At 58.5% G+C, this 453,604-nt stretch carries 465 protein-coding genes, 7 tRNA genes, 1 other RNA gene and 4 pseudogenes (2 of these 477 running past the window's edge); 252 read left to right on the top strand and 225 right to left on the bottom strand.

Annotation, left to right across the window (positions count from 1 at the left end; translation table 11 throughout):
• From MW046_RS05830 to MW046_RS05820, 3 genes are all read left to right on the top strand, one after another.
• Nucleotides 1–283: the 3' portion of a hypothetical protein gene (locus MW046_RS05830; protein ID WP_247994618.1), read on the top strand. 269 nt of this gene lie to the left of the window's left edge; only the last 283 of its 552 coding nucleotides appear in the window; its start codon lies off the left edge, out of view; its stop codon occupies nt 281–283.
• A 259-nt stretch (nt 284–542) separates the two neighbouring features.
• Nucleotides 543–617, top strand: a tRNA-Glu gene (locus MW046_RS05825).
• Nucleotides 618–807: 190 nt separating this feature from the next.
• Nucleotides 808–1,395 carry a hypothetical protein gene (locus MW046_RS05820; RefSeq protein WP_247994617.1) on the top strand — a complete coding sequence of 196 codons (588 nt, stop codon included), beginning with the start codon at nt 808–810 and terminating at the stop codon, nt 1,393–1,395.
• Nucleotides 1,396–1,601: 206 nt separating this feature from the next.
• Here MW046_RS05820 and MW046_RS05815 read toward each other — a convergent pair whose 3' ends face one another.
• Nucleotides 1,602–4,427, bottom strand: coding sequence for a DEAD/DEAH box helicase (locus MW046_RS05815; protein ID WP_438268183.1), 2,826 nt, complete (start codon nt 4,425–4,427; stop codon nt 1,602–1,604).
• 133 nt (nt 4,428–4,560) lie between these two features.
• Here MW046_RS05815 and MW046_RS05810 point away from each other — a divergent pair, with 133 nt between their 5' ends.
• The gene (locus MW046_RS05810) at nt 4,561–4,959 is read left to right on the top strand and encodes a DoxX family protein (RefSeq protein WP_247994615.1); all 399 of its coding nucleotides are present in this window, start codon (nt 4,561–4,563) and stop codon (nt 4,957–4,959) included.
• Nucleotides 4,960–5,050: 91 nt separating this feature from the next.
• Here the strand turns inward: MW046_RS05810 and MW046_RS05805 are convergent, their stop codons facing one another.
• Nucleotides 5,051–5,737: a hypothetical protein gene (locus MW046_RS05805; protein ID WP_247994614.1), complete on the bottom strand. Its 687-nt coding sequence runs from the start codon at nt 5,735–5,737 to the stop codon at nt 5,051–5,053.
• A 4-nt stretch (nt 5,738–5,741) separates the two neighbouring features.
• Nucleotides 5,742–6,884, bottom strand: a complete 1,143-nt coding sequence (gene folP / locus MW046_RS05800; RefSeq protein ID WP_247994613.1) for a dihydropteroate synthase — start codon at nt 6,882–6,884, stop codon at nt 5,742–5,744.
• Between the two features lie 155 nt (nt 6,885–7,039).
• Between folP and MW046_RS05795 the strand changes: the two genes are divergently transcribed.
• Entirely contained in the window at nt 7,040–7,774 is a 735-nt protein-coding gene (locus tag MW046_RS05795; protein ID WP_247994612.1) for a phosphatase PAP2 family protein, read from the top strand.
• A gap of 34 nt (nt 7,775–7,808) precedes the next feature.
• On the top strand, nt 7,809–8,366 hold the full coding sequence (locus tag MW046_RS05790; RefSeq protein WP_247994611.1) for a class I SAM-dependent methyltransferase: 558 nt from the start codon (nt 7,809–7,811) through the stop codon (nt 8,364–8,366).
• On the opposite strand, the gene MW046_RS05785 is transcribed toward MW046_RS05790, so the two are convergent.
• Genes MW046_RS05785 through MW046_RS05775 form a run of 3 tightly spaced genes read right to left on the bottom strand, consistent with a single transcriptional unit; the run spans nt 8,363 to nt 10,353 of the window.
• Nucleotides 8,363–8,818 (bottom strand): DUF7992 family protein, encoded by a 456-nt coding sequence (locus tag MW046_RS05785; RefSeq protein ID WP_247994610.1) that lies wholly within the window; start codon nt 8,816–8,818, stop codon nt 8,363–8,365. The two genes, MW046_RS05790 and MW046_RS05785, sit on opposite strands and share 4 nt — an antisense overlap.
• 37 nt (nt 8,819–8,855) lie before the next feature.
• A complete protein-coding gene (locus tag MW046_RS05780; RefSeq protein ID WP_247994609.1) occupies nt 8,856–9,488 on the bottom strand; it encodes a fibrillarin-like rRNA/tRNA 2'-O-methyltransferase in 633 nt (210 codons plus the stop codon).
• 1 nt (nt 9,489) lies between these two features.
• Complete coding sequence (locus MW046_RS05775; RefSeq protein ID WP_247994608.1) at nt 9,490–10,353, bottom strand: NOP5/NOP56 family protein; 864 nt, start codon at nt 10,351–10,353, stop codon at nt 9,490–9,492.
• Nucleotides 10,354–10,575: 222 nt separating this feature from the next.
• On the opposite strand from MW046_RS05775, the gene MW046_RS05770 reads away from it, so the two are divergent.
• The 3 genes from MW046_RS05770 to sufD are packed head-to-tail and all read left to right on the top strand — an operon-like array spanning nt 10,576 to nt 14,204.
• Nucleotides 10,576–11,490 carry an ABC transporter ATP-binding protein gene (locus MW046_RS05770; RefSeq protein ID WP_247994607.1) on the top strand — a complete coding sequence of 305 codons (915 nt, stop codon included), beginning with the start codon at nt 10,576–10,578 and terminating at the stop codon, nt 11,488–11,490.
• A 29-nt stretch (nt 11,491–11,519) separates the two neighbouring features.
• Nucleotides 11,520–12,950, top strand: coding sequence for a Fe-S cluster assembly protein SufB (gene sufB / locus MW046_RS05765; protein ID WP_247994606.1), 1,431 nt, complete (start codon nt 11,520–11,522; stop codon nt 12,948–12,950).
• 33 nt (nt 12,951–12,983) lie between these two features.
• Entirely contained in the window at nt 12,984–14,204 is a 1,221-nt protein-coding gene (sufD, locus tag MW046_RS05760; protein WP_247994605.1) for a Fe-S cluster assembly protein SufD, read from the top strand.
• A gap of 72 nt (nt 14,205–14,276) precedes the next feature.
• Here sufD and MW046_RS05755 read toward each other — a convergent pair whose 3' ends face one another.
• Nucleotides 14,277–15,128 (bottom strand): NAD+ synthase, encoded by an 852-nt coding sequence (locus tag MW046_RS05755; protein WP_247994604.1) that lies wholly within the window; start codon nt 15,126–15,128, stop codon nt 14,277–14,279.
• 342 nt (nt 15,129–15,470) lie between these two features.
• Between MW046_RS05755 and MW046_RS05750 the strand changes: the two genes are divergently transcribed.
• Together MW046_RS05750 and MW046_RS05745 are read left to right on the top strand one after the other, a co-directional pair.
• Complete coding sequence (locus MW046_RS05750) at nt 15,471–15,959, top strand: ferritin-like domain-containing protein (protein ID WP_247994603.1); 489 nt, start codon at nt 15,471–15,473, stop codon at nt 15,957–15,959.
• The gene (locus MW046_RS05745) at nt 15,956–16,405 is read left to right on the top strand and encodes a metal-dependent transcriptional regulator (protein ID WP_247994602.1); all 450 of its coding nucleotides are present in this window, start codon (nt 15,956–15,958) and stop codon (nt 16,403–16,405) included. The genes MW046_RS05750 and MW046_RS05745 overlap by 4 nt, the downstream gene beginning before the upstream one ends.
• Before the next feature lie 123 nt (nt 16,406–16,528).
• Here the strand turns inward: MW046_RS05745 and MW046_RS05740 are convergent, their stop codons facing one another.
• Entirely contained in the window at nt 16,529–16,666 is a 138-nt protein-coding gene (locus tag MW046_RS05740; RefSeq protein WP_247994601.1) for a hypothetical protein, read from the bottom strand.
• A 51-nt stretch (nt 16,667–16,717) separates the two neighbouring features.
• On the opposite strand from MW046_RS05740, the gene MW046_RS05735 reads away from it, so the two are divergent.
• Together MW046_RS05735 and fen are read left to right on the top strand one after the other, a co-directional pair.
• Nucleotides 16,718–17,242: a GNAT family N-acetyltransferase gene (locus tag MW046_RS05735; protein ID WP_247994600.1), complete on the top strand. Its 525-nt coding sequence runs from the start codon at nt 16,718–16,720 to the stop codon at nt 17,240–17,242.
• A 52-nt stretch (nt 17,243–17,294) separates the two neighbouring features.
• Nucleotides 17,295–18,269, top strand: a complete 975-nt coding sequence (fen, locus tag MW046_RS05730) for a flap endonuclease-1 (RefSeq protein ID WP_247994599.1) — start codon at nt 17,295–17,297, stop codon at nt 18,267–18,269.
• 8 nt (nt 18,270–18,277) lie between these two features.
• Here the strand turns inward: fen and MW046_RS05725 are convergent, their stop codons facing one another.
• On the bottom strand, nt 18,278–18,997 hold the full coding sequence (locus MW046_RS05725; RefSeq protein ID WP_247994598.1) for a helix-turn-helix domain-containing protein: 720 nt from the start codon (nt 18,995–18,997) through the stop codon (nt 18,278–18,280).
• A 240-nt stretch (nt 18,998–19,237) separates the two neighbouring features.
• On the opposite strand from MW046_RS05725, the gene MW046_RS05720 reads away from it, so the two are divergent.
• Nucleotides 19,238–20,236 (top strand): transcription initiation factor IIB, encoded by a 999-nt coding sequence (locus MW046_RS05720; protein ID WP_247994597.1) that lies wholly within the window; start codon nt 19,238–19,240, stop codon nt 20,234–20,236.
• Nucleotides 20,237–20,255: 19 nt separating this feature from the next.
• On the opposite strand, the gene MW046_RS05715 is transcribed toward MW046_RS05720, so the two are convergent.
• Nucleotides 20,256–21,767 (bottom strand): flippase, encoded by a 1,512-nt coding sequence (locus MW046_RS05715; protein ID WP_247994596.1) that lies wholly within the window; start codon nt 21,765–21,767, stop codon nt 20,256–20,258.
• A 381-nt stretch (nt 21,768–22,148) separates the two neighbouring features.
• On the opposite strand from MW046_RS05715, the gene MW046_RS05710 reads away from it, so the two are divergent.
• Nucleotides 22,149–23,828 (top strand): O-antigen ligase family protein, encoded by a 1,680-nt coding sequence (locus MW046_RS05710; RefSeq protein WP_247994595.1) that lies wholly within the window; start codon nt 22,149–22,151, stop codon nt 23,826–23,828.
• Nucleotides 23,829–23,886: 58 nt separating this feature from the next.
• On the opposite strand, the gene MW046_RS05705 is transcribed toward MW046_RS05710, so the two are convergent.
• Nucleotides 23,887–24,636 (bottom strand): hypothetical protein, encoded by a 750-nt coding sequence (locus MW046_RS05705; protein ID WP_247994594.1) that lies wholly within the window; start codon nt 24,634–24,636, stop codon nt 23,887–23,889.
• Nucleotides 24,637–25,096: 460 nt separating this feature from the next.
• On the opposite strand from MW046_RS05705, the gene MW046_RS05700 reads away from it, so the two are divergent.
• The 8 genes from MW046_RS05700 to MW046_RS05665 all read left to right on the top strand — a co-directional run bounded on the left by MW046_RS05700 (nt 25,097) and on the right by MW046_RS05665 (nt 33,701).
• Nucleotides 25,097–26,077 (top strand): glycosyltransferase family 2 protein, encoded by a 981-nt coding sequence (locus MW046_RS05700; protein WP_247994593.1) that lies wholly within the window; start codon nt 25,097–25,099, stop codon nt 26,075–26,077.
• A gap of 154 nt (nt 26,078–26,231) precedes the next feature.
• Complete coding sequence (locus MW046_RS05695) at nt 26,232–27,356, top strand: glycosyltransferase (RefSeq protein WP_247994592.1); 1,125 nt, start codon at nt 26,232–26,234, stop codon at nt 27,354–27,356.
• A 122-nt stretch (nt 27,357–27,478) separates the two neighbouring features.
• On the top strand, nt 27,479–28,399 hold the full coding sequence (locus MW046_RS05690; RefSeq protein WP_247994591.1) for an alkaline phosphatase family protein: 921 nt from the start codon (nt 27,479–27,481) through the stop codon (nt 28,397–28,399).
• 98 nt (nt 28,400–28,497) lie between these two features.
• Nucleotides 28,498–29,964: a sulfatase gene (locus MW046_RS05685; protein WP_247994590.1), complete on the top strand. Its 1,467-nt coding sequence runs from the start codon at nt 28,498–28,500 to the stop codon at nt 29,962–29,964.
• The gene (locus tag MW046_RS05680; protein WP_282190226.1) at nt 29,961–31,133 is read left to right on the top strand and encodes a glycosyltransferase family 4 protein; all 1,173 of its coding nucleotides are present in this window, start codon (nt 29,961–29,963) and stop codon (nt 31,131–31,133) included. Before MW046_RS05685 ends, MW046_RS05680 begins: the two co-directional genes overlap by 4 nt.
• Nucleotides 31,134–31,219: 86 nt before the next feature.
• Nucleotides 31,220–31,642, top strand: a complete 423-nt coding sequence (locus tag MW046_RS05675; RefSeq protein WP_247994588.1) for a cobalamin B12-binding domain-containing protein — start codon at nt 31,220–31,222, stop codon at nt 31,640–31,642.
• Entirely contained in the window at nt 31,639–32,676 is a 1,038-nt protein-coding gene (gene meaB, locus MW046_RS05670) for a methylmalonyl Co-A mutase-associated GTPase MeaB (protein WP_247994587.1), read from the top strand. Before MW046_RS05675 ends, meaB begins: the two co-directional genes overlap by 4 nt.
• A gap of 80 nt (nt 32,677–32,756) precedes the next feature.
• On the top strand, nt 32,757–33,701 hold the full coding sequence (locus MW046_RS05665) for an alpha/beta fold hydrolase (protein ID WP_247994586.1): 945 nt from the start codon (nt 32,757–32,759) through the stop codon (nt 33,699–33,701).
• Between the two features lie 39 nt (nt 33,702–33,740).
• Here MW046_RS05665 and MW046_RS05660 read toward each other — a convergent pair whose 3' ends face one another.
• On the bottom strand, nt 33,741–33,983 hold the full coding sequence (locus tag MW046_RS05660; protein ID WP_247994585.1) for a YhbY family RNA-binding protein: 243 nt from the start codon (nt 33,981–33,983) through the stop codon (nt 33,741–33,743).
• Nucleotides 33,984–34,243: 260 nt separating this feature from the next.
• Nucleotides 34,244–35,386, bottom strand: coding sequence for an acyl-CoA dehydrogenase family protein (locus MW046_RS05655; protein WP_247994584.1), 1,143 nt, complete (start codon nt 35,384–35,386; stop codon nt 34,244–34,246).
• A 150-nt stretch (nt 35,387–35,536) separates the two neighbouring features.
• On the opposite strand from MW046_RS05655, the gene MW046_RS05650 reads away from it, so the two are divergent.
• Together MW046_RS05650 and MW046_RS05645 are read left to right on the top strand one after the other, a co-directional pair.
• The gene (locus MW046_RS05650) at nt 35,537–36,352 is read left to right on the top strand and encodes an RIO1 family regulatory kinase/ATPase domain-containing protein (RefSeq protein ID WP_247994583.1); all 816 of its coding nucleotides are present in this window, start codon (nt 35,537–35,539) and stop codon (nt 36,350–36,352) included.
• Nucleotides 36,353–36,400: 48 nt separating this feature from the next.
• Nucleotides 36,401–37,168, top strand: coding sequence for a protein-L-isoaspartate O-methyltransferase family protein (locus MW046_RS05645; protein ID WP_247994582.1), 768 nt, complete (start codon nt 36,401–36,403; stop codon nt 37,166–37,168).
• 41 nt (nt 37,169–37,209) lie between these two features.
• Here MW046_RS05645 and ffs read toward each other — a convergent pair.
• An RNA gene (ffs, locus tag MW046_RS05640) (signal recognition particle sRNA) lies at nt 37,210–37,519 on the bottom strand.
• A 127-nt stretch (nt 37,520–37,646) separates the two neighbouring features.
• Between ffs and MW046_RS05635 the strand changes: the two genes are divergently transcribed.
• A complete protein-coding gene (locus MW046_RS05635; protein ID WP_247994581.1) occupies nt 37,647–38,279 on the top strand; it encodes a class I SAM-dependent methyltransferase in 633 nt (210 codons plus the stop codon).
• Nucleotides 38,280–38,315: 36 nt separating this feature from the next.
• On the opposite strand, the gene MW046_RS05630 is transcribed toward MW046_RS05635, so the two are convergent.
• The 8 genes from MW046_RS05630 to MW046_RS05595 all read right to left on the bottom strand — a co-directional run bounded on the left by MW046_RS05630 (nt 38,316) and on the right by MW046_RS05595 (nt 45,393).
• On the bottom strand, nt 38,316–38,777 hold the full coding sequence (locus MW046_RS05630; RefSeq protein WP_247994580.1) for a NuoI/complex I 23 kDa subunit family protein: 462 nt from the start codon (nt 38,775–38,777) through the stop codon (nt 38,316–38,318).
• 52 nt (nt 38,778–38,829) lie between these two features.
• Nucleotides 38,830–39,873 carry a complex I subunit 1/NuoH family protein gene (locus MW046_RS05625; protein ID WP_247994579.1) on the bottom strand — a complete coding sequence of 348 codons (1,044 nt, stop codon included), beginning with the start codon at nt 39,871–39,873 and terminating at the stop codon, nt 38,830–38,832.
• Complete coding sequence (locus MW046_RS05620; RefSeq protein WP_247994578.1) at nt 39,870–41,546, bottom strand: NADH-quinone oxidoreductase subunit D; 1,677 nt, start codon at nt 41,544–41,546, stop codon at nt 39,870–39,872. The genes MW046_RS05625 and MW046_RS05620 overlap by 4 nt, the downstream gene beginning before the upstream one ends.
• Entirely contained in the window at nt 41,543–42,232 is a 690-nt protein-coding gene (locus MW046_RS05615; RefSeq protein ID WP_247994577.1) for an NADH-quinone oxidoreductase subunit B, read from the bottom strand. The genes MW046_RS05620 and MW046_RS05615 overlap by 4 nt, the downstream gene beginning before the upstream one ends.
• A 22-nt stretch (nt 42,233–42,254) precedes the next feature.
• Entirely contained in the window at nt 42,255–42,671 is a 417-nt protein-coding gene (locus tag MW046_RS05610) for an NADH-quinone oxidoreductase subunit A (protein ID WP_247994576.1), read from the bottom strand.
• Between the two features lie 164 nt (nt 42,672–42,835).
• Entirely contained in the window at nt 42,836–43,456 is a 621-nt protein-coding gene (purE, locus tag MW046_RS05605; RefSeq protein WP_247994575.1) for a 5-(carboxyamino)imidazole ribonucleotide mutase, read from the bottom strand.
• The gene (locus MW046_RS05600; RefSeq protein ID WP_247994574.1) at nt 43,453–44,631 is read right to left on the bottom strand and encodes a 5-(carboxyamino)imidazole ribonucleotide synthase; all 1,179 of its coding nucleotides are present in this window, start codon (nt 44,629–44,631) and stop codon (nt 43,453–43,455) included. The genes purE and MW046_RS05600 overlap by 4 nt, the downstream gene beginning before the upstream one ends.
• A 63-nt stretch (nt 44,632–44,694) precedes the next feature.
• On the bottom strand, nt 44,695–45,393 hold the full coding sequence (locus MW046_RS05595) for a class I SAM-dependent methyltransferase (protein ID WP_247994573.1): 699 nt from the start codon (nt 45,391–45,393) through the stop codon (nt 44,695–44,697).
• Between the two features lie 279 nt (nt 45,394–45,672).
• Here MW046_RS05595 and MW046_RS19545 point away from each other — a divergent pair, with 279 nt between their 5' ends.
• Nucleotides 45,673–45,846 (top strand): hypothetical protein, encoded by a 174-nt coding sequence (locus tag MW046_RS19545; RefSeq protein ID WP_368411358.1) that lies wholly within the window; start codon nt 45,673–45,675, stop codon nt 45,844–45,846.
• 253 nt (nt 45,847–46,099) lie between these two features.
• Here MW046_RS19545 and MW046_RS05585 read toward each other — a convergent pair whose 3' ends face one another.
• A complete protein-coding gene (locus tag MW046_RS05585; protein ID WP_247994572.1) occupies nt 46,100–47,890 on the bottom strand; it encodes a flippase activity-associated protein Agl23 in 1,791 nt (596 codons plus the stop codon).
• 509 nt (nt 47,891–48,399) lie between these two features.
• On the opposite strand from MW046_RS05585, the gene MW046_RS05580 reads away from it, so the two are divergent.
• From MW046_RS05580 to MW046_RS05570, 4 genes are all read left to right on the top strand, one after another.
• Nucleotides 48,400–49,155, top strand: coding sequence for a hypothetical protein (locus MW046_RS05580; RefSeq protein WP_247994571.1), 756 nt, complete (start codon nt 48,400–48,402; stop codon nt 49,153–49,155).
• Nucleotides 49,156–49,297: 142 nt separating this feature from the next.
• On the top strand, nt 49,298–49,432 hold the full coding sequence (locus tag MW046_RS19405) for a hypothetical protein (protein WP_282190225.1): 135 nt from the start codon (nt 49,298–49,300) through the stop codon (nt 49,430–49,432).
• 192 nt (nt 49,433–49,624) lie between these two features.
• A complete protein-coding gene (gene ribH / locus MW046_RS05575) occupies nt 49,625–50,032 on the top strand; it encodes a 6,7-dimethyl-8-ribityllumazine synthase (protein WP_247994570.1) in 408 nt (135 codons plus the stop codon).
• 14 nt (nt 50,033–50,046) lie between these two features.
• A complete protein-coding gene (locus MW046_RS05570; RefSeq protein ID WP_247994569.1) occupies nt 50,047–51,195 on the top strand; it encodes a pyridoxal phosphate-dependent aminotransferase in 1,149 nt (382 codons plus the stop codon).
• A gap of 40 nt (nt 51,196–51,235) precedes the next feature.
• Here the strand turns inward: MW046_RS05570 and MW046_RS05565 are convergent, their stop codons facing one another.
• Both MW046_RS05565 and MW046_RS05560 read right to left on the bottom strand, forming a co-directional pair.
• Nucleotides 51,236–51,661, bottom strand: coding sequence for an FAD synthase family protein (locus MW046_RS05565; protein WP_247994568.1), 426 nt, complete (start codon nt 51,659–51,661; stop codon nt 51,236–51,238).
• Nucleotides 51,658–52,146 (bottom strand): Mov34/MPN/PAD-1 family protein, encoded by a 489-nt coding sequence (locus tag MW046_RS05560; protein ID WP_247994812.1) that lies wholly within the window; start codon nt 52,144–52,146, stop codon nt 51,658–51,660. The genes MW046_RS05565 and MW046_RS05560 overlap by 4 nt, the downstream gene beginning before the upstream one ends.
• Before the next feature lie 188 nt (nt 52,147–52,334).
• On the opposite strand from MW046_RS05560, the gene han reads away from it, so the two are divergent.
• Nucleotides 52,335–54,203 (top strand): Hef-associated nuclease, encoded by a 1,869-nt coding sequence (gene han, locus MW046_RS05555; protein WP_247994567.1) that lies wholly within the window; start codon nt 52,335–52,337, stop codon nt 54,201–54,203.
• 4 nt (nt 54,204–54,207) lie between these two features.
• Here han and MW046_RS05550 read toward each other — a convergent pair whose 3' ends face one another.
• Together MW046_RS05550 and MW046_RS05545 are read right to left on the bottom strand one after the other, a co-directional pair.
• Complete coding sequence (locus MW046_RS05550; RefSeq protein ID WP_247994566.1) at nt 54,208–55,875, bottom strand: phospholipase D-like domain-containing protein; 1,668 nt, start codon at nt 55,873–55,875, stop codon at nt 54,208–54,210.
• A gap of 60 nt (nt 55,876–55,935) precedes the next feature.
• Entirely contained in the window at nt 55,936–57,231 is a 1,296-nt protein-coding gene (locus MW046_RS05545) for a HEAT repeat domain-containing protein (protein ID WP_247994565.1), read from the bottom strand.
• Between the two features lie 119 nt (nt 57,232–57,350).
• Between MW046_RS05545 and MW046_RS05540 the strand changes: the two genes are divergently transcribed.
• A complete protein-coding gene (locus tag MW046_RS05540) occupies nt 57,351–57,782 on the top strand; it encodes a cupredoxin domain-containing protein (RefSeq protein ID WP_247994564.1) in 432 nt (143 codons plus the stop codon).
• Between the two features lie 2 nt (nt 57,783–57,784).
• On the opposite strand, the gene MW046_RS05535 is transcribed toward MW046_RS05540, so the two are convergent.
• Genes MW046_RS05535 through MW046_RS05520 form a run of 4 tightly spaced genes read right to left on the bottom strand, consistent with a single transcriptional unit; the run spans nt 57,785 to nt 60,279 of the window.
• Entirely contained in the window at nt 57,785–58,426 is a 642-nt protein-coding gene (locus MW046_RS05535; RefSeq protein ID WP_247994563.1) for a 30S ribosomal protein S3ae, read from the bottom strand.
• Nucleotides 58,419–58,649: a KEOPS complex subunit Pcc1 gene (locus MW046_RS05530; RefSeq protein ID WP_247994562.1), complete on the bottom strand. Its 231-nt coding sequence runs from the start codon at nt 58,647–58,649 to the stop codon at nt 58,419–58,421. The genes MW046_RS05535 and MW046_RS05530 overlap by 8 nt, the downstream gene beginning before the upstream one ends.
• A gap of 1 nt (nt 58,650) precedes the next feature.
• Complete coding sequence (locus tag MW046_RS05525) at nt 58,651–59,790, bottom strand: recombinase RecJ (RefSeq protein ID WP_247994561.1); 1,140 nt, start codon at nt 59,788–59,790, stop codon at nt 58,651–58,653.
• 18 nt (nt 59,791–59,808) lie between these two features.
• Nucleotides 59,809–60,279, bottom strand: coding sequence for a 30S ribosomal protein S15 (locus tag MW046_RS05520; RefSeq protein ID WP_247994560.1), 471 nt, complete (start codon nt 60,277–60,279; stop codon nt 59,809–59,811).
• 220 nt (nt 60,280–60,499) lie between these two features.
• Here MW046_RS05520 and MW046_RS05515 point away from each other — a divergent pair.
• The 5 genes from MW046_RS05515 to MW046_RS19705 all read left to right on the top strand — a co-directional run bounded on the left by MW046_RS05515 (nt 60,500) and on the right by MW046_RS19705 (nt 65,005).
• Nucleotides 60,500–60,571, top strand: a tRNA-Ala gene (locus tag MW046_RS05515).
• A gap of 805 nt (nt 60,572–61,376) precedes the next feature.
• Nucleotides 61,377–62,150, top strand: a complete 774-nt coding sequence (locus tag MW046_RS05510; protein WP_247994559.1) for a hypothetical protein — start codon at nt 61,377–61,379, stop codon at nt 62,148–62,150.
• Between the two features lie 953 nt (nt 62,151–63,103).
• Nucleotides 63,104–63,391, top strand: coding sequence for a PadR family transcriptional regulator (locus MW046_RS05505; RefSeq protein WP_124954125.1), 288 nt, complete (start codon nt 63,104–63,106; stop codon nt 63,389–63,391).
• Between the two features lie 609 nt (nt 63,392–64,000).
• Nucleotides 64,001–64,744 (top strand): helix-turn-helix domain-containing protein, encoded by a 744-nt coding sequence (locus tag MW046_RS05500; protein ID WP_247994558.1) that lies wholly within the window; start codon nt 64,001–64,003, stop codon nt 64,742–64,744.
• 114 nt (nt 64,745–64,858) lie between these two features.
• Nucleotides 64,859–65,005: a DUF7563 family protein gene (locus MW046_RS19705; protein ID WP_438268181.1), complete on the top strand. Its 147-nt coding sequence runs from the start codon at nt 64,859–64,861 to the stop codon at nt 65,003–65,005.
• A 23-nt stretch (nt 65,006–65,028) separates the two neighbouring features.
• On the opposite strand, the gene gatE is transcribed toward MW046_RS19705, so the two are convergent.
• From gatE to MW046_RS05485, 3 genes and pseudogenes are all read right to left on the bottom strand, one after another.
• Nucleotides 65,029–66,882, bottom strand: a complete 1,854-nt coding sequence (gene gatE, locus MW046_RS05495; protein ID WP_247994557.1) for a Glu-tRNA(Gln) amidotransferase subunit GatE — start codon at nt 66,880–66,882, stop codon at nt 65,029–65,031.
• Nucleotides 66,883–67,022: 140 nt separating this feature from the next.
• Nucleotides 67,023–67,454 (bottom strand): annotated as a pseudogene (locus MW046_RS05490) (helix-turn-helix domain-containing protein); the annotation flags it as partial.
• A 275-nt stretch (nt 67,455–67,729) separates the two neighbouring features.
• Nucleotides 67,730–69,145: a class II fumarate hydratase gene (locus MW046_RS05485; protein ID WP_247994556.1), complete on the bottom strand. Its 1,416-nt coding sequence runs from the start codon at nt 69,143–69,145 to the stop codon at nt 67,730–67,732.
• A 304-nt stretch (nt 69,146–69,449) separates the two neighbouring features.
• On the opposite strand from MW046_RS05485, the gene MW046_RS05480 reads away from it, so the two are divergent.
• Nucleotides 69,450–71,045, top strand: a complete 1,596-nt coding sequence (locus tag MW046_RS05480) for a DUF7282 domain-containing protein (protein ID WP_247994555.1) — start codon at nt 69,450–69,452, stop codon at nt 71,043–71,045.
• 56 nt (nt 71,046–71,101) lie between these two features.
• Nucleotides 71,102–72,055: an archaeosortase A gene (artA, locus tag MW046_RS05475; protein WP_247994554.1), complete on the top strand. Its 954-nt coding sequence runs from the start codon at nt 71,102–71,104 to the stop codon at nt 72,053–72,055.
• Here the strand turns inward: artA and dph5 are convergent.
• The 3 genes from dph5 to MW046_RS05460 form a co-directional block, all read right to left on the bottom strand.
• Entirely contained in the window at nt 72,043–72,822 is a 780-nt protein-coding gene (dph5, locus tag MW046_RS05470; protein ID WP_247994553.1) for a diphthine synthase, read from the bottom strand. The two genes, artA and dph5, sit on opposite strands and share 13 nt — an antisense overlap.
• 294 nt (nt 72,823–73,116) lie before the next feature.
• A complete protein-coding gene (locus MW046_RS05465) occupies nt 73,117–74,097 on the bottom strand; it encodes an alpha/beta hydrolase (RefSeq protein WP_247994552.1) in 981 nt (326 codons plus the stop codon).
• A gap of 186 nt (nt 74,098–74,283) precedes the next feature.
• Complete coding sequence (locus MW046_RS05460; RefSeq protein ID WP_247994551.1) at nt 74,284–74,607, bottom strand: hypothetical protein; 324 nt, start codon at nt 74,605–74,607, stop codon at nt 74,284–74,286.
• A 126-nt stretch (nt 74,608–74,733) separates the two neighbouring features.
• Between MW046_RS05460 and MW046_RS05455 the strand changes: the two genes are divergently transcribed.
• The gene (locus MW046_RS05455; protein ID WP_247994550.1) at nt 74,734–75,696 is read left to right on the top strand and encodes a class I SAM-dependent methyltransferase; all 963 of its coding nucleotides are present in this window, start codon (nt 74,734–74,736) and stop codon (nt 75,694–75,696) included.
• 6 nt (nt 75,697–75,702) lie between these two features.
• Here MW046_RS05455 and MW046_RS05450 read toward each other — a convergent pair whose 3' ends face one another.
• From MW046_RS05450 to MW046_RS05405, 10 genes are all read right to left on the bottom strand, one after another.
• A complete protein-coding gene (locus tag MW046_RS05450) occupies nt 75,703–77,415 on the bottom strand; it encodes a Na(+)/H(+) antiporter subunit D (RefSeq protein WP_247994549.1) in 1,713 nt (570 codons plus the stop codon).
• On the bottom strand, nt 77,415–79,124 hold the full coding sequence (locus MW046_RS05445) for a proton-conducting transporter transmembrane domain-containing protein (protein WP_247994548.1): 1,710 nt from the start codon (nt 79,122–79,124) through the stop codon (nt 77,415–77,417). The genes MW046_RS05450 and MW046_RS05445 overlap by 1 nt, the downstream gene beginning before the upstream one ends.
• The gene (locus MW046_RS05440; protein WP_247994547.1) at nt 79,121–80,629 is read right to left on the bottom strand and encodes a monovalent cation/H+ antiporter subunit D family protein; all 1,509 of its coding nucleotides are present in this window, start codon (nt 80,627–80,629) and stop codon (nt 79,121–79,123) included. The genes MW046_RS05445 and MW046_RS05440 overlap by 4 nt, the downstream gene beginning before the upstream one ends.
• A complete protein-coding gene (locus MW046_RS05435; protein ID WP_247994546.1) occupies nt 80,622–80,978 on the bottom strand; it encodes a cation:proton antiporter subunit C in 357 nt (118 codons plus the stop codon). The genes MW046_RS05440 and MW046_RS05435 overlap by 8 nt, the downstream gene beginning before the upstream one ends.
• Entirely contained in the window at nt 80,975–81,445 is a 471-nt protein-coding gene (locus MW046_RS05430) for an MnhB domain-containing protein (RefSeq protein ID WP_247994545.1), read from the bottom strand. Before MW046_RS05430 ends, MW046_RS05435 begins: the two co-directional genes overlap by 4 nt.
• The gene (locus tag MW046_RS05425; protein WP_247994544.1) at nt 81,442–81,978 is read right to left on the bottom strand and encodes a DUF4040 domain-containing protein; all 537 of its coding nucleotides are present in this window, start codon (nt 81,976–81,978) and stop codon (nt 81,442–81,444) included. Before MW046_RS05425 ends, MW046_RS05430 begins: the two co-directional genes overlap by 4 nt.
• Complete coding sequence (gene mnhG, locus MW046_RS05420) at nt 81,975–82,289, bottom strand: monovalent cation/H(+) antiporter subunit G (protein WP_247994543.1); 315 nt, start codon at nt 82,287–82,289, stop codon at nt 81,975–81,977. The genes MW046_RS05425 and mnhG overlap by 4 nt, the downstream gene beginning before the upstream one ends.
• A complete protein-coding gene (locus MW046_RS05415; protein WP_247994542.1) occupies nt 82,289–82,564 on the bottom strand; it encodes a cation:proton antiporter in 276 nt (91 codons plus the stop codon). Before MW046_RS05415 ends, mnhG begins: the two co-directional genes overlap by 1 nt.
• Entirely contained in the window at nt 82,561–83,601 is a 1,041-nt protein-coding gene (locus MW046_RS05410; protein ID WP_247994541.1) for a monovalent cation/H+ antiporter subunit E, read from the bottom strand. Before MW046_RS05410 ends, MW046_RS05415 begins: the two co-directional genes overlap by 4 nt.
• Before the next feature lie 242 nt (nt 83,602–83,843).
• A complete protein-coding gene (locus tag MW046_RS05405) occupies nt 83,844–84,998 on the bottom strand; it encodes an MFS transporter (RefSeq protein WP_247994540.1) in 1,155 nt (384 codons plus the stop codon).
• Between the two features lie 153 nt (nt 84,999–85,151).
• Here MW046_RS05405 and rnhB point away from each other — a divergent pair, with 153 nt between their 5' ends.
• Entirely contained in the window at nt 85,152–85,793 is a 642-nt protein-coding gene (gene rnhB, locus MW046_RS05400) for a ribonuclease HII (RefSeq protein ID WP_247994539.1), read from the top strand.
• A gap of 20 nt (nt 85,794–85,813) precedes the next feature.
• Here the strand turns inward: rnhB and MW046_RS05395 are convergent, their stop codons facing one another.
• From MW046_RS05395 to MW046_RS05380, 4 genes are all read right to left on the bottom strand, one after another.
• A complete protein-coding gene (locus MW046_RS05395; RefSeq protein ID WP_247994538.1) occupies nt 85,814–88,069 on the bottom strand; it encodes a M48 family metalloprotease in 2,256 nt (751 codons plus the stop codon).
• Between the two features lie 138 nt (nt 88,070–88,207).
• Nucleotides 88,208–89,827 carry a preprotein translocase subunit SecD gene (locus tag MW046_RS05390; RefSeq protein WP_247994537.1) on the bottom strand — a complete coding sequence of 540 codons (1,620 nt, stop codon included), beginning with the start codon at nt 89,825–89,827 and terminating at the stop codon, nt 88,208–88,210.
• A complete protein-coding gene (gene secF / locus MW046_RS05385) occupies nt 89,824–90,702 on the bottom strand; it encodes a protein translocase subunit SecF (RefSeq protein WP_247994536.1) in 879 nt (292 codons plus the stop codon). The genes MW046_RS05390 and secF overlap by 4 nt, the downstream gene beginning before the upstream one ends.
• A 69-nt stretch (nt 90,703–90,771) precedes the next feature.
• Complete coding sequence (locus tag MW046_RS05380; protein ID WP_247994535.1) at nt 90,772–91,245, bottom strand: DUF5812 family protein; 474 nt, start codon at nt 91,243–91,245, stop codon at nt 90,772–90,774.
• A gap of 199 nt (nt 91,246–91,444) precedes the next feature.
• On the opposite strand from MW046_RS05380, the gene MW046_RS05375 reads away from it, so the two are divergent.
• Nucleotides 91,445–92,137 (top strand): hypothetical protein, encoded by a 693-nt coding sequence (locus MW046_RS05375; RefSeq protein WP_247994534.1) that lies wholly within the window; start codon nt 91,445–91,447, stop codon nt 92,135–92,137.
• A gap of 102 nt (nt 92,138–92,239) precedes the next feature.
• On the opposite strand, the gene MW046_RS05370 is transcribed toward MW046_RS05375, so the two are convergent.
• A complete protein-coding gene (locus MW046_RS05370) occupies nt 92,240–92,776 on the bottom strand; it encodes a DUF8056 family protein (RefSeq protein WP_247994533.1) in 537 nt (178 codons plus the stop codon).
• A 92-nt stretch (nt 92,777–92,868) separates the two neighbouring features.
• Between MW046_RS05370 and MW046_RS05365 the strand changes: the two genes are divergently transcribed.
• Together MW046_RS05365 and MW046_RS05360 are read left to right on the top strand one after the other, a co-directional pair.
• Nucleotides 92,869–94,176 carry a phosphoglucose isomerase-related protein gene (locus MW046_RS05365; protein ID WP_247994532.1) on the top strand — a complete coding sequence of 436 codons (1,308 nt, stop codon included), beginning with the start codon at nt 92,869–92,871 and terminating at the stop codon, nt 94,174–94,176.
• 117 nt (nt 94,177–94,293) lie between these two features.
• A complete protein-coding gene (locus MW046_RS05360; protein WP_247994531.1) occupies nt 94,294–95,058 on the top strand; it encodes a CPBP family intramembrane glutamic endopeptidase in 765 nt (254 codons plus the stop codon).
• A 67-nt stretch (nt 95,059–95,125) separates the two neighbouring features.
• Here MW046_RS05360 and MW046_RS05355 read toward each other — a convergent pair whose 3' ends face one another.
• On the bottom strand, nt 95,126–95,764 hold the full coding sequence (locus tag MW046_RS05355) for an immune inhibitor A domain-containing protein (RefSeq protein WP_247994530.1): 639 nt from the start codon (nt 95,762–95,764) through the stop codon (nt 95,126–95,128).
• A gap of 244 nt (nt 95,765–96,008) precedes the next feature.
• Nucleotides 96,009–96,227: pseudogene (locus MW046_RS05350) on the bottom strand (RNA-guided endonuclease TnpB family protein); the annotation flags it as partial.
• A gap of 439 nt (nt 96,228–96,666) precedes the next feature.
• Here MW046_RS05350 and MW046_RS05345 point away from each other — a divergent pair.
• From MW046_RS05345 to MW046_RS05310, 8 genes are all read left to right on the top strand, one after another.
• The gene (locus tag MW046_RS05345; RefSeq protein WP_247994529.1) at nt 96,667–97,491 is read left to right on the top strand and encodes a DUF7319 domain-containing protein; all 825 of its coding nucleotides are present in this window, start codon (nt 96,667–96,669) and stop codon (nt 97,489–97,491) included.
• Between the two features lie 59 nt (nt 97,492–97,550).
• The gene (locus MW046_RS05340; protein WP_247994528.1) at nt 97,551–98,171 is read left to right on the top strand and encodes a plastocyanin/azurin family copper-binding protein; all 621 of its coding nucleotides are present in this window, start codon (nt 97,551–97,553) and stop codon (nt 98,169–98,171) included.
• Nucleotides 98,171–98,557 (top strand): DUF7318 family protein, encoded by a 387-nt coding sequence (locus MW046_RS05335; protein ID WP_247994527.1) that lies wholly within the window; start codon nt 98,171–98,173, stop codon nt 98,555–98,557. Before MW046_RS05340 ends, MW046_RS05335 begins: the two co-directional genes overlap by 1 nt.
• 6 nt (nt 98,558–98,563) lie before the next feature.
• Nucleotides 98,564–99,454 (top strand): Rieske (2Fe-2S) protein, encoded by an 891-nt coding sequence (locus MW046_RS05330; RefSeq protein ID WP_247994526.1) that lies wholly within the window; start codon nt 98,564–98,566, stop codon nt 99,452–99,454.
• A gap of 5 nt (nt 99,455–99,459) precedes the next feature.
• Nucleotides 99,460–100,263, top strand: coding sequence for a cytochrome b (locus MW046_RS05325; protein ID WP_247994525.1), 804 nt, complete (start codon nt 99,460–99,462; stop codon nt 100,261–100,263).
• Between the two features lie 82 nt (nt 100,264–100,345).
• Nucleotides 100,346–101,116: a cytochrome b family protein gene (locus MW046_RS05320; RefSeq protein WP_247994524.1), complete on the top strand. Its 771-nt coding sequence runs from the start codon at nt 100,346–100,348 to the stop codon at nt 101,114–101,116.
• A gap of 104 nt (nt 101,117–101,220) precedes the next feature.
• Complete coding sequence (locus MW046_RS05315) at nt 101,221–101,667, top strand: hypothetical protein (RefSeq protein WP_247994523.1); 447 nt, start codon at nt 101,221–101,223, stop codon at nt 101,665–101,667.
• Between the two features lie 159 nt (nt 101,668–101,826).
• Complete coding sequence (locus MW046_RS05310) at nt 101,827–103,350, top strand: DUF7527 domain-containing protein (protein WP_247994522.1); 1,524 nt, start codon at nt 101,827–101,829, stop codon at nt 103,348–103,350.
• Here the strand turns inward: MW046_RS05310 and MW046_RS05305 are convergent, their stop codons facing one another.
• Nucleotides 103,351–103,656, bottom strand: a complete 306-nt coding sequence (locus MW046_RS05305; RefSeq protein ID WP_247994521.1) for a hypothetical protein — start codon at nt 103,654–103,656, stop codon at nt 103,351–103,353. It lies immediately after the preceding gene.
• A gap of 269 nt (nt 103,657–103,925) precedes the next feature.
• Between MW046_RS05305 and MW046_RS05300 the strand changes: the two genes are divergently transcribed.
• The 4 genes from MW046_RS05300 (at nt 103,926) to MW046_RS05285 (ending at nt 106,875) form a co-directional block, all read left to right on the top strand.
• Nucleotides 103,926–105,272 (top strand): adenylosuccinate synthase, encoded by a 1,347-nt coding sequence (locus MW046_RS05300; protein ID WP_247994520.1) that lies wholly within the window; start codon nt 103,926–103,928, stop codon nt 105,270–105,272.
• Nucleotides 105,273–105,320: 48 nt separating this feature from the next.
• Complete coding sequence (locus MW046_RS05295) at nt 105,321–105,515, top strand: methytransferase partner Trm112 (RefSeq protein ID WP_247994519.1); 195 nt, start codon at nt 105,321–105,323, stop codon at nt 105,513–105,515.
• 51 nt (nt 105,516–105,566) lie between these two features.
• A complete protein-coding gene (locus MW046_RS05290; protein ID WP_247994518.1) occupies nt 105,567–106,163 on the top strand; it encodes a DUF7524 family protein in 597 nt (198 codons plus the stop codon).
• A gap of 112 nt (nt 106,164–106,275) precedes the next feature.
• Complete coding sequence (locus MW046_RS05285; RefSeq protein ID WP_247994517.1) at nt 106,276–106,875, top strand: TetR/AcrR family transcriptional regulator; 600 nt, start codon at nt 106,276–106,278, stop codon at nt 106,873–106,875.
• Between the two features lie 35 nt (nt 106,876–106,910).
• Here MW046_RS05285 and MW046_RS05280 read toward each other — a convergent pair whose 3' ends face one another.
• Complete coding sequence (locus MW046_RS05280) at nt 106,911–107,747, bottom strand: proline dehydrogenase family protein (RefSeq protein WP_247994516.1); 837 nt, start codon at nt 107,745–107,747, stop codon at nt 106,911–106,913.
• 73 nt (nt 107,748–107,820) lie between these two features.
• The gene (locus MW046_RS05275; RefSeq protein ID WP_247994515.1) at nt 107,821–108,639 is read right to left on the bottom strand and encodes a DUF4097 family beta strand repeat-containing protein; all 819 of its coding nucleotides are present in this window, start codon (nt 108,637–108,639) and stop codon (nt 107,821–107,823) included.
• A gap of 152 nt (nt 108,640–108,791) precedes the next feature.
• On the opposite strand from MW046_RS05275, the gene MW046_RS05270 reads away from it, so the two are divergent.
• A complete protein-coding gene (locus MW046_RS05270) occupies nt 108,792–109,451 on the top strand; it encodes a DUF420 domain-containing protein (protein ID WP_247994811.1) in 660 nt (219 codons plus the stop codon).
• Between the two features lie 4 nt (nt 109,452–109,455).
• Here MW046_RS05270 and MW046_RS05265 read toward each other — a convergent pair whose 3' ends face one another.
• The 5 genes from MW046_RS05265 to MW046_RS05245 all read right to left on the bottom strand — a co-directional run bounded on the left by MW046_RS05265 (nt 109,456) and on the right by MW046_RS05245 (nt 114,074).
• A complete protein-coding gene (locus tag MW046_RS05265) occupies nt 109,456–110,205 on the bottom strand; it encodes an ABC transporter permease (protein WP_247994514.1) in 750 nt (249 codons plus the stop codon).
• The gene (locus MW046_RS05260) at nt 110,202–111,149 is read right to left on the bottom strand and encodes an ABC transporter ATP-binding protein (RefSeq protein WP_247994513.1); all 948 of its coding nucleotides are present in this window, start codon (nt 111,147–111,149) and stop codon (nt 110,202–110,204) included. The genes MW046_RS05265 and MW046_RS05260 overlap by 4 nt, the downstream gene beginning before the upstream one ends.
• A 558-nt stretch (nt 111,150–111,707) precedes the next feature.
• Nucleotides 111,708–111,938, bottom strand: a complete 231-nt coding sequence (locus tag MW046_RS05255; RefSeq protein ID WP_247994512.1) for an Rdx family protein — start codon at nt 111,936–111,938, stop codon at nt 111,708–111,710.
• On the bottom strand, nt 111,935–112,633 hold the full coding sequence (locus MW046_RS05250) for a DUF7546 family protein (protein ID WP_247994511.1): 699 nt from the start codon (nt 112,631–112,633) through the stop codon (nt 111,935–111,937). The genes MW046_RS05255 and MW046_RS05250 overlap by 4 nt, the downstream gene beginning before the upstream one ends.
• Nucleotide 112,634: 1 nt before the next feature.
• Nucleotides 112,635–114,074 carry a heme o synthase gene (locus MW046_RS05245; protein WP_247994510.1) on the bottom strand — a complete coding sequence of 480 codons (1,440 nt, stop codon included), beginning with the start codon at nt 114,072–114,074 and terminating at the stop codon, nt 112,635–112,637.
• A 93-nt stretch (nt 114,075–114,167) separates the two neighbouring features.
• On the opposite strand from MW046_RS05245, the gene coxB reads away from it, so the two are divergent.
• Nucleotides 114,168–115,052 (top strand): cytochrome c oxidase subunit II, encoded by an 885-nt coding sequence (coxB, locus tag MW046_RS05240; RefSeq protein ID WP_247994509.1) that lies wholly within the window; start codon nt 114,168–114,170, stop codon nt 115,050–115,052.
• Nucleotides 115,053–115,110: 58 nt separating this feature from the next.
• Here the strand turns inward: coxB and MW046_RS05235 are convergent, their stop codons facing one another.
• Nucleotides 115,111–116,472 (bottom strand): geranylgeranyl reductase family protein, encoded by a 1,362-nt coding sequence (locus MW046_RS05235; protein ID WP_247994508.1) that lies wholly within the window; start codon nt 116,470–116,472, stop codon nt 115,111–115,113.
• Nucleotides 116,473–116,526: 54 nt separating this feature from the next.
• Nucleotides 116,527–116,982, bottom strand: a complete 456-nt coding sequence (locus tag MW046_RS05230) for an SHOCT domain-containing protein (RefSeq protein WP_247994507.1) — start codon at nt 116,980–116,982, stop codon at nt 116,527–116,529.
• A 109-nt stretch (nt 116,983–117,091) separates the two neighbouring features.
• Between MW046_RS05230 and MW046_RS05225 the strand changes: the two genes are divergently transcribed.
• Both MW046_RS05225 and MW046_RS05220 read left to right on the top strand, forming a co-directional pair.
• A complete protein-coding gene (locus tag MW046_RS05225; protein WP_247994506.1) occupies nt 117,092–117,424 on the top strand; it encodes a 2Fe-2S iron-sulfur cluster-binding protein in 333 nt (110 codons plus the stop codon).
• A gap of 69 nt (nt 117,425–117,493) precedes the next feature.
• The gene (locus MW046_RS05220; protein ID WP_247994505.1) at nt 117,494–119,167 is read left to right on the top strand and encodes an AMP-binding protein; all 1,674 of its coding nucleotides are present in this window, start codon (nt 117,494–117,496) and stop codon (nt 119,165–119,167) included.
• Between the two features lie 39 nt (nt 119,168–119,206).
• On the opposite strand, the gene MW046_RS05215 is transcribed toward MW046_RS05220, so the two are convergent.
• The 3 genes from MW046_RS05215 to MW046_RS05205 all read right to left on the bottom strand — a co-directional run bounded on the left by MW046_RS05215 (nt 119,207) and on the right by MW046_RS05205 (nt 121,614).
• Complete coding sequence (locus MW046_RS05215; protein ID WP_247994504.1) at nt 119,207–119,614, bottom strand: zinc ribbon domain-containing protein; 408 nt, start codon at nt 119,612–119,614, stop codon at nt 119,207–119,209.
• 136 nt (nt 119,615–119,750) lie between these two features.
• Entirely contained in the window at nt 119,751–120,350 is a 600-nt protein-coding gene (sod, locus tag MW046_RS05210) for a superoxide dismutase [Mn] (RefSeq protein WP_247994503.1), read from the bottom strand.
• 247 nt (nt 120,351–120,597) lie between these two features.
• Nucleotides 120,598–121,614, bottom strand: coding sequence for an NAD(P)/FAD-dependent oxidoreductase (locus tag MW046_RS05205; protein WP_247994502.1), 1,017 nt, complete (start codon nt 121,612–121,614; stop codon nt 120,598–120,600).
• A 99-nt stretch (nt 121,615–121,713) separates the two neighbouring features.
• Between MW046_RS05205 and MW046_RS05200 the strand changes: the two genes are divergently transcribed.
• The 4 genes from MW046_RS05200 (at nt 121,714) to MW046_RS05185 (ending at nt 124,303) form a co-directional block, all read left to right on the top strand.
• Nucleotides 121,714–122,064 carry a glutaredoxin family protein gene (locus MW046_RS05200; RefSeq protein ID WP_247994501.1) on the top strand — a complete coding sequence of 117 codons (351 nt, stop codon included), beginning with the start codon at nt 121,714–121,716 and terminating at the stop codon, nt 122,062–122,064.
• A gap of 200 nt (nt 122,065–122,264) precedes the next feature.
• Nucleotides 122,265–122,870: a DUF7110 family protein gene (locus tag MW046_RS05195; protein ID WP_247994500.1), complete on the top strand. Its 606-nt coding sequence runs from the start codon at nt 122,265–122,267 to the stop codon at nt 122,868–122,870.
• A 129-nt stretch (nt 122,871–122,999) separates the two neighbouring features.
• The gene (locus MW046_RS05190; RefSeq protein WP_247994499.1) at nt 123,000–123,953 is read left to right on the top strand and encodes a phosphoadenosine phosphosulfate reductase family protein; all 954 of its coding nucleotides are present in this window, start codon (nt 123,000–123,002) and stop codon (nt 123,951–123,953) included.
• Between the two features lie 74 nt (nt 123,954–124,027).
• Nucleotides 124,028–124,303: a ribonuclease P protein component 4 gene (locus MW046_RS05185; protein ID WP_247994498.1), complete on the top strand. Its 276-nt coding sequence runs from the start codon at nt 124,028–124,030 to the stop codon at nt 124,301–124,303.
• 9 nt (nt 124,304–124,312) lie between these two features.
• On the opposite strand, the gene MW046_RS05180 is transcribed toward MW046_RS05185, so the two are convergent.
• Nucleotides 124,313–125,080: a GTP cyclohydrolase IIa gene (locus tag MW046_RS05180; protein ID WP_247994497.1), complete on the bottom strand. Its 768-nt coding sequence runs from the start codon at nt 125,078–125,080 to the stop codon at nt 124,313–124,315.
• A 220-nt stretch (nt 125,081–125,300) separates the two neighbouring features.
• Between MW046_RS05180 and nth the strand changes: the two genes are divergently transcribed.
• Nucleotides 125,301–125,981 (top strand): endonuclease III, encoded by a 681-nt coding sequence (nth, locus tag MW046_RS05175; RefSeq protein WP_247994496.1) that lies wholly within the window; start codon nt 125,301–125,303, stop codon nt 125,979–125,981.
• A 15-nt stretch (nt 125,982–125,996) separates the two neighbouring features.
• Here the strand turns inward: nth and MW046_RS05170 are convergent, their stop codons facing one another.
• Complete coding sequence (locus MW046_RS05170) at nt 125,997–126,482, bottom strand: DUF7321 family protein (protein WP_247994495.1); 486 nt, start codon at nt 126,480–126,482, stop codon at nt 125,997–125,999.
• Nucleotides 126,483–126,513: 31 nt separating this feature from the next.
• Between MW046_RS05170 and MW046_RS05165 the strand changes: the two genes are divergently transcribed.
• Nucleotides 126,514–126,819, top strand: a complete 306-nt coding sequence (locus tag MW046_RS05165; RefSeq protein ID WP_247994494.1) for a hypothetical protein — start codon at nt 126,514–126,516, stop codon at nt 126,817–126,819.
• Nucleotides 126,820–126,855: 36 nt separating this feature from the next.
• Here MW046_RS05165 and serA read toward each other — a convergent pair whose 3' ends face one another.
• Both serA and MW046_RS05155 read right to left on the bottom strand, forming a co-directional pair.
• Nucleotides 126,856–128,439: a phosphoglycerate dehydrogenase gene (gene serA, locus MW046_RS05160; RefSeq protein ID WP_247994493.1), complete on the bottom strand. Its 1,584-nt coding sequence runs from the start codon at nt 128,437–128,439 to the stop codon at nt 126,856–126,858.
• Nucleotides 128,440–128,561: 122 nt separating this feature from the next.
• Nucleotides 128,562–130,325 (bottom strand): type IV secretory system conjugative DNA transfer family protein, encoded by a 1,764-nt coding sequence (locus tag MW046_RS05155; RefSeq protein WP_247994492.1) that lies wholly within the window; start codon nt 130,323–130,325, stop codon nt 128,562–128,564.
• A gap of 354 nt (nt 130,326–130,679) precedes the next feature.
• Between MW046_RS05155 and serB the strand changes: the two genes are divergently transcribed.
• Entirely contained in the window at nt 130,680–131,315 is a 636-nt protein-coding gene (gene serB / locus MW046_RS05150; RefSeq protein ID WP_247994491.1) for a phosphoserine phosphatase SerB, read from the top strand.
• Between the two features lie 59 nt (nt 131,316–131,374).
• On the top strand, nt 131,375–131,638 hold the full coding sequence (locus tag MW046_RS05145; protein ID WP_247994490.1) for a hypothetical protein: 264 nt from the start codon (nt 131,375–131,377) through the stop codon (nt 131,636–131,638).
• Between the two features lie 3 nt (nt 131,639–131,641).
• Here the strand turns inward: MW046_RS05145 and metX are convergent, their stop codons facing one another.
• A complete protein-coding gene (gene metX / locus MW046_RS05140; protein WP_247994489.1) occupies nt 131,642–132,832 on the bottom strand; it encodes a homoserine O-acetyltransferase MetX in 1,191 nt (396 codons plus the stop codon).
• On the bottom strand, nt 132,829–134,115 hold the full coding sequence (locus MW046_RS05135; protein ID WP_247994488.1) for an O-acetylhomoserine aminocarboxypropyltransferase/cysteine synthase family protein: 1,287 nt from the start codon (nt 134,113–134,115) through the stop codon (nt 132,829–132,831). Before MW046_RS05135 ends, metX begins: the two co-directional genes overlap by 4 nt.
• 201 nt (nt 134,116–134,316) lie before the next feature.
• Here MW046_RS05135 and MW046_RS05130 point away from each other — a divergent pair, with 201 nt between their 5' ends.
• Entirely contained in the window at nt 134,317–134,871 is a 555-nt protein-coding gene (locus tag MW046_RS05130) for a DUF2243 domain-containing protein (protein ID WP_247994487.1), read from the top strand.
• 75 nt (nt 134,872–134,946) lie between these two features.
• On the top strand, nt 134,947–135,915 hold the full coding sequence (mvaD, locus tag MW046_RS05125; protein WP_247994486.1) for a phosphomevalonate decarboxylase MvaD: 969 nt from the start codon (nt 134,947–134,949) through the stop codon (nt 135,913–135,915).
• A gap of 6 nt (nt 135,916–135,921) precedes the next feature.
• Here the strand turns inward: mvaD and MW046_RS05120 are convergent, their stop codons facing one another.
• From MW046_RS05120 to mdh, 6 genes are all read right to left on the bottom strand, one after another.
• On the bottom strand, nt 135,922–136,398 hold the full coding sequence (locus MW046_RS05120) for a cupin domain-containing protein (protein WP_247994485.1): 477 nt from the start codon (nt 136,396–136,398) through the stop codon (nt 135,922–135,924).
• A 70-nt stretch (nt 136,399–136,468) separates the two neighbouring features.
• Complete coding sequence (locus tag MW046_RS05115) at nt 136,469–136,741, bottom strand: hypothetical protein (protein WP_247994484.1); 273 nt, start codon at nt 136,739–136,741, stop codon at nt 136,469–136,471.
• Nucleotides 136,738–137,547, bottom strand: a complete 810-nt coding sequence (locus tag MW046_RS05110; RefSeq protein WP_247994483.1) for a M99 family carboxypeptidase catalytic domain-containing protein — start codon at nt 137,545–137,547, stop codon at nt 136,738–136,740. The genes MW046_RS05115 and MW046_RS05110 overlap by 4 nt, the downstream gene beginning before the upstream one ends.
• 59 nt (nt 137,548–137,606) lie before the next feature.
• Nucleotides 137,607–138,770 (bottom strand): cystathionine gamma-synthase, encoded by a 1,164-nt coding sequence (locus tag MW046_RS05105; protein WP_247994810.1) that lies wholly within the window; start codon nt 138,768–138,770, stop codon nt 137,607–137,609.
• A 100-nt stretch (nt 138,771–138,870) separates the two neighbouring features.
• On the bottom strand, nt 138,871–139,449 hold the full coding sequence (locus MW046_RS05100) for an NADPH-dependent FMN reductase (protein ID WP_247994482.1): 579 nt from the start codon (nt 139,447–139,449) through the stop codon (nt 138,871–138,873).
• Nucleotides 139,450–139,541: 92 nt separating this feature from the next.
• Nucleotides 139,542–140,456: a malate dehydrogenase gene (gene mdh / locus MW046_RS05095; RefSeq protein WP_247994481.1), complete on the bottom strand. Its 915-nt coding sequence runs from the start codon at nt 140,454–140,456 to the stop codon at nt 139,542–139,544.
• Between the two features lie 229 nt (nt 140,457–140,685).
• Between mdh and MW046_RS05090 the strand changes: the two genes are divergently transcribed.
• Entirely contained in the window at nt 140,686–141,258 is a 573-nt protein-coding gene (locus MW046_RS05090) for an Sjogren's syndrome/scleroderma autoantigen 1 family protein (protein ID WP_247994480.1), read from the top strand.
• Between the two features lie 114 nt (nt 141,259–141,372).
• Nucleotides 141,373–141,918, top strand: coding sequence for a response regulator transcription factor (locus MW046_RS05085; protein WP_247994479.1), 546 nt, complete (start codon nt 141,373–141,375; stop codon nt 141,916–141,918).
• Here the strand turns inward: MW046_RS05085 and pepF are convergent, their stop codons facing one another.
• The 7 genes from pepF to MW046_RS05050 form a co-directional block, all read right to left on the bottom strand.
• Nucleotides 141,919–143,712, bottom strand: a complete 1,794-nt coding sequence (pepF, locus tag MW046_RS05080) for an oligoendopeptidase F (RefSeq protein WP_247994478.1) — start codon at nt 143,710–143,712, stop codon at nt 141,919–141,921. It abuts the gene before it with no gap.
• Nucleotides 143,713–143,831: 119 nt separating this feature from the next.
• The gene (locus MW046_RS05075) at nt 143,832–144,797 is read right to left on the bottom strand and encodes a hypothetical protein (protein WP_247994477.1); all 966 of its coding nucleotides are present in this window, start codon (nt 144,795–144,797) and stop codon (nt 143,832–143,834) included.
• A gap of 347 nt (nt 144,798–145,144) precedes the next feature.
• Nucleotides 145,145–145,969, bottom strand: a complete 825-nt coding sequence (locus MW046_RS05070) for a hypothetical protein (RefSeq protein ID WP_247994476.1) — start codon at nt 145,967–145,969, stop codon at nt 145,145–145,147.
• A 178-nt stretch (nt 145,970–146,147) separates the two neighbouring features.
• Entirely contained in the window at nt 146,148–146,963 is an 816-nt protein-coding gene (truA, locus tag MW046_RS05065) for a tRNA pseudouridine(38-40) synthase TruA (protein WP_247994475.1), read from the bottom strand.
• On the bottom strand, nt 146,963–148,261 hold the full coding sequence (hisS, locus tag MW046_RS05060) for a histidine--tRNA ligase (protein ID WP_247994474.1): 1,299 nt from the start codon (nt 148,259–148,261) through the stop codon (nt 146,963–146,965). The genes truA and hisS overlap by 1 nt, the downstream gene beginning before the upstream one ends.
• 67 nt (nt 148,262–148,328) lie before the next feature.
• Nucleotides 148,329–148,679 (bottom strand): DNA-binding protein, encoded by a 351-nt coding sequence (locus MW046_RS05055; protein WP_247994473.1) that lies wholly within the window; start codon nt 148,677–148,679, stop codon nt 148,329–148,331.
• A gap of 83 nt (nt 148,680–148,762) precedes the next feature.
• Complete coding sequence (locus tag MW046_RS05050) at nt 148,763–149,212, bottom strand: 30S ribosomal protein S19e (RefSeq protein WP_247994472.1); 450 nt, start codon at nt 149,210–149,212, stop codon at nt 148,763–148,765.
• A 150-nt stretch (nt 149,213–149,362) separates the two neighbouring features.
• On the opposite strand from MW046_RS05050, the gene thiL reads away from it, so the two are divergent.
• Entirely contained in the window at nt 149,363–150,223 is an 861-nt protein-coding gene (gene thiL, locus MW046_RS05045; protein WP_247994809.1) for a thiamine-phosphate kinase, read from the top strand.
• 25 nt (nt 150,224–150,248) lie between these two features.
• Here the strand turns inward: thiL and MW046_RS05040 are convergent, their stop codons facing one another.
• From MW046_RS05040 to MW046_RS05020, 5 genes are all read right to left on the bottom strand, one after another.
• The gene (locus tag MW046_RS05040) at nt 150,249–150,974 is read right to left on the bottom strand and encodes a hypothetical protein (RefSeq protein ID WP_247994471.1); all 726 of its coding nucleotides are present in this window, start codon (nt 150,972–150,974) and stop codon (nt 150,249–150,251) included.
• Nucleotides 150,952–151,230, bottom strand: coding sequence for a hypothetical protein (locus MW046_RS05035; RefSeq protein WP_247994470.1), 279 nt, complete (start codon nt 151,228–151,230; stop codon nt 150,952–150,954). The genes MW046_RS05040 and MW046_RS05035 overlap by 23 nt, the downstream gene beginning before the upstream one ends.
• Nucleotides 151,231–151,495: 265 nt before the next feature.
• Complete coding sequence (locus tag MW046_RS05030) at nt 151,496–152,635, bottom strand: site-2 protease family protein (protein ID WP_247994469.1); 1,140 nt, start codon at nt 152,633–152,635, stop codon at nt 151,496–151,498.
• 128 nt (nt 152,636–152,763) lie between these two features.
• Entirely contained in the window at nt 152,764–153,024 is a 261-nt protein-coding gene (locus tag MW046_RS05025; protein ID WP_247994468.1) for a DUF7123 family protein, read from the bottom strand.
• Between the two features lie 294 nt (nt 153,025–153,318).
• Nucleotides 153,319–154,140, bottom strand: coding sequence for a molybdopterin synthase (locus MW046_RS05020; protein WP_247994467.1), 822 nt, complete (start codon nt 154,138–154,140; stop codon nt 153,319–153,321).
• A 108-nt stretch (nt 154,141–154,248) separates the two neighbouring features.
• Here MW046_RS05020 and pyrH point away from each other — a divergent pair, with 108 nt between their 5' ends.
• The 5 genes from pyrH to MW046_RS04995 all read left to right on the top strand — a co-directional run bounded on the left by pyrH (nt 154,249) and on the right by MW046_RS04995 (nt 161,397).
• Complete coding sequence (pyrH, locus tag MW046_RS05015) at nt 154,249–154,929, top strand: UMP kinase (protein WP_247994466.1); 681 nt, start codon at nt 154,249–154,251, stop codon at nt 154,927–154,929.
• Nucleotides 154,926–156,596 (top strand): lysine--tRNA ligase, encoded by a 1,671-nt coding sequence (gene lysS / locus MW046_RS05010; RefSeq protein ID WP_247994465.1) that lies wholly within the window; start codon nt 154,926–154,928, stop codon nt 156,594–156,596. The genes pyrH and lysS overlap by 4 nt, the downstream gene beginning before the upstream one ends.
• Nucleotides 156,597–156,695: 99 nt before the next feature.
• Complete coding sequence (locus tag MW046_RS05005; protein ID WP_247994464.1) at nt 156,696–158,477, top strand: site-2 protease family protein; 1,782 nt, start codon at nt 156,696–156,698, stop codon at nt 158,475–158,477.
• A gap of 64 nt (nt 158,478–158,541) precedes the next feature.
• On the top strand, nt 158,542–159,453 hold the full coding sequence (locus MW046_RS05000; RefSeq protein ID WP_247994463.1) for a DUF8054 domain-containing protein: 912 nt from the start codon (nt 158,542–158,544) through the stop codon (nt 159,451–159,453).
• Between the two features lie 204 nt (nt 159,454–159,657).
• Nucleotides 159,658–161,397: a heme-binding protein gene (locus tag MW046_RS04995; RefSeq protein WP_368411349.1), complete on the top strand. Its 1,740-nt coding sequence runs from the start codon at nt 159,658–159,660 to the stop codon at nt 161,395–161,397.
• A gap of 34 nt (nt 161,398–161,431) precedes the next feature.
• Here the strand turns inward: MW046_RS04995 and MW046_RS04990 are convergent, their stop codons facing one another.
• The gene (locus MW046_RS04990) at nt 161,432–162,067 is read right to left on the bottom strand and encodes a ribonuclease H family protein (RefSeq protein ID WP_247994462.1); all 636 of its coding nucleotides are present in this window, start codon (nt 162,065–162,067) and stop codon (nt 161,432–161,434) included.
• A gap of 181 nt (nt 162,068–162,248) precedes the next feature.
• Here MW046_RS04990 and ggt point away from each other — a divergent pair, with 181 nt between their 5' ends.
• Both ggt and MW046_RS04980 read left to right on the top strand, forming a co-directional pair.
• Nucleotides 162,249–164,117, top strand: a complete 1,869-nt coding sequence (gene ggt, locus MW046_RS04985) for a gamma-glutamyltransferase (protein ID WP_247994461.1) — start codon at nt 162,249–162,251, stop codon at nt 164,115–164,117.
• A gap of 58 nt (nt 164,118–164,175) precedes the next feature.
• Nucleotides 164,176–165,111: a DMT family transporter gene (locus MW046_RS04980; RefSeq protein WP_247994460.1), complete on the top strand. Its 936-nt coding sequence runs from the start codon at nt 164,176–164,178 to the stop codon at nt 165,109–165,111.
• 4 nt (nt 165,112–165,115) lie between these two features.
• Here the strand turns inward: MW046_RS04980 and MW046_RS04975 are convergent, their stop codons facing one another.
• Nucleotides 165,116–165,538: a universal stress protein gene (locus MW046_RS04975; protein ID WP_247994459.1), complete on the bottom strand. Its 423-nt coding sequence runs from the start codon at nt 165,536–165,538 to the stop codon at nt 165,116–165,118.
• A 131-nt stretch (nt 165,539–165,669) separates the two neighbouring features.
• On the opposite strand from MW046_RS04975, the gene gpmI reads away from it, so the two are divergent.
• Nucleotides 165,670–167,169, top strand: coding sequence for a 2,3-bisphosphoglycerate-independent phosphoglycerate mutase (gene gpmI, locus MW046_RS04970; RefSeq protein WP_247994458.1), 1,500 nt, complete (start codon nt 165,670–165,672; stop codon nt 167,167–167,169).
• A 10-nt stretch (nt 167,170–167,179) separates the two neighbouring features.
• Here the strand turns inward: gpmI and MW046_RS04965 are convergent, their stop codons facing one another.
• Together MW046_RS04965 and MW046_RS04960 are read right to left on the bottom strand one after the other, a co-directional pair.
• On the bottom strand, nt 167,180–168,160 hold the full coding sequence (locus tag MW046_RS04965) for a PLP-dependent cysteine synthase family protein (protein WP_247994457.1): 981 nt from the start codon (nt 168,158–168,160) through the stop codon (nt 167,180–167,182).
• 63 nt (nt 168,161–168,223) lie between these two features.
• Nucleotides 168,224–169,009 (bottom strand): BtpA/SgcQ family protein, encoded by a 786-nt coding sequence (locus MW046_RS04960; RefSeq protein ID WP_247994456.1) that lies wholly within the window; start codon nt 169,007–169,009, stop codon nt 168,224–168,226.
• A 97-nt stretch (nt 169,010–169,106) separates the two neighbouring features.
• On the opposite strand from MW046_RS04960, the gene MW046_RS04955 reads away from it, so the two are divergent.
• Complete coding sequence (locus MW046_RS04955; protein WP_247994455.1) at nt 169,107–169,610, top strand: gamma carbonic anhydrase family protein; 504 nt, start codon at nt 169,107–169,109, stop codon at nt 169,608–169,610.
• 120 nt (nt 169,611–169,730) lie between these two features.
• Nucleotides 169,731–170,543, top strand: coding sequence for a hypothetical protein (locus tag MW046_RS04950; protein WP_247994454.1), 813 nt, complete (start codon nt 169,731–169,733; stop codon nt 170,541–170,543).
• A 1-nt stretch (nt 170,544) separates the two neighbouring features.
• Here the strand turns inward: MW046_RS04950 and MW046_RS04945 are convergent, their stop codons facing one another.
• On the bottom strand, nt 170,545–171,573 hold the full coding sequence (locus tag MW046_RS04945) for an amidohydrolase family protein (RefSeq protein WP_247994453.1): 1,029 nt from the start codon (nt 171,571–171,573) through the stop codon (nt 170,545–170,547).
• Nucleotides 171,570–172,805, bottom strand: coding sequence for an HD domain-containing protein (locus tag MW046_RS04940; protein ID WP_247994452.1), 1,236 nt, complete (start codon nt 172,803–172,805; stop codon nt 171,570–171,572). Before MW046_RS04940 ends, MW046_RS04945 begins: the two co-directional genes overlap by 4 nt.
• Nucleotides 172,806–172,925: 120 nt before the next feature.
• On the opposite strand from MW046_RS04940, the gene cofD reads away from it, so the two are divergent.
• The 10 genes from cofD (at nt 172,926) to MW046_RS04890 (ending at nt 180,832) form a co-directional block, all read left to right on the top strand.
• Complete coding sequence (cofD, locus tag MW046_RS04935) at nt 172,926–173,966, top strand: 2-phospho-L-lactate transferase (RefSeq protein WP_247994451.1); 1,041 nt, start codon at nt 172,926–172,928, stop codon at nt 173,964–173,966.
• Entirely contained in the window at nt 173,966–174,739 is a 774-nt protein-coding gene (locus MW046_RS04930) for a tRNA-dihydrouridine synthase (RefSeq protein ID WP_247994450.1), read from the top strand. Before cofD ends, MW046_RS04930 begins: the two co-directional genes overlap by 1 nt.
• Nucleotides 174,706–175,578, top strand: coding sequence for a triphosphoribosyl-dephospho-CoA synthase (locus MW046_RS04925; protein ID WP_438268180.1), 873 nt, complete (start codon nt 174,706–174,708; stop codon nt 175,576–175,578). Before MW046_RS04930 ends, MW046_RS04925 begins: the two co-directional genes overlap by 34 nt.
• Nucleotides 175,575–176,129 carry a DUF447 domain-containing protein gene (locus MW046_RS04920; RefSeq protein ID WP_247994448.1) on the top strand — a complete coding sequence of 185 codons (555 nt, stop codon included), beginning with the start codon at nt 175,575–175,577 and terminating at the stop codon, nt 176,127–176,129. The genes MW046_RS04925 and MW046_RS04920 overlap by 4 nt, the downstream gene beginning before the upstream one ends.
• A 313-nt stretch (nt 176,130–176,442) precedes the next feature.
• Nucleotides 176,443–176,670 (top strand): hypothetical protein, encoded by a 228-nt coding sequence (locus MW046_RS04915; protein ID WP_247994447.1) that lies wholly within the window; start codon nt 176,443–176,445, stop codon nt 176,668–176,670.
• Nucleotides 176,671–176,794: 124 nt separating this feature from the next.
• Nucleotides 176,795–176,983: a 30S ribosomal protein S17e gene (locus MW046_RS04910; RefSeq protein WP_247994446.1), complete on the top strand. Its 189-nt coding sequence runs from the start codon at nt 176,795–176,797 to the stop codon at nt 176,981–176,983.
• Between the two features lie 127 nt (nt 176,984–177,110).
• Complete coding sequence (locus MW046_RS04905) at nt 177,111–178,076, top strand: ABC transporter ATP-binding protein (protein ID WP_247994445.1); 966 nt, start codon at nt 177,111–177,113, stop codon at nt 178,074–178,076.
• Nucleotides 178,077–178,164: 88 nt separating this feature from the next.
• A complete protein-coding gene (locus MW046_RS04900) occupies nt 178,165–178,785 on the top strand; it encodes a DUF106 domain-containing protein (protein WP_247994444.1) in 621 nt (206 codons plus the stop codon).
• A gap of 55 nt (nt 178,786–178,840) precedes the next feature.
• Nucleotides 178,841–179,881, top strand: coding sequence for an aspartate-semialdehyde dehydrogenase (asd, locus tag MW046_RS04895; RefSeq protein WP_247994443.1), 1,041 nt, complete (start codon nt 178,841–178,843; stop codon nt 179,879–179,881).
• A 366-nt stretch (nt 179,882–180,247) separates the two neighbouring features.
• Nucleotides 180,248–180,832, top strand: coding sequence for a peptidoglycan-binding domain-containing protein (locus MW046_RS04890; RefSeq protein WP_247994442.1), 585 nt, complete (start codon nt 180,248–180,250; stop codon nt 180,830–180,832).
• Between the two features lie 53 nt (nt 180,833–180,885).
• Here the strand turns inward: MW046_RS04890 and MW046_RS04885 are convergent, their stop codons facing one another.
• Nucleotides 180,886–183,576 carry a DNA-directed DNA polymerase gene (locus MW046_RS04885; protein WP_247994441.1) on the bottom strand — a complete coding sequence of 897 codons (2,691 nt, stop codon included), beginning with the start codon at nt 183,574–183,576 and terminating at the stop codon, nt 180,886–180,888.
• 130 nt (nt 183,577–183,706) lie between these two features.
• On the opposite strand from MW046_RS04885, the gene MW046_RS04880 reads away from it, so the two are divergent.
• From MW046_RS04880 to MW046_RS04835, 10 genes are all read left to right on the top strand, one after another.
• Complete coding sequence (locus MW046_RS04880; RefSeq protein WP_247994814.1) at nt 183,707–183,886, top strand: DUF7331 family protein; 180 nt, start codon at nt 183,707–183,709, stop codon at nt 183,884–183,886.
• Nucleotides 183,887–183,960: 74 nt separating this feature from the next.
• A complete protein-coding gene (locus tag MW046_RS04875; protein WP_247994440.1) occupies nt 183,961–184,299 on the top strand; it encodes a DUF7322 domain-containing protein in 339 nt (112 codons plus the stop codon).
• A gap of 24 nt (nt 184,300–184,323) precedes the next feature.
• A complete protein-coding gene (locus tag MW046_RS04870) occupies nt 184,324–184,758 on the top strand; it encodes a DUF7346 family protein (RefSeq protein ID WP_247994439.1) in 435 nt (144 codons plus the stop codon).
• Between the two features lie 80 nt (nt 184,759–184,838).
• Nucleotides 184,839–185,123 (top strand): 50S ribosomal protein L44e, encoded by a 285-nt coding sequence (locus MW046_RS04865; protein ID WP_124954297.1) that lies wholly within the window; start codon nt 184,839–184,841, stop codon nt 185,121–185,123.
• A gap of 2 nt (nt 185,124–185,125) precedes the next feature.
• Entirely contained in the window at nt 185,126–185,308 is a 183-nt protein-coding gene (locus tag MW046_RS04860; RefSeq protein ID WP_247994438.1) for a 30S ribosomal protein S27e, read from the top strand.
• 77 nt (nt 185,309–185,385) lie between these two features.
• Nucleotides 185,386–186,192 carry a translation initiation factor IF-2 subunit alpha gene (locus MW046_RS04855; protein WP_247994437.1) on the top strand — a complete coding sequence of 269 codons (807 nt, stop codon included), beginning with the start codon at nt 185,386–185,388 and terminating at the stop codon, nt 186,190–186,192.
• Nucleotides 186,193–186,202: 10 nt separating this feature from the next.
• Entirely contained in the window at nt 186,203–186,385 is a 183-nt protein-coding gene (locus tag MW046_RS04850) for an RNA-protein complex protein Nop10 (RefSeq protein WP_247994436.1), read from the top strand.
• A 5-nt stretch (nt 186,386–186,390) separates the two neighbouring features.
• Nucleotides 186,391–187,179 (top strand): proteasome assembly chaperone family protein, encoded by a 789-nt coding sequence (locus MW046_RS04845; protein ID WP_247994435.1) that lies wholly within the window; start codon nt 186,391–186,393, stop codon nt 187,177–187,179.
• Between the two features lie 43 nt (nt 187,180–187,222).
• Nucleotides 187,223–188,389, top strand: a complete 1,167-nt coding sequence (locus MW046_RS04840; protein WP_247994434.1) for a threonine synthase — start codon at nt 187,223–187,225, stop codon at nt 188,387–188,389.
• A 152-nt stretch (nt 188,390–188,541) separates the two neighbouring features.
• Nucleotides 188,542–189,210 (top strand): LysE family translocator, encoded by a 669-nt coding sequence (locus MW046_RS04835; RefSeq protein ID WP_247994433.1) that lies wholly within the window; start codon nt 188,542–188,544, stop codon nt 189,208–189,210.
• 7 nt (nt 189,211–189,217) lie between these two features.
• Here the strand turns inward: MW046_RS04835 and MW046_RS04830 are convergent, their stop codons facing one another.
• Nucleotides 189,218–189,913 carry an HD domain-containing protein gene (locus MW046_RS04830; RefSeq protein WP_247994432.1) on the bottom strand — a complete coding sequence of 232 codons (696 nt, stop codon included), beginning with the start codon at nt 189,911–189,913 and terminating at the stop codon, nt 189,218–189,220.
• A gap of 816 nt (nt 189,914–190,729) precedes the next feature.
• On the opposite strand from MW046_RS04830, the gene MW046_RS04825 reads away from it, so the two are divergent.
• Nucleotides 190,730–191,458, top strand: a complete 729-nt coding sequence (locus tag MW046_RS04825; protein ID WP_247994431.1) for a GNAT family N-acetyltransferase — start codon at nt 190,730–190,732, stop codon at nt 191,456–191,458.
• An 82-nt stretch (nt 191,459–191,540) separates the two neighbouring features.
• On the opposite strand, the gene MW046_RS04820 is transcribed toward MW046_RS04825, so the two are convergent.
• Nucleotides 191,541–191,645, bottom strand: a tRNA-Gln gene (locus MW046_RS04820).
• Nucleotides 191,646–191,679: 34 nt separating this feature from the next.
• Nucleotides 191,680–191,901: a hypothetical protein gene (locus MW046_RS04815; RefSeq protein ID WP_247994430.1), complete on the bottom strand. Its 222-nt coding sequence runs from the start codon at nt 191,899–191,901 to the stop codon at nt 191,680–191,682.
• 84 nt (nt 191,902–191,985) lie between these two features.
• Between MW046_RS04815 and MW046_RS04810 the strand changes: the two genes are divergently transcribed.
• A complete protein-coding gene (locus MW046_RS04810) occupies nt 191,986–192,294 on the top strand; it encodes a DUF7577 domain-containing protein (protein WP_247994429.1) in 309 nt (102 codons plus the stop codon).
• Between the two features lie 31 nt (nt 192,295–192,325).
• On the opposite strand, the gene gcvPB is transcribed toward MW046_RS04810, so the two are convergent.
• The 9 genes from gcvPB to pan1 form a co-directional block, all read right to left on the bottom strand.
• On the bottom strand, nt 192,326–193,765 hold the full coding sequence (gcvPB, locus tag MW046_RS04805) for an aminomethyl-transferring glycine dehydrogenase subunit GcvPB (protein ID WP_247994428.1): 1,440 nt from the start codon (nt 193,763–193,765) through the stop codon (nt 192,326–192,328).
• Nucleotides 193,762–195,090 (bottom strand): aminomethyl-transferring glycine dehydrogenase subunit GcvPA, encoded by a 1,329-nt coding sequence (gene gcvPA, locus MW046_RS04800; RefSeq protein ID WP_247994807.1) that lies wholly within the window; start codon nt 195,088–195,090, stop codon nt 193,762–193,764. The genes gcvPB and gcvPA overlap by 4 nt, the downstream gene beginning before the upstream one ends.
• A gap of 124 nt (nt 195,091–195,214) precedes the next feature.
• Nucleotides 195,215–195,604 (bottom strand): universal stress protein, encoded by a 390-nt coding sequence (locus MW046_RS04795; protein WP_247994427.1) that lies wholly within the window; start codon nt 195,602–195,604, stop codon nt 195,215–195,217.
• Nucleotides 195,605–195,647: 43 nt separating this feature from the next.
• A complete protein-coding gene (locus MW046_RS04790) occupies nt 195,648–195,920 on the bottom strand; it encodes a DUF7520 family protein (RefSeq protein WP_247994426.1) in 273 nt (90 codons plus the stop codon).
• 260 nt (nt 195,921–196,180) lie between these two features.
• Nucleotides 196,181–196,651: a GNAT family N-acetyltransferase gene (locus MW046_RS04785; RefSeq protein WP_247994425.1), complete on the bottom strand. Its 471-nt coding sequence runs from the start codon at nt 196,649–196,651 to the stop codon at nt 196,181–196,183.
• A gap of 97 nt (nt 196,652–196,748) precedes the next feature.
• Nucleotides 196,749–198,545 carry a cbb3-type cytochrome c oxidase subunit I gene (locus MW046_RS04780; RefSeq protein ID WP_368411348.1) on the bottom strand — a complete coding sequence of 599 codons (1,797 nt, stop codon included), beginning with the start codon at nt 198,543–198,545 and terminating at the stop codon, nt 196,749–196,751.
• A gap of 146 nt (nt 198,546–198,691) precedes the next feature.
• Nucleotides 198,692–198,931, bottom strand: a complete 240-nt coding sequence (locus MW046_RS04775; protein ID WP_247994424.1) for a DUF6684 family protein — start codon at nt 198,929–198,931, stop codon at nt 198,692–198,694.
• 44 nt (nt 198,932–198,975) lie between these two features.
• Entirely contained in the window at nt 198,976–199,401 is a 426-nt protein-coding gene (locus tag MW046_RS04770) for a DUF7541 family protein (RefSeq protein WP_247994423.1), read from the bottom strand.
• A 74-nt stretch (nt 199,402–199,475) separates the two neighbouring features.
• Nucleotides 199,476–200,693: a proteasome-activating nucleotidase Pan1 gene (gene pan1 / locus MW046_RS04765; RefSeq protein ID WP_247994422.1), complete on the bottom strand. Its 1,218-nt coding sequence runs from the start codon at nt 200,691–200,693 to the stop codon at nt 199,476–199,478.
• A gap of 222 nt (nt 200,694–200,915) precedes the next feature.
• Here pan1 and MW046_RS04760 point away from each other — a divergent pair, with 222 nt between their 5' ends.
• The 4 genes from MW046_RS04760 (at nt 200,916) to MW046_RS04745 (ending at nt 204,986) form a co-directional block, all read left to right on the top strand.
• A complete protein-coding gene (locus MW046_RS04760) occupies nt 200,916–201,170 on the top strand; it encodes a winged helix-turn-helix domain-containing protein (RefSeq protein WP_247994421.1) in 255 nt (84 codons plus the stop codon).
• Between the two features lie 183 nt (nt 201,171–201,353).
• Nucleotides 201,354–201,599, top strand: a complete 246-nt coding sequence (locus MW046_RS04755; RefSeq protein ID WP_247994420.1) for an HAH_0734 family protein — start codon at nt 201,354–201,356, stop codon at nt 201,597–201,599.
• A gap of 282 nt (nt 201,600–201,881) precedes the next feature.
• Entirely contained in the window at nt 201,882–203,255 is a 1,374-nt protein-coding gene (locus tag MW046_RS04750) for a glycosyltransferase family 2 protein (RefSeq protein WP_247994419.1), read from the top strand.
• A 96-nt stretch (nt 203,256–203,351) separates the two neighbouring features.
• Nucleotides 203,352–204,986, top strand: a complete 1,635-nt coding sequence (locus MW046_RS04745; protein ID WP_247994418.1) for an ArnT family glycosyltransferase — start codon at nt 203,352–203,354, stop codon at nt 204,984–204,986.
• On the opposite strand, the gene MW046_RS04740 is transcribed toward MW046_RS04745, so the two are convergent.
• Complete coding sequence (locus MW046_RS04740) at nt 204,969–207,299, bottom strand: DUF2298 domain-containing protein (protein ID WP_247994417.1); 2,331 nt, start codon at nt 207,297–207,299, stop codon at nt 204,969–204,971. The two genes, MW046_RS04745 and MW046_RS04740, sit on opposite strands and share 18 nt — an antisense overlap.
• A gap of 136 nt (nt 207,300–207,435) precedes the next feature.
• On the opposite strand from MW046_RS04740, the gene MW046_RS04735 reads away from it, so the two are divergent.
• The 4 genes from MW046_RS04735 to MW046_RS04720 all read left to right on the top strand — a co-directional run bounded on the left by MW046_RS04735 (nt 207,436) and on the right by MW046_RS04720 (nt 210,666).
• A tRNA-Met gene (locus MW046_RS04735) sits at nt 207,436–207,510 on the top strand.
• Nucleotides 207,511–207,624: 114 nt separating this feature from the next.
• Nucleotides 207,625–208,689 carry a polyprenyl synthetase family protein gene (locus MW046_RS04730; protein ID WP_247994416.1) on the top strand — a complete coding sequence of 355 codons (1,065 nt, stop codon included), beginning with the start codon at nt 207,625–207,627 and terminating at the stop codon, nt 208,687–208,689.
• A gap of 90 nt (nt 208,690–208,779) precedes the next feature.
• Nucleotides 208,780–209,838, top strand: coding sequence for a M42 family metallopeptidase (locus tag MW046_RS04725; protein ID WP_247994415.1), 1,059 nt, complete (start codon nt 208,780–208,782; stop codon nt 209,836–209,838).
• A 51-nt stretch (nt 209,839–209,889) separates the two neighbouring features.
• A complete protein-coding gene (locus MW046_RS04720) occupies nt 209,890–210,666 on the top strand; it encodes a halocyanin domain-containing protein (RefSeq protein ID WP_247994414.1) in 777 nt (258 codons plus the stop codon).
• Nucleotides 210,667–210,678: 12 nt separating this feature from the next.
• On the opposite strand, the gene MW046_RS04715 is transcribed toward MW046_RS04720, so the two are convergent.
• On the bottom strand, nt 210,679–211,209 hold the full coding sequence (locus MW046_RS04715; protein WP_247994413.1) for a type II toxin-antitoxin system RatA family toxin: 531 nt from the start codon (nt 211,207–211,209) through the stop codon (nt 210,679–210,681).
• A 115-nt stretch (nt 211,210–211,324) separates the two neighbouring features.
• On the opposite strand from MW046_RS04715, the gene coaBC reads away from it, so the two are divergent.
• From coaBC to MW046_RS04700, 3 genes are all read left to right on the top strand, one after another.
• Nucleotides 211,325–212,479, top strand: coding sequence for a bifunctional phosphopantothenoylcysteine decarboxylase/phosphopantothenate--cysteine ligase CoaBC (gene coaBC / locus MW046_RS04710; RefSeq protein ID WP_247994412.1), 1,155 nt, complete (start codon nt 211,325–211,327; stop codon nt 212,477–212,479).
• Nucleotides 212,480–212,932: 453 nt separating this feature from the next.
• Entirely contained in the window at nt 212,933–213,349 is a 417-nt protein-coding gene (locus MW046_RS04705; protein WP_247994411.1) for a type IV pilin domain-containing protein, read from the top strand.
• A 133-nt stretch (nt 213,350–213,482) separates the two neighbouring features.
• A complete protein-coding gene (locus tag MW046_RS04700; protein WP_124953856.1) occupies nt 213,483–213,680 on the top strand; it encodes a hypothetical protein in 198 nt (65 codons plus the stop codon).
• A 19-nt stretch (nt 213,681–213,699) separates the two neighbouring features.
• Here the strand turns inward: MW046_RS04700 and MW046_RS04695 are convergent, their stop codons facing one another.
• Nucleotides 213,700–214,503 (bottom strand): DsbA family protein, encoded by an 804-nt coding sequence (locus MW046_RS04695; protein WP_247994410.1) that lies wholly within the window; start codon nt 214,501–214,503, stop codon nt 213,700–213,702.
• A gap of 484 nt (nt 214,504–214,987) precedes the next feature.
• Here MW046_RS04695 and hpt point away from each other — a divergent pair, with 484 nt between their 5' ends.
• From hpt to MW046_RS04675, 4 genes are all read left to right on the top strand, one after another.
• Complete coding sequence (gene hpt / locus MW046_RS04690) at nt 214,988–215,551, top strand: hypoxanthine/guanine phosphoribosyltransferase (protein WP_247994409.1); 564 nt, start codon at nt 214,988–214,990, stop codon at nt 215,549–215,551.
• A gap of 61 nt (nt 215,552–215,612) precedes the next feature.
• Complete coding sequence (locus tag MW046_RS04685) at nt 215,613–216,938, top strand: M28 family peptidase (protein WP_247994408.1); 1,326 nt, start codon at nt 215,613–215,615, stop codon at nt 216,936–216,938.
• Between the two features lie 24 nt (nt 216,939–216,962).
• Nucleotides 216,963–217,751: an NAD(+)/NADH kinase gene (locus MW046_RS04680; RefSeq protein ID WP_247994407.1), complete on the top strand. Its 789-nt coding sequence runs from the start codon at nt 216,963–216,965 to the stop codon at nt 217,749–217,751.
• Nucleotides 217,752–217,775: 24 nt separating this feature from the next.
• A complete protein-coding gene (locus tag MW046_RS04675; RefSeq protein WP_247994406.1) occupies nt 217,776–218,216 on the top strand; it encodes a DUF7313 family protein in 441 nt (146 codons plus the stop codon).
• 100 nt (nt 218,217–218,316) lie between these two features.
• Here the strand turns inward: MW046_RS04675 and MW046_RS04670 are convergent, their stop codons facing one another.
• The 5 genes from MW046_RS04670 to MW046_RS04655 form a co-directional block, all read right to left on the bottom strand.
• Nucleotides 218,317–218,577 (bottom strand): DUF7314 family protein, encoded by a 261-nt coding sequence (locus MW046_RS04670; protein WP_247994405.1) that lies wholly within the window; start codon nt 218,575–218,577, stop codon nt 218,317–218,319.
• A 9-nt stretch (nt 218,578–218,586) separates the two neighbouring features.
• Nucleotides 218,587–218,886 (bottom strand): DUF7315 family membrane protein, encoded by a 300-nt coding sequence (locus MW046_RS04665; RefSeq protein WP_247994404.1) that lies wholly within the window; start codon nt 218,884–218,886, stop codon nt 218,587–218,589.
• 60 nt (nt 218,887–218,946) lie between these two features.
• The gene (locus tag MW046_RS19805; protein ID WP_497007300.1) at nt 218,947–219,045 is read right to left on the bottom strand and encodes a DUF7989 family protein; all 99 of its coding nucleotides are present in this window, start codon (nt 219,043–219,045) and stop codon (nt 218,947–218,949) included.
• A 128-nt stretch (nt 219,046–219,173) separates the two neighbouring features.
• Nucleotides 219,174–220,319: a pyridoxal phosphate-dependent aminotransferase gene (locus tag MW046_RS04660; RefSeq protein WP_247994403.1), complete on the bottom strand. Its 1,146-nt coding sequence runs from the start codon at nt 220,317–220,319 to the stop codon at nt 219,174–219,176.
• Nucleotides 220,316–220,804, bottom strand: coding sequence for an Lrp/AsnC family transcriptional regulator (locus MW046_RS04655; RefSeq protein WP_247994402.1), 489 nt, complete (start codon nt 220,802–220,804; stop codon nt 220,316–220,318). Before MW046_RS04655 ends, MW046_RS04660 begins: the two co-directional genes overlap by 4 nt.
• A 115-nt stretch (nt 220,805–220,919) precedes the next feature.
• Here MW046_RS04655 and MW046_RS04650 point away from each other — a divergent pair, with 115 nt between their 5' ends.
• Nucleotides 220,920–221,099, top strand: a complete 180-nt coding sequence (locus tag MW046_RS04650; RefSeq protein WP_247994401.1) for a DUF7317 family protein — start codon at nt 220,920–220,922, stop codon at nt 221,097–221,099.
• Between the two features lie 135 nt (nt 221,100–221,234).
• On the opposite strand, the gene MW046_RS04645 is transcribed toward MW046_RS04650, so the two are convergent.
• Nucleotides 221,235–221,954 carry a hypothetical protein gene (locus MW046_RS04645; protein ID WP_247994400.1) on the bottom strand — a complete coding sequence of 240 codons (720 nt, stop codon included), beginning with the start codon at nt 221,952–221,954 and terminating at the stop codon, nt 221,235–221,237.
• Nucleotides 221,955–222,310: 356 nt separating this feature from the next.
• Complete coding sequence (locus MW046_RS04640; RefSeq protein ID WP_247994399.1) at nt 222,311–223,090, bottom strand: methyltransferase domain-containing protein; 780 nt, start codon at nt 223,088–223,090, stop codon at nt 222,311–222,313.
• Between the two features lie 388 nt (nt 223,091–223,478).
• Between MW046_RS04640 and MW046_RS04635 the strand changes: the two genes are divergently transcribed.
• Complete coding sequence (locus tag MW046_RS04635) at nt 223,479–224,048, top strand: thioredoxin family protein (RefSeq protein WP_247994398.1); 570 nt, start codon at nt 223,479–223,481, stop codon at nt 224,046–224,048.
• 10 nt (nt 224,049–224,058) lie between these two features.
• Here the strand turns inward: MW046_RS04635 and MW046_RS04630 are convergent, their stop codons facing one another.
• Together MW046_RS04630 and MW046_RS04625 are read right to left on the bottom strand one after the other, a co-directional pair.
• A complete protein-coding gene (locus MW046_RS04630) occupies nt 224,059–224,817 on the bottom strand; it encodes an iron-sulfur cluster assembly protein (protein ID WP_247994397.1) in 759 nt (252 codons plus the stop codon).
• Nucleotides 224,818–224,821: 4 nt separating this feature from the next.
• A complete protein-coding gene (locus MW046_RS04625; protein ID WP_247994396.1) occupies nt 224,822–225,868 on the bottom strand; it encodes an amidohydrolase family protein in 1,047 nt (348 codons plus the stop codon).
• A gap of 108 nt (nt 225,869–225,976) precedes the next feature.
• Between MW046_RS04625 and MW046_RS04620 the strand changes: the two genes are divergently transcribed.
• From MW046_RS04620 to MW046_RS04595, 6 genes are all read left to right on the top strand, one after another.
• Nucleotides 225,977–227,023, top strand: coding sequence for an NAD(P)-dependent alcohol dehydrogenase (locus tag MW046_RS04620; RefSeq protein WP_247994395.1), 1,047 nt, complete (start codon nt 225,977–225,979; stop codon nt 227,021–227,023).
• Between the two features lie 45 nt (nt 227,024–227,068).
• Complete coding sequence (locus tag MW046_RS04615) at nt 227,069–227,383, top strand: 30S ribosomal protein S24e (RefSeq protein WP_247994394.1); 315 nt, start codon at nt 227,069–227,071, stop codon at nt 227,381–227,383.
• 26 nt (nt 227,384–227,409) lie between these two features.
• On the top strand, nt 227,410–228,990 hold the full coding sequence (locus MW046_RS04610) for a bifunctional N(6)-L-threonylcarbamoyladenine synthase/serine/threonine protein kinase (RefSeq protein WP_247994393.1): 1,581 nt from the start codon (nt 227,410–227,412) through the stop codon (nt 228,988–228,990).
• 86 nt (nt 228,991–229,076) lie between these two features.
• Entirely contained in the window at nt 229,077–229,346 is a 270-nt protein-coding gene (locus MW046_RS04605) for a DUF5808 domain-containing protein (protein WP_247994392.1), read from the top strand.
• Nucleotides 229,347–229,392: 46 nt separating this feature from the next.
• On the top strand, nt 229,393–230,037 hold the full coding sequence (locus MW046_RS04600) for a non-canonical purine NTP pyrophosphatase (RefSeq protein WP_247994391.1): 645 nt from the start codon (nt 229,393–229,395) through the stop codon (nt 230,035–230,037).
• Between the two features lie 409 nt (nt 230,038–230,446).
• Nucleotides 230,447–230,686 (top strand): hypothetical protein, encoded by a 240-nt coding sequence (locus MW046_RS04595; protein WP_247994390.1) that lies wholly within the window; start codon nt 230,447–230,449, stop codon nt 230,684–230,686.
• A 155-nt stretch (nt 230,687–230,841) separates the two neighbouring features.
• Here MW046_RS04595 and MW046_RS04590 read toward each other — a convergent pair whose 3' ends face one another.
• Both MW046_RS04590 and MW046_RS04585 read right to left on the bottom strand, forming a co-directional pair.
• Nucleotides 230,842–231,303, bottom strand: a complete 462-nt coding sequence (locus MW046_RS04590; protein ID WP_247994389.1) for a DUF7384 family protein — start codon at nt 231,301–231,303, stop codon at nt 230,842–230,844.
• 137 nt (nt 231,304–231,440) lie between these two features.
• Entirely contained in the window at nt 231,441–232,094 is a 654-nt protein-coding gene (locus tag MW046_RS04585) for a potassium channel family protein (RefSeq protein WP_247994388.1), read from the bottom strand.
• Between the two features lie 128 nt (nt 232,095–232,222).
• On the opposite strand from MW046_RS04585, the gene MW046_RS04580 reads away from it, so the two are divergent.
• From MW046_RS04580 to MW046_RS04570, 3 genes are all read left to right on the top strand, one after another.
• On the top strand, nt 232,223–234,067 hold the full coding sequence (locus MW046_RS04580; RefSeq protein WP_247994387.1) for an ArnT family glycosyltransferase: 1,845 nt from the start codon (nt 232,223–232,225) through the stop codon (nt 234,065–234,067).
• A gap of 222 nt (nt 234,068–234,289) precedes the next feature.
• On the top strand, nt 234,290–235,576 hold the full coding sequence (locus MW046_RS04575; RefSeq protein WP_247994805.1) for a tRNA pseudouridine(54/55) synthase Pus10: 1,287 nt from the start codon (nt 234,290–234,292) through the stop codon (nt 235,574–235,576).
• A 240-nt stretch (nt 235,577–235,816) separates the two neighbouring features.
• Nucleotides 235,817–237,514 carry a type IV secretory system conjugative DNA transfer family protein gene (locus MW046_RS04570; RefSeq protein WP_247994386.1) on the top strand — a complete coding sequence of 566 codons (1,698 nt, stop codon included), beginning with the start codon at nt 235,817–235,819 and terminating at the stop codon, nt 237,512–237,514.
• 42 nt (nt 237,515–237,556) lie between these two features.
• Here the strand turns inward: MW046_RS04570 and MW046_RS04565 are convergent, their stop codons facing one another.
• The 3 genes from MW046_RS04565 to MW046_RS04555 all read right to left on the bottom strand — a co-directional run bounded on the left by MW046_RS04565 (nt 237,557) and on the right by MW046_RS04555 (nt 240,521).
• Nucleotides 237,557–239,617, bottom strand: a complete 2,061-nt coding sequence (locus tag MW046_RS04565) for an MBL fold metallo-hydrolase (protein WP_247994385.1) — start codon at nt 239,615–239,617, stop codon at nt 237,557–237,559.
• A 2-nt stretch (nt 239,618–239,619) separates the two neighbouring features.
• Nucleotides 239,620–239,979 carry a hypothetical protein gene (locus tag MW046_RS04560; protein WP_247994384.1) on the bottom strand — a complete coding sequence of 120 codons (360 nt, stop codon included), beginning with the start codon at nt 239,977–239,979 and terminating at the stop codon, nt 239,620–239,622.
• A 167-nt stretch (nt 239,980–240,146) separates the two neighbouring features.
• On the bottom strand, nt 240,147–240,521 hold the full coding sequence (locus tag MW046_RS04555) for a hypothetical protein (protein WP_247994383.1): 375 nt from the start codon (nt 240,519–240,521) through the stop codon (nt 240,147–240,149).
• A 422-nt stretch (nt 240,522–240,943) separates the two neighbouring features.
• Here MW046_RS04555 and MW046_RS04550 point away from each other — a divergent pair, with 422 nt between their 5' ends.
• Both MW046_RS04550 and MW046_RS04545 read left to right on the top strand, forming a co-directional pair.
• A complete protein-coding gene (locus MW046_RS04550) occupies nt 240,944–241,192 on the top strand; it encodes a hypothetical protein (RefSeq protein WP_247994382.1) in 249 nt (82 codons plus the stop codon).
• Between the two features lie 551 nt (nt 241,193–241,743).
• Nucleotides 241,744–242,004, top strand: a complete 261-nt coding sequence (locus MW046_RS04545) for a hypothetical protein (RefSeq protein WP_247994381.1) — start codon at nt 241,744–241,746, stop codon at nt 242,002–242,004.
• Nucleotides 242,005–242,093: 89 nt separating this feature from the next.
• Here MW046_RS04545 and MW046_RS04540 read toward each other — a convergent pair.
• The 8 genes from MW046_RS04540 to MW046_RS04505 all read right to left on the bottom strand — a co-directional run bounded on the left by MW046_RS04540 (nt 242,094) and on the right by MW046_RS04505 (nt 247,677).
• Nucleotides 242,094–242,169, bottom strand: a tRNA-Thr gene (locus MW046_RS04540).
• 20 nt (nt 242,170–242,189) lie between these two features.
• The gene (locus MW046_RS04535) at nt 242,190–242,699 is read right to left on the bottom strand and encodes a GNAT family N-acetyltransferase (RefSeq protein ID WP_247994380.1); all 510 of its coding nucleotides are present in this window, start codon (nt 242,697–242,699) and stop codon (nt 242,190–242,192) included.
• Complete coding sequence (locus tag MW046_RS04530) at nt 242,699–243,904, bottom strand: phosphoglycerate kinase (RefSeq protein WP_247994379.1); 1,206 nt, start codon at nt 243,902–243,904, stop codon at nt 242,699–242,701. The genes MW046_RS04535 and MW046_RS04530 overlap by 1 nt, the downstream gene beginning before the upstream one ends.
• Nucleotides 243,905–244,101: 197 nt before the next feature.
• Nucleotides 244,102–244,629 (bottom strand): CBS domain-containing protein, encoded by a 528-nt coding sequence (locus tag MW046_RS04525; protein ID WP_247994378.1) that lies wholly within the window; start codon nt 244,627–244,629, stop codon nt 244,102–244,104.
• Between the two features lie 93 nt (nt 244,630–244,722).
• The gene (locus MW046_RS04520; protein ID WP_247994377.1) at nt 244,723–245,484 is read right to left on the bottom strand and encodes a GTP cyclohydrolase III; all 762 of its coding nucleotides are present in this window, start codon (nt 245,482–245,484) and stop codon (nt 244,723–244,725) included.
• 293 nt (nt 245,485–245,777) lie between these two features.
• Nucleotides 245,778–246,329 (bottom strand): hypothetical protein, encoded by a 552-nt coding sequence (locus MW046_RS04515; protein ID WP_247994376.1) that lies wholly within the window; start codon nt 246,327–246,329, stop codon nt 245,778–245,780.
• Nucleotides 246,330–246,943: 614 nt separating this feature from the next.
• Nucleotides 246,944–247,282 (bottom strand): DUF7344 domain-containing protein, encoded by a 339-nt coding sequence (locus tag MW046_RS04510; protein WP_247994375.1) that lies wholly within the window; start codon nt 247,280–247,282, stop codon nt 246,944–246,946.
• An 86-nt stretch (nt 247,283–247,368) separates the two neighbouring features.
• On the bottom strand, nt 247,369–247,677 hold the full coding sequence (locus MW046_RS04505; RefSeq protein ID WP_247994374.1) for a DUF5785 family protein: 309 nt from the start codon (nt 247,675–247,677) through the stop codon (nt 247,369–247,371).
• Between the two features lie 280 nt (nt 247,678–247,957).
• Between MW046_RS04505 and MW046_RS04500 the strand changes: the two genes are divergently transcribed.
• Nucleotides 247,958–248,605, top strand: coding sequence for a helix-turn-helix domain-containing protein (locus MW046_RS04500; protein ID WP_247994373.1), 648 nt, complete (start codon nt 247,958–247,960; stop codon nt 248,603–248,605).
• 5 nt (nt 248,606–248,610) lie between these two features.
• Here the strand turns inward: MW046_RS04500 and MW046_RS04495 are convergent, their stop codons facing one another.
• Nucleotides 248,611–249,168, bottom strand: a complete 558-nt coding sequence (locus MW046_RS04495) for a DUF420 domain-containing protein (protein ID WP_247994372.1) — start codon at nt 249,166–249,168, stop codon at nt 248,611–248,613.
• 390 nt (nt 249,169–249,558) lie between these two features.
• Between MW046_RS04495 and MW046_RS04490 the strand changes: the two are divergent.
• A pseudogene (locus tag MW046_RS04490) lies at nt 249,559–249,942 on the top strand (alpha/beta fold hydrolase); the annotation flags it as partial.
• An 86-nt stretch (nt 249,943–250,028) separates the two neighbouring features.
• On the opposite strand, the gene MW046_RS04485 reads toward MW046_RS04490, so the two are convergent.
• From MW046_RS04485 to MW046_RS04475, 3 genes are all read right to left on the bottom strand, one after another.
• Nucleotides 250,029–250,113: transfer RNA gene (locus MW046_RS04485), tRNA-Leu, on the bottom strand.
• A 95-nt stretch (nt 250,114–250,208) separates the two neighbouring features.
• A complete protein-coding gene (gene gfcR, locus MW046_RS04480; RefSeq protein ID WP_247994370.1) occupies nt 250,209–250,847 on the bottom strand; it encodes a transcriptional regulator GfcR in 639 nt (212 codons plus the stop codon).
• 81 nt (nt 250,848–250,928) lie between these two features.
• Nucleotides 250,929–251,384 (bottom strand): universal stress protein, encoded by a 456-nt coding sequence (locus MW046_RS04475; protein ID WP_247994369.1) that lies wholly within the window; start codon nt 251,382–251,384, stop codon nt 250,929–250,931.
• Between the two features lie 185 nt (nt 251,385–251,569).
• Between MW046_RS04475 and MW046_RS04470 the strand changes: the two genes are divergently transcribed.
• The 5 genes from MW046_RS04470 to MW046_RS04450 all read left to right on the top strand — a co-directional run bounded on the left by MW046_RS04470 (nt 251,570) and on the right by MW046_RS04450 (nt 257,499).
• Nucleotides 251,570–253,027, top strand: coding sequence for an extracellular solute-binding protein (locus tag MW046_RS04470; RefSeq protein ID WP_247994368.1), 1,458 nt, complete (start codon nt 251,570–251,572; stop codon nt 253,025–253,027).
• A complete protein-coding gene (locus MW046_RS04465; RefSeq protein WP_247994367.1) occupies nt 253,028–254,008 on the top strand; it encodes a carbohydrate ABC transporter permease in 981 nt (326 codons plus the stop codon).
• 2 nt (nt 254,009–254,010) lie between these two features.
• Nucleotides 254,011–254,934, top strand: a complete 924-nt coding sequence (locus tag MW046_RS04460; RefSeq protein ID WP_247994366.1) for a carbohydrate ABC transporter permease — start codon at nt 254,011–254,013, stop codon at nt 254,932–254,934.
• Between the two features lie 4 nt (nt 254,935–254,938).
• The gene (locus MW046_RS04455) at nt 254,939–256,081 is read left to right on the top strand and encodes an ABC transporter ATP-binding protein (protein ID WP_247994365.1); all 1,143 of its coding nucleotides are present in this window, start codon (nt 254,939–254,941) and stop codon (nt 256,079–256,081) included.
• A gap of 323 nt (nt 256,082–256,404) precedes the next feature.
• Nucleotides 256,405–257,499, top strand: coding sequence for a Gfo/Idh/MocA family protein (locus tag MW046_RS04450; RefSeq protein WP_247994364.1), 1,095 nt, complete (start codon nt 256,405–256,407; stop codon nt 257,497–257,499).
• Nucleotides 257,500–257,509: 10 nt separating this feature from the next.
• Here MW046_RS04450 and MW046_RS04445 read toward each other — a convergent pair whose 3' ends face one another.
• Nucleotides 257,510–258,448, bottom strand: a complete 939-nt coding sequence (locus MW046_RS04445; RefSeq protein WP_247994363.1) for a carbohydrate kinase family protein — start codon at nt 258,446–258,448, stop codon at nt 257,510–257,512.
• A 100-nt stretch (nt 258,449–258,548) separates the two neighbouring features.
• Here MW046_RS04445 and MW046_RS04440 point away from each other — a divergent pair, with 100 nt between their 5' ends.
• Nucleotides 258,549–259,079 carry a helix-turn-helix domain-containing protein gene (locus MW046_RS04440; protein ID WP_247994362.1) on the top strand — a complete coding sequence of 177 codons (531 nt, stop codon included), beginning with the start codon at nt 258,549–258,551 and terminating at the stop codon, nt 259,077–259,079.
• Between the two features lie 15 nt (nt 259,080–259,094).
• Here the strand turns inward: MW046_RS04440 and MW046_RS04435 are convergent, their stop codons facing one another.
• Nucleotides 259,095–260,387: an RtcB family protein gene (locus MW046_RS04435; RefSeq protein ID WP_247994361.1), complete on the bottom strand. Its 1,293-nt coding sequence runs from the start codon at nt 260,385–260,387 to the stop codon at nt 259,095–259,097.
• A 105-nt stretch (nt 260,388–260,492) separates the two neighbouring features.
• Between MW046_RS04435 and MW046_RS04430 the strand changes: the two genes are divergently transcribed.
• The 4 genes from MW046_RS04430 to MW046_RS04415 all read left to right on the top strand — a co-directional run bounded on the left by MW046_RS04430 (nt 260,493) and on the right by MW046_RS04415 (nt 264,933).
• Nucleotides 260,493–261,659 (top strand): thiolase domain-containing protein, encoded by a 1,167-nt coding sequence (locus MW046_RS04430; protein WP_247994360.1) that lies wholly within the window; start codon nt 260,493–260,495, stop codon nt 261,657–261,659.
• The gene (locus MW046_RS04425; RefSeq protein WP_247994359.1) at nt 261,656–262,057 is read left to right on the top strand and encodes a Zn-ribbon domain-containing OB-fold protein; all 402 of its coding nucleotides are present in this window, start codon (nt 261,656–261,658) and stop codon (nt 262,055–262,057) included. Before MW046_RS04430 ends, MW046_RS04425 begins: the two co-directional genes overlap by 4 nt.
• Before the next feature lie 194 nt (nt 262,058–262,251).
• Complete coding sequence (locus MW046_RS04420; RefSeq protein ID WP_247994358.1) at nt 262,252–264,057, top strand: ABC transporter substrate-binding protein; 1,806 nt, start codon at nt 262,252–262,254, stop codon at nt 264,055–264,057.
• 3 nt (nt 264,058–264,060) lie between these two features.
• Nucleotides 264,061–264,933: a phosphatase PAP2 family protein gene (locus tag MW046_RS04415; RefSeq protein WP_247994357.1), complete on the top strand. Its 873-nt coding sequence runs from the start codon at nt 264,061–264,063 to the stop codon at nt 264,931–264,933.
• Between the two features lie 23 nt (nt 264,934–264,956).
• Here the strand turns inward: MW046_RS04415 and MW046_RS04410 are convergent, their stop codons facing one another.
• Nucleotides 264,957–265,907: a zinc-dependent metalloprotease gene (locus tag MW046_RS04410; protein ID WP_247994356.1), complete on the bottom strand. Its 951-nt coding sequence runs from the start codon at nt 265,905–265,907 to the stop codon at nt 264,957–264,959.
• A 285-nt stretch (nt 265,908–266,192) separates the two neighbouring features.
• Nucleotides 266,193–266,549: a hypothetical protein gene (locus MW046_RS04405; protein ID WP_247994355.1), complete on the bottom strand. Its 357-nt coding sequence runs from the start codon at nt 266,547–266,549 to the stop codon at nt 266,193–266,195.
• A gap of 147 nt (nt 266,550–266,696) precedes the next feature.
• On the opposite strand from MW046_RS04405, the gene MW046_RS04400 reads away from it, so the two are divergent.
• The 6 genes from MW046_RS04400 (at nt 266,697) to MW046_RS04375 (ending at nt 270,854) form a co-directional block, all read left to right on the top strand.
• Entirely contained in the window at nt 266,697–267,749 is a 1,053-nt protein-coding gene (locus MW046_RS04400; protein WP_247994354.1) for a M20/M25/M40 family metallo-hydrolase, read from the top strand.
• Between the two features lie 97 nt (nt 267,750–267,846).
• Nucleotides 267,847–268,032: an LSM domain-containing protein gene (locus tag MW046_RS04395; protein WP_247994353.1), complete on the top strand. Its 186-nt coding sequence runs from the start codon at nt 267,847–267,849 to the stop codon at nt 268,030–268,032.
• On the top strand, nt 268,029–268,202 hold the full coding sequence (locus MW046_RS04390; RefSeq protein WP_124953828.1) for a 50S ribosomal protein L37e: 174 nt from the start codon (nt 268,029–268,031) through the stop codon (nt 268,200–268,202). The genes MW046_RS04395 and MW046_RS04390 overlap by 4 nt, the downstream gene beginning before the upstream one ends.
• Nucleotides 268,203–268,263: 61 nt before the next feature.
• Complete coding sequence (gene purF / locus MW046_RS04385) at nt 268,264–269,694, top strand: amidophosphoribosyltransferase (protein WP_247994352.1); 1,431 nt, start codon at nt 268,264–268,266, stop codon at nt 269,692–269,694.
• A gap of 55 nt (nt 269,695–269,749) precedes the next feature.
• On the top strand, nt 269,750–270,244 hold the full coding sequence (locus tag MW046_RS04380; protein WP_247994351.1) for a hypothetical protein: 495 nt from the start codon (nt 269,750–269,752) through the stop codon (nt 270,242–270,244).
• Between the two features lie 121 nt (nt 270,245–270,365).
• Nucleotides 270,366–270,854 (top strand): hypothetical protein, encoded by a 489-nt coding sequence (locus MW046_RS04375; RefSeq protein ID WP_247994350.1) that lies wholly within the window; start codon nt 270,366–270,368, stop codon nt 270,852–270,854.
• A 5-nt stretch (nt 270,855–270,859) separates the two neighbouring features.
• Here the strand turns inward: MW046_RS04375 and MW046_RS04370 are convergent, their stop codons facing one another.
• The 3 genes from MW046_RS04370 to MW046_RS04360 form a co-directional block, all read right to left on the bottom strand.
• Nucleotides 270,860–271,909 carry an NAD(P)-dependent glycerol-1-phosphate dehydrogenase gene (locus MW046_RS04370; protein WP_247994349.1) on the bottom strand — a complete coding sequence of 350 codons (1,050 nt, stop codon included), beginning with the start codon at nt 271,907–271,909 and terminating at the stop codon, nt 270,860–270,862.
• 72 nt (nt 271,910–271,981) lie between these two features.
• Complete coding sequence (rqcH, locus tag MW046_RS04365) at nt 271,982–274,075, bottom strand: ribosome rescue protein RqcH (protein ID WP_247994348.1); 2,094 nt, start codon at nt 274,073–274,075, stop codon at nt 271,982–271,984.
• Nucleotides 274,076–274,135: 60 nt separating this feature from the next.
• Complete coding sequence (locus tag MW046_RS04360) at nt 274,136–275,176, bottom strand: NAD(P)/FAD-dependent oxidoreductase (protein WP_247994347.1); 1,041 nt, start codon at nt 275,174–275,176, stop codon at nt 274,136–274,138.
• 203 nt (nt 275,177–275,379) lie between these two features.
• Here MW046_RS04360 and MW046_RS04355 point away from each other — a divergent pair, with 203 nt between their 5' ends.
• Nucleotides 275,380–276,348, top strand: coding sequence for an endonuclease/exonuclease/phosphatase family protein (locus MW046_RS04355; RefSeq protein WP_247994346.1), 969 nt, complete (start codon nt 275,380–275,382; stop codon nt 276,346–276,348).
• A gap of 1 nt (nt 276,349) precedes the next feature.
• On the opposite strand, the gene MW046_RS04350 is transcribed toward MW046_RS04355, so the two are convergent.
• The 4 genes from MW046_RS04350 to MW046_RS04335 form a co-directional block, all read right to left on the bottom strand.
• Nucleotides 276,350–276,625, bottom strand: a complete 276-nt coding sequence (locus MW046_RS04350) for a hypothetical protein (protein WP_247994345.1) — start codon at nt 276,623–276,625, stop codon at nt 276,350–276,352.
• Nucleotides 276,626–276,918: 293 nt separating this feature from the next.
• Nucleotides 276,919–277,632 (bottom strand): MBL fold metallo-hydrolase, encoded by a 714-nt coding sequence (locus MW046_RS04345; RefSeq protein ID WP_247994344.1) that lies wholly within the window; start codon nt 277,630–277,632, stop codon nt 276,919–276,921.
• Nucleotides 277,633–277,731: 99 nt separating this feature from the next.
• Nucleotides 277,732–278,103, bottom strand: coding sequence for a Rossmann-fold NAD(P)-binding domain-containing protein (locus tag MW046_RS04340; RefSeq protein WP_368411347.1), 372 nt, complete (start codon nt 278,101–278,103; stop codon nt 277,732–277,734).
• A gap of 333 nt (nt 278,104–278,436) precedes the next feature.
• On the bottom strand, nt 278,437–280,101 hold the full coding sequence (locus MW046_RS04335; protein ID WP_247994342.1) for a tRNA uridine(34) 5-carboxymethylaminomethyl modification radical SAM/GNAT enzyme Elp3: 1,665 nt from the start codon (nt 280,099–280,101) through the stop codon (nt 278,437–278,439).
• Between the two features lie 129 nt (nt 280,102–280,230).
• On the opposite strand from MW046_RS04335, the gene MW046_RS04330 reads away from it, so the two are divergent.
• Nucleotides 280,231–280,836: a hypothetical protein gene (locus MW046_RS04330; RefSeq protein WP_247994341.1), complete on the top strand. Its 606-nt coding sequence runs from the start codon at nt 280,231–280,233 to the stop codon at nt 280,834–280,836.
• A gap of 39 nt (nt 280,837–280,875) precedes the next feature.
• Here the strand turns inward: MW046_RS04330 and MW046_RS04325 are convergent, their stop codons facing one another.
• From MW046_RS04325 to purH, 5 genes are all read right to left on the bottom strand, one after another.
• Nucleotides 280,876–282,951: an OB-fold nucleic acid binding domain-containing protein gene (locus MW046_RS04325; RefSeq protein WP_247994340.1), complete on the bottom strand. Its 2,076-nt coding sequence runs from the start codon at nt 282,949–282,951 to the stop codon at nt 280,876–280,878.
• Nucleotides 282,952–283,056: 105 nt separating this feature from the next.
• Entirely contained in the window at nt 283,057–283,692 is a 636-nt protein-coding gene (locus MW046_RS04320; RefSeq protein ID WP_247994339.1) for a YIP1 family protein, read from the bottom strand.
• Between the two features lie 99 nt (nt 283,693–283,791).
• On the bottom strand, nt 283,792–284,766 hold the full coding sequence (locus tag MW046_RS04315) for a WD40/YVTN/BNR-like repeat-containing protein (RefSeq protein WP_247994338.1): 975 nt from the start codon (nt 284,764–284,766) through the stop codon (nt 283,792–283,794).
• A 138-nt stretch (nt 284,767–284,904) separates the two neighbouring features.
• Nucleotides 284,905–285,777, bottom strand: coding sequence for an alpha/beta hydrolase (locus tag MW046_RS04310; protein ID WP_247994337.1), 873 nt, complete (start codon nt 285,775–285,777; stop codon nt 284,905–284,907).
• Nucleotides 285,778–285,873: 96 nt separating this feature from the next.
• Nucleotides 285,874–287,451, bottom strand: a complete 1,578-nt coding sequence (gene purH, locus MW046_RS04305; protein ID WP_247994336.1) for a bifunctional phosphoribosylaminoimidazolecarboxamide formyltransferase/IMP cyclohydrolase — start codon at nt 287,449–287,451, stop codon at nt 285,874–285,876.
• A gap of 164 nt (nt 287,452–287,615) precedes the next feature.
• On the opposite strand from purH, the gene purB reads away from it, so the two are divergent.
• Together purB and MW046_RS04295 are read left to right on the top strand one after the other, a co-directional pair.
• Nucleotides 287,616–288,983, top strand: a complete 1,368-nt coding sequence (purB, locus tag MW046_RS04300; RefSeq protein ID WP_247994335.1) for an adenylosuccinate lyase — start codon at nt 287,616–287,618, stop codon at nt 288,981–288,983.
• 62 nt (nt 288,984–289,045) lie between these two features.
• Complete coding sequence (locus tag MW046_RS04295; RefSeq protein ID WP_247994334.1) at nt 289,046–289,405, top strand: DUF5518 domain-containing protein; 360 nt, start codon at nt 289,046–289,048, stop codon at nt 289,403–289,405.
• Here MW046_RS04295 and MW046_RS04290 read toward each other — a convergent pair.
• From MW046_RS04290 to dapA, 6 genes are read right to left on the bottom strand one after another with little or no spacing between them, the layout of a single operon-like run.
• Complete coding sequence (locus MW046_RS04290) at nt 289,394–290,467, bottom strand: M20 family metallopeptidase (protein WP_247994333.1); 1,074 nt, start codon at nt 290,465–290,467, stop codon at nt 289,394–289,396. The two genes, MW046_RS04295 and MW046_RS04290, sit on opposite strands and share 12 nt — an antisense overlap.
• Nucleotides 290,467–291,330, bottom strand: a complete 864-nt coding sequence (dapF, locus tag MW046_RS04285) for a diaminopimelate epimerase (protein ID WP_247994332.1) — start codon at nt 291,328–291,330, stop codon at nt 290,467–290,469. The genes MW046_RS04290 and dapF overlap by 1 nt, the downstream gene beginning before the upstream one ends.
• A 35-nt stretch (nt 291,331–291,365) precedes the next feature.
• Nucleotides 291,366–292,589, bottom strand: a complete 1,224-nt coding sequence (gene lysA, locus MW046_RS04280) for a diaminopimelate decarboxylase (protein ID WP_247994331.1) — start codon at nt 292,587–292,589, stop codon at nt 291,366–291,368.
• A 32-nt stretch (nt 292,590–292,621) separates the two neighbouring features.
• The gene (locus MW046_RS04275; protein WP_247994330.1) at nt 292,622–293,464 is read right to left on the bottom strand and encodes a 2,3,4,5-tetrahydropyridine-2,6-dicarboxylate N-succinyltransferase; all 843 of its coding nucleotides are present in this window, start codon (nt 293,462–293,464) and stop codon (nt 292,622–292,624) included.
• Complete coding sequence (dapB, locus tag MW046_RS04270; RefSeq protein WP_247994329.1) at nt 293,461–294,216, bottom strand: 4-hydroxy-tetrahydrodipicolinate reductase; 756 nt, start codon at nt 294,214–294,216, stop codon at nt 293,461–293,463. The genes MW046_RS04275 and dapB overlap by 4 nt, the downstream gene beginning before the upstream one ends.
• Entirely contained in the window at nt 294,213–295,139 is a 927-nt protein-coding gene (dapA, locus tag MW046_RS04265; protein WP_247994328.1) for a 4-hydroxy-tetrahydrodipicolinate synthase, read from the bottom strand. Before dapA ends, dapB begins: the two co-directional genes overlap by 4 nt.
• 341 nt (nt 295,140–295,480) lie before the next feature.
• On the opposite strand from dapA, the gene MW046_RS04260 reads away from it, so the two are divergent.
• Nucleotides 295,481–295,972: a LabA-like NYN domain-containing protein gene (locus tag MW046_RS04260; RefSeq protein ID WP_247994327.1), complete on the top strand. Its 492-nt coding sequence runs from the start codon at nt 295,481–295,483 to the stop codon at nt 295,970–295,972.
• Here the strand turns inward: MW046_RS04260 and MW046_RS04255 are convergent.
• Both MW046_RS04255 and MW046_RS04250 read right to left on the bottom strand, forming a co-directional pair.
• Nucleotides 295,917–296,489, bottom strand: coding sequence for a GNAT family N-acetyltransferase (locus tag MW046_RS04255; RefSeq protein WP_247994326.1), 573 nt, complete (start codon nt 296,487–296,489; stop codon nt 295,917–295,919). The two genes, MW046_RS04260 and MW046_RS04255, sit on opposite strands and share 56 nt — an antisense overlap.
• A 100-nt stretch (nt 296,490–296,589) precedes the next feature.
• On the bottom strand, nt 296,590–297,525 hold the full coding sequence (locus MW046_RS04250) for a universal stress protein (protein ID WP_247994325.1): 936 nt from the start codon (nt 297,523–297,525) through the stop codon (nt 296,590–296,592).
• An 85-nt stretch (nt 297,526–297,610) separates the two neighbouring features.
• Here MW046_RS04250 and hisI point away from each other — a divergent pair, with 85 nt between their 5' ends.
• From hisI to MW046_RS04235, 3 genes are read left to right on the top strand one after another with little or no spacing between them, the layout of a single operon-like run.
• Nucleotides 297,611–298,006: a phosphoribosyl-AMP cyclohydrolase gene (gene hisI, locus MW046_RS04245; protein ID WP_247994324.1), complete on the top strand. Its 396-nt coding sequence runs from the start codon at nt 297,611–297,613 to the stop codon at nt 298,004–298,006.
• Between the two features lie 8 nt (nt 298,007–298,014).
• Entirely contained in the window at nt 298,015–299,127 is a 1,113-nt protein-coding gene (locus MW046_RS04240; RefSeq protein WP_247994323.1) for a DUF7118 family protein, read from the top strand.
• A 34-nt stretch (nt 299,128–299,161) separates the two neighbouring features.
• A complete protein-coding gene (locus MW046_RS04235; protein ID WP_247994322.1) occupies nt 299,162–299,950 on the top strand; it encodes a sugar phosphate isomerase/epimerase family protein in 789 nt (262 codons plus the stop codon).
• On the opposite strand, the gene MW046_RS04230 is transcribed toward MW046_RS04235, so the two are convergent.
• Complete coding sequence (locus MW046_RS04230; RefSeq protein WP_247994321.1) at nt 299,951–300,739, bottom strand: SDR family NAD(P)-dependent oxidoreductase; 789 nt, start codon at nt 300,737–300,739, stop codon at nt 299,951–299,953.
• A 67-nt stretch (nt 300,740–300,806) separates the two neighbouring features.
• The gene (locus MW046_RS04225) at nt 300,807–301,460 is read right to left on the bottom strand and encodes a helix-turn-helix domain-containing protein (protein WP_247994320.1); all 654 of its coding nucleotides are present in this window, start codon (nt 301,458–301,460) and stop codon (nt 300,807–300,809) included.
• 85 nt (nt 301,461–301,545) lie between these two features.
• Between MW046_RS04225 and paaA the strand changes: the two genes are divergently transcribed.
• The 9 genes and pseudogenes from paaA to MW046_RS04180 all read left to right on the top strand — a co-directional run bounded on the left by paaA (nt 301,546) and on the right by MW046_RS04180 (nt 309,035).
• The gene (gene paaA / locus MW046_RS04220) at nt 301,546–302,454 is read left to right on the top strand and encodes a 1,2-phenylacetyl-CoA epoxidase subunit PaaA (protein ID WP_368411417.1); all 909 of its coding nucleotides are present in this window, start codon (nt 301,546–301,548) and stop codon (nt 302,452–302,454) included.
• 2 nt (nt 302,455–302,456) lie between these two features.
• The gene (gene paaB, locus MW046_RS04215) at nt 302,457–302,771 is read left to right on the top strand and encodes a 1,2-phenylacetyl-CoA epoxidase subunit PaaB (protein WP_247994804.1); all 315 of its coding nucleotides are present in this window, start codon (nt 302,457–302,459) and stop codon (nt 302,769–302,771) included.
• Nucleotides 302,771–303,622: a 1,2-phenylacetyl-CoA epoxidase subunit PaaC gene (gene paaC / locus MW046_RS04210; RefSeq protein ID WP_247994318.1), complete on the top strand. Its 852-nt coding sequence runs from the start codon at nt 302,771–302,773 to the stop codon at nt 303,620–303,622. Before paaB ends, paaC begins: the two co-directional genes overlap by 1 nt.
• Entirely contained in the window at nt 303,612–304,055 is a 444-nt protein-coding gene (gene paaD / locus MW046_RS04205; protein WP_247994317.1) for a 1,2-phenylacetyl-CoA epoxidase subunit PaaD, read from the top strand. Before paaC ends, paaD begins: the two co-directional genes overlap by 11 nt.
• Complete coding sequence (gene paaE / locus MW046_RS04200; RefSeq protein ID WP_247994316.1) at nt 304,052–304,228, top strand: 1,2-phenylacetyl-CoA epoxidase subunit PaaE; 177 nt, start codon at nt 304,052–304,054, stop codon at nt 304,226–304,228. Before paaD ends, paaE begins: the two co-directional genes overlap by 4 nt.
• A 97-nt stretch (nt 304,229–304,325) precedes the next feature.
• Nucleotides 304,326–305,165, top strand: a complete 840-nt coding sequence (locus tag MW046_RS04195; RefSeq protein ID WP_247994315.1) for a rhodanese-like domain-containing protein — start codon at nt 304,326–304,328, stop codon at nt 305,163–305,165.
• A 139-nt stretch (nt 305,166–305,304) separates the two neighbouring features.
• Nucleotides 305,305–306,984 carry a thermosome subunit alpha gene (gene thsA / locus MW046_RS04190; RefSeq protein WP_247994803.1) on the top strand — a complete coding sequence of 560 codons (1,680 nt, stop codon included), beginning with the start codon at nt 305,305–305,307 and terminating at the stop codon, nt 306,982–306,984.
• Nucleotides 306,985–307,324: 340 nt separating this feature from the next.
• Nucleotides 307,325–307,705: an IS200/IS605 family transposase gene (tnpA, locus tag MW046_RS04185; RefSeq protein WP_124954725.1), complete on the top strand. Its 381-nt coding sequence runs from the start codon at nt 307,325–307,327 to the stop codon at nt 307,703–307,705.
• A pseudogene (locus MW046_RS04180) lies at nt 307,702–309,035 on the top strand (RNA-guided endonuclease InsQ/TnpB family protein). The gene tnpA and the pseudogene MW046_RS04180 overlap by 4 nt, the downstream one beginning before the upstream one ends.
• 47 nt (nt 309,036–309,082) lie before the next feature.
• On the opposite strand, the gene lrp reads toward MW046_RS04180, so the two are convergent.
• The gene (gene lrp / locus MW046_RS04175; protein ID WP_247994314.1) at nt 309,083–309,541 is read right to left on the bottom strand and encodes an HTH-type transcriptional regulator Lrp; all 459 of its coding nucleotides are present in this window, start codon (nt 309,539–309,541) and stop codon (nt 309,083–309,085) included.
• Nucleotides 309,542–309,669: 128 nt separating this feature from the next.
• Between lrp and glnA the strand changes: the two genes are divergently transcribed.
• The gene (gene glnA, locus MW046_RS04170) at nt 309,670–311,040 is read left to right on the top strand and encodes a type I glutamate--ammonia ligase (protein WP_247994313.1); all 1,371 of its coding nucleotides are present in this window, start codon (nt 309,670–309,672) and stop codon (nt 311,038–311,040) included.
• A 24-nt stretch (nt 311,041–311,064) separates the two neighbouring features.
• Here glnA and MW046_RS04165 read toward each other — a convergent pair whose 3' ends face one another.
• From MW046_RS04165 to MW046_RS04155, 3 genes are read right to left on the bottom strand one after another with little or no spacing between them, the layout of a single operon-like run.
• Entirely contained in the window at nt 311,065–311,451 is a 387-nt protein-coding gene (locus MW046_RS04165; RefSeq protein WP_247994312.1) for a ribonuclease BN, read from the bottom strand.
• Nucleotides 311,452–311,475: 24 nt separating this feature from the next.
• The gene (locus tag MW046_RS04160) at nt 311,476–312,342 is read right to left on the bottom strand and encodes a YihY/virulence factor BrkB family protein (RefSeq protein WP_247994311.1); all 867 of its coding nucleotides are present in this window, start codon (nt 312,340–312,342) and stop codon (nt 311,476–311,478) included.
• Nucleotides 312,343–312,384: 42 nt separating this feature from the next.
• Nucleotides 312,385–313,488 (bottom strand): tRNA (guanine(26)-N(2))-dimethyltransferase, encoded by a 1,104-nt coding sequence (locus MW046_RS04155; protein WP_247994310.1) that lies wholly within the window; start codon nt 313,486–313,488, stop codon nt 312,385–312,387.
• A 104-nt stretch (nt 313,489–313,592) separates the two neighbouring features.
• Between MW046_RS04155 and MW046_RS04150 the strand changes: the two genes are divergently transcribed.
• The gene (locus tag MW046_RS04150; RefSeq protein WP_247994309.1) at nt 313,593–313,940 is read left to right on the top strand and encodes a hypothetical protein; all 348 of its coding nucleotides are present in this window, start codon (nt 313,593–313,595) and stop codon (nt 313,938–313,940) included.
• 58 nt (nt 313,941–313,998) lie between these two features.
• On the opposite strand, the gene MW046_RS04145 is transcribed toward MW046_RS04150, so the two are convergent.
• The gene (locus tag MW046_RS04145) at nt 313,999–314,718 is read right to left on the bottom strand and encodes a DICT sensory domain-containing protein (RefSeq protein ID WP_247994308.1); all 720 of its coding nucleotides are present in this window, start codon (nt 314,716–314,718) and stop codon (nt 313,999–314,001) included.
• 241 nt (nt 314,719–314,959) lie between these two features.
• Between MW046_RS04145 and MW046_RS04140 the strand changes: the two genes are divergently transcribed.
• From MW046_RS04140 to MW046_RS04120, 5 genes are all read left to right on the top strand, one after another.
• Entirely contained in the window at nt 314,960–316,867 is a 1,908-nt protein-coding gene (locus tag MW046_RS04140) for a 2-oxoacid:acceptor oxidoreductase subunit alpha (protein WP_247994307.1), read from the top strand.
• Nucleotides 316,868–316,870: 3 nt separating this feature from the next.
• Nucleotides 316,871–317,803, top strand: a complete 933-nt coding sequence (locus MW046_RS04135) for a thiamine pyrophosphate-dependent enzyme (protein WP_247994306.1) — start codon at nt 316,871–316,873, stop codon at nt 317,801–317,803.
• A gap of 192 nt (nt 317,804–317,995) precedes the next feature.
• Nucleotides 317,996–318,424, top strand: coding sequence for an HTH-type transcriptional regulator LrpA1 (gene lrpA1 / locus MW046_RS04130; protein ID WP_247994305.1), 429 nt, complete (start codon nt 317,996–317,998; stop codon nt 318,422–318,424).
• 187 nt (nt 318,425–318,611) lie between these two features.
• Nucleotides 318,612–319,088, top strand: coding sequence for an SRPBCC family protein (locus tag MW046_RS04125; protein WP_247994304.1), 477 nt, complete (start codon nt 318,612–318,614; stop codon nt 319,086–319,088).
• The gene (locus MW046_RS04120; RefSeq protein ID WP_247994303.1) at nt 319,088–319,972 is read left to right on the top strand and encodes a DMT family transporter; all 885 of its coding nucleotides are present in this window, start codon (nt 319,088–319,090) and stop codon (nt 319,970–319,972) included. The genes MW046_RS04125 and MW046_RS04120 overlap by 1 nt, the downstream gene beginning before the upstream one ends.
• 15 nt (nt 319,973–319,987) lie before the next feature.
• On the opposite strand, the gene MW046_RS04115 is transcribed toward MW046_RS04120, so the two are convergent.
• From MW046_RS04115 to MW046_RS04105, 3 genes are all read right to left on the bottom strand, one after another.
• The gene (locus tag MW046_RS04115; protein WP_247994302.1) at nt 319,988–320,974 is read right to left on the bottom strand and encodes an NAD-dependent epimerase/dehydratase family protein; all 987 of its coding nucleotides are present in this window, start codon (nt 320,972–320,974) and stop codon (nt 319,988–319,990) included.
• 25 nt (nt 320,975–320,999) lie between these two features.
• Complete coding sequence (locus MW046_RS04110) at nt 321,000–322,457, bottom strand: sugar transferase (protein WP_368411416.1); 1,458 nt, start codon at nt 322,455–322,457, stop codon at nt 321,000–321,002.
• A 483-nt stretch (nt 322,458–322,940) separates the two neighbouring features.
• On the bottom strand, nt 322,941–323,786 hold the full coding sequence (locus tag MW046_RS04105; protein WP_247994300.1) for an undecaprenyl-diphosphate phosphatase: 846 nt from the start codon (nt 323,784–323,786) through the stop codon (nt 322,941–322,943).
• A gap of 315 nt (nt 323,787–324,101) precedes the next feature.
• Here MW046_RS04105 and MW046_RS04100 point away from each other — a divergent pair, with 315 nt between their 5' ends.
• On the top strand, nt 324,102–325,520 hold the full coding sequence (locus MW046_RS04100) for an O-antigen ligase family protein (protein ID WP_247994299.1): 1,419 nt from the start codon (nt 324,102–324,104) through the stop codon (nt 325,518–325,520).
• A 12-nt stretch (nt 325,521–325,532) separates the two neighbouring features.
• On the opposite strand, the gene MW046_RS04095 is transcribed toward MW046_RS04100, so the two are convergent.
• The 6 genes from MW046_RS04095 to MW046_RS04070 all read right to left on the bottom strand — a co-directional run bounded on the left by MW046_RS04095 (nt 325,533) and on the right by MW046_RS04070 (nt 329,261).
• On the bottom strand, nt 325,533–326,645 hold the full coding sequence (locus MW046_RS04095; RefSeq protein WP_247994298.1) for a mechanosensitive ion channel family protein: 1,113 nt from the start codon (nt 326,643–326,645) through the stop codon (nt 325,533–325,535).
• Nucleotides 326,646–326,715: 70 nt separating this feature from the next.
• Nucleotides 326,716–327,090, bottom strand: coding sequence for a hypothetical protein (locus MW046_RS04090; RefSeq protein WP_247994297.1), 375 nt, complete (start codon nt 327,088–327,090; stop codon nt 326,716–326,718).
• A 131-nt stretch (nt 327,091–327,221) separates the two neighbouring features.
• Nucleotides 327,222–327,860 (bottom strand): imidazole glycerol phosphate synthase subunit HisH, encoded by a 639-nt coding sequence (gene hisH, locus MW046_RS04085; RefSeq protein ID WP_247994296.1) that lies wholly within the window; start codon nt 327,858–327,860, stop codon nt 327,222–327,224.
• A gap of 39 nt (nt 327,861–327,899) precedes the next feature.
• A complete protein-coding gene (locus MW046_RS04080; RefSeq protein WP_247994295.1) occupies nt 327,900–328,493 on the bottom strand; it encodes a uracil-DNA glycosylase in 594 nt (197 codons plus the stop codon).
• Between the two features lie 49 nt (nt 328,494–328,542).
• Complete coding sequence (locus tag MW046_RS04075; protein ID WP_247994294.1) at nt 328,543–329,094, bottom strand: endonuclease dU; 552 nt, start codon at nt 329,092–329,094, stop codon at nt 328,543–328,545.
• Nucleotides 329,091–329,261 carry a DUF5786 family protein gene (locus tag MW046_RS04070; RefSeq protein WP_247994293.1) on the bottom strand — a complete coding sequence of 57 codons (171 nt, stop codon included), beginning with the start codon at nt 329,259–329,261 and terminating at the stop codon, nt 329,091–329,093. The genes MW046_RS04075 and MW046_RS04070 overlap by 4 nt, the downstream gene beginning before the upstream one ends.
• A 174-nt stretch (nt 329,262–329,435) precedes the next feature.
• Here MW046_RS04070 and MW046_RS04065 point away from each other — a divergent pair, with 174 nt between their 5' ends.
• A complete protein-coding gene (locus MW046_RS04065; RefSeq protein WP_247994292.1) occupies nt 329,436–330,065 on the top strand; it encodes an MBL fold metallo-hydrolase in 630 nt (209 codons plus the stop codon).
• A 6-nt stretch (nt 330,066–330,071) separates the two neighbouring features.
• Nucleotides 330,072–330,890 (top strand): alpha/beta fold hydrolase, encoded by an 819-nt coding sequence (locus MW046_RS04060; protein WP_247994291.1) that lies wholly within the window; start codon nt 330,072–330,074, stop codon nt 330,888–330,890.
• 1 nt (nt 330,891) lies between these two features.
• Here MW046_RS04060 and MW046_RS04055 read toward each other — a convergent pair whose 3' ends face one another.
• From MW046_RS04055 to MW046_RS04040, 4 genes are all read right to left on the bottom strand, one after another.
• On the bottom strand, nt 330,892–331,737 hold the full coding sequence (locus MW046_RS04055) for a VOC family protein (RefSeq protein ID WP_247994290.1): 846 nt from the start codon (nt 331,735–331,737) through the stop codon (nt 330,892–330,894).
• Between the two features lie 400 nt (nt 331,738–332,137).
• Entirely contained in the window at nt 332,138–337,087 is a 4,950-nt protein-coding gene (locus MW046_RS04050) for a DNA polymerase II large subunit (protein ID WP_247994289.1), read from the bottom strand.
• A complete protein-coding gene (locus MW046_RS04045; RefSeq protein ID WP_247994288.1) occupies nt 337,084–337,506 on the bottom strand; it encodes a PPC domain-containing DNA-binding protein in 423 nt (140 codons plus the stop codon). The genes MW046_RS04050 and MW046_RS04045 overlap by 4 nt, the downstream gene beginning before the upstream one ends.
• 75 nt (nt 337,507–337,581) lie before the next feature.
• Nucleotides 337,582–337,740 carry a DUF7556 family protein gene (locus MW046_RS04040; RefSeq protein ID WP_247994287.1) on the bottom strand — a complete coding sequence of 53 codons (159 nt, stop codon included), beginning with the start codon at nt 337,738–337,740 and terminating at the stop codon, nt 337,582–337,584.
• A gap of 354 nt (nt 337,741–338,094) precedes the next feature.
• Between MW046_RS04040 and MW046_RS04035 the strand changes: the two genes are divergently transcribed.
• From MW046_RS04035 to yciH, 20 genes are all read left to right on the top strand, one after another.
• Nucleotides 338,095–339,897, top strand: coding sequence for an ABC transporter substrate-binding protein (locus MW046_RS04035; RefSeq protein WP_247994286.1), 1,803 nt, complete (start codon nt 338,095–338,097; stop codon nt 339,895–339,897).
• Nucleotides 339,898–340,018: 121 nt separating this feature from the next.
• Nucleotides 340,019–341,065: an ABC transporter permease gene (locus MW046_RS04030; RefSeq protein ID WP_247994285.1), complete on the top strand. Its 1,047-nt coding sequence runs from the start codon at nt 340,019–340,021 to the stop codon at nt 341,063–341,065.
• Nucleotides 341,062–342,561, top strand: a complete 1,500-nt coding sequence (locus MW046_RS04025) for an ABC transporter permease (protein ID WP_247994284.1) — start codon at nt 341,062–341,064, stop codon at nt 342,559–342,561. Before MW046_RS04030 ends, MW046_RS04025 begins: the two co-directional genes overlap by 4 nt.
• A gap of 2 nt (nt 342,562–342,563) precedes the next feature.
• The gene (locus MW046_RS04020) at nt 342,564–343,937 is read left to right on the top strand and encodes an oligopeptide/dipeptide ABC transporter ATP-binding protein (protein ID WP_247994283.1); all 1,374 of its coding nucleotides are present in this window, start codon (nt 342,564–342,566) and stop codon (nt 343,935–343,937) included.
• Nucleotides 343,934–345,568, top strand: coding sequence for an ABC transporter ATP-binding protein (locus MW046_RS04015; protein ID WP_247994282.1), 1,635 nt, complete (start codon nt 343,934–343,936; stop codon nt 345,566–345,568). The genes MW046_RS04020 and MW046_RS04015 overlap by 4 nt, the downstream gene beginning before the upstream one ends.
• Entirely contained in the window at nt 345,568–345,966 is a 399-nt protein-coding gene (locus MW046_RS04010; RefSeq protein ID WP_247994281.1) for a DUF7555 family protein, read from the top strand. Before MW046_RS04015 ends, MW046_RS04010 begins: the two co-directional genes overlap by 1 nt.
• Nucleotides 345,967–346,448: 482 nt before the next feature.
• Nucleotides 346,449–346,982: a DUF7529 family protein gene (locus MW046_RS04005; RefSeq protein WP_247994280.1), complete on the top strand. Its 534-nt coding sequence runs from the start codon at nt 346,449–346,451 to the stop codon at nt 346,980–346,982.
• A 235-nt stretch (nt 346,983–347,217) separates the two neighbouring features.
• Nucleotides 347,218–348,066, top strand: a complete 849-nt coding sequence (locus MW046_RS04000; protein WP_247994279.1) for a CBS domain-containing protein — start codon at nt 347,218–347,220, stop codon at nt 348,064–348,066.
• Nucleotides 348,063–349,769 carry a glycine--tRNA ligase gene (glyS, locus tag MW046_RS03995; RefSeq protein WP_247994278.1) on the top strand — a complete coding sequence of 569 codons (1,707 nt, stop codon included), beginning with the start codon at nt 348,063–348,065 and terminating at the stop codon, nt 349,767–349,769. Before MW046_RS04000 ends, glyS begins: the two co-directional genes overlap by 4 nt.
• A 3-nt stretch (nt 349,770–349,772) precedes the next feature.
• A complete protein-coding gene (locus MW046_RS03990) occupies nt 349,773–350,360 on the top strand; it encodes a diacylglycerol/polyprenol kinase family protein (protein WP_247994277.1) in 588 nt (195 codons plus the stop codon).
• Between the two features lie 56 nt (nt 350,361–350,416).
• A complete protein-coding gene (locus MW046_RS03985) occupies nt 350,417–352,840 on the top strand; it encodes a DEAD/DEAH box helicase (protein ID WP_247994276.1) in 2,424 nt (807 codons plus the stop codon).
• A gap of 63 nt (nt 352,841–352,903) precedes the next feature.
• Nucleotides 352,904–353,377 (top strand): hypothetical protein, encoded by a 474-nt coding sequence (locus MW046_RS03980; RefSeq protein ID WP_247994275.1) that lies wholly within the window; start codon nt 352,904–352,906, stop codon nt 353,375–353,377.
• 113 nt (nt 353,378–353,490) lie between these two features.
• Nucleotides 353,491–354,030 carry a hypothetical protein gene (locus tag MW046_RS03975; protein WP_247994274.1) on the top strand — a complete coding sequence of 180 codons (540 nt, stop codon included), beginning with the start codon at nt 353,491–353,493 and terminating at the stop codon, nt 354,028–354,030.
• 351 nt (nt 354,031–354,381) lie between these two features.
• Entirely contained in the window at nt 354,382–355,029 is a 648-nt protein-coding gene (locus MW046_RS03970) for a DUF6230 family protein (RefSeq protein WP_247994273.1), read from the top strand.
• A 48-nt stretch (nt 355,030–355,077) separates the two neighbouring features.
• Nucleotides 355,078–355,560 (top strand): DUF6114 domain-containing protein, encoded by a 483-nt coding sequence (locus MW046_RS03965; RefSeq protein ID WP_247994272.1) that lies wholly within the window; start codon nt 355,078–355,080, stop codon nt 355,558–355,560.
• Entirely contained in the window at nt 355,557–356,690 is a 1,134-nt protein-coding gene (locus MW046_RS03960; RefSeq protein WP_247994271.1) for a hypothetical protein, read from the top strand. Before MW046_RS03965 ends, MW046_RS03960 begins: the two co-directional genes overlap by 4 nt.
• An 84-nt stretch (nt 356,691–356,774) precedes the next feature.
• Nucleotides 356,775–357,719, top strand: coding sequence for an AAA family ATPase (locus MW046_RS03955; RefSeq protein WP_247994270.1), 945 nt, complete (start codon nt 356,775–356,777; stop codon nt 357,717–357,719).
• Nucleotides 357,716–358,735, top strand: a complete 1,020-nt coding sequence (locus MW046_RS03950) for a DUF58 domain-containing protein (protein ID WP_247994269.1) — start codon at nt 357,716–357,718, stop codon at nt 358,733–358,735. Before MW046_RS03955 ends, MW046_RS03950 begins: the two co-directional genes overlap by 4 nt.
• On the top strand, nt 358,732–360,894 hold the full coding sequence (locus MW046_RS03945; protein ID WP_247994268.1) for a transglutaminase TgpA family protein: 2,163 nt from the start codon (nt 358,732–358,734) through the stop codon (nt 360,892–360,894). The genes MW046_RS03950 and MW046_RS03945 overlap by 4 nt, the downstream gene beginning before the upstream one ends.
• Nucleotides 360,895–360,982: 88 nt before the next feature.
• Entirely contained in the window at nt 360,983–361,276 is a 294-nt protein-coding gene (yciH, locus tag MW046_RS03940) for a stress response translation initiation inhibitor YciH (RefSeq protein ID WP_247994267.1), read from the top strand.
• A 39-nt stretch (nt 361,277–361,315) separates the two neighbouring features.
• Here the strand turns inward: yciH and MW046_RS03935 are convergent, their stop codons facing one another.
• From MW046_RS03935 to MW046_RS03920, 4 genes are all read right to left on the bottom strand, one after another.
• A complete protein-coding gene (locus MW046_RS03935) occupies nt 361,316–361,660 on the bottom strand; it encodes a rhodanese-like domain-containing protein (RefSeq protein ID WP_247994266.1) in 345 nt (114 codons plus the stop codon).
• A 113-nt stretch (nt 361,661–361,773) separates the two neighbouring features.
• The gene (locus MW046_RS03930) at nt 361,774–362,394 is read right to left on the bottom strand and encodes an NUDIX hydrolase (RefSeq protein ID WP_247994265.1); all 621 of its coding nucleotides are present in this window, start codon (nt 362,392–362,394) and stop codon (nt 361,774–361,776) included.
• Nucleotides 362,387–362,812 carry a DUF5809 family protein gene (locus MW046_RS03925; protein ID WP_247994264.1) on the bottom strand — a complete coding sequence of 142 codons (426 nt, stop codon included), beginning with the start codon at nt 362,810–362,812 and terminating at the stop codon, nt 362,387–362,389. Before MW046_RS03925 ends, MW046_RS03930 begins: the two co-directional genes overlap by 8 nt.
• A 171-nt stretch (nt 362,813–362,983) precedes the next feature.
• Complete coding sequence (locus MW046_RS03920; protein ID WP_247994263.1) at nt 362,984–363,388, bottom strand: DUF5810 domain-containing protein; 405 nt, start codon at nt 363,386–363,388, stop codon at nt 362,984–362,986.
• Between the two features lie 310 nt (nt 363,389–363,698).
• Here MW046_RS03920 and gdhB point away from each other — a divergent pair, with 310 nt between their 5' ends.
• Complete coding sequence (gene gdhB / locus MW046_RS03915; protein WP_247994802.1) at nt 363,699–364,928, top strand: glutamate dehydrogenase GdhB; 1,230 nt, start codon at nt 363,699–363,701, stop codon at nt 364,926–364,928.
• A 262-nt stretch (nt 364,929–365,190) separates the two neighbouring features.
• Here gdhB and rimI read toward each other — a convergent pair whose 3' ends face one another.
• From rimI to MW046_RS03900, 3 genes are all read right to left on the bottom strand, one after another.
• Nucleotides 365,191–365,682: a ribosomal protein S18-alanine N-acetyltransferase gene (rimI, locus tag MW046_RS03910; RefSeq protein WP_247994262.1), complete on the bottom strand. Its 492-nt coding sequence runs from the start codon at nt 365,680–365,682 to the stop codon at nt 365,191–365,193.
• 30 nt (nt 365,683–365,712) lie between these two features.
• A complete protein-coding gene (locus MW046_RS03905) occupies nt 365,713–367,689 on the bottom strand; it encodes an aconitate hydratase (protein WP_247994261.1) in 1,977 nt (658 codons plus the stop codon).
• Between the two features lie 201 nt (nt 367,690–367,890).
• Nucleotides 367,891–368,418 (bottom strand): CDP-2,3-bis-(O-geranylgeranyl)-sn-glycerol synthase, encoded by a 528-nt coding sequence (locus MW046_RS03900; RefSeq protein WP_247994260.1) that lies wholly within the window; start codon nt 368,416–368,418, stop codon nt 367,891–367,893.
• A 157-nt stretch (nt 368,419–368,575) separates the two neighbouring features.
• On the opposite strand from MW046_RS03900, the gene MW046_RS03895 reads away from it, so the two are divergent.
• A complete protein-coding gene (locus tag MW046_RS03895; protein WP_247994259.1) occupies nt 368,576–369,310 on the top strand; it encodes a hypothetical protein in 735 nt (244 codons plus the stop codon).
• A gap of 17 nt (nt 369,311–369,327) precedes the next feature.
• On the opposite strand, the gene MW046_RS03890 is transcribed toward MW046_RS03895, so the two are convergent.
• Nucleotides 369,328–370,812, bottom strand: a complete 1,485-nt coding sequence (locus MW046_RS03890) for an MATE family efflux transporter (RefSeq protein WP_247994258.1) — start codon at nt 370,810–370,812, stop codon at nt 369,328–369,330.
• 38 nt (nt 370,813–370,850) lie between these two features.
• On the bottom strand, nt 370,851–372,368 hold the full coding sequence (locus MW046_RS03885; RefSeq protein WP_247994257.1) for a sulfatase: 1,518 nt from the start codon (nt 372,366–372,368) through the stop codon (nt 370,851–370,853).
• Between the two features lie 436 nt (nt 372,369–372,804).
• On the opposite strand from MW046_RS03885, the gene MW046_RS03880 reads away from it, so the two are divergent.
• From MW046_RS03880 to MW046_RS03860, 5 genes are all read left to right on the top strand, one after another.
• A complete protein-coding gene (locus MW046_RS03880) occupies nt 372,805–373,314 on the top strand; it encodes a DedA family protein (protein WP_247994256.1) in 510 nt (169 codons plus the stop codon).
• A gap of 175 nt (nt 373,315–373,489) precedes the next feature.
• The gene (locus MW046_RS03875) at nt 373,490–377,143 is read left to right on the top strand and encodes an MMPL family transporter (RefSeq protein ID WP_247994255.1); all 3,654 of its coding nucleotides are present in this window, start codon (nt 373,490–373,492) and stop codon (nt 377,141–377,143) included.
• Nucleotides 377,136–377,906, top strand: a complete 771-nt coding sequence (locus MW046_RS03870; protein ID WP_247994254.1) for a TrmB family transcriptional regulator — start codon at nt 377,136–377,138, stop codon at nt 377,904–377,906. The genes MW046_RS03875 and MW046_RS03870 overlap by 8 nt, the downstream gene beginning before the upstream one ends.
• A gap of 155 nt (nt 377,907–378,061) precedes the next feature.
• Nucleotides 378,062–378,997, top strand: coding sequence for an ABC transporter ATP-binding protein (locus MW046_RS03865; protein ID WP_247994253.1), 936 nt, complete (start codon nt 378,062–378,064; stop codon nt 378,995–378,997).
• Nucleotides 378,990–379,706: an ABC transporter permease gene (locus MW046_RS03860; RefSeq protein WP_247994252.1), complete on the top strand. Its 717-nt coding sequence runs from the start codon at nt 378,990–378,992 to the stop codon at nt 379,704–379,706. The genes MW046_RS03865 and MW046_RS03860 overlap by 8 nt, the downstream gene beginning before the upstream one ends.
• 32 nt (nt 379,707–379,738) lie before the next feature.
• Here MW046_RS03860 and MW046_RS03855 read toward each other — a convergent pair whose 3' ends face one another.
• Nucleotides 379,739–380,233, bottom strand: a complete 495-nt coding sequence (locus MW046_RS03855; protein ID WP_438268193.1) for a DUF7344 domain-containing protein — start codon at nt 380,231–380,233, stop codon at nt 379,739–379,741.
• Between the two features lie 309 nt (nt 380,234–380,542).
• Here MW046_RS03855 and MW046_RS03850 point away from each other — a divergent pair, with 309 nt between their 5' ends.
• Nucleotides 380,543–381,592, top strand: a complete 1,050-nt coding sequence (locus MW046_RS03850; protein ID WP_247994250.1) for a hypothetical protein — start codon at nt 380,543–380,545, stop codon at nt 381,590–381,592.
• Between the two features lie 20 nt (nt 381,593–381,612).
• On the opposite strand, the gene MW046_RS03845 is transcribed toward MW046_RS03850, so the two are convergent.
• Nucleotides 381,613–382,980 (bottom strand): outer membrane protein assembly factor BamB family protein, encoded by a 1,368-nt coding sequence (locus MW046_RS03845; protein ID WP_247994249.1) that lies wholly within the window; start codon nt 382,978–382,980, stop codon nt 381,613–381,615.
• Between the two features lie 187 nt (nt 382,981–383,167).
• Between MW046_RS03845 and MW046_RS03840 the strand changes: the two genes are divergently transcribed.
• Complete coding sequence (locus MW046_RS03840) at nt 383,168–383,710, top strand: metal-dependent hydrolase (protein ID WP_247994248.1); 543 nt, start codon at nt 383,168–383,170, stop codon at nt 383,708–383,710.
• On the opposite strand, the gene MW046_RS03835 is transcribed toward MW046_RS03840, so the two are convergent.
• From MW046_RS03835 to MW046_RS03805, 7 genes are read right to left on the bottom strand one after another with little or no spacing between them, the layout of a single operon-like run.
• On the bottom strand, nt 383,622–384,272 hold the full coding sequence (locus MW046_RS03835; protein ID WP_247994247.1) for a DUF7261 family protein: 651 nt from the start codon (nt 384,270–384,272) through the stop codon (nt 383,622–383,624). The genes MW046_RS03840 and MW046_RS03835 overlap by 89 nt on opposite strands.
• Nucleotides 384,269–384,754, bottom strand: coding sequence for a DUF7262 family protein (locus MW046_RS03830; RefSeq protein WP_247994246.1), 486 nt, complete (start codon nt 384,752–384,754; stop codon nt 384,269–384,271). The genes MW046_RS03835 and MW046_RS03830 overlap by 4 nt, the downstream gene beginning before the upstream one ends.
• The gene (locus MW046_RS03825) at nt 384,747–385,412 is read right to left on the bottom strand and encodes a DUF7263 family protein (protein WP_247994245.1); all 666 of its coding nucleotides are present in this window, start codon (nt 385,410–385,412) and stop codon (nt 384,747–384,749) included. The genes MW046_RS03830 and MW046_RS03825 overlap by 8 nt, the downstream gene beginning before the upstream one ends.
• Before the next feature lie 3 nt (nt 385,413–385,415).
• Entirely contained in the window at nt 385,416–385,880 is a 465-nt protein-coding gene (locus MW046_RS03820; protein ID WP_247994244.1) for a DUF7266 family protein, read from the bottom strand.
• 1 nt (nt 385,881) lies between these two features.
• Nucleotides 385,882–386,595, bottom strand: coding sequence for a DUF7289 family protein (locus MW046_RS03815; RefSeq protein WP_247994243.1), 714 nt, complete (start codon nt 386,593–386,595; stop codon nt 385,882–385,884).
• Nucleotides 386,592–388,415 carry a type II secretion system F family protein gene (locus tag MW046_RS03810; RefSeq protein ID WP_247994242.1) on the bottom strand — a complete coding sequence of 608 codons (1,824 nt, stop codon included), beginning with the start codon at nt 388,413–388,415 and terminating at the stop codon, nt 386,592–386,594. The genes MW046_RS03815 and MW046_RS03810 overlap by 4 nt, the downstream gene beginning before the upstream one ends.
• Before the next feature lie 2 nt (nt 388,416–388,417).
• Nucleotides 388,418–390,640, bottom strand: a complete 2,223-nt coding sequence (locus MW046_RS03805; protein WP_247994241.1) for a type II/IV secretion system ATPase subunit — start codon at nt 390,638–390,640, stop codon at nt 388,418–388,420.
• Nucleotides 390,641–390,867: 227 nt separating this feature from the next.
• On the opposite strand from MW046_RS03805, the gene MW046_RS03800 reads away from it, so the two are divergent.
• The 6 genes from MW046_RS03800 to MW046_RS03775 all read left to right on the top strand — a co-directional run bounded on the left by MW046_RS03800 (nt 390,868) and on the right by MW046_RS03775 (nt 396,414).
• On the top strand, nt 390,868–391,836 hold the full coding sequence (locus MW046_RS03800) for a transcription initiation factor IIB (RefSeq protein WP_247994240.1): 969 nt from the start codon (nt 390,868–390,870) through the stop codon (nt 391,834–391,836).
• 300 nt (nt 391,837–392,136) lie between these two features.
• Nucleotides 392,137–392,649, top strand: coding sequence for a hypothetical protein (locus MW046_RS03795; protein WP_247994239.1), 513 nt, complete (start codon nt 392,137–392,139; stop codon nt 392,647–392,649).
• A gap of 17 nt (nt 392,650–392,666) precedes the next feature.
• Nucleotides 392,667–392,873 (top strand): hypothetical protein, encoded by a 207-nt coding sequence (locus MW046_RS03790; protein ID WP_247994238.1) that lies wholly within the window; start codon nt 392,667–392,669, stop codon nt 392,871–392,873.
• Nucleotides 392,874–392,878: 5 nt separating this feature from the next.
• Nucleotides 392,879–393,139 carry a hypothetical protein gene (locus MW046_RS03785; RefSeq protein WP_247994237.1) on the top strand — a complete coding sequence of 87 codons (261 nt, stop codon included), beginning with the start codon at nt 392,879–392,881 and terminating at the stop codon, nt 393,137–393,139.
• 381 nt (nt 393,140–393,520) lie between these two features.
• A complete protein-coding gene (locus MW046_RS03780) occupies nt 393,521–394,450 on the top strand; it encodes a coiled-coil domain-containing protein (RefSeq protein ID WP_247994236.1) in 930 nt (309 codons plus the stop codon).
• Between the two features lie 260 nt (nt 394,451–394,710).
• Nucleotides 394,711–396,414, top strand: coding sequence for a type IV secretory system conjugative DNA transfer family protein (locus MW046_RS03775; protein WP_247994235.1), 1,704 nt, complete (start codon nt 394,711–394,713; stop codon nt 396,412–396,414).
• 99 nt (nt 396,415–396,513) lie between these two features.
• Here the strand turns inward: MW046_RS03775 and MW046_RS03770 are convergent, their stop codons facing one another.
• Entirely contained in the window at nt 396,514–396,759 is a 246-nt protein-coding gene (locus MW046_RS03770) for a DUF8151 family protein (RefSeq protein WP_247994234.1), read from the bottom strand.
• 89 nt (nt 396,760–396,848) lie between these two features.
• On the opposite strand from MW046_RS03770, the gene MW046_RS03765 reads away from it, so the two are divergent.
• Complete coding sequence (locus tag MW046_RS03765; protein WP_247994233.1) at nt 396,849–397,076, top strand: DUF7860 family protein; 228 nt, start codon at nt 396,849–396,851, stop codon at nt 397,074–397,076.
• Between the two features lie 26 nt (nt 397,077–397,102).
• Here MW046_RS03765 and MW046_RS03760 read toward each other — a convergent pair whose 3' ends face one another.
• The 3 genes from MW046_RS03760 to MW046_RS03750 all read right to left on the bottom strand — a co-directional run bounded on the left by MW046_RS03760 (nt 397,103) and on the right by MW046_RS03750 (nt 401,482).
• Nucleotides 397,103–398,572 carry a GntP family permease gene (locus tag MW046_RS03760; protein ID WP_247994232.1) on the bottom strand — a complete coding sequence of 490 codons (1,470 nt, stop codon included), beginning with the start codon at nt 398,570–398,572 and terminating at the stop codon, nt 397,103–397,105.
• Between the two features lie 283 nt (nt 398,573–398,855).
• Nucleotides 398,856–399,722, bottom strand: coding sequence for a 2-oxoacid:ferredoxin oxidoreductase subunit beta (locus MW046_RS03755; RefSeq protein ID WP_247994231.1), 867 nt, complete (start codon nt 399,720–399,722; stop codon nt 398,856–398,858).
• Nucleotides 399,719–401,482 (bottom strand): 2-oxoacid:acceptor oxidoreductase subunit alpha, encoded by a 1,764-nt coding sequence (locus MW046_RS03750; RefSeq protein ID WP_247994230.1) that lies wholly within the window; start codon nt 401,480–401,482, stop codon nt 399,719–399,721. Before MW046_RS03750 ends, MW046_RS03755 begins: the two co-directional genes overlap by 4 nt.
• 365 nt (nt 401,483–401,847) lie before the next feature.
• Between MW046_RS03750 and MW046_RS03745 the strand changes: the two genes are divergently transcribed.
• The 11 genes from MW046_RS03745 (at nt 401,848) to MW046_RS03695 (ending at nt 413,177) form a co-directional block, all read left to right on the top strand.
• The gene (locus tag MW046_RS03745; RefSeq protein ID WP_247994229.1) at nt 401,848–402,501 is read left to right on the top strand and encodes an FAD-binding oxidoreductase; all 654 of its coding nucleotides are present in this window, start codon (nt 401,848–401,850) and stop codon (nt 402,499–402,501) included.
• 49 nt (nt 402,502–402,550) lie between these two features.
• Nucleotides 402,551–402,760, top strand: a complete 210-nt coding sequence (locus MW046_RS03740; RefSeq protein ID WP_247994228.1) for a SurA N-terminal domain-containing protein — start codon at nt 402,551–402,553, stop codon at nt 402,758–402,760.
• Between the two features lie 273 nt (nt 402,761–403,033).
• A complete protein-coding gene (locus tag MW046_RS03735) occupies nt 403,034–404,386 on the top strand; it encodes a ribonuclease J (RefSeq protein WP_247994227.1) in 1,353 nt (450 codons plus the stop codon).
• Between the two features lie 22 nt (nt 404,387–404,408).
• Entirely contained in the window at nt 404,409–405,443 is a 1,035-nt protein-coding gene (idsA3, locus tag MW046_RS03730; RefSeq protein WP_247994226.1) for a geranylfarnesyl diphosphate synthase, read from the top strand.
• A gap of 121 nt (nt 405,444–405,564) precedes the next feature.
• On the top strand, nt 405,565–407,283 hold the full coding sequence (locus MW046_RS03725) for a glutamate--tRNA ligase (protein WP_247994225.1): 1,719 nt from the start codon (nt 405,565–405,567) through the stop codon (nt 407,281–407,283).
• Between the two features lie 93 nt (nt 407,284–407,376).
• Nucleotides 407,377–407,706, top strand: a complete 330-nt coding sequence (locus MW046_RS03720) for a 4Fe-4S dicluster domain-containing protein (RefSeq protein ID WP_247994224.1) — start codon at nt 407,377–407,379, stop codon at nt 407,704–407,706.
• 144 nt (nt 407,707–407,850) lie between these two features.
• The gene (locus MW046_RS03715) at nt 407,851–408,705 is read left to right on the top strand and encodes an electron transfer flavoprotein subunit beta/FixA family protein (RefSeq protein ID WP_247994223.1); all 855 of its coding nucleotides are present in this window, start codon (nt 407,851–407,853) and stop codon (nt 408,703–408,705) included.
• Between the two features lie 2 nt (nt 408,706–408,707).
• Nucleotides 408,708–410,357, top strand: coding sequence for an electron transfer flavoprotein subunit alpha/FixB family protein (locus MW046_RS03710; RefSeq protein WP_247994222.1), 1,650 nt, complete (start codon nt 408,708–408,710; stop codon nt 410,355–410,357).
• The gene (locus MW046_RS03705; RefSeq protein WP_247994221.1) at nt 410,350–412,017 is read left to right on the top strand and encodes an FAD-dependent monooxygenase; all 1,668 of its coding nucleotides are present in this window, start codon (nt 410,350–410,352) and stop codon (nt 412,015–412,017) included. Before MW046_RS03710 ends, MW046_RS03705 begins: the two co-directional genes overlap by 8 nt.
• 10 nt (nt 412,018–412,027) lie before the next feature.
• The gene (locus MW046_RS03700) at nt 412,028–412,420 is read left to right on the top strand and encodes a DUF8055 family protein (protein ID WP_247994220.1); all 393 of its coding nucleotides are present in this window, start codon (nt 412,028–412,030) and stop codon (nt 412,418–412,420) included.
• Nucleotides 412,421–412,445: 25 nt separating this feature from the next.
• Nucleotides 412,446–413,177, top strand: coding sequence for a GNAT family N-acetyltransferase (locus MW046_RS03695; protein WP_247994219.1), 732 nt, complete (start codon nt 412,446–412,448; stop codon nt 413,175–413,177).
• Here MW046_RS03695 and MW046_RS03690 read toward each other — a convergent pair.
• On the bottom strand, nt 413,174–413,335 hold the full coding sequence (locus MW046_RS03690) for a DUF8014 family protein (protein WP_247994218.1): 162 nt from the start codon (nt 413,333–413,335) through the stop codon (nt 413,174–413,176). The genes MW046_RS03695 and MW046_RS03690 overlap by 4 nt on opposite strands.
• Nucleotides 413,336–413,495: 160 nt before the next feature.
• Between MW046_RS03690 and MW046_RS03685 the strand changes: the two genes are divergently transcribed.
• Nucleotides 413,496–413,672 (top strand): hypothetical protein, encoded by a 177-nt coding sequence (locus MW046_RS03685; RefSeq protein ID WP_247994217.1) that lies wholly within the window; start codon nt 413,496–413,498, stop codon nt 413,670–413,672.
• A gap of 13 nt (nt 413,673–413,685) precedes the next feature.
• Here MW046_RS03685 and MW046_RS03680 read toward each other — a convergent pair whose 3' ends face one another.
• Nucleotides 413,686–414,168, bottom strand: coding sequence for a DUF456 domain-containing protein (locus tag MW046_RS03680; RefSeq protein ID WP_247994216.1), 483 nt, complete (start codon nt 414,166–414,168; stop codon nt 413,686–413,688).
• Complete coding sequence (gene tmcA / locus MW046_RS03675; protein ID WP_247994215.1) at nt 414,161–416,371, bottom strand: tRNA(Met) cytidine acetyltransferase TmcA; 2,211 nt, start codon at nt 416,369–416,371, stop codon at nt 414,161–414,163. The genes MW046_RS03680 and tmcA overlap by 8 nt, the downstream gene beginning before the upstream one ends.
• A gap of 314 nt (nt 416,372–416,685) precedes the next feature.
• On the opposite strand from tmcA, the gene rpl7ae reads away from it, so the two are divergent.
• The 4 genes from rpl7ae to ndk are packed head-to-tail and all read left to right on the top strand — an operon-like array spanning nt 416,686 to nt 418,061.
• Nucleotides 416,686–417,048, top strand: a complete 363-nt coding sequence (gene rpl7ae / locus MW046_RS03670; RefSeq protein ID WP_247994214.1) for a 50S ribosomal protein L7Ae — start codon at nt 416,686–416,688, stop codon at nt 417,046–417,048.
• A complete protein-coding gene (locus MW046_RS03665; RefSeq protein WP_124955696.1) occupies nt 417,049–417,270 on the top strand; it encodes a 30S ribosomal protein S28e in 222 nt (73 codons plus the stop codon).
• A gap of 3 nt (nt 417,271–417,273) precedes the next feature.
• A complete protein-coding gene (locus tag MW046_RS03660) occupies nt 417,274–417,603 on the top strand; it encodes a 50S ribosomal protein L24e (RefSeq protein WP_247994213.1) in 330 nt (109 codons plus the stop codon).
• Nucleotides 417,600–418,061 (top strand): nucleoside-diphosphate kinase, encoded by a 462-nt coding sequence (gene ndk, locus MW046_RS03655; RefSeq protein ID WP_247994212.1) that lies wholly within the window; start codon nt 417,600–417,602, stop codon nt 418,059–418,061. The genes MW046_RS03660 and ndk overlap by 4 nt, the downstream gene beginning before the upstream one ends.
• 164 nt (nt 418,062–418,225) lie before the next feature.
• On the opposite strand, the gene MW046_RS03650 is transcribed toward ndk, so the two are convergent.
• Genes MW046_RS03650 through MW046_RS03635 form a run of 4 tightly spaced genes read right to left on the bottom strand, consistent with a single transcriptional unit; the run spans nt 418,226 to nt 425,862 of the window.
• The gene (locus MW046_RS03650; RefSeq protein ID WP_247994211.1) at nt 418,226–420,223 is read right to left on the bottom strand and encodes a SpoVR family protein; all 1,998 of its coding nucleotides are present in this window, start codon (nt 420,221–420,223) and stop codon (nt 418,226–418,228) included.
• A complete protein-coding gene (locus tag MW046_RS03645) occupies nt 420,216–421,526 on the bottom strand; it encodes a YeaH/YhbH family protein (RefSeq protein WP_247994210.1) in 1,311 nt (436 codons plus the stop codon). Before MW046_RS03645 ends, MW046_RS03650 begins: the two co-directional genes overlap by 8 nt.
• Complete coding sequence (locus MW046_RS03640) at nt 421,517–423,793, bottom strand: PrkA family serine protein kinase (RefSeq protein ID WP_247994209.1); 2,277 nt, start codon at nt 423,791–423,793, stop codon at nt 421,517–421,519. The genes MW046_RS03645 and MW046_RS03640 overlap by 10 nt, the downstream gene beginning before the upstream one ends.
• The gene (locus MW046_RS03635; protein WP_247994208.1) at nt 423,790–425,862 is read right to left on the bottom strand and encodes a PrkA family serine protein kinase; all 2,073 of its coding nucleotides are present in this window, start codon (nt 425,860–425,862) and stop codon (nt 423,790–423,792) included. Before MW046_RS03635 ends, MW046_RS03640 begins: the two co-directional genes overlap by 4 nt.
• A gap of 422 nt (nt 425,863–426,284) precedes the next feature.
• Between MW046_RS03635 and MW046_RS03630 the strand changes: the two genes are divergently transcribed.
• Entirely contained in the window at nt 426,285–426,665 is a 381-nt protein-coding gene (locus MW046_RS03630; RefSeq protein ID WP_247994207.1) for a DUF5820 family protein, read from the top strand.
• Between the two features lie 68 nt (nt 426,666–426,733).
• A complete protein-coding gene (locus tag MW046_RS03625) occupies nt 426,734–427,183 on the top strand; it encodes a UPF0179 family protein (RefSeq protein ID WP_247994206.1) in 450 nt (149 codons plus the stop codon).
• 1 nt (nt 427,184) lies between these two features.
• Here the strand turns inward: MW046_RS03625 and MW046_RS03620 are convergent, their stop codons facing one another.
• From MW046_RS03620 to MW046_RS03610, 3 genes are all read right to left on the bottom strand, one after another.
• Complete coding sequence (locus MW046_RS03620) at nt 427,185–427,967, bottom strand: M14 family metallopeptidase (RefSeq protein WP_247994205.1); 783 nt, start codon at nt 427,965–427,967, stop codon at nt 427,185–427,187.
• Between the two features lie 126 nt (nt 427,968–428,093).
• Nucleotides 428,094–428,576 carry a DUF309 domain-containing protein gene (locus MW046_RS03615; protein ID WP_247994204.1) on the bottom strand — a complete coding sequence of 161 codons (483 nt, stop codon included), beginning with the start codon at nt 428,574–428,576 and terminating at the stop codon, nt 428,094–428,096.
• 13 nt (nt 428,577–428,589) lie between these two features.
• A complete protein-coding gene (locus tag MW046_RS03610) occupies nt 428,590–429,018 on the bottom strand; it encodes a CopG family ribbon-helix-helix protein (protein ID WP_247994203.1) in 429 nt (142 codons plus the stop codon).
• Nucleotides 429,019–429,117: 99 nt separating this feature from the next.
• On the opposite strand from MW046_RS03610, the gene MW046_RS03605 reads away from it, so the two are divergent.
• From MW046_RS03605 to MW046_RS03595, 3 genes are all read left to right on the top strand, one after another.
• Nucleotides 429,118–429,201, top strand: a tRNA-Leu gene (locus MW046_RS03605).
• A 175-nt stretch (nt 429,202–429,376) separates the two neighbouring features.
• The gene (locus tag MW046_RS03600; protein WP_247994202.1) at nt 429,377–430,168 is read left to right on the top strand and encodes an inositol monophosphatase family protein; all 792 of its coding nucleotides are present in this window, start codon (nt 429,377–429,379) and stop codon (nt 430,166–430,168) included.
• 69 nt (nt 430,169–430,237) lie between these two features.
• Nucleotides 430,238–431,410 (top strand): DUF63 family protein, encoded by a 1,173-nt coding sequence (locus tag MW046_RS03595; protein ID WP_247994201.1) that lies wholly within the window; start codon nt 430,238–430,240, stop codon nt 431,408–431,410.
• On the opposite strand, the gene MW046_RS03590 is transcribed toward MW046_RS03595, so the two are convergent.
• The 4 genes from MW046_RS03590 to MW046_RS03575 all read right to left on the bottom strand — a co-directional run bounded on the left by MW046_RS03590 (nt 431,407) and on the right by MW046_RS03575 (nt 436,371).
• Nucleotides 431,407–431,889, bottom strand: a complete 483-nt coding sequence (locus tag MW046_RS03590) for a GNAT family N-acetyltransferase (RefSeq protein ID WP_247994200.1) — start codon at nt 431,887–431,889, stop codon at nt 431,407–431,409. The two genes, MW046_RS03595 and MW046_RS03590, sit on opposite strands and share 4 nt — an antisense overlap.
• Before the next feature lie 66 nt (nt 431,890–431,955).
• Nucleotides 431,956–433,656 carry a YcaO-like family protein gene (locus tag MW046_RS03585; RefSeq protein WP_247994199.1) on the bottom strand — a complete coding sequence of 567 codons (1,701 nt, stop codon included), beginning with the start codon at nt 433,654–433,656 and terminating at the stop codon, nt 431,956–431,958.
• Nucleotides 433,657–433,829: 173 nt separating this feature from the next.
• On the bottom strand, nt 433,830–434,642 hold the full coding sequence (gene tbsP, locus MW046_RS03580) for a transcriptional regulator TbsP (RefSeq protein ID WP_247994198.1): 813 nt from the start codon (nt 434,640–434,642) through the stop codon (nt 433,830–433,832).
• An 88-nt stretch (nt 434,643–434,730) separates the two neighbouring features.
• On the bottom strand, nt 434,731–436,371 hold the full coding sequence (locus MW046_RS03575) for a hypothetical protein (protein ID WP_247994197.1): 1,641 nt from the start codon (nt 436,369–436,371) through the stop codon (nt 434,731–434,733).
• A gap of 381 nt (nt 436,372–436,752) precedes the next feature.
• On the opposite strand from MW046_RS03575, the gene glyA reads away from it, so the two are divergent.
• The 5 genes from glyA (at nt 436,753) to MW046_RS03550 (ending at nt 440,525) form a co-directional block, all read left to right on the top strand.
• Nucleotides 436,753–438,000 (top strand): serine hydroxymethyltransferase, encoded by a 1,248-nt coding sequence (gene glyA / locus MW046_RS03570; protein WP_247994196.1) that lies wholly within the window; start codon nt 436,753–436,755, stop codon nt 437,998–438,000.
• A 56-nt stretch (nt 438,001–438,056) separates the two neighbouring features.
• Nucleotides 438,057–438,344: a hypothetical protein gene (locus MW046_RS03565; protein WP_247994195.1), complete on the top strand. Its 288-nt coding sequence runs from the start codon at nt 438,057–438,059 to the stop codon at nt 438,342–438,344.
• Between the two features lie 235 nt (nt 438,345–438,579).
• Entirely contained in the window at nt 438,580–439,473 is an 894-nt protein-coding gene (locus MW046_RS03560) for a bifunctional methylenetetrahydrofolate dehydrogenase/methenyltetrahydrofolate cyclohydrolase (protein WP_247994194.1), read from the top strand.
• Nucleotides 439,470–439,991: an NUDIX hydrolase gene (locus tag MW046_RS03555; protein WP_247994193.1), complete on the top strand. Its 522-nt coding sequence runs from the start codon at nt 439,470–439,472 to the stop codon at nt 439,989–439,991. Before MW046_RS03560 ends, MW046_RS03555 begins: the two co-directional genes overlap by 4 nt.
• A gap of 87 nt (nt 439,992–440,078) precedes the next feature.
• Nucleotides 440,079–440,525 carry a PIN domain-containing protein gene (locus MW046_RS03550; RefSeq protein ID WP_247994192.1) on the top strand — a complete coding sequence of 149 codons (447 nt, stop codon included), beginning with the start codon at nt 440,079–440,081 and terminating at the stop codon, nt 440,523–440,525.
• A 144-nt stretch (nt 440,526–440,669) separates the two neighbouring features.
• On the opposite strand, the gene MW046_RS03545 is transcribed toward MW046_RS03550, so the two are convergent.
• Nucleotides 440,670–441,749, bottom strand: coding sequence for a LeuA family protein (locus tag MW046_RS03545; protein WP_247994191.1), 1,080 nt, complete (start codon nt 441,747–441,749; stop codon nt 440,670–440,672).
• Nucleotides 441,750–442,230: 481 nt separating this feature from the next.
• Complete coding sequence (locus tag MW046_RS03540) at nt 442,231–442,938, bottom strand: DUF7117 family protein (protein ID WP_247994190.1); 708 nt, start codon at nt 442,936–442,938, stop codon at nt 442,231–442,233.
• A 275-nt stretch (nt 442,939–443,213) separates the two neighbouring features.
• Between MW046_RS03540 and MW046_RS03535 the strand changes: the two genes are divergently transcribed.
• The 4 genes from MW046_RS03535 (at nt 443,214) to MW046_RS03520 (ending at nt 446,112) form a co-directional block, all read left to right on the top strand.
• Nucleotides 443,214–443,558 (top strand): DUF7528 family protein, encoded by a 345-nt coding sequence (locus MW046_RS03535; protein WP_247994189.1) that lies wholly within the window; start codon nt 443,214–443,216, stop codon nt 443,556–443,558.
• A 97-nt stretch (nt 443,559–443,655) separates the two neighbouring features.
• Nucleotides 443,656–443,802, top strand: coding sequence for a DUF8555 family protein (locus MW046_RS03530; RefSeq protein WP_247994188.1), 147 nt, complete (start codon nt 443,656–443,658; stop codon nt 443,800–443,802).
• Between the two features lie 634 nt (nt 443,803–444,436).
• Nucleotides 444,437–445,390 carry a WD40/YVTN/BNR-like repeat-containing protein gene (locus MW046_RS03525; RefSeq protein WP_247994187.1) on the top strand — a complete coding sequence of 318 codons (954 nt, stop codon included), beginning with the start codon at nt 444,437–444,439 and terminating at the stop codon, nt 445,388–445,390.
• A 182-nt stretch (nt 445,391–445,572) separates the two neighbouring features.
• Nucleotides 445,573–446,112, top strand: a complete 540-nt coding sequence (locus MW046_RS03520) for a hypothetical protein (RefSeq protein WP_247994186.1) — start codon at nt 445,573–445,575, stop codon at nt 446,110–446,112.
• A gap of 76 nt (nt 446,113–446,188) precedes the next feature.
• Here the strand turns inward: MW046_RS03520 and MW046_RS03515 are convergent, their stop codons facing one another.
• Nucleotides 446,189–446,455, bottom strand: coding sequence for an amphi-Trp domain-containing protein (locus MW046_RS03515; protein WP_247994185.1), 267 nt, complete (start codon nt 446,453–446,455; stop codon nt 446,189–446,191).
• A 209-nt stretch (nt 446,456–446,664) separates the two neighbouring features.
• On the opposite strand from MW046_RS03515, the gene MW046_RS03510 reads away from it, so the two are divergent.
• The 6 genes from MW046_RS03510 to glmU all read left to right on the top strand — a co-directional run bounded on the left by MW046_RS03510 (nt 446,665) and on the right by glmU (nt 452,088).
• Complete coding sequence (locus tag MW046_RS03510; RefSeq protein WP_124955723.1) at nt 446,665–446,952, top strand: PadR family transcriptional regulator; 288 nt, start codon at nt 446,665–446,667, stop codon at nt 446,950–446,952.
• Nucleotides 446,953–447,331: 379 nt separating this feature from the next.
• Nucleotides 447,332–447,724, top strand: a complete 393-nt coding sequence (gene sdhC, locus MW046_RS03505; protein ID WP_124955724.1) for a succinate dehydrogenase, cytochrome b556 subunit — start codon at nt 447,332–447,334, stop codon at nt 447,722–447,724.
• 1 nt (nt 447,725) lies between these two features.
• Nucleotides 447,726–448,097, top strand: coding sequence for a succinate dehydrogenase hydrophobic membrane anchor subunit (locus MW046_RS03500; protein WP_247994184.1), 372 nt, complete (start codon nt 447,726–447,728; stop codon nt 448,095–448,097).
• Between the two features lie 3 nt (nt 448,098–448,100).
• On the top strand, nt 448,101–448,976 hold the full coding sequence (locus tag MW046_RS03495) for a succinate dehydrogenase/fumarate reductase iron-sulfur subunit (RefSeq protein ID WP_247994183.1): 876 nt from the start codon (nt 448,101–448,103) through the stop codon (nt 448,974–448,976).
• Nucleotides 448,977–449,003: 27 nt separating this feature from the next.
• Nucleotides 449,004–450,845 carry an FAD-binding protein gene (locus MW046_RS03490; protein WP_247994182.1) on the top strand — a complete coding sequence of 614 codons (1,842 nt, stop codon included), beginning with the start codon at nt 449,004–449,006 and terminating at the stop codon, nt 450,843–450,845.
• Between the two features lie 61 nt (nt 450,846–450,906).
• The gene (glmU, locus tag MW046_RS03485) at nt 450,907–452,088 is read left to right on the top strand and encodes a bifunctional sugar-1-phosphate nucleotidylyltransferase/acetyltransferase (protein WP_247994181.1); all 1,182 of its coding nucleotides are present in this window, start codon (nt 450,907–450,909) and stop codon (nt 452,086–452,088) included.
• 6 nt (nt 452,089–452,094) lie between these two features.
• Here glmU and MW046_RS03480 read toward each other — a convergent pair whose 3' ends face one another.
• A complete protein-coding gene (locus MW046_RS03480) occupies nt 452,095–452,415 on the bottom strand; it encodes a winged helix-turn-helix transcriptional regulator (RefSeq protein ID WP_247994801.1) in 321 nt (106 codons plus the stop codon).
• Nucleotides 452,416–452,570: 155 nt separating this feature from the next.
• On the bottom strand, nt 452,571–452,903 hold the full coding sequence (locus MW046_RS03475; RefSeq protein WP_247994180.1) for a nuclear transport factor 2 family protein: 333 nt from the start codon (nt 452,901–452,903) through the stop codon (nt 452,571–452,573).
• A 75-nt stretch (nt 452,904–452,978) separates the two neighbouring features.
• Between MW046_RS03475 and MW046_RS03470 the strand changes: the two genes are divergently transcribed.
• Nucleotides 452,979–453,479 (top strand): DUF367 family protein, encoded by a 501-nt coding sequence (locus MW046_RS03470; protein WP_247994179.1) that lies wholly within the window; start codon nt 452,979–452,981, stop codon nt 453,477–453,479.
• Nucleotides 453,480–453,506: 27 nt separating this feature from the next.
• Here MW046_RS03470 and MW046_RS03465 read toward each other — a convergent pair whose 3' ends face one another.
• Nucleotides 453,507–453,604, bottom strand: partial view of a 50S ribosomal protein L40e gene (locus MW046_RS03465; RefSeq protein ID WP_124955733.1) — the 3' portion only. Its footprint extends 52 nt past the window's final position; the window shows 98 of its 150 coding nt (coding positions 53–150); its start codon lies beyond the right edge, outside the window — the gene reads right to left on this strand; the stop codon is at nt 453,507–453,509.

The following is a 453,604-nucleotide window of genomic DNA, read 5'->3' as shown; positions in this document are numbered from 1 at the left end:
AGAGCTGGTCGTTACGGGGTGGTTCGAGAACGGTGGGCGCGTGCGGTATCACGAACAGCGCGACGGAACGGTCGTCCAGTCGGTGTACACGCCCGAGGACGAGCAGGATCCGACTGCGATAACCGAACAACCTGACGCAACGAGTGCACCCGCCGCGTTGGTCGCAACGCTGGCGGAGTACTGCCACTATCGTCAGCGCGGCGATCTCGATGGACTACGGGCCTGTTACCCCGATGTGGCTCGTGTCGTGGACAAAGCCCCAGTCGTCCACGCCGACGACTGAAAACAACAAGGCAGCGGGGGCGGAGCGGTCGCGGAGGCGGTAACGGTCGCGGAGGTGGTAGCGGAGCGGAAGCGGTCGCGGAGGCGGTCGCGGAGTGGAGGACGCAGGTGTAGTCACCGCGAGAGAAGCGGAGCGCAGCGAGCGGCGTTTTTTAGTCCAGGTTTTTTGCGTGAGCGGTGCGCGAAGCGCACCCGAACGCAAAAAAAGTGGGTGCGAAAGACAGCGCTTATTAATGACCGGTACACACGTACAGTTGCACGCTCGGTTGGTGTAGCCCGGCCAATCATGCGGGCCTTTCGAGCCTGCGACGGGGGTTCGAATCCCCCACCGAGCAGTGTTCTCGTAGTGTGTTATTCTGACGGAGTGGATTCCGTCGCATCGTTTGCAGTGCTGTCACGTCGATACCCCCACGGAATCGTATCTGTAGGGATGTCATCTCCTGTCGTCGACGTGTCTGGATCGGTGGAGTGGGATCCAACAGGTGGTGACTCCTCACTGCCGGATCTCTTCTTCTCCGTGTTCGATTGAGTGGATTCTCGCCGTTTCTGATGGCCGTTCCGACGGTGTTGTCCCTTCTCATCGTGGTCGCGCCTCGATTCTGCAGTCCCGTCCCGATCCCTGCGAGGCGGCTGAGCGGACAGGAGAGTCTCAATTTCTTTCACATACCGTCGCTCGTCCTTCACAATCTTCTGTATCTCCCATTCTCTAATTTCGGGCGTGTCAGTAAGCGTCTGATCGGCGTCCAATTTCCACCGTCGCAACTCCCACCGATCCCGCTTCCGTTGGGGACACCGGGTGTCGGACAGATCGAAGTCGTCTTTACTGACTTTCTCTCCGTTGTGTTCCCCGTTGTTTCCGTATCTTTACGGTTGCGTTCCCCGACGAGACTCGACAGGTCAGCGGTTCCCTTGTTGCTTTTCGTCTCCGAATCTTTCTGCGTTGAGCTGTACGTTATCTCTTCGGTCCTCGTCGTTTTTGGTGACCCACAGTCTCCACACACCGGCGTTGGCGGCGGTGCACCGGGCATCAGTGACTTTCCTCACCTCTCGTGTCGCCGGATCGGCTCCAGTTCACCGCAGAACAAGCCTCGGTGCCGGTTCTCAACGCCGTGATGGGGTGGCTGTCTTGAAGGGCAATCCCGTTTCGCCGATGAGAATTTGGAACCAATCCCCACTTCATACCTCTGATTATATTTTACAATATTGTAAATAATGGTATTAAGTATACAAAATATTATAATAAAATTCACTACTTGTTTCTACACAGAGCGTCTCAGACATCTGTCGGCTGAGAGATCCCACCGCTCTACCGACGACGCTCAGTCCCAGAACGCTTTCGTCCGGGCGTACTGCTGTTCCTGTGAGAGGATGTCCCGGTAGAAGTCCGCTTCGTTCTCTCTGAGTTTCGCAATGATCCGCGCGGCGTTGTGGGGACCGACGCCGCGGGCGGCGAGCGCGATCACGGCCTGTTTGCCGTGGCTTTGGACGAGATTCGCCGCTCGGTAGGCACGTTCTGTCATTTTCTCCTGCTCATCGTCTTTCTCGGTAGCGTTGACCGCGTCGACCACCTCATCGGCCCACGGGTTGAGTGCAGCGATCTGGGTCGAATCGCAGTTCGGACACTGTGGCTGGTCGGGAACGCGCTTTACCTGTTGGGTGCGCTTCCAGTCGAGACAGTGCAGGCAAACCAACAGCATCCGGTCGTCCTGAATGCGCTCTTTGACGGTCTGGACGACGCTCGCGTCTGCGTTCTCCGGCGTGAGCAGCTCCCGACCCGAGGAGCGCCCGCCGGTGCCGATCGGCGTTCGTCCCGACACCGTCGAGATCGCCACGTCGCCGTCCTGTACTCGACGAAGAAGGTCGATCGTCTCCGAAACCGCAAGCTCCTCGTATTGGACCTCTCGAAGCGCTTCCTCGTACACCGGCGTATCGGCGAGCGCATCGAGCATCCGTGACCGCCCGAACGACGACGAACCGCGCCAGCGTTTGAGCGCGCCGAATTTGGCGGCGACCTGCGCGAGCGTGAACTTCAGCACGTCCGAGCGTTTCAGCCCCAACTCGATGACGCCCGCCACGTGTTCGGGGGTCGTGGTTTCCAGCACGTCCACGATGTCACCCTGAGAGATCCCACGAGGCACTTCCAATTCGATCCGGTAGGGATCAGTTTCCAACCCGACTGACGATCCCGTTCGTTGCCCGATGAGCGCGGAGATGACCCGCCCGAGCGTGTCGTTGATCTTGTGTCCGAACGGCGCGTTGAGGACGACTTCTCGTCCATGAGACTCGACCACGATCCGGTCCGCGTCGGGCATCGCCTCGGTGTGGCGCTCGATCTGAGCGAGCGCCTCGCTCGCCGTATGCTCGTCAGTCGGATACCGCTCACACAGCCACCGAGCAACTGTTTCGCGGGAGTTCCCCGCATCGAACGTCTGCCGGGCACTCGCTCGCAGCGACCCGACGTCCTGTGCCACCGCGTACGGCACCGGGATCTCTTGGCCGGTCCACGACGGCACTTCCCCACCCGGATCCTCGATCGGAGAGACCGTAACCGATCCCTCTTCCTCGTCGATCTCCACGATTCGCCACATCTCACCGCGTTGGATGAACACCTCTCCCGGCTCGGCGAAGTTCACGACAAACCGCTCGTCCAACGTCCCGATCTGGTGTCCGCTCGCAACGTCCTCAACGCCGTACGTCGTCTCGTCCGGTATCATCGACAGATTATCGTAGAAATATTTCCACGTTCCACCGGACTTTTCGAGACGATCCGCATCCTCATCGAGCCAGAGTAGCCGGTTCGATGACAGCTCCCGGATGATTTCACGGAACGTATCCGCTGTGAGATCCCGAAACGGGAACGCGCGCGTCGTGATCTCGTAGGCGCGACGAGCACCGATCTCGCCGTGGCCCATCAACAGCCCGACGATCTGGTTTGCAACGGTGTCGAGGCTGCCTTCGTGAACGGTCGTCGGTTCGACCGCGCCGTCGGTCGCTCGGTCGGCGATGGCGAGCGCTTCGAAGGTGTCGTCGGGCCGCGTCGTGATGATCGTTCCTGTCGATCGATCGTTCCGTCGGTGGCCGGCTCGCCCGACGCGCTGGAGGAGCCGGGAAACCTGACGGGGGCTAGAGTACTGGATGACGTGATCAATGTGCCCGACATCGATGCCCAACTCCATCGACGAGGTGCACAACAGCGCGTCGAGTTCGCCGTCTTTGAACCGGTCTTCGACGTCGATTCGGGCCGTTTTCGAGAGCGAGCCGTGGTGAACGCCGACGCTCGCACCGACCGCTTTGAACCGGGAACCGAGTGCTTCTGCTGTCTGTCTTGTATTAACGAACAGCAGCGTCGATTCGTGTTCGTCGATGATCTCACGCATCACGCGGACGTGGCTGGCGATGTCCGCCTCGGTGAGCAGTTGTCCGGCCAACTGTTCGTCTTCAGCCGTGATTTCGGGCGTACGGACGCGAACGTCGAGCGCACTCCCCGCGTTGATCGTTACGGTCTCACACGCTCGATTGCCGGTGAGAAAGCGTCCGACAGTGTCCGGATCACCGACGGTCGCGGACAAGCCGATGCGCTGGAACGATCCAGCCAACGCTCGAAGCCGTTCGAGTGCGAGCGTGAGTTGTGCGCCGCGTTTCGATCCAGCAAGCTCGTGGACTTCATCGACGACGACGTGCTCAATGTCCGACAGTGCCCGTCTGAGCTTCGAGCCGGTGAGCATCGCTTGGAGCGTTTCCGGCGTCGTTACGAGTACGTCGGGAGGGTCGTCGGCCTGTTTGGTGCGCTGGTACTGGGTCGTATCGCCGTGGCGAACGTCGATCTCGAGATCCAACTGCCCACCCCACCACTCCAACCGGTCTTGCATATCCCGGTTCAGAGCGCGCAGTGGCGTGACGTACAGCGCCGATATTCCGTGTCTGTCGGTGCCGACCAAGGCATCGAACACCGGGAGCATCGCGGTTTCGGTTTTTCCGGTCCCAGTGGGGGCAACGATGAGCGCGTTCGATCCGGTGGCCAACACCGGAAGCGCCCGGCGCTGTGGCTCCGTGGGAGTCGTGAATCCTCGCTTGGAAAGCACCGACCGGACGGGTGCGTCCAGCGCCGTGAACGCATCGACACCACCAGCGTTGCTCTCCATCAGTGTTTCTATTCGCGGGAATCGATTAAGGTTCACGGGTTCTTTGGGAACAGTCCGCGTGCTGGCTGAGACGAAGGCTACAAAAGTAAGTCCATCGAGCGAATATCCCGTGGTATGATCCGGACGGTGAGGAGATATGACTGAAGAGACCACAGAACGATCTCACGGTCTAAGCCTTCGGGTGGCTCGGCTGTTGTTCGGGGGTGTTCTCGCGTATTCAGCCATCGACAATCTGCGCGATCTCGATGGCATGATCGAATACGCGAAGGCCAATGACGCGCCAGCGCCCGAAGTGACTGTTCCAACCGCGAGCGGATCGCTCCTCGCTGGAAGCATCGGGATCGCGTTCTGGCGGCGGCCGAAGCTCGCGGCGCTGGCGGTGCTGACGTTTCTCGTCGGCGTTACGCCAGTGATGCATGATTTCTGGGCCGTCGATGAGGAACAGAAAGAAATGGAACTGATTCAGTTCACCAAAAACCTCGGACTCATCGGCGGGGCGCTCGCCTTTCTCAATCTGGCCGAGCGCGAACGGTAACGGCGATCGAAAGCAACAGTACACCGATTTCGTTTCTCGTACGCATCTTCTGACGGCAGCACCGTATCGGAATCTAGCTCCGAGCGGACGATCAGCCGTGATCCCCGAGATCGTCGGTGTCGATCGCCGATCGGTGTCCATCGAGCACCGAAAGCCGCTCGTGTCGGCGCTGTTCGAGCACCCAAAGGAGTCGCTTCGCCCACAGGAGTTTCCGGTGTTTCATCGGAGCTACATCAGAATCGTCGAATACCCATCCGAGAAACACTAACGCGTCCGCTCCACAGTGGTCCGCGATGAACGCGGCGCGGTCGCCATCAGTGAATCCGCCCGCGTTCACCACGTGCTCTACGGGCTTTGCCTGTGTCGTTGCGAGCACGTTGTCTCGATCCATGGCGGGAACGTGTCGCTCGATCGCTGGGACGTTGTCTCCGTGGGCTGCGACCGCGACCGGCGTTCCGTGGTGGGTCAACGACACCACCGTTTCGGGATCGGTGTCGAGATCCGTGACCACCAGATCGATCGACGCGTCCGCCCGCTGACAGTGCTCGATGCCCCCACCAGCAGCGACCACACGGTCGGCCTGCTCGATCGGGGTGTCCGTCTCGATCGGCCCGCCACCGACGATCACGACCGTTTCGCCTTCGAACGTGAGCCGATCGAGATCGAACGGGGTGGTGAGAGCAGCGAGACGATCCCGCGCACGCTCGTCGGCTCCGCGATCGATACCCAGATCGTCGAGGATCGCTGCGTACAGTGGCTCCCACTCCGAGAAGTTCACGGTATCACTCCTCCGTGTGGGCCGCGATCGCGTCGAGCTGTCGGGCGATCGTCGGTGGATGATCGTCTACTCTGGCGATCGCTACCATCGCAGCGATGGGGCCGACGAGGATACCCCCTGTTTCGTGCTGTCCGTGGATGAACGTCACGCCGTGTTTCGCGGCGACAGCCGAGAGGTGGTCTCGATCCTCAGGGGTAAGCCCTGACAGCTCGAACGCTCGCGTCACACCGTCTTTGGGATCCGCTGTCTCCGCACCGATCCGGTCGAAGTGACGGCGAAGCTCACTCGGTGTCTGTACATCGAGTTCCTCGACCCCCGTGGTTTCGTCTCGGAGCCGCTCGCTGGCGAACTCTCGGCCGATAATGGCAGCATCCCGCGTCTCGGCCACGTCGTGAGTGCGAATGACGTGTGCGCCGCGTTCGACCGCCATCGACGTCGCCGCGAGCGACACGGGCAGAGCATCCTCCGTCGGGCGGTCGGCAAGCTCCCGAAGGAAGTTCTTCCGGTTGATCGAAACGAGGATCGGCCGATCGAATCCCCGGAACTCCCGGAGTCGTTCGAACGTTTCCCGGTCGTCCGCGAGCGTTTTTTCGGGCGACCAGCCCCCAAACGCGGGATCGATGATCGTCTTTTCAGTGATCCCGTTTCTCGATAGCGCTTCGTAGATCTCCTCGACGGTCTCTACTGCCCCCGGCCGTTCGAGATCCGGTGGGCTGGCCATTTTGACGACGGCAGCGTCGTACTGGCTACACACGCGGGGCATCTCCGGATCGGCAAAGCCACAGATGTCGTTTACCATGTCGAATCCCCCATCAAGCGCGGCTGTCGCCACCTCGTGATAGCGCGTTTCGATCGAGAACACGGCGTCACCGCTCACCGATTCGATCGTTTCGAGTGCCGTGTCGAGTCGGTCTAACTCCTCGTCGGCTGACAGCACCTCGAAGCGCTTGTTTGCCGATTCGAGACCGATATCCACGATGTCAGCTCCCTCCCCGATGAGCTGCTCATCGGTGTAGGCAGCCGCATCTCCCGGGTCGTCGAAGACGCTGGGCTTGTACGGCGACTCCGCGCTGACGTTGAGTACTCCCATGATTCGCGGCGGATAGTCGTCGCCGATACCGAGACCGGCGGCCTCCACGTTTTGCATACGCCATGTTGGCAGGGAGTGTACAAATCCGCCACGATCACCGGTGAAATAGCGGGATACTCAAGTAGTGATGGGTCGATAAATGGCGTACTATCTATGCCACAGACGATGAAACGACGGCCGAGCGAAACGTCTCACGACGGGAGCGACTGAAAATGTCACGTGGAATCGGCGAGATCGGCATCATAAACCAGCTCCCCGACTGGTTCGTTCTCTTCGCTGGAATCGTCACGCAACTGGGAGACATGTGGTTCGTGTTGGTTACGATCGGCGTGTTCTACGTGGTGGCACGGAGTGACCGATCACTCACACGATCGCCGGTCAGGGATAGCTGCTTTCTTATCGCGTTGGCGTTCGGGTCCTACGCGCTGACAGTCGTGTTGAAATACACGTTCGGACTCCCCCGGCCGCCGGGGGCCACGACGGTGGTCCCTCCGGCGTGGATCCCACCGATCGGAACACCGGTGTACGAATCGCTAGTCACCGCCGACAGCTTCGGATTTCCGAGCGGGCACGCATTGAAATCCACAGCTGTCTACGGTGGGTGGGCACTCGTGCTCGGACAGTGGTCCACCCGACGCCGCCGGATCTTCGGTGCGACAGGCGTGGTACTCGCCGTTGCGCTGTCCCGGGTCGCGTTGGGCGTCCATTACGTTGTCGACGTGGTCGTCGGTGTCTGCCTCGGCGGGGTGTTTCTGTGGCTCCTCTGGATGGTCGCGAGAACCGATCCCCGGCGGTCGTTCGCCGTGATGGGAGTGCTCGGCGTGCTCGCTGTCGGCGCGTCGTTCGAGGTGGCGTCCCTCGTCGTCGTCATCGTATCGCTCACCGGAATCGGGGTGTGGGAGCGCAGGGGAACCAACCGCCGAGATCGCGACGAGCCGCTTCGGTGAGCGTGTATTTCACCGTGGATCGAGTACTGTCCGTATGGGCTTCCATACCTATGATGTCGGGAATGCCGATGCACTGGACGATCCATCTCGATTCCGATTTCTTTCGGTCGAGGAACTGCTCTCACTGTTCGATCCCCACGGAACGATCGCGGATCTCGGCAGCGGCACGGGCTTTTACACGGACGAGATCGCCCCCCACGCCGAGACGGTGTACGCCGTTGATGTCCAACCAGCGATGCACGACCGGTACCGGCAGAAGGGTGTTTCCGAGAACGTCGATCTCGTAACCGCCGGGATCGACGATCTTCCGTTCGAGGACGGTGCGCTCACCGGCGCGTTCTCGACGATGACGTTCCACGAGTTCGTAAGCGAGGCAGCGCTCACGGAACTCGCCCGCGTCGTCGCTCCCGGTGGAACCGTTGGAATCGCCGACTGGTCCCGTAACGGCGCTGGTACCGAGGGACCGCCTACGAGCGAGCGGTATTCACTGGCCGATGCCCGACAGGCGTTCACCGAGAACGGATTCACGATCGGGTACACCGACGAACGGTACGAAACGTTCGTTCTCGGTGCGCAGCGGACTGATAGTTAAAAATCCGGTAGATCCTCGGGTGGTTCGTAGTCGGATTCCCAGTCGATGTACTCCGATTTGAGCACGTCACAGACGATCTGTCCGAATTCAGTGAGACCTGCGTTGATCGCCGAGACCGTCCCCCATGAGTCGAGTTCCGGGTGGATGTCACGCTCGCGCCAATCCTCGGGAAGGCCCGGTGCATGATAGCCTACTCGATCGGCGAAACCGTCCCAAAAGAAATCGAATCGGGAGAACAGATCGAGGTCGACGACGATGGCGAACTCCGTTTCGTCCATCGGCGTCTCCGTGGTCCACTGCTCGAACGCCTCCTTCCACGCGCCGGTCTCTAGGAACTCCTGTATCTCTTCACGGCGGTACTCATCGCCCATCACCTCGCTGTCCTCGTACTCGTCGGGATCGATCTGTGCTTCGAGTGTGGGTGGTTCGGGAGGATCGACTGCGAGACTCATAGCCGTGCTATGGGTGCGAATGCTAAAAGATGGTTCATCACCGGGTCGGTCGCGCGACGACCGCGAGGTGATCGTCGTGAAGCGGATCGAGTCGTTCGGTATCGAGTATCTCATACCCTTCGAGCTGGGACCGGAACGTCTCGAACACGTCGGTCGGATCTGCCGTTACGTCTTCACTGCGGGCTTTGACGACCGTGAGTAGCCGACCGTTCGGTTTGAGAAACCGGCGGTTCGTGTTGGCGACCCGCGCTTGGCCGCGCGTGGCAACGTCTTGAACGATCACATCGACCGGTTCGACGACGTGGGCGTACGTCTCCGGTTTCCGAGCGTCTTTGAGCAACACGAAGAGGTTCGGCCGCGAGTCGGCAACCGTGAGGAGATCCCGAACCGGACGGGCGGCGAACTCCACCGCGTACGTCGGCCCAGCGAAATCGGCCACGTGACTGACCGTCGTCCCTGCCGCTGCACCGAGATACAACACCGTCTCACCGCCGGTCAGGCCGGTCTCCATCCTCCGGTCGAGCATCGCACCCAACTTCGAGCGGCGGATATCCCACGCGCGCCACTCTCCGTCAGTCGGTTCACCGTAGACCGACTGTCCACGCGTTGCCAGTCGCTCATCGCCGTCGAACTGCTGGCGTTCCACGCCAGCAGGAAGGCTTCCCGTCATCTCAGCTCCCTCGCTCCCTGATACGGGCGATGCGCTCGTCGAGTTCCGTTTGTAGCTCCGGGCGTCGATCGCCCGAGTAATGATCGATCCGGGCCGCGATCGTGAGCTTCCCGGCGAGTGCGCGCGCCGCGGTGCCACGGTGTTCGGGTACGGTGCCTGAAACGTACTCATGGACGTAGATGATCCCGTGTTTCGGAGCGGATGCACGCCCGCTCAGATGCGCAAACAGGGCATCCTCAGCCCCGAGTAGCTGCACAGTTCCGCTGGGTTTCTTTGCGAGCGTCTCCAATCCACCTGCCAGAGCGATGAGGCGCGCCGCCAACACCGGGCCGGCCAGCATCGACACGTTGGGCGCAACCTCGGGGGTGACGCGCTCGATGGTCTCGCGCAACGCTTGCCCTTCGTCGTCGAGCGCGCGAACTCGCGCCGCGAGCGAACCGAGCCGTGCGTCCAGTACTTCACGACGATCCTCTGAATCAGCTGTCGTCTCGTCGGCGATCTGCCGTGCGTACTCGATGCCCGTCCCCGGATCGTCGAAGCTGGTTCCTGCCCACGCCGAAACGCGCTCGGCAAGCTCGTTTGCGACCCGTTCGACATCGTCCATCGCACGAACACAGTGAATGATCCGTTGAACGTCCGTGCCCTCGCGTTCACGTACTTGCGTGCGCGCGATCGCCGTCGTCACGTCGTGTAGCACCTCATAATATCGCTCTCGATCCTCGACGAATCCAGACTCGACCGCGCGATCGGGCCACGCTGCTGGGTCGGCAGCTGTCCCGTGCTCGATGGCATCCCGAGCATCGGTCCTGTCGCCCGGATCAACACCCCTGAACCACCCCGAATCGGACACGGACTCCTCGTTCATATCTCGGCTAGAACCGGTGTCCGTATATGCGTTCTCGAAACGACCGACTATCGGCCCACGTTCGGTATAGTGTATCCCAGCACAATATAAATGATTTCTTCTGTGGGATGCAATATTTTGTAGTTGATGAATTTTGGTTTCTGAAATCCAAACTCGATCACGATCGATACGAAAACATTATACGCGAGACGATCCGAGACAGAACAAGAAGGTACTCGTGTTATGGCACGGCTAGAAATCAAAAACCTTCACGCGAAGGTAAACGAAGACGGTGGCGAGAAGATTCTGAACGGCGTCGATCTCGAAGTCGCTTCGGGTGAGATCCACGCGCTGATGGGTCCCAACGGAAGTGGTAAGTCGACGACAGCGAAGGTGATCGCCGGACATCCGGCGTACGAAGTCACCGATGGTGAGGTGTTGATCCATCTGGATGATGATGAGTTCGAGGACATCGAGATCACCGAAGACGATCAGACGTGGGATATCCTCGATCTGGAGCCAAACGAGCGGGCGGCGCTGGGTGTGTTCCTTGGCTTCCAGTACCCAGCCGAGATCGAAGGTGTCACGATGGTGAACTTCCTTCGGACGGCGCTGAACGCCAAGCTCGAAGAGCGTGAGGAGCTGTTTGAAGACGACGAGGAGACAGAAGCGGAAGCGGAAGAGGATGACGCCGGGTACGAAACCAGCCCGATGGAAGGTGAGGCCGATGAAGGCGAAATCGGTGTCGCCGAGTTCCAACAGCTCCTCAAAGAGAAGATGGAACAGCTCGAAATGGATGAGACGTTCGCCCAGCGGTATCTCAACGCTGGCTTCTCGGGCGGTGAGAAGAAGCAAAACGAGGTTTTGCAGGCTGCGATCCTCGAACCGTCGATCGCGGTGCTGGATGAGATCGACTCGGGACTCGACATCGACCGTCTCCAAGACGTTTCGACGGGGATCAATGCGCTGCGCGACGAGCAGAACGCTGGCATCCTCCAGATCACTCACTACCAGCGCATTCTCGATTACGTCGAGCCCGACCACGTCCACATCATGCTCGATGGCAAGGTCGCCATGAGCGGTGACTCCGAGTTGGCCGTGAAGCTCGAAGAGAACGGCTACGATTGGGTCCGCGAGGAAGTGTACGAGACAGCCTGATAAGCGTAGAGTCCCAACACATACACACTATGAGTTCAGAACAAGATCATCTCAAAGAAACTGATACGGAGGCTCGTTTCGGGTTCAAAAAAGAGCAGAACTCCGCGTTCGAGACCGAGAAGGGTCTGACGGAGGAGACCATCCGGCTCATTAGCGATGACAAAGACGAACCCGACTGGATGCGCGATCGACGGCTCCGCGCGCTCCGACAGTTCCACGAGATGCCGATGCCGACGGACTGGCCCGGCCAGCCCGATCTGACCGAGGTCGACATCGACGAGATCGTTCCCTACATCCGCCCGGACATCGACACTCGGGGCGGAGTCGACGACTGGGAGGAACTGCCCGAAGAGATCCAAGACACGTTCGACAAGCTGGGCATTCCCGAAGCGGAGAAAAACGCGCTTTCGGGTGTCGGTGCGCAGTACGAGTCGGAGATCGTCTACCAGAACATGCAAGAGCAGTGGGAGGAGAAGGGTGTCATCTTCTGTGACATGGACAAAGCCGTCCAGGAGCACCCCGACCTCGTCGAGGAGTACTTCATGACGAAGTGTGTGCCGCCCAGCGACAACAAGTTCGCTGCGCTGCACGGTGCGGTCTGGTCCGGTGGCTCGTTCGTCTATGTCCCTGAGAATGTGACCGTCGAGATGCCGGTCCAAGCGTACTTCCGGATGAATTCGGAGGGCATGGGCCAGTTCGAGCATACGCTGATCGTCGCAGAAGAGAACAGCGAGGTTCACTACATCGAGGGTTGTTCCGCGCCCCAGTACAGCCAGTTCAACCTCCACTCCGGTTGTGTCGAGGTGTTTGTCAAGGACGGCGCACACGTGCAGTATTCGACCGTGCAAAACTGGTCGAAGAACACGTATAACCTCAACACGAAGCGCGCGATCGCCGAGAAGGACGCGACGATGGAGTGGGTCTCGGGCAGCATGGGATCGAAAGCCACCATGCTGTATCCGTGCACCATCCTCAAGGGTCCGGGCGCGACTGACAACCACATTACGATCGCCTTTGCTGGTGAGGGCCAGAACATCGATACAGGCGCGAAGGTGTACCACAACGCGCCGAACACGAAGTCGACGATCGAATCGAAATCCATCTCGAAGGACGGTGGACGCACGAACTACCGTGGGCTGGTCCACATCGCCGATGGAGCCGAGGATTCGAGCACCAGCGTCGAGTGTGACGCGCTGATGTTCGACAACGAATCGACCTCCGACACGATGCCGTACATGGAGATCGAGGAGTCGAAAGTCGACGTCGCCCACGAGGCCACCGTCGGAAAGATTGGCGACGAAGACGTGTTCTATCTCCAGTCGCGCGGACTGGACGACGACGACGCAAAGCAGATGATCGTCGCCGGATTCATCGAGCCGATCACCGAGGAACTGCCGATCGAGTACGCGGTCGAGCTAAACCGTCTCATCGAACTCGAAATGGAGGGCAGCCTCGGCTGATCGAGGCAACGGGCGAGACACACATTCATTATAATGAGTACACAGGTACACGCAACACTCACGGAACAGCACGTACGGGCGATCAGCGAGGAACTCGGAGAGCCTGACTGGCTGCTCGAAACTCGTCTCGACGCGCTCGAAGCATTGGAGACGCTCCCATTCCCCGACGTTATTCAGACGCCGGGACGAACGTGGACCGATCTTTCGAAGTTGGATTTCGAGGCGTTGGTAGATCCGTCCACCACAGGCGACCACAAAGAACGAGAGGCCCCCGATGAGGTCGACGTGCTGTCGTTTGCACAGGCCGTCGAGGATCACGAGGATCTCCTCCGCGAGCAGTTCGGGAGCGTCGTCGATCCACAGACGAACTACCTCACGGCGCTACAGACGGCGCTGTTCACGACCGGTACGGTCGTGTACGTCCCCGAGGGTGTCGATGCCGAATCCATCACGATCCGCACGACGATGGACAGCCAATCGCTGTTCAACTACACCCTCGTCGTCGTCGAGCAGTCGTCATCGGTGACGATCCTCGAACGCCAAGAGACGGGTTCCGACGCCGACGGTGACAGTCGGTATTACAGCGGGATCGTCGAACTCGTCGCGGGTGAGAACAGCTACGTCCAGTACGGGTCCTTGCAGGATCTTTCCGAAGACACGTACAACTACCAGCTAAAACGCGCCAGCACCGATACGTACGCCAACGCCGATTGGATCGACTGCAACATCGGTTCTCGGCTGACGAAAACGAGCGTCGAAACGACGCTTGCGGGGGAAGCATCGGAATCGAAGATCGTCGGTGCGTTCTACGGACACAACGACCAGCACTTCGACGTGGATTCCCGCGTTTGGCACGAAAACGAACACACGACCGCGGATCTCGTCACTCGGGGCGTCATCGACGACGACGCTCGTTCGGTGTACGAAGGTGTTCAGGACGTCGGCTCGGAGGCGTGGAACACGAACTCCTACCAGCGTGAGAACACGCTGATGCTCTCCGATGAGAGCGAAGCCGACGCCTCGCCGAAGCTCATCATTAACAACCACGACACCGAGGCGAGCCACTCCGCGACGGTCGGGCAGGTCGACGCGAACGATCTGTTTTACATGACCTCGCGGGGCGTGAGCGAACATCTGGCGAAAAACATGCTCGTCAGCGGCTTCTTCGTTCCCGTCCTCGACGAGATCGAAGTCGAGGAGCTGCGAGAGGACGTGAACGGCCGCGTTCAGGATCGTCTCCAAGCACGCTCGTAAGTCGCTCCGATCGAACGACTCCTATCTTCTCTGACTTTCTCTGTCTTTCTCTGGTTTCTCTGTTTCCGTCCACTAGATGAGCGGCTCTGGTGTCGTTGGCGGCGTTCGTTTGTGTGTACTCTGTTCGTGCATCTGTCTGATATGGGCGACGACCTCACGAGAGGTGTCGGTGAGGCGAGCCGTCGCAGCAGCAGGAACGCCTCCGTCGATGTGAAGGGCGAGGATCGCATCGAGCGTATCGTAATCGACGCCGAATTCCTCCTCATCCGTACCGTAGTCGACCATGCCACCTGTCGGCGTCTTCTGAACGAGGGATTTATCGACACCGAAGTGGGCGGCGATCTGCCGGACTTGTTGTTTGTACAGGTTTCCGAGTGGATTGCAGTCGACACCACCGTCGCCGAACTTCGTTACGTAGCCAGTCGCCAACTCCGCACGATTCCCGGTCCCGAGGACCAGTTTATTCTCGAAACCACCCACCAAGTAGTTGAGCGTCATTCGGACGCGAGCACTCAAATTGCCGACGTGGCGACCCTCCCATCGGTCGTCGGATTCGCTGGTATCTACATCGTAGACGTCCAGGAACTCGCTGACGATTTCATCGATGTCGAGCGTCTCGTAGCTGATATCGAGCATCTCGGCTACACATTCTGCGTCTGACATGTTCTCGTCCTCGTTGACTTCTTTCGGAAGAATGAGACCGTGAACCGCATCCGAACCGAGCGCTTCGACAGCAAGGTATGCGGTGACCGTGCTGTCGATACCTCCCGAGAGCGCTATGAGTACACCGTCGAAGTCCCCCGAACTAACCTGCTTTTCGATGAAACTGGTGAGGTGATCGACTCGTTCTTCGATCTCGTCGTTACTGAAACGAAGATCCAACGGCTTGATCTCCTCTTGGATCTGCTCGTAGAGGATCGCCATGTCGCTTGGATGGAGTCGATTGACACTGAAAAGAGATGCGAAATGAATAACATAATAGAAAATATGTGAAAAATTGGCTGAGACGGTACAGTTTCTGAATTCCTCATTACAAAGCGGATCGATGAATCATGGTGTGACAGCTTCTATGTATTTCATCTGTTCCACTCGTATTTCAGTCTGGGGAGATAGTGGATGGATCTCTCGGTCTGGTGTGTCTCCTAGACAGCGAGGGGGACAACCAGTCACGGGTGAGATCGGAGGGAACGACTTAACTTTCAGCGCCTCTGAGAGCGGAGTATGTTCGTGAACGCATCGTTCTTGACCACTATTCTGTGATCTGATATGAGTGTCACACACGCTGTCGGGTCTGATCACCAGCTCGCCCGGCTCTTACAGATCGGGATGGTGCTCGAAGAGGTCGTCGAGGCGCGGGCGTACAAACACGCCCAATCCATGGAAACCGAACTCGAAGCCGAGATTCTCGCGTTGCTCGAAGACGCGGCCGAGGAGTCGGCCGAGCACCGTACCAAACTGGAGTCGTTGGTCGACGAACTCGAAGCCGATCCGGTTTCGTTCGACCAGATCGAGTCGCTCGTGGAGGCCCGATACGGGAAGACCAAGCCCGAGGACTTCGATGGCGTGCTGTACGATCAGCTCTGTAACGAAGAAACCGCGTATAAGTTCTACGACGACGTTATCGCCGCCATCGAAGCGTCAGAAACGTCGTTTAGCATCGATCGTCACCGTCTCGTGACTGTCCTCAGTGGCATCCGCGAAGAGGAAGCAGAGGGTGTCGAAGAAGTAACTACGCTGATGGAGTCCCGACAATGAACACGTCCGACCAGTATCTCAAAGTGATCTATCTCGTTCAGCAAGTCGAGGACGGTCCCGCTTCAACGGGTCGCATTGCCGATATGCTGGACGTAAGCCCTGCAAGCGCCAACGAAATGATCGGCAAACTTCAAGAACGGGGCTTTGCCGACCACGAAAAGTACAAAGGTGTTTCCTTGACCGAGGAGGGGATCGTCCGTGCTCGGGAAGCCCTCCAGACGTACTGTATCATCGAACGCTTCCTCATCGAGGTGCTCGAAGTAGAACGGTTCAGAGAGGAAGCCAAAACGCTTGAGACGGTGATCGACAGCACTGTCGCTGACCGACTCGACACCATTATCGACCGCGAATCACAGTGTCCCTCCTGTTTCGGTCCCGAAGCGGACGTTTGTGAGCTGCTTGAGTGTGACACTCTCGAATCCCCCGACTCGGAGATGGCCGATTGAGTGTTTGATGATGCGGGCGACAGCCCAGAGGTTTCCCTATCTCGCCGACGGTCTCCGCATCGCTGTATCGCCCAGCACACAGTCGATTTCGATGGGGTGATCCTCTGGTGGGTTTTGGCCTGATCACATGAGACCGACGAGGTTCACGATCAGCATCGGAATGACGACGGCGGCGGGCGTACCAATCGTGGGTCCGAGGCGTGCTCTGTGAAATATCCGTCCGGATCGGTCAGGATGACAGCGATACACGACGCCGATCATCGTTCATCCTCAGAGCGGAGGACACATTCGTCTCCTCGTCATATCGACGACATGGAGTACGAGGTGTTGGGGTGGCCGTCGGAGGGACCGACGCTCCGGCTCGACCACCGACAGTTCGCCTACGCCGGGAAGTTCGTCATGTCGAACACCGGAAAGGTGGTCGTCCGTGATGCCAACGCTGAGATCCTCGGGGCGATCGCGTTCAACGAGGACCGCACGGACCCCGACACTGTGTGGATTCGGTACATCACCGTCCGGAAGGACCGTCGCGGCGAGGGAATCGGAGCGCGGCTCGCGGCGTACACCACAGCCCGGGCGCACGACTATGGCTACGAGCGGATCGTGATCGCGGTCAACAACCCCTTTGCCTACCACGCACTGTCGAAAGCTGGCTTCGGGTTCACCGGCGAGCGAACCGGTCTCGCCGAGCTAGTGCTCGAACATCCCAGCAACCGGACACGCTACCGGGAGGGCCTGACCGTCTTCCGTGACCGAGATCTCTCAGAAGCGGAACGGTCGTTTCTCGATGTCAAAGAAAACACGGGCCCTCCGTCGGTCGTGAAGCCACCAGACTGAAACCGACCGTCGACAGTCCCTTTAACTACCGGCAACGGGTAGAACCGACCAAATGGGTAACGCCGCACTCCGGGAGCTTGCAGTCATTGAAGAGGTGTCGTTCGATGCGCTCAGTGGCGTCGTCGCAGTGGACGCCCACAACTGGCTCTACCGGTATCTCACGACGACCGTCAGATTCACGAACGAGGACGCGTACACAACCGAGGACGGAACAGAGGTCGCAAACCTCATCGGGATCGTCCAAGGGCTACCGAAGTTCTTCGAACACGATCTGACGCCGGTGTTCGTCTTCGACGGCGGTGTCACTGATCTCAAAAGCGACGAGATCGAACAGCGCCGAGAACAGCGCGAACGCTACGAAGAACAGCTCGAAACTGCGCGTGAGGAGGCGGATGCAGCGGTCGTCTCCCGACTCGAATCGCGCACTCAACGCCTGACGGACGTGATCCACGAAACGACCCGGGAGCTACTGACCCACCTCGACGTACCGATCGTCGAAGCCCCAGCAGAGGGTGAAGCACAGGCGGCGCACATGGCTCGTACCGGAGCGGTGGAGTTCGTCGGCAGCGAGGACTACGATGCTCTGTTGTTGGGTGCACCGTTCACTCTACGGCAGTTGACGAGCTCGGGCGACCCAGAGCGGATGGATTTCGAGGCGACGTTGGAAAAACATAATCTCACGTGGGAGCAACTCGTGGACATCGCCATCCTCTGTGGAACGGATTTCAATGACGGCGTCGACGGCATCGGACCGAAGACGGCAGTACAGCTGGTTCACGAGCATGGCGATCTCTGGGGGGTACTCGAAGCACAAGGGGCGTACGTCGAACACGCCGAAGTTCTCCGAGAGCTGTTTCTGAATCCCGACGTGACCGACGAGTACACTCTCGATACGGATCTATCCCCCGACATCGACGCTGCTCGGGAGTACGTCGACGACTGGGGAGTCCCCGACAGCACCGTCGAAAACGGATTCGAACGCATCGAGGACTCCGTCGCCCAAACCGGGCTTGACGACTGGATGTAAACGCTGTGTTATAAGCACTCGGTGACGAAATGGCTAGCGAGCCACGATTCAGCGCGTTGGAGACGATACTGCAGCGTGGACTGGGGCACGTCGACTTTTTCCGCGAGATCGGTCAGCGATGTCTCACGGGGCGTTTGATAGTAGCCGTGTTCGACCGCCAGTCTGAGAGCTTCGCGCTGTTCATAGGAGAGTGTCGTCGCCGAGATCGCCTCATCAGTCCAGTGGGTCGGGTCGGTGAGATGGGACAACGAAACGGTGATGCCATCGCACAGTTCCGCTTGGAGAGCGTCGTACAACCGTCCGACGTTCGCGTCGTTGCGCATGAGGATACGCCATTCGTACTGGTTGGATTTTCGTTGGGTCTCGTAGAACAACCCATCACCAAGGTACTCCACAGCGAGTGACGGAAGCGTTCGACACTGATCGATTCCCGACCGGTACGTATAAATCGTACAGCTCGTCGCGTCCTGCGAGAGCAACTCGTACTCCCGGTGGGAATGACAGGCAGGTCGATCCGGACATTCGTTGCATCGTTCGGTGTCAAGGAGGAGATATTCCAACCGATCGATAGCAGACGCCGACCCGGAAATACGATCCAATCGCCACATGGCGTTTCTAGTGACCGAACACGCCACCGACTTCGAAATCGATCCCGGGTGTTCGATGAACACGTCTGCGACCGGATCGACGCCGGGATCGTATTCGAGGGTGATAACGAACTCCCGCATACAGAATATCGGTTCATACCGAAGTAATAACTGTCGATCGTGGCGAACGAGGCAATATTAATACGCCCTATTTTCCGGCATTGCGCGAGATACAGCGTAATTTTTGATAAGCTGTGATCACTGCTCTACTTGATTCGGTCATAACCGAACGCATATCTATTACGTTGCGATCACAAGTCGTAGGTGATTACGAGGAGAGTAGCGAGCCGACGAAACTACGACCTATTCATCTCATAGCCAGTGACCAACGTAACATCGTACGAGCGGACCGACGTATCGACAACAGACACCACCTCGGAGCGTGAGCACTCACAAACAGACCCAACAGTGTGTCCGGAGTGCACCGGGTCGCTCATCGAGGATTCCGAACACGGAGAGTTGGTCTGTCAGGACTGTGGTCTCGTCATCGAGAGTGGTGGGATCGATCGAGGCCCCGAATGGCGTGCATTCGAGCCGAGTGAGCGCGATGAGAAATCCCGAGTTGGGTCACCAACGACGAACCTGTTACACGATAAGGGATTATCGACCACGATCGATTGGCAGGACACTGACGCCTACGGCACCACCTTGTCGTCTCGACAGCGCCAGAAGGTACAACGACTTCGGACGTGGAACGCGCGCGTGCAGGCAGGTGATGCCCAAGAGCGCAACCTCAAACAGGCGCTCGGGGAAATCGAGCGCATGGCGTCGGCGCTCGGTCTTCCCGAGACGATTCGTGAGACCGCGAGTGTCATCTACCGACGCGCACTTTCTGAGGGACATCTTCAGGGCCGATCGATCGAAGGCGTTGCAACTGCTGCCCTGTACGCCGCTGCGAGACAGGCCAATACGCCCCGAACGCTCGATGAAGTAGCCTCTGTCAGCCGCGTCAAAGCGCTCCGGTTCAAACGCGCCTACCGTCATCTAGTGCAGGCACTAGAACTCGAAATTGCACCGGCACGGCCGATGAGCTACCTTCCTCGGTTTGCAAGTGACCTTCACGTGCGTGATGAGACTGAACGACGGGCGCGTGATCTTCTCGATGCTGCACGCCGTGAAGGCGTTCATAGCGGAAAAAACCCAGTGGGGTTGGCCGCTGCTGCCCTCTACGCTGCTGGACTGCTCATGGAAGAAGATCTCACCCAACGGCAGATCTCCGACGTTGCCGACGTCAGCGCGGTTACGATCCGTAAACGCTACCGCGAACTCCTTCGAGCAGGCTATGACAACGCGCCCGATCTCGAAGACGCCAGCGATTGATCGTCGGTGAGTGTGTCGATCAACGTGACTCAATCATCTGTCGAGCAAACGTAATATCGGACTGTTCTATGCCGAGGGCGTACAGTATCAAGCCGTAGACGACTGCTCCGAGACTTCCCCCGACCACGAGAAGCGGTATCTCAGAGAGCCACAGTGTTGGGAGATACAATGCGCCCGTGGCCCCGACACCTGCAACGAGCGGTTTGTAGAACGCACGTGAGTACGGTGATAGGCCTTCGAGATATCTGATTTCGATCCAGCGAACGACGTTTAACAGTCCAAGAATGCTTGCGGTAGCGAGTGCGGCCCCTATCAGACCAAATTGGAGGATGAAAATGAAATTCAACACCACGTTGACGACGCCGAACACCCAATGATTGACGAACGTAACGTACTGGTGGTCGGTCATCATGAGGAGGTAGTTGCTGGGTCCGACGCTCGCGTTCAACAGCTGTCCCACGGCGAATAGTGAGAGGACAGGCACAGCAACGGTGTATTCGTCGTCGATCAGCGAGAGGATGTCCGGGGCGTAGACGATCGCACCGAGGGCAGCGAACAGCGCGAGTGTAAACGCCCAGCGCGTGACAGTGGCGTAGATCTCGTTGAGTTCGTCCACCTCACCGTTGTCGTACAGCCGTGATGCGATCGGGGCGAACAGTTGGTTACATCCCGTCAGTGGGAGCGTGATCGCGCTCGACATGAGAAACGCGATGTTGTAATAGCCGGTCGAACTCATCCCGATGAGTAGCCCGACCATGAAAACGTCGACGCGATTGTACAGGATGGTCCCTGCCTTCGAAAGCATCAACGGCAGCGAGTAGTTGTAGTAGGCGGTGATCTCCGGCGTCGATGCCGTACCGGACATCCCCGAAAACGATGGTCGGAGAGACGTCCGACGGACCAAAAGCACGACTCCGATCACGAACGCAAGCACGCTAGCCACGACGAGCGCGGCGACCGTATCAATGAGCGTGTATCCTAACAGCAGGGCGACTCCGACGGCACAGATTCTTGCTCCCGGACGAACGATCTTCTGTAAGAAAATCTGCTCGGTAGGATGTTCAAGCCCCCGAAACATGCTCGCCAACATCTTCGTGAGAGTATCGAACGGGAGCATGATCGCAATGATCCGCATCACGTCGACGAACAGCTCGCTGTTGCCCGTATACCACCGAATCGTCGGGGCCAGAACCCACAGCATGCCAGCAACGACGCAGCTACCGATGACCGAGGAGAGTACTGATATCCCAGCAATCCAGCTCTGGGCGTCTTCGTCGTCCGAATACGACGGAAAATACCGCAGAACGGCCTGATCGCTGCCGAGGCTCGCGAACATCGTAGAGACGGTGATATACGTGTAGGCATACGTGTAGATGCCGTAAAGCGTCGATCCGAGCGTTCGTGCTAGAAGGAAATTCAAGACGAATCCGGAGGCCTTGTACAAGATTTCACCGACCAGAAAGATCGACGCTCCATCAACGATCGATCGAAGAGGCGAGACGGTGGATTCGGAGGTCGTTTGTTCGCTCATGTCCCCACGTCTGTCCGGTGAGCGAATTCGTGGATCGGACGTCCGGAACCACTAAGTAATGAGTGAGAAACAGTACATCGCTCACCCCGGCTCATAACAGCAGAGTTCGCTACTGGAGTCATTCTCGTGTGCTGGCATACCAATGGTGAATAGGTATATGTTGTGTTTTTGTGTGGTTATCGAAATTTGGATCAACATATCGATAATATACATTGATCGTAGCATCAATGCTACGCCACTCCAGATCAATTATTTATATGTATATTCCATAAAAATATATAATAAACTAACATATAATAATTAAAATAGTAATTATAGAAAAATAATCACGTAACCACTAAAGGGTCGTCTGCAGTACCATTACACCAGATGAGATACCGCATGACTAACGTTCCAATCCTGTCTGCTATTTCTTCCCCTCCACAAACTGTTGATAGAAATAAATTCTTCTTGACTGCGTTTTGTCTTGCGGGTTTGCTCGTCGTCGGTGTTCCGGTCGTCGCGCTCACGACTGGTGTACCTGTTCTCCTGTTAGTCGGGATCAGTGGTCTCTGCTACCTTTTCGTGTTAGTTGGTACCGACAGTGTGTTCGAAGGGCTCTGTAGTGCAATCATCGTACTCACGACGTTTGCTGCAAACGTTCCGCTGTATGAGCTACCGGTCGGTTCGGGGAAGACGGTCGTCCTTAACGTGATGTTAGTCGATATGGTTCTCCTGCCGTTTCTGGTGCTTCTCGGTGTGTGGACCCTTTCTGGCCGCTTGAAATGGCCTTCGTTCTCGTCGCTGTCCCGGTTACAAGCCGTGGCAGTTTTCAGTCTCGCTGGTTTCGTGCTCTGGTCGTTTCTTGCAGGAATCGTCGGTAACGGTCCTTCGAGAGCCGCCGGGTTGGTCTTCGCTGTCACCCAACTGCGACATCTCTCACTCTTTATTGTAGCCATCATAATTGTTCGTTTTTCTGGAATTTCAACTGCAATATACTCGATGCTCATTGCTATCTCCTTTCAGTTGCTCTTTGCGGTCGTGCAGACGCTAAACCGCGTTTGGTTTGGCCTGAGCTATCTCGGGGAGGGAAGTGGCACCAAACAGGGTCTCATTCACCTCGGTCCAGTGTCATTCATGACCGGTCAATTCGCTGGAGGATTCACGAGCACATCGAGGATTCTCGTGGCTATCCTCATATTGATGACGCCAGTGCTGGTCGAGGTCATTATCAATCGCTCTTCGGTATGGAAGGTTTTGTCCGCTATCGCTCTTTTCTGTAGCGCACTACTCATTCGTATCAGTGGAACAGATGCGGGATTCGGGGCGTTCGGGATCGTGATCGGATCGATATCTGCCGTTGGCGTTTATCTAGCCGTTCGAGAACTGTCCACTGGAGGGGTTACAGCAGTGCGGGATTCGGTCCTCGGAGTAGCTAGTTCGATGGGGGCTGGCGCGTTCAATGTCGTCTTGTTCACGATGCGAAGTGCTACGATCCAGGATGATTCCGATTCGGGTCCCTCTGGCGTTCCAGGAGGCTCGTGGGAATCCGGCTCTGGGACGAGACAATTATCGCATGAAGAACAAATAATCGAACTCATTGGGAACGTTCCCTTAGTCAGCACAGCAAACGTTTCGGTACGGGTCAAACAGTACCTCGGAGCAGTCGATCTCGGTTTGCAGTATCCACTCTTCGGGATCGGGGGACACAACTTCCTCTGGATGGCCCAATCGTATGGCATCCATGAACCGAAATCGATCCACAACATCTATCTGATGACGCTTGCGAGTGGCGGTGTTCCCGCTGCGATCACGTTTGTTATGTGTCTCATTGCGATACTAGGGTGTGCTGCCAAACAGGGTCTTTCATCGGATGAATCTCAGACGTTGTGGGCTGCGTTAGTGTGTGGACTTTTGGGATTTTACGCGTACGCGTTTTGGACGGCGATCCACGCATCTGGCAGTGTGGCGCTGATGGTGTTCTGGACGGTGGCTGGGTTCGTCGTCGGTGCAACTATGCAGGGTAGATCGTCAGTTCCACCGTCAGGGCGAAGCGACCGACAGGGATCGATTTCGAAGTGAATCTTCAGAAATCGCTGTGACCCGGAGCTTTTCCGAGTGACCGAAGGACTCCGCAGGTTCACTTGTAGCCGAGGGCCGACAACCGGTCGTCGATCACGTCGGATCCGAGCTGTGATGATTCTACAGGTTCCTCGGCGACGACCGATCGGCGTTCGTCCGCCTCCACGACGAGCCAGGGAACGTTCCGAAGTTCAGGGACATCCAAACCACGAGGATGACCGTATCCCCGAGCAGGGAGTGGACGAGTCCGTTCGCCAACGAGATTCCCGTGATCTGATGTCACTACCGACTTGCCGGAAAGCGTATCGAGCAGACCGCTCACTGCCTCGAGCGCAATATCGAGGTTCTCTCTGTACGCACGCCAGACCGCATCGATGTCGAGACGGCCGTGACCAAGACTGCCCCAAAGATGGCGTTCACGGTTCGAACCGTCTTCATCCTCCGTTGAGTTGAGAAGCCCTCTGTGTGTAAGCGTCTGTCCATGCTCGCCGATGAACGGATAGTGGGGTTGCATGAAGTGAATGATGAGGCGTTTGTTCGGATACGTCTCGTGAGCGTCTACGGCTGCATCCACGACTGTCGCAGGACGAACGGTCTGTAGCTCCGGATCCCAGCCGTTCTCAAGGAGGTTGATTACCTCGTGGAAAGTTCCCGCCGGAAGCTTCGGTGCGTGGGGGTTCGCCGTCACGTACACGACATCGTGATGGCTTTCACCGACGAAGTTCTCTTGGAGGAACTCCCAGCTTTCACTCCCGAGTGACCGTCGCCGTTCGAGACGCCCGTCCAAAATATTTTGTTCATTGAACATATCGAACCTACAGGCGTCGAGGATGACGAGATTGTCCCAGTCCTCCTCGATGACTCGAGTACCATCACTGTTGTCTCGGTAGCTGTGAACTCGAACGTTGATATCAACAGAAATTCGATATATCTCTCCAAGGAACCGTTCTGGGTTGTATAGTGCATCGACTAAATTATCAAATGTGTATCTTGATGTGCCACCCATTTAAGCGGGTGAACTCATTCAAATAGGGTAAGTATTACGTATTGATGTCGGCTAGTACGTCGGCGATAATTTCGGTGTGCCGAACGATCGATGTGACCGACGCTGATCCACCGTGAGTGACTGTGGAACGCCTCGTTCGTCTTCGATCGTTCATCGATTGGCTCCCTTCGTCCGTTCGAGTCCGACCATCGCCATTATTATCACAATTATTTCAGAATCGTAATAGACATTTTTATAGACGTATGATCCGACAGACAGACCGATGCCCACGTCGAACGCGGATCCCCTCGTCAGTGTTATCCTCACCACTTACGACCGACGGGAGTACTTACCTGAAGCGATCGAATCAGTAACCGATCAAACCTACGAGAAGATCGAACTCGTCGTCGTCGATGACCACTCACCTGAGTCACCCCAAGATATCGTCGACGACGCTTCTCAGGAATCGGTGCGTGACATCGTCTTCGTCCGTCACGAGGAGAACAAAGGGGCGAGCGCAGCGCGGAATACCGGAATCGAGGTCGCAGATGGTGAAATACTCGCGTTTCTCGATGATGATGAGCAATGGAAACCGACCAAGATCGAACGACAAGTCGACGTCTTACAGAACGAAGGTCCCGACGTCGGTGCCGTATACACCGGTATACAGATGTTCGATCCGAGCGGGTCTACGATCGCTGTTCGAGACGCAAAAGACGAAGGCGATCTGACGAAGAAATTTTTGTGTGGGTCCACTCCTCCGTTTCCCTCGATCGCTGTTCGACAGGAGATCGTTTCGGCTGCAGGCCCGTTCGACGAGGAGTTACCGTCGTGGAACGATCGAGAATGGCTGTTACGAGTGGCCCAGGAGTGTGAGTTCGGAGCTATCGACGCTCCGCTGGTCGTCAGTCAACGCGAAGACGGACGAAGCAAACTGAGCGGTAATTTCGCCGTCAAAAAGGAAACGTCCTATCCGAAAGTGATCGACACGTTTCTGCCGATCGCCGCGGAGTATGGATGGCTGTTCAAACAAAAGTCGTATGCTCATCTCACGTTCGATCTCGGCTACGCTGCCTTGATCAACGAACATTACGACGAAGCCCGCACCACGTTCGCTACCGCACTTGTTCGATGGCCATTCGTTCCGAAATTTTATCTCTATGCGTTCATCGCTATGACCGGGGATCGGGGATACAAACTCGCCCAACACCTCAAACGAGACGTTACGAACATCTATCACCGATGCCGGTCCACCCTAGCGTGACAGTCGAACCCTCTCGTTCGGCTATCGTTCTTCATACACCATCCAGATCGAACACACTTCTTTCTACAACCCTAATATCTCATACCCATCATCGAAGCGCTAACTTTTTTTCCGATACTTACGTAAACCCGATTCAAATGAGGTATCCGAGCAAATGAATGTCTGTTTCTTGATCAATCAACTTGCTCCTGGAGGTGCTCCGACACTGCTGCTTGATATCGTTCGCAACACTGACGCCTCGGATATCACGTACACGATCTGTTTTCTCGAAGGTGAAGACACGCTCGCACCGGAGTTCGAAGCGGCAGGGGCTGATGTGGTCGATTTCGATGCCGGCTTCAAATTCGACCCACGAGCCATCGCACGACTGGCTCGCTTTTTGCGCCATGAGAAGTTCGACATTGTCCATGCTCATCTTCCCTATTCACAAACGCTCGGACGTGTGTTCGGTCGCCTTGGGAACGTAGACCACATAATTACGACCCAACACAACGTTCCGAGCGAACGACATCCAATCACGAGAACGCTTGAACGGATCACGCGCCCGCTTGATGCCGCGACCATCGCTGTCGCGGGAGATATCGAACGGGACTTCACAGGGACGGTTCACCGGTATGAGGGGCAGTTGGACGGACAGTGGTGTACCATTTACAACGGGATCGACGTTACGGAGTTCCACGAACGAGTTCAACAAGCAGATCCGGACGAGTTTCGTGCTCGGAAAGGGATACACGGTGACCCGCTGTTTCTCACGGTGGGGCGATACGTTCCGGCAAAAGCACAAGAAGATCTCGTTCTGGCCATGAATCATCTCACAGAGGACTTCCCACAGGCCCATCTTCTGGTTGTGGGATGGGGAGAGATGGAATCTACGCTCCGGAAGACGGTGAAAGAGCACGATCTCTCGGATGCCGTTACGATAGTCGGTCGCGTTCCATCCGAGGACATCCCGGAATATTACGGTCTCGCTGATGTGTTCGTCTCTTCTTCGGTCCGAGAGGGACTTCCGATCGCTATCTTGGAGGCGATGGCAGCTAACCTTTCAATCGTGGCAACCGACATATCTGGTGTGAAGGAAGTGGTTGAACACGAACGGACGGGCGTATTGGTGCCGACACGGTCGCCCAACGAGCTATCTAATGCGATGAAACGGGTCGCTTCGACGGATGAACCGTTTGGAGACCGGGCATACAGCCGCGTATCGGAACAGTTCGATGTCCGTCAAACCACCCGATCGTACGTAACGCTCTATCGGGATCTTACCGACACACGTCGATAAACACCCACAGCGTCCGTTTCGACGTAATATATCTAAGATAGAATATTGAGGATAATAACACAAATGGATCGGTAATTTTTATATCTATGGGGAATAACCCTCGAAGTAACTAAGGGATTACAATGATAGCTAACGTTACTAAGAAGATTACAAACAGGTTCCCCTATCGAACAGAAGATGTTATCCACGGGATTAAACATCCTCATTCCATCGTTTCAGAGATAAATCAGCAGTACAACCACTGGCGTGCAGGACAACCGTACAACCCGAACGGTATCGACGTGTTCGAGGAGGACTGGGACAATCTCATCATTCTCGATGCGTGTCGATACGACGAATTCGTTCGCTGCTCCGATCTTCCCGGAGAAACGGAGAGCCGGATCTCTCGGGGAAGTACGAGTCCGGAGTTCGTTCGAGGGAATTTCGGTGGCAAGCAGCTTCATGATCTCGTCTACGTGACTGCCAACGACTGGTACGCAAAGACGAAAGACGATATCGATGCGGAGGTTCACGCGTTGGATTTCACCGACCGAGATCTCATGAACGGGCGTACCTCACACCCGGAGACGGTATCAGACGCTGCGCGTGAGGCTGCAGAAACGTATCCGAACAAACGCCTCATGGTGCACTACATGCAGCCACACTGGCCGTATCTCGGTCCCACCGGAGATAAATTTCGGCAGGGACCGTTTCACGAGGTCATGCGGACGACGGACGCAACACATACGGACGTCATGCAGGCCTACCGCGAGAATCTCGACATCGTTTTGGAGGAAGTTGAGTCACTATTAGACGATCTCCAAGGCAAAACGGTCGTGAGTGCCGATCACGGCGAACTACTCGGGGATCGAGAACGTCCGATACCGATCAAGACGTATCGTCATCCGGAGGGAGTGTACGTGGATGGGCTGGTGAAAGTTCCGTGGCACACCTACGAGTCGGGAGAGCGCAAGACGATCGTCGCCGAGAAGCCGGTTGACGACGAGGAAATAGACATCGAATCAGTCGAAGAGCATCTCAAGGATTTGGGATACCGAGTGTGAATTAACACATATGAGATCGATATTTTGCGCGTGAGTCTTACAACCCCGCGATCAAAAGGATCGGATTTATCTGAGAGGTCTACACTCTTACATACACGATGAGCACTCCTCCGAACATCGTCCTCGTGGTCATGGACACCGCCCGTTTCCGTGAAGTCGTAGCTCTTGACCGGTACATCGACCGGTCTGCTATACACCGGTTATCTGATGAAGGTAGTACGTACACTCGAACGTTCACTACCGCTCCGTGGACGCTACCGTCGCATGCGTCGTTGTTTACAGGAACGTATCCATCGAAACACGGGGCACATGCCGATCACAAACACCTCGATGAGTCGCTCGAGACGGTGGCAGAAACGTTCGCGGCGAACGGCTACGAGACAGTCGGGGTTTCGAACAACACGTGGATCAGCGAGGAGTTCGGATTCAGGCGGGGGTTCGATACGTTTCATAAAACGTGGCAGTATATTCAGACGGACACCGATCTCGGGGAAGTAGCTCGAACGACGAACGGACTCGAAATGTTCCCGGCGCTTGCCAGGCGGCTCATCGAGGGAAATCCTGTCGTAAACATTGCCAACGCCGTTTATGGCCGGTTCTTACGGAAACGACGGGACGATGGTGCCCGGCGAACGAACGAATGGGTCGAACGATGGCTCGGTGAACGACACGACCGACCGTTTTTCCTTTTCATCAACTATTTGGAACCACATCTGGAGTATCGTCCGCCGAAATCGATCGCAACACAGTTTCTTCCCGAGGAAATCTCCTATGCCGAGGCGATGGACATCTCCCAGAATGCCTGGGAGTATATCGCCGGACGTACCGACCATTCCGAGCAGCAGTTCGAGGCGCTTCGGGCGCTCTATTTCGCCGAAATTGCCTATTTGAACCGACGTATCGGAGATCTCAGAGAGTCGCTCGTCGACGCCGACGAGTGGGATGACACGATTTTCGTTCTCACTAGCGATCACGGAGAGAACATCGGTGAACACGATCTCATGGATCATCAGTACTGTTTGTACGATACGCTCCTCCACGTTCCGTTGATCATCGCTGGCGGAAGCTTCGATGGCGGTGGTGAGATCGATGAACTGGTACAGACCACTGACATCCCCCCCACACTACTCGATGCGGCAGGTATCGACGCCGACGAAGTCCGAAGCCAGTTCCAAGGGCGCTCGTTCCATCCGGATGCAGAGACGAGCGCACGCAAGCACGTCATTTCGGAGTATATGGCTCCACAGCCATCTATGGACGCTCTCGACGAGCAGCTCGATGGTCTTACCTCGACTGCTCGACAGTACGATCGATCTCTCAGGGCCATCCGGACGGAGCAGTACAAACTGATCCGTGGTTCCGACGGTTCTATGGAACTGTACGATATCGTGGACGATCCGAACGAATCCGTGGACGTTGCCAGCGACCGATCAGATCGGAGCAGACACCTCGAAAAGGAACTGGACCAGTGGCTCGACTCGTTCGAACACGCGAACGCCTCCGGTGCTGTATCGATGTCCGAACGAACGAAATCACGGCTCGAAGAACTCGGGTACATACAATGACTTCTGATATATCTGAGAAAAAGATATTACACGTTATCACGCGTTCGGACTGGGGTGGAGCACCGCGTATCGTGCAGTTGTTGGCAGACGAAACGGCTGCTACCACGGCTGTCGCCTGTGGTCCGGGAGGAAAGCTGATCGACCGACTTCGTTCCGTAGATGTACCGGTGTTCGAACAGCCCCACCTGAAACGAAGCATCGATCCGATAAGCGACGTGCGCGCGCTTTATCGCTTACGGCAACTCATTCGACGGGAGTCGTTCGATCTCGTTCACTGTCACAGTACGAAAGCGGGGGCACTTGGACGGATCGCTGCTGCGATGACTGGAACGCCGTCCATCTTTACCGTTCATGGATGGGGATTTTACAACACGGAATATGAGTGGCTCTCGTCGGGAGTTTCCTCCGGGGAGCGGGCGTTGGCGCGACTCACCGACGCGATCGTCTGCGTTTCGGAGAACGACCGGAACCGTGGACGAGAGAACGACATCCTCAGACACACGACTGATTCCGTGATTCATAACGGAATCGCTCCGGTCTCGTTTTCCGACGACCGTGCGACGATCGACGAAGAGATCGACCGAGACCCGGAAACGGTTATCATCGGTGCGATCGCCCGGCTTGCCCCCCAGAAAGATCCGATGGCGATACTGGAAACTGGTGCTCGCCTCCAACGCCGTGGGACCGACGTGACCGTCGTTATTATCGGTAGTGGATCACTCACAGCTGACTGTCGGGAATACATCGACGACCACGACGTCGACGCTCATCTGCTCGGATTCCATCAACACGCGCTCGAACTGCTCGCGGACATCGACGTGTTTCTCTTGCCCTCGCGGTTCGAGGGGTTTCCTCTTACCGTGTTGGAGTGTCTGCATCTCGGTGTTCCGATCGTGGCCTACGACGTCGGGGGGGTTTCGGAGTCGATCGTCGACGGCGAAACGGGCTTTCTCGTCGAGCCTGCTGATCTCGATCAGTTCGTCGAGCGCGTCGAGAAGCTGGTTTCTGACGATGGGTTGCGTGAAGAGATGGCTACCCGATCTCGCCGTCGTTCAAAACAGTTCACGGTGGACCGGATGGTACGCGACTACGAAGATGTTTATGCTGACGTGCTCGATTGCTCGGCGTCGCACCGCAAGCCCCACGAGCCGTTGACACGATCCGGATGAACGTCTTAGCCGTTTGTGACATGGATCCGTGAATGGTCATGTATGACCGTTAGAGTCAAACCCACGCTGGGTTTATTAGGTACAATATGAGCACAGAGCAGGGACAGGGACAGCGAACGATACGCTGTCTTGTTGCCAAGGTGGGATTAGACGGACACGATCGGGGTGCGCATGTGATCGCCCGAGCGTTCCGAGACGCCGGATTCGAGGTGATCTATTCGGGTTTACACAAGTCGCCGGACGAAATCGTTCAGGCCGCGGTGCAAGAGGATGTCGACGTTCTCGGGGTTTCGATCCTGTCGGGGGCCCACAATACGCTCGTGCCGAAGATCGTGGATGGGTTAGAGGAGTACAGCGCGTTGTCGGACATGCTCGTGATCGTGGGGGGTATCGTTCCCGAGGACGATCGTCCTGATCTCAAGGAACTCGGTGTTGCGGAGATCTTTGGGCCAGGCGCATCGATGGAGGAGACGATCCAGTTCGTCCGCGAGAACGCTCCCGAGCGATGAGTCTGGTTTCGGACCTGCTGGCGGGTGACCACCGGGCGCTCGCACGCACGATTACGACTATCGAGAATCGAGATCCCGGCTATCGGGATCTGGTAAGCGAACTGCACGAACATACCGGCACTGCGGACGTGATCGGTATTACTGGTAGTCCGGGCGCAGGGAAATCCACGCTCGTGGACAAGCTCACACGAGAGTACCGCGACCGCGATCTCACTGTCGGTGTACTCGCCATCGATCCGTCTTCGCCGTTCACTGGCGGGTCGGTGCTCGGCGATCGCATTCGGATGGGTTCGACCACGGGAGATATGGACGTGTTCGTCCGCTCGATGAGTGCTCGGGGACGACTCGGGGGGCTATCGACCGCCACAGCCGACGCCGTGAAAGCGCTCGATGCGTTCGGCAAGGACAAGATCATCATCGAAACCGTCGGTGCCGGACAGAACGAGATCGACATCGTGAAAACCGCCGATACGGTCGCCGTGCTCGTCCCCCCCGGAACGGGAGACGACATCCAGATGCTCAAAGCGGGTATCTTCGAAATCGGCGACGTGTTCGTCGTCAACAAGGCAGATCTTTCGGGAGCCGATCGTACCGTGAAAGAGCTCCGGGAGATGATCCGGACTCGCGAGGATTACACATCCGAACGGAACGGGACAACAGGGATCGATCGGGCGATCGATCGGACCGATACGGACTGGGAGCCACAGATCCTCGAAACGATCGCCAACGCCGGAGAGGGAGTCGAGGAACTCGTCTCTGTGCTCCAAGCGCACGCCGACCATCTCGTCGAATCGGGCAAACGAACCCAACGCGCCCGTCAGCGGTATGCCCAAGAGATCAGCACTCATCTCCGAGAGGACCTCCGACATCTCACTGCACAGGAGATCGACGCCCAGGGCGGTCTCGACGAGATCGTTGAGGCAGTCACCCGTCGGGAGACCGATCCCTACACGATCGTCGATGAACTGATCGCCCCGATCGAAGAGTGTATTCACCACCGCGCCGAACAGGAGCAAGCCGAGGGCGAACGCTGACCGATCCGAAGCGGTCGCTGCTCATCCGATGGAACGTGTGTTTCACCCACAGTTAAGCCGCCGACGGCCGTACGCCGGATATGGGACTTCGAAGGCTTCTTGCAGGAACTGTCGGCGGTCTCGGTCTTGTTGCCGCCACGAATCGGTTTTTGACCCAACAGGCGGATCAACTCCGAGCACCGCTCGGGCAATCGACCGAAGAGTACCGCTGGCGTGGATTCGACATCGCGTATACGGAGGCTGGATCGCCCGATGATCAAGACCTGTTGTTGTTGCACGGACTGAACGCCGCCGGATCAAGCGCGGAGTTCGCTGCCGTGTTCGATAGTTTGGCGACGGAGTACCACGTCATCGCGCCGGATCTGCCGGGCTTTGGGCTGTCCGACCGCCCGCCGCTGTTGTATTCCCCGTCGCTGTACGTGACGTTCATCACCGATTTCATCCGCGATATGACCGACGAACCGCGCGTGGTCGGTTCGTCGGTCACCGGTGCGTACGCGACGATGGCGGCCGAGACGGAAGCCGTTTCGTCACTCGTGCTCGTCTGTCCGACCACCACGACAATGCCCGGCAATCGGACGTGGCTGCGGTCGGTGTTGCGATCCCCGGTGTTCGGTGAGGGACTGTTCAATCTGATGACGAGCAAATCCGCACTACGGCATTTCGCCACCGATCACGGACTGTACGACCCCGCTAATGCCGACGCGGAGTACATCGAATACCGGTGGCAGACGACCCACCAACCCGGGGCACGCTTTGCACCTGCTTCTTTCTTCAGCGGAGCTCTTGATCCGGACGTAGAACTCGGAACAGCGCTGTCGGAACTGGACGTTCCCGTGCGGCTCGTGTGGGGTCGGAACGCTACGACGACGCCGCTCACGACCGGGCAGTCGCTTTCGTCACACGCCGACGCCGAGCTTGCCGTGTTTGATGAAGCGATGTTGCTTCCACACGTCGAACATCCTCAAGGATTCACCGACGTCGTGGCCGATACGGAGGATGCAGACGACTACCTCGTCGACTAACCGTCATCAAGCCTGTTCAGTAACAGCCACAACGAGATCTCAATGATACACCGCGGTATGTCCGCGCGTTTCGACGAGTTCCGCGTCGACTTTCGAGGCGAGTTCGACAGCCAAATCGTCGGTCGTCGTTCCTCCTCGTGACGACCGGAGGAACTTCACCTTCACGAGCGTTCGCTCGGTGAGTTGGTCGCGCAGTTCGTCCACAACGGAATCGATTCCTCTTTTCCCGACTCGGACCGTCGCGTCGATCTCGTGGGCACGCTCGCGCAGCTCGTCACTCATACTGGATCGTTCGCCCGGTAGCACAGTCAAACTGACGATCCGACGTACCCGAGTTCTATCGTCCCTGTGCTACGTCTATGAGCCCTTCCGTGAGCGGTTCCGCTACTCACACAAAAAAGTTGGAAAGTTGGCACCACCAGCGCGCGGAGGCGGAAGCGGAGCAGGCAGGTCACTCACCGCGAGCGCAAGCGAGCGGCTTTTTTGCCATCTTTTTTACGCTCGGGTGCGATCCGCGCATCCTCGCGTAAAAAAGTGGGTAGTCATAATCCAAGCTCTCGTCCGAGCACCAGACGTTGGATCTCGCTCGTTCCTTCCCCGATTTCCATGAGTTTGGCGTCCCGGTAGAACCGTTGGGGAGCGAAGTCAGTCGTGTAGCCGTAGCCACCGAGAACTTGGACGGCGTCTTCAGCGACTTCGCGGCTGGTCTCGCTCGCATCGAGCTTTGCCAGCGCCGAGAGCCGCGTCACGTCCTCACCCTCGTCGTACATCGTTGCAGCCTTGTGGGTCAACAGCCGCGAACGCTCGATCTTCCGGTCCATGCTGACGATCATGTCCCGAACGGCGTCGAACTTCGAGATCGGCGATCCGAACTGTTCGCGTTCGGTCGCGTACTCACGAGCCGCTTCGAACGCGCCTTGTGCGAGTCCCGTCGAGAGTGCCGCGATCGAAATCCGCCCACCATCGAGGGTCTTTTTGGTCTGTTCCCAGCCCTCGCCTTCCGCCCCAAGCAGTCGATCTTCGGGAAGCCGACAGTCAGTGAACGTGATCTCACACGTCGGTGAGGCGTTGAGTCCCATCTTATCCCAGAGAGTGGTCACCTCGAACCCATCGTCTTCCTGTGGATCGACGATGAACGTCGAGATGCCGTCGTACCCCGCATCCGGATCGGTAACGGCCTTGACGAGAATGGAGCCGGCCTCGCTGGCGTTCGTGATGAACTGCTTTGTGCCGTTGAGCACGTACTCATTGCCGTCCTTTTCGGCGATCGTCGCCATGTCGCTCGCGTCGCTACCGCTTCCGGGTTCGGTCAACGCCCACGAACCGATGTACTCACCCTCTGCGAGCGGTCGGAGCCAGCGCTCTTTTTGTTCTGACGTCCCGAACAGCTCGATCGGTTTCGATGCGAGGCTGATGTGGGCCGCATACGACAAGCCGACCGATCCCGAAACACGCCCCAACTCCTCGGTAACCAACGCATACATGAGCTGGTCGCCACTCAGACCACCGTGTTCCTCTTCGATCGGAACGCCCATCATATCTAACTCTGCCAACGCGTCGAAGATTTCCGAGGGATACCGGTGTTCCTCTTCGATCTCTTGGGCGATCGGGGCGATTTCCTGGTCACAGAACTCCCGAACCGTCTCACGGATCATCCGATGCTCCTCGGGCAGATCGAACTCCATACTCATGATGAGTGAGGGGTTGTATAAAAACTACGGCAAATCTTTGTGTGGACGATATGGTTAAGTTGTGTGGCGAAACATGCCTGCAAAACTAACATATATTTGATAATCGGCAACACTCATACGGCCTGCCCGCGATCGTTCAGATGAATGGTGATTCGTCGGCTCATCAGGGGCTCGATCGAGTGGGATCGACTGGAAAGTGTCATGCTTGAGGTCGCCCACCGGTACGAAGAGGAGACCCTCCGCATCGAGTTCCTGGAGGCTGACAACTGGTTATCGGTTCCTTGTGCTGTAAACGATCGGTGGTTTGTCAAGGTTATTTCTAATCAACACGCACTGGTCCACACGTTCATCACCACTGGTCGGAACCTCGGTGCGCTGTCGAGCGGACGGATGGGATTTTTCGAGCACGTACAAACACCGGTTGAGATGGCCCGACAGGAGTTACGTGCGACCCGGACGATGCGCGACATCGGGATCAACGTTCCCGAGCCGATCGAGGCGTTCGAACACGACGGGCTGGGTGTGTTCGTGGTGGAGTATCTCAACGAGTTTCGAACGTTGAGCGATCTTACTGACGACGCAGTTGAGGAGTTCGTCCCGGATCTGTTCGCGTCGCTTGCACGGGTGCACGACGTCGGTCTCGCTCATGGAGATCTCCGGGCTGCGAACGTGCTCATTTCGGATGGAGAACTGTATCTCATTGACGCCACGAACGTCCGAAACGGAGCGGTCAGTGCTGCGCGCGCGTATGATCTCGCGTGTGCACTCGCGGCGCTCGAACCACACGTTGGCGCGCGCGTCGCCGTCGATGCCGCCTTTCAGCAGTACACGGCCGCCGATCTTCTCGCCGCGCGTGACTTCCTTGATTTCGTCAACATGCGTCCGGACCATCACTTCGATGCTGCCGGAACCAAAGGTGAAATCGAAAAGTACGCCGCACAGTCCGACACCGAATCGTGAGCACTGGACAGCCGCGCGATTGATTAGGGTCTAGTCCTGAACGTACGTATGGAACGGGCGGTGTTGCGAGACGATATGGTCGCCAGCCTCGAACACGATACCAAAGGCTGGATCGAAACCGAGTCGGTCAGTCTCGCTATGCGGACAGTCCCGCGCCACGAATTCGTCCCACCAGTGCACCGAGAGCGCGCGTACACCGACCGCTCGTTCGAACGGTTCGGGTCACGCGTGCTCGCGCCGAGCACTGCTGCACGCCTTATCGAAGCGCTCACCCTCCCCGCTGATGGGTCCGTGCTCGTCGTCGGTGTCGGTGTTGGCTACACCGCAGCCGTCATTGCGGAGATAGTTGGCACACACAACGTTCACGCGATCGATATCACTCGACGGCTGGTGACCGACGCCCGGCGCAACCTCGCCGCAGCCGACTACGACGGTGTTCTCGTCGACTGCCACGACGGCAGCGAGGGACTGGTGGAGTATGCACCGTACGACCGAATCTTGGTCGAGGCCGCTGCGGTCAATCCGCCTGCTGCGCTCGTTCGTCAACTCTCTTCCGAGGGGCGATTGCTCATCCCACTCGGAACGAATCCACAGACGTTGACGCTAGTCGCCCCGAACGGCGAGCGAACTGCCGAATTCGGACGGGTCGCGTTCGATCCCCTGTTGATCGATGGTGAACAGGGTGACACGATCGAGCGCAACCGGACGCTTCGAGAAGATCGGGAGTTCGCCGCGCGAGAAAGCACCGGTCGATCCGGTTGGGAACACGACTGGATCGATTGGACACAGCAGACACACGACTACCAGCATCGATAACGAGCGGACTACTGTCTCTGGAGTATGAATACGAATGAGTAAGGCGGACGACGGGATTGCCCGGCGTTCCGGGACGGGGAATGCTGCTCCCCTCCTCCACCCCGCGACCCGTCGAGCGACAGGTGTCCGTGGTTCCGCTGCTCGCTTCCGCGCCTGACGGACTGACCACGATCAACCACGCCAAAACGCCCCTGCAGGCGTCTGGTCGTGGACCGCTGCCCCCGACGGACGAGGCTTCTCAGTTGGTTTGCAGGGCCCGCACCGGTTGGCCGGACGCACCCGGATTCGGCCCTCACTAAAGACCATTTTGTGAGTTTCGAGCAGGGCCTAACTGCCCGGCCTAGTCCATTCTCTTGGTAACCGGGACCGACATAAACGCCTTTCGGTACTGCGATTCGAGGGTTGTCAAGATGAATGGGTGTGAGTAATTCACATTCTATGGGTATGCATTTGTGAGTACCGTCAGTACTCGATCTCGATGGACGATCGAAAGCACGTTCAGCGTGCGTACGACGAGATCACGGAGAGCTACGCCGAGTACCGAACTGCTGGTGGGAACGAACGGGAGCGATTGGAGGGTTTTCTCGATCGGCTCTCAGAGACAGCCCGCGTTCTCGACGCAGGGTGTGGTCACGGCGCGCCGATACTCGCTCGACTTGCCAGTGAGACCGAAGCGATCGGCGTGGAGTTCTCCCGTGGACAGGTGGAATCGGCGACGGAGAACGCGCCCACAGCGTCCCTCCTACAGGGAGATATGATTTCGCTTCCGGTTCGTGATGGAACGGTCGATGCGGTGACGGCGTTCCACTCGTTGATCCACGTACCCCTTGATCACCACCAGCGCGTGTTAGATGAGTTCGCCCGCGTTCTCCGACCGGCGGGCTACCTGCTTTTCACTGAAGGCACAGAGGCTTGGCAGGGTGAGAACCCAGACTGGCTCGACAGCGGCGTAGAAATGCAGTGGGAGATCGCCGGACCGACCGCAACTGAACGGCAGTTACGGGCTGCGGGCTTTTCCGTGCTGGACAAGTGGACCGTCGAAAGCGGCTTAACAGATGATGAAGCAATGTTCACGCTGTTTCTCGCGCGGTTGGCTACCGACAGCACGTGATCCCGACCGCAATCGAAAACAAGCTCGAAATTTCGCTTACTGGTAATCCACTTCGCCTTCGCCTTCGCCGATCCACGCCCCACGATCCGGTTCGCGGGAGGCAAGCGGATCGATGTCCTTGTACCATGGGACGTTTTTCAGCTGTTCTTTGTTGTAGGCGAACTCGTCTTTGGTGTCCGCCGTAAACTCGAAGTTCTGCGTGAGTAGGATGGCGTCGACGGGACACACTTCCTCACAGAGCCGACAGTAGATACACTGTCCGATGTGGAGGTTGTACTGTTCGCCGTTGCGCTGTTCGTCCGTTACGATCTGTATCGTATCGTTCGGGCAGACGTTTTCACACTGACGACACCAGATACAGCGCTCCTGGCTGAACTTGTGGACGCCGCGAAACCGGGGGCTGACCTCGGGCGGATCGTCCGGGTATTCGACGGTGAACGTCGAGCCGTCAAGCGCGTGTTTCATGGTCGTCGCCATGCCCTTGAGTAGTCCGATCATGGTTTTATGGTGTGTTAGAGTGGGAAGCGTTTGAGTCCACCGTCCCGTCGGGTTACACGATCACTCCGACGATGATGGCGGTGAGCAGGAGATTGACGAAACTCAATTCGAGCAGTCCTTTCCAGCCGATTTCGATGAGCTGGTCGATCCGAACGCGGGGCAACGCCGAGCGCGCCCACTGGGTGAACAGGAAGAACGCCCAGATCTTGATGGTGAACCAGACGAAGCCCGGCAACACCGGTCCAGCTGGCCCACCGAGGAACACCGTCGCAAGGATCGCTCCACCGAGGAAGATGTGGATGAACTCACCGAGATACATCAACACGAAGTAGACGCTCGAGTACTCCGTCTGATAGCCGGCGACGATTTCAGTAGGTGCTTCCGGTACGTCGAACGGATTCCGGCCGACTTCTGCCATGTTTGCGACGATGAACAACACGAACGCGAAGGGATTCACGAACGCGTACCACGAGGGGATCGAGACCCCAGCGATCGTGATCAACGTCTCGGCCTGTGCGCCGACGATCTGGCTGGTCTGGAGCGTCCCGGTGAACAGCACGACGGACATCGCCGTGATGACCAACGGGATTTCGTATGCGACGTTCTGGGCGACCGCTCGCAGTCCGCCGAGCATCGAATACTTGTTGTTCGACGCGTAGCCGGCCATCACGAGCGCGACGCTGGCGATCGACGCGACGGCAAACAGAAAGGCGAGTCCGACCTCCGGATCAGCGAGCTGAATGCCGTTTCCCATCGGCACCACGGCAAAGCCGAGCAACGCCGAGGCGACCAACAGGAGCGGTGCGAGATCGAACGCCGGTCGGTCGGCTCCATCGGGAATGATGAGTTCCTTCGAGAGCATCCGTACGGCGTCGGCGATGATGATCAACAGTCCGAACGGACCGACGCGGTTGACGGCGATCCGGTCGGTGAACGCGGCGGTTATCTTCCGCTTGGCCCATGGACCGGCAACCGCCGTGTTGAGCAGAACGAACGTCCCGACGAATGCCGCACCAACCAACGAAAGCAGAAAGTCCTCAAGCGGGCCGAGCGAACCGAGTCCCAGTGTGCTCCCGAGGGTGTCTGTGATGCTCATCGGTCCACCTCACCGAGCACGATGTCCAAGCTTCCAAGCGCCGCGACCAGGTCGGGAACGTACTCGCCTTCGGCCATCTCGGGGAGTGCTTGCAGGTTCGAAAAGCACGGGCTGCGGATTTTGAACCGCGCGGGGGTGTCGGTGCCATCACTGCGGATGTAGATGCCGAGCTCGCCTTTCGCACCTTCGACAGCGCGGTAGATTTCGGTGTCTGGGTCGGGCTTGAGCGTCCGGGGAACGTTGCTCTGGATTTGGCGGTCGTCTTCGGGCCACTCTTCGAGGAGATTGACACACTGATCGATGATCTTCGCGCTCTCTTCGACTTCTCGGAGGCGAACCAACACGCGCGCGTAGTTATCACAGCCGTCTTCGGTGACGACGTCCCAATCGAGGCGGTCGTAGTAACCGTACGGATCGTCACGCCGGAGATCGTAATCAATCCCCGATCCTCGTGCGACCGGGCCGGTACAGCCGTACTGTTTGGCCACCTCCGGTTCGAGGACCCCCGTGTCCACACACCGAAGCTGTAACACTTCGTTACCGGAAACGAGATTGTGGTATTCTTCGAGTCTGGCGGGCAGTTCGTCGAGAAAGTCCCGGGTTTTCTCGAAGAACTCCTCACGGGGTTCGGGCAAGTCCCACGCCACGCCACCGAGCCGGAAGTAGTTGAACATCATCCGCTGGCCGGTGAGATCCTCAAGGATGTTCTGTACGACTTCCCGATCTCGGAATGCATACATGAAGATCGCCGAGAAATCCCCGTACACGTCGATAGCGAACGTGCCGAGCGCAAGCAGATGGGACGCGATCCGACACAGCTCCGCGCTCATCGTTCGGATGATCTGGGCGTACTCGGGCACGTCGAGGTCGGCGAGATCCTCGGCGGCACGGGCATACGCCCACTCGTTCAGGAGCCCAGCCGAGATGTAGTCCCACCGGTCGGGGTACGGCATGATCTGATGCCGATAGGTCCCCTGCTGGCATATCTGTTCTTCACACCGGTGGAGATAACCGATGTCGGATTCGACATCGGCGACTTGCTCGCCGTTGAGCGTCGTTTTGAGGTGGAGCACGCCGTGGGTCGCAGGATGGTGGGGACCGATGTTGATGAACATCGTGTCCGTCTCACCGCGATGATCTTCTTCTAACGGGTTAGCGTGCTCGGTCAGCGGCACGACCTGCTGTCGTTCTTGATCGTAGTTTAGGCTCAGTGGATGGCCCTGCCACGTTTCCGGCAGCAGAATCCGGCGAAGATCCGGATGGTCAGTGTACTCGACGCCGACCAGATCGTACGCCTCCCGTTCGTGCCAGTCGGCCGTCCGATAAACTCCTGCTCCGCTCTGACTTTTCGGCTCGTGGACGCTCGTCGGTACCACGACGCCGACCTCTTGGGTCGGATCGTCGTATTTCTTCAAATGATAGATGCTCTCATAGCGGTCCTCGTACTGCTGTGCCGTGACACACGAGCAGTGGTCGAACCCCGCCTGCTTTCGTAACACCGAGAGCGCGTCGACGACACGGTCCGGACGAACGACGAAGGCCTCCGCGTTGAGGTGTGCTTCGCGGTCGATGACCATTTCACCCAACAGCGATTCGAGTGCGTCGTAATCGAGACCGGTCTCGGTGACACCGACATCGGTGTGAGTGCTCGGTTCAGGTGCTTCCAAACTCATGGTGACTCAGCCCAGTTGTACCGCATGACGAGATCGTCCTCGTCGATCTGATCGGCTAGATGCTGTACGAGTTCGTCATCTTCGAGATCACCGAACTGTTCGAGTTCGTACGGTTTGACCGTCACTGGGGCTGTCTCACCGTTTGCGATCCGCTCTTGAAGCTTGACAATGCCGTAAATCAACGCCTCGGGCCGTGGTGGACAGCCCGGGACGTGAATGTCACACGGGATGACCTCTTCGGCACCCTTGATGACGTTGTACCCTTCCTGGAACGGTCCACCGGAACAGGTACACGATCCCATGCTAACGACGAATTTCGGCTCGGGCATCTGGTCGTACACCCGCTTCATCCGTGGGGCGAACTTCGAGACGATGGTCCCGGGAACGATGATTACGTCCGCCTGCCGGGGTGATGCACGAGGAACACCGGAGCCGAACCGATCGAGATCGTGCTTGACGGCGTAGGTGTGCATCATCTCGATGCTGCAACACGCGATACCGAACTGTAGCATGAACATCGAGGAGCCCCGAACCCAGTTCATGAAGCTGTCGAACTTCGTGAGGATGAAGGGCGACGAACCGAACGCTTCGCGGAGCTTCGAGTTGAATCGGTTATCGACCCCCTCGCCCATACGGGCCTCCTGTGTGGTCTGTGCGCCTGTCGTGTCTTGATTGTGGCTACTCATGGCTCCTGGGATCTGTCTGGTGTCATGGCTCTCGTGCTCCGGTCAGTTCCCGCCCGGGAGATCGAACCCAGCGGACCGCACCGTTGCGCCACGCCCATACGAGACCGACGGAAAGGACTCCGATGAACACCAGCATCGGAACCAACACCGGAACAAGTCCGATGTCTGGCTGAGAAACGGCGTCTCGGTAGATGACTGTCCACGGGAAAATGAGCACCGTCTCGATGTCGAAGACGAGGAACAACAGCGCAACCATGTAGTACTGGATATTAAACCGGATGCGCGTGGTGCCCGTTGGCACCTCGCCGCTCTCGTAGGTCGTGGTTTTTCCTTGTTCGGGCACACTAGGGCGCAACAAGCTCGAAACGGCCATCATGCTGAACGGTATCGCAACCGCAACCAACCCCAGCGCGCCGATCGCTATCCATGGATTACTCATCGTGCTTGTATCGTATGGTCGCTTAGAATGCCACCCATATAAGGATTCATTTCCGGTGATCCGCCCGTTTCCGGTCGTGTCCGGCGGATTCTCTGTTGTTATTCGTGCGTCAGTGTGTGTAGTGATCCCCGGCGACAAACGTGCTCCCGAAACACTTCGCCGTTCTACTTCCGTTCGTCTCGAAACGCCGTCGTTCCGCGCTCGTGTAGTTCCCGGGAAACGGTCCCTACGTCGCGTTGCAGTTCAGTATGATACTCAGTAAGGCGCTGTTCGAGCTGTTCGTGTTCCCGAGCGAGGATCTGAACCGCCGACAGCGCGGCGTTGAACGATTTTCCGGCGTCGACGGCAGTGATCGGTGCACCAGTGGGCATTCCGAGCACCGAATCGACTGATTTCTCCTGGACCGGCACTCCAATAACGGGCAGCGGATAGGCGATCGACGCCGTCATGTTCGGGAGATCGGCCGACTTCCCGCCCGCACCGGCGATGATAACGTCGATTCCGCGATCGCGGGCGGTCTCGCCGTAGGCGTACATGAGCTGTGGGGTCCGATGAGCCGATACCACGTACGTTTCGAAGGTAAACCGGGTCTCGGGCGGATCGTCGTAGTCGGTACACTCCTCGAACCCGAGTTCTATCAGGGCCTCATACGCCCCATACATCGTGTCGAGATCCGAATCTGACCCCATGACGATACCGATTTCGGGCGTGGTCTCGGACGGACGGTCGGTTTCTGCTTGTTCTTCCAATTCGTCAATGAGTGATCGTAGTTCGGAGACAGTCATGGTTCGTTAGTGGTTTCGAACGACACCGAATCACGAAGATCGCGCGTGCGTTTCAAGAGTGCGTCGGGGTCCTCTCCGATGGCGGTTACGTGCCCCATCTTTCGGAGCGGCCGCACCTCTCGTTTTCCATACCAGTGGAGGTTTGCGTTCGACGCCCCCAGAACGGTTTCCACACCGGTTAGCTCGGCAGGACGTGACTCGTCGGTGTCGCCGAGCACGTTGCTCGTCACGGTCGGACACCGTCGTTCCGTGGCTCCGAGTGGCCACCCCATCACGGCCCTGACGTGCTGTTCGAACTGCGAGGTGCTCGAACCCTCGATCGTCCAGTGGCCGGAGTTGTGCGGCCGGGGTGCGATCTCGTTGAGGAGTATCCGTCCATCGACTTCGAACAGTTCGATCCCGTACACGCCTCGCCCCTCCATTTGGTCGAGCACGTCGCTGGCAACGTCGTAGGCGCGGCGTTCGATCTCCGAGCGGTCGGTTTCTCCACCGATCCGTGGTGGGGAGACCGTTTCCCGGAGTATCTCCTGTTCGTGGATGGTTTCAGTGACCGGGAACACATCGGTCGTATCGTCACCTTTCACGCCGATGACCGACAGCTCCCGATCGAAGGGGACGAACGCCTCGACCATCGCGTCGCCACCGATCTCTGCCATCGCGTCGTCGGCCTTCTCGGGACCATCGACGGCGACGTTGCCCCGACCGTCGTAGCCGCCACGCCGGGCTTTCAGCATGAGCGGCCAGCCCAACTCCTCGCCTGCCCCCCGGAGTTCCTCCACGTCGTCAACGCGCCGGAACTCCGGGACCGGAATCCCTGCCTCGGCCAACGATCGTTTCTGAACCAGCTTGTCCTGAATGGTCCGAAGCGTCGATGGTGAGGGTTCGACCGGAACACCGGTCTCCTCGTGGACGGTCTCTAACAGCTCCGGATCGGCCAGTTCGATCTCGAACGTCAACACGTCCGCACGCTCCGCGAGTTCGCGGAGTCCATCGGGATCGCCGAACTCGCCGACGATCTGGTCTGTGACGACGGGCGATGCCGGACAATCGGGCGTCGGATCAAGCACGACGATCTCGATACCGAGCGGCCCGGCTGCCTCACCGAGCATCCGCCCGAGCTGTCCGCCACCGACGACGCCCAGCGTCGGGCCCGGCGACGTGAGTCGAACGCTCATGGAAGAGCGTTCGAGTCGATCGCCATAACCGTTGTCGATAGCCGGTGGATATGGCGAACCGTCTCAAACGTCCGTGATTCGAAGCATCTCTGTGGCACCGCGCTGAAACTCGAACGGAACGCTCACCTGCTCTGTGGTGTATCCCTCGGTTTCGAGCGTTTTGACGATCGAATCGAGTTCGTGATACCGGTTCGTGTCGAGTTCGGAGAGCGGGAACACCCGGACCTCCTCGGTCGCTACACGGGCGAGTTCGCGCAGCGACGGGAGATGAAACTCTCGATCCAGTCGATCTCCGTATAAAAACAGAAAATGTGCGGAGAGTACGACCGAAAACGAATCCGAGTTGAACGGGAGCACCGGTAGCGCGGCGTGAACGTACCGATCCCTGTTGTCCTCGAAATCATCGAGAAACTCCTCGTACGCACGCTTCAAATACCGACTGCGCCCGTCGGTATCCCCGTAGAATCCCCATTCAAACAATGACGACTTCTCCCGAAGCTGGGCCACCACGCGCTTGTGGTCCGTGTTCGCCAGTTGTAGGAGTCGAGCCGTGGACTTCCCGTAGGCGATATCGACACCCATCGCGTTGATGCCGTGGTCGTTAGCCGTCCGAACGAACGAGCCAACGCCCGACGGACAGTCGAGCACCGTCTGACCAGCCAGCGCTGCCGGATCGAGATCGAACATGTGGACGTACTCCTCGAACGTGCGCCCGATGAGCGCGAACCCATCGACCTCCAATCGCTCTGTTGTATCTGTCATCAACAGATACAAATTATATACATCATTATATATCTGTACAGTAACGATGATTTATGGGCGATATTCTGATTGGGAGAAAGAACAGTAGCTCTCCTTCGAGCACAGTTCGTTGATGTGTTTATGGCATATACGCACGTATATACTTTGTATGTCTAACACGGATGCGCACAACGGCGACGAGCCGACGATGACAAGCATCAACCTGCGATTATCGGAGGTGTTTCTCGACGACATCGACGCAGGTGGAAAGAAGAGGGGTTCAGCAGCCGGGACGAGTTCATGCGGTATGTTTTGCGCGATGCCATGCGACACCCCGGGCTATCGCGTGAAACGTGGAAGTCGATCGCCGCGACCGAGCACGAACTGCGGATGGATGAAACGGAGTTCGTTTCTAGCGACGAGCTCCGTGCCGGGCTGACATCGGATTCCGGGGACAGCGACGATGCCGAATAAGGAGGAGTGGTCGTAGGAGTTTGCCCCTCGTGCTCAGGCGTCGTTTGAGAAGCTTGAGAACTACGAACAGGATCGCATCACGTCGAAACTCGATGGGATCGTTACCGACGAATGGCGTGATCCGGACGAATACGTCGAGCCACTAGCTGGTGTTCCACACGACAAGCTTCGTATCGGTGTGTTCTGGCTCGGTTGTCGAATCGACCACGAACAAACTCGCCTCGCCGTATACGAGATCGAAAAACGCTCGGGCCTACCGTCCGGGCGACGATTGAGTCGTGTTCACCCGATCGCGGTCGATGAGAAACACCACGTCAGTGTCGGTGGTCCGCATCTGTTCGATCGTCGCGTCGTATTCTGGGAACCGCCTGTCGAGTCCCTCGGGAACGACCGGGACGGTGACGGTCTGGTTGCTTTCGTTTTTCGTGACGTGGGATGCGGTCGTGATGATGACCGGTGGTTTCTGGTTGAGTTGATCGAGTTCGGCCTGTGATTGGGCGCACGTGACCGATGCATCGCTGCGAACGAGATACCACGGCAACGGGAGCGCGTCGAACCATCCATTGTTACCGGCACACGACGGTTGTTGATAGATCGGATCACCGTTGACGAACTGCTGTCCGTAGAGCACGACGTCAGTTCCCTGCTGATTGTTTGCAGCGATCCGTTCGATCTCGTGGACCGTCGGATGGAAATCGTCGGCCGGTTGGGCGTACTGAACGAGTTCGTTGTCGGATGCTTGTGGTTCCTGGTAGACGCTGTGGATCCCGACGGCAGCGACGGGCGCAGAGATCAACAGCAAAACGACCCCGGCTACTCCAACGCGTGCCCACCGAGTGTTCGTCACGACGCCGGCACGGATCGGCCGGAGAAGCGCTCCAACACCGACAGCAGCGGGAATCATCAGTGGCAACACCACGTGGACCGCCGCCCACGGAGCTTTGATGTCTGTGATGACTGGGTACCCCAACAGCGACACCACCCCCCACGCGAACGTGACCGTAAGTAGCTCACGCGGAGTGTCGGTAGCGTATCGATCGACGACAAAGCCAAGACACGCGAGCACCACGAGCACGAGCGATCCGTAGCCGATCGTTTCGAGCAGATCAACGAGATACGGGATGTATGGGTGTTCTGATTGCGCACCGGTTCCCCAAAACGAGTAAAACGACTGGAACGCTCCGGCCGTCCCCTCCCAGATGAACGCCCCCAACAGTGATGGATCCGTGAGTGCGTTCCAGCCGACGTACTGTCCGCCATTCGATCCGGGCACGTGGAGACGACCGTTCGACCGTGGGGCATAGAACGCGATGATGACGACGAAAAATTCGATGATGGCCGCGATGACTCCGAGACCGTGGCGGCCCAACCAATTCCAACCTCGCACGAGCGCGTCCCAAACGACAGTCCGGAGCGCTCGTTCGCGGACGTGAGTCACGAATCGGTGGTCGAGGATCACCGCGAACGCACCGAGCCAGCAGAGGACGTACACGAACGCGTTCTCTTTGGTCGTAAAGCCAAGCGCGATCAGCCCCGAAGCAGCGAGAAGATGATCCGTTCGGTCGGTGTCGATCGCCCGGACGAGAAACGCAAAGCCCGCGAACATAAACGCACCGACGAGGGGATCGCCACGCATGAATCGCGAGTAGTACAACAGGATCGGATCGAACGCCAGAAACGCCGCCAGCGCGACGGTTTCGATCCGATCCAACCGGCTTTGGAACAACAGCGCCGTGAGTGGGAGCAGCCCGGTCACGAACGCCGGTACGATGCGCATCGCGGCGTCAGTGTATCCGAACCACTCGAACAACAGCGGGTTAATGTGGTGGTAGAACGGTCCGTGAATGACGGGACTGTAACTGTAGTTTCCCGTCTGCATGTAATCGAGTATCCAGAAGCCGACACGGGCTTCGTCCCAGTGGGCGATACGATCGCCGAGGAAGGCGAATCGAGCGAGCAACGCGAGGGCGGTGATCGAGACGACTGCCACCGTCGCCGTGCGGCCGGGACTCCAGTCCCGACTAGTGAGTGCGGGGCGTTCCATTGGCTGGCTCCTAGGCACCTTTAGTTAGAATTCTTATGATCCACGTTTTTTCCGCTCGGGTAGCGAAGCTACCCTCGCGCAAAAAACCTGGACTAAAAAAGGCCGCTCGCTGCGCTTCGCTACGCTCGCGGTGAGTGACCTGCCCGCTCCGCCGCCGCGACCGCTGCCGCTCCGCGACCGCGCCATCCGGTTCGAATTGCACTGGATCCCATCAGTACGATACCATCCGATAAAACATTCCTTGATCCGATGGCTCGGTCCTATTTCGGTCGAGATTTGACTGGAGAACAGTTGTTTGTACGACACGACATTACTCGTTACATCAGTACCTTTATACGTGATGGGGTAAGGAACGATAAACGAGGACGCTTGCGTGCGCCACGGGGCGTGTGCGTTCGTATTGAACGCGCCGGGTGGTGGTAGCACCCGACGCTGGGTCCTCTGAGTGCAAGAACCCATGATTGGGAACGAAGCAGAGACATGTAACGGTGTCGAATCGTATCAGAAACGTGACCAGCGACAGCGATGTCCCCAGTGTGGCCGACCGGTTCGGTCGCGGTACGCGCATCGGGTTGGCTGTTCACTGCTGGAGGGCCGTCGATGACCCACCTTTTTTGCGCTCGGGTGGCCTTCGGCCACCACTCCCACAAAAAAACGTGGGCGAAAAAAGCCGCTCGCTGCGCTCGCGGGAACTGCGTTCGTGGGGGAACGAGATGACGCTGCCGGTGTTTCAGTTCTGGGATCGGCTGGGCGAATCAGTGAACCTCTCGACCCTTGACGATCGAGCGACGATCTCGAAAGCGGAGTTGTACCACGTCGTGGACGTGGGCACTGGAACGTGGTGTCGGCCGTGCCGGAGTACGGGTTGTACGCACGCCACGCAGATCGAGGAGATACTGGCGACGGCCGGGCTTGGCCGGTCACAAGTGGACTACGACGATTTGCCCGGCATAGCGAACGTCACGCGCTACAACGCGCCGAAAGAGCTGGTCGTCACGAGCTGGTTCGACAATGGCGGCCGGGTGCGGTATCACGAACAGCGCGACGGAACGGTCGTGCAGTCGGTGTACACCCCCGAAAACGATCGAGAGCCAGCCGAGGTGACTGAGCAGCCTGACGCAACGAGTGCCCCAGCCGCGTTAGTCGCACTGTTGGCGGAGTACTGCCACTATCGCCAGCGCGGTGATCTCAATGGCTTGCGCCAGCAGTATCCCGAGGTGGCGCGCGTCGTGGGCGAGCCGCCGGTCGTCCACGCCGACGACTAAAAACAACAGGGTCGGCGGTGCGGAGGCGGGGGAGAGGCGGAGGCGGAAGCGGTCGCGGAGGCGGGAGATGCAAGTGTAGTCACCGCGAACGAAGCGGAGCGGAGTGAGCGGCTTTTTTTGATCCAGATTTTTTGCGCGAGTGGTGGCCGAAGGCCACCCGAGCGGAAAAAAGGTGGGCCGGTATCGCCAGCGCGGCGACCTCGATGGATTGCGCCAGCAGTATCCCGAGGTGGCGCGCGTCGTTAGCGAGCCGCCAGCCGTCCACGTCGACGATTGAGAACAACAGAGTCGACGGCGGCGGTCGCGGGGCGGCAGCGGTCGCGGCGGCGGAGCGGGCAGGTCACTCACCGCGAGCTTCGCTCGCGGCCTTTTTTAGTCCAGGTTTTTTGCGTGAGGGTGAGCTTCGCTCACCCGAACGCAAAAAAAGTGGAACGTCACCCCTTTGCATTCGCCTCCCGATCCGACGGGTATGGTTTCACTCGGGTTGGTGGTCTCCCAGTTCAACAAGGAGGGGGAGATCACCCACGAGATGGAAGAGCGCGCCCGGACCGCGGCTGCCGAACACGACGCGGAGATCGTCGAGACCGTTCCAGTGCCGGGATCGTACGACACGCCCCTAGCCGCCGATCGGCTGGCACGGCGGGAGGACATCGACGCTGTCGCGGTGTTGGGTGCGATCGTCACCGGCGACACCGATCACGATCAGGTCATCGCCGACGCTGCCGCCCAAGGCCTGACGGAGGTGTCTCTCAAACGGGATACGCCCGTCACGCTCGGCATCACTGGCCCGGCAATGAGCGTCGACGAAGCCAACGCACGCATCGACCACGGTGCGACCGCTGTCGAAAGCGCTATCGATCTCGCGGAAACGTTGTGAATGTGTACACGAGTATGAATACGGATTTCACAGAGCGCATTCAACGCGTCGAACCGAGCGCGACGATCGCCATCAGCAACCTCGCGTCCGAACTCGAAGCTGACGGCGTCGATGTCGTCGATTTGAGCGTCGGTGAACCCGATTTCCCGACGCCCGAACCGATCGTCGACGCAGCCAAAGACGCGATGGACGCTGGTCATACGGGATACGCACCATCGAACGGAATCCCTGCCCTTCGGTCGGCCATCGCCGACTCTCTGGGTGAGCGCGGGCTGTCCTACGATCCCGCAGAGATCATGGTGACCCCCGGTGGGAAACAAGCGTTGTTCGAAGTCGTACAGACGCTCGTCGAGGACGGCAGCGAGGTCGTGCTACTCGATCCGGCGTGGGTGTCCTACGAGGCGATGGTGAAAATCGCCGGTGGATCGCTCGAACGCGTCGATCTCACCCCCCACGATTTCCAACTCGAACCTGCTCTCCCCGAACTTGCCGAGACCGTCTCTGCGGAAACGGATCTCATGATCGTCAACTCCCCGAGCAACCCATCGGGTGCAGTGTTCTCCGAGGCAGCACTCGACGGGGTGCGTGATCTCGCAGTCGAACACGACGTGACCGTCATCGCTGATGAGATGTACGATCGGATCACCTACGGCGTCGAACAGACGAGCCTCGGAACGCTCGATGGAATGGCGGAGCGTACCGTCACCGTCAACGGTTTCTCCAAGGCGTATTCGATGACCGGCTGGCGGTTGGGATATTTCGCCGCGCCAAGCGATCTCGTCGACCAAGCGGACAAGCTCCAATCCCATTCGGTGACGTGTGCGACGAACTTCGTCCAACACGCCGGTGTCGCCGCGCTCACCGAGTGTGAGGAGTACGTCACGGAAATGCGCGATGCGTTCGCCGAACGGCGTGATATGCTCGTGGATCTCTTCGACGATCACGGTGTGGACGTGCCTGTCGGCGACGGCGCGTTCTACATGATGGTGCCCGTGGCGGACGACGATCAACAATGGTGTGAAAACGCCCTTTCGGAGGCCCACGTCGCCACCGTCCCCGGCAGCGCCTTCGGAACACCCGGCTACGCGCGCCTGTCGTATGCAGCGAGCACCGAACGGCTCCAAGAAGGCGTCGAACGACTCGCCAACAACGGCTATCTGTAGTAATCGTTCGCGCACGTCGTTTTTCTCTCGGAAGCCGTCGTCAGCACCGTTCCGTACAGATCCGATCGATGATCTGCCCGGTCGAGAACAGCTCGCCGTTGTACCGTGGTTCCATCCTCGAAGCTCGCTCGACTGAGCAGTCGATCCCTCGTTCTGCCAGTGCGGCTTCGATGTCGCTTTCGTCGTGGTGTTGATCGTGTCCCAACAGAATGATGTCAGGATCGATCCGCTCGATCGGGACGAAGATGTCTTCGGTGTGTCCGAGATGCGCTTGATCGACCATTTCTAAGGCCCCAACCATATCGCGGCGCTGGCGGTCGGGAAGAACGGGCTGGTCCTTGTGGGTCACGTTACTCCCACGAGCAATGATGACGTGGAGTTCCTCGCCCATTGCCTTTCCTTCGCGAAAGTAGTGGAGGTGACCCGGATGGAGGATGTCGAAGGTCCCTTGTGCAACGACTCTCATCGGCGTAGCTCCCTATCGATGTCTGCCTGTGTAAAATCGAAGAACTGTTCTTCCGGATCCGGGAGCGCCACATCGAGCACCGACAACTCCGTTGGCGTACCATCCCGATCGAATGCCCGCCAGTCGGTTTCTCGGTAGGGCGCACCGAGTATGATGTGGACCGATCCGCTTCCGAAAGTAGCGATATCGGCATCGCTTGGCTGGAGGACGCCGTTGGGATGTGAATGGATGGAACCGACGGCCTGCCGGTCGTTCGGAACCATGTTCGTTTTCATCGTCGCGCTTACGGGCGACGACTCCGTACCGGGGACGACGAGTACCTCGGTGATGACGGTGCCCGATTGTTCCAATCCGAGTGTACGGGCGTCTTCACCGCGGAGTAACCCCATATACTCATCGGGGTGTGTGTTCTCGGCGGCCTCACGCGCGAACGCGAGCGTCTCCTCGGCGATGCCGAGAATCTCGTCCGAGCGAAACAGGCGCATATCTACTAAGAGGATCCGGTTTCCATCTAAGAGTTCCGAAACGGGTGGCCACCGCTCGCAGGTGGATCCCTGCGTCTCACCCCGTTCCTGAGCCGATTCAACCATTCTGTTTTTGAGTATGGACAGAATTTAGACAAAGGTCGTTCGAAAGGGAAGCGTTAACACCGACGAGAGCCGAGTTCGGGGAAATGCCACCTTCACGCGTCTCTATCACTATTGTCTATGACCTTGCACCGAACTGTACGATGGACGATGTCGAGATCGGTGAGCATTACCACGCCACGGTCAACGGCGTTGTCGATTACGGCGTTTTCGTGGACCTCTCGGACAATCTCTCGGGACTCGTTCACGAATCGAAGCTCCTCGATGAGTACGAGTACGGTGATTCGCTCATCGTTGAGTTGGATGAGATCCTCGACAACGGAGATCTGAGTTTCAGTGAGGCCCAACCGACCGAATACCGGACCGATGTTGTCGAACCGGGACAGCTCATCACCGCGACGGATCTCGACAACAACATCGGTGATCCCGTTCATTTCGTCGGTGAGGTCATTCAGATCCGCCAAACCTCCGGGCCGACAATCTTCCAGGTCCGAGATGAGGTCGGTGTCGTTCCATGTGCTGGTTTCGAGGAAGCTGGTGTTCGAGCGTATCCGGAGTACGAGATCGGTGACATCGTTCGAGTATCTGGCACTGTCGAACAACACGACGGTGGAAAACAACTCGAGATTGACCAGTTGGAACCAGTTCCGAACGCCGAGGAGATGCGCACACAGATCAGCGAGTCGCTTGACGCGGTCGCGGAACCCAACGAGATCGAGCCGCTGGTCGACTGGCCGGAACTCGACACCATCCTTTCAGACCTCTCCGATGTTGCGAAAACACTTCGTCGGGCCGTACTCGATGGTCGTCCGATCCGGATCCGTCACCACGCCGACGGCGACGGCATGTGTGCCAGCATTCCGCTCCAGCTCGCGCTCGAACGGTTCATCGAAGAGCGATACGAGACACCCGAAGCCTCCGAGTATCTGCTTCGCCGTCTGCCGAGCAAGGCTCCATTCTACGAGATGGAAGACGTAACGCGCGATCTCAACCACTCGCTGTCCGATCGGGACCGCCACGGTCAGAAGCTGCCGTTGTTTTTGATGCTCGACAACGGATCGACCGAGGAGGACACGCCCGCATACCGGACGCTCGCCGAGTACGACATTCCTATCGTCGTTGTCGATCACCATCATCCGGATCCCGAAGCCGTCGAGCCGTTGGTCACACAACACGTCAATCCGTATCTCCATGGAGAGGATTACCGTGTTACCACCGGTATGATGTCCACCGAACTCGCACGGATGATCGATCCCGATCTGACCACGGATCTCAAACACGTTCCCGCCGTCGCAGGACTGTGTGATCGCTCGCGCGCGGACGCGATGGACGCGTATCTCTCGCTCGCCAGCGACGCTGGGTACGACGAATCCGACATCGAGGATATTGGTGAGGCGCTCGATTACGCCGCATTTTGGCTCCGGTACGATGACGGTAACAGTTTCGTCAACGACGTGCTTGATGTGGGCTGTGACGATTCCGACCGCCACGCGGAGTTGGTGTCGTTTCTCGCCGATCGAGCCGAACGCGACCGTAACCGCCAACTCGATGTGACGCTTTCCCACACCGACCACGAGCAACTCGACAACGGTGCACACTTGTACCGGATCGATGTCGAACGTCACGCTCACCGCTTCACCTATCCAGCACCGGGAAAGACGACGGGCGCGGTCCACGACGAGATGGTTACGAAACACGACGGCGATCCCGTTATCACGATCGGCTACGGACCGGATTTCGCCGTGCTCCGGAGCGACGGTGTGCGACTCGATATTCCTGAGATGGTGTCGTCGCTGGCCGATGAATACCCCGAAGCGGGGGTTAGCGGCGGCGGACACCTCGTCGTGGGCTCGATCAAATTCGTCTCGGGACAGCGTCAAACGGTGTTCGACGCGCTCGTCGAGAAGATGGCCGACGCCGACATCGACGAACAGCTCCGAAGCACCCTACTGTAACCTCTTACTGTCCGCGTTCGAAGTCGAGGGTTTTGGCGAGCACCAGCGCCACGATCAGGAGGATTCCGATCGCAGCGATGATGCCGACGGGGAGTCCGTCGCCGGTCCCACCTGTCCAGTCCGCATCGAACACCGCTTCGTAGTAGCTTCCAACTGCCTCTCCCGTGAGGACGAGGAGAGCTTCCCGGTTCTCTCGGGCGGACTCCTCGTTCCAATTGAGACTTCCAACGACAACGTGTTTCCCGTCGATGATCATCCCCTTGGCGTGGATCTTCTCGTAGCGACCGTTCGGCTCTGCGAGTTGTGCTTCGAGTGGGAGGTCTTGATCGGCTGCGACTCGAGTGAGATGCTCGACGAGCGCACTGTTTTCTTCTCTAACGTACCATGTACTGTCTAGAAGGATACGAACGTCGACTCCTCGCTGCGCAGCCCTGAGCACTGCCTTCGTAAACGGACCGTCAGGCCCAGCGGTCGACACCTGCACGACCCGGATCGTCTCGGTAGCGTTGTCGATCAGACCGATCACCTCCGATTCGGCGTTGTCGGGCGCAACGAGGAACCGCACCTGTTCGACGGGCACCCGATCGGGGTCGATCTCGGACGGATAGGATCCGGACGCCTGTTCCCCTGGTTCGAACGTTTCGTTGCGACGAAACTCCGACCACGGCGTCGTATCGTTCCAGCCGGTATCGGCGCGAAACACTGCCGCCAATCGGTCGGTGAGTGCTGCATCGTCGACGATCGCCCCCCATCCACGGCTCGACTGACCCCCAACCCCCGATGGTTTCCAGTTTTCGGTCATCACGAGGGAGCGATTGTCCACAACGCCGTATTTCGCGTGGTGATGAGCGTATCGCGCTCGCTCACCGCTAAGAACGTGAACGTCGATGCCCGCGTCCGAGAGCCGATCGAGAACTGTTGCCTCGTGGGTCGAGATTCCGCCAACTGGGCCGCCATCGACGAGCACCTCGACGTGAACGCCACGCCGATGCGCCCGAATCAATCTGGTGGCGACCGCCTCGGATGTGAACGTGTATCCACCGATCAGGATCCGATCGGTGGCTGAATCGAGCGTCGCTAAGGGAACGTCTGGCGTGTCCGGGAGCACGAACAGCTTCGCTGATGTCGATCCCGTTTCGAACGCGGAAAAGTCAGTGTGGCCGAGTGGCTGCCACTCCCATCGTTCACCGTCACGCTGATACCGTTCTCCCTCCGGAGCGGTGTCGTATTCGACGGTATCGAGCGACGCGTTGTTTCTCACGAGCCGGAGCCGTTCACCACTGTTTGCAAGCGTTAGCCTTCCTGTGAGTGGCTGAACCGGCCCATCCACCACGGCTTGGGCCGCCGATGGCTCCGTCGAGAGCACAACTCGGCCGCTCACCGTCGTAGTGGGCAAGGAAGCGTTCGATTCCCCGTCGCGGAGCTGCCAGCCGCTCACGTTCGTGGTCGTCGGAACGTCGATAACGATGAACTCACCGGCATCACCCTCCGTGACTGGATTCGGATACACACCGACGATTTCGGCGTCGGTGCCCGTCGCTTGCTCGGCACTGACCGTCAGTAAAACACCGGTAAGCGTCGAACCGACGATCACCACTGCGAGGATCGTGCAGGCCAGTCCTGCCGCTCGTGAGCGACGTGTACTCCCCGAGGCTTCCGTCGTCGTTCCCACAGCCCCGATGGATGCGTTATTCGATATAAAACTACGGATCCCCCGTTCACCGAGCGGCCGTCAGACCGCTTCGGCGTCGTTGTCAGCCGTGGCCGTCGTGGCTCGTTCGGCCTCGGTTTGGACGAGATACGATCTGTCGTCGTCGTATTCGCTTGCGTGTTCGAGTGCAGTTCGGGTACCGATCTGGTTGAGTGCCCACGCAGCACTCGCTCGAACGGTATCGTCGCCGTCGTCTTCGAGCTGCTCGGCCAGCGGCTCGACAGCGCGTGTGTCACCGATGCGACCGAGCGCTTTGGCGGCAGCGCTGCGGACCGACGACGAGTCGGCAACGAGTCGATCAGCTACGGCTTGGGTTGCTTCTTTTGAACCGATCTCTCCGAGGGCTTTGAGCGTCACCGTCTGTAAAACGGGATCCCCGTCACCTTCGATGAACGGAACCAGCGTCTCGACAGCTCGATCATCACCGATCTTTCCGAGCACTTCGATCGGCTTTTGGCTTCGCTTCTGTGCGCGCTGGTTCATCTCTTCGAACGCGGCTTGTGGTCCCATCCGAGCCAGTGCGTCGAGACAGTTCTCCTCCATGAACTCCGAGGTGAACCGTTCGAGTGCGAGCAAGATCGGCTCGGGATCGTCGTTCGATTCGGCGATCCGGATCACAGTGAGCTCCGGCGGGTAGTCCTTGCGGTTTTTCGGGGTGAGTACGTCGTAAAATCCTTGGTGTTCGAGCTGTTTTCGCACCGTCAGATCGCTCCACTCTTGGGCCTCGTCGACCTCGTTTTGGAGCGTGTCGGTCTCATCGAGAACGGTCTCGATGGTTTCTGGGTCGTCGTCTGGATGGAGCTGTGCCGCTTCGGTGGCGTCGATCGCCTCTCCGAGCGCAGCGGCCGCCTCGTCGGTCGATGCCGTTTCGTGTGAAATGTCGGTTCCGAGGGTCCCAGCGATCGATTCCACGAACGTCTCGACAGCGCTGATAACGTCAGCCTCACCCTGTTCAGTCCATCGGGTATCGGTGATCTGGGATCTGATCGACTCGATATCTTCGGTGGCCTCGCTCGCGTACGGTCCACGCTGATCTTCGAGGGCTTCCCGGATCGATTGCACACGTTCTTGGAGGTGAACGCGTGGAGGATCTTCGTCCTCGTCCGATTCGGTCTCTTCCTCGTCGGTTGGTTCGGGAAGCTGTTCGATCTTTTCGTCTACCGTGTCGAGGTCCCCCTCGATGTCGTCGAGGTCTGCCTCGGTCGATGCAGTTTCGAGCGATTCCTCGATCGCATCGAGACGATCGGCGATTTCCTCGGGATCGGGGGCGGATTCCTCCGAGTCCGTTGCCGTAGTTTCGTCGTCCCCGTTGCTCATGCATCAGACTGCGACAGTCCCGGCCAAGAGCGTTTCCTTTCGTAGCACGACAGCTTCGACGATCGGTAGCCAGTCACGAAAACCGTCGGGTCTATATTTTCGTGGTCGCTACCGCCGGTATGGACCGGCGCGCGTTTTTGGCGACGACAGTGGGTATCACGAGCGCCACACTCGCGGGGTGTTTCGCTCGGGGATCACTCTCCGAGGAAGAGTACGATATCGGGATGACATCGAACGCCTTTACCCCCGACAAACACACCATCTCCGTCGGTGAGACCGTCGTTTGGGGTAACACTAACTCCCGCGCTCACTCCGTGACTGCCTACGAAAGTGCGATCCCCGAGGAGGCCGACTACTTCGCTTCCGGAGGCTTCGACACTGTAGCCGCCGCGAGAGAATCATGGACAAAACACGACGGCCGTGATGGTGGTAAGATCCTCACCGGACAGACGTATTCACACACGTTCGAGGTTCCGGGGACGTACAGCTACTTTTGTATCCCCCACGAGCAGGTCATGACCGGTGTGATCGTCGTCGAAAAGAACGCGTAGGGTTATTCGTCGAGTTCGATGTCGTCTTCTTCGACGCTGACCGACATTTCCTGTTCTTCTGCGATCTCTTCGGGATGTGCTTCGAGCGTCGCCTTCTGGATCTCGACGCGTCGGAGCGGGTAGATAGTTTTCGCTTCGTTGTAGATACCACCCGACAGTCGGCCCGAGACGATGCCATCGATGAACTCCTCGAACGTTCGCTCCTCGGCAGCGGTCTCTACGATGTCGGTCATCTGCCGCCGGATGGCCTTCTCTTGGCTGTGATCGGCCTTCTTGGTAGTGTAAGCGACGGGTTGGACCTGTAGCCGGTAGTCATCGGCCGTGAGGACGGTCACGAAGGCGCCGATCTTCGAAGAGCCTCGTCGGACGAGACTCCGGAGATAGTCGCGCGTGAGTTCGTGTTTGATGAACTCCGTGTAGGCACTGTCGCTTCCCACGTCCGTGATCTTGAACGTGAGTTTGGTGTTGTTCTCGCTGGCGTCGTTTCGCAACGCGCCAAGCGTCGTTTCGATCGTTCGCCCGTCGAGTTGTTCGGGCTCCCGTGCAACTGTTTCACCGAGTTCGGCCCGGTCGAACTGCTCCGGGGCGAACACCGTGTACCAGCGTTTCTCTCGCTTTCGTCGTGAGACTGATCGTTCACTCATGATTGTTGGTCGTGTCGTTCGTCAACTGTGCTGCTACCGTGAGGTTTGTGACGTAATCGTCCACCGTCGTCCGCAAGCCGCCAGTCGTCTCTCGCTCGATTTCGGTTACGATCGTTCCATCACGTATCGTCGTCGTCATCTCTTCGGTGTTATCCGGCGTGAGTGCCGCTGCGATGACACTCGGGTTGTCGGTCTCCGTCCGGATGGTTACATGGCGGACCATCTCAGATCGCCTCCCGGAACGCATTCACAACGGTATCTTGGGGTTCCGGCGCTATGAGTGCGTGGGCATACCGGCCACGCTCCGTTACCGTCGTCTCGTCTTCGACCGCCGAGACGGCGCTAGCCAGCGGGGTTCTAACGTCCCGCTCTCTCGTTTGTGTGGTGGCTACGACACCGTCATCCGTGGTGGCAAGTACGACCGGTTCCGGCGAACGATACTCTCGAACGAGTCGCACGGCCGGTTCGACGGTCGAGACCGGTATCCCGGAGAGATCCACGACGACACACTCCGGATGTCGGTCGAGTTCCGCGTTTCGAACGGCGTCGTGGACGTTCCGAGAATGCTCACGCCAGTACGCAAGTGCGTTCTCGGGACTCCCGTGACCGAGTGCGAGCGCCAATCCTTCGCCCGGATTCGATCGAGCGAGTGCGTCGAGTACGTCCGCGTATCCCGCGAGCGTCACGAACGGGCAACTCCCGTCCGATTCGACCACACAGGGATGGAGCGCCCGCTCGATCGCCGTCGATGCGTGGGTGTCCGGTTCGTCGACGACCGACACCGCTAGCATTGACGCGAGCACGCGGGGGTCTCTACCGCGTTCCGTTTCACTGATCTCGGCAACTACCTCGGCCGTCGCATCCGGATCGCCCGAGAATGGTGCGTGGGCCAACGTCGTGTGTGCTAACCCATCGACCGGATCGGTCGTCGGGATAGCAAGCCCCGGACGTTCGTCCGTCTCAACGAGCGGGCCAAACACGTCCGTATAGTCCTCGATGTCCCGTTCAGCCGCGATGATACCGGCGAGTGCGAGTATTCGAAGCGGCGGCGACAGGTTCGTTTCCGTATCACTCGAACGTTTCTGCGTGATCTCGACGGCACGGACCGATAACGGCCGACCCGTGATCGAAACGTCACCTCCTGTCTGTCCGACAGCAACCGTCACATCCGCTTCGCTCACACTGGCCGTGGCTCTGGCCACACGAGCCTGAAACGGGATCGAAAGTCCCTGTGCGAGAACACCTGTCGCTGCTACTGCGTCTCCATCCGGTGCCGTAACGAACTGGACGAACTCCGCTTCGTCGAGTTCGGCGACGACAGCACGTACAGAGCGATCGGTTGCGGTGTGATCAGCGGTGGACATCGTACTATCGAGCTGCTCTTACTCCTGGTCGAGGAGTTCGCGTGCTGTCTCGTAGCTGTAGTCGAACTCCGAATCGATTTCGTCTCCTCGGTAGTAGTTCACCAGACGGCGAACCTTCGACTCCGTGTTCTGGAGCGCCCGCTTGTTCTGGTGGTCGCCAGGATTGTCTTGCATATGCTCGTTGAGGCGTACCGCACGTTCGAGTAGACTCCGGAGATCTTCGGGGATATCCGGTCGGGCGTCGTGTTCCTCGAGGATCCCGGTCACCTTCTTTCCAGTCGCGAGTTTAATATCGGGAACTGGAACGCCCTGAACGCCTTCATCTCGGAGCTTGAGTCCGATCACGCTTGGATCGTGTCCCTGTTCCGCAAGTTCGACGACCCGCTCTTCGATTTTGTCTGCCTCTACGTCACTCCACTCCGGTGGTTCGTCTGCCGCCGGGCGGTCCGAACCGGACGACCCTCGACGGCGGGTGTGCATTCGTGCCATGGTTGTGATTGGAACCACACGATACGCTCTATGCAGCGCTCGCACGAGACGAGTCGCTGTTGCACTACCACACTCCCAAGCCGTGGAAGCCCACGCCGATGTCGGATGTGTGGCCGTGCCGTTCCCATCCGATGGTACGCCGTCAACCCCAAAACGGTTTCTACTTCCCGTCTCGACGCTTCGATGGGGTTAAGTCACCCGACCGGATACACCCGTGTGCGGGCTCGTAGATCAGGGGTAGATCACTCCCTTGGCATGGGAGAGGCCCCGGGTTCAAATCCCGGCGAGTCCATCTGTAATTACCTCTCGTGAGCAGGGTCTCTGTCTCCACTGCGGTCCGGTATCGGTAGGATCCATCACGTTGGAACGCTCTCAAATCGCGCTGCTGTACGTGCGAACCCACTTTGTACTCATACCGAAGCAATTCGCCATGGAGGAGAGAGATCGTGAAACAGTTAATCACGAGTCAAACTCAATCCGAGAAAACGACCCTTGATGGTAGATGAGCTGTTTCCGTCCCTCGATAGAAGAGTATAGACATTTGGACGTGCTCTATGTCTTTGTATGACTAAAATAATTGCCGTATAATGTGTAATAGGAGACGTCCTATATTTTACTATATATTGACATTACAATAACTTTTGAACATGAGGTGTGGTGTGGAATTTATATTGTGATACTTGCTAATCTGTATCTAACTTACCACAGTATAACTCAAATGCAATATTGTTACCTGATATCTAGAATATTACGACCACTTACTAGAGTGATGCTTACATCATGTATATATTGGATACATTATTTTTGAAAATCAACTATACATGATAATTTTGGCGTCCGCAGTGCAACGTCGATCGCTTTTACGCACTAATCACAATGTAATTGTATGAGATGTCCACCGTTTGCTCGTATCCCAACAAATGTTCGCGGTTGGTGCTATTATCGATAAAACATGGATCTTGATGGGGCAAACTATCTGCCGTTTATTATAAAATAATCAGTGTATGCGCTTGATAATCATCATTCCATTAAACTCTCTCATCTGATCACCTATGGGAAAATTTAATACTAATCCGGTGATCAGGTTGGTAAAACCGATGTGCAATTCAGAACGTTTCAAATTTGGAACAGTAACGCTTCCGTCGGTTGTGCTTCCCTCCCCAGAGGACGTTTGTACTGCGCTCGAGGAAACGCCGGTTACGGAGATCGACCCTCGTTCCGAAGATCCAGCGATCCAGCGTCATTCGGTCGATGCTGTGGTTTGTAACACCGATCACGACAGCGATCCGTATTGCCATTTCCAGTATCGAGCTGCCTTTTCGAAGTCCGATACTGTCCGTACTCCTGAGCAGTCGTCTCTGGGCGTGCACCCGTGGCACGTCCGATCACGTGTTTTTTATTTTGAAGACGGACAGTTTGCAGTCCAACCCGTGCGTGGTTTGCCAGACACGTGGTTTCCATCGTTTCTCGGTCACATAACGGACACCGAAGTAGGAAACGAGTTCAGGATCTACGGGTCCGAGCACAACGTCGCCGGTATCCAACGAACCCCCGGGGGGTCTCCCCCGAGTGAGGTCCTCAATCGTGTACCTGCGGGTGACGGAGCCGCTTCGTCCGTTTCTTCCTCGGTCCCTGACGATCGATCGTCTTCTCAAGCAGGTGACCCAGCAGATCTATTGGATGAACTCACACGAGGAGGAGTTGTCGGTCCTCAGTGCACCCTTGGCGGACTGTCTTCGGATATCGCTTTTGAACCAGACACGGTGGTTGCAACGTGGGATGAGACCGACTGGCCAGACGACGCGGACGAAGCCAAACGGGCGACAGAGATCCACCGACAGATCGTTCCGTATCTCCGGAACCACGTCTAAACTGGGTACTGGAGTGGCACAATACGACAGAAATTTTATTATACCTATGAGATCAATACTGTTACGGCCGTCATCGAATATTTACTCGAACAATAATAAAATATAATCAATAAATATGTTTCTGTACAATCGGATCGAACGCCCAGTGACAGACTAAATATATGATTGTTCCAATTCCATAAAAACTACCTATAGTGATTTTCGATATATGGTGTTCCACAATCTAGCTTATACAGCGGTCTACTCATCTTGTATAGAAATACACAGTTAAAACCCGGGGCAGAGGTGTTTGATCCATGCCAGCGTTTAATCGAGCCCAAAACCGTGAATAGCGCATCTGTGTTGCGCAGTAACTCCGTAGACAGCCGAGAGCGATAGATGATAATTCTACTTTTTGCATCCATAATACAATATAGAAAGTAAAAGATATAATTCTATTGTGTGATATGATATGGTATACGACATATTTGTGCGCGTTGGACCGCCCGTTTCAGAAGCAATAAAGTATGTGAGAAATATACTCGTATTCTACGTACGACGAGTTGGAGAGTAGACTGGTTCGTTTCAAACCGTGTGTGGTGGGGACGTGATGGTAATGAGTGAGTTTACCACTCGGTCGTGATTGAGTATCGCTCTTCGGAATCAAAGCTGAGGCAAGGGGTTTTCTCACTACCGCCTCGTTCGTTTCTCCCTGGATAAACGGGAGGTTTTGGTTTTCATCTTCGTTTGTTGAACTCACACACTTGCGTCGTGCTATTGGGAGTGGATATTTACAGCAACAACGACTATCTTCAAATACATTATATGGAATATGACAAGAAGTTCATCTCGTGGTGGGTGTTCCCTGTGAATCATCCGAGAAACGGTAGTATATCCATCATTCTCGGATTACAGGATTGTATCTTGTATTCCCCAACGATAGACTTATTTGTGAACGGATACAACATCAGTCCATGCACGATCTGACTGGCTTTCAGCGTGACCTGCTGTACGTGATTGCTGGCCGAGACGAACCGCACGGATTGGCAATCAAAGATGAGCTCGAAGACTACTACGAAAAGGAGATTCACCACGGTCGTCTGTATCCGAACCTCGATACCCTTGTCGAGAAGGGTCTCGTTGAGAAGGGACAGCTGGATCGGCGGACGAACTACTACGAAGTGACCCGTAGAGGACAGCGCGAGATCGAAGCCCGCAACGAGTGGGAAGCGCAGTATCTCGAGGCTGACTCGAACGAATAACCTGTTTCGTGCATCAGGGAGACAGCGTTGTGTGCTCCCTGCCATTCTCAGTTCCGAGCACGTCGGTAGAACCATCATTACTGATCGGTCTCGTACTAGTTCCGTCGAGATCCACTGACCGTGGATACTGTACCAAAACGAACTAGATCATCAGTAGTATCATGGCAATGAATACGATGGTACGGAGGAGTCACGGACGTATTCGTGAACATACGCGGACGCATTGCCATGCAATTACAACCATACTCTTGTAATGTTCGTGTCAACGAACTCTCTTAGAATGACCATTACCTTCCAACAGGCATCGGTATACAGCTTCGAAAGGTACCTCTCGCATATCGATGGATAAAACGCATAGCGGTTCAACCCATGAGATCTAGCTCCAAGCTTCAGACGTCATCGACGATCCAACACCGTTCCATTATCCATCCGACATGAATGGTGGTACATCTGTTGGAAAATCACGAATAGATTGTACTCATGGTCGTCCGCTCGGTGGTCTAAACGGCTCGTAGCTGTCGATCTGAACAATCGTATCATAATTCCTTAAATTATAATTTAATTTTTTGGTAACAAAATATATACGTACAAGGTCCGATTCTGATTATCATGGCAACTCATATCACGTGCCATCTCCCCACCGACGAGTTCGCCTTACACGAAGCGCTCAACAGCATTTCTGATCTCTCACTCACCTGTGAGCGTATTGTAGCATTGGGAGATAAAACGGCAACACCACTGTTGCGGTTCCATGGTTCTGATCTGAGTTCGCTCGAATCGGCACTCGAAGCTGATCCGACTGTCGATGGATTCGAGGTACTGACCCGTGTGCAAGACGAGGCGTTGTGTCACGTCCGCTGGAACAGTCGAGTTTGTCTACTCGTTCGGATGTTGACTGCGACGGAAGGTCTCGTGCTTTCGGGTGCCGCGACACAACGACAGTGGACGTTTCGCCTTCTCTTTTCGACCCGTGATGCGCTTTCTCGGCTAGACGAGTTTTGCACCAAGCACAACCTTTCATTGGACGTAAGCAGTGTCGAAACGTGGGACGGCAACGGTCCCGATCCCCTCGGCTTGACGGCCGATCAGTATGAGGCTCTCGTCACTGCGTACAAGCACGGCTATTTCAAAGTACCTCGAGAGATCGTTCTCGACGAACTCGCAGTCGAGATGGAGATCTCCCATCAGGCGCTTTCGGAACGGTTGCGCCGTGGACACGATACGCTGGTCCAGCGGGTGCTCCATCCCACGACGACCGAGCCCCAAGAGGAGGTCCCGACGGACGAGGAGACCGAAACGACCGAAACGTCCTCGCTCGTGTCGTCTCGGCTATCGACCGTCAATCTCGATTGACCCACAGAGACCGCGCTCGAACGATCGCAGCCTGCGTCTCTCTCGCTATTTTTCGCGCAGATCGGTGATACTGCAAGCACCACTGATTTTGTGTTACCCAACCACATACAGTCTATGCCTCAGTGCCAAAATTGCGATGCATTCGTGTCGAGGCAGTACGCCCGGGTGTTCACGCCGAATGACGTCAGTAATCCTCGTGTCTGTCCGAACTGTGAGGACAAAGTGCGAGATGGCAACAGCGTTCGGGAAGTCCACAACTGAACCTCCCCGCGTTCGTTTATTTGTCAGGTTCGTTTTTGGATCTCCTCACGGAGAACAGTACTCACTAGCTCTCCGTCGGCTTTGCCCCGGAGTGCGCCCATGCATTCGCCCATCAATGCGGAAAACGCACCCATCCCTTCCGATCGAATCTGTGCCTCGTTTCGATCGACGACCTCTACGACTGTCGATCGAACGGTTCCTTCGTCGACACCGGCAAGTCCGGCCTCCTCGATGGCCTGTTCGGCGCTCAGATCCGGGTCGGTTGCGAGAAGTCTGAGCACCGTCGTGACGCCTTCTTTCGCAAGTCCATCCCCGACGAGTTCGAGCGTGGTAATGAGGTGTTCTTCAGTGAGGTTTTCGACAGGAACGTCGTCACGACGAAGTTCTGTGAGGGTGCCTTCGAGCGTTCTGGCAGCGAGCGTCGGGTCGATGCCCGCTTCGATCGCTCGTTCGAACGTCGCCATTCGCCGCCCGTACGCGACCTGCTCCGCGAGCGTGGGATCCAGTCCCAGTTCGGAGACGTATTGCTCCTCCCGCTGGGTGAGTAGCTCTGGCGTTTCCACGCCGGAGGGATCGGGCTCGACAGGTGGCACGTCGGTTTCCGGGTACATCCGTGCCGCACCGGGAAGGGGTCGGAGATATTCGGACGTTCCCTCGGTGGTTGCTCCTCGGGTTTCTTCGGGAACGCCCTCGATAGCAGCGCGCGCACGGTCAGCGACTGCCTCGATCGCTCCAGTGGCGACCGCCTCATCAGCAGCGACCAGTGCCACAGCGTCGTGGTCGCCCGCACCGACGGTTTCACGGAGCGTATCGACTTCAGTTTGGGTGACACCGTAGGCGGGCAGTTCGTCCGTGTGGAAGATGCCTCCCGCACCGCTGCGCTTTGCGTGGTCGGACAGTTCAGTGCCGAGTCGACGGTCAGGTTGGATCTCCCGTCCGACCAATCCGTCGAATCCGGACAACGGAACGGCCATGACAGACTCTGCACCGGCGATCACGCCGCTGTCGGTGTCCGCAAACACGTCAGTCGCGTCCACCGGGTCGCCGACTCCTGCATCACGCTCGGTCAGCGTCTCGCTGATATCGAGCAGTTCGAGCTGTCGATCGACTTCGTGTTCGACGATGGCCGCGATCTCATCGAGACTCTGAACCCCTTTCAGTTCGACGCGAGCACCGTCTTCGATGGAGACGTTCACGTCCTGGCGGATGGTGCCGAGCCCACGTTTTACTGAGCCGGTCGAACGCAACAGCATCCCCAGCGTGGCGGCTGCTTCTTGGGCTTGCTCGGGCGTTCGGAGGTCCGGACCAGTACCGATCTCAACCAGCGGGATCCCCAACCGGTCGAGGCTGTAGGTGACGCCCTGTTCGGTCTCTTCGACTCGTTGAGCGCTTTCTTCTTCGAGGAGTAGATCCGTGATTTCGACCGGTCCATCGTCGGTTTCGATCTCGCCATCGGTAGCGATCAGCGCTGTGCGCTGAAATCCGGACGTGTTCGATCCATCGACGACGATTTTCCGCATGATGTGGGCTTGGTCAACCACGTTCATATCGAGCAGTTGTGCGATCTCTAAGGAGACAGAGAGCGCTTCTCGATCGATACGGTGAGGAGGTTCGTCGTCCTCTTCGACCAAGCACGTGGTGTCGTAGGCCAGATACGTGAACGTCCGTTCGATGCGGCTCTCTTCGAGTGCGGCTTCGTCGATCTCGCCTAGCTCGCTGCGTGTCGGATGGAGATATCGGGTTACCTCTCGTGTCGCTGTCTGTGGCTCCCGCCGGAGTGTCGGACACTCACAGAAGAGCTTCGTATCGGTGTCGAGTTGCTGGTGGATCTCTAACCCCGCCACCAGCCCGACGTCCTCGTAGTCGCGTGCGGTCATTATGTCGTGATGTGAGTCCGAACAGTAAAAAACCGTTCAGTCCGCGCCGATCGGTCCGACTCACAGCATCACTGTGGCAGCCAATGTTTCGTATCCGTGTCCAACTGTTCGGTGGGGAACGCCGCTACGTCACAGTCCTCGGGCGAACAGTACCGGAGTCCAGCTTCTTTCATCAGACGCCGACAGCTCGGCAACGAGTATTCTATTCCGAACCGCTCGTGTACGTACTGACGGACCAGCTCCGGCGTCCAGGCCACAGCATCCTCGCCGAACGCCCCGGGTGACTGACGAAGAACCTGTTTCAACGAAGCTTGTTGCTCCTCGGTGAGTTTTCGTGGTCGTCCCGACCGATGGGCGTCACGGACGGCGTTCTCGATCGTCGGCTCCTCCAACCGCTTGAGCCAACTGTACACCGTTCGGCGCTGAACGCCGTACCATTCGGCAAGCTCCGTTTGAGTCACGCCGTTTTTGTACGCGATCGCTGCCAAAAGACGCATAGTAGGCTTTTTTCGTTCGACCTGATCGAGCGCCCGCTGCAAATCCTCAAGTGAGATATCTTCGATATGATCCATTATTTGTGATTGCCATTACGAGTAGAAAATTCTAACGAATTTGGATCAATCACACCACAAAAAGAATGGAATATTGACAAATAGTGCTCCGTATACGTCGCGCGAAACAAAGTGAAAGTGATGTTATTCTGTGGTATAACGGTGGGAACGTTCACGGTCGATCGAAGAGTAATCGTCGCGTGTGTGTTCAGGGAAACGCTAGGTTCCGATACGGCGACGGATCAAAACGAGATTAATCAAAACTCGTTTCCCGTCCGTAAAACGGATAGCTTTGATTATTCGCTTTCCTCACCGAGAATACCGACTTCAGTCATCTTCTCCGGATCGAGCACTGCATCGGCTTCGTCTTCGGTGAGATGGCCTTTTTCGATGGCGACCTCACGGACCGTCTTCCCTTCTTTGAGCGCTGTCTTGCCGATCTCAGCGGCGGCATCGTAGCCGATACTCGGATTGAGCGCGGTTGCCAGCGCCATACTCCGGTCCACTTGTCGCTCACAGTCGTCACGGTTCGCTTCCAATCGCGCGATGAAGCGCTCCGCGAACACGCTGCTGGCGTTGGCGAGTAGCTCGATCGACTGAAGAACGTTGTGCGCGATCACCGGTTTGTAGAGGTTGAGATCGATCTGTCCGTCCGCTGCACTGGCGGAAACGGCGGCGTCGTTCCCGAGGACCTGCTTGTGGACTTGATTGACCGCTTCGGCGACGACGGGATTGATCTTTCCGGGCATGATGGAAGACCCCGGCTGGTTCTCGGGCTGATCGATCTCACCTAGCCCGTTTCTCGGGCCGGAAGCGAGCAAACGGAGATCATTAGCGATCTTATTGAGCGATCCTGCGACGACTCGGAGTGCTCCATGGGCTTCGCTCATCGCGTCGTGGGCGGCTTGCGCCTCGAAATGGTTGTCGGCTTCTCTGAACGAGAGACCGGTTTCCTCAGCGATGTACTCGGCGGCAAGCGGCGGGAACTCGGGATCAGTGTTGAGACCAGTGCCGACTGCTGTCCCACCGAGTGCAAGCTCGGCCAGACGAGGCGTCGTGTCCTCAAGCCGCTCGATCCCTTTCTCGATCTGCGTGCGGTAGCCGCCGAACTCCTGTCCGAGTCGGACAGGTGTTGCGTCTTGGAGGTGGGTTCGACCGGTTTTCACGACGTCATCGAACGCCTCTGCTTTGGCTGTGAGTTCGTTTTCGAGCGTTTCGAGCGCGGGCACGAGATCGCCTTCGATCGCTTCGAGGACGGCGACATGCATCGCGGTCGGGATGATGTCGTTGCTCGACTGACCGAAGTTCACGTGATCGTTTGGGTGGATGTCTCGCGAGCCGATCGTCCCTCCGGACAGTTCGGTTGCTCGATTGGCGATCACTTCGTTGGCATTCATGTTCGAGGAGGTGCCACTCCCGGTTTGGAACACGTCGACCGGGAACTGATCGTCGTGCTCGCCAGCGATAACCTCATCTGCAGCCCTGATGATGTGTTCGGCCGTCTCGTCGTCGAGGTGACCCAGTTCCTGATTCGCGCGCGCGGCTGATTTCTTCACGACACCGAGTGCACGGACGAACCGCCGCCCGAATGTCACAGAACTGATCGGGAAGTTTTCGATGGCTCGTTGGGTTTGTGCCCCCCAGTAGGCATCTATCGGAACTTCCATCTCACCGAGACTGTCATGTTCGATCCTGTGTTCCTGATCGCCCATAGTACATCATCTTCCGGTCCAGTCGTAAAACCCATCGAAAACCCTCGGTGACCGTCTCGTCGAACGAACTGGGACGGTGATTCCCACACGTACCAGAAAGCATTTATAAAGGTGGGCCTATGTTCGGAATATCGAATCGGATCGTTCAACTAGTGAAGCGGATGCATAGTCGATAGATAGCGATTCCAAGTTAGGGATGGGAGATCGAAACGGTGGAGGTGCTAGGCACGCGATGGGGACGCAAAGAACGATTCGAAGTTATTTCATACCTGTTGTCGTACTGTGTTCGGTGTTTGTGGGTACGATGAGTGGATCTATGGTCGTCGGTGCAGTTACGGGGGGTACTTCACAGGCCGATCGGCTTCATACGGTCGGGATGGTTGATGATCCCGCCCATGGTGGTTCGACTGTCCAGTCCAGCCCGTTCCATTCGACACGGATGGAGCAACCGCATGGATCGATGGACGGATCGATTTCGCCGTCCGAATCTTCCGATGACATAACGATCGAGGCAGTCACGACGCGGACGGCACCGGGAGCGAAGTTCGACGACGTACGAACAGTAGCTGACGTTTCGGAACTCGCCACGGAGACGGAGACGATCGCTGCTGAAGACGTGTTGGTCATCGAGGTGGCCGCTACAGGCTTGTCGAACGCGCTAGTGGAAGAATCCGGCAATTCAAACGCACGTTTCCTCGAACTGGTTCGATCCGGTGTACTCGAAGTTCGAATCGAAAACGAGGCGTCAAACACGACGCTTGACCTTGCTGCGACGAACGAGACGGGAGGCCTTCGGGTGATTCCCGAGACGGACGGCTCCGATGTGTACGCCCTGATCGATACGGAGCGGGCGGTGTTCACGAACAGTACGACCGGTGTTACGACCGGCGATCTTGTCGTGACGGTCGACAGTCAAGACACCGATGAGGCGGTCTCTACACCTATCACAGTTACACCCCGTAAAGCATCGTTGGAGACGAACGGGGAGGATGTGCTCAAACTCACCGCCGATTCGAACCGGACCATCACCGGTGATACGACGGTTGCACCGCAGACGAACCTCACGGTTCACCTCCGATCGAACGAGGAAGCGACGTTCAACATCACTCACACTACGCGGGTGAAAGAGGATGGGAGCTTTAGTTTACGCGTCGATTTCGGCAACGTGACGAAGGGAACGCAGTTTGTGGTGTTGATCCCTGGTGAAGGATTCTCCGAAGAAGCGAAGACGGAGGGAGTTCTCACTGCTGCATCGAGCGCGTCAGTCAGTCTCACGGGCCAGCAGTTCGAAAACGATAGTTCCAAGACAATTACGGTAAAAGACGCCAACCTCTCTGAGGGTGGTTTCTTGGCAGTGTACAATCAGTCGTTTCTCACACAGAACCGATCGGAGGCCCGAGAGAGCTACATGGGCGTCTCCGAGTACCGCCAGCCCGGCAGTCATTCGAACGTCAGTATCACGCTTGACGGCGACTACCGAGGAGACGGCACCGTTATCGTAGTTCCACACCTCGATACGAACGACAACGGAGAGTTCGACAGTCACAACACTTCGATCGATGGACCGTATCGCGGAGCCGATGGGGGAGCGATCATTGCCGTAGCAAACGCTTCGACCGGAAGTACGACCCATTGGTCCACCGACCAGCCCGCCCCACCGCCTCACTCGGGGAGTGGCCCGTCCGAACCGGCAGACAACGGTGACGCCGATCCCTCTGAAACGGCAATTGACGCCGGCTCCGACGGCCGAGTAACCGAACAAGGAACGGAGACAACCGACAGCGACGGCGCATCGAACGCTCGGCTGTCGGACGTGGACGGTCCGGGCTTTGGACCGTTGGCTGGTCTCATCGCTCTCAGTATCACCGCGTTGATCGCCGCGATGGGCAGACGCCACTGAGCCGATTCCAAAGCGCAACCCAATAGCTATGCGGTCTCTGGTCGAACGTACCAATGATGGTTGAGGAGTTCGTTCGGTTGCTTGCGTTGAGTCACCGCCTTTCGGATCCGTTGGCGTGGGTGGTGGTTGTCGTCTTTCTCGGGGGCGCGGTGCTCGAATCGACGGACAGAGACGGCGCTCGTCCGGTCACCGTCGTCGGATGGATACTGTTCGCGGTCTTTTGGTTTTCGTTGATCCACTACTATCTCGTCGTCTCCAAAAGCGCCATCGAGGGGATCGGCTGTATCGTCGCCGTTCCGGCGTGTGCGTACACTGGCTATCTACTCTTCCGGGGGCGTGATTCCCTGTTCATTCTGTCCCGTGCCGTCGGCGTGATGGGACTCATCTTTCTCCCGTTCGAAGCGATACCGTCGTTGACCACGGCGTTGATCGAGATCGTAACCCACCAGACGGAGTTCGTGATGGGGCTGTTCGGCCAGACGGCTCCAGCGGACTTTCGCGTCGTCAGCGGGACGGTGGTGGATCGACCGGATCGACGCAGCACGTTTCTGTTCGTCGACGACACCGGTCATCAGCTCACGTACACGATCCGGATCGCGTGTACTGGTCTCGGAAGCATGGCCATCTTCGGCGGGCTAATCGGTGCCGTTCGCGCACCCCTCACCCGGAAGCTCCGAGCGCTCGCGGTGTCGATCCCCGTGATTTACGTTCTCAATCTCATTCGGAACACGTTCATCGGTTTGACGTTCGGTCAGCAGCGTCTCCACGTGGCTCCGGAGCTCGTGTTGGGCGCGTTTTCGGCCACGGACCCCTACAAAGTGTCGTATTTCCTTGCCGACCGGGTGCTCGCACAGAGCGTATCGGTTCTCGTGCTCGTCGCCATCACGTGGCTCGTGGTCCGTGAACTCCCAGCAACGTTGGTCGTCATCGAGGATCTGTTGTACCTGTTTACAGGCACCGACTACGAACTGCGTTCGGTCGTTTCGGGTGATTCAGCTCACTCCGAGTAGCCGTCGAGGCAGTTCCGTGGTGCGTCGGCGAGTTCGACGAGCGCATCGGCTTCCATGTGGTGGAGTGTGCCCGGAACGACGAGCAGGTGTAACGGAGCGCCGAACGCCCTGGTAGCGAGTTCGGAGAGCTGGTCGGCCGCGACGACCGGGTCGTCGCTGCCGGCTCGACAGACTGCGACGGCGAGGACGTCCTCGTACTGCTCACAGAGCAGTTCACTCGCGGTAGACGCCCGCATGAACTCCTCGCGCTGGGCTTTGATATCGAGGTACACGAGCGTATGCAGTTCGCGCTCGCGATTGTCGTCGATCGTGTCGAGAACGCTCGTTGGAACCGTGTCGCCGCCGTGAGCGGACGGAAACGGAAGCGTCGTCGCCTTCCCAAAGCGGTAGTTTTGCAACCCTGTGAGGGAGCTGGCTGCCGCTTGAGCCGTCGTACCGTGGACGATATGAGTGTCGATATCGCGCTCGGCCGCTCGGAGCCGGAGATCGACGTGGGTGGTTGAGATCATCGGATCACCGGCCGTGAGAAAGACGACGCGTTCGGTCAGCGCCGTATCGAGGATCGACTCGGGCCGTTGCTCGACATCCGCGCGTTCGAGCACCTCGATAGAGATGTCGTGATACGCTTGGAGCGCTTCGAGTGTGGTCCCGGTGAGCCGACTGGTGTAAAACTCCGCGACCACGCGATCCGCTTTTGCGATCGCCTCCCGTCCCGAAACGGTGATCGAACGCTCGTCGTACAGCCCCAACCCCACGAATGTGAGCATACCACCGCTGGGGGATCAACCGGGTTAAACCGACCGGAGCCTGTTCATTCCGTTCCGTTCCGTCCCGTTCCATTCCATCCCATTTCGTTTGCTCTTTGCATCCATGGACGGTGTAGGGATCGATCAGGGAATTCATAACAGACGACTCCACGTCCTTTGAACGGACAAAAACGGGCTTGACGATGCTCGAAGTGACGTTCAACGTCTCGATGAGTGTCGGCTTGCCAATCTTGGAAGCGATACCCAGCATCGTTTTTATCCCTGCTCGAACGATCCGGTGACGCGGTTGTTCGCTCACTTGATGGTTCGGTCGAGAAACTGTCGGATGGTCTCAGGGCCAGCAGGCGGAAGGTCCGGAAGGAGTGAGTCCGGCGATCGGCCCTGCTCCACGTGAGTCGCTTCATACACTGACTGAGCGTGATTTGGATCTGCCCCGAGCAGGTCCATCGCCACGCGTTCAGACTCAATGTCCTCGATGTTCTCAGACCAGACGTGGTTCAGATCGTGTAACTCATAGCGAATCGCGTTCACACCCACATCGTCCATAGTGTCGAAGAATCGTCGACTGTGTTCGATATCCACTACCTCGTCCTCGCGGCCGTGCATCAACAGCGTTGGCGGGCTCTGTGATGTGACGTGAGAAACTGGACTCGCTTGTGCGTATCTGTCGGGGTATTCGGATTGAGGACCGCCCATCAGTAACGGGATGACACCCTCTGCGTCGTCGGTGAGCGTAAGGTCGGCAACGCCGTACCAGCTGATAACGGCCTGAACAGTGCCTGCTTCCTCGGGGACGACAGTTTTCTCTACCTCCTCGGTAAAGGCGTCTCCGAGATCGGTTACCTCATCGACAACCCCCGCCAGAAGGGCGAGATGCCCACCGGCGGATGACCCCCACGCGGCGATTCGTTCGGCATCAAATCCGTATTCATCGGCGTGGGCTCGAAGCCACCGAATCCCAGCTTTCACGTCCACGAAGTGATCAGGGAAGGTGCCCCGAGGGGTGGGGTTTGCTGGATCAGACATCCCTTCAACGTCCGCTCCGTCGGGAACTGCTTGGAGGCGATAACTGACGCTGGCGATGGCATAGTCCCACTCAGCGGCGTACCGCTCTGGGTCCGGGATGTTAGAGCGCGTTTCCGTGATCCATCCACCACCATGCATGTAGACGACGAGCGGAGGGTTCTCACTCTTCGGAACGTATAGATCGAGTTTCATCTCACCGGTCTCGCGCTCAGCGTAGGTGATCCCCTTATGGATGGTGATATCGGTCATTCTATCACGACTGTGATGGAGCCGAGTATATCAAAGTACGCAGGTTCGACACTGTCACACGAGATTCCGCCGTTCAGTACGCACACTCCGCTTCTCTTCTTCGTTCAGAGCGACGCTGTCTTGCTTCCGTTTCCGGATTCAACAGGGTAGTTGCGCTTCCAGTCGAACGATTCACAGCGGCCACAGCTAACTTGCTCTCAGTTCGTGCACTGTTATGATGGCTCCCAACAGGAATCCCAAACTCCCCCCGAGCGGTATCCACAGCGAGGTCAGATTGGTGTTACAGCCGTCGTACCACGAGAGTTGCATCTTGGTGAGTGATATCTCGACCGATCGGACGATGGGAAGCGAGAATCCGAACAGCTCCCACTGGGTCATACTGTCGGGGCAGGCAACGAGGGTACTCGCTATCGGGGACGAGAACGTGTACACGATGAGTCCGACGCCGATGAAAAGCAGTGCTCCACCGCCTAGCAGACGGATGTATTTCCCGCGTACACTCTTCGTCATCGCAGTTCGTTCACTATCGGTGATCTTCTTGGCGAGCACATGTATCTTGTCGTTCCTCCACCAAGCTGGAGAGCCAATCTACTGTCGAAGCGTCAGACTTAGTCACACAGACCGGCGAGGGAAGTCATGAGTGAGGTTCCCTGCGTTCGCGTACGGCCGTTTGCGGGTGAGGAAACCCGTCAGGAACTCGCCGCGCGCGATCTCCTTCATCCAGCATACGAGATTACTGTCGAAGATGACTGGTTGTACATTCCCGTGGTGGCGGTCCCAGACGGCTACACCGTCGTAGAGCACGCGGTTCCCGAACGCGATCAACAGACGATGCCGTCCGACGTGCTAGGATTCGAGCCGTCGTACACGCGACTCGGTGACATCGCTATCCTCGATGAGGACGATCCAGACCGGGCGAGAGAGATCGCGGACGCGCTTGTCGCTTCGGATCTTCCTCTCTCTAGTGTCGTCAACCGCGCCTCGAAGGTGAAAGGCGAGCTTCGTGTGCGCGAGTGGGACGTCCTCGTGGGCGAGACGACAACGGTCCACCGGGAGTACGGCACGGAGTTCATGCTCGATATCGCGGAGGTGTACTTCTCCCCACGGCTCGCCACCGAACGACACCGTGTCATCGAGCAGGTCCGGCCTGACGAGCAGTTTCTAGACATGTTCGCCGGCGTCGGTCCGTTCGCCGTTCCCGCCGCCACGCGCGGAGCGCATGCCGTCGGTGTGGATCTCAATCCCGTCGCGATCGAATTCCTCAAAGAGAACGCCGAACGAAACGGTGTTTCCGACCGTGTGACGGCCATCAACGCCGATATCAGCGAGATCGACTACACTGAGTGGGCCGACCGAATCGTGATGAACCTTCCCCACAGCGCTGATGAGTTCCTCGATACCGCCGTCAGACTGGCTGGCGATGAGTGTTTGCTCCACTATTATGACATCCAACACGAGGACGACCCATTCGGTCCGGGTGAGCGCGCCATCCGCGGGGCTGCCTCGGAGTACACCGTTACTGTCGAAACCAGACACACCGTGCGATCGTACGCTCCGCACGAGCTGAACGTCTGTCTCGACGTTCGGCTCAGCCGATAGCCGGGATCAAACGACCAACACCGCGAACGTCCCGACGAGAACGAGTGTGACGAGTAACACGCTCATCCCGATGCTAGCCTCCAACTGAACGTGCTCTCTGCCGGTGAGTCGTTCCACGGCTCGCTCTGGCTGTTCGACGACATCGACCGAAATACGCGTGAGCGCCACCACGACCCGATCGACGATTGCGTACAGTTCGGTGACGGCGAGGACGACGCCACGCGTTCCGTACAACGTCAGTGGGTTGTACAGCCGATCGATGTCGGGCACGCGACCGATTCGTTTGAGCGGATTTTTCAGGAACACGAAGCTGACGACGGCGATGGCTCCCAGTATCAGCGTCTCGCCGACGTGACCGATGGTGTACGTCGTGTACTCGAAGCCAGTGGTCGGGAGGAGCGTGAACAGTGCCGACGGAACCAGCCCGTACAGCACGCACAACCCGCCGACGAGGATCATCGCTACCGACTGTCCCCGGTTGGCGTCTTTCACCGGCGTCTCGTACGTTCCCTCGACGAACGCGCTGTATCCGAGCTTGATGAACGAAAGGAACGTCCCAACGCCGCCAGCAAGCAGGAGATACCAGAGCACATCGAGGTGTTTTTTGTGCGCGGCACCGACGACCATCCCCTTCGAAACGAAGCCGTTGAACCCCGGGAATCCGGAGATCGACAGCGCAGCGATGGTAAACGTGATGGCCGTGATCGGCATCTTTCGGCCGAGTCCACCGATCTTTTTCAAGCTCTCCTCGCCGGTTCGGTAGATGATCACCCCGACCGTCATGAACAGCAGGCTCTTATAGAGGATGTGATTGAACACGTGACCGAACGCGCCACCGGTTGCGAGTGCACCACCGATCCCCACGCCTGCGATCATGTATCCGACCTGTGACTGGATGTGGTACGAAAGGAGTCGACGCATATCGCTTTGGAGCAACGCCATCCCCGCACCGAAGACGGCCATCACCCCTCCCATGTAGGCGATGGCGAGCTGTCCGTCAGGGAACGCTCGGTACATCCCATACACGCCCGTTTTCGTCGTGTACACACACAGAAAGACGCTCGCCGCGATGTGTGGTCGTGGATACGTGTCCGGTAGCCACGCGTGCAGCCCCACGAATCCAACGTTGACGCCGATTCCGATCCCCGCGAGCACCGGGGCTACGTCGCCAGCGAGACCGCCGGCGGTTGCGGTGAACAGGAACGATCCGACGGCCACGTACTGCCACACCACCGCCCCGAGCAACAGCGTTCCACCGATGCCGTGTAACACCGCGTACCGGAACCCTGCGCGTACCGCACGGCCACCGTAGTACCAGACCAACAGCGTGCTGGTAATCGCCATCAACTCCCAGAAGAAGATGAGCGTCAGCCAGTCACCGCCGAAGACGGCACCGAGGCTCGTTCCCACGTAGCCGAGCGCGAACGCCGTCTGCACCGATGAGGCGTCACTGGCCCACGAGTAGAGCACGGCGACGGACCCGATGAACGCGAAGATGATCCCCATCAGCGTAGAGAACGGATCGACGTTGAGTAACACGGCGTCGAAGCCGAACAGCTTCGCCGGAAGATGTTGCCCGTTGGGCATGAGCCAGACGTACGGGACGACCGCTCCGGTCGCGAGGACGCCGAGCGCGTGGCCGATCCGCCGATCGATGAAGGGTACTATCAAAGCGACCGCGAGAATGGGAACGAACGGTGGCACGATCGGATCGACCATCAGACGCTCACCCCCGTTGCGCCGGTGACGATGAGTCGGACGATCCGGAGGAACACGGCGGTATCGGGGACGATCCCGAGGACGATCGATCCTGCGGCCACAAAGAGGATCGGCCCGAGCATGAACCACGTCGACTCCTCACCACTCCATCCCCGGTGTTCCCAAGCCAGTTCCCCATCGGATCCGTGGTCGGGATGGAGGTGGGCTTGTGTCTCCTGTCGGTCTTGTAGACCCTGTCCTTCGTGATCCGGTGCGTAGCCGTGGTCGTCTTTTTCCCCGGCTGCGTCGTCGGGAGCGTGACCGCCGTCGGCAACGACCTCCTCGTCTGCGTACCGACCACCTAACACGTTCTCGACGATCGGCTTGGGATCGTCCTCCTCTGGGGACTCGAAAAAGGCGGTGTACACCACCGGCCAAAAGTACGCGATATTGAGGATCCCCGACAGGAGTAGCGCGCCAGTGAACAGGACGTGTCCCGTCGAGACGGTACCGATAAGGAGGTAGTACTTGCTGACGAACCCAGCAACCAACGGAATGCCAGCCATCCCCAACGATGCGACCCCGAAGGCAGTCATCGTCAACGGCATCCGCTTTCCGATCCCCGCCATGTTGCTGATGTCGTCGGTGTGGGTCTCGACGTGAACGGCTCCAGCACAGAAAAACAGCGTGAGCTTCATGAACGCGTGGGCAGGGATGTGAAGGAGCCCACCGACCAACGACAGAGGATTGAGAACGGCCAGCCCGAGCACGATGTACGACAGTTGGCTCACCGTCGAGAATGCGAGCCGGCGTTTGAGGTTGTCCTGTCGGAGCGCAATGATGCTGGCGACCGTGAGGGTGATCGCCGCGACCGCTGCGAGGGGGAGCCCTGCACCAAGATCTCCGACTAGATCCGGTCCGAACACGTCGAGGATGACGCGCGCGATGCCGAACACGCCGGATTTGACGACAGCGACCGCGTGCAACAGTCCGGAAACGGGGGTCGGTGCGACCATCGCGTCCGGGAGCCACGAGTGCAACGGCATCAACGCCGCCTTGACACCGAATCCAGCGGCCAACAAGGCGAACGCCGTGCGCCCAAAGACGGGATCGGCAGTTGCGAGTTGTGCGATGCCGCCGGGCGTGAACGCCGTCGTTCCCGTAAGCCAGAACACGAGCACCGTCCCCGCCAGCACGGCCACACCACCACCGAAGGTGTACGCCAGATACTTCCGACCAGCCGCACGCGCTTCATCAGTTCCATCGTGGGCGACCAACGGGTAGGTCGCAACCGTCAGCAGCTCGTAGAAGACGTACAACACGATCAGGTTGGCGGCAAACGCGATACCGATCGTCGATGAGAGGCTGGCAGCAAACGCCGCGAAATAGCGAGTCTGTGCGTGCTCGTCCAGCCCCCGCATGTAGCCGATGCTGTAAAAGCTCGTCACCAACCACAGCAAGCTCGCAAGCAAGGCGAACAGGACGCCCAGCGCGTCGGCTCGCAGCGCGAATCGAACGCCCGGCACGAACGTCCCGATGTCGGTGACGTACACCTGACCCGCGAGTACGCCCGGTACCATGCTTCCGACGATGCCGAGTTTCGTTCCGGCAGCGAGGATCGTCCACGACTCGCGCAGGGCCGGTCGTCTGTGGGAGGTGAGGATCAGAACGACAGCGATTGCTGATACGAGCACTGCAGCGATCGGTCTGAGGGATGTAACGTCGGTCATGGTAGAAGGTGTTCGATGGTCGGTTCAAGAAGCTGTCCGTATTCGAAGGCAACGACACCGAGGACGACGGACAACACGGCTGTAGCCACGACCGTCATCCACATTCCCATGGAGGGAGCGGTGCCGGTACCGTCGGTAGCGACGTCGATCGCGGCTGTCGTCTCTGTCGTCTCGACGCTCGATGTGGTGGTAGCCGGTTCTCGGAAGTACATGCGCTCGATGAGCCGAGCGAAGTACGCCAGCGTCAACAGGGTACTCAGGAGGATGATGACCGCAAGCGGCCACGACTGGGCTTCGACCGCACCAAGAGCGATGTACCACTTGCCGACGAATCCGATCGTCGGCGGCACACCGACCATCGCGAGCGCGATGATCCCGAACGAACCTGCGCCTGCTGGCAGATATTTACCCAATCCTTCGAACTCCTCGACGGTTCTGGCACCGGTGCTGTTCCCGATCAAGCCTGACGTCAGGAACAAGCCACCTTTCATGATGGCGTGGCCCACGAGATGGATCGCCGCACCCGTCAACGCGGTGCCGTTCCCCACTGCGATGGCACCGATGATGAGTCCAAACTGGGACACCGACGAGTACGCGAGAAGCTGTTTGATCTCGTTCTGTGCGACTGCGAGGAGGCTCCCGACCACGATGCTGATCGTTGCCCCCGCCATAAGCACGTTCCGCGCGAACGGATTGGCCGCCAGAAAGTCAACAGTAAAGACGGAGAAGACGATCCGTAGCAACGCGTACGCCGAAACCGTCGAAACGAGTGCCGAGATGAGACTGCTCACCGTGTCCGGAGCGCCAGCGTACGCGGCTGGCTGCCAAGTGTGCAACGGGAACACCGCGATCTTGACGAACAGCCCCACCACGAGAAGCCCAAACGCCGCCTGCACCAGAGGGGACGTATGGCCCACCGCGGCGAGCTGCCCGGAGAGATCGTTCATGTTGAGCGTCCCCGTGGCGACGTACGCGTAACCGATCCCCAGCAAGAACAACGACGCGCCGAACGTACCTACGAGGAGGTATTTTAGTGCGGCGAGCGCCGACCGCCCGCTTTTGCCGCTGGCAACCAGTGCGTACGCCGTTAGCCCCGTGATTTCGAGAAAGACGTACATGTTGAACATGTCGCCAGTGGCGCTCATCCCCGTCAGTCCAGCGACGAGTAGAAGGTACGTCGCATAAAACGAGTTCGAGCGCGGTCCCGCGGTTCGCGCGTATCCGAGAACGCCGAGTGCGACGACGGCCACCAGAACGATCATCGTCGCTGAAAGTCCATCGATGACGAGCTCGATGCCGTAGGGAGTGGTGAATCCGCCGACCACATACCGAACCGGATCACCGTCAAACCCGCGGATCGCAAGCGAACCCGCCATAGCGACCTGCACGACCGACGCGATCGTGGCGATCGGCCATCCGATACGTTGGCGAACGAGTCCGAAGAGCAACACCACGATGGACGCGAAGATGGGGAACACGATCACCAACGCCGGGAGATCAGTCATCCTCGCTCACCTCCCGAATCACGGCGGTGTCGAGCGTCCCGTATTCCTCATAAATGCGGACGATGAGTCCGAGAGCGACGGCCGTGAGGCTCACCCCGACGACGATCGCAGTGAGGATCAATACGTGGGGAAGTGGATTGACGTACGGTCCCGGGGCGGTCAGCAGCGGTGGACTTGCCCCCGACACGTACGCGATCACGATGAAAAACAGGAATATCCCTGACTGAAACACGTTCATCCCGATGACTTTTTTCACGAGATTAGATTTATCAATCATCATGTATGTTCCGATCCCGATTAACAGGAACGCCACGAGGTAGTAGAGGCGATCGTTTAGAACCTCGATCATGCAGTCTCACCTCCATTGTCTCCCATTCCGGACGAAATGACGAAAAAGAGGCCAGTCACGATACCCGAAACGATGAGTCCGATTCCGAGCTCGACCAGTTCGATCCCGTATTTGGTGGCGTGATATATCCCATATGTGTGATACTCTAGAAACGTTCCTCCGAGTAGAACGGGCCCAATGCCGATCAGTATGAACGCAAGGACACCGCTACCGACCAGACCGACCGGGAGTTTCGGACCCACCCAGCTTCGTGTCGTCTCGATACCGAACGCCATCCCGAGCATGAGAACGACGGTCCCGACGATAACGCCGCCCTGAAAGCCACCACCGGACGAGTCCGCACCGTGGAACATCACGAACAGCCCGAACGTGAACACGAACGGCGTGATGATGCGGACGGTCGTCATGATGATCGGACTTTCGACGTACGGTGTCGGTGTCTCAGCGTCGGTTGTACTGTCGCTCATTCGAACACCTCCTTGTGAAGAACGAGGAGAATCCCGACTCCTGCCGAGTAGACCACGACCGCCTCACCCAGCGTGTCGAACCCACGGTAGGCCGCGAGCACAGCCGTGACGGCGTTGTGAACCTCGGTTTCGGTGTACGCGTTCTGCAGGTAGTATTCGGTCACGTCGTCGGTGACTACCGCCGAATCCGACGCTCCCACCGGTGGAAGTGCGAAGACGGTCATCGACAGCACTGCGACTAATGCGATCGTGATGACGAGCGCTCCGGGATTGACGCGTTCGAGCGTCCGATCGCCCGTCGGCCGAACGGTTTTGGCGATGGTCAACAGGAACAAGACCGTTATGACGCCAGCGCCGACCGCGGCCTCCGTGAGTCCCACGTCGGGCGCTCGAAGGAACACCCAGACGATCGAAATACCCAGACTGTACGCGCTAAACGCGATGATCGACCCGAGTACATCCCGCAACAGCGCCGTAACGAGGGCTGATGCCACGACAAACACCAACAGCGCGATCTCGAGTATTTCGTTCATGATTCTTCGTCCTCCGTCGTCCACGGTTCGATGTCCTGATCGGCCGCTGCCCGCACGATAGCGTGGGCGGCAGTGGGGTTCGTAAGGAACATGAATACCAACAGCAGCACCGTCTTCAGCGACGATAGATCCCAGCCGAACGTGATTGCTACCGCAGTGAGCGTCAACACTGCTCCGAACGTCTCGCTCTTTGAGGCGCTGTGCGTTCGCGTATACACATCTGGGAGACGAACGAGACCGATGGCGGCAACGATAGCGAAGAACACACCACCGGCGGCCAACAGGAGGACCACGATCTCCTGTATCTCCATTACAGCACCTCACCTCGGTCGACGGTGAATTTCGATATTGTGATACTCAATAAGAAATTCAACAAAGCATAGACGAGGGCGATGTCGAGCGCGCCGGGTTCACCGATGGCTGCTGCTAACAAGGCGATGACGATGACGACGTTCGATCCGAGGACGTTGATTGCGATGACGCGGTCGGGCATCGTGGGTCCGCGCAGGATCCGATAGACGGCGATCAACGAGGCGGTGACGAACACGGCAGCAGCGCCAAAGAGGATGTCTGTGATGAGCGTCATTGGCTCTCATCCTCGTCGTTCATGCGGTCTCGCGGACTCGGAATATCCATGGCTGCCCGGCCATAGAAGACAAAGCGCACTGCTCGTTCGAGCGCTCCGTCTAGCAGGTCCTCGCGTGTGGTTGAGGTCAGCGAATGCACGGTAAACCGTCGCTGGGAGACGTTGACAGTGAGGGTTCCGGGAGTGAGCGTGATGCTGTTGGCATACGTCGTTATCGACAGCGTCGACCACACAGCGGCATCGAACTCGGTCACCTCCGGATCGATCGGGAGATCCGGATGGAGAACGACGTAGGCGACGTGAACGCTTCCTTTTGCGATCTCTCCTACGAGATACGGTAGATATAGTGCGAGCCGTCCGAGCTGTTTGGCCGCCCGGACGGGACGAACCGGCGAGGTGAGCGAGACCCTCCACAGCGCGACCGAAACGACGCCGGCACTGATCACGCCAGTGACGAGGTTGTACGTTTCGAACGATCCTCCTAGCAACAAATAAAACACGTACGAAACACCGAACAGCGTCAGAAACTGCGTGACAGTGCCACGTCGTGCCAAGGGAGGGCTTCGTCGCTCTCGTTGGACCGGTGCCTCTCTGACATCCAACCCCGCATTCTGCACTTCGGCTTCTAAGGGGGGCAACAGGGGCGTCGTTCCGAGCGGGGAAAATCCGGGATCGAACACCGCAACGTCGAGATCGTGGTTACGGGCGTACTGCACGAGAACGTTGGCGTAATCCCCCGGACTGAACAGATACTCTTCTGCGCCGATCACGGCGGTTTCGATGGTTACTGTGTTGGCATCGTCTTCGATATCCTCTTGGGCCCACACCGTCACCCGGTCGAGTAGCGTGTGTGCCGTTTCGGCTTCCTCCGATTCCGGATCGAACGTAGGGCGCTCCGTAAGAGGGTACACGAAGTGGATCGCCACCGAGCCATCGTTTTCGTCGGTCCGTTCGAGCGCATGACGAACAGCGTATGCGACGGTGTTCCGTAGCGTGACCGACTCTGAAACCGGAATGAGTAGCCGCAGGTCAGTCACCCCGACCACCACCCCGACGGACAAGACGACGTACTAACCAGAGCAGATGACATCAATGCTTCGCGTAATCATTGGACCACGTGGGTTAAAGGATTTCTTTCTCAATTCGTCTTGACCGATCTCAATTTGGACGACAGCGTGGCGATATGAGCGGTGCCTTCAAGAATTTGCATCGTTCGAACCAAAGCTCTCCATCCGACGGATTCTACAGGGATCTCCGCCGTTTGGATGCACCGTCTCGCTCATTCGGTGGCGATCCGTTTGACCGCATTGGCGGCGACCACGGCGATGGCGATTTCCAACCCCCCAGCCGCGAAAAACGCCGGTAGATAGCCGTACTGGTTGGTGACGATGCCACCGACGAGAAATCCACTCAACATTCCAAGACTTCCAAACACGTTGAAGCCACCCATCCCCACACCACGTTCTGTAGCCGGAACGATGTCGGTAACAAGCGCCATCGTCGTGGGCGAGACGCACGCTCCACAGATCCCGCTGGCGATCAGTAGCCCACCGGCCAGGGCGTAATTGGGCACGAGTCCGATTCCGACGATCGTCACGCCGTACAGCATCGACCCGACCACCACTGGAAGGAACCGACCGATCCGATCCGACAGCCAGCCGATGGGGTACTGCAACACGGCGAACGGCACGAAAAACAGCGCCAGCGTGAGACCCGCTTGTGCGGCATCGATCCCGAACGCATCCCGGAAGTAAGCGACTCCTGTCAACGCGAAAAATCCAGCGGTCAGCCGGTCGATGTATCCGAAGGCGAAGGGCACGAGGAGCGCGGGACGGGTGCGAACGTGGTTGACGATGGCGTCAGCTGGTAGCCCGTTGTCGGGGCTCCGATCCGGAATCGTCGCGGCGAGGACCGCCACACCACCCAGCAGCGCCGCACCACCGTACAGGGGTGCCAACGGGTCGACTGTCGCAAGTTGACCGCCAGCAACGGATCCGAGTGCCGCGCCCAGTCCCACCGCCGTGCCGGCTGCGCCCATGTTTCGACCGTGGCCGCCGGAGAGATCCATCAACATCGTGATCGATAACGAGAACGCACCGATCGTAAACGCCCCACCGACGACCCGCAGTAGGAGTACGACGCCGAACGTGACGCCCAGCCGGGGGGACAGCGCGACCGCGAGGTAGCTGGCGGCCCCACCGGCAGCCCCGAGTACCACGAGTGGCGTCCGCCGACCGAGCACATCGCTCAGGACACCCCACAGGACAGCACAGACGACGAACGCACCGAATTCGGCGACGAGAAACCACGTTCCGGCAAGGATGGTGCCGTTGCCACCGAGGGCGGCGACCGTATCTTCTAACCCCGGATACAGAAACACCTGTGAGACGAGCACACTCCACACGATGAAGGCGAGCCGTCCTCGGTCACTCATCGTTCGGAGGACGGCGTGCTCGCCGATCGAAACGGCACAGTCGATAGGACCAGTTCATCATGCTCACAGTTCGATCATCGGGGTGCCGTTTTATCCCTCCGTCGGAACCGTCCCAACACAACGGTTTTACCGGTCGACAGTGGTGGGGTAGGTGTGAACGAATTCGGCGTCGACGAGGCGGGAAAGGGACCGGTGTTAGGTCCGATGGTAGCTGCGTGTGTGGTTGCCCAACCGGATGTGCTTCCCGATGGGATCGACGATTCGAAGAAGCTCTCAGCGGCGCGCCGGGAGTCGCTCACAACCCGATTGCGTGAGGAGCCGTCCGTCAGCGTGGGTGTGGCTCGAATCTCGCCCGCCCGGATCGACGACCCGACGACCGACATGAACACGCTCACGGTCGCCGCCCACGCCGAGGCGATCTCACAGGTCGTCTCGGCGTCCACAACGGGCGTCGTCGACGGCGCGGACACCGATCCAGCACGGTTCGCCCGGCGGGTGACCGACCGGGTGTCGGTCCCGGTCGAGATCACTGCCGAACACGGGGCCGATGAGACGTACTCGCTCGTCGGTGCCGCGAGCGTGATCGCAAAAGTCGAACGCGACAGCGCCATCGCGGCGCTGTGTGAGGAGTACGGCGATGTCGGTAGCGGCTACCCGAGTGATTCGACCACGCGTGCGTTTCTCACCGAGTATGTGGGTGAGCACGGCCGACTTCCGGATTGTGCCCGAGCATCGTGGAAAACGGCGAAAGAAGCGCTTGCGGCAGCCGAGCAGTCGGCACTCGATTCGTTTTGAGATCACGAGCAACGAGCAAGCTATCGGTCGTTTCGATTCGTATCTTGGTCGTCTATGAGTTCTCGAAGCGCATCGATGCGGCGCGCGGTCGGGGGGTGTGTTGCAAAGAACAATCGATCGGTGCGAAGGAGCAGCTTTGCAATCATTGATCCGTTTTCTTCTTTGTCTGTATCATCATAGTTTGGTGCCAGGATGAACAGTAGCACATCCGTAAATCTCGATGTCTTGGCTGGATACTCGGTGATACAAGTGGGGTAAGGTTCAAGTGGAAGGATCGATAGCGACGCGCGAAGATCCGTTGTTTGGGTCCCATTGATCCGTTTATCGAGCGTCTGGAGGGCACTAGCGAGGGCTGCTGGCGATCCGGTTACCCTGACGGCTGTTCGATCGGCGGCCGATTCACGCGCTCGTGACAGGATGCTGAGGGCAGGCCGACTACTGTACTTCGTGAGGATGGCGATGATCAACGGTGGAATCCAGATGTAGTTGTGTGGCGATTTCTTTCTGAACCACGATGGGAGCCGTGCAAAGAGCGCCTTAAGGGCCCGCGTTCCGATCCAAGGAATGAATATGATGACCCAGAACACTAAATGAATCCCCCTATCTCGTGGTGGTAGTTTGTTCGTGCCATCTTGTTTGGTGTCATCGCCGATAGTAGTGAGCGGACTAATACTCTCTATACGCTCTTGGAGTCCGGTCGCAAAGCGAAGTGGTAACGAAGCGACCGTCATCACCATCGCGTCCCTGTTAGCGACGTGGGCAAGTTCGTGGGCGATAACCGCCTCCAGTTCCTCCTCGTTGAGTGCGTTAAGGGTACCTTCTGACAGTATGAGGGTGATCGATTGAGAACGGTAGCCAACCGTTATCGCCTCGGGAATGGATCGGTCGGAGATTGCAATCGTCGGCTTCGGGATATTGAGCTGAGCGGCGATTTTTGTTGTACTCTCATGGATCATAGGATATTTGTTAGATGATACAGAGGTCACATCTTCGGCCTGATCGACAGTGTCAATCCGGCTAGCTTCGTAGTACACGAAGGTTACGAGCAGCCATCCAGAGAGCACTGCAGCAATGATGTGTGGCGAGATTCCGAGTAACACCAACACCCACCAGATGAATGCCTCGAGGAGACGCCAGAGACCGACCGTAAACCCCGTCAACAACACGGTGAGCAAAAGGATAGCCGTGATCATCCGACCGATAAGGAACCAATCCGTTGGTGATTCAGATTTCCAGCCGGTGTACATCGTCATGGCTATCACGGCTCCCATCACTGAGAACACGATCACGCCCATCGTAGCAGGATTCGACTGGACGTACTCGACTATCGAGACGAGTGGAATCCCCACAGCATACCAGACGGGACCCTTGCTCATGTGATATCCAATGATGCCAAATATCGTGAGCATCGCCGCAGAAGAACACCGTATCGCTACTGCAATGGCATTCCCTCGAAGCATCAACACGCGAGCAAACAGCACAGTGAGCACTAATGCGGAGATGATCGGTCCAAATCCTTCACCGCCGGTGAACGGAAGAACCAACATCCAAAATATAAATCCCGTCGGCGTCAAACACAGGAGGGTTTCGAAAAACACCTCTATTCCGGTAGAATCAGTCGCTTCATTCGTTGTATCCCCTGTGGCCGTGGCTGGCTCTGTTTCATCCACATCCGTTGACGATGGCGGTGTACTGGGCTGATCCGATTCTGGCTCCCACTCGATCGCAACAGCAGGTGGCGCATCTGGATGGGGCGATCGTGTCGCCTGCGATTTGAGTCTCTCCAATTGAGTGGCTGGAAACCGGTGATTTGCCCGGAACGCCTCAGCAGCCACATTGCCGTGCGCGTAAAGTACCCCTGCACAAGGTTGACACAGCAGTAGCGGCCGGTCGGTGTCAGGACCGACGTATGCAACGAGTTCATCACACGCCGTTTTCACCGCACGGCATCGCTGACACACGTGATCGTCACGTGTTCGCATCCGAGAGACCGATTTGGGCGCATCAGAATCCGGAAACAGCGGTGCCTTCTTGTGTGCGTTGTCGAACGAGTCAGTATCGGGATGCAAAACGGCGTGACACGGTCGACACACTGTGACGAGCGTCTCGATCGGATCGTCGACGATGTGAGACGGTCGAGAAACGATCTTATGGGCCTGGAGGGTCTCGCGTTCGGTCTGGCAGCGTTGACAGACACCATCGTCGCGGGCGAACGTCCTGCGTCGAAGATGCTCCCACTCCTCGCCACTCCCATCCCGTTCGATCTTCTCACACATCGTCTCCTACAGCGTTTCATATCAGGTGGTAGTATAATCAACTGTCGATAATTGGGAGGTGACGGTTGTGTTTCACGGTTCATCGGGGGAAACGGCGAGACTGCTCAAGTGATCGGGAAAGGAGAGAGGATCGGATTTTCAATCCAACACCAGATTCCGGATCACGTCGCCGTACGCCGGTCGTGTGATGAGCACGCCGACGAGCACGCCGACGATCGTGATCAGCGCAAAGCCTTGGAGATCACCGAGCGACAGCGCGGCGAGGGGTAACATGGCGACGATAGTGGTGGCTGCGGCCGCGCCGATAACCCAAAACGCCTTCCGGAACCGCGATCGGAACACGCGGTTCGTCGATACGTCTCCCTGCTGGAGTATCTCATCAGCGATGATGACGAGATCGTCCACTCCAGTCCCGATCACCGCGATGAAGCCAGCGATGTGTGAGAGATCGATGGCGAGACCGATGGCGGCCGAGAAGCCGAGCAAGATGAACACCTCAGCAGCCGCTGTCACCACCATCGGGACCGCGATCCGTGGCTCTCGGTACCGGTAGGCCACCGTGCCGGCGACAGCGAGCATGGTGAGCAGTCCGGTGACGAGCGAGAGCAGCTTGAATTTCTCTGCTAAGCTCGGCTGGACGTACGTGGAGGTCCCCCCGTCGATGTCGAGCGTCGTCGGCAAGGCACCGGCTCGCATATCTAACGCAAGGTTTTGGGCCTCAGAGAGGTTGGCGCTGGTGATCCGAAATCTCGGATCGTCTACGAAATTACCACGTTTCATCTTAGTTGACAGGTCACCCATGCTCGCTGCGGACACGATTTCTCCTTCTGTGATCGTTCCGTTGATGACCTTCCCGTTCGAAACGGTGTACAGGCAGTGGCCCGAATCGTTCTTGTTAGTGTAGTAGGTGCATGGCGGCTCACTCAAGAAGCCGAACTTTCGCATCGCATCGGAGAAATTCTTTGCAGCATTCTGTTCAAGAATAATAGGAACTCCCGGTCGTCCACCCTCTGGTTGGTTTGCTGGATTGACGTCCTTGATTCCTTCCTGCGTGAACAGCTGGACGTTCCGGTACGTTTTCGTTCCGTTTTCTTCTACAGGGAAGTGCGCGACGACGAGCACTGTCCCGCGATCGTCGATGAGATCGATGACCTCTTCTGGCTGTTTGTTCGGCACTTCGACCACGATGAACGCCTCATCACCAGTCGTGGATCGTGAGATCGACACCTCACCACCAGACAGTCCGGCCCCCGTGACCTTCCGATCGAGGACACCCTCAGCGGTTTCGAGCGTTTTGTCGGTGACGCCGTCTCGGATGTCGTCGGTTTGAACATCTTTCCCTTGGTTCTGGAGCGCCCGAGCGAACTCCTCTTGGGTCACGTTCTCGTTGAACAGTTCGACAGTTCCGCCGTCCTGCGATGTCGGTCGCACTCGTACGTCCTGTGACGACAGTGATAGCTCGTTCGTGAGTGCTCGCTCGAGTTCGGTCTGTGCCTGCGGATCTGATCCGTTGAATCCGACGTCTTCTGCGGTCATCCCGACCATCGGCGCTCGGATCCGCGTTCCCCCCGATAGCTCCAGTCCGAACTGGAGGTTCGTCGGGCCCTCAGTGGCCGAATCCGAGGCGTTGCCCACCGTATCGTTCTGGGCACCTCCGCCGTCACCGACGGGGGCGAAAATCGAGACAGCACTCAACAGGACGATCACGACGAGTAACACGATACGCCAGTTTTCCCGGAGGCTGAAATTCCGGCTCATCCCGCGACCCCCTCGTATTTGTAATACCGAAGCAGGCTCACGTTGAGCAGATACGTGTTCATCAGATCGGCTGTGAGTCCGAACACGAGCACGATCCCGATGTCGGGCAACAGGGGAATACCGAACACGAGTGGTGAGGAAAAGACAGTCATCACGATCATCGCTACGATCGAGGTGAGCGTCATCGTCACGCCGGTTCGACGCGCGCGGTACGTGGATTCATAGAAGTCCCCGCGTCGCCGGAGAACGCTGTTGTTGAGCAGGATGTCCGAGTCGACGCTGTAACCGATGAGCATCAACAGCGCCGCGACAGTCCCCAGCGAGAGCGGTATACCGAAGATGTTCATCAGCGCGACCGGAATCATGATGTCCGAAAAGGCGCTGATGACAATCGCGATCGACGGGACGAACGTCCGGAACAACACGAACGCGAGCACGCTCATACCAACGAACGCGACGGCTACCCCGATCAGTGCTTGTCCTTGGGCGTCTGAGCTGAATGCCGCCGATCGCGTTTGGGCTGATTGGACCGTATACCCTTCCTGCTCTGCGGTGTTCATGATCTCGTTAACCTCGCCTTGTTCGGTCGCTTGAATAGTCACGATGTAGGAATCGCCGCTTTCGGCGACCGAATCCACTTCGTAGGGAAGCTGAGATTCGAACGTCTGTTCGATCTGGTCGGGAGAGTCGGACGTCGAGATTTGTAGCTCCGTCCCACCGGTAAAATCGATCCCCGGCGTCACGGGCACGCCAGTAGCGACGTACCATCCCGCAATAATGAGAAGAGCGACCGCCAGCACCGCGAGCGGGATCGCAGCGAGCTGACGGTTCGTGTACCGGCTGTACTCCACATCCGGTACCTCGAAGTCGGTCATGACAGGCCGTGTGAGACCAGATCGGATAAGCTTTTTTATACAATCCTGATGAGCCGTGCTTTCCGTCTCTTATGGTAAATATCTCACACTCACGACGCCAGCATCCGGATCGGATCGCAGTTCGACGCGGTCGACACCCAGTCGCGCAGCGCGTGTACGCGTCGCGTCGTCGTTTATTACGTCCGCTACGACGCCCTCGGTGTCGTCCGGCTCGACGGTGAGAACGTGTATCTCCCCGGTTCCAGCTCGTTCTCGGCGGGTGATCTCTCCGACTGGCTGGTCGGCTGCGAGCTCCCGTTCTTGGGCCGTCGGCGGTTCCTCGCCTCGCTCGATCGGAATCGTTCGGCGCTCTTCGATATCAATAATTTGCCATGTGACGTTCATAGGTGGCTCAGGAGCGACCGTTCCTTCGACTACGTCGTTTTCCTCGACACCCGGATTGTCCGATAAAGTGTGTACCTGCCCGCTATGAACGTCTGTGAGCACTGCGGTGTCTGCTTCGGCGTGCGTGATGAGAAACGTGCTTTCAGTTTCGGTCGTCATGGGTCTCGTACCTACGATAGGCCTTACAAACGGTCACCAAGGAATTCATCGATCTAGACGGTGGTGTAGTTATCTAATCAATCGGCATGTAAATTATACTTATCTAATAGATATAGCTGATATATCATAAGAATATATTATAGATACAAAATAAAATGATAACTTTTATGGTTCCCATACATGTTCTCTGATAGCGACGATGGAAGAGAAAATCAATAGACGAAGTTTGCTTGGAACGATCGGTACAGCAGCGGTAGGTGTAACAGGGGTTAGCCTCCTCCCAGGTTCCGCAAAAGCAGCGTCTCATTGTGGATGGGTGACTATGGCCGGTAAAAAGGGAACGGCAGAGTACGAGGCGAAAGTGGACGGTGATGTGAATCACAGCACCACGACTGAAGGAAATGACCATTTAGACGATAGTGCAACTTACACGAGTACGTTCGGTGGAAAAGTAAACAGTGGATATGATGACGACTGGGCCCTTTCTGGTCGTGCTGAATTTCACTACGTTCATAACCGTGGCGGGGGGCTTGTCATAGAGACTTCGAATAATTGTGGAGATTCGATAGGTGAATATCATGACTCCATCGAGATAACAATAAGCGGAAACGGACAGTATAGCATCGGATTCTGGAATTCCGACACAAATATCATTGAGCACAACATTGAGGGGGACGAGTTCAAAGGCTGCTACCCCGTCCAGCATTCCGGTGGTGCCAAACTGCAATGCTATTGGGACGTGGAAGGTGTAACTTCCCGGAACGGGTGGCAACTCGTTACTGGGGAGGTCGCAAGCTTCCAATATGAGGATAGATACACTGTGGATTCAACGGCTGGCCCATCTGAGTTCTATCTTGAGGGGGATGTTAACGTCGATATAACTTACAACTAGTGTCGATAGATTAGTTTTCGCACATCACCCATTGGCATTACTGGCTGTTGCCTATCCGACACCTCCCTTCGTGGTAACACCGAGATCGTCCGTTTGGTGAAATCAATTACTCGGGTGACCCTGCAATCGATGCACCGCCCCCATCACGAGGACGGCCACCAGCGGCGGGATCAGGCCCGATTCCGGAGGTAGTCCGTACAGAAATTGGACGATTGGCCCGAAAACACCAGAGGGAACCGAACCGCGTTGGCCTGCTGGCGCTGCGATGAGCGCACCCCCATACAGCGCAAGGAGAACGAGAAAGCCCGACAGCGCGATCCAGCGGTCGTACTCGACCGTCCCGTCGTGAAGTCGGTGCTGTCGTGCAACGAGCAGGATGGGAGCGATGATCGGAGCGATGACGAACAGCCAGACAAGCAGATACAGCGCGGGTTGGAAGGTGAACACGCCAGCTGGTGCGCCCGCGATCGAACTCAACAGCGCGAGAGTCCCGAGTCCGAACAGGATCGTCCCACCGAGCGTGAGTAGTCCGCCGACGAGTACGTACAGTTTGCACAGCCGGGAGTCACTCGCTCGGAAGGCGTAAGGAACCGCCGTGATCGCACCCGAATAGCTGGTCTCGGTCGTGCTCGCATCCATCGTTGGGGAGAGGCAACCGTTCCGATTAAGTGATGCGGTGTCGGTTCGGCGTGTGTCGCCCGACTTATAGTACACGATCCCTGAAACCGACTATGAACATCGATATCGGGAACGCCCTCGACGCGGTCGCACAACCGGGAGTGTCCGAAGACTCACTACGACGACTCGACGACCGGGTTGCTGCCGCCCACGACCGGATCGAGCGCGGGATCGCCGACGAAGAGTTCGGATACGCTGCGCTCTCGCTGCCCGAAACGACCGATCCCGACGCCATTCACGACGCCGTCGCCCCGCTCGCGGACAGCGAGTACGTGCTTACGGTCGGGATCGGGGGCAGCGCGTTGGGAGCCGCCACCGTCGCCGACGCGCTCGGCGTGGGTGAACGCGCACCCGTCCTCGACAACGTCGATCCGCAGTCGTTGCAGACGACAGTGGAGTCGCTTCCCCTCTCGGAGACGGCGGTCCACGTCGTTTCGCGTTCCGGCACCACCGCAGAGACACTCGGAAACTTTCTGGTCGTCCGGGAGGCAATGGCCGACGCTGGCGTCGACTGGACTGACCGGACGATCGTCACGACCGGCGAGTCGGGACCGCTTCACGCGCTCGCGGACGAACACGCCTTGCCAACGCTGTCGGTTCCGGAGGGGGTCCCAGGGCGGTTTTCGGTGCTTTCACCTGTTGGTCTCATCCCCGCCGCGATCCTCGGCTGTGACATCGAGGCAGTGCTCGCAGGCGGACACGCCGGACGGACGGCGTTAGCACCGAGCATCTTCGACTGTCCGGCCTACGCGTACGGTGCCGTGGCGGTGGCGCTTGAACGCCGTGGAGCTCACGTGAACGCGTTCGTTCCCTACGCCGAGCGGCTCGAATACTTTGCTGAATGGTTCGCTCAGCTCTGGGCCGAAAGCCTCGGCAAGGACGGTATGGGCCAAACCCCTGTGCGGGCACTCGGTGCGACCGATCAACATTCACAGCTCCAACTGTATCGCGCCGGCAGACACGACAAGCTCATCACGCTCGTCCGTCCGCGTGACCGGTCCCAGCTTACGATTCCGGACACCGAAATCGAGGAACTCGCGTATCTCGGAGACACCGGCGTGGGCGAGCTCATCGACGCGGAGTTCGAGGCGACCGAAGCGAGTCTCGCGGCGGCCAGCCAGCCCAACGTCCGCGTCGAGATCGACCGACTCGACGCCGCGAGCCTCGGCGAACTGCTGTACGGTATGGAGGCCGCGTGTATTCTCGCCGGCGAACTGCTTGACGTCGAGACGTTCACCCAACCCGCCGTCGAATGGGGGAAACGAGCTGCCCGTGGACTACTCGGAGACATCGACGCGCCCGAAACTGACGCGATCACTGAGAAAGAACGGCTGGTGGTCGCCCCCGATCGCTCCCAATAGTCAGCGGTGACAGCAGAGTATCGCTCTCTCGGCTTTCCGAACGCGCAAGATCTATTCGGTGACCGTTCGTACGATCGCTAATGGATCAACGGAGTTCTTGTCGGTGGTGGGTTGACGATGGCTGAGTCGTCGATCAAATCTGAAACGGCCGGGCGACTGCAGACGATCGCAAGCGCGATCGCGATCGCGATCGGGGCGTACGCCCTCGGAAACGTCGTCGCCGTCTCGGTGATGTCGATCTTGCTTCTAGTCGGATTCTCTATGGAGGGATATCCCGCACGGATGGCGGTGCTGAGCACGCTCGCGGTACAGGGTGCCGGATTCCTCGGGTTCGGACTCGTGTATCTCGACTACTCAGAGCAGTTCGATCTCCTTGAAATCGATCGTCCCAAACTGTCCGATATCGGCTACCTTCTCGGCGGGATCGTCGCAGTGTTGCTCGGTTGGCAGGGAATCAGCTTCGTGTTCACCTCGTTGCTGGGCATCGAGCCCGCAGAAAGCTCGTTCATCGAGCAAGGCATCCAGAATCCGACACTGCTGTTGGTGTTGATCCCACTGTCGATCCTCGTCGTCGGACCGGGAGAGGAACTGTTGTATCGGGGGATCGTTCAGGGATCGATCAGGCGCGTCCTCGGTCCCGTTGGCGCGATCCTCATCGCCAGTGCCGTCTTCGCGTCGATCCACGTGTTCGGACTGATCGGCTCACCGCTGGAAACGCTCGCAACCCTGCTCACGGTGTTCGTTCTCGCCCTCGTCCTCGGGGCTGTCTACGAACTGTCGGAAAACCTCCTCGTTCCGGCACTCATTCACGGGCTGTACAACGCCACCCAGTTCCTGCTCGCTTATCAGTACGCGACCGGCGGACTTCCGGTGATCGGGTAATCAGCCGTGTTGGCGAGGAAAAATGATTACTGCCGTCCGTCAGTGACGGTCGATCTCTCCGTCCGGATCAGCGTGTCCGGTTCTCGTGTTGAAACGTGAGATCGACGTCCACCGGAACGCGCCCGCTTTCACCGATGTTTGCGGCCCACGTGCTGGCGACGGTCACTCGTTCGAAGTTCCCATTGTGGAGGAACTGCTTTAGATCCCGTTCGTCGCTTTCAGTGAAGGTACGCGCGTCAAGCTGTTTCACCTTGTAGTTCCCGTTGTGTTTGATTCCGATGAACGTGAACTGGTATTCGACGGGCCGCTCGGTCGCTTCGCGCTGGCTCATGAACGGGCCGGTGGTCGTGCCGTCGTGGTGTTTGTCGCCCACCGAAACGTTCCGGACGTACCACCCATCGTTGTTCGTGGTCCAATCGGTCGCATACCGGAAGGAGATGAGCACCTCCTCGCCCGCATACTCGGAGAGATCGAACGTTTGGTTCGTCCAACCGTCGGACTGGCCGGTGAAGCCGGGAACGTTCCCTTTCACGTTCGGATGAGCGCCGTCCGCGGTCGTGGACACCGTGTTCCCGTTTGAGAGGCTCTCCCCCGTCTCGCCACCGTCAGTGGAGACCTGAACGAAACCGTAATCCCAGCTCTGCTCGATGTCGTAGTACGTTTCGAACGACCGCGTCGGATCGCGTTCGCTGACGTTCGTTTGCACGGTGACATCCTCGCCCGCCGTAAACGGCGGGGCTTCCTACACAGTGGGATTCCGGGCCTGCTATCGACAGTGCAATCCCGGTGAGGTGTCAGTCCTGGAAGGCCGTGAGCGTCATCTGTCCGGATTTCGGACTCGTCTCACGGTGGACTGTGGCGGCGTCCCGTTCCTGCAATCGCTTGAGTGTCGTGTACATCTCCTTGCGAAGGTGACGGGCACGACTGCCACTTTCGATGAACGGCTCGAAGAGCTTCGGTACGTAGGATTTGAGCGCGTCTTTGGCTTGATACGACAGATCGTCGGGTGTCACGATGTCGTTGACTGCCGACATCGTGTCTGCGTGAGCGTCGAACGAGTCAGCCAACGCTTCGCGGTAGGTGTCCAACAGACGCTGAAGCCGACACTCCTTACCCTGTGTGGGCGTGGCGAGTGTGGCTTCCAACGTCTTCGTCACCGTTCCGGACACGTGTATAAATACACAACACACACATCTATACATTCCGATGTTGTAGTAGTACTTGATGAAGCGAAAGCAAATCACCATACGAGAAGAGCAAGACAAATGGTTGCAAGAAAATCACATCAATCTCTCAAGTCTCGTCAGAGAGTGTATCGACAACAAACGAAGGGAATCCGGTTCAGCCGACTAACGGCAGTTGATCAGCACCATGTCGCATTCCCGCCCGGCCTGAAGGCCGGGATTCCCTGCTTGTAAAAGATACGCATTCCGAACATATGTGTTCGATCATATCAAATAATACTTACGAATTTAACACAATATTATATTAAATAATATTTGTTATTATGGGCGCGCCGTATCCGAGCTGCCGCCTGTGCCGGCGTTCGATACCCGGGGTAACGTCCATACCACAACGCTAACGGGTCTTCCACCCGAAGGGAATACAATGAGTGGTGGCTCCAACCGGAACGATGATGCGCCCGCTGGTTCGCCGGACAACGGTGACCCAGCCGGTTCGGACACCGAGGAGCCGTCCGTAGAGGCGTTACGCAGGCAGGTCGAGGAGAAATACGACTTCGACGATTTCGGTCCCCGAGACATGGAGCAGATGACTCCGGAGGAGTGGGACGCTGCATTCGATCCCGACACGTGGATCACGGGCCCAGAGTTGCTCGACCGTGTCGAGGCGGATATGAAACAGCGGGTGATCGACCGAGACGTGTTCGCTCGTCTCGAGCGGCTGTCCGATCCCGACCGGCTCATTGCATACTCTGATGAGGGGTATGCCGTGGTGTTCGAAGATGGGAGCGTAAAAGGGGAAGGGATCGTCCTTCGGGATATCAAACCGTCGGTTGCCCTGTGCTCAATGGACGAATACGAGGTGCCGGAATTACAGCAAGGGGAAGTGCTTCCCCACCCCTCGGAGGTGCCCGAAGGGGGTGGATCGATCGGCCACCGGATGATGCTGTTCGTCGGTGTGGCGATGGCGGTGATGGGCGTCTTCTCGATCGGTGCCGTGATCGTCGGCGTCTCCGAGAGCATGCTCATCGGCACCGTGTTCGGTCTCGGTTTCATCGTGGTCGGTGTGGTGTTGTTCATTATGGTGGCCAACGCCCGCCTGTCCGATCGGTTCCGTGCCGAGGAGTATCGAGACCGGCTTCGAGCTGTCGGCCGTGGTTCGGACGAACGGCCCACAGTGTTAGACGAACTCGAAAGCGACGGTGACGACGCTACTGACGAATCGGGCGATACGCCATCACACGGGCTGTAGCGGCGCTGTCGGCGGCTTCGGTGGGTTTATACGAACTCGGTTCTGACTCCAGCCTGTGTATGAACAGACGGGAATTTCTCCGCACAGCCGGCGGCGCTGCGGGGACCGCGGCTGCGACATCTGCAGTTGCCGGACCAGCCGCCGCTCAGGAGGGTGGTGGTGGCTCAGGTCCGATCGACTACGGTGGGTATTTGGACGACGCCAACGGCTGGAGTAGCGGTAGCACGGCCGATAAGACCGGGCAAGGGGAAGTCACCATCGCGGTCGGTCCGGGCAGCTCGAACAACTTCGATCCCGTGGCGGTCCACGTCGATCCCGGTACGAAGATCATCTGGGAGTGGGAAGGTCCGGGTCACAACGTCCAAGCCGAAGACGGGCAGTTCAAAAGTGAGATCAAAAGTGAAGGCACCTTCGAGTACACTGCCGATGAAGAGGGCGTGATCCCCTATTTCTGCCAACCGCACAAAGGGATGGGAATGTTAGGCGCGCTCGCCGTCGGTGAAGTTCCTCACAAATCACCGGCTGCCGCCCAGGAGGTCGAACCTGATGAGATGGGCGTTCCGATCCAACCCCACTACGTGGGCTTTGGAGCAGGGCTGATGATGACGACGTCGCTCGTGTTCACGTTCTATCTACTCAAATACGGTGAGAGCGCACACACCAAAGGAGGGAACAGCTAATGCCATCCGGTGATAGCAGCTACGGCGCGATCCATCGGTACGAACCGCCCAGAGAAAGCACAGCAGCGGCGATCGCGATCGTCCTTCTCACTGTGTTCGAAGTCGTGTTCGTGGGGATGTTCACCTACGGACTCGCTACTGGGTGGGGGCTCGATCCCTACGGAAACATGTTTTTGGGTGGCTTGCTCACGCTCATCTTCGTCGATCTCTCGTTCATTCTTCTGTTGTACAGAAAAGAATTCCTTCCGGACGTGATGGTCGTCAAAAAACGACGGCGCAAGTGGGAAGATCTGTACGTCGAAGAAGAAGATATGGAGGGGCAGTCTTCTGACGTTAACGTTTGGGAGAGCATGAAACGAGCAGTGTATCCGTACTACAAACGGTGAATACGTATGGCACAACGAGATAACGACAAGTATCCGGCTGAGACGGGTCGTAGACGGTTCGTGAAAGGAGTCGTTGGTGCGGCATCGCTGGGCGCGGTTGCGACCGGTACCGGCGTCGCAACGACCTCGCTCACGTCCTCGTCGGGTGAAGGTGGTGGTCTTACGAAGTACCGAGCGATCGAGAACACGGGCGGTCCGGCCCCCCGTGGCATGCCCCAGATCCCGATCGAGATCGGGAATAACGGCGAGATCATCGGTCGATGGCCCGAGCCAAAGGAGGTTCAGCAAGGAGGGAAGACGATCACTGTCGCGGAAACCAACATCGGCGGTGTTACCTACTCCACGGAGTGGTTCCAGTACTGCGGCGTCCAAACCTACGAAGGGATCGATCCTGAAGCCGATCAGGACAACGTTTTCAAGTCAGCGCCGAGCCCCAACTACGAATGGCAGAGCAGCGAACTGTCGGGCGGTGATCCCCTCACGATCGACAATTTCAGCGATTACGAGGACTGGGGCAACGACATCGGCAAAAGCGGTCTCGGAAAGCCCGCTGACGCAACGTGGCGGTCGCAAAACACCGAAACTTCGATCCCGGTTCAAGTGCTGCGGAGCAAACGGATCGAGGAGATGGCCAAAAACGACCAGTGGTTGGAGGCGAGCACGGATCAGGGCGTCATCGCGTGGCTCAACAAGTGCACTCACTTCTGTTGTGTGCCCGGCTACAAGGCGTTTGAGGGTAGTGCTCGCTTCGGCGCTGAAAACGAGGTGTATTGTCAGTGCCACCAGTCCGTGTACAATCCGTTCAGCATCATCGAAACGACCTTTACGTCGCTTCCCCGGCCGGCCGATGACAGCAGCAGTGAGTCGGAAGACAGCGGCGGCAGTGGAGGAGAGTAAGTGAGATGAGTTTGGAACCTCGAGACGACCACGACCACGAAGCTTGGTTGGAAAACAAGGACCTCACACCTGTCGAACGTGGGTATCTCACAACGCTCATGTGGCTCGACAAGCGGTTTCGCGTCGTCGACTATCTGGAGCTGTTAGAGAACCTCTATTATAAGGTCAACCTCCAGATGCCAAAGAGCCACACCGAGCAGTACAACCTCGACAACAAGTTTTGGTACTGGTATCCGCTGTACTCGCTCGGCTTTTTCTCGTTGTTGGCGTATCTCGTCGCCGCGTTCAGCGGCGCGTTGCTCGGATTTTACTATACGCCCGGTGCCACCGGTGCGGGTGGCGACCCGGAGATGGCTTACCGACAGCTCGAGTTCATCATGATGGATCTGAACTTCGGGTACATGCTCAGGAGTATTCACCGGTGGTCGGCCCAAGTGATGACCGCCGCAGTGTTCTTGCACATGCTCCGGGTGTACTTCACGGGCGCGTACAAAGAGCCACGAGAACTCAACTGGTTGCTCGGTATCGTGCTCATCTCGCTCACGCTGGTGTTCGGGTATTCCGGCTATCTATTGACGTGGGACCAGCTCGCCTACTGGGCCAGCCAGATCGGCGTCGAGATGGCGCTGTCGATACCACTGTTAGGTGAGTGGGTGGCAAACCTCATCTTCGGTGGGTTTACTCCCAATCCCGCGACACTCCAACGGATGTACATCATGCACGTGTTCTTGTTGCCGTTCATCGTGACGGCCCTGATCGCCATCCACATCGGGATCGTCTGGATGCAAGGTATCGCGGAACCGCACTGATCGGTCGATTGCTATCTCAGATTATCCGATCGGACTAACAAAACGTTGAAGGTAGCGCGATGGTAACTCCAGATAACGAACAATGACCGAGAGTGACTCCACTGACGATGTCATCCGGACGGACGGAACCGGCATCGTCGCCCCGGACGACGAAACCCCGACGTGGAGCGATCGGAAGGGTCGTACACAGGGGTTGTCCCGGCTGACCTACGAGTATTTTGAACGTGCTCGCCGTGAGGATCAGGACCTTCGGACCGAGTCGAGCTACATCGAGCGTGACGTGCTTGGCTTTCCCTCCTGGCCCCACGAAACGATCCGCAATCTCGCCATCGCCTCGTTTTTCGTCGGTATGATCCTCTTTCTCTCGGCGACCATGCCACCCCACCTAGAGGCTCCGGCGAACTCCGCCCAGACGCCGGAGGTCATCCTTCCGGACTGGTATCTGTATTGGTCGTTCGGACTGCTCAAGCTCGGTGGGATCAATCCCGAGCTGACGATACTGGGCGGGGAGAAGCTGATGTCCGATCGTACCTACGGAGTGCTTGCGAACCTCGTCGTCGTCGGCTTCATCGCCATCGTCCCGTTCCTGAACAAAGGATCGGCGCGCCGTCCCGTCGAGCAGCCGTTTTGGGCCGCTGTCGGAATGGCTGGCGTGATCTTCTCGATCACGATCGCCGCGCTCTCGGTCAAAAACCTCATGCCGACGATGATGCCGCCCCATCTCCTCTTTGACCTGACATTCTTGCTCCCGATCGTCATCGGCTGTCTGACCTACGCGGTGCTCAAAACCATGCGCGAAGGGTACATGTACGAGTTGAATCGACGATACTATCGACTCCGACCACCCCGGTAGACGATCGGTTTCGCGTTGGTGTGTGAACGGTACAATTTCCGTTAAACTAATATTACTTGGCTGAAATACGTTGTAACCGAGCGTTCCCGCTCGATGATCGGATCGTGAGTACGAGCACTAACCAGCAGTCTGACCAGTCGAACCGGGAGGCAGAAAACACCAAGCGCATACGGCTGGATGGGATCACACACCGGATCATTGAAATCGGGCGAGACAGTACGTCGGTGTATTCGGATGATACAGTGTATCAGCTGTATCTGTATCACATACTTGTTGATTCGACGAGCGACTTTTCTACGGGATTCGAAAACGGTCCGGTCGATATCGACGTTGGAAACGGCTATCGGCAGTTTCCGGTCGATCGGGTACTGCGCGTCAAGGAGTATCCGTTGCTGATAGAGGGTCGTCGAACGAGTATCACGGAGTGGGTCGTCGCCGTCGGGGAGCGTGACCTCATCTCCCAAGCGAGGTGGAATGGGTTGCCCCAACCAGTCGAACGGGAGCTGTCCTATCGCTGTCGGCCGTCCTCGTACATCGACACGCGATCGTGACCGACAGGAACGGGGCGTCACATCCGCTTTTCCGACGACAAGCGATCACCTGAGCCGCGTCCAACACTGATCGACACGGGAAACAGCTAGAAGCTACGAGGGGGGGCTGGACCAGTGCTGCTTTGCAAAGTATTTGTTCTTGGCCGATAATACACGGATATGCAGAGGCGCACGGTGGAACGAATCGAGAGTTGGCCCTCCCGTCAGTTCACACAGGGGGAAGTTGGACTGCGTGACCTGGCGAGTGCCGGATTCAGCGGGGCCGTACACGCTGGCGCATGGATACTCATGTCCAAGGGCCAAAGTGTCGGTGTCTTCGACGGTGATGTCGATGAGATAACATCTATCGGAACGATTTACATCAGTCCTGATCCGGTCCTTCCGGTGCTTTTTTCGATGTTAGAACAAGAACCCGTTCGGAGTAGCTCTCACCACACTTCGCGGGTTCCGATCAAGAACCAAACCAACGCGTTTGACGATTGGAACGGTCGTCAGGAGTACATCGGCTATCTTCAACTGTCCTCCGGTGGGGACGAATACTACGTCGTGTACGATCAAACTGGATCGGAGAGTGTCGCGTTCGTCGGAACCGAGGATCGGTTTTTAACCAACGAACAGGCCGATACCATCGGTCACACTATCACCGGCGAGTACACAGTCGCGGTCGCTCCCATCGCTCCAGCCCCGGTCTCGAAGCCGAAGACGAGCGAATCGGCTTCTGATACGTCACCTAGCGCGCTTCCGGGACAGTCAGAGCGTCTGGTAACCGATGGTGCAAGCGAAAGCGTCGAGGATCTTCGACGACGCATTACCGCGCTCGAACGCGAACGCGACGCGCTTGAGACCGAACGGGACAACCTGCTTGAAGAGCGGGACCATCTCAACACACGGATTTCGCGGTTACAAGAGCAGATCAACGAACTCGAATCGGCGTCACCATCCTCAACTACGTCGTCCTCGACATCCCGTGATACGACGGAGCTGGTTCCCGAGAAAGCACTGTCAGGGACTTCGTTGTTCGTCCGGTATCATACCCAAAACCGGGCGACGCTCACCGACGCGTATCACGGGGAGGCTCCCCCAGAGGAGGTAAACGACAACCTCACGCTCGAACACCACACGAGCTTCGACGCCGAAAACACGGTCGTCGAAGACGAACCGTTCGAACAGTTTCTCACTGACTCCATCGAGTTCGATGTCGTCTCGTGGATCGTCCGAGATCTGCTTCACGTCATCTACAACGCGGGGTACGAGGACGATTTGGCTGAACTGTACGACTACCTCCCGGATATCGACCGGGCAGCACTTCACGCGCGCAACACCGTTGACGGCACGTCGATCTACTTCGACATCGTCTGTTTCGACAAGCGGGGTGATCCGCTGTTGGTGGTCAACATCCACGATTCGAACGAACCAACCACTGAGTCGGAACTAGAAACGTTACTCGACGACGCGAGCGTGGCGGCGAGCCAGTGGCCAGTGACAGGCGCACTGCTCGTTACCACGAGTTACTTCGAATCTGATGCGCTCACGGTCGCCGACGACGCTACTGCCGGTGGGGGGGGATTGTTTAGCAGTTCTAGTCGGGCGAACTACGTCCGCCTCTCCAGAAAGAGCGGATTCCACCTCTGTCTCGTCGAAGCACGCCAGCGGCAGTTCCACGTTGCGATGCCGGATCTCTGATTATCCTTCTACTTCCGCGACCTCGTCGATTTTCATTCCGCTGAGCTTCTCAGTGATCTCATCGAGTTTTCCGTCGAGATCGCTGACGAACTCCTCGGTCCGATCGGTGGTGATCGCTCCTTGGCTCGATGGCTCGATCAGATCCTCCTCTTCGAGAACGCGAAGCGAATACCGCACCTTGTGGTGGGGATAGCCGGTCTCGTTGGACATCTTTACGATTCCGATCGGCTCGTTCGTGATGACCATTTTCAGCACCTGTAAGTGCCGTTCCAGCATATCGACTTCCTTCTCCAGTCTATCTATCATGGCACTTGTTAACTTGTGTTTGATGCTTTTAAATGTTGCTGTCTTCTCGAAAAACCTAGTTGTCGTGTGGTGTTTCCTCCCCGGTATACCGGTTGTGGTTCGGACTACCGATCGGCCGCGAGCCACGAACAAGCCACTCGATCGTACGGACGGTTCGGGAACGTTTAAATCGATCACAATCAGGGAGAACGCACGGAGTGTTTTCGCACACGGTAGTAGGTGACGCTGGTATCGAAATCTGTTTAGCGCGGTGGCAGGAACGTCCGCGTATGACTGTAACCATCGTCGGCTCACAGCTAGGCGACGAGGGCAAGGGCGGTATCGTCGATCTGTACGGCGATTCCGCGGATGTCGTCGTTCGATACCAAGGTGGGGACAACGCGGGCCACACCGTCGTGCACGACGGCGAGACGTACAAACTCTCGCTCGTTCCGAGTGGGGTTGTTCGTGGTACTACGGGAGTGCTCGGCAACGGCTGTGTCGTCAATCTGGCGACGCTGTTTGAGGAGATCGACGCCCTCAGAGAGCGCGGGTTGGAGCCGGACGTTCGGATCGCCGCGCGCGCCCACGTGATTTTGCCCTACCACCGCGTGCTTGATGGCATCGAAGAGGAAGCGAAAGACGATCTTGCAGCGGGAACGACCGGCCGAGGAATCGGGCCGACGTACGAGGACAAAGCGGGCCGCCGGGGCATCCGCGTCGGGGATCTGCTCGATCCGGAAGTACTCCGCAAACGGCTCGACTACGCTGTCTCTCACAACCGGGCGCTCGCAACGGAGGTGTACGGCATCGATCCGGGCGAAGCGTTCGACGTCGATCACTTGTATGAAACGTGTCGGGGCTTCGCTCAGCGGCTCGAAAACAGGGAGATGGTAATCAACGGTGGAGAGTTTCTTTCTTCGAAGATCGATGACGGCGCAACTGTCATGCTAGAGGGTGCACAGGGAACCGCTATCGATATCGATCACGGCATCTATCCCTACGTTACGTCCTCCAATACCACTGCAACCGGTGCACCGGCGGGGACAGGGCTTGGACCAGCGACGGTCGGCAACGGGGAGATCGTCGGCATCGTGAAGGCGTATCTTTCTCGCGTCGGCACCGGACCGCTTCCGACGGAACTCGGACACGTCGAGGGACAAACCCCCTCTGACGGCGGAGATACGGCGGCCAGTGACGTTGCTACGTACATTCGGGACGAAGGTGGGGAATACGGAACTGTCACGGGTCGGCCGCGCCGCGTCGGCTGGCTCGACATGCCGATGCTCCGACACGCGGCACGAGCGAACGGATTCACCGGACTCGCCGTGAACCATCTCGACGTACTCGCAGGGTTGGAGGAGGTTCAGGTCGGCCACGCCTACGAACTCGATGGGGAGACACTGTATTCGATGCCATCGACCACCGAACGATGGGGGCAGTGTGCGGTCGTGACGAAGACGTTCGAGGGCTGGCCCGAAATCGATTCCGCTGTCGTCGAACAGGGATACGAGTCGCTCCCCGACGCTGCACGGACGTATCTCGACTACATCAGTGAGGAGTTGTCGACGCCGATCTACGCGGTCGGTGTCGGCCCGGGCCGATCAGAAACGATCGTCTGCGAAACCCCGTTTTAATCGTCCCGACCCGGCACGCTTTTGCGTCGAAGCGTCGAGTGAACAAGTATGAAGGAGACGCTAATGGACATCCTGTGTTGTCCTCTTGACAAAGAAGCGCTCGAACTCGAGGTGACCCAAAAGGAACCGAACCAAACGGAGACGGAAATCATCGACGGAGAACTCGTCTGTACCGAATGTGGCACGGAGTATCCGATCAATGATGGAATCCCGAACTTGTTGCCGCCTGACATGAGAGAGTGAGGCGTGCCTGAACCTGTACTTTTTTTACGCCCACACCCATTTAAGTAACCCGTGCAGGGTAGTCTCACCGTCGATGTCAATCCCGAAGGGATGCACACGCTCAGGGTTCCTGAGAAGTTCGAGACACAAGGAGCGTTCGATGTCGTCCTACGGAATCACGGTGAGTCGACCCACGTGTACCTCAATCTCGACGCGGACTTGTCAGAGGTGGCGAATCTCGACGCAACTAACTACTACATCGAACAGGGGGAAACGCTCTCGCTTACGATTCCGGTTTCATCGGGCGTAGCAGTTGAGGGTGAGTTGACTGTTGCGACTGCATACGGCAGCGAAAAGCGGTTCGTTCCGGTCTCCATCGAACCGACCCCACCAGATCATTCGTCAGTCAACGTCGATTCGACGCTGTCGGGATCGCGTCGTCCGCGCCGGACGAACGGATCGGGGCCGGCCCCCTCTCCGTCACCGCCCGGGGCACAACCGACCATCGACGAACAGACGATACGACGGGCGCTGCCAGCGGTGGTGTTCGGAACGATCGCTATCGCACTCGCCTTCTCCTCTGTCCTCGTTGCTGGCGGATTGCGGATCGTTCTCGGCATGTTGGCGATCTTCGCCGGGACGATCGTGATCGTGCAACTGTCCGATTGATTCCGATCGTTTTGAGTGAGGATACACTGCTATCCAATTCCACAACACATTTAACTGACTGGCCAGTTAGTGATGACGCGGTTTAACTGGCTAGTCAGTTACTGCGACAACAATGTCTGAGGACACCACGGAGGAACTGATGGGAGCGACTTACCGGGCGTTGTGTAAGCACGGCTACGCGTCGCTCCGGATGCAAGATATCGCGGACGAATCGACCAAAAGCAAAGCAGCACTTCACTACCATTATGAGAGCAAACACGATCTTCTCGTCGCGTTCTTAGAGCATCTTTACGAGCAGTTCGAGGCAGACATCGGAGCCGACTGCGGTGACGATCCGGCAACACAACTCGTTACGTTCGTCGAGGATCGGCTCACTCCACGGGGGGACGGACAGAAGGAGTTCCAAACAGCGCTTCTCGAAATCAAAGCACAAGCGCCGTACGATGAGGCCTACCGCGAACGACTGACGGAATTCGATCAGCTCATTTTCGATCGACTCCGTTCAATACTCCAGAGAGGGATCGATCACGGTGTCGTCGACGACGAGATCGAACCGGAGGATACGGCCGCGTTTCTGGTCGAGCACATCAACGGTGCGCAACTCCGTAACGTTACCGTCGGTGCCTCGCTGGAAACGGCACGCCATCGGCTTCGGACGTATCTCACGGAGCAAGTTCTGGTAGCGTCCGAAATGGAGCACAGCGACGAATAACTGACAACGGAGTCCCGCCGTCCGATCGATTACCGTTACCGCTCTAGGATCGCTCGGAGCGCGAACGAGAGGTTTTCTCGGCGTTCGATAACACGCCGGAAAAAATAGGACGCCCATTTTTCGCCGTATGGAACGTACTGGTAAACGTCGTATTCCTCCGCGAGTTCGGTCTGTGCATCCTCCCGGACCCCCATAAGCATCTGTATCTCAAATGCGGTCCCGTAGGCGTCGTGGAGTTCGATAGCACGGTCGATCATCTGGGGATCGTGACTCCCGACGGCGACCGCCCCGGCGCTCGTCTCTGAAAACAGATATTTGAGGTGGGTACGATACTGTTCGTTCACCGCCGATCGGTCGGTGTAGGCGACGGCTTCCGGTTCGTCGTAAGCACCCTTAACAAGTCTGATCGTCCCAGGAAGATCGACGAGGCGGTGGAGATCCTCTTCGGTGCGCCGGAGATTCGCTTGGACGCAGACGCCCATCTCGGGGTACTCTGTGACGAACCGCTCGAACGCGTCCAGGGTTGCGTCCGTCGTCGTCCGATCCTCCATATCGATCCAGACGAACACTCCCATATCCCGGGCGGTTTCCACGATGGTACCGAGATTGTCCTGAAACGTCGATTCATCGATCCCAAGCCCGATCTGTGTCGGCTTGACGGAGATACACGCTTTGAGGTCCGTCCGTCCGATATCCCGACACAGCTGTCGGTAGCGATCCACATCCTCACTGGCCGCCGCTCGATCGTGATAATGCTCTCCAAGCACGTTACAAATGGTGTATATCCCCTGTTCACGCGACTGACGCGCGTGTTCGAGCGCCTCCGCTTGAGTTTCCCCAGCCACAAACCGACTCGCAATAGGTGGGATCATGGCGGCAATTACTGCCGTACCACACATATCCTCACTGATTCCTCTCAGTGGATGCTATTCCATCGATGGATTCTTACGCCGACAGCTGTCGGAGATCGATCGAACCGTTGTTCGTCTCGAAGGTGAGCGTGTGCATCCCATCTCCCAGCGTGCCCGAAACGGTCGTCGGGCCGTCTTTGGCGAGCGTCACCCCGTGTAAGTCGATGGGAGTATGGCTAGTGGTCGCTGTGATGGCTGCGTTGAGGTCCTGTCCCAGCGCGGCGTCGATCCCGCCATTGTCCGTACGGACGGCCACGTCGCCCGTGATCGATGGGACGTCGATCTCGATCGATCCGTTCGACGCCGTTGCGTTTCTAAGCCCACCGATGTCGCGTGCAGTGATCGAACCGTTGTTCGTCGAGAGCGCGACCGTTCCATCGACATTTTCGATCGAGAGGTTTCCGCTTTGGCTCGTAAGCTCAGGATCGCCGGCTGTATCCCGTACCTCGATGGAACCGTTGGTCGTCCGGAGTCGCTCGATCGGTGCCTCGTTCGGGTAGTTGACTGTCAACGACACGTCTGCCCGCTCGGCGTTCGTGTGATCGTATCCCGTCACCACCGCGAGTTGGTCGTCGGAACGATCCGTCTTCACCGACACCGCCTCGACCGACCGTTCTGTCGGACCACGGATCTCGATGTCGATCGTCGCTGTGGTCTCCTCATGACCTGTTACGGTCACTGAGCCGTTGGGATTATGAACCCGCAATCTCGTTTTCGAACCGACATCATGGCTCCGTCGTTCCGTCCGCGTCGTTCGAATCCCGTTGCCGTCGTTGACTTGCAACGTTGATAGACATCCGCCGAACATCCCTACGCCAGCCGTAATCCCAGTGATGAACGCTCTGCGCTCCATACACGAACATACGATTTATCAGTGAAAAACTCTACTGAAATAATAGGATGAACTGGTTTTTGTTCCGAGTGGATACGCCCACATGGGCAAGAGCGAGGCGGTCGTAGAACGTGAAACGAAGCGGCCAAAACCCTGCTGATCGAACGATCGGTATGGCCGCCACAACCCGTCGTCGAATCGTGAAAGACCACCCGAAAGCCATCACGGGTGTGCTCTCCTTGCTCGGATACGCGCTGGTGTTGGGTGCGTTCGGGGGGTTCATCCCGCTGTTTCCATCCCTTTCCGAAGAGACTGTCCTCCTCTTTTCGGATCTCATCGCAGTCGTGAACTCGTTCGCGCTGGTGTCGTTGCTCACAGGCTGGTATTTCATCCGGACCGATCAGGTGTCTCGACACCGCACTGCGATGTTGTTCGCGTTCGCGCTCATCTGTGTGTTTCTGGTGCTTTATCTGTGGAAAGTTGGCGGCGGGTTCGAAAAGAGTATTCAGATCAGCGACGGGCAGTTTCTCGCGGCGTACGGGTCGATCATCAGACCGCTGTATCTCCTCATGCTCGCTGTCCATATTCTTCTCTCGGTGGTGGCGGTCCCCGTGGTGCTGTACGCCGTCGTCTTGGGTCTCACGCACACGCCCGCTGAACTCGTCGACACCGCTCACGCCCGAGTCGGACGCATCGCCGTCATTTCGTGGTCGGTCAGTCTCGCGCTCGGGATCGTCACGTATTACATGTTGAACCACGTCTACGGGTGGGTGCCACGCGAGGCCACAGAAGTACTCCTGTTGTTGGCGGTGCCTCGTCTGGAAATGCGGTAATGCGTCAATCGGTTCGTGGGAGTGCGACCGCTCCCACTGCGACGAACAACAGCGTCAACACGGCGAGAACGAGGAGATTGCCGTAGGCGTCTGCTACCGGTCCCATCGTCGCGGCTCGCACGCCACGCGCAAAATATGAAAGCGGCGAGAGATTGAGCGCCGGTTGGAACCACGTCGGGAGCAGTGACGGCGTGATGAACGTTTCTGAGAGGAACAACAACGGGAGTGCGATCGTGTTGCTCGCGGCGATGACGCCGTCTTGGGAATCGGCAATGGAACCCAACACGGCTCCGAAACCACAGAACAACGCCACTCCAAGGACGATAAACGGAACGAGCAGCCACGAAAACGTGATCGTCGCTCCCGTGATGGTTACCACCAACCCAAGTATGATGAGGCTCGCGACGCCGATGATTCCGACGTTGACGAGGGTATGGGCGAGCAACCACTCTGCACGCGAGAGTGGCGTCGTTGCAAGTTTCTCGAAGCGGTTGCCCTCGCGGTGACGCGCGACTGAGCTCCCGACCCGGGAAAGCGGCGTGAACAGCACAACGACCGCGAGATAGCCGGGCACGTAGTACGCGGGCGGTTGTGCGAACAGCCCGCCACCGGTCGGTTGGGTCTGAACGAGCGCACCGAAGATGAGTATAATAATAACGGGAAAGAAAAACGTGAAAAATACAGCCGTCCGTCTGCGGACGAACGCTCGGAACGCGGCTATCGTCTCGGCGCGAACGCGGCGTATGATCGTCATGGTGTCGTACTCTCCTCCGTTCGGTCGGCGTTAGATGCGGGTGTCTCAGTACGAGACGTCCCGGTCAACTCCAGATACACTGATTCGAGGTCCGGCTGTCGCCACGACAGCGCGTCGTAGTCGATCCCTGCGTCATCGAGCGCGTCGAGCACGTCCCCGATCGCACGTGGCGTCACGCCGTGGATGGTGAGCGTACGGCCGGTGGTATCGACGCCGTTTCCGATCGGTTCGGTTGCACGTTCGGCCGTGTTGGGATCGACGCTTTTGGCGAGTTCGACTTCCAGCCGATTCGAGCCCCCGTACGCCTCGATCAGCGTCTGTGGTGGTCCGGTAGCGACAAGCGATCCGTCGGCGAGCAATCCGACCGTGTCGGCGAGATATTCGGCTTCCTCCATGTAGTGGGTGGTGAGCACGACAGTTGTGCCGTCGTCGGTGAGGCGTTCGAGGAGCCGCCACAGGTCGCGTCGACCCGCAGGGTCGATCCCCGTCGTCGGCTCGTCCAACACGAGCAGCTCAGGATCGTTTACGAGCGCGATTCCGACACAGACCCGCCGTTGTTGTCCGCCCGAAAGCGACTCGTACCACGTGTCCGCCGCGTCTGTCAGCCCGACGTCTTCGAGCACTGCCGTTGGAGATCGAGCCTCCTCGTACAGCCCCCCGTAGTACTCGATGAGTTCCCGGGCTGTGAGCCGCTCGGGCGGGGCGAACGACTGAGGAAGCAGCCCGATCCGCTGGGTGTCCGTCCGTTCCGGTGGCGCACCCAACAGCTCGACTGTGCCTTCGTAGTCGGTCGTCCCCGTTAGCGAACGGGTGAGCGTCGTTTTTCCCGCGCCGTTCGGACCGATGAGCGCGAACACCGTCCCTCGATCGACGGAGAGCGACACCCCATCCAGGGCAACGGTATCCCCATACTCACGCCGAACGTTCTCGGCGTTTAGAACCATATCCGAACCGAGGTGTGGTCCGGGCGTAAGGCTTCTGATCCACCTTTTTTCCGCTCGGCGAAGCCCGGCTGTCGTCGGCCGCAGGCCGACTGCCCGAGGAGTCCTCGAAAACGCGCTGCGTTTTCGGGAGCGCGAAAATCGAAGATTTTCGTAGCCTTCGCTCCTCGCTGCTTGAGGCGCTACGCGCCTCTCTGGCTCTCACTCGCTGTCACCGGGCTGCGCCCGGTTGCTTGAGGAACTTCGTTCCTCTCTGCGCTCGCGAGAACGCAACAAAGATGGGAAAAAGCCGCTCGCTACCGCTCGCGGTCTACATCATACCGCTTCGCCACCGCGACGATATCGCCTTACTCACGCAGAGCGTTTTCCGCGTTCAGAACCGTATGCAAAGCTCCTACTGAAGATACTTAGCAAGTTCTATCAATCATATCTTTTTGAATGTGCCGAATGCATTTTAATGATACAGCATCCACTATGGAGTAGGAAGTGCCCGATCGCAGAAAGTCGTCGGCTCGTGGAACGCTCGTATTGCTGTTCTCCGGCTTCCGTCTCCCGGGAGCACTACAGCCGCTCCCGAACTGCCCGCGTGATCTCGTCTACGTCGTAGTCGTCTTCCTGTTTGTCGAACACGGTATCGCCATCGACGCTGACTTGGAACACGCCGTGCTCGCCGGTCACCAACGCGACACGGTCGAGTTGCTGGCCGAACGAGGACAACAACGCGTGTTGTACCGTCTCGGCTCGGTCCAGAAAGCCACACGGGACGCAGTATTCGATCTCGACGGCGGTCATGTTCCGAGCTTGGTCCGCAGCTGGGAAAAACTCCCCGCCGTCGGCCGCCAGACGAGCAGCAACACGGTAAAAACGAACACGACCGTCGAGAGCGCGTACGACTGACGGGTAGCGACCGCTACCAGTACGCCACCACTCCCAACGACCCCGCTGACCGTGGCTGCGATCAGTGGAAGGACACAGGAGACACAGGAGAACAACCCGAAGATCCCCATCGTCGCGCTCCCTGTGGCGTCGAGAACGGTCACGTAAACGAGATAGGCGAGCGTAAGGTACCCGACCACTTTGAACGGGAGCAACGCGAGCCGGATCAGCTCCCCGCTGTACAACACGGCCGGACTCCATCCCGGTGGAAGACTCACGAACTCGATCCGGAGTCCGGTCGCCATCTCACCCATCCCCGGCCCGTAGAGTCCGCCGAAAAGACCCAACACGAACAGATACCCGAGTGCGATCAGCCCGCTAGTGTACTGTCTGGACCGGCTCGCTGTGGGCGTCTCGGTCCGGCTGAACGCCCAGAGAGCGACGTTGATCCAAATAAAGGGGTAGACGTAGCTCCAAACGCCCGTCGGTGTGACCGGCGCGATCAACAGATAACTACCAACCAACAGTATCTCGACGTTGATCACGATCGACCACCGCATCACCGTCTTGATGTCGGGCATCCGATCGCCGACGACGGCGTTCACATCCATCCTACAACACCATCATATCGATAATGACAGCGGTGAGGATCGCCCCGAGATAGGCGTTCGAGGCGTGAAACGCTCGGAAGGCCGCCCGATCGGTCCGCTCGCGGTGAAGGCGAACGACCGTCCAGAGGAACACTGCTCCAAGCGAAACCGTCACGGCGGCGTACAGCCAGCCGAGCGGGGTGAGCGCAGTCAACACGATTGCGGCGAGCAACGTCGCCACGAGGTAGTAGACGATGTGTTTTCGGGTCGTGCTTTCGCCTCGAACGACCGGCATCATCGGGAACCCCCCACGCTCGTAATCTTCCTGATAGGCGAGCGCAAGGTTGTAAAAGTGGGCCGGCGTCCACAGGAAGATGACGCCGGCTAGCACGAATCCGGGCCATCCAATGCTTCCGGTGACGGCGGCCCAGCCGATGAGCGCCGGGATCGCACCGGCAATTCCCCCGATGACCGTGTTCTGGACCGTATTGGGCTTCAACACGAGCGTGTAGACCACGCTGTAAAACACGACCGCACTGAAGCCGAGCAGGGCAGCCATCGAGTTCACTTGTGCGAACAGGACGATCGACGCGATCGTGAGCAGTACGCCGAACGCGATCGCGTTGGTGACCCCGACGGTGTCGGTCGCAAGCGGTCGGTCTGCGGTTCGAGCCATCCGCCGGTCGATGTCCCGTTCAAGCACGTGATTGAACGTCCCACTCGCGCCGATCGAGAGCACGCCGCCACCCAGCGTCAACACCACCGTTTCGACCGATAGCGGCTCCGCTTCCGTTCCTGCGGCCAGCGCCATCCCTGCCGATGCCACCAGACAGAGCAGCCACATCAGCCGTGGCTTCATCAATCTGTAGTACGCCCGAACAGTCGCCACCACGCCCGTCTCGGTGGACTGCCCCGAAGCGACCGATTCGGAGTTGGCTGGTACCGAACGGTCGGACTGTGACGTTCGGTCGGCCGGTGGTGCCGTCGATCGGGTTTCGAACTGGCCGGTTTCGGCTTCGAGTTGCCACGCGAGCGCGAGCGCAAGTGACACGAAGATCGCCGCTCCCGTGAACAGATGTACCTCGGCGAGTCCGCCCCGCACACCGGTGGTTGCAACGAACGCACCGACGCCGATCTGGATGGGATACAACACGAGCACGACACAGAGCGCGCGTTTGACACGAGTGGTGGCGTGCGACCAGCCGACGACCGTTGCGGCGACGATCAACCCTGCCACGATCGCCGCGGTCAGTCGATGTCCGAGGGCGATCGTTACTTGCAGATCACCGATCGGTCCCGAACACAGCGGCCACGTCGAACACGCTCGAACGGCGTCCGCGAGCGCAGCCGTTGCCCCGACGACGACGAGTAGATACACACCGACGAGCGCGGCCACGAGCAGCTTCGTAAATCGCGGTGATGGGGATTCCGTGGACACTACGTGTGACTCGGAAGCGTTCATACTTATTCCCCCGCTTTTTCGTTTCCTGACCGACGTGTGTCGTCTTGGCCGCAGTTCAGCAGGTATTTACCGCCTGCTATCTAACCGCCGGGTATGACTGCCACGCGGATACGGAGGGCGGTGGGTATCAGTGTCGGTCTCGCACTGGCCACCTTGTTCGTCGCTCCGGCAGCCGCCCAGCCATCGATCAACTCAAAGCTGATCACCGATCTCAACAACAACCTGTTGTATGCGGCGGTCCCGATCACGGTGCTCGTCGAAGTGATTCTCATCTACACCGTGTATCGGTTCAAAGACAGCGGCGAAGCCAAACCCACACAGGAGAACCGACGATTGGAAATCACGTGGACGGTCGCAACGGCTATCATCCTTCTGTTCGTCGGATTGGCCTCCACACAGGTGCTTGCGAGCAGCTACATCGGCGCTCCCACCGCCGACTCGCCCTCCACCGAGGGCGGAAACGTCGAAGGATTGACGTACAACAACACGAGTGGCGCGTACGCACCGACCGAGGACAACGCCGTACAGATCGAGGTGGTGGCGTACAAGTACGCCTGGACGTTCAACTACATCGATGCCGAGGGTGATGTCACGAGCACCAACACGCTCGTCATCCCTGAAGATCGACCCGTGTATCTCCATCTCGTCTCTCAGGACTGGCTTCACTCGTTCCACGCCCCGGATCTCGGACTGAAACAGGACGCCTTCCCCGGTCAGTACAACACCATGAAAACCAAGGCGACGGACCCCGGCACCTACCAGCTTTACTGTGCGGAGTACTGTGGCGTCGGTCACTCCCAGATGACCGGCACCATCGAAGTCAAAAGCCAAGCCGACTACCAGAGCTGGCTCGAACAACAGCAATCGAGTAATGAATCGGGTAACACGACGGATGGAAACGCGAGCAATCAGACCGCAACGAACAATCAAACCGCACCCGCGAACGAGTCGGCAAACACCAGCGCACGGCTCGCTTGAAACCTCCTCGTAGTTGTAGACGACTGTTTTCTGGCTCAGTATTGGTATTAGTATTAGTTTAGTATTTCGCGTCAGCGCCTGAGGCAGCGTAGATGTCGTCTAGGATCCGATCGCGGCGGATCTTCCAAGCATCGAATCCTTCGATGGAATCTGGATAATTCTCGTAATGTTTGAGGAGTCGGTCCGCGAGCCGTTTGGTCGAGTAGAGGTCGAACAGCGTGTCCCAGTGGCCGATACTCCGATACAGTGTTTTGAGCGCGATCTGGGGGCCGATGCTCGTGCTACCCGAATAGAGGGCTTCGGAAAACTTCTGGGTGGGAACCGCGGCGAGCAGCCCGGTGAGGTCGTCGAGATCGTAAGCGGTGATAAAGATGTTGTACACGTCGAGCGCGGCGTATCGGGCACCGAAGTGTTCCATCACCCGTTTGTTGTACTCCCACAGCGCCGATTCCCCAACGTCGCCGGATTCGATCGTCTCGATGGCCTGTTCACCGGCGTACTGACCGGCGTAGGCTGCCCCGGCGATTCCGCCGCCCGTCGTCGGATTGACGTGACCCGCGGCGTCACCGACCGCAAGAAAGCCGGGCGCGACCGCCGAATCGTACGGCCGCCGGGTCGGGAGGGCTGCCCCCAGCTTGTCCGTGACGCGTGCGTTGACGAACTCGTCCCGTTCTTCGAGATCTGCCCTGAGTGCCTTGACGAGTTTGATTGGCTGTTCGTTCATCTGGAAGCCCAGCCCGACGTTGATCTCCGTGGCTGATCGTGGGAAGTACCACAGGTAGCCAGCGGCACGCTCAGTCGGTTTGAATACGAGCGCGTCGTCCCATTCGACTGGCTCGTCGACCTCAACGATTTCGCGGTAGGCCGAGCAAAACTGTGAGTAGTTCACGTTGGTGTCGAACGTCGCTCCCGAGAAGTCGGCCTTATCTTGGAGCAAGGACAACGCGCCTGCACCGTCGATGACGACATCGGCCAGATACTCGGTCATGGAGCCGTCACTGACTGCCGTGACGCCCGTTATACGGCCATCATCCTGGAGCACGTCTTTGACCACCGTGTCGTAGTGAAAGTCCACTCCTCGTTGCTCTGCGCCGTCGATGAGGAGACGGCCGTACTCCCAGCGGTCGAGAACGGCCAGTTCACCGGGCACTGGAATGTCGAGTTTAGTGTTCTCCGAAGGAAGTTCGAGCCGACCATGATCGACGTGGGTGTTCGAAAATGCCGGTTCGATCTGCGATTTCGGGATCGCATCGGGAAAGTTCGCAGCGCCCTTGATCGCGTCGCCACAAGCGATGTGGCCCGCCTCCTGTGCCGTCTTGCGTTCGAGGATGGCCACGTCGTAGCCAGCTCGGGCGACTGTGGCTGCAGCATAGCACCCCGCAGTACCCGCACCGACGACGACGACATCGTAGGTGGTCATACTTCACAGAGATTCCCCAGTAAGAAAACCGTTATCGATTCTGTGGTCAGTTCTTCACCGTTCGGTTTCTGTCTCCGGATCGATTCCGATCTTTTGCTCCGTCCGTTCGCGCCACTCCATAGCGTTCTCGGGAGTATCGGTCTCTAGCAACCGGGTGAGCTTTCGATCGAACTGCTCGTCAGTGAGATCTCCGCGAGCGTAGCGCTCACGAAGCGTTGTGAGAGCGTCCTGTGTCGAGGACGGGTCCGGATCATCTGCGCTTTGCTGTTCTCGTCCTCTCGTCCATTCGGTCGCCGTGGATGGCTGTGTGATGTGATCGTCGTCGAGCGTCGAGGGTATCGTTCCGTCGGTGAGAATGGAAATGAGCGGGACGAACACGACGAATCCCAGAATCCAGATGAGAAAGAACTGCTCGCTCCCGGCGAACATAGCGACGAATCCACCTCCGAGAACGAGCAACGATGCGATCTCATCGAGCCTGTTCCAGGCTCGTTTACGGGGAGCACTCATGCCCGATGAATACGTCGGTAGAATAATAAATCCGTTCACTGGAACACCGATTCCGTTGTCGATCGCAACTCCAACAACTGTTTAGTGGTCCCTTACGAACCCTGTCAGTATGACCGAACACACGGTGGAGTTCGTCGGAACGGGCGAGACGATCACAGTTTCGGACCGACAGACGATTCTGAGCCGGTGTATCGAGGAAGGGATCGCTCAAGAGTACTCCTGTCGGGTCGGGATGTGTTTGGCCTGTTCGGCGGAGATCATTGAGGGAGAGGTCGAACAGACCGTCGCCGAGAAACGAGGTCTCACCGAGGAGGAAGCCGAATCCTACGCTTTGACCTGTATGGCACGGCCGCTCTCGGATCTCAAGCTTCGTCGGGGTGTGTATCCACCGAGCATCGAAAACAAGAGCGAAGCGGGCGACCTCGCCTCTGCTGACGATTAGTCCAGACTCAAATATCCCCGCGTATTCACGCGAGTGAGTTTAAGCGTAGCGACTAGCATGTTCCGGTAGATGTCCGAAACTGATACGATTCAGTGTCCATGGCACGATGAGTACGAGGAGTTCGGGATCCCGCGTTCGCTCGAGCCGTATCCCGACGAGCCGGTCCACGATCTGTTGTACACTGCCGCAAACGAGTATCCCGACCAAGGACTGGTACAGCTCGGCGAGAAGTACACTTACCCGACGGTGCTCGATCATACCGAGCGACTCGCCACGGCGCTTGCGGAACAAGGGGTTGGAAAAGGCGACCGTGTCGCAACCATCCTTCCCACATCGGTCCAGTTCATCGTCGCCACGTGTGCCATCTCCCGTGCTGGCGGCGTTCACATTCCCAACGATTTCCTCGACGCCGAGGACGATCTCGTTTATCGTCTCGAACAGGGCCAACCGTCGGTACTCATCGGTCAGGACAAACACCGAGACCTCATTTCCCGACTGCAATCGGAGCTCGACATCGAGACCGTCATTCTCACTACTGTCGACGACTACTCACCCGACCCCCCTGCCGACCACGACGATCTCGACGGTGTGGAATGGTTCCGTGACGTGATCGCGGCGACCGATCCCGATCCCCCTACTATCGACTTCGATCCCCCAACTGACATTCACACGCTCCTGTTCACTGGTGGAACGACTGGCCTCCCGAAGGGTTGTCGGCTTTCTCACCGGAACATCTACGCCAACGCGCTTCAAGGCGTCGCCAGCCAGTCCCAGATGGCCCAGCTCATGCGTGGCCAAGAAACGGCCATCATGGCGCTTCCGTTGTATCACTCCTATGGCTACTCGGTGATGCACTCGCTGCTCGAACTCGGGTTGAACATGCTGTTGGTTCCCGATGCGCGAGACACGGAGATGATGGTCGAAATGATCAACACGTTCGGCGCGCTCATCATGCTGGGTGTTCCCACGCAGTTCATGGAACTCGTCGATGAGGAACTCGAACAGGATATCATCGGCATCTCCGGTTCTGCTCCGCTGGCGAACAAAACCCAACAGGAGTTCGAAGAGAAATCCAAGGGGATCTCACAGGGCTACGGTCTCTCTGAGATGTCTCCCATCACCCACTTCAACGCCCGGGGGCTGCTCGACATGATAACGGGGGAATCGAGCGCCACCGACACGTTCGATCATCCGACGATCGGCGTACCGGTTCCGGACACGGAGGTGAAACTGATCGATGTAGACTCTGGTGAGGAGATCTCCATCGAGGAGGCCGTCGAACACGAACGAGAAGGCGAGATGTACGTCAACGGACCACAACGGATGGTGGGCTATCTCGACGATTCGAAATCGGCGTTCGACGAAGAGGGGTTCGTGGCGACGGGCGACGTGGTGAAAATCGATTCCAGCGGTCGATTTTACGTCGTCGATCGCGTGAAGAACATGATCAACGTATCGGGACTGAAGGTGTATACGGAGGAAATCGACGACGTGCTGTACGATCATCCCGACGTTCGACGGCCCGCGACGGTCGGCATTCCCGATCCGGACCGCCCCGGCAGCGAGCGCGTGAAGATCTACATCGAACCCCAACCGGATGTCGACGATCTTGATGCTGAGGAGATCCGTGCTCACCTAGAGGGGAAGGTTCCGCGGCAAGCACTACCGGAAGAGGTCGAATTCGTCGAGGAGATTCCTCTTACCGATATCGGAAAAACAGATAAAAAAGCGCTTACGGAGTGATTTGGATCCCATCCACGATGGGGAACGGATCCTGTAGGATCACGTTTCGTCTTGGTCGGTACCACACCACTGGCAAAACGATACGTCCGGGTCGAGCTGGCGACCACAGCTATCACACCGCTGTATCCCCTGTCGTTGCTCCATCAACAGCCGGTTGTTCATGCGAGCGATGACGTAGGCGTCGATGGCACTGGCAGCGAGGACGAGATAGACCGGAAGGAGATCCATCATTGGAAGCGCGGATACCGAGGCTGAACCAGGGTTCACCACGAGCGTCGATGCCGTCTGTAACGTCTCTTCAGGAACGAACCACCACGAGGTGAGGAACGAGGCGAAAAACCACCCGGCTGCGCGCCACCACCGCCGAAGATACACGTGTCCGAACCCGGTACCGAGAACGCCGAGCAACGCCGCAAGCCACGGCCGTTTCCACCGAATCTGCTCCATACAGTAACTAGTCCATCAATCAACTATGAGACTTTCGTCCGTTGCACAATAGGATCGGTACTAACTATACTGGTTATTCTCGCCATTCCCGCGTTCACCGGTGAGCGCGGTGAGAATAGCGGAAACCCAACCGTCCTTATTCGAACTGCTCGACGGCCTGCTCGTAGCGTGCTGCCGGTTCCTCCCAGTCGACGACCTCGAAGAAGGCATCGACGAAGTCTCCGCGAGCGGGACCGTAGTCGTAGTAGTAAGAGTGTTCCCACACGTCGAGCGCGAGGATCGGGTGGGAACCCCACAGCGCGCCCTGATCGTGCTTGTCGACCACGACGTTCCGGAGCTGATTCGAGAAGCTGTCGTACACTAGCAGCGCCCAGCCGCTCGCGTCACCAGCAGCGGCCTCGAACTCGCCTTTCCACGCTTCATACGAACCGAAATCCTCTTCGATGCGGTCGGCGAGCGCCCCGGACGGCTCCTCGCCGCCTTCCGGCGACATGTTCTGCCAGAAGAGATCGTGAAGTACGTGTCCACAGCCGTTGTGAGTGACAGAGCGGATCGCACCGGCCGATCCGTCGAAATCCCCAGATTCACGGTTTTCAGCCAGCGTCTCCTCGGCACTGTTCCAGCCGTTCACATAGCCCTGGTGGTGGGTGTCGTGGTGCCACGTGAGCACCTGCTCGGAGATGTGTGGCTCTAGCGCGTCGTACTCGTACGGTAGCGGTGGTAGCTCGTAGCTCATAACGTCAGTTCAATCCACGACCGCACCCACTTTGAACGTTTGCTGAACTCCATTTTAGTTGGATTGTATACAATTCATCTTCGTTATGTCAGGTAAAGGTAGTACTTAGTGATCGGTTTATAGCCCGTACCGTCCCCGACGTTGACCACTCTATCATCGATAGCGTTTGGCGCTGTTAGGTCCCCGGATTCATCTTCGCTGGAGAAACCGTACACAGGATGTAAAGGAATCTGACCGATTCGCCCAGCTAATCGTCCGCCTCGGCCGCGTTGTGCTGGTTAGCGGACTCCCGGAGGTCGTCAGAAACGGCTGGTACCTCCTCGGTGCCAACTGTTCCCTCGTCTTCGATCTCCTCGAGGGATTTCGGAAACGTTCGAAGGTCGTAGTGGATCGCGATACCCGCTTTGGCTCCTTCGCCCATCGCTACGGGGATCTGGTTGTGGCCGGGCGTGAGATCGCCGACAGCGTAGACGCCGTCGACGCTCGTCCGTCCGTGGTCGTCAGTAACGACGGTGCCGTCATCGTTCAGTTCACAGCCCAACGTCTCCGCCAGTTCGTTGTTGTACTCCGAGCCGTACATCGGGAATCCGCCTCTGTACGCTCGTCGGGTCCCGTCCTCGAACGTGAACGCTTCAAGCCAGCCGTCGGTGCCTTTCTCGGTGCCGGTTACGTCGGTGTCGACGATATCGACTGGGTGAGCACGGAGCTGTCGATCGGTCTCTTCCCCCCACGTCGGTTCTTGCCCTCGAGTGAGGAGATCCACGTCGTCGGTGAAGTTGAGCATGATCATGGCGACGTGAGCAGCACTTTCGTCGTGACCCATCACATAAACTGGTTCGTCGACGAACATGTACGCATCACAGTGGAGGCAGTAATGCAGCCCTCGACCGGTTCGAGGCAGCGGTGGCTCAGGACGCACGTCAGAGAATCCGGTGGCGAGAACGACGCGCTCGCTGTCGAGTTCGGCCTCTTCGGTCACCAGTCGGAACCGATCGTCGACCCGCTCGATCGATCCGACGAACTCACGGCGGTAGTCAGCTCCATACCCTTCGATCTGTTCGATCGCCGTTTGGAGGAATTCGTTTCCCGACACCGATTCGGTTACACCGATCACGTTGTGGGTGTCGAGCATCATTGCGGCACGTCCACCACCGCGATCGATGAGGACTGTGTCGTGTCCGAGTCGTGTGGCGTATAGCGCAGTAGTCAATCCGGCAGGACCCCCACCGACGACCGCTACGTCGTACACTGCGTCGTTCGTCATAGTTGTTCGAACGTGTTCCCCAGTCATAACCTCCTGGATACGAGTGAGCTACACGCTTCCGGCGAAACACGTTTCCGTCGAGGCGTAAAACACGGTTCCATGGCGTTCGATCCCGCACCGGACCTCAGTGAATCCGAAGTCATCGAACGAGTCGACGCGGCCATCGAAGACAACGAGATCGTCCTCTTCATGAAAGGCACGCCGCTGATGCCCCAGTGTGGGTACTCCCGGCGAGCGTTGGGACTCATCAACCAGCACCGCGATGACCTCGAAACGGTCAACGTACTCGATGCGCTCGATGCGTACCGAGCAGCCCTCGAACGACACAGCGATTGGGAAACGATTCCACAGGTGTACGTCGATGGGGAGTTCATCGGCGGTAGTGACATCCTCGCGGAACTTGACGAACGAGGCGAGCTACAACAAACCCTGACGACTGACAGTAGTTGACGACACATATATCACCACTACAACACGTGTACTCCTATATATCACACACCACGACGAGATAGTGTCGAGTGTCACATCTGTCTGTTTGTCGACTTCTGTGGTGTGTGGCTCGAAAACAGTATAAGTGACGAATCCATAGAATGGACCGACCAGTTCCGGTCACGGGGATGCCAGTGCCCCGGAGAGCACCTGTCATAGCTATGACCAGCCACGTATACACGCTTCACTCGACGCTCGAACTGCCACTCGAAGACGTTCATTCCCATTTTGAATCAGCTGATCTACCAGTCGAAATCGACGAAGTAGAGATCACGCGGCGAAACAACACCCTCATCCTCAGCGCCGTCGCGGCCGAAGACAACATTAGCAAGTACACGCCGACGGCACAGCTAAAAGCCAGTGTCAGCGAAAATCGGGTGTATCTCGACGAAGAAGAAGAAGAGGACCCAGACTCGTTTGGCACGTCGACCTCTCCGAGCGGTCCACAATGGGGAGCGTTCGGACAGCAAGAAGAAGAAGAGGAACGACCTTCGGAGCTCGTCGAATACGCCTGCTTTAAAGGCGATCGAGAAACAGTGCTCCAGAACACGGCACTCCAGTATCCGATGTTCGAGGTGCTCTGTGATCTGGCTCGCAACGCTGAGAAAGGAAATCTCACAGCGATCACCGCCGTTAACGGGCAACTCGAAGCAACCCGAATCGTCGATGGCGAGGACCGGCCTGCCACGATCGAAGTACGGGAGGATCCGCACGACTCGTCCGCATCGAACGGCGTCGATTGGCGGAACAACGAATTCATCAGCTAACCACGATACCGCTCAGCCGGAACCGTTGCTCTCTACAATACGCTCCTTCAGCCTGTCGTGTGTTATCTATTCACGGTCTGGAACGCGGCCGAAAACAACTTTAGGCTGGTAATAATATCTAATTACGATATGGTGGAGTTTCCCGAGTATCTCGATGTCGCGTACGACGACGGTGAAGGTGAGCAGCCCTCTGATTACCCGGCGCTTGAGGACAAGATCGAGAAGGCCATTGAGGTCACCCGGATCGGTCTCGAAGAGTACGAGTCGCCCGCGGTGATGTGGACGGGTGGGAAAGATTCGACACTCACGTTGTACTTCGTTGCTCAAGTCGCACAGGAACACGGGCTTGAGGTACCGCCTGCCGTGTTCATCGACCATTTCCAGCACTTCGATGAGCTGATGGGCTTCGTGGATCGGTGGGCAGACGAATGGGATCTCGACGTGATCTACGCCCGCAACGACGACGTCGGCGATCTGGCAGACGAGCCGGGCGAAGAGATCGCGGTTTCGGATCTGAACGAACAGAACCAACATCATGTTCGTGAGATTCTCGAATACGAGGAGGACACGTTCCCGTTCTTGCTCGATACGTACGTCGGGAACCACTTGTTGAAGACGGTCGCACTCAACGAGACGCTCGAATCCCACGGGATCGACGGCATCATCTCGGGCATTCGGTGGGACGAACAGGAGGCACGCGCAGACGAGACGTTCTTCAGTCCGCGCCACGATCCCGACATTTACCCGCCACACGATCGGGTTCAGCCGATTCTGCAGTTCGAAGAGAGCGCCGTTTGGGACGCGTTCTGGAACTACGTCGTTCCGGACACCGTCGAGGAATACCCGATGGGCCACGTCCCACAGGACTACGATGATCTCCCGAACGGCCTTGATCACGCCGATCTCCCTGTTAGTCCGAAATACTTCGAAGGGTTCCGCTCGTTGGGTAGCGAAGTGAGCACGGACAAAGCCGACACCCAACCCGCATGGCTACAGAACTTAGAAGAGACGACAGAACGCGCCGGTCGTGCGCAGGACAAGGAAGATCTGATGTCCCGACTGCGCGATCTCGGCTACATGTAAGGTCCCGGTGGAAGCGGGCTCCCGAAACGACTGGCTTTTTTTGCTATACATCGAACAGGTGGTGTGACCGGGCGATGACCATCGCAGAAGAGCGGATCGATCGGCTGCACGCGCTCGCACGCACAGCCGTTCGGGAGGGCCACGAGGACCGCGCGCGGACGTACGTCCGGCGTGCACGCCGCATCGCAGAACGAAATCGGTGTGGACTGGATCGGTCGTTCAAGCGGTTTACCTGTGATCGGTGCGATGTGTATCTTCGGGCGGGCGACAACGCACGCGTTCGATTGCAGGACGGACACGTGGTCATCACGTGTTCGTGTGGTGCCCAGTCGCGGTATCCGTACCACTAGCGGTTTCTCTTACACGCTCGGGGTCGGGCATCCATCGACCATCACGACGGCTCGATCGGTCTCACGTCCCTGTTCGAGTCCGTGCTTTGCTGCCATTCCAGCTCGGTGGGTCGTTTTTCCCGTACCAACACCGACACGGAACGGAACGTCAGTTCGGCTCGTAACGCGGTCGATCACGTCGTGATATGTTTCCTGATCGAGTGGGGGACAGATCGCTACCACGTTGTCACCGCCGACGAAAAACGCGAGCGACTCGTGTTCCTGATAGAGGTGCCGGGCAAGCGTTCCGTACCACTGCTGGACGGTGGTGTACACCTCGAACGCGTCGAGTCGGTCCGTGAGCCGATCGGTCGCGTTCTCGATGTCGAAGTGGCCCACGGTCACTTCTCCGGCGTCTGCATCGGCTGTCTCGCCCCGACAGGTCGCAGTTCGGGTATCATCCTGTGCACTGCCAGCAGCCCGGAGCTGTGCACTCGCCCCAGCGAGTGCCGCGCGTGGCGTATCACCGACATCGATACCGACGCTAACCGTCACCGGATATCGGTTTCCGATCGATGCCTGTAACCGCTCGTGAGCGTCTTGATCGAGCCGGTTGGTGATGGCGACGATGTTGTCCCCTCTCGTATAGAAGGCGTACCCTTCCCGGTCTCCGATGAACCCCGCTATTTCCGCGTACAATCGGGATTGGAGCGTCTGTAGATCCATCTCCGGTCGGGGTGATGGGGTGACGGTCCACGGTCCATAATCGTCGACCTGGAACACTGTCGCCTGGATCATCGTTCACTCCGATAGAGAACGATCAACTGCTGCTCGGCTCTCATCCACGTCCCTCTCCCCGTGTACATCCTTCGTAGTGAACGAGGAGGACACTCGACAAAAGCGTTCTCAAATCCGTTTCCAGTTCCATATTCGTGACGTCGGAGCGAACGGGGTCGCCGGGATACTCGTCCGGTTTCCGAGCCGACACGCACAAGTTCGAACCGTTCGGTGGTTCGATATGGGCACACAGCGATCGGACACCGACCGGGCGACGCAGATCATCGACCGGCTGCTGGAGGCGTATCCGGATTCGACCATTTCCCTCAACTACTCCAACCGGCTCGAGTTGCTCATCGCGGTCATGCTCTCGGCCCAGTGCACCGACGAACGGGTGAACACGGTCACCGCCGACCTGTTCGAGAAATACTCATCGGCCGAAGCGTTTGCCGAGGCCGATCAGGACGAACTCGCCGAGGACATCTCTTCGATCACCTACTACAACAACAAAGCCGAGTACATCCGGAACACGTGCCAAACGATCGTCACCGAGTACGACGGATCGGTCCCGGACACGATGAGTGATCTCACGGAGCTGTCCGGCGTCGGTCGCAAAACCGCAAACGTCGTCCTCCAGCACGGTCACGACATCGTCGAGGGGATCGTGGTCGATACGCACGTCCAACGCATCTCCCGACGGCTCGGTCTCACGACCGAACAGTCTCCGAAACGGATCGAAACGGATCTCATGGAACTCGTCCCTGAAGAGCACTGGCAGCAGTTCACCCATCTCATGATCGATCACGGTCGGGCGACGTGTACGGCGCGCAATCCCGCGTGTGCGGACTGTGTGCTCGAAGACCTCTGTCCGTCCTCGAAGCTCGACAATGACGTGGATCTCGCTAGCAACGAACAGTGGTGAACGCCTGAGCGTTTCTCAAATGTGATAGCGCGTGAGATATCGGACGACACCGACGACGTAGGCGAGGATCCACATGACGATGTAGCCGAACACCCCGATCCGGAGCCGCCACCGCCAGTGGCGCATGTGTTCGCCGCCGATCTCATCGAGCAACACCTGTTCGTCGTAGTCGTGATACAAGTCGTGTTCTCGTTTGGCCCGGAAGATACGGACGATGCCGGTCAAGGCAAACGCGAGCATGGCGTAGGCTTGGAGCCCGAGAATGGCGTGTAACGCGGAAAATCCACCCAGCTGCTCGGGGAGCCGCGGGATCATCCACACGAGCATCGGGATCGTCGTGAGCGCCAGTCCCGACAGGATGTATTTGAGATGGTGAGTGAGCACGTCCCACGTCACTTCCTCGGCGTCGATCACGATCCACGCGCCGTACAACAACAACGGGAAACTCGCCGTTACCGCGAGGAGTACCACCGTTGCGATCGCCACGTCGCCGAGGGCCATGTTTCAGTTGACGGAGAGACCCGGCTAAAACGTGCCGAAAGTCGTGCAGTGGGCGGGTCTCTCGATCGAACAACGCGAGGAGCGCGAACGCTCCAAAAATCGCTCCGGTGGTGATGAGGATGCGAAGTACGTCTCCGCCTATCGCCGAGCCGATGGCGGGAGCCACCCAGAAATAATAGGCCGTCGTTCCGAGTACTGCCCCGACACTAGCGACCACGGGCGCGATACGCTTGGCTCGTCGGGGTCGATTCCACGCGGAAAAATCGAACGCGAACACCTTCTTTCGGAGGGACATACCACCGATATCGGTCCGAAAACGAAAAGAACTAGGAACTAACCGACAGAGGAACGAAATAGTAGCCGTCCGACTGCTTCACCGATCGTTCAGCGAGAGATACTGTGCTTGGATGATGCGGTCGTCGGATTCGAGGGTGTCGATGAGGTCTGTCGCAGGCTCGTCATCGAGCGAGTAGACGGTGAGCGCTTCCCCGCCGATCGTTTCCCGGCCGTTGTACATCCCGGCGATGTTGATCCCTGAATCACCGAGCACGGTGCCGATGAAGCCGATGACACCGGGTTCGTCGTAGTTTCGGGCGACGAGCATGTGACCGTGTGGGATCGCATCCACTCGGTAGCCGTCGATGCGAACGATGCGTGGGTTCTCCCCGACGAACTGTGTGCCACTGACGCTGATTTCACCGTCGCCGTTGTGGAGCGTCACCGTTACGAGGCTCTGGAAATCCTCGGCCTGTTTGGCTTTGGACTCGACCACGTCGATCCCGCGCTGTTCGGCGAGCGAGGGGGCGTTGACGGCGTTGACCTGTGGTTCGAGCTGGCGGAACATCCCTTTCAGCGCGCTGGCGGTAACGATATCGATCTCTTCGGTTGCGATGTCGCCAGCGTACTCGACGTGGGCCTCCTCAACGTGAGCGTCGAACAGCTCCATTGCGATCCGACCGGCGGTTTCGGCCAACCCGATGTACGGCTCGACGCGCGGGAACGCGCTGGCGTCGACCGACGGCGCGTTGAGCGCGTTCATCACCGGCTCGTCGTTGACTGCGGCTACGATCTGATCGGCGGTGCTGGTAGCGACGTTCTCCTGTGCGGCCTCCGTGCTCGCACCCAGATGTGGCGTCACGACGACGTTATCGACACCGAGCAATGGACTGTCGTCCGACAGCGGCTCGTCGGCGAACACATCGAGCGCCGCTCCGTTGAGAACGCCGTCCTCCACCGCAGCCGCGAGCGCGTGCTCGTCGACGACCCCGCCGCGGGCGCAGTTGACGAGATAGCCCCCCTCGAGCTTCGCCAGCTCGGGTTCGCTGATCAGCCCCTCGGTTTCGGGTGTGAGCGGCGTGTGGACGGTGACGATGTCGGCGCGTTCGAGCACCGTGTCGAGCTCTGCGAGCTCCGCGCCCAAGGCGTTGGCTCGGTCCGCGCCGATGTACGGATCGTACGCCACCAGCTCCATTCCGAGCGACCCACACCGGCGTGCCACCTCTTGGCCGACGCGCCCGAGACCGACGATACCCAGCGTCTTGTTGTTGAGTTCCGTGCCGAGGAACTCGCCTTTCGCCCACTCACCGGTGTTCAGACGCGTATGTGCCTGTGGGATCGAGCGTGCCGTGGCGAACATCATTGCGACCGTGTGTTCTGCGGCGGCACGGACGTTCCCTTCGGGGGCGTTGGCAACGATCACACCGTGTTCGGTTGCGGCGTCGATGTCGATGTTGTCGACACCAATTCCTGCCCGACCGACGATAACCAACTCCTGTGCAGCCTCGAGCAACTCCGCAGTCACCTCTGTGCCCGACCGGACGATAAGCCCGACGGCGTCTTGTACGGCGGTTTGTAGCGCCTCATCGTCCGCCTCGTACGCCGTTTCGACATCAAAACCGGCTTCACGGAGCCGATCCAATCCAGCATCCGCGATTGGATCCGTGACGAGTACCTTCATATCTCGGTCTCCGTCGGTGGGGAGATAACGCTTTCTTCCTCCTCACACATGGCAAATATTGTCGATTCCAGTGGTTAATACGTTTCACTGTCCGGCAGACGAACGCATCCACGCCGTCCGTTTCAGTCCTCTCGTCTTTCTTCGAGTCGAGGTTGGCGGTCCGGTTCCCGTTCTTCGAGCGCCGACCGACGTGGTTCTCGACCGATCAATCGGCCCCAGAGTCGCGCAGCGAGTCCGGGACGGTCGGCGGGCAGCAAGCGGCCGCTAATGGCGTCGAGCAGATAAAGGCGGCCGCGCTGTCGTCCCGAGGGAGTGTGGACGATGCCGCGTCCGGCCTCGAAGTTCTGGAGGGTGTCCTCCTCAATGGGGTACTCTTCGAACACGCGGATGTCATCGTCGACTTCGACAAGCCGTTCGTCGTCGTCGGGACCGACGTTGCGCTCGACGTGCTCTCGGCCGATCCGCTTGCGGCAGTATTCGACCGAGCCTTGTCCCACTCGGAGGTGGATCTCTTGGGCCAACCCGCTCAGCAAGCTGTCGGCCTTGTCGGTTCCGTAGGTATCTCGTAATTGGGGGATCGCCTGCACCCCTAAGATCGCATAGCAGTTGTACGCTCCCCCCGCGTTGATCAGCCGTTCGAGCATGTCTAACTCCGGCAACGCCGCGAACTCGTCCAAAATGTAGTATGAGTCTCGTTCGTCATCCAACCCGAATCGAATACTCCAATCGATCAACAATCTGAAAATTGGTTGGACCGAGGCGGATTGCTGGATCGGAAAGTCCAACAACAGGATTTGTCCGTCTGGATCGGCCATGTACTTCCGGACCGAAAACGACCCATCCTTGGAGAAGTCGCCACGAAACACCGTTTTGACTCGTTCTTCGAGGATCGAGACGATGTTACTACTCGCCTCGACAGTTGCCGGGAAATGCTTTTTTGACGAAAGATTTTCCTCGATAAATCCTTCGCGTAGATGATCCACGTCAACATCGTTCAAGAACTTCACGAGATCCTCGTTCGATGGTTCCACGTCGGAGCGATCGGCACGGATCCGGAGCAATCGTAGTACGTCGGCCAACACCTGGGTGGCGGCGTTAGTGAAGTAGTCGTTGTCGACTTCGGCCCCAACGAAGATCGCTTTGGCGATCTCGTCACAATCGCCGTCGTCCTCGATCTCTTCGAACACGTTCCAGATCACGTCCGAGTCGTCGGACGACAGTCGGACCACGTTTTCCGCGGGGAAGAACGTCCGATAGTCCTGTTTGTAATCGAAGACGACGAACGCTTCGTCGGGCTCGGCCTGCAGTTGATGAGCGAGGACTTTGATCGCTTCGGTTTTCCCGCTGCCGGTTTCTCCGAGCACCAACACCGAACGGTCCATCTCGAACTGAACCGCTCGCTGTGAACCGGCAGGATCACCGTAACGGTCGCCCGCTTCCGTCAGCGGCACCAGCATGATGTCCTCATACAGTTGGTGGCGGAGTTGGTACTCCGTCCGCCCGACACGCCAGTAGATCCCGAGCAGTCCCACTCCTCCGAAGAAGACCACCGGATCGAAGGTGGTCCCCACGAACACGTCAGAGAAGCGTGGAACCGGCAGGTTCCCACCGACTGTCACGGGTGGAAGCCAGACCTGCTGGCCCAACACCGGGACCAGGACCGAGACCGCGACGACGAGGACGACCACGTACCGGAGCCGCATTCGGATCTGTAACAGCACCCATGCATGCCCCTTTTCGAAGGCCTCATCGAGGCGGTTCCGGAACGTACCTATCTGAGTGTCCATTCCTGTTCGTCGTTGGAGCCGATCGGAACCGTCCGCCGGAGAGACCTCCTCTCCACGGCCGGGGTCGGCCACGTTGTATTTCTCACGCGCCGTCTGCATCGTTCCAGCCGTGATGTCCCGCCACGCGCGTTTTCCGACCGGTCCTGTCGGTGAATCGGCCAGAGACGAATCAACGAAGGACGAGCACGACTCGTTCGATGGATACGTTGATGATTCATTGCTGTATTCGTTGTGCGTTTCTGTTTACGTCGTTCTGTATCCGGATCGTATTTATCTCGTGCGGCTTTATGTTGGTCCGCCATTCCCCCATAGCGCCTCGAACCCATACGTTTTCGTGTTCACACTGTTAGTTAATAATTCCGATAAAGAATGGGGTGAATGATATGACGTCCAGTCAAAGAGCGCTTCGTCTCGATCCGGTTCGGTTTTCCCTCCGTGGTGAGAGCGTCCAGTATGGAGCTGCTCGCGTTCGATTTCGACGGAACACTTTCGGATTCGGAGATGACGGTCCTGCTGGGCGAACAGAAGTCGGTCGCGGACGAAATGGCGACCATCACCGAACGAGCGATGAACGACGAAATTGGATACGCCACGAGCCTTCGCGAACGGGCGGCGCTGCTCGATGGACTTCCCATGACGGCCGCTCGGCGCGCGTTCGAAGCGGTGGCGCTTCGACCGGGAGCTGGCGATCTCATCGACGCACTCCGTGATGCTGGCGTCTACGTTGCGATTCTCACTGGTGGGTTCGAACGCGGCGTGCGAGCGGCTCTCGACCGGGCGGACGTCACCGTCGACACTGTCGTCGCCAACCGGCTCCCGGCGGCGGACGACACGCTCACTGGTGACGTCGAAGGACCGCTCATCGAAGGCACCAAAGACGAGGCGTTAGCCGATCTCTCTCGCTCGCTCGATCCGACGACCACTGTTGCGGTCGGCGACGGAGCGAACGATCTGCCGATGCTCGAATACGCCGAACTTGCGGTGGGATACGAACCGAAACCGGCGGTCGAACCCGCGTGTGACGTGACGGTCACAGCGATGGACGAACTGGCGGAGCTACTCACGGAACGGAACGTGATCAAAGACTGATACGTGATCGGCGTAAGGATGTCGAGTACACTTATTTCGGGGGATGTCAAATACCGGGTATGCGTTCACAGATAACGGCCGTCTCACAGCAGTCTGTGGAGAGTGTGTTGGACTGGATCAACGATAACCCATTGATGGCCGCAGGTGTCACGATGGCAACGATCGCCACCGTCTACCTCCTCGTGTTGATACAGGGGGCGGCCACCGAAGCAGGAACTGACGTCGGTGGGATCGCCCCGCTCACGCTATCGATCGTTACTGCTCGACCGGCGTATTTGCTCGCCATCATCGTCGGTGTCGGACCGCTCGTCTGGCGCGAGTGAGTGCTACCCGAACAGACTCGTGTGAACGGGAGCGAACGCCCGTTCATCCTCCTCAGTAGCGGTATCGGTAACGGCCGATCCACGCACGCCGTCGGCGAGGAAATCGGCCAGCGGAGGACCTACCTTTTCAGGTTCGACGAGAAAAGCGTCGTGACCGTGGTCTGAATCGATGATGTGGTGAGCGACGTCCGTACTCGTTGCACGAAACGCTTGAGCGACAGTTTCGGATTGGTCGACGGTGAAATGCCAATCGCCGGTAAACGATATACACAGCGCTTTTCCGTCGAAGGCCGCGAGCGCGTCGGTGTTCGATTCGTATCCCGAGGCGAGATCGTAGTTGTCCATCGCCCGGGTCAGGTACAGGTAGCTGTTTGCGTCGAACCGTTCGATGAAGCGTTCGGCTTGGTAATCGAGATACGACTCCACGTCCCGATAGGGGAAAAAGCCCGCCGCGGAGTCGACTGGGAAGGTGTCGCGGAGCGAATCCCGTCCGGCGGCTCGTCGAGCGAATTTCCCGTCCATCGAGTCTTTAGAAAGGTACATGACGTGTCCGATCTGTCTGGCGAGTGCCAATCCGTGGGTGGGAGAGGCGTCCGTATTGTAGTAGTCACCGTCTTGCCATTTCGGATCGGAGGTGATCGCGCGCCGGGCGATGGCATCGAGCGCGAGGCACTGGGGATCGAGCCGCGGAGCGGCGGCAATGGCGACGACTCGCTCGGTGTGGTCGGGATGGCGTTTCGCCCAGTCGAGTGCGTTCATCCCGCCGACGCTCCCTCCGACGACGGCGTACAGATGCGGGATCCCAAGCTCGTCAAGCAACGCTCGTTGGGTCTCCGTCCAGTCGGCGATCGTAACCGGCGGAAAGTCGGTTCCGTATGGCGTACCGTCCGGTCGTGTTGAGGCCGGTCCCGAGGATCCATAACACGATCCGGGGACGTTCGCACAGATGACGTAATACTCGGTGGTGTCGATCGCCTTGCCCGGGCCGACGATGTCGTCCCACCACGCACGGGCCTGTCCGCTCGTCTCCCTCGTTCGTCCGCCAGCGACGTGGGCGCTTCCGGTGAGCGCGTGACAGACCAACACCGCATTATCACCCGTGAATTCGCCGTACGTTTCGTAGGTGAGTTCGAGGTTCGGGATCGATTCCCCACACGCAAAGCGAAACTCGCCCAGAGAAACCGTCTCACTCATATCGATCGATCGAGATCTGCGATGATGTCGTCTGCCTCCTCGATACCGACGGACAGGCGAACGAGATCCGGAGTGACACCGCTTGCGCGCTGTTCCTCGGGCGAGAGCTGGGCGTGGGTCGTGCTCGCCGGATGGATGACGAGCGTTTTCGCGTCCCCGACGTTCGCCAGAAACTGCGCTAGCTCCACGGATTCACACAGCTGCTTTCCGGCCTCGTATCCACCCTCCAGCCCGAACGCGATCATACCTCCGAACCCGCCCTCTAGATACCGGCGAGCGGTGTCGTGCGTTTCGTGAGACTCCAATCCGGGGTAGGTGACCCACGCGACCGATGGATGGTCAGCGAGGAACTGAGCGACCGCGAGCGCGTTTTCACAGTGCTGTTCCATCCGGAGCGAAAGCGTTTCCGATCCTTGGAGCGTGACCCACGCGTCAAAGGGTGATTGCTGATCCCCGAGACTCCGGAGTGATCGCTGGCGGACCGCGTTGGTAAATGCCCTGTCTCCGTATCGCTCGGCGAAGTTCAGCCCGTGGAACGCGGGATTTTCACCGCCGATCTCCGGATACTTCTCCGGATACTCCGCCCACGGGAACCGGCCTCCATCGACGAGCACCCCGCCGACGGTCGTCCCCGATCCGTGGATCCATTTGGTCGTCGACTCCCAGACGAGATCTGCCCCGTGTTCGATCGGCCGACACAACGCGGGGGTCGCAAACGTGTTGTCCACCAGCAACGGCACCCCGTGCTCGTGGGCGATGGTAGCCACCCGTTCGATGTCGGGCGTCACCAGCGATGGGTTCCCGATCGTTTCGAGATGCACGTACGCCGTGCGCTCGTCGATCGATCGCTCGTACGCTCCATAATCGAGCGTGTCGACGAAGCGTGCCTCGATGTTCCGTCGCGCCGCGGTGTGGCTCAGATACGCGTGCGTTCCGCCGTAGATCGATGATGCCGACACCACGTTATCCCCGGCCCGGGCGAGCACGAGCGTCGCGGCGTCCAGCGCGGCCATGCCCGACCCCGTGGCGAGCGCGCCGACGCCGCCTTCGAGATCCGCAAGACGGCGTTCGAGCGTTCGTACTGTTGGATTACTGATCCGCGAGTACACGTCGCCATCGGCCTCGAGAGCGTACAGATCAGCCGCGTAGTCGGCGTCCTCGAACACGTACGACGACGTTTGATACAACGGTGGTGCTGCTGCCCTGGTTTCCTCGTCCGCTCGTTGCCCAGCGTGGATACACCGCGTTCCGAAGCCACGCGTGCGCCGCTCCTCGTTCTCCATGTTTGTGACTCATATATCTACATGAGGTTATAACCACCAGTTACGGCAACGTTTGCTGTTGTGGGGTGTGAGAACGATAATCGTGATAGACGCAGTAGTGATTGTGGTCTCTCTTTTCCGAGCAGATGTTAGCTAAACAACAAACAGGATGTGAGTATTGTTAACATTACTTCTTCAATCTGTGCACTCGTAATTTCTCCTATGAGCGACCAAGAGACGTGGCTAGGTCTTCAGAAACGCGCAAAGCCGCTGGTTCGGGCTGGTCTCCTTCTCGGTTTGGGATTGGGCGGGTTTTTCGATGGGATCGTCATCCATCAGATCCTCCAATGGCACCACATGTTGTCCGCCGTCACCGACACGACGGTCATCGGCGTCCTCCGACTGAACGTGATGGTCGATGGGTTCTTCCACGTCGTTACCTACGTCTTCACCGTTCTCGGAATCATTCTCCTCTGGCGGGCGTGGCAACAACCGGATGTCCCTGCATCAGGCCGGGCGTTGTTCGGATCTGTGATCCTCGGTTGGGGCGTATTCAACGTGGTTGAGGGAATCATCAACCACCATCTTCTCGGCATTCATCACGTTTGGCCTGCTGGTCCCGGTCCTGTCCTCTTGTGGGACGCAGCGTTTCTGATCTGGGGTGTGTTGTTCATCCTCGGCGGATACGCCGTCGTTCGTGGTGCTGTCTCACCAGCCTCCGGACACGACCGAGAGCAAGCTGCGCGGGGCGAACACAAACGAGAAGAGATCGATTGATCGGCGGGTACCCCACCTCCGTTGTGATGAGTCGAATCAGTTAAGCCTACGGTGGAACGCCTGAGAGATATGCGAATGAAGGCGACAGCGCGAGCCCATCCGATTCAGGGACTCATCAAGTATCACGGAATGCGCGATCCGGAGCTTCGGCTTCCGTATCACGATTCGATCAGCGTTTGCACCGCACCGAGCAACTCGACGACGACCGTCGAATTCGATCCGTCGCTCACGTCCGATCGGATCGTGATCGACGGGGAAGCGGTGTCAGGGCGCGCCGCAGAGCGCGTCGAAACCGTCATCGACGAGGTACGTTCGCGCGCGGGGATCGAGACGCCCGTTCGGTTCGAAAGCGAGAGTTCGTTTCCAACGAACATCGGCTTCGGTTCCTCATCGTCGGGCTTTGCTGCGGCCGCGATGGCACTGTGTGAAGCCGCCGGGCTGGAGTTGAGCCGTCCGGAGATTTCCACGATCGCCCGCCGCGGTTCGTCCTCGGCGGCACGGGCAGTAACGGGCGCGTTTTCCCACCTCCGGACGGGGCTGAACGACGTGGACTGTCGGGCAGAGCGCATCGACACCGAACTCGAAGACGAGCTACGGGTCATCGGCTGTGAGGTACCGGCGTACAAGGAAACCGAAGAAGCACACAAAGAGGCCGCCGACAGCCACATGTTCGAGGCCCGACTGGCCCATATCCACGGCCAGATCGTCGAGATGCGCGATGCGCTGCTGAGCGCGGAGTTCGAAGCGGCGTTCGAGCTCGCCGAGCACGATTCACTCTCGTTGGCTGCGACGACGATGACCGGTCCTGCCGGGTGGGTGTACTGGCAGCCCACCACGCTGTCGATCTTCGAGACGGTGCGCGATCTCCGGCGCGATGGAATCCCCGTGTTCTTCTCTACCGATACGGGTGCAAGCGTCTACGTCAACACGACGGCCGAACACGTCGATGCAGTCGAACGCGCCGTCAGCGAGCACGCACCGACTCGACGCTGGCAGGTCGGCGGCCCGGCGCGCATCCTCGAAGAAAGCGACGCGCTGTTTTGACGCCGGTCAGTGGTCGTATTCACACACTGTACAGGTGAGTTGGAAGTCCCCGTTTTCGAGTGCGACACCGTGGCCCGTTTTCTTCTCACACTCCGGACAGTAAACGATCGATTCCAGTTCGTCCCAGTCGTGCATCGCGCCGGGCGCGCCGAGTGCCAACCCGACGACGGTCTCCTCATCGTAGTTGTGGCCACACTGGAACTCCCCCGGCTCAAAGCGGATTGCTGCCTCCGGACCGACTCGTACCTCCTCTCTTCCTTCCCGACCGATCTCGAACGTCGCAGTGCCCTCCACGATGAAAAACACCTCCTCTTGATCGTGATGGGTGTGAATACCACCGGAAAACGATTCGCCAGAGGAGAGTTCGAAGTAGTTCATGGCGAAGTCGGTCGTTCCGAGCACCATCGAAATCGGCTTGCGGATCTCATGCACGTTCAACGGGTTCGGAACGGTCTGGATCTCATCGAGTGCTGCTTTTTTCATACCACCGAACAGTTCGGGCATATCAAAAAGCTACTGCCACTGGCTGTTCGTTTCTCTGGGTTGTGTTTCTTCACTGTCGAATATGCCGGTGTATCCCGCCAACAACGACCGAGACGGCGTAGCTGCCCACTAAGAACGGTGCCCAGTACACCCAGAGCGCGAAGTTCGGAAAAAGCTGATTCCCGATCGAACTCCCCAGAGACAGCGCGACGTATCCTGGGAGCGCTAAGGGCGTCATGAAATCGTTGTCGATGGCACCGACGACGAGCGGACCGACGAGGAGCACGAATACAACGATGACGCTCCGTCCGGCGAAGATCCGCCGGATATCCGATACAGTCATTGCTCACCCTTCCCTGCGCGACCGATGTCGTGTAACGAAAGCAGCGATTCCGCAGCCGCGGTCGTCCATTCAATCCGCGTGTCGAGATCGGTGAGGAATCGCGCCGTTTCTACGATGTACGCCGGTATGTTCAGATCGTTACCGGCCTTGTGAACGAGCATCGGACGGCTGCCGTACACCGTGTTTCCGGGCTTGAACTCGTGGAACGGCATGTACCACGGAACGTGTTCTTTGTTCAGTATATCGATCGTTTCCTTGGCGTTCGACGGTGCGGATCCGGCGTTCGTCGGGTAGATCGACTGTCCGACGAAGTCCGGATGGAACTTGTAGATCCCTTTCGATCGGTGGAGATCGAGTAGGACATCCGGCTCGTATCGCATCACTACGTCGTTCCAGATCGCGCGTGCGAGCTTCGTCGTCGGCGTTTCTCCGGGCGGAAACTGTCGATTGAGATCCCCACCGACGCCGTGGCGAGTGTTCCGCTCGATCGCTGGTCGATTCACGCGGGGAAGCACGATCACCCGACCGGTCTCGAACTGCCAGCTCGCCACCGTTTCGGCCGCCCGGTATCCGGACTTTTCGTCTCCGTGGACACCACCGACCACGATGCCCGTCGGTCCCTCGTCGGTCCCATCGATCGCATACAGCTCCGTTTCGTACTTGGTCCCTTCTAGAACTGTTGCCGTGGCCTCTAGCTCGCCCGTCGTGTCCTTTTTTTGTTCACTAACGTCGATCGGTGATCTGATGGTCGGCATCGAAAGGCCGACGGCAGCTACTGCCCCCGAGAGATACGTCCGACGTTTCATTGCTTCGGGGTATGTGTTCTGCCGTTATCAGTTTCGCCTTCTGTTCCGGTCCGAGATGTTCACTGGCATACGGTATCGAACGCGTGCTGTAGATCCGCTCGGAGATCATCGACGTGCTCGATACCGGCGCTGACTCGAATCAAACCGTCGGTTAATCCGGCTGCGATCCGCTCTTCCCGTGGTATCGCCTGATGTGTCATCGCTGCTGGTTGCTCGATGAGGCTCTCGACGCCGCCCAAACTTTCTGCGAGCGTGAACACCTCCGTGTTCGAGACGACTGCACTCGTCTCTTCTAACGTTGCGTCGAGTTCGAAGCTGAGCATGCCGCCGTAGTCGTCCATCTGTTTGGCTGCGGTCTCGTGGGTCGGGTGGCTCTCCAATCCGGGGTAGTAGATGGACTCGACTTCGGGGCGGTCTTCGAGCCATGCCGCCAGTGCACGCGCGTTGTCACAGTGGCGTTCCATGCGAACTGGAAGCGTCTTCACGCCTCGCAACACCAGAAAGCACCCGAAGGGGTTCGGCGTCGCGCCGACGCTGTTCTGATAAAAGCCAAAGCGCTCGTCGAGTTCGGCGTCGTCAGTGATGAGTGCTCCCCCAACGACGTCGGAGTGTCCGCCCATGTACTTCGTGAGCGAGTGACAGACGACGTCAGCGCCGTGTTCGAGTGGACGCTGGAGATACGGCGTCGCAAACGTGTTGTCCACCGCACAGAGCGCAGCGTGTTCGTGAGCGATGTCTGCGACGGCTGCCATGTCGATCACGCTTAACAACGGATTGGTCGGCGTTTCGACCCACACTACGCGAGTGGCCGAGCCGACAGCGTCGGCCACTGCATCGAGATCCGTCATGTCCACAAAGTCGAACGACACGTCGTACTGGTCGTACACCTGGGTGAACAGGCGATGAGTGCCACCGTACACGTCGTTGCTCGCAACCACGTGATCGCCCGATTCACACAGGTTGAGCACGGTGTTGATCGCGCCCATTCCGCTCGAAAAGACTCGGCCGTGAGCACCGCTTTCGAGATCAGCGAGGTTCGCTTCGAGCGCCGCTCGAGTCGGGTTCCCGGTTCGGGAGTATTCATACCCCCGGTCCTCGCCCGGCGCGTCCTGTGCATACGTCGAGCTCGCGTAGATCGGCGTCATCACCGCTCCCGTTTCGGGGTCTGGCTGTTGGCCCGCGTGGATCGCCCGCGTCTCGATCCGTTGTGAATCGTCGCCCATGCTCGAACAACACCGCCGATCCGTGTGACTCTTGTCGTTCTTCGGCGAGGGATCGATCTGCCGGTCACCATACGCATCGTGCGCAGGCGTCACTTCGAAATTAGTCGTCTGCACCGACGTTTTCGGCGCTTTCGACGGTGTAGGGATCGGGTTCGATCGTGGCGTACTCGACGGCGCGCCGCCCCAAGGTTCTGACTCGGGTCTCGATGTCTGTATCGACGAATTCGCCGTCCTCGAACTGGCTGTTGACGCTTGGGATCGCAGCCTGGTGGGGGATCACCCACGCGTTCAGCGCGCGACACACCGATCTGAGGTGATCGAGCGTCGTGACTGTGAACGAACCGCCCGACACCGCGAGCAGTCCCACCGTGGTGTTCTCGAACTCGTCGAATCCACAGTAATCCAGCGCGTTTTTCAGGGGTGCGGAGTAGGAGCCGTGGTACATCGGTGATCCCAACAACACGCTGTCGGCTTCCCGAATCCGTTCTCGGAGTTCGTCGGAATCGCCCGCATCGTTGGCGTCAGCGTCGTACACCGGTAGCTCAAGCGACCGGAGATCGATCAGATCGGTCGAGGCGTCCAGATCGGCTGCGCCGTCGAGCGCGTGCTGGAGTGCGATTCGGGTGTAACTACCGTCCCGAAGACTGCCACAGACTGCGACGACGTGAGATCTATTCATACGTGTTGGAATCCGTAGGGAATGAAAAGTGTACCGACCGACGGCTCTCTATCCGTTGGGTAGGCGTCAGCTCCGAGCCGTCGGCAGAGTTCTCACGCGATCTTCTCGTACTGGTCGGCCAGTTTCTCGGCCGCATTGGCTAGTTGTTCCTGTTCGCTTTCGGAAAGCTCCCACTCGACGATCTCCTCAACCCCGTTTCGGCCGAGTTTGACCGGCACGCCGAGACCGACGCCACTGTGACCGAACTCGCCATCGAGCGCGATCGAACCAGGAAGCACTTCGCCGGTGTCCCGGAGCACGGCCTCAACCATGTGTCCGACACCCGTTGCTGGACCCCACTCGGTCGCTCCCTTGCGCTCGATGACGTTCATCGCGCTTTCTTGGAGATCTCCGAGAATACGATCCTTTTTCTCGTCCGTAAACGACGGATCCCGGCCGTTCACTCGCACCTTCGAGAACACCGGTACCTGTGCGTCCCCATGTTCACCGAGGATCGTCCCCTCGACGTTTGTCACCGGCACGTCGAACTCCTGAGAAAGCACGTACCGGAATCGTGCGCTGTCGAGGCGGCCACCGAATCCGATCACCTTCTCCCGGGCACGATCACCTGCTTCGTACAGATGCCGGTTCAGGAGATCGACGGGGTTCGAGGTGGTGATCGTCACGAAATCGTCGTTGTATTCGGCCAGCGACGCGCCGATATCCTCCATGATCGGCGCATTGTCCTCTGCCAGATCGAGCCGGGTTTGTCCGGGCTTGCGTGGAATGCCCGCCGTGATCACGACCACATCGGAGCCAGCCGTCTCCTCGTAGCTCCCCTGTCGGATATCCGTGTTCGCGTCGTAGGCGACGCCGTGGTTCACGTCGGCAGCCTGCCCGATCGTCGTGTCTTCTTGATCTGGAATGTCCACGAACACTACCTCATCGGCGATGTCGCGGAGCGCAATGTTGTATCCAGCCGCTGCACCAACGGTCCCTGCCGCGCCGACTACGCTGACTTTTACCATACCCCAAAATCGGCGTACGGGCCGGTTAAACGCTTCGAAAGCTATCATTTCGACATTGGTAACGCATGCATAAAATATCGTTTACACCGTTCTGTACAATCATTATAATCTGAACCAATGGATTCGAACAAAACGTATACGAGATACGACGTTTCGATCAGCCATGATCGAGAGGTACGCTTCGGTTTCCGTCGGAGATCTTTTTGAGATCGACCACTTCCTTTCGTGTATGAGCGAATTTGACGAGGATGCCGAGCGTGAGAAGCTTAGAAAGCAGTTCGAACAGGACAAGCGAAAACGCGAAAGCACGGAGCGCATGAGCGAACTGCTTCTTCAAGGGGCAACGATGACGGACACTCACTGTGACACCTGTAGTGATCCGCTTTTCCGGTATGAGGGACAGGAGTTCTGTCCGACCTGTCAGGTCCGAACCGACGAACAACGATCGGGGGACACACCCCGGTCCGCAACTGATACACAACAGGCCACGGCGGACGCCGAGTCATCGGAGCCGCCAGAGACGACGGCGTCAACGCAGATCGAAATCGAGGATGAAACGGCACCGTCTGAGGACCACACGGAACCGACTACCGACACGACCACCACGGACACATCAGCTACAGCTGCCGATGTTCCGTCCGATCCCGATCTCTCGACGGCACGCCAGTCGCTCGTAACTACCATCACGCGTTTCGCCAAACACGCCGAAACGACGGAGGATCCTGATCGCGCCCGCAAGTTCCTCGCCGCCACGGAGGACGCAGCGACGGCTCTCGACGCCCTCAACCAAGCATCGAAATGAGTAAACCCGTCTCGACCCGGACATAATTACACATTAGTATTCAATATAATACAATAGTCTTGATATAGTTGGATAATCGGAATATTAATCAATTTGGCGTGTGTTTGCGGCTCAATGAGTGATACGGATCCAGTCGTGTTGATCGTCGAGGATGAATCATCGTTAGTGGACATCTACTCACACTGGTTATCCGGTGACTATCAGATACGATCCGCAGAGAGCGGTACACGTGCGCTAGAGCTCATTGATGACAGCGTTGATATCATGGTGTTGGATCGGTTGATGCCAGCCATGACAGGGCGGGAAGTGATCAAGGAGGTACGAAAACGAGAATTGGACTGTAAGATCGTGATGGCGACTGCTGTCGAGTCCAATTTCGATCTCATCGAGGCTGGAGCCGACGCGGCGCTCACGAAACCCATTACGAAAGACGAGCTGCTGTCGGTCGTCTCGCAGATGCTCGCTCACGAGGACTATCGTGAGCTGGAGGCTGAGTATTTCGATTTGCTCGCTGAGCGGAGCGAGCTTCTCGCCTCGGCAACGTCATCACAGGAGGAACTATCGACACTCGGATCACGGATCGAGAGGCTCGCCACACGACTTGAAGATAGAACGCAGGAGATGGACGACAACGCGTTTATCAGTTTGATGCGAAACTGATCAGGTCAACTGCTCGAACACGCCGAGATACTCCTCGTACGTCGAAAACGTCGTTTCGATGGGGTCTGGTCGTTGCATGTCCACGCCAGCATCTTGCAGGAGTTCGAGGGGATAGTCTCGGGACCCCGAGCGGAGGAACTGACGATACTGCTTTGCAGCGTCGGGTCTGTCGTCGTCGAGGATCTGGTCGACGATCGCAACCGCTGCACTGATCCCGGTCGCGTACTGGTAGACGTAGAACGCGTTGTAGAAATGGGGGATACGCATCCATTCCCGATCGATCCGGTCGTCGACGACCGCCGGTTCGAGATACGTGCGTTTCAGCCCGCCGTACAACTCATCGAGCCGATCCGGCGTGAGCGCCCCACCGTCTTCGACGATTTCGTGGGTCCTCTGTTCGAATTCTGCGAACATGGTCTGTCGCAGCAACGTCGATCGGAACCGTTCGAGATACTGGTCGAGAACGTGCCGGCGAAGCTGTTCATCCTCGACTGTTTCGAGGAGATGGTGAGTGAGTAACGTCTCGTTGACGGTGCTTGCGACCTCAGCAACGAAGATCTCGTAATCGCTGTACACGTACGGCTGTGTCTCTTTCGCCAATTGGCTGTGCATCGAATGACCGAGTTCGTGAGCCAGCGTGAACATCGAGGTCACATCGTCCTGGTAGTTCATCAGGATATACGGCTGGGTGTCGTACGTTCCGCTGCTGTAGGCTCCCGACCGTTTTCCCACGTTCTCATAGACGTCTACCCACCGTGCATCGAGTCCGGCTGCCAGCCGGGACTGGTACTCCTCTCCAAGGGGTGCAACCGCGTCGGTGACGTATGATCTCGCCTGTTCGTAGGTTACGGTTGGGCTTTCGTTTCCAGTGAGGGACATGTACACGTCCCACATTCTAAGTTCGTCGAGATCGAGCACGTCGCGCTTCAGTTCGAGATGTTTGTGGAGTGTGTCGAGGTTGTCGTTGACCGTCTCGACGAGGGTATCGTACACCGAGAGTGGAACGTTGGTGCCGTCGAGTTTGGCCTCGCGGGCGGTTTCATACTCGTGTGCTCGAGCCTGTTTCACATCAGCAGTCACGCTTTTTTTATATGCTGCTCCGATCGCGTTCCGCACTGACTCCCACTCGTCATAAAACGATTCGTACACTTCCCGACGAAACGTCCGGTCGGGATTTTTCTGCAATGTCGTGAAATTCGACAGCGTGATCTCGACCGCGTTCCCATCGGGATCCTCGACGGCCGGAAACTCCATATCCGCGTTCGTCAGCATGGTGTAGATCTCTCCCGGCGCGTCGGTTACGTCACTGAAATCAGCGAGTAGTTGCTCGATCGTTGTCGATCGCGTGTGCGGTTTCAGCCGGAGCACGTCGTCGAAATACTGCTCGTACTGTTCGAGCGCTGGCTCTCGGTCGATCAGTTCCTCGATATCCGTCTCGGTGAGCGTTTGGATCTCCGGCTCGATGAACCCCGCTGCGCTCCTGGCGTCGGCGATCAACGACTGCGCTCGCGCTGATAGCGCCTGATACTGCTGGTCACGAGTGTCCTCGTCGCTTTTCATCCGCGTGTACGTGACGACGTTCGAAACGGTGCGCATCGTCTGCTCGGAGTGACGCAACGCAGCTAACAGCGTTTCAGCGTCCTCGGTTACGCGGCCTTCGTATTCTTCGAGTTCCTCGATGAGCGACTCGGCCTGCTCGTAGCTGTCTTCCCACTCCGAGTCGTTCACGAACAGATCGTCTGTATCCCATTTGTACTGCTCGTCGATCTCTCCACGCTCTGGAACTGAACTCATGTACTACGGTTCGTCCCGTCTCTGTTAAACGCATCGTCGGACCGACTCTTCTTCCGGATTCCCGGTCTAGAAAAATGGTTTCGAACTGATCGGAGATCCGTATGCGACTATCGGACGGTTTACTGTCGTCTGTGGGCGACGATCGCAATCAGCGCCACAGCCAAGGCGAGCACCGTCAGCACCACCCCGAATCCCGGTCCCGACACGATGGTTCGCAACCCCTCGGAGTTCTCGTTCGAACCCTGATCGTTGTTCATCTGGCTCTGACCCTGCTCTTGGGTTTGGGTTTGCTCTCCGCCTTTGGAGTCACACGTCCCCGGGGTTATCTTCACTTCATCATACATATTGAGCGCATGGGCCTGTTCGTCGCCGGAGCGGACGATCCAGCGCTCGACTTGGTTCATCGTGCCATCACCATCCCAACCGGGGTAGGGGTAGGAGTTTGCCTCCCTGTTGAACTGCGGATCGATGGTTATCTCGCTGTCCCAGTCGTCTGGGGGTGCTCGGTAGACACCACCGTCGTTACGACCGCCGTTCCATCCCCAGGACGCAGTCGTCATCGATTTGTTGAACGTGAAGGTGTCGTTCGCTCCGGCGTAGCCATCGTCTTTGACGGTCCAACCACCGGTGACCGGCAGGCCGCGCATCACGAGCGTTACGGCTCCGCCGCCCGTGCTCCGGTTTCCTGAAAACTGATCGTGGATAAAGACGAGGCTCAGTCCTCCGTTCCCCTTGTGGAAGAAGAACTGGCTCGTGTCTTCGACCTGTAGGTCGGTCGTTCCTCGGGAGCTGTATCCGCTTCCGTGGGTGCGGTAGTCGTAGAAGGACACCACGTTATTCGTTCCGTCTCCTATCGGTGTGACCGTATAACACGTATCACCCTGTTCGACAGCGAACGTTTCCGAGGCGTTGGTTCCATTGTCGCTTGGGGTACCGTCCTGTGCGTCTGCGATCGGTGCCATGCTGATGCTCACGGCACCGACAGTCACCACCACCATCACGACCACCACGGCTTTCGCGCTCAAGCCGAGCATACGCTCGTACGCCGTTGATGAACTGGTTGTATCGTCGTGCGGCCGATTCATTGTTCAGTAACTGTCCGCGCAGCTACCCACGTAAGTATGAACGTGTTTCCCTCAGTAATGACCGCCTAACCGCTCTATTCGGCAGGTTCGACGTCCGGTTTCGCGCTGGTTTGTAGTAGTGCACGAAATCTGTTCATCCCACTCGTCGGTCTCGTTACGGACGGGTTTCAAGCACCAGTGCCCCTCTTCTCAGTGGAACTGTACACGAGCCTCCGTCGTGACGATCCGGCGACTGCTACCGATGGTTCTCTCTGATCGCGCTCGGTTATTTCCAGCCGTCAAAAAATATCGGGGAAGAAATGATCCGGGTGCTACCCGATCTCAAAACGTCTGAGCGGTGCGTGATCTCAGTCGTCGTTTTTCTTTCGGCAGTCTCGGTCCCGATCTCGGTCTCGGTCTCGGTCATCGTGGTCCCGATCTCGGTCTCGGTCTCGGTCATCGTGGTCCCGATCTCGGTCTCGGTCTCGGTCATCGTGGTCCCGATCTCGATCTCGACCATCGTGGTCGTGATCCCGGTCTCGGTCATCGTGATCCCGGTCTCGGTCATCGTGGTCCCGATCTCGGTCTCGACCATCGTGGTCGTGATGGTGCTTGTGGTCGTCCTTTTTGTCCGGATGGTGGACACGGAACCAACAGATCTCCTTTTTCTTGGGACACTTGATCTTAGCGCGGTAATGCTTCCCATCCTTTTTGGCACGGACCGTTTTTTGTTTTTTACAGCCCTTGAAGCGACCGTGCGACTTGCCGTTCCGGTGATGTTTCTTCCGTTTCTTGTCGTCTTTCTCGTCGTCTTTCTTGTCGTCTTTTTTATCGTGCTTCTCGTGCTTCTTCTTATGTTTCTTTTTACGAGTAGCGTAAGTAACTGAGAACGGGAAGGGGGCACAGATCACTACTTTCCGTTTGTCCCCTTTGATGTAGAATTTGTCCGGGTCGACTTCCTTCCCGATATCGTCGTACGTGTCGGGCCACCACTCCCCGTATTTGCGCGTGTATCCGATGTTGAGGTCTTTCGGCGTTTTCCGTTTGTGGTGTTTCTTACCTTTTCCATCGTCACTAGCTGACGCAACGGTGACTCCCGTCCCGAGAGTACCGATCGTAACACCAGCTGCGCCGAGCATCTTTACCAGGTCTCTTCGTCCAATCCCATCGCGCTTCGATCTGTCTTTCGGCATGACGCAGTAGCTCCTGAGTGGCCGTTTCTGTTTTGTTATAAAGCTCCTGCGTCCGATCGTATTCTATACAGGCGTATTATGAGCCGCATTACGATATCTGATGGCGATGCTGGTTAGTATCACATCCAAATGATAGTATTACTATACGATTTTATTACTGCAAAATGTCGTCACACCATTACTGATTGGTGAATGGTTCATCGATCATTCTATGGATCGTCCCAGCTACTCGTGATCGTGTTTCCTGTTCGATTCGTTTTGTCTCGAACAGTTTCGTGGCGCTTGTCGCTGCCGAAACGTCACGATCGAAGTCCAGCATGGGGTATTCGACGTGGGTCAACACCAGCGGCTCGGGCGGGGCGGCACACACGCCGTCGGGACCGGTGAGCTGCTCGGAAGAGAGCACGCGATCGACGTCATCCCGGTCACCGTGTGCGACTGCTGTGAGGAGTCCGACGATGCGGCGGACGAGCTGACGAGCGAATCCGGGTGCTCGGAGTGTAACACGGAGGTACGGACCAGCCGTTTCGAGGTCTGTCTCGAGCGTCCGCCGAGTACGGTCCGTATCAACGGTCAAGTTGTGGAAATCGTGGGACCCACTGAGCGCGGTCAACGTTTCGCGTGCTCGCTGTCGATCCGCATCCGGTGCGTGGAGGTGATACGTGTACTCGCGGTAGGAGGCGTCGTGGGTCGCGTGAAATCCAGTCGGTGCCTCGGCACTCGCCCACGCTCGAATAGCAGACGGAAGTTCGCTGTTGAGTGCTCGTGGTACGAGCCACGTTGGACAGTCAAAAGAAACCGTTTGGGCGACAGCAGACACTCCTTTGTCTGTCCGACCGGCAGCGGCATAGCCCTCTGGCCGATGGTCTCCGTCGAAGACGCCGAGCGCCATGAGCGCGCCGAACAGTTCGTCTTCGACGGTCGGTACATCGGGCTGGCGCTGAAAGCCGTGGTAGTTGCTGCCGTCGTAGGCCAGTCGGAACGCGCGGTGCATCAAGCGTAGTCGTCGTACGTCGGTCGTCCCTGCTCTGGCGGGAACGAATCGAGCGGTGCCGTCGTCTGCTCGCCGCTCTGCATGTCTTTGATCGTCACTTGATCGGATTCGAGATCCTGCTCGCCGACGATGATCACCGTTTGGGCGTTGATGCTGTCGGCGTACCCCATCTGTGCCCCGAAGCTCCGTCCCGAAACGTCGGTTTCGACAGTGTGGCCGAGTGTACGCAAGGACTGCACGATCTCAGCGGCAACGCTGCGTGTCTCCCCGACCTGCAACACGTAGTAATCGGTTGTGATCGCTTCCTCGGGCCACACCCCCGCTCGTTCGAGCAACAACGAGAGCGTCGAATGTCCCAGTGCAACGCCGACCGCTGGCGTCGGCTGTCCGCCGTACCCTTCGATCAGATCGTCGTATCGACCGCCGCCGAACACCGATCGGGAGACATCCCCCGTCGAGTCGAAACACTCGAATACGGTCCCGGTGTAATAATCCAATCCGCGTGCCGTATCCAGTGAGACCGTGCAGTATTCGCGTGCACCGAAATCCTCGGTGGCTGCCAACACTTCCCGAAGGTTCGTGACGGCGTCGGTCAGTCGCTCGTTGTCGGAAAACGCCGTCAGCTCCGAGAGATCGTTGGCCGACAGCAGCTCATCAAACGTGCTGGCTTGTGATCGTGTCAGACCACATTCAACCAACAGATCGTAATACGCCGCCCGTTCGATCTTTTCGCGCTTGTCGACCGCGCGGATCGCTCCAGCCACGTCGACATCAGCGTCGAACGTTTCGAGCAGTCCGCCCAGGATGTCCCGGTGGCTGACGCGGAATTCGAACTCCGCGCCTGTGAGTCCGAGTTCGGTGAGCGCATCCGCCGTAAACGCGAGTATCTCGGCGTCCGCTGCCGGATCGGACGAACCGAAGCTGTCGACGTTCGTCTGATAAAACTCCCGGAACCGACCCTGTTGTGGCTCTTCGTACCGCCAGAACGGGCGCGTCGAGAACCATTTGATCGGCTTCGTGAGCGCCTGTTGTTTGGCGACGACCATACGTGCCACGGTCGGTGTCAGTTCTGGGGTGAGTGCGAGCTCCCGCCCGCCCTGATCGGCGAACGAATACAGTTCCTCGATGATCTCTTCGCCGCTTTTGTCGACGTACAGCTGTGTGCGTTCGAGTGCTGGCGTTCCCACCTCTCGAAAGCCATACTGACGGGCAACGCGCTCTAAGGTGTCGACGACAGACCGTCGCGCACCCATCTCCTCGGGGTAGAAATCACGGAACCCCTTGATGTGCTCGTACATATCCGATCCTCTCGGAGAATACACTTCAACTGTGCGGTAGCGCGAGCACGACGTGCGATCACCTGCCTCAGCGCCTGCGAATATTAAAGCTCTGAGAATCCGGTGTCAGCTCATCGAGGAGCTGCTTCATCTGATTCTCGTCGATTTTACCTTGCACACGACCACTCTGTGCGAGAGCGATCACTTGGCGCTCGATCTGCTCTCCGTGTTCGGGTTTGGACATCTTCACCGTGTTGAGGCGCTTTCTAGCGCCATCGGTGAGGTTCTGACGAAGCACCGCCTTCTTTTGGGCTTCGGCCTGTTCCTGTTGGGCCTGGAGCGCCTCCTCGTCGACGTCCTGCTGTTGCTGTTGCTCTTTGAGCTGTTCCATCTTCTTCTGTCGGAGTTCCTCGAGCTCGTCCTCGCTCGACATGCCCATCGATTAGAGAGGACGACACAAAACCGTGACGGGCCAAACTGGTGGTGGTCGGTGGGACGAAGCCGGATCGACTGTCAGAACACTCAGGCGTACCGTTCCAGTTCGGGGCGATCGAGATCCTCGAGTACGTCCGATGCGGTCTCATCGAGGAGCGAACGACCTGCGCCGGTGATCCGTCGGCCTTCTCCCTCTGCGATCTCCACGAGACCCTCGGATTCGAGCTGTTGGAGAATGGTACGGATGACGTTACCGCTGGCGTCGGCTTTCATATCGGGACGGACGCGGTACCGCGTCGATCCCTGCTTCGAGCCACCGTACTGCGTCCGCAGTCGCTCGATTCCGACTGGGCCATCGATTGCCACCCGCCGCAGGAGGCTAGCCCCACGACGTTGCCAGAAGTTCTCATCTTCGGGGGGAAGTTCGCGGGAGACGCCCGATTTCGTGTAGGCCGCCCACTCCGGTGCTTCGATGTCGAGTTCCTCACCGACCGCTTCGATGAGCGCGTCGGTCGGCACGTCGTAAAACGTCGTCATTACGGGTTTATCCTCTCGCGCGCTGTTTAAACACATCGATGTGCCGTTCGGCTTACCGTCGGGGGGTCCACGCGAACGTGACGAAGTGGGCGGCAAAGCCACGGTGGGGCCGGGATACTCATTGCAACGTATCGTGTAGTGGTGACGACGATGCACGAACGGGCTGCACTTTCGCTCATCGATTCGTGGCTTCCGGCGGCGGGTGACGACGGGGCGGTCGTGGATGATCTCGTGATTTCGACGGATATGCTCCACGAAAGCACGGACTTTCCGACCGGAACGACGCGGTACACGGCAGGATGGCGGTCGGTCGGCGCATCGCTGTCCGACATCGCCGCCATGGGCGTCGAGGCCACGGCAGCGGTCGCGGTGTACGGGTCACCTTCTTTCGAGGAGAACGCACTGCGGGATTTCATCGACGGTGCGCGAGCAGCGTGTGACCTGTGCGATGCGGCGTACGTCGGTGGGGATCTCGACGAACACGCTGAGTTCACTGTTGCGACGACCGCCATCGGCAGCGGTACCTCCCCGGTTTCCCGATCGGGAGCAACGCCGGGTGAAACACTCTGTGTGACCGGTACGCTGGGACGCAGCGCGGCCGCCCTCGAACTGTTCGAGCACGATCCCGAGTCGGCGAACTCGCTGTTTCGCTTCGAGCCGCGCGTCACTACCGGACAGGCGATCGCATCTCACGCGGGCGCGATGATGGACTCTAGCGACGGGCTTGCTCGGTCGCTCCACCAACTCGCTGACGCCAGCGGCTGTGGATTCGACGTGGACCGCGATTCGCTCCCGATCGACGAGCGCGTGTACAGCACTACGACCGACGCCTCCGAAGCGTTCGAGCACGCCGTTCATTTCGGCGAGGATTTCGAACTCGTCTTCACGACTGACGACGTGGGGACGGTTCAGACGGTTGCATCCGTGCCGGTGACGCCGATCGGCACCGTCACCGAACGCGGTGTGACGATCGACGGTGAACCGCTCCCAGACCGCGGGTACAGCCACTAATCCGGTTCGATCGGATTTCGAATGATTATAAGCGATCGACGAGCGCCTGCCAAGTTTCGGGACCGACGAGATCATCGACGGCGATGTCGTATCCGTGGCCGTGTTTGAGGTTGTGCTGGACGGCGAACGTCGCCCACCAGGGAGCCTGATCGGATCCTAAGACGTTGACGATCAGTACACTCCACGTGTTCGGTCCCACCGTGAGTCTCGATTCCGGCGGTGACGCTTCGGCCCCCTTTCCTCGGCCTGCTATCAGTCCCAACCACTCATCACGAGTGGTACCGTAGTCCTGTCCTCGGTGGAACGTCTTGATCTTCGGACTGACCGGGAACGCACCGAACATCCCGTCTTGGATTAGAAACTGTGAGAGGTTCGGTCCGTAATCGATCGTCTCGAGATCTGCCTCGACGATGGCGGTGAGGTCCGCTGCGATGTCTTCGTTCGTGATATCGCCGTCGTAGGTATCGAAAGGGCGATCACGCAGAGCCGACATCCAGTAAAGATCGATCATTTCACCTGCCATGTGGTCGCTGTCGGGTGCTGGTGCTGGGGGTATCGTTCCGGACCACGAATCCATCCCTTCTGTCGGAAACGAGTGAACTGACTGGGGGCTGATGAACCGTCGCTCGTCCCCCTGTGGAATGCCACCGTACCCATCACGGTTTTGAACGAGCGGACGCATGACAGTCTCGTGGGCATCGACGGAGACGAATTCCTCTAGATAGGGGTCACCGTCCCCGTCTTTTTCCATGGCCATCTCTTTCATAAAGAGAGCCGGATACATCTCGGTTCCATAACCGCTTTGTGTGTTCGAAGTACGAACTGGTGTACGCCGCTTCGATCTCGGTAAGATCGGTTAACAACCGTTGGGTCGTCTGCTCACGCTTGGCGATCGCATCCGTCAGGCGATCGTGACGGTCGTACACGTCGTCGTATCCACCATCATAGGCGGTTACCCGATCGGCGAGTCGCTCCAATCCACCAGTAGCGATACCAGCGAAAACCATCCCCTGAAGCAACGTTCGTCGGTCAATCGTCGGTCATTCCCGTTCTGAACTTGCCCTCCCAGAGGTGGCGCCCCCCGGCCCTGTCCCATCGTTCTTTCTACTCATACACCGTATATTCCCTCGGTGACTACCATAGCTGTAGCAATAATCATTTTATTGATTATGTGTTGATATATTACATATGCATAAATACACTAACCTATTAATAATACATATGGAATTATATCTTACAGCACTCGTTCGCTGTTCTCTAGCGTCGAATCGTTTACACCAATTGGAACGGAACAGGTGTGAAACAGAGCAGTCCGAGCACGAACGTGACCACGCCGATCGCCATTCGTCGTGTGTCGAGCGGTTCGTCGTGGATCGGATGGGCCGGGCCAGCGTACGCAAAGCCGATCGTGATGAGTCCCCAGAAAAACCAGAGGAAGACGGATTCGAGCTCGAACTCACGCACGAATAGTAGATAGGATCCCAACACGAACAGCACGGCCGGGACGAATGCCGCCACGGTCTCCTGTCGTTTGCCGAGCATCGCACGCAGGAGATGTCCCCCATCGAGTTGACCGACCGGAAGCAGGTTGAGAAACGTGACGAACATACCGACCCAGCCGCCGACGACGACTGGATTAACCCGCGTTCCGCTTTCGGCGAACGAAAGCTGTGTGCCGGTGGCCGCCGCGATGAGTTGAATGAGTGGGGGATAGTTCAGGCTCTCGATCTGGTAGATCGGTCCGTCGACGGTGACTGGATCGAGTTGTAACCCCACCGTTGTTACGACGATGGCGGCGACGAGTCCGGCCAGTGGCCCGGCAACGCCGATGTCGAACAGCGCCTTTCGGCTCGGGATCCGTCCTTTCATCTTTATGACTGCGCCCATCGTTCCGAAGATGGTCGGAACGGGGATGAAATACGGCAGGCTCGCGTTCACGCGGTGATACCGGCTCATCACGTAGTGACCGAGTTCGTGGATCCCGAGGACGCCGAGGACGGCGACCGCAAACGGCCACGTTCGGAGGAGAGCTACTGGATCATCGTCGAATCCGTACCACTGAAGCCCTGCGTACAGCGTGGTTGCAATCGTGAGCAGCGCAAACAGGAGGTTGTTCCATGGAACACCGTCGATACCGACCGATCGCTGTTCGGCGACGAGTGCCCGTCGTTCCGTGCTGATCTCGACGCCGGTGATGGGGTCCGTTTCGTCGTCGCTGACAGTCGTCAGCCGTACTTCATAGCCGTGCTTTCGGAACAGTGGCCAGACGTGCTGTTCGAGCACTGGAGCGGAGACGGTCGGCTCTCCGAAATACAACAGCCGATCGTCCTCTTTCCGAATCTCGGCGACATCGAAAACCGACGAGAACGCTTCGACAGGAGGTCCACCAACTGGTTCGTCGGTGTCGGCCATTACCGACATCATGGTCTCAGCAAAAATAAACCCCGTGAGTGATACCGCCCTGTTCCAAAACGCACGGCTCACACGGGAAAACCGATCGGAGGGCAGTGGACTAGCCAGAGGGGAAAATCGACAGGGACCTAACCGTCTGTGGTGACTCTCCACGTCGTTGCGCTCGTGTACGACCACTTCTCAATCGAGAGTTTCGTGTCCGAGTCACATAGCTTACACATCAACGCGCCGATTTCCTTAGGCGACAGACCGACGTCGTCCGCGATGAATTTGCTCTTAAAATACACTTCACCGTTACCCTCCACGGTCTGCTGGTGGAGATATGCGAGAAGTCGTTCTTCTTTGTTTGCTGGGGAGGATTCAGCGTTGCGTTGAGGGATCGCGCTCATCTTTTTTCACATTACTCCTGTTAGTGGACACCAGCATATAAGGGAAGGAACCCTAGGGTTAATTCACGCTCTGTGGGCTCAAAGCCGTCTGAAAGCTCATAAAACGTACCATTCATAACCAGCTTAGATGGCTCTAGACGTTTTAAAACCGCATCTGAGGCCGTTATTTCGAATTCGGAGCGTCCGTTCTGGATTCTCACTTTCCTTAGTCAGCATCCGATCTCCTTGCTTGGGAATAGGCAAATATCTCTTGTTCTCTGGTGGATGATCGATCGGGGGGTGCGCCCGCGCGGCTCACCGTGTCCGTTCGTGAACCCAGAACTCCTCGTCGGTCGTCACCTCCTTTTTGAAGAACGGGACCTCGTCTTTGAGACGGTTGATGCCGTCTTCGACGGTTCGAAACGCCTCTTCTCGGTGTCCGGCGAGCACGACCACGAAAACGATGTCTTCCCCTCGTTCGATGATGCCGGTTCGGTGATGAAGGCACACTTCATAGACGCCGTCGCGCTCTTCGAGTTCGGATCTGATGGTTCGTAGCCGATCAGCTGCGACGTCCTCGTAGGCTTCGAACTCCAGCCGTTCGGTCGGATCGTCATCGGGATCATCTTTCACGCGCACGCGACCGGTGAAGGTGGCGATCGCTCCTGCTCTATCGGCACGAGGCGATCCTTTTACGCGTTCAACGAGGGAGTCAAGAGTTTCGTGGGGATCAGTATCATCGATGGCGTCGAGCAGCGGCTCGAGCGCACAGTCGTTCGAATCCTTGACTGCCGCGATCGATTCACCGGCGTGTTCGGCGCCGTCGATGGTGATCGTGGGCAACACCGCATCGGAGATGCCTTCGAGCAGGCAGTAGTCGTAGTTCGGCGCGAGTTCGTCGAGTATTTCGGACACCGATCGGTCGTCGCTGTCGTTGTACGCGGTCCATCCATCGGAACTGCTTCCGACGGCGACTCCGGCTCCCACAGCAGTGTATCCGATCGCATCCTCGAATCCCGGTGCCGGGGCGACCGGAAGCGAGGAAACGGTTGCGACCGATCCGTCGGTCGCGAGCTCGCTGACCAACCGCTCGATGAGGTCCGATGCGTGGGGACCGACGACAGTGACGGTGTGCATACCACTTGTATCCGACGGCACGGTTTAGTTATTTTGCGACGCTAAAGGGGGATATCCTCGATATCGCGTTAATAACGCTTAAACGGGTAACAGGGTTACGGCGTGACAATGAGGGTAATCATTTCTGTCGGTGGGAGCGTTCTTGCGCCGGATCTTGACGATGAGCGCGTGAGGGCGTACGCCGACTGCGTCGAAACACTTCGTTCAGCTGGCCACGAGATCGGTCTCGTCGTCGGTGGGGGGAAGATTGCCCGTGAGTACATCGAGACTGGCCGTGATCTGGGAGCGAACGAAATGGCGCTCGATCAGCTCGGAATCAGGGTGACGCGACTCAATGCCCGATTACTCATTGCTGCTCTCGGTGAGGCGGCCGTTCCGACACCACCAGAGTGTTACGAGACCGCTGCTGCTGCGCTCCGGCGGTCGGAGATTCCTGTAATGGGGGGGATGGTGCCCGGACAGACAACGGACGCGGTGGGGGCTGCGCTCGCAGAAACCGTCGATGCGGATCTGCTCGTTTATGCCACGAGTGTTTCGGGTGTGTACAGCGAGGATCCCGAGGACAATCCGGATGCGACACACTACGAAGAGCTTGCAACGACCGATCTGGTCGATATCATCGGGGACATCGAGATGAGCGCGGGGAGCAACGCACCCGTCGATCTCCTCGCGGCAAAGCTCATCCAGCGCTCTGGGACCCGAACGATCGTGTTGGATGGTACTGATCCTGACGACGTGTACCGTGCGATCGGAGCCAGCGAACACGATGGAACGGAGATCGTTCCATGACGGGGAACGATGCTTCCGGGCAGTCAGATTCGGTCGAAGACACCGAGACTGACCACCGCGCGTTTTGGGCCGACGCGGTTGCCGACGAGATCGAAGCTCGCGACCCCGAAGAGCCGATCACGATCAAAGGCGGCGTCTCTCCCTCCGGTGTTCCCCATATCGGTCATTTGAACGAGATCCTGCGTGGGTATTTCGTGGCCCAAGCGCTCCGCGATCGCGGCTACGTGGTTGAGCAGGTGTTCACGAGCGACGACAAGGATCGATTGCGAAAGATGCCCCGGACGCTCGCCTCGCTGGATGGGGAGATCGTCGGTCTCGACGACGTGGACGCCGGTGCACTCGGACAGAATCTCGGCAAGCCGTTGACCGATATCCCGGATCCGTTCGGTTGCTGTTCGTCGTTCGGTGCCCACCAGACCGAGCTGTTACGCAGGAGTGCGGAGACGATGGGTGTGCCGATCGACGTCGTTTCGAACACCGAACTGTACGCCGACGGCGCGTTCGAAGACGTCACCCGGACGGTGCTCGAACGCCGCGACCGCGCGCGTGAAATCCTTTCGCAGTACCAGGAGAAGGTCGACGACACGTACGTCCCGTTCGTCCCCCAGTGTGAATCGTGTGGACATCTGACCGAAACCGTGACGGCGATCGATCTACAGGCCGGGACGGTCGAGTACGTCTGTGAAGCCGTCGAGGCGGGCGATCGGGTCATCGAGGGGTGTGGTCACGAGGGAACGGCAACCCTCCGTGAGGGCAAGCTTCCGTGGCGGTTCGAGTGGCCGGCTCAGTGGACGATACTCAACGTCGACTTCGAGCCGTTCGGGAAGGACCACGCCAGTGGTTCGTGGCCCAGCGGGACGGAGATCTGTCAGGAACTGCTTGAGACCGAGCCCCCGGTGCCGATGGTGTACGAATGGTTCACGTACAACGGGACGGCGCTATCCTCTTCTTCGGGACACGTCATTACCGTCGATGAAGTGCTTTCGATGCTCGAACCCGAGGTGTTTCGGTATTTCTTCACGAAAGATCCCAAGCGCGCGCGTGATTTCGACGTACAACAGCTCGATCAGCTCGTCGATGAGTTCGATCGTTTCGAATCGACCTACTTCGATCGAGTCGACGCGACCGACCGCGAGCACGCGATCGCGGAACGTGCGTATCCGATGGTCGTGGATTCGGTCCGTGAAGACCGGGTTCGTATTCCCTACACGTTCGCCGCCGTGCTCGGGATGACCGACGACAGGGCACTTCGTGCGTCGATGGCCCGTCGCAGCGGTCACCTTCCTGCCGGTGGTCCGGAATGGGTCGTCGATGACGCACTCGCACGCGTCGAGAAGGCACGCACGTGGGCAGTGCGAACGGACAACGAGTACAACTACCGACTCGCCGAGTCCCTGCCCGACATCTCGGTTTCGGCGAACGAAGCTGCGGCGCTCGATTCACTCGCCGATTTCATCGATCACGAGGATCCCGACGGGGAGACGCTCCAACAGCACATCTACGACATCGCCCGAGAGCACGATATCGAAGTGGGGGACTTCTTCGAACTGGGGTATCGGCTGTTTCTCGGTCAGCCACAAGGTCCCCGACTCGGTCCGTTCCTGTCTGCGGTAAGCAAAGAGTTCGTGGTTCATCGACTCCGTCGGGAACGGACGCCAACGGAATAACGTGTGTGAAGTATCTGATCAGGGATAACCAACGATACTGAAACATCACGACGTGAAAGAAGATAAGGCTCATACGAGTACCACTGTTTGAGACGAACGATGGTTGATACGCTCTGGTTGGCTCTTGGTGGGCTGATGCTCTATTGGCTCCTCGTAACAGTTGCTCAACAGCGGGGATGGCTTCCCGAGCAGGTACGGGCTCAAGGGCCGATCACGACGATTCACACCCAGTACGGAAAGGTGCTTCTCGATCGGCTGTCTCGTCCCAAACGGTTCTGGCGTGCGTGGGGTAACTTCGGCGTCGGCATGTCGCTCGTCGTGATCGTCGGCGTGTTCGTGAGCGTGATCTACTCCGGAATCGTGGCGGTGTCGAATCCCCAGCCGACTGCCATCAACGAACCCCAGAACGTGTTGGTGATCCCGGGGGTCAACGACTTCCTACCGCTGGCTGTCGCCCCGGAGATCATCTTCGGGCTGCTCGTCGGATTGGTCGTCCACGAGGGTGGCCACGGTTTGTTCTGTCGCGTCGGGGATATCGATATCCAATCGATGGGGCTCGCACTGTTGGCGATCATCCCGATCGGAGCCTTCGTCGAACCCGAAGAGAAGAGCCGACTCGAAGCCGACCGGGGGACACAGACACGGATGTTCGCTGCGGGCGTGACGAACAACATTGCCCTTTCGATTCTCGGATTCGTGTTGTTGTTCGGTCCTGTCGTCGGTTCGATCGCCGTTGCACCGGGGGCTCCCGTTGGCGACATCGTCGATGGATCCCCGGCCGCGAACGCAGGTATCGATCGAGGGGACCGCATCACGGCGATCAACAATCAATCGGTCGCAAACGAGTCGGATCTCGATCAAACGCTCACCGAAATCGAAGCTCAACAGGTGTCGGTGACCGTCGAGGATAGCAATGGGTCGGAAACGACGACACAGGTCGAGCGCGAGCTGTTTCTGACACACACGGCACCGGGCGTCGTGGATGCGAACATGACGACGGGTGAGAATGGTACGCCGCCGCACATCCAAACGGTCAACGGGAGTCAGGTCTCCACCCGGGCGGAGTTCTACGAGACGATCGAAACCAATCCGGTGACGACAGTGACGACGGATAACGGGAGCTTCGAGTTGATCGCTGGGGCTTCCGTCGGACGGATCAACGACGACAGTCCGCTCGCTGACGACGTGCCCGACGGTGCGAGTGTCGTCATCACGGAGGTCGATGGAGAACGGATCGTGACCCCCACCGATCTCCAACGGAGTCTCTCGGATACCTCCCCCGGCGAGTCAGTCACGGTGACCGCCTACGTCAACGACACGGAACGCCAGTACAACACGACGCTCACTGATGGACCCGAGGATCACGGCTACCTCGGAGTGAGTCTCCATCGCGGAACTGGTGGGATCGTCGTGGACGATTTCGGCGTGTTCGGCTACCCCGCAGAGCAGTTCCTTGGGATGCTCGGCGGTGGCACCGGCTTCAGCATTCGTGGGTTCCTCAGCCAATCGATTAGCGTGTTGTTCCTCCCGCTGGCGGGAGCCGTCGGACTCACCTCCTACAATTTCGCGGGCTTCGTCGACCCGATCACGAACTTCTACACTATCAGCGGTCCGTTCGGCTTCCTCGGTGAGGGGGTGTTCCTGTTGGCCAACCTGCTGTTTTGGACCGGCTGGATCAACATCAACCTCGGATTTTTCAACTGTGTCCCAGCCTATCCATTGGACGGCGGGCACATTCTCCGAACCAGCACCGAAGCCATCGTCTCGCGGCTGCCCATCAAAAACGGTCGAATTATCACGCGTACTATCACTACCTTCGTCGGACTCAGCATGGGTGCTGGGTTGATCCTGATGGTGTTCGGTCCACAGCTGTTCAACTGACCGTTCACCGATTTGACAACAAAACCGAAAGATAGATGCTTCGCCAGGTGGCTGTCCATATATAATGGGAAAGGAAATAGTAGATAAACTCCGGCAGCCGGAATACACCGGTGAGGATCGGTGTTTGCCATGTACGGTCGTGAACCTCGTGATCGCAGCGGTTGGGAGCCTCGTCGTTTCGCGCAAATCGCGCCTCTGGGGTGGGCTTGCGTTCGCTGGATCGCTCGCGTGTATCTATCTGCGTGGGTACCTAGTCCCGGGGACCCCCGCGCTCACCAAACGGTATCTGCCAGCGGAGGTGCTCCAGTGGTTCGGCAAGGACCCCGACGACGTTCCGGTCCGGAGTGGACTCGGAGGCGACGAACGACTGGAGGAGGCTTCCAACGCATCCTCTCGAGAATCCGAAGAACGTTCGGAATCGACGGCCGACGAATCACCGGCCGCTACCACGGATCTCGATCCCGACGAGTATTTCCTCGAAATCGGTGTCCTCACGCCGTGTGAGGAGCAAGACGACCTCTGCCTGGCGGAGGAGTTCTCGGCGAGATGGACCGAAGAAATCGAACGAGTAGAGGACACGGATGCGAGTGCCGACCGCGTTGCCACGTCGTTCGGAATCGACGAGCGAGACGAGGAGTACACCATCGAGTCCCACGACGACGCTCGGATACTCCGACAGGGCCAGCGAATGATCGGACAATGGCCATCGAACGCCGCGTTGATCGCCGACGTCAGTGCGACAGCGGTCCTCGCCGAGTTCGATCCGCACTGGGAAGAGCGCTCGCCCAACCAGAAGGGCCAGCTCCTCAATGGGCTTCGGCTGTTTCTGGAGGACTGTCCCGGCGACGGCGGTGCTATCGAATACAACGAAGAGGTCGTCGAATCGTGTTGTCAATCCCACAGCGTCCTCGCCGTGACTTGTGCAGACAGCGGCGAACGACTCGTCGAGTTTCCGTTGGACGAAATCGAGGCGTAAACGAACAAGCAACCCATCCGCGGTTCGTTGTCAGTGCCATGCTACAGCCCCTCACTGAGCATTGCGGCGCTGTCAGAGAACACACGGTTCAACGTACGAACGCTGGAGATACGCACTGAAATCCGTTCTTGGGTGACGTATGAGAACCGATCGGCACGGGACCAACTCCAAAGGTCCTTGTCCGCCGGATACGAACCGATTCGTATGCCCGAAGCACCACAGACCGATGAGGGGTGGTACGCGCTACACGACTTTCGCACCGTCGATTGGGACGCGTGGCGTGAAGCCCCCGAACACGAGCGTGAACGGGCCATCGAGTCCGGCGTCGACTATTTACAGGCACACGAGTCGCTCGCCGACACCGATGGCGAGACTGGTGGCTCTGCGGTGTTCACCGTGTTAGGACACAAAGCCGATCTGTTGATTCTCCATCTTCGACCCACTACGACTCAACTCGACACCGCCGAACGCCGGTTCGAGCGAACACCGTTCGCTCGATTCACCGAGCAGACGTCCTCGTACGTCTCGGTGACGGAGGTCTCGGGCTACATGTCTCAGGAGTATTTCGAGGGTGAGACCGTCGAAGACAGTGGGATGGCCCGCTACATCCGCTCGCGGATCGAGCCGGAAATCCCCGACGCCGAACACGTCTGTTTCTATCCGATGGACAAACGCCGCGGGGAACAGGACAACTGGTACGATCTTCCCTTCGAGGAGCGCGCGGATCTCATGTCGAACCACGGCGAGATCGGGCGGGAGTACGCGGGCAAGGTGACACAGATCATCACCGGTAGCATCGGCTTCGACGATTACGAGTGGGGTGTGACGCTGTTCGCCGACGATCCGACCGAGATCAAACATCTCCTCTATGAGATGCGCTTCGATCCGTCTTCCTCGCGGTACGCGGAGTTCGGCTCGTTCTATTTCGGACGGCGCTTCGATCCGTCGGATCTCGACGCCGTGTTGGCCGGTGCCCCCGTCGACTGGGATGCCCGTGACGACGACTCGACCACCACCGATCTGTCGACGCGCCTCGACCGTCTCGGAGTGTCGCTCGACGCACCCGAAGATACAGACTCCCACGTCGTTCTCGTGTCGTCTGACAGCTCCGCCGAGGAACTCACCGATGCCGTCGACGATCTCAGGGGCAACTTCGAGCATTACGACAGTCACATCGAGACGTTCGTTCACGAGGGCGATGAACCGACGGTTATCAGTACGTGGACAACCGCCCGCGCGGCCGACACCGCTGCCGGCTTCCTTGAGGATCTTCCCGGAGTGACCGAGACGCTCACCGGATCAACTGGTACCACTCCTGCTGACGACGAGAGCGGTTCCCACCACGAGACATCTGAATCGTCGGATCTGCGGTCTGAGCTTGCGTCTCTCGACATCTACGCCGGACAGCCTCACGGCGAGGACGTTCATGCGATCGTGCTCTACTCGACGGCGCCCACCGACGAACTCGAACGCGAGGTCGCGGATCTCAGCGATGGGTTCGATCGGTATGACACACACGTCGAAACGAGCGTGTATCGCGCACGCGATCACGAACGGTCTGCCGTGGTGAGTCTCTGGGACACCGAAAGCGGTGCTGAAACCGCGGGTGGATACCTCGCTGATCTCCCGGGAATCATCGCCCGATCCGACGAGGAGACGGACGGCTTCGGAACGATGGGGATGTTTTACACCGTGAAACCCGAGCACCGCGAGGAGTTTCTTGACACGTTCGGATCGGTTGGTGACGTACTCGCAGGGATGGACGGTCACAGAGAAACCGATCTCATGATCAATACGGCAGACGAAAACGACATGTTCATCGCCAGTCAGTGGCGCTCCAAAGCCGATGCGATGACGTTTTTCCGATCGGATGAGTTTCGGGAGACGGTCGAGTGGGGCCGGGACATCCTCACTGATCGGCCGCGACACGTCTTTTTGGCGTGAGGAATGTCACATTCCGAGATCGAAAACAGTGCTGTCAGTCGCTGGCGTGACGCGGTCGGTTAGCCCGTGACGGTGGGGGGAACTGTCCCGTCGAATCGGTTTCGATAGGGTGTGAAGGGAGCATACACCGGTCCGGCTCCTGATTGACGTGGGCGTACTGCTCGGGGGTGTTCGCAAGCGGATGGGCCGGATTCTCGCTGCTGTCGATCCGAGCAGCACGAAGTTCCTGAAAACCCGCGATCCGAGCGCGGATCCCCCGCCAGTGGTGGCGAGATTGACCAGGAACCCGGAACGGGTGTGGGGGACCAATGGCTGGCTGTTTGGCAGCGATCGTCGCTCGGTTCACGTTCGCGGCCAAATTATCGTGGTCAATGAGCACTCCCACCCGTGTGTCTCGGGGCGCTCGGGCGCTGAGGATGTCCAACCCGAGATGTAACGCACGGTACTCTGCGACGTTGTTGTTCGGAACGTCATCAGGGAGCGACCGGCGTACGACACGCTCGCCGTCACGGGTTTCTATGATGACACCAAGCCCGCCACCGGCGTCGCTGAACGAACCATCGCTAGCGATGTAAAAATCACGGTGATGCGTTCGCGGCGGATGAGCGATATGAGGAGTCGGCGATTCATCGAATAGGTCTCGCAACGTCGGCCGGCCGTATGCGGCCATATCTATCACTACTCCTCGCCCACCTTAAATCTGCTGCCGATAGACACAATTATTAGTTCCTGTGTCGTCCAACAACAAACGACACATCTCGAACATCGGATCAGTGTCACAGCGAGAGACAACCGGCAGGATGTCTGGTTTTTCGATATGTTTACAGGGAAACGTGAGCGTAGGGTAGGCCATGACGCACGACGACGGTGAGGACGTTGCGGACTCCCCGAGCGATCGGTCGGCCGAAGACACAAACGGTAACGACGCCTCGGTGACGACGTATCGGCGGACGTTTTTGAAAGGGTCGGCTGCTACGCTCGGTGCGAGCGCGATACCGGTTTCGGCCGCTCGTGCGTCCGAAACGGGCGCGAATCGATCGAAGCGGCAGGTTCGGACGGACACGGGATCGGAGGGAATGGTCTCGACCGTCCATCCCCAAGCGACCAAGGCGGGGGCAGACGTGCTTCGGAACGGAGGCAATGCGATCGACGCTGCAGTCGCGGCGCAGTTCGCGCTGAACGTGGTACAACCCCACGGCTCAGGGATCGGTGGTGGGGGCTTCATGCTCGTCTACATGGCCGAGGAAGACGAACTCTACTCGATCGATAACCGCGAGCGGGCACCGCTCGGCGCGACCTCCGAGATGTTTCTGGACGATGCGGGCGAACCGATCCCCTTCGAAAAGCGGATCACGCTCGGAGAGGCGGTCGGCGTTCCCGGCACGCTCAGGGCGTGTGACGTGGCCACCAAGCGGTTCGGAACGCGGGAACTCTCGGAGTTGATCGCGCCAGCGATCGAGCTCGCTAGCGGTGAGTGTCCCGTTACGGTGAACGAGCATCTCGCAAGCGTGATCGAAGAGGAACGGAGGAAGTTCAACGACGCTGCCCGGTCAGTGTTCGTACCCGACGGCGAGCCGCTTCAACCGGGGGATGAACTGGTACAGCCGTCGTTGGCCGACACGTTCCGACAGATCAGGGATGAGGGAATCGGTCCGTTCTACAACGGCGAGATCGCAACGGCGACCGCCGACGTCGTTCAGGAGCACGGTGGCAGCATGACGATCGACGACCTCGCCAGATACAACGTCACCGTCGACCATCCGGACGTCGGAGAGTACGGCGATCTGACCGTTCGGACGCAGTCACTTCCGAGTTCAGGCGGGCTGACGATCGCACAACTCCTCGGACTGTTGGAGGAGTTCGATCTCCGTCAGTACGATCGTCGTTCGGCCGAAACGTATCACACGTTGATCGAAGCCTTCCACTTGGCGTACGCGGATCGCGGCGAGTACATGGGCGATAAAGCGCTCGTTGATGCGCCGTGGCAAGGGCTGCTCGATGAGGAGTACATCGACCAGCGGCGCAGCCTGATCGATCCCGACAGTGCCGGGCTCGCAAACGCCGACCCCGGTGATCCGTGGGCGTATCAACCCGGCGATCCCTACCGGGTTTCGACACGCAAGCATGATGGGAGCGAGAGCTCGAAGCGACTCAAAAGCCCGCTACGCAGCGATCTCGGACAAACCACCCATTTCACCACTGCTGACAGCGAGGGCAACCTCGTCTCGTGGACGAGCACCATCGAACAGTTCTTCGGAACGGGAATCATGGTGCCAGAACACGGGTTCATGCTGAACAACGAGCTGACGGACTTCGACGCCAAGCCGGGTGGACCCAACCAGGTCGAACCGACCAAACGACCGCTCAGCAGCACGAGCCCGACCATCCTCTTCAAAGACGGCAAACCGTTCATGACGATCGGCTCGCCCGGCGGCAAAACTATCATCACGACGATTTTACAGGTCATCCTCAACGTCGCCGAGTTCGGGATGAGTCTCCCGGATGCCGTCGTGGAGCCACGCATTTACGCTGACGTGGATCCGGCAGTGGTTTGGGAAGAGGGCGTCCCTGCCGCGAGTCGCCGCCAGCTCGGTCGGCTCGGCCACGATGTCGAGGAGACATCGACGTCGTTGGGCAACGTGCAGGCGATCGCCGTCAGGGATGATGAGTATTTCGGGGTGGCTGACGGTCGACGCGATGGTTCGGTGATCGGCTTGTAGCCGGGCTGACGTTTGCCGGGATCGGAACGTAGACCGTCGACCCGTGTGGAGCCTACATGTGCGCTACCGAAATCTCATTTTGTTTTTGGTGCTCGCGGTTCTGTGGGGATCAGCATTCATGGCAATCAAGGTTGGAGTGGAGTATTTTCCGCCGGTGCTGTTCGCTGCGTTACGATACGACATCGCCGGCGTACTGATGCTCGGATACGCGTGGTACGTACTCGACGATCCCGTCCCTCGTACTCGAAGCGAGTGGCACCTCGTCGCCATCGGCGCGGTGTTTCTGATCGGAGCGTACCATGCGCTGTTGTTCATCGGGGAAACCGATCCGGGAGTGACGAGCGCCACTGCAGCGATCGTCGTGTCGCTCTCACCGGTGTTGACGACCGCGTTCGCTCGTCTCATGCTCCCCAGCGAACGCCTCGGAACGCTCGGACTGAGTGGCTTGATACTCGGATTCCTCGGTGTGATCGTTCTGGCACGACCGAATCCCTCGAACCTGTTCGCTTCGGACGTAGTAGCGACGTTCTTGATCTTCATTGCTGCCCTTTCGTTTGCGTTGGGCAGCGTGCTCACTCGTCGATCCGATGCCACCCTCCCGATCGAATCGCTCGAAGCGTGGTCGATGCTCGGCGGGGCTGTGCTCATGCATGCGGCCAGCGTCGGACTCGGTGAATCTCTGCAGGCGATCACCATCACGACCGAGGCGATCCTCGCTCTGGGCTATCTGTCGGTGTTTGCGAGCGCAATCGGGTTTCTCATCTATTTCTCGCTGCTCGACCGCCTCGGCCCGATCGAGATAAATCTCGTCTCGTACACTGCTCCGCCCGTAGCCGCTGTTACCGGCTTTCTCGCCCTCGGGGAACACATCACCCTCACGACGATCGCCGGTTTCGGGGTCGTCATGGTCGGATTCGCACTGATCAAACGAAACGCGATCCGGCAAGAACTCCCGATATTCGATTCCGAACACGCGGGTCCGGCCGACGACTGACGCTTTACGGCACCACTGTCACCGGTATCGACGAGCACCGAACGACGGTCTCAGCGACGCTTCCCAACAGTAGCCGAGAGACGCCCCGTCGTCCGTGACTCCCCATGATGATCCGATCCACGTCGTTCGAGCGTGCGTGATCGATGATCGTCCGAGCCGGACGACCCATCTCGACCACTGTCTCGACCTCCATTCCCTGCCGCTCGGCCGTTTGCTTTGCGTCCGCAAGCCGGGATTCGACGCGGCTCTTCTCGGACCGATACCACACCTCAGCAGCTCCCGGTGCACCAGCCCCCGCTCCGAACCCCGACGACGGATCGATCACCGTGAGGAGCGTCAAGTGTGCATCCGGAGCGATCTCCATTGCGTGTGCAAGCGCACGTTCGGATGGCTCCGATCCATCGTGTGGGATGAGCACATCCTCCATTGTAATGATGCATAGTGGTTATTCAAACAAGAAAGGTTCGGTACGAGAGGTGGTAGGTATGCCCTCAGTCATTCGAGAGCGGCCGGTGTTCGAAACGAAGGCTAGTTACCCGCAGGTGACGAGGGTTGGATATGGACGCGGCGCTCATCATCCTCGACGGGTGGGGGATCGGATCGGATGGACGTGACGCGGTCGCCGCCGCACGGACGCCGACGTTCGACCGCCTCCGATCGGAGAACGGTTCAGGAACGCTCACGACGCACGGAGGATCGGTTGGGTTGCCGACCGGACAGATGGGTAACAGCGAGGTCGGTCACCTAACCATCGGCGCGGGCCGGGTCGTCTCCCAGAGTTCGACGCGTATCTCCGATGCGATCGCCGACGGTTCGATCGCCGACAACGAAGCGCTCTCCGATGCGATCGAGCACGCACGAGCACACGATGGACGCGTTCACCTCATGGGATTAGTCAGCGACGGCGGCGTCCACTCCTTGCAATCGCACCTGCACGCTCTCATCGAACTGATCGCGGATCACGAGGTTCCAGCCGTCACCCACGCGTTCACCGACGGTCGTGACACCCCGCCGACGAGCGGAATACGGTATCTCCGCGAGTTGGAGGCGGTGGCTTCGGCGGCTGGAACCGGCCACGTCGCCACGGTGTCCGGGCGCTACTACGCGATGGATCGAGACGAGAACTGGGACCGGACGAAACGCGCCTACGATGCCATCGTCAACCGGAGCGCAGAGCACACCGCGACCAGCGCCGTCGAAAGCATCGAAAACGCCTACGACCGCGAGGAGACCGACGAGTACGTTGTCCCGACACTGATCGAGGGAGGACCGGCACTCACCGACGGCGATGCGGTCGTCTTCTGTAACTTCCGGGCGGATCGGGCGCGGCAACTGACTCGGATGCTCGCCGATATTCGTCCCGAATGGTCCTTCGAGACGACGCCACCCGACACGCGTCTCGTAACGATGACGGAGTACGACGCCACCTTCGATCTCCCGGTCGCGTTTCCGCCCAACGAACCAACCGACACGCTCGGGGAGGTCGTCGCTGCTCACGATCGGACGCAACTCCGACTCGCCGAATCCGAGAAGTACGCCCACGTGACGTACTTCCTCAACGGCGGCCGAGAAGTGGAGTTCGCGGGCGAGCACAGAACCATCGTCGACAGTCCCGACGTGCCGACGTACGATCACCAACCCGAGATGAGCGCGCCCGAGGTGACCGACGCCGCGATCGACGCCATCGACCGCGACGACCCGGCGTTGCTCGTGCTCAACTACGCCAATCCGGATATGGTCGGACACACCGGCGATTTCGAGGCGGCCGTCGCGGCCGTGGAAGCCGTCGACGCGCAGCTGAACCGGCTCGTCGAAGCGTGTCGCGAGGCTGGGGCGCAGGTGTTCATCACCGCAGATCACGGCAACGCCGACGAGATGGGCACCCCAGAGGACCCCCACACCGCACACACCACCAACCCGGTGCCGTTCGTTGCGGTGACGGACGACGACCACGCGGTGCGCGAGGACGGCACGCTTCCCGATATCGCACCGACAGTACTGTCAGCCATGGGAATCGAGGTGCCCGATCGGATGACCGGCGAGTCGTTGGTTGCGTGACGCCCTCTCTTTACCCTTCCCACGCCTCGAACTCTTCGTAGATTCCCTTCGAGAGGTATCGATCGCTCGAATCGGGAAACACCGTGACGACAGTCGAGTGTGGCACCGACAGCTGCCCGCCGTTGATCCGTTCAGCAACCCGTCGAGCGGCGACGCTGGCAGCGCCCGAACTCGACGCGACGAGGTGGCCTTCCTCGCGAGCGAGCCGTTTCAGCTCCGCCTGTGCCGTCCGATCGCTCACTTGCAGCACGTCGTCGACCAGCTCCGGCTCGAACAGCTCGTTCGTCGTCGGATCGCTCGTTCCGATGCCTTCGGTCTTGTACTCCTCGTGGTCGGTCTCTTCCCCGAAAAACCGCGCATACACCGACCCTTCGGGTTCGACGGCACAGACGTGTGTGTCCGGGTTCTGTTCGCGGGCGTACCGACCGATCCCAATTAGGGTACCCGCCGTGCCACAGCCGGCGACGACCGCCCCGACCTCGCCGTCGAGCGCCTCATAGATCTCCGGCCCTGTCGTTGTGTAGTGGGCCTCCGTATTCAACGGATTCGAGAACTGCTGTGGAACCACGCTGTTGTCGATCTCCGCGGCGAGTTCGTGCGCCCGTTCGACTGCGCCCGACATTTCGGCCTCGGTCGGCGTGTTCACCACCTCCGCACCCAGCGCGCGCATGAGCTGTTGTTTTTCCCGGCTGAACCGTTCAGGAACCACACAGATTGCTTCGAGACCGAGCTGTTGGGCCGCGATCGCAAATCCGATCCCCGTGTTTCCAGCCGTCGGTTCGATCACCGTGCCGCCGGGATCGATGTCGCCCCGGTCGAGCATCCGTTCGAGCATGTACTTCCCGATCCGATCTTTCACGCTCGCGCCGGGGTTGAACGATTCCAGTTTGGCGTACACGTCGACCGTCGACAGATCGGTGTGGACGGCGACCAGCGGCGTTTCTCCAATGGTGTTGAGGACCGACGACAGCGGCTCTTTGTGTGTCGTCATTCGATGGCAAATATTGCACGTCACACTATATTAAAGTACTATGACTCGTTGCCGCTGATCCGTTCAGTCGATCGCGTCAATCAGCGCCTCGACGCGGGATCGGTCCACCGGCTCGTGTACGTTGCCGTCGGCCTTCAGCGCCGAGCCGACGATCGCGCCATCAGCAACCGAGAGGAGTTCCACGGCAGTATCGTGGGTTACCCCGCTGCCGACGTACACCGGGACCGTACACTCGTGGGCCGCGTCGGCAACAGCGTCAAGGCGGTCACGGGGGACATCGTGTCCGGTGCCCGCACCGGAGACGACCACAGCGTCGGCAAGACCGCGCTCGACGGCATCCCGGGTTTCGTTTTGCACGTTTTCGGGCCCCAGCGGCTCGCTGTGTTTGACCGCCACGTCAGCAAGAATCCGCACATCAACGTCCAGCTGCTCGCGTAGCCGGAGGGTGTCGTGTGCTCGTCCCTCGACGATCCCTTGGTCGGTGCGGCGCGCGCCAGTGTGGACGTTGATCCGGACGAACGACGCCTCTGTCGCGGCGGCGATCGACAGTGCGGCCTCGGCGTCGTTTCGAAGCACGTTCACCCCGACCGGCACGTCGACAGTGTCGGCCACAGCCCCGACGAGGCTGGTCATCGCCGCGACGACGTGGGTCGGAACGTCCTCAGGATAGAAAGGCGCGTCTCCGAAGTTCTCGACGATCACGCCATCGACGCCACCGGCGTCAAGCGCTCGGGCGTCGTCGAGCGCCCGCCGGCGGATCGCCGCACGGTCGCCGTCGAACTGAGGCGCGCCCGGCAGTGGATCGAGGTGGACCATTCCGATGATCGGCTGGGAGTCGAACAGCTCCATATCAACTACCCGCTGCACGGCGACTTGGTGGTTACGTCCGAGCCGACGCTGGCGGCGCAGTGGGTGGGTTTATCCGTCTGCTGGCCTCCGAGTGGGTATGGTGTTACGTTCGTTCGAAGGGACAGCTCCGACAGTGCACGAGACGGCCCGCGTCGACGAGACGGCGGTCGTGATCGGTGATGTGACGATCGAGGCCGAAGCGAGCGTCTGGCCCAACACGACGCTCCGGGGCGATTCGGGCGCGATCGTACTCAGAGAGGGCGCGAACGTTCAGGATAACGCTGTCTGTCACGAGGGGTGTGAGATCGGTCCGTACGCCACGGTCGGCCACACCGCGATCGTGCACGCGGCGACGGTTGGTGAGCGCGCGACGATCGGGATGGGTGCGACGGTGCTCGATGGGGCACACGTCGGCGATCGGAGCCTCGTAGCCGCCGGCAGCGTCGTCACCGAGGATACTGAAATCCCGTCGGAACACATCGCCGTCGGCACGCCCGCGGAGGTCCGCGAGCACGTCCCTGACTCGCCGTGGACCTACGCCGGCGAGCACTACGTGGAACTGGCAAAGCGACACGAACGGAGTTCCGAACTGATCGATTAACAGCACATAAATAACAATAAATAAAATAATATATAAACTATAGATATGATAATAACAATAAGGTGAATTTATTATAATAGGATATTTATAATAAGTCGGCGAGAAATCGCCGCTGAAATAATGGACAGACGAAGTTACCTGAAAGGAATAGGAATGGCTGCGGGTGGTGCAATCGCTGGTGGCCTTGGTGTACAGTTTCTGAGTGACAGTGTTGCTGGGGCAACGGTCGATATATCGGGTCCAACCGTAGTTGAGTCCGAAAATGGAGCAGTAGCGTATGTGGCTTTCTCCGGTGAATTGACGTATAATTGGGACGATGTCAATTCGACAGTCACACACGGACGTGCAGTGTTCTCAAGCCGACTCCTACGAAACGGAACTGAGATTATGTCAAAAACTTGGCAGGAAGAAACATTTGCTATCGATGAAGGAATGAGAGAATTATCAAGGTATGGTTATATTGAAACTCCAGATGATTTCTCATCCGTTCCAGTGGGTGGCACATACAGTATTAAATCCACCGGGACATATTCTGGTATCGAAACATCGCATCGACGCCCAATCTGTGTGATCGCAGAAAACGGCTGGGTCAGTGAGTCATCACCGACATCAAATGGGTATATCGATTCATCAAATTACGACGATCCATCCGGTCTCCCACGTTCAGGAGGGTATGTTGTCGTTGATGATCCTTATTCAACGGATCACTTCGGAGTATCAACTAACGGAGGAAGTCAAACGACAACAGTTGAATTAACATTCAAAGGAGAAATTTACAATGGAGATCCAACGACAGCTGATGCGACACAACTTAGCACACCCGGTACTGCGACGGGAAGGTTCGATGTGCGAGTAGAGAACAAAGTGACCTCCGGGACATCAGCTATAACAGGCAATGGGATCGCTGTCGCCGAACATCCGGTCGAACCGTAATCTACGTCAGCACCACGCGTTTCACATCGCTCACGCCCGCCCGGCGGACCACCGCCCGCACGGGGTCGCGTGCGCCTACGAGGTTGTCCGAATCGCCGTCGAGTACGAGCAGTCGGGCGTTTCTGTCTTCCGCAATGAGACCGCAGTTCAGTCCCACGGCGTCGGCACCAGCGACCGTCGCCATCCGCAACGTCTCGCGGGCGGTAACGTCCGCGAACTTACAGGCAAACTCCATCTCCCGGAACATCGAGGGGCTGTTCAGCATGACGTTGTCCGTGCCGAGCGCGACGGTGGTGTGATCGAGGAGCTGTCTGATGGGTGGCAGCCCGACGCCAGTTACGAGGTTCGACCGGGGACAGACGGCGACCGGCGTCTCAGTTTCTTCGAGTCGCTCGAAGTGGTCGGGTTGGGCGTGGACCATGTGGACGAGCAGCTCCGGATCGAGATCGAAGGCGGGATCGATGTCATCGGGATCGCGCTCGCCGGCGTGGATGGCAAACGGTTTGTCAGCGTTGCGGGTGGCTTTTCGCTCCGCTTCGAAATCGCTGTCGCGCGCACCGCTGGCCCCAAACCCGTCGCTTATCTCCATCGCTTCGATCGACTCTCGGCCGAACACGACGGCCGTCAGATCGAGATCATCGTCCGCCAGCGCGCGTTCGAGCGCCTGCACGCCCGCAGTGCCGCCCTCACGGAATTCGAGGAACGCACCGGTGCCGCTTCGTTGCATGAACCGCAGCGAGCGGGCCATTGCGTGTGTCAGCTCCTCGTCGCTTGCCGCTCGGAGCAGGCGGTGTTTGAGACCGTCTGGCGGCGCAACGAGTTCGTCCAGCGACAGCCCCCCACCGGCTTCCTTTGCGATCGAATCCCCGATGTGGGTGTGGGCGTTGACGAACGCCGGGAGGATGATGTCCGTCGAGTCGGTGGTCGTCTCCTCGACGGCGGTGATGTGGCCGTCGTCGATGACGACCCGTCCCTCGACCGGCTCGAACTCGCGGCCTCGGAGGATCGTCCCGGTGAGCTGCGTGCTCACGATCGTCCCTCCTCGGTGAACTCATCGAGCGTTGCGGGTCGACCGAGCTGGAGGTCGTTGACCAGCGCGTCAAGTTCCAGTCCAAGCACCTGTTCGGTCGCGCGGCCGACGGCGTCAACCGACGCTTCGGGTGCGTACACGCCAAACCGCCATCGGTCGTGGTGGGCTGCCATGAGCGCGCGGACGAGCGTCGATTCGCCCGCAAGCGTCCTGACCTCTCCGTTGACGACGACGCGGCTCGTCGATTCGGGCATCGACGGCTCTCCGGGAATATCGAAAATAACGGCTTCGGTATCGACATCGGCCGCGTCGGCTACGTCTGCTTCGAGCGCTCGTGTTCGCTCGTGGTTCATCTCGAGTAGCTCGTCGGGGACGTCATCGAGTTCCGCCCACACTGCGCGTTTGTACAGCGTTCGGGTATCGAGGCGACGGGCGTACTCCGTCGTCGCCGGACACGAACGGAGCGCAGCAAGAAGATCGTGGTCGTCCATCCGACGCAGCGTCTCAGGATCGGTGGCATCGGCTGCCAACAGCCGTTCGGTCGCTCGTTGGAGCATCGCTCGCCCGATCTGAACGGTCGGATGTTTGTACACTGCGCGGTTCATCAGGGCCCGCGCGAGCAGCAGACTTTCTGCCGTCTGGACGTTGCCAGCGTCGAGCACGAGTTCCCCATCGATGAATCGTAGCTCTCTGACGAAGCGCTCGTGATCGATCGTGCCGTAGGGGACGCCCGTGTGGTGGGCATCCCGGACGAGGTAATCCATCCGATCAACGTCGAGTTCACCCGAAACGAGCTGTCCGTACTGTCCCTCTCCAGCGATGAGCGCCGCCACGGTCTCAGGGTCGATGTCGTGACGTTCTAGTACCGCTGCGATCGACGACGATTCGAGCAGCTCGTATACCTCGTCGTGGTATTTCCCCGTATGTCGGTGGACGAGAGATTCGATGTTGTGGCTGTACGGGCAGTGTCCCACGTCGTGAAGTAACGCCGCCGCCCGAATCCGGTCGGCGTTCTGTCCCCCGATCCCGAGCTTCGAGAGGGCTTGGTTGGCGATGTGGTACACGCCGAGACTGTGTTCGAACCGGGTGTGGTTGGCTGATGGATACACCAGATCGACCGTCCCGAGTTGGCTGACACGACGCAACCGTTGGACCGGCGGCGTATCGAGCAAGGCGGCGGCGACGCCCTCGACCTCGATATGGTCGTGAACACTGTCTTTGATCGTCGTCACGGACTGCACTTTGCGTTCGGACGATAAAAACGCGGCCGTGCTAAACTGTGCCCGTGGTAGCAACTGGGTGTACAAGTACAACCACAAGCACTTATCTTCGTACATCTCCCGGTTGGGAGTATGACGACGTTCCTCGCTGGTGGAACCGGCACCCCGAAACTGCTCGCCGGGAGCGATACCGTGTTTCCCCCGTCCGAAACGGTCGTCGTTGGGAACACGGGAGATGACATCGAACTCGGTGGTGTCCTCATCTCGCCGGATCTTGATACGGTACTCTTTCTGGACGGCGGTGTGCTTGACCGTAAAACGTGGTGGGGGATCGACGACGATCCGAGTATCACTCACGACGAACTCGTCCGGATCGCTGACCGAACGGGACTCGATTCCGAACCGCGCTACCTTCCCGAGGATCGACAGACTGCTGGCCGAGAGATCGCCCAGTGGCGACGGTTTTCTGGCGTGGGGGAGTTCATGCAGATCGGTGACCGCGACCGTGCGGTTCACGTGACTCGGACGAGCCTGCTGGATGAGGGTGCGACGCTGACGGAGGCGACGGAAACGCTAGCCGACGCGTTCGGTCTGGATCGGACCCTGTTGCCGATGAGCGACGATCCGGTGGCAACGATCGTTCACACGCCGGACGGACCGATGCATTTCCAGGCGTTTTGGGTCGGCCACGACGGAGAGCCACCGGTTGAGACGGTGGAGTTCCGGGGTGCAGCCGACGCCGAGCCGACCGAGCAGGTGCTCGACGCGCTGTCCCAACCGGTCGTGATCGGTCCGTCGAACCCCGTGACGAGCATCGGGCCCATGCTGTCGATGGAGCGATTCGAACAAGCGCTGTTCGAGACGACGGTCGTCGCAGTCTCACCGTTCATCGGTGATCAGGTCTTTTCCGGCCCGGCGGCCAAGCTCATGCGCGCAATGGGCTATGAAGCTAGCACCGCTGGCGTCGCCGAGGCCTACCCCTTCGTGGATGCGTTCGTGCTCGATTCCGAGGATCTGACCGCGCTTGACCGGCCAGTGGTGCGAACCGACACGACGCTCGACACCGACGCCGACGCGGCGCGGGTCGCCCGCGCGGTCCGCGATGCGCTCGAACTGAGCGAACACACGGCACCGCCCAGCGCCACCCAGCCCGAGACGGACGGTGATCAGTGATGGGTCGATCGGCTCCCGCGGCGTTCGCCCCCCGGATTGCGGTGGCGAGTCTGAGCGGTGCGTCGGATGCGGCCTGGGCACGGCAGGCTGCCCCGTACGCCGGCTGTGCGTTTCTGGGTGGAATCGCGCTCGACCGACCCACCCGTGACGCCGCTCGGGCACTCACAGCGCGCGACCGAGAGGAGTTTCTGCCCACTGATCCGCTCGCCTTCATCGATACGGAACTGTCCGAACTGTCAGAGTTACCGATCACCGCCGGGTTCAACGTCCGGAGTAGCTCACTCACACCACTCCAGAATGCGGCTGCTGTCTGCCATGAGCACGACGCGATCGTCGAGATCAACGCCCATTGCAGACAGGACGAAATGTGTACGGCAGGTGCCGGTGAAACGCTGTTGGCCGATCTCGATAGGCTCTGTGCGTACGTCCGCGGTGTGAGTGAGACGGGCGCAACGACGAGCGTGAAAATGCGCGCTGAGGTTCCGGGCGTCGACCTCCCCGAAACAGCGAGACGAGCGAGCCAAGCGGGGGCGGATATCCTACACATCGATGCGATGGACTCGGAGCCGGTGATCGAGGAGGTGGCTGCACACAGCGATGCGTTCCTCATCGCGAACAACGGTGTCCGCGACCGGGAGACGGCACGGGAGTATTTCGACTACGGCGCGGACGCGGTAAGCGTCGGCAGACCGAGCGACGATCCGCGCGTGCTCTCTCGTGTCTACGATGCGACAGTAGAATGGTTCGGTATCGATCGGAGGGCCGATGCGTGAGATCACCAGCACAGAACGCCCAGTTGGCGCTGTTACTCGAAGTGTCTGGAACGCCAAAGCCCGGCAACGTGGATCGTCGCCACGAGTACGACGACCTCCGGTTCGAGCATTTCATGGCTGGTGCCGTCGGAAGCACGCGGGGGCTGTTGTTGGCACAACAGGGTGCTGCGGTCGGTCGTGCCTTCGAGCGCGGCGTCGTGGGTATGGCCGAACAGAAGGGCGGAAACACTCAGTTCGGGGCGCTGTTGCTGCTCGTTCCGCTCGTCCGAGCCGCGAGCGTGGATCCCGAGACCGCCCTTGCTTCGGACACGGTCGAGGAGATCGTTCGCGCTACCACTGTCGAGGATGCTTGTGATTTCTATCGGGCGTTCGAACACGTGGACGTAGGTGTTGGTGATCCGCCGTCGGAGCTCGACGCACTCGATGTCCGGCGCGGGGCCCGCGCCGAGTCGGTGCTGCGAGAGCGCGGTCTCACGCTGTTCGACGTAATGGAGCTGAGCACGGACGTCGACGGCGTCGCCCGAGAGTGGACGGAAGCGTTTCCGCGTTCGTTTCGTGCCGCCGACTGGATCGAAGCAGATGACGGTCCCGTTGCTGATCGGGCTGCAGACGCGTATCTCCGACTGCTCGCTGCAGAGCCGGACACGTTCATCGTGAAACGACACGACCGTGAGACGGCAACCGAGGTGGTCGAGCGCGCACAGGCGGCGCTCGACGGGACGATCGCACCCGAGCATCTTGCGGCGGAGCTCGTTCAGCAGGGAATCAATCCCGGAACGACCGCCGACATCACTGCGGCCGCACTGTTTCTCGCGCTCGAACGGGGGGTGTCGGTGTGACTGGGGATGGATGGCCCCTCGAACTGTCGGGTGTCACCGAGTCGATCGTCACGACGCTGGGACCGAACGATCGGTGGAACGTCGCCGTGCTTGGACTGTTCGCTGGCGAGGTGATCACTGCCCGAACGTGGGGACGCACGCGCACGCGTCGTAACTTCCACGAGCGCGGCGAAGGATACGTCCAGTTCACCCGCGATCCCGTTGATTTCGTCGAGGCAGCGTGTTCGATCCGCGAAGAAGCGTCGCCGATCCTCGATAGCGCTGACGCATGGGTCCGTGTCGCCGTCGAATCGATCGGAACGGGTGAGGACTGGGAGGAGTGGGCACTCACACCCGTCGAATCGGGTATCGAACAGCGTGTGGTTCCGACGACGAACCGGGGATATTACGCCATCGTCGAGGCCACCGTTGCCGCCTCACGACTCGATGTGCCCGAGTACGACACTGACGAACTCAGGGCGCAGATCGATCGAGCCGAATCCGTGGTCGAACGCTGTGGCGGCGACCGCGAGCGAGCGGCGTGGGAACGGTTCGAAGAACTGGTTGAGTGAGATTTTAACCCTGTAGTGGGTTTTTACCCTCCTGTAACAGCCGTGCAAGGTCTCACGTGCCAGTAGCTACGTCACGATAGGGCAGAAACCCACTACCAAATTGAAACATAGTGTCCCTAATCTATATATGTAATAGTTATATCAGCATGGAGTCCAACTTGGGTTGAAACGTGGCCAGAAGGCTTATTGTAGAGATTGGACACGTGTCTTGTTACAACAGTGAGTATCCCATTATAAATTTGAACCAAACAGCGCATTCGAGTTTTTCTCGATGTCCACAATGATTAAAAATACGTCAGAAAGAAGATACGATATGATAGATGTGAACGGCTGGGATCGGATCAAGACCGACGACAACGATGTCTTTGCCCGCTACGAGCACGAGGAGACGGGAAAGACGATCGACGTTCGTCGTGGAGCGGACTGGCCGGAGACTGTTACAGTGACGGTGACAGCCAATAATGACACTGAGACGATCTGCCGGGAAGAATTGACTATCGACGCAGTACGGACGGCGACTGAATACATGCAGTCGATCTAGTCCACGTGAGACGTGCAGGTTGGATGCGTCCAACTCCCGGTGTTCGGTTCAACAGAGCAAAAGCTCACGACGAGATTGAAACACGAAACGAATCCTTTTAGCCTCGTCGCAGGGAAACGACCGCATGGCCATCAAACCCGCCTACGTCAAGAAAACGGCGACAGTCCTGCTGGAACGATACTCCGAGGCATTCGACGACGACTTCGATCGAAACAAGGACCTCGTCATGGAACTCACCAACATCGAATCGAAATCCGTCCGTAACCGGATCGCTGGCTACATCACCCGAAAGAAAGGCGCCACCCCCCAGTAACACACCTCTCAAACTAGCGGGATGATACCCATCCGTCCGATCGATCATCGTCTACCGTCCGATCCATTCTCCGTTTTGTCGTTCAATATGTAAAAATTGATGTGTAATCCTTGCTGCCATTCACGGTATGGCAGCGATCGAACTACGGGGATTGACCAAGAGGTACGAGGATGGGACGGGAATCGATTCGCTAACGTTCAGCGTGCAGGAGGGGGAGGTGTTCGGATTGATCGGTCCTCGGCGATCGGGGAAGACGACGACGATCCGAACGGTGCTCGGGATCCAGTCACCGACAGCGGGACAAGCGACCGTTCTCGGTTTCGATCCGCACAACGATCTTCGTCGGCACAAAGCCGACATCGGCTACCTTCCGGCGTCGCCACGGTTCGACGAGAGCGCGACAGGAGCAGAAATCCTCGATTCACGCGGACAGATCAAGGGTGATGACCGGCGCGAAGAGCTGGTGGCGCGCTTCGATCCTCCTGTTGACCGCCGTGTACGCAATTCTTCTCCGGATGAGCTACGGAGACTCGCGCTGGTTGGCGCGTTCATGCACGATCCAGCGCTCGTGATCATGGATGAGCCGATGGTAGGTAGGGGCGTGGGAGGTCCCTCGTTCGACCGTCACCGCTTCACGCGGTTCATCCACGAGGAACGACGCCGCGGTGTTACCGTTTTTCTCGCTTCACGTGCGGTAGACGAGGTGTGGCGGCTCTGTGACCGGGTCGCCGTTCTTCGAGACGGCCGTCTACTCGGAACAGAACCGGTCGAATCGTTGCGCCACCGGTGTGGGAAGGTCGTTCACCTCCGTATCGCGACAGCGGTGACTGCGTCATCGTTCGAGTTCGACGGCGTTCACGATCTCGACGTTCAAACTGTTTCTTTCGCGGCGGACTCTCGAGCGGGTTGCCGAGAACCGGAGGAGAAGACGACCAGCCGGTCGTCCGTCGTGACGGACGTGTCGTTTACGTTCACCGGTGATATCAACACGCTAATGGAGACCCTCAGTTCGTATCCGTTGTTGCAGTTCGATCTCGACGAGATGCCACTGGAAACCGTGTTCCGACGGCTCTCCGACGCGACGGCCGAATGATCCAGCCGTCTCTACCGGTCGCAGTGGATGGAATCCGTTGTCATGATCCAAGAGAAAAACTAATATCTGTTCGACATTTATCCCGTGTATGGTCCTCGAAAGCGGTGGTTGGACGGTGTACGATACGATGGCCGGCATCCTTTCGCTCGTTTTGGTGTCAGGATATCTGTTGACTCCTGTCGAACACCTCGTCGTTACCGCTCTCGATCTCGTGTTTGCTCCTCTCGTGACAGTCATCCCGTTCACGTTGTTTTTCTTCGGATTGGCCGGTGTGACTGGGGCTTCATCCACTGTGATCCGCTACTGTCTCCACGACCACGAGCAACTCGACCGACTCCAGTCCCGTCTCACGGAGTTACAGGAGGCGTTATCGACCGCTCACGACGGTGATAGTGCAGGGACACAAGAAGAGTTGTCACCGGAACACCGAGCGTTCGTGAACAGTTGGATAGCAACGATCAAACTCCAGTTTCGTCCCGTCGTGTGGAGTCTGCTCGTGACGGTACCTGTGTTCCTTTGGCTTCGGTGGGCGATGATTGCACCGACGGCAGCGGCCGTTCCGGTCGCGCTCACCGTCCCGATCGTCGGTTCTGTCCCTCTCTCAGCCACACTCATCGGACCGATCAAGGTTTGGCTCGCTTGGTACGTCGGCGGTTCGGTTTCGGCGTCAGTGCTCTCCCGGCGACTACTCGACCACGTGACAGCATAGCGCGCCAATTGTGCGTATCACAACCGTTTTTGTTCGGCACGGCCCATCTTCGGTAATGACTGTCACTGCTGGAATCCTCGGTGCGACTGGAGCTGTCGGTCAACGACTCATTCAACTGCTCGAACCACACCCTGATTTCGAACTGACTGTGCTCACCGCTAGCGACGCGAGCGCTGGCCATCCCTTCCGCGATGTTGCGAAGTGGCGCATCGACGCGCCGATTCCCGACTCGATCGCGGAGATGACCGTCCGTCGGACCGATCCCGACGTGGTACCCGACGACGTCGACCTGCTGTTTTCCTCTCTGCCTTCGAGCGTCGGCGAGCGTGTCGAACCGGCGTTCTGTGAAGCGGGCTACGTCGTCTCCTCGAACTCCTCGAACCACCGGACCGCGTCCGACGTTCCGCTCACCATTCCCGAAGTGAATCCTGACCATCTCGGCGTACTCGAAGTCCAACAGGATGAACGCGGCTGGGAGGGGGCACTGGTGAAAAACCCAAACTGTTCGACGATCACGATGGTGCCGACGCTCGCGGCGCTCGATTCGTTCGGTCTCGAACGAATCACCGTCTCCACGCTACAAGCGGTGTCGGGAGCAGGGTACTCGGGTGTGAGTTCGATGGAGATCATCGACAACGCCATCCCGCACATCGGTGGAGAGGAACGGAAGATGGAACAGGAGGCGTGCAAGCTCCTCGGCACGTTTGACGGGGCAGAAATCGACTGGCATGGGGTAGACGTGGCGGCATCGTGCAATCGCATCCCGACGCTCGATGGGCACCTCGAAAACGTCTGGGTCGACACCCGAGAGTCGATTACCCCAGCAGACGCTCGTGGCGCAATGCAGTCATACTCCTCGGCCGATCTCTACAGCTCCCCCGATCCGCTCGTTCACGTGTTCGACGACGACGAACCGGATCGACCACAACCCCGACTCGACCGACTCCGTGGTGATGGGATGGCTGTTACTGCGGGGGGCTTCCAAGGGACTGCCGATGGCGTCCAGTACAACTGCTTGGCTCATAACACCATTCGGGGAGCGGCCGGTGCGAGCGTGTTGAACGGCGAACTCCTCCACAGCCAAGGGTGGCTGTAAAGAGCAAGGACGAGTACGGAACGAATTCGTGGTATCTGATGTACGACCGTATATAAACAATAATCATATAGACACTTTTGAGGCCGCTATTCAGCGAACTGCGGTGATATTCGTAATCGTATTATATGTGCGACTATCAATGATTAGTTTACCATTCAGTAATGTTAATACAAACGATGTCAATGACGATGTGTGGTGTGAAATATCCTAAGAATGCGGGAGAACCACCAATAGCAACCGACCTGAAAGATACCGTATAATTCCGGTCGAGGTAACAGAATGGTGCTATATGACGCTACCTCTGTTATCGATTCGAAGAATAGACAGATGGATAACATATAGAACGATGACCAATACGTAAAGACAATGATAAAGGATTTAGCGGCCCGATCGATCGAATCGAACGACACCCACCAAAATACAGTACGATCACTCAGTCGGCGTGGGTTCCTCAAGAAAACTGCTGGTGCCAGTGTTGTCGGTGTGGTCGGCATCGCCACCACTACTGAAGAGGCGATGGCGTACACGTGGCCGACCTATTCACGTGGTGACCAGGGTCCCGACGTTGGCACTATTCAATTTCTGCTCGGTGAACACAGCTACTATTTGGATAGCTACGACGGTATCTACGGTCCCGAAACAGAAAGCAACGTTTATGCTTTCCAACGGGATTATGGGCTGTCGGGTGTCGATGGTATCACGGGTCCCGAGACCTGGAGCGCATTGACAGTCACCGTGAGCCGGGGTTCGGGTAGTCCTAGCAATCGGAGCTACGCAACTGGAGGAGTACAATACCAGCTCAGCGAGGTATACGGGTATAATATCTCCGTCGATGGTATCTACGGTCCCAGTACCGAATCTGCGGTTGAATCCTTCCAAAGCAGCCGGAATCTAACCGTTGATGGAATTACCGGTCCCAACACGTGGAGGGCACTCGTGTCGACCGCATAGCACGACCATTGTGGTCGACAGCGAGACTGTGATCATCTTCATTTCTTTATCACTCACACGTATTCGCCGAGTCCTGTTTGTTGCTGTCCGCTTTTGACCTCATCCCACGAGATGCCGATGGCTTCAAGAATACGTTCGATAGGATTTTTGAGTGTTTTGTCGAGCATCGTGTCCCAATCGACACTGAACTCGTTGGGCAACTGATCGGCGTACTCAATGCAGATGACGTCCTGTTCTCTCCTGAACTCGGTGTAAAGCTCTGTTTCCTCGTCCGAAATCTGGTCTTCGACCTGATCGAAGAAGTCGGGATGTACTCGGTCGAGGTACAGCCGTTTCGGCTTCGATCCGCGCGCGAAGTTCGTCCCGAGCATTTTGTTCGCGTACTTGGCCCCACGAATATGTGCTCGGTCGATATCATAGCTATCAAGCCGCTTACCGATTCCACCGGGAATACCCACCTCCTCGACGGACATCTCCCCGTTTTGGAATTGCTCGATCACGTCGTGGACGTATTCGGTCACGGCCTCCTGATATTCCTCGCCCTCACTCGTGACGATCAGTTCGATGACCTTACGCTGGACTTCCTTGGTGATCGGTGCAATATCAGAGCGCTTGTACTCGAAACCAGTGATGTCTATGTCATCCACATCCTTGCCTTCCTTCCAGATGATGTGTCCGGCATACCGCTTTTTTCGGCCGGCTTGGAAGAATCGATGGTACAACTTCTCGAACTCGATCTCAAAGCGATGCTCCTCTGCGTTGAGTATTTCCTTTGCGAACTGGTCGTACGAATCGTTGATCGCGTCCTCCAACTCGAACGATTGCTCGATGGCTTTGTTCTTCGACAGATCACGACCGAACTCGATCATGACGCTGTCGGTGTCACCATATATGACTCTTTTATTATGTTTATTAGCAGCTTTTTCAGTGTGTTTGATCACTTCTCGTCCGGTTGCTGTCACAGCGGCGCCCATCTCCATATCGTAAAGACGGAATCGCTCCCATCCGAGAACGCCGTACAGCGAGTTCATCAAGACCTTTACAGCTCGTTGCTGTCGGTCGTAGGTCTCGTATGCCTCGCTGCCAGGATCGTGTTCGTCGCGTCGAGTTTTCTTCTCATCACGTTCACTGAGCAACTCATTAACCATCTCCCGGATGATGCCGTCAGGCTCCTTCCGGAACAGCGTCCCGTTGGGTGCCTCATACACATCGCCGTCGTACTCCGGACTGACTTTCGTTTCGGGACTGGCGTTGGTGGTAACCATCGCCATTGGATAAAGTGATTTCAGATCGAGTACGCTCACCATCTCCTTGACGCCGGTGATCGGTTCGAACACCGCGCCGCCCTCATACTCCTCGGTCTCCTGTTGGCCTTTCGAGGGTAACACGAATTCTCCGTACACCTTGTGAAGGATGTACAGATCCACCGCGTCCCCTGGCGTCGTCGCGTCCTCTAACTTACACCCCACGAAGGTGGCGACCTCCTCCCAGAACGGGATGATTCCCTGTTTTCGATCGAGTTCGACGCACAACTCCACGTCTCGGAGATTGTATTCGAGCAGCTGCTCGGGATCGGTCTCCCAGAGATCACCGATGTCGCCCGGGTAGCGTTCTTTCCCGACGCCGAGTTCCACCTCGCCCACGGCGTCTAACCGGTAGGATTCTAGCTCCGTGAACTGCGTGCGCTTGTATCCGTCCAGCAGATCAAACACCACTCGGCCCTTCACGTTCGGCCCCCGCCAGTCGTCGCGCCACACTTCGTTCACCCGTGATAGCCGATCGGGATCGAGCGATCCGGTTCCACCGAGTTTCTCCAACCGATCGAGGAGATACGGCATATCGAAATCAGTGAAATTCCACCCCGTCGCCACGTCTGGATCAGTCGTCTCGATGTATTCGAGAAAGCCGTCGAGCATCCGCTCTTCGCTCTCGAACCGGCGCACGTCCACGTCGATCCCCCCGGAAATAGGGTCGTAGTCGGGGAGTTCGTCGGGCCCTGGTTTCCCACTCGGCGATTCGTACAGCCAAACCGTGTAGCGATCCTCGTAGGAATCGTGGCTGGTGAGACAGAGGATCGGCTGCTCGCCGTCCTCGGGGAAGCCGTTGCGGTCGTCGACCTCGATGTCGAAGGTGTTCACTCGGAGATCGGCGTCCAGTTCGATCGGTTCGATCTCGGGGTGAGGGACGTCGATGACCCCATCCTGCGTCCGACGCTCGGGAATGCGGACACCGCTGGTGATGTCCTTATCGATGAGCAACCGATTCGGAAAGAGGATGTCCGCTTCGTAATGTTCGAAGTGGTCACGCAACTGACCGACGTCTCGAGGCGTCTGACCGAACACTTTCGTCAACGGCTCTCCCCGAATGCTTTCATACCCGTCCTCACTCCCAGTAAGCCGATCGTACTCGGTTTCGGGGGGTGCTTCGAGCGAGCGTGTCGGCGTGTAAAAATACGGTCGAAACTCACGAACTCGGACGTGTTCAGTCTCGTTGTCAGTAGTTCGGCCGAATATATGCAAGATCGGATGCTCTTCAGCTCCGCGTCCCTCGATGGTGTAATCGACCTGCATGACCGACAGCTCGACCGTACCCTCAGCGTCTGGATACCGGTATGCTGACGTATCGATGATGTCTGCAGCGTGGGGATCGCCCCCGTTACCAGCTACTGCCGCTGCTTCCCCCGGCGGTCGCTGGCTCGTCTCCTCCTCCCGTATAAAATCCGTGAGGCGCGCGTTCTCGGTCATAGGTATCGATGGCCGCCAACGGGTAAAAACTCCGATGATCTCGCCGTTCGTTGGATAGCTATCGACATCGGCAATCCTTGGGTAGGCCCCCAAAACCTATGCCGTGAGAGTCACCACCGTGGAGTACGGCATGTCAGACAATGACACCCTGATGTCGACGGACGCACAACGCGCCGAGTCACCCGGCTCCGATGCCATCGCGACGACGGAGGCGTATGAGACTGAGGAGGGTGTCGTGTTCTACGACGCTGATAACCCATTGGCGTGGATCCAGGCCTGTAGCGCCATCAGGCTCGACGACGCCGTTTGATCCGGGACGAACCGATTCTGTAGTAGTCACACAGCAACGAGAACCTTTTGTGACTGACCGGAGAACAGCCCGGTGTGGCTCCATCCCGAGAGGACGACAGTTCGTGGCCAACGGATCCGGATGGGTTCGATCCCATGTCCGTCGAGCCAGAGGAGACCGATCCCGATGCGATCGGGCCTCGGATCGATATCCCGGAGGCCCCCGATCCGAGCGACACCGATGTTCCGCCCGAACTGCGCCGCACGTTTTGGTTGTTGGTACTGATGGCTAACGTCGGGCTGTTCGCCCTCAGCCTCGGGGTGCTGTTCGTGGTGTTCAGGGAACAACTCCGGTTCGGCGGGAGTCTGATCGTAGTAGGTATGGCTGCGTTACTGATCGGCTATCTCCGCTACCGAAACCACCGGAATCGATAACTGCTGTCGGCTAGTACCGACGGTATGCGCACCGTTCGGGCTGACGATGGGTCTCAGTATCTTCTCCGGAAACGTGGTTGTGATGCGTGGCTCGTGTGTGATCCGGCCACGGGCGAAGAGCGCTACATCGACACCGATCGGCTCGAACTCCGCGAGGAGACTCCACCGCTAGAAGCGTTCGGAGCGACGGTCCCCGACGCTACCGGCGCGGAGATCGGTGTCCGTGACGATCGTGCCCTCGGGCTGTTGGTCGTGCTCTCGCACAACGATCCGATCGCGGCAGTCGAGTTGGTCGATCTCACGGAGTTGTGTGAGAGCGATCTCAACGGGCTACTCACCGAGCTTCGTGTCGGAGGACTCGTCGCTACCGTCTCCGAACCGGTGTTGGGGTACGAACTCACACCACGGGCGCGATCGAAACTTTCCAAAGCGCGTTCCGAGGAATGCACGCGGACGTGAACGGTTGATTCGATCTCCGGTCGTTCTGGTCCGAACCAAACGGGTTTTAATGCGGCGTCGATAAAGTAGACTCAGTAACCATGCAGATGCCACGCCGATTCAGGACGTACTGTCCGAACTGTGACTCCCATGAGGAGCACGAAGTCGAGAAAGTTCGCTCCGGGCGTCCCTCGGGAATGACGGAGGTTCAGGGCCGCCAGCGCGAGCGCCAGAAATCCGGTATCGGGAACGCCGGGAAGTTCTCGAAAGTACCGGCGGGGAACAAACCGACGAAAAAGACCAACCTGACCTACCGGTGTAGCGAGTGCGGCAACGCCCACCTCCGCGAGGGATGGCGAGCCGGTCGATTGGAGTTTCAGGAGTGATCATGGCGGGACAGTTCTACCGAGTGACATGCCCGGACTGTGAGAACGAACAGACCCTTTATGGCAAGGCTGCGAGCGATGTCGCATGTGCGGTCTGTGGCCACGTTCTCGCCCGTCCCACGGGCGGCAAGGCCGTTTTTGAGGGCGAGGTCACCGAGACGATCACGCGTCAAAATCACGCTTAAGTAGTCGGTAACGATCTGTTTTGGAGGTGCATCCGGTATACGGTGCCTTTATTCCCGTCAGTCCACAATCGACGAGCATGAAATACACAGGCTGGCCTGACCCGGGCGATCTCGTCGTCGGCCGGATCGATGAGATCGAGGATTTCGGGGTGTTCGTGGATCTTTTGGAGTACACCGATCGACGTGGGCTAGTACACATCAGCGAGGTCGCAAGCGGATGGATCAAAAACATCCGCGACCACGTAGGCACGGGTGAGACGGTCGTCTGTAAGGTGCTCGATGTGGATCAAAGCACCCAACAGATCGATCTCTCGCTCAAAGACGTCAACGATCACCAACGCTCTGAGAAGATCCAGGAGTGGAAAAACGAACAGAAAGCGGATAAGTGGATGACGTTAGCGTTCGGTGAGGACGTTTCCGACGAACAGTACGGTACGGTCGCCAACGAGCTGCTCGGAGCGTTCGGCACACTGTATGAGGGCTTCGAACAGGCGGCGATCCGTGGAAGGGAGGCGCTTGTAGACACCGATCTGACGGACGAGGAGATCGACGCGATCGTCGAGACCGCTCGCGCGAACGTTTCGGTGCCGTACGTTACCGTTACGGGATACATCCACCTCGAATCACCAAACCCCGACGGCGTCGACGATATTCGGGCAGCCCTCGAAACGGCAGCCGGTAACGGGGAGATCGGCGAGGAGACGGAACTCGACGTGACCTACGTGGGTGCGCCTGAATACCGCATCAAAGTCCGTGCACCCTCGTACAAGCTCGCGGAAGACGAACTCACTGCAACCGTCGATCGCACCCAGTCGGTCATCGAGGATCGGGGCGGCACCGCGCAGTTCCACCGCGAACAACAGACCGAAGGCGAGGGCAATTAATCGCCGTCCGATGCATTCTGATCTCCGTGTGTGTGCGTCGTGGTCCGAGCACCACGACCGACCGGTGTACACGCTTACCACCAGCTGTCCGGAATGCGGCGGAGATGCTGTCAACAGCGCGCCGGCACCGTACGATCCGACGGACCGATACGGCGAGTACCGACGTGCACTTAAGCGGCGAGCACAGGAATAGGCTGCATGGACGAGTTCGATATCGAGACAGTCGCCGAACCTGATCTCCACGCTCCGATCCTCATCGAAGGACTTCCCGGCGTCGGTCACGTCGGTAAGCTCGCTGCGGAACACCTCCTCGAAGAGTTCGAAACGACGCTTCTCTGCCGGTTGTACTCCGAGCACTTCCCTCCACAGGTGACGATCGAGGACGGCATCACAGAACTGGCCTGTCTCGAATTCCACAAGGTGGATCTGTCTACCCCTACCGACTCCGAGGAGTCCCCATCCGATCAGGATCCGTCCCACGATCTGATCGTATTGACCGGTGATCATCAGGCACAGGATCCATCCGGCCACTACCAACTGACGGACACCATCCTCGACGTTTCGGAGGAATACGGCGTCGAGCGCGTGTTCACACTGGGGGGCGTTCCAACCGGTGAACTGATCGAGGAGTACAGCGTCATCGGTGCGGCGTCCTCGGAGGCGCTCGTTGAGGAACTGTCGGACCTCATCGAATTCCGCGAGAACGAGCCAGCCGGGGGGATCGTTGGGGTAAGTGGTCTCTTGCTCGGATTGGGTGGCCGGCGAGGACTACAAGCCGCCTGTCTCATGGGTGAGACGAGTGGCTATCTCGTGGATCCGAAAAGCGCTCGTGCCGTCCTCGAAACCCTCGAAACGATTCTCGACTTCGAAGTCGGATACGATTCCTTGGAAGAACGGGCCGAGGAGATGGAAGAAGTCGTCACGAAGATCCGTGAGATGGAACAGGGAGCAGCGCCGACCGACGACGATCTCAGGTACATCGGCTGATCGGACCCAACAGTGCTTAGTCGCGGGCCGGGATAGCCAACGCATGAAGACGACCCCGACGTTCGCGGGGCTACGGTGCCCTGAAACCGACGAGCGGTTCGATGCGACGACGAGCCACCATCCGGATGGCGCATCGCTCGATCCGGCGTACGCGTACGAGGCGATCGAGCTTTCCAGAGCGGAGATCGAGCGGCGGCCGTTCGAACCGGGCAAATACGAGGAACTTCTCCCGATCCCGGCCGACGCACGGATGTCGCTGGGTGAAGGAGGCACGCCGCTCGTCGATTGTCCGTCGCTGGCCGAGGAACTCGGTGTCGGTCGCGTGGTGATCAAAGACGAAGGCACGAACCCGACGGGAACGATCGCGGATCGAGAAAGCGTGCTCGCCGTTTCGGCGGCCCGTCAGCACGGCGCGAGCGACGTGGCCCTCTCAACGCCGGGCGACAGCGGCCAGTCGGTGGCCGCCTACGCTGCCCGCGCCGGAATCACCAGCCACGTCTTCGTTCCCTCTCGGTCGTCGTTTCTCACGAAAGCGATGATAAACGTCCACGGCGGCGATATGAATGTCGTCGGTGGGCGGTTAGACGACGCGAACGAAGCGTTTCGGAACGCCGAGGCGGACTGGTACTCCCTCCAGCCGTTCGAAACCCCCTACCGACACGAAGGCACGAAGCCAGTGCTGTACGAACTCATCGAACAGTTGGAGTGGCAGGTGCCTGACGCCGTGTTCTGTCCGTTCGTGGGCGGTGGGCCGTTCGTCGGCATGGCAAAGGCCGCTCGGGAACTCCGGGATCTCGGGCTGGTTGATTCGGTGCCGGCGTTGTACGCCGCCCAATCGGCGGCGTGTGCGCCGATCGTGGAGGCGTTCGACGCTGGCGCCGACGAACACGAACCGTGGGACGTGCCTGACACCGTCTGTGGCGCACTCGAACGACCGGATCCCAAAGGGGGTGCGCTCGTCCTCGATGCGTTGCGTGAGACGGGCGGGGGCGCACTCGCCAGCAGCGACGACACCATCCTCGAAAGCGCGGTCACCGTCGCCAGCCACGAAGGGATCGGGGTGAGTGTTGCGACGGGTGCTGCCGCGAGCGCGGCGTGGGAACTGCGCGAACGGTTCGATGAAGACGATACGGTCGTTCTCATCAACACCGCGAGCGCGGAGAAAGACGCGGATCTGCTCCGGAGCCACCTGATGGGTCAAGGGATCTGAGACGGAACGAGATATCACCCATCACATCCGTGACTGTGGCTCCTTTGAGACTATCGTAACCCGGAAGCTGAACGATCTTCCCTCTTTCAGTGCTCTCTCCGGCCACGATCGATATTCGTTCGTTTTTTCGCATTTTCGACCCTACACCCACTGTGACCGAGGTAGTAACGTTCGGAGCCGGTGTAGTGTTCGGGATTGCGCTCGCGGCTCCACCGGGACCGATGAACGCCGTCATCGCCGAGGAGAGCGTGGCCCACGGATGGCGGTCGGGCGTCCGCGCCGGAGTGGGTGCGATGATGGCGGATATCTGTTTTTTCGTCGGTGCGTTGTTGGGTGTGGTAACAGTCGTCGAACGCCTGCCGACGCTCCGGGCCGCGATGGTCGCCGTTGGTGGCGTGTTGATGCTGTATTTCGCCTATGACACGGCCACCGACCTCCAAAGCGGCTTTCGAACGGCCAACGCTGCTGGAGCGGACCGGGGCTTTCGCCGGGCGTTCGTGCTGGCGATCACGAATCCCTATCAGATCTTGTTCTGGCTGACCGCCGGCGTCGCGCTGCTCGATCCGGGCACGGTCGACGTACTCGCACCGCTGTCGACGGCGCTCGCCGGTCAGTTCGTCGTCCAGACGGGGACGCCAGTGCTCCTGCTCGGACTGTTCAGTGGGGTCGCCCTCTGGATCGTCGGTTTTCCGGCAATGCTCATCGCCGCGAGAAAACGGATGGATTCGTTCGCACCGCTTACCGCTGCTGCAAGCGCGCTCGTACTCTTTGGGTTCGGCGTCTACTTTCTCATCGATGCGGTGACGTTGCTGATGGACTGATTCGAGTCTACTCCATCACCTCTGGCTCGCCCTCTTCTAGCTGTGCCACCTCCGAGATGAACCACTCGCGAAACCACCGAACGCGTTTCAACCGCTGATGAGCGATGCTCTCTGCGGTGTCGCTTACGATCCGGTCGATCACGTTTTCACCACGTTCGACGATCCGATTGATCATTTCTGGGGCGTCCGTGTGGGTTCGAGCTTCATAGCCCATGCGAAGAAGGATGAGCGTCATCCCGTTGGCACCGACCTTATCGAGGAGATCGCTTTCGATGAGACAACGTGCTTCGAGCGGCAGATCCGTGAGTGGCCCTTGATAGGAGTGGTTTTCGATCGAATCACACACTTCGTCCACGAACGAGGACGGATACTCGCAGTGACTCCGGAGATATTCCCGTGTGATGCGAGCACCGGCCTCGGCGTGAACGTCTTGGTCGACCTCAAGCTTCGCAATGTCGTGAAACAGCGCTGCCACACGAACCACGTCGGCGTTCGCCCCTTCTTTTTCTGCGATATGTGTTGCAATAGACACGACGTTCAGGATGTGGTTAAACCGATACTCCGCAGAGTGCCACGGATACCACCGCATCCGTCCGCCGTCCTCTTCGCCCTCTACGCTCGCAGTGAGATAGTCGCGGACGAACTGTTTCATCTCCTCGAAATCATCGTCAGAGACGGGATTTTCGCGTATCTCAACCCCCACAATACCGCCCCCAGTACCGCCAAGTGCTCATGTTGCACGTGGATAGTGGTGTTATAGTCTTGAGGGTTACGGGGTTACGAAGAGGCGGTTCAACCGTTCGGACCGAGAGAAAGCCTCCACTCTTCAGATAGGAACTTCCTTGATACAGATTACGAGCGCATAGCTGCGACTTCAGTCATCTCTAGAAATCAGATATTTCTGGTGTACGAACAAGATACTTCGAATCTCGTCAACACAGGTCGAGCGGATCATAGCGGACACAACTACCAGCGGTTGCCTCCCCGGATTTCAAACTGCTATCGTTTTGCTTGTGATCCACTCCTTTCCGATTGCTACGACAGCAGTGAGAGGCCGTTCCCGAACAGACAAGGGAGAGTGACGAACGCGGTCTGTTCGTCACACGGCGATGACACGGCTGCCGATGGGGTGTTTGACCGCGCCACAGCCCTATATGCGGGAGGAAACGAGAGTTCTACCGGAGTGTCCCCGGTTCCCGCTGAGTGCGGGTTGGACCCGTGAAGGCGACGACTGGCCGATCCGATGGTCAGGTTCCATGTCGTTTACGGCGTGGAGGAGGTCAATATTAGCTTCGACATCCGGATGCATTACGTCAATGGCATCAATATATTGGTATTAGACAACTAGTTGTTATCAGAAGTGCCTATAATGCATTTAGTATTCTGCAAAGATAATAATTGTCGTTTCGGGGGTCTCATGGCGTCTATCCGGCGGAATCTCACGATCTCTTGATGGATGATCACCGAATATTCACCATCGGCAGGGGGGTTTATTGTCCCAGAATGAGTTTAGCATAATATGAACATACGCACAGCAGAACTGGAGGATGGGGCATCAGTTCGGACGATTGCGCGGCGGTCGCTCGAATCCTCTTACTCACTCAGCCCTCAAACCATCGAAAGCGCGGTGACACAGTGGTACGACGAGGAGGACATCATCGACAAACTCGAGGAACCCGATTATGTCATGTTGGTTGCAGAACGAGAGGAAAACGTCGTTGGATTTGCGGAGGGTGTCGTCGTGGAATCGGACGGTGACGGCGATCTTCTCTGGTTGCACGTCGATCCTGACTACCGGGGTGAAGGCGTTGGAGAGCGTCTGTACAACACTATCTACGACCGATTGATGACGATGGGTGCATCGCGGCTTCGTGGACGGGTGCTCCGGGATAACCACAGTGGTAACGACTTCTACGAACAGCACGGACTCGTCAAAGCCGGCGATGAGCGGGTCGACATCGACGGTACTCAGTACGTCGAAAACATCTACGTCGAGGACGAACCCACCGATATCGAAACCATCATGGGTAACAACGGCGACGTACACATCGATTACGACGACGCAGAACGTGGCAGTGTCGCGCCGTTTTTCGCTGCTTACAACGATACGGACCGTACCGATCTCTACGGCTATTTCTGTTCGAACTGCGACAGCCTCGATATCGCTATGGACGCGATGGGCCGCGCCGAATGTAACCAGTGTGGAAATCAGCGTAAAGCGACCCGGTGGGACGCGGCGTATCTGTAGGAACAACTATTACCATTTGGTTTCACGCACGAGTCCACAACTGATTCATACAGCACAGCGGCCACAGAAACGATAAATCCGATAGTCCCGCCCAGATTCGAACTGGGGTCAATGGCTGTCTTCCGCGATCGGACAGCGCCGTTTCACGTCCAAAGGCCATTATGATTGGCCGCTACACCACGGGACTGCATACGTGGGTTGTTCCTGGCAGTACAATAGCGTTACTCTTTCTCGATCGATTCCATCGAACTGTCCAGTCTCGACAGTGACATGGCGAGCGCAGCGATACTGAGCAACACCACTACACCGCCGACGGCCTGGAGTGGTTCACCCCCGTGACTGGCAACGCCGATCAACAAGATGCCCAAGCCAACGGTGACGCCGCCGATCGACCCGAGGGAGACGACCGATTCTGCTGGCATGACCGTGGTATGTCGTTCCATCACTATACAATTACCGCCGCTCGGCCCGAATAGAAAGTATAAAAACACCGTAATGTGTAAGTCATTAGCTAACGTAGTGCGCTTATGAGTGCGCTGGTGTGGGGGCTTATCGTCCTCGCGGTCTTTCCCTTACTCCAGATCCCTATCCTCATCTACGTCGCTCGCCGTCTGGAAGAGGACGACTCCGACGACGATGTCCCAACCCTTGCCCCGAACCCCTATTGGATCGATCCGAACGATCCCCAGCCGATGCTGTCGTTCGATGGCGGCACTCCCTCGTCGGACATCGACTCGACGCTAATCACGTGTCCCCAGTGTGGCACGGAAAACGATCCGATCTACACGTACTGTCGCAACTGCGTTCGTCGTCTCCCAACGTTGGGATGGGAATGAACTCCTTGTAGCGTGACTCGGTGGTCTCGATCTACTGTTCGTCGTGTTCGTCCAGCGCCTGCCACGACAGCCGCGGAGTTCGGGCAGCAGTGGCTTGATCGATCCGTCGGGCAGCAGTGCGTTGGGGTGCCGTCTCGATCATTGCTTCGTCCTCGGCTGTAACGGCGTTGAACGCTTTTGCGAGTTGATCGAGCGTTCGTCTGTTTTCGATTTCAGTCGGTTCGGTCATCAGCGCTTGTTCAACGGCTTCGGGCCACTTCGTCGTCGGCGGATGGACGCCGTAATCGAGCATCCGTTTGGCTATATCGGCGGCGTCGTTGGTCGCACTGGCGACGAATTCGTGGTGGAACGGTCCGAACGGAACGTCGTATTCGATCTGGCTGGCGAGATAGTTCGCGTTCAACACCGCCTTGGCGCTCGCATCCCGGAGCCCGACGTCCCCGAGTCGGGCGATGTACGCGTAGGCTTTGAGCAACACCAGCCAGTTGCCTTGATAGCCGTGAACGCGTCCGATCGATCGCTCGGGCGTGAACAGCTCGAATCCGTTTCCGTGTTCGTCTGTCCGTCTCACCCGGGGTTCGGGAAGGAACTCTGTGAGTTCCTCAGTGACGCCGACGGGACCGGCACCCGGACCACCGCCGCCGTGGGGCGTCGCAAACGTTTTGTGAACGTTGTAGTGCATCACGTCGAAGCCCATATCACCGGGGCGTGCCCGTCCGAGCAGCGCGTTCAGGTTCGCACCGTCGTAGTACAACAGCCCACCGGCGTCGTGCACGATGTCGGCGATCTCGGTGATATCGCGTTCGAACAGCCCTAGCGTGTTCGGGTTCGTCAACATCAGTGCGGCAGTATCATCGCCAACAGCTGCCGTGAGCGCGTCGAGATCGACCCGCCCGTCCTCGCCGCCGGGGAGGCTCACTACGTCGTACCCCGCGAGCGCTGCGCTGGCGAAGTTCGTTCCATGGGCGCTGTCCGGAACGATCACCTCGGTCCTGTCGTTGCCGTTGTTTTCGTGGTAGGCCTTGGCGATGAGGATCCCAGTGAACTCACCTGCCGCTCCTGCCGGCGGTTGCAGGGTGACTGCGTCCATCCCGCCGATCCGGCCGAGATACTCCTGCAATCGATACAGGAGTTCGAGCGTTCCTTGGACACTCGCTTTGGATCGATCAGGATGAACGCTCGCACTCGGGAGTGCTGCGACATCCTCAGTGAACGAGGGATTGTACTTCATCGTACAGGAGCCGAGCGGGAACGGCCCATTCTCGATTCCATAGTTCATCGCCGATAGGCGGGTGTAATGACGGGTCAGCTCTGGCTCGGAGAGGTCAGGTAGCGTGAGCGATTCGCGCGTCAGATCCTCCGGGAGTGCTGACTCCGTTCCACCGACATCGACCGTCGTCGATCGTTTTTCTGCGAGCAGTGGTTCGTATCGGTCCTCGTCTTCGGTCCACCGCGCTTGATCGTATCTCATACGACTTCCTCCATGGCTGTGCAGAGACGGTCGCGTTCGTCCGCGTTGGTCTCGGTCGTACACACCTGTAGATGGTGATCGTCGATGGCGTGAACGGCGAACCCGCGCGTCTCCAGTCGTTTTCGTACGTCCGGTGCATCCCGAACGCGAGCGATGAACTCTCGGAAGTGATGTCGATCGTGTACCGGGGCTGTGACCCCATCGATGGCGTCCAATCCGTCGGCGAGTTCTCGTGCCCCCGTCACACAGTCGTTTGCGAGTTCGACCAATCCGTCGGGGCCGTGTGATGCGATACACATCGCCGTTCGGAGCGCGACCCACGCCTGATTCGTACAGATGTTGCTCGTTGCGCGTTCCCGGCGGATGTGTTGTTCCCGCGTTTGGAGTGTGAGCGTGTATGCTCGTCTGTCCGTCGCGTCGTTGCTGGCACCGACGAGCCGACCCGGTACTTGCCGCAAGAACCGCTCACGACAGGCGAACAGCCCGAGACCCATGCCGTAGCTCATCGGAAGCCCGAGTGATCCCGCTTCTCCAACGACGATGTCTGCGCCAACGCTTGCAGGCTCTTCTAACAGCGCGAGCGCGACGATATCGGTTCCCAGACAGAACAGTGCGTCGGCCGCGTGTGCGAGCCGTCCGAGTTCGGAGAGTTGCTCTTCGATAGTGCCTCGGACGGTGGGTGTTTCGGCGTACAACAGCGCAACGTCCTCGTCCATCCGGCGTTCGAGCGCCGTCAGGTCGGCGTTCCCGTCGTCCATCGGATAAGACTCGACGTTCAACTCGGTTCCGGATACGTAGTTTTCCACTACGTCGCGCCGACGCGCATCGAGCAACTCGGGGACGAGCACCGTCTCGCCCGTCGCCGCGCGAACGCGACTGGTGAGGGTTGCGGCCTCTCCCAGCGCAGTGGCGGCGTCGTACATCGAACAGTTCGCTACGGGAAGTCCCGTCAACTCTACGAGTATTGACTGATACTCGAACAGGGCTTGTAGGAATCCCTGGGCGATTTCGGGCTGATACTGCGTATAGCTCGTGAGAAACTCCGACCGGTCCGCGATGTGGTCGACCCACGACGGAACGTAGTGGTCGTAATGCCCACGACCCAAAAACTCCGTCAGATCGTCGTTTTCCCCCAGTAGTTCCGCTGTCTCTTCGATCACTGACTGTTCCGACTGGCGAGTGATGCCAAACTCACCGTCGAACAGTACGTCTTCCGGAATATCAAACAGCTCCTCTTCACTGTCTACCCCTACAGCAGCGAGCATCGCTGCCGTCTCGGAGGGGGTGTGTGGTGCGAAGGGGCTGCCGGTATCGTGGTTCGTCATGGTGTGCGTCGATCGGTGTCCGTCGACACCCCAGTAGGGGAGAATTTTGCGCCCGGGCATATCATACCCGCGATTTTGTGGATGGTGGTGATGGACAACTCGGACGCACCACCCTGTACGGATGTTAGCTCTCCTCGCTTCCGGCGATCAATACTGGCCGATCGGTGTTGAGTACGACCGCCTTGGAACCGCTGCGGAGTTGCATTTTCCCCGCTGGAGAGCGACGCCGGCCTCCGATACAGATGAGGTCCGCATCTTCGTCGTCGGCCACCGAGAGCACGGCGTTCAGAGGCGTTCCGTCCACAGCGCGCAATGACACGTCGATCCCGTGGTCGGTGAGTCGCTCGTGGGCCGCCGCAACCGACGGGATCGTCAAGAGATCGGTTCCCTCGTCGGTCACGTGGACGATCGTCACCGAAACGGATTCGGAAACGGCGGGCAGATCGGTGATGGCAGTTACCTTCGAGCGACCCTGCGGATCATCGGGGGCGATCCCCGTAACGACGTGATACATGAAAGAACACAAGGGTCACTGCCGTTTAACCTCGCGGATGGAATCACGATCCCCCGTCGGGATCGGCATACCGTTTCGAGACGATGACCATCACAACCAACAACACGCCCAGTAACGTTCCGACCGTGATTCCCCCATACAGGGCCATCCCGATCGCTGTCGGTGGGAGTTGGATGACTCCGAACAGCTCCGGATCCATCCCCTCGATCTGAAGGGTACCGATGATGTATCCCGCGAGAGCAGCGACACCGACGATAGCGAAGTACATGCCAGTGACGAACCGCTGGCCGTCGTAGGCGGAACCGTCGTGACTCACAGTGGTGTTACGATCACCGGTACGATTAGCCTTTTGTCCTGCGTCCACAACGCACCGTATGCGCGAAAAGGATCTCCTCATCCTCGTCCTCGCTGGGATCGCCGTGTTGATGTTCGTCACCGGAATCGTTCTCATCACGAACGCCGCGTACTGACTGCTCGTCCGGTATTGGTACGTTTCCATACTGTCACGAGTGTTCGGTGACGACGAGCGATCGTCACGGAGAATCCCTGCCCCTCCTTTAGACGTGAATTCGACAGCTACCGAAGCTGTTTTTCCATGACGATCTCGTCGTAGGAACGATTTTCGAGGGGATAGTCGCCCGTTTTCTCGTATCCACGACGCCGATAGAACGCGGGGAGATACGGATGGTCTTCGGGTGTCGTGAGCCAGATCGTCGTGTGACCACGGTCGGAGGCCCGTCTCTCTGCATGAGCGAGGAGTTCACTTCCGATCCCCTCTCCCTTGTACGTCTCGTGGACGCCGAACCGGCTGAGCTGAGCGTCCTCCGTTTTCGTCAGCTCGAGCCGTACGCCGCCGACGATCTCGCCATCGATCGTGGCGACGTAGACCTCGGTCTCTCGAATCCAGTCCGCGACGGTGACCGGTGATACGGATCCCGCGCTCGCAGGAAACCCAAGCTCACGGTTCTCTTGATACGCACTTCGATACACTGCCGCGAGTGTGCTGGCATCTTCGACGGCTGCCTGTCGAATCTCCGGCGTTCTCATACTATCCGCCCGGGAATACGAGCGTCCTGTTCGTTCGAGTTTCGAAAGCTTGTTCTCATGAACTCACGACGAAAATCAGTCGGTTCTGGAAGCCGGATTACTCTTCGGTGGACTCGGTTCCGCCGTCGGTACGGACCTCTTCCTCGCCACCGTCGGTGACGGTCGTTTGGATCCGGTCGGCGTGCCATTCGAATTCGCGGGCTTCCATGCCGTATTCACGGAGGTCCCACGGATCTTCTCCCGCTTTTGGCCCTTCGTACCACGAAACTACGAAGTTCCACAGCCAGATTATCGTCCCGACAGCCATGAGGAGTGCGCCGACGGTGGCGATCACGTGGAGGTTCTGGATGAGCACCGAGAACGGACCGCCCTCGGAGAGTTCGTACGTCGCATACCGGCGTGGCATACCCTCGTAACCCAACAACAACATCGCAAAGAAGGTGATGTTAGACCCGAGCATCCACAGCCAGAAGTGCCATCGCGCGAGCGTCCGCTGGTACATGCGACCGGTGAAGATCGGATACCAGTAGTACATGGCTGCAAAGCCGGAGAAGGCGATCGCACCCATGACGATGTAGTGGAAGTGGCCCACCACGTAGTACGTATCGTGTAAGATGAGGTCGACGGGGATCGACGCGAGGAACACCCCGGTCACGCCACCGATGATGAAGTTCGAGACGAAGCCGACACAGAACAGCATCGGTGCCGTCAACCGGATGTCACCGTTCCACATCGTGGTGATCCAGTTGAACGTTTTGACCGCACTCGGAATGGCGATCGCCATCGACACCGCCATGAAACTCAGCCGGATGCGCGGATCGATTCCCGTCGCGAACATGTGGTGTGCCCACACGCCGAAAGAAAGCACTCCGATGGCCAGCGTCGAATAGACGACGAACTTGAAGCCGAACAGCTTCCGGCCCGAGAACTTCGGGAGAATGAGGCTCACCACACCCATCGGAGGCAACACGAGGATGTACACCTCCGGATGGCCGAAGAACCAAAACAGGTGTTGCCAAAGCATCGCGCCACCGCCGTCGACCGCGAAGAAGGTCGTCCCAAAGCCACGGTCTAACAACAGCATGATCAGCGCGCTACCCAACAGCGGGAACGAAAACAGGATCAGTCCCGACTGGGTGAGGATCGTCCACGAGAAGATGTCGAGGTTGGCCCAGTTAACATCCTCCGCGCGCTCGGTGAAGATGGTTGCGATGAAGTTGATCGCGCCCATCGTAGTCGAAACACCCGATAGGTGCAGTCCCAACAAGAACAGATCCACGCCGGGATTGGCCTGTGCTGAGGAGAGCGGAGGGTACATCGTCCAACTCGTCTGGGACGCCTGAATCGCCCCGTCCGTCATCGGATCGAGGAAAAAGCCCGCCCAGATAAGGAGTGCAGCCGGTGGCAGCAGCCAGAAGGCGATCGCGTTGATCCTGGGAAACGCCATGTCGTCGGCCCCGATGAGCAACGGGATGAAGTAGTTACCGAGCGCCGCGATCACCGGTGTCCCGAACAGAAACAGCATGGTGATACCGTGGCTCGTCATCAACCCGTTGTAGAAGTTCTCACCGCCGAGGCCGGTGAGTACATCCATCGCAGGCGTCATGAGTTCCACCCGCATCAACAGGACGGCTAGACCACCCCACCCGAAGGAGACGACTGCGAACACACCGTACAGTATCCCGATGTCCTTGTGATCGACTGATGTCAACCACCGCACGAGTCCAGCGGGCTTCTCTTTGGAAACGTATCCCGTCTCCCCGCCCACTGCGGCTCCCCCGCCCGCAAGCGGCGTGTACGACCGCCAGTCCTCTATGCGCGACAGGGCCATCGCTACAGCAGCGAGAAATAACCCCATCAAAACAGTCAGCGCGAGCTGTGCTGATAGGTCCATATACGACCTATCGGCACCGGGTGATTAGAAAGGTTATGGAACTATCACGGGAGACTTCCCGCCCGACTCGTTCGTGCGGAGGAACACCTCATTCACTCGTTTTACAGTTCCAATCTGTGCTTTCAAACCTTTGATATCCGCAGCAGTTACTGTTCTTCAAGCTCCTGTTCTGCTTTCGTGATCGCCTTCCCGGAGACGTACGTGAGAACCGCCAGTCCGATGAACGGGATCACCAGCAGACTCATCTGGATCGTCGTTATGAACGGATCGTATTCAAATCCCGGTAGGGCAACGAACACGGCGATGAAAAACAAGATGATACCCAGCGGGATGATGTTGACCGAGAGATCGAGCAGTGTCTCGCGGTCGAAGACACTCGATGCCATACCGGGCTTCCGTGTGGATGGGTAAATAGAGTATCGATTCTTCTCTACGGTGTCTTCAAATCGGACTGCACGAACGGCGCGACAGCACCCACACCGACGGCAATCGCGCCCGCAACGACTATCGAAACGCCCCGGATGATAATTCCGTTTGGCTGTTCACCGAAGGCATCGATCAACTCGGACAGCATCGTGTCGGGCGTGGCAAATCCCAGCTGTGTTCCGACGAGTATCGCACCGAGCACGGCTAGTACCGTACCGAGAATGCTCATCACTCGCCACAGATCGGGCGTATACCCGGATTCGGTGAGAATCCCCGCGACCGATCCGGTAAACAACAACAACCCACCAACGGACAGCGGAATGATCCCAAACAGCACCCCGAGTTCCGAAAGGACGAGCCCAAGCGCAACGAAAACCGGCCACGGACTCGACATCCGGTACTGATCGCTCAATCCCGGTTGATCGTCCATATCCCGGCTACGGAACACGCGTTCAAATGAACGTCGATACGACACCTATTACGAAACTGGAAACCCAAAAACGGTTACGCGAACGTCCGGCTGATCTCGTCGCCGTCGCTTTCTTCGTCGTCATCGATCTTCTCCCACGCGTTTTCAAAGTCCTCGCGGGTGACTGTCTGCCGGTCGTCTCGGATGGCGAACATCCCTGCTTCAGTACAGATCGCCTTGATGTCCGCACCGCTGGCGTTTTCGGTATCCTCGGCCAACTGTTCGAAATCCACCTCGTCCGCGACGTTCATCGAACGGGTGTGGATGCGGAAGATCATCTCCCGACCTTCCAGATCTGGTTTTGGGACTTCGATGAGGCGGTCGAACCGTCCGGGGCGGAGGATGGCGCGATCGAGCATATCGAAGCGGTTTGTGGCGGCGATGATGCTGATCTCGCCGCGGTCGTCGAAGCCGTCCATCTCCGAGAGCAACTGCATCATGGTCCGCTGGACCTCGGCGTCTCCGGAGGTTTTCGAATCGGTGCGTTTTGCAGCGATCGCATCGATCTCGTCGATGAACAGCACTGCTGGCTCGTGCTGGCGGGCGAGTTCGAACAGATCCCGAACGAGCTTCGCCCCCTCTCCGATGAACTTATGGACGAGTTCCGAGCCGGCCATCTTGATGAACGTCGCCTCCGTCTGGTTGGCGACCGCTTTGGCCAGCATCGTCTTCCCCGTCCCCGGCGGCCCGTGCAACAACACCCCTGACGGCGGATCGATCCCCACCGCATCGAATCGTCCCGGACTGGTCAGTGGCAGCTCGACGGTCTCACGGACCTCATCGATCTGCTCGCTGATACCCCCGATGTCCTCGTAGGCGACCTCTGGTTCGTGCTCTACTTGCATCACCCGCGCACGAACGTCGGTTTCGGCGTCGAGCACGCGAACGATCGACAGGGAATTGTTCACCGCGACCCGATCGTCCGGTTCGAGCTGTTCGCGCATCTCCTGGGTGACTTCGGTGAGCGCCTCCTGATTGTTGCCGTGCTGTTTGATCACGATCCCCTCCTCTGAGATCTCTTGCACCGTCGCTATGAACAGCGGCGATTGTTTGAGCTTCTTGTTCTCGTGGGTCAGCCGTTCCAACTTCTGCTGGTATTTGTTCTTTTTTGCGTTCGCATCGAGGAGCTCGTCCCGCATCTCCTCGTTTTGTCCTTCGAGTATTTCGAGTCGTTCCTGAAGTGACTCGATCTTTTCCTGTTGTGACGCGTCGGGTTCGTAAGGCCACTCGACGTCGTCAACGATGTCGGTCATCTACCCGGGAATAGCGCTTGTCCTCATAAGAGGTTTCGGGTCGTCTACACCGTATCTGGCCAGTATCGGGGAATCGTTGACGATAGTGATCGCACACGCGCAAACACATAGAATACAGACGCCGTGATTCCGTTGTGCCAATATTTACCGCCTACTGTCTACAATTATTCTTGGTAATTTTGAAATGGGAAATATTACATAGTTGCATTATTAACTGACGGTATGAGCACTACAGACGATCGAGACGAACAGGTTGGGGTGGACGGGTTGCAGGACTGTCCACCGAGCGCGAAGTTGGTCGCCAAGGTACTCGAATACGATGGACCACTCACCCAACAGGAACTCGCCGAAGAGACCCTGTTACCCACGCGAACAGTGCGGTATGCGGTCTCGCAGTTGGATGAGATCGGTGTCGTCCACTCCCGTTTCTCGTTCACTGACGCCAGAAAGCGCGTGTACAGCCTCAAAACGAAGTAAAACGCTCCATACGCTGCCAGCCACATGGGCAGGGGTAATCAGCTTTCCTCTCCAGCAGACGATCGACCGGCAGGCTCCATCGTGCCGACAGGGGCCGTGCGGAGACGACCACCATATTCTGTAATGCGGCGTCTGAGAATTCTCCTTGGTAAAGTTTAATCCGACGCTGAATCGAGAAAGAACATGAAGCATCTCATCATCGATGGGGATCCAGGCATCCGGAAGGACGCGGTTATCGAGTACGACGAGGACGAAGTCGTCTGCTTTTCGGTCAAGCGACAGGGCGACTGGCACGGTCCCGAGCGGGTTCAGTTGTGGTGTACCGTTGGTACGGAAGACGAGCGGGAAACCTACGAACGCCGCGAGTACATTCCGATGTACTTAGAGACCGACCACGCTGATTCCGAATCGATCACCGTCCACAGCTAATATCAAATTATTGTTACCACACGCACCGTATTGTCACGGTTATTAATGAATTTTTATCTGCTATCAGTACACTATCGTATTGCCCGGCGTTTATCGACTCCGTAATTGGGTTAATAGGTGGTTATTCCCCGTATTTTGGCATCTGAACCCCAGGTACGATACAGTCATTATACTACTAGAAAAGCGGCATGAATCGACGAAACGGTCTGCAACGACACTTTGAACGTGCAACGAACCGGAACGATTTCACTGATTTATTAGGTAACGGATTGCTTTCTCTGTATGGAAGTCAAGACGGTCGAAGAGACGTCGTTATCTTTCAAGAAAATGACGACGTATACGACGATAACGGGACTACTCGTTATCGGTGTCCTGCTGCCGATTCCGTATATCGAGGGGTACGGTAGCGTACTCAACACGGTGTTGTTGATCGGGTTGATCGGACTCGTTGGGCGGACACTTCTGTCTGCAGTACTCGCGTTTTCCGGGACGAGTCCCCCAGAGATCGACGACGACGCGGTGTTACCCACGGTATCAGTTGTGATACCGGCGTACAACGAAGAGCCGGTGTTACCGGGAACGATCGAGGCGTGTAAGCAAGTGGATTACCCTGAGGAGAAGCTAGAAGTCGTGCTCTGCTATGAAGCGAGCTCGACGGATCGAACCGCCGAAATCGCCAAGCAAGCTGCCGCTGGCGATTCTCGATTCATAGCTGTTGAGCGCGACGAGCCGGGTGGAGGGAAAGCCAAGGCGACGAACTACGCGCTGCAACACGCCACGGGAGACATCATTGCGAGCATCGACGCCGACCACCAGTTCAAACCGAACGCGATCCGGCGCGCAGTATCGTGGTTCCTCGCGGACGAAGACACGTGGTGTGTGAAAGGACGGTGCTATGGAAGCAATCCGACGGACTCGTTGTTGGCACTCCACGCGACCGTCGAGCGTCACATCGCCGAAAAGGCTGATCTGTTCGCTCGGGAGGTCGTAGACGGATTCACCATCTTCGGCGGTGGACAGGCGTTCTTCCGTGCGGAGGTGTTCGACGAACTCGGCGAGTTCGATGAGGAAATCCTCGTCGAGGACATCGATATGTCTTCGAAGATCCACCAGATCGGTAAGGAACTGCACGTCGATCCGCAAGTTATCACCTACGAAGAAAACCCCGCAACGCTGTCTGCGTGGTGGAATCAGCGAAAACGGTGGGCACGGGGATGGATGCAGGTAGCAGTTCGGTATCTCCCGCTTTTGCCCCAAGAACGCGCGGTTTCGACCCGGAAGAAGATCGACGCCGTGTACACCTTCGTTTATGCGATCCTCCCAGTGCTGTTCATTCTCGTGTTTCCCATGCCGTTGTTCAACGGTCTGTCCGGCGTTTCGACGACGACGCTCATTCCTAACGGCTGGGCCGTATGGACGTTCATATCGATCGCTCCCATCATCGTATCGTATATCATCTTCTTACAGGATTGGATCGATGGGGAGTCCCACCATCTCTCTGAATACTTCGCTGCGTTCACCCTCTGGCCGTATCTCGTGTTTCAGTCTGCGGTGTTCGTGGCCGCGTTTATCGACGAGTTCATCCTCGACAAAGACAGCATCTACGTGACCACCTCGCGTTCGGACCAAAGCCAAAGCCAAAGCCATCCCCGGTAATGATCCCACGGGAGTCTGAATTCGCTGCTTGGAACGGACCATCACGAATCGAAACGAGAAAGTGAACGTGAACGAAATCTGGATCGAAGATCTCATATGAGCGATAAGAATGCGTCTGGTCTCTGGTTCGACGATCGTTTTTGGCTCGCTATGTCGCTTTTCGTCGGCAGTGGGGTGTACATCGCGTATCTTCTGACGCACACCCATCCGGCGTATGAGGGTGGATTGTATCTCCAATTCGTCGAAGAGATCATCCAGAACGGGTATGTGCTGCCCGAACGGATCCCCCACTATCTCGAAGGGGGGATCCCGTTCGCCTATCCGCCGCTCGTGTTCTACCTCATTGCCATCATCACCGACGTCACGGGCGTTGATCCGGTAGCGCTGGAGTTGTACGTTCCGGGTGCGATAGCTGTCGTGTATCTGATCCCGTTTTATTATCTCACGAAAGAACTGGTTGGCTCCCCCGGGAAAGCTGGTATCGGGACGATATTTTTCGCCGTCACGCCGTCGGTACTCCGATGGCACATCTCGGCAGGAGGAATCGTCAGAGCCGTTGCCGTGCTGTTCACCCTGCTCGGAATATACGCTGGGGTGAAACTCTTCCAGACCGGCGACCGACGATGGTTGGTGCCGGGCACGGTTCTGTTCTCCCTGACGTTGCTCACACACCCGGTGTATACGGTGTTTTTCGGTAGTAGCTATCTTCTATTGTTCGCTTTTCACGATCGAACGTTGCGTGGACTACTCAACGGTGCCATCGTCGCTACCGGTGGAATCGTGCTCACCGCTCCGTGGTGGTTGCAGATCGCAACCACCCACGGGCTGGATATCTACCTCTCAGCAAGCGGAACGCACACTGGACTGTTCGGTGGTGTCGGTCGACTCGCATCCCAGTTCGTCTACCCGATCTGGGATATGGATGTCGTCACACCGTTTTATGTCATAGCGTTCGCGGGGGGATTGTACGCCCTGTATCAGCGGCGATACTTCCTTCCGACGTGGATGGTGATCGCCAGCTATATCATCGGTAAGCAACGGTTTACCTTCGTTGCCGGTGCCATGCTGAGTGCCGTCCTCGTTGTCGATCTCGTCGTTCCGGCGTTGTCGTCTATCATCAGTTATCTGTCGATCTCGATTTCGGATACCCACAGAAAGATGGTACCGATCGGGGTGGCTGTCGTCCTCGTTCTCGGTGCGGTCGGTACTGGCGTCGCGTTCGCAGGAAGCGAACTGACCACCACCCACCAAGACAGCCGGACACAACCACAGACGGTCGATGACGATGATCTGCGGGCAGTGGACTGGATCAAAAACGAAACCCAACCGAACGAGACGTTCGTGGTCCTCAGTGATGCGGCTGAGTGGGTTCCCTACTACTCCGAACGGACGGTAATCCTCAGCCCATGGGGTGCAGAATGGACCACCACTTCGGGTTACTACACGGAGTACGAGCTGTTTCGTGATATCGCCACCTGTTCGAACGTCGACTGTCTCAACGTGTTGTTCGGACTTTCAGACCGCCAGCCTGACTACGTGTATGTCCCTCGTGACGTTTACACCGTGCATGGCGACGAATACAGTCCGGATCCGGGGCTGCTTCATTCGATGAACGCCTCCGAGAAATATTCGCTTCGGCATAAAAACCCTGGTGTGGCCGTGTTCGAACTGACCGACACCGACACATCGGTTTCCAACGGATCGAACGCCACGTCAAACCGTTCTCAGTGATTTTTCAGCGGTGAGATTGCGTGTTGGCGTCAGCCTCGTTTGGTTCACCTCGTAGATGGTCACGTCCCCAAAGCGGTGCTTTTCGAGTCCGTTGATTCGATCGAAGGGGCGCTCATCGTACCGTTGGCGTTCGCGCGGACCGACGTAGATGTAGCGCACATCGTAGTGCTGGAGTTGTTCGATGGTTCGTTCGGGCGGTCCCTGATACAACGTATCCACGTCAGCCGCCCGCGCATTGTACACCGAGGCGTTGCGATAGATGATTTCGTGTGTCCAGCCGACAATCGTCGGGAGACCGGTAAGTGCGGATTCGGGATTCACCCAGCTGTACTGGTCTTTTCCGGGGGCGGCGGCAACGACCGGCTGACCGGGCTGTCGATTGAGCCAGCGGATCGCGGTGGCTTCGTCGGAATGGACGGTGTCGAGATGCGTCAACCCATCGAGCGTCGGATCTTCTAATGTGGCGTCGGGCGCACTCCCGGTAAAATGGTTCGAGAGCGCAAGCGGCCCGTAAATCGCCGTGCTGAGGACCACTGCGGCAACCAACAGCCGTCCGAGACGAACACCGCGAGGCCGCCAGCGGAAAAGCCAGATCAGTCCGACGCCTGCGGCCGGACTCCACAACACCCACACCTGGAAATACGCCTTGAAAACGGTGTTGAACCGCCCTGATGCCGCCTGATCCTGAAGATAGAGCAGCTCCACGAGCAACACGATTCCCGCACCTGCGAGCACGAGTACCCCTGGATAGCCGAGTGATGCGTCACGGGGTTCGTCAGTGAGCTGTTCGGCCCTGAGGCGCGCCCACGTCCAGAGCACGATCGGACCGATCACAACGAGCGCGGGAAACCCAAGCCACGCGGCAACTGCTATCGACAGCCCGACCACCACACCCGACACGATCGGTCTGCGCTTGAGATGGACGATGATGCTCGATCTGTCTACCAACACGGGAACGAACACGAGCAGAAATCCTCCATGGACGAGAAACAGCGGGCCGAAGGGTGTTTGATCCGAAACGAGACCGATCGCCCGGCCACTCGCAGGACCGAGCCAAAACGGAAGCGTCGCTGCTACTCCAACCAGTGCCATTCCTCCGACGATGAGGAGTGAACGACCGACGTGCTGGAGTTCACGGGTGAACCACTTCCTCTCTTGGTCTTCGAACCATCGAAGGGGCGGAAGCGATGACGCCCGACGTGCGGTCGCCTGCATCGTCCCCGACGGAGACGCGAACAGGAGCGTGAGCCACGCTACCCCGAGTGCCGTCGGAAACGACCACATGTTGATGAACCCGATGAGTCCGGACAGCACTCCGACCGTGGCTAACAACGTCGTGCGAAGTGAGCGCTCGGCGGGCTGACTCCGGTAGTAACTGAAACAGAGCGTCGTGACGACCACCAAAAACGGAGTGCTCATCATGTGTGCGTGGAGATCGCCGTTCAGCCACGCGAACAGCGGGAACTCGGTTGCGATGCGATAGGAGTCTGGATCGGTCGGCACGCCGGGAATGACCCGGCTCGCATTCCAGTAGGAAAAGTTCGCTGGCGTGACGGCGAGTCCTTCGATGGGAACGTTCAGCCATTTCGCTATCGATGCTGCCGTTTCGTCGGGTAGGAGCCACAACAACGCGCGCACCGGGGTTTGAAGATTACTCGCAACGCCCACGAAGATCCCACCGAATACGCCGGTGCGCCACCGTGACAGTCCGACAGATGCGCCGAGTGAACCGGCCAGCCCGTACACACCTGTCACTAACATCGCGTACCAACCAGCCAGCGCGAGATTGTAGCCGTATGGTGCTGTCGTGCCCGTCAGCGTCGACAACACCGCAGAAAGCATGTGTCCCCCGTAGTAGTACTGCACGGACTCGCCAGCGAACCAGAAGTCTTCTGGGGGCAGTGCTGACGCGCGAAGCAGGCTTGCTAACAGCCCGTAATCGAGAAACTTCTCCCCCCCGGCGGGATGAATCCCCGGATCGACAGAGCGCACGATCACCAAGCCGAGAAAGGAAATCGTAAACACGACGGCCGCTTCGACGACCGGACGACGATCGATTTCGATCGCCTCTCGGGACCGAACGACGAGGACCACGACGACGAGCGCCACCACTCCACCACCGATCGAGACCCAGCCGAACGTCAACTGTCCGATCCAGTACACCGGAAGACCGATGCTGGCCAGGGCGACCGGAAGCGCAATGCCGACCCCTCGATTTTCGAGACGAGGACACAACACCGCGGTGATCGGCACCCCCGCAATTAACAAAAGAAGATAGACCACAAGCCACCGAATCACGAGCCAATACTCCATGCGGTCAATCACCCGTCACCAGACATACATCTTTCTGACTGAACGACCAACCGATCACACCGGTGATGGGTGGGTATGATTACCAGACGGCGAACGAATCATAACCCTTACTACCGTGACCGAACTAAAAGGCAATAGCGGGATGGGATAGCCAGGAGATTCCGCCGGGCTCATAACCCGGAGATCGGTAGTTCAAATCTACCTCCCGCTATATTTCTGGTGTCATTGATTCTGTTGCTGTGATCCGAACACTGGTTAGTCCTTCTGAATCCACCGTCGGACGAAAATAACGAGGCTTTTGAATGAGGACGGAGTGAAGCAGGGTATGCGGGAGGTGTTTGAGGAGTGGCGGCCGGTCGTTGACAGGGAAATCGAGCGCTTGCTACCACGAACCATCGACGAGGCGTATCTTTCGGAGTTTTTCGGTTCAGCACGCTACGAATACGATTCAAACGGGCTTCAGCGTGCCCTGTCCGATCCAGTTTGGAACCTCCTCGATCGGGGTGGGAAACGGTGGCGGGCCATCGTCTTCTTATTACTGGTCGAAGGGTTCGGTGAGGATCCTGACGAGTACCTACAGTACGCCTGTATTCCGGAAATCCTCCACAACGGAACGATCATCGTCGACGATGTCGAAGACGAGGCGGACATGCGGCGTGGAGACCCCGCCTTGCATCACATTTCGGGAAAGGATGTCGCACTCAACGCAGGAAACGCCATGTATTTCTTTCCGTTGAAGATCCTCACCCACAACCCTGCTGATCTCTCCGCCGAACGGAGGCTTTCTGCCTACGAGATGTTGATGCACGAACTCAATCGGACACATCTCGGGCAGGGTATGGACATTTACTGGCATAACAAACAAACCATCGACATCACGGAAGCGGAGTATCTGGAGATGTGTGCGTGTAAAACCGGCTGTCTCGGACGCATCGTTGCGCGGCTCGCTGCCATCGTCACGGGACAAGACGACGCCACCGAACAAACCGTCGGCGAGTTCGCCGAGCTGATGAGCGTCGCGTTCCAGATCGGCGACGACATACTCGACATTGAGACGAGTGACGAGGATGGCGGAGCGTTCGGTAAAGCCGCCGGAAACGATATCCGTGAGGGAAAAAAGACGCTGATGGTCATCCATGCTGCGAACAACGCCTCACCACAAGAGGTCGCGCGGATGGAGAACATCCTGTGGGCCGACGAGAACACCACCGAGGAAATCGAGACCGTCGTCGAACTCCTCTATGAAACCGGTAGCGTCGACTATGCACGCGAAAAAGCACAGCAGCTGTCGAACGACGCGCGTGCGTGCCTGCAACAACTCGATCTCGATCCCAATGTCGCCGACCAGCTCGCCGCGTTCACACGGTTCGTGATCGACCGAGACGTGTAAGCCAACGAAAGTCCTGTTCCCCAATTACTAGTCGTCTGATACATATTCGAGACGCACCCCTGATATAGACGCCGATCTAGTAGATGGCATATGGGTGCGTTCGAGACGGACTTCGAGTTTGACACTGGTTTGTTGGCAGAACTGACGGAAACGAGTGGTGTTCCCGGGTACGAAGACCGCATTCGGGAGATCGTTCGCCGGGAACTATCGGCCACGACGGACACGGTTCGATCCGACGCGATGGGCAACGTGATCGGGACGCTCGACGGCACGAGCGACTACAGCGTCGTCGTGGCGACTCACATGGACGAGATCGGGTTCATGGTTCGGCACATCACTGACGACGGATTTCTCACGATCGACGCTCTCGGTGGATGGGATCCTCGGGTGCTTCGCGCCCAGCGGGTCACCGTCCACACCGATGACGGCGATCTGCCGGGCGTCATCGGATCGACGCCCCCACACACGGACGACGATTCGGACGAGCAGTCGATCGAGGACGTGTACGTCGACGTAGGGTTGGACGCAGAGACCGTCGAAACGCGCGTGAGCGTCGGTGATCTCATCACGATGGACCAGAGCACCCAGCAGGTCGGTGACCATATCACGGGTAAAGCGATCGACAATCGCGTCTCTGTGTGTGCGATGGTGACCGCCGCCCGGCAACTCACCGCTCCCGACGTGACGATCCACTTTGCTGCCACCGTTCAAGAGGAGGTCGGGCTACGCGGTGCGAGCGCGCTCGGTGTCGATCTCGATCCCGATCTAGCTATTGCGCTCGATACGACGGTCGCAAACGATATTCCTTCCCACCAAGCGAAAGAGCACGTCACCGAGTTGGGCGAGGGGACGGGGATCAAACTCAAAGATTCGGGCGTTATCACGAATCCGAAGGTCCACAGCCGACTGCAGTCGGTCGCTGAGCAAGCGGAGATACCGTATCAGATGGAGATCCTCCCGCGTGGACGAACGGACACCGCCGGGTTCCAAACCACTCACGGAGCCACGCCGGTCGGGGCTATTTCCGTTCCGACGCGGTATCTCCACACCGTCACCGAGAGCGTCCACCACGCCGATCTCACCGCCACGATCGATCTCTTGACGGCCTTTTTGGAAAGCGAAACCGGTGAGCATGACTACCGCCTGTAAGTCGATGGGAGAATCAAAGTATTCACTACGGCCGGTTTCTTAGCCCCCACCATGACTACGGACGAGGGAATGAACCGCCGCGACTTCCTACGGATGACCGGCGTCTCCGCAACCGCTGGCGTCGCTGGAGCGAGCGGCTCTGTGGCTGCCCAAGAAGGAGGGAACAACACCACCGGGAACGAAACTGGTAATCAAACCGGTAACCAGACTGGAAACGAGACTGGCAACCAAACCGGCAACCAGACTGGAAATACAACTGGAAACGAGACCGGTAATCAAACCGGTAACCAAACTGGGAACGGAACAGCCGAGTCCGGTGGTGGATCGGGCGGTGGTGGCTCAGGTCCGATCGACTACGGTGGGTATTTGGACGACGCCAACGGCTGGGGGGGCGACGGCAGCACGACCGATATGACTGGCCAAGGAGAAGTCACCATCACGGTCGGTCCGGACAGCTCAAACAACTTCGATCCCGTGGCGGTCCACGTCGATCCCGGTACGAAGATCATCTGGGAGTGGGCAGGACCGGGTCACAACGTCCAAGCCGAAGACGGACAGTTCGAAAGCGAGATCAAAAGCGAGGGCACCTTCGAGTACACTGCCGATGAAGAGGGCGTGATCCCCTATTTCTGCCAACCACACAAGGGCCAAGGGATGTTGGGCGCGCTCGCCGTCGGGCAGGTCCCACGGAAAGAGCCAGCCGCTCCCGTCACGCCCGCCGTCAGCCAAGGCACGAAAAACCTCGGGGTTGCGACGTTCGCCACGATGGTCTCAACGCTGGGACTGGCGTACTTCTTCCTCCGGTACGGTGGTGACTACGAACAGTAGCACCCGAAACGATCACATCGAGTCGGGTGCGGTGTGAATAGCAACATCCACAGGACGTTCCTCGCCTTCGAGGTCGGCGACGATCCGCCGAACGATGTTTCTCGCTTCCGCTTCGATTTTCGGCGTCACCTTTTTGATCACCCAATCGAGCGATACGAGCGCCGGTAAATCGATCGCGTCTTTGTTCGCTGAATCGGGGTTGAACTCCACTCGGAGCCGAACCTCCGAGGCGTCAGGTTCGTCGTCCGGCGCTTTCTCCGGTGTGTGTTCGACCGTCCAGTGGCCGTGGGCGTCGACGTCTTTGATCAGTTCCCAATCGATGCGGGTGGGCGGATCGAGCGCAGTGACTTCCGAACGAGCGGTGTATGACAGCTTCCACCACGCAAACACGAGGTCGTACTTCGTCCCCGTTTTGCCCTCGCCATACTGACGAACCTCAGTGATGTGCTCCGAATAGTTCGCGTATCGTGGAAAATCCACGAGAAACTCGTACACCTCCTCGGGCGGCAGATACACTACGGTGCTAGCTTCAACGGCGTCCACAATCCCTATCTATCTGCCATCCTCCTAAGTATACTGTTCTCTCGACGTACTCCTGATGCCGACTCGATCCCACAAGAGGGACCATTTACAACAGTTTAGCTCCCATGACTGAACAATGCTCGAAGGAGTGAACGTCGCGCTCTGTGTGACTGGGTCGATCGCGGCGGTTCGAACCGTCGAACTTGCCCACGAACTCCGGCGGTGTGGGGCGACCGTACGGACGGTGATGACCGAGAGCGCACAACGAATCATCCATCCATGGGCGCTCGAATTTGCCACGGATCGCCCTGTCGTTACCGAGATCACCGGATCGGTCGAACACGTCGAGCTGTGTGGACACGATGGATGGGCAGACGTAGTCCTCATCGCACCCACGACAGCAAACACGATCGGAAAGATCGCGGCCGCTATCGACGATACGCCGGTAACTACGTGTGCGACGACTGCGCTCGGGACCGACGTTCCAATCGTCGTCGCTCCGGCGATGCACGAACCCATGTACGATCATCCCGGCGTGCTCGAAGCCATCGAGCGGATCGAATCTTGGGGTGTGACATTCGTCGATCCCCGCGTCGAGGAAGGAAAGGCAAAGATCGCCTCCGACGATTCGATCGTGTTATCGCTCGCGCAACAGACGGGATCCGATCCATTAGCCGACAAGCACATCGTCGTGACTAGCGGTGCGACAGCCGAACGGATCGATCCAGTTCGGACGATCACGAATCGCGCATCCGGTCGAACCGGACGGGCTGTCGCACGCGCGTGTTACGTCCGTGGTGGAAACGTCACGCTGGTCCACGACGGAACCGACGTGTCGTATGCTACCGTCGAGCAGGTCGAGAGTGCGCGCGAAATGATCGATGCCGTCGAACGCCACGCCCCGATGGCGGACGCGCTCGTTTCGGCAGCTGCTATCTCCGATTACACCACCGAAACGCGCTCCGAGAAGGTCCGATCGGGCCAGCAGCTATCGATCGATCTCAAACCGACACCCAAGCTCATCGATACCATCCGCGATACACACCCGAATCTTCCGATCGTCGGATTCAAACTCGAAAGCGATGGGGACGACGACGACCTGATCGAAGCAGCCCGTGGTCCCCTCGATCGGGCTGATCTCTCCTTTGTCGTTGCAAACGACACGAACGTGTTGGGTGAACGACAAACCCGTGCGCTACTCGTCGGTCCGAACGACCATACGGAGTACGTGGGATCGAAGACCGGACTCGGTCTCACTATCGCCGACCAACTCGCCACCCAACTACGCTGACCGATCGCTTCGACGCGAACACGAAAAAGGGCCGAGATGGGATTCCCGAACGGAGCGTACGAAGGTTTATACCAAAAAACGGGACCACTCAGCCTTGCACATGCGACGGAGCGATTCATCGTTTGGCACGCTCTCCGTGTCTCGTTCCAGAACGCGGAGATCAGGTCGAATCGGGTCGATCGCGTTCTGGAGACACGCTCTATGGTCCCAGTCGGTCGTTTTCACTCGCAACGTCCCGAGCGGGCCGCCATCGCATGTGCATTCATCATCCCTTCGGGTCGAAGAGGCATCGAAACGCAAATCGAAGACGAAATCGACGTGTTGCGACGTCGATCCAGCCAGTCCGTGTATCAGATCGTCACGGACCGACTGGGATCTCCTCTACCACGTTCAGTTACCGGATGGTTGGACGATCGTCGGACGGACGACGGTACGTTGGTGGGTATCGATACAATGAGAACGAAACGATTGCTGTACGAGCGGGAACGGGGAGTATCGCCGGTTATCGGTGTGATCGTAATGGTCGCAATAACAGTCATACTGGCGGCGGTTATCGGTGCGTTCGTATTCGGGCTCGGCGGGGAGCAAGAACAACCACCACAGGCGCGTCTCGATTTCGCCGTCGACGGTGAACAGGTGACGGTTCGCCACGGCAGCGGTGATTCGCTCGCCATTCGATCCATCGACATCGTCGTGGATGGTACATCAGTCGGGTCGGGAGCGCTCGAACCGGGCGGATCCGATGCGGTGTACACGGCGGGAGAAACGATCTACACCGGAAGCGTCGATAGTGGTGCTGAGGTCCTCGTCGTTTGGCGCAGTCCGACCAGCGATAGAACGACGACACTGTTTCACACCACGATGCCATGATGTGGCCGTCACGATCGAACGAGGGTGTGGAACCGAGTTAGTAGAACTCTTGAACGAAATGAAAAAATCAGGATGGAATCGCCTAAAAAGAGTTAAATGGACGCTTCCCCGACAATGGCTAACGGTTAGTCCGATGGTGAGGAAGAAGAAACTCAGTCCCAGTGGGACCAAGGATGCAGATGGTCAGTACCACAACGCTCACCTCAATCTACACGAGGACGAGTTGACGGTCGCAGGAATGTCGATCGGCGATGAGGTGTTTGTCCGGGTCCGCGAAGACAAAATCATCATCCAAAAAGCAGACCAAGAGGAGGTCGAACACGATTTATAAATAGTTACGTCGGAACAAATCAAACGTCTTTTATAGACTGTATCGTACGTTTGAACACGTCGTACGGTTGCGTCCCGGTGATCCTCTGGGTGTTCTCCGTCGTGGGGTTTACAAAGACGAATGCGGGTGTTCCTGTGATATTCGCCTGATTGGCGGCATCGATTTCGGCTTGGATATCCTCCTTAATACTGTCTTGTCTGTTTCGGATACATTTCTTGAGGGGATCGGTATCGAATCCGGCGTTTTCGGTGATGGTGAGGAGTTTGTCGATGTCAGCCCACCCGCTGTTTTCCTCGCCTTGCTGTTCGAATATCGAATGGTGCCACTTCCAGAACCGGTTGGGATCGCCATCGGCCACCTGCTGCCAGACGCATTTCGAGAGGAGAGCAGCCGGCAACGAGTTCGGTCCGATGTTCGGCAATTGGAGGAAGACGATCCGCAGAGATCCATCAACAACGAAGTTGCGGTTTATCTTTGGATGTATTTTTAGTGAAAAATCAGAACAAAACGGGCAGAGATAATCGCTCCAGTAGTACATATCGATCGGCGCATCGTCCGAACCCATTACTGGACTGTCATCCAACGAAACGCCGTAGTCGGTCGTTCCACTCGCCGGATGCATATAGGGGGGTTCACCGTCCGGTGGAGGCGGTGTCGTGCCGGTCGCTCCGCCGTTCCCCGGCGTCTGATCCGCCGCTCCCTCGGCGTTCGATGCATCCGGATCGTCTCCTACGAGATTCATACATCCCGCAACGCTCCCGGCAAACACGAGGCTCACACTCCGAAGCACCGCCCGTCTCTGGTTCGATCGAATGTCCGGCATTGTGGTCCCGGGACGACGCTGACTGAACCGTCGTTCCCTTACATACTCTGTGTCAGTATCGCCTCTAACTCTTGTGCTTCCCTTCATCGTTACTTGATGTATACTACTCAGTTATCCCCGATCTCTATCTTCCTTCGAAGAGAAAATCCTGCCCTTCGGATGGTGTGACTCGCGGTATTCGACGACACTGTTCATCGACCGTGGGGTTCGTGTCGTTCGCAAGCGGTGAACCGTCCCGGATGGGAATAAAACCCACCAGCCTCAGAAGGGATGGTCTTGGAACCTACTCGGTAACCGGCTGGATCTTCGTGTTGGAGCAACTTCCTCGTGAATCGCCTCGACCGCCTGTAAACGAGCAAGTGACACATAACATACACCATATTCTATACTAGATGCCGGATCGACCGGTCGTCCGATGTGAGAACGGCTCTCGAACGCAAGTACAACAAGCTGTACTTTTACGTCTTCATCATGTACGGGCAGCATGGAACGGCTCTCTCAGTCGCTTCGGGACGCGCCAATCATTCAAAAGGGGGAGTACGAATACTTCGTCCATCCCATCAGTGACGGGGTTCCGATGTTGGAACCGGAGTTGCTCCGCGAAATCGTTATCGGGATTATCCGAAAGGCGGATCTCGACGGTGTCAATAAGATCGTGACACCGGCTGCAATGGGCATCCACATTTCGACAGCCGTATCGTTGATGACGGACATTCCGCTCGTCGTCATTCGGAAGCGCCAGTACGGTCTGGAGGGTGAGGTTTCGCTCGCGCAAGTAACGGGCTACTCGGAAAACGAGATGTACTTGAACGATGTCGAACCCGACGATCGGGTGCTGTTGCTCGATGACGTTCTCTCGACGGGAGGTACGCTCCACAGTATCACCAGTGCCCTCGAAGAGATCGGCGCAGACATCGCGGACATCGTTGCAGTCATCAAAAAGGTTGGCGGTGAGAATAAAATGGACGATCACGACGTAAAAACGCTCATCAACGTCGATGTCGTCTCCGGATCGGTCGTGATCGTTGACGAAAACGGCGACGGGTAGTTTCTCACCGCTCGAAGACGGTCATCGAACTGATTACTGTCGTGTTTGTAGTGTGTACTGTATGACCGACTGGATCGGTACGACGTTTACGAGCACTGTCGGATGGGAACACCTCGAACGGCTGGTCGACATCGACGACCGGATGGCTGGCAGTGATGGCGAACGCGAGGCAGCAGTGGCGACCCGTGACGCACTCGCAGAGGCTGGTGGATGTGAGGTCCATCTCGATGTGTTCGATATCCAAGGATGGGAACGGGAATCGAGTGCCGTCCGAGCCGGCGGTCGTCGCCACGAAAGTATCGCGTTGCCGCGCAGCCCTCCCGAGAACACCACTGGCGAGCTGGTCGATCTCGGGCACGGTCTTCCCGCTGATTTCGATGCCGATCTGAACGGATCGATCGTAGTGGTGTCGAGCACCGTCCCGGAGTGGTACGATCGGTTCATTCACCGCCGCGAGAAGTACTGTCGTGCGGTCGAAGCGGGTGCAGTTGGTTTCATTTTCAAAAATCACATCGATGGCTGTCTCGCCCCAACCGGTAGCATCGGAACTCCTGCCGAACCGATCGGTGCGATCCCTGCCGTTGGCGTGTCCAAGGAGGTGGGAGAGCGACTCGTCCGGCGCTTCGAAGGCGAACCAGCCACGGTGGAGGTCGGAGCGAACGTCGGTACCGCAACGAGCCAAAACGTTCACGCCGTGATGGGTCCAGACACGGACGAGGAGATCCTCGTTACAAGCCACCTCGATGCACACGACATCGCCGAGGGTGCGATGGACAACGGAATGGGGACGGCTATGGTCGTCGAACTCGCCGCTGCGCTCGCAATGCGTGAAGACGAGCTAGAGACACGAGTGCGGTTCGTCGCGTTCGGCGCAGAGGAAGTCGGCTTGTGTGGCTCCGAACACGAAGCCGATCGGATCGATCTCGATCGGATCAAGGCCGTCGTTAACAACGACGGTGTCGCACGAAATCGAACGATTTCGGCGTTTACTCACGGATTTCCGGGTCTCGATGATGTCCTCGACCGGATCGCAGATCGATTCGATCACCCGATCTCGAAGATTCCCCACCAAAATCCCCACAGCGATCATTGGCCGTTCGTGCTTGAAGGCGGAGTTCCAGGGCTTCATCTCAGGAGCGAAACCGACAGCCGAGGTCGGGGATGGGGACACACTCGCGCGGACACGCTCGACAAGTTAGAACCGCGAACGCTCCGCGAGAGTGCGATCCTCGTCACCGAACTCCTCGTGTTACTCGCACGCGATGAGACGTCGCTCCATCACCGCCCACGAACGGAGATCATCGCAGCATTACAACGAGAGGGCAAAGCCGAAGGACTGTCGCTCATCGGTGATCTTCCGGACGATGGATCCTCGAAAGTCGTTTAGCAAGGCGGACCAACAACGCTACTGATGACCGACCCACGAGTTGGTGTCGTCGGCGATGCGGTCGAGCCGGTCGTAACCGCGGTCGAATCCGGTGGTGGGACTCCACTCGTCGATCATCGCACCGGACAGAACGACGATATTGCGTTCATCGTCGCTGTGGGAGATCCAGCACTCCGATCGCTCGTTCCGGATCCATCAGCCCCGATCCTCCCAATCGGAACCGACACGCCCGGCCTCGGTTCGCTCTCTCTGGACCGGGTTCAAACGGAGCTACCGTGGTTGCTTGACCTGTTTTCGTCGGATCGAGACCGACCCAACGACCACGCCGATACCGAACCCCAGCAGCTCACCGTCACACATCCGGTCATCGGAATCGGTCGGTCCGATGGACTCATTCACGCGCTCGCGGACGTGACGTTGATCACCGAAGAGCCAGCGCGCATTTCCGAGTACACTGTCGTCGCTACTCACGGCCAGCGACGACAGCGAATCATGAGCGTCCGAGCCGACGGCGTCGTGGTCGCTACCCCTGCTGGGAGTCACGGCTATGCTCACGACGCTGGAGGGCCGCGAATCGCGGCCGAAACCGACGTCGGCGTCGTCGCTCCGATCGCGCCGTTTTCGATCGATGCCGACCACTGGGTCGTCTCGCTGTCGGACGTTCAACTCACCGTCGACCGGGACGATACGGCCGTTGAACTCCGCGTCGATGGGCGTCAGGTCGGAACCGTTTCGCCCGCCGAGCCACTCCGCTTGCAGCCAGTAACGACGATCGAAACGATCGACATCGAACGAGGATTGGAAAGGCTCTAATGGAAGCACCTCTCCGGTGTAGGTATGGTACTAGCGGCTTCGCTGTTCGGCCCGATCGACACGATCATCGGTCCACAGATCGAACACGTGCTTTTCGTTCTCGCAGTGGTGAACGTCATAGCCCGTGCTGTCGGGCATCGAACGGTCGTTCGTCAGGCCGAAACGGACGGTGCAGAAGCGATCGAACGCCATCCCGCACTCGTCGGGACGAATCTACTGCTCATCCTCGGCGCGTTTTATTATACGACGCTGGAATACCACGCCGGTGTCGTGATCTCGACCCTCGTACTCGGTATGGCACTCACCGATTTTTTCGAGTTCGAAGCCAGAAAGGTCGAAGTTCGACAGGAACTCCCTCTCGAACGACCGAAAGGCGCGATCGCTGCCTCCCTGTTAGTGGTCTTGTACGCCGGGTATCTCAGTTTGTTTTTCCTCATCCGACCGTACTGGACCCAAATCGTGTGACTTCGTAGTGAGCACCGCGATCCGTCTCCGCGTTTGAACGCGATCTATAAACACTGTTTCTCGTCTCCTGTCGACGAACGAAGAGGTTGGTCCGACACGATCACTCGGTGGCCATCGCCTTCCGTAGCTCGCGCCCGGCGGGAATGAACACCCAGAACGTCAGCGTTCCCAAGAGGGCGAACCACAGCAGCCCTGATTTGAACGTGAGCGCGAACTGGTCGAGCATCTGTAAGTTCTCCGGTGCTGCCGCCGAGAGCTGTGCCTCCTCGAAGCCCGGCGTGTTGTACCAGCCAGCGATAACCATCCATCCGAGCATGCTGGTCGTGAGGATGGTGAACCCCTTGATGAATTCGTCGGCCATTATCGGCTGTTAGTCACCGTCGTCTTTAGCGTTTCCCATTCCCATTCCAGCGGTTCGAAACCGGGTCGAGAAGACGTACACCGCCGATCCTGCGATGATCGCCGCGACTCCGAGCAGGGCGAGCGGAACGTCGATCTCACTCGCTGGAGCCTGAGCCTGTTGAGTCGCCGTATCCAGCACAGCGAACCCCGCCACGACTGCGGCCCCAGCGATGAGCGTCGAGAAAACGGTAACGATCTTATACACCGACAGAGGAACGATCACGTCACCGTCTTCTGTAGACTGCTCGGATCCGTTGGTGTCGGCCATACGAAAACTGACGCGGTCAGGCTACTTCACTTCCCTCACTTCGAGGGTCTACAGCTGTTTTTACTCGACGTCCGTCTCGTATCCCCGCTTCCACACCCGTTCGATCGACTCTCCAGCTGGTGGTGTGTGGGATACGTCTTTTAGCGTCTTGTCTTCCATCGTGTTATAGTGTATCACGGGGTTGTATTTAAGAACTTCTTGTGATGGATGTATATTCCTTAAATACATCTGATGAACATCTATTCTTCAACTAGTGATGGCTGATCCGATACGATCCCGGGGATGGATCACTGCAGGAACCGTTCGAGTCGATTCATCGCAGTTCGGAGGTCTTCCAAGCCGGTCGCATACGACAGACGAAGGTGTCCTGACCCGCCTTCTCCGAAGGCCGTGCCGGGAACCATTGCGACCTTCTGTTCTTCGAGGAGCGCCTCGGCGAACGCCCCGGCGTCGTTCCATGGAGATTCAGGGAAGACGTAGAACGCACCAGTCGCCTCGAAGCAGTCGATACCCATCTCCTCCAAGCGCGAGAGCACGAACTTCCGACGACGGTCGTACTGGGTTCGCATCGCTTCGACGGAGTCATCACACGACTGAAGGGCTTCGATAGCGGCGTACTGTGGAGTCGTGGGCGCGGACAACATCGTGTACTGGTGAACGCGGTTCATCGCGTCGATCACCTCACTCGGCCCGAGCGCGTACCCTAGTCGGAGTCCGGTCATGGCGTACGCCTTCGAGAAGCCGTTGTACACCACTGTCCGATCTTTCATCCCTTCGAAGCTGGCGATAGAGGTGTGCTCACCGACGTACGTGAGATCGGCGTAGATCTCGTCGGAAAGCACTGTGAGATCGTGCTCGCGGGCAAACGCGGCCACCCGGGCGAGTTCTTCTCGTGTCATCGTCGCGCCAGTCGGGTTGTTCGGATAACAGAGCACGAGCAGATCGGCATCCCCAGCTCCGGCCTCTTCGAGCACCTCGGGCGTGAGCACGAACTCGTCTCGTGCTCTCGTTTGGACTGGACACACTGTCCCGCCCGCGAAGATGGCACTCGGAACGTAAGAGACGTATGAGGGCTGAGTGACAGCCACGACGTCGCCTGGATCGACGAGTGCACGAAACGTCAGATCGAGCGCTTCGCTCGCACCCGCCGTCACGAGGATTTCTTCGTCCGGGTCATAGGTGAGATCCCACTTCTCGATGTGGTCCGCGATGGTCTCACGCAGTTCGCGCTTCCCCCGATTGGCGGTGTATGATGTGCGCCCCTGCTCGATAGAACCGATAGCCGCTTCCCGCGCCCGCGAGGGAGCAGTAAAGTCCGGTTCACCCACGCCAAGGGAGATCACGTCATCCATTTCCTCGGCAAGTTCGAAAAACCGACGGATTCCTGAAGGGGGGACCTGACGAACACGCTCGGCGATCGACGGTCCCGTCATGGCGTGACCGACAGGCGGTCGTCGTCGTGCCCGTCACTGAATTCGATCCCGTTTTCTTTGTAGCTCTCCATCACATAGTGGGTGACCGTCTGGGTGACTTCCGGCACTGGAGCCACTTGCTCGCTGATGAACCGGGACACCGCACCCATCGAGTCAGCTTCGACATCGAGGGCGAAATCGAAATCTCCACTCACCAGACGGAGCGAGCGCACCTCCTCGAACTTCACGATCCGTCGTGCGATGTCGTCGTACCCCGTCTCACGATCGAGCGCCACGTTGAGTTCGACGGTGGCCCGAACCGGCTCCGAGTCGGCCTGACTCCAGTCCACCACGGCCTGATACCCCCGAAGAACACCGTCCTGTTCTAAGGTGGTTATCGCTTCCTCGATCTCGTTTTCGTCTCGACCGGTGAGACGCGCGAGATCACTCACGGAGTAGCGGGCGTTCTCGCGCAACAGACCGAGCAGTTCGGCTCGTGTGTCCATGCCGGAATTGGCGATGACGCCGGCAAAAAGCCTTGCTACACAGTGAGATCCTACGGCATATAATGAGATATAACCTCACAGTATGCTTATAGGGTATTGAGACACATTATGACGTATGCGCCAACACGCGGTCGTGGCTGCGATATCATTGTACCAGTCGGGAACGCTGACGCTCGAACAGGCGGCCGGCTACGCCGGTGTGACACCGGAAACGATGTACAAGCGACTTCAGGGTAACGGTATCAACGTTCGGGAGACGACGGCTCCAGCGGGTGAACCGGCGACCGTGAGATAACGCTCTCTTACGTTTTTGGTGGATAACTGTACTTCTCTGTGAGAAGCATCCGCATATTCTCCCTCAGGATGAAACCGCACCATGCCACCATATTCGACAGGAGTCGGGCGTGCTACCAACATCGTGCTTGTGTTGCTATCGAAGCCGGACGCCGTTGAGATACAGCCCGTTGAACAGGATGATCCCGCCGGAAGCACCCCATATGACCTTCGCGATGAAAATATCGGTACGACCGGCCACTAGAAGTATCGCAACGCCGAGGACGGCAATGCTGGCTCCAAATAACCGGTGTCTGAGAGGGATGCTGAGCATGTGCAGCGGACCGATCGAAAACAACCGATCCAGAGCCGTGCTGGACGACATCTCTGAATTTTGCCTTCTTGCTGTGTATAGGAGTATGAGCCACACAAGACCGATACATAAGAGAGTAGCGCAAATATCTGTCAATTCCATAAGTGTCAGGAGTCGAGAGAACGGGTTGCCAGCGATCGGGGTAAACGGATCCATTGTCGGATGAGTAATACTATCGAGCGTGACATGAAACAACGTGCCGATGAAAGCCGGGACAACGAGACCAGTGAGGCTGCCTGTATCAGATCGCCATCGATCGAACTGGGTTGGGTACTGGCGCGCACCCAGTACCATTCCGCTTGTGAGGACACCAGCGACGACGGCACCACCGAGATACGTGTGTTCAACCCAGTGGTACGGTCCCGGTAACACTCCGAACAACACGAGTGCTGGCCAGATATCGAGAACCACGCTAGCAGTACAGAGTGTCAGGAGATCGATCCGGCGGCGAAGCGGAAGGCCGATCAGTAGTGCTGGACCGAGATGGTAGAGCGTGAACGGCATCGGTACACACTCCGATATGGAAGTAAAAAGGTGTTTACGAGTATCGTATAGTAGCTAGGGTGGACCCTATGCCTTCTACTGTCCTAGCCATTGTCTCTATCTCTTGGTTTCTATAGAAGAGCGGTGTGTAAGACATCCCTCAACAACATGTTTGCCCAGCGAGCGGAGGCGAAGCGGTCGCGGTGCAGGTAGGTCACTTACTGCTACCACCCTGTCCGCCACACTCGGGGAAGCTTGCTCACCCCGTGTCACTGCGTGTTGATATATGTGGATAGCTCTGTTGAAATCTTTAGACGACTATACATACTCTCAACCAGACGCTCTGAGCGGTTGATAGAGAGGGCAAAGACAGTAGCCTACTCAGGTTTACGAACGAGGTAGAGAAAGGCCGTCCCACAGGAGAGGAATTGGTCAGCCTCGTCGAGTTCTCTCAGCTCCTGTTCCCAGGTCTCGATTTCGGCGTCGTCAAACGTATCGCTCGCCTGTAAAAATCGCCGCTGTATTTCAATCCCTCGCTCAATCTGAGCGTTAATCTCGGTCTGAATCTTTGCACGTGGAATGACTTTCTCAACGCTGAAGCCGGTCTCAGGAAGCAATCCGACGAGGCGTGTCCCACGTTGCCGATCGGTCATCTCAGACCGATAGATGTCGTCGGCACGCTGCATCCGGTCAGTCGGGGTATGCTTGACGTGCGTCCGCCTGTCGCCTGCAGTGACAGCCATTCGGCCATCCCGTTTGATTACGCGATAAAGCTCATTCAGTGCCGATTCAACATCGGAAATCTGAGAAAACACCTGTTTGGCGATAGCGAGGTCGTATCTCCCATCTGCCACCGGCAAGTCGGTGATATCTCCCTGCTTGAATGACACCTGTGAGAAATCGCCGCACCGGTCTTTGGCCGCGGCTAGCACCTCCTCGTTTAGATCAATACCGGTGATACTTCCTTCTTCTGTGATATGCTGGGCGAGAGCTGCTGTCTCGAAGCCAGGGCCACACCCCACCGAGAGTACCGATTCGTCAGGACGTAGGGCTAATTGGTCAATAACGAATTTCCGAAACTCCTCTTCGGTGGTGGTTGTGAGTAGTCTGTCCCACAGTTCTCGCTCTTCTTCGTCGGAAGGCTCATCTTTTGCCATCGCGGTTATTTCTCTTTCTAATATGGAATTATTATGGTGATCATGTAATTCTTTCCAACTTTATAATTACTCTAATTTTCATCAAATTCTGCCCATCCAAACCGTGATAGACACCTGTACAATTCACGGGTGCTATGAGACTAGATAGTTAGCATCAGCAAACACGTTCATGAACGACGCGATGGTGCGGTGGTCCAATCCGTGTTCACGTTTGTGGATTCGCGCGATCGCTTTTGTCCTGGTCTAGTAGGCGGTAGCGGTGCGTGGTGGTACGTGAGTATGCTCATCGCGAGCGGTAGCCGGTGGCTTTTTTTCGCCCACGATTTTGCATAAGAGTGGAAAAACGTGGGGGCGAACACACATTGCGCTCGGATACAAGGATTCCAGTATGGCGCTCGAAAAGTCAACACAGGAACTCGAACGCGGCGATCAGGCACCGGCATTCGAACTGTCCGGTACGGACGATACCCAGTATTCACTGTCGGATTTCGAGGGGTATGAGGTCCTATTGCTAGTGTTCACGTGCAACCACTGTCCGTACGCGAAGGCCAAGATGGACGCATTGAACGCGATCGCAGCCGACTACGACGAGGTCGCGGTCGTGGGGATCAATCCGAACGACGCGGAGGAGTATCCCGACGACTCCTTCGAGCGAATGTGCGAACTCGTTTCGGAAGGAACGATCGCTTATGATGCGTATCTCCGTGATGAAAGCCAAACCGTCGCCCGTGCCTACGGAGCGATGTGTACGCCCGATCCGTTCCTGTTTACGAATGAGGATGATGGATTCCAGCTCGCGTACCACGGTCGGCTTGACGACGCAACCGGGCCGGACGAGGACCCATCGGGCGACCCGGGCTTTGAGATGCGCGCTGTCATCGACGCCGTGCTCGCCGGCGAGCCGGTGGAAACGGCTTTCCGTCCTTCGCGTGGCTGTTCGATCAAGTGGCGAGACTGATCCGGTTTCGTCATCGTTCGACCGAACCGCGTCCGTACCGGGCGTCCTGAAGCGCTTCACAGACCGCTCCTTGTCCGGTCATGTTCGTTCGGGCCGACCGGGCGCGGTGATGGACGCGTTCGAACGCCTCGGGTGTGATGGGAGTCCCCTCCGGGGTGACGAACAGTCGGTCATCGGGTTCACAGAGAATCCCCGTTTCGTTCGCTTTTTCGACGTATTCGGTGAGCGGCGGTGCTGGCGCGTACACCACCACCCCATCAGTGGCGATGGCCACCCGATTCGTCTCCTCATCGAACGTCAGATCTGTCCGTCGTAACCCGGTGATCTGTTCCGGATCGAGTCCCGCCCCAAGGAGCGTTTCCACCGCGCGGTACTGGCGGGCCAGCCGGGCCTTGGCATCGAGCGTCGCGCGCACCGCCTCAACGCCATCCATGGCATCCTCGAACACCGCATCGAACGCGCGGCCCTCGTTTACGCCGTTGGTGATCTCCTCGGCGTGCATATGATCGGCGAGTCGGACGGTAACGTGTTCGACACCGGACAGTTCGCTCATCGAATCGCGAATGTCGACCGCCATCATCCACGCGAACGCGGGCGAACACCACGCCGTCGGAAGCGTGAACCGGACGAACACGGTTGACTCGACACGAAGGTCGTCGATGTATCCCAACTCGACGATCGATCGATCGAGTTCGGGATCTGTGACGCTGTCGAGCCGATTTATGACCGCGGCTCGATCGACGGTGGGTGATGATTTGGAGGTTGTCATGGGATCAATCCGCGGCGGTTTCGCCGTCCTCGAGAGCGAACTGCTGACTGATGGCGTCGTTTTGCAGCGTTCGCTTTTTCTCCTTGATGTCGATGTCATACAGCTCCGCGGCGTTTTCCCCCATGATCTTCTTTTTGACGTCGGTCGTGAGCGAGACCCCATACTCCTCGCGTTGCTCGGGCGTGAGTTCGGCGTTCATCACCGTCGGTACTAGCCAGTCTGGTTCCCATAGCGCGTAGTCCGAACCGAACAGGAGCTTATCCTCCCCGAGCCAGAACAGCAACTCGCCCATGATCTCACCGAATTTCCGCGGGCGATTCTGTGCGAACGGTGCGGCGACCGCGAGCCCGCCGTACACGTTCGGCTCTTGGGCAGCGATGAAACAGAAATCGTCCAGTCGCGGTAATCCGACGTGCTCGACGATGAAGTTCAACTCGGGAAACGACGTGGCGGCATCGTCCACGTCGGCCACGTCGAACGCGTCCCGGTTGAGCGGTCTGATCGTTGGTCCCTTGTGTGGATGGATGTTCGTGATACCGAGCTCGGCGCATTTTTCGAGGTATTCGAATGCTTCAGGCGAATCCAACCGCCATCCCTTCGAGTCGCCGCGCCACTCCGCCGTGTACAGTTTCACCCCTTGAATCCCGTAGTCATCTTTCAGTCGTTCGAGCTCCTGGAGTCCCGCATCTCCGTCGCGGGGATCAAACTGTCCGTTGAGAACGAACCGCTCGGGATACTCAGTCGCAAGCTCGGCGTTCTGATCGGTCGTGTTGAACCCTTCCGCGTAGAAATCCGTGAGATACGTCGGCTGAAAGATTCCCATGTCGACGTACCCATCCCGGAAGAGATCTCTGACCATCTTCTCCGGCCCGTACTGCCGGTACGTTTCGAGATCCCATTGGTGTTCTTCCGGTGTGAACGCCGTGTGATAGTCATAAAAACACTGTATGAACTGCTCTCCCCCCTCGTGGTCGATGTTCTCCTCGCTCGCGTCCCAGAGGTGGATGTGCGAATCGAGGATGAACACGTCCTCTCCCTCGTGGTGGTACATCCCGTTCCCTAGTGTGTTGCACGGTAACAAATGACTTTCGAAGCGATAGATATATAGAATAATCGAACGATATCTTTTACTCCTTTGCGGCCTTTGTTAGATATTATCATGCAAGCTGCACGCCTCCACGAGTACACCGATGAGATGAGTAGTGCGCTTAGCATCGATGAGATCGACCGGCCGACGGTGACCGATCCCACCACGCTGCTCATCGAGATCGACGGAGCTGGGTGGTGCCAGACCGACAATCACGTCATCGAGGGGATGTGGGCGGAGTACGTCTCTCAAGAGCTGCCGATGACGCTGGGTCACGAGAACGCGGGCACCGTCGTTGAGGTGGGCGATGGGGTGACGACGGTGATGGAAGGCGATCAGGTCATCTGTCATCCCGTTCGGACGTGTGGGGTGTGTCGGTCCTGTCGGCTCGGCGAGGACATGTACTGTGAGAACCTCGCGTTTCCCGGGCTGAGCACCGATGGGGGGTTTGCGGAGTATCTGCTCACCAACGAGCGGTCGGTGATCACGCTTCCCGATGGCGTCGATTCAGCAGAGATCGCACCCCACGCCGACGCAGGCATCACCGCCTACCACGCCGTGAAGAAGGCGACCACCGAGCTCGTTCCCGGATCGACTGCCGTCATCATCGGCGTCGGTGGACTCGGTCACATCGGAGTCCAGTGTCTCTTGGCGATGTCGGCCGCCACGGTCGTCGCTGTTGACATCAAACAGGACGCCCTCGATCTGGCCGAGCGCCTCGGCGTCGATCACACTATCAATTCGAGCGACGAAGCCCTCGTCTCGGCCATCGATTCGATAACGGACGGAACGGGAGCCACTCAGGTGCTCGATTTCGTCGGAAGCGACGAGACGACTGCGACCGGTCCAGATATCGTCGCGTCGGGCGGCGATTACCACGTCGTCGGATACGGTGGCCACGTCCATCAACCCGCACAGGCACTCGTCGATGGCGAACTCGCCTACCGTGGAACGCTCGTCGGTCGGTACACCGAGTTACAGGAACTCATGGCGCTCGTCGATCGGGGCGACGTCGAACTCCACACCACTCACTACCCACTTGCGGAGATCAATACCGTCGCAGAGAAACTCGAACACCGTGAGATCGAGGGCCGTGCCGTCATCACACCGAACGGTTAGTGCTTCGAAATCCTTTTAGCTGTTTCGGAGGCAAGTATCGGTAACATGGACATCGAAATCATCAACGAAGAGGACAACCCGATGTTACACCGTTCGGATGTTCAGTTTCGGGTCGTTCACGAGGAAGCAACGCCATCGCGACTGTCGGTACGCGACAGTCTCGCGGCCATGATGAACAAAGACGCCGACGAGGTCGTTATTCACAAACTCGACACGAAATACGGGATGCGAAAAACCATCGGATACGCCAAAGTGTATCAGACTGCCGAACACGCACGAGACGTTGAGCAGTCGTACATGCTCGACCGAAACAAGATCGGTGCCGAAACGGACCCAGAGACCGAGACTGAAGAGGCCTGATCCGACGGCCAGAAACTGAAAAACAGATGCGCGTTCTCGGTATCGAGGGAACTGCGTGGGCCGCGAGTGCCGCAGTGTACGATTCAACGACTGAAACGGTGTCAATTTTCACCGACGAGTACCAACCGGAGAGCGGCGGTATTCATCCCCGCGAAGCCGCAGAGCACATGCGCGAAGCGATCCCCGAGGTGGTTGGTCGTGCCCGCGATTCGACCGACGAGATCGATGTCGTCGCCTTTTCTCGAGGGCCGGGACTCGGACCGTGTCTCCGTATCGTCGGGACCGCTGGGCGGGCACTGGCGGGAACGCTCGACGTCCCACTTGTCGGCGTCAACCACATGCTCGCTCACCTCGAAATCGGTCGCCACCGGTCGGGATTCGACGCTCCGGTGTGTTTGAACGCGAGCGGTGCCAACGCTCACATTCTCGGCTATCACAACGGTCGGTATCGCGTGCTCGGGGAAACGATGGACACCGGTGTCGGCAACGCGATCGATAAGTTCACTCGCCACGTCGGCTGGTCACACCCCGGTGGTCCAAAGGTCGAAGCCGCGGCGGCCGACGGCGACTACGTCGATCTGCCCTACGTGGTCAAGGGAATGGATTTCTCCTTCTCGGGGATCATGAGCGCGGCCAAGGAAACCTACGACGACGGTGTGGCGATCGAGGACGTCTGCTTTTCGCTCCAAGAAACGATCTTCGCGATGCTCACGGAGGTCTCAGAGCGGGCGCTGTCGTTGACAGGGGCGGACGAACTCGTTCTCGGTGGAGGCGTCGGACAGAACGACCGTCTTCGGGAAATGCTCGAAACGATGTGTGCTGCGCGAGGAGCGTCATTTTACGCCCCGGAACCACGCTTTCTCCGAGACAACGCCGGCATGATCGCGGTGCTCGGGGCGAAAATGGCTGCTGTCGGCGATGATATCTCTATCGAGGATTCCCGTGTGCGTCCGAACTTTCGTCCTGATGAGGTGCCCGTCACGTGGCGGACTGGCTCCGATCGTCGTTCGACAGAAACAACGAGCTCAGTCACTGACGATCCCCAGCGCGGGGCAGAGGCAACTGTCGAGATCGACGACGGGAACGTGGTCAAAACGCGGGTTCCGAAGGCCTACAGACATCCCGACCTCGACGAGCGGCTTCGTCGGGAACGCACCCGTGCGGAGGCCCGGGTGACGAGCGATGCGCGACGGATCGGTGTGTCGACGCCAGTGCTCAAGGATGTGGACGAACGAGAGCCTCGGATCGTCTTTGAACACGTTGGAACCGTAGACCTCCGTGACGATCCGACTGAAGCCCGTGTGCGGGATGTGGGACGCCTTCTCGCCACGCTTCACGCGGCGGACATCGTCCACGGCGATCCCACGACCAGAAACGTTCGTGTCGGCGATCGAACGTGGCTCATCGATTTCGGACTCGCATACCACTCCGAGGCGACTGAGGATCACGCAATGGATCTCCACGTGTTCTCTCAAAGCATCGCTGGAACGGCGCTCACCCCAGATCCCCTGATCGAAGCGTTCGAAGATGCCTACCGCGATGCTGGCGATCCAACAGTCATCGATCAACTACGAACGATCGAAGGACGTGGTCGGTACCAATCGTAAAAATACCCTCGCCCGGACTGCGAGAACTTCATAACTGATGACAAGTTGTGGTAAATGGTTTAACCATGCCGGACATACCACAGATTATGGTCGATAAGCCACAATCGGGTGAACTGTTCGGTGTGCCGTACAATTTTGAGCGTCCGAGTCTCGGTCGGATGCTGTCGGCCTACTGGCGTCCCGATGAAGGTATGTTGGTCGAAAAGCCGTTTGGGATCGGATACACACTGAACCTTTCCAACTGGCGGTCGTGGATCGTCCTCGCCGTAGCGGGCGCTCTGTTTTACCAACAACAAAGCGGAGAGGAGGATGAGCCGGCGAGTGACGACGAGCCGGTCGAGGTTATCGTCGACTGAACTGGGAACCGATGGTCATTTTCTGAACGGCGTTCGAGCGGTTAGTATGCTTCACTACGTGACAACGAACCCCGGGAAGGTTCGAGAGGCACGCGAGTATCTCGGTGACGATGCAGTGACGGCTTTCGACTACGACTATCCCGAAATCCAGTCCGAAACGCTCGCTCCGATCGCCGTGGATGGCGCGCGCGCGGCATTCGACCACGTCGGCGAGCCGGTCATCGTTGATGACGCGGGACTGTTCATCGACGGACTCGACGGTTTTCCCGGTCCGTACTCCGCATTCGCAGAAGACACCTTGGGCATCGAACGCGTCGGCCGTCTGGCTCTGGACGCTGGAGCGAGCCGAGCCACGTTCCGGTGTGTGATCGCCTACTGCGACGGTGAGCCGTTTTCGGCCACACCCGACTCGGTCGATCGAGGGCGGCGCGGCGACGATCTGGCCGTCGAGGAACGCGCCACCGCGGCGACTGACGACACCGTTGACGCGACGGGCGTGCCGGTCAAACTGTTCGAGGGGGCAATCCCCGGCCGGATCGTCGAGCCACGAGGCACCGGCGGCTTCGGCTACGATCCCATCTTCGAACACGACGGCACGACGTTCGCGGAGATGTCGATTGACGAGAAAAACGCTATCTCACACCGGGGGCGTGCGCTCGCCAAGTTCGCGGAGTGGTTTGCCGAGCGGTAGGGGGTCAGTTCTTCTAGTTGTTGGTGATTCTTTCGGCAGTGTCGGGGGCCGGGGACGACCATTACCGCAGACTCGGATGTCCGCTGACGCTTCACAGACACACACTGGACCAGTTGCTACTCTCTCTACGACGGCAGATTTTGCTCTAGACACCAAGAGGTCTCCGTTTGCCCCGCATTCGTAACTGTTGCCCGTTTCTAAATATTACAGAAAATACTAATATAGAAATTAATACATAGATAAATAGATTTCAGATTACGTCCACTACGCATTGGCACTGCCGTGTTTGTTGTGCTGTTCGTGGTTGGATTGACAGTCCCGTCGTTCGTAGCCGCCAACAGTAAGGAAGCAAACGAACCGAACGACGTGCAGGAATTCGCAATGCCGATCACTGGAACATCCACAGGCGGTGAGCTTAGTCAGCAAGGAGATCGATCGGTACTCCAAGAACGAAACGGAACTGGACAGTAGCAACGCACACCGGGATGTTGGGACAACGAGGCTTTCAACGACCGCGTCCCAATCCGGAGAGTATGCCCTCAAGGTTGAATCGGTTGCTGAGGTAACTCGAGGGATGCAGGACACGATTTATGTACCCGCTAGCGAGGCACCCACAAAAGAACTGCCAGAGATCGGATTCGTCGTCTGACGCCGAGGACGCTACTGCCACCCCTGAACCGGACGGGTCGGGGTCCAAACCGACGACGATCAAACCAGTGTGTTCGGACCGAGTTCACTGGTCCGGCTGCGATCGTCGCTCTCTTCGTGACGGCGTTGTTCGCGGTCCGTCGCCGATCGTAACGTTCAGTTTCGAGAGCGATCCGGTCCCGGATACGGTTCGTCGAAGGCGACTTCATAGAAGCGTTCGGGATCGAAGAGGGCGACGAACGCGTCGGGATGTTTGACGCTCGTTTCCACTCGTTTTCTGATCTCGATTCCGGTTTCCGCGCTCCTGAGGCGATCGTCGAACGAAAGGATGTGGGCCGCGTTTCCGTGGTACGCTGAGGCAAGCGCGGGATGATCCCCGGATGGGTGATCGACGGCCGACCGTTCGGGTTCGATCGTCTCGTACCACGCCACAGCAAGCTCCTCGGAAGCGAGCTCCGCGATTACCGCGCGAGCATCGGCGAGGAGGGGATCGCTCGCTATCAGTTCGATCCACGAATGCGACCGGATGATGTCGAGCGCCTCACGGGCACTCCCCCCGACGAGGAGATCCGCCGCGAGCACGTCGCTGTCGACAACGATTCGCGTTATCTCAGTCATCCCGACGGGCACTGAGCGCGGACTCGATCTCTTCGACAGTCACGTCGTACACATCGGCACAGTCGAACAGCGCTTCCCAGCTCATACGTCCCCGGTCGTTCTCTAGGGGCAAACGTTCATCGGTCGCTAAAGCGTTCTCAGCCGCTGAGCAGCCCGCGAACCTCAGAAACGAGATCGGGATCGGCCATGAACGCGATCGTATCCCCGGCTTCGATCGTCGTCTGTGGGAGCGGGATCGTCATCGATTCGCCCTCCCGGCCGTGGGCGTAGATGAGCGACTCTCCGGGCAAGTCGACACCCACGACGCGGTCCCCGATGATGGCCGCATCTTCACCGACGGTGACGCTCCCGGCCGATACGTTCTCCGTCAGTGCTCCGAGCACATCGAAATCACCCCCGTGCAGGGCAGTTTTCGCTCCTGCTGCTCCCAACCGTTCGGGATACACCACTTCGTCTACCTCCGCGGCGTACTTCTCGTAGATGTCGGCGTGATAGTCGTCGTCGATCCGGAGTACCGTCCGACAGTCGTATTGATCCGCGATAACGCACGCGCTGAGGTTCACGTTCAGATCGCCGGTCATCCCGCCGACCGCGTCGGCGGACTCGACGCCAGCTTCCAGCAATACTGATTCCTCATCCCCACTACCGGCGTACACCTCGAATCCTTCCTCTTTGGCGCGCTCGACCTTTTCCGGATCGGTATCGACGATCACGACTTCGTGGTCCTCTAACCGGAGGATGTCCGCCGTTCTGATACCAACCCGTCCGTAGCCCACAATTACGAACCTCATACGGTGGGAAAGAACAACTGATAATAAAAACGTTCGTCCGATCGTTCCGTCATTCTCGGAAACCACAGCCCAGAAGCCGAAAAGTCAAACTAACATCGTTTATATGCACTCCTCGTTGAAGCGCCTGTATGTGGCGTGCGATGGGTGACCTGCTGGGACGGGCGAAACAGCAGGTTACTGACGATCTCAAGACGGATCCGTATCTTCCGTATATTCTGGTAGCAGCCGCGGTATTCGCGGGTTTTTGGTTTTGGCATCGGATTCCGAACTTCGCAACGCGCGATGAGCGGTGGCGCATCAACAACGTGATGGTCGCCGTCGGATACTACGTCGAGGAGCCGACGTTGGAATCATTCCTCGACGGGATCGCGCGGGGACGAGCGTACGGAGCGTCGTTTTATCTCTTCGGCATCGCTCTTTTGCCGGTGTTCGCCGCAGCCGTCGTATTCGGACAGCTCGAGGCGTTCACGACGCTGCCCGAGCAACAAGCGTTCGACCTGTGGGCACACTGGCTCGATACGCCGCGTTGGATCTGGACGTGGGGGTTGTTATTCGCACGTCTCATCAACGTCGTGGTGGCTATCGCGTGCGTCTACGTCACCTACCGGATCGGAGTTACGATGCGTGACCGTCTCGCTGGGCGGCTATCGGCGTTCCTGTTGACGGTCACGTGGGGATTTCTCGCCATGGCCCACGAGGTCGGGGAAGACGTTCCCGCGCTGCTGTGCTTCTTGCTCGTCGTATACTGTGCGCTCCGATACGCCGAGACAGGTGATCGGGCGGTGTTTCTGGCTGGCTGTGTGTTTGGTGGATTGGGCATCGCGTTCAAACTCACCGCCGGTATTGGAGTGATTCTGCTCGGTGTCGCGTACGTCCTGTACGGATTCGAACCTGACACGGAGTGGAGTGATGCACTGGTACGACCGGGACTGTTGGGCCTCGGACTGATCCTCGGTGTGACAGTCATCGTCGTCGGCTATCCCAGTGTGTTTGGTGACGGAATCGAACGGATCATTCATCGGATGGACCGCGGCACGTCGAACAAAAGCAACGTTTACGGCTGGCTCGACAGACCAAGCTGGTGGTGGCTTCTCCGTGGCTATCTCGACGGGCTAGGACTGCCGTTGTTCAGCGCAGGACTCGCCAGTGTGGCGATGAGCGTCCCCCGTCTCTGGAAGCGATCGTCCGAAACCAACGGCGTCGTGCTGTCGTTGGTCTGTATCACGACGCTTCTGATAGTGTTCGCTCGCTGGTCCTACATTCGAACCCATCACCTCCTGCTGACGTTTCCGTTGGTCGTTCTCCTCGTGGGGGTGGGGTTGGCGCGTCTTCACGATCACGACCGCTCTCTTGCCCGCCCGATCATCGCTGTGCTCGTGGTTTCGAGCAGCGTGTACGCCGGGATCGGCGTGCTTGGCTACGCGACCCAACCCCGAGACGAGGCAACCGACTGGCTCCAGACACACGCCGATGAGGACGCGGTGATCGAAACGTACGTGGCCGATCCCCAAGAGGCTGCTATTCCTCACGGGATGACTGTCAGCCGCCCTCGATACGAACACATGAACGAAAACGGTGATCCCGTGGCGCGGGAGACCTACACCGGGTGGATACAGGAGATGCCCCAGCGTTGTCCGGAGTACATCGAGCTAACCTATCACAACGGCATTCTCCATCTCGCTCCGGACGACTGGAACGTCCGAGCCGAACGGCTCTCCTGGTCAGGACAGACCGACTATTACAGGGCGTTGCTTGCCGAGGACACCTATCCCTACTCCGTCGCAGCGACGTTCGGTCCTCGTCCAGCGTTCCTCGACCAACCCCCCCAGCGAAACGGCTGGCTGGATCTCCTCGGTGTTGGCGTGAATCCCAGATCGATCCAGTATGGTGACCCGCAGGATTTCGGTCGGAATCAGTACACTGTGATCCTCGAACGCACCGGCTCTTGCTCCCCACCGCCGAAAGAGCCATGATGGTATGAAAAAACATAACGTACAAATCGGTGCGGCCCAAGGGGGAAATATGGCCACCAACGGGTCTAACAAAACGGTGACAATAAAACACCGATGCAGTTGTGGAATGACGTTCGAGTCGGCCGAGCAACTCAGAGAGCACGCTCGGAGAGAACACGACGCCGTCGTGTGAGTTGGACTCGGAAGGACCAAGCCTTCGGCGCGATTGGTGATACTAACACCATGGACCTTCTTGCGCTTACTCGGGCGGCACTGGATACTGGCCCGCTTTGTGATCCTTGTCTTGGCCGACTCGTCGCTGATCGGGGGTTCGGTCTCACGAACACCCAGCGCGGTCGTTCGCTTCGGATCACCGTTGCTCTTGCTGACGATCATCCGTACGAGCCACACGCAGACGAAGAGTCGTGTTGGGTTTGTGAAGGCGAGTCCGCCCGTGTTGACTCGTTTGCGGAGCGGGCGATCAGGATGCTCGAGGGATGGGAGATCGATACCTACCAAGTCGGAACGCGCGTTCCGCCGTTGCTCGAAGAGAACGATCGGTTGTTGCGTGAGGACGTAGGACTCGAAGCGGCGGCAGGCGAACCGTTGAAACGCGAACTCAACCGCGAAGTCGGAAAACGGATCGGGGCAGCGATCGACGGCGAGGTCGATCTGGAGCGTCCCGACGCGCTCGTCCTCATCGATCTGGCGACCGATGAGATCGAACTGCAGGTGAACTCGGCGTTCGTTTACGGGCGGTATCGCAAGCTCAAACGCGACGTGCCTCAAACGAAGTGGCCGTGTTCGGACTGTGGTCAGACGGGCATGCGCCGGGGAAAACGGTGTGCGGCGTGTGAGGGGACCGGCTATCGGTACGGAACGAGCGTCGAACAGCAGACGGCACCGCTTCTTCAAGAGGCGATGGACGGCAGCGATGCGGTCTTTCACGGCGCTGGGCGCGAGGATGTCGATGCCCGGATGCTCGGGGACGGTCGTCCGTTCGTCATCGAAATCGACGAACCGCGCAAGCGATCTGTGGATCTCGATCGACTCGAAACGGAAATCAACGAGCAAGCCGACGCCGTCGAGGTGTCCGGACTCCGGGCCGCCACACACGAAATGGTCGAACGCGTCAAGCAATTAGACGCCTCGAAGACGTACCGAATGGAGGTAGAATTCGACGCGCCGATCGACACGGCAGCGTTCCAGGATGCGCTCGGCGCGCTTGAGGGTGCGACAGTCGAGCAGCGCACACCCAACCGCGTCGACCACCGACGGGCCGACATCGATCGAACGCGAACAGTGTACGATATCGAGGGCGAAGTCACAGACGAGTACCACGGAACGGTCGAACTCCACGGGGAAGGTGGCCTGTACGTCAAAGAACTCATCAGTGGTGATGAGGGACGGACCGAGCCGAGCCTCGCTGGACTGCTGAGCGTGGACGCTGTCGTGACGGTGCTCGACGTGACCGGCGTCGAAGGAGAAACCGAACCGTTCGAACAGTCCGACTATTTCGTTGGTTCGTGAACTATCTATCGTCCAACGAATAACGTTCGGTCGAAGACACAAACAACAGAATCATAGGATATATGTTTGAATTGAGTGAAGTTGGGACTACATGAGTGACCAAGCACTTCGATTTAAAATACATTCGCCACGATTACTCAAACATAACCGCCCACGATCGACGGCAAGCATTGTTCCCAAACTGTTTTTATCTAGCTTTGATATCAATGTCAGCAAAAAACAATATATGGGGGGACTCTGATGGAGATTGCGAGTGCTGTCAGCCTGTGGATACTAGCTGGACTTGTCGTGTTAGCAGTTGGTCCACTCTTCGTTGAGCGGCCGATGTGGAGTCCGTTTTGGCGCGGAGTATCCTCGATCTTCGATCCGCTGCGCGCAGTTCATTGGACGATCGTGCCGTTTCTGGTGCTCCTCGGACTGGGCTTGTTTGGGATATGGGTGCGTTCCATCCAGTTGATTCCGGTAACAGTGCTTTGGGGTGTGCTGGCTGGGCTGTCGCTCATGTGGTTCTGTCGTGGTCGATATCACGCGTATCGGTATTGGAAGGGATTGGGCGATGGGCTGGTTATTAATATGGATATCGAAAATACGAGTGAAGGAATCGGCTTGCTCGATCAGTGGGCTGGAAGCGTTGATCTGCCCAAGCGCTCGATTCTCGTCGCTGGGGCACCTGGCTCGGGAAAAACCGAAGCTGCGAAACATCTCGTCCAACAGCTATTGTTTGACCAGGATTCGTTGGTGTTGGTGTACGATCACAAGTCTGATTTCCAAGAATTCTTTGACTCCATCAATGTCGATTATATTAAAATATCGATGGAAGGTTCGACACATATCTGGAACCTTTTTCGAGAGTTCGATTCGAATCACGATGTTGATGAATTCGCTCGTGCACTCTTCCCCCAACTGAGCGGTGGCGACAACGACTTCTTCGACGATATGGCCCGGCAAGTGTTCGCCGCCTGCCTGAAGATGATGTTACACCGGAGCGACAAGGAGAACCTCTCGAATGCGGCAGTGCGCTACTATTTCCAGACACGGGGGGTTCAAGAGGTGTATGAGGATTTAAACGAGTACTCGGAGTTCCAGGCGGCCGCATCGGCCATTGACGTGGAGGCGAGTCCCAAACAGGCCCAGGGCGTGTATGCGTCGGTCCAGCGTGTCGTCAACAAGGTGTTTGTTGGGGATTTCGGAGACGAACCAGACGACGGGAGGGGTTTTTCGCTTCGTGAGCATACTAACGATCCACAAGGAGTTCCGATCGTACTCGATTTCCCGAAAGAGTCTGGACAGGCAACGAAACCGATCTTTCGATTTCTGATCGATCACGCCGCAATGTTTGCGATGCAAGACACGGATGAGTATTCGTATTTCGTGTTGGATGAGTTTGCCCAGATTCCGCATCTCCGACGGCTGGAGGAACTCGTCAACGTCGGGCGTGGGGAGCAAGTTGTGACGCTCGTGACTCTTCAGTCCGTTCAACAACTGTACGAGAACTACGGAGAGTCCGGAGGGGAGGCGATTCTGGCGGGGCTAGTATCGATGATCCTACTACGGCCGAACGATCCTCAAACCGTCGAATTTTATCGTTCAGCGATCGGAGAGGACTTCTCGGAGTACACCCAGCACGTCGGAAAAGACAGCTGGGACCGCAAGCGCCGCGAGGTCAAGGAGGTCGAGGAACATCCCTTCTCAACGGGCGAAATCCGCCGTTGGGATCCCGGCGTGGGTGTGGTCGTGAAACAAGCCGGGTGGTTGCATGGGTATATCTCGATGTTGAATGATACGACGCGAGAATTCGTCGAGAGTGTGCTCAAGCCAGCTGATCCAGCCAGTGGTAGTGATGCTACGGCGCTGCCTGAGAAGTCTTCGAGAAAAGCACTCGAACCGGGTGAGTCCACAGAGGAACAGCGATCGCCTGTACCAACTGATCACGACTGAGACGCATGATGCTCTCCAGCCATCCACCAAAGTGACGGAGACCTATCCGATACTGGGATCACCGCTGCTGGGTCCACTGTCAGTTAGGGTGGGGTCAGCATCGTCGCGGTCTGCATTTCTTTCATCATTGGATTGGGGCGTGGTCTCAGTGGCACGGTCACGCCCGTTCGTACGTTCGTCAGATTCTCGTTCCGGCGCTGTCAGCCATGGATCGGCAAATTTGGGGGGCTTCGAATCCACCCATTTACTGTTCGAGTCCACGGACGATACGAGACCATCGTAGTCGAGATCCATCCACCGTGGAAGGCTGCTAGGCTTGTCCACGGTGTGCTCATCCACGTCGGACTCGCCGGATGAGTCGTCTCCGTTTGCTCCGGCCGCTGTCACTCCCTCTTCTGGCTCTTGGGGTTCGTTGTCCGTGCTCTCGTTAGGTACTGCCTCGGTAGCTAATCCGTTAGCTGCTTCCTTGGTGTCCTTTGACGCTGTTGCTTCGTCTCGTTCCGTTTCTTCGGTATCATCGAGACCCGTCGCGCCGGTGGTTTGGTCTGTCGCCGGGTCGTTGCTCGGCTCGTTGGTGAGGTACCCGTCGCCAACAGCCATCTGAACGGCACCGTCGTCGCCGGGACGCAGCTGAATGTCCTCCTCTCCAGGCGAGACCCGAACCTCACTATCATCGAACGCGAGCGTCAGATCATCTCCAAACGAGAAGTCAGCGTCATCCTCCGCCCCCGGAGAAACTTCCATCGTAGTGCCAGTAGCTTCGTCAAGCGCTACTGTGAGTGTCCCATCGTCGCCTGTCGATAGTTCGAAGTCATCATCACTTGGTGATATGTCAACTTTGGTACCGTCTGTCGTCTGTGCGTCATCGGCGATCGACAGGGTGATATCGCCCTCGCTAAACGAAGCGTCGACATCGGTGTTCTCGGTGGGAGTGACGTGGAGGGTGGCTCCCTCGAGATCGTTTTGGTCTGTGGCGTTATCTATTCTCTCACTGATGGACTGGTTCATCCCACCAACGTCGGCCTCCGCTATCTGCTCGGTCTGGGGCGCTGTCTGTTCCGTTTCGGTCTCGTTGTCTGCTACTTGTGACAATGCCTGACTCGTGTCGACAATGGGAGCCTCACATGCCCACTTGGGCGTCTCCCCTGGTAAATCAGCAAACGGGAACTCCTCAATCTCGGCCAGTTGCTCATTGTCGAGATCGTGCTCTCGCCCGTAGTATTTTAGGGCGGCTAGGTCGACTTCTGAGAGCGCTTGCTGGCCGTGGGCTGCCTCAATTTGTAGCTCACCGTCTTCGATGCGGAGGCTTGTCGTCCCGTGGTATGCGGTCCAGTAGCAATCGATGTCATCCTCATGATCGGAGATTCGTTTAAGCGTCTCGTCGTGGGGATGCGCATCGTAGTCGTTTTTCTCTGTCGTATACCGATTGTCCAGTCCACTGGAGATAATCAGTGAGTCCGGCTGTGTGTGGGCAAGTGATTCGGAATCTGTTCCATTTTCTGCCCCGTGGTGGGTCACCTTGAGACTATCAACAGTACTGAGTTGATCAGCATGCTCTTCGACTAATCGGGTTTCAGCCTCACCTTCAACATCTCCCGTGAGTAGAACGCTCTTTTCATCGTAGGTGGCTTGAAGAGCGAGACTGTTTTGGTTTTGTTTTTTACTATTTATCTCTGGAGATGGATTCAACACCTCCACAGTGATTCCGTCAACATTGATTGAATCCCCTTCGTGAAGCGCTATCTCCTCAAGGTTATTTGCTTTAAGCGCATCTTTATACCGGCTCTTTGTCTTAGAGTTCTTTGTGTTGACGCCTTTTTGAGAGGGACAGTATGCCGTTCCAATCCTGTCTTGCCCAAATTCCTCAACAATCATTGCATGGCCACCAATATGATCGGCATCATAATGGGTAGCGACAAGATGATCAAGAGAGTCAATTCCACGATCATCCAGATGGGCGAGAACCTGTTCTCCCCGGTCTCGATAATCACCGGAGTCGATGAGCATTGTCTCTCCTGTGGGTCCCTCAAGCAAGATACTCTCTCCTTGACCGACATCGATCACATCCACACGAAGCCCGTCAGTGTCATTGCGGGCCCCCATCGCTATTGATTCTCTGGCTTGTCTGACTCTGCGCTTTTATCGGCAGAATTCGCACGGATACGCTTGTCCTGCTCTTCAGCTTCTGTGATGCGTTGCTCAGTAAGTGCCGAATCGTACGCTATCTCTATGAGTTCACCGTCTTCAATTGTCCCGTGGAAGACCGCAGTCCCGACTGCATCATCTGGATCAAGTTCAGGAACACTAGCTGCTGGGAGAACGATATCTCCGATAGGCCACTCCTCTGCCTCGTCAACTACGAGAAGAACGGCCTTGTTTGATTCAAACCGATCAAATTGAAGTTCATACTCACCATTGTCTGGGTCCTCTTCCCACCAGTATTGAGCACCGTCGAACGACGTCATAGCTCTATCTTATATCAACACCACAACCTGTATAAACATTGGTGAAGGGAGACTAAACTAGATGTAATATGGATTGGTATCGGTAGCATTGCTCCATTCGGTTCTCAGCTCCGATCCAGTACGTGTGCTCATCATACGTAGAATCTGAGACCATGGATTCCCTTCAGTCACTCGCCGCGGTCGACGTTTTCGTAGTCCTCCTCAACCGTGGTTACGACGTCATCGTAATTCTCTTCCAACCGCTCCTTCGAGCGCTCGGTCACCTCAGGATCGAACTGCATCCAAACGACCGTGTCGCCCTCGATCTCAGCGTTGTAGACCTGCCCGCTCTCCACGTCGTGGGGGATTTCGTCGACGTTCAGGTCGAACCAGCCAACGCTACTGTCCTGTTGGTAGACGACAAAAGTCACAAGGTCGTATTCGATCGAACTCGCTTCCACGCGTTCGTCTGGTTTCCACTCTGGTGACGTATTGACCCACTCTTTCACCTCCTCCTCGGAAAAATCTCGATTGAATTCGATATCTCGCAGTGTTTCTGACATATTCTGTATTACTATATTCCGATATATTCATGCTTCGCTAGTGAACTTCCCCGACCTACTCACTCGCTACGCTCGTTCGTTGAGGAAGGGGGCTTAGCACCTACAGTTCAGCTACCCGCCTCACCTAGAACAGTCCATCACTGTAGCTCAGGGCGAGAAAAACGGCCAGTCGTGAGTAATTCCCGTTCGACTCGGAGCGATCGAATTGGCGTTCATCCACGCCATCAACAGGCTCGCGACCTGCCGCTAAGAGTTGAACTGATCGATCAGCAATATTGACAATTATCTTTCCTGTTCGATAGCTTTTTACTCACGGATTACGATGAGAAGCACGAACGCCGCGTGACACACAAAGTGTCCGGGTGGTGGAAACACCCGAACGGCGGTGTTCGAGGTTCGCGGTTAACGAGCAGTGAACACCAATGGATCATAACGACACGGACGTAGAGAAAAGTATCGGTTGTGACCAGAACGATGAGGAATCACCTGCCCGAGAGACGTGCATCAAGCCGTGGTGTGAGGCGGCTGTGTACACCCGTATCATCGAAGAGGAGGGCGAGGGCGGCAGCGTCGAGATCAAACGTTGTGCCAAAGGGCACTTCGTCCGTAAGCGCTTGCTCGACGTCGACGGAGAGGCATACCGAACGTTCCGGTCGATCTTGGGACCGTAAGTCATTCTCCTCGTTTTTTAAGAAACAGACAGAACATCGCTGGTGACGATCGTGCGCTGTGAGGGCTGTGTTTTCCTGACCGCAGTGAGGTCGGCACGTTGTGGCGACCAGCACCCACGACAGCACGCGTCGATTACCGGACGGCAGCCAACCACTGCACGACGCTCAGTCGGTCGGAGCTGATCCAAGGTCGAACACCTGAACGAGAGTATGATACTTTGAAGTACTATACGTTGAGATCGAATAGCATCAGCTATGGCGGAGTTCGTAAACCGGAGTGAGGAACTCTCACGGCTGCGTGCTCTCTACGAGTCGGACGACGCCTATTAGGGATCCGTTCTTCCGCTTCTGGTTCCACTTCGTCTATGGGACTGGAGCAGTACGACAAATTCGGATAGGATGCGTACGAGACGCTCATCGAACCAGAGGTAGCTGATTTCGTAAGCACGTCGTTTGCGGAGTTGTGCTGTTCAGCGCTTCGGTCGTTGTACCCGGAGTAGACGATCACGCAGACCGGACAGTGGTGGTACGGCGAACACGAGATCGATGCCGTGGGACTCACTACTGGAGAGACCCTGATCGCTGGCGAATGCAAATTCCAGCAGTCACTGGTCGGATACAACGCACTCTCGAAACTTGAGCGTCACGTCAACCAACTCCGACGGACACCGAACAACGGCAGTGAACGAGTCGCGGAGTACGCACTGTTTTCACGGAGTGGATTCAAACAGTCTGTAACGGAAGCGGCTGCGAAACGGGACGATTTTCGGCTATTCACGGTCGAAGATGTCGTTACTGCGTTGAGTGCCTAGTCCACTCAGAGACATCGCATATTTCGTCGAAGGCAGCTATGCTGTGTGGGACTTTTGGAGGCGACAAATCTGGAGACAGTTTTCAGCAGAGCCAAGGATGGGATTTGAACCCATGAATTCTCGATTACAAATCGAGTGCTTGGACCGGACCCAAGCTCCCTTGGCAGCGTGTATCTATACAGTGATCACTCGTCCTTTGAGTGTATATCGGTTTCGTGTTTCGCCATCGTGACCCGATGGGTTGTGTAGCCGTGTCGTTCGTAAAACTGCTGTGCCTCCGTGTTGTTTGCCATCACATCGAGCGTGATCGTCTCGATGTCTTGCTCGTACAGTGATTGTTCCGCGGCTACGAGCAGCGACGAGCCGATCCCGTCTCCGCGGTGGTCGGGAACCACATACAAGTTTTCGATCAGCCCGGCGGCCGTCGTCTCCTCATACCGGCCCGAGTGGGCACTGAACATCACGAATCCGACAATATCGGTGACTAGGTCGCTCTCTGTCCGCTGGACAGCGGTGTCAGCGCGGGCGACGAGTAGCCCACCGGTGACCAGATGTTGCGTGATCGACTCCCGGATCGGCGTGCGGTTTGATTCTGCGGCGAGATGTGAGCCGTGATCCTGCTGACCACGGGCGAGCGCTATCCACAGATCCGTGAGCACATCCGCCTCGTTCCGATCGGGAGTGTCGATCTCCATCAGTTCTCAGCCCCAGAGTCGAGCGCCGTGACCGCCGGGAGCTGCTCGCCAGTCAACAGCGCGAGCGCCGCACCCCCACCGGTACTGACGTGGTCGAAGCCGGATAACCCGAGTTGACGGAGCGCAGCAGCCGTATCTCCGCCGCCGACGATCGAAAACCCGGCGTCAGTGGCACTGTTGTACAGTTCCTTGGTTCCGACGGCGAACCGTTCGTCTTCGAACACTCCCGCTGGTCCGTTGAGCACCACCGTTCCAGCGGTTTCGAACACCTCGGCGTACGTATCGATCGTTTCCTGTCCCACGTCGAACGCGGGCTGTTCGACCGGGAGAGACTCGATCGAACGCTCGATGCGTTCACCGTCACGCTTGATGGCGACATCGGAGGGGGTCTGAATCCGATCCGGAAACCGATCGAGCAGTTCTTCGGCGAGATCAAGTCGATCACGCGCGCGAGAGGTGACGACTGACGCCGTCTCCTCCCCGAGTGACACCCCATCGGCGTGGAGAAACGCGTTCCCGACGACTCCCGTCGTGAGAACCGTATCGGCGATTCCCGACTGAAGAACGGTTTCTGCGATCTCGATCGAGTCGTCAACCTTCGCTCCACCCAGAACGTACACCCGAGGCGACGGGCGATCTCTGATCTCACCCAGTGCTTCGAGTTCGCGTTCCATCACCCGCCCTCCAAAGCTCGGGAGTCGTTCAGTAAAGCCCACGATCGACGGCTGGGACCGATGCGCAGCGGCGAACGCGTCGTTGACGAAAACGTCGAGTACCTTCGACAGGCGTTCGACGAGATGGGTTTCGGCCGCGTTCACTGGATCGAACGACATGTTTTCCTCGCTGTAAAACCGCGTGTTTTCGAGCACGAGCACCGATCCATTCTCCAGCGTCTCAATGCGGTCTCGGGCCGCCTTGCAGAACGTGGCGTCGACGTACTCGACGGGCGCATCGAGCAACTCGTCGAGTCGGCGAGCGTGGGCAGAAAGCGACATGAACTCATCACCCGCGGGCCGACCCTGATGAGCGAGCACAGCAACACGGGCGTTACGCTCCGTGAGTTCCGAAAGGGTGCCGACGTGCGCCCGCAGTCGAGCATCATCCGCCAACAACCCATCCCCATCACCTGAAAGCGGGCTGTTGATGTCGACACGTACCCCGACTGCTGTCCCGCTGGCATCGAGATCATCGAGCGTCCGTATCATGCCCGTGGTTCCTGTGCGGTCTACGAAAGGTGTTGTGTTTGCTTCCCGATCTCCGATCAACGTCACACATCTTATTTTGATTGCGAGTAAACGATTGACTGTGGATGGATGTGCGATTATAAGAACATTGTCATAAATAGCGATTCTGGGACGATGTATCCGAAATTTCCACCACGATCTCAGGACGCTGATGATTGTCACACGTCGAGACAATCCGAACACAACGATCGTCCGTCAGTGACGGTAAGCGATCGAGTGAACGCACCACAGTCCTCACAGATCCCCTGGCTCGCGGCGTCAGCGTCCGTGTTGTCCGTGGATTCGTCGATCGGTAGCGCTTGTTCGTAGGGATCTCCCTGCGGAGCGGTCAACAGATCCCGCTCGGTCAATAGCCCCATCAGTTTGCCGTTTTCGACGACGAGCAGCGGCTTTGAGGAACCGATGAACCGATCGGCGGCTGCCTCTACAGACACGTCAGGTGTGATAGTTTCATAGTCGGTTGTCATCACGTCACCGAGCGTTGCGTCTGCTGCGTCGCCGGTGAGAAACCGCCCGAGGAGATCGTGGGTGCTCACCAGACCGACCGGATCGGTCCCCCGAAGCACCACGAGGTGGTCAGTGCGTTCTTCGAGTAACAGTCGGGCGCTCGCTGGGACGGAATCGCTCTCGCTCGCTCCGACGAAGTCGGGCACAAGCACATCTCGAACAGTGTCGTGTGTGACCATATACGGAGGTAGTCCGTAGAACAAGTAAAATGTGATCCGATAACATTATGAAACAAGCACTCGTAGTTCCGTATTCGCTCGGCACTGTCGGAATCACAGATCGAGGACGACGGCTGTCCCCTTCTCGCGGCACCGTTCGAGTGCTCGTTTTGCTGCCATTCCGGCGTCTTGTGCGGTCCGATCACGTCCCACGCCGACTTTCAGGTCGACGCCGACCGTCGACCGGACGTGTTCGACCGCGTCTTCGTACGCCGGTCGATCGATCGTCGAACAGACCGCAATGACGTTGTCACCACCGACGAAAAACGACAGTGAGTCGTGCGCCATCCGCATGTACCGCATCAGTTCGGCGTACCCCTGTTCGATCTGGATGAACGTATCGAACTCGTTCAGTCGGTCGGTGTACTCTCCGGTCGCGTTGTTCACGTCGAAATGAGCGATCTGGACGTCCTCGTCGGTTCGTTGGGACTCATCCAGCATTTCTCCCCGAAGGATCTCCTGCCGTGTTCGGTCTTGGGCGCTTCCCGCCTCTTGGAGCCGACTCGTTGCCTGCCCGAGTGCGTCGACCGGAGTTCGGTCGACGCCAATGCCGAGGCTGATCGTTACCGGGTACCGGTTGGCGATCGATTCTTGGATGAGTGCGTGGGCGTCGATCGTCATCCCGTTCGTCACCGCGATCATATTGTCGAACCGAGAGAAAAAGACGTAGCCGTTCCGATTACCGAACAGCTGGGAGAGGTCGGCGTACAGTCGCGATTGCAGTGCTTGCAGGTCGACTTCACGGCGTGGCTCGGGTGTGACAGTCCATGGTCCGTAGTTGTCGATCTGAATGAGGGTGACCTGCGTGTTCGTCACAACTGACATTGTTGGTTGGTGAATATTGGTGCTTCGATCCCACCTTTTTTCCGTTCGGGTGGCCTCCGGCCACCCTCACAGCGCGAGAGCACAGCTCTCGCTGGCTCTCACTCGCTGTCACCGGGCTGCGCCCGGTTGCTTGAGGAACTTCGTTCCTCTCTGCGCTCGCGAGAACGCAACAAAGATGGGGCAAAAAAAGCCGCTCGCTGCGCTCGCGGTGACTACACTTGCATCTCCCGCCCCGCTCCGCGACCGCTTCCGCTCCGCGACCGCCGCCGCCGACTCTGTTGTTCTCAGTCGTCAGCGTGGACGACTGGAGCCTTGTCCACGATACGAGCCACGTCAGGGTAACAGGCCCGCAATCCATCGGGATCGCCGCGCTGGCGATGGTGGCAGTACGCCGCCAGCGTTGTGACTAACGCGGCTGGGGCACTCGTTGCGTCGGGCTGTTCAGTCACCTCGGCTGGTTCCCGATCGTTTTCAGGTGTGTACACCGACTGGACGACGGTCCCATCGCGCTGTTCGTGATACCGCACGCGGCCACCGTTCTCGAACCACCCGGTGACGACCGACTCCTTTGCTGCGTCGTAGCGCGTGACGTTCGCAATCCCGGGCAGATCGTCGTACGCCAGCTGTGACTGACCAAGCCCGGCCGTCGCCAGTATCTCCTCGATCTGCGTGGCGTGCGCACAACCCGTACTCCGACACGGCCGACACCAGACCCCTTGCCCCACATCCACGACGTGGTACAGTTCGGCCTTCGAGATCGTCGCTCGATCCTCAACCATCGAGAGGTTCACCGACTCGCCAAGCCGGTCCCAGAACTGAAACACTGGCAACATCATCGACGGCCCTCCAATAGGGGGCAATCAATCCGATGCGCGTACCGCGACCGAACCGGCCGCCCACAGTTCCGACACTGCGGCGCTGTTTATTTTTCTGATACGATTCGACACCGTTACATGTCTCTGCTTCGTTCCCAATCATGGGTTTTCGTTTGCGGCTGAGAACCCCAGCGTCGGGTGGTGTGCACACCCGGCGCGTTTCAATGAACGCGCATGCGTTGCCGCCATGCTGGCGTTCTCGTTTATCGTTCCTTACTCCTTCACATATAAAGGTACTGATGTAACGAGTAATGTCATATCATACTTACAACTCCTTTCTCAGGGGGCGCTCTTCGGACGAGACTGAGACAGTACCGGTGGACGCTACTACCGATGATATTATCTATTCTTACTATCACTTTGACGGTGTGGCACGAGGACAAATAGTCTGTCTGCGATGATGCGGTTCGGTAGCAGTGCAGAGGCACTGCGGGCAAGATGCAGCACCGCGAGCGGGAGCTAACGAGTCGCAGCGCGAACGAAGTGAGCGATCGTCTCGTCAAGCGAGCGGCTTTTTAGTTCGGATTTTTTATACGAAGGTGGTTTTGCCACCCTCGTATAAAAAAAGTGAGTGTTTAGACCCGATCGAGCAGTTGATCGGCAGCTTCGCCCAGTTCGACGCTCGCGTTTCGGGAGTTGTACTGGATGACATCGGTTGCGGTGAGCTTGGGAAGATGGTGTTCGTAGAGACGTTCCTGAGCACGCTCGCGCTTGCGCGCTGGAACCGCCTCGGGGCGAACGGAGCGTTCGCGCGCGACAACACGGGTAGCGAGCTGTCTGACAGTGATCTCTCCGTCAGCCGCACGGAGTGACTGGAGCACGGTACGCCGATACGGCTCGGCGAGCAACTCCTCGATCACCGTTTCGGGTAATCTCTGTCCGGCGTCGGTCGTACTCGGTGAATCGACTGCCATGTCAACAGGTACGTGGTGCCGACTGAATAAGCGTGGCGCACGTTCACACGGAACGGGACACTCATGAACAGAGCGGGGGACGGCTGTCAGTCGCTCGTGGCGCTCCCAGTTTCGTACGGCCAGTTGCCTTGCTTGCGCAGCGCTCGGCCCATCGCCTGGTTGAACGACTGGATGTCTTCGAACTCCTCGGTCTCGACGTCCGCGAGCACGTCAGCAACGCTGACGACGGTTTCGTGGTCGATGCGAACTGGGTGATCACCGACGCGCTCTCGGAATTCGGCTTTGGACAAGGGAAAATCCTCTTCCTCGTCGACTTTCTTGGCGAGGATCGCCTGCCCGTACTTGCGCATCCCTTCGCTTCCCTCCTCGGCATCCGGATCGTGAGGCCAGTCCATGCTCGTGATTGAGGACAGTGCGAGGTTAAACGTTCCCTTCCGACGTTTGAACCGCACACGGAACTGACCTCTGGGGCTGTGAGACAGTCACGAACTGCCTCGTTCACACGATCGATCATATCATGTGGTTACAATGTTTCTTACAACGTACGGACCACATCGTTGCCGCCCTTCGGCGCAGAGACGAGCGGCAACCTGAATTTCAGTTCGTTTGGATGGGTTTGTCACAATAATCAGTACCGGCTCTCTACCACGTGGACGTACGAACAGCCCACTGATCATGAAATATCTCACGCTCTCACTGGGACCGACGGATCGCGCGTTCCACCCGATCGATCGGCATCTCACGACGCAGGAACACGTTACACGCGAGACGTTACTCCACCTCGATATCCGATTTAATGAGACGTATCTCGTGTTGTATCATCTCACAGGTCCTCGCTCAGTCATCGAGACGGCGATCACGACCCACGAGACCGTGCTCGACCATGAAATCGTCTCCGTTGATGGCGACGACGTGTACGCGTACATCCATCTTGATGTGTCAAACACCGACGGACACCTCGTTGAACTCGCACACGACCATAGTCTCATCATCGACACACCGATCACGTTCGACGCCGACGGCATGAACGTCACCTTGGTCGGGAACACAGCGCGGTTGGGAACGGTGCTTCAGTCCGTTCCCGGGGAGCTCACCGTCTCGGTTCGGAACGCCGGACGATACGATCCCGGTACCAACGACCTCCTGGCCTCACTCACTGACCGCCAGCGGGAAGTGTTCGAGACCGCTGTCGAAGCGGGCTACTACGACGTTCCCCGTCGCGTGACCCATCGTGATATCGCGGGTGAACTCGACTGTGCCCCCAGTACTGTCGACGAACACCTCCGAAAAGCCGAATCAGCCGTCGTTCCACACCTGTTCTGATTTTCCTAGTACACTACGTGCAACAGTCCGTACACGACGACGCCGAGGAAAAAGGAGATGAGCCAAAGCGGCGCGGCGATCCGAGCGACCCGCCGGTGATTCGTCGCGTACAGCTCGGAAACGGGACGCGTGAGCGCAAGCAACAACACGTAGTACAACAGCGGGATACAGACGATCGCAAGCAGGATGTGAATGGCCAACAGCGGCAGATACACGTACGTTTTGATCACGTCCGGTCCGAGAAACGGTGACGGCCCTTCGAGCGTCACGCGATACAGATACAACCCGAGAAAGGCGACAAACAGACCGAAGCTCGTCACCATCGCGTACTGATGTTTCTCGACCGCGTCGTTCCTGATGAAATACCAGCCTGCGCTGATCAACGCGATCGCAGTGAGGCTGATGCCAGCGTTGAGGTGTGGAATCACCGCAATGAGACCAGAGACGTGGGGAAATACGGTCGATGGGATGATCTGGAGAGCCGCTCCGAACACGAATCCGAGCGAGAGGAGAGTTAACACCCCCGTCACTGCTGGAACGTTCTGTTTGATCTGTTGGTGCATATCTCAGAACAGACACGGTACCGTCTTGCAGTTGTCGCTCCCGAAGCCTGTAGCCTTGATCTTCGGGCGCCGTTCTGTTTAAACGGCCTCACTACTGAGAGAACGACGTACCCCGGTTGTCCGCAAACGGGGGGTCGCGCTACCCCGTGGGAAGAGAGTCTGCCTTGGAAATCGGCAGGGCGTCGCCAGAACTCGATGAGTTCTAGCTGCCAACCAGAAACGGCGTCCGTTTCTGGTGACGATGACTCGCCACAGGACACCGCACACAGAGTCGGCAATCCCGATAGACGACGCTTGCGGCGTTTCAGTCCTGAAACCTCCCTCGACGCGAGGCTTCCCTTGTAGGAAGCCCCGCCCTTGAGGGCGGGCGAGGATATCACTGAGGAAGATGAACGCCGCGAGGCGGTAAAACGCTACATCGAACAGGTTCTCCACCCCGGTGGCAGTGACGATCTCGACGCCTGGTTAGCAGCGTGGTCAGTTTGGACGGAATGTGTAGACCTTGCCGAAGAGGTCCTTCGTATGAGTCGTGCCGTTGAGCAGTACCGGCTTCCAGACCGTCTCGATGTTGATGCTCCCGTGCTCGTACTGACCGGCACCGACGGACTGGATTTCCTCCGTGAGAGTGCTCGCGCTGTCCACACGGCCCTTCCGCACAGCAGCTTCGTTGAGTTCGACGGTATCAGTCACGGCGGACCCAGCGAAGCCCCAAAACTGATCGCGGCGGAAGTTGATTCGTTCCTAATGACCAATCAGGAACGGTCAAGCGAGTAACGTGACCGCTCCGATGCTACTCGTCCATCGCTTCGTGGAAAAGATGGCGAGAGACCGGATTCGAATCCGGTCTTGTTCTCCGCTTATGCGTGGGACCGGATTTGAACCGGCGGACCTCTACAGGACAGCGCCCTCAACGCTGCGCCGTTGGCCTAGCTTGGCTACCCACGCTCAGTGTTGCGTGCATCTAATCGTATTTCGTAGGCTAATAAAAGCCCTTCCCTTTCCGTCGTTCACTGCACACCGTTCCCAATGCATTTCACTCATCACGCATCGTTGCCCACGCGGATCACTTGGAGCAGTGAGAACACGGGGACGCCTTCGAGTTCTTCGACGCCTTGCTTGTCGGCAAGCACGACGCAGGCGACGGGCGTTCCACCTTTTGCCCGCACCGCTTCGATCGCCTCGGTCATCGTCGTTCCACTGGTGATGATGTCATCGACGATGTAGCAGTCCCGATCGCGGATCGTGGCGAAGTTCCGGGAGAACGATCCCTCTAGCTCCTCGATGTCGCCTTCCTCCCACTGGTGTTTGCGCGGGTTGTACGCGCTGAGATCTGTGTTCAGCTCTCGGGCGATCGTCGTGGCAAGCGGAGTGCCAGCCTTCTCGATACCGATCGTGAGATCGACCTCTTCGCCCTCTTTGGTGAGGAGATCGGCCATCGCCGCACCGGCGTACGACAGTCGACGGCTATCGCGTCCGAGCGCGCTCCAATCGACGTGAATGTCGTGTGGGCCGCCGACCTGTGCAGTCGTTCCCGGCGTCGTCTCTTGAACGCTGCCGCGTTCGATGAGCCAGCTAGCGGTCTCCCGCGAAACGTTCAGTTCGTCCGCGATCTCACCTTTCGATAGCCCTCGCTGGGTGAGATCCGCCGCGCTCTCGATCAGATCATCGACGTTCTTCATATGGTGGAGCTTTCATGGCTACAGGTATAAACATTCGAGGTGCCGATAGCGCTTCCCCCCCGGCGGTGAGGGGGAGTCGGGTCAGTCCCCTTGCTCTCGAACGAACGTCACCGGACAGGGAGCGTTCAACAGCACTTCCTGAGCCGTGCTTCCGAACACGGCCTTCCCTGTCGGCGAGCGCTTCCGGCCCCCGACGACGATGAGATCAGCGCCGATCTCTGTGGCGGTTTCGACGATGGATTCTCCGTGTGGACCGACCGACCCACGAACGGAGTGATCCACATTAGCAGCCGTCAGCTCCGCTTCGATCGATCGCGTCGTCGTGTGACGACGCGCCACTTCGTCCGGATCGACGGAGGATTCTGTCCCGTAATCGAGCTGAGAGCGGACGGTTTCGAACTCTTCGGCTGTGAATACGTGGGTGAGCGTTACCGTCCCGTCAGCCGGACCAGCGATGTCAATCACTGTCTGGGCCAGTAACCCAACTCTCTCGGCGTCACCTTCCCCGATCGCGAGAAGAACGGACTCAAGCGCCATACAGTATCAGTTCTCTAATGACTCATAAAAGTGACGCTGATATAATTCGTCTATCCTGTCATCCGCGATCCCGAGGAATCGCCGGAAACGCCCCCTTCAGAGAGATGATCGGAGTAACACATCAAATTTATAAATATAATTATAAACCAATAATTATATGTGGGTCCATGAGTCAGGTACTGAGTATGTCGGCGGATACCACACCGACCGATTCCCGGGATCGGATCTCGCGCCGCCGGTTTCTCGGGTCGATCGGTGCTTCGAGCATCACGGTGGGTCTTGCGGGGTGTATCTACGGGGACGAGGGCGAAGACGGAAACACGATTACGTTCGGGTTCGATCCAGTCCAAGTGAGACAGAACGGTGGTCGGATAAAACAGCTGTTTCACAATCAGGGGCTGTCCGAGGACATCACGATCGAGTTCATCGAAGGGAGCCAAGATTCCAGTGAGCGTCGTCAGAGTTACACGCAGTTGCTCCAATCCGATCAGGTCGATCCCGACGTGTTTTTGATGGACTGTGGATGGACGATCCCGTTCATCGTCGGTGGACACCTGTTGAACCTAACGAACGCGCTTTCGGGTGAGTTGCTCTCGACGATCGAGAACGACTACTTCACGGCCAGCGTCGAAACGGCGAAAGATCCGGATTCGGGCGATCTCTACGGCGTACCGTTGTTTCCGGATTTCTCGACGATACAGTACCGGAAGGACCTTGTAACCGATGCCGGCTACGATCCGAACGGCGAGGGATGGGCGACAACCCCGATGACGTGGAAACGGTTCTCGACGATCGCACAGGATGTACGCGATAAAACCGACGCGGACCACGGATTCGTCTTTCAGTTTGACACCTATGAGGGACTCGCCTGTTGTACGTTCAACGAGTTCATGAGTTCGTGGGGGGGCGCGTACTTCGGTGGACGCGAAAACTTGTTCGGGCCGATCGGTAACCGTCCCGTTACAGTTGACGACGAGCCGGTCGTTCACGCGTTGGATATGGTGCGCCAGTTCATCCACGGTGGGACCGACAACGAGGCGCTCTCGGGATATCGAGGGTCGATCGTTCCGGGCGACGTTCTCTCATGGAAAGAACAAGACACGCTCAGAGCGATGGAAAACGGGACGGCGGTGTTCATGCGCAACTGGCCGTACGCGATCGCTTCGTTGGCAGCCGAGGACGCGTTCGGCACCGATTATGGCGTCATGCCACTCCCGTACGCGGTGTCGTCGGAGAACGCCCAAGCATCCGGTACCGGGGGATCGACCTCTGCGCTGGGTGGGTGGCACATAACGGTCAACGCCAACACTAACCGGACGGAGATGGCGCTCGAACTCATCGAGGTCGCTATGAAAGACGACTTTCAGCTCGGTTTGTTGGGGATCACGGGCTGGATGCCACCCAAACCGGCGCTGTACGACGCGACGGCAGCTACAGAGCAGGAACCAGTCGGCCGGTATATGGAGACGCTGAAGATTGCGGGCACGAACGCGATCTCCCGTCCGGCAACGCCCGTCTGGCCCCAAGAGGCGACGGCTATCTATCAGCAGGTCAACGCTGCTGCCGCTATGGACAAACCCACGACGAACGCGATGACCGAACTCAAAGATCAGCTGCGATCGATCGAGAATGAGGTCACATAGATGAGCACGGAACCGACATCTACGGATACGGCGTCCGAGAAGGGTCGACGATCGGGACCGACCGCGAGCCTGCTGCGTTGGATCGAAGGGTTAAGCGAAACACAGTTCGCGTACCTGCTGTTGGGACCGGTGTTTCTCATTCTCGGTTTCGTCGCGTTCTGGCCGCTGGCGAGTACGTTCGAGATGTCATTACACGCGAACAGTCTCACGGAACCGCTCGGCGAATTCATCGGACTCGATCAGTACGTCCGGATTCTCACCGGCGAGAAGGTGTTGATCCGACCGTTGTTCGATCTCGACTACCCGTTGCAGAGCGCCATTATCGTGACGTTTCTGTTCACCATCGTATCCGTGGCGTTCGAGACGATCATCGGCTTCGGACAGGCCCTCGTGTTGGATCGGTCTTTTCGGGGGCGTCGGTTCGTACGGGTCGCTATCATCCTGCCGTGGGCGGTGCCCATCGTCATTCAGGGGATGATCTTCTATCTCATGTTCGATCCCACTGTGGGCTTTGCGTCACAGCCGCTCCAGCAGCTCGGTCTACTGGCCGACCAACCGTTCAATGACAGCGCCAGCTCGCTGTTGATCGTGATCGTGGCGGACATCTGGAAGACGTCTGCGTTCATGGCGCTGTTGATCCTCGCCGGACTACAGAGCGTCGACCGGGATCTGTACGATGTAGCGAAGGTGGCCGGAGCTTCGCGTTGGCAGCGATTCAGACGGGTGACGCTCCCACTCATCCTTCCGGCGGTGCTGGTCGCCGTCCTGTTCCGGACGATCGGCGCGATGCGGGTGTACGGGCTGGTCGTGGCCTCGGATGCAGGCTGTTCGACCGTTCCGACGCTGTCGTGTCTCGTCGTCGAAACATTGCTCTCGACGAACCAGTATGCGACTGCCGCTGCGGTCGCGTTCATCACTGCCGTGATCATCGGGGTGTTCGTCTCTATCTACATCGTTCGATACGCTCAGGAGGTGGTCTGAAAATGAGTACATCAACACCGGACACGGAGGATTCGGGACGGATAGAACGGTGGGTAACTCGCACGATCCATCGACCAGAACGCCTCTATCGGGTGTTGTTCTACGTCGCCATCTTCGGTTTCCTTTTTGGAACCCTGTTTCCGTTTTACTGGCTGGTCGTCATCGCGCTGACGCCGCGGGAGCTACTGGCCTCGGTTGGACTCACACCGAACGGGTTGCACTGGCAGTCGTTCGTCGAGGTGTTCGAGGTAGTCCCGTTCCACATGTACGTGGCAAACAGCATCATGCTCGCGCTTGGCACTACCGCGATCGTTCTCGTGGTTGCGAGCCTTGCGGGATACGTGTTCGGTCGGTTGGAGTTTCCCGGTCGACGACCGCTATTGTTGGTGGTGCTGGCGATCTCCTATTTCCCGCCGGCGGCGTTTTTCGTTCCGTTGTACCGACTGTTCGCTGGGAACGTCTCGTTGTTGGGGATCAGTAGTCCCAACGTGCTCAACACGCCTGCCGCGTTGCTACCGCCGTTTACCGCGCTGTTCATGCCGCTGTCGATCTTCATTCTCACCACGTTCTACGCCCAGATTCCCGACGGTCTCGAAGACGCTGCTCGTATCGAAGGAACGACCAGACTCGGCGCACTCGTTCGGGTGATCATCCCGCTGTCGGCACCGGGTGTAGCGACCGTCGCCGTGCTCACGTTCATCTACGTGTACAACGAATTTTTCTTCTCGTTTTTGATGACTACCGGGGAATTTACCGACTGGTCACCGCTGGTGTATGGCATACGCAACTATCAGACGCAGTACACACAACTGTACAACTTGATGGGGGCCGCCAGTCTCATCGGTGTGCTACCGGTCGCGATTCTGGTGGCTGTCGCCCAAGAAAAGATCGTCAGCGGACTCACCGCTGGCGCACTCAAGGAGTGAAACAATGGCACGCCTCACACTCGATCACATCACGAAACGCTATGAAGATGTCGTCGCCGTCGACGATCTGAGCCTCGACGTCGCTGATGGGGAGTTCATCACCCTCGTCGGTCCGTCAGGCTGTGGGAAATCGACCACCATAGAGATCATCGCCGGACTCACGAAAGCGACCGAGGGATCGGTGCACATCGGCGACCGGACCGTGACGACGCTCCCACCGAAAGACAGGGGGATCGCAATGGTGTTCCAGAACATCGCGTTGTTTCCCCACCTGAACGTCTTCGAAAACGTCAGCTTCGGGCTGCGACTGCGCGATTACGATAGCGCCGAGATCGAACGGCGCGTCGATCGAGCGATGGAGATCGTTCGGCTGGACGAGATGAAAGACCGCCGGCCAGAGGAGTTGTCGGGTGGACAACGCCAACGAGTCGCCATCGCTCGCGCGATCGTCCGGAATCCCGATGTCTTCCTGATGGACGAACCGCTCGCAAACCTCGATGCGACGCTGCGAACCCACATGCGTACCGAACTCCAGCGACTACACAAACAACTCGACACCACAGTGGTGTACGTCACTCACGATCAGGCCGAGGCGATGACGATGTCCGACCGCATTGCGGTCATCAACGACGGTTCCATCCAACAGTTCGCACCACCGCTTTCCTGTTACAACGAGCCACGAAACCTGTTCGTCGCGGGGTTCATCGGCTCACCGGGAATGAATTTTTTCGACGGAACGACGACCGCGGATGGTTTCAGCTCCGACGCTGTCAGCGTCTCATTCGACCATCTCTCCGACGTTCCTGACGACGTAACGCTGGGTGTTCGACCCGAAGACGCGTATCTCGCTGATTCCAAACGGGCTGATAGGCTGTCGGCTCCGAGCACGACGATCAACGCAGTCGTTGATGTGATCGAACCGATGGGTGATGAGACGTTCGTCTATCTCCTCTGTTCGGATGCCGCAACAGCGGACGAGGAGTCCGCTCAACTGCTCGTGAGCGTGCCACCGGAAACCGACATCGAGATCGACGAACGCGTCCACGTAGTTCTCGATCGCTCCCGGGTCCATCTCTTTGACAGCGCCAGCGGTGGGGCAGTCGCACACGGACTCGACCCCGAGAGCCCAGAGACCGACGCGACGTGATGTACTCACGACGACGGACAGCCGTGTCGCTCACTATTGACTGGAGGTCGAAACAGGGTCTCACCCCCGATCATTTCTACTGTAATTCATATGCTCTGTGTGAACACTTATTATCCAATAACATCCATTTCTGTTTCTAATATTGGATATTGTATTATCAAGTTCGGCCGATAGGACCGTCGATATGGCTTTCGAGTGGGTACACCCCGTCGTCGGCTGTGGGTCAAGAGATAACTTCGTGCCCATGAGTTGTCGCCACGGGGGGTGAACGGCGCGATTCCATATAGCAATACACATCAATCCTGCGGCTATACACTTCGCCAATGAGCAGCCACGTCCCCCATTCTATCGGAATCGTCGGTCTTGGCAACATCGGACGGTATCACGCCGAACAGCTCAGTTCGTTGACGGCACAGCTTGATGTCGAACTCGTCGGAGGGATGGACATCTCCCCGATGGCACGCGATCGGTTCGAGGAAACGTTCGGCGTGCCGACGTACGACGATTCCGAGTCGTTGTACGAGACGACCGACTCGGTCATCATCACGACGCCAAACCAGTACCACGAGGAGTACGCCGTGGGGGCACTGGCAGCGGACAACAACGTACTCATCGAGAAGCCGGTCGCCCACACGACCGACAGTGCAAAACGGGTGCGAGAGTCGGCCAAGAAATCGTCGGGACTCTGTATGGTCGGGTTCCACAACCGGTTTGCAAGCCCGGTTCAGGTGCTCAAGCAGTACATCCATGACGGGAGATTCGGAGAGATACATCATATCGAGGCGAAGTACATCCGGCGTCGAGGGGTACCCGGTCGGGGAACGTGGTTCACTGAGGAAGCGTCCGCCGGCGGGGGTGCACTCATCGATATCGGTGCTCACGCGATCGATCTCGCGCTGTATCTGCTCGGTTTCCCCCGCGTGACGGAGGTATCGGGCGTCACGCGGTCGGTGTTCGGTGACCGACCGGATTACACTCACCTCGAAATGTGGGGTGAACACGGCGACGGCCCCTTCGACGTCGACGATTCCGCAAACGCCTTCATCCGGTGTGCGGATAACTCGACCATCTCGCTCGATGTTGCGTGGGCTGCCAACCGGACGCCGAGCACCGAGTTCGTGATCCAAGGCACCGACGCTGGGGCGCGTTTCGATCTCTCCGACGGCGAACTCACTCTGTTCGAATCCTCTCCGACCGGTGCTCCACACTTTTCTGACACCGAGATCACGACCCGCGATGAAAATCCCCATCGTCAGGAACAACGTCGGTTCATCGAGGCGGTGAGGGGATCGGGACCGTTGTCGGTAAACACCGTCGAACAAGGGCTCGTCGTTCAGCAAGTGATGGATGCGACGTATCGTTCGAGCGAGCGCAACGCGGCGGTGACACTCGACGCCGCAATGCCGACGGCCGATTGAGACGACTGCGTCAATCGCGTGTTTTGCGGAGCGTTTCGATCCTGTCTCGGGTGGGTAATGCCGTCATCGCGCCGGCCGTCGTGACGGTGAGACCACCAGCTGCCGTTGCGATGTCGAGCAGTTCGTCCGGTGATCGATCACCGTCGACACACGCTGTGAGCAGTCCAGCGAGAAACCCATCGCCCGCGCCGGTCGTGTCGACGGCATCGACGGAGTAGCCCGGATGGGTGACCGTTGTCGCGCCCCACGGGGCAGCATCACGGGAGACGAACACGGCACCCTCGGCTCCGAGTGTCACCACCACGGTGTGAACCGACTCCACACACGCAGCACGCGCAAGCGAAACGGGATCGGCTCCGCTGAAGCCGATGGCACGCAGATCCTCCGTGGATGCTTTGAGCAGGTGGGTGTGTTTGAGCGCGTCACGGACGGTTCGTTTGAACGCCGGTCCCGACAGCTCGGGACGGGTGTTGGGATCGAACACCACCGTGCAGTTTGCGGTCCGTGCGCGTCGTGCAAGGTCGAGGATCGCCGTTCGTGATGGCTCCGTGGTGAGCGCAATACCACCGATCACCACCCAATCGACGGTTTCGAGCGCCGAATCCGGAACGCGACCGGTTGCAAAGCGCGTGTCAGCGGCAGTATCCTGATAGAACGTGAACGACCGATCACCGGCATCATCGTACGAAACGATTGCGAGCGTCGTTTTCCCGTCGGGATCGCGTTCGACGAACCGCTCAGGAATGTCGTTTTCGGCGAGCACATCAGCGAGATGCTCGCCCATCGGATCGGTCCCGAGACGGGTCCACAACCATGGCGGCCATCCCAGCCGGGATAGCCCGACAGCCACGTTCGCTGGCGCACCCCCAGCTCGCCGGATGAATCGATCGGGAGCGTCCGGAATGAGATCGATCAACGTTTCCCCGGCAACGAGTATGCGTCGTGACATACAGTCTGGGAGGGCGCGAGCACCAAAGTGACGTCGAACGGACTGCGTGAGACCACATCTTCGTGTAACTGTTTAAATAGCAGCAACCGAATACACGAGCATGGCAAAGTACTCGACCGGGGGTATCAGCTCCGACGACGAGGGGAGCTGTGAGCTGTGTGGTGCCGAGCGGACGACGCTCCACACCGAGCGGGTGGCTGGCGCGACACTCGCTGTGTGCCCCGACTGTCGAACGCGCCACGCCGAAACCGGCACACCGGAATCGGAGCGCGACGAGCACGGACGTGAAACCGGGACGCGTGATCCGGACGAACCCGACAGACGACAGCGGGCGGTGCACAACACCGCCCGAATGGACGATGCCCGATCGAGAAATCCCTCCGGCTGGGTGGACGATGCGGAGTATGAGGGCGATCCGCTTCCGTATCTCGTTCGGGGATACGCCGATCGGCTCGCAAACGCCCGGGCCGCTGCCGACCTCGGAACTGCTGATCTCGCTGAGGAGTTGGACGCTTCCGAGAACGACATCATCGCCATTGAGGAAGGACGCGCTACTAGCGCGGACGTCGGTGGTTCACTGATCACGGCGATCGAAACACGACTCAACATCACGCTGACCGAGCAAACCTGACGCAACACTGGTCGACTACGACGCTTTGATGTTGTGGAACACGTCGAGTCGGTCGGTGATTCGTGCCGTCGGCTCGATCGACCGCTCGATCAGCTCTGCGTCTTTGTACGCCTGTGGAGCCTCATCGAGTGTGTCACCGTTCACGCTCCTCGAAAACACGTCGGTCATCGTTTCCTGGAACGCATCGAGTTCCACCTCTCGGGTTGCCTGTCGTCGGCTCATCACCCGCCCCGCCCCGTGCGGAGCGGAGCAGTTCCAGTCTGGGTTCGATTTCCCTTTACAGATCAGGGTGCCGTCGCGCATGTTGAACGGAACGAGAAACCGCTCGTCCTCGTAGGCTCGCGTCGCCCCTTTTCTGATCACGAGATCCCGAAAGTCGATGTAGTTGTGGACCGACTCGATCTCGTCTTCGAGCGTCGCCTCGAGGACCGAACGGATCTGCCGGGCCATCTCCCGGCGGTTCTCGGCAGCGTACTGCTGTGCGAAGATCATATCGACGAAGTAGCCGTCGGCCTCTGTTCCTTCGAGGTAGTCGAGCGTTTCGTTCCGGTCGCGGTCGGTCAACCGTTCCTGGAACGAATCGATGCGACGGCCGATCTCCTCGCCCTCATACTCCTCGCGGATGCGCTGGATCTCCGCCTCCACGTCGATACCACGGGTGTCCATGTGCTCGGTCGCCCGTTCTTGCCAGTGGGTTGCGATCTCATACCCCAATCCCCGGCTCCCGCTGTGGATGACGACCCACACGTCGCCGCTCCGATCGCTCCGGGCGAACTCGATGAAATGGTTGCCGCCGCCGAGCGTTCCGATGCTGTCGACTGCACGCCCCTCATCCATCCCAACGCGACGACACAAGGAGATGAAATACGATCGATCGTACCCATCGAACCCTAGGTCACGCCCGTAGCTCTCTTCGAACCGTTCGAGAACGTCGTTCGCCTTCTGCCATGGAAACGCCGCCATGTCGTAGTCTGTGTCGGAACGGACCGCCGATCCCATCGGAATCCGGGAACGGACTGCACGATCCAATTCCTCACCCGACACCGACAGCTCGGACCCAACGTTGACGGCGTACAGCCCACACCCGATGTCGACACCGATGGTGTTCGGAACCACCCGTTCACCCAATTCCATCGTGAAGCCGATGACGCTCCCTTTCCCCCAGTGGGCATCGCTCATCACACACACGGGATTCCGAAAGGCGGCGTGGTCCACCAGCGTCTGGAGCTGTTCGTGGGCGGCCTGCCCGAGTTGGTCTTCTTCGAGAAAGACGCGGGCAGTCGTCTGCTCGCCCTCGATATCGAACATGCACGCGGTAGATGATCAGCGAACTAAACGCCACCGGAACGGACGGTATTGTGACCTAACACGATATCCGTGTAGCTTTGTGATTGCGGGTCGAATCCACTAGTGATGACACGAGCAAGTGTCGTTGGGACCGGAATGACGACCTTTGGCGTTCACGAGTCGTCACTGCCCGAGTTGTTCGCAAGGGCAGCGCTTTCGGCCTACGACGACGCGGGCGTCGATCCCGCCGACATCGACGCGTTCTATTTCGGGAACGCGATGGGTGGTCAGACTGAAAACGACACGCATCTGGCACCGACGCTCGCCACTGAAGTTGGATTGGCCGGGGTTCCAGCACAACGGTTCGAAGACGCCTGTGCGACCTCCGCCAACGCGTTCAAGAACGCGGTCCAAGCCGTCGAGGCAGGCATCCACGACACGATCCTCGTCGGCGGGGTTGAGCGATGCACGCCCGAAACCGGAAAGGGAACGGGAGAGATGACCCGGATTTTCGCCTCGGCGTCACATCGGCAGTACGAACAGCCCACTGGACTGACGTTTCCGGGCGTGTTCGCCCTGCTGACCAAACGTCACATGCACGAGTACGGCACAACCGAGGAGCAACTCGCCCACGTGGCCGTGAAAAACCACGGGAACGGGACCCACAACCCGCGTGCGCACTTTGGCTCCGAAACGACCGTCGAGGAGGTACTCGACTCGCCGATCGTCGCCGATCCGTTCCACCTCATGGACTGTTGTCCCTTCTCCGACGGCGCGGCCGCTGTCGTCGTCACTAGCGACGACAGCGCGGCGTCGTTCGACGGTCCAGTCGACGTGACGGGTGTCGGTCACGCCACCGATCTCGTCCCGCTCGGGTTGAAACCGACGCTCCATGCGACCCAGGCCGCACGCGACGCTGCGACCCAAGCCTACGAGCAGGCCGGTGTGACCGCCGACGAGATCGATTTCGCGGAAGTGCACGACTGCTTCACGGGAGCAGAAGTGCTGGCGAGCGAAGCGATCGGCTTCTTCGAGGACGGACAGGGTGGTCCGGCGGCCGAGGCGGGTCGCACGGCGCTCGATGGGGACCGGCCGATCAATCCCAGCGGTGGACTCAAAGCGAAAGGCCACCCGATCGGTGCAACCGGCGTGGCACAGATCGTCGAACTCACCGAACAACTCCGTGGCGAAGCTGGCGACCGACAGCTCGACGATCCCCAGCGGGGTCTGGCGCATAATCTCGGTGGAGACGCCGGAACCACGGTCATCTCGATCATGGAGGCACGAACATGAGCGCGAACATGGACGAAACTGTGAGCGTGGGCTATGAGGCGTGGGCCGATGCGTTGCGATCCGATCGCATCCTCGGGGTGTCCTGTTCCGACTGTGGAGCGACGTACGGCACCCCGATTTCGGTCTGTCACGACTGTGGCAGCCGGAATCTCGAATCAGTCGATCTCCCGACCGAAGGAACGCTGTACTCCGTCACACGGGTCGAGGTTCCGCCGACCGGCTTCGAAGGACCGTATCACGTCGGAATCGTTCAGGTAGGTGCTGCCCGAGTCACGGCGCGCATCGAGACCGATGCTGATGACGCTCCTCCGGAGATCGACGATTCTGTCGTCTTTTCAGGTGTCATGGAAACGGACGACGGACTACCAGCGCCGGTGTTCACGACCGAAACGAGCTGACCGACGCCATCGCTCCTCCGTGGACCGTTCCTGTTCGTCCACGCGGACGATCCCGGACGAACACCCCGCTTGTCGGTGTTTCAGACCTACGTTTGGAACGATGATGAACGTTTCCGGTTGAAGTCCCAAGAGATATTGGATCGGCATGACAATGGGCGGAGAACGATATGACACGGCCGCAAATTACCACCTCTATGCGTCGACGGAACGTTTTGACCTTGCTTGCCGTCAGCGCGACTGCCCTTACTAGCGGCTGTATTCGTCGCCTGCGAACGATTACCGGCTGGGAACCGTCGGATCAAATAACGCTCGAAATCAAAACCGTTTCGGCCGATGCAGATCCCTACGCACTCCGTCTTGCCAACCAGGTCGCCGAGTGGCTCCGAACCGGAGGGATCGACACTAACGTGACACCGATGTCTGACGAGGAACTGCTCCGACAGGTGCTGTTGAAACACGAGTTCGATCTTTTCGTCACTCGCGCACCACAGTGGGTCCGACAGCCTGATGGACTCTACTCGTTGTTGCATTCGGGGTTCACGACCGCTTCCGGCTGGCAGAATCCGTTCGGATACGCGAACCTGAACGTGGATGGACTGCTACAGACCCAACGCACGGACAGCGGCAAGCGCCGTCAGGAGGCGGTTTCACAGTTACAACAGACGGTCGCCAATAGCCAACCGTTCACCCCTCTCGCGCTCGCTGACGACATCCGGGCTGTGCGGAGCGACCGGTACACCAACTGGCGGAGTAAGGACCTCCGCTCATCGCTTGGCTACCTGGCATTGGATCGGGTCGCTGAGGACGAACGAGACGAGGACGCTCCGAGTCCCCCCGAAGAGCTTGGCGTGGTGATGAACGATACGCGTCTGACAACCAACCTGAATCCGCTGAGCGTCGAGTTCCGACGCACGGATGATTTGACCGGACTACTCTACGATTCGTTGGGATACGCTTCCGGTCTGAAAACGGTCGATCCGTGGCTCGCAGACTCGTGGGAGTTCTCCAAGGGGAACTCGGAACTGTTTGCAACGGTTCGAATCCCTTCGGGGCTGACCTGGCACGATGGCACGCCGCTCACGGCTGAAGATGTCGCGTTTACCTACGCGTTTCTGTCCGATACGACACTGGGATCCGGGATCGAAGACGACAGTACCGATGATACCACGGCCGTTCCTGTCCCTCGGTTCCATGGGCAGAGTGATCTCGTGTCCACCGTTCGAGTCGTCGATCCACAGACGGCTGAGTTCCGGTTCGGAGAGTGCCATCCCCAGGCGGCCAAACGAGCGTTCACTGTGCCGATACTCCCAAAGCACATCTGGAACCAACGAACGAACCCCTCCTCGATCGGCGGCATCGAGGTCGGCACTGCGACCGACGCCCTCGTAACGAAGAACATCCCGCCGATCGGAAGCGGACCCCTCGTGTTCGCGCAAAACGATCCTCAGAGAAGCGTGACGTTCGATACGTTCGATAACCATTTCCTCGCTCGAACGGACGAATCCAAACTACCGAACGAACTGGCTAGCGGTCCCGCGTTCGATCGACTCACCGTCCGCGCCGTGGGCTCTGATGTCGCCGCTGTGGAAATGGTCGCCAGCGGCGAAACTGACGTGACGGGAACAGCCGTTGGTGCCGATAAAGTCCCGCGTATCGGCCGCAAAAGCGTACTCGATCTGGTCGTCAATCGCTCGACGTCGCTGTATATGGTGGGATACAACGCGCGCCAGTCGCCGCTCGCAAACGCTCGGATTCGAAACACGATCGCCCAGCTCATAGACAAGAGATATCTCGTCGAGGACATATTCAACGGATACGCACAGCCGGCTGTGAGTCCGCTCACCGGAACGGATTGGCTTCCCGAGAGTCTTCAGTGGGATGAAACCGATCCCGTGACGCCGTTTCTTGGAACGGACGGGGAACTAGACGTAGCGCAGGCACGAAAGGCGTTCCAAACGGCTGGATACCAGTTCGACGATGGAAAGCTCGTGGGGAAATGATCGATGAACTTGATGGAGATCTTTTCGGAGGTAGTGGTCGTCGTTTCCCTGCTCCTCCCGGTAGCCTTGATTTTCGTCGTGGGTCCGAGTCGTCTATGGAAGTCCCTCTCGAATCTCAAACCGAAACTCAGGGAGGCAGCTCCCGTTTACGTGGCGCTCGGGATCGTCTTGGGTATCAACAGTATCGCTCGTGACACCGGTAACAACCTCTCGTGGATCATCGGTATCAACATTACTGGCCACATCCACACGTTCGAAGGACAGTTCGTTGCCGACCTGCAATCGATGGCAACGCCGGCGTTGACGACGTATTTCAGCGCCATCTACGTCTTTGGATACACGTTCTTGCTGGTGTTTCCGTTGTTCGCCTACCTCCTCCACGACGACCTGCGGCCGCTCTATGAAACCGTTACCGCGTACATCCTCAACTACAGCGTCGGTCTAGTCTGTTACATCGTGTTCGTCGCGTACGGGCCGCGAAACCTCATCCCGGAGCTGGTCGAACCGTTGTTGTATACGAATTGGCCCCACTCACAACTGCTGACGAGCGAGGTGAACACGAATACGAACGTTTTCCCGTCTCTTCACACCTCGCTGTCGGTTACCGTCGCACTCCTGTCGTACCGGTACCGGGACGTGTACTCTCGGTGGGTCCCCATCGCGTGTCTGCTTGCCGTCTCGGTTGCGATCGCGACGATGTATCTGGGGATCCACTGGTTGACAGACGTCGTCGTCGGGACGGTCCTTGCGGTCATCAGCGTTGCCTTGGCGATCCGGTACGGCGAACGGTTGCACCGTGGGCCGAGACTGTTCGCAACCGATTGGATCGGATACCGGGCGGTCACGTACGTTCGAAACTGGCGGCGAAACGACTGAGTACAGCGGGCCTCGAATCGCACTCACGTGGGCATCCGTTCGAGCCACAGCGTGGGATCGTCGAGTTCGGTCTCAGTCGGGAGGTTGTCCGCTTGCTCCCACACCAGAGCAGCGGTGTCGAGGTCTCGTTTGTCGGCGACCGTTTCGAAGAACTCCTTTCCGCGCTCGTACTGGCGGCGCTTGCGGCCAAGTCCGAGCAGACGACGCATGAGCTGAGTCACCAGTCCGCCGCCGTGACGACGGGCATCGAGTTTACGACGGAGATCGTCGTACTCGGCGTCGAAGGCCCGATCCATCAGTAGTTCGGCGTAACCTTCGACCGCGGTCATGGTTGTGTCGATTCGATCGAGATCGAGTCGGCTGAACTGGCCCGAAGAGAGCGTTTCGATGACCTCTTCGATCAACCCTTCGAGGTGGTCGGTGAGCCATGGTGCGCCACCGAATTCGGCTGCATGAGCCACCTCGTGGAACGCGATCCAGCGCCTGAACCGATCACGGTCGACCGACAGCTCCCGAGCGATGCGTTCGATGTTCGGATGTACGAAATACAACGCGTGTTCATCGCCTGATGAGAGCAACAACGGATCGTACTGTCCGAGAACGTTGTTAGCAAGAAACCCCATCGAGACTGCCATCGATCCGGTGTTGATCGCCCGAACGACGCCTGGTAGATGGTTGAGTTCCGAATCGACCCCGTCGAGAACCCGCTCGAACGTCGTCGCATTCGTGTCGATCCAGTGGTGGCGATGTTGAATCTCCACTGTCGAAGGGAGATCGAACGTCACGCCCCCGATCGAACGGATCCGATCACGTGCGATGCGAACGTCGCTCTGGTACCCCTCGATCTCTTCTGCTGTGAGATCGAGATTCCCCGGCTTCGTGCCCGCTTTTGCGGACTCGGTCACCGCCGACCAATCGATCGGTTCGGTGCCGGACGCGTCCGCAACAGCTCGTACGGCGCGATAAAAGTTCATAGAATTCAAAGGCACGCAGGACGCAAAGTCCTTCCGCCTATGCGGACACGACGCCCGGCACTGCGTCACTCGTGGAATGACGACTCCCATCGATCGCCGCCCATGGCCGCATCCTCTGGTCAGCAGTAGCCACGGTGATCGTACACTCTATCTAAACTGACCGTGAGTGTGTACGTTTCAGAATATTACGTATTGACGATTGTTATATTCCTGCTGCTTAGTGTGGGTTATCACGAAAACAGAAACAAATATATCATATAGATGAAGGGTGGGGTACGGAACTGATCACGGGGTTTGGTCGGGTTCTTTCGAATCCCTTCTCTTTTTCATAGCTATGGATAAAACGATGAGAAAGAAAAGGCCCACGAGCGCTGGAAGGGCCTTCCGGGATTCATCTTCTTTCGCATCCGGTGATGGGGAGCGATCAACGTCCTGTTCGGGTTCGTCACCACCGATTCGACGCTTGAGCGCGATGACACCCCCGATAATCGTCGCCAAGAGGAGGGTTCCGAGTCCGACGATGCGTTTCACACCCGAACCTGACGAGTCGTCTGACTCACCTTCGACGGATCTCTTATCGCCGCTGAACGGCGCGTTAAACGTCGGATCGTCGATCTTCAGTTTGAAGACGGTGATATCCATATTACGAGTAGGACTGGCAAACCCATAGGGATTTGCACCACGCGAGATCGACCTACCCAGCACTGATTCGCCAGCAGGGATCTCGTTTTCGTCACGACGTATTCTTCCGATCGTGGTGTTCATGTGTCCTAATAGCTAACGTCGTCTATGAACGACAGTCAGCGGGATTTTCTCGACGAACTGCTGACGACTGCTTCGCCATCGGGGTTTGAGCACGCCGGACAGCAGGTGTGGATGGAGTATGTCGAGACGTTCGCGGATGAGGTACGGATGGACGCCTACGGCAACGCGGTAGCGGTCCACCACGGGGAAAACGACACGGAGATCGCGTTTGCCGGCCACGCCGACGAAATCGGGCTGATGGTGCGGGCCATCACCAACGAGGGGTTCCTGAAGCTGACGAGCGTCGGTGGAACCGACAAAACGGTCACACGGGGCCAGCACGTCACGGTCCACGGCGAGAAACGAGTTCCCGGCGTTATCGGACAGACGGCCATCCATCTGCGCAACGACGACGACAGCGTCGACGACATTGAGGAGCAACACGTCGACATCGGTGTCGACTCCCGAGCGGAGGCGGCGGAACTCGTTGAGGTCGGCGATCCGATCACGGTGTCCGGAGAAATCGCGTCATTGCACGGGACGCGACTGTCGGCTCGTGGAATGGACAACCGGATCGGTGTGTGGGCCGCGGCGGAAGGACTGCGGCGGGCTGCCGAACGCGACGCCGATGCGACAGTGTACGCGATCGCCACCGTCCAAGAGGAGATCGGCTTCAAAGGCGCTCGGATGGTCGGCTTCGACCTGACGCCCGATGCGTTCGTCGTCGTGGACGTGACCCACGCGACCGACTCCCCGTCTGTTCCCAGCGAAACGAGAGACGATGTCGATATCGGAGCGGGTCCGGTGATCGCCAGGGGCAGCGCCAACCATCCGCGTCTCGTCGAACACGTACGGGATATCGCCGAGACCGAAGGGATCGACGTCCAACTCCAAGCTGCCGGTAGTGCCACTGGAACCGACGCTGACGCCTTCTACACCGCCCGCGGTGGCGTGCCTTCTCTCAACGTCGGTCTCCCGAATCGATACATGCACACGCCGGTCGAACTCATCGATACCGACGATCTCGACGCGATCGCGGCGCTGCTCGGTGCGGTGGGTGCGCAAACGGACAACGTGCGAACACTTACCACTAGGTAAAACGAGTTGGATATAGTACTAGAATCTGTGGTAGCTACTCACACTAATATCGATCGCACTCGGTGGGCTTAAGACAGAGGAACGTGGCGAAAGGAATATGGCTGGACGACCGCTGGATGTGTTGGAAGAATCACTTGGTACCGCTGTGACGATTTCACTGAAAGATGGAGAGACGTACACTGGCGAACTGACCGGCTACGACCAGCACATGAATCTCGTCGTCGAATCAGATGAAGACACAACCGTTATACGCGGCGATAACGTCGTTTCCATCAACACATGACTGGAGCGGGAACCCCTAGCCAAGGAAAGAAGAACAAAACGACACACGTTCGGTGTCGTCGGTGTGGGGAGAAGTCCTACCACGTGAAAAAGAAGGTGTGTGCGGCATGCGGATTCGGAGAATCAGCCAAGCGACGCGACTACGCGTGGCAATCCAAGGCTGAGGACTGACCTGCTGTCACGATCACATCCGAACGTGAACTAGCTACGGGCGAAAACACAGTTTACGACAATGCATGAGAAATGCGGCGTTGTCGGGATGTCACTCACTGACCGGAGCGCCGCCCACCCACTTTATTACGCGTTGTACGCCTTACAGCACCGGGGGCAGGAATCCGCTGGCATCGTCACCCACGATGGGTTCCAACAGTACGATCACGTCGAGATGGGTCTCGTCGGTGATGCGTTCACCGAGCAAGCACTCGAAGAGTTACATGGAACCGTCGGGATCGGCCACGTTCGATACCCGACATCGGGCAGCGTAGACGCCTGTTGTGCCCAGCCGTTTTCGGTGTCGTTCAAAAGCGGATCACTGGGGCTGTCCCACAACGGCAACCTCATCAACGCCGATGCGGTCCGCGATGAGCTAGCCGCACAGGGTCACGCGTTTACCTCCGACGGCGACACGGAAGTGATCGCCCACGATCTGGCCCGGAACCTCCTCGATGGGGGGCTCATCCAGGCGGTTAGGCGGACGATGGGCCGGATTCACGGTTCGTACGCCCTGACGATCATCCACGACGATGCTGTGGTCGGTGTCCGTGATCCGGACGGCAATCGTCCGCTCTGTTTAGGGAAGATCGACGACGGCTACGTGTTGACCAGTGAGAGTGCTGCTATCGATACGCTCGACGGCGAACTGATCAGGGACGTTCGTCCCGGCGAGTTGATCCGACTCGATCCCGATGGAACGGGATACACATCCTACCAGCTTGAGGAGCATACCCACAGTGCCCACTGCTTTTTCGAGCACGTGTATTTTGCCAGACCGGATTCGGTGATCGACGACAACTTGGTGTATGAAGTCCGACGCGAATTGGGCCGCCAACTGTGGGAGGAGTCGGGCGTCGAGTCGGATGTCGTGATGCCCGTTCCGGACTCGGGACGGGCGTTTGCAGGGGGATACGCCGAGGTTGCCGACGGGGTCGAGTTCGCAGAAGGACTGATGAAAAACCGGTACGTCGGCAGAACATTCATCATGCCCACACAGGACGCTCGCGAACGTGCAGTACGGCTGAAACTCAACCCCATCAAAAGCACCGTCGAGGGAAAAACCGTCACACTCATCGACGACAGCATCGTTCGGGGGACCACGTCTACCCAACTGGTCGAGGTGCTCCGAGAGGCCGGAGCCGAAGCCGTCCACATGCGTATCGGTGCGCCGCCGATCGTCGCGCCCTGCTATATGGGGATCGATATGGCGAGCCGGTCGGAACTCATCGCCGCCGACCGCAGCGTCGAGGAGATCCGCGAGGAGATCGGTGCGGATAGCCTCGCATATCTCTCGATCGACGCCGTCGCGCGCGCACTGGACACTTCACGAGAGGATCTCTGTTTGGGGTGTGTGACCGGCGAATATCCCTACGACATCCCGGACGAAGCGGCTGATCGAGACGTGACACGCCCCGCTATCGGCGAGGACCCTGTCTCGCCCGCCGACTGAACGGGATGGTGTCGATATCGATACGAATTTCTGCTTTCACGAAGAGCTACAGCGTATGCCGTTTACGCCCTTCCATTTCGGTCCCGCGTTGTTGTTCGGTGTGCCGCTCAGACGGCGACTCGACTTCGTAACGTTTCTTGTTGCGAACGTGATCGTCGATGTTCGAACAACGTTCGTGTTCTTCGGAATTCTCTCTGGACGATTGCACGGGCCATTACACACGTACCTCGGAGCGACTCTACTCGCTGGTGTGCTCGCTGGTGGCGTGCTCATCTGTGCTCGGTTGGTGCCGTCCGTGATGGATCGAATCCGTTCCCGACCCGATTCCGTTGGTGCTGTCCTACTAGCAAGCGTGACAGGAACGTGGATTCATGTCACGCTCGATTCGGTTCTGTATCTCGACATCCAGCCGTTTGCTCCCTTATCGACCAATCCGCTGTACGGTACGATATCGACGGGCGCTATCTACGCGGGCTGTGTATTCGCGCTCGGTCTCGGTGGGGTCGCTTCGCTCCTGATGCTTCGCAACTGGCTAAGCGCAACCAACTGATATCCATACCCACTTCGATTGATATGAGAACAAACTAACTAAATATATAAAACAACATTTGTAGGTGTGTATACAACTATATCTACAAGACTTATGTCATAGCAGTGTTCTACCGACGGTCATGGTGACCGGTCGGACACAAAAGCAGGTGACAGAAGTGTTAAACACGCTTCAGGATGCGTACGATTCGTTTTCCATCCATCAGTCTTCGGTGAGTGTTGACCGGGAGACGTATGAACGCGTTGCACAGCGCAGCGAACATGGAACCGTCGAGGTGGACGTGAAGGTTCGTCACGAAGACGGGGTGTTAGTGTGTGAGACCGACGGTGCCGAGCGGACACCCCACGGCCTGATTGATGTAGACGACGCCGCGATCGAAACGGCCGCGCGTCACCTCGTTCGGGAGCGGACAGGTGTCTCTTGTCATGTGGTTGATCTCGTCAGCGCCAACATCGTCGCCGTCCACGACGCCACCACACCGGACCGGGACCCTGTCTATCGGTTATCCGTGTCGTTCGAGGCCGTGTATGAGACCGGTGAGCCAGCAGAATGTGCGAGCTGGCACGCGTCGAACACGCAAGCGGCCGCCACCCATCCCTTGTTGGAGTAGCTCGATCAGATCACGCCGGTGACTTGTGCGGCCTCGCGTGCAGCAGCTTCGCTGACGCCGTTTCCGAGGATCGTGTAGCGATCGCGGATCTCGTGAGCGGTGGTCATCGCTTCGATGAAGTCATCGGCACTGTGGCCGAGTTCCGCGACTGTCGTCGGCGCGCCGATGTTCGAAAGCGCGTTATGGACGTTCTGCCAGTTCCCGTCCTGACCGCTGTGAAGATACTCCGTCGTGATGCTTGCGACGCCGACCTGGTGGCCGTGCAAAGCGGTGTCCCCCGCGATCCGATCGAGTTGGTGGGAGATGAGGTGTTCGGCCCCGCTGGCTGGACGCGAGGAGTCCGCGATGCTCATGGCAACGCCCGACGAGACGAGCGCCTTCATCACGATCCACGCCGAATCTTCTAATCCCTGGTTGATCGAATCCGCGTTTCCGACGAGCATCTCTGCGGTCATCCGCGAGAGCGCACCAGCGTACTCGGAGTATTGGGCGTTTTTCAACCGCGAGGCGAGCTGCCAGTCCCGAACGGCGGTGTAGTTGCTGATGATGTCCGCACAGCCAGCGGTCGTATACTTCCATGGGGCCTCGGCGATGATGGCCGTGTCGGCGATCACACCAAGCGGTGGATCGGCTGCGACGCTGTGGCGAGTCGTTCCTTCCGGGATCGATCCCCGTCCGCTGACGATGCCGTCATGGCTCGCTGCGGTCGGCACAGAGACGAAGCCGACACCCAACTCGTCAGCGGCCATCTTGGCGACATCGATCACCGTACCACCGCCGATCCCGAGGAGATATCCAGCGTTTTCGGTCCGAGCACGTTCGATGACGTGTTCGACCGAGCTAAACCGCGCCGTTTCGACGAGTTCGACCGGGGGATCGGACGCTAGCTGTTCGGTGACTCGATCAGCGGCGATCACCTTCGGCGTCGAACTCGTTACGATGAGCGGTGTTCCCGAGAGGTGGAGTTCCGAAAGCATCTGCCCCGTCTCCGAGATCACTCCATGACCGATCACGACGTTGCGGGGCAACCGAATCCACGATCGCTTTTCGAACATACAGGGATCAATCCACCGGGCAGTATATACTGTCGGATACGACATCACGATCCCATCGAATCGGAGATGCCGCTATTCCTCGTGGATGCGACTCCCACCGGCAGGACAGAACTCCTGAATCAGATCCGGGCTTGCCACTTTCCGGACGAACGCTTCGTCTTCGAATCGATCGCGGAATTCTCGATAGATGAGCTTTGCGATGTCGTTTTGGGCGTACCGTCCGGGTTCGAGCTCGATGTTCGTCACGGTCTGGGTTTCGATCGGGTCGGATGGACCGCCGATGACGCGGGTTTGCGGTTCACAAGTGATCCCGATCGAGACGCCGACGGCAGTGTCGCGGTAATACGTCCGTTCGCCCCGAATGACGAACGATCCTTTCTCGATGAACTCGCCGCTCTCTGGGGTTTTCGTCACCTGATCGGGCGTTGCCATGTACACGTCGCCGCTGTAGTGGCCGTCCTTCCAGATCGAAGAGTACGACACTGCGAACTGGGCGGCTTCCTCGCGGCTTTGCTCGGGGATCTCGACGTCTTTGGCCGCTTCGCTCGGCCCGGTCGCTTTCAGGATCGTCGCCGGAGCGCCGTGAGCCTGTGTGTGAAAGAACAGATCCCCGCTTTCCATGTATTTTTTCACCAGCTCCTCGTTTTGATCCGCGTTGCGCCCACCAATAACGAGAAAGCCATCGCTCGTGTGGAACCACCGGAAGCGTTCGTACCATTTTTCATCGCGTCGAACTGGAATCGACGGCTCCGAAAGCCACTGTTCGGGCGTCGTCTCCTCGGTTGTTTCCTCGTCGGCGTCGGCGCTTTCACCCCACGTCTCACGCCGCTGTTTGACGGCTGCGAGCTGCTCGCGTGTCTCTTCGATCGCTTCGAGTGCACCCTCCCGTTTCTCTTCGATCCGCTTTGCCTCCTGATACAGTTGGTCGGCGTTTTTTTCGACGCCGATCGTCGTATCGAGCGTGACAGTCGCCTCTTCGAGATCAAGCGTCACCGTCCCTTTGGATCCATCGACCGACTGTACGGCCTCAGCAGCGGGAATGTCCCGTTCTGTGCCTTCCTCGAACCGCTCTCTGATCGTTTCCCATGGAATATCGTCAGCGCGAGCGTTCTGAATCGCCGACAGCACTTCGTCGACCAGCCCGTAGCGCTCGTACAGCAACTCAGCTTTCCGTCGTTCTTCGTTTGCTTCCGCCTCGAAGTCCTCGATCGCACCCTGTTGTTGCTCGATGATTCGTTCGAATTTCTCGATCTCGGCCTCAAAGTCGGGACGGTCAGATTCGGTGCTCGTAGCAGTCTCGGCCTCGTTTAGTTCGAGGAAATACGAATCGAGCGCCTCGTTGAAGCTGTCGAATCGGTCGGTTTCGAGCGCCTCGTACTCACGAAGCGCAATCGGAGTGACGTCGACTGGACTGTCGTCTTCGTAGTAGACACGCGGCTCGAACGCCCCGTCTGCAAGCGCGCTTCTGAGCTCCGTGAGAACCCGAAAGAGAGCCGCATACTCCGAATCATCAGCATCAGCTATCGGTTTCGTTTTCTCGATATCAGCCCGCGAACAGAGTTCTTCGGCCCACAGCCCGCCGAAGTTGAGCTGGGTTGCGAGCGTACGGACGATGTCGGTGTCCGAACCCTCCATCTGTCGGTGGAACGCCTCCTCGCTCGTGGTCAAGGGATCGAACCGTGATTGAGGATACTCATACTGGGCACCGGGGACGACCGTCCGCGAAGAGAGTCGAACCGTATCCAGACAGTCGATGATCTCGTAGTCGGCGTTACACACGATCACGTTCCCATCACCGAACAACTCGGCGATCACGAGCGTGACGCCGTCCGGTCGCTCGAACCGAAGGGTGACGATGCGGTCGTACTCGTACTGTTCGATACCGGCGAAATCAGCGCCCGAGATTCGGTTTCGGAGCATCATAGCGAAGTTTGGCGGACGCCCCGGGGCGTCGGGAACGGTCTCGGGGTCGGCGGCGTGGAGCCGCTTTGGATCCCCGACCTCGATCAACAGCTCGACGCGCCCCCGATCGAAATCGCGCATCCGGAGCCGCACCAGCGAATCGTCGTAGAGATACGCCTTATCGACCTTCGCACCCTCGTAGGCCCGAAGCTCCGTGACGAGCGCCGCGAGATCGATACTGCTCAACTCGCGTTTCTGGTCCATATCGAGCACAGTCGGAGCACGCGAAAAGGGATGTCGCTCTGTTCACCCCGTGAAACAACGCTAGCGACCGATGCGCTGTCCCGTCATCAGACCATTGCCCAGCGCCCGGTGGATGCGTCCCTCGCCGGTCACCCAATCACCAGCGAGAAACAGTCCCTCGCGCTCGATATGCTGGCGCAGTTCCGGATCGATGTCAGGAGCGCCCTCCAAGTCGGGAAGCGCGTGAGACCACGCGATGGTATCGGTCCAGTCGGGCGCTCGAAACCGTTCATCATCGAGCAGCTCCGCCGTCAGATCAGTCACTTCGTGATCGATCACCGTCTCGTCGGAATCGTCGATCCGTCGTGCCGACCAGTCGGGAGCCATCTGGACCACCAGCAGGCATTCACCCGTCGGGACGTGCCCCGGTTTGCACTCCTCTCTGGAGAGCCACCCGATCTCGTGGTTTCGGTCGGTGTTGACCAGCGCGTAGTACGGTACGTCGATCTCGAACGGATACCCCAACACGACCGTGTGGATCGGACGGTACTCGACCTCTTCGACGGTCGAGTGGAGTGCTCGGTAGCTATCGCTGTCCCATTCGATGGTCGAAAGGAGCGACGCTGTCTGCGGTGCTGGCGGTGTGAGCACGACCACATCGAACGTCCCGAGCGGTCGTGGGCCAGCGAGCGACCACTCCCCATCGTCGCGGTCGATCTCGGTAACGGCGGTGTTCCGAACGACAGTGGCGTCGCTCTCTTCGAACAGCCGTCGAGGAAGTTCCGCGATGCCTCGTTCGTAGCCCCATTTGTGCGCATCGCTGTCCTCGCCGGATGTGATCGTTCCATCCTCGGTAAACGTCCACACCGGGTCCGTGATATCGATTACCCCCTCGGCGTCCAGCGTCTCCGTGATGAGATCTACAACCGCCGGATCGTCGTTTTTGACGTAGTTCGCTCCGGGATCGTAGGTGTAGCCGTGGGCGGTATGGGTCGCTGCCCGCCCGCCGATCCGATCGGTTCGTTCAAACACCGTAACTGAAACGGGTGCGTTCCGTAAGGCGTAGGCGACGCCAGCACCGGCAACACCGGCACCGACGACGGCAATTCGACGTGTGCTCATCGGTTGGTATATCTTTCGAGGCGATCGATAAAAGAGTGTGATTCACCATACGTTTCAGACAGCTCCACAGAAATATATATCAGAACGGGACGATCGTACACCACTAGAATGACGCTACGATCGATGTTGCTATACTTATATGTATATATAGTCGATAGTTAATTTACTGAATTTTTATTGTCTTTATTTATATTTGAGACATCATGAGTAGCAACGAAACTCGGATCGATCGTCGCCAGTTTCTCACGATGGGCGGGGCAGCCATCACGGGGGTAATGGGCACTCGGACAACGACAGCTTTGTCGATCGGAGTGCAAGACGGTTCGATGGGCCCACGACAACCGATCCGGGTTCTATCGTATAATATTCGCCACGGGATGGGCACCGACGGAGTGTACGACCTCCGGAGAGTGGCGGCAGTGATTCGGGCTGTGGATCCGGATGTCGTTGCTCTACAGGAAGTCGACAAGGGGTATCACGTTCCATGGCGGGACACGTCTCGTAGCGATTTCGACAATCAGCCTGCGTTACTCTCGAAATGGACCGGGATGAACGCGGCATATTTCGTCCACATCGATTACACCGGTACGGAGAACTTCGAGGAGTACGGGGAAGCCCACGGACAGTACGGAGATCTCATCTTGAGCAAGCATCCGATACTCCGCACCGAAGCGCATCCGTTCCGGGTGACCGGTGAAGACAACGCGTATCTACAGAATAAAATCGCAGCGGCGAGGATCAACGTCCGCGGCGCTCAGTTCTGGTTTTATTCTGTGCATGCGAACGCTTTCGACATAGAGATCAACGCGGCACAGCAAGAACAGCTCATCCAAACGACTAGAAGAAAATCGCTACCCCAAGTAGTCGCGGGGGATTTCAACGCCCGATACGGGATCGGAACCAACCAACGACAGAAGACCTACAAACGCCTCAACGACGCGTTCGTGGACGTACTTTGGCGAACTGGTGATGTGGAGTACACCGTTCCAGCACTGGGCAAGGACGGTCTCAAACGGCGGCTCGACTACGTTTTCACCACGGACGAGGTCGGTATTGCCGCTGGAAACGTGGTTTCGACCGGAGAGGGTCCCTCTCCATCCGATCACCGGCCGATCACCGCGGATCTGGTGCTCTCCTCGGGACGTACCGGATCACACGATTCGGATGTGTGAACTATCTCGTCGTCCGTTGACGATCGGAACGAACGGTGTTACAGAACCAGTAGCACACTAGCCCGCTCCAGACACCCACGAATGCGGCAGGGATCGCATAAAATAGGAAGATTACGTGTGCCCAGCTCGGTCGGAATTCACCGAGAATAAGCAACTGTGCGAGATGGACGGTGAAGATCTCTATGATGAATGCTCCGCTGAGCAAGACGAACGGTCCATACACTGCTTGTAACACGACAGCCCACCGGTAGAGCGGATCATCGTATCTCCTGTTCACAATCGGAACGCCCAATATAGGATACAAGCCAGCGATAGTGAGCGATGGGCCGAGGATCCACAACCAGCGCGGGACATATATTCCATGGTTCTGTGCAAGTGGGGTGTGTATCCTCTGTAGCGAAACAATGCTGAGGGGGGTAACCAGCGTGAATAGGAGTGCCCCCACTACGAGTAACACGGTGGGATGTCGATCTTGGATCCATTCACGAATGCCCTGTACTGAGACCACGACGAGACTCCTACCAGCGCCGGAAAGGTAATTGTATGTAACGGCAATTGATAGAAGACCACTCACATTTCCTCGGCGAGCGTTTGGAGTCGTTCGTACCCCCGGTCGGTGATCGGCTCCCCGTGGCCGATACAGGCGATATCGAACGGTGGGCACCGGTGTTGGAGGTTCCGAACGCTCTCGCGGAGCTGTCGCATGTCGTATGAGTCTCCCCAAAACGGCGTCGTCAGTTCGCCATCGGTTTCCCAGAGGAGATCACCGAGAAAGGCCACGTCGGCGTCGTGGATGTAGGCGGTGTGTCCCGGGTTGTGTCCCGGAGTATGATACGCGGTGAAGCGCCCGATACGTTGTTCGTCGCTCACATCGTGGAGATCGGTGTCGTCCGGCAACGAAAACAGTTGGCGAGCGGCCCGGTGGAACAGTCCTTTGTGGTGGGTGATCGGCGGATCCCACGTCCCTTCGACCAGCGCAACGTCGCGCTCGCCGAGATACACCGGACAGTCGAAGGAAACGCTATCTAACCCCCACGTGTGATCGAGATCGTAGTGGGTGAGCAACACGCGGTCGATGTCATCAGGGGCGTATCCGGCGGCTTCGAGTTCCCCCTCTAACGACCGACGGTTGTACCGATAGCCCGTATCGATCAGCGTCACGTCGCCTCCCGTCCGATCACCGGTCTCCGGATCGATCCCGTCGTCGATCAGATACGCGTTCGAACCGAGTGGTGCGGACCAACCGAGCTCGAGCAACCAGAGGTCCTCACGGAGACATCGCATCACGAGAGATATCCACCTGTCACGTTTAATCTTCACGGGCGATCAAACACTAACTATCCACGATCCATTTTATTCCATCGTTTGATATATTATTATAATTTATACAAAACTGATGTCGGCTGCGTGTGTTCCGCTGTCGAGTTCGGGCGTCAACGCGTTCGGGTGTCGGTTTGCCACGTGCCAGTACGTGTCGGCGACGTGATCCGGGTGGATCCACTCCTCGTTGGGATGATCTGTCCAGTCTCGTTGGTCCGGGACGCCCACGCTATCGTCAACGAGTACGGTTGCGACGTCGATGCCCTCGGGCCAGAGCTGGCGCGCAAGCGAACGGGCGAGTCCGCGCGCACTGAAGCCGGTGCTGTTGTGAGCGGGACCGTCGCTGCGGACGGCGGCAGAGGAGCTGGTGAACAGGATGGCATCGCCGTCACCCGCGAGCATGTCCGCCACAGCCTGTTCCGAGCAGAGGAACACGCCGTCGGCCCATACGCGCCACGAGCGTTCGAACGCCGAGTGATCGACCTCGAGGGGCCGTCACCGGAGTCGGACAGTCCACTTTCAGTGTCGCCAGAAGTTTCGGCTTCTGGCTGCTAACCAGAAATCTCCGATTTCTGGTGACGGTGAAAAACATCGGTCTGAAGTTACTCACTGTACCCGAGGGCAAACGTCCCTCGGGGTTGAGCCACGGTCAACTGGCTCTAAAGTCCGGGACGCTGAACCGAGCGATGACCATTCATCCGCCGAGTTTCGGCCAAAAGGGGAGTCCCACGGACAAGCCCCGTCCTCAAACGCGAGCGCCAGCGAGCGTTAGAGCGGGGTAGTCGACAGCCGCGTCGAGACGTACGGGCCGTCCTGGTAGTAGCCCAGTTTCTTCCGGTAGTACTGTCGAACGCCGATACCGCTGATGACGCTGAGCTTGTCGTACCCTTCATCGCGCGCCATGCGTTCTGCGTGTTTGAGCAGCTTCCGGCCGTACCCCCGGTGTTGGTACTCCTCGCTACCGTCTCGACCGATACCGACCTCGTTGCCGTACACGTGCAGCTCTCGGATGAGTGCCGCGTTCTGTAGCTCCTTGCGGGTCACATCGGATGGGAAGCGGAGCCGACAGAACCCGACGAGAAGATCGTTGTCTGGGTCCTCGTAGCTGATGAAATGCTCGGTACCGCCGCCGGACTCGTAGGTGAGCACGTCGCGCTCGATCCGGTCGGGAGTGGCGTCGTTCATGCCGACCTCCCGACACCGGATACAGTCACACGACCAGCCGTGATCGTCCATCCGCTGGCGAGCGAGCTGTCGGAGGTTCGACTTCCAGACGCCCGCCTCGATGAAGTCAGCAGGAATGTCTCGCTGGACGCGTTGGAGTCGTGTGTATTTGGGAATCTGTGATTTGATCTCTGCGACGAGCTGAGCGGCTTCCTCGTTGGTGAGCGGCTCGTACTCCCCCCGTTGCCACATGTCGTAGGTAATCGTGTCTTTGACGATGAGTGTCGGGTAGATCTTCAGGTAGTCGGGCCGCCATGCTGGATCCTCGAACAGCTGTCGGAAGTCCTCTCGGCACATCTCCATCGTCATCCCGGGCTGGCCGGGCATCATGTGAAAGCCGACCTTGAATCCAGCGTTGCGCAGTCGGCGGTTGGCATCGATCGAGGCCTGAATCCCGTGTCCCCGGTGCATCTCGCGGTTGATGCGCTCGTAGGTGGTCTGAACGCCGAGTTCGACCTTCGTCCCCCCAAGTGCGAGCATCCGGTCGATCTGTTCGGGATCACACCAGTCAGGCTTGGTTTCGAACGTGGTACCGATGTTTCGCACGTCAGCAGTTTCGTTCTCGGCGATGACGTCCTCGAGATACCGAAACTCGTACTCTTCGGGATCCTGAGCGAAGCTCACACCTTCGGCTGGCTCCGGCTCTTTGTCCACGTCGTAGTCGTTCATCGCTTCGAGCGCGCGCTTGACGAACCACTCCTGATAGTCGTGAGACCGCGCGGTCATCGTCCCACCCATCAGGATGAGCTCGACTTTATCCACGGGGTGACCGATCTTGCGCAACTGTTCGAGTCGGAGGGTAACTTGGCCGTATGGATCGTAGTCGTTTTGGACGCCACGGGCTGCAGCAGGCTCGTGACCCGTGTAACTCTGTGCGGAGGAGAACTCCGAGGCCGGACCACCGGGACAGTACAGACACTTGCCGTGGGGACACATGTGCGGCGAGGTCATGATTGCAACCGGTGAGACGCCCGAAACCGTCCGGACTGGCTTGCGACGAAGGATCGGTTCGAGCTCCTCACGACGGTCTTGTCCGGCGAAATCGAGGAGTTCGGAGTTCTTTGGCACCTTCGGCGCGGAGTGTTCCGAACACACCTCGAGTTTGGCGGATTCGAGATCTTCGCGTCCGACCTCCCCCGAGAGGATTCGGTCGATCAGCGTCTCACAAACCCGCTCGAACGCGTCGGTTTCGGTCGGGTGCGTACTCATCTACTGGTGTGTGGTGATCCACGAATAAGAGCCTGCGGTTCGCTTCTCAGGAAGCCGAAGCTCACACGGCAATCGTCCACAGCGGTGATTTCCCAACAGTTATCTCATTCTGACCTGTTTCGGACAACTGTGAACGTACAACGCCTAACTGCTCTCGCACTCATTGCCGTTGTGTTGCTGGCTGGATGCAGTAGTATCGGATCTTTAATGGGGTCGGATTCGGAAACACCTTCGCCGACACCGACTACGACAGAAGCGACGACTACGGCAACGACATCGCCAGAACCGACACAGGTCGTCAAGACGGCTCCGGGAGCGTCGACGCCGGGCCAACCGGAGACGTGGACGAAACCAGAGACACCGAGAGATCCGGAAAACAAACACGAAGATCGGATCAGTGGTGCTGAGTTCATCAACAAGGAGAACGCATCGGACGGGAGCGGCTACACCGACTTCGACGTCCGTGTGAACGCCAACACGTCGATGGAGAACGTCGATCCCACGCCGGACGTGGACGGTGAGCCGTACTTCACCGTGGAGATCAACGACAAACTCGTCACTCGACAGGACGCGTACTTCCGTGAGGACGGGACGTTTACGCTCAACGTCCACCCGGACGCACTCGACCAGTTCGACGCTGGGACGCTTTCGGTTCGCGTGACGCTGTACGATGTAGATCACGAGTTCGACGACCGCTACGACGAGTGGACGGGGACGATCGAGTACAGCGGTTAATCCGAACGGTTCCTGCAAAACGAGCGTACGACCGCTTCGCTAGTTCGTTTGCGACTGCCCAAGCGTACTCGCGATCGCGTCGTAAATGGCCTCACGTACGTGTTCTCGTTCTCCAGCCACGAACCCGATCCGGTTGTGGCCATCACGCGCCGTAACGCCGGCGCTCGGGACGTCGTCTTGGAGTCGTTCGACGACGTCGGACAGATCGAACGGTGTTGTGCTTCGGATCGTGATCTGGTCCGTATCGACGCCGAGTGTGACGAACGTGCCGTCTCGGTTGCGGCGATGGATCTCATCGAGCAACAGATCCGTGGGAGGGAAATCAAAGCGATGGGTGAACGCGTCGGTGTCGAGGACGGCGAACGTGAGTCCATCCTCATCACGACGGTCGAGATTCTCCTCTGCGGTTTGGACCTCTCCGGCGAGTTTCTCTCGGAATTGTTCGCTTACCTGCTCAGCGAGACCCTTCGAAACCGATTCCTCGAACAGGAGATCGGAAATCAGCTCCCGTTTTCCATCGTAGGACTGGTAGTACGCTTTGAGTGCGATGGCTTCCCGGAGGTTAGCCGTGTCGGACGGACTGTGGCTGTGAGCGCCCTCGCGTGCTAACTCTGTGTAGATCTCCGGAACGTCCTCCCAGAAGCTCGCTGCCGGGAGGTGCGAGAGATCAGCACGAACGTCGGAATTGGGGTTGACGTGGACAGCGATCGCCGTGGCGATAGCTGCGGTACTCGTTTCCTCGTCGTTTCCGGCTAAGGCGGGATTCACGACGGAGCTGACCGATTCTTGCACGTCCGCATCGCCGGGCGTACTGTCAAGAACGACTACGTCGGTGTCGTAGATTTGGAGCAGGTCAAGCCCATCGAGCGAGTCGCTCGTGCCTCCCGTGGCCACGAAGACGAACAGCGGTCGTTTCTGCTGGTGGCGATCACGAGAGCCGAGCAAAGACGTGACGTCGTTCGTCGCGTCGTCCATGTCGTAGGCTCCTTCGAGAGGACGCCGATCGAAGAAGTGGTAGACGGCATCGGCCGCCGTGTGTTCGTCCTCGATGAGTGGGAGGATCGCACGTTCGAGAGCTGCACCGGCGAGATAGCCGTCGACACTCGTCTGGTGTCGAACCACGATCGGTCGAGATTCGATAACGGCCCGCCGGATCGTCGTTGCACCCTCTCGAACGGCGTCGATTACCGATTCTACGGCGCTGTCTGGGGCGAGCGGATCTAGCGGCTCGACTTCGGCTTTGGCCTGTACGGCCTCGTCCATCCGATCGACGATCGCCGTTTCGTCTTCGTCAGTGACCACGTCGATCTGTTCGGTCTCGACCTGTAGCTCGCTGCGCCGTTCTCGGACCTCTCCCACGACACCGACGTAATCGCCGGTACTGATCTCCGGATACGCACGCACACCAGCACCGACGAATGCCGCACAGTCGACGACATCGGTTTCGTCCTGTACCGAAAACACGGTCGGACCGCTGGTTTGGCGGACGTCGGTAACGAGTCCCTCTAAACGGACGATGTCACCGACCTGTTCCTGTAACTGTTCGATTTCAGTGCGGTTGAGATCGGACGACACAGCTCCGTTCTCCGAGGCGACTTCCCGCGTGGACTGTGTGGATCCGCCCCGCTCGAAGTCGTCCTCTGCGATCTCGGTGTCCGGAAGTTCGCTGTTTCTATCCTGTGTCTGCTGGTCCGAACGATCGTCGTCGTTGGACTGGTCGCTGTGACTATCGACTTCCTCCGGTTCGAGCGTGTTTTCGGGATCGTGAATGTACTCGCCCCGGAACTCCCGAGCGGAGTCGCGAAGCGACCATCCGAGATCTACGTTACCGTTGTCACGGACGTTCGTTACTTGTACGTATACGGTGTCATCTTTTTCCCAGCTGAGGCTTTCGAGTCGGTGAGGGAGTTCACTCCGGTGTAGTAGACCTGTAACGTGATCTCCAAGATTCACGAAGATGCCGAAATCGGCATAGCCATCGACAGTACCGCGATAGTAACAGTCAACGATGAGTTGATCTGGTCGCGTCCCGGCGAAATCGAGAACGACATCCTCCTTGTGGAGATTGCCGATCTGATCCTCCAAGGAGTCACCGGTGACGATCTGCTCGCTCATATGAATACGAACCGGCCCGGCTTGAAACGGTTGTCGGAATCTCTTTCCCGCCGACACCGACCGTCTTCACCGCCCCGTGTGTCCAATACCTAGCCCGAAGCCCGTCTACCCGAATAGTCCGCTGCTGGCACCGAGCAGTTCGAGCGCGTGTATCCCCCGGAACCCGTAGCCGAAGATGATCCACGATGGAATGGCGGTCACAGCGACGGCGCGCGGGATCGACGTGTCGTGAACGATGGCCGTTCCGATCACCAACAGCACGACACCGTAGACGGCGGCTCCCAGCCACAACAGCGCGATCAGCTCGGCAGACACCACACACAGCCCAGCCATTCCGACGCACAGCGCGGTCAGTGGCACACCCGACAGGGCACACGGCGCGGCCGCGTAACCGATCACCTGCACTGTTTGGCTCACCCCGGCGCGGTCTTCGACCAACCCGATGAGGGCGACGGTTTCGAGCGCGGCACAGAGATGTAACACGACCGGAGCCAGAAACACCACCACCAACAGGAGCGTGAGCATCCGCATCGAGAGCGACTGTATGGCTGATGGAAAAATCCGCAACACGACGTGGAGCAGGGTCACCGCGATGGCGAACGTAAGTCCCGGTGCTTGATCACCGGTCGAGATGGCCGAGCGGAAAAACCGGTGGGGGGCCACAAGCACACCAACCCACGCTCGCACGAGACCGGCCACTCCACGTTCACGGCCGCCGCTCGCTTCGATCCACGTCGTCACACCCGTGCAGACGAGTGGAGCAGAAATGAACGTTCTTGTTCGTCGGTTTTCGAGGTGCGGTTGGTATCGGAAGTACGTTGCTGAGGTCGCGTTCACTCCTTACACACCGGATAGCGACCGGATCGAGACCGACAGCCGTCCTACCTCGATCCACTCGCCATCGGTTCGACGGAGGACGTATCCACCACGCGTTCCGGCGAACACGGAGCCATCACGGGCGGTCCACGCCAGCACGAACTCGTTCGGTGCGCCGGGGTACGACACGGTCTCGAAGGAGTCGCCTCCATCGGTCGACTCGAACAGCGCGGCGTCAGGGCCGAGATCGCCGCCCCACGTCGGTGGTGCTCCGCGGGCCGCTGCCGCGTACAGCCGTCCGTCGGCTGCAAAGGCCTCCCGGAAGTAGGTGTGATCCACGTCTTCGTCGATCCGCGTCCACGAGTGGCCTGCGTCGGTCGTGCGATACAACCCGCTTCCCGTCGATGCGACGTAGCGATCGCTCGTTTGGACGAGCACGTGGTGGACGTCGTTGCTGTGTGGCGCGTCGAACGCGATGCGGCGCTCGTCCCACGTTTGGCCGCGATCATCGCTGACGTGGACGCCGCCAACCTCGACGCCCGCGATGAGACGCTCGGGATTCTCGGGATCGAACCCCAAACTCCGGACGTGAGCCTCGTTGCGGTGGCGCGGCGTGTGCCATTCACTCCGGGACGGTAACTCCTGAAACCCCGTGAGTTCCTCCCATTCACACGCTCGATCGTCCGACTCCGCAGCGAACGACGTGGCAGCGAACGACGTGGAAACGTACACGTGCGCGGGATGGGTCCCGGCGTACAGGTGGTCTCCGGACGAATTCACCGCGACGGAGTACACTTCTTCTCTGGGAACGCCCAGATCAACCCAGTCAGTGCCGTCGAGTGAATGATACAGTCCGGACTTGGTCGCCGCGAACGCACCCGCAACCGAATCGAACGTCCGAACACGCATCGCGCGGTCGGTCTCCAGCACGCGCTCGGATTCGAACGTGTCTGTATCCGAAACCCTGTACACGCCGTCCGTAGTACCTGCGAGCAACATGTAATATTTGATTGAGCGGCAGTGTAATTATACGTTCCCGTGAATCAGTTTTTGTAAAAATTTTTATTGGTGTGGGCGTGTCGTTCGTTCCGGTAGGGCGATCCCTAAAACCGCCGTTCCGTCGACCGTCTCGGATCGTTAGCTGAGGTCGTCGGTGATGTCTCCGACACAGCCGTCGTTAGAATCCATGTACTGGCAGTGATGGTCGATCCGGGATGTCAGATCGTGGTCGTACCAATTCCCCGGCTCGCCGCCCGCCCCACCGGTGTATCCAGATGCGTGTCGTCCGAATTCGGCTGCCTGATAGATGTCGCCGAGCGTGTCGTCGTTTTCGCTGTAGTAGTTGTGTGTTTCGTTTGTGCCGTACAGGATACCGTCGTAAAACCGTTCTCCGGGCTGTTCGTCCCACACGGCAGCTCCGAACAGGTTGACCGAATTGATCGATCGACCATACGTCGTCTGGAGATCTCGAACACATTCGAGCGCCAGCTTTCCACCCAGCGAGTGAGCAACGAAGTTCACAGTGACGCCGTGCTCCGCCGTCAGTCCGTTGGCGTCGAGGAGGCCAGCGAGATCCGCTCCAGCCTCTATCGAGTGGTTTTTCGCCGAATACCATTCGTCCCATGAATCGCCGGCGTCCCAATTGCACGTCGTGACGGCTCCGCCGTAGCCGTGGTTCGAGAGATACTGGTGGATCTCGTATGCGTAGCTCCGACCACCGTTCTGGTTCGTAAAGCCGTGGATGAATACGGTGAGGTTCTCCGCAGCCCATGGCCACTCATGGAAGGTTCCCGCCTCCGGTCGCACTTCGCCGAGCCACGACGGAGCACTCGGATAGGAATACGGGCACTCCCCATCACCTGCTGTCGCTGTTCCGCTTAGTCCGCTCACACCGGCCACCCCGACGACCGTTGTGAGACTGGATTTCAGTACCCGACGGCGAGTCACCATCCCGCCGTTCGAACCGCTCGATCCCCCTGTATTAGTGTGTTTCTCGGCACCATCAGACATGGATACTGGATAGTACAATTATACAAACTTAAACTTATTTTACTTACATATTTATATTATTGATTATGGATCGGTGACGTGATATCCGATCCGTATTCAATCGTGTCTGAAACACCGCTGTCCGGTGAACATCATCGCCATATCCAGTTCGTCTGCGGTCTCGATCACGTCGTCGTCATTGACTGAGCCGCCGGGTTGGATGACGGCTTCGATGCCGTGGTCTGCTGCGGCTTCGATCCCATCGGGGAACGGGAAAAACGCGTCGGAGGCCATCACTGCCCCGTCCGCGGATTTGTCTTCGGCATGCTCGTCGGCTTTCATGCCCGCGAGTCGGACGGCATCGACGCGAGACACCTGTCCCATTCCGATGCCAACAGTTTCAGTGTTGTCCGCGAACACGATGGCGTTGGATTTGACGTGTTTGATGACCGACCACGCGAACAGCATCGACTCGATCTGCTCTTCGGTGGGCGTTCGCGCGGTGACGATTTCCACGTCGTCGCGGGTGAGCCGCTGTCGGTCACGCTCTTGAACGAGTCGCCCGCCGACGATCGGTTTTTCGATGAGCGTCTCCGTTCGTTCGTACGCAGTCCCCACGTCGAGTACCCGGAGGTTCTCCTTCGAGCGGAGCACATCGAGCGCGTCCTCGGTGTAGCCGGGCGCGATGACGACCTCCTTGAACGAGTCGATGATCCGCTCTGCGGTGGACACGTCACACTCCCGATTCAGCGCCACGATCCCACCGAACGCGCTCATCGGATCGGTAGCGAGCGCGTCAGTGTAGGCCTCGGCAAGCGTGTCTGCCGTCGCACAGCCAGCCGGATTGGTGTGTTTGATGACGGCCGCTGCCGGCTCCTCGAACTCCTTGATGAGGTTCAGCGCGCCATCGGCGTCGTTGTAGTTGTTGTATGAGAGATCCTTCGCGCCCTCGTTCAACTGCTCGGCGTGTGCCACGCTCGCCTCCTCACAGGTGGGATCCGCATACAGAGCGGCGTCTTGGTGTGGGTTCTCGCCATACCTGAGCGAGGCGACACGATCGCCGGTGTCGAGGCGCCGTTGGGGGAACTGCTGTCGTTCGTCGCCCTCGATGTGGACGGTTCCGTCCTCGACTGTGAGTCGATCCTCTGCGAACGCCCTGACAGCCCGGGGATAGGCGACGAACTCGCCGTCGTACAGCACGCGGTCTTTCAGTTCTGCAGCCGTGTCATCTTCGTACACTGGCACCGGTTCCTGAGTAACGATAGGGCCGCCGTCGATCTCCTCGGTGACCACATGCACCGTACAGCCCGTCATTCGAACGCCAGCATCGAGTGTATCGTTCCATGCATCCATCCCTTTGAACGAAGGGAGTAACGAGGGATGGACGTTCAACGTCAACGGTGTTTCATCCAGAAACGTCCCCGTCAGCACGCGCATATATCCATCCAAACAGACGAGATCCACCTCGTACTCTCCAAGCCGGTCGAGGATCCGGCGCTCGTGGGTCTCGCGGGATTCGTTCGCTTCTCGTTCGACGACTTCGGTCGGTATCGTGCGGTCCGCAGCGTCTTCGAGTACCGGTGCATCGGCGTCGTTGGTGAGGATCACCGAAAACTCGGTCCCACTCGGTTCCTGATCGGCGATGTTCAGGAGGTTTCGTCCACGGTTACTGGCCATTCCGGCGATGCGTACCATACCCATCACGCGGAGTCGGGACGGCAAAGAAATATCGATCTATCAGCAGGGTCGTGTATTATCGACTCGTATGTTCGATAAAGATATGCACAAACATGAATATATTCGTGGGAGTTCGGACGTGGGTTCGACACGCTTTTTCGGTGGCCCGCCACAGATCCGGTATGGAAAGCGCTCTATCAGCCGTTTCGCCGCTCGATGGCCGGTATGCGTCCACTACATCGGAGCTGTCTCCGTATGCGAGCGAGGCAGGGCTCATGCGGGCGCGCGTTCGCGTCGAAGTCGAGTATCTCATCGCGCTCGCGGATCTCGCGGCCACGTCGCTATCGATCGACGCCCCGGATCGTGCGGCGCTGCGGGAGTTGTACGAGTCGTTCGACACCGACAGCGCGGCGCTGATCAAGCAGATCGAGACCGATGGATACGGTGAGTACGCCGCGACGAACCACGACGTGAAGGCGGTCGAGTATTTCATCCGCGAGTCGGCCCCCGAGTATGGGCCGTGGATCCACTTCGGTCTCACGAGCGAGGACGTGAACAACCTCGCCCACCGGTTGCTTGTGGTGGGCGCGCTGGAGGAGGTGCTTCGTCCTGATCTTGCCACCGTTCGGGATGCGTTGGTCGAACACGCTCACGAGCACCGCGATCTCCCGATGCTCGCTCGAACCCACGGCCAGCCCGCGACGCCGACCACGTTCGGTAAAGAGATGGCGGTGTACGCCGCTCGACTCGGTCGGGCCGTCAGCGCGCTCGATGCTGTCGAGCTGTCCGGTAAGCTGGCGGGCGCGAGTGGCACGTACGCCGCCCACCACGTCGCCTACCCCGACGTGGATTGGCAGTCGTTCGCCCGGTCGTTCGTCGAGTCGCTCGGACTCACCCACACCCCGCTTGCGACGCAGGTCAACCCCTGTGATGATCTCGCGTCGCTGTTCGACGCTCTTCAGCGGATCAACGACGTCCTGCTCGATCTCGACCGAGACATCTGGCTGTACGTCAGCGATCGCTATCTCGGGCAGAAGGCGACGGCCAGCGAAACCGGCTCCTCGACGATGCCCCACAAGGTGAATCCGATCGATTTCGAAAACAGCGAAGGGAACCTCTCGAAAGCCAACGCCGACCTCTCATTTCTGTCGGGGTATATCACCTCTTCGCGGCTCCAACGCGACCTCTCGGATTCGACTGTCAAACGCAATATCGGTGCCGCGTTCGCCCACTGCCACATTGGATACACGAAACTCGACACCGGTCTCGGGAAGATCGTTCCGAACGAGCAGGTCATGCGTGAGGAACTGGAAGCAACCCCCGAGATCATCGGCGAGGCGGTTCAAACGATCCTCCGCCGGGAGGGCCACGGGGACGCATACGAGCGCGTCAAATCCCTGACTCGTGACCAACGCGTCACAATCGGGGATTTCCACGAACTGTTCGACGAACTCGACGTGGACGAGGACGTGCGAGAGGAACTCCACGCGCTTGCCCCCACGGCGTACACCGGACGGGCAAGCGATCTCGCCGACTCGGTAGACGAGTAGTTCCGTCGACGGTACGGCGGCTCCCCCCAAACGCTTATATTATTCACCACCTACGTTATGAAATGATAGCCAACGCTCTCGTCGGTGCCGTCGTCACGGCCGTATCGTGGTTCGTCATCGGCCCGGCGGGCCCGATCCTCGGCGGCGGTGTCGCCGGTTATTTGGAGACCAAAAACGGCCCGACAGTCGGCGCACTGTCGGGGGTTATCGCGTCGCTCCCCATCGCGGTGGTGGTGCCCATCGTCGGGACCGCACTCGTGTTCGTGCCCGATGCGCTTGTCGGGCTGGGTGTGCTCACCGCGTTCGTCGTGTTCGTCGGCGGGACGATCGTCAACGCTGCACTCGGGGCGATCGGCGGGTATCTCGGAGTTTACACCCGATCAGAGCTGATCAGCGGGTCGGGCGGACGGTCAGCTCGGTGATCCGAGCAGCGATCCAAGCGCGCTCTGAACGATGGTGGCGGCCCGTTCGATCGCCGGTCGGCGGACGTACTCCCGGTCGGCATGAGCGACGGCTCCCTCCTCGTCGGTGAGCACACCGGGACCGAACACGACCGTCGGGGCAGGGGCGAAGTAGGACGCCTCCGTCGCTGCTGTGAACGGTCCCACCTCCCCGTTACCGGCTGCCATCAACGCCGCTACGAGGTCGCAGTCCTCGGGCGTTGCGAACGCCTCCAAAAATGGCGTATCGCGGTCGGTGAGCGAAAACGCACAGTCGGCGTCAGTTCGTTCCGTGAGGTGATCGTTCAGAGCCGTCTCGAATCCCGCAGCCGTTTCGGGGGGGACGCTTCGCCGATCGACAGTGATGGTACATCGGTCGGGGATCTGATTCACGGCGCTCCCCCCGCGAACGACGGTCGGCGTAAGCGTCGGCCCACCGAGCACGGCATGGGTATCGGGACCTCGTTGTCGGTCGAACGAGCGGACCGCAGACAGCACGTCTTCCCCGGCGGCGACCGCGTTCACGCCCGCCTCCGGATCGGCGGCGTGGGCGTTCGTTCCATGGATCGTGATCGTTCCTTCGAATCGGCCTTTCGCGGCGGTACACACGTCGAGACCGGTCGGCTCGCCGACGATGTAGCCGTCTCCGTCGAGCTCGAGGGCGGCTGCGCCAGCCGACGTGGTCTCTTCGTCGGGCGTGAGCGCGAGCGTGAGCCGTCCACGGTCGGGCTCGGCCGCGAGAAACGCGGCCACCAACGCCGCGAGTGGTCCCTTCGCGTCACAGGCACCCCGCCCGTACACGACGTCCCCCTCCCGACGAAACGGAACGTGAGGCGGAACCGTATCGAGATGCGTGTTCAACACGAGGTGTGGTCCGGACGCAGCTCCGGACTTTTCTGCCAGCGTGTTGCCCGCATCGTCGACCGTCGGCTCCACTCCCTGCTCACACAGCGCTTCCACCACGAGATCCCGCATCGCGTCCGATGATTCGTGTGATGGCGTTTTGACCGCTCGCTCGTGAAACGCCAATGGATCGAACGCCATCAGCTGATTCGACGGGGTTCGGCGACGGGCAGTTCGGTCGCGTACGACTGGGCGACGGAACCCGCTAACGTCGTCCCGTCAGCCGAAATCGTCACTTCGAGTGTACCACCTTCGGGACACACCGTGACCGATTCGCTTCCGTCGATGCGTCCGAGCCGCCGAGCCGCGGCAGCGATCGCGACCGCGCCCGTGCCACAGGACGCCGTTTCGTCCTCGACGCCCCGCTCGAACGTACGCTGTTCGAAGACGTGTCCCGGGCGCTCGGCGTCTTTCGAGGCGATCGTCACGTTCGCACCCTCCGGAAACACCGATGCGTTGCGAACGGATGGACCGATGCGTTGGAGATCGACATCCGCCACGTCATCGACGAACGCTACTGCGTGTGGAACGCCTGTGTTAACAGCTGTCACGGTGAGGTCGTCGATAGACGCCTCGATAAGCGGCGACTCTTCTGCTAGGGGGACCGTATCGGGATCGAACGACGGTTGGCCCATCTCGACACGTACCGTCTCGTCTCCGACCGTCGCCCGTCGGGTGCCCGCAAGCGTATCGATCATCAGTTCGTCTGCCCCCGTTTGTTCGGCGGCCCATGCCGCCGCACACCGCACGCCGTTACCACACATCGTTGCGACGCTTCCGTCGGGCTGGACGAGCGTCATCACCACTCGTGGCGGCGAGTACTGCTTCTCTAGCGCGAGGAACAACACACCGTCCGCACCGGTCGTCTCCGTGTCTGGTTGGCTGATCCCGGTCTCGCGGTCGCAGTATTTGATGGCGAACGCACGACGATCGGGAACGGTGAGTGCGGCATCGACGACGATGAAATCGTTTCCAGTTCCGTGGTACTTTTCTACGTGAATCATGATTCAGTCGAATTGGTTGTGGTTCTATCGTTCAGCTATCGTTCCAATCGGGTGAGATCAGAGATCGTCTCCCGCCGTGCGATGCGGTCGCCAGCCAGCGAGACGACGGCCGGTCGCGGCCGAGAGTTGTACTGGCTGGCCATCTCGTAGCCGTACGCCCCAGCGTTTCCGACCGCGAGCACGTCGCCGTACCGTGGATCGGGCAGCGATCGATTCCGGTCGAGCACGTCGGCAGTCTCACAGATCGGCCCGGCGAGAAGACACGACCGGGACGGTCGGGCATCCCCATCCGGAGCGAGGCTGTGGATCTCGTGGACGGCTCCGTACAGCGCGGGTCGGAGTAGCGTCGTCATTCCCGCATCGACGCCGACGACGGGTGTTTCCGGCGTGGGTTTCACCGCCGTCACGGTCGTCAGGAGCACTCCGCTATCGGCGACGAGATACCGGCCCGGCTCGATCGCAAGCTGTGCGTTACAGCGATCGAACGCCTCTCGCGTGGCCGCTGCCACGGCGTCGAGATCGAGCGGCGGCTCTTCAGGATCGTACGGAACGCCAAACCCCCCGCCGACGGCGACGAAATCGAGTCCACCCACCTGTCTACCGAGTTCGGCCATCCGTCGGACTAGCTCCCGGTGGGCCGAGAGATCATCTCCCGAAATCCCGCTTCCAGCGTGGGCGTGAAGGCCGACGAGATCGACCGCGGGCATCTCCGTTCGGATTGACGTGCAAACGTCGGGGACCCGGTCGTAGGGAATCCCGAACTGCGGTGCGTCGCCGGTCGTGACTTTCGCGTGGTGGCCAGCACCGACGCCGGGGTTGACGCGCACACAGATGTGACCGGCGAAGTCCCGGTCTCGAAGCCGATCGAGCGTATCGAGTGCGCCGATCGTGGTGACGAATTCGTGGCCGCGAGCGAGTTCCACGACGTGATCGAGGTCACGGGCGGGCGGGTTGACGGCGGTGTATCTGATCCGGTCGCCCGAGAATCCCGCGTCGATCGCCCGCTGCACCTCGCCCGCAGAAGCACACTCAGCACCGAGTCCGCACTGCTCGACGGTGTCGAGTACGGCCCGGTTCGTGTTCGCTTTGAGTGCGTAGCTCACCTCGGCCTCGGGGAAGGCTGTCCCAAGACGGTCTGCGTTCTCACGAATCCGATCGGGATCGATCACGTAGAGCGGCGTGCCGTGCTCGTCCGCGAGCTCCCGGAGTCGACCGTCCGGCCAGTCGGCCAGTCGTCGCACAGGTGGATTCGTGGTCATCTCTTCACAGGCGGGTTCGTGGTCATGTCGTGTTACTCCCGGAGCGCTGCCTCCCGTTCGGTTCCTTCGAGCGTCGTCGTCTCGATGTCGGTTGCGACGACCGCCGGTTTGTACGCTCCGCCTTCGAAGAGATCGTGCTCGCCGACGCCCGATTCGACAAAGCGCGTGAACGCTCGTCGCTCGGGAGGCAGTCGGCCGTAGCGGATCTCCTCGTCGACGAGATCGTACACCGGGATTCGTGGCGTGAGTAGCGTGTTTTCCCCCACGACACAGCCCTCGCCGACGACGAATCCGGACGTTACTCGACAGCCTGCACCCAGAGAGACGTCGTCTTCCACGACAACTGGCGCGTTTTCGACCGGTTCGAGAACGCCCCCGATCAATGTGTTCGCGCCGAGTTTCACGTTGGCACCGATCTGTGCACACGAGCCGACGGTGTCACAGGAGTCGACGAGCGTGCCGTCGCCGACGTACGCGCCGACGTTGACGAACGCTGGACTCATCAGGATGGCGTCACTACCGACGTACGACCCACGTCGGACCACCGTTCCGTCGGGCGTGTTTCGTGTTCCTCGGCCGGGGAGATCCCCCGTTTCGCGCAACGGGAGTACGTCGTGGTACGTGACATCGCCGTATGTGTGGCTTCGGATCTCTCGCAGTCCGAAGTTCAACAGGATCCCGCGTTTGACCCATTCGTTGGCCGCCCACTCGTCGCCCTGTCGTTCGGCTGCGCGGATGTCGCCGGTTTCGAGCGCGTCGAGGAACGCATCGAGCGTTGCATATTCCTCTGTGCCTGCCTCGCTAGCGGTCACTTGGCCGTTGTCATAGCGCTGATACAACTCCGTGATCTCCGATCGTAACGAATTCGTACTCATGTGTCTGCGATTACCTCGCTGAACGTGTACCGTCTCGGCTCTCGTCCGTGAAGCCACGCTGCGGCATCGAGTGCTCCCGCTGCGAACACGCGGCGGCTTTCGGCCCGGTGGGTCAGTGTGAGCACTTCATCGTTGCCGGCAAAGACGACCTCGTGCTCGCCACGGATCGATCCCGCACGCAGGACGTGAACACCGATCTCGCCGTCGTTCCGGGGCTGGATCCCGTCTCGACCGTAGACGCGCTCGGTGGCGTCGGTCTCCTCCTCGATCGCATCGAGCAGCGTGTTGGCCGTTCCACTCGGTGCGTCACGCTTTCCGTTGTGGTGGGTCTCGGTGAGTTCCACGTCATACCCCGGAAGGGCCCCAGCCGCCTCGCGGACAAGCGCGAGCAAGCCCTGTACGCCGCGCGCGAAGTTTGCCGCCCGCAGCACGGGAACCACGTCGCTCGCTCGTTCGATACGATCCAGTTCCGACGCTTCGAATCCGGTCGTTCCGATCACTGCGGGCGTTTCGGTCTCCACGCACGCATCGAGGAATTCGACGCTCGCCGCTGGGACGGTAAAATCGATCAATGCGTCGACCGACCGTTCGGCCAGTACCGACGGCAGGGTCTCCGGTTTGCACGTACTAACCGCTTCATCGACGTCGGTGAACGTCTGTGAAACTGCGATCGTTTCCACGCCGCGGTCGCTCGCCAACTCGAGTATCGTTCGGCCCATGCGGCCCGACGCCCCCGTCACCGCGACTGTCATGAATGGCCCTCACGTGCGGGCTGTGCTTCGAGCGGTTCGAACGGTTCGAGCGATTCGAGGACGCTGGCAAGCTGTTCGCGGTTCTCGGGACTGAGGGGCGACAGCGGCGAGCGCAGGCGCTCTGGGGCGTGTTCTCGGATCTCCATCGCGGCCGTAACCGGAATGGGATTCGTTTCGAGGAACAGCGCCCGAAACAACGGACCGAGTTCGTGGTGTAGCTCCCGAGCGCGATCGTACTCCTCCTCAAGGGCGGCGTGCACCATCGCACACATCCGTTCGGGTTCGACGTTGGCTGCGACGCTGATACAACCGGTCGCACCGATGGCGAGCATCGGCGTCGTGAGTGCGTCGTCGCCCGAAAGTACCGAGAACGTCTCATTCCGCGTGCGTTCGATGATCTCCGTGACGCGGTTGAGATCCCCGCTGGCGGCCTTATATCCAACCACGTTCTCGTGGCTGGCTAGCGAAACGGCCGTATCGACGGCCACGTTCCGCCCGGTGCGGCTCGGGACGTTGTACACGATCTGTGGGAGGTCCACCTTGTCGGCGATCGTTCGGAAATGCTCTTCCATGCCGGCCGGTTCGGGGTTGTTGTAGTATGGCGCGATGAGCAACAGTCCATCGGCACCCGCATCCGCTGCACGAGCTGCGAGATCGACCGCCTCGTGGGTCGCGTTGCTCCCAGCCCCTGCGATCACGGGCACGTCGGTTACCGCCTCGACGACCGTCTCGATGACTTCGATGTGCTCATCGTGGGTCATCGTCGCGCTCTCGCCCGTCGTGCCGACGGGAACCAGCCCGTCGACGCCCGCAGCTTCGAGACGCTCTGCCTGCGCAGCGAGCCGGTCGTGATCGATGCTGTACTCGTCCGTAAACGGCGTCGTCATCGCTGGAAAGACGCCTGTGAACGGTTCGTGTCTCATTCGTTTTTACTTGATCTGCTCGGTGTCCAGTCGGTGTCACACTACAACGTTATCAAAAACAGCCCGCGACGGGGTGCCAACCCGCCATGGACCCGTCGCTACGGGCGTTTTGTTTTCCTAGGGCGAACCCGACGGTCACACCCGGTGGCAGTTGGGGATGTGACGACGTGCATGTCTGTAGAGGTGCGCTAGGACGACTTAGCAATTGTGCCACCCCCCAATACCTGCCAAATTAATATATTCTGATAATATCTATGAGCATTTTAATCGTGTGTCGTGCATTGAGTATCACTGTCAGGAGAATACGAAAGTCTATCCGCGTGGACGGTCGTATACGGCGTATGCCACCGTTGCATTCGAGCCAGCGCGTCGCGGTGCTTGCCGACGCGCAAAATCTCTACCACAGTGCTCACAGTCTTTTCTCACGGAACGTCGATTACGACGCCGTACTCGAACAGGCAGTGTACGAGCGGGAGCTGGTTCGCGCCATCGCATACGTCATTCGGGCGCACTCTCCCGACGAGGAGCGGTTTTTCGAGGCGTTGTCTGATATTGGATACGAAACGAAAAGCAAGGATCTGAAAACGTTCGCCGACGGAACGAAGAAGGCCGACTGGGACGTCGGGCTGAGTCTCGACGCCATCACGCTCGCACAACACGTCGATGCGATCGTGCTCTGTACCGGCGATGGCGATTTTACCCGTCTCTGTTGGCACCTCCGCCACGAAGGCGTCCGGGTCGAAGTCATGAGTTTCCGTCCCTCGACCTCTGAGGATCTCATCGACGCCGCCGATTCGTTCGTCGATCTGGCCGGAGACGAGTATTTGCTGTGAACGACGCTCCGTCTACCAGCGATTTTCGGTAAAACAGCAGCTCGAACGGGTCGCCCTCCCATCGGCGGCGTTCGGTCCGTACCTGTTCGAAGCCGTTGGTCTCGAAAAACCGCCGTGCGCCTGTCTGTGCAGGTGTCGTATCGAGCACTATCTCCGTAAAGCCCTGCTCGCGCGCGCGGCGCTCCACTTCCTCGCAGACGGCTTGGCCGTACCCGTTTCGTTGGTGAACGGGATCGACGCGCAGCCGTTTCAGTTCTGCGGTCGTCCCAGAGCAGTCAAGGACTTCGGTGATGTGGCCCGTGGCTGGCCGGAACGCGCCCATCGCTACGATCCGATCATCGATCTCACCGACGAGAAAGTCGCCGTCCGTGAGATACGTCTTTTCGACGGCGTCGAGATCCAGCTCCGGCACTCCCTCGATGAACCCACCCGCCGCTCGTAACGCGGTCTCGTGGAGTTCGCGGACACGGTCGTCGTCGGCAGGGCGGTACTGACGGAGGTCGAGAGCAGTAGTCATACACACGATTCGTGTCTGCTATTCTAATAGTACGTTGTCATTCACTCACGACCGAACGGACCGAGGCTCTCGATAACAGTGTTACGCAGACACGACGACATCAACTTCGCCCGAACTGTCGCAGCCAGTAGTTGAGCGTTGAGGTCAGTCGGTCGCCGCGTTTGGTTACGATGACCGTGCTTCGGGCGTTCCGGCCGACTTTTTCCGGTGTTGGACCGACGACTAACCGCTGGGTCCACGTTCGATCGGTCGCACCGAGGACAGTTATGTCCCGATCGCCGGTCGCTTCGATGATGGCTTCGGCCACCGATTCGGTCTCTTTAACCAACAACGACACGTCAGAGACCGGTTCGAGCAGCTCGCCGATAGCGGTCACTTGTCGGTGAGCGTCGGTTCGCTCTGCGGGCGTTGGATCGGTTCCGATGAGCCGAAGCACGTCGATCCCGGCGTCGTTGGCCACCGCGATCGCGCTCGCCACGCTCGCCGCAAGCTCGGTGTTCGGGCCTTTCCCCGCCGGAAGCAGTATGCGCTCGACCGAATCGGCCGTGTGCCCGATCTTCTCGACGAGGACGTCACACGGTGCGCGCGTCACTACTCGGTCGACGTTTCGCCCGAACACCGCCTCCGGGCGACGACGATCGTGCCAGCCAAGCAACACGGCGTCACACCCGAACTCCGAAACGGCCTCGCCGATGGCTCGGGGAACGTCGTGGGCGACCAGCAACCGTCCACGGATCGGAACGCCGGAGCCATCCGCCATCGCTATCGCACGGTCGAGTATCTCTCGGCGATCACCACTGAACTCCCGTTTGATGAACTCGTCGGTGAACAGCGAGAACGGGGAGCTACGGGGTTTCGTGATGACGCTCACGATGAGGACCTCCCCATCGTTGTCGGCTGCGAGATCGAGTGCCGTACGGAGCAACTGCTCGACTGGAGTCGGCGTTTGGAGCGCTACGGCGATTCGGTAGTCGACCGACGGGAGTGTCTCAGTCTTAGTCGTGACTCGTTCTCCGGGCGGTCTCACGTTCTCCATGTTGTAAGTTATCACCAAGCACCGAAAAGTGTTCCCGAATTTCGAGGACAAAAGGACTATTCACTGACCGTCCATTCGATCGGTCATGACCGTCGATCTCACCTTCGAGGATGGACTGATCCCGGCGATCGCCCACGACGCCGAGTCCGGACGGGTTTTGATGTTCGCGTACGCCTCCCCGGAAGCCGTCGAGCGAACCCAAGAAACAGGGTTGGCGCACTACTATTCTCGCAGTCGGGAGGAACTCTGGCAGAAAGGAGCGAGCAGCGGCCACGTTCAACACGTCGAAGAGATCCGAGTCGACTGCGACAGTGATGCGTTGGTGTATGAGGTCGAACAGGAGGGTGGTGCGTGTCACACAGGTTATGAGAGCTGTTTCCACCGGACGGTCGAAACGGTCGAGCGGACGGAGTCGACGGTTGAGGTTTCGACCGCTGAAACGGGCGAGCAACTGTTCGATCCCGAGGAGGTGTACGAGTAACGCGTAGTATGTCGGATGCAGTCGAGACGCTCCGAGACGTCGTCAAGGAGTACGATGCGGTGTGCGATCGCGTCGAATCGATCGGCGTCAAGGATCTGAAGGCAGTCAGTACGGCCTATCACGACGTGATCGACCTGTTCGATCGGTATGAGGAGCGAGCGACCGACTGGGACGATTTCGAGGGCTACGTCGAGTTTCAAGAGAAACTGGTCGATCAGATCGAGGGATTACCGGAGGGGTTGCCCGAACGGGAGGCCTTCGAGGCGGCCGACGAGCAACTCCACCAGCAAACGCTCTCTGCCGCGGAGTTCGACCGCGCACGGTCGGCGCTACGACCCGCCGCCGAGTACGCCGAGCTGTTGGATCGATACCGAGAGCTACGAGAACGCTACGACGATGCACGCCACGCGGTTACCCAACAGCGCGATGCGACCGTCGAACGGATCGAGCGGCTCGAACGGCTCCGCCGGTTCGAAACGGTCGATCTCGACGCCTCGGTCGATCAGATTCGAACGCCGATCGAGCAGTACAACGACACCGTCGATACAGCGTTCGAGACGTTCCGCACTGAGGCGAGCACCCGAGAGGTACTATCGCTTGTCGCCACGACGGAGCAGTATCCGCTCGTCGACTACCGCCAGCCGCCACCGGCGCTGTGTGAGTTCGTTATGACACACGAAGCGGGCACCGAACCGATCCCGACGCTGCTTGAGTACGCGGACTACTCCCGTTCGAAGTTGAGTCATTACGTAGACGATCCACAGGCGCTTCTCAGCGCCGTACGGACGAACCGCACGTATCTGAGCCGTCTCGACGGCGGCCCGCTCGAAATCGCGTGGCCACCACCCTCTGCTGGGGCCCTTCGGTACCAGATCCGCGAACGCATCGCCGTCGCCGGTCGGTTCGCCCCCGAGAAAACGGTGCCACAACTCCGAGAACTACGGTCGCTGTGCAAAAACGCGGCGTACGAGCGGCTTCGGGAAACCGCCGTCGCCCACGAACGGCTCGACGACGACGACCGCGAGCGCATCCGAAATGACTCTGTCGATCGTGATCTCGAACGAGCGCGGGAGAAACGTCAACAGCTCGATGCAGTGCTCGAAGAGCAACGAATTTCGTGACAAGCTCTTTTTGGAATGATTGGTAAGGTAGTACATGCGTTCACTGCGACTTGGCTTTACGCTCGGACTCGAACTCCCGTTCAAGCAGACGATCGAGTGGGCTGCTGAGGAGGGGTTCGAGTTCGTTGAGATCCTTCTCGACGGTCGATACGCCCGCGAGCGTATCGAGGATCGCAGCGAATCGATGCGCACATCCCTCTCCGACGCTGGGCTGGGCGCCGTGGTGCACCTGCCGTTCGTCCCCGATCCCGGCTCGCCGTTCACGCCCGTTCGAAACGGCGTGATCTCGGAATTCACGGCCGGGATGGAGCTGGCGGTCGATCTTGGTGCCGAAAAAGTGGTTTTTCATCCATCTTCGGATGCGTGGGAGCTGGGCTGGTCCGAATCCGAGTGCCGGGCGTTCGTCCATGAGAGCCTCGACGAACTGATTCCCGCCGCTCACGAGCACGGACTCACCCCCTGTCTCGAAAACGTCGTTTCGAGCTACTACGATGTCACTTCGTTCCCGGAGCTGCTGGACCGGTACCCCGACGCGTCGATGACGTTCGACACTAGCCACGCGCTGCTCGCCGGGATGGCGGAACCGGAGATGGCCCAGTTCTGTCGGGAGCACGCCGACCGGATCGATCATCTCCATCTCGTTGACACCCGTGACGGCGACGAACACCTCCCTGTCGGGATGGGTCACATCGATTTCGCCACGGTGTTCGAGGGGATTGCGGACGCCGACTGGTCGGGCACCGCGACGCTCGAAGTCGGCACTAACGATCTAGACACCATCGCGCTCGGCAAGCGCCACGTCGAGGCGTTACTGGCGGACTGATCAACAGATCTGCCAGCCGCCATCGACGTGGAGTAACTCCCCGGTGATGTAGCTCGCGTCGTCACTCGCGAGAAAAAGATACGCACCAGCAACGTCCTCGGGATGTCCGGCTCGACCCATCGGGATCGGCTTGAGAAAGGCGTTCTCTTGTGCGCCAGTCGTCGCCTCTTCGGTCCATCCATCGAGGAACTCCGTGGCGATCTGGCCGGGAGCGACACCGGCAACCCGAATGTCGTGTTCGGCAAGTTCGAGCGCCGCGCCGCGTGTAACCATCCGGATCGCTCCTTTCGTCGAGTCGTACTGTACCTGTCCGAACTGCGCGAGCGAGGAACTGATCGACGCCGTGTTCACGATGACGCCTCCCTGCCCCCGGTCGATCATGTCGTTGGCGGCGGCTTGACAGCCGAAAAACACGCCACGAACGTTCACCGCGTGGATGCGGTCGAACGCTTCGGGTGTGAGTTCTCGCAACGGTGTTTCGATGTGTAGCCCCGCATTGTTCACCATCACGTCGACGCCGCCGTACTCACGGGCCGCCGTGACGAGCGATTCGATGGCGTCGGGGTCGGTCACGTCAGTCTTGACGTACTCCGCCGTCCCGCCGGCCGCATCGATTAGCTCGTGGGTCGGCGTGGTTTCATCAACGTCTTTCGGCTCGGCCCGAACATCACCGATCAACACAGTTGCACCCGCATCGGCGAACCGGAGCGCAGTCTCTCGACCGATCCCCGAACTCCCTCCAGTCACGATCACCGTCTTCTCATCGAAATCATAGGTCGGCTGTCCCATGGGTCGTGTACACTAGTCATCAACATAGGTGTTAACGGCGTATCCGAAACCGAATCGAGTGCACCGATCACCGAAACAGTTGGGTGAGAACCGCTCGTTCGGCCCGTCGGAGCCGCTCCAGAAACGCGGATTTGCTCACCCCGAGCTCGGCCGCGACCGCAGCCGCGTCGGCGTTTCTCGGAAGTTCGAAATAGCCCAACTCGATCGCCACACGCAGCGCCTGTTCCTGTTTTCGTGTGAGATCCCAGCGCTGTGTGATGGCCGTCCGTTCGTGTTCGTGTTCGTGCGATCCCAGGGGATACACCCGCCGAAGCGTGACGCCGACCGTTTGGCCAGCCCGGTCCATCACCCCTTCGAGCACGTCGTACCCGACGACGGCACCCCTGACGGTCGCGGTTCCGTTCCGATAGCCGAGCGACTCGATCAACAGGCCCTCACTCACTAGCTCGTGAACCACGCATGGATGCTTCGAGAGACACCGGTAGTTCGTCCGGCTGTCGATCAGCACACGGTGGAGATACCGAACCCGATCGTCCGCTTCCAACACATCCGTGAGCCGATCGGCCGCTTGGGACACACCGAACCGTAGCAGTGCGTATCCGTCGGACCGTAACTGAGGGGGCTGTGCCGTTACCGGCACGTCGACCCTCCGGGTGGCCTCCGCGAGCGGGCAGTCATCACCCCGTATTTCGAACTCCACGACGAGACACTCCGAAATCACGTGTACCGATACCGTTGGTATGTTATAAAACCCGCTCATGTGGGGGGTAATTCGTATGATAGTCCATCACAAACATCCGGTCGTAATGAACGTCGAGGAGGTCACAGAGCGGGCCGAACCACGGGCGTTCAGTCCCCACGACGACATGCCCGAGGAGTACCGCAAAGCGGCGACGCGGATGATCCAGTTTCACGCCAATTCCGAGATCATGGGCGCGTATCTCGAACGGCCGTTCATCCGTCAGGCACCGAGTCTCGATCGGAAGCTCGCGTTTTCGGCGAAGGTCCAAGACGAGATCGGCCACGGCCAGTTGCTGTACCGGGCTGCGGAATCGCTCGGAATCAAAACGCGCGCGGAAATGTTAGACGAGCTGGCCACAGGTGAGGGAAAGTTCCTCAACTGCTTTCATTATCCCATGACCGAGTGGTGGGAGACGCCGATGATCGCCTTCTTCGTCGATGGAGCGGCGATGCGTCGGCAGGCGACGATCAAACGCACCAGTTGGGAACCGTACGCCCACGCGATGGACAAGATCTGTTTCGAGGAGGGATTCCACATCAAACACGGCGAGGACATCATGCGTACATTGGCGACAGGGAGCCGTCGGGAACAGCAGTTGCTACAGGAGGCGTTCGAGGAGTGGTGGCCGCGCATCCTGCAGTTTTTCGGACCGACGGACGATCGGAGCACCCACCACGATTTCTCGGAGCGCGTGGGGTTGAAAACGATGAGCAATGACGAACTCAGACAGGCGTTTCTGAACGCCTACCTCCCGAAGGCCCAGAAATACGGACTGGAGATTCCCGACGAGCCACGGATCCGCAAGGAGGACGGACGATACATCGTCGAGGAGGACGATCTCGATTGGGAGGAGTTCTGGGAAATCGCTAGCAACGAGTATGCGGGTAGTCACGAGCAGATCGATTCCCGAGCCGCCACACAAGAGGCGGTGGCGTGGGTCAGAAACGCGATCGATCGGTCCGAGCAACCATGACTATGATCTGGGAAGTGTTCAGACAGGAGCAAGCGGGCGAGTATCACACCCACTGTGGAAACGTTCACGCACCGGACCGAGAGATGGCGCTGTTGTTTGCACAGATTCAACACGCACGCAGAAAGCCGACCAACAGCTTGTGGGTCGTTCCCCAGGCGGAAGTGTCGGCAGTCGACGCCGACACCGACGACGTCGAGTTCGGTGGGACGACCGACAAATCCTACCGGTGGGTGTCGGCCTACAACGTTGATGTCGAATTCGCCGAGGAGATCGAAACGTCCGACCGCGAGCAGCGCAAAGCGGAGGGTGAACGCTGATGCCAGCAGACCAGCGTTCCGGGCCGGATGAACTGACCGACCGTCAGCAGGCGGCCGTTGAGGCGCTGTTGTTCTCGCTGGCCGACGACGAGTTCGTACTCGCAGAACGATACACCGAGTGGCAGGTACGCGCACCGACGCTTGAGTCGGATCTTGCGCTCTCGAACATCGCACAGGACGAGTTGGGACACGCGCGGTTGTGGTACGACCTCCTCACAGAGTTCGGTTACACCGAATCCGAACTGCTCTTCGAGCGCCCCCCGGCCGATTTCACCCACGCAGCACTCGTAGAGCTCCCCTTCGATGACGGCGATTGGGCCGATGCAATCCTCCGAAGCTATCTGTACGACACCGCCGAACGGCTCCGGTTGACAGCGCTCGAAGACGCTTCCTACTCCCAGATCGCGGATCGGATCGGGAAGATCATGGGTGAAGAGTCTTATCACCGCGAACACGCCGAAAATTGGCTCGAGCGGCTGTGTGCGGATCCAGACGGTCGTGCGAACGTGCAGGCGGCGACGGATCGGTTGTTCCCGTATGCGGTGGCGCTGTTCGAACCGGTCGATGCAGATCACGAGGCAACGATTCAGGAGTTCGGTCTCCGATCCGAATCACTCGACGATCTGCGCGAGCAGTGGCTCGCGATCACCGTACCGTTTCTCGATTCGCTCGGCGTTCGGCCCCCCGTTTCGGAGGACGGTTCCCTGCCGGAACTTCCTGCTGCCTACGGGCGCGGCGGTGAACACACCGATCATTGGCCGGTGCTCCACGAGGAACTGACCCGAACGTACCGCGAGCTAGATCGAACGAACACCCGTACGATCACGAACGGTTCCGACCATGCCGGATAATCCATCACCCTCGGTCGAGTCCCCCGACGAACCGCAGACTGGGTACTGTCCGTACACGCAGTACGAGTACGAGCGCGACGGCACCGCCGATGATCTCCCTGCAACCGGCGAGTCGGCACGCGGTCTGAAACGATCAGTGTGGGAGGCGCTGTATGAAGTAGAGGACCCGGAAATGCCGATCAGCGTCGTCGATCTGGGATTGATCTACGGCGTCGAGATCGAAGCCGATCACGTGCTGGTCGAGATGACGCTCACCTACACCGGCTGTCCGGCCCGCGAGATGCTGCTTTCGGATGTCCAGAGCGCTGTCGAAGCGGTCGAGGACGTCGAGGACTGTAGCGTGCGACTCGTGTGGACGCCCGAATGGTCGCTCGAATTCATTACCGAAGACGGTGCGAACGCGCTCGAATCGTTCGGGGTGAGCGTCCCATGAGACGATCCGATCCCCCAGATCCGAGCGTCGACACCGACCGATCGGCTAGCGGGATCCGATGTCCGTACTGTGAGGGGACGAACACGAACCGTGAGCACCCAAAAGGACCGTCGCTCTGTCGCTCGATGCATTTCTGCCACGATTGTGAAGAGCCGTTCGAAGCACTCCGCTAGATCCACGGCCCCCCTACGAACCGGCTGTGTGAATAATTCTCAGGACCGACTATCCGATCAATAACGTAATACCGTCTCATGCGCAAGTTAACTCACGATGAACGGTCGAGCGTTTACTCGTCGCCGCCTCATCCAGTTAGCCGGGACATCGGTGGTAGTCGGTGTCAGCGGCTGTTTGGCTTCCGACGATGGGGAGAGCGACGCCGACGGTTACGCACCTCCGTCCGTGACACAAACGACGCAAACCAACGAGACCATGAGCGCTATGGGGAACGAGAGTTCCTCCCCAACACCGGTGGATGAGGACTCGTTTAAAACACGGCCGACGCGAGGCGTGTCTGTGCCGCTCGTACCGACCGATGTCGCGTACGCGTGGTATCGCAACCGGGAAGCTCGATTCGTGGATGCCCGCAACGGGGGGTATAACGAATCCCACATCAGTGGTGCTGTACGTAGCCCTGCCCCGAACGGACAGACAAGCGACGATCCGGTCGAAAGCTGGCCGAAATCGGATCGGATCGTCACGTACTGCCGGTGTCCCCACCACATGTCGGCACTCCGTGCTGCAAACCTCATCAACCAAGGCTACGAACGGGTGTACGCCCTTGATAAAGGGTTTGATGACTGGATCGAACACGGCCATCCGATCGCCGGGTCGAACGTCGAGAAACAGCCGAATCGACAAACTATCACCGGCACAACCGCTCCGAAGTTCGCCGGTGAGACGGCGTGGGCGTTCCATCGCAAATCCGACCAACAGGAAGCGACGGGGATCGAGAAAAGTGGACAGTACGTCCTCAACCTGCCCTTTTATGACGTTACTGATGACTCGATGATCGAGATCAAAACACCGGAGTACACCATCGAGAAATCACTCGGAGAACTGACGAGCGCCACCATCACGCCCGCCGGAACGCTGTCTCAGAACGTCCAGTAGCGCTGAACGCAACATATAAAATACACGTTGTTAGTTAGTAGCATTCCTCATGATGCGGGTACGTGAAGCGGTGGCTGTGTGTGATTCGGTACTTTTATGTAGAAGCACATTCAATCATCGTCCGATTATGGCACAACAGATGGGCAACCAGCCCCTCATCGTTCTGTCCGAGGAGAGTCAACGCACCTCGGGCCGTGACGCACAGTCGATGAACGTCACTGCCGGGACGGCAGTTGCCGAGTCGGTACGCACGACACTCGGACCGAAAGGGATGGACAAGATGCTCGTCGATTCGACGGGCAACGTCGTCGTCACGAACGACGGCGTCACCATTCTCGACGAGATGGACATCGAGCATCCCGCCGCGAACATGATCGTGGAGGTCGCCCAGACACAGGAAGACGAGGTCGGCGACGGCACGACGACGGCGGTCGTGATGGCGGGCGAACTGCTCAGCAAGGCTGAGGATCTGCTCGAACAGGATATTCACGCGACGATTCTGGCCCAAGGATACCGTCAGGCTGCCTCGAAAGCCAAGGAGATCCTCGACGAGATGGCTATCGACGTCAGCGAAGAGGACACCGAGGAGCTCCAACAGATCGCTGCCACGGCGATGACCGGCAAGGGTGCCGAATCCGCCCGAGATCTACTCGCTGAGCTCGTCGTCGACGCCGTCAGCTCGGTCAGTGACGACGACGGCATCGACACGGACAACGTGAAACTCGAAAAGGTCGTTGGCGGCTCGATCGACGAATCCGAACTCGTCGAGGGCGTCATCATCGACAAAGAGCGCGTCCACGACAACATGCCGTACTTCGCGGAGGACGCCGATGTCGCACTCATCGACACCGCGATCGAGGTCCAGGAAACGGAGATCGACGCGGAAGTCAACGTCACTGATCCCGACCAGCTCCAGCAGTTCCTCGACCAGGAGGAAGCCCAGCTTCAGGAGATGGTCGATCAGCTCGCCGACGTGGGTGCCGACGTGGTGTTCTGTCAGAAGGGCATCGACGACATGGCCCAACACTACCTCGCCCAGGAGGGTATCATCGCGGTCCGTCGCGCGAAGAAGTCCGACATGAAGCGGCTCGCCCGGGCGACGGGTGGTCGGATCGTCTCCAGCATCGACGACATCACCGAGGACGACCTCGGCTTTGCTGGCTCGGTCGCAGAGAAAGACATCGGCGGCGACAACCGCATCTTCGTTGAGGACGTCGAAGAGGCCCGATCGGTTACGCTCATCCTGCGTGGTGGGACCGAGCACGTGGTCGATGAGGTTGAGCGCGCTATCGAGGACTCCCTCGGCGTCGTCCGCGTCACGCTCGATGACGGCACGGTGCTACCCGGCGGCGGTGCTCCAGAAACCGAGCTCGCCTTGCAGCTTCGTGACTACGCCGACAGCGTCGGTGGGCGCGAACAGCTCGCTGTCGAAGCGTTCGCGGACGCCATCGATGTCATCCCTCGTACGCTCGCCGAAAACGCAGGGCTGGACCCGATCGACTCGCTCGTCGATCTCCGCAGCCGCCACGACGGTGGCGAGACGAGTGCCGGTCTCGACGCCTACACCGGTGACGTCGTCGACATGGAATCCGACGGCGTCGTCGAACCGCTGCGTGTGAAGACTCAGGCTGTCGAGAGTGCGACGGAAGCGGCCGTCATGATCCTCCGCATCGACGACGTCATCGCTGCTGGCGACCTCAAGGGTGGCGGTACCGACGACGATGAGGATGAAGGACCCGGCGGTCCCGGCGGTGCCCCCGGCGGCATGGGCGGCATGGGCGGCATGGGCGGTATGGGCGGCATGGGCGGCGCGATGTGAGCGTCTCCACGATAGCCTAACCGCAATCAGTCCAATCAGTTCCTACACGCGATTTTTTGGATCTACCGCGCTGTCGTATTGAATCCGATATTGTCACGTAGCGACGCTGAGCAATGTGTCATCAGTTTCCGTGTCAGTGCCGTGTCCGTCCTTTCGCTGTCCGTCGGATCGGTCGCGTCGGACCCGTCACTAGGCGTGTTTTCATTCCGGAAAATTCGAGGCGAAAGCCTCGCCCTTCAGGACGGGGATGAAGCCGACCAACAGTATTCAACCGCCGACGATGGCAGAGACGGGGTTCCAACGCAATCTTTAAGCCGTCCGACAGTGATAGTATGCATAGATGGTAAAGAGCACCCGTCACGCGAAATACGAACTCTACTACCACATAGTGTTCGTGCCGAAATATCGGCACTCGCACCTGACGGGGAAGACGAAGGAACGTCTCGAAGCCATCTTCGCGGAAATCTGTGCGGACAAAGATCTCGAACTGGCCGAGTCAGAGGTCATGCCCAACCACGTACACTTGTTCATCGGAAGTCCGCCCAAGAACGCCCCGTCACTCATCGTCAACTGGGTGAAGGGCATCTCGGCGCGGAAGTACAACCAACGCTACGACGACCGCGTGAAGTGGACTCGTTCGTACTACGTCGGTACGGCGGGAAGCACCTCGAAGGGCGCTGTCGAACAGTACATCGCTGAACAGGAGGGTGAAGACGAATGAAGCGCGCCAACACCTTCGAGGTAGTTCCACAGACAGAGAACGACAAAGAGTGCCTCCTACGGCTACTCGACGCATCCGCCTCCCTGTGGAACGAACTGACCTACGAACGCCGTCAGAACTACTTCGGTGACGGCGACGTGTGGGACACCTCCGAGTACCGAGGACGCTACAACGGTATCGTCGGTAGCGCGACTGTTCAACAGGTCACGCGCAAGAACAGCGAAGCGTGGCGGTCGTTCTTTGCCCTCAAAGAGAAAGGCGAGTACGCCAACCCGCCGTCGTACTGGGGAAACGAGGAGGACGGACGCGAACTCCGTACCTACATTCGATGCAACCAGTACACGATTGAGTGGGGGAAGCGTAGCCGTCTCGAAATCCCTGTCGGGCAAGAACTGAAAGACGAATACGGACTCGGCTACCACGAACGACTCCGCCTCGAAGTCCGAGGCAACCCGAAATGGGATGGCAAACAGGGTCGTCTGGAACTTGAGTACGACGAGGTGAGCGACACGTTCAGGGCTTTTCAACCAGTCACTGTCCCTGATTCTCGACTGGATTCACCACTGGCTTCTCACGAAGCCGCCCTCGACGTTGGCGCGAACAATCTCGTCGCCTGTTCCACGACTACTGGGAACCAGTACCTCTACGACGGTCGGGAGTTGTTCGGACGGTTCCGTGAGACGACGCGAGAAATCGCCCGCCTACTGTCGAAACTCCGAGAGGGACGCTACAGTTCCAAGCGGATTCGACGGCTGTATCGACAGCGGACGACACGCCGTGACCATGCACAGAACGCGCTGGTGCGCAACCTCGTTGAACGGCTGTACGAGGAGGGAGTTGCGACGGTGTACGTGGGCGACTTGACCGACGTGCTGGAAACGCACTGGTCGGTCAGGGTGAACGAGAAGACGCACAACTTCTGGGCGTTCAAGAAGTTCATCCACCGCCTCGCATGCGTCTGTGAGGAGTACGGCATCTCCCTCGAAGCCGAGTCGGAAGCGTGGACGAGTCAGACGTGTCCCGAGTGTGGCGACCACGAGAGGACGGTTCGCCACGGGAATACGCTGACGTGTTCGTGCGGGTTCGAGGGGCACGCCGACCTCACAGCGTTCACAAGACGTGAAGCGTCTTGTTAGCCCACGAGAACTGCAGAGCAGTTCTCGGGACGTCAGAGACGTTCCTTCGGGAACACAGCGATACGGAAGTCAGGCCGATGGCACGGCCCGTGCGATTCGAGTGGGACGACCACGAGTGGTCGGGGAAACCACACCCTCACGAAAGTCCCAAAGAAGTGCGCACAAACCCGCAAGTTGCCTCCGTAGGTCGGTAGCCGAACCCCTCACGGTGGAATCCTCGCGCTTTAGCGCGGGGAGGATGTCAATCCGAAACGTCCAAGGGGAACTGTTCGTGTTCACACACCGTGTTCAACACGACGCTCGTGTTAGTCTCTTTGACGTTGATGTCGTTCAGGAGTTCCTTGATCTCGTCGTTCATTCCGTCGGTGTCTTTGAATTTGGCGATGGCGATCACGTCGTGGTCACCGGTCACCTCATACACCGACACCATCTGCTTGGCATCCCGGAGCGTGGCAGCGACGTCGGTGATGGCCGTGCCTTCGACTTTGAGCTGGATGACCGCCGTCACGTCATAGCCCAACTCGCTATAATCGACCTTTGGGGTGTACCCTTTGATCACTCCCTGTTCGTCCAGATCACTCAGATGATTCGAAACGGTCGTGACCGAAACATCGAGGTCCTCTGCCAAGTTCCGAAGACTCGACCGACCGTCGTTGAGGAGCGCGTTCACCAACTTCTCGTCCAAGTTTTCATACGTCATTACATCACCACACTCGACGGAGGCACTATAATTTTACGAATATCCAGTTATCTGCTCGCAGATAGCCGGTTTGCGGGAACCAATACGGTTTTAACTATTCGGGTGGTTGGATAGGACGTCAAAGAACAATGGGAAACGAAAGTATTGCCTCTGATGGCGGCCTCAGCGTCGAGGCACAGAACGTCCTAGATTCGATCGAGGAAAACGACGTGGATTTCCTCCGGATCCAGTTTACGGATATTCTCGGAACCGTCAAGAACGTCTCTATTCCGGCGAGTCAGGCCGAGAAGGCATTCACTGAGGGTATTTACTTCGACGGCTCATCCATTGAAGGGTTCGTCCGGATACAGGAGAGCGACATGCGTCTCAAGCCGGATCCGAACACGTTCGCGTTGTTGCCGTGGCGGACCCACGAGGACGGCACCGCCAGCGCCCGGTTGATCGCGGACGTGATGGAGGCCTCAGGTGACAGCTTCGCCGGTGATCCCCGGCACGTGCTCAAACGCGCGTTGAGGAAAGCCAGCGACATGGGATACCAGCTCAATGCCGGGCCAGAGCCGGAATTTTTCCTGTTCGAGGAAGAAGACGGGCAGGCAACGACGGTTACCCACGACGCGGGTGGGTACTTCGATCTCGCACCGAAGGATCTGGCGAGCGACGTTCGTCGGGACATCATCTATGGACTGGATCAGATGGGCTTTGAGGTCGAAGCCAGCCACCACGAGGTCGCGCAAGGACAACACGAGATCAGTTTCAAATACGCCGACGCCATCACGACTGCTGACAACATCGCTACCTTCCGGGCCGTTGTGCGTGCTATCGCTGCCGAGCACGGGCTTCACGGGACGTTCATGCCCAAACCGATCGCGGGCATCAACGGAAGCGGGATGCACACCCACCTTTCGCTGTTCACGGAGGACGATGAGAACGCGTTCTATGACGGTAGCGACGAATTCGATCTCTCTACGGAAGCGAAACAGTTCCTCGCGGGGATCCTCGAACACGCGCCCGCAATCACCGCTGTGTGCAACCCCACCGTCAACTCCTACAAACGACTGGTGCCGGGGTACGAAGCTCCGGTGTACGTCGCGTGGAGCGACGTAAACCGCTCTGCGTTGATTCGCAAGCCTGCCGCGCGTACGCCCGCCGCCTCGCGGATCGAACTGCGTTCGCCCGATCCGTCGTGTAATCCGTATCTCGCGCTGGCGGTCATGTTGCAAGCCGGCCTCGATGGGATCGAGCGCGGACTCGAAGCTCCTAACCCCGTCCGGGAGAACATCTACGAGTTCGACGAAGCGACTCGCGAGGAGTACGGCATCGATACCCTTCCGCCCAATCTCGGCGCGGCCATCGACGCTCTCGAAAACGACGAAGTCATCCTCGATGCGCTCGGAAAGCACGTCGCCGAAAAGTTCATCGAGGCCAAACGCGCCGAGTTCGCCGAATACCGGGCCTCGGTTTCGGAGTGGGAGATCGATCAGTACCTCGAAATCTTCTAACCGATATCGGATCTTCCGGGCGCATTACGACCGGAACGAGCTGATGCGGTCTCGCAGCCGACCGGGGATCCCGAGGAGGTTGAGGCCTAGCCCGACCACGATCATAAACACGTACAGACCGAGCGTCGAAAGCCAGAGCACGATCATCGCGAGGATGGCCCAGCCTCCCCTGAGATAGTAGAACGCGCCGATCGTCATTGCCGTTCCATAGAGGAGTACGAGATACGGTCCCCATCCCCGGGCCTTGCCGCGACGGGCGCGTTTCCGAACGTATCGTTTGAGATCGGATTCGATCTCATCGCGGTGGAGAGTACGCTCATCGACCTGTGCCTCGAATTCGTTGAGTTTCGAACGGAGGTCCCGCACCTCCGATCTGAGATCGTCGTCCGACTCGCTTGTCTCGTCTGGCATGGTATGGTGGTGAATCGGCAGCACCTAAGTTGTCGGTTCCGTCTTTGTCCCGCCGTGATCGTCTCCATCATCCGTTTCGTCCGTCGCGGTATCGAGGCGTCCGGCGAGTGTGGCGTTTATCACCACGCCGACGAGGAGGATAAGGCCGCCGAAATAGAGAAACGTTACGAGCAAAAGACCGCCTCCGAGTACTCCGTAGGCAGCGTAGGAGGTCGCATATTCCGTATACGTTCGAAACGCAGTTTGGAGCACGGTCCAGCCGATGGCGGTGAACACAGCCCCCGGAACCACTTCCCGAACTGAAACGGTCACTCCCGGAAGGATGTAGTAGATCGGCAACAACGAGAGGATCAGTCCGCCTACTTGAATGACCGTTCCGATCGTGACGACGAGATAGTCGTCGACAACGGCCGCAACGTCCGACACTGCTAGTATCGTTCCGATGGCGACGGTCAGCATGATTCCGATCCCGACCCCAAACAGAGTAAGGAGCGCATTTCGGAACTGCTCGGTGAACCCTGGTGAAGAAACGCCGCTGTAGACGGTTGAAAACGCGATGTCTATCCCCCGAAACAGCTTCAATCCGCTCCACAGCAAAACGAGAAGGCCAACGACCGTTGCGCCGCTACTCCCCGATCGACGTTCGAGCGCGTCACGGACGATCGAGCCTGCTTCACCGCCAATAGCGGTGGTCACGGGTTCGGAAACGGTGTTCGAGAACGTTGCTCCGCCGAGCGTCGTCCCGATCGCGATAGCGAGCAAAAGCAAGGGAATGAGCGAGACGAACGCGTAGTACGCGAGACTGGCCGCAAGAAACGTGATCTGTTTGGATCTGATCCCTTCGAGAATCGATCGGATGGTGGCTACGAGAGAGGCGACATCCCAGCTCACACGAAAACAGTTCTCGGCCCGTATTCTTTATAGCTCTGGCAGTCATCGAACAGTGGCGCGTTCGATCTGTGCGACATCCGCATCCGTTTTGAACGTCGTCCCACCGTACTGGGCGCGCGAAGCATCGAACCCAGCGCGTCTGAGCCGATCGAGAAACTCGTCCATGCCGATCGCCGAAACCCCCCACTGTTTCGAGAGCCGGTGTTGATCGTAGTGGGTCGGTGTGTCGATTTCCCCAGCGATGGTATCGAGGAGTCGTGTGGCCCGTCCGGCGGTGTCGAACGTCTCGGGCATTCGCTCGCTCACTTCGGTGACGAAGTCCGCGTCGTGCGTCGAACCGAGCCACAGCGGTCCAGCCGTGTTGATACGGTCGCTCGCACAGTTCGGACACACGGTTGGCGGATCGGCGATCAGTCCCTGAGTCGTCGTGCGATACAGACAGTCTTCACAGTGATCGACGTAGCCTAACGCCTCGATGGCGGCGTTGGCGTCCGTCGCTCGGTGGTCAAGTTCGAGATACGTCCGGACGTAGTGACGGGTGACGTGGCTCAGCACGGGCGTGACACCGATGTCATAGCGCGCACCAGTGCGCGCGAGCGCAGAGAGGAGTATCCGAAGTCCCATCTCGGCGTGAAAATCGGTGTTGCGTGGCACAGCGCTGTAGGATCGAACGCCGCTTTCGAAGTGGGCACCACACAGCGGTGCGGTGTCGGTCGCCGTGACGCATAACAGCGACCGCGCTGACCGAAATGCGCTGTCAGCGAAGGGGATCGGCGTCCCGAACGGATCGAGGTCCACGACATCGAACCGCTGTTCGTGCATGTACGCGTTAGCATCCCGGTGGACGGCAGTTCCCGACAGGTCGTTGCGCGCAAAATTGGCGCGACAGTACTCTACCGCTCGCTCATCATAGTCACAACACGTTGCATCCCATCCCGCCGCCGCTCCGCGAACGCCCCGGATGCCGCTCGCGGCCGTCGCATCGAGATACGTTCCCGCATCCGTGCGATCCTCCCAGATGCGGAGCACGGCGGCGGTGATGTCCCGATTCAACTCCTGATCGGGATTGAAAAACACGTCGTCGCCGACGCCCGATTCCGGTTGTTCGGGCACGTCGACAGTGACGACTCCTTCGGAGACTTCCATACAGGGCTCACGCGTTCGAACGCGAAAAACGACACCGATCGAACGTCACGACCGTGTGAGAGATCATCGAATCGGTTTTGGTTCCGGACGGGCAACCAGGACGTGTGATCTCCGTGGAAGAGTGGCAGGAATCTCTCGCTCAAGCGGGCGAACTCACTGCCCCTGTAGTCGATCGTATCATCACTGTCCACGGCTCGCGGGGAAAGCGGGCGATCGAAGCTGTTGCGGAGGCCCGCGTCAAAGAGTACCGCGATTTCACCGTCGTCGTCGGGCACACCGAGGAGTACGTGATCGAAGACGGCGAGTGTCCCTGTGAGGACAGCCTATACAACCTCGATCGCGGCGATCCCACACAACAGTGTTGGCACACGCTCGCCGTCGAAATCGCGCGCCGAATCGACGCCGTCGACCACCACGACATGTGGTACTCGGAAGTGCGCGAGTTCCTGTAAGCGACAGAGCCTCAACAATCTATCATTTCTATCGAAACGACGTTCGAATCCGAGGCGATCACGAGAGATCGGACGTGTGATCGGTGATCGTGTAGTTCGTGACGAGGTGGTCGACGATCCAATCGACCGTGTCAGGATCGTACGTCCAAAAGCCGTAAAATGCGTCCGGCTCACGCTCTTCGGCCAGTAACGCACACTTGTTCGAGTCCATTCCATCCCCATCGTACGCGACGAACCACGTCGTCCGAATTTCTTCGGATCGTTCTAGATGCACGGTAACGTCGTCGTGGGCTGGAAGTTCGCTGTCGGGAAACGCGTACAGATGCACCGACAGAGGCTTTTTGTCTGCGAGGCGCTCGTACGTATCGATCCGGACTCCGAGTGCCGAAACAGTTCCAAACCCGGCGTACACCGTGCCGGAACCGACGCGCCACGCCCGGTCTTCGATCTCGTGAGATGCGGCACCCATCTGTCCCACATCGTACGACGTGAACGTCGTTTCATCGAGGTGATCGAGAATCGGTCGGTACGCGCCCGACTGTGACGCTTTTTCATCGCTTCCGAACACCGTATCGATGCTCATCGCCGTGACGAACTCATCACCCTTGCTGAGAACGACGTACCGTTGTGGTCCGGACGACGTTCGTGTCCCTGCAACGTCGATGTTCCGATCAGTAAAGTGCTCTCGAAGCGCAGTGATCTCCGATTCGGGAGCGTTGAACACTGTGAGCGTCTTCCGATGTGACTCTACCCCCGCGATCAACTCTGTTAACTTCATTCTCAATACATCCCCCCTCCTCCGCTATATAGTACGGTGTCTTTCGAGACGGTGATCGATCGGAGACCGATCGTGATTTCGCCAGCACAATGATCTATTAGTATTATCGATAATCACTGTCTTTCCTTATGCTCATGATAGAACCTTATTCATCATAATCGATGTATGCTAACACATGGTAAACCCTTTAGTCTGCAGGGTTCCTTGCTGGGAATACAGGCCTGTTTGGCCGTGATTTGCAATGACAAATGATGAGCTACTCTGGCGGATCGCTGGTGGGTCTGGCGACGGGATCGACTCGACCAGCCAAAATTTCGCCAAGGCACTGATGCGATCCGGTCTGAATATATTCACACACCGGCATTACCCTTCACGAATTCGTGGTGGTCACACGTATGTGGAGGTCCGAGCAGCATCCCACGAGGTCAAATCACGCGGTGATGGGTACAACTTCCTCTTGGCGCTTGGTGACAGCTTCGCTCGCAACCCACAGGAAGACGCCTACTACGGCAACGAGGAAGTCAAGCCGCTTACCGAAAACCTCGACGACCTGCGCGAGGGGGGCGTGATCGTCTACGACGAAGGATTGCTCGACGAATCTGATGTCGCGGATCTCGATGAACAGGCCGAAGAGAACGGGTGGCACGTCTACCCCCTCAATCTCCGCGGTCTTGCGCGTGAACACGGCCGTGAAGTGATGCGCAACACCGCCGGTGTCGGCGCGACTGCCGCACTCCTTGGTATGGAACTGGATCCGGTCGAGGAGTTGATGGAAGAGCGCATGAGCGGCGAAGTGTTAGAGCAGAACCTCGAAATCCTCGAGATCGCAAAAAACGAGGTTGAAGAACGGGAATTCACCCACGACCTTCAGATCCCGGCGGTCGAGGACGGCGGCAACGACGAGCAGGTGCTCGTCTCGGGAAGCACGGCGATCGCGTATGGGGCGATCGACGAAGGCTGTCGGTTCATTTCCGGCTATCCGATGACGCCGTGGACTGACGTGTTCACGATCATGTCCCAGAACCTCCCGGAGTTCGGGGGAATCGCCGAACAGGTCGAAGACGAGATCGCCGCCGCGTCGCTTGCGATCGGAGCCTCTCATGCGGGCGTCAAAGCCATGTCCGGTTCCTCCGGCGGAGGATTCGCGCTCATGTCCGAGCCGCTCGGACTGGCGGAGATGGCCGAAACGCCGATCGTGCTCGTCGAGGCGATGCGAGCCGGGCCATCGACAGGTATGCCGACCAAACCCGAGCAGGGCGACCTCGAACACGTCCTTTACACCAGTCAGGGAGATTCGAACCGGGTCGTCTTTGCGCCGGGGAACGCACAGGAAGCCTACGAGCAGACCAGACGGGCGTTCCAGCTCGCCTACAACTACCAACTCCCCGCAATCGTGCTGTACGACCAGAAGTTGTCGGGCGAGTTGATCAACGTCGACGAGGCGTTTTTCGACCGTGAGCCGAACCCCTCGCTCGGGTCTGTGCTCACAGAAGAGGAAATCGCGGACGCGCCACACCATCACTCCGGGAAGTTCAACCGGTACCGCCACGACGTCGAAAACGGTGTCAGTCCGCGTTCGATCCCCGGACAGGAAGATGGACGATTCCTCGTAACTGGCAACGAGCACACTCCACAGGGACACATCAGCGAGGACCCGGACAACCGGATCAACCAGATGGATCGCCGGATGGAGAAGCTCGAATCGATTCGCGCAGAACTCGATGCCAACGATCAGAGCAGCCAGACGGTGTACACCCCTGACGACGAAGCAGAGCACCAGTACGGTATCATGACGTTCGGAAGCCAGCAGGGAACCGTCGAAGAAGCCACCAAACGGCTCTCCGACGACGGCCACTCCGTGAAAGCACTCGGTGTCAGTGAACTGCTTCCGTATCCGACCGAGGAGGTCAAGGCGTTCCTCGATTCGGTCGATCAGTGTATGATCGTCGAAATGAACGCCTCTGCTCAGTTCCGGGGACTTACCCAGAAAGAACTGGGCGGCTATGGCGAGATGATGACGAGCCTGTTGAAGTACAACGGCAACCCCTTCGAACCGGAGGAGATCGTCGAGGGGTTCGAATCGAGCATCAGCGGGGATGGGGACGCCCCCGGTCACTCGACCACGTTCGTCCCCGCAGCAAGTGATTAACCAATGAGTGCATTCAGTGCCATCGAGACGAAACGGGATGTCGACCAAAACGAGTTCACCCCGGATATCGAGCCTCAGGCGACGTGGTGTCCCGGTTGTGGCGACTTCGGCGTTTTGAAGGCGTTGAAGGGCGCTATGACCGAAGTCGGAAAGAATCCGGATGAGGTGTTGCTCGTGACGGGGATCGGCTGTTCGGGGAAACTCTCTTCGTATTTCGACAGCTACGGCTATCACTCCATCCACGGCCGATCGCTCCCGATCGCGCGGGCGTCGAAACTCGCCAATCCGAACCTCGAAGTCGTCGCTGCTGGCGGTGACGGTGACGGATACGGGATCGGCGGAAACCACTTCATGCACACCGCCCGTGAGAACCACGACATGGTGTACATCGTGTTCAACAACGAGATCTTCGGGCTGACCAAAGGCCAGACCTCACCGACGAGTCCCAAGGGCCACAAATCCAAAACACAGCCCCACGGCAGTGCGAAAGATCCGGTTCGGCCGCTGTCGATGTCTCTCTCCGCAGGCGCATCGTACATCGCCCGGACGGCTGCCGTCAATCCTAACCAAGCCAAAGAGATCCTCGTCGAGGCCATCGAACACGACGGCTTCGCCCATATCGATTTCCTCACGCAGTGCCCGACGTGGAACAAGGACGCAAAACAGTACGTGCCATACACCGACGTTCAGGACGACGAGGACTTTTCGTTCGAGGTGACCGATCGACAGGAAGCCGGCGAGATGATGTACGAAGCCGAGTCTCGCCTCTCCCAAGGCGAGGTGCTCACGGGTCGATTCTACCGGGAGGATCGTCCCTCCTACGGTCAAGAGAAACGACACACCGGAGAGATGCCCGAGCAACCCCTCGCCGAACGCTACTTCGATGATAGCTACGAGTGGGAACGATCGGCCGACCTCATGCATCGACATCGGTGAGCGACGTCGATCGAACACAGTAGTTTGGATTCGTGACTGCGGCGAGGTAAGATCGATTTTTGAATTCGGTTTGTTCTGCGTTTAGATAGCCTCAGAGATAGCAGTAGCGACGGGAAACGCCGACAGGACCGGACGTATTCCACTGTTTTCTGATTCGGAAGGTATTTTTTCTCGGATGCAAAATAATGATCCATGAGTACGGACACGACCGAGAATCGGATCCTTTCGGCCTTGGAGGACGATGCCCAGGCCTCGTATGCCGAGATCGCAGAACGGGCCGGCGTTTCGAAACCGACAGTACGTAAATATATAGATAAGTTGGAAACTGAGGGGATCATCGTCGGCTACTCTGCTGATGTCGATCCAAAGAAACTCTCCGGTCGGTCGATCGCGCTAGTCGGAATCGATGTCGAGAGCGAGCAGTACGTCGAGGTCACCCGTCAGCTCGAAGAACACGGCGCGATCGAGGCGTTGTACACCTCTTCGGGTGATCACATGTTGATGGCCGAGATCCATGCTGTGGACGGGCACGCAGTCGGTGACATCATCAGCGATCAGATCGAGTCCATCGAGGGCATCACGGCAGCCCATCCCTCGTTTCTTCAAGAGCGGCTGAAGTGATGTGTGACTGGGGATCTGCACCGATCCGCTGTCACTAGCGGACGAACCTAGTCTTCCTCGGGTCGGTCCGTTCTATCCCACTGAGGGGTGCTTAGTGGTTCATCGATCCTGCCACAGGAACCAGACGTTACACCGAACAGAGCCATCCGCCGACACGGGTACGGTTCTTCGGACGATACTATCGTCTATGCCGGTGTTCACTCGTCATACCCGTGTTCGAGCATCGCTCGACTCCGTGTGGGAGTTCCATTCGTCCGTCGATGGACTCGTGGCACTCACACCGGAAGTTGCGAACCTTCGTATCGAGCGCGTCGTCGACGGCGACGGGCGGCCAGCGGATCGGGACCACCTCGTCCCCGGAACGCGCGTCGGCGTGTCCGTCAGACCGTTCGGTGTGGGCCCACGACGTGAGTGGATCTCCGTCATCGTCGAACGAACGGAAGAGCCGGGGACGAGGGTGTTCGTCGACGAGATGCGAGATGGGCCGTTCCCCGACTGGCGACATACACATGCGTTCTACGCCGACGGAGCGGAGACGCTGATCCGAGATCGGGTCGAGTACGAACTCCCCGCGACGTTCGGTCCACTGGATCGGTTCAGTGCGCTCGGATTCGAACCGGTGTTTCGCTACCGACATCGGCGGACGAAAGAGGCTCTGGAGTGATGGCACGGGACGCCCCACCGGTTTCCCCAGCGCTCGGACTCGCGGTCGCTGTGGGGGCGGTGAGTACGAGCGCAATTCTCGTTCGCTGGAGTCAGGCACCGAGCCTCATCAAGGCGTTTTATCGCGTCCTATTCACTACGATGCTGCTCGTTCCGCTTGCTCTCTCGGGCCACCGGACGGCGTTCAGTCGTCTTACCGGCCGCGATGTACTCGGTGCGGGACTCGCTGGACTCGCGCTCGCGTTGCATTTCGCTGCGTGGTTCGAGAGTCTTGAATGGACGAGCGTGGCAGCGAGCGTCACGCTCGTTCAGTCCCAACCTCTGTTCGTCGCTCTCGGAGCCGCTCTGTTGCTCGAAGAACGGATCTCTGTACGAACCACAGTCGGAATCCTGATCGCGCTTGCGGGGATGATCATGATGTCGGTCGGTGATGGGGGCATTGGCGGACCCACGACTGCGTCCGTTTACGGGAACGTACTCGCCGTTGTGGGCGCAGTGATGGCTGCTGGATACGTGTTAGCCGGTCGAGCACTCAGACACGGGGAACGTATCGCGTTGCTTCCCTACGTGACGATCGTCTACGCCGTCTGTGCGCTCGTTTTGCTCGTACTGCTTCGCATCGAACAGCTACCGCTCGTTTCCTACCCGCCACGGGAGTGGCTCCTCTTTCTGGGCATGGCTATCGGGCCCGGAATCTTCGGCCATACGGTCATCAACTGGGCGCTCGCACACGTCGAATCGAGCGTCGTCAGCGTTTCTCTTCTCGGCGAGCCGGTGGGAAGCACGGTGCTCGCGCTCGTACTGCTCAGAGAATTCCCCGGCGTCGCTACCGTCGTTGGTGGGACGATCGTACTCGGAGGAATCGCGGTTACATCTCACCAGTGAGATCCGTACTCGCGATCACGCTAGCTGTTCGAACATCTCGCGGATCGACGGTGCGAGCTCTTGCTGGGGCTTCCACTCCAATATGTCGTGTGCTTTTGATGTATCGACGTCGAACTCCGAAACGAGCGTTTCGTTCCGGGGGTTTTCGATTCGCTTGAGGCCGACATCGATTCCCCGATCGACGGCGATTTCCTGAATCAGACCGGCAATATCAAGCACGCTGGGAGCGTTTTGCCCCGCAATTTCGTACTTCTTGACACCGGTTTCGTTCTCACGACGTTCGTTCAAAACCGATTCGACGCTCCGAACGTACGCCCTGGCGGTGTCCACGACGTGAACGTAATTGCGCGCTTGTGTCCCGGGCTCGTACACGGTCAGGTCCTCGCCCGCTAACGCCTTCTCGACGAAGCGTTGGATAACCGTGTCCTTGGTGACTATCTGCCCACCGGAGCGATGAACGCCGTACAGATTGGATTTGAGAACGAGGTGGGCGGGAAACCTATCGGAAGCCATCGATTCGATGATCCGTTCTCCGATGACCTTCGTTCTGCCGTACCAGTTCATCGGCTGACGAGGATGGTCGATCGTGATCGGAAACGTTTGCGGATCGCCGACGATCGCCATACTTAACGGGAATATCAGCCCGGCTCCCGTCTGTCGACACCAGTTCGTGATGTTAGCGGTCCCAATGACATTAGTCTCGTAGGTCAGATCGGGGTTCTCAGCACAGTCGTCCACACCGCTTATCGCTGCGAGATGCACGACGGCGTCCGCGTCTGAGAGGACGGATTCGAGTCGAGCTCGGTCCCGAATATCCACGTGGTCGACGGCGACCCCTTCCACAGAGCGAACCGTTCCAAGGTAGTAGTTGTCGAGTCCCTTGATAGTCCAGTCCGGATGTTCAGCCTGCAGTTCACGAACGACACAGCTGCCTGTGTATCCGGCTGCGCCAGTAACGACTACTGTTGTCGTTGCTTCCTTGTCATCACCATTATCGTCCATAATATATCAGTATGGGAATAGCACGCTACTTTAGATGATCGGTTGCTTCTTTAGCAACTTTATACACTTGTTTTATGATGATGCGAACATCGAGTAGAACGGATTGGTTTCTGATATATTTGACGTCGTATCGGAGCTTCCGATCCGGTTCGTGCCCAGTGACGTCGTTTATCTGTGCTGGTCCAGTCAACCCGGGTTTGACGAACCATCGCTGTTTCCACTCCGTCACATCGGCGGTGATTTCCCGATCGATTTCCGGGCGTTCAGGGCGCGGACCGACAACGCTCATGTGGCCGGTGAATATGGACCAGAGCTGTGGGATTTCGTCCAAATGCGTCTGACGGAGAATGCGTCCAACGCGAGTAACACGAGGATCGACTTCACCGGCGTCTTCCTCGCTGATAACCGCACCCGTCGCTTGTTCGGCGTTCTCGACCATGCTTCGGAATTTATAAATCGTGAACGTGCCTCCGAACGTTGCGGTTCGTTCCTGTGCGTAAATCACTGACCCAGGACTGTCGAGCTTGATGGCGATGGCAATACCGAGTACGAGTGGTGAGGCCACCAGCAACCCGACAGCGGCGAACAGAGCGTCAAACGCTCGTTTTACCATTCGGTCTTGCCAATCCCACGGTTCGAGATTGATATCCCGTAGCATATCGGATTTGGTATCACACGTTAATACGTCGTTCCCGAGGTCTCGGTGGACCTTCGCGGTGACGCCGTGTTGATAGCACGTTCGAAGCACTCCGAAAAACTCCTCTCGATCGGCCTGGGAGAACGCAAGAACTACTGTATCCGGATCGTTCTCTACGATGATCTCGTTGAGTCGTGAGATGCCACCGAGATATTCCAATCCTTCGACATCAGCGTGAGAGGCGATAACTGCACCCCCATCGGTGAACGGGGCCATTGCTGTGGAGCTGTGGTTCCGGTCACTGCTCTCCGATGGTGAAGAGATAGGCTGATTCAACGATACGTAGCCGATAAACGGGATATCTGCCTTCTCATGAAGAGTAGTGATGGTTTCTACGTCGTTACCGATGATGATGACGCTTTCCGTTGCATTCCGTTTTTGATTCCGGATGAGTACATGCCACGCCGGAAGAAGGACGAGCAGTCCGAGCGTCGTTAACACCAGCATCATCCGAGGTAGACGGTAGGTGTAATCGAAATATCCGATGGTAGCGAGCGCGAGTGCCGCGAGCAAGATCCGACGCTGCGTTTCGGAAATGACGTCGATGATACGACGGGGACGAGGCTTGTACAGCGGAATTAACGACAATAGAACCGCAAGAACTGTTGTTACTGTGATGATCGTGAGTCCACCGTGTGTGTGTACTGGTTTCGGGAGGTGAGAAACGACCGGGAGTGACATCGCTAAGTCCTCCACCGTTGGGTGACTCGTAACAGGGACCACTATCGCGGTGATCGATGCCGTACCGATCACGCTCGCTAACCGGTATCGCCAGCCGGACGTCACACCACTACGTTGGCTCGACATGTTGTTATCTGTTTCTTACGTCCGATTGATATTCACTTCGATGAGATTAGCTAACCGTGCCGTTGTCAATCCCGGGTCGTCTACTATAATAGCTCTTGTGTGCATATCCGATACTCCGTGTCTCTCTGCTGGTCTCGTAGACCACTCATTGAGACGTAGTATTAAATGGCTGGGATTTCGATCCGTTCAATTTCCGTATTATCTTTTCAAGACGAAAATTATGTCCAATTAGAACAGGCACGCGGATGTATACGCCGTTACAACGGCCCGAAAAGCAGCATTTCAACATGAGTCCGTAACCGACGTCGAATCAAGATCTTGTCGTATAACTCTGATACACATCGGTGTAACACGTATTAATTATTGTAATAGAATTCATCAACATGGATTATTATGTTAGAGTAGTTGATCCTTACGAGCCGATCATAGAATCCAAGTGATCTTTACTCACGGACGTCGTTTTCATCCCATAGCACTGACGTCGTTCACGGTGAATAAGAGCATGCCCCCAAGCACGGCAACTCCACCGAGACCCAGACAGATCTTCCAAAAGGAGATGCGTTCGACGATCCGCATCAGCGCGTCGATAGTGAGGTAACCGACGATGGCACTCACAGCGATAGCGATCAGTGCCGAGAACGGCGACACCGATCCGATCCCGTCTTCGAGCGCCGCGAGTAGCCCGCCGCCGATCGCCGCGGGGATACTCAACAGAAACGAAAGTCGAAACGCCGACGGTCCATCGTGGCTCCGAAACAGGAGCGCACTTGCTGTCACACCGGAGCGAGAGATCCCTGGCAACACAGCAAACCCTTGAAGGGCTCCGACCACCACTGCATCGATCAGATCCGGTTGTTTGCGCGACCCGAGCGAAAGATCACCCGATAGCCGCTGGATCACGCCCGTCAGGATCAACGACACACCAATCAGAATGATGAATATCCCGCCGTGCAGCTCACCGATGATGTCTCCGAAAAGCGCGTACGCCGGTAAGCCAACGATCCCAGTCGAGAACGTTGCGATGAGGAGATACGATAACTCAGCCGTCGAATCGTCGAATGCCGTCGACGGACGCCACTCCGTCATCGACCGTATCACTGCCGCTAGTTCGTCGCGGTAGTACGCTACCGCCGAAATAGCCGTTCCGGTGTGAAGAAACAGCGCGAATGAGACTGCACCTGCGTTCCCGAATCCCCCAAGCACAGCCAAGGCGATCGTGATGTTACCCTCGCTCGAAATCGGTAACCACTCGAATATTCCTTGTAAAAAGCCGACGATCACAGCAATCAGTGCCGTCTCACCGTCCATACCGAACGTACCTGGGAGAATGACAAAACAGTTTGGTCTTTCATCGGTGACCGCTCTCTCAGGAGTGCAACTGAACGACCCCGTCGATCGAACTACCTCGTGTACAACACCGCGGTCTACTGTCTTTTTTATTATATATGGTCGGAAGATGCATAATTAGATTTTTACCTCATTGCCCCAAGGGAGTAGCTGATGAGTAGACTAGTCCGATACCTGTCGACCGGTTTTTTCGTATTGATTGTTGCCTGTTTAATATTAACCGACGCCAGTAATCCACTAGTCACGAAATATCATCTTCTCGCACTCGGTTTATTGATGGGGGGGGTCGGATTTACCGTCTACGGAGCCGAGGTGTACGGCGTCGATGGTCGATTCGGGATTTTATTGTTTACATACATTTTGTGCATGCTAGTTCTCATCGGGGTGGTGTTTCGGCGGATGGGACCGGGATTTCCCCAGCCGGGCCGAGCAGCGAAATTGACGCTCATCGCGTCGCTGTTTTTCTTTTTCCTCTTTATGTGTCCACGACAACGACGATACTTACAGCGGACAGGGATCTTTTTACTGGCGTTCGTCGTGCTGTTTTCGGTCCATCTGTTCTACGTCATGCCGATCGTCGATCCGTCCACATCCGGTACCGCGGCGTTTTTCATCATCGCCGGATTCATGACCGGACTGAACCTCTTCGTCATTCCTCGGTACGTGCCTCGTGATGCGTTTTTGTGGGTTGTGAGTCTCTTTTCAGCCGTTCTCATGTTGCTTGGCCTCCTCTCCTACAGCGGGTCGTTCACGTTTTTCGGACTTCCTGTTGCCCCGTGGCACAACACGTTCACGCCGGTGTTTGCGGACAGTGAGGTGTATATACTCACGTCGGTGTTCGACAATCCGAACACGCTCGGAGTGGTCGGGTTTGCTGGGACTATCGCTTCCGTGTTGCTCGCTACCCGTGCGCTTCCTCGACGCGAGCGGAACAACCAGAATCAGCCGGTGCACGCTGACGGCGGTTCGACAACCGTCTCTACGTTTCCGTTTATGATGTCTCTCGGACTGTCGTTCGTCGCCGGGACGTTGGGCGTGATCAATGCGTTCGGGACGTATCTCACCAACAGCCGAGCGAGTTATCTCGCGATCGGCACGGCACTCGTTCTGTACTGCGCTTATCTGGTGCTCGGTCGGCGTGCGCTTCCGTTTGCCGTGGTCGGTCTCATCGGCTCCGTGGTCCTGTTTTTGTTCCTCCTTCCGACGCTCGGTATCAGTTCTTCGGGACGGTTCGCGCTCTGGGCCGGGTCGATCGAGGCCACGTTCGATGGGCCGTTCCTGTTCGGGCATGGGCTGGTTGCCGTAGACGACACCATCGAACCGTACGTTGCAGGACCTGCGAGCGGTCACAGTCCACACAACTCCTATCTCTCGATTTTGATCCGAATCGGTGTTGTCGGACTGGGTGCGTATCTCCTCATCGTCGTTGGAAGTCTGTTTAGAGGCGTGTTTCAAGCGTCTCGGGTCGATGTGCCGGCGCTCGTGCTCGCGTTCGGTTTCGCTGCCCACCAGATCTTCGAGGCGTACACGATCTTCCACCACACGATTCCCGCAGTTCTCGCATCGCTTTCGGCCGGTTATCTCATCATGAACGGAGCGTGGGTTGACGTGGCCGAAGCCGACGAACGTGAAAGACGACGACACACCGGTTCCACCGGATCCAGCACGTGGAGTCGGCCCGAGTGGGAGCGATAGCACGACCGGCACTCAATCGTTGGTGTTGGGTCTCGGTCGCCGGTTGGAGTGGTTGTCGGTTGATCGATGATGTCTTCGCTCTTCTCGCGTCACATCGATGTCGAGCACCCCACTCGTTTCGTCGAAGACGACGTGTGAGTGGGGATAGGCCAGTTCTACGTCGCTCCCGTCGAGTCGATTCAAGACTGCCTCCAACACGCGGGAACGAATCCGGTGCTGTTTGGGTGGTTCGGTGATCCAGTAGCGTAGCTGTAGCTCTACACTGTGTGCTCCGAATTCAGTGATGTAGCACGTGGGGGCGGCGTGATAGCGAGCGCTCGCAATCCGGATCGCTGGGCCACCGGAGATGACCCCCGAGATGTCGCTGGCCGCATCCTCGATGAGCGTTCGAGCGGTGTCGACGTCGCTCTCGTAGGTGATGCCGATATCGAGTGCCAACCGCGTGCGGGCGTCCTCTGCGGAGTAGTTGGTGACGTCCCGATCTCGCATCGAACCGTTCGGAATCACGAGGGTCGTGTTGTCGAGGGTGGTTATCTTGGTGTATCGGATCGTGATGTCCTGCACGAAGCCGAGCTGCTCCGTATCGACGAGTTCGATCATATCTCCGATCTCATACGGTTGGTCAGCGAGGATGAACAACCCGGAGCTGAAGCTCCTGACGATCGGCGCGAGCACGACACCGGCTATCGCCGAGAACACGGTGAGCGGAAAGACGACGATATCCCCACTGATACCGTACAGGTTGGTGATTGCGAACAGGACCCCGATACTGAGAATCACCGTTCGAATGGCTTTGAGTATCGTCCGTGTGACGCTCGGGCGTTCGAATCGACTGGATACGCGCGGTTCCAACAACCGGGCAATGTAGTTTGCGAGATACCACGCGATGGCAATGACGAGTGCCGTGACGAGCAACCGTGCCACGTCGGTCGGAAGCCACTGATTGAAGAGATCGAACAGTTCATCCGTGGCTTCCCTGGCTTGCTTGATGGCTTGTTCTCTGACGGATGTGTTAGTCGGGGTCGATGTGGAGGACGGATCCGACGTTGCGGTGGCAGCCGTGTCGTTGATGGGCGTGGCGTTCTCTACCTGTGGCTCTCGTTGTGTCTCCTCCCCTATCCCCATGTCCAGGGGCATTCGGGTGAACGAAAAAGCGTTGCGAACGACGACCGCCCGATGGGTCACCCAACTGTTCTCATTCGACTCGACTAATGTCGGTGTCGCCTGCCAGCAGCGTGTACTCCTGCAGTGTCGTTTCGAATTTGTCGCCGCCTTCAGTCCGTTTCTCTTCGGCTTCGTACGTGACCCACTGTGTCGTTCTGTCGTGTTGGACGTAGCTGTACATCCGGTACTCCGTGGGCGTTTCTAATACGAAATCGACGATCGCGGCTTCAGGCACCTCCTCGGGAATCGATCGACGTTGGATCTGTCCCTGTGTCACTCCCCAAACTCCCACGACGGTATCGTCGAGCGGGAGTGGATCGATCGCGTCAATCGGATCGAGATCAGTCTGGATCTCTGATCGTGTCACTGGCCGATCGGGCCATTCCGTTACTGGCCTCGGTGGCATATCCTACATATTTTTTCGCATTGTATTCACTCTTCGCTTTGCACCATAAAACGTGTAGTGAGGATGAGACGTCGAAAACGGCGTAGGTCATCGGTCAGCCGTGTTGACCGGAACGAACACACGGACAGTTCTCACGCCGAAGAATCACAAAGCTCCACGAAGTTTCGGAGGATTCGGAGTCCGGTTTTTCCGCTCTTTTCGGGATGGAACTGTGTTCCGAAGACGGTGTCGTCGTCAGTCGCAACGATGCTCGGGAACGCGTGGCCGTAGTCAGTGCTCGCCACTGAGGCGTGTTCGTCCTCGGGAGCAGCGTAATAGGAGTGAACGAAGTACGCATACTGGCCGTCGACACCGGCAACGATCGGGTGTTCACGTTCGACGGTCAGCTCGTTCCATCCCATGTGTGGCACCGTTTGGTCTCGACCGAACCGGACGTTTTTTCCGGGGATCAGATCGAGACCGTCCACATCTCCCTGTCCGACCTGTTCGGATTCTTCGCTTGCGGTGAGTAGCATCTGCATCCCGAGACAGATGCCGAACAGGGGGATGTCGTCGTCGACGGCTTCGATCAGGGCTTTGCGGAACGGTTTGGCGTTTTCCATCCCCTCGCTGAACGCCCCCACGCCGGGAAGCACGATCCCATCGGCGCGTGTGAGGGCGGCTGGATCGTGGCTCACTTCGACGTTCGCCCCCGCGCGTTGGAGTCCTCGCGTTACACTCCGGAGGTTTCCGAGTCCATAATCGACGACGACGATGTCCGCCTGGCTCATAGGATAGTTTTGACGAGCGCGAGTAAGTCCTTTACCGTCTCAGTACTCACTGAGTCGTGACTGGCCACCGACGCTGTGGCCCACGATCGAGATCGCCTCGTCTAACGCGCTCTCGAAGGCGTCCTGTTGGCTCGAATCGTACAGCGTCGCAGCGGGATGGACACAGATTACGACACGTCGAGCCGTCCCAGCGATCCGGTGTTCGACGACCGAGCCGGCTTCGTTGGTCACTGCGACATCACGTTCGAGAAGGTGCTGACTCGGCACCTTCCCGAGTGTGACGATCAGTTCAGGATCGACCTGTTCGATCTCCCGGTGTAAATGCACACGGCAGTTTTCGAGTTCGTTCGTGGTCGGATCGCGGTTATCCGGTGGGCGACAGCGGACACAGTTGGTGATCCGGATGTCACGCCGGGTGAGTCCGCGATCGCGCAGCGCCTCATCAAGCACGTCGCCCGAGCGTCCGACGAACGGTTCGCCTCGTTCGTCCTCGGTCGCACCCGGGCCTTCGCCCACGAACAGTATCGGTCCGCTCGTGGTGCCCGTTCCGTTGACGATCTGCGATCGAGACTCACACAGCTCGGGACACTGCTCACAGGCGCGGACGTCGATTCCATCGATACGCTGTTCCATAACTCGAAACCCGTCCGAACGCGACTACAAGGTTGTGTTCTCACCACGCTCAGAACTCATCGATCGCAGCGGCTGCGGTGTTGGCCACACGAAGCGGCTCCGGTCGTCCGCCTTCAGGAGTGAACGCCCGAACGACCCGCTCGGCTTCCGCGGTAGCGAGTCCGACAGCGCGGACGAACAGTTGCTCGTCGTTCACACTGATCTTCTGGCGGGGTGGTTGGCGGTTGTACCGATCAAGCCGCTCGGCAAGCGCCGAGGTTTCGAACGCGTCACGGAGCGCGGGCGCTAATCCGTCGCTTTGCTCGAACGAAACGGAAACAACGGGACGGTCGACGACGTCTTCGACCTCTCGGAGGTCGATGATGTTGTACCACGCTGGAGCGATCCCAGCCAGAAATACGTACTGTACGTCGGGTCGATCGATTCGACGCCAAAGATCCGTGATACGCGCAGTGCTGTCGGTTCCACCCACCGTGATGTGCCCGACTACCATCCCGTCGAACACGCGATCGGCGCGCACGACAGCGCCCACGACAGTGCTCTTTGTGGCTCCGTGAGTGTACGACTCAGCGACACCGAGTGCTCGCGTGCCTGCCTTCACTCTTTCATCTCCTGCAACCGATCTAACAGCTCATCGTTAGAAGCATCGAACTCGAATGAGACACTTCCCTCGTGGGAGTCCCCTGACGTAACGGTCTCATCTTCGTCAAAATCAGTGTCGATCTCACGATTCTCCTGTTCGGATTCATCGTAACTCCCAAAGCCCATACACAGCTTTCTAGGGAGTAGTCGTTGAAAAGCGTTGTCCGAGTTCAGAATAATATAGAACGAGTAATATTCCCTTCGATTTCACATCTTGCCGGTACCCGATGGTCGTTTATATCCGTCGGCTGGCAGGAGACGGTGAAGTAGGCTGAAGTGTGAGCATCGCTATCGACCGGTATGGACGTACACAACGTCACGGCAGGGTTCGAGACGTTCACCTCTAACGCGTATCTCGTCACTGGGGAGGTGACGACGCTCGTCGATGCCGGTGCAGTCGACGATGTCGTCACCGCTATCAAAGACCGAACGGACACCGTCGACCGGGTCGTTCTCACCCATCAACACGGCGATCACATCGGGGCACTCGACGCCGTGATGGACGCCTTCCAGCCCGACTGCTATGCTCATGCTGACCATCCTCGTCGGACACACGCCATCGCCGATGGGAACGACATCGAGATCGGTGGAGAAACGTTCGAGGTGGTGTACACGCCGGGCCACGCCGACGATCACGTCTCATTGGTGGGTGAAACCACGGTTTTCACCGGCGATGTGGTGGTCCACGACGACGGAGCGTTCGACGACGGCAGCTTCGGACGGACGGACATGCCCGGCCAGTCGCGCGATCGCCTCATCGATAGCATCGAGACGCTTCTCGATCGGCTTTCAGAACAGGATGACGCCGACGCGGACGGTATCACTCACATGTACTCGGGACACGGCGGTCCGTTCCACGGCGATGTCCGTACGGTCATCGAACGGGCGCTCGAACGGGCGAAACGGCGCGAACCCAAATATCCGGAGTAGCACCAGATGGGCAGTTCGGCGGTGGAGACGCTGGTGTTGCCTGATGGCCGGCGGTTGGCCTACGCCACGTATGGAGACGAGGATGGCGCGCCGCTGGTGTTCCACCACGGGATTCCCGGAACGTGCTTCCTCGGCTCGCTGTTCGAGAACGCCGCTCGTGAACAGGGCAGCTGGGTGATCGCGCCGACGAGACCGGGGTACGGTGAGTCCGATCCCCACGACACGACGCTCGAAACGTGGGCCACGGACTGTGAGGTGTTGGCCGACCACCTCTCACTCGATTCGTTCGCAGTTGCTGGGTTTTCCGGTGGGGGACCGTTCGCGCTGGCTGTCGCGGAGCAGTCCGACCGGGTGTCTGCTGTCGGACTAGTCGGGGCACTCGTACCGGAAAACGACGGTGGGTTGCTGGAAACGCTCTCACGGGTGTCGCCAGCGTTGGAAGCGACGTTGTGCGTGGTCAGGTGGGTCGCCCGCGTTCGCGGTCCCGAGTTCGTCCTCGGGCAGTTCACCGGAGAGACAGTCGATTCCTCGACAGCCAGCGCGGTGTCTCAGGATTTCCGGCGCGCGCTTGCGGGACGGCCGACAGGTGCGGTGCGAGAGAGCCGTCTGTTCGCAAACGAGTGGTCGCTGCCGGCTCCGGACGTTCCAGTTCGTGCGTGGCACGGCGTGGCCGACGAAAACGTCCGGATCGATCCGGTCAGGGCGGTGGCTGCCGATCGGTCCACTGTGACCCTCTCGGAGATCGACACCGATCACCTTGGGGCACTCCTGACCGTCCGCGAGGCGCTTCTCGATCTGGCTGTGACCGGAGTGGCGAACGAATAGATCACTCGGTGATCACTCTGAGATCGATTCCGTCCGGATCGGAAACTTCGATGCTGCCCTCTGTGGTGGTGAAGTGTCGTCCGCTCGCGTCCAAGCGCGACTGTACCGTGTCGAGCGTGTGCCGGTCGGGCACCACGAGTTCGAACCGATCTAAACCTCTACCCGTGTGTGGTTCCGTCCGTTCGTTCCACGTGTTGAGTCCGACGTGGTGATGGTAGTCGCCCGCAGCGACGAACAGCGCCGACTCATCGAACTGATCCCGGACACGGAAACCGAGATCATCGACGTAAAACGCCCGCGCGGCAGCGAGTGAAGAGCTTTCGAGATGCACGTGGCCGACGGTCGTGTCGGTGGGCACCGTCGGCTCCCGAGAGTGTTCTGGCAACGATTCGATGTCCAACGGTCGCGTCTCCATACCCACAGAGCCGTCCGCTGGGGTCGGCCACGCGTCTCGCGGCCGGTCACAGTACACTTCTACCCCGTTTCCCTCCGGATCGGTGGCGTATAACGCCTCGCTGACAAGATGATCAGACGCCCCGTCCAACTGCCACCGTTCGTGATCACGAATCCGGCCGAGTGTGGCGGCTAACGCCGTCCGTGACGGCACCCGAAACGCCACGTGGAACAGTCCCGTTTCGGTTCGTTCTCGCGGGGGAACGGACGGTGTAGCGTTCACCACCAACAGCGATTCGGTTTCCGTTCCCAAAACCGCTCGATCGGCGTCGTGGCGGTGGATCGTGAGACCGATGGTTGTCTCGTAGTACTCGACGGTTCGATCGAGATCACCGACACGAAGGAACACCCGACCGATGTGTGTAGAGCCTGAGAGCATCGCCTGGTTCGACATGTGGATGGTCTGTATAGTGATCTACGATGAAAAGCGTAACAGCCACGGCTTGGACCCAGACGGGAGACGTTTTCCACGATCCTTGCGACTGTGCTGGTTTCCCAGTTTCACGAAACCCGTTTTCACGAGATCCGCTACTTGGTCTTCTTTCTCATCCGCTGTCGCAGATGAGAACCGGACCGTTTCGGTTCTCCTTCGAGGCGTTCACCTCGTTCCCCTGTTATGGGGCCTTCGGTTTTGTCTCTCATCCGATCCAGTTCCGTACGAACTGGATCGAATCGTCTAGTGTATCCCCGTCGCTCCTACATCTTGATGCTAGTTAGCAATGAGCATAAGGCTTGCCGTTGCGAGAGAAAGTCCCCCTCTCGGCGACGATGAGACGGTCCCAAAGATCTATGGTTTACATGAAGTCTCCGAGTGTAGAGGGTTTGTTGTGATCGTTTTCGAAGATACTTTCGAGCTGTCGTTTGAGGATTTCGAGTCGTTGTTTAGTGTACTCTCGACAGCCGAACTCCTCTGCGACGCGGATCGCGGTGTCGAGATATTTGTTGACCGATCCTTCATGGACAGTGAGGTTCACGCGACCACCACACTCCCGACACTCGCCGGAGAGCGGCATCCGTCGGTATTTCCTATTACAGTCCAAACACCGGGTCTCTTGGCGGGCGAACGCACGGAGGTTTCCGATGAGATCCGGGAGAAAGTGGTATTCGATGATACGCTCTGCGACGTCGGTCTCATCGACCGCCCGGAGCTTTCGGGCGAGTTCCAATTGGGCATCCATCTTCTCCAGCATCGAGCCGAGCGTCTTATACGATGAGAGATCCGGACCGGCGGCGAGATCGGAGGTGTCGTGTGTGTGTTCGAAGCCCGAATACTGGTCGTCGGTTCCGAGTGTGTCCTCCGCGATCGTGATGTCGACCTCGTCGGCATCGGCCATTTCCCGAGTCGCTTCGTAGAAGTCGAGGGGATACGACGAAACGATGTCGACGTTGTGGGCTTCGTCGTCGATCTCCGTGGGATCGATTCGCGAGGACATTACTAGCGGTGCGTCCATGGAGTTGTGGGCGTACAGCCAGTTCGCGGTGAAGATCGGCTCACCGCCTACCTGTAGATCGTACAGGTAGCCGTCGTAGTCGACGCGTTCGATGTCGGTTACTTTGAGATACGAGAGATCGCCTTCGACGAGTGGACGGAGCTGATTCAACCGGGTCTCGGCCGTCGCCGACAGGTCGCGCCGATCAAGAGCGTCGACGATTTCTCGGAGCTTCGTCACGGGGATCGTGTCTCGGCGCGTGTACTTCCGAGGGATGAGTCGACCGATGTTCTGGACCATCTCACGGAGTTCGAGCAAGGCGTTCGGAACGGTGACCACGAGATCCTCCTCGGACTCGTCGCTGTCGGCTTGGGTCTCCCGAGTCGCGGAGAGGGTGTACGCTGGCTCGCTTGTGGGACGATGGGTGATGTCCGCGACCAATCCGAGCCGATGGAGTAGGAACACCAGCCCGTCTTTGACCGACTCGTTGCGCGCATGAAGATCGATCCGTGAATGAGACGTTTTCTCACATCCGCCGTGTTCACCAGCTATGTATCCGCGAAGGAACGACTGTACGATCTGGCGCTCGCCACGGAGGATACAGTCCGGAACGGTGAATCCGCCGCCGTCAGCGTCGGTATCCGCAAAGCCGAGATAGTCGAGCACATCGTCGAACACGGTCGGGAACTGCACGCGTTCGGTCTCAACGATCGGATCACATCCGAGTGTTCCCGTTGCGATCGTTATCACACGATCGAAGACGTCATCGTCCGCGAGCGAAAGCGCCGGTCGTTCTCGACGGGAGCCGTCAGCGATGAACAGTCCGAGCAGCCACGCGACTTTCTCGTCGACGGGAATGTACCGGTTGAGACCGCCCAATGCGTCCTTTCGGCCGATCTCCATGATAGTAGGAACGGATCGAGAGCCATGAGACGGGTCGTCGTCTGCTACCATCCCGAAGGGAAGGGTCTCCCGTTCTGTGGGTCGGTTCTCCTCGTCCGGATCGTCGATGAAGACGTGGGGTGTCTCCAGACAGTCGGTCACGTCGATGGTGGTTTCCGTTTCGTCGACTCCCAGCCGACGGGGTGCGAGGATCAGATCGCCGGTTTCGAGTTTCGCTCCGGAGACGGTCTCAATGCCGTCGTCGTACCGGAAGAGGCTGTGGTTGTCTGTGATCGTCAGCGATCGTCCGAACTGTGTTTCGACACGGAGCAGCTCTTCGTCCTCGACGCGGTACCGGATGGCCTTCTCGATCGGTTTGGGCGTCGCCTCGTAATGGTCGTCGAACGCGTACGTCGTCCATTCCTCCCCGAGACAGCTCTTTTTCTCGAACTTCCCGTCGTACTCGATCGGACAGTCCAGAGCTGTCCACAACTCCTCGATCGGGAGCGTTCGGAGTTTCCCTGTCGGACCGAAGGCGGTAAGACGGGTGTCCGCTGTCACACTCCCACCGCGTTTATCCGGCAGATACAGCTTGCTGAAGTTCAACAAGCCGTCCATCAACAACATCACGCAATCTTCGTCACCATCGCAGTTCCGTCTTTTTGCAGCGTGAAAATACGGATGCGCATACCCGACGGCGGCGTCGGTGAATCCGACGACGCGCCCGACGACCGCCGCCGAGGTGTGTGGTGCCATCCCGAACACTAGTTCACCCACCAGATCGTCGCGGTCGTCGACCTCATAAAACGGCTCCATCCCGTAGTAGCGTTTGAGGAGATCATCCACGAAATCAGCCGTTTTGAGCATGTGCTCGGCTGCACCACTGGAAAGAACGATGTCTTGGACTCGCAGTTCGATCAGCTGATCGTCGTGGCGCAACGGCTCGCCGTCGATGTCGGTTTCGTATCCCAGCTCGCGGAACTGCTCGACAGTGACGTCCAACTCGGCTGGCCGGACTGCCGTCACCGGGAGATCCGTCATGTCGTATCGGATCGTCCCGTCTTTGAACGCCGAAACGTCGTGTTTCGCGCGCAGGATACCCTTCTCCATCGGTTCGGGAACCTTCTGCTCGGAGGTGAGTCCTTTCACCCCTTTGAGGATCTCGAAGGCGTGTTCCCGCTCTCCGACGGCCGACAACGCCTCGTGGTACGTTTCATCCACGTCGATCGTCCGGTACTCGACGGGGGTGGCAAGCTCCTCACACCGGGGACATTCCGCCCGCCCGGACTCATCGGGTTCGACACGGATGTCACAATCACCACAGACGTACACCGGCTCGGTGATCCCACCACAGTCCGGACACCGGGCCGTAAACGTCGTCGTTCCACAGTCGACACACTCTCGGCGTGCGATCTCCAACTCGACTTCTCCTGTGGTCGATCGCATCGACTCCGTGTGAGCAGCCGCCTGTGCGACGTCCCGCTGGCTGCCACCAGCTTCACCGATCGGGAACAGCGTGTGAACCGCTGGGTTCAACTCGCGCTTTTCGGATTTCTCCGGGCGGCCCATCCGGTTACCAACGCGGGTCGGTGCGCGCTCCCGAACCGAGAACGGCGCAACCTCGTTTACAGCCTTGATGGCGTTGCTCCCGTCGCTTTCACCCCACGACCGAGCGGTCTCGGACAGATCGTTTAACGACCACATCCGTTCGAGATCCGCGGTCAGTCCGAGCGAGCGGACGAGTGCGCTCGCGTCGGGAATCACGATTTCGTCGTCGGTCGTATGCTCGACGAGCAGCGTTTCGAGCGCGATCCGAGTGGGCTTGGCTCGGGGGACGAACAGCGTGTCGTCAGTCTCGGAAATCCGTCCCTCTGAGACGGCATCGGCCAATTCGTCGAACTGCTCGACAGTGAGATCGTGCCACAAATACGTGTATTCGGGGTGAAGAGGGGCCTCGTATTCGGTGGCCCACCCTATCGCCCGTGTCACTGGGGGATCGGAGAGATCCACGTGCGGGTCATCCCGCAGGGCCTGTACGTCTGCCCCGGCACGATCGAACTCCTGAACCCACCATTCGACGGTGTAAGACGCTGGGGCGAGTGGATGGTTGTTCTCGACGAACTCCCCGTAGTTGACGAGATACTCCCCGAGATCGAGGATGGCTTCGACCCCGTTTCGGATCGACCGGGCTTCCTCGGGATCGTCGATGCGGCGCACTTCGCCGTTTGCCAGCCGAACCGTCGGTCCCTCGATCGTGTCGACGGGTACGACACCAGCAGCCTTCCCGGGGCGTTCCGTTTTGATCTGCGTACCGGTTGCGAGAAAATCATCGACCAGATGCATCGTCGCAGGATGGACGCCAGCGGTCGCAAAGCCGTGGTTGCGCGCCCGTCCGTACCGCAGCCGAAAGCCGCCAGTTCGGGAGGGGTGGGAAAAGACGGGCCGACCGGCGATGAGGTCACGGAGGAACTTCGTCGTCGATTCCGCTCGTGGAGGTCCCGATTCCGAGGCCGGTGTGTCTTCAACGACCGGCGCTTGGCTGTCGGCATCGGTGTCGCCATCTGTGTCGGATTCGGAGCTGTCTGTGGTGTCAGTACCGATCGTTCCCTCAATCAGATCGTCGAGCCACGGCCATTCAAGCTCCTCGAGCTGTCCGGTGTACCGCTTAATCTTCGGGGCCTTCTGCGCGATCCCCTCCCCGAGCACCAGACACATTCCACCTCGAGGGTTGTTCGTGTCGACGCGCTCCAAATCGCGGGTGGCGGATACCTCCGTTTCGCCCGTCGCCTCTCCATCGAGCATGATCGGACAGTGCTCAGCGATAAACGTCGTCTCCTTGTCTTTCGGTGAGTACTGTAGCCCCGTTTCGTTGTCGTACAGACCCAACTCTTCGGCGTAGCGTTCGATCTCATCGTCACGAGGCTTGTACCGATCCAACCCGAGCAGCGTTCGAGCGTAGTCCGCGACGAGCACGGACAGCGCTTGGGCGGTCCCGCCAGCGGAACGGATCGGACCGGCGTAGAACACCCGAACGAACCGGGAACCGTCGTCGTTTTCGAGCACTTCCACACGATCGATTCCCTCGATGGGTGCCGCCACGACACCCTCGGTGAGCAGCGCGACGGCGGTTCGCACCGCACCTTCGATCATTCCTGCCGTGGTTTCGTATTCACCGACCCGTCCCTCGGCGAAATCTTCGGCTAGCGTCAACGCGGCCTCTTCGCGGCTCATCTGCCCTTCGAGTTCTCGAACCCGTTGTGCGACCCCTTCGATACCGAGGATGTTCTCCACGCGGTCGGCCATGTCCTTGGCCACCGGGATCTCCACTTCCGTACTCGGATCTCCGCCGCGTTCTTTGGCCGAGCGGGCGACCGAAAACGCCTCGTCCAATCGATCTTCGATCTGCTCGAAATAGCGCTCCTCAGCGTTCACAGCTCCCAGAGATCCAAGTCCGTCGTCTCATCGCGCTGGCGAACCAACTCGGTGTCGAACTCCCGAACGTACAGCTCGCCCGCGTACGTCGTCGCCCAGTCGAGGTGTCCTGCAACCGTCCGTCCCTCGCTATCGGAAAGCGTCATGTGAGTGTGAGCAAACGGCTCGCCGTCGAGTTTGGAGATGTTTCCGACGCACGCGGTCACTTCCAGTGGCTCCTCGAACGTGATCGGACGATACTCTTGGGCGTCGTGATCGTAAAACAGTAGCTCCGCGTCCTGTACAGCACCCAAGCCATAAAAGAACGCTGCATCGATCCCGCGCTCGTCCGCAAACGTCTCGATCTGATCGCGCCAGTCCACACCGTGGTCCATTCGAGCGACGAACTCACGACTGCTTTCGACAGTCCGATAGTCCATACAGGGATCCCACGAACGATATCGGCAAAAAGGTTCCCGAACGATACGAACCGCAGGCTGGGCGATGGACCGTCCTTATCGCCACTCCTCGATCGTCGCCGCTTCTGCGGTCGGCATCTTCAGCCAGGCTCCGTCCCGACAAACGTCAGCAATGATGAGCTGATCGGAATCGACAGCCATCATCACCTCATGATCGACGCGTGTCTCCGACGCCGGGGCCGTATCTGGCACCATATCTGTCAGTTGTTTCCACACCGATATAAACGTGACGAAACTGAGAACGAGTGATTACACATTAGAAATAATACGTATATGGGTGGGTAATCGGCGGTGGACCGCAGCCCGTCCGAGTGAGACGCGGGGCGAAACCGATGCGTGAGTGAAACAGCGATTTCACTTATACTTGGATATTAGAGGTGTGGTTTATTAATGATGAAATGTGTATATGTGTGCCACGACCGGTGGTATATCCACCGTAATAGCCCCGACTGTCCGGAAATCGATCTCGGACCCCGTATCGGAACCACGATATGAACGTAGACGAATAACGGCAAATTTATCACCAAGGATCATTGAAGAGGTGATGGAATGACAGACAGTGAAGGACTCTCACGACGGGGGTTCCTCCAAGCGACGGGTGGTGCGGCTGCCGCGATGTCGTTGGCGGGATGTATCGGCGGTGACGACGGGGGCGACAACGGTGGATCCCAAACTCCCCAGAAAGGCGGGCGGTTGAACTTCGTCAACTCCACGATGGATGGGTTCGATCCGGTTGCCAGTGATGGCACCGCCTCCGGGCGGATCATCACGCAGGTGTTCGATCCGCTGGTGCACTACCCCGCCGGGACGGTCGAGGTCGAGTCCCTGCTCGCGGAGAACTACGAGACCAGCGACGACAACACGGTGTACACGTTCACGCTCAAAGACGCCACGTTCCACAACGGGGATCCGGTGACGGCAAAGGACGTGGTGTACTCTTTCGAGCGGGTCGCTGGCTCGCCCCACTCAGTTCGGTCGGATTTCATCCTCAGTTCGATCGGTGTCACCCACGAGACCGATTCGGACGGCAACTACGAACCGGGGACGTTGGGTGTAAAGGCGGTCGACGAGAAGACGGTAGAGGTAACGCTCGAACAGCCGTTCCACTCCACGCTCGAAGTGCTGGCCTACGCCGCGTTCGCGATCGTTCCTCAGGGCATCGTCGGCTCTTTGGAGGAGGAAGGCACATCGGACGAGCCGTCCGATCAGTACACCGAGTTCACCGAGACGAATCCGATCGGTGCCGGTCCGTTCAAGTTCGATCACTGGAACAAACAGGAAGAGGCCGAAGTCGTCCGATATGAGGACTACCACGGCCAGACCGCCTACGTCGACGGTGTTCACTGGGCGGTGATTGAGGACGATTCGGCCATGCTCAACTACGCGATGGAGGGTAACGCCGACATCTTCAACATTCCCACCTCGGAGTTCGATCCCGGTGGCGTTTCGGTCGACAACACCGATGACAAGAAACGCGAAACGGGAACGTACAAACACACCAACGGCGAGGAGTTCGACTACCTGAAAGTGCCGGAGGTCGCCACGCGTTACATCGCGTTCAACGTCTCGAACGTTCCAAAACCCGTCCGGCAGGCGATCGCGTACCTCTTCAACACGGAGTCGTACGTGAAGCAGGTGTACAAGAACCGCCGGATTCCGGCGTACCACCTCACCCCATCGCTCGTCTACCCCGGCGGGCCGGACGCGGCGGACACACACGTCCAAGAGAACTATCCCTACAGCCCCGGCAAAAACGACGCAGAAGGTGCGAAAAAGGTGATGGAGGAGGCCGGATACGGCGAGAACAACCGCTACCAGCTGGACTTCACCCACTACCAATCGAAGGAGTTCTCGGACCTTGCGAAGAACCTCCAGCAGCGGGCTGGACAGGCGTACATCGACATATCGGCTCAGGCGGCCGACTTCCAGACGCTCCAACAGCGCGGCGAGAACGGGACGAACGAGCTGTACTCGCTGGGGTGGATCGCCGACTGGCCTCGACCGGACAACTTCCTGAAGCTGCTGTACCCGCCGAACACCCATACAGGTGATCCGGCAGCGTACACGTATCTCGACTGGGGCCGTGACTCGACGACTGAAGCGTCCGAAAAGGCGGCCAACGCGTTCGAAAAGATCCAGAACAACCTCGGGCCGTCCGATAAGGAACGGAAAACCCGAGAGGAAGCGTACATCCAGATGGAAGAAGCCAACTGGGAGGACGCGGTGCTCATTCCGACCAACGCCATCGCCACCGAGTACTTCAGCTACCAGAACGTCCATATTGAAGATAAGTTCGGCGGAATGGGCGTTTCACGGAGCATGTACAACACGATCTGGAAAGAGCAGGAGTAATCGGTTAATACGGTTGTTTTTCGCTGTGTCAGCGATAAGCCAAAGGAAAGAGATATTTGCCTCAAATAGAAACGCAAAGTATGTCATCAATACATCAATACAGAACGAACGGTGAGCGCCCATGAGCCGGTGGCAGTATTTCTTCCGGCGACTAGTTCTCTCCGTACCGGTGGTGTTTTTCGCCATGTCACTCGTGTTCCTCGTGATCCGGGCCGGTCCGAGGGACCCAGTTGCGGCAGCGCTCGGACAGAACCAGAACCCGGAGATCGCCCATCGGATGAGAGTCCAATTGGGGATAATCAATCCTGATGGGACACCGGTGCCGCTATGGGAACAGTACATCGACTTCATGGCCGGTCTCGTGACGTTCAGTTTCGGCCAAACGTGGGTGATCAATCGGGGCGCGGCAGTGCTTGATCTGATCATTGCGCGTGCACCGATCACGATTTGGCTCGGCTTCTGGTCGGTATTGATCGCGTTGCTCATCGGGATCCCGCTGGGATTTTACGCTGGATTGCGCCCGAACACCTTCCCTGATTATTTCGCCTCGTTCGGAGGAATCGTCTGGCGAGCGATGCCGAACTTCTGGCTCGCCATCATCCTTTCGAGCGTGCTCGTCAGCTCGGAGGGATTGACTGAAGACCTGATCGGCGTTCCACTCTCGTGGAGTAACTTCCTCGTCGAGACGGATGTGATCGGAACAGCGAGTCTTGCGAACCTCGGTGATCCGACGGCGTTGATCGCCGCGACCAAATGGATCTTACCGCCAGCGATCGTGCTGGGATCGGCCTCGATGGGTAACGAGATGCGAATCGGCCGGACCGCCGTGCTCGAAACTATCAACTCCGACTACGTCGAAACCGCCCGTGCCAAGGGACTGGGCCGTCGGATGATCGTCTGGAAACACGTGTTCCGCAACGCGTTGATCCCGCTGGTGCCAGTCATTTCGAGCGAGGCGTTCGTGCTGATCGGTGGATCGGTGCTCGTAGAAACCGTCTTCGCGATCAACGGGCTGGGGAAGCTTACGTTCGATGCAGTCAAACAAGGTGACCTCGCGCTCGCGGGTGGACTGTTGTTCGTCTTCGCAATCTTCCTTCAGGTCGTGAACATCCTTCAAGATCTGTTGTACACGCTGATCGATCCACGAATCGGGTATGATCAATCATGAGTGAAACTGCTACTACTGAACTGCCGTTCAGAGAACGACTCCGGGAAAATCCTCGTCCAGCGCTGCTCTGGGTGGGTGTGTTAGGTGTACTGCTCGCGCTCGAAATCGGAGCGATCACCTCGGTGGCCATCACAGTCATGTCAGGACTTGCTGGCGCTGTCGCCAGTGCTGTGGCCATGGTGGTGGGCGGGCCGGTGGTGCCCTCGATCGGTGGGGCTATCGACGGTGCGCTCACGAGTGCGGCTCACGTGGCCGATGGACTGCCGACGCTGTTGTCCCGTGACGTGATCCCCAATCAAGGGTATCAGACGCCGGATGGCACGTGGCATGGGACGTTCCTCGGTCTGGAGCCCAAATATGCGTGGCTGCTTCGAGTCGTGATGGTGTACGCCTACATGTTCGCCTTGTTGTGGTGGTGCTGGCGGGGCTACCGTCTCTACGTCCGCCACTATCGGTTTGCGGATTGGACTCCCCGAGACGACATGGTTGACAGGCTTCGAACCCATCGGTGGGGTCAGTTCGGGTTTGTCGTGGTGTTGCTGTTCGTCGGCATGGCGTTGTTCGCGCCGACGGTCAGCCCGACCCCAGCCGACCAGAACATCTACCATACGAGTCAGTATGAGGTCCAATACTACGACGCCGACAGCGAGAGCGTCGAGACGATAGCGGTGCTCGATGCGAACCTCGACACCGCTTCCCGAGGAGCGGGAACGACCAACATCGGTCCGTGGCAGTACGATCAGTACGATCGGTTCCATCCCTTTGGCACGATGCCTAATCCTGGACAGGATCTCTTTACCTTCATGGCGTACGGTGCTCGGATCTCGCTGGCCATCGGTCTCATCGCCATCGGGGTGAGCGTCGTGTTGGCTGGCGGCTTTGCGATGCTCACCGCCTATTATAAGGGATTGGTCGATCTGTCGGTGGTGTTCGTCAGCGACTCGATCCAGTCGCTACCGGGGATCCTATTGTTGCTCCTCGTCGTGGCGGTGTTCCAGAGTCACTGGCTCTGGGAGATCTACAACGGCGGGCTGTTGCTCGCGCTCGCCTTCGGCGTGGTGTACTGGCCGGGGCTGTGGCGAGCGGTCCGTGGTCCGGCGCTTCAGGTGGCCGAACAAGAGTGGGTCGATGCCGCAAAGAGCTACGGACAACGATCGATGACGACGATGCGAAAGCACATGCTGCCGTATCTCCTGAGCTATCTCCTGATTTACGGATCGATGTCGCTCGGCGGCGTCATCATCGGCATAGCGGGACTGTCGTTCTTAGGACTGGGTATCGATCCACCCACTCCGGAGTGGGGACGAGCTATCGATACGGGACAGGACTACGTTACGACTCCTGCCTGGCACATCTCACTCCTCCCCGGCATCCTCATCGTAATCGTCGTTACGGGGTTCAACGCGCTGGGTGATGGGATCCGGGACGCGATGGATCCCGAAAGCGAGGGTGAAGATGCAAGTGCCGGTGCGACCGCCACCGGTGGAGGTGCATAAACATGAGTATGAATTCATATTCACCGGCGTCGGTCGACCGGACTGATGAGGCGCTGTTGACCGTCGAGAACCTCCAGACGTCGTTTTTCACCGACAAGGAGACGATCCGGGCGGTTGACTCCATCAGCTTCGAGATCGACCGGGGTGAGACCGTTGGGATCGTCGGTGAGTCCGGTTCGGGAAAGAGCGTGACGGCCCGATCGATCATGGGTCTGATCGACGCTCCCGGTCGCGTGGTCGGGGGCAGCGTTCGGTTCAACGACCCGGGGACCGTCGAGCGCCTCGCACAACAGCATCCCGATCGAACGATCGACATCGATGCGCTTCGCACTGAACACGACGTCGCAGACTGCATCGAGCGGCTGCTCGAACAGGGGGTTGCTCCTTCGAGGATCACTGGCGGCGAACGGAGCGGATCCGACGTCGATCCGGTCGAACTCGCGCGTGAGGACATCGTCACGATGCGCGGGCTGGTCGAACGCCGGCTTACTGATGTACTCGGTATCACCGATGAGGACGCGTTCGTCGTGCGTGATACCGATAGTGGGTACGTCGATGCGACGCACGCCACCGAAGACGCGTTCCGGACGCTTCGAGGACGGGGGATCTCCATGATCTTCCAAGATCCGCTTACCTCTCTGAACCCGGTGTACACCGTCGGCAACCAGATCAAAGAAGCGATCCGTCTCCATCAGGGATCGCAGGGCGAGCAAGCCCACGAGGAAGCTATCAGACTCCTCGAATCCGTCTCGATTCCCGACGCTCACCGTCGGGTCGACGAGTATCCACACGAGTTCTCGGGTGGGATGCGCCAGCGTGCGGTCATCGCCATGGCGTTGGCGTGTAAACCCGAGTTGCTCATCTGTGACGAACCGACCACGGCGCTGGACGTGACGATTCAGGCTCAGATCCTCGAACTCCTGATGGAGATCCAAGAGGAGCGCGACCTGGCGATAATGTTCATTACCCACGATATGGGTGTGATCGCGGAGATCGCCGATCAAGTGAACGTGATGTATGCGGGTGAACTCGTCGAGAAAGCCCCTGTCAAGAAGTTGTTTGCCGCCCCGAAACATCCCTACACTCGGGGACTGCTCGAATCGATTCCCGGCCGACATCCCGAAGAGGATCGGCTCAGAACCATCGAGGGTGACGTTCCGACACCGAACGAACGACCGACGTACTGTCGGTTCGCACCCCGGTGTCCCGAGGCGTTCGATGCCTGTGAAGTCGTCCACCCCGAGAACGTCAACGTGGGCGATGAGGAACGTATCCACACCGCTGCGTGCCTGCTCTATCCAGAGGAACTATCCACAGAGGAGACTCTCGAACGGCACCGGTCTCTCGGAGAGATCGACGGAGGCGATCGACGATGAGCGAGGAGCTACTCACCGAATCACGACAGACGGCTACGACTGATCCGCTCGTTGACGTTAACGGGCTGAAAACGTACTACGATACTGGCGGGATACTCGGCTCTCAGCCCGTCAAAGCCGTGGACGGTGTCGACTTCTCGATCGCGCGCGGCGAGACGCTCGGGCTGGTCGGCGAGTCGGGCTGTGGAAAGACCACGCTCGGACGGACGCTCGTTCAACTCGAAACCGCCACCGAAGGCGAAGTGTTGTTCGATGGGCGTGACGTGACGACCCTTTCCGGTTCGGAACTGAAGAAGTGGCGGCGTGACGCCCAGATCGTGTTTCAAGACCCCGAATCTAGCCTCAACAGCCGAATGACGGTCGGGGAAATCATCCGTGAGCCGCTCGACGTACACGACTGGCCCAACTTCACTGTCGCCGTCGACGATCCCAAGGAACGGTCCGTGAGCCTGTCGGGCGACGGCACGCTCACAGACGACGATCAGGCCGATATCACCGTCACCGTCGGGGATGACGGTCCAACCGTGGCGACACGGGAGGCGATCCCGATGGACGAGTCCGCCGTAGACGTATCGACCACCGAACGCGAATCGTCCGTGACGGTGTCGCTGTCCATCTCTGTCTCTAGCGCCCGTCTTCGTCGTGCGCGCGTCAGAGAGTTGTTGGAAACAGTGGGACTACAAGAAGAGCACTACTATCGGTACCCCCACCAGTTTTCCGGCGGTCAACGACAACGCGTCGGTATCGCCCGTGCACTCGCGCTCGAACCGGAGTTCGTCGTTCTCGACGAACCGGTGAGTGCGCTCGATGTCTCGGTACAAGCGAAGGTGTTGAACCTACTCGAAGATCTCCAAGAACGGTTCGGACTGACGTACCTGTTCATCGCCCACGACCTTTCTGTCGTTCGCCACATCTGTGACCGAGTCGCCGTGATGTATCTCGGTCACATCATGGAGATCGGAGAGACTGAAGAACTGTTCCGGAATCCGAAAAACCCCTACACCTACTCGTTGTTGTCGGCGATACCAGAGCCGGATCCGACAGCGACCAGCGAGCGCGTCACACTCCGGGGGACGCCACCTAGTCCCCGAAATCCCCCATCGGGCTGTCCGTTCAGCACGCGGTGTCCGGTGAAGATCCGGCCGGACGGGTTCGAGGATGTCGACGAGCACGCCTGGGAGGGGATCGAACTCCTTCGCGACATCCTCCGCAATCGCGAGCAACGGAGCGTTGGAATTCGTGAGCGCGCAAAGCGCCTTCTGGGGCTGGAAACAGGCTTCGATGACATCGTTAGCGTCGTCGAAGAGGTGTTCACGCCCGAATCGAAAACACCGGAAACGGAGCAACCTGCCGCCGAGGAGATGAGCGACGAAGAACGGCTCGAAGCCGCGCTTTCCGACGTTCCGAGCAACGTCAGGACTCACATTGAAGCGGTGATCGAACTCATCGAAGCGGATGAAGAATCACAGGCACACCAGCTACTGGTAGAGGAGTTCGGATCGGTCTGTGGGCAAGAACCCCCAGAACACCACTCGGTGAGCGAGACGGGGCGAATGAGCTACTGTCATCGGCACTGCTCGGAGCATGAGGAGCCAGAGCCGGTGTTCGGACACCTCTTCGATCACGACTGATGGATCGACAGCCGTCGATCCGTGTTCGGCAGATGGTGGATGCGTTCGTGTACGCCGTCGCCGTCACGGTGATCGCCTTTGTCGGTGCAGCCATCAGCAGCTTCGTGTTCGGTTGGGGCTGGGTAGGTGTGAAGTTCGTCCTGTTCGTGCTCGGAATCGGGCTGTTCGGGATCGGTACGTTCGCCCTCCGGCCAACGCCTCCGTGGCGTGACGATTCCCGGCTACCGGAACCCGACAAACCGGTGTTGCAGGCGAGGCTTCAACGACTCCCGCCGCTCGATTCGTACGGACTGACGGCCGATGAACGATTTCCAACCGGAGCGAAACTGCTGCTGGCAAGCGTTTTCATCCTCGCGCTTTCGTTCGTGCTCGAAACCGTGTTCGGTGTCGCACGGTAAGCGCCGAACGAACGGCCCCGATCCACTACAACCGTCGAAAACGTCGGTTGTTGTGGTCCCTCCCGTCAAAAACAAGTGATACACGCACCTGCGCCGTGCGGTATGATAGTGCAGGTGCTGACTTTCTCATCGTGAACTGTGTGGTTATCATCGAACTCCGCATCGTATGCGTCCTTATTCACACCGGATTCTGTGTCAATCGCTACTGACATACCATAATGTCGCTATGTAATGTATTAAAAGTTACTACTAATTTTTATAAAAGACGTATGGACGAATATGCACTGCTACTAATACCCACTCTGAACACCATGCATAATACAATCGTCAGTGCCACACAAATCATACTATCTCAAGTTAGTGACGAACACTGTTTTTGGAGGTTGAAGTTTATCTTAATAGAATTGTATAGTGATGAATATTGCTCCAGCCTCCAAGGAAGAGAGAGTGAACTTTAATGTCTATGCGATCCAGCTGTCAGTATGACCGAATCCGGTGAAGATGGGGCTCACGCCGAACAAAGTGCAGCTACCACCGAAGAAGGGAAATCGGCGTGGCAAGCCACGATCGATGACATGAATGGGATGGCTGCCGAGCTCGAACAAGAAGGCTGGACGGCGACCGCGATCGCAGCCGACGATACTGCTCCGAATCCGCCGGAGGTGGGTGATACCGACCGATACGGCTTCATTCACGTGATCGCAGACAACGACGCCGAGGAGTTTTCCGAGACGTTCGAGCGCGGCCACGAGGAAGGTGGCGGCTTCCCGGAGTACGAAGTGTACCAATCCAAATCCGGCGGGCAGATCTTCCAGGTAACCGTCTTGTATGATGAGGCGACGGCCAACGTGATCCTCCTCGCTGGCAACTACGAACCGCAACACGCCCAAGACCTGATGCAGGCCGCAACCGAGCGCGAGGAGTTGTACACGCACGTCCAAACCCTCGATAAGACGGTGCTAGGAAGCTTCCGACACGAGGGATGGGAAATTTTCTTCCCAAACGTCGGTCAATGAGTCGGAGAGCGACACTCTACGGCGACACCGTTCCAAAGCGTCGGTAGTTTTATTCATAATGTGTGGTAAACACTGTCGCATCGATTACACACGTGTTCGATCCTCTGCTCGGAGAACCTGCTTTTGCGCCATCTGGTTCGACGGGTTTCGAACGGCATTCAGGGATGAGTGGATAACGCCAACGATTTAGCGAAAGTGTGTAAGGTCTTTGTAGTCCCGCGGCGACCAGTTCGATATGGACGTAACAGACGCGATGACACCGCGTGAAGAACTGGTTACGGTGTCGCTTCCAGGATCGCGCGATGCTGCGCTCGAACACCTCCGCAAGCGCGAGTTTTCATCCGTTGCGGTGGTCAAAGAGGAGAACGGTGACGAGGCGTTTCGCGGGTTGATCTCCCGTGAGGCACTGATCGAAAATCCCGACGAAGATCAGCTCGCGCTGTTGGTGGAGGAAGGCCCGACCACGTCGTCGGACGCGAGTTTGGAATCGTTGGCGGAGCTGATGATCGATACCGGTGCACGCCGTGTTCCGGTCGTCAACGGTGGCGGATTGAACGGCATCGTCACGATCACAGACGTCATCGGAGCCATTGCCGAAGGGGCTGCCGACGGTGAGCGTTCGGTTTCGGAGCTGGCGACGCGGTCGGTAAACGGGATTTACAGCGGATCACCGTTGCGCGTCGCAGAGCAAGAACTGCGGTACGCTGACACGCCGTACGCGGTCGTCATCGACGACGAGGCAGACCCCGTCGGCATTCTCACCGATGCGGATCTGATCGCAGTGGCCGAAATAGTCGAGGGTGAAGACGACACCGGTGGCGCAATGGCGGGCGACGACGACGAGTGGATGTGGGAAGGAATCAAGACGGTCGGTAACCGTTACTACCCAACTCGGAACGTGGAGTTTCCCGATGGCACGGTCGCCGATTACATGAGCGATGATCTCATCACGGTCTCGCGTACTCAGACCGCACGCGATGCCGCACAACTCATGGTCCGTCACGACATCGAACAGATCCCGCTGATGAGCGGCGGTGAACTACTCGGCATCGTCCAGGATATGGACCTCCTTCACGCAGTATGAGCGAACGACTTGTCGAACTCGCAAAGCGTCGAGGCTTTTTCTTCCCAGCGAGCGGCGCTTACGGCGGTACGGCCGGATTCTACGTGTACGGTCCTCAGGGGGCGGCGCTGAAGCGCAACCTGATCGAATCGTGGCGCGAACAGTTCCTCACGAGAGAAGGCCACATGGAAATCGACGCACCGACAGTCATGCCCGAAAGTGTCTTCGAAGCCTCTGGACACCTCGATACGTTCGACGACATGATCATCGAGTGCCCATCGTGTGGAGAGAGCCATCGCGCAGACCACCTCGTCGAAGACGAGACCGACATCGACGACGCCGAAGGCATGTCCCTTTCAGCTGTCGAAGAGCTCATCGCCGAGCGGGATCTCCACTGTCCGAACTGTGGAGAGTCACTCGCCGGCATCGAGGTGTCGGCGTTCAACCTGATGTTCGGGACGAACATCGGCCCCGGTTCCGCTTCGCCGGGCTATCTTCGGCCGGAAACAGCCCAAGGGATCTTCGTGGAATTTCCCCAACTGAAAGAGTACGCGCGCAATCAGCTTCCCTTTGGCGTGGGTCAGATCGGACGGGCGTACAGAAACGAGATCAGTCCACGGCGATCGATCGTTCGAGTGCGGGAGTTGACACAGGCCGAACTAGAGCATTTCATCGATCCAGAAACCGACGAGCCGCCGTTGGCGGGGGTCGCCGACGTGGAACTGCCGTTGTACTCCGCGGCAGCCCAAGCGGAAGACGGAGATGTCGAGATGATGACGGTCGCCACTGCGGTCGAGACGGGCATCGTCAACGACTGGATCGCGTACTATCTAGGCGTGGCGGCCGAGTGGTACGAGCGAGTTGGCGTCGACATGAGCCGGTTCCGGTACCGCCAACACCAGCCCGAGGAGCTCTCACACTACTCCTCGGACTGTTGGGACGCCGAAGTCGAGGTCGACGGCAACTGGATCGAACTTACCGGCTTTGCCTACCGGGGGTCGTACGACTTGTCCAAACACGACGAGTACGCCGACGAGGAGTTCACCGTGTTCAAACAGTACGATGAACCGATCACCGTCGAACGGCCGACTGTCGATCCGGACATGAGCGTGCTCGGGCCCGAGTTCGGCAGTGAGGCCAGCGACATCGCCGAGGAGCTACAGCGACTCGCCGAGACCGACCCCGACGCGTTCGAAGGCGAGACTGTGACCGTCACGGTCGACGGCGACGACCGTACGATCCCTATCGACGTGACAGGCTTTGCCGTCGAGGAGGTGACAGAATCCGGTGAGCACATCACACCTCACGTCATCGAGCCGTCGTTCGGTATCGATCGACTGATCTACACCGTGTTAGCACACGCCTACCGAGAGGATGAGATCGACGACGAGCCACGAACCTCACTCGCGCTACAGCCCGACATCGCACCGACGACAGTGGGTGTGTTCCCGTTGATGACAAAAGATGGGATGGCCGAGCGTGCCCAAGAGATCGTCGAGCGGCTCCGATCGGACGGATTCACTGTGAACTACGATGATTCGGGAGCGATCGGTCGGCGGTACCGCCGCCAGGACGAGATCGGTACGCCCTACTGCATCACTGTGGATTACGAATCACTCGAAGACGACACTGTTACCGTCCGCGAACGGGATTCGACCGAACAAGACCGGGTGGCTGTCGACGAACTGCGTTCCCACCTCAGATCACGCATCGTCACTTCATAGTAGATGCATCCCGAGATCCAACGACGGCTCGTGCACGCATCTGGCGTCGTGATTCCCTTTTCGTATCTGGGGGGACTCATCACGTGGGAGCACGTGCAAGTGCTGTTCGTCCTCTGTACGCTGTGTGCGTTCGTTCTCGAAGGACTCCGGCTGAGCGGACTCCTCCAGTGGCAGATCTTCGATACGCTCACTCGAGCGTACGAGCGTGATCACGTCGCAGCCTACGCGCTGTACATGATCGGCACCACCGTCGTCGTGCTGACCATCCGTCCGGAAGTGGCCATTCCGGCCCTCCTGTTGCTCATGATTGCCGATCCCGTGATCGGGGTGCTCGGCTCCGGAGGTGGGTTGACGATGAAACCATTCCGTGTGTTGGCAACGATGTTCGTCATCTGTACGCTCATCGCACTCCCGTTCGTGCATCCAGTTCCGGCGATTTGTGGGGCGTTCGCCGCGACCGTCGCCGACGGGGCAAAGCCGGTCATCGCTGGCTACGTGATCGATGACAACCTCACCATCCCGCCGGCTGCCGCGGTTTCGATCATTGCCGGTCAACAGCTCCTCGAAACGGTGCCATCAGTCGGTCTCTGAATATCGCTCACCTCTCAGGGGAACGCTTATGCGCCGGAGACGACAGCATTACGCTGATGGCGGCTGTTGATGAGGAATCCGATCTCGATCTCGATCATCCACTGTTGACGCCGGGTCTCCTCGAACGCCGAGAGTACCAACTGCAACTGGCCGACACGGCCCACACCCAGCACACGCTCGTCTGTCTTCCGACTGGACTGGGCAAGACGACTGTGAGCCTCCTCGTGACCGCGTATCGGCTGTCTGCGTTCGCCCGATCCGGAAATGACGATTCGGCGACGTCCAATCGGACACCCGTGTCGTTGCTGCTCGCACCGACGAAGCCGTTGGTCTCACAGCACGCGTCGTTTTATCGGGAGGCGCTCTCGATTCCCGAAGAGGAGATCGTCGTCTTCACAGGAGCAGTCGCGCCAGAGGATCGGATCGATCTCTGGGACCGAGCGCGTGTCGTGGTTGCGACGCCGCAAGTGATCGAAAACGATCTGATCGGCGATCGGATCGATCTCTCCGACGTTGTCCATCTCACCTTCGATGAGTGTCATCGCGCAACCGGCGATTACGCGTACAACTACATCGCCGAGCGATACCATGCGGACGCCACCGATCCGCTCGTGACGGGGATGAGTGCCTCCCCCGGCGGCGACAAAGAAGAGATCCTCACTGTCTGTTCGAACTTGGGTCTCACGACGGTTGAGGTGATGACTGAAGACGACGCGGACGTGGGCGCGTTCACTTATCAAACGGAAGTCGAGTGGGAACGGATCGAACTTCCCGAGGAGGTCGTCGAGATCCGCGATCTGCTGAACGGCGTCATCGAGGACCGACTCCAGCGACTACGATCTCTCGGGGTGACCGAAACGACCAGTCCGGAACTGGCCCAACGGGAACTCAACGAGATCCGAGCGAAACTCCAACGGCTCATCGATGCCGACAAATCCGAAGGCTACGAGGGAATGTCCGCTCACGCCGAGATCATGCGGCTCAGGCGGGCAGTCGAGCTGGTCGAAACGCAGAGTGTCGAGTCGCTGCGACGGTATTTCGATCGCCAGCGCAACGGAGCGCGTTCGTCCGGTGCTTCTAAAGCTGCACAGAGGTTCGTCAGCGATCCGGACGTGCAAGCTGCGATGAAACGCGCCGAATCCTACGACGACCTCCATCCGAAGTTTCGACGGGCGCGCATCCTGCTGGCGCAAACGCTCGGTATCGACGACGGCGAGCGGGTGATCGTTTTCACCGAATCACGCGACACCGCCGAAACGCTGACCGACTTCTTTTCTGAACATTTTGAAACCCAGAAATTCGTCGGCCAAAGCGACACCGATGGTTCTGACGGTATGACACAAACCGAACAGCAGGAAACGCTGGATGCGTTCCGAAACGGAGCGTTCGAGGTGCTCGTCTCTACGTCCGTCGCAGAGGAGGGGTTAGACGTCCCGGAAGTCGATCTCGTGTTGTTTTACGAACCAGTCCCCAAGGGGATCCGGTCCATCCAGCGTAAGGGTCGAACCGGCCGCGGGCGGGAAGGGCACGTGGTCGTTTTGTTGGCCGAAGACACGCGGGACGAAGCGTTTTTCTGGATCTCGAGACGCGAGGAAAAGCGGATGGAAGAGGAGCTTCGCTCGCTCAAAGACGTCGTCGGGGAGCTTCGAGACGAGCTCGGGACTCCCCCGACGGAACCGGAAGAGTCAGTGACCGAAACATCCGGACAGTCCGACCTGGAGTCGTTCACGATGGATGGAGGTGACGAATCCGAATCCACCACATCGAAAACCACATCCACACCGGACGACGATGCTGCATCGATTGTCAGTCCCACCGACGGGAGCACCGTCGAAATCGTGATCGACCAGCGAGAACTGGATGCAACGATCGCTCGGGACCTTTCGACCCGCGAAGGTCTCACAACCCGGCTCGAAACGCTCGATGTCGGTGATTACGTCCTGTCCGACCGCGTGGTGGTCGAGCGCAAGTCAGTGGACGATTTCCTCGATACGATCGTCGAAAGCGACCGGTCGCTGTTCGAGCAGATCCGGGACGCCGCTCGAAGCTACGCCAGACCGATCCTGATCCTCGAAGGCGAGCAAGGGGCGCTGTTCGAGCGGCGTAACGTTCACCCGAACGCGATCCGTGGCGCGCTGGCGTCGCTCGCCGTCGACTTCGGAATCAGCGTGTTGTACACCCGAGACGAAACGGGGACGGCTGATCTGTTGGAAACCATCGCACGACGCGAACAGGAGGACACCGACCGCACCGTGAGCGTACACGGCGAGAAAAGCACGAAAACACTTCCCGAACAACAGGAGTACGTCGTCAGCGCCATCGCAGAAGTCGGCCCCGTGACGGCCACGGCGCTACTCGAACAGTTCGGGAGCGTCGAAGCGGTGATGAGCGCGTCAGCCGAGGAGCTAACCTCCGTCTCGGGCGTCGGCGACGTGACCGCCGAGCGGATCAGAGAGGTCGTCGGAAGCGAGTACGCCTGATCGTCCTGTCTATGAGCCTCGGACCCCGAGGGTTTATTATGATATTGAACAATATGATGGTGTATGAGTGGGAATAACACGACGGCATCCGGAACGCGGTTCGCCGCGATCGATCTTTCGATCGACAAACAAGCGGTGGTAGTGGGCGCTGTACTCGGAATTCTCATCAACATGAGCGCGATGTTGGTACCGGTGCTCAACTACGTGGGTGGTGGCGTCGTCGCGGGCTTCGTCGCCGCGTACATGGTTGGTGGCCCACGCGGCTGGCTCCACGGCATTTTCGCGGGCATTTTCGCGGGAATCGCCGGTGGAGCGGTCGTCATGCTCACCGGTGTGTTGATGGGCCTGTACACCGAACCCCCGACGTTGCTTCAGGAACTGTTCGGTATTGTGAGCCCCGTATTCAACGGTGCGGGTCCTCTTGCCCCGCTGTACATCGGGCTGGGTATCGCGGCGTTCATCCTTGTCGACAGCATCATCGGCAGCGTGGTTGGCGGCCTGCTACGGACGCTCATCAACGTGGCGTTCAGGCGCTGAGCACTCGTTCGAACATCGATCCCACACCGTCGTTATTCCCTCATCATCGCACGTAATAAACGACCCTCTTATTCCCACAAGAAGTTTTTATGAGTGCAGGAACGGGCGAGAGTATGGAACGTACCATCCGTTCGTTGTTTGCGATCGAGACCGACATCGATATCGGGGATATCGAAGCCATCATTGGGGGGAGCCTGTTCGGCGCGCTGCAAGCGAACGTCATCCTTCACTTGGGGGATCTCGAAGCGCTCGAACTGCTCGGAGCGACCGTCGGAAGACCGACGCTACTGGCCGGTGCAGGGATGTTGTTCGTCTACAGCGTTCTGCTCGCATTTCCGTTTCTCGCGTTCATTTCGGGATCGATCAACGCGTTCGTCACTCGGATCATCATGCTGTCACGCAACAGTTCGCTGTTACAGAAAGTGCTCGTTCCGCTTCTCAACGTGTCCGCGCTCGGCGTGACGCTGTTCGCGCTCGGACAGATTTACGGACTCCTCGTCGGCATCGTCTTCTTCGGTGTGTTCGTCCAACTGTGGCTCGTCTTCATCGGCGGACCGAGCGCGCTACCAGCGCTGGGACTCGTTTCGCTGTTCGCGTGGATGACCTACGGCGGAATGATGGGTCTCGTGTACGGTCTCGCCATGGAACGGTGAGAATCGGTTCTGAACTACGATTCGTTTCGACGACCGTCTTCCCCGAGCAACGGGTCCTCAAGAGGATCTACGCGAAGACGCTGATCTATCACGAAATACAATGATCGATCATAGTATTAAATAGCCCAGTATGTCCGGGTAAAACGTCTAACTGAGTGACATAGAAACAACGGTCGGGTCGATGGATACGGAAGACAGTGGGTCATACGGGGATTCGATCGTTCGGGAAGCCGTCTGTAAACTGTCGTGTGTTCAGGAGAGATGAAGTAGCCGCTACGAGACGTGTTAGTTTCGGTGATTATATACGGCTTCCCCCCATCGACCGACCTTGCACGCACGACATTAACAACCATGTACAACAAGCGCACGTTTGGAAAGGGAATGGGTGTATCGATCGTAGTACTGGCAGTGATCGCGGTGCTCGTCATTTCTACGGGTTCGGCCTATGCCGTTCCACTCGCCGGTATCGGGGGATTCACGATTCAGGCAGACCAGCTCACCGCTGAGTCGGCGTACATCTACCCTGGAGTCGATGACACCAGTAATCAGGACGCCTATCCGATGGCGGTGATCGAACAGAAAGACGTCAAAATCGACGGGATGAAGCTCATGAAGTCGCTCGACGTGGATGCGGTGCCTGGTCTCAGCGGTAGCGCTCGGGTCGTGATGACCTCGAGTGACACCGTGACAGCAGATCAGCAGATGGTCAAAGTGAGTAACATCGAAGCCGACACCGCGGAGTTCAACCAGCAGGTCATTGACGAGTCCAACTCGAACAACCCATCGGACCAGTTCGGCATCTGGTCGGGTGATGCATCGCAGAATCAGGACAAGCTTCAGAACGGGAAGATCGTCGACATCAGCGACGACGGTCCGGCTCAAAAGCTAGAGGGCGCTAACATCAAGGCGCACTACCTCGCATCCAGTTCGATCAGCATTCCTGGGTTGAGCCTCGAGGTCCAGTACGACGAAGACGGTGACGGCCAGTACAACGAGTAGTTGGTAGGGCCTACCAACCTCTGTTAGAGAGATGGTATCCCAGCGACCATGACAAATGCAAACTATGGATTCATGAGCGACCGACGACAACAGTTCGAACAGTGGCGACAGCGTCGTCCGGTGCTCGGTGGCGTGTTCCTGCTTCTGGGGAGCGTGTTCATGTTCTATGTGCCGATGTTCATCGCAAAGGACACGATTTTCATTGGAGGCAACACGGTCGCCTACATCGGGCTAGTGAACGCTTCGTTTATCTTCTTGATCGGGGTATTTTCTTTGACGAGACCGGAATACTCGACGATACTCGGTTACGCCGGTGTCGTGTTTTCGTTTACTTCCTTGTTGGGGACTCTCGGGGGATTGCTCATTGGAATGATACTCTCGCTCATCGGATCGAATCTCTGTATTGCGTGGGATTCGGATCTGGTCGAAGAGAACAGTCCGTTTAGCTGGAACACCAGTGAGGACGCAGACTCAAACGACGAGGACTCGGAGGACATGGGTGTTTCCGGGCTTGTGAACAAGTGGCGATGAAAATGTCGATAGACAGGCTCAAACGACGAGTTCGATCGGTTGGAACGTTTCGTGCTGCGCTCGCGTGTGTGTTCTCGCTGTTGCTCGTCACGAGTGGGAGTCTCGTGTTCGTCACGTCGGCCCAAGAATCGCCCGATGGTGTCGATGATCGCGCGACGTTCACGGTTCGAACGGGTGCGATCCATCCGAATATAGCAGATGGAGGACAGATATGTGCCGAGAAGATCGAATCCGACGTGAACAAGGTCACAGTCTCTGATTCGACGTTGAAGGATGTTGATATTTATCTCGGGAAGGAGGGAAGCGTCGAGTCACATATCAGTTTCCCATCAGGAGACGTGAGCGGGGATCTCGTCTTGTACACGAACGGTGAGAACCCGCTGGTCAACACGCTGGCGACGCTCGGCATTTGTCTACCGCCTGGGGTTCCGAATCCGTTGCCGACGACGCTCAAAGCCTACTGGCTTGGCGTCGACAACTTAGAAACCGAGGGACTTTCGATTTCGTCCGGTGGTGAGCCACCGAGCGTCAATGGTCCGGAACTCTCGGAGGTCCTTTCGGAGACGAACACCTCCCGATCCGAACTCGGGATCAACAACTCTACTGAAACGAATGACACCAACGAGACGCTGACCAACACCACGAACACGACTAATGAGACGCTGACCAACGCCACGAACACGACTAATGAGACGCTGACCAACACCACGAACACCACCAATGAGACGCTGACCAACGCCACGAACACGACTAATGAGACACTGACCAACACCACGAACACCACCAATGAGACACTGACCAACACCACGAACACCACCAATGAGACGCTGACCAACACCACTGACGAGACCACGCCGGTAGAATCAGAGACCAGCGACACGACGGCGCCGACCACAACGGAATCGGACTCGTGGATTTTCAGTCAGGGAAACGAGGCTCGGACTGAGTCGACATCAAGCGTGGCTCGAACCACCAAGCACGACCGGACCGACCGGAACGTTACTGCGTCGGATGAGCCGGAAGCTGTGACAGAATCACCTTCCGTTCCGAACGGAACTCCCCTGCCGACGCCGACCGATGACGAGGAAGACGGAATACTGTCTGGAATTCTGGGACCGTTGTTCGGCTAACCGGCAACTGTATTCTACTCCGTTCACGGGCTCCTGAGAAAGCGTATGTGTGTTCGTGAGAATCCCTAGACGTACATAGGATCAATGACGGACAACATCACTGCTGAAACGATGGATATCGAGCGCGCCCAAGCGGTGGCGCGGCGCGTGATCGAAAACATAGAGCAGGTGATCGTCGGGCAACACGAAGCGGTAGAGCATCTCGTCACATCGGTGTTGGCGGGGGGAAACGTTCTACTCGAAGATATCCCGGGTGTGGGAAAGACGATGCTCGCCCGCTCGCTCGCCCGGTCGATCGATGGCCGGTTCAAACGGATCCAGTTCACGCCGGATCTCCTCCCGAGCGACATCACAGGTGCGAACGTGTTCAATCAGAAAACACAGGAGTTCGAGTTCCGCGATGGACCGATCTTTGCGAACGTGATTCTTGGCGACGAGATCAATCGCGCACCCCCCAAAACACAGACGGCGCTGTTGGAGGCGATGGATGAAGGGCAAGTCACTGTTGACGGCGAAACGCATCCGGTTCCGTCGCCCTTTACCGTCATCGCAACCCAGAACTCCGTCGAGGAAGACCGGACGTACTCGCTTCCGTTAGCCGAGATCGATCGCTTCATGAAACGTCTCCATCTGGGGTATCCCGACGAACAGGATGAGACCGAGCTGTTGGGACGGGTCACTGGCGAGCATCCGATCGAATCGTTGTCTGCAGTCGTCTCCATTGAGGACATACACACGGCCCAACTCGCTGTCTCGAACGTCCGAGTCGAGGACGCCATCCGGCAGTACGTCACCCGTCTCGCACGATACACGCGAGAGCATGCACAGTTGGGGGTGAGTCCACGGGGCGCGGTCGCACTCCTCCATGCGGCCCAAGCCCGAGCGGTGCTCGATCAACGGGAGTACGTGACACCCGAAGACGTCCAACAGGAAACACGGACAACGTTCACCCACCGGATTAGAACTACACCGGGTGATGATACATCTGCATCTATCGTCATGGGTGCGCTCGAATCTGTCGATATATGAATTTGACACGTCGTGGGGTTGTGGTCGTAGCCACTGCCATCGCCGGGGTGCTACTCGGGACATCGTTCGGTGCCCGTTCGCTCGATGTCGTCGTCGTCCCGGCGCTTGCCGTGCTCGCGTTTGCCATCGGTCAGGTCACACTGACCGATCGACCGGCGGTCGACCGGACGAGCACCGAGCCGGGAGTGGCAGGAGACACCCGCACGATCGGGCTTCGGATCGAGACGAACGTACGGGCGACGATCACGGACCGGATCGACGGTGTCAGTCCGGCAACCATCGAAGAGCACGTCAGCGACGACGGGGCGGTCGAGTACGACGTGACACTCACTCAGCGAGGCATCCACTCGGTCGGACCACTCTCGGTTACAGTGTGTGATCCGCTCGGGCTGGTCACCGAACGGTACCAGTACACCGATTTCGAACCGCTTCTCGTCTATCCGGATATCCGGCGGCTCACCGCGACGGAGATGTTCACTTCACTCACAGAGGCACACGGAGCGATCGAACGACAGGAGTTCCAGCGGCTTCGAGAGTACACGCCGGGTGAATCGCTTCGCAACGTCCATTGGAAGACGAGTGCCAAACAGCAACAGCTCTTCGTCATAGAGCACATGCGTAGCGGTGAGACCAGTGTTTCGGTCGTCGCTGAATCGATCGGAGGAGAGACCAACGCCGACGAGATGGCGCGTGCGGCCGCGAGCATCGTTTGTTTTCTGTTCGAACGCGGTATCAACGTGGAGCTGACGGTTCCTAACGGTCACCTCGAACGCACGGAGATCGACAGTCGACAGTCGGTCCTCGAATTTCTCGCAAGAGCCACACCGGGGCGTGTTCCGACTGCTCGCATCGAATCGGCCGACGTGTACGTACGCGGTGAGCGCGGCCGCGCGATCGTCGAGATCGAGGACAACCGAGTTTCGTTCGATCAGCTGACCGACCATGGACGACCCAAACGCCGACCGAACGAACCGGCGGTTCCCGCAGTGAACACGAAGCTGGAGGGGAACCCGTGACGACCGCTACTGACAGGCGCATCCGCGATCGGATACCGTGGCCGTGGCTGTGTTCGCTGGTCGCCCTGACGGTGTTGAGCGTTGCCTACCTCTGGGTGTTGTACCGTGCGGTCGATATCGATGGGGATCCAAACCTGTTTTTCCTGTTCGTCGGTGGAGCCGCCGTCGCCGGACTCCTCCTCGGTCGGTTTGCGGGGCCGGTGATCGCGTCTCTCTGTGTCGGTGTGCTCGTGGCCGGGGGAACCATGTTGTACGTGTCGACGATACCGAACGGCTATTCGATCATTATCTCGCTCGATGCACTCCGGACGGATATCGTGGCGTTGCTCACGGGACTGTCGATCTTCCAGATCATCAATGCGGGCGTTTGGGCGACAGCCGTCGCTCCCGTTCCGACGTTTCTCACGGCGTATTTCACCGCACGACACCGCTACAGCTGGGCAACATTCGTCGGCTGTCTGGCGCTTGGATTTTTGATACTCACCGGTGATGTGACCGCGACGATCGGTCTCATCGGTGTGCTCGGAGCGACAGCGGCGATCGGATTCGGGGACCTCGCGCGCCACAACACCGCTCTCTCCGGGGCAGACGCGCTCGTCATCGTACTTGCGGTGATCGTCGTACTCACGGCGTCTGTAAGCGTCGTTCCGGGCGGGGAAAGCAGTCCGATACTCGACAGATCGAACGGAGATCGGGCACAAACGGTCGAAGGCAGTCTCACCCGAGCTGGTTCACAGCTCTCGATCCAGGGATCGATCAGCCTTGATCCGGCAGTTCGGTTTTCGATCGAAAGCGATCAGAAGGCGTACTGGCGTGTCGGTGCTTACGACCGGTACACCGGCACAGGCTGGGTACGGACGGCCAACGACCGAGCGTACGAGGGGAAACTCTCGAAACCGCCGGGAACGACGGACGCTGTTCGCCAACGGGTTCGAGTCAAAGCCCCGATTTCGACCATGCCGGCGGCGTGGAAGCCGATCTCTGTTGAGAATCGATCGCCACGAGTGACGGGGTTCGATGGATTACAACCGTCCGAACGACTCGCTGCGGGCGATACATACACCGTTACCAGCGCCGTACTGCAGACCGATCCGGCGGCGCTTCGTAACGCGAGCAACGAATACCCCGGCGATATCCGACAACGGTACACGCAACTCCCCGACAGCACCCCAGACCAAGTCGACGCATACACTAGTACCGTAACTGAAAATGCCGACAACAGCTACGACACAGCCCGGGTCATTGAACATCACCTACAAGAGAATTGGAACTACTCGCTCAACGTACAACGCCCGGACGAACACGTCGCCAACTCGTTCCTGTTCGAGATGGAGCGGGGCTACTGCACCCACTTCGCCACGACGATGGTCACGATGTTACGTACCCAAGGGATTCCAGCCCGGCTCGCGGTCGGATACGCACCGGGCGAATCCGCCGACGGAAACAGGTGGACCGTCCGGGGGCTCGATTCACACGCATGGGTTGAGGTGTATTTCCCCGATCATGGGTGGGTACAGTTCGATCCGACGCCAGCTGCTCCACGCGAGCAAGCCGAACAAGACGCCGTCAATGCCGCGAATTCTGGGGACGTCGATGATGGGACACAGACGCCATCCCCAACCGACCAGCGAACCGACCGGAACCGAACGGCGTCGAATACGTCGTCCACACAGACGCCCGTGAACCGGTCTGACACGACAACGACGCCTGTGAACACCACCGATCAGGACACCCATCCGGATTCGGATCGCACCGACTCGATCAGTTCTGCAGACGATAACGGGATTTCACTTCCGACGTGGGAACAAACCGTGTTCGGAACGATCGTGGCACTCGGGGCCATTGCGACGATACGTCGGAACGACGTTACAGAGCGGGCGTATCGCGCAGTGTGGCTCCGTCGCCAACCACGCGCCGATCCCGAACGTGATATCGAACGTGCGTTCGATCGGCTGGAGTACCTCCTTGAGCACGAACACCGGCCACGACGATCCGGTGAGACTAGACGGCAGTACGTGCTTGAAGTGGGTGGACAGGATGATCGACGCGTGGCGGAAATCTACGAACAGGCCGTGTACGCCGGCGATCCATCACAATCCCTCGCTGACGAAGCAGTCGAGATCGTCAACCAACGAGTAAAAAAACATTCGATCGTATAACTATCACCCCCGTCAGGGGTGTATGAAGCCAAAATCGGGATGAACGGTCGACAGTGTTTAATAGGCCCATCGAGTAGTCCCGTTTGTAATGTCGGAAGTCTGCTCGACGTGTGGATTGCCCCAGGAACTCTGCGTCTGTGAAGACGTCGCCAAAGAGTCCCAGGAGATCACGATCCACATCGACGAGCGCCGATACGGAAAAGAGGTAACGGTCATCGAAGGGTTCGATCCGCGGGATGTTGACATGGATTCGCTATCGTCGGACCTCAAGTCGAAGTTCGCATGTGGCGGGACGGTTGAGGACGGATCAATCGAACTCCAAGGAAACCATAGCGGTCGAGTTGAGGACTTCCTCCGTAAACAGGGATTCAACGTGGCCTAGCGTACTCTCTTCTGTAACGTCGTTTCGAGAGCAGTCGATTCAAAACGGGGCGTTTGCCTCGTCGTCGATGCTTTCGGTGAGCGCGTACTCCCATCCGTCGAGTCCACCGGCGAGACTCTCGACGGTCGTGTCGCTCACCCCTTCGTAGGATGCGATGAGCCGTGCGGCTTGTATCGACGATTTTCCGAGTGGACAGACCGTGACGATCCGGGTTTCGCTGTCGAGTTCCTCAACACGCTGTGGTAGTTCTTCGAACGGAATATTGTCGCTCCCCGGGATGTGACCGCGTTCGAACGCAGCCGGGGGACGGATATCAACGATCTGAACGTCGTCATCGGCTTCGAGTACCGACTTCAGTTCCTCTGCGGTGATCTCCGCGTCCATATCCCGATTAATCCGCCGAAAACTGATATACTGTGGGTTACGTGCCCGCGCCGATGACACCTCCGTAAAAATACGACGAGTGACCGAGCCCCCGGTGCTGTCGGGCAGAACCGTCACAGCAGTCCATCCTGATCGGCCAACAACAGTCCTTCGAGCGTCGCATCGGTGGTAGGATCGGTTCGTGCCACTGTTAGCGCATCGTCGACGGAAACGCGTTTGACCGTGATGAACTCGTTGGCGTCGAGATCACGATCTGCTGGCTCGAGATCGGTTGCGAAGACGTACCCCCGGCGGTGGGTGAGGAGCCCGGTTGCGATCCACACTTCTTCGAGGAAAACGATCTCGTTGGGATCGGTCCCTGTCTCCTCACGGAGTTCGCGTCGACCTGCGGTTTCATACACGGCGGGCGGAACGTCTGCGGTGGGTGAGAGACCCCCCGGCGTGTCGACGGGCTCGCCTGCTTCGGGATGATCCTCAACATCTACGATGCCAGCGGGCAACTCGAGACAGAGCCGTTCGATCGGTGGGCGGTACTGTTCGACCATCACCAGTTCCGATTCGTCTCGAGCGACGACGACGACGGCAGGCGGCAGCGCTGCCCAGTAGTAGCTCTTTTCGGTACCATCGGGCTGTTCAAGGCGATCGTACCCGCCGGTGTACCACCCTGTTTCGTATTCGGTGACCGATTCGATCCGCCGCCAGCCGTCGGGGAGTGAAGGCTCTGTTTCACGCATCGTTTCTCAGAAGCTCTCGATAATGACGACCGAACGCTTGGCGTCGGAGCGTTCCGATCGCAGCCGTTTCTTCCGACTGGAACGTCGCTCCGACGACGGTCTCAGCGAACGCGACGGGATGCCAGACGACGTGATCGACCGATTCGCTGCCTGCGAGTTCTATCTCGTACGTTCGTTCCTCACACCAATCGTCGAACTCCTCGCGCGTCCCGACAGTGACCTCGAGCAACGATGCAAACAGCGCATCATGCGCTGTCATCACGACGGACGTGGTAACGCGCTCGTCGTACTCCTCGCGGTCGAACGCCATCGACTTCGCAACTTCTCGAACGACGGTTTGAGACGCCGGACCCAACTCCTCGTACCGTTGACGGGCGGCCCCAGCCGTCGATGGAGCAAACAGTCCCTCCGAATGCATACTACGGGGTAGTTGGGACGAACGGTTAATACACCACTTGTTTGGTTCGACGGGCAGAGCAGGCCAAGAGCCTTGGAGTTTCGCACATTGCTCCGAAAATCGCTGAATACGGGAAATCAGGGATTTCCCGTGATGGGTCCCCGAGACGGCTCCTCGTTTTGTGCGAACTGTTCACTCCTCTTCATCGTTCAATCTCGCTTCCGTCAGCCGGCGGGCCTCTTCTAATACGGCTTGTGCATCTCCATCTAGGGCAGGCGAGTCGATTCGTTGGCGGTGCTGTCCCTGAGTGGGTTCGACTTCATCATCGAACAACGCGCCCGATCGTTCGTGGTCGTGCTCGTGGTGCCCGCCTTCAGTCGTCGTATCCTCGAACACCTGCGGAAAGTCGGCGGTTGCTGCCTGTTCGATGAGCACCTCGGCTAACTCGGCTTCGCCCATCTCCGACCACTCGGGAACCGTTTTGTCGAGCCACGCCTCGTGGTCGTCCTCGTGAACCAACGCGGTGAACGCCATGTGATTCGCTAGATGTCCGCCGTCGGACTGTGGTATTCCACAGACGGGACACTCATAGCCCATACAGACGATTATCCGCGCTGGCCAGAAAGCAGTTGTGAGACGACGGTCGCAAGCACGCCTCGGATAACACGGTCCATATTACATTGTGTCGTACCAGCGTGGTACGAGCAGTTGTGTTAATATAGCATATATGGATTAATATTATATTGATCCGCGTACTACCCACGACAATGACTGCGATGAGCGGTCCGAGAGGACAGTGGCTAACGACTGACGTGGTTCCTGCGGACAATAAGGGTGTCTAACAGTGGCAACAGGTGCATCCGTCACGCGAGAACGATCCGAGCAAACGGAATCGGAATCGGCGCTAATGACGGCTCGACGGCAGCTCGAACGAGCAGGAACGCTGTTAGAGATCGATCCCAACGTGGTCGAACGGCTCAAATATCCCCAACGGGTCGAACGGGTTTCAGTCCCGCTCGAACGCGACGACGGGACTGTCGAGGTCTTTACCGGCTACCGCGCCCAACACGATTCGGTCCGTGGTCCGTTCAAAGGCGGTCTCCGATACCATCCTGATGTGACCGAAGAGGAGTGTATCGGGCTTGCGATGTGGATGACGTGGAAATGTGCCGTGATGGATCTTCCCTTCGGTGGTGCGAAAGGCGGTGTCGTCGTCGATCCGAACTCATTGTCTGATGGGGAAAAAGAGCGTCTGACCCGCCGGTTCACACAGGAGCTTCGGGATGTGATCGGGCCGATGCAAGACATTCCGGCACCGGATATGGGGACCGACGCCGAAACGATGGGGTGGCTCATGGACGCGTATTCGATGCAAGAAGACGAAACCACCCCGGGTGTCGTCACGGGAAAACCCCCGGTCATCGGCGGCTCCTACGGGCGTGAAACAGCCCCCGGACGAAGCGTTGCCCTCATCACCCGCGAGGCGTGTGAGTACTACGATCGATCGCTTTCGGAGACGACGGTAGCCGTGCAGGGCTTTGGTAGCGTCGGCGGAAACGCCGCTGTGCTCCTCGATGAGTGGGGGGCGAACGTCGTCGCTGTCAGCGACGTCAACGGGGCAGTGTACGACCCCGACGGGTTGGATCCGAAAGCGATCCAAGCACACGGCGATGATCCGACGGCCGTGATGGGGGTGTCCAGTGCCCAGCAGCTTTCGAACGAGGAACTGCTCACGCTGGACGTGGACGTTCTCATTCCGGCCGCGATCGGTAATGTACTGACCGAGGCGAACGCCAACGATGTCAACGCCTCGATGATCGTTGAAGGCGCAAACGGCCCGACGACCTCGACGGCAGACGTGATCTTCGAGCGTCGGGGGATCCCCGTCATTCCCGACATCCTCGCCAACGCTGGCGGCGTCACCGTCTCGTACTTCGAATGGCTCCAGGACATCAACCGACAGGGATGGTCGCTCGAACGCGTCAACGAGACGCTTGAGTCCGAAATGCTGTCCGCGTGGGACAACGTCACGGAAACCTACGAACTCGATGAGGACATCTCTTGGCGCGATGCAACCTACGTCGTGGGCCTCCAACGCATCGTCGAAGCACACGAATACCGTGGGCTGTGGCCGTGAGATGATGAAGACGAGGGTCTCGGAACTCGCACATCGCTCTGTAAGTTGCTGGAGAAGGGACAACTTCGATTTCCGTTGACGTGACTTCGTGACGGTTCGAGCGCACGTGTTCGGGCAGAAACCGTCACGATCGACGGGATCGTCGATGATCTCGACCGTGAGATACGCGATGAGACACGTAGGAAGATGCTGAACATTAGAAGCCTCCTGACCAGTACTAGCTGGTGTTCAGTAGACGCTCGAAACGGACTGATACGGCTCACTACGCCTCATACACCATGATCAACGCGTCTTCTCCGTTGGCGTAGTATCGTGGGACGGTTCGCCGGTGGGTAAAGCCGAGTTGGCGGTACAGGCTGATCGCCGCGTCGTTCGTCTCCCGGACTTCCAGTTTGACGATGTGTACTCCCTGCATCGCCAACTCCGCGAGCGTCCGTTGGAGCAGCGACGTCCCGATGCCCACGCCTCGGTGGTCGGGATGGACGGCGAAATCTTTCACGTGCCCGATCGCCCGCCCGTGGTTTGGCACCGAATCAGCGACGACGTAGCCGACGATCGTTCCGCCCCGTTCGGCCACGAGAAACCCCGGTGCATCGAGAAACCGCTCGAACGCCTGAAACGGCCACGGTTGGGGAAATGAGGCCTTCTCGATACGAAAAACTGCGAGAAGATCCGAGCGCTCGGCGTCGCGGATAGCGAATTCGGTTCCTGAAACGGTCGTCGTCACGCCACTCAGTACGCCGCGTGGTAGCATAGAAGCTACGACACTCGACGACAGCGACGATCAGTCGTCAGCAGGCGTTGCGTCGCTCGCGCCGGCGTCGTACTGTTTGCGCGTGTGTGGGAGTTTGCCACCGTCGGCGAGGATCTCGCGCTCGCGCTCGGAAGCGTCCAGCGTGGCAGTGAGTTCCCAGTCGCCGTTGACCCGAACGGTGAACTCCTCTTGGCCCGACCGGACGGCTTCGTCAACGTCGTCGACGATCTCGATGTCGTCGCCCTGTTCGATCTGCTGGTAGTCCGCCTCGTCGATGGAGAGCGGCAAGAGACCGAAGTTGAACAGGTTCGCCTTGTGGATCCGAGCGAAGCTCTGGGCAAGTACGCCCTCGATACCGAGGTACATCGGGCACAACGCCGCGTGCTCTCGGGAGGAACCTTGACCGTAGTTCTCCCCGGCGACGAGGAACCCGCCGTCGGTGTCCAGCGCGCGCTGGGCGAACGACTCATCTACCCGCGAGAGCGTGAACTCGCTGAGCTTCGGGATGTTCGACCGGTACATCAGGATGTCCTGGGTCGCCGGAATGATGTGGTCAGTCGTGATGTTGTCGTCCATCTTCAACAGCGCCGGACCTTCGAGATCGGCTTCGAGCGCATCCTTGAGCGGTACGTCGCCGATGTTCGGTCCTTTCACGAGACCGTCGTCAACGGCTTCGTCGGGCGCGATGAGGTCAGTCGTGGACCCGTCGTACTCATCAGGCATCTCAAGGCCGGGTGCGTCGAGATCTCCGAGATCGTCCGCGAGATCGCGCGGATCGACGATTTCCCCTTTGAGTGCCGCGGCGGTGGCGACCTCCGGAGAGCAGAGATACACCGAGTCGTCTTCGATGCCCGAGCGACCCTCGAAGTTCCGATTGAACGTCCGCAGACTGACCGAATCCGACGCCGGAACGTGACCGATGCCGATACACGCTCCACACGTCGCTTCCGAGAAGTTGACACCGGCGGCCATCATCTCCGCAGTCCACCCCTCGCGGGCGAGCATCTCCGAAGCTTGTTTGGAGCCGGGTGCGACGATCATCTCGGTCTTACGGTCGATCTGGCGGCCTTCGAGCATCTTCGCCGAGGGAAGGATGTCCTCGTAGGCACCGTTGGTACAGGAGCCGATGATGACCTGCTCGACGTCCGTCCCTGCGACCTCGCGGACGGGCACGACGTTGTCCGGCATCGACGGCGTGGCGATGAGCGGTTCGAGTTCGGAGAGGTCGATGACGACCTCGTCGTCGTACTCGGCGTCATCATCCGGCTGGAGATCGACGTGGACGTCCTCGCGGTCGAGTCGGGAGAGGAACTCCTCGGTCCGTTCGTCGGTCGGGAACAGGGAACTCGTCGCTCCCAGTTCCGTTCCCATGTTGGTGATCGTCGTCCGCTCGGGAACCGACAGCGTTTCCACGCCCGGTCCGGTGTACTCGAAGATTTTCCCGACGCCGCCTTTGACCGACAGCTTCCGGAGCATCTCGAGGATGACGTCTTTCGCGGTCGCCCACTCGGGCAGCTCTCCCTCAAGTCGGACGTTGACGACTTCCGGCATCTCGATGTAGTAGGGACCGCCACCCATGGCGACAGCCACGTCAAGCCCGCCGGAGCCGATAGCGAGTTGACCGAGACCGCCCGGTGTCGGGGTGTGTGAGTCCGATCCGAGCAGCGTCTTCCCGGGCGCGGCGAAGTGCTCTTTGTGCACCTGATGGCAGATACCGTTGCCCGGTCGGGAGAAGTGCGCACCGAACGTCCCGGCCGCCGACCGGAGGAACCGGTGGTCATCGGTGTTCTTAAAGTCGAACTGGTACGTCTGGTGGTCGCAGTACTGCGCTGCGAGTTCCGTCTGGACCTCATCCAACCCCAGCGCCTCGAACTGGAGCCAGACGAGCGTCCCCGTCGTATCCTGTGTGAGTACCTGATCGATTTCGATCCCGATCTCCTCGCCGGTCTCTAGTTCCCCTTCGACGAGATGATCGTCGAGAATTTTCTCAGTGAGCGTCTGTCCCATATCATTCGTACGTCCACCGTCCACGGGTATAAACGACACGTGTTCGGCTCCTTTTGCGCTTTTACCCCCAAAATCGGCGATTCAGCCCCGTTCTCTGCCGATCGATCATTAACGAGTATTAAATTTATCAAGCTACAGCTTTTTGCGTGCTTACTGTCATCATCACTCACAGTATCTTGACGCGATGGCTGTCGTTGGCGTTCAGTACGGTTCGTCTTTCCAGTCGAATCTGTAGGCGATCACGTTCAGACCGAGATGGAGTAGGGGTGTGAGAATCACGACGACGAGTATCACGGGAACGGTGAACGTGTCGCTGAACCATGCGGGGGCGACGATCGCTGTGAGGAAAAGCGCACCTACCACGAAGTCCAACTGGTCGAGGCCCGGTACCGCAGTCCCACGATCGCGTCCGATCCGGCGTTTTATCAGTGATGCGGCGATGTCGCCCATCATCGCACCCGCTGGGAGTGTAAGAACAGCCGTCGCCGGAAACGTCGGGAGATCCACCGAAAGCTGCGTGGAAAGCACGTTGAGTACGAGCGCAACGACGGTTCCCGCCAGCGTTCCGGCAACCGTCCCTTGCCACGTCTTTCCGTCTCCGAGCAGTCGGCGACCGTTGTAGGTCCGCCCACCATCGATCGGACGACCGCCACCAAACAGCACCGCCGCGTTGTTCGGGATGTACGCTGGCAACATCGACCAGAACGCAATCACGATCACCTCAAGCATACTCCCAACGCGGGGGGTCCCGAACTTAAACTACACTAGATCCGTGACGACGCCGAACCCGCTCTCGAAAGCTGTTTGTTCCTCTATCTTTCACTGGATGGATATGCCTCGGTCGTACTCCCGCCGGCGTGTGCTTCTGGCAGTCGGAGCTGCCGGTATGACTGCTGGTTCCGGCTGTTTGGACGGACTGCTACGCAGCGCGTCGGATTCACGAACGTTATCGATTTCCGGTTCCGATTCGGGACAGGCGGCGAGTGACTTCCGTGCGTACGTCGATCGAACCCATGACCGCTACGAATCACACGGTGTCTGGGGGACCCCCGAAACCAAGCGTCCGACCGATGTTTCTCGGCTCACGTTCGTCGATTCGGGGCGCGATCGATGGGCGCTCGGCACGGACGCCGACGAAGAGGGGATACACGTCTCGATCGACGTCGTTGGTGTTCTGTATCGTGTTCGAACGTCCGACGAGCGGGTAAACCGACGGGAACGACGGCATCGGCTCTGGCTGTGGACTGGTGCGACGCCGACACAACCCGATGATGGCGTTGGCAACACCACGCTCACCACTCTGTCAGTCGGCGTCGATATCGAAGGCGGTGTTCTCGATTCGTACAGCCCGTCCACGAGCGTCAGTCCTGACGAGGCACCCGTTCGGATCGAGCTTGCCGATCCGTCCCTCTCTCGGGCGCATCGACCACTACCTGCCGGGCGCGTTCAGCCGGATCCAGACGAGACCAGCACTGGGAAAAACGGTGCGTTCGCGCTCAACTGGAGCGGTGGCTACGGGGATACGATCTCGGTCGCTGGGGTGTGTGATCTCCACCAGCTCGAAAAGGAGTACGAACTCACTGTGACCAGTGGGGCAAGCGCTAGCCAAGGAACGCTGTGAGCGTCCGGAGTGTCCGTTCAGTCATCGCTACCGACGGCGGACTGTCGCGCCACGGCTTTCCACTGCCCAGTCGAGAACCGAAACAGGTTGATGCCGGCCCGGCTGTACATGTCGAGGAGGATCGCTACGTAGATGGCTCCAAGACCGAACCCCATACCGGGTGTGAGGGTCCAGTCTGCGATCGACGTCAGCGCCACGCCGGTCGGCAGCCCGAGGGCTGCGATCGGAACCCGTAGCCCCGTTCCCAGTACGGTCCCATACAGGGGCCAGAGCGTATCTCCAGCGCCACGGAGACCGCCCCGCATGGTGCGCGAGATACTGAACGCCACCACGCCGAGACCGAACACCCGGACGAAAGCGACAGCAAGCTCCGGTGAGCCAGCGTTGAACAGGCGGACGATCTGGGGCGAGAGCACCACGAGCACCCCGCCGATCAACACCTGTGTTACGATCGCGATCCGAAGGGTTTGCCAGCCATACCGCGTCGCATCGGTCTCGTTTCCAGTCCCGATGCTCTGACCGACGAGCGTGCTCGCGGCCGTCGAGTAGCCCCACGCGGGCATCAGTGCCAACAACATGATGCGTCGGCCGATGGCGTACGCAGCGACCACCGGCGTCCCGATCGTCGATAGAATGAGCAAGAACGGAAAGCGCCCGAGTGTTTTGATCAACTGCATTCCGGCGAGGGGATAGCCGACGCGGATGAGTTCTTTGACGATCTCCGTGTCCCACTGCTTGCCGCCGATTCGAAACCGAACGGAGTACGCTCCGGAAATCAACACGGCAGCGAAAATGACCGCAGCGAGCGTATTTGCGATCGTCGTTCCCCACGCCGCACCCGCGATACCCAACTGTGGGAACGGTCCGGCCCCGAAGATCAACACGGTGTTCAAACCGATGTTGACCGGGATCGATATCAGACGGATGTACATCGGGGTGCGCGTATCCCCTGCCCCTTGGAGTGCCCGGGCGGCGATCATGCTCCAGAACCGGAACGACACCGAGAGCATCACGATCCGGAGGTAAGTGCTTCCAAGCTGGATCGTCTGGGGATCGTCGGTCAACAGTTCGATCATACCCTCACTGAACAGCCACGTAAGCAGCGTCAGCGGAACGGTGATCAAAAGCGCGAGCCAGAGCGACTGCTTGATGGCGAAATCCGCGTCCGCTCGCTCTCCCGCGCCGATACACCGGGATACGAGGCTGATCGTGCCACTCGACAGCCCAAGCGCGAGACCGAAGCCGATAAAATAATACTGAAAGCCGAGTTCGAGTCCCGCAACGGCTGCATCACCCAGCGCGAGGCTCACCATGAAAAAGTCGGTCATTCGGAGCACGGTTCGCATCCCACCGCTGACCATTACCGGCACCGCGAGATCGAACGCTTCCATGCCTTTCTGTCGGTCGACCAGCCCGAACCGTGCCAGCAGTTTCGGATAGCGAGCGAGCACCGACCGAAGCCGCTGTCGGAACGTCGAAAGCACTGTCGATCCGATACTCATCGAAGCCTCCTAAGAGCAGTGACACTCGGCTCCGACGGTCACTCCTTGTAGCCCAGATGTTCGAGACGTTCTTTCGCTTGCTCGCTCATGTCATCTAGCAGTTCCTCATCATCCGCTTGGCTCGGGCTATCGGTCCACTGTCGAGCGATATCGGACTCGAACGTTTCGAGTGCTGTCGCTATCTCGGCGATGATCGAATCGTCAGCGTCGATGAGATCGGTTCGTTCCTCGGGATCGTCGTCGAGCCGGTAGGCCTCGTCGGGGATCCGCTCGTTTCTGACGTACTTGCCGGTCGGTCGCCGGGCAGCGCGCATCCGGGAGTAAAACCGTGAATCCTCCTCGAGTGTGATCCCAGCCGCTTGTGCTTTCCCTTCGAGCTGATTCAGCTCGATCACTGGACGGAAATACTCGACGAACGCCGTGGCACCGCCGTCGATCAGTGCATCACCGCTTCGATACGTCTCGGACAGCAGTGATCGAGCTGGATCGAGCGAAACGGCTGCCGAATCGAATTCGCTAGTCGGCGTCAGCCCAGCGTGATCGAGCACGGTGTGGTACAGATCGAGGAGTTCGACCTGTCGGTCGTCCCGTCCAGCGGTGAGTTCCGGATGCTTAACGAGCAACGGCACGTTGATGATCGGGTCGTACAGCCCGAACTCGTGTCCGTACAGATCGTGCTCGCCATGGAGTTCGCCGTGGTCGGCACAGACGACGATCAGCGTTTCCTCCCACTCGCCGTTGGCTCGCAGCCACTCGAACAGCCGGGAGAGTTCCGCGTCGATATGCCTAATCTCGGCGTCGTACAGCCCGGTGATCGCATCCCACTCCTCTCCGTTGATCGTCCGTGCGCCACAGTTGTACTCCTTCGAATTCTGACAAACCGTCGTCGAATCGACATCGGGTGCGAACTCTTCGCGGTGCTGTTGGGGTGGATGGTACGGCAGATGCGCGTCCATCAGATTGAGAAACGTGAAATACGGCTCCTCCGTCGAGTCGATGAACTCGATCGTTCGATCGATCACGGCCGGGGTTTTCGAATCCGCCTGTTGGTTGGACGCGAAATACTCGTGGACCACGTTGCCCGCCTTGACGAGCCAGTTCGCAATCGTTCGGAGCGTTTTCCGGTCGTTCATTTCCTTCCACACTCGTGCCAACGGTCCACTGAGCACATCGCTCGGAAGCGCCTCGAAGAAGTTGTCGTGGTTGTCGAACCCGCGCGTGAGCTTCGTGTACGGTGTGATCCACGTGTTGGACGTGTAACATGCCGTCGAATACTCTTGCATCGAAAGCGTTTCCGCCAGTGTCACCGCCGATTCGAGATACGGCTGCTCCTGACTGGCTCCGTGCTGGCTGGGATACAGACCGGTGAACAACGACGCATGAACGGGCAACGTCCACGGCGCTGGAGCGACGGCCTGCTCGAACACGCGCGCCTCCTCGGCGAAGCGGTCGAGCGCCGGTGTCGTTGGACGATCGTAGCCGTACACCGAGAGGTGGTCCTTCCGAACCGTGTCCATGACGATGAAGACGACGTTTCGATCCGATCCGTCGCTCATATCTGCCTCCTACGCATCCGGTCGGTATGAGTATGGATGTCCCTCATTGTTGGTGGCGTGGATAGTCGGACCCACAAACTGTTGCTACGAGTTTGTTTCGTTCTCGGATATTCACATTCATGGCTGATACCGCGGATGGGGATAGTACGTTACGGGTTCTGGTCGGCGTATCCCCGAGAGACGTGCGCTCCTTGCTCGACCAACGAACGACGCAGTAGGTCGGGAACGGAGACAGCCCACAAACACGCTTGATTCCGACAGATTTACTACCATACTTGACATATATGTGGTCGAGATATCCGCCCGTCACGGTCGCAGTCGGGTATCAGACAGGATGTGCGGTCGGTGGATTCGTATCGCATACGGAAAGCCATCCTTCGACGATGGTTCCGAGCGAAAGTGGTAGCGTTGCATATAATTCCATTTCGAATATACAATGTCGTTGACTGAACTTTCCGCGTTCGTTGAAGGATTACTCATAGAGCATGGATACATCGCCTTGTTCGGTATTTTCGTTCTCGAAGGGGCGATGTTGTTGTATTTCGCTCCCAGTGAATCGTTGGTTCCGGGAGCGATCTATCTCCTCACGAGCCACTCACCGTTCGAGATCGCCGTCGTCATCGGTGTCGCTGCGGTGGGGGCGACGGTTGGCCAGACTGCGCTGTTTCTGTTCGCAAAACGCGGAGGGCGTGACCGGTTGTTCGAACACCGGTGGATCCGTGTGTCCGAAGACCGACTCGACCGTTTCGATCGATGGTTCGATCGGTGGGGAATGCTGTCCGTCGTTCTGAGCAACACGCTCCCGTTCACCCGAGGGATGTGTACCATCCCGGCCGGGTTCGCCCGGTTGGACACACACCGCTTCGTCGTCAGCTCCGCACTCGGAACGGTCGTCTTCGAATCCGCGCTCGCTTTGGTTACGATCGGCGTGCTACAGCTGTTTTGATCACATTTCATATCGACATCGGAAGATTGGCGTACAACACTGTTCATCGACGAGAACGTTTCGGCAGGCTTATCAGATATCCGTGTTAGTAGGATCATACTAACAATGGGTAGCGGTTGATGTACGATTATACCACAGGTGTATCGCGATGTACAACTATGTTGAGAGGTGAGAAATGGGTGTATTAGAGCGTCTATCGGCAGGTGTAACGCGATATCGCCGTCCAGTCATCGTCGCGTTGTTGCTCATGACGGTCGTCATGGGAGCAGGCGCGCCGATGATCACACAGAGTTCCTCGCTCGATTCGTTTCAGAGCGATACGGGACAAGCGGCGCAAGCAGAGGAGTACATCTCGGAGAACTTCACGAGTCAGGATGAGAACGCCACGTCGGTACAGATCATCGTCCGTGATGACAACGTCCTCTCGAAGGAGTCGCTGCTCCGACAACTACGGCTCCAACGGGCGTTGAAAAACAACAGTACTATCAACGGAACGCTGGCGAACGATTCGACTGTCGGCGTCGCAAGCGTCGTTTCGACGGCTGCGGTCCAGATGGATCGAGCGGAGTCGTTGCAAGAACGTGGAAAGGCGATCGAGCGAGAGGGTGAATCGCTCCAAGAGCGTGGAAAGGAGTTACAACAACGCAGTGAATCGCTCAACGAAAGCCGTGAGGAGCTACAACAGCGCTCGGAACAACTCAAACAGGACGGCAACGAACTCCAAGAACGCGGACAGGCGTTACAGGAGCGAGCCGACGAACTCAACCAGAGCCGCGCGGAGTTGCAAGCGGATCCACGCGAACTCAAACAGCGAGCCGACGAACTCAATCAGAGCCGCGCGGAGTTGCAAGCGGATTCACGTGAACTCAAACAGCGAGCCGACGAACTCAACCAGAGCCGCGCGGAGCTGCAAGCGGATTCACGTGAACTCAAACAGCGAGCCGACGAACTCAATCAGAGCCGTGCCGAACTGAACCAGCGACGAGAGCGGCTCGAACAACGGGCCGATGAACTCAACGAGACGCGCGATTCGCTCGAAGAGCGCGCGAAGAACATCACTGCCCGCGAAAAGCAACTCGCCGAAGACCGGCGCTCCGGGGACGTTCCCCCCTCTGAGCTCGAGCAACGAAGAGAACAGCTGGAACGCGACGAGCGCGAGCTCGCAAACGATACGATCACTCTCAAACAACGGGCGGACGAGCTTGAATCCGATCGAGCGGCCCTAGAGCGCGATGGACAAGCCTTGAAAGAGCGTGCCCGGAAGCTCAATCAGAGCCGCAACGAGTTACAAAACCGCAGTCAAAAGCTGCAAGAACAGGGTCAACAGCTCAAAGCGGACCGTGAAAAACTCGAACAGCGCGGTCAGCAGTTAGAAGAACGGGGCCAACAGCTCAAAGCGGACCGTGAAAAACTCGAACAGCGCGGTCAGCAGTTAGAAGAACGGGGCCAACAGCTCAAAGCGGACCGCGAAAAACTCGAACAGCGAAAACGAGAACTCGAACAGCGACAACAACAGCTCGAAAACGACGCTCAAGAACTGAATCAGAGCGCAAAAGCGCTGCAAAACGATTCTGAAGCGCTCAAATCGGATCGTGAGGCGCTTGAACAGAAGGTAGAACAGCTAGAAGCCGATCGAAACGAGCTACAAAACAACGAAACACAGCTGTCGATCACGAAGCAGATCGACGTGCTCGAATCGCGGAATCGATCCGAGATTACAACGGCCGTCGACGCAGTGCTCGGTGGGAACAGCACGGACGAGGACAACGGTGCGTTCGCGTTCATGCCTTCCGATTACGATCCCGGAGACGATACAGCGAACGCGACGATGGTCGTGGTCACCCAGAGCGCCAACGGCACCTCGATGGGTGGAACCACGAGCGAGCGACTCGTCAACTCTCAGCTGGCCATCGAGGAAATCGCTCACGAAAATTACGACTCACAACAGGTGTCGGTTTTCGGGGCGGGGGTCATCACCGACGAGATCGAACGCTCGATGACGGATAGTCTGGCGATCGTGGGACCGTTGGCGCTCGTGTTCGTGTTGATCGTCCTCGTCATCGCTTACCGAGACCTCCTCGACATCCTGCTCGGACTGTTCGGTATCGGGGTGGTGTTGGTGTGGACGTTCGGCTTCATGGGATGGGCCGGAATCGCGTTTAACCAGATCTTCATCGCGGTGCCAGTGTTGTTGATCGGGCTGTCGATCGATTACGCGATCCACGTCTTCATGCGCCATCGAGAGAGCCGCGAACACGTCGACGGCATCCGACACTCGATGCGCTCGGCACTCAGTGGTATCGCCGTCGCGCTCGTGTTGGTGACGCTCACGGCAGTGATCGGCTTTCTCTCGAATCTCACCAGCTCGGTGCCGCCGATACGCGAATTCGGTATCGTCAGTGCGGTCGGGATCTCCGCTGCGCTGTTGGTGTTCGGACTGCTCATTCCGGCGTTGAAAGTCGAATTCGACAGTCTGCTCGAAGCTCGCGGCTGGGACCGCCACAAACGTGCGGTTGGAACCGGCGGTGGGACGCTCGGATCGCTGCTGGCCGGTGGCGCAACAGCTGCCCGCCGAGCACCGCACGTCGTGGTTCTCATTGCGCTTCTCCTGACAGTCGCAGGGGGTGTCGGTGCGTCACAGGTCGATACCAGCTTCGCCCAAGAGGACTTCCTCGCAGACGATCCCGATGGGTGGATGGAATCGCTCCCCGAACCGTTCGCACCAGGGGAGTACACCGCCAAAGAGTCGATGTCGTTCGTCAACGATCGGTTCGTTCGGGAGGATTCGAGCGCTGCGTTGCTCATCCAAGGGAACGTCACCGATCCGAAGACGATGACAGCAATCGACCGCGCAGAACAGAACGCTAGCGACAAGGAGGTGACGGCGACCCTCTCGAACGGCGACAGCGATATTATGAGTCCGCTGTCGGCGATGGAAGATGTTGCGGCACAGAACGAATCGTTCAACCAGACGTTCACTGACGCCGATACGGACGGAGACGGCGTTCCGGATCGAAATCTCGATGCCGTTTACGACTCGCTGTACGAGACGGCCCCTGACACGGCGTCGTCGGTGATCCAGCGGACAGACGACGAGGAGTACGAAGCACTCCACATGACCGTCTCGATCGACGGCGGTGCTGGTGGTCAAGCAGTGACTGACCAGATGCGTACGGTCGCATCGAGCGTCGAGGAGACCGATCACCTACAAGCGACCGCGACGGGACAGCCGATCGTGTTCAAGAACGTTCAGGATCAACTGCTCCGGACAGTCATCGAGAGCCTGCTCATCACGCTCGGTGTGACGTTCGTCTTTTTGATGTTCGTCTACCGATATCTGTACGGCAGTGCCTCACTCGGCTTCGTGACGATGCTTCCGGTCGGATTCAGCGTGTCGTGGATCCTGGGCACGATGTATCTGCTCGACATTCCGTTCAACGTCATCACTGGGTTGATCACGAGTCTCACTGTCGGGTTGGGAATCGCCTACAGTATCCACCTCTCCGAGCGGTACAGCCTCGAACTCGATGATGCCACGACAGCGTGGGAGGCCCTAGAGACGGCCGTCACCGGAACTGGTGGGGCGCTGCTCGGTAGCGCCGCGACGACCGTCGGCGGCTTTGGCGTGCTCGCATTCGCAATCTTGCCGCCGCTGCAGCAGTTCGGCATCATCACGGGACTCACCATCATCTACGCGTTCTTGGCGAGTGTCGTCGTTCTCCCAAGTCTCCTCGTCTTGTGGACGCGGTGGTTCGGTCCCGGCGATGCGTTCGAGACCACATCCACATCGTTTGGAACGACGGGAGAGGAGGCGTACACGGATGACTGACTCCCCACCGACCCAATCCGGTGCTATCGACGCACTCGGACAGCTCGGTCTCTCGAAGTACGAGGCCACTGTGTTCATCGCGCTTCAGCAACTCGAAACGGGCTCTGCAAGCGAGGTCGACCGTATCACTGACGTGCCCCGGTCGCAGGTGTACGGTGCCGCAGAACGCCTCAGCGAGCTGGGCCTCATCGATATCCAGCAGTCGAATCCGATCCAGTACCGGGCGATCGGACTCGAAACGGCACGAAAACGCCTTCGCAAGCGGCTCGAAGAACAGGAACGGCTCGCCTTCGACTACCTGCAAGCAGTTCAGGGCGAACACGCCGCAACCAACGAAACGCAGGTAGGCGTTTGGACAGTCACCGGCAAAGGTCCGATCGACGACCGCATCATCGATCTCATCACCCGAGCGGACGATCGAATCCTGTTCGGTGTACCGGACCAAGCACTGGTGAACGACGTGCTCGTCGAGACGCTCACAGCAGTTTCCGAGGACGTTCAGGTGACCGTCCTCAGCGAAGATGTGAGTGTTTGCGAGCAGTTCGCTGTCAGCTCCATCGACACCCACGTCGTTACCGAACAGACGATGATCGAAGGACCGTGCGGACGTGTCCTCGCTGTCGACGACGAAACCGTGTTGTTGAGTACACTCGGTGGTTCCGCTCGCGCTAACCACGAAGCGGCCATCTGGAGCGATGGAACCAGCGTTGCCGCTATTTTCATCGGATTGCTCGACGATTGGGTCGAGCAGTGCCTCCAGTAGGAACGCTGGCTCCCGGTGACGACACCGCTGAGTCGTGTCTACGTAGGCACCGATTCGATCCCGGGAAACGACGAATTTATCGTTGAATCCTATCCCTTTAGGGATGGTAGCTCAAAACTCTCAGGAAGATACTAATCGATATGGCGTGCATGGATGTGGACAACCTAACGAAATACTATGGCGACGATCGAGGGATAGAAGGGCTCACGTTCACCGTCGAGCCGGGAGAGGTGTTCGGCCTCCTAGGGCCGGAGGGGGCCGGGAAAACCACGACGGTTCGAACACTGATGGGGCTACAGGCCCCCTCACGCGGTCAGGCGTCGGTTCTCGAGTACGACATCGGACACCGTCGAGAACGGACGGCGATGAAACAGGATATCGGATACCTTCCAAGTGAACCGTCGTTCGACGAGTCACTCACCGGAAACCAGCTCCTCGCCTACCACGCCTCGCTCAAAGACGACGAGCGTAGCGAACAACTACTCGAACAGTTTGCACTCGACTCACAGCTCGACAAATCGATCCGCACGTACACGTCCGAGCAGCGACGGCTCCTCGCTACGGTGGTGGCGTTTATGCACGACCCGGAGCTCGTTATTTTGGACGAACCGACGGTAGGACTCGATCCATCGACACAAGAACAGCTTTGGACGTTTCTCGATGCCGAACGACAGCGGGGCACGACCCTTTTTGTCGTCTCGTGCAGTCTCACCACCGCGTGTATCCTCTGTGATCGGGTCGGCATCCTCCGCAACGGTCACCTCATCGATTTTCGAGCGAGCCGACAGCTCCCCGACCGAGGACCACGGATCGTTCGGTTTGTGACCTCCGATCCGGTTGCCCCCGATGCGTTCAGTTTCGAACACGGCTACAGCGTCGAAACCGAGCACACGGATCGCCGTTCATCCGATGAGGGACGCACGACCCGAACGACCGTTCGCTTCGTGTACGCCGGAACGTACGAGACGTTGCTCGAAGCACTCTCGTCGTACACGATCTGTGACCTCACCATCGAGGAGGCACCGCTCCAAGAACTCCTGGCCCACTGGTATGGCACGCGGCTGGGAAAGGGAGGTGGTGTGGATGTTTGAAATCGCGAGACACCAGATACGCCGTCGTCGCCTGGAAACGGTCGCGCTCACGACTGGTTTCGCGGGGATCGCGCTCGCCGCGCTTGCTATCGTGTTCGAAAACGGCTCTCAAACGATCGGTGCGTTTCTCGCGTCGGGGCTATACCAGTTCGGCTGGATGCTCGGTCTCGGGAGTTACTTCGCGTACAGAGCCGGGTCGTTGCTGGCCAAGGATGTCGAACATGACCGTGTTGACGTGCTGTTGTCCGCGCCCATCTCTCGCTCATCGATCGTCCGCCAACGGTTTCTCGCGTTACTCATCGTAATGCTTCTGATCAACGGTGTCGTCTGCATCATCGTCTATCTCGGCACCATCGTCATCGGTACTCCGGTTCAGCCGATGAACCTCCTTGCCGTGCACGCGTTTTCGATCCCGTATCTCCTCGTGTGTGCGTCGATCGGTCTGCTATTCTCCGCCGGCGCATCCACGAGTACTCGCGCGTCTGTGGCAAGCGCAGCGGTCGTACTCGCCCTCTTCGTGTTCACGCGCCAGGTTGATGGGACGGCCTACGAGTGGCTCAGCGTGCTCTGTCCGGCACACTACTACGACCCGACAGCGATCCTTGTCACGAACGCCTACGCTGTGACCGATGGGGTACTGTTACTCGTCGTCGCCTTCCTGTTCAGCAGCCTTGGTCGGCTGTGGTTTCGGTCGATGGATCTCCGCTGATCCTCCACAACCGAACGCCCATCTAGCGCGTGTCAGTCGACGAGGCGGATGCAGTCGTCGACGAAGTGAATGTAGCCGGTGCGTTCGAGATGGCGGATCAGTTGCCGTACCGCGTCCTCGTCGTATCCCATGTTCCGAAGTGTTTCGCGTGTATGTGCGATCGTCAGTCCACAGCCTCCATCATCGGTGGAGATCGCGTTACGGAGCGCTTTGAGCGCGCGCTCAGCAGTATCACAGAGTGATCTCCGAGAGAGATCCATGTGCGTATGAAGCTCCGCAATCGCCGGACCGGCTGTCACTAGATCCCGTTCCTGATCGTACTCGATCGCGCCGATCTCGACCAAGTGCGGGATATGAGAGTGATACAACGACATGTACATGTCCCGTACAGCCTCGGCTGGAATATCGTCCAACGCACAGCCATGTTCCATCACCACGCACTCATCGGCCAAATCCGGCAATGACATAGGAGACTCGTAGTGGCCGAGACATTCAATGACATACCGCCGGCGATGGTGCGAGAGCATCTCGGAGATTTCGTCGATCGATGGACTCTCCGACGGTTGCTCGTCCGGTGTATCTCGACTATCGTCCGACACTACCGTATCCAAGGTAACACCAGTAATGAATATTGCGAGGTGCTTCCGGCCACCGACGATATACTTGCCGACATCCCTAGCCCGATACGTCCCCTCTCCGTTTAGTGCTGTGTCATATCTTCGTAAGAAGTAACAATCCAGACACTAATTATTGAATGAAAACCAAATATTACAATATAAATTTTCCAAAGATAAGAATAAAACTAATATTGTTCCCAAATCATTGTGGAAAGCGTTATGGGGACATACGTCGTCCGAGCGGGGGACTCGTTACAATCGGTGTTACAGGAGGCGGTTCGTGGTGATATCGTCATCATCTCGAAGGAGTACGATGCTACGAACGACGGGTGGCCCATCACGATCGATAAGGAGGTCCGGATCGAATCACCCCCGCACAATCGTATCGTGGTTCCGGAAGGTTCTCAAGCGGGATTCGTCCTGGACTTGCAAGGCCCGAACCGTCCGCCTGGCATCACCCTTCAGAACGTGTATCTCGATGCAAGAGGTGCACAGTCGGCGTTTAAGGTTCAGCGGGCACGGTTCTGTAGCTTTCTGGGATGTGTCGCGGAGAACGCATCGAAGCACGGATTCCTCCTGTTGAACCACGATACCGCTCCGAACAGCAATCGGTTTTTCTACTGTGATGCTCACGCGAACGAGGGGAACGGGTTTTTCCTAGACGACGGTGCACACAGCACATCGCTCGTCGGCTGTCGGTCGGTCGGCAACGGGGGACGAGGGCTGTGGTCAAGGAACAACTACGCGAGTTCGTGGATCGGCGGCGGATTAGAACAGAACGGCGATCAAGGGGCGTACATCGAAGGCAGCGAAGTGTTCACCCTCGAAAACGCCTACATCGAGGGAAACGCTCGGAACACTTCCGACCAGTTACTCGTCGACGAAGCCCAGTCGATCACGATCGCCAAGTCATATTTCAACGGTCACATCGAACCGAACACGAACGGTATTCGGTTTCGTTCTTCCAATAATTGTTCGATACAAAATATTGAATACCGAAATTTGAACGGACTCCTGATAAACGAACGCTGTTCGAACACGGATCTCCACCGTGACAGCCACTACGCGCTCGACGACTCTTCGTTTCTCATCGTTGATACTGGTGAGAAAACCAGGAACGACGGAACGATCGAACCGACCGATCTGTCGGCTATCATGGGACAGTACGAGGGTGAGCGTGCCATTAACGATGGAACAACCGGTCCGTTCGGTTTAGCCATCTGGGATGGATCGATGTGGATAAGCATGCGAACTGGCACCCCGATCTAACCGGTCGATCAGGGCAATCATCACAGTGGTCCAGTGATCGCTCGGAGCGAGTCACCACCGACGTACACGGTATCGTCTGAGATCGCTGGTGGTGCGAACGCGTCAATGCGGCGGGTGGGCGGTACGGCCAACCGCCATCGGACGGTTCCGTCATCGAGAGCGAGCGCTGTTCCCCCCGTATAGAGCGTTTTCTCGGTTGTCGCCGGCGTGTATACCACGTGCCGATCGTCCGTGAACGATGTCTGCCACCGAACAGTACCATCGTCCGAACGAAGAGCGGTGACAACTGACGCTCGGTTCGTTCGTGGTGACCGTTCATTGAAGCCGACGTATACGGAGTCATCGCTCACTGCTGGCGTGGTCCACCTACCAGGGAGTGGCCCGTCCTCTTTCCGTCGGCGTGATGTCCGCGTGGAACGCGCCGTTCGGGGTGGTGTGACGGTGTGCTCCCATAGGAGCGTACCATCAGTGACTGATCGAGCTTCGAACATGGTTGCTGTCTCGGTTCCACGACCGACGTACAGCCGTCCATCCGCGACTGCAGGCGCGTTGATTCCTGTCGCCTTATACGTGCCGGCAGGGTCGACTGACCAGTTCACTCCACCGGTCGCTCCATCGATCGCCGTCAGTTTGTCGGCAGTGAGATACACGGTACCGTCTGTGACTGCTACCGGAGGGGCATCGTAGCCGTTGATCCCCGATCGGCCGGTCGGGTGAGTCCATAACAGCTCTCCGCTCTCTCCGTTGAGCGCGTATAGTCGTCCGACAGTACCAGCACCGACGCTTCGTCCGACAGTGTAGATGATTCCATCCGAGATCGTCGGGGTGTGAAATCTATCCACGAGGCGGTTCGGCTCGAAACGCCATACATCCTCTCCTGTAGCTCGATCTACTGCACGAACGTGACTGACATATGCGCCGGGATCGTCGCGTTCTCGTTTCGATTTGTACGAACCGGTTCCCACATACACCAGTGCATCACCGACGGCTGGTGCGCTCACTCGGTGTGATCGATCAGTGCCAATGGACCACCGCGTCGATCCGTCCGCAGCCGACAACGCGTACACCCTGTGTTCGTCATTCGTGTACACAGTCGCATCCTTAACAACCACGCCCGACAGGGGCGATTTTCCCTCAACCTGCCAACGGAACGTGATGCTCGTTTTCGGTCCCCGCGCTCCGCGTCGGGTCCCCGTGTTAGCAGCGTCTCCACCAACCTGTGGCCACGCGGTTTGTGATTCTGGCTCCGGTGGAGAGATCACTGACTGCTCGGTTCTCTCGGAAGCCTCGGTACGACGATTCTCCCCGTGGGAGTTCACAACCCCAACACCAGCTATTGTGCCAACACTTTTCATGACGCGCCGACGGGAGAGGTTGTCGGCCTTCATGCCACTAACGATCGCTCTCCACGCACATAGTAATTTCCAAACTATATCGGATATAATTATAATAGATACAAATATTGTACGTTATGCTGGGTGGGTGTATACATGCTCGGTTAGTTCATCGGAGAGTGGTAGGATTTCTCGGCGGATGATGTTGGGTATTAACGTAGTCGTAGCGAACAGTACGGACATGGATCGTCACGGCCACGTTGGATTGAACCTGCTCGTTTTTACCCCAATCGCGTATTATCTGATTCGGTCGAATCGAGTGGCTCTCGTCGTGTTCGGGCTGTTGGGTCTCCTCATGGTGGAACCTCTCGTCGATCTCGACCGTCTGATTCCGGGAGTCGAACACCGGGGAACGAGTCACTCACTGTTTGCCGCACTCGTTGTCGGAGTGGTGTGTGGCGTTAGTGTGTACGTATTCAGCGGCTATCTCATCACCTCGCTTACGAAAGTCACGTTCGGGCAGCCAGTGATCGTGTCCGGAAGCACCGAACAGAGTCCGTTCAATCTAACGCGAAACGCACAGATCGGATTCGTAATCGGTTCGGGTTCGGTTTTGCTTCATCTCCTTGGTGATTCGCTTACTGCCAGTGTAAGACCACTTCTGCCGTTCGCGCGGTCACAGCACTCGTTCGATCTCATTTCTCCCCAGGGATGGTCTCAGTTTGTTCTGTTTGCCGGGGGACTTCTCGCGTGTGGGGGGCTGATCGTCGTGGCGTTGGCGTGACGTTTGCGGAACGATGCTTGATCGGTCGATCAGTCGGTCCGATGATCATCGTCGCTTCGATTCGTTCTCGATCGTTCTTGAGGGTCATATCGAACGCGACGGCAAGGAGATGTGCCTCACCGATGCGCTCCTGTACAACGACGCCACGATCTGCCGTACATGGCCCGAACTGACGGGCGGATCCGTTCGGACAGTTCGTGAGCGCCCACTCACTCGCTGCTGATTCGTTGTATTCTATGCGGACTGAGTGGGTGATGTGCTCCGTTTCGATCGCAGAGGCGTGTGGCTCCAGCCGGGTGTGCAGTTCCGTGACGGTGTGGTTGCGGTGGGACCACGCTGTCGTACCGTTCGTTTCCGTATAGATGACATGCTCGAGGCGTTGCACCGTCGATTCCAACGATTCTACCGGGGTATCACTGCTCGCTTTGACGTCCGCACTGTAACCTAATTGGAGGTAGGCCACGGTAATCGGGACGAACGAAACAGCGATGAACACCGCAGCAACGAGCACCAACTGGCCCCGGTCGGTCTCAAGCGGCGTGAGCGGACGATCGTCGTTCACGGATACCACACCAGGATTTGCACACTCCCGTTGGGCGTTGGGATCGTCGTTCGGCCGACCGGCGCGTCAGTCGGTGACCGGTATCCGATCGCACCATGTGGTGTCTCGATCCGAGCCATTAGGTTTTCGGGCAACAACTCCTCCAGACGATCTCCAAGTATTGGCGCTCTCCGTTCGAACGCCGATGGGGAGGTCGTGAGTTCCGACGGTCGATACTGGGTGGATGGATCTTCCAAGAGAGTAGCCGTATCCTGTGCGTACGCATCGAGTTGTGTTTCACGAAACTCCGGTGTAGGAACCCCGAGGACGAGTCCGGATAGCACAGCAAACACTACCAACACGCCGATCGCTACTTCCATCATTGCCAGGGATAGTTGTGCCCTCGCACTGTTCGCTATCGTCCGTTCGATCCGGATCCGGACGACAGAACGCAGCCACCGCGTCCAGCGACGATCGATGCGGCGCTTTTCGAGATTAGACATCGATGGTCACCACCAATGTCCTCGGCGTCGTCCGTAGCTGAGTGTGTGTGACCGTCACGCCGTCCGACCGTCCGCCCGTGGCTCGTAGCCGCGTCGGGTTGTGGGACGGTATCGCAATTTCGAACGCCCCGGTCAGCCCGTCCGGATCGTGTAGGACCACGCGCTCGTTCGCGCGAACCGTCGTCACTGATGCACGGGCTGGAACCGTGATCGTTGCCTGTTGTATCCCGGCCGGGATCGTTGAGTTCGCATCAACCGGCGTCGTTACCTGTTGGTGGCGTTCATGGAGAACTAGCCGTCGCACCGTCGTTCCTCCCGTCGGGAGTCCTCGTTCGACGATCGTTTCGTCACCCGATCGAACGCGAAGGTCCGTCCCGCGAGCGAACGGGTACGTCTGCGTGAGTTGCTGTGCGGTGAGTGTGTGCAGTTCCGTTTCGTTCATAACGTTTGTACGCGTCGTGTACGTGGACTCCTCGCTCACCAATCGCTCGACAAGTGACGTGGCGATGCGCCGCTCGGCTGGTTGTCGGTCAGCACTCCGGTAGGCACCATCGATGACCGCAAGCGCCAGTCCGAGGACGGTCGTGAGCACGACTAATGAGACGACGAGCGCGAGCAGACTCGCTTGCCCCCTTGTTTTCGTGTCCATCTCCACCATTGATCACCTGGTTTCACCAGTCGTAACGTTGCCTTCGGCTATCGTGATCCGGTATCCCGTTTCGTTACCGACGACCCGGACGGACAGCGGTGTGTGACTCCGCCAGCTTCCGTCAATCGAACGGATGGATTCGGACACTGCGGGCCGGGCATGCCCACCGATTTCCGGATGAGGATGTTCGAGTATCAGCGTCCGGTTTGCCGTCCGAATCGAGTACGCCCGGTTGTTGATGGTTTCCGGGAGATCGATGCTGATGCGAGCGTCAAGTCGATACGATGGAAACACGCCCCGTTGGACGTGTTCTGTAGCGGTAGCGAGTATTCGATCACCCATCTCCGCGCCACTGGTCGTCTGATACTCCGGTATCACGTTTCCGTACAACACCGCTGTCACCAGTCCGATGTACAACAGCACGAGACCGATCAGCAACGCCTCACTCACGACCGGTGTGAGACCCCGATCGTCCACGTTAGGTCACCTCTACGTTAAGCTCGTGAACGAGGAGATACGTTCGTCGTTTCCCCTCGAACGTTGCGATAATGCTCTCAACACCGTCACCGTCGAGATCACGTTGCTCAATGGCTGCTCCCCGTTCAGAGAGATACCGGGCCAGTGGTTCGGGCGTTGCCGTCTCGATCGCAACGGCGTACGTCCCGTTTCCGATCATCGATCGCTCGTGGGTTACGTTTCGCTTGATCGTGACCGAGGCACCGCTGCCTGAAACAGTGTCGGGAGATCCAATAATGGGTGCACCAACGACGAGCACCGAGCCATCAGGTGGTGCAGTTGTCACTGGCTCCGTGTAGAGCCACGCCTCACCTGGCGCTCCACGGATGATTGCCCCGGCGACGAACGCCACCCGCTGATCGCCGCTAGTGAACACGAGGGCGTCTATGTCGATCGATCGGACCACCCGCTTTCCGTCGATGATCCGAAGTTGCCGATCGACAGGTCGGAGGGTGCCGTCGGCAAACGACAGCTGGTCTCGGCGGACACCCGATGGTCCTGCGGAATCGAACGTCGTCTCCATTCCGTCAGCGACACGAGTCGCATCCGCACTGGCCACCTGTCGATCTATGAGCACGCCGACGCTCGCCGTGATCGCCGAGATCGAAATGACGGTCACACCCACCAACAACGCGACACCAACCACGTGTGATTGTCCGCGATCCGAGCGATTCATACCATTCCCACCCCGTTGAAGACCGCATAGGTCACACCCACCAACAACGAGGAGTGTAACAGAGCCTCATACCACCCCGCCCGAGCGTAGCCTGCGAACCAACCACACGCCAGCATCGTCGATTGGGTGACCACATAACAGTGGAAGCGGTCGCGTTCCGGTTGTACTGCCCCGGAAACGATCCCGATCCCTTCCGTCGGGCCGGAAACTGATGCAAGCTGTGCGAAACTATCGAGAACGTAGTTATTCACCGCGATCATGATGGCCACGATGAGTAGCGCGGTCGTCCATCCGACGACGACGTAGACGGTCATCGTACTTTTGAGCGTGCGCTTCTCGTGATAGAGCCGGCCGATCTCCGTCTGGAGGGTTTCGAACACCGCATCAGCATCACTTCCGGCGTCGAGCGCACCGGTCACGAGACCGACCGTTTGAGCCGCCAACGGTGTTCCAACCTGATCGACGAACCGATCCAACGCCGCTATGGGAACCGACGATTCACTGTCGGGAGACGTCACCAGTCCGAGTCTGAACGCAAGCGCGTTGACATCCGACCGGAGTGCACCCAAATCGACGTCGTGGGCGACACGCTGCACAGCCACGCTGAAGGGCTGTCCGAGACGGACGTGCCCTGCGACGGCGTGAACGAAATCACGGAGCTCGTGATCCTTGGCGTCGTCGTATCGGCGTCGGCGTACTGCGACACCACCGACGATGATCCCGCCCGTGACGTATCCGAGTAGGACGGCGTTCACTAGGTTGACACTACTGACGACGATCCCGGTTCCACAGACGACGATCGCCAGTGGAACCGCGAGTACGCTCGCACTCGCTGGATTGGATGGCACACTCGATACGGTGGCGACCACACTGTCGGGCCGATCGTATCTCGTCGGAGTCGCTCCTGGCGGGCGGATCGTTCCGATGAGCCACGCTGCACCGGCACCGACCCATAGAACGAACACGGCGCTCCCATACACCAACGCGGAACGAACAGAGATTCCGCCGAATGGAGTAAACAACTGCTGGGAGAGTCGGGGAGAGAGCACCGACAGCACCGACACAACGATGACCAACAACGCTGGCAGCACCAACAACACGACGAACAGCTCTGCGATGAGTTCGAGAAAATCACGTGATTGTTGTCGTACACGGGCCTGTCTGTGAGACAGCATTCGAGATTCCATCCGGAGATATCGAGAAAGTGCATCACTACCCTGTCGGGCGTGTTCGCTGAACTTCAACAGGAAGGGGGCGAGCAGATCTTCCGAAGGAGTATCACGGGCAACGGTGTGAAGTCCGCGCTCGAAACTCCCCGTGAGCGTAGCGTGGTTGAGCACCCGTCGAAATGCAACACCGGTTTCTCCGTAGCTGTCTTGGGCTGCCACCCGCTGGAACATCTTCTGTTGATCGTCGCTTCCCTCGACCAGCGCACGGAGATATCGCACCGCGCCAGGCAGCGTCTGCTCGATCCGCTCGCGCCGCCGAGCACGGAGCCATTTCAGATAGTAGCGACTGCCCAACACGACTGTTCGTTTGCTCGCCAATCCAATCGCCCCGATTGTGCCACCGCCGAGTACCCAGAACGACGTCGTTCCAGTCACCGTCGTAGACACGATCGCTACGACAGTGGCCGAACAGAGCAGGACACAGCCGAATACGAGCCACGAAACGCCGTAGACACGCGCCATGTATCGATCGAATGCTACACCGAGCGCTGCGCCGCGGTAGTACTGCCGATCCCGATCATGGCGCGATCGATCTGCGTTCCGAGCGAACAACGCGTACAGCCCACGGTCAAGGAAAGAGCCCCCGACCATCGTCACGTTTCACCAGTTCGGTGTTCGTCATAGCGGGCGAGCCGTTCGAACAGTACGTTCATCTCCGTGACGTTCTCCTCGACGAGCGATCGTACGAAGCGGTGCTTTCGGCGAAACGAGGCCTCGATCTCCGTGACCGGGAGGTCAGTCCGAGCGGCGAGCCGATAGAACAGCTGTGGACGTGTGACCGCGTCCGATTCCTGTGATGGCGGACCGAACGTAGTGGTAAACCCCCCGTCCGAAGTCCGCCGAAGCACCGTGTTGTACGTCACCGTCACGTCATCTCGTTCGATCGTCGTCGCGTCGATCGATTCACAGGCCGTCTCCGAAACTAGCTCCACCACTTGCCCCACGTACCGCTCCCCATCGATGTGGCGTGGGAACACCACCAGGTCGATCTCCGGAAGGAGGTGGGGTGGTAGTCCTTGCTCGATGACGCGGTTCGTGAGTCGCTCGATCGTTTCGGCGTGGGTGGTGCCCACGATCCCGTGGCCCGTCGAGATGCTCTCACCGAACGTGGCGAAGCTTTCGGGCGTGTTGATCTCCGCGATGATCTCGACATCCGGATTGAGATAGTTCGACTCGGTCATCAGATCAGCCATCGAAACCCGTTTGTCCGGCTGCTGGTGGTCCCGGGTTCGCAACGAAACGCCAGTTTCGTGGGGCAATCGAACCTCACGAGACCCTTCATCGATGCTGATTGGCCGGTCGTCGTGGGGGATGAACGGGATGTGGGCGTTCATCAGCGTCGTCTTTCCCACACCAGTGGGTCCGGAAAAGAGCACGACACCATGGTGTTCGAACACCAACCACAACAGCGCGACCAAGGCCGTCGGAATCGCACCGCTCCGGACGAGTTCAACCGGTGTGAGCGGATCGGAGCGTTGTTTTCTGATCGAAACGTGCGGACCTCCCTCCGAGATGGTTCCCAACGCCAGAGCACACCGGATCGTCACGTCCGTGGACGGTGCCGCGCCGATGGGATCGAGATTTACCTTCGCGCTCGGGGTGCTTGCGTTGAGTTCGACACCGTCGGCCGCAGCGAGTTGGGTGACGACGTTGCTGAACGTCGCTTCATCATCGAAACAAAGGTTCGTCGGTGTTCGACCAGCATTACCCCGAGGAACGACTTTGATGCTGTCCCCAACACGGTTGACTTCGATGTCCTCGAGTCGGTCGTCATGGATCGGGATCGTCAACCGTTCGTAGCCGACGAAATCCCGAAGCATATAATACAAGAGATCATTTAATCGATCCGACTCGACCAGTTCGCCTCCCGGCGGATCGAGTCGGCTGTGTTCGGACAGCGCCGCGTGGAGACGATGGACGAGCGAACCGATCCGTCCGTGCGTCATTTGTGCCGTGAGACGACGAGCAAAGAGCCGTTTTGCCCGGTCGCGTACGAACGTGATCCGGTCACGGTGTTCGCGTGGAGGCCCCGACGGACCAGCTTCGGATGGCAGAGGTCCCTGAGAATCGTTCCGAACGAGAAGCTCGCTCACGTCTATTTCCCAAAATTGCTCTTTACACCGTGTGAGAAGCGCCTCATCTCCCGGCAATAGGGTAGGCTCACACACCGCATACGCCGTAGTGAACGTGCCCTGAGAGCCATGTTTTCGGTAAACGACGATCGGTATCTCGAACTCCAGAAACGATACAGTGTACGTGTGTTGACGCTCGCTTAGCAGACGCCGGTAACACGATTGGCGTTCGGCGTCGATCGTACGCCCCGTTCGCATGGAAGTGTACTCGGGCGTCTCAACGAGCAGTTCGTTACCGGTTATAGTCCGTTCAGTGAGCCGCTCATCGAGTGCATACGGCGTTAGATCCCCAAAACACCGAACACGTGTGAGAGCGAAGTACTCGATCCGTCGGCGGCTCGCACACGGGAGCGATTCGTCGACGAATCGCTCGAACACGCGTGCGTACTTCGGTGGAAATCCCTCTCGCAGCCGGTCGACCACACCTTCTCTGGTGTGCGGTGGATTCGGACCCTGGAAATACGCAGTGATCCGATCGACTGTCCGTTTCTCACGGTCGGTTAGCCCCGGCTCTCGGACATCATACGTCGTCGTTCCGTCCACTCGCCGAATGGTCACCACCACGCCCGGATGAATCTCGTACTGAGCGCACACCTCCGGAGCGTACCACGAATCTGATGCATCCGGTGGGACCGGTGCTGAAACGTATCGGTCACCGATCTCGCTGCCGACGCCTGTCTGCATGGGATGGCGTGGCCTGGTCATCCTGTTTAAAAGTTCGTGAATCACTCCCGATCGACACCAGGGTATCGCCAGACGGCAGTCCATTTTGAGGAATCGGTGATAATTCCCTTTTGGGAGGGGTGTCCAGAAGCAGTTGGGGATCGTCTTCAAGCGAGCCACCGATAGGAAATGAGGCTGCCGGCGGGACGGTCCTGGTCCCGCTCAACCACTCTACCAGGGCGACAACAATGTCACATACGACAACCAAACGCCGTCGAAACCGACCGAGCCGCATCGAGCAAGAGGAGACCGACGCCGACGAGCAAGCAGCTGTCTGTCCGGAATGCGGCGCCGAAGATGCTGTTCAACAGCAGGGTGAACGGTGCTGTCGCAACTGCGGCCTCGTTCTCGAAGAACAGTTGATCGATCGCGGGCCGGAATGGCGTGCGTTCGACAGTCAGGAACGAGATCGCAAGTCCCGCGTCGGTGCACCGACGACCAACACGATGCACGACAAGGGACTGACGACCGATATCAGTTGGAAGAATAAAGACGCCTACGGACAGTCCCTCTCCCCGAAAAAACGTTCTCAGATCAACCGGCTACGAAAGTGGCATGACCGCATTCGCACTGTAGACAACGGTGAGCGCAATCTTCGGCTCGCGCTTTCGGAGATCGATCGTATGGCCAGCGCGCTCGGCGTTCCGAAATCCGTTCGAGAGGTCGCATCGGTCATGTACCGGCGTGCACTCGATGAAGACCTCATCCGTGGCCGGTCGATCGAGGGCGTCGCTACTTCTACGCTGTACGCCGCCTGCCGCCAGGAAGGGATTCCGCGGAGTTTGGATGAGGTGACGGAAGTGGCCCGGATCGAACGCCGCGAGATCGCACGCACGTACCGCTACGTCTCTCAAAACCTCGGACTTGAGCTGAAACCCGCTGACCCGAAGCAGTACGTCCCCCGATTCTGCTCGGATCTCGCTCTCTCCGAAGAGGTACAGACGAAAGCCAACGACATCATCGACATCACGGCCGAAGCGGGCCTCCTTTCGGGGAAATCACCGACGGGATACGCTGCTGCAGCGATTTATGCCGCCTCTCTGCTCTGCAACGACAAACGAACCCAACGGGACATCGCCGACGTCGCACAGGTGACTGAGGTCACGATCCGCAACCGCTACCAAGAGCAGATCGAAGAGTTGGATATCGTCGCATAATCCGATATTGGTGCAGTGGGGCAGCCACAGTAGAATTAGAACCGACAACTACGCCTCGGTCTCGCTGGTAAGCCCAACACTACGGCCGAAACATGTCTATGCCGAATCATTATTGAATATTTTACATATAGGGGTACGATGAGGAGGGTCACATATCATAAATAGACGATCCTTTGCAGTGGATTTTAGAATTCCGAAATCAATATAATAGCATACGGGATAACTTGGTATGAACTGCCTCACACCCGAACGGGATGTCCTCCCTGTGGAAACGATCGATCGACGCGAGGTGAGTCACCGATGAGTAACGCTGACGAGATCATTGCGGAGATCGAGCGCGATCCGGGGCGGTTCGATGAGTACAGTGGTGAGCTTCGGACGATTCTCGAATCGGGAGCGGTCGACGCACGCCGGTCGGTTGCGCAACTTCTCGGTGACGTTGCGGAGGTCGATCCCGAGATCGGGATCCGTCATCCCGAGCTGTTGGAACTCGCGTTTGAAGACGCAGATGTCGTCGTTCAGGAGTTGGCCGTCAGCACTGTTGCCGCAATTACAGAAACTATTCCAGAGATTGGTACCGACTTCGTATCCCAGGTTACCAGGGCACTCGCCGATGAGGAATTGACTGGAAGTTCACAAATGGATGGTATTGCTGCGCTCGGAAAGATCGACAGGGAAACAGCCATGTCGGTCAGTGAGGCCGATGAGGTGCTCGCGTCTTTACTTCACGAAACAGATGCTCATGTCCGGGAGACGGTAGCAATAAATCTCGATGATACTGTTAAAGCTTCCCCCAGGAGTTTCCAGCCCTAGTTCGAGCGTTCGTTGCATTGCTTGATGACTCCAGGCCCAGAACACGATTGTGCGCCGCCGAGACGCTAACAACCGTTGCCTATGAGGATACTGAGGACCTCCACGATGCTGATGCGGTGCTGGCCGGTCTCAAGGAACTGCGCTCTGACAACGAACTCCCAGCAAAGCGCGTCGAGAAAATGATCAACATCACCGAGGTCGGGGCGGGTTATACGGAGGAGTAGCTAAGATGGGATTGCTTGATAGGGTCAAATCATATTTCAGAGAGGAGGAGCAGACAACAGAACTCAATCGCCAACACCGTGGTGATCAATTCGGAGACCTTCCCGAGGAGATTGAAGAAATGCCTCCAGAGGACGTGGCTGATAAATTTGTTCGGATGCAACAGCAAACTCGATTGGACTTTATACAGAGCAGATATATCTCACACAGTAAATGGAAGGAAGTAATGAATCTAATCGAAAACGATCCCAAACAGCGAGTTTTTTGACTTGATGATTCACAAATTGACATTAAAGATGGGGTCGAGGTTTGCTCATGTCACAAAGAAGTAACACAGACGCTAACCGTGACGAAAGGAAACCAAGAGACGATCGGCAAACACAGGGAACGTCTAAGACATCGAAAACTGAAGGGGGCGTCAAAATCAGTGGCAGTAGTTCGGGTGGTGTCCTCGGTGTTGGAAATGTTAAGGGGACCGGCGAAGCCTCGGGCAAGAAGGGTTGGACACAAGGGGAGACACACCAGGAAATGGTCCAGTCCACAGATACTGGAAGTGTGACACAAACGTTTCATTCTTGTCGGGTCGAAACAACTGATTCCACTTTATCCAGACGAGCTTTCCTTAAAACAGGCGATATATTCATAAGAAGTGCATAATAAAAGTAAATCCGAGAACAACCTCATTGACGACTGGGAACTGGATGCTGATCGTACAGCAGAACTAGAGCAGTCCCGGAAAGGGATCGATGAGCTTCGAGCGGAGAGAAACGAGATTGATGATCAAATCAAAGACATCGATGAGAATATCGAAGCAATTAATGAACGAATCCAAGACATCGGAGATTATTTAGTCGATAATAGGGAGTTTATAGACCAAAACACGTGTCTCATAGATGAGAATAAAGACTCCATAGAGAAGCGAAATGAGATCCTACAGGAGCGAGAGCGACTTCAACAGCGGCGTGACAGGCTCGAAGAGAAAGACAAGGGGCTTCGAGAAGATCGGCACGACATGCGCGATGAGAAAAGACAGCTTCAAACCGAGAAGAGTGACCTGCAACGCCGCATAGAGAACCACAGGGAGTACGAACAGAACAAAGAAGAGACGTCTGAATCCACGACACAGGACGCTGACGAAGCTATCATGGAAGACACAGCGGAGAGCGAAGCCGAGGCGTCCGGAGCAGCCACAGAGGACGCTGTTCAGGAAACGGCTGGCGACGGAGCGGGCACCGAGCACGAAGCCGAGACGACCACGACCAAATCCTCCGACGACCCCCCAGAGAGCGATGGTGGGCCATCCGACGATGGAGGTGGGAGTGACGATAACGGTGATGAGCGGGAGACGGAGACGAAAGAGGAGTCCCCGGCCGTCAATCCGGGAACTGAACCAGCCGAGGCGAGTGCTGATGCGGCGGCTGCCCAATCCGACGCAACGGCCGACGAATCTACCGACCGGACCGATCGTCCCGACACGACTGAACTCGAAGAGGAGTACGACAACAAAGGCGAGTTGTATCTCGATCGCTACGATCCCTCCGGAGAATCTTCTGTGGAGTTTACCAACGAACATAGATAAGACCGCTTCAGTACGAAACCTACAACCAGTGATCGAACGAACCACTACGAACAGATCCTCATCCTACATATCGGCGGAGCACACAACAGACCGCGACCAGAGACAAGGCCGTATGACAGAAACTACGTTGATGATACGACGACCGGACCTCCGGGCGTTTTCGACGGTGACTAGCGGGTATCCAGGCGAAACGCCGGTGAGCAGAGCATCCCAGAACGTTTGTGGGAGGCACTCATCCCACATCCAATCGATCCACGATGATGGATAACGATACGACAACCGATGATGCCCACTGGGCTACGACGATGATCGAACGCTTGCGCCGGTTCTCGACGGCTGTCAGCGACCGATTTCGGTCGGGAGGGTTGTGGGTACTGTTGCAGTTCCGGATGCGCCTGCGGTATTGGGTTGTGCTCATCTGTCTGTGTGCGCTCTTACTCCCGTGGCTTGGCACGACGGTGTGGCTTGCCCCGGTAGGGATCGGTAAGGAATTCTCTGTCGGGCTATTCGATTCTTCGGTCTTTCTTGGTGTGATCTTCGATCCGGTCGTGCTGTTGGGTGGTAACGGGCTGGTAGCTCTTTACTGGCGCATTGGACAGACCGAGTATCAGCTCCGCCACCAACTGTATGAGGACATCATGCTGGTGCCGCTGACGGAAGCGGGCGAGCGCCATAACGATCCGCCCGGTTCGAAGCAGGCCGTGCAACTGGAGATGGACCGATCGGTGTTGGTGCTCGGTGAAACTGGCAGCGGGAAAACCGAAGCGATCCAGGTCCTCGCCCACCAACTACAGGCCGAGCCTGACGAGGCGTTCGTCGTCTTCGATTACAAACAGGACTACCAGACGTTTTTTGCTGAAGAAAACATCATCAAACTCTCCTCCCGTGATTCGACAGTCACGTGGAACGTCTTCCGGGAGATCGAAGCGGATGGGGATTGCGATGAGATCGCTCAAGCAATCTTCGCCGGGACCGAGGTCGACAACGACTACTTCACCAATGCCGCCACACAAGTGCTTGCTGACGTGCTTCGGCTGTTTTGGCACGATCCAGAAGGCCCAGCTCCGACGAACAAGGATCTCGTGACGTTCCTGCAAGACGCCGATGTTGACCTCTTGCGCAACGCCTTCGAGAGCGAGGATCTTTCGGCGAAAAAGCACTTGCCAGCGGGCGTTGAGGCAAGCAGTAACATCGTCTCGATCCTCGAAGAACGGGTTTCTGCAGTCTTTCGGGGGGATTTCTCTCAAGAAGGAACCTTCTCAGTTCGGGAGTACATGGCTGATCCACGCGGAAAGATTCTCATTCTCGATTTTCCGATCCAGCAGTCCTCGTCGGTACAAGCGATTTTCAGGTTGTTGATCGATTGGAGTATTCGATTCGGATTGGAGGATAAGCGGCCGTCCTACCACATTTTGGACGAGTTCGCGGCGTTGCCGGAGTTAGACATGCTCGAACGATTGGTCAACGCGGGGCGGGCGTACAACTGCTATGCGATCTTGGGCGTACAGGCGATCCCGCAGCTCCACGATACGTACGGTCAGGACAAAGCTGAGAGCCTCCTCAGTGGCTTGGCCCAAGAGATCCACCTGCGGGTGGGGCAAGGCTCGGTCGAATACTGCCGCAAACGGATCGGCCGAGAGCACGTCGAGCGCAACGTCGGACCCGAAGACGACGATGAATGGCTCGTTGAAGTCGATGACGACGATATCCGCGTGTTTGAAGACTACCCGATCGGTGAGGACACCCTCCAGAACTTCGAGGCCGGACGCGGCATCGTCCACACCCCCTCGGGCCGACAGCGCGGCCGCCTCTATCTGCTTGAGGATATCGAAGGACGGTTGCTTCCCCCCGACCGACTCGGTCTTCGAGAGCGCATTCGGCAGCGACTCCACAAACAACGGCATCCACCGCTCGAATCGGCGGACCGATCGCCGCCACGACTCGAAGGCAAAAGCGGAGAGTAGCTACCGATCGCACGAACTGATTGTATGGGGTCGACTCCGGGTCGATAGACAGAACGTACCACAGCAGCGACGACCATCGGACAGTTTGGCTTCCGATCTCTACGCTCCGCTTCGATAGTCCACCAGCCGCGGCCAACACTCTTGGTACCCTATATACAGTCCGGCGATCAGGGCGAGTCCGCCCATGTACATCTCCCAGAGGCCGACCGTCGATTGGCCCGCTACGACACTTTGGAGACTACTGTGTTCAAGCACGACGCCCCCGACGGTGAACAGTATGGACCCGACCGCAGAGCCGATGAGCGCCACGATCTCGACGACGGATTCGGAAATCAGATCGTCCATTATACAACGATTGTACGTTCTGCGGAAAATCCGTTTCGGGTTCGGACGAGGCTCGAAACGGTTTATTCATTGGCTCCGTATGATCACGCATGGGACGATACGGCGATCTCGATTACGGACTGTTGACCAAGACGGGCTTTCTACTCGGCATCGGGTTGTTTGCGCTGGGCGCTGGCGGCGGTGCGATCGGGCACTCCCTCTACGGAACGCTTCCGGCGTGGGAAACGACTCTGTTCACGTACGCCGAGGTGGTCGGCATTCTGCTCGGACTGTTCTCTCCGTTCCTGTTCGGGATTTTCCTTCCGCTCACCGAGTGACGAACGACTGAACGACTGGACACCGTTCAGGCCAACGGGAAGACCGTCGATAAGACGAGAACAGTGACGAGTCCGGTCACGGAAATGAGCGTCGTAACTACGGTCCACGTTTTCAGCGTCTCTGCTTGTGTAAGTCCACCGATCTCTTTGACCAACCAGAAGCCCGAATCGTTGTACCATGAGCAGATGTTTCCACCGGCACCGATGACCATCACGAGATACGCCGGATGGACGGTGAGTTGACTCGCCAAGGGAGCCATGATGCCCGCCGTGGTGAGCATCGCTGCCGTTGCCGATCCCTGTGCAATACGGACGATCGCGGCGATAAGCCACGCGGTCACCAGCAGCCCGATACCGATTCCTTTGAGACCGCCAGCGATGTAAGAGCCGATTCCGGAGGCGGCAAGCATCGCGCCGAACGCCCCGCCCATCGCGGTGATTGCGGCGATGTTTCCACCGCTTTTCAGCGCCTCGGTGAGTTCGTCCTCCCAGACCGATCGAGAGAGATCGGACCACCGGAGGTAGGTGAGCGCCGCGACGATGGCCGCGATCGTCAACGCGACGTTTTTGTCCCCGATGAACGCGACGGCTGTCTCGGTGGTGGACAGCGCCGATGTCAGCTGTGCGACGCTGATATCGACAGAGAGGTACTCAACCACCCGATTCTCAACTACCCATTTGAGAAAGCCGGGCGCGTTGAGTACGCTATCGATGATCGTGGATGAAGCGACCAGCACGACAGCGAGCAGGATCGGAAGTACCGATTCGAACACCCCCGGGAACGAATCCATATCCCGCTTGGCGCGCTGTTTGAGTTCCTCGGTCGTGGTCCCCATCGTGTCCCGGAGTGGAATCGTCAGACGGCTGTTGATCCACCGACCGTAAACGAGACCGCTCATAGCGGCTGAGGGGATGGCGACTGCGACACCGATCAACATCGTGAGCCCGAGCGAAACGCCGATCTCATTAGCGACAGCCAGCGGTCCCGGCGTCGGTGGAACGAACACGTGGGCCGTCGCACCCCCGGCCCCGACGGCCACGATGTACAGCGTATAATTCTTCCCGACACGAGCGCGCATTGAGCGCGCTAGCGGCGCTAGCAGGTAGAACACGCTGTCGAAGAACACCGGAATCGCCAACACAGCGCTGCTCCCCCACAGAGCGAAATCGGAGTTGCTCTCACCGACGACTGACTGGAACGCGCGGACGATGCGCTGGGCAGCTCCGCTTTCGAGCATCGATTTTCCGATGATGGCTGCCATGAGAATCGGAATCCCGATTCCTGCCATCCCGTTGCCGAACTCCGTCGCCGTCCTCGCCGCAGCATCACCGTACGTGAAGTCCCCTAGGAACACCGCATTGACGAGTCCGACTGCGAACGTAGCGATCGCCAGTCCCACGAACGCCGGAAGATCCCAGACGGCGAGCAAGACGACGACCATAACGAGTCCAACGATGAACGTGATCAATGAACTATCTACGAATTCAAGTACCATGTGTCACAAACCCTCATCCAAGTTGTTCATTGAAAATGTTTTCCATTATGGATAATCCCCAATGATTATTTCTAATAATTGTCGTAATTATGTATATATGTGGGAATGTAGCCCATGTTTATAGTATTTTTCTATAAACCCGCTACTGCTGTATCTCGATATGCGTCCAACTATCGAGAAGTGAGAATTCAGCCGTAAGAAACAACACGTTCACTCGGTGTATTCGGTCGAGAACGGACACCGCTGAACAGCAATCGAAGCCGATCAGTCGCGCTATCGTGTGTTAGTAGAACTCTCGAACGAGGTCCATCGCGTCGTCGGGTGCACCGTCAGGGATATCCGACATGTTTTCGGTCAACCCGTGAGCTTCGTTGTAGGACGTGCTCTCTTCATCCTGGTAGATAACACCTTGGTATTCGACGTCATTGTCGAGAATGGCCTCCGTGGCCTGATCGTAATCGGAGGCGTCGTACTCCTCGTCTTCGCCGAGATCGACCAGCGAATCACGGAAGTAATCGTACGTGTCCACGTCGTTGAACGTCACACAGGGACTGTACACGTTGACGAAGCCAAAGCCGTCGTGTTCGACGGCTTGTTTGACGATCTCGGCGTGGCGCTGGGCGTCAGAAGAGAACGACTGGGCAATGAACGTCCCACCAGCCGCGAGCGCGAGCGCAAGCGGGTTGACGGGGGCTTGTTTCGGTCCTTCAGGAGAGGTGGATGTCTCGAAGTCCTCCCGGCTCGTCGGGGAGAACTGCCCTTTCGTCAGGCCGTAGATCCGGTTGTCCATGACGACGTACGTCATGTCCATGTTCCGGCGTACCGCGTGAATGAAGTGGCCGACGCCGATCGAGTAGCCATCACCGTCGCCGCCGGCGACCATCACTTCCAGTTCGGGGTTTGCGGCTTTCACGCCGATTCCGACCGGGAGCGCACGACCGTGAACGCCGTGGAGCGCGTACGAATGCATGTACGTCCCGATCTTCCCCGAGCAACCGATCCCGGCGACGACAAACGTGTTGTCGGGATCGTTGCCCGTTTCTGCGAGTGCTTTCATCATGCCGTTCATCGTCCCGAAGTCACCACAGCCGGGACACCACGTCGGTTGCTTGTCGGATTTGAAATCAGTGAATCGAACGTCTGAGCTCATGCTGTCACCTCCGTGCCCGTTGCGAGCACGTCTTTGATCTCGGATGCGAGTTCGTCGGCCTTGAACCGGACGCCGTTGTATTTGTTGATCCGATCGACGCGGGAAAGCGTGTCGTGTTCGAGGAGATCCGCGAACTGCCCACCGGCGTTACATTCGACGACGATCACTTCTTCAGCGCTCTCGATCTCCTCGGTCAGATCCGCTCGCGGGAACATGTACGAACAAGAAAGGAACCGAACGGAAATCTCGTCGTCTTCGAGGAACTCCATCGCCTCACGGATCGCACCTTCGTTCGATCCCCACGAGATGACGAGGGTGTCCGAGTCCTCATCACCGAACTCGCGGTACTCCCAGTTTTCGCGTTCGATCGCGGTTTCGACCTTCCGTGTGCGTTTGTCAACTTGTTCGATACGGACGTCCGTATCCTCGGTCCGCCGACCGAGTTCGTCGTGTTCTAATCCCGTCGTCATGTGAGCGCCGCCGGGCGTGCCGGGCAGCGTTCGGGGACTGATGCCGTCGTCGGTCGGGTAGTGGGGCTGGAACTGACCCTGATCGTTCTGCCACGCCTCTACGTCCGACGGTTCGACGAGATTACCGCGCTCGATCTCGATCTCGTCCATATCGAACTCCTCAGGCGCGAACGTCTGCTCGGTAACTGCGAGCGAGAGGTCGCTCGTAACGTACACCGGCACCTGGTACTTCTCTGCGAGATTGAACGCCTCGACGGTTTTGTGGAAACACTCCGCAACCGTCGTCGGCGCAACCACAAATCGGGGGACTTCGCCGTGTCCACCGTACAACAACTGGTTGAGATCGCCCTGCTCTTGTTTGGTCGGCATCCCCGTAGACGGACCCGAGCGCATCACGTCACAGATGACTAGCGGCGTTTCGGTCGTTGCGACCAACCCGAACGTCTCCGTCATCAGATCGATCCCCGGTCCCGAGGTTGCTGTCATCGCCCGTGCACCAGCTCGTGCCGCGCCGAGTGCGAGATTGATCGCCGACAACTCGTCTTCCGCTTGGACGACGGATCCGCCGTAGCGCTCGATCCGACCGGTAAGATATTCCATCACGTCCGTGGCTGGCGTGATCGGATAACCGGCGTAGAACCGACAGCCGGCGGCGATCGCTCCCATGCCGATTGCTTCATCCCCGTTCAGGAGTACGTAGTCGTTGTCCGTCGTTTCGAGTTCGTACTCGAAATCGTGGTCGTAGTTCCCTGTGACGTACTCCTGTCCGAGACGTGCGGCCTCCTTGTTGTTCTCGACGATTGAGGTGCCTTTATCACCGAACCGCTTTTCTAAAGACTCGTCCAGTTTCTCGATCGGGAACGAAGCGACTTCACAGGCCACTCCGAGCGCGACGATGTTGCGCATGATTGCGCCGCCAGCGTCCTCTGCGAGGCTCTTTAGTGGAACGTCTAGCCCGATCATCCCCTCTGGAATCTCGAGATCTTGCATCGTCGTGCGTTCACCGTCGTAGATGATGACGCTCCCTTCGTGTAGCTCATCGAGGTTCTCATCCACCGTGCGCTGGGTGAGTGCGATCAGGATATCGAGCCGATCGACGACGCTCTCGACTTTATCCACCGACGTTCGAACTTTGTACGCCGTGTACCCACCACGGATCCGTGACGCGAAGTCCTTAGAGGTGAACACGTGCCGACCCGCACGCGAGAGGGCCTGCGCGAATATTTTCCCTGTTGAATCGATGCCATCGCCAGCCTCACCGCCGATGGCCCAATTGAGATCTTTGTGCATACTGTTTCAAACGTACCTCTCGCCGGTCCAAAAGACTTCTGAATGCTTAATATCGATTCTACCAAAATTGCAATAATAGTGTCATAAATACGTGACGTCACTGTAATCGAATTATCACAGTTATAACGCACTGATATAGCCATGAAATACATATTTTGAATTTCTGGGACTGCTTCACTCATCGTATTTATCAATATAGTATATTCACTCGTATCAGATTATTATGATAGTCCGGTGTGGAAAGTGGGGTGGTGATGTGTGACGGCAACGTGTCAGAGAAGCCGCGTTTTGATCATGAGAGGCGGCGTTCGTTTCGTCCTGCGGTAATGCAGTGGACTAACGTGTATGGACGGAAACGAGGTAGTATGAACGCCACCCACGTTCCAGTGGTGTCGGTTCGAACCGTTGGGAGTGACGCCGTTGCGCTCGAACTCCGTTCTCCGGAGGGTTTCGACGCTCGTCCGGGGCAGTTCGTCAAGCTGTCAGCCACAGTTGACGACGAAGAGGTCTCTCGGTTTTACACGATTTCTTCACCCCACATTACGGAGACGTTCGAAACGACACTGACGATCGATCCAACGGGAACGTTCGGTCCGTATCTCTCAGCCTTGGAGTCGGGCGATACGATCGGCGTGGCTGGGCCGTTCGGGAACGCCTACTACGAAGACGAGGCACAGACGCTCATCGTCGCGGGCGGGCCTGGGGTCGGTCCGGCTGTCGGAATCGCAGAACGAACCGTAGCGGACGGTGGAGAAACGGCCGTCGTGTACGTCGATGAGGATCCGATCCATGAAAAGCGTCTTAGTGCGCTGTCGGAGCAGGGAGCGACGGTGTTCGTCGTTTCCGAGGGTGACGCTCTCCCGGCAGCGATCGAGAATGCGACAGCTGGCGCAGAGCCACAACCGTTCGTGTATGGATTCGCCGACTTTCTCGAGCTGGCGACCGACGCTCTTGGTGCTGTCGGCGTGGACACGGACGCAGCCAAAACAGAGAGCTTCGGCCCTGCTCCCGATGCGTAGCTCGCTTCGCAGTCGATACCGTTTCGGTGACTAGTCTCGTGGTATCGCTATGCGACGCCACACGTACGGCACGCTTTCGGTCATCGCGTTCGCTCTGATCGTCGTGAGCTTCGTGATTCTCGGGTTTTCACGCATCGTCCTTCCTTACCACACTGCGAGAGTGCTCGCTGCGCCGACGCTGTTGGGTGGGTTCGTACTCGTCTGTTTCCTGTTCGTCCGGGGCGTTCTCTCGTGGACTGGTGTGAGCCGCTTGGAGTAGTGGCGCGTGGTCCACAGCGAACGCTCATCCTTTGAACGGACGGATCATCCGAAAGAGAGCGTGAAACGGCCGATCATCGAGAACGGCCCGAAGCCACGTAGCTTTTAACACAGCAGCCAGTACTGTGCTGTAACCGAGAGCACGGTCGCCCCAGGGTGCAAGCGGGCGACCGGCGAGCGGCAACTGCCGAAAACACGATTGTTCTCGCCGGTGGGCTGTACGGTCGCACGACGCGACAATTGCGCCTTCGGGCGGCGTACTCGGAGGTCTACAATGGAAATCGAAATTGCAACGATCGGTGGATACGAAGAGGTTGGCCGCCAGATGACGGCCGTCCGTACCGGAGACGACGTGATCGTCTTCGATATGGGTCTGAACCTCTCACAGGTACTGATACATGACAACGTCGAGACCGAGCGCATGCACAGCCTCGATCTCATCGACATGAACGCGATTCCGGACGACCGCGTGATGTCGGATCTCGAAGGTGACGTGCAGGCGATCGTTCCGACCCACGGACACTTGGACCACATTGGAGCGATCTCGAAGCTCGCACACCGATACGACGCGCCCGTCGTCGCCACGCCGTTCACGATCGAACTGGTGAATCAACAGATCCAGTCCGAAGAGAAGTTCGGGGTGAAAAACGATCTGGTGAAGATGAGCGCGGGTGAAACCCGACAGATCGGTGATTCGGGCAACGTCGAACTGGAGTTCGTCAACGTTACTCACTCGATCATCGACGCCATCAACCCTGTCGTTCACACCCCCGAGGGGTCGATCGTCTATGGGTTGGACAAGCGCATGGATCACACCCCGGTCATCGGTAATCCGATCGACATGAAGCGTTTCCGCGAGATCGGCCGGGAAGGTGAGGGCGTGCTCGCGTACATCGAGGACTGCACCAACGCGGGACGGAAGGGTCGTACGCCGAGCGAATCCGTCGCGCGCAGTCACCTCAAAGACGTGTTGTACAGCATGGAGGACTACGACGGCGGCATCGTCGCCACCACGTTCTCGAGTCACATCGCGCGTGTTCGGAGTCTCGTCGAGTTCGCTGACGACATCGGTCGGCAGCCAGTGTTGCTCGGCCGGTCGATGGAGAAATACTCCGGGACGGCCGAACGGTTGGACTTCGTCGACTTCCCAGAGGGACTGGGGATGTACGGCCACCGAAAATCCGTTGATCGGACGTTCAAGCGGATCATGAACGAGGGGAAGGAGAACTTCCTCCCCATCGTCACGGGCCACCAGGGAGAGCCGCGTGCGATGCTCACACGGATGGGTCGCGGTGAGACCCCCTACGAGCTCGAGGACGGGGACAAAGTGGTGTTCTCGGCGCGGATCATTCCCGAGCCGACCAACGAAGGACAGCGCTACCAGTCCGAGCGCCTCCTCAAAATGCAGGGCGCGCGCATCTACGACGATGTCCACGTCTCCGGCCACCTAAGCGAAGAAGGTCATTATGAGATGCTCCAAGCTCTCCAGCCCCAACACGTCATTCCGGCCCACCAAAACATGGAGGGCTTTGCGCCGTACGTCGACCTCTGTAAGTCACAGGGGTACACGCTCGAGGACGATCTCCACGTGACCAGCAATGGAAACATGATTCAACTCGTGGAGTAAATCTACTACTACCAGTCCAACTATGAGTTCGATAGACCGCGACCGAGTAACCGCAGCCCTCACCAAGCGTCGTGGTCTCGTGAACGACGCCCTGACCGAGACGCTCCCGATCGATCACCCTGAACAGTTGTATGCCGCCTCTCGTCATCTGCTGGACGCAGGTGGGAAACGGCTCCGGCCGAGCGTGCTGTTACTCGTCGCAGAAGCGCTCACTGACACCGAGCCGTTGAGCGACGAGTACCGATCGTTCGGTCCACAGGGTATCGACGTCATGAGTGCGGCTGTGAGCGTCGAGATTATCCAGTCGTTCACGTTGATCCACGACGATATCATGGACGATGACGACCTTCGACGTGGGGTTCCGTCGGTCCACGAGGCGTACGACCTCGACACCGCAATCCTCGCCGGGGATACCCTCTACTCGAAGGCCTTCGAATGTATGCTCGACACCGATGCATCGGCCAGTCGGAGCGTCCGTGCGCTCAAAGAACTAGCGACAACCTGCACGGAGATCTGCGAGGGCCAAGCGCTCGACGTTGCGTTCGAACGGAGCGAAGGCATTACGACGACTCAGTACCTAGAAATGATCGAGTTGAAAACGGCTGTTCTGTACGCCGCGTCGGCGAGCATTCCGGCGATCTTGCTCGGTGCTGACGACGAAACCGTCGAGGCCTTACACCAGTATGGAATCGACGTCGGAATGGCCTTTCAGGTTCAGGACGATCTCCTCGATCTCACTGTCCCGAGCGAGCGACTCGGCAAACAGCGAGGGAGCGATCTGGTTGAAGGGAAACGAACGCTCATCACGCTCCACGCCAAAGAGCAGGGCATCGATATCGACGAACTCGTCGCTACAGACAGCGTGGAGTCGGTGACAGAACGCGACATCGAGGCGGCTGTCGAGACGCTTGAAGACGCCGGAAGCATCGAGTACGCCCGGAACACGGCGCGCGATCTGATTACGAACGGAAAAAACCGTCTCGAAGTGCTGCCCGACTGTGAGGCCCAGTCTGTGCTGGGTGAGATCGCGGACTATCTCATCGAACGGCGGTACTAGTCTCCTCATCGGGCCCAGCGGGGTTCGGAAGGTGGTGATCGTTCTCAGCAACGCTCGTCAGCGGCGATACCACCACCTTCGATCCACGCCGGTTTTGATCCCCCGTCGTTTCTCTACACGCATGGACGACGATCTCAGAGAGCGCATCGAGCGCGAGGCGGAGGTGAGCGCGCTGTACAACGCGCTCAAACACGGCAACGAAGCTCAGGTCGGAGCGATCATGGGACCGCTCATGGGCGAGAATCCGGCGTTTCGGGAACACGGGGACCGGATCCCTGAGCTCATCGCGCCGGTCATCGAGCGGATCAACGCCTTGTCGCCGGCCGAGCGCCGCGAGCGGCTCGCGGAACTCGATCCGGATCAGCTCGCAGAACTCACCGCCGAGACCGAAACCGACGAGGATCACGACCCATTGGGTGAGCTTCCTAACGTCGAGGCGTACGACGAAGTCCGGATGCGGCTGGCCCCGAACCCCAACGGACCGTGGCACCTCGGCAACGCTCGGATGCCCGCGGTCATCGGAACGTACAAAGAACGGTACGACGGCTGGATGCTCTGTCGATTCGACGACACAGATCCCGAAACCAAACGTCCGGATCTCGACGCCTACGACGCTATCCTTGACGCCATACAGTATCTCGGATTCGAACCGGACGCGGTGATCCGTGCCTCCGACCGGCTCGAAACGTATTATGAATACGCACGCGAGCTGATCAAGCTCGGGGGTGCGTACACGTGTACCTGTTCGGCGGAGGCGTTCTCAGAGCTGAAAAACGCCGGAGAGCCGTGTCCGCACCGTGGTAAGGACATCGAGACCGTTATGGAGGAGTTCGAGGCGATGATCGCTGGCGAGTACGATCCCGGTGACATCACGCTCCGGGTTCGAACCGACATCGAGCACAAAAACCCCGCACTCCGGGACTGGGCTGCCTTCCGGATGATCGAGAGGTCTCATCCCCGCGAGGAGGCAGCTGGCTATCGGTGCTGGCCGATCTTGGATTTCCAGAGTGGGATCGATGACCATCTCATGGAAATCACCCACATCATTCGGGGGATCGACTTACAGGATTCGGCGCGCCGACAGCGGTTCCTGTATGAGTATTTCGACTGGGAGTATCCCGAAGTGGTCCACTGGGGTCACGTACAGATCGATGCCTACGACGTGAAGATGAGTACCTCAACGATCAAAGCGCTCATTGCGGAGGGTGAACTCGACGGCTGGGACGATCCCCGCGCGCCGACGCTCGCAAGCCTCCGAAAGCGGGGAATTCAGGGTGAGGCGATCGTTTCGGCGCTTGTCGAACTCGGAACCTCGACGAGCGACGTGGATCTCGCGTTGTCGGCGGTGTACGCCGCCAACCGCGAATTGATCGACGATGACACCGATCGGGCGTTTTTCGTGCGGAACGGCGTCGAAAAGCCTGTGGTGAACGGTCCGGACACCGGAACACCCCCTGTTCACCCCGACCACGAGGATCGAGGTGACCGAACCATCCCCGTCGACGGTGCCGTCCGTGTCGAACCGGCAGACGTACCGTCCAACGGTGAGCGTGTCTGGCTCAAGGGGTACGGCTGCGTCCGTCACACCCGCGACGCATTCGAGTTCACCGGCGATGGGATCGAAGCCGTCCGGGAGGAAGGCGTCCCGGTCGTCCACTGGGTCCCGGCGGACGAAAACGTCCCGCTCACCGTGCGAACCATGGACGGAACGATGACAGGACACGCAGAACCCGGTCTCCGGGAGTACGCCCCCGACGACATCGTCCAGTTCGAACGCGTCGGGTTCGCCCGGATCGACGAGATGAGTGACGAAGCAGTCGCCTACTTCGCTCACCCCTAACACGACACGTCACACGATAATCAGACGCACGAGCGACCTTGATAACAGCCGGGAACACGTTTAAGTGTCTGCCAACGAACCATCTAGTTATCGATGCCTATCGACCCACAGTTCGAAGAAAACAAAGAGCACGCCGGGGAGGAAAACGGCGTAGACGTTTGGGGACCGACCGACCCACCGGAGGAACTCGGTATCCACGGCACGCACGTTGCTGTCGACTACGACATCTGCATCGGCGACGGCGCGTGTCTTGAGGACTGCCCGGTAGACGTTTTCACGTGGGTCGATACCCCTGGTCACCCCGAAAGCGAGATCAAAGCCGAACCGACACACGAAGCTCAGTGCATCGACTGTATGCTCTGTGTCGACGTCTGTCCCGTCGACGCCATCGATGTCGATCCCGGTCGTGCTGGACGCATCTAATCGACTGGACGAGCCGTCCGTCACCCTCCAGTCAACTCGCGGTAGTTGCTAGTTCATTTCCATTAACCATATAAAATTTGATGGCTTGGTAAAAAGCTATTAACGTCCCGTGGTAGTCATAGCCAGACAGGGAAACTGATGTCAATGCACTCGATCGTTCTCACGAAAGGAGTACCGGATTTCCGCGAAGGACAGGTCTCGTTCGATGAGGACGGGCACCTAGAACGGGGAAAGACGCCGACAGTGATGAACCCGAACGACGAGCACGCGCTCCACGGAGCGCTCCAGACGAAAGTACGCCATGGCGGTCGGGTAAGCGTGATGAGTATGGGTCCACCGGGGTACGGTGACGTGCTCCAAGAAGCGATGGAATCGGTGTACGCCGACGATCTGTATCTGTTGTCGGATCGTGAGCTTGCGGCCTCGGACACGTGGGCGACAGCGATCACTCTCGCAACAGGGTTAGAGAAACTCGGGGTTCCCGATCTCATTTTTGCGGGATTCAAGACTGCCGACGGAGAGACGGGCCACACCGGTCCCCAAACCTGTTGGGCGCTCGATCTTCCCATGATCACACACGTCATTTCGCTCGATGTGGACGAAACGGAGCGGACGGTACGGGCACAGCGGTTGGTCGAAGGCGATATCGAGGAGGTCGAGACCGTCGAGACCGACCTGCCCGCGTTCATCGTCGTCGATCCGGAGTTCGATACGAGCTACCGAACGGCTGGCGAGCGGTTGGTGCTGAAAGACCTGCGCGAACGGACGACCGACCGCGCCGAGGAGCACGAACAGCACTTGACGACGTGGGACCACGAGGATCTGAATCTCGATCCGGACTACATCGGATTGGATGGGTCACCGACGATCGTTTCCTCGGTCGATCCGATCCCGAAACCCCCTGCCGAACGCGAAGCGACCATGATCGACCCGACCGACGAGGACGGGATGATCGAAGTGTTCGATGAGATGCAGCCGTTGGCTGTGGGGGGTGATTGATCGTGGCGGAGATCGACCCGAGTGAGTACACCATCGCGGAACTCGGCCCGGAGATCAAAGAGATCGAAGACGTGGCCACGCTCGAAGAGATCCTCGAGATCGAACGGAACGACAAGGATCGGCAAGGGGCGAAAACGCTCCTCGAAAGCCGGATCGAGAAGTTCAGCGAGGATGACGACACCGACGGTGGGGATCTCGATCTCACCGAGATGTCAGTCGCCGATCTCGGTAACGCCCTCCAAGACATCGATGAGATGAAGACGCTCGAATCGCTGCTCGAACGCGAGACTGACGGCCAAAACCGCGACAGCGCGATACGGCTCATCGAGAACCGCATCGACTCGGTGGCTGGCAGCGACGAGGCGGACGTCGAGCAAACCCAACGGTCTCCTGAAGAGAAATATCCCGAACTCGACCACCCGACGGCGGACAAAGCTCACGTCCGCGCGCTCGAGAACGGCACATACCGCGACATGTGGGTGTACTGTGAGACTCAATCGGGAGCGCTGCTCGACGTCTCGAAAGAGATGCTCGGCAAGGCCCGTCGGCTGATGGACGAGTACAACGACAGCAACGACACCGACGAGCGCGTGGTCGCCGTGGTGATCGGCGACGACATCGCTGATCTCGCGGAGGAAACCATCGGCTATGGGGCGGACGTCGCCGTCTACTACGAAGACGACCGACTCGACCGGTTCCGGCATACGCCGTACACTGAGATCTTCGCCGATATGGCTCGTTCTACGGAGGACTGGCGCGATTACGACGAGCCGCGCTACACGCTGTTTCCGGCGACGAACAACGGGCGGGATCTCTCAGCACAGGTCCAAGCCGAACTTGACAGCGGGCTGGCAAGCGACTGTTCAGGGCTGTACATCGAGGAAAGCGTCATCAGCAATCCCGTCAAAACCGGACGGCCGGGGGAGAATAAGACGTTCAAGCGTGTCTTACACATGAAGCGTCCGGATTTCAGTGGCTTCGAGTACTCGACCATCCTCTGTTTGGACAATCCTGCGCGGGAGTTCCATCCCCAAGGAGCATCAGTGATACCGGGCAGTTTCGAGCTACCCGAGTTCGACGGCGACCGGAACGGACAGCTCGTCGAACACGAAATCGAGCTTGACTCCGAGTGGCTTCAGGTCGAGGTGGTGGCCCACGACCGACTCGACACCGGGGTGGATCTGTCGGACCACGACGTGATCGTCGCGCTCGGTCGGGGAATCGGTGACGATCCGACCCAAGGGATGGAACTCGGTGTCGAACTGGCCGATGCGTTCGAAGACGCTGGTATCGGTGTCTCTCGGGGGATCGTCACCGGATCGTACGATTTCGCGGGACATGTCGAGGAGTACACCCGCGAAGAGCGTCAGATCGGTGAGACCGGTCAGATCGTTGCGCCGAAACTGTACATCGCTGCGGGTATCAGCGGTGCCATCCAGCACAAGGTCGGCATGGACGAATCGGAAACGATCATCGCGGTCAACACCGATCCCGACGCACGAATCCGTGATTTCAGCGATTACTTCATCGAAGGCGATCTGTTCGAGGTGCTACCGCAACTGACGGCAGCACTGAAAGCCGGGGAACTGGATCTGAAAGCGGTCGCTGACGGCGGCGTCGGAGCGGACGCCAGAGGTGATACTGATGAGTGAAACGTACGAACACTACGAAGCCGTCGTCGTCGGGGCCGGTCCCGGCGGTGCGGCCACAGCAGCAAAGTTGGCGGACGAGGGCATCGAAACGCTCGTGTTAGAGCGTGGCGTCGACGCGGGCGCAAAGAACGTTTCTGGCGGACTACTCTACGCCGAGAAATCGGCACCCTACACGATCGACGATCTGTTTCCAGACATCCGTGAGACGGTGACAGAACGACCGATCACGGAGTATTACATGCAGAACGTCGCCGGAGAGATGGTAAAGGAATACGATCTCACCTCCCTGCACGAACACGATACGGAGTGGTCCGACGCCGTCCTCAGACGGCGGATGGATTCGTGGCTCGCAGAGCGAGTCCACGAGCGCACCCGTGAAACGGGTGGCGGACTGCTGACGGGAATTCGCGCAAACGGACTCCTCCGGGAAGACGGGGAGATCGTGGGCGTCACCTGCGACGAGATCGATCCCATCCGGGCGGATCTCATCGTGGCTGCCGATGGGGTGAACAGCGAACTCGCACGCGATGCTGGCTTGATGGATTGGGATGAACCCGAAGAGTGGTTCCAGGGCGTCAAGGCAACCGTCGACATGCCCGACGTCGACGATCAATTCGGAATCGATCCGAATGAGGGTGTCGCACACCTGTTTTCGGGCGATCTGTTTGATGGAGTCCGTGGTGGGGGCTTTCTGTACACCAACACGGATTCGCTATCGATCGGTGCCGTGTTCCACCTCGACAGCCTCGTCGAGGAACGCGCCGAGCCACACGAGTTGTTGAACGCGTTGCTCACACATCCACTGTTGGCCCGGTGGCTCGGCGAGGAGTACACCGAGGTGGAATATGCTGCGAAGCTCGTTCCCGACTCTAAGAAGGTGGCCCATACGTCGCCACACAAAGACCGCCTCGTGCTCGTGGGCGATGCAGCCGGACAGATGCAGGCTCAAGGCCCGATCATCAAGGGAATGAATCACGCAGTGAGCGCCGGCGCGCTGGCCGCCGAAGCGTTCGCAACAGCCAAACGCCGAAACAATCCTGACTCGGTGGGCAAGCGATACGAGCGGAAGCTGAAAGAGAGTGGTATGATGAAGAAGCTCAGACCGAAGCGCTACGAACGACTGCGACCGATCGGTGAACGGAAGAAGACGACTGATACGGTCGATCGGCTGCTCACTTCACCCATCGGTCGCGTCGGACTCAAAGCGATGGACGCCATCGGGCTGGTAGAACGGCTGTACAGTTCACCGTTCATGTCGATGTCGATCCCGGACACCCGGACGCCCTACGTCACGCTTCCGACGGTCATCGCGGAGGAGCTCGGTGCTCCTGTTCGTGACCGATCCACCGTCGAGCCACCGAGTCTGGAAGAACGGATCGGTGAACTGACGTATGATACGGATATCGGTAATCCCCACATTCGGCTGCGCGACAGCTCAGTGGAAGCGAGCGGAACGGCCGTTTCTGCGTGTCCCGTCAGTGCGACGGACTTCGGTGGCGGCTGTTACCGGGAGGAGACGATCACGACCAACGGCGACACGAAACACGTCGTGAGTCTCGACACCCAGCCGTGTATCGAGTGTGGGACGTGTGCTGTCGTTGCCGACACCGATTGGGAACATCCGGGTGGTGGCAAGGGAGTCGAATTCAATCGCGGCTAACCCACAGAGCATGAACACCGAACGCCACGAGCGGATCGCTACGCTGGCCGAACAGGCCCGTCAGGATCGAGCGACGTTCGACCCACCGGTGGATCCCCCTGATGAGCAACGGGCAGTGAGATTGCTTCGCAACGGTGTCGGGCCTGCCGTCGGCTTGTACATCGAAGCACACGCCACCGACGGACCGGGCCGGTTCTCTCCCGCCGAACTGTCACGGCTCGAACGCGCGATGAACGACTGGCTCACCCTGTACGCTCGGTGCTATGACGTGTCAATCGACGCCGAATTCACTGTTCGCGAAGTTGCCGAACTGCTGCTTGAGACCCACAACATCAAGGATACGGCACAGCTGTTGACCCAGGTTCCACGGCGTGCTACAGGCCACCCCAGCACAAATGGTTAAGTAGTGAGGTGTGATATTATTACTCATGCAGTTCTCCGATGAGCTCGAATTCACCCACCGAGACCGGAAGGATGTGTACGAACATGTCGAGCGATACGGGACTGTCGAGTACGAGGCGGCACGAACAGCACTCAACATGGAACCGTCGGCGTTCGGCCATCACGTAGCGATCCTAAAGCGCGATGGGATTATCAGAGAGGACGACAATCATCTTTCGGTCGCGTTCGAGAGCGGGACCGAACAACGGTTTTCGGAGGACGATGTCGAAGTCGTGATCCGTCAAGCCCACGAGAGCGATCTCAGCGGACTTGTCGGGGCCATTCGGATGGCCATCGACGACGAGACGTACATCGTTGCCGAAAACATCGCGGACATCGTTGATCACGAGAACGTCTTACTCCGACACAACGATCTCCGATCCCGCGTGTTTTTCGTTGCGACAGTCAACGAGGACGTGGTTGGATGGGTGCATCTCAACGCGCCCGAAATCGAAAAGTTGAGTCACACCGCGGAACTCACCGTCGGCGTCCTTCCTGCGTATCGCGGGTACGGGATCGGAAGCCACCTGCTCCAACGCGGACTGGAGTGGGCCACCGAACAGGAGTATGAAAAGGTGTACAACAGCGTTCCCTCCACCAATGAAGAGGCGATCGAATTCCTCGACAGCCATGGCTGGGAAACCGAAGCGGTTCGGGAAGATCATTACCTCATCGATGGTGAATACATCGATGAGGTGATGATGGCTGTTTCACTTTAGGGCCACTGCTCTTCGGTTCCATCGAGCGGCTCAGCCACAACACCATCCTGCTGGGCTAACGCCCGCGCGTGGGCTGGACAGACGGCTCTGGTGTCTGCCCACGGCACGTGGAGTCGAACCGCAGCACTGTTCTCACACTCCGAAACATCACACGACATACCATCCGTAGCACACCGATCCTGACAGGCGTTCCGACCACACCAGCGGTTGATCCGCTTGTTATTAATCTCCACACTATAATTGGTATAAGTTGTATTAATATATTAAACAATAGTATTTTATTTCGATCTGTCGTTTTTCGACACGGAGTCAATCATCATGCAAACGAAGCGTTCGATCGGACTTGATCAGTGCATTGCGCCGGTGATGCGACGCGTCACAAACCGTTGGTCGACAGGTAAATCGGGCGGTGGCTACGTGTACCGGTGTGGAGAGTGTACGTGTGGTCCGGACTGTGACTGTGGTGGGGACTGTGGCGGCAACTGCACGTGCTGAGACTCCTCAGATCCTACAGGAACACTGCAAACACGAAAAGCACGAACATACTGGCGGTGAGCAGTAGTTGCATGGCGGCCGACCCGACGACGCCAGCCGTTGCGAACAGCGCGGTTTTCACGCCCGCTCTAGCGTCTCGGTGACGGACGTATTCCGCGAGGAAGACGGTTCCAGCGATGCCGACCAACAGCCCGACCGGGCCAGTGAGAAACAGCAACACGACGCCGACGACGGCCGCGAGTCCAGTCGTCACGAGCGAGGCACCGCCGACGCGAGCGGTGATCGCTCCGCCGAAAAGATCGGCGAGCACCGCGCTGAGACCGAGTACGGTGAGGACGAACACCGCTACCAGACCGGGATCGGAAAAACCCGTCGACCACCAGTAAAGAACCACACCCGACAGCGAGAGGGGTGCGCCCGGCATCATCGGAACAACGCTTCCGACCACACCGACGAGCAACAACACCACTGCAAGGAGCAACACTAGTTCACTCATCGTACCACTTCCGTTCGTCTTCGGCCGCGCTCGTTCCGTACCGGTCGACCAGCGGGCGGAGCGTCCGGCCAAGCGCCCGTCGACAGCCACTCGATGAATGAAAATCAAGCGCAGAGGCCACGATCGACCACGGGCGAGCCTGTAACACTCGGGTGACGAGCAGTCGTTCCTGCCGGGGCGAGAGCGACCCACACGCCCGGTCACTCAAAGCGGCAAGCGCAAGGCGTCGGAACGGCTCGGGATGCATATCGAACTGACCGGGACCGTACGCCGCGCTGGCAACGAGTCGCCATTCTCGATCGGTGAGGTCCGCTGTGATAGGCGTATCGATCGCCCCGAGGGCAGCCCGCACGACGTCCGGATCGACCTCGGAAAGTGTGTCCGTCAGCATCCCACCGATCCGGGTGCGAAACCATCGAGTGTGGCGATCGTACAGTCCGGACGTCCCCGGACGGAGCATCACTGCGCTGTGTTCGCCACTGGTCTCGTTTCTGGTCGTTGAAAGATGTACCATTCGATATCCATTACGGTTCCAAAACCGAATGAGTTCGGGCGTTGCTCCGTAGGCGACGCCGAACCAGTCGGCGTCGAATTCGGCGTGGATCGCTTCCAGTAGCCGCGTTCCGAGACCGTGAGAGCGCACTGCCGGGTGGGTAGCGATGCGCATGACCCGTCGTCCAATCGGTTTCGTCGCCTCGGGATCGCGGAGTTGGCCCGTGAGTAGATCCGGTAACATGTTCCCTCGTAGCCGTTCGCCACGGTAGGCTGCGCGTCTCGTTTCCGAAGGAAGACCACCTTCGCGGGCGAGCAACGCGACCGCTACGACGTGTCCCTCGTGTGTCAGTGTCCGAACGGAGAGGTTCGGCGCATCGAGCACGCGGGCGAGATCGTCGGGTTCGGTTCGGTAGTGAGCGAGAACAAGCAGACCGAACAGCTCTCGAAGCCGGTGTTCGTCGTCCAGCAGCTCGGCTGGCGTCGGTCGCTCGTAGACGACAGTGTTCGGTCGTGCGTCGGTCACCAGCTGGTCGACGGCTGGCCGCGCATCGAGTAACAGCGCGTGGAACGCCCATCGTTCGATCGGATCCGTGGGTGCATACCGGATCGGGGTCTCCATCGTGCATTCGGTAACGTCGAGCGTGCTGTCTTCGAGTCGATCCCGGAACCGCACGGAAAACCCACGGCCAGCGCCTTCATACCCGTGGATGGTCGTGGTGAACACCACCGGCGTGGAGGTGAGAAAGCGTTCGAGCAGCCCCACTGGAAGCGCTGCGGCTTCATCAACGACGACGGCGTCGGGATCGTTCGGAAACGACGTCGCACTGTCGGGCGGTTTGAAGTACACCCGTCCACCAGTCGTCGTGCGGAGATCGGTCTCGGTCGTTTCTCCAAGCACGTCGAGCTGTTCACACAGCTCCCGAGCACGGGCGAACACCTCCGTAGTGCCAGTCACGGCCGACGCGGTCACGAGAACGTGTCGACCAGCGACCGCGAGCGAACCGGCTGCGAGACCCGCCGCACTGGATTTTCCCCGGCCACGATCGGTTTCGACGACGGTTGCACAGCCCGGTTCACGAAGTCGTTCGAGCACTCGGAGCGTCCGGGCTTGGTCCGTGGTGAGACAGGCCCGATAGGCAGCCTCCGGAAACGCGTGGTCCGGCGGTGGTCTCGGCTGAACCGCCGTGATCATCGGCGATGGGTCGGTCTTGCCGTCCTGAACCACCGTCCGAGTCGGTAGATCCACGATGGCGATCCCTTCGTGGAGTCGGAGCAGCGAAATCAGACGACGACGGAATCGTCCCGTCACCTCCGCGACGTCGTCGGGCGGGACAGCGAGAGTGTCGTCGAACTGGTCGCGTCGATCGATCCACGAATCGAACGGCGGTGTCAACAACACGAATAGTCCCCCGCCGTCGACCGCGCCAGCGACACGGCCGATGGTGTTAGGACGACACTCCTCGTGTAGGTCGACGATGATACCGTCGTGTGTCGTCCCGAGTAGTTTCTCCACTTGGGACGGCGGGAGGCGTTCGAGGCCTCCGACCGTCCGGTGTCCGACGAGCACCGCATCGTCGGAACCGACAGCGTCGACCACCGTTGTCGCGGCGTCGAGAGCGGTCTCATGGGAGCCGGTGAGCACGAGCAGCCGTCGCTCGTTCGCGCGCTTGGCCTCGGCCAGAAGTGTGTCCACGACTTCCCTGAGCATATCCGAACCAACAGCCCGACTCTCAAGCCTCCACCGGTCATCGTTGCTCCGTCGTGTGTCGATCCCACACGGTCGCGTGTGTTCGGAAGCGCTTTTATGGACGGCTACAGTAAGTCGGTGTACAACCCGTGTGGGGTTGATGATACTCCCAGCCAGGGACAACTCGCCGACTGTGTCGAGCGTTGCTCGACAAGCAACCGGACGTACCCGGTAACTGAATCGGCAGTGGATCGTGAGGAAGACATATCGACTGGAGTGTTCTCACATCCACGAGGCGGGGGAGTGCGAGCCACCACATGGGAGGCAATACAACAATGTCAGTTTATGTAGATTTCGACGTTCCGGCCGATCTTGCTGAAGACGCCATCGAGGCGCTGCAGGTCGCCCGGGACACAGGCTCGGTGAAAAAAGGGACGAACGAGACGACGAAGGCGATCGAGCGCACCAGCGCGGAGTTGGTGTACATCGCCGAAGACGTACAGCCCGAGGAGGTCGTCATGCACCTTCCGGAGCTGTGTGACGAAAAGGACATCCCTTACGTCTTCGTCGAAACACAGGATGACATCGGTCACGCCGCCGGTCTCGAAGTCGGAAGCGCAGCTGCGGCGCTCGTTGACGCCGGAGAGGCCGAAAGCAGCGTTGAGGATATCACGAACAAACTCGAGGATCTCAGGTAAATGAGCGCGGAAGATCAGGAGGGTGCGACGGCCGCGGAAGTCGTCGAAATCGTTGGCAAGACCGGTATGCACGGCGAAGCCATGCAGGTCAAATGTCGCATTCTCTCCGGCGGCAACCAAGGTCGAATTATCACACGGAACGTTCTCGGGCCGGTACGCGAGGGCGATGTCCTACAGCTCCGTGAAACCGCCCGGGAAGCAGACGCCATCGGAGGCCAATAAACGATGCCAACGACACGAACCTGCGATTTCAGCGGCGAGGAAATCGAACCCGGAACGGGCATCATGTACGTCCGCAACGACGGTACCGTTCTGCATTTCAAGGATTCGAAATGCGAGAAAAACTACTTCATGGGCCGCGAATCCCGTGATCTCGAATGGACGGAAGCGGGTCGTCCAGAGCGAGACACCGAGGATGACGACGTGATTGCCGATATCGACCGAGACGAAGCGACGGATACGGGTGTCGAGGGCGAACCGGGAGCCGCCGATCAGCCCAATACGGAAACCGAAACGTCAGATTCCGACGAGGAGATGCCGGAGGAGACCGAATGACCGAGGAACGCACGTTCGTGATGGCAAAGCCCGACGCGGTGCAACGGGGATTGATCGGTGAGATCGTTTCCCGTCTCGAGGACCGGGGGCTGAAGCTCGTCGGCGGGAAGTTCATGCAGATCGATGACGAGCTCGCTCGTGAACACTACGCCGAGCACGTCGACAAGCCGTTTTTCGACGGTCTGACGTCGTTTATCACGTCTGGACCCGTGTTTGCGATGGTGTGGGAAGGCGAGGACGCGATCCGGCAGGTCCGTCAGATGATGGGTGCAACCGACCCCGCCGAGGCTGCGCCCGGTACGATCCGTGGCGATTACGCGCTGGATCTCGGACGGAACGTCATCCACGGCTCGGATCACGAGGACCCGGGTTCGAACGAGCGCGAAATTGACCTCTTTTTCGATCCGGACGAACTCATCGACTACGAACGGATCGATGAGGGGTGGCTGTACGAATAGGGACGGCTCCGGTCACAATTCTCACCAGCGATCGCTTTGTGTACTGCATCACGCCGGGAGTGGTGTGTCTGTTTCCGAACGACGCTACGGAACCTGTCCCGTGATCCGTGGTGACGTACTCGGTGAGACTGACTCTGTGAGACGGCTCTCACTCACGCAGACCGTCACGCCAGCCACTCGTCGGGTTTGGTGTCGTAATCCACGTCGGTGGCGGCGAGGTGTTCGACCTCCTTCCACGGTAGATCCGTGATCGAAAGGTTCTCCCCGTCGTACCGGAGGAGTTTTCCGGTTTCCTCTGGAGTGGGTTCGCTGTCGCGCCGCCGGGCCACCTCGATGTCGTTTTCGGAGAGTTCCTTGACGATGGTTTTCAGGTTCACGGGGTGTCCCCACAGTTTGAACACGCGTTTGAGGACCTGATGGGCCTGTTCGACGTCGAGCATAACTCCGTTGTACTGGTGGGAGAGCAACAGTTCGTTTCGGTTGTTGTAGTTACCGTCTTCGACGACGACGGTGGGTTTGCCGAAGTTCGAGAACTGGAGCATGAGCTTTTTCTTCACGTCCTCGACGTCGGTGCTGGTCACGCGGTAATCTTCCGTGGTTTCCATGTACTCATAGGTGAAGTAGCCGTGTTCCTCGACGAACTCCTGTGTGAGGAACTCATCGAGAAACGTCACGTCGTTGTGGCTCTCGCGGATCTCGTACATTCGGTTCCAACCGGCGCGGTAATCCACGTTCTCAAGTGCTTCCTCGATGGAAGCGTATCGCGCGTCGTCGAACATGTACCGAGCGATCCGTTCGACGTCGTTCTGAGTGATCTGCGCCAAAAAGCCCCGATTTTGGGGCTTTGCGAGCGAGTAGTGGCGTTCTGCGATCCCATCGTAGGTGAGTACCTTCCACGGGAACCGATCGACGTCGATCTCGCCCGCTTTGGCCCGTTCGAGTCCGTCGACATCGACGCGAGGATCCGCTGGATCGAGTTGGTCGAGCGTCTCGCTTGCTACTCGATCCACGATCGGATCGGGATCGAGCGATTCCAACACGTCATCGAGATCGACCGTATCGTGGAAGTTCCGCCACGTCACGCCCTCGATCCGGAGCAGGTGCTCGACCACCTCACGACGGTTAGTCACATTCTCGACGTACTCCCACAGCTCTTTGCCCAGTTTGTACGGATTGAAGCCGGGCGATCCGAGCACCTTCGCCTGGTGGTCGGCGTAATGAATGAACTCGTTTTCGGCCGCAAATCCCTCTTCGCCCATCATGATCGACTCCCAGTATGCAGCCCATCCCTCGTTGAGCACCTTGGTCATCTTTTGGGGGGCGAAGTAGTACGCCTCTCGGCGGAGCAGTTCCATGATCTCGCGCTGCCAATCTTCGAACTCGACTGCCTTCTCTGCGTCCTCGTCGTACCCCATCCCGTGGGTGCGTAGAAACGAGATGAGATCGTGTTCCGGCTCGATGGGGAAGGAGGTGACGCCCTCGGTTTCGCGCTGTTGGTCTAGCCACTCCTCGTCAAACACCTGTCCGAGCACCTCCTCACTCAGGTCGAGTTCTTCTAGCTTCTCGTTGATGTCGGCCTCGGACGGCGTCTCATCCAACCAATCATCGACCGTCGAGAACGGCTGGTGTTGATCGATACAATCTTCCAAGCAGAGCACGTTATCGATCCATTTTTCGACTGCCTCGCGGTCGATCTCCGGATCATCCATGTAGGACTCGATGGTGTCGGCGTGGCTGGCGAGCATTCGGGCTGCGTTCGGGTCGTCGGTGAACAGCCCGTACCACTGGTTGTTGGCGAAGAAATCTGCGTGAGCTGCAACGTGGGTGATTACCGCCTTCTGATCAGCCATGGCGTTCGATTCCTGCAAGAAGGCGTGCGCCGGGCTGTCGTTGTTGACCAGCTCGTAGGCCTTCCCACCCAGAAACTGGCGCTGTTTGCGCTGTTGGTCGTAGGTCATCCCCCACCGCCAGTGGGGATACCGTTCTTGGAACCCGTTGTACGCCACGAGTGAGTTCATCTCGTCGTAATCGACGATCCAGTAGTTCACCGGATACGGATCGAGACCGAGCTTTCCTGCGAGCGCGTGGGCTTCGCGCACGACTGGCTTGAGTTCCTCTGCAATGCGCTGTTTGTCCGCTCTGTCTGTCGATGGCTTACTCATTGCTCTCGGTGCTCAAGATGGTGTAGATGGCATTTACGATGTCCCCCGGACTGGTCACGTACGCGACCGCCACGGATTCGCTCTCTCCGAAATGTCGCTCGACCTCTTCGGCGTGTGTCGCGTTGATCGCGTTCCCACTGGGCTGTGTTTCGACATAGGCGTGAAGATTCGCGTCGATCGCTTGCATCATCGGGATAACCCGCTCGGAGGTATCGTTCGAGGAGTTCTCCGAATCGCCCGCCGCGAACACGTACCGATTCCAATCGCTCCAGGGATACTCTTCGAGGAGCTGTGCCGCCAACTCGTACGCGCTCGAAATGCGCGTCCCACCACCCGAGCGAATGCCGAAGAACTCCTCGCGGGAAACCTCCCATGCGTCGGCGTCGTGAGCGATGTAGATGAATTCGGCGTTGTCGTATTTTCCCGTCAGATACCAATCGAGTGGCGTGAACGTCCGCTCGACCAACTCCCGCTTTTTCTCCCGCATCGATCCGGATACGTCACGGATGTTCACCACGACGACGTTGCGCTCCTTTTCCTCGATGGTTTCTGGGTACCGGTACCGTTCGTCCTCGCGCCGGAACGGGATGTCTTCGATCCCTTCCTCTCGGATCCGAGTGGCAGTCGGAGTCCGATCGACCGCTGCCTCCATCGCCTCGATGCTCTCGTATTCGGAGCGCTCTGTCTGTGTCAATCCCGCGTACGCGTCTTCGATCCACGCCCGCGAGACCGGGATGTTCTCTCCGCGTGCCCACTCGAACACCGCTTGTGGTCCCATCCCATCGACTTTCAGTACCGCACGAACGTACTCCTCGTCGAAATCCATCGCCAGCTTGCGCTTGAGACCGGATTTGAACAGCCGGTCGAAATCGAGTGTACTGGCCGGTCCCGTCCGGGTGATATCGGTGTACTCACCCTCCTTTTCTTCGACGACCCGCTTGCCCTTCGGTTCGAGATCCAACCCGAGTTCGTCGTCGAGTTCTTGGGCGAACTCCTCGGGATCCATCTCGTAATACTCGTGTTCACCACCCTCCTCACCCGGCTCACCGTCTTCGTCACCGTCGCCGGGTTGGGGTTGACCGACGGGATCGCCCACGTCGGGAGCACCGTCTTGGCCTTGGCCGACGCCGCCCTGATCGCGCTGGTCGTACTCGAAGGCTGGTAGATCGACGATCTTGATCGGAATGTGGATCTCATCGGGGAGGCTCTGGCCGAGATCGCCGTACTGAATGAACTCCGCGAGGTCTTGGCGGCGCTCCTCACCGACCTCGCGATACCGTTCTAAGTCGTCTCTCAGTCCCATTTGTAGCTCACCTGTCCCATGACGTGCCGACTCGTCAACTCGGCGGACGCCTCGCTGTACTCGAACATGTCGATCATGTTCTCGATAGTAGTCTCCTTTACATCCGCCGTCTCCGTTCCAGTGGGGGGGTCATCCCATTGGCGAGGGTCGAAGTCCTCGAACGTCCGACGGACTTCGTCCCAGTCGTGACTGCCGAGCACCGTTCGGATCACCGGGATCTCTTTGGGATTCACGTCCTGAGCCCGGAACTGTTCGTCACGGTTGGCCCACGCATGTCGGTTCAAGGCGGTGATGATCTTCTCGGTGCGGAACGATCTGACGGCTTCGGAAGGATCGGTTCCCGCGTAGTGTTTTTCGTCGAAGCGACCGAGATGCTTGATTTCGAATATCTTCATCTTGAGCGGATCCGGCTCCTCGTGCTCGCCACGGTCGTTCACGATCGGCTCGTTTTCGGCCCACGCATACACGTGTTCGACGTACTCCTCGACGGTCTCCACGTCGACGCGTTTGTCCCGCATGATGGCTGCGAGCACATCCTCCTCTTGGGCGCTGAAGATTCCGTTTTTCACCTGTACCACACGGTTTTCGAACTCCGTGCGTTCGGTGTCCGAAAACACCGGCGCGTCTATCAGCCCGTCCGCCATCGCATCGAGCACGTCCCGGGGCATGAGCACGTCCTCGACGGAGAGATCGGGGTGGTGACGATCCTGCGTTTCATACAGGAGATCAGCGATGATGTCCCGCGTGTACGTCACGGGAATGCCGTGCTCCCCGTCGGTGGTGTCGTCAGCGAAGTCGAACTCGTCTTTCTCTAACCGATCGTCGCCGTCGTGGATGTAGCCGGCGTCGAACAGCCGCGCCTTGTCTCCGAGATCGAGTCCCGGCGGTAGATCGTCAGTGTCGAGACGCGTGACGACCGCATACAGCGCGGCTGCCTCGATGGTGTGAGGCGCAAGCTCCCGGTCGATCACCTGATGCTCGCTGTCCCTGACCGTGAGCACCAACGGTTCACGGATCATCTCTTCGAGCTGGTCGTAGGAATCGGCGACCCACACCTCCGTCTCGTTGGTCAGCTCCCGCCGGAGCAGCTCGGCTTCGAGCGAGAGGTTCGTGAGATACCTGAACTCGTGTTTGTCGAGTCGGCGTTTGAGTGCCTTCAGTGGATCTTGGCCCTGTCGATCGGCGTGCTGGTTCAGTTTGGCTTCGAGATCCGGATTGGAGATGATGATGAGCTGCGTGTCGATGTCCATCCCGATGCCTTTGTCCAGTTTCACGTGCCGCTCATCGGGCACGTTCAGTAGCTTCTGGAGCAGGTCGGCGTGTTGGGCGGCGTCTTCGACCAGCGTCAACAGCCCATTACCCTGTGACAGCACCCCATCGTAGCTAAACGCCTGTGGATTCTTTCTCCCCCGGGAATCTAGCTTCTGTAACATGCCCCGCATCCACGAGCCGACCAGCCGCTCTTTGGGCGTGCCCTCGTCTTCGGAGTGGAGCACGCCGATCCCGTCGCCGACATCGACGACGAAGTTCTTCACTCGAAGATGTTCGGAACCCGTTACCGCCGAAAACAGCTCTTCACGTCCCTCTCGGCGATACTGCTCTTCGAGATAGTCGTACGCCTCACGACAGAACGGGTCCAATCGGCTGTCGACTTGCACTGGAATATGGTCTTCCAGACGCTCGTTCAACTGGTTGAGTAGTCGTTCACGAACCGCCGGTGGAAAGACCGACAACGGGTGAGATTGGACCGGACTCGCGTACCATTCGTCTTCGTCGCTGACCTGCTGATCACCGTAGGTCAGTCCACCGGATTCTCGTGCACCGGAGATGTTCCACTCGATGGTGTATCGTCGTCCTGCGTCGGTCTTTGAGTATTCTCGAAGCCCATTGATGAGACAGCGCTTCAGCTCCGATTTTCCCGTCGCCGTCGGGCCTTCGAGCCAGACGATCTTCTCCTCTTTGCCCCGCTTTGCGGCGATCGATCGGAGGTCGTCAACGAACTCGTTGAGCACCTCCGTGTTGCCGAGAATGGCGTGTTCACCGTCGTTGTGGGGATCGTCGAAAAACCGATACCGTTCCTTTTCTTCGCCTTCCTCGACTACTGACCGCGTCCCGGCGGATTCGATCGCTTCGAGGAGATATTTGCTGGCGTGAGCAGCCAACTGTGGCCGTTCGAGAATGCGGTCGATGTACTGTTCGAGTGACATCGGCTCCTCGTAGGCTGCGGTCAGTTCTCGGTCCGCCTGATGGATGAACTCCCGCGTCATTCTTCGAGTTCGGTTTTGGCCACCTCCGCACCAGCGAATTCGAGCACCTCCTTTGCCCCTTCGTGGGAATACCCCTGATCGATGAGTGCCTCGATCCACGCGTTGCGCTCGTCGTCATCGGTCTCGCCGCTGGAAACGAGTGCAGAGAAGTTGATGTTGTGTTTTTTGTCTTCCCACAACTTCCGTTCGAGTGCTCGGCGCAGTCGGTCGTTGTCTTGGGGGTTGAAGCTCGTCCCCTCCCTCGCACGGCGTGACACCCAGTTCGATACTTCCTGACGGAAGTCGTCTTTTCGGTCTTCGGGGATGTTGAGCTTCTCCTCGACCGACCGGAGGAACGTCTCGTCGGGTTCGGACTCCCGGCCGGTGATCTCGTCTTCGATCGTGTCGTCATCGATGTACGCCATGACGTGGTCCATGTACTTCTCGCCCTGCCGTCGGATCTCATCGACGTCGTAGGCCAGCGCATGGCGCACGTCCTCGATCGCACGCTCTTTGTACTCCTCGCGTACCAGTTCGAGATACCGGTAATACTGCTCGAAATGCTCTTCTGCGATCGAACCGTGGTTTTCGAGGTTGGCCTCGAGGTGGTTGAACGTCGTCAACGGGGAGAGGAACTCCCGACTGCGGTGCATGCTGTCCATGATCGCTTCGGCGATCTCGTCGCTCACGAAGCGCGGCGAGACGCCCTCCATCCCCTCGCCCACCTCTGCTGTCTCTTCGGCTTCGTCGTGAAGCTTTTTCAGATCCACGTCGTCGATCTCGTCGCCCTCCCCGTTGTACGCTTTCGCCTTCTGGACGATGCCGATCTGTCCGCCGTCAGGCTCAACGATTCGGGTGAGCACACCGAACAGTCCCGCCATCTCGAGGGTGTGGGGTTCGACGTGAATGTCGGGGAGATCGGCGTTGTTGAGCATCTTCTGATACACCTTCGCCTCCTCTTCGTACTGGAGCACGTAGGGGAAGTCGATCCGCTTCGTCCGGTCGTTGAACGCCTCCATCTTCTCGTCGCCCTTTTTCTCTTTGTACTCGGGCATGTTCGTACGACCGACGATCACCTGATCGATGTCGATACGCGGGTTGTTCTTTGGTTTGATCGTCTGCTCCTGACTCGCGTGTAGGAAATCGTATAGGAACTCACGTTGGAGCTTGAGCAGCTCCTCACCGCTGAAGATGCCTCGATTGGCGTTACAGAACGCCCCCGAGTAATCGAATGCCCGCGGATCGGATTCGCCGTAGACGGCGATTTTCGAATAGTTTACATCACCGGTAAGTTCCGTTTCATCTTGGTTTTTCTTGTCCTTCGGTTCGAACGTCTCGATCGCCAGCCGCTTGTTCTCGTCGGCCACGACGCGAATGATCTCGATGTGGTTTTCGAGCACCTGTTTGAGATCGTCGTCGTACTGTTCGAGCAGCTTGTCCATGTAGAACTCGCTGGCCGGATCGAGCGACTGCTCGTTACGGATGGTGTAGGGTGCATCGAGCCGTTCGTTGAGTGTCTCGATGATCCCATCACGCTGGGCCTGCGGTAACAACACGAGTGGATCCTGGTTCATCGGCGAACGGACCACGTCGTCCGCCGGATCTTGATCGTGGATCACGTCACAGAGGTTCGTCCACCGGAACGTGTACATCCGGCCGTCGTCCCTGAGGGTGTAATCCTCGAAGTACCGACGCACCTGCCGGTCGAAGTCGGATTTTCCTGATCCGACGGGACCGAGCAGAAGCTTGATCCGGTTTTCGGGTCCGAGACCACGAGCACCCGATTTTACTTTGTTCACGAACTCGTGGATGGCCTCGTGAATGCTTCGTCCGTAGAAGGTGTTTTCACCGTCGAACAACGGATCTTTGCTGGCGAGACGATACTCGACGACACCGGCGTCCTCATCGTATTCGGTGCCGTAGTAATCGAACATGTCCGCGACACGCTGGTGAGCGCTGCGGGCAATCGTCGGCTCCTCGTGGACGGTCTCCAGATACCACTCGAAGGAGTGGGTGTGTCGCAAGTCAGCGGGGATCGAATCTTGGTACGCCTTGCTGAGGTCTTCGAGGGTTGCCATATCACCTGTCATGGTATCACGGAGTCGGTCTGGTTCTCCCGACTGCGCTAGTCTCGGGAATGGATACCGCGCGAGTGTCCCCTCTTGTGGATCGGAATGCGACGACCAACGTCCGACCGGACGTCACTGGCCCGAATACGCCGTGTTCGGTCGGGCCAGCACGGATCACTGACCCGACACCACAGTGAGAGACTCCCCGAACGGATCAATCCCCGATACTATATATCACGTTAGTCCTTCACATACATAAGTCTTCCCACGATACCACTATCAAACGTGTGGATTGGTAGATAAAACCGACGGCCGTCGTTGCTGGGTGGACAGAGATGTACCGAATCTCACTCAGCATTTATATATCCCTGTCAACCCACGGCAGACGTGTGGCGGTCGTCTTCGATCGTACTGCTCATTGTGGCGGTCAGCCAATAGGGAATATGGAGATCGACCCGCCTGCTGGATGGCGGCTCTGGAACGAAGCAAACGAGCGCGTCATTCTCGCCTACCGGCCTGACGTGTTCGATGGAGGTTCGTTTCCCCCGCCGTGTCTGCCGACGGTGTACGTGACGCGTGGCCAGCGCGATCGCAGACCGGGAGGACAACGGACGGAGACAGACACGTGGTTCGTCACGCTGTTTTTGGAACCGGAGGTAGAGTACGATCCCGGCCGATTCGAGAGCCGCGCGGCCGCGATCGAGGGTGCGGTGGCGCTCTGTGAGCGCTTTGGAGCCGGAGAGATCGATTACCGCGAGCTGTATCAGGTGCCCCGGCCGGCGTATTTCGAGGCGCTCGACGAGCTGACGGGGACGGACTCCTGAGTCACCACCCGAGCGGAAAAAAGATGATAGTGCGGGAAGCTTAACCCCACAGGATCGTTATTTCCCCTATGACCTCCGTTACGCTCATCGGGACACGACTCGCAGAGGAGGGAACCGAGTTCGTCTATCAGGGCGCATCTCCTGCCTGTGAGGGCTGTCCATACCGGGAGCAGTGTCTCAACCTCACGGAGGATGTTCGATACCGCGTTACGAACGTTCGGAACTCCGGAACGCTTGAGTGTGCCGTCCACGATACGGGCGTCACCGCCGTCGATGTCGAGCCGACATCCGTACGCGCGACGGTCCCGTCGACCAGCGCGTACGCCGGATCCACGGCTCAACTCGAAGGGCCGTGTCCCCACACCGACTGTCCGAGTCACCCCTACTGTGAACCGATGGGTGCGGAGTTCGACACGTCGTACACTATCCGGGAGGTGATCGGGGACCCACCGCACGACTTCTGTATGCTCGATCGAGATCTCACGCTCGTAGAACTCGATTCCAACGAATCGGAATGAGCTACAAGGTGCCGCTCCGATCGGCCGCGTATCCGAGCTGTCTCTCATATCCTTGTGAGGACATAAGGACTGGATAAAACGGCTCCTCAGCGCGTATCTCCGTCTCGTCGCTGGTGGCATAGGGTGCACCAGCATCGACTCGTTCGAAATTTTCTACGTGAACCGCGTACGATGATTCGGGATCCTTCGGGATCTGACGCTGTAACTGGTAGATGGGAACCGTACTCGTTTCAGTCTCGACTGGTCCGGAAAGCACACCAGCCGCTCCGAGAAATTCCTGAACGAGTTCGACGGCGTTCTCCGCAGCTTGCTGGGAGCCTTGCATCCCACACTCAACTTCGACGACGTCGACGTAGCCGACGAGCGTGTTCTTGACGAATCCCCCCGTTTCAACGAGCACGTCGATCGATAAATGCGGACAGATCGTTTCCGCGAGTGGCCCAGTTTCATCGACGATAGCAAACGGACGACTGTACGACTGCGTCGAGTGCAACGACAGCGTCGTACAGCCACGGATTTCCTTCAACAGTTCGTGTGCCAGTCGTGTCTCGTAGGCGTCAGCATCGGGATCGCCCGGAAAGACGCGGTTCAGATCGGTCTCTGTATAACGCACGTTACGATCGAGCGCTCGCTCGTTCGCAATGATGAGCTTTACTGGTCGGTCAATGGACAGATCAGCATCGAGTAGCGTTTCGATCGCATGCGCGCCACACGGCTCGTCACCATGTATCGATCCAACAACCGCGAAGTTCGGTTCGCCTTCGCCCAACTGTTCAACGCGCATGTGTTGGAATACCACGGACCCCGTAATCAATTATGCGGTTTGTTGTCGTCATACGCATACCTTATCAATGTATCACTCTCTGGCATTTTTCGCCGTAAACTGTCAGAGGATTTGTCGTAGTTGTTTTTACGTTATCGATGACGCATATTCGAAGTCGACCGGACGTGCCTCGGGACGTGTTTCGTCGAGCGTGATCCGCCAGTCGTGTAACACGCTAGGATCGTTGCAGGCGTTCGTGAGCGTCGTTCTCACGTCGAGTACGTCGACGCCGTAGTAGTCCCGAGGAACGCCATGAAAGTACTGCAATGCAGTTTGAAAGAGGCTCCGCATCCCTTCGTCGTTTTCGAAATCGAAGTGTTTGTACGCGCCTGCTGCGACTTGGACCATGCCGTGAGCGAAGGCGCTTTCGGTGGTGCCTCGGCCGTAGTTGTACCATTCCGCTTCGAAACAGTCGTGTGATTCGTGGAACGCACCGGCGTTGTACAGACGGACGCCGTGAACCACCGCTTGCCGGAGCGTGCCATGTTCCCAGCAGTGTCGGTCGGGACACCAGCCGGTTGGATTTCCGACGTCTGGCGGTGGTGCGTCGGCCCGGGTGTGGTCAGTCATGGGTGGAGTGACGTCATTCAGTGGTCAGTGTGTGCTCGAATCCGTCCACTGGAATGACGGAGTAATCGATCGATAGCGTGTCCTGTGTCGCGCGGATTTTCCCCACAAACGTCGATATCTCTTCGAGCGAGCCTTCGACGACGAACAGTTCCATGCAGTACCGATCACCGACGTGGTTGTGGACGTTCGAGGAAACGAGGAGTTCGTGTTCGTGACGCAGCTGCATCATCCGTTGTTCGACATCTGATGTTTCATAATTGAAAAGTACTGTCACAACACCTAGTAGATCGCGGTCTTCGAGGCGCTTGTCCTCGAACTCGCTGAGTAGATTTCGAGACGCTTCGCGGACGACCTCGCTTCGCCCTGTGTAGCCGTGTTCGTCCGCGAACGTATCGAGCCGTTCGAGGAGTGCATCCGGCATGGAGACGCTGACAACGGTCATGTGTTAACCTATAGCCGTTCGGTTATTAGAAGTTAATATTTCCGTTAGGGGGGATCGGTTCGCAACGCTTTAACCCCCCGAGAAACGATGTGTATCCGTGCGAGGGTAGCCAAGTTAGGAAACGGCGGCGGACTCAAGATCCGCTCCTGTAGAGGTCCGCAGGTTCAAATCCTGCCCCTCGCACTCGCACCCACCTACTCATTGCGAGTGCGTGCAAGATCGCCTCCACGGGGTTCGATCTTGCCCTCGCTCCATTCACAACACTCCTGAGCGGTTGCTCCGTCGGTGGATGTAACCGGAACTCGTAGACATGTTCTGACCGACGGAGCTTTGTCCGATCGGGACGACAGGGGATCCCATGGTCGATGCCGAGCGACGGGTCACGGTTGCACGACGGGCGGCAAACGCGGGGGCGAACGTGGCGATGGAGTCGTTTCGCACTGACATCGCTGTCGAGACGAAAGCCCACGAGACGGACCCCGTCACCCAAGCCGACCGCGACACACAGGATCGGGTCGCATCGGTGCTCACGGACGCGTATCCGGGCGAGGTGATCGTTGGAGAGGAAAGGGGCACACACGACACCGTTCCCGATCGAGGTGCGGCGTGGGTGATCGATCCGATCGACGGAACGAGCAACTACATCCGTGGCGTGCGGACGTGGGCGACGAGTGTGGCGTGTGTCGTGGACGGCGAGTGTGTGGCCGCGGCAAACGTGTTTCCTGCGCTCGATGACACTTACATTGCTGGTCCGGACGGTATCACCCGGAACGACACGCCGATCACGGTGAGTACGGAAACGGAGCCGAACGCGGGAGTCGTGTCACCGACGTTGTGGGGGGGAGCCAGCCCCCACGACGAGTTCATCACGGCCGTCGGGGAGGCTGTCGAAATGTTCGGTGATCTCCGTCGTTCGGGCTGCACACAAGGTTCGCTCTCGCGGGTTGCCAGTGGGGGACTCGACGTAGCGATCTCGACCGTCGATCATCACCCGTGGGATACGATCGCAGGGGCGTTCATGGTCGAACGAGCTGGAGGCACTGTCACCGATGTCGACGGCAACCGGTGGCGATACGACGCACCTGGTCTGGTCGCCACCAATGGTCGGCTCCACGAGGAAGCACTCGATGTCGTGCATACGGTCGACTAGCCGTCGCGGGTTTTCGACGAGGGGGATCGGAAGTGTAAACACGGACGGAACCGGAACGTGCGGTAGCTTATGGACTCGACCGAACGGCTCGGATCGGTGGTGAGTTCCGGACGGGCGTGGATCGTCACGGCCGTGGTCGCCACCGTCGTGGTAGCCGGTGGCGCGCTTGCCTTCCCGCGACAGGTGTACGATCGGTTTATCTGGCAGTATTTCTGGGGTCCCGTTTACGCGGACGCGTACAACGCTCGGTGTGCGGTCCTGACCGAGGAAGGTGCGAAACCGCTCACAGATGGCTGTTTCCAAGCCGAAGCGACGGGGCAGATCGTCGCTAGGCCGGGATACACGGTCATTTCCGAGATCGGATACGCGATACTGCTCCTGTTCATGCTGGTCGGCGTATACTTTCTCGTTCGCCGCCTCCAACTCGGCCGGAACCGCCGGATCTTTTTCGCACTCGTCCCGTTCATGTTCCTCGGTGGCGCGCTGCGGGTCGTTGAGGACGCCACTGACGCCGTGGTCGCCCGAACCGACGTTGGAGCGGTCATCGGCTATCCCCTCAACACGCTCATCATCAGCCCCGTCATCTACGGCGTCGTCTTCGTTCTCACGCTCGCGGCTATCCTGATTGGACTCGGACTGGTTAAGTGGGACGTCGTCCAGTTCGATCAGTATCCCGTGGTCGTCGCGGCGATCGGAACGGCCGCCGTCGCCCTCACCGTCGGTTACATCGGCTATCTCGTCGCCACGATCGACACCTCGGGAACGAGGATCGGCTTTTACCCACAGCTCCCGGTGGCCGTGCTCGTCCTGTCGGGACTCATCGCTGGAGGACTGTACGCCGGCCTCGATCGGTTCGCCCCGTGGGTGAACGAGGGGACCGGGCTGATGGGGCTAGTCGTCCTCTTCGCGCACGCCCTCGACGGCGTCGCAAACGTGATCGCCGCCGACTGGATGGGCGCGCTCGGAATGGGATTTCTGGGCTATGATCCCAAACATCCCGCCAACCGAATAATCATAGAGGTTACAAGAGCTGCCGTCCCACAGTCGATCATCGATATCATCGGATCGGCATGGCCGTTCCTCCTCGTGAAGATCGTGGCCGCGGTACTCGTCATCTCCCTTTTCGACGATCGGATCTTCGAGGACAGTCCCCAGTACGCGATGTTACTGTTGGTCGCCATCGTCGCCGTCGGTCTCGGACCCGGCACGCGGGATATGCTCCGGGCGACGTTCGGGATCTAGCCGTCGATCGATTTCCGGAACGTGACTTCGTTTGCGAGCAGTTCCGGTCGGTTGCGGTAGTACTCGGCTTGAGGGGTGTCCGAAACGGCGACGACGGTCTCCTCAACTGGAGTTTCCTCGTACCCCCGCGCCTCGAAGTACGTACCGGCGTCGGTACTGAACAGATACAGTGTCGTGACGCCACGCGACTGGGCCGCTCGGTCGACGTGGTCGATGAGCGCCCCACCGAGACCGTTGTTCCGATGGTCGGATGCGACGTACAGCGAACCGACGAGCGCATTGGGCCGATCGAGTTCGAGGCGGACCGTTCCGACGATTTCCGAGTCAGTGTCCGAACCAGCCTTCTCCGCGACCCAAAACCGAGATCGATCCGGATCGATGTCTTCGTGCATCATTCCGACGGCCGCCAAACGATCCCGTATCCGTGCTGTTTCGCCGTCCATTTCGGCCCTGATCACGTACTCGCTAACATCAGACATTCGATCGATGGTGTGGCTGTCAGGACAATATGGGTTCGGACGACGGACTCGTCCGGGGTCGTGTGGCTACGGATACGGATGGTGTTCGCGCTGGAGTCGTGGTTCGAAGCCCAGCTCTGAGGGAACCGTCCGCGCCCGCTCGCTGAAGTACGACTCACCGATGAACAGTGGTTGTGCTCGTGGCACGAGCACACGGACGGCCTCGAAACCGAGCGCCTCCACGTCCGGCGTCGTCAGTCGGGCGGCATAAGCGTCGAGTCCGACATCACTGAGCCGTTCGAGGAGCAGATCTAGCGCATCTGCTCCCGTGGGACCGTCCGCCGCGATGCTCGCTGCTGGAATCGTCTGCTTGGGGTTAGTGAACTCCTCTGTCGCGGGTGGGCGTGATGCGAAATGACCGATCCGGCCGCCAGCATTTCGGGAACCGGTTTTACCCATCCGACGAAGCTCCGTCCAGTTTTGAAGCGCTTCGGTACACGCCGATCGAGCGGCAGCGATCGGATCGAGATCGGCTGCCAGACCGAGAGCGAACGCCGGCCACTCCTCATCTCGGTGGACGGCCACGCCGATCACTGGGATATCGACATCTTGGGTCAACAGCGACGCGGTCACCGACAGCCCTTCCGCTCTTGCTCGGGCGACGAGTGTCTCGTACTCCTCATCGTCAATCGACAGCTCCAGGGGTTCGTACGTCGAGTACCACGCCAACAGCGCACCGTCCCGTTCGATGATCTCCGTTACCCCAGCGATCAACGCCGCCGCGCCCGAACTTCCGAGTCCAAGTCCCGTCGTGATGGTCGGTCCCGGTCCTTCATAGGGGAACAACACCCGGGCGGCAGGAAGAGACACCGTCTCACCGGTGTGTAGATCTTCACCGGGCACCCACTCTATCGGAGCGGTGTCATCCGGATCATCGGGACGAACGAACGTCGATGGCTGAATCGGTGCCGAGAGATTCCCCGCGCGTGCGGTGTAGAGGGCATCGGAATCGTACACGCCAGCACAGTAGCGTTCGAGTCCCTCACCGAGCGCTTTCATGAACGCCTCGTCCCATCCTAGTGCGACACCGGCAGCCTGTTGGCTCGCTTGCGCGTCGCTGAACCCGGTAGTGTCGGCGAGCTGTGCGAGGTAGTACGGCACCGGGAACGACTCGGCCTCACCCACCTCGTTGATCAGTCCGATCCGATCGTCGACCGCTCGCTCGGCTCGTTCGAGCGTCGCCTGTAACGATCGTTCCTCGTGCGCTCTCGACAGCGTCCACTCTCGGTGTCCCGTACACGAACAGCCCGGAACGGAGTAGATCCGTCGCCGTGCGTGTGGCACCTCGATCACGCGACCGAACAGCGACGACGATCCGGACACCGTCTTGACGGTCTCCCGTCCGGCTAGAGCACCACCAAAGCGTGCCGTTTCTGGGTCAATATCGGAAGAATCAGCCTCTGAGTCGTCGAGTCCGGATCGAACGCGCGTTCGAAGACAATCGAAACACGCGGTGGAAACCCCATAGCCCGATACGGCAACGTCGACCGATGGATGGGAACATCCCCCGATACCGCCGAGTTCGACGGCAATCCACGGTGTTCCGTTCGATCGTGCCTCCTCGTTTGCGATCGAGAACACGTCCGATCCGACTACTCCCACGACGACAGCGAGATCGTCCGCAAGCGTCTCGACCCTTGATCGAACGGATAACTCGTGATCAATGTCGGAAACGGCCGCCTCAATGGCATCTACCGCAGGCCCGGAGCCGACGACAGTGACAGACATGACTCACTGAACGAACTGATACGAAAAAGGAACACGGATTCACTCGTGATCGTCTGTGATCGTCTGGGTAGCCTTACAGCTCCAGTGATAGAATCGAACCCCCCGGACCATAGAAAGATCCGAATCGGGCCGGGGACGACGCTGTCGGCGTCGATACCGGTGTCTTCGGTCTCTTAGGAGGCCATCAAGCTCTGAGCGACGTTGGCGAGATCGTCGGAGCTGGTGCTCTGAAGCCGGTCGTCACCGAGGATGAGACGCAGGCGTGGGCGACCCACGTCGATCGGCACTTTCTCGGTGTCGACGAGTCCCATCTCTTCGAGACGGGTTTTGGTGCGCGAGAACGTCGCCTTGCTCGCAATGCCGACATCTTCCCCCCATTTGCTGATGTCGTACAGCAGCTCCTCGTTTTTCGCCGCGACGAGTAGACTGATGGTGACTTCGTCTAGTCCTTCGCCGTTGCCGCGTGCGGTTTCGAGCGAGGTGAGGACGCCGTCGAAGTCCTCGGCCACGTCGGCACCGATCTCTTCGGAAAGCGTCGATCGAACGCGAGAGATCGGAGGCGTTCGGAGCTTGAACTGCTCCGCAGAGTCCCACTCACTTTCGTACTGTTCACGGGTGGCCGATACGAACTCCGTATCGTCGGTCACGAGTCCGGCGACCTTCCCACCGGCGGAAACGACGGCCGTCACGGCATCATCGGAGACGATGAGCGTGTTCGTCGGCTCGTCGAACGTTCGGAGCGCGAGTCGATCCGCTTCGATGAGATCTGCAGCAGTGCTCCCGACGATGAAATCGTCGAGAACGTCCTTCAAAACGCGCTCGCCAGCGAGGAGACGCACCGAAACGTCTTCCGCTTGCTCGATCGCTGGAATCGACACTTCCAGAATCTCACGCGATGGATTGATCAGATACAGTTCGCCAGTGGCGTCCCCGAGAACGGATTCCAGGAGACCCTCGACACCCGATTCTAGTATGTTCGAACGCATCGGTGTTGAATATTTATACCCCCATACTATTTAATATCTGCGTTATTCAAAAACCGAAGACGATGAATACGATGAAACTATTATTCATCTACTGACAAAAATCATTAGCGAGGTCCTCCGCCCAGCTGAGCTCGCCGTCATGGATCACCGGGCAGGACAGCGATTCGAGAACTCGCGGGACGTCCTTGGGGGCGAGATCGGTCGTCGCTTGTGAGCCGGTGAGCCGCGGCCAAAGTTCGAACGGCGCGTAGTAACACTCTCCGGGATGACGGTTCGGAGAGACGGTGTAGTTGAGCGTGTAATTTCTACCGTTTTTGTTCAAACGCGCTACGGCGACCTTCTCGTCGGTGAGTGCGTACGTCCCATCGCCGACGACGGCGTAATCCGTGCTCATCGTGATCCGCCTGCGGGCGAGTTGCATCGCGCGTTCGATGCCGAATCCGGTGACGAACAGCCGAGCGAACGTCGTTCCGACGCGGATCGCCGGTTTATTGAGCACCTTCCGAAGCGTGACGGCACCGGCGACGCTTCCGCGCTCGACGAGCGCTTGCCCCTGATAGTAGGAGCCACAGGCGTTGAGGAAGAACGTACGGGCGCCGACTGAGGAAAGACTCTCGATGTCGAGTTCGCCGTTGTGACACTGTAGCCCGCCGACCTCACAGTGTCCAATGAAGTGGACGAAATCCGATTCGGCTTCGAAGATCTGTGCTAACTCGTCGACGGTCACCGATCGGTGCATGGTCGTCGTCTGGTCGGTGTCGTCATAGACCTCTGCGACCTCCTCGTATTCCCCGTCCATCATGCTGTCGTTGAGGACGACCGTAACGTCGAGTGGTGTTTCGGGAAGGGACGTCGCCAGCCGGTTGCGGTACGCCTGAACCGACGGCGTGTACGCATCAGCCGGAACGTCGTCGGCGAGCCACGCGTGTAGATCTGCCGGTTGGAGTTTGGGGGCGACGATATCAACCGATGCGACCGGTCCTCGGTAGAAATCATCGAGTGCTCGTTGTAACAGCCCGTTCCGATCCATGTCTTCGGAATCGGGCGGATAGATGAGGCTGAGATCGTCGAGCAAGAACGGAAGACACGAGATCATATCGGGGCTGGGAGCGACGTACGTAGAGAGATGCCACATCGGGAGGTTGGACATGATCGTTCCCTGCTTTACCCCCAGATATGCCGAGAGTCGTTCGGCCGGCGTTGCGGTTCGCAACGCCTCCGGGTCGAGACCAATGTCGCCGAGCGCGGCCCGCTCGTAGGGTGGTTCCTCGTCCGCAACGTCCCGAACGAGACAGTCGAGGAAAAACACTCGACGAAGCAGTTCAGCCACTTCGTATTTGAGATCAGGTAACGATCCGAACGAACGGTGAACGCCTGGTGCGCGGATGCAGGGTGTTTCCGAGCCGATCCGGACGGAAGCCCCGAGGTAGTACGCGAGCGGCGCGACTACAAACAGCTCGTCATAGCTCGCAGGAACGTCGATGACGATCTCCGTTTGTGGGACCATCCGGCGTACGCGCGGTGGCACGTACGTTTCGGTCCCGACCTCAACGAGCGGTGGATGCATCCGGTAGCCCGGGTGCGAACGCTCTGGGCCCGTCGTCGACAGACCGGCAGAGAGGACTGAGATCGCCGTCGCCACGCCCTCTGGGGATTTGGGGATCGTAAACGTGGCAGGACCTAGTGGCTGATTGACCGATTGGCTCCCTCCGGCAACGCCCCGACTCATACCAGTAACTGGTATTGTTAGAGCAACAAATAGGTACCGACTCCGGAAGTCTAGACCCACTTTTTTTGCGTGAGTGGTGAGCTTCGTTCACCCGAACGCAAAAAACCTACATTCCAAGGGCTTCGCTCTTGCAGGCTCCCAGATGGACGTCGTCCATCTGAGAGGACTAAAAAACCGCTCGCTAGCGCTTGCGGTGAGTGTATTCCCATTAACCACACCGCCACCGCTCGCCAGACAGCAGCTCCCTGGTCGCCGAACCGTGCGTGCTCGATCACGTTTGCGAACGACTGGATGATATCCACCCAGCACAAAATAGCCATCGACACCGGAAGGCCACCACTAGACGGGTAGATTATAGTGTGAGCGGACTGGAAGACGGATATGGAGTACAACCACGTCCGGGAGACGGATCCGGAGGTCGCTGACGCGCTCGTCGGTGAGGTCGAGCGCCAGCGCGAGACGCTCGCCATGATCGCCAGCGAGAACCACGTCAGCCGTGCGGTTCTCGAAGCCCAAGGCAGCACTCTCACGAACAAATACGCCGAGGGCTACCCCGATGCTCGGTACTACGGCGGCTGTGAGTGTGCCGATACGGTCGAGCAGCTCGCCATCGACCGTGCAACGGAACTGTGGGGCGCTGAGTACGTTAACGTCCAACCACACAGCGGATCTCAGGCCAACATGGGCGTGTATCTCGCGGCGCTTGATCCCGGCGATAAAATCCTCTCGCTCGATCTCACTCACGGCGGCCACCTCAGCCACGGCCATCCGAAGAACTTCGCGGGACAGGTGTACGAGGTCGAACAGTACGAGGTCGATCCCGAAACGGGGTATATCGATTACGACGCGCTGGCAGCCCACGCCACCGAGTTCGAACCGGACATAATCGTCTCGGGCTATTCGGCGTACCCCCGACAGGTCGACTGGGAACGGATCCAGGAGATCGCAACGAGCGTCGATGCCTATCACCTCGCCGATATTGCTCACATCACGGGGCTTGTCGCCGCCGGCGAACACCCTTCTCCGGTCGGCATCGCGGACTTCGTTACTGGCTCGACGCATAAGACGATTCGCGCGGGACGGGGTGGTATCATCATGTCCAGCGAGGAACACGCCGATGCGATCGACAGTGCCATCATTCCCGGAATGCAGGGCGGTCCGTTGATGCACAACATCGCGGGCAAGGCCGTTGGCTTCAAGGAGGCACTCCAACCCGAATTCGAGGAGTACGCTGCTCAAGTCGTTGCTAATGCGAGCGCCCTCGGAGAACGGCTGTCTGAGCACGGACTGAGCCTCGTTTCGGGTGGGACCGATACTCATCTCGTGCTCGTCGACCTTCGGGATTCACACCCTGACACGACCGGGAAGGAGGTCGAGCGCGCGCTCGAAGAGGTGGGGATCGTGCTGAATGCCAACACCGTCCCCGGCGAGACACGATCTCCGTTCGTGGCCAGCGGCATCCGCGCTGGAACGCCCGCGCTCACCACTCGGGGCTTCGATGAGACGGCGATCGAACAGGTCGCTGACTGCATCGCCCGCGTCGTCGACAGCCCCGACGACTCGGACGTGAAAGATGCAGTCGCGGAAGACGTTCAAACACTCTGTGCAGAGCATCCGCTGTACGAATAGGTACGGTCCGGAATATCGTAGAACAGTAACACACGTTGCATACTGATTTCATTTGTATGGTGTATGCGTGGGAAATTGACAGTGATTCGGTGTTTGTCACGGCGACAGCCGAAATCAAAGAAGTAAGCCAACCACGCCAGCCGACGCAAAACAAGGAGGTACCTCGCTACCTCTCGCGGGGAACGAGTAACAGTAGTGCGGTGGTTCGAGACACCCTCGGTGTCTCATCACTGAACGGAGGGGACCGCCGCGAGGTCCACAAGAGCGCAGCTCTTGCGAGATCACGAAAGACCAGAGGTCTTTCGAACGACGCTGCCAGTGCGTCGTCGGCCCACGAAGCGTAGACTCCCAACCATCCGAATCGACGGGCGTAACATCGGAACCTCGGGAGACCCACGACTTCAGTCCGGGGAGCACGCCACGTTCACATCGAGCGACTGGCCAACTGGTTACCCTATTCGTCCTCGTATGTGCTGTGTTCTATGGCACCCTCACAAACGTGTATATTTCGACGGATTCGTAACGGGAATACACACAGGTTCGTGCGTTTTATGACGATTGGGTGCCCTCGTTCACACAATGACCACCGTTCTCGATGGTGACGCCGTCGCCAGCGATATCCGCGATTCGCTCACTGACAACATCGATACGCTTACGACTGCTGGTGTGACGCCCGGATTGGCGACGGTGTTGATGAGCACCGATCCATCGAGCGAGACGTACGTCTCGATGAAACAGCGCGACTGTGAGGAGGTCGGCATCAACGGGATTCACGTCGAGATCGACGCCGACGCGCCCGCCACGGAGTTGTACGAGACGATCGAGGATCTCAACGACGATCCGGCAGTACACGGTATTCTCGTGCAGTTGCCGGTTCCCGAGCACGTGGACGAGCGCCGCGTCGTACGGAGTATCGACCCGGAAAAGGACGTCGACGGCTTCCATCCCGAGAACGTCGGTCGGCTGGTGGGTGGTGAGTCGCGGTTCAAGCCGTGCACGCCCCACGGTGTACAGAAACTTCTCGACGCCGCAGGCGTCGATCCCGACGGGAAAGAGGTAGTGATCGTCGGCCGATCGGAGATCGTCGGCAAGCCGCTGGCGAATCTCCTCATTCAGAAAGCACCGGGCGGCAACGCCACAGTGACGGTGTGTCACTCTCACACTGAGGATCTCGCGGCGAAAACGCGCACGGCGGACATCGTCGTCGCAGCTGCGGGTGTGCCGGAACTCATCGACGGGACGATGCTCCGCGAGGGCGCGACGGTGATCGATGTGGGCGTCAATTCCGTGGATGCCGAGACCGAGAAAGGATACGAACTCGTTGGAGACGTCGATTTCGAGAGCGCAAAAGAGAAAGCGGGCGTCATCACGCCAGTGCCGGGTGGTGTCGGTCCCATGACGCGTGCCATGCTGTTGTACAACACGGTGAAAGCCGCGAGCGCACAGACCGGCGTCGACGTCGAACTTCCGTGAGTCGAATCGATCCGGATTCGACGGCCGAGACGCTTCGCGCGCGGTATGAGGACGTCGTTCACCACGAGGCGAACCACGAACTCGACGCCGAGGCGTTTGCTTCAATGCGAGCGTCTCCACGCGGCTGGGGCGTCGGCGCGCTGGTGGTTGACGCCGCCGATCGGGTGTTACTCGTCCGGGAAAACGGCCAGTGGTACGTCCCCGGGGGGCGACTCGAAGCCGAGGAGTCGCCAGAGATGGGTGCCGTCCGGGAGGTACGCGAAGAGACGGGTGTGGACGTTTCACTCTCCGGACTAGCGGGGATCGCCGAACAGACGTTCTCCCACCAGACGACGGCCGAATCGTTCGTGTTCCGCTTTGCGATGTTCGAGGCGACGCCCGAGACGACGGATGTGGCCGACGATCCCGGGCTTCCCGACGAATCGATCAGTTCGGTCGAGTGGCACACGTCGGTACCGGCAGACACCTACACCCGTGATCTCGTGGTCGAACTACTCGGACAACGAGGGAGCCATTGATTCATCCAGGAATCAAGAGGGGGCGATAGATCGGCTGGTATAACAGTTATAGGTGTTAAGCAGGCGCGGCGCGAGCTTCGGGAGGGAATGGACGAGAACATCGAAGACTGGGTCGATAATTCGATGCTCTGTCTCGATTCGAATCTCGTTAGCGACTATCTCACCGGTCACGAACCGGCACAGGAGTTTCTCGACGCCCACCAACACGAGGATCTCGTGGTCACCGCGACGACGATGGTCGAGCTGTATATAGGAGCACACCACGGCCAGTTCCATGGCGATCTCGATGATATTCGGGAAGCCATCGGCTGGCTCGGCCTAGATGTGCTACAACACGATCATCGGTCGGCGCTCGAAACCGCTCGCTTGCAGCGGGATCTCATCGATCGAAGGACACCACTCACAGCCACGGCCGCGATGATCGCAGGGGTCGCGCGAATGAACGGAGCAACGCTGGCAACCAACGACAGCGATTTTCTGAACGACGAAGTTCGATCAGTGCTCGATGTAGTCGAGTACTATCGAGAGCAATGAAAAGTGGTTATTGGCGGTGGAATATCCGGCTGGAATGTCGTCGGTTAGTTGTCGGTCAGAGTGTCGGATTCATCCCACGCCTAAAAGCGTAGATATTCTCCTTGTTCTTTACAAATGGAGATCTCAGCAGTAGCTGGGCGGGTGTCACAGCTGCTCTGCTATCGCTACCGCCTCGTCCAACTCGATCGGCTCCTCCGTCTCTGCGAGCCGGTCGAGCAGCGCGTCGATCAGTTCCTCTGTCGGTTCCTTGTCGGCTCGTTCGAGCAGCCGTGTCGCCGCCTCTCGTCCGGTATGTGCGCCGAACAGGAGCCGTCGCTCGCCGCCAAACGTTTCGGGATCGTACGGCTCGAACGTCGCCGGGTCCTCGAGCATTGCCGCCGTGTGCAGCCCGGACTCGTGGGATGTAACTGCCTCCCCGATGACCGGCGCGCGGGGATCGACCGGTTCGTCGAGCGCGTCGAGCACCGCCCGGCACGCCGGAATGAGCTGGTCGCGTGCGAGACCGGTGTCGTGGCCGTCCGCTTCGAGCGCGACGGCGACTTCCTCAAGAGCGGGATTGCCCGCGCGCTCGCCCAGCGATGCGACGCTCACGTCCACCCGATCGACGCCGAGCCGGGCGGCAACGAGGGCGTTAGCGGTGGCGACGCCCAGATCGTCGTGGAAATGGACGCCGATTCGATCGAGTGAAACCCCCAGTCCGGCCAGCGACCGCAGATATCCAGCGACGAACGAGGGCGTGCGCGCACCGACCGTATCGGTCAGCGTGATCGACACGTTGAACCGCTCGAACGCCGGCGCGACGTCATCAGCGTCGGTGCGAAACGCGTCCATCAGCGTGAGATGTGGACGTGCACCGCCGTCACGTACCCGATCGATCGCATCCTGTGCGGACTCGAACGCCTCATCCCTCGACAGTCCGAGTATCGCGTTCAGCTGCCGATCGGACACCGGAACGAACACCTCCACCACGTCAGCGTCCGCCTCAAGTGCGGCATCGACGTCGTCGTCTCTCGCCCGGGCGATCGCAACCACGTCGTTCTCGAGCACGTCGGCCAACCGCTGTGTGACCGTCGTGTCGTGTTCGCCCGTCGCCGGAAATCCCGTCTGAACGAGCGACAGAGACAGCTCATCGAGCGCTCGACCCGCCGCGATCGTTTGCTCAACAGTGTACTCCCGCCCCGGTATCTGGGTGGCCTCCCGGAGTGTCACGTCACAGAATCTCATACGATACCCTCGCGCTGGAGTGTTTCATACAGTTTCGGATCGAGTCCAAGCTCCTCGAGATGGATCTCGTCGTTGTGTTCCCCGAGACGGGGACCGAGATACTCGACTACCACCAGAGCGACAGCCACTCATCGAACGGTGCCCAGTTCCGGATCGGATCGTGGCACGTCGGGTGTTCGACCACCACAGCATCCACACCGAAATCTGCGAGTTGCATCGTCGCAAACCGCCGCTGATCACTCCAGAGCAGTCGATTACGGGAATTCGAGGCGAAAACCTCGACCTTCAGGGCGTCACTAGAACACAAAGTGTTCTGGTTGCCCGCCAGACGTAGTCTGGCGACGGGGATGAAGCCGACCAACAGTATCCACCCACAACCCACCGGGTGGGCCAACGCCGGTCATACCGAATCTCGACGCACCATCTGCCTAATCGGTGGGTGGTCGATTGGTGAGTCACAAGCTGACGACAAGAGCACGCGTCACTGCAGTTCCTCGAGACGAGACTGGGCTGTCGTGAGCGTGTCGGCCCCCGTACAGACGTGCTTTCGAAGATCTCGAACGGACGCAACTAGCCGTTCGGCCACCATAGGATCAACGTCACCGTCCAGGGCTTCGATCCGGCGAACGTGTTCCGAAACCGTCTGCAAGACGGCTGCCGCTTGCTGGTCAGGATGCTCATCGAGATACCAGTTGAACGCCTGTCGGTAGTCGTCTACAGCCGCTGCAGACGCCAGTCCGCGGGCCGTCTGCATCGATTTCGGAACGACTTCAGGATCGGGGCGGTTCCCCTCGTCCGCGCCCTTGAGCAGCGAGAGCAGATACAACTCCGTATCGTCGTCGATCCGCATCGATCTCCGCAACTCCCGGGCGCTGTAGACGAGTTCGGTTGCCGCGAGATACGTCTCCGACAGCGGTGTGAGTTCTCCCGCGTGGATGAAGCCTATGTGGGTGATGTACGTTCGACACCGTTCGGTCGCGTCTTGTAATGCTTCAGATATTCCTTCCTCCTCGACCAACGACCGCGCTGGTGAGAGATCGAGTGCCGTGGGTGCATCGGTGTGTTTGGTCCGCTCATCCAGCCCGCGACTCCGGAGGCTATCACAGTCCGGACAGGACACGTCGCCGGTCTCGTAGTACGACCATCGCGTTCCACACTCTCGACACTCGCGCTGGCCTCGGATTTTCATGTGTATCATTTATCGGCCGAGCGCAAAAAGCTGGGCGGCTCCGCCGGACTGAGCCGACCAACAGTTATTACACGTCGCACACGTATCGTCAGATACGATGTCGTCGAACCCATCGGCGTCTACGAAAGAGGATAGAGGAAGCCACAGCAACGTGGCTGGTCGAGAAATTCTCCCGCACTGAATTAACGCGGACGATCGCATCACAACAGGCGGCCAAAGGGTCGGTCGAACGTGAAAAAGACGGGGTTCATCTCGAACTGTCGGGGACGACTCACGTGCTGACGCCAGCGGAGGCGCGCGATCTCCACGCCGCCCTGGACGAAGCACTGTATCACACCGAAACGTTCACTCACACGGCCTGTGAGCATCGCCCGGACGGCTCGTACGTCGTCGTTCGCCGTCGTGCGGACTCCTCTGGCCATCGGAAAGTGTTCGATTCGTTCGCAGCGCTTGATGAACTGTACGGGAAGCTTCCCACCAAGTTCACTGCTGAGGACGTCGAACAGCCTGGATTGACGGGCGGTCGTCGACACATGCTCGTCCATCATTTCACCGAGCATCCAGCGTTCGACTGCGTGCTGGCTCGTCGACAGCCGCTCACAGCACGGAAAGAATCCTAACATCACGAGACCGCTGCCGAGTGGTCGTGACCCCCTGTGACCGCACCGCAGGTATCGAGTCCATAGTCTTTTGCTGTGCGCGACAGTTCTCACAGCCATGCGAAACGAAGAAGAGATCCGAGATCAGTACGAGTTTCTCAAAGAGGAACTTGACGACGAAGAGATGCGTCACGAGGGTGTCCGTCAGATGTTTACGTACTATCGACGCGCTATCGGATGGGTTCTCGAAGAAGAACACATGTGATATCGGTTCCGAGAATCATCGAGAAGGGATCACGGGTGCCGCTATCATGGTGAACGGGCTTCCTGACCCGGTAAGTTTATACTAATGAAGCCACTTGGTTGGATTGACGCTTCGCTTGGAGGGCCGAAGCGTCAGCGGGGACCAATTCAGGGCGGCATGCCTTGCCGGGCGTTTTCATCCCGGCTGGGCTGCTTTCCTTTCTACTCACATTCATCATCTCGGAGTCGCTACTTCAATCGGTCATCGCCTTCTCGTTGGTGAGCGATGCGTTGGAGTGCGTCAGCGATATCCGCTACAGCGAACAGAAGCCAGCATATGATGTACAACAGTCATATACCACTCACAGCCTACACGCCGAGTAGAAACAGTCACTACATGAATGCGTAGACGAACACGAGAACGGACACTGTGATTCCGAGGCGTCGGTCGTCGGAACGAGCCGGAAGTACGAACTCCAACACACACATATCGGAAAACATAGATAAAACGATCACGGTCAAGCACCGCCGGCCTCGTTACCAAGCTATCAGTTCATCTTAGAAGAGACGGAGAGACGGCACGTTCGCCGTTACAACCATCCGTATGAAACACGACTTCAGAATCACTTATTCCATCGTCTCTCCATCGTATCTACATGCTCCTCATCGGCAGCGACGACGGAGTGTATCGCACCCGGATCGACGGTCCGTCAAAACCGACACGGGTCCTTTCGTCCGGTCGAGTGATGCGCCTCCGACAGTTCGGAGACGGTGTGGGGCTGTTCGCGGCCACGAAAACCGGACTGTACCGGTCGATGGATGGCTCCGAGTGGACGGATCTCGACGTTCCTCATGCCGAGACGTACGCCGTCTGCGTCGATGCCGACGGCACGCAGTTGTACGTCGGAACGAGTCCTGCCCACATATACACGGCACCGATCGAAGCGCTCGACGGAACGGCCACAATCCCTTGGACCGAGCTGAACGGATTTCTGGATATACCTTCGCGTGAGGCGTGGCGACTTCCCCGTCACGACGATCGTGCTCACGTCCGAGATCTTCACACTGATCCCGCCAGTCCGAACCGAATCGTCGCGGCCATCGAGGTGGGCGGCGTACACGTCAGCGACGACGGTGGAGCTACCTGGACACAACGATCGAACGGAGTCGACAACGATGTCCACGAACTCCGTGTCGTCGGTCCGGCGGAGTATCTCGCTGCGACTGGCCACGGACTCTTCCGGACGCGTGACGCCGGCCAAACGTGGAAGCGACTCGATCAATCCGTTCCCCAGTCGTATTTCAGATGTGTGTTCGCCCTTGGGGACGCCGTCTATGCGGCTGGTGCGCTGTCGAACTCCTCGACGTGGAACGATCCAGACACCGATCCGGCGATGTTCTCCTGTTCACAAAGCGGCTCACTCGACACGATCCCGATCCCGCCGGCAGACGAAACTGTCACTGGTATGACTGCTGTCGACGGCGATCTCCTCATCGCAACGCACACCGGTCGCCTGTTCGTCCACCGTGGCTCGTGGCGTGACCTGGGCGATTTCCCCGTTCATGGACCGCTTACTGGACGGTACACACCGATCTGTTCCTTCAACTGATCTTGATTAATTCACAATATGTGGAGTAGTGTTTATATGTGTCCGGTAAGTTAGACGTGGCAAGGGACAGCATCCTGGGATAGTGTGGATGTATCGACGGATGCATTCGGTATCGATACGAGCTCGACTGAATCAATATGTCCCTTGTAATAGATGATATTATGACATTAACGGATATATCGTTGTCACGGCGAACGGTTCTGAAAACGATCGGTGGATCAATCGGCACTATCGCTGTGGGATCAGCCAGCGCAACACCAGTCAGTGCCCAAACCGAACGGGCGGTGGTCCTCACAGTCAAGGGAACGGCAGACATCGACATCGAACGGACCACCGAAATCGATGCCGACGCGTCGATGACTGTTGACGCTGACAACGAGATCGGTGTGAAACTCCATCCGACGGCGGACATCGACGTCAATCCTGCGGTCAGTGGAACTTTCGAGGTCACACTCAGGAACGTCGAAGTGGTCACGACCACGATCGGTGTCTCAGCAATGGCTGAGATTCGCGTGCGTGCTGAGACGCAGTTGAATGTGCTGGCCCGTTCGAGGGCGTCGGGTGTCCTCTTCGTAGAATCGCATGCGACAGCTGCTATCTCTGCCGAACCACACGCAGCCGTCGATGTGGTCACCGAACCCGGTGGCGATGTCACGGCAGACACCGCCCCAACCGCCGACGTGGATACCATCACGGTGACGGAGATCGGTCCCGCTGGCTGACGCTCCAAACCAAGGTGGTTCCGGGACTGCTTGGATAGTCCGTTATCGATACTATCGGATCGGTACACCGGATCGACTACTCGATCACGAAGCCGCTGCTCTCTCCCGATTCATGCCACTCGATCTCGAACTCGAGACTCAGTTCCGGATCACCGTCACCCGTTTCGCGCTCAACCTCCATTTCGAACGTCGCTTGCTCTGGAACCTCCAACGTCACCGACTCCCCTCCGTTGGACAACGTGATCGCCTCTCCTGACTCTAGTTTGTCAGCGATCGAACGTAGATGTGACGCGATTTCTGTTTTCCTCTGACGGCGCTCGGTGCTGAACAACGTTTCTTCCATGTTCTCCCATGGTCACGTCAACATATAAATTAGTCGGTAGCCTAGAACAGACAAAACAAGCGATATATTTAGTACTGTCTGTTTAGTAACCTTGCAGTTAGTTGTCATCGTAATATCGAAGGAGTGGGAACCACACTCACTCAACGCGGGTGAATGATCGACCGACACGCTTATGCTGCTGAATCGGTAATATCCGGAAGTATACAGTCATGCACGATTTGACCGGTTTCCAACGGGATCTACTGTACGTCATTGCTGGCAGCGACGATCCACACGGACTAGCGATTAAAGACGAACTCGAAGAGTACTACGAAAAGGAGATCCACCACGGTCGATTATATCCGAATTTAGATACGTTAGTGGAGAAAGGGTTGGTCGAAAAGGGTCAGCGCGACCGGCGGACGAACTACTACACGCTCACGCGTCGTGGCCAGCGCGAGATCGACGCCCGTAACGACTGGGAAGCACAATACATCAGTCTCGAAGTCGAGGCGTAACTAGTATCGATCGTGTCCATCGGGGGTGGTCGGTGCTCGTGCGACCGTTCGTCCGACATCGCTCCACACGACGAAACGGGGGTTATTCTTCTGAGTTGGTGATCGCATTGTTTCGATTACCACGGCGACGGACGTTCATTTGCTATTCTTCGCGGCGAGCCCCATCGTGGGCTTTCTCCTCGAATCTGTGTAGTACTCGCTAAATCTGTAGGATCGGCCGACCCAATGGGCACCTCCTTCCCGATGAGAGCGAAGGCTCTACGATTTTACGCCGGTGACACACAGGTTTTTGTAATCGATGACCCCTGATAGACGGGGGTGGCATACGGTCGATAGTTCACAAACTACTATACTGGCCGGTTCAAACCCCGAGGTACACATGAGTCAGTCGTACGATCGGGGGCTCGTCGAGAACTTCGGGCGGTGGACGGAGTTCTCTGCCGGGATGTGGGCATGGGTGTTCCACAAGTTCACCGGTTGGGTCCTCATCGGCTACCTGTTCACGCATATCGCCGTACTCAGCACCGCTATCGAGGGCGCATCGATGTACAACGGAACGCTCCAAGGGCTTGAAGCTCTGCTCATCGTCCGGTTTATGGAAGTGGGACTGTTGGCGGTAGCCGTGTTCCACATACTCAACGGCGTTCGGCTGTTGTTCGTTGATCTCGGGTTGGGGCTGGACGCACAGGACAAGAGCTTCTACGCGTCGTTGATCCTCACGGGCGCGATCGCCGTCGCAAGCATCCCGACGTTCCTCGGAGGTGCGTTCTGAGATGGCCGAACATTACACGTCTTTCTCGCGGGACGACACGCGATGGTTGCTCCAGCGAGTGACGGCGGTGTTTCTCGTAGGTGTGTTGGCGTTTCACTTCATGCTGTTGCACTTCGTGCACCACGCGTACGAGATCACCCTCGCGGGCACCACTGCGCGGATGAGTCAGCCGGGGTATTTCGTGACGATGGTGTCGTTTCTGATCGCTGGGACGTTCCACGGCGTCAACGGCGTGTACAACGCTCTCGTCAATCAGGGCATCGAGGGAACGCCCCGGACGATCGTCAAGTACGGACTTATCATCGTGAGCCTCCTACTCATCGCCCAAGGAATCCGTGTTGCGTGGGTGATGACTGGCGGACAACTCGTTTGAACCATGAGCACACACGTTTCAGAATCCGAATCCGAAGCACAAGCTGGGACTGACCAACAGACGACCGACAGACCGGCGGCCCAACAACGCCGCCTTGAGAAAAAGCGCGCGCGCAACGAGCAGCGGGATCAGGCTAGCGATTCGACCGAAACGGACGGACAGACGGTCCATCTGAAGGTGTTCCGATACGATCCCGAGGTCAAGGACAAACAGGAGCCGCGGTTCGACGACTTCCACGTTCCCTCTAAAAAGGGGATGACTGTGCTAGATGGGCTTATTTACTCGCGCGACCATTACGATTCGTCGCTCACGTTCCGCCATTCCTGTCGGCAGGCGATCTGTGGCTCGGACGCTCTGTTCATCAATGGCTCACAGCGATTGGGCTGTCAGACACAGATCGACGACCTCGACCAGCCGGTGCGCGTCGAACCGCTACCCCATCAGGAGGTGGTAAAAGATCTCGTCGTCGACATGGAACATTTCTACGACCAGATGGACACGGTCGAACCCTACTTCCAGGAAGAGGATCTTCCATCAGGTCTCGAAGAACAGCGCCAAGACCGCGAAAACAGGGAGAAGATCAAGATGAGCACGCGCTGTATCTGGTGTGGTGCGTGTATGTCGTCCTGTAACATCGCGGCCGGAGGCAACTATCTCGGTCCGGCGGCGATCAACAAAGCCTACCGCTTCGTGATGGACGAACGCGAAGGCGAGGATCTCAAACAACAACGACTCGAAACGATCGAGGAAGAACAAGGGGTGTGGCGGTGTCAAACTCAGTTCTCCTGTACGAACGTCTGTCCGAAAGACATCCCACTCACGGAGCACATTCAGGAACTCAAACGCGAAGCCGTGAAAAGCAACCTCAAGTTCTGGTAATTCAGACTGATACAGTCAAACACAACTATGACATTATACGAACACGATGTGATCGTCGTCGGTGCGGGTGGTGCTGGACTGCGGGCGGCGATCGCTGCCAACGAAGAGGGTGCGGACGTGGCATTGGTGACGAAGTTACATCCCGTTCGGAGCCACACGGGCGCGGCGGAGGGTGGCATCAATGCGGCGCTCCGTGACGGTGACTCGTGGGAGGACCACGCCTATGACACGATGAAGGGGTCGGACTATCTCGGGGACGCTCCGGCGGTCGAAACGCTCTGTCAGGACAGTCCCGAGGAGACGATCCAACTCGAACACTGGGGGATGGCATTCTCGCGTGAAGATGACGGACGGGTATCCCAACGTCCGTTCGGCGGGCTGTCGTTCCCGCGGACGACGTACGCGGGCGCAGAGACCGGCCACCATCTCCTGCATACGATGTACGAGCAGGTGGTGAAACGCGGGATCCAGGTGTACGACGAGCAGTACGTGATGGATCTGGCGGTGACGGACCATGAAGACCCCGAGGACCGGGTGTGTCAGGGCTGTATCGGTTACGACATCAAGACGGGGCAACTGAACGGCTTCATCGCTAACAATGGCGTCGTCATCGCGACCGGTGGTCCCGGGCAGATGTACGCCCACACGACTAACGCGGTCGCACAGACGGGCGACGGACAGGCGATGGCCTACCGGGCGGGAGTACCCCTCCAAGACATGGAGTTCGTGCAGTTCCATCCCACGACGCTTCCCTCGACAGGCGTGTTGATCAGTGAGGGCGTTCGGGGCGAAGGTGGGATCCTGTACAACAGCAACGGCGAACGGTTCATGTTTGAGTATGGGTACGCCAACAACGACGGCGAACTCGCCAGCCGTGACGTCGTCGCACGTGCAGAGGTGACCGAGGTCAACGAGGGTCGTGGATACGAGAACGACGCAGTCCACCTCGACATGCGCCATTTGGGCGAAGAGCGAATCACCGACCGGTTGGAAAACATCATCCACCTCGCAACCGACTTCGAAGGCGTCGACCCGCTCGAAGAGCCGATGCCAGTCAAACCGGGGCAACACTACGCGATGGGCGGTATCGAGACCGACGAGAACGGTGAGACCTGCATCGATGGACTGTACGCCGCGGGGGAGTGTGCCTGTGTGAGCGTTCACGGTGCGAACCGGCTCGGTGGCAACGCGCTACCCGAACTCATCGTGTTCGGCGCGCGTGCGGGCCGTCACGCCGCCAGCGAGGACGGGGCCGACGCACAGATCGAGACTGGTTCTTCCGCACGGACCGAGACCGCCGACGTCGACGTACCAACCGAACTCGGTCGCGTCGAAACGGGGAGCGAGGACGCTGTCGCTGACGGCGGCGAGCTACACAGTGGATCGCCCAAAGAGGTCGTCAACCGCGCGCTCGAACGACAACAAGAGCGCGTCGAGACCCTGATGGAGACGGATGGGATCAACCACGCCGACGTTCGGTCCGATCTCCAAGAGACGATGACGGAAAACGTGAACGTCTTCCGCAACGAAGCGGGTCTCAAACAGGCCCTCAAGGATATCCGGGCGTGTCGGGAACGGTACCAAGAGGTGGGTGTGAGCGATCCGTCTCGCACGTTCAACACCGATCTCATGCACACCATCGAGACGCGCAACCTCATCGACCAAGCTGAAGTTCTCACGCTCGGCGCGCTCGCACGAACCGAGTTCCGTGGCGCACACTGGCGCCAAAGCCACCAGGAACGCAAAGACGAAGAGTGGCTCAAACACACGATGGTCGCGTGGAACGATGGCGCTCCGGAACTGTACTACACGGACGTGATTCTCGAAGGAGAGTCGAAGGAGTACGAACCGAAAGTGCGGAGCTACTGATCGCTTGAAGCGAGTAGCACAGAACAGTAGGCATATCCCGGCGGGGGTCCCGAATCCCGGTATGCAGGTAATCATCCTCGCAGCAGGAGAGGGGACGCGGATGCGTCCGTTGACCCACTCGACTCCCAAACCGATGTTACCCGTCGGCGACCGGCCGCTCGTGGCACACACCGCAGACGCAGCCATCGACGCTGGTGCCGACGAACTGGTGTTCGTCGTGGGCTATGAGGGAGACACCGTCAAATCGTATTTCGGCGACCGTTACGGTGGCGTTCCAATCAAATATTCCACCCAAGACGAACAGCTCGGCACCGCCCACGCCGTTCGAGCCGCAAAAGAGCACATCACCGGGCCGTTTGCGGTGCTCAACGGCGATGACCTGTACGATCAGGACAGCATGGCCGAACTGTTCTCGGGCGGTCCAGCGGTCGCCTCCGTCCGGGTCGACAATCCGAGCGACTACGGTGTGCTCTCGATGGAAGAGGAGTACATCACGGAAATCGTCGAAAAACCCACGGAGCCACCCAGCAATCTCGTGAACGCAGGCGCGTACGTTTTCCCCGCCGACGCACGCGAGTGGCTCGACGTTCCCAAAAGCGAGCGTGGTGAACACGAACTCACGGACGTCCTGGCTCGCGTCATCGACCACCAGAACGTTCGAGCGGTCGAGCTCGACAGGTGGCTCGGCGTGGGTCGGCCGTGGGAACTCCTCGAAGCGAACGAGTGGAAACTCGACGGACTCGAGCGAAACGTCGCTGGCGAAGTCCACGAGCGCGCAGAGCTTCGGGGCGCCGTGGTCGTGGAGGAGGGCGCAACGATCGACGCCGGAACTGTTATCGAAGGACCAGCGTTGATTCGATCGGGGGCGAGCGTCGGACCCAACACCTACGTTCGCGGTGCGACCCGGATCGGAACCGATTGCCACGTTGGAAACGGCGTCGAGATCAAAAACAGCGTTCTCATGCACGATACAAACGTGCCACACCTCTCGTATGTGGGCGATAGTCTCCTCGGACCACACGTGAATCTCGGTGCCGGCACACAGGTCGCAAACCTCCGCCACGACGGGACAGCCATCGAACAAACAGTCAAAGGCGAACGCGTGTCGACCGGTCGTCGAAAGTACGGAATCGTCGCGGGTGATGGCGCTAAAACTGGTGTTAACACCTCACTCTCGCCGGGCGTCGTCCTCGCGCCTGGTACCACTACCCTCCCCGGTGAACAGGTCCATCGGGACCCATAGCCCCACTCAATCGGATTGACCGGGATTCGTCTCCGTCGCCTCGATCCACTGTTTCCCCCACTGTTCGATCGCATCGAACACCGGGCACAACGACGCGCCTTTCTCGGTCAGGCTGTAGTACGTCGCAACGGGAGCGTCCTCTTCGAGGCGACGGGTAACGAAGCCCATCTCCTGGAGGTCATCGAGAACACGAGAGAGAGTGCGCGAGTTCGCTTCGGTCGATCGCTTCAACTCGTTGAACCGCTTTTCATCCCCTTGGAGATCGTGTAGTACGATCAGCCGCCATTCCGAGCCGATCTGTTTCAACGATTTGGCAACGTAGCACATGCCATCGCTGAGCTGCTCTTTTGATCCGTGATGCGCATCGGCCCGTTCCATCGATCTACTCGCACTATCGTTCAGACGCGTATGTAGGTTCGGATTCGAACCTGATTTCGAGATACAACTGGTCGGCTGGAACGTGGTGGCTCTCCCGGAGGGTCTCACTCGTCCGTTGATCCTGAATACGTTTTCAGCGAGACGATCGACTCGTCTTCGACGGTGAACACGTCGACGAATTCGAACCACGCTTCCCCGTCGGCGTGGATGAGTTCACCACGGACGGCGATCGCGTGTTCGTTTCGGAACACGTCGGTGATCTCGTGGGTGGTATCGGTTTCCGGCCGTTGGTCACGCATGAACCGGACGAATGCCTCCCGTCCGTCGATCGTTCGGTCCGGACGGTCGTGAGTGAATTCGGGGGCGAGCAGCGTGGAGAGTGTCTCGTACTCCTCTTCGTCGATAGCGCGATAGTACGCACGAGCGAGCGCGTCCATACCGCACCCAAAGCACGGTGACAGTAAGAAAACCGTGGTCGGTCGGTTTTTAGCGATGGATCGACCAGTATCAGTGTGGAGATTCACGTCCGATACGAGGGTGACGACGATCCTGAGAAATGTAGCGCCCGCAAACTCGCACGCTTCGATCTCGCAGAACTACACCGTTCCGCGGGTGCGACACCACCAGGAATCGTTCTGAATCCCTTCGCAAATCAAGCGCTCTCTCCAGCCGACGCGGACCATACAGCGCTGGTCGCGCTCGACTGTTCGTGGGAGACGGCCGAAAAGGAGGCGTTCGAGCTACAAGGCCCCCACCGAGCGCTCCCGTTTCTGGTCGCCGCCAATCCCGTGAACTACGGCCGACCGTTCCAACTCAACACCGTCGAGGCGTTCGCCGGCGCGCTGTGCATCCTCGGCGAACGCGAACACGCGGAGCGACTGCTCTCTAAGTTCCGGTGGGGGCACACGTTCCTCGAACTGAACGAGGAACCCCTGTCACGGTACGCCGCGTGTGCCGACTCCGAGGCAGTGGTCGATGTCCAAGCGGAGTACCTCGGCGAAGAATCGGTGTGATCCTCGAATCGATAGCTGTCGACGGTCTCAGACCGCGCGGTTCTCTTTGGCCTTCGTTCTGAGGTTCTTATAGCCGCATTTCCGACAGCTGGTGGCACGCTTTGGATTGCGCGCGTTACAACGCA

This window comes from Halocatena salina (assembly GCF_023115355.1).
GTDB classification, from domain to species: domain Archaea; phylum Halobacteriota; class Halobacteria; order Halobacteriales; family Haloarculaceae; genus Halocatena; species Halocatena salina.
Note: the sequence above shows the minus strand (reverse complement) of the source record. Positions and strands in the feature narration are given on the sequence as shown.

Coding starts and splice junctions, on each gene's coding strand:
- MW046_RS05810 (WP_247994615.1), top strand. CDS start 4,561: ATGACTGAAGAGACCACAGAACGATCTCACGGTCTAAGCCTTCGGGTG.
- folP (WP_247994613.1), bottom strand. CDS start 6,884: ATGCAAAACGTGGAGGCCGCCGGTCTCGGTATCGGCGACGACTATCCG.
- MW046_RS05795 (WP_247994612.1), top strand. CDS start 7,040: ATGTCACGTGGAATCGGCGAGATCGGCATCATAAACCAGCTCCCCGAC.
- MW046_RS05790 (WP_247994611.1), top strand. CDS start 7,809: ATGGGCTTCCATACCTATGATGTCGGGAATGCCGATGCACTGGACGAT.
- MW046_RS05785 (WP_247994610.1), bottom strand. CDS start 8,818: ATGAGTCTCGCAGTCGATCCTCCCGAACCACCCACACTCGAAGCACAG.
- MW046_RS05780 (WP_247994609.1), bottom strand. CDS start 9,488: ATGACGGGAAGCCTTCCTGCTGGCGTGGAACGCCAGCAGTTCGACGGC.
- MW046_RS05775 (WP_247994608.1), bottom strand. CDS start 10,353: ATGAACGAGGAGTCCGTGTCCGATTCGGGGTGGTTCAGGGGTGTTGAT.
- MW046_RS05770 (WP_247994607.1), top strand. CDS start 10,576: ATGGCACGGCTAGAAATCAAAAACCTTCACGCGAAGGTAAACGAAGAC.
- sufB (WP_247994606.1), top strand. CDS start 11,520: ATGAGTTCAGAACAAGATCATCTCAAAGAAACTGATACGGAGGCTCGT.
- sufD (WP_247994605.1), top strand. CDS start 12,984: ATGAGTACACAGGTACACGCAACACTCACGGAACAGCACGTACGGGCG.
- MW046_RS05755 (WP_247994604.1), bottom strand. CDS start 15,128: ATGGCGATCCTCTACGAGCAGATCCAAGAGGAGATCAAGCCGTTGGAT.
- MW046_RS05750 (WP_247994603.1), top strand. CDS start 15,471: ATGAGTGTCACACACGCTGTCGGGTCTGATCACCAGCTCGCCCGGCTC.
- MW046_RS05745 (WP_247994602.1), top strand. CDS start 15,956: ATGAACACGTCCGACCAGTATCTCAAAGTGATCTATCTCGTTCAGCAA.
- MW046_RS05740 (WP_247994601.1), bottom strand. CDS start 16,666: ATGATCGGCGTCGTGTATCGCTGTCATCCTGACCGATCCGGACGGATA.
- MW046_RS05735 (WP_247994600.1), top strand. CDS start 16,718: ATGGAGTACGAGGTGTTGGGGTGGCCGTCGGAGGGACCGACGCTCCGG.
- fen (WP_247994599.1), top strand. CDS start 17,295: ATGGGTAACGCCGCACTCCGGGAGCTTGCAGTCATTGAAGAGGTGTCG.
- MW046_RS05725 (WP_247994598.1), bottom strand. CDS start 18,997: ATGCGGGAGTTCGTTATCACCCTCGAATACGATCCCGGCGTCGATCCG.
- MW046_RS05715 (WP_247994596.1), bottom strand. CDS start 21,767: ATGAGCGAACAAACGACCTCCGAATCCACCGTCTCGCCTCTTCGATCG.
- MW046_RS05710 (WP_247994595.1), top strand. CDS start 22,149: ATGACTAACGTTCCAATCCTGTCTGCTATTTCTTCCCCTCCACAAACT.
- MW046_RS05705 (WP_247994594.1), bottom strand. CDS start 24,636: ATGTTCAATGAACAAAATATTTTGGACGGGCGTCTCGAACGGCGACGG.
- MW046_RS05700 (WP_247994593.1), top strand. CDS start 25,097: ATGCCCACGTCGAACGCGGATCCCCTCGTCAGTGTTATCCTCACCACT.
- MW046_RS05695 (WP_247994592.1), top strand. CDS start 26,232: ATGAATGTCTGTTTCTTGATCAATCAACTTGCTCCTGGAGGTGCTCCG.
- MW046_RS05690 (WP_247994591.1), top strand. CDS start 27,479: ATGATAGCTAACGTTACTAAGAAGATTACAAACAGGTTCCCCTATCGA.
- MW046_RS05685 (WP_247994590.1), top strand. CDS start 28,498: ATGAGCACTCCTCCGAACATCGTCCTCGTGGTCATGGACACCGCCCGT.
- MW046_RS05680 (WP_282190226.1), top strand. CDS start 29,961: ATGACTTCTGATATATCTGAGAAAAAGATATTACACGTTATCACGCGT.
- MW046_RS05675 (WP_247994588.1), top strand. CDS start 31,220: ATGAGCACAGAGCAGGGACAGGGACAGCGAACGATACGCTGTCTTGTT.
- meaB (WP_247994587.1), top strand. CDS start 31,639: ATGAGTCTGGTTTCGGACCTGCTGGCGGGTGACCACCGGGCGCTCGCA.
- MW046_RS05665 (WP_247994586.1), top strand. CDS start 32,757: ATGGGACTTCGAAGGCTTCTTGCAGGAACTGTCGGCGGTCTCGGTCTT.
- MW046_RS05660 (WP_247994585.1), bottom strand. CDS start 33,983: ATGAGTGACGAGCTGCGCGAGCGTGCCCACGAGATCGACGCGACGGTC.
- MW046_RS05655 (WP_247994584.1), bottom strand. CDS start 35,386: ATGGAGTTCGATCTGCCCGAGGAGCATCGGATGATCCGTGAGACGGTT.
- MW046_RS05650 (WP_247994583.1), top strand. CDS start 35,537: ATGGTGATTCGTCGGCTCATCAGGGGCTCGATCGAGTGGGATCGACTG.
- MW046_RS05645 (WP_247994582.1), top strand. CDS start 36,401: ATGGAACGGGCGGTGTTGCGAGACGATATGGTCGCCAGCCTCGAACAC.
- MW046_RS05635 (WP_247994581.1), top strand. CDS start 37,647: ATGGACGATCGAAAGCACGTTCAGCGTGCGTACGACGAGATCACGGAG.
- MW046_RS05630 (WP_247994580.1), bottom strand. CDS start 38,777: ATGATCGGACTACTCAAGGGCATGGCGACGACCATGAAACACGCGCTT.
- MW046_RS05625 (WP_247994579.1), bottom strand. CDS start 39,873: ATGAGCATCACAGACACCCTCGGGAGCACACTGGGACTCGGTTCGCTC.
- MW046_RS05620 (WP_247994578.1), bottom strand. CDS start 41,546: ATGAGTTTGGAAGCACCTGAACCGAGCACTCACACCGATGTCGGTGTC.
- MW046_RS05615 (WP_247994577.1), bottom strand. CDS start 42,232: ATGAGTAGCCACAATCAAGACACGACAGGCGCACAGACCACACAGGAG.
- MW046_RS05610 (WP_247994576.1), bottom strand. CDS start 42,671: ATGAGTAATCCATGGATAGCGATCGGCGCGCTGGGGTTGGTTGCGGTT.
- purE (WP_247994575.1), bottom strand. CDS start 43,456: ATGACTGTCTCCGAACTACGATCACTCATTGACGAATTGGAAGAACAA.
- MW046_RS05600 (WP_247994574.1), bottom strand. CDS start 44,631: ATGAGCGTTCGACTCACGTCGCCGGGCCCGACGCTGGGCGTCGTCGGT.
- MW046_RS05595 (WP_247994573.1), bottom strand. CDS start 45,393: ATGACAGATACAACAGAGCGATTGGAGGTCGATGGGTTCGCGCTCATC.
- MW046_RS19545 (WP_368411358.1), top strand. CDS start 45,673: ATGCGGTATGTTTTGCGCGATGCCATGCGACACCCCGGGCTATCGCGT.
- MW046_RS05585 (WP_247994572.1), bottom strand. CDS start 47,890: ATGGAACGCCCCGCACTCACTAGTCGGGACTGGAGTCCCGGCCGCACG.
- ribH (WP_247994570.1), top strand. CDS start 49,625: ATGGTTTCACTCGGGTTGGTGGTCTCCCAGTTCAACAAGGAGGGGGAG.
- MW046_RS05570 (WP_247994569.1), top strand. CDS start 50,047: ATGAATACGGATTTCACAGAGCGCATTCAACGCGTCGAACCGAGCGCG.
- MW046_RS05565 (WP_247994568.1), bottom strand. CDS start 51,661: ATGAGAGTCGTTGCACAAGGGACCTTCGACATCCTCCATCCGGGTCAC.
- MW046_RS05560 (WP_247994812.1), bottom strand. CDS start 52,146: ATGCGCCTGTTTCGCTCGGACGAGATTCTCGGCATCGCCGAGGAGACG.
- han (WP_247994567.1), top strand. CDS start 52,335: ATGCCACCTTCACGCGTCTCTATCACTATTGTCTATGACCTTGCACCG.
- MW046_RS05545 (WP_247994565.1), bottom strand. CDS start 57,231: ATGAGCAACGGGGACGACGAAACTACGGCAACGGACTCGGAGGAATCC.
- MW046_RS05540 (WP_247994564.1), top strand. CDS start 57,351: ATGGACCGGCGCGCGTTTTTGGCGACGACAGTGGGTATCACGAGCGCC.
- MW046_RS05535 (WP_247994563.1), bottom strand. CDS start 58,426: ATGAGTGAACGATCAGTCTCACGACGAAAGCGAGAGAAACGCTGGTAC.
- MW046_RS05530 (WP_247994562.1), bottom strand. CDS start 58,649: ATGGTCCGCCATGTAACCATCCGGACGGAGACCGACAACCCGAGTGTC.
- MW046_RS05525 (WP_247994561.1), bottom strand. CDS start 59,790: ATGTCCACCGCTGATCACACCGCAACCGATCGCTCTGTACGTGCTGTC.
- MW046_RS05520 (WP_247994560.1), bottom strand. CDS start 60,279: ATGGCACGAATGCACACCCGCCGTCGAGGGTCGTCCGGTTCGGACCGC.
- MW046_RS05510 (WP_247994559.1), top strand. CDS start 61,377: ATGTGCAATTCAGAACGTTTCAAATTTGGAACAGTAACGCTTCCGTCG.
- MW046_RS05505 (WP_124954125.1), top strand. CDS start 63,104: ATGCACGATCTGACTGGCTTTCAGCGTGACCTGCTGTACGTGATTGCT.
- MW046_RS05500 (WP_247994558.1), top strand. CDS start 64,001: ATGGCAACTCATATCACGTGCCATCTCCCCACCGACGAGTTCGCCTTA.
- MW046_RS19705 (WP_438268181.1), top strand. CDS start 64,859: ATGCCTCAGTGCCAAAATTGCGATGCATTCGTGTCGAGGCAGTACGCC.
- gatE (WP_247994557.1), bottom strand. CDS start 66,882: ATGACCGCACGCGACTACGAGGACGTCGGGCTGGTGGCGGGGTTAGAG.
- MW046_RS05485 (WP_247994556.1), bottom strand. CDS start 69,145: ATGGGCGATCAGGAACACAGGATCGAACATGACAGTCTCGGTGAGATG.
- MW046_RS05480 (WP_247994555.1), top strand. CDS start 69,450: ATGAGTGGATCTATGGTCGTCGGTGCAGTTACGGGGGGTACTTCACAG.
- artA (WP_247994554.1), top strand. CDS start 71,102: ATGGTTGAGGAGTTCGTTCGGTTGCTTGCGTTGAGTCACCGCCTTTCG.
- dph5 (WP_247994553.1), bottom strand. CDS start 72,822: ATGCTCACATTCGTGGGGTTGGGGCTGTACGACGAGCGTTCGATCACC.
- MW046_RS05465 (WP_247994552.1), bottom strand. CDS start 74,097: ATGACCGATATCACCATCCATAAGGGGATCACCTACGCTGAGCGCGAG.
- MW046_RS05460 (WP_247994551.1), bottom strand. CDS start 74,607: ATGACGAAGAGTGTACGCGGGAAATACATCCGTCTGCTAGGCGGTGGA.
- MW046_RS05455 (WP_247994550.1), top strand. CDS start 74,734: ATGAGTGAGGTTCCCTGCGTTCGCGTACGGCCGTTTGCGGGTGAGGAA.
- MW046_RS05450 (WP_247994549.1), bottom strand. CDS start 77,415: ATGGTCGATCCGATCGTGCCACCGTTCGTTCCCATTCTCGCGGTCGCT.
- MW046_RS05445 (WP_247994548.1), bottom strand. CDS start 79,124: ATGACCGACGTTACATCCCTCAGACCGATCGCTGCAGTGCTCGTATCA.
- MW046_RS05440 (WP_247994547.1), bottom strand. CDS start 80,629: ATGACTGATCTCCCGGCGTTGGTGATCGTGTTCCCCATCTTCGCGTCC.
- MW046_RS05435 (WP_247994546.1), bottom strand. CDS start 80,978: ATGATCGAGGTTCTAAACGATCGCCTCTACTACCTCGTGGCGTTCCTG.
- MW046_RS05430 (WP_247994545.1), bottom strand. CDS start 81,445: ATGAGCGACAGTACAACCGACGCTGAGACACCGACACCGTACGTCGAA.
- MW046_RS05425 (WP_247994544.1), bottom strand. CDS start 81,978: ATGAACGAAATACTCGAGATCGCGCTGTTGGTGTTTGTCGTGGCATCA.
- mnhG (WP_247994543.1), bottom strand. CDS start 82,289: ATGGAGATACAGGAGATCGTGGTCCTCCTGTTGGCCGCCGGTGGTGTG.
- MW046_RS05415 (WP_247994542.1), bottom strand. CDS start 82,564: ATGACGCTCATCACAGACATCCTCTTTGGCGCTGCTGCCGTGTTCGTC.
- MW046_RS05405 (WP_247994540.1), bottom strand. CDS start 84,998: ATGAGTGACCGAGGACGGCTCGCCTTCATCGTGTGGAGTGTGCTCGTC.
- MW046_RS05395 (WP_247994538.1), bottom strand. CDS start 88,069: ATGTGTGAGAAGATCGAACGGGATGGGAGTGGCGAGGAGTGGGAGCAT.
- MW046_RS05390 (WP_247994537.1), bottom strand. CDS start 89,827: ATGAGCCGGAATTTCAGCCTCCGGGAAAACTGGCGTATCGTGTTACTC.
- secF (WP_247994536.1), bottom strand. CDS start 90,702: ATGACCGACTTCGAGGTACCGGATGTGGAGTACAGCCGGTACACGAAC.
- MW046_RS05380 (WP_247994535.1), bottom strand. CDS start 91,245: ATGACGACCGAAACTGAAAGCACGTTTCTCATCACGCACGCCGAAGCA.
- MW046_RS05375 (WP_247994534.1), top strand. CDS start 91,445: ATGGAAGAGAAAATCAATAGACGAAGTTTGCTTGGAACGATCGGTACA.
- MW046_RS05370 (WP_247994533.1), bottom strand. CDS start 92,776: ATGGATGCGAGCACGACCGAGACCAGCTATTCGGGTGCGATCACGGCG.
- MW046_RS05365 (WP_247994532.1), top strand. CDS start 92,869: ATGAACATCGATATCGGGAACGCCCTCGACGCGGTCGCACAACCGGGA.
- MW046_RS05360 (WP_247994531.1), top strand. CDS start 94,294: ATGGCTGAGTCGTCGATCAAATCTGAAACGGCCGGGCGACTGCAGACG.
- MW046_RS05345 (WP_247994529.1), top strand. CDS start 96,667: ATGAGTGGTGGCTCCAACCGGAACGATGATGCGCCCGCTGGTTCGCCG.
- MW046_RS05340 (WP_247994528.1), top strand. CDS start 97,551: ATGAACAGACGGGAATTTCTCCGCACAGCCGGCGGCGCTGCGGGGACC.
- MW046_RS05335 (WP_247994527.1), top strand. CDS start 98,171: ATGCCATCCGGTGATAGCAGCTACGGCGCGATCCATCGGTACGAACCG.
- MW046_RS05330 (WP_247994526.1), top strand. CDS start 98,564: ATGGCACAACGAGATAACGACAAGTATCCGGCTGAGACGGGTCGTAGA.
- MW046_RS05325 (WP_247994525.1), top strand. CDS start 99,460: ATGAGTTTGGAACCTCGAGACGACCACGACCACGAAGCTTGGTTGGAA.
- MW046_RS05320 (WP_247994524.1), top strand. CDS start 100,346: ATGACCGAGAGTGACTCCACTGACGATGTCATCCGGACGGACGGAACC.
- MW046_RS05310 (WP_247994522.1), top strand. CDS start 101,827: ATGCAGAGGCGCACGGTGGAACGAATCGAGAGTTGGCCCTCCCGTCAG.
- MW046_RS05305 (WP_247994521.1), bottom strand. CDS start 103,656: ATGATAGATAGACTGGAGAAGGAAGTCGATATGCTGGAACGGCACTTA.
- MW046_RS05300 (WP_247994520.1), top strand. CDS start 103,926: ATGACTGTAACCATCGTCGGCTCACAGCTAGGCGACGAGGGCAAGGGC.
- MW046_RS05295 (WP_247994519.1), top strand. CDS start 105,321: ATGAAGGAGACGCTAATGGACATCCTGTGTTGTCCTCTTGACAAAGAA.
- MW046_RS05285 (WP_247994517.1), top strand. CDS start 106,276: ATGTCTGAGGACACCACGGAGGAACTGATGGGAGCGACTTACCGGGCG.
- MW046_RS05280 (WP_247994516.1), bottom strand. CDS start 107,747: ATGATCCCACCTATTGCGAGTCGGTTTGTGGCTGGGGAAACTCAAGCG.
- MW046_RS05275 (WP_247994515.1), bottom strand. CDS start 108,639: ATGGAGCGCAGAGCGTTCATCACTGGGATTACGGCTGGCGTAGGGATG.
- MW046_RS05270 (WP_247994811.1), top strand. CDS start 108,792: ATGGCCGCCACAACCCGTCGTCGAATCGTGAAAGACCACCCGAAAGCC.
- MW046_RS05265 (WP_247994514.1), bottom strand. CDS start 110,205: ATGACGATCATACGCCGCGTTCGCGCCGAGACGATAGCCGCGTTCCGA.
- MW046_RS05260 (WP_247994513.1), bottom strand. CDS start 111,149: ATGGTTCTAAACGCCGAGAACGTTCGGCGTGAGTATGGGGATACCGTT.
- MW046_RS05255 (WP_247994512.1), bottom strand. CDS start 111,938: ATGACCGCCGTCGAGATCGAATACTGCGTCCCGTGTGGCTTTCTGGAC.
- MW046_RS05250 (WP_247994511.1), bottom strand. CDS start 112,633: ATGGATGTGAACGCCGTCGTCGGCGATCGGATGCCCGACATCAAGACG.
- MW046_RS05245 (WP_247994510.1), bottom strand. CDS start 114,074: ATGAACGCTTCCGAGTCACACGTAGTGTCCACGGAATCCCCATCACCG.
- coxB (WP_247994509.1), top strand. CDS start 114,168: ATGACTGCCACGCGGATACGGAGGGCGGTGGGTATCAGTGTCGGTCTC.
- MW046_RS05235 (WP_247994508.1), bottom strand. CDS start 116,472: ATGACCACCTACGATGTCGTCGTCGTCGGTGCGGGTACTGCGGGGTGC.
- MW046_RS05230 (WP_247994507.1), bottom strand. CDS start 116,982: ATGAGTGCTCCCCGTAAACGAGCCTGGAACAGGCTCGATGAGATCGCA.
- MW046_RS05225 (WP_247994506.1), top strand. CDS start 117,092: ATGACCGAACACACGGTGGAGTTCGTCGGAACGGGCGAGACGATCACA.
- MW046_RS05220 (WP_247994505.1), top strand. CDS start 117,494: ATGTCCGAAACTGATACGATTCAGTGTCCATGGCACGATGAGTACGAG.
- MW046_RS05215 (WP_247994504.1), bottom strand. CDS start 119,614: ATGGAGCAGATTCGGTGGAAACGGCCGTGGCTTGCGGCGTTGCTCGGC.
- sod (WP_247994503.1), bottom strand. CDS start 120,350: ATGAGCTACGAGCTACCACCGCTACCGTACGAGTACGACGCGCTAGAG.
- MW046_RS05205 (WP_247994502.1), bottom strand. CDS start 121,614: ATGACGAACGACGCAGTGTACGACGTAGCGGTCGTCGGTGGGGGTCCT.
- MW046_RS05200 (WP_247994501.1), top strand. CDS start 121,714: ATGGCGTTCGATCCCGCACCGGACCTCAGTGAATCCGAAGTCATCGAA.
- MW046_RS05195 (WP_247994500.1), top strand. CDS start 122,265: ATGACCAGCCACGTATACACGCTTCACTCGACGCTCGAACTGCCACTC.
- MW046_RS05190 (WP_247994499.1), top strand. CDS start 123,000: ATGGTGGAGTTTCCCGAGTATCTCGATGTCGCGTACGACGACGGTGAA.
- MW046_RS05185 (WP_247994498.1), top strand. CDS start 124,028: ATGACCATCGCAGAAGAGCGGATCGATCGGCTGCACGCGCTCGCACGC.
- MW046_RS05180 (WP_247994497.1), bottom strand. CDS start 125,080: ATGATCCAGGCGACAGTGTTCCAGGTCGACGATTATGGACCGTGGACC.
- nth (WP_247994496.1), top strand. CDS start 125,301: ATGGGCACACAGCGATCGGACACCGACCGGGCGACGCAGATCATCGAC.
- MW046_RS05170 (WP_247994495.1), bottom strand. CDS start 126,482: ATGGCCCTCGGCGACGTGGCGATCGCAACGGTGGTACTCCTCGCGGTA.
- serA (WP_247994493.1), bottom strand. CDS start 128,439: ATGAAGGTACTCGTCACGGATCCAATCGCGGATGCTGGATTGGATCGG.
- MW046_RS05155 (WP_247994492.1), bottom strand. CDS start 130,325: ATGCAGACGGCGCGTGAGAAATACAACGTGGCCGACCCCGGCCGTGGA.
- serB (WP_247994491.1), top strand. CDS start 130,680: ATGGAGCTGCTCGCGTTCGATTTCGACGGAACACTTTCGGATTCGGAG.
- MW046_RS05145 (WP_247994490.1), top strand. CDS start 131,375: ATGCGTTCACAGATAACGGCCGTCTCACAGCAGTCTGTGGAGAGTGTG.
- metX (WP_247994489.1), bottom strand. CDS start 132,832: ATGAGTGAGACGGTTTCTCTGGGCGAGTTTCGCTTTGCGTGTGGGGAA.
- MW046_RS05135 (WP_247994488.1), bottom strand. CDS start 134,115: ATGGAGAACGAGGAGCGGCGCACGCGTGGCTTCGGAACGCGGTGTATC.
- MW046_RS05130 (WP_247994487.1), top strand. CDS start 134,317: ATGAGCGACCAAGAGACGTGGCTAGGTCTTCAGAAACGCGCAAAGCCG.
- mvaD (WP_247994486.1), top strand. CDS start 134,947: ATGAAGGCGACAGCGCGAGCCCATCCGATTCAGGGACTCATCAAGTAT.
- MW046_RS05120 (WP_247994485.1), bottom strand. CDS start 136,398: ATGAAAAAAGCAGCACTCGATGAGATCCAGACCGTTCCGAACCCGTTG.
- MW046_RS05115 (WP_247994484.1), bottom strand. CDS start 136,741: ATGACTGTATCGGATATCCGGCGGATCTTCGCCGGACGGAGCGTCATC.
- MW046_RS05110 (WP_247994483.1), bottom strand. CDS start 137,547: ATGAAACGTCGGACGTATCTCTCGGGGGCAGTAGCTGCCGTCGGCCTT.
- MW046_RS05105 (WP_247994810.1), bottom strand. CDS start 138,770: ATGGGCGACGATTCACAACGGATCGAGACGCGGGCGATCCACGCGGGC.
- MW046_RS05100 (WP_247994482.1), bottom strand. CDS start 139,449: ATGAATAGATCTCACGTCGTCGCAGTCTGTGGCAGTCTTCGGGACGGT.
- mdh (WP_247994481.1), bottom strand. CDS start 140,456: ATGGTAAAAGTCAGCGTAGTCGGCGCGGCAGGGACCGTTGGTGCAGCG.
- MW046_RS05090 (WP_247994480.1), top strand. CDS start 140,686: ATGAGCGAATTTGACGAGGATGCCGAGCGTGAGAAGCTTAGAAAGCAG.
- MW046_RS05085 (WP_247994479.1), top strand. CDS start 141,373: ATGAGTGATACGGATCCAGTCGTGTTGATCGTCGAGGATGAATCATCG.
- pepF (WP_247994478.1), bottom strand. CDS start 143,712: ATGAGTTCAGTTCCAGAGCGTGGAGAGATCGACGAGCAGTACAAATGG.
- MW046_RS05075 (WP_247994477.1), bottom strand. CDS start 144,797: ATGAATCGGCCGCACGACGATACAACCAGTTCATCAACGGCGTACGAG.
- MW046_RS05070 (WP_247994476.1), bottom strand. CDS start 145,969: ATGCCGAAAGACAGATCGAAGCGCGATGGGATTGGACGAAGAGACCTG.
- truA (WP_247994475.1), bottom strand. CDS start 146,963: ATGCACCGCGCGTTCCGACTGGCCTACGACGGCAGCAACTACCACGGC.
- hisS (WP_247994474.1), bottom strand. CDS start 148,261: ATGTACGAGCACATCAAGGGGTTCCGTGATTTCTACCCCGAGGAGATG.
- MW046_RS05055 (WP_247994473.1), bottom strand. CDS start 148,679: ATGGGCATGTCGAGCGAGGACGAGCTCGAGGAACTCCGACAGAAGAAG.
- MW046_RS05050 (WP_247994472.1), bottom strand. CDS start 149,212: ATGACGACGTTTTACGACGTGCCGACCGACGCGCTCATCGAAGCGGTC.
- thiL (WP_247994809.1), top strand. CDS start 149,363: ATGCACGAACGGGCTGCACTTTCGCTCATCGATTCGTGGCTTCCGGCG.
- MW046_RS05040 (WP_247994471.1), bottom strand. CDS start 150,974: ATGGAAAAAGACGGGGACGGTGACCCCTATCTAGAGGAATTCGTCTCC.
- MW046_RS05035 (WP_247994470.1), bottom strand. CDS start 151,230: ATGGTTTTCGCTGGTATCGCTACTGGTGGATTGGAGCGACTCGCCGAT.
- MW046_RS05030 (WP_247994469.1), bottom strand. CDS start 152,635: ATGGCCGACACCGACGAACCAGTTGGTGGACCTCCTGTCGAAGCGTTC.
- MW046_RS05025 (WP_247994468.1), bottom strand. CDS start 153,024: ATGAGCGCGATCCCTCAACGCAACGCTGAATCCTCCCCAGCAAACAAA.
- MW046_RS05020 (WP_247994467.1), bottom strand. CDS start 154,140: ATGCACACCGTCACTGTCGTCGGTCCCCACGCATCGGACCTCATCGAG.
- pyrH (WP_247994466.1), top strand. CDS start 154,249: ATGAGGGTAATCATTTCTGTCGGTGGGAGCGTTCTTGCGCCGGATCTT.
- lysS (WP_247994465.1), top strand. CDS start 154,926: ATGACGGGGAACGATGCTTCCGGGCAGTCAGATTCGGTCGAAGACACC.
- MW046_RS05005 (WP_247994464.1), top strand. CDS start 156,696: ATGGTTGATACGCTCTGGTTGGCTCTTGGTGGGCTGATGCTCTATTGG.
- MW046_RS05000 (WP_247994463.1), top strand. CDS start 158,542: ATGGGAAAGGAAATAGTAGATAAACTCCGGCAGCCGGAATACACCGGT.
- MW046_RS04995 (WP_368411349.1), top strand. CDS start 159,658: ATGCCCGAAGCACCACAGACCGATGAGGGGTGGTACGCGCTACACGAC.
- MW046_RS04990 (WP_247994462.1), bottom strand. CDS start 162,067: ATGGCCGCATACGGCCGGCCGACGTTGCGAGACCTATTCGATGAATCG.
- ggt (WP_247994461.1), top strand. CDS start 162,249: ATGACGCACGACGACGGTGAGGACGTTGCGGACTCCCCGAGCGATCGG.
- MW046_RS04975 (WP_247994459.1), bottom strand. CDS start 165,538: ATGGAGGATGTGCTCATCCCACACGATGGATCGGAGCCATCCGAACGT.
- gpmI (WP_247994458.1), top strand. CDS start 165,670: ATGGACGCGGCGCTCATCATCCTCGACGGGTGGGGGATCGGATCGGAT.
- MW046_RS04965 (WP_247994457.1), bottom strand. CDS start 168,160: ATGACGACACACAAAGAGCCGCTGTCGTCGGTCCTCAACACCATTGGA.
- MW046_RS04960 (WP_247994456.1), bottom strand. CDS start 169,009: ATGGAGCTGTTCGACTCCCAGCCGATCATCGGAATGGTCCACCTCGAT.
- MW046_RS04955 (WP_247994455.1), top strand. CDS start 169,107: ATGGTGTTACGTTCGTTCGAAGGGACAGCTCCGACAGTGCACGAGACG.
- MW046_RS04950 (WP_247994454.1), top strand. CDS start 169,731: ATGGACAGACGAAGTTACCTGAAAGGAATAGGAATGGCTGCGGGTGGT.
- cofD (WP_247994451.1), top strand. CDS start 172,926: ATGACGACGTTCCTCGCTGGTGGAACCGGCACCCCGAAACTGCTCGCC.
- MW046_RS04930 (WP_247994450.1), top strand. CDS start 173,966: ATGGGTCGATCGGCTCCCGCGGCGTTCGCCCCCCGGATTGCGGTGGCG.
- MW046_RS04925 (WP_438268180.1), top strand. CDS start 174,706: ATGGTTCGGTATCGATCGGAGGGCCGATGCGTGAGATCACCAGCACAG.
- MW046_RS04915 (WP_247994447.1), top strand. CDS start 176,443: ATGATAGATGTGAACGGCTGGGATCGGATCAAGACCGACGACAACGAT.
- MW046_RS04910 (WP_247994446.1), top strand. CDS start 176,795: ATGGCCATCAAACCCGCCTACGTCAAGAAAACGGCGACAGTCCTGCTG.
- MW046_RS04905 (WP_247994445.1), top strand. CDS start 177,111: ATGGCAGCGATCGAACTACGGGGATTGACCAAGAGGTACGAGGATGGG.
- MW046_RS04900 (WP_247994444.1), top strand. CDS start 178,165: ATGGTCCTCGAAAGCGGTGGTTGGACGGTGTACGATACGATGGCCGGC.
- asd (WP_247994443.1), top strand. CDS start 178,841: ATGACTGTCACTGCTGGAATCCTCGGTGCGACTGGAGCTGTCGGTCAA.
- MW046_RS04890 (WP_247994442.1), top strand. CDS start 180,248: ATGATAAAGGATTTAGCGGCCCGATCGATCGAATCGAACGACACCCAC.
- MW046_RS04885 (WP_247994441.1), bottom strand. CDS start 183,576: ATGACCGAGAACGCGCGCCTCACGGATTTTATACGGGAGGAGGAGACG.
- MW046_RS04880 (WP_247994814.1), top strand. CDS start 183,707: ATGTCAGACAATGACACCCTGATGTCGACGGACGCACAACGCGCCGAG.
- MW046_RS04870 (WP_247994439.1), top strand. CDS start 184,324: ATGCGCACCGTTCGGGCTGACGATGGGTCTCAGTATCTTCTCCGGAAA.
- MW046_RS04865 (WP_124954297.1), top strand. CDS start 184,839: ATGCAGATGCCACGCCGATTCAGGACGTACTGTCCGAACTGTGACTCC.
- MW046_RS04860 (WP_247994438.1), top strand. CDS start 185,126: ATGGCGGGACAGTTCTACCGAGTGACATGCCCGGACTGTGAGAACGAA.
- MW046_RS04855 (WP_247994437.1), top strand. CDS start 185,386: ATGAAATACACAGGCTGGCCTGACCCGGGCGATCTCGTCGTCGGCCGG.
- MW046_RS04850 (WP_247994436.1), top strand. CDS start 186,203: ATGCATTCTGATCTCCGTGTGTGTGCGTCGTGGTCCGAGCACCACGAC.
- MW046_RS04845 (WP_247994435.1), top strand. CDS start 186,391: ATGGACGAGTTCGATATCGAGACAGTCGCCGAACCTGATCTCCACGCT.
- MW046_RS04840 (WP_247994434.1), top strand. CDS start 187,223: ATGAAGACGACCCCGACGTTCGCGGGGCTACGGTGCCCTGAAACCGAC.
- MW046_RS04825 (WP_247994431.1), top strand. CDS start 190,730: ATGAACATACGCACAGCAGAACTGGAGGATGGGGCATCAGTTCGGACG.
- MW046_RS04815 (WP_247994430.1), bottom strand. CDS start 191,901: ATGGAACGACATACCACGGTCATGCCAGCAGAATCGGTCGTCTCCCTC.
- MW046_RS04810 (WP_247994429.1), top strand. CDS start 191,986: ATGAGTGCGCTGGTGTGGGGGCTTATCGTCCTCGCGGTCTTTCCCTTA.
- gcvPB (WP_247994428.1), bottom strand. CDS start 193,765: ATGAGATACGATCAAGCGCGGTGGACCGAAGACGAGGACCGATACGAA.
- gcvPA (WP_247994807.1), bottom strand. CDS start 195,090: ATGACGAACCACGATACCGGCAGCCCCTTCGCACCACACACCCCCTCC.
- MW046_RS04795 (WP_247994427.1), bottom strand. CDS start 195,604: ATGTATCACGTCGTTACGGGGATCGCCCCCGATGATCCGCAGGGTCGC.
- MW046_RS04785 (WP_247994425.1), bottom strand. CDS start 196,651: ATGAGAACGCCGGAGATTCGACAGGCAGCCGTCGAAGATGCCAGCACA.
- MW046_RS04780 (WP_368411348.1), bottom strand. CDS start 198,545: ATGGACCTATCAGCACAGCTCGCGCTGACTGTTTTGATGGGGTTATTT.
- MW046_RS04775 (WP_247994424.1), bottom strand. CDS start 198,931: ATGGCATCGAGTGTCTTCGACCGCGAGACACTGCTCGATCTCTCGGTC.
- MW046_RS04770 (WP_247994423.1), bottom strand. CDS start 199,401: ATGGACGATCAACCGGGATTGAGCGATCAGTACCGGATGTCGAGTCCG.
- pan1 (WP_247994422.1), bottom strand. CDS start 200,693: ATGACCGACATCGTTGACGACGTCGAGTGGCCTTACGAACCCGACGCG.
- MW046_RS04760 (WP_247994421.1), top strand. CDS start 200,916: ATGAGCACTACAGACGATCGAGACGAACAGGTTGGGGTGGACGGGTTG.
- MW046_RS04755 (WP_247994420.1), top strand. CDS start 201,354: ATGAAGCATCTCATCATCGATGGGGATCCAGGCATCCGGAAGGACGCG.
- MW046_RS04750 (WP_247994419.1), top strand. CDS start 201,882: ATGGAAGTCAAGACGGTCGAAGAGACGTCGTTATCTTTCAAGAAAATG.
- MW046_RS04745 (WP_247994418.1), top strand. CDS start 203,352: ATGAGCGATAAGAATGCGTCTGGTCTCTGGTTCGACGATCGTTTTTGG.
- MW046_RS04740 (WP_247994417.1), bottom strand. CDS start 207,299: ATGGAGTATTGGCTCGTGATTCGGTGGCTTGTGGTCTATCTTCTTTTG.
- MW046_RS04730 (WP_247994416.1), top strand. CDS start 207,625: ATGCGGGAGGTGTTTGAGGAGTGGCGGCCGGTCGTTGACAGGGAAATC.
- MW046_RS04725 (WP_247994415.1), top strand. CDS start 208,780: ATGGGTGCGTTCGAGACGGACTTCGAGTTTGACACTGGTTTGTTGGCA.
- MW046_RS04720 (WP_247994414.1), top strand. CDS start 209,890: ATGACTACGGACGAGGGAATGAACCGCCGCGACTTCCTACGGATGACC.
- coaBC (WP_247994412.1), top strand. CDS start 211,325: ATGCTCGAAGGAGTGAACGTCGCGCTCTGTGTGACTGGGTCGATCGCG.
- MW046_RS04705 (WP_247994411.1), top strand. CDS start 212,933: ATGAGAACGAAACGATTGCTGTACGAGCGGGAACGGGGAGTATCGCCG.
- MW046_RS04700 (WP_124953856.1), top strand. CDS start 213,483: ATGGTGAGGAAGAAGAAACTCAGTCCCAGTGGGACCAAGGATGCAGAT.
- MW046_RS04695 (WP_247994410.1), bottom strand. CDS start 214,503: ATGCCGGACATTCGATCGAACCAGAGACGGGCGGTGCTTCGGAGTGTG.
- hpt (WP_247994409.1), top strand. CDS start 214,988: ATGGAACGGCTCTCTCAGTCGCTTCGGGACGCGCCAATCATTCAAAAG.
- MW046_RS04685 (WP_247994408.1), top strand. CDS start 215,613: ATGACCGACTGGATCGGTACGACGTTTACGAGCACTGTCGGATGGGAA.
- MW046_RS04680 (WP_247994407.1), top strand. CDS start 216,963: ATGACCGACCCACGAGTTGGTGTCGTCGGCGATGCGGTCGAGCCGGTC.
- MW046_RS04675 (WP_247994406.1), top strand. CDS start 217,776: ATGGTACTAGCGGCTTCGCTGTTCGGCCCGATCGACACGATCATCGGT.
- MW046_RS04670 (WP_247994405.1), bottom strand. CDS start 218,577: ATGGCCGACGAATTCATCAAGGGGTTCACCATCCTCACGACCAGCATG.
- MW046_RS04665 (WP_247994404.1), bottom strand. CDS start 218,886: ATGGCCGACACCAACGGATCCGAGCAGTCTACAGAAGACGGTGACGTG.
- MW046_RS19805 (WP_497007300.1), bottom strand. CDS start 219,045: ATGGAAGACAAGACGCTAAAAGACGTATCCCACACACCACCAGCTGGA.
- MW046_RS04660 (WP_247994403.1), bottom strand. CDS start 220,319: ATGACGGGACCGTCGATCGCCGAGCGTGTTCGTCAGGTCCCCCCTTCA.
- MW046_RS04655 (WP_247994402.1), bottom strand. CDS start 220,804: ATGGACACACGAGCCGAACTGCTCGGTCTGTTGCGCGAGAACGCCCGC.
- MW046_RS04650 (WP_247994401.1), top strand. CDS start 220,920: ATGCGCCAACACGCGGTCGTGGCTGCGATATCATTGTACCAGTCGGGA.
- MW046_RS04645 (WP_247994400.1), bottom strand. CDS start 221,954: ATGCCGTTCACGCTCTACCATCTCGGTCCAGCACTACTGATCGGCCTT.
- MW046_RS04640 (WP_247994399.1), bottom strand. CDS start 223,090: ATGGCAAAAGATGAGCCTTCCGACGAAGAAGAGCGAGAACTGTGGGAC.
- MW046_RS04635 (WP_247994398.1), top strand. CDS start 223,479: ATGGCGCTCGAAAAGTCAACACAGGAACTCGAACGCGGCGATCAGGCA.
- MW046_RS04630 (WP_247994397.1), bottom strand. CDS start 224,817: ATGACAACCTCCAAATCATCACCCACCGTCGATCGAGCCGCGGTCATA.
- MW046_RS04625 (WP_247994396.1), bottom strand. CDS start 225,868: ATGTACCACCACGAGGGAGAGGACGTGTTCATCCTCGATTCGCACATC.
- MW046_RS04620 (WP_247994395.1), top strand. CDS start 225,977: ATGCAAGCTGCACGCCTCCACGAGTACACCGATGAGATGAGTAGTGCG.
- MW046_RS04615 (WP_247994394.1), top strand. CDS start 227,069: ATGGACATCGAAATCATCAACGAAGAGGACAACCCGATGTTACACCGT.
- MW046_RS04610 (WP_247994393.1), top strand. CDS start 227,410: ATGCGCGTTCTCGGTATCGAGGGAACTGCGTGGGCCGCGAGTGCCGCA.
- MW046_RS04605 (WP_247994392.1), top strand. CDS start 229,077: ATGGTCGATAAGCCACAATCGGGTGAACTGTTCGGTGTGCCGTACAAT.
- MW046_RS04600 (WP_247994391.1), top strand. CDS start 229,393: ATGCTTCACTACGTGACAACGAACCCCGGGAAGGTTCGAGAGGCACGC.
- MW046_RS04590 (WP_247994389.1), bottom strand. CDS start 231,303: ATGACTGAGATAACGCGAATCGTTGTCGACAGCGACGTGCTCGCGGCG.
- MW046_RS04585 (WP_247994388.1), bottom strand. CDS start 232,094: ATGAGGTTCGTAATTGTGGGCTACGGACGGGTTGGTATCAGAACGGCG.
- MW046_RS04580 (WP_247994387.1), top strand. CDS start 232,223: ATGTGGCGTGCGATGGGTGACCTGCTGGGACGGGCGAAACAGCAGGTT.
- MW046_RS04575 (WP_247994805.1), top strand. CDS start 234,290: ATGGACCTTCTTGCGCTTACTCGGGCGGCACTGGATACTGGCCCGCTT.
- MW046_RS04570 (WP_247994386.1), top strand. CDS start 235,817: ATGGAGATTGCGAGTGCTGTCAGCCTGTGGATACTAGCTGGACTTGTC.
- MW046_RS04565 (WP_247994385.1), bottom strand. CDS start 239,617: ATGGGGGCCCGCAATGACACTGACGGGCTTCGTGTGGATGTGATCGAT.
- MW046_RS04560 (WP_247994384.1), bottom strand. CDS start 239,979: ATGACGTCGTTCGACGGTGCTCAATACTGGTGGGAAGAGGACCCAGAC.
- MW046_RS04555 (WP_247994383.1), bottom strand. CDS start 240,521: ATGTCAGAAACACTGCGAGATATCGAATTCAATCGAGATTTTTCCGAG.
- MW046_RS04550 (WP_247994382.1), top strand. CDS start 240,944: ATGGATCATAACGACACGGACGTAGAGAAAAGTATCGGTTGTGACCAG.
- MW046_RS04535 (WP_247994380.1), bottom strand. CDS start 242,699: ATGGAGATCGACACTCCCGATCGGAACGAGGCGGATGTGCTCACGGAT.
- MW046_RS04530 (WP_247994379.1), bottom strand. CDS start 243,904: ATGATACGGACGCTCGATGATCTCGATGCCAGCGGGACAGCAGTCGGG.
- MW046_RS04525 (WP_247994378.1), bottom strand. CDS start 244,629: ATGGTCACACACGACACTGTTCGAGATGTGCTTGTGCCCGACTTCGTC.
- MW046_RS04515 (WP_247994376.1), bottom strand. CDS start 246,329: ATGATGTTGCCAGTGTTTCAGTTCTGGGACCGGCTTGGCGAGTCGGTG.
- MW046_RS04510 (WP_247994375.1), bottom strand. CDS start 247,282: ATGGCAGTCGATTCACCGAGTACGACCGACGCCGGACAGAGATTACCC.
- MW046_RS04505 (WP_247994374.1), bottom strand. CDS start 247,677: ATGGACTGGCCTCACGATCCGGATGCCGAGGAGGGAAGCGAAGGGATG.
- MW046_RS04500 (WP_247994373.1), top strand. CDS start 247,958: ATGAAATATCTCACGCTCTCACTGGGACCGACGGATCGCGCGTTCCAC.
- MW046_RS04495 (WP_247994372.1), bottom strand. CDS start 249,168: ATGCACCAACAGATCAAACAGAACGTTCCAGCAGTGACGGGGGTGTTA.
- gfcR (WP_247994370.1), bottom strand. CDS start 250,847: ATGAAGAACGTCGATGATCTGATCGAGAGCGCGGCGGATCTCACCCAG.
- MW046_RS04475 (WP_247994369.1), bottom strand. CDS start 251,384: ATGGCGCTTGAGTCCGTTCTTCTCGCGATCGGGGAAGGTGACGCCGAG.
- MW046_RS04470 (WP_247994368.1), top strand. CDS start 251,570: ATGTCGGCGGATACCACACCGACCGATTCCCGGGATCGGATCTCGCGC.
- MW046_RS04465 (WP_247994367.1), top strand. CDS start 253,028: ATGAGCACGGAACCGACATCTACGGATACGGCGTCCGAGAAGGGTCGA.
- MW046_RS04460 (WP_247994366.1), top strand. CDS start 254,011: ATGAGTACATCAACACCGGACACGGAGGATTCGGGACGGATAGAACGG.
- MW046_RS04455 (WP_247994365.1), top strand. CDS start 254,939: ATGGCACGCCTCACACTCGATCACATCACGAAACGCTATGAAGATGTC.
- MW046_RS04450 (WP_247994364.1), top strand. CDS start 256,405: ATGAGCAGCCACGTCCCCCATTCTATCGGAATCGTCGGTCTTGGCAAC.
- MW046_RS04445 (WP_247994363.1), bottom strand. CDS start 258,448: ATGTCACGACGCATACTCGTTGCCGGGGAAACGTTGATCGATCTCATT.
- MW046_RS04440 (WP_247994362.1), top strand. CDS start 258,549: ATGGCAAAGTACTCGACCGGGGGTATCAGCTCCGACGACGAGGGGAGC.
- MW046_RS04435 (WP_247994361.1), bottom strand. CDS start 260,387: ATGTTCGATATCGAGGGCGAGCAGACGACTGCCCGCGTCTTTCTCGAA.
- MW046_RS04430 (WP_247994360.1), top strand. CDS start 260,493: ATGACACGAGCAAGTGTCGTTGGGACCGGAATGACGACCTTTGGCGTT.
- MW046_RS04425 (WP_247994359.1), top strand. CDS start 261,656: ATGAGCGCGAACATGGACGAAACTGTGAGCGTGGGCTATGAGGCGTGG.
- MW046_RS04420 (WP_247994358.1), top strand. CDS start 262,252: ATGCGTCGACGGAACGTTTTGACCTTGCTTGCCGTCAGCGCGACTGCC.
- MW046_RS04415 (WP_247994357.1), top strand. CDS start 264,061: ATGAACTTGATGGAGATCTTTTCGGAGGTAGTGGTCGTCGTTTCCCTG.
- MW046_RS04410 (WP_247994356.1), bottom strand. CDS start 265,907: ATGAACTTTTATCGCGCCGTACGAGCTGTTGCGGACGCGTCCGGCACC.
- MW046_RS04405 (WP_247994355.1), bottom strand. CDS start 266,549: ATGGATATCACCGTCTTCAAACTGAAGATCGACGATCCGACGTTTAAC.
- MW046_RS04400 (WP_247994354.1), top strand. CDS start 266,697: ATGAACGACAGTCAGCGGGATTTTCTCGACGAACTGCTGACGACTGCT.
- MW046_RS04395 (WP_247994353.1), top strand. CDS start 267,847: ATGGCTGGACGACCGCTGGATGTGTTGGAAGAATCACTTGGTACCGCT.
- MW046_RS04390 (WP_124953828.1), top strand. CDS start 268,029: ATGACTGGAGCGGGAACCCCTAGCCAAGGAAAGAAGAACAAAACGACA.
- purF (WP_247994352.1), top strand. CDS start 268,264: ATGCATGAGAAATGCGGCGTTGTCGGGATGTCACTCACTGACCGGAGC.
- MW046_RS04380 (WP_247994351.1), top strand. CDS start 269,750: ATGCCGTTTACGCCCTTCCATTTCGGTCCCGCGTTGTTGTTCGGTGTG.
- MW046_RS04375 (WP_247994350.1), top strand. CDS start 270,366: ATGGTGACCGGTCGGACACAAAAGCAGGTGACAGAAGTGTTAAACACG.
- MW046_RS04370 (WP_247994349.1), bottom strand. CDS start 271,909: ATGTTCGAAAAGCGATCGTGGATTCGGTTGCCCCGCAACGTCGTGATC.
- rqcH (WP_247994348.1), bottom strand. CDS start 274,075: ATGGACCAGAAACGCGAGTTGAGCAGTATCGATCTCGCGGCGCTCGTC.
- MW046_RS04360 (WP_247994347.1), bottom strand. CDS start 275,176: ATGAGCACACGTCGAATTGCCGTCGTCGGTGCCGGTGTTGCCGGTGCT.
- MW046_RS04355 (WP_247994346.1), top strand. CDS start 275,380: ATGAGTAGCAACGAAACTCGGATCGATCGTCGCCAGTTTCTCACGATG.
- MW046_RS04345 (WP_247994344.1), bottom strand. CDS start 277,632: ATGCGATGTCTCCGTGAGGACCTCTGGTTGCTCGAGCTCGGTTGGTCC.
- MW046_RS04335 (WP_247994342.1), bottom strand. CDS start 280,101: ATGAGTACGCACCCGACCGAAACCGACGCGTTCGAGCGGGTTTGTGAG.
- MW046_RS04325 (WP_247994340.1), bottom strand. CDS start 282,951: ATGAGCGAGCAGATCGTCACCGGTGACTCCTTGGAGGATCAGATCGGC.
- MW046_RS04315 (WP_247994338.1), bottom strand. CDS start 284,766: ATGTTGCTCGCAGGTACTACGGACGGCGTGTACAGGGTTTCGGATACA.
- MW046_RS04310 (WP_247994337.1), bottom strand. CDS start 285,777: ATGTCTGATGGTGCCGAGAAACACACTAATACAGGGGGATCGAGCGGT.
- purH (WP_247994336.1), bottom strand. CDS start 287,451: ATGGTACGCATCGCCGGAATGGCCAGTAACCGTGGACGAAACCTCCTG.
- purB (WP_247994335.1), top strand. CDS start 287,616: ATGGAAAGCGCTCTATCAGCCGTTTCGCCGCTCGATGGCCGGTATGCG.
- MW046_RS04295 (WP_247994334.1), top strand. CDS start 289,046: ATGATAGCCAACGCTCTCGTCGGTGCCGTCGTCACGGCCGTATCGTGG.
- MW046_RS04290 (WP_247994333.1), bottom strand. CDS start 290,467: ATGGCGTTCGATCCATTGGCGTTTCACGAGCGAGCGGTCAAAACGCCA.
- dapF (WP_247994332.1), bottom strand. CDS start 291,330: ATGATTCACGTAGAAAAGTACCACGGAACTGGAAACGATTTCATCGTC.
- lysA (WP_247994331.1), bottom strand. CDS start 292,589: ATGACCACGAATCCACCTGTGCGACGACTGGCCGACTGGCCGGACGGT.
- MW046_RS04275 (WP_247994330.1), bottom strand. CDS start 293,464: ATGAGTACGAATTCGTTACGATCGGAGATCACGGAGTTGTATCAGCGC.
- dapB (WP_247994329.1), bottom strand. CDS start 294,216: ATGACAGTCGCGGTGACGGGGGCGTCGGGCCGCATGGGCCGAACGATA.
- dapA (WP_247994328.1), bottom strand. CDS start 295,139: ATGAGACACGAACCGTTCACAGGCGTCTTTCCAGCGATGACGACGCCG.
- MW046_RS04260 (WP_247994327.1), top strand. CDS start 295,481: ATGCCACCGTTGCATTCGAGCCAGCGCGTCGCGGTGCTTGCCGACGCG.
- MW046_RS04255 (WP_247994326.1), bottom strand. CDS start 296,489: ATGACTACTGCTCTCGACCTCCGTCAGTACCGCCCTGCCGACGACGAC.
- MW046_RS04250 (WP_247994325.1), bottom strand. CDS start 297,525: ATGGAGAACGTGAGACCGCCCGGAGAACGAGTCACGACTAAGACTGAG.
- hisI (WP_247994324.1), top strand. CDS start 297,611: ATGACCGTCGATCTCACCTTCGAGGATGGACTGATCCCGGCGATCGCC.
- MW046_RS04240 (WP_247994323.1), top strand. CDS start 298,015: ATGTCGGATGCAGTCGAGACGCTCCGAGACGTCGTCAAGGAGTACGAT.
- MW046_RS04235 (WP_247994322.1), top strand. CDS start 299,162: ATGCGTTCACTGCGACTTGGCTTTACGCTCGGACTCGAACTCCCGTTC.
- MW046_RS04230 (WP_247994321.1), bottom strand. CDS start 300,739: ATGGGACAGCCGACCTATGATTTCGATGAGAAGACGGTGATCGTGACT.
- paaA (WP_368411417.1), top strand. CDS start 301,546: ATGAACGTCGAGGAGGTCACAGAGCGGGCCGAACCACGGGCGTTCAGT.
- paaB (WP_247994804.1), top strand. CDS start 302,457: ATGATCTGGGAAGTGTTCAGACAGGAGCAAGCGGGCGAGTATCACACC.
- paaC (WP_247994318.1), top strand. CDS start 302,771: ATGCCAGCAGACCAGCGTTCCGGGCCGGATGAACTGACCGACCGTCAG.
- paaD (WP_247994317.1), top strand. CDS start 303,612: ATGCCGGATAATCCATCACCCTCGGTCGAGTCCCCCGACGAACCGCAG.
- paaE (WP_247994316.1), top strand. CDS start 304,052: ATGAGACGATCCGATCCCCCAGATCCGAGCGTCGACACCGACCGATCG.
- MW046_RS04195 (WP_247994315.1), top strand. CDS start 304,326: ATGAACGGTCGAGCGTTTACTCGTCGCCGCCTCATCCAGTTAGCCGGG.
- thsA (WP_247994803.1), top strand. CDS start 305,305: ATGGGCAACCAGCCCCTCATCGTTCTGTCCGAGGAGAGTCAACGCACC.
- tnpA (WP_124954725.1), top strand. CDS start 307,325: ATGGTAAAGAGCACCCGTCACGCGAAATACGAACTCTACTACCACATA.
- lrp (WP_247994314.1), bottom strand. CDS start 309,541: ATGACGTATGAAAACTTGGACGAGAAGTTGGTGAACGCGCTCCTCAAC.
- glnA (WP_247994313.1), top strand. CDS start 309,670: ATGGGAAACGAAAGTATTGCCTCTGATGGCGGCCTCAGCGTCGAGGCA.
- MW046_RS04165 (WP_247994312.1), bottom strand. CDS start 311,451: ATGCCAGACGAGACAAGCGAGTCGGACGACGATCTCAGATCGGAGGTG.
- MW046_RS04155 (WP_247994310.1), bottom strand. CDS start 313,488: ATGGAAGTCTCCGAAGGAGTCGTCACTGTCGACGTGCCCGAACAACCG.
- MW046_RS04145 (WP_247994308.1), bottom strand. CDS start 314,718: ATGAAGTTAACAGAGTTGATCGCGGGGGTAGAGTCACATCGGAAGACG.
- MW046_RS04140 (WP_247994307.1), top strand. CDS start 314,960: ATGACAAATGATGAGCTACTCTGGCGGATCGCTGGTGGGTCTGGCGAC.
- MW046_RS04135 (WP_247994306.1), top strand. CDS start 316,871: ATGAGTGCATTCAGTGCCATCGAGACGAAACGGGATGTCGACCAAAAC.
- lrpA1 (WP_247994305.1), top strand. CDS start 317,996: ATGAGTACGGACACGACCGAGAATCGGATCCTTTCGGCCTTGGAGGAC.
- MW046_RS04125 (WP_247994304.1), top strand. CDS start 318,612: ATGCCGGTGTTCACTCGTCATACCCGTGTTCGAGCATCGCTCGACTCC.
- MW046_RS04120 (WP_247994303.1), top strand. CDS start 319,088: ATGGCACGGGACGCCCCACCGGTTTCCCCAGCGCTCGGACTCGCGGTC.
- MW046_RS04115 (WP_247994302.1), bottom strand. CDS start 320,974: ATGGACGATAATGGTGATGACAAGGAAGCAACGACAACAGTAGTCGTT.
- MW046_RS04105 (WP_247994300.1), bottom strand. CDS start 323,786: ATGGACGGTGAGACGGCACTGATTGCTGTGATCGTCGGCTTTTTACAA.
- MW046_RS04100 (WP_247994299.1), top strand. CDS start 324,102: ATGGGGGGGGTCGGATTTACCGTCTACGGAGCCGAGGTGTACGGCGTC.
- MW046_RS04095 (WP_247994298.1), bottom strand. CDS start 326,645: ATGGGGATAGGGGAGGAGACACAACGAGAGCCACAGGTAGAGAACGCC.
- MW046_RS04090 (WP_247994297.1), bottom strand. CDS start 327,090: ATGCCACCGAGGCCAGTAACGGAATGGCCCGATCGGCCAGTGACACGA.
- hisH (WP_247994296.1), bottom strand. CDS start 327,860: ATGAGCCAGGCGGACATCGTCGTCGTCGATTATGGACTCGGAAACCTC.
- MW046_RS04080 (WP_247994295.1), bottom strand. CDS start 328,493: ATGGAACAGCGTATCGATGGAATCGACGTCCGCGCCTGTGAGCAGTGT.
- MW046_RS04070 (WP_247994293.1), bottom strand. CDS start 329,261: ATGGGCTTTGGGAGTTACGATGAATCCGAACAGGAGAATCGTGAGATC.
- MW046_RS04065 (WP_247994292.1), top strand. CDS start 329,436: ATGGACGTACACAACGTCACGGCAGGGTTCGAGACGTTCACCTCTAAC.
- MW046_RS04060 (WP_247994291.1), top strand. CDS start 330,072: ATGGGCAGTTCGGCGGTGGAGACGCTGGTGTTGCCTGATGGCCGGCGG.
- MW046_RS04055 (WP_247994290.1), bottom strand. CDS start 331,737: ATGTCGAACCAGGCGATGCTCTCAGGCTCTACACACATCGGTCGGGTG.
- MW046_RS04045 (WP_247994288.1), bottom strand. CDS start 337,506: ATGGACTATCGGACTGTCGAAAGCAGTCGTGAGTTCGTCGCTCGAATG.
- MW046_RS04040 (WP_247994287.1), bottom strand. CDS start 337,740: ATGGTGCCAGATACGGCCCCGGCGTCGGAGACACGCGTCGATCATGAG.
- MW046_RS04035 (WP_247994286.1), top strand. CDS start 338,095: ATGACAGACAGTGAAGGACTCTCACGACGGGGGTTCCTCCAAGCGACG.
- MW046_RS04030 (WP_247994285.1), top strand. CDS start 340,019: ATGAGCCGGTGGCAGTATTTCTTCCGGCGACTAGTTCTCTCCGTACCG.
- MW046_RS04025 (WP_247994284.1), top strand. CDS start 341,062: ATGAGTGAAACTGCTACTACTGAACTGCCGTTCAGAGAACGACTCCGG.
- MW046_RS04020 (WP_247994283.1), top strand. CDS start 342,564: ATGAGTATGAATTCATATTCACCGGCGTCGGTCGACCGGACTGATGAG.
- MW046_RS04015 (WP_247994282.1), top strand. CDS start 343,934: ATGAGCGAGGAGCTACTCACCGAATCACGACAGACGGCTACGACTGAT.
- MW046_RS04010 (WP_247994281.1), top strand. CDS start 345,568: ATGGATCGACAGCCGTCGATCCGTGTTCGGCAGATGGTGGATGCGTTC.
- MW046_RS04005 (WP_247994280.1), top strand. CDS start 346,449: ATGACCGAATCCGGTGAAGATGGGGCTCACGCCGAACAAAGTGCAGCT.
- MW046_RS04000 (WP_247994279.1), top strand. CDS start 347,218: ATGGACGTAACAGACGCGATGACACCGCGTGAAGAACTGGTTACGGTG.
- glyS (WP_247994278.1), top strand. CDS start 348,063: ATGAGCGAACGACTTGTCGAACTCGCAAAGCGTCGAGGCTTTTTCTTC.
- MW046_RS03990 (WP_247994277.1), top strand. CDS start 349,773: ATGCATCCCGAGATCCAACGACGGCTCGTGCACGCATCTGGCGTCGTG.
- MW046_RS03985 (WP_247994276.1), top strand. CDS start 350,417: ATGGCGGCTGTTGATGAGGAATCCGATCTCGATCTCGATCATCCACTG.
- MW046_RS03980 (WP_247994275.1), top strand. CDS start 352,904: ATGAGTGGGAATAACACGACGGCATCCGGAACGCGGTTCGCCGCGATC.
- MW046_RS03975 (WP_247994274.1), top strand. CDS start 353,491: ATGGAACGTACCATCCGTTCGTTGTTTGCGATCGAGACCGACATCGAT.
- MW046_RS03970 (WP_247994273.1), top strand. CDS start 354,382: ATGTACAACAAGCGCACGTTTGGAAAGGGAATGGGTGTATCGATCGTA.
- MW046_RS03965 (WP_247994272.1), top strand. CDS start 355,078: ATGACAAATGCAAACTATGGATTCATGAGCGACCGACGACAACAGTTC.
- MW046_RS03960 (WP_247994271.1), top strand. CDS start 355,557: ATGAAAATGTCGATAGACAGGCTCAAACGACGAGTTCGATCGGTTGGA.
- MW046_RS03955 (WP_247994270.1), top strand. CDS start 356,775: ATGACGGACAACATCACTGCTGAAACGATGGATATCGAGCGCGCCCAA.
- MW046_RS03950 (WP_247994269.1), top strand. CDS start 357,716: ATGAATTTGACACGTCGTGGGGTTGTGGTCGTAGCCACTGCCATCGCC.
- yciH (WP_247994267.1), top strand. CDS start 360,983: ATGTCGGAAGTCTGCTCGACGTGTGGATTGCCCCAGGAACTCTGCGTC.
- MW046_RS03935 (WP_247994266.1), bottom strand. CDS start 361,660: ATGGACGCGGAGATCACCGCAGAGGAACTGAAGTCGGTACTCGAAGCC.
- MW046_RS03930 (WP_247994265.1), bottom strand. CDS start 362,394: ATGCGTGAAACAGAGCCTTCACTCCCCGACGGCTGGCGGCGGATCGAA.
- MW046_RS03925 (WP_247994264.1), bottom strand. CDS start 362,812: ATGCATTCGGAGGGACTGTTTGCTCCATCGACGGCTGGGGCCGCCCGT.
- MW046_RS03920 (WP_247994263.1), bottom strand. CDS start 363,388: ATGGGCTATGAGTGTCCCGTCTGTGGAATACCACAGTCCGACGGCGGA.
- gdhB (WP_247994802.1), top strand. CDS start 363,699: ATGACGGCTCGACGGCAGCTCGAACGAGCAGGAACGCTGTTAGAGATC.
- rimI (WP_247994262.1), bottom strand. CDS start 365,682: ATGCTACCACGCGGCGTACTGAGTGGCGTGACGACGACCGTTTCAGGA.
- MW046_RS03905 (WP_247994261.1), bottom strand. CDS start 367,689: ATGGGACAGACGCTCACTGAGAAAATTCTCGACGATCATCTCGTCGAA.
- MW046_RS03900 (WP_247994260.1), bottom strand. CDS start 368,418: ATGCTTGAGGTGATCGTGATTGCGTTCTGGTCGATGTTGCCAGCGTAC.
- MW046_RS03895 (WP_247994259.1), top strand. CDS start 368,576: ATGACTGCTGGTTCCGGCTGTTTGGACGGACTGCTACGCAGCGCGTCG.
- MW046_RS03890 (WP_247994258.1), bottom strand. CDS start 370,812: ATGAGTATCGGATCGACAGTGCTTTCGACGTTCCGACAGCGGCTTCGG.
- MW046_RS03885 (WP_247994257.1), bottom strand. CDS start 372,368: ATGAGCGACGGATCGGATCGAAACGTCGTCTTCATCGTCATGGACACG.
- MW046_RS03880 (WP_247994256.1), top strand. CDS start 372,805: ATGTCGTTGACTGAACTTTCCGCGTTCGTTGAAGGATTACTCATAGAG.
- MW046_RS03875 (WP_247994255.1), top strand. CDS start 373,490: ATGGGTGTATTAGAGCGTCTATCGGCAGGTGTAACGCGATATCGCCGT.
- MW046_RS03870 (WP_247994254.1), top strand. CDS start 377,136: ATGACTGACTCCCCACCGACCCAATCCGGTGCTATCGACGCACTCGGA.
- MW046_RS03860 (WP_247994252.1), top strand. CDS start 378,990: ATGTTTGAAATCGCGAGACACCAGATACGCCGTCGTCGCCTGGAAACG.
- MW046_RS03855 (WP_438268193.1), bottom strand. CDS start 380,233: ATGCTCTCGCACCATCGCCGGCGGTATGTCATTGAATGTCTCGGCCAC.
- MW046_RS03850 (WP_247994250.1), top strand. CDS start 380,543: ATGGGGACATACGTCGTCCGAGCGGGGGACTCGTTACAATCGGTGTTA.
- MW046_RS03845 (WP_247994249.1), bottom strand. CDS start 382,980: ATGAAGGCCGACAACCTCTCCCGTCGGCGCGTCATGAAAAGTGTTGGC.
- MW046_RS03840 (WP_247994248.1), top strand. CDS start 383,168: ATGGATCGTCACGGCCACGTTGGATTGAACCTGCTCGTTTTTACCCCA.
- MW046_RS03830 (WP_247994246.1), bottom strand. CDS start 384,754: ATGTCTAATCTCGAAAAGCGCCGCATCGATCGTCGCTGGACGCGGTGG.
- MW046_RS03825 (WP_247994245.1), bottom strand. CDS start 385,412: ATGGTGGAGATGGACACGAAAACAAGGGGGCAAGCGAGTCTGCTCGCG.
- MW046_RS03815 (WP_247994243.1), bottom strand. CDS start 386,595: ATGAATCGCTCGGATCGCGGACAATCACACGTGGTTGGTGTCGCGTTG.
- MW046_RS03810 (WP_247994242.1), bottom strand. CDS start 388,415: ATGGTCGGGGGCTCTTTCCTTGACCGTGGGCTGTACGCGTTGTTCGCT.
- MW046_RS03805 (WP_247994241.1), bottom strand. CDS start 390,640: ATGCAGACAGGCGTCGGCAGCGAGATCGGTGACCGATACGTTTCAGCA.
- MW046_RS03800 (WP_247994240.1), top strand. CDS start 390,868: ATGTCACATACGACAACCAAACGCCGTCGAAACCGACCGAGCCGCATC.
- MW046_RS03795 (WP_247994239.1), top strand. CDS start 392,137: ATGAGTAACGCTGACGAGATCATTGCGGAGATCGAGCGCGATCCGGGG.
- MW046_RS03785 (WP_247994237.1), top strand. CDS start 392,879: ATGGGATTGCTTGATAGGGTCAAATCATATTTCAGAGAGGAGGAGCAG.
- MW046_RS03775 (WP_247994235.1), top strand. CDS start 394,711: ATGGATAACGATACGACAACCGATGATGCCCACTGGGCTACGACGATG.
- MW046_RS03770 (WP_247994234.1), bottom strand. CDS start 396,759: ATGGACGATCTGATTTCCGAATCCGTCGTCGAGATCGTGGCGCTCATC.
- MW046_RS03765 (WP_247994233.1), top strand. CDS start 396,849: ATGGGACGATACGGCGATCTCGATTACGGACTGTTGACCAAGACGGGC.
- MW046_RS03760 (WP_247994232.1), bottom strand. CDS start 398,572: ATGGTACTTGAATTCGTAGATAGTTCATTGATCACGTTCATCGTTGGA.
- MW046_RS03755 (WP_247994231.1), bottom strand. CDS start 399,722: ATGAGCTCAGACGTTCGATTCACTGATTTCAAATCCGACAAGCAACCG.
- MW046_RS03750 (WP_247994230.1), bottom strand. CDS start 401,482: ATGCACAAAGATCTCAATTGGGCCATCGGCGGTGAGGCTGGCGATGGC.
- MW046_RS03745 (WP_247994229.1), top strand. CDS start 401,848: ATGAACGCCACCCACGTTCCAGTGGTGTCGGTTCGAACCGTTGGGAGT.
- MW046_RS03740 (WP_247994228.1), top strand. CDS start 402,551: ATGCGACGCCACACGTACGGCACGCTTTCGGTCATCGCGTTCGCTCTG.
- MW046_RS03735 (WP_247994227.1), top strand. CDS start 403,034: ATGGAAATCGAAATTGCAACGATCGGTGGATACGAAGAGGTTGGCCGC.
- idsA3 (WP_247994226.1), top strand. CDS start 404,409: ATGAGTTCGATAGACCGCGACCGAGTAACCGCAGCCCTCACCAAGCGT.
- MW046_RS03725 (WP_247994225.1), top strand. CDS start 405,565: ATGGACGACGATCTCAGAGAGCGCATCGAGCGCGAGGCGGAGGTGAGC.
- MW046_RS03720 (WP_247994224.1), top strand. CDS start 407,377: ATGCCTATCGACCCACAGTTCGAAGAAAACAAAGAGCACGCCGGGGAG.
- MW046_RS03715 (WP_247994223.1), top strand. CDS start 407,851: ATGCACTCGATCGTTCTCACGAAAGGAGTACCGGATTTCCGCGAAGGA.
- MW046_RS03705 (WP_247994221.1), top strand. CDS start 410,350: ATGAGTGAAACGTACGAACACTACGAAGCCGTCGTCGTCGGGGCCGGT.
- MW046_RS03700 (WP_247994220.1), top strand. CDS start 412,028: ATGAACACCGAACGCCACGAGCGGATCGCTACGCTGGCCGAACAGGCC.
- MW046_RS03695 (WP_247994219.1), top strand. CDS start 412,446: ATGCAGTTCTCCGATGAGCTCGAATTCACCCACCGAGACCGGAAGGAT.
- MW046_RS03690 (WP_247994218.1), bottom strand. CDS start 413,335: ATGTCGTGTGATGTTTCGGAGTGTGAGAACAGTGCTGCGGTTCGACTC.
- MW046_RS03685 (WP_247994217.1), top strand. CDS start 413,496: ATGCAAACGAAGCGTTCGATCGGACTTGATCAGTGCATTGCGCCGGTG.
- MW046_RS03680 (WP_247994216.1), bottom strand. CDS start 414,168: ATGAGTGAACTAGTGTTGCTCCTTGCAGTGGTGTTGTTGCTCGTCGGT.
- tmcA (WP_247994215.1), bottom strand. CDS start 416,371: ATGCTCAGGGAAGTCGTGGACACACTTCTGGCCGAGGCCAAGCGCGCG.
- rpl7ae (WP_247994214.1), top strand. CDS start 416,686: ATGTCAGTTTATGTAGATTTCGACGTTCCGGCCGATCTTGCTGAAGAC.
- MW046_RS03665 (WP_124955696.1), top strand. CDS start 417,049: ATGAGCGCGGAAGATCAGGAGGGTGCGACGGCCGCGGAAGTCGTCGAA.
- MW046_RS03660 (WP_247994213.1), top strand. CDS start 417,274: ATGCCAACGACACGAACCTGCGATTTCAGCGGCGAGGAAATCGAACCC.
- ndk (WP_247994212.1), top strand. CDS start 417,600: ATGACCGAGGAACGCACGTTCGTGATGGCAAAGCCCGACGCGGTGCAA.
- MW046_RS03650 (WP_247994211.1), bottom strand. CDS start 420,223: ATGAGTAAGCCATCGACAGACAGAGCGGACAAACAGCGCATTGCAGAG.
- MW046_RS03645 (WP_247994210.1), bottom strand. CDS start 421,526: ATGGGACTGAGAGACGACTTAGAACGGTATCGCGAGGTCGGTGAGGAG.
- MW046_RS03640 (WP_247994209.1), bottom strand. CDS start 423,793: ATGACGCGGGAGTTCATCCATCAGGCGGACCGAGAACTGACCGCAGCC.
- MW046_RS03635 (WP_247994208.1), bottom strand. CDS start 425,862: ATGACAGGTGATATGGCAACCCTCGAAGACCTCAGCAAGGCGTACCAA.
- MW046_RS03630 (WP_247994207.1), top strand. CDS start 426,285: ATGGAGATCGACCCGCCTGCTGGATGGCGGCTCTGGAACGAAGCAAAC.
- MW046_RS03625 (WP_247994206.1), top strand. CDS start 426,734: ATGACCTCCGTTACGCTCATCGGGACACGACTCGCAGAGGAGGGAACC.
- MW046_RS03620 (WP_247994205.1), bottom strand. CDS start 427,967: ATGCGCGTTGAACAGTTGGGCGAAGGCGAACCGAACTTCGCGGTTGTT.
- MW046_RS03615 (WP_247994204.1), bottom strand. CDS start 428,576: ATGACTGACCACACCCGGGCCGACGCACCACCGCCAGACGTCGGAAAT.
- MW046_RS03610 (WP_247994203.1), bottom strand. CDS start 429,018: ATGACCGTTGTCAGCGTCTCCATGCCGGATGCACTCCTCGAACGGCTC.
- MW046_RS03600 (WP_247994202.1), top strand. CDS start 429,377: ATGGTCGATGCCGAGCGACGGGTCACGGTTGCACGACGGGCGGCAAAC.
- MW046_RS03595 (WP_247994201.1), top strand. CDS start 430,238: ATGGACTCGACCGAACGGCTCGGATCGGTGGTGAGTTCCGGACGGGCG.
- MW046_RS03590 (WP_247994200.1), bottom strand. CDS start 431,889: ATGTCTGATGTTAGCGAGTACGTGATCAGGGCCGAAATGGACGGCGAA.
- MW046_RS03585 (WP_247994199.1), bottom strand. CDS start 433,656: ATGTCTGTCACTGTCGTCGGCTCCGGGCCTGCGGTAGATGCCATTGAG.
- tbsP (WP_247994198.1), bottom strand. CDS start 434,642: ATGCGTTCGAACATACTAGAATCGGGTGTCGAGGGTCTCCTGGAATCC.
- MW046_RS03575 (WP_247994197.1), bottom strand. CDS start 436,371: ATGAGTCGGGGCGTTGCCGGAGGGAGCCAATCGGTCAATCAGCCACTA.
- glyA (WP_247994196.1), top strand. CDS start 436,753: ATGGAGTACAACCACGTCCGGGAGACGGATCCGGAGGTCGCTGACGCG.
- MW046_RS03565 (WP_247994195.1), top strand. CDS start 438,057: ATGGTGTATGCGTGGGAAATTGACAGTGATTCGGTGTTTGTCACGGCG.
- MW046_RS03560 (WP_247994194.1), top strand. CDS start 438,580: ATGACCACCGTTCTCGATGGTGACGCCGTCGCCAGCGATATCCGCGAT.
- MW046_RS03550 (WP_247994192.1), top strand. CDS start 440,079: ATGGACGAGAACATCGAAGACTGGGTCGATAATTCGATGCTCTGTCTC.
- MW046_RS03545 (WP_247994191.1), bottom strand. CDS start 441,749: ATGAGATTCTGTGACGTGACACTCCGGGAGGCCACCCAGATACCGGGG.
- MW046_RS03540 (WP_247994190.1), bottom strand. CDS start 442,938: ATGAAAATCCGAGGCCAGCGCGAGTGTCGAGAGTGTGGAACGCGATGG.
- MW046_RS03530 (WP_247994188.1), top strand. CDS start 443,656: ATGCGAAACGAAGAAGAGATCCGAGATCAGTACGAGTTTCTCAAAGAG.
- MW046_RS03525 (WP_247994187.1), top strand. CDS start 444,437: ATGCTCCTCATCGGCAGCGACGACGGAGTGTATCGCACCCGGATCGAC.
- MW046_RS03515 (WP_247994185.1), bottom strand. CDS start 446,455: ATGGAAGAAACGTTGTTCAGCACCGAGCGCCGTCAGAGGAAAACAGAA.
- MW046_RS03510 (WP_124955723.1), top strand. CDS start 446,665: ATGCACGATTTGACCGGTTTCCAACGGGATCTACTGTACGTCATTGCT.
- sdhC (WP_124955724.1), top strand. CDS start 447,332: ATGAGTCAGTCGTACGATCGGGGGCTCGTCGAGAACTTCGGGCGGTGG.
- MW046_RS03500 (WP_247994184.1), top strand. CDS start 447,726: ATGGCCGAACATTACACGTCTTTCTCGCGGGACGACACGCGATGGTTG.
- MW046_RS03495 (WP_247994183.1), top strand. CDS start 448,101: ATGAGCACACACGTTTCAGAATCCGAATCCGAAGCACAAGCTGGGACT.
- MW046_RS03490 (WP_247994182.1), top strand. CDS start 449,004: ATGACATTATACGAACACGATGTGATCGTCGTCGGTGCGGGTGGTGCT.
- glmU (WP_247994181.1), top strand. CDS start 450,907: ATGCAGGTAATCATCCTCGCAGCAGGAGAGGGGACGCGGATGCGTCCG.
- MW046_RS03480 (WP_247994801.1), bottom strand. CDS start 452,415: ATGTGCTACGTTGCCAAATCGTTGAAACAGATCGGCTCGGAATGGCGG.
- MW046_RS03475 (WP_247994180.1), bottom strand. CDS start 452,903: ATGGACGCGCTCGCTCGTGCGTACTATCGCGCTATCGACGAAGAGGAG.